The organism is Streptomyces sp. NBC_00659 (assembly GCF_036226925.1).
Taxonomy (GTDB): Bacteria; Actinomycetota; Actinomycetes; order Streptomycetales; family Streptomycetaceae; genus Streptomyces.
In genome coordinates, this window is sequence record NZ_CP109031.1 from 2,756,068 (window position 1) to 3,217,440 (window position 461,373).

At 71.2% G+C, this 461,373-nt stretch carries 377 protein-coding genes, 1 other RNA gene, 3 pseudogenes and 3 riboswitches (2 of these 384 cut by a window edge); of the genes and pseudogenes, 180 read left to right on the forward strand and 201 right to left on the reverse strand.

Features of this window, described 5'->3' with window-relative positions:
• On the forward strand, nucleotides 1–944 hold the 3' portion of the coding sequence (locus tag OG410_RS12015; protein ID WP_329299113.1) for an RNA-guided endonuclease InsQ/TnpB family protein. It extends 265 nt beyond the left edge of the window; the window shows 944 of its 1,209 coding nt (coding positions 266–1,209); the start codon falls outside the window, past its left edge; its stop codon occupies nucleotides 942–944.
• 24 nt (nucleotides 945–968) lie between these two features.
• Here OG410_RS12015 and OG410_RS12020 read toward each other — a convergent pair whose 3' ends face one another.
• Nucleotides 969–1,760: an SDR family oxidoreductase gene (locus tag OG410_RS12020; protein WP_329299114.1), complete on the reverse strand. Its 792-nt coding sequence runs from the start codon at nucleotides 1,758–1,760 to the stop codon at nucleotides 969–971.
• Nucleotides 1,761–1,818: 58 nt separating this feature from the next.
• Between OG410_RS12020 and OG410_RS12025 the strand changes: the two genes are divergently transcribed.
• Nucleotides 1,819–2,964, forward strand: coding sequence for an acyl-CoA dehydrogenase family protein (locus OG410_RS12025; RefSeq protein WP_329299115.1), 1,146 nt, complete (start codon nucleotides 1,819–1,821; stop codon nucleotides 2,962–2,964).
• Nucleotides 2,964–3,965 carry an acyl-CoA dehydrogenase family protein gene (locus OG410_RS12030; RefSeq protein WP_329299116.1) on the forward strand — a complete coding sequence of 334 codons (1,002 nt, stop codon included), beginning with the start codon at nucleotides 2,964–2,966 and terminating at the stop codon, nucleotides 3,963–3,965. The genes OG410_RS12025 and OG410_RS12030 overlap by 1 nt, the downstream gene beginning before the upstream one ends.
• Here OG410_RS12030 and qcrB (OG410_RS12035) read toward each other — a convergent pair.
• Nucleotides 3,937–5,658, reverse strand: coding sequence for a cytochrome bc1 complex cytochrome b subunit (gene qcrB, locus OG410_RS12035; RefSeq protein WP_329299117.1), 1,722 nt, complete (start codon nucleotides 5,656–5,658; stop codon nucleotides 3,937–3,939). The two genes, OG410_RS12030 and qcrB (OG410_RS12035), sit on opposite strands and share 29 nt — an antisense overlap.
• A 264-nt stretch (nucleotides 5,659–5,922) precedes the next feature.
• Between qcrB (OG410_RS12035) and OG410_RS12040 the strand changes: the two genes are divergently transcribed.
• The gene (locus OG410_RS12040; protein ID WP_329299118.1) at nucleotides 5,923–6,843 is read left to right on the forward strand and encodes a rhomboid family intramembrane serine protease; all 921 of its coding nucleotides are present in this window, start codon (nucleotides 5,923–5,925) and stop codon (nucleotides 6,841–6,843) included.
• Between the two features lie 429 nt (nucleotides 6,844–7,272).
• Nucleotides 7,273–8,163: a chitosanase gene (locus tag OG410_RS12045; RefSeq protein WP_329299119.1), complete on the forward strand. Its 891-nt coding sequence runs from the start codon at nucleotides 7,273–7,275 to the stop codon at nucleotides 8,161–8,163.
• Nucleotides 8,164–8,301: 138 nt separating this feature from the next.
• On the opposite strand, the gene OG410_RS12050 is transcribed toward OG410_RS12045, so the two are convergent.
• The 3 genes from OG410_RS12050 to OG410_RS12060 all read right to left on the reverse strand — a co-directional run bounded on the left by OG410_RS12050 (nucleotide 8,302) and on the right by OG410_RS12060 (nucleotide 15,477).
• Nucleotides 8,302–9,762, reverse strand: coding sequence for a glutamate synthase subunit beta (locus OG410_RS12050; protein WP_329299120.1), 1,461 nt, complete (start codon nucleotides 9,760–9,762; stop codon nucleotides 8,302–8,304).
• The gene (gene gltB / locus OG410_RS12055; RefSeq protein ID WP_329299121.1) at nucleotides 9,755–14,350 is read right to left on the reverse strand and encodes a glutamate synthase large subunit; all 4,596 of its coding nucleotides are present in this window, start codon (nucleotides 14,348–14,350) and stop codon (nucleotides 9,755–9,757) included. The genes OG410_RS12050 and gltB overlap by 8 nt, the downstream gene beginning before the upstream one ends.
• A 395-nt stretch (nucleotides 14,351–14,745) precedes the next feature.
• On the reverse strand, nucleotides 14,746–15,477 hold the full coding sequence (locus OG410_RS12060) for a VIT1/CCC1 transporter family protein (protein WP_329299122.1): 732 nt from the start codon (nucleotides 15,475–15,477) through the stop codon (nucleotides 14,746–14,748).
• 270 nt (nucleotides 15,478–15,747) lie between these two features.
• Between OG410_RS12060 and OG410_RS12065 the strand changes: the two genes are divergently transcribed.
• The 7 genes from OG410_RS12065 to OG410_RS12095 all read left to right on the forward strand — a co-directional run bounded on the left by OG410_RS12065 (nucleotide 15,748) and on the right by OG410_RS12095 (nucleotide 23,675).
• The gene (locus OG410_RS12065) at nucleotides 15,748–16,914 is read left to right on the forward strand and encodes an ADP-ribosylglycohydrolase family protein (protein WP_329299123.1); all 1,167 of its coding nucleotides are present in this window, start codon (nucleotides 15,748–15,750) and stop codon (nucleotides 16,912–16,914) included.
• 98 nt (nucleotides 16,915–17,012) lie between these two features.
• The gene (locus OG410_RS12070) at nucleotides 17,013–18,221 is read left to right on the forward strand and encodes an ADP-ribosylglycohydrolase family protein (protein WP_443063884.1); all 1,209 of its coding nucleotides are present in this window, start codon (nucleotides 17,013–17,015) and stop codon (nucleotides 18,219–18,221) included.
• Between the two features lie 7 nt (nucleotides 18,222–18,228).
• Entirely contained in the window at nucleotides 18,229–19,398 is a 1,170-nt protein-coding gene (locus tag OG410_RS12075) for an ADP-ribosylglycohydrolase family protein (protein WP_329299125.1), read from the forward strand.
• Complete coding sequence (locus tag OG410_RS12080) at nucleotides 19,386–20,750, forward strand: ADP-ribosylglycohydrolase family protein (RefSeq protein ID WP_329299126.1); 1,365 nt, start codon at nucleotides 19,386–19,388, stop codon at nucleotides 20,748–20,750. The genes OG410_RS12075 and OG410_RS12080 overlap by 13 nt, the downstream gene beginning before the upstream one ends.
• A complete protein-coding gene (gene rbsK, locus OG410_RS12085) occupies nucleotides 20,747–21,640 on the forward strand; it encodes a ribokinase (RefSeq protein ID WP_329299127.1) in 894 nt (297 codons plus the stop codon). Before OG410_RS12080 ends, rbsK begins: the two co-directional genes overlap by 4 nt.
• The gene (locus OG410_RS12090) at nucleotides 21,637–22,839 is read left to right on the forward strand and encodes a CaiB/BaiF CoA transferase family protein (protein WP_329299128.1); all 1,203 of its coding nucleotides are present in this window, start codon (nucleotides 21,637–21,639) and stop codon (nucleotides 22,837–22,839) included. Before rbsK ends, OG410_RS12090 begins: the two co-directional genes overlap by 4 nt.
• The gene (locus OG410_RS12095) at nucleotides 22,836–23,675 is read left to right on the forward strand and encodes an HpcH/HpaI aldolase/citrate lyase family protein (RefSeq protein WP_329299129.1); all 840 of its coding nucleotides are present in this window, start codon (nucleotides 22,836–22,838) and stop codon (nucleotides 23,673–23,675) included. The genes OG410_RS12090 and OG410_RS12095 overlap by 4 nt, the downstream gene beginning before the upstream one ends.
• A gap of 129 nt (nucleotides 23,676–23,804) precedes the next feature.
• On the opposite strand, the gene lgt is transcribed toward OG410_RS12095, so the two are convergent.
• The 11 genes from lgt to hisI all read right to left on the reverse strand — a co-directional run bounded on the left by lgt (nucleotide 23,805) and on the right by hisI (nucleotide 33,583).
• Nucleotides 23,805–24,956 carry a prolipoprotein diacylglyceryl transferase gene (gene lgt / locus OG410_RS12100; RefSeq protein ID WP_329299130.1) on the reverse strand — a complete coding sequence of 384 codons (1,152 nt, stop codon included), beginning with the start codon at nucleotides 24,954–24,956 and terminating at the stop codon, nucleotides 23,805–23,807.
• A gap of 118 nt (nucleotides 24,957–25,074) precedes the next feature.
• A complete protein-coding gene (locus tag OG410_RS12105; protein WP_329304097.1) occupies nucleotides 25,075–25,851 on the reverse strand; it encodes a DsbA family protein in 777 nt (258 codons plus the stop codon).
• A gap of 200 nt (nucleotides 25,852–26,051) precedes the next feature.
• Complete coding sequence (trpA, locus tag OG410_RS12110) at nucleotides 26,052–26,867, reverse strand: tryptophan synthase subunit alpha (protein WP_329299131.1); 816 nt, start codon at nucleotides 26,865–26,867, stop codon at nucleotides 26,052–26,054.
• Nucleotides 26,864–28,156, reverse strand: a complete 1,293-nt coding sequence (gene trpB / locus OG410_RS12115) for a tryptophan synthase subunit beta (RefSeq protein WP_329299132.1) — start codon at nucleotides 28,154–28,156, stop codon at nucleotides 26,864–26,866. Before trpB ends, trpA begins: the two co-directional genes overlap by 4 nt.
• A gap of 220 nt (nucleotides 28,157–28,376) precedes the next feature.
• Nucleotides 28,377–28,889: a tryptophan biosynthesis modulator TrpM gene (gene trpM / locus OG410_RS12120; RefSeq protein ID WP_329299133.1), complete on the reverse strand. Its 513-nt coding sequence runs from the start codon at nucleotides 28,887–28,889 to the stop codon at nucleotides 28,377–28,379.
• Nucleotides 28,890–28,896: 7 nt separating this feature from the next.
• Nucleotides 28,897–29,706, reverse strand: coding sequence for an indole-3-glycerol phosphate synthase TrpC (gene trpC, locus OG410_RS12125; RefSeq protein ID WP_329299134.1), 810 nt, complete (start codon nucleotides 29,704–29,706; stop codon nucleotides 28,897–28,899).
• A 164-nt stretch (nucleotides 29,707–29,870) separates the two neighbouring features.
• The gene (locus tag OG410_RS12130; RefSeq protein ID WP_329299135.1) at nucleotides 29,871–30,314 is read right to left on the reverse strand and encodes a DUF2752 domain-containing protein; all 444 of its coding nucleotides are present in this window, start codon (nucleotides 30,312–30,314) and stop codon (nucleotides 29,871–29,873) included.
• A 93-nt stretch (nucleotides 30,315–30,407) separates the two neighbouring features.
• Complete coding sequence (locus tag OG410_RS12135; RefSeq protein ID WP_326788346.1) at nucleotides 30,408–30,653, reverse strand: HGxxPAAW family protein; 246 nt, start codon at nucleotides 30,651–30,653, stop codon at nucleotides 30,408–30,410.
• A 157-nt stretch (nucleotides 30,654–30,810) separates the two neighbouring features.
• Nucleotides 30,811–31,464, reverse strand: a complete 654-nt coding sequence (locus OG410_RS12140; protein WP_329299136.1) for a TIGR02234 family membrane protein — start codon at nucleotides 31,462–31,464, stop codon at nucleotides 30,811–30,813.
• Between the two features lie 206 nt (nucleotides 31,465–31,670).
• Complete coding sequence (locus OG410_RS12145; RefSeq protein WP_329299137.1) at nucleotides 31,671–33,158, reverse strand: anthranilate synthase component I; 1,488 nt, start codon at nucleotides 33,156–33,158, stop codon at nucleotides 31,671–31,673.
• A gap of 11 nt (nucleotides 33,159–33,169) precedes the next feature.
• The gene (hisI, locus tag OG410_RS12150; protein ID WP_329299138.1) at nucleotides 33,170–33,583 is read right to left on the reverse strand and encodes a phosphoribosyl-AMP cyclohydrolase; all 414 of its coding nucleotides are present in this window, start codon (nucleotides 33,581–33,583) and stop codon (nucleotides 33,170–33,172) included.
• 142 nt (nucleotides 33,584–33,725) lie between these two features.
• Here hisI and OG410_RS12155 point away from each other — a divergent pair, with 142 nt between their 5' ends.
• Entirely contained in the window at nucleotides 33,726–34,361 is a 636-nt protein-coding gene (locus OG410_RS12155; protein ID WP_329299139.1) for a TIGR03085 family metal-binding protein, read from the forward strand.
• A 295-nt stretch (nucleotides 34,362–34,656) separates the two neighbouring features.
• On the opposite strand, the gene OG410_RS12160 is transcribed toward OG410_RS12155, so the two are convergent.
• From OG410_RS12160 to hisD, 11 genes are all read right to left on the reverse strand, one after another.
• The gene (locus OG410_RS12160; protein ID WP_329299140.1) at nucleotides 34,657–36,075 is read right to left on the reverse strand and encodes a PucR family transcriptional regulator; all 1,419 of its coding nucleotides are present in this window, start codon (nucleotides 36,073–36,075) and stop codon (nucleotides 34,657–34,659) included.
• Between the two features lie 112 nt (nucleotides 36,076–36,187).
• Nucleotides 36,188–38,464, reverse strand: a complete 2,277-nt coding sequence (locus tag OG410_RS12165) for a helix-turn-helix transcriptional regulator (protein ID WP_329299141.1) — start codon at nucleotides 38,462–38,464, stop codon at nucleotides 36,188–36,190.
• A gap of 364 nt (nucleotides 38,465–38,828) precedes the next feature.
• Complete coding sequence (bdeA, locus tag OG410_RS12170) at nucleotides 38,829–39,809, reverse strand: bis(hydroxyethyl) terephthalate hydrolase (protein WP_443063739.1); 981 nt, start codon at nucleotides 39,807–39,809, stop codon at nucleotides 38,829–38,831.
• A gap of 493 nt (nucleotides 39,810–40,302) precedes the next feature.
• On the reverse strand, nucleotides 40,303–41,058 hold the full coding sequence (gene hisF, locus OG410_RS12175; protein ID WP_329299142.1) for an imidazole glycerol phosphate synthase subunit HisF: 756 nt from the start codon (nucleotides 41,056–41,058) through the stop codon (nucleotides 40,303–40,305).
• On the reverse strand, nucleotides 41,055–41,525 hold the full coding sequence (locus tag OG410_RS12180) for a Rid family hydrolase (protein WP_443063740.1): 471 nt from the start codon (nucleotides 41,523–41,525) through the stop codon (nucleotides 41,055–41,057). The genes hisF and OG410_RS12180 overlap by 4 nt, the downstream gene beginning before the upstream one ends.
• Nucleotides 41,522–42,247: a bifunctional 1-(5-phosphoribosyl)-5-((5-phosphoribosylamino)methylideneamino)imidazole-4-carboxamide isomerase/phosphoribosylanthranilate isomerase PriA gene (gene priA, locus OG410_RS12185; RefSeq protein WP_329299143.1), complete on the reverse strand. Its 726-nt coding sequence runs from the start codon at nucleotides 42,245–42,247 to the stop codon at nucleotides 41,522–41,524. Before priA ends, OG410_RS12180 begins: the two co-directional genes overlap by 4 nt.
• Complete coding sequence (gene hisH, locus OG410_RS12190; RefSeq protein WP_326790992.1) at nucleotides 42,244–42,891, reverse strand: imidazole glycerol phosphate synthase subunit HisH; 648 nt, start codon at nucleotides 42,889–42,891, stop codon at nucleotides 42,244–42,246. Before hisH ends, priA begins: the two co-directional genes overlap by 4 nt.
• Nucleotides 42,882–43,046: a hypothetical protein gene (locus OG410_RS12195; protein WP_326788335.1), complete on the reverse strand. Its 165-nt coding sequence runs from the start codon at nucleotides 43,044–43,046 to the stop codon at nucleotides 42,882–42,884. Before OG410_RS12195 ends, hisH begins: the two co-directional genes overlap by 10 nt.
• Nucleotides 43,043–43,636: an imidazoleglycerol-phosphate dehydratase HisB gene (hisB, locus tag OG410_RS12200; protein WP_266757720.1), complete on the reverse strand. Its 594-nt coding sequence runs from the start codon at nucleotides 43,634–43,636 to the stop codon at nucleotides 43,043–43,045. Before hisB ends, OG410_RS12195 begins: the two co-directional genes overlap by 4 nt.
• Nucleotides 43,633–44,769, reverse strand: coding sequence for a histidinol-phosphate transaminase (locus OG410_RS12205; RefSeq protein ID WP_329299144.1), 1,137 nt, complete (start codon nucleotides 44,767–44,769; stop codon nucleotides 43,633–43,635). Before OG410_RS12205 ends, hisB begins: the two co-directional genes overlap by 4 nt.
• Complete coding sequence (gene hisD / locus OG410_RS12210) at nucleotides 44,766–46,091, reverse strand: histidinol dehydrogenase (protein ID WP_329299145.1); 1,326 nt, start codon at nucleotides 46,089–46,091, stop codon at nucleotides 44,766–44,768. Before hisD ends, OG410_RS12205 begins: the two co-directional genes overlap by 4 nt.
• Before the next feature lie 175 nt (nucleotides 46,092–46,266).
• On the opposite strand from hisD, the gene OG410_RS12215 reads away from it, so the two are divergent.
• From OG410_RS12215 to ybaK, 4 genes are all read left to right on the forward strand, one after another.
• Nucleotides 46,267–47,847: an oxidoreductase gene (locus OG410_RS12215; protein ID WP_329299146.1), complete on the forward strand. Its 1,581-nt coding sequence runs from the start codon at nucleotides 46,267–46,269 to the stop codon at nucleotides 47,845–47,847.
• A 299-nt stretch (nucleotides 47,848–48,146) separates the two neighbouring features.
• The gene (locus tag OG410_RS12220) at nucleotides 48,147–49,187 is read left to right on the forward strand and encodes a hypothetical protein (RefSeq protein ID WP_329299147.1); all 1,041 of its coding nucleotides are present in this window, start codon (nucleotides 48,147–48,149) and stop codon (nucleotides 49,185–49,187) included.
• Nucleotides 49,188–49,198: 11 nt separating this feature from the next.
• Nucleotides 49,199–49,939: an LON peptidase substrate-binding domain-containing protein gene (locus OG410_RS12225; RefSeq protein WP_326788330.1), complete on the forward strand. Its 741-nt coding sequence runs from the start codon at nucleotides 49,199–49,201 to the stop codon at nucleotides 49,937–49,939.
• Nucleotides 49,940–49,956: 17 nt separating this feature from the next.
• Entirely contained in the window at nucleotides 49,957–50,454 is a 498-nt protein-coding gene (gene ybaK, locus OG410_RS12230; RefSeq protein WP_329299148.1) for a Cys-tRNA(Pro) deacylase, read from the forward strand.
• Nucleotides 50,455–50,778: 324 nt separating this feature from the next.
• On the opposite strand, the gene OG410_RS12235 is transcribed toward ybaK, so the two are convergent.
• From OG410_RS12235 to OG410_RS12250, 4 genes are all read right to left on the reverse strand, one after another.
• On the reverse strand, nucleotides 50,779–51,486 hold the full coding sequence (locus OG410_RS12235) for an AAA family ATPase (RefSeq protein WP_329299149.1): 708 nt from the start codon (nucleotides 51,484–51,486) through the stop codon (nucleotides 50,779–50,781).
• A 34-nt stretch (nucleotides 51,487–51,520) separates the two neighbouring features.
• Nucleotides 51,521–52,348, reverse strand: a complete 828-nt coding sequence (locus tag OG410_RS12240) for an ABC transporter permease (RefSeq protein ID WP_329299150.1) — start codon at nucleotides 52,346–52,348, stop codon at nucleotides 51,521–51,523.
• Nucleotides 52,349–52,434: 86 nt separating this feature from the next.
• Nucleotides 52,435–53,409: an ABC transporter ATP-binding protein gene (locus tag OG410_RS12245; protein ID WP_329304099.1), complete on the reverse strand. Its 975-nt coding sequence runs from the start codon at nucleotides 53,407–53,409 to the stop codon at nucleotides 52,435–52,437.
• Nucleotides 53,410–53,559: 150 nt separating this feature from the next.
• Complete coding sequence (locus OG410_RS12250; RefSeq protein WP_329299151.1) at nucleotides 53,560–54,777, reverse strand: NYN domain-containing protein; 1,218 nt, start codon at nucleotides 54,775–54,777, stop codon at nucleotides 53,560–53,562.
• Between the two features lie 224 nt (nucleotides 54,778–55,001).
• Between OG410_RS12250 and OG410_RS12255 the strand changes: the two genes are divergently transcribed.
• A complete protein-coding gene (locus tag OG410_RS12255; protein ID WP_326788325.1) occupies nucleotides 55,002–55,181 on the forward strand; it encodes a hypothetical protein in 180 nt (59 codons plus the stop codon).
• 179 nt (nucleotides 55,182–55,360) lie between these two features.
• Here the strand turns inward: OG410_RS12255 and dnaE are convergent, their stop codons facing one another.
• On the reverse strand, nucleotides 55,361–58,900 hold the full coding sequence (dnaE, locus tag OG410_RS12260) for a DNA polymerase III subunit alpha (RefSeq protein ID WP_329299152.1): 3,540 nt from the start codon (nucleotides 58,898–58,900) through the stop codon (nucleotides 55,361–55,363).
• Between the two features lie 266 nt (nucleotides 58,901–59,166).
• Between dnaE and OG410_RS12265 the strand changes: the two genes are divergently transcribed.
• The 4 genes from OG410_RS12265 to OG410_RS12280 all read left to right on the forward strand — a co-directional run bounded on the left by OG410_RS12265 (nucleotide 59,167) and on the right by OG410_RS12280 (nucleotide 64,134).
• Complete coding sequence (locus OG410_RS12265) at nucleotides 59,167–60,495, forward strand: DUF2252 domain-containing protein (RefSeq protein ID WP_329299153.1); 1,329 nt, start codon at nucleotides 59,167–59,169, stop codon at nucleotides 60,493–60,495.
• A gap of 118 nt (nucleotides 60,496–60,613) precedes the next feature.
• Entirely contained in the window at nucleotides 60,614–61,300 is a 687-nt protein-coding gene (locus tag OG410_RS12270; protein WP_329299154.1) for a hypothetical protein, read from the forward strand.
• Between the two features lie 161 nt (nucleotides 61,301–61,461).
• Nucleotides 61,462–62,307: a thioredoxin domain-containing protein gene (locus tag OG410_RS12275; protein ID WP_329299155.1), complete on the forward strand. Its 846-nt coding sequence runs from the start codon at nucleotides 61,462–61,464 to the stop codon at nucleotides 62,305–62,307.
• A 159-nt stretch (nucleotides 62,308–62,466) separates the two neighbouring features.
• Nucleotides 62,467–64,134 carry an alkaline phosphatase D family protein gene (locus tag OG410_RS12280; protein WP_329299156.1) on the forward strand — a complete coding sequence of 556 codons (1,668 nt, stop codon included), beginning with the start codon at nucleotides 62,467–62,469 and terminating at the stop codon, nucleotides 64,132–64,134.
• A 10-nt stretch (nucleotides 64,135–64,144) separates the two neighbouring features.
• On the opposite strand, the gene OG410_RS12285 is transcribed toward OG410_RS12280, so the two are convergent.
• Nucleotides 64,145–64,714, reverse strand: a complete 570-nt coding sequence (locus tag OG410_RS12285) for a dienelactone hydrolase family protein (RefSeq protein ID WP_329299157.1) — start codon at nucleotides 64,712–64,714, stop codon at nucleotides 64,145–64,147.
• 123 nt (nucleotides 64,715–64,837) lie between these two features.
• Between OG410_RS12285 and OG410_RS12290 the strand changes: the two genes are divergently transcribed.
• Nucleotides 64,838–65,980 (forward strand): mechanosensitive ion channel family protein, encoded by a 1,143-nt coding sequence (locus OG410_RS12290; protein ID WP_329299158.1) that lies wholly within the window; start codon nucleotides 64,838–64,840, stop codon nucleotides 65,978–65,980.
• A 264-nt stretch (nucleotides 65,981–66,244) separates the two neighbouring features.
• Here the strand turns inward: OG410_RS12290 and OG410_RS12295 are convergent, their stop codons facing one another.
• From OG410_RS12295 to OG410_RS12315, 5 genes are all read right to left on the reverse strand, one after another.
• Nucleotides 66,245–67,831 carry a Na+/H+ antiporter gene (locus OG410_RS12295; protein WP_329299159.1) on the reverse strand — a complete coding sequence of 529 codons (1,587 nt, stop codon included), beginning with the start codon at nucleotides 67,829–67,831 and terminating at the stop codon, nucleotides 66,245–66,247.
• Nucleotides 67,832–67,912: 81 nt separating this feature from the next.
• On the reverse strand, nucleotides 67,913–68,383 hold the full coding sequence (locus tag OG410_RS12300; protein ID WP_329304100.1) for a GNAT family N-acetyltransferase: 471 nt from the start codon (nucleotides 68,381–68,383) through the stop codon (nucleotides 67,913–67,915).
• A 41-nt stretch (nucleotides 68,384–68,424) separates the two neighbouring features.
• Nucleotides 68,425–69,369, reverse strand: coding sequence for an RluA family pseudouridine synthase (locus tag OG410_RS12305; RefSeq protein WP_329299160.1), 945 nt, complete (start codon nucleotides 69,367–69,369; stop codon nucleotides 68,425–68,427).
• Nucleotides 69,370–69,496: 127 nt separating this feature from the next.
• Nucleotides 69,497–70,120, reverse strand: a complete 624-nt coding sequence (gene lspA / locus OG410_RS12310; RefSeq protein WP_329299161.1) for a signal peptidase II — start codon at nucleotides 70,118–70,120, stop codon at nucleotides 69,497–69,499.
• A 124-nt stretch (nucleotides 70,121–70,244) separates the two neighbouring features.
• Nucleotides 70,245–71,093 carry a TraR/DksA family transcriptional regulator gene (locus OG410_RS12315; RefSeq protein WP_329299162.1) on the reverse strand — a complete coding sequence of 283 codons (849 nt, stop codon included), beginning with the start codon at nucleotides 71,091–71,093 and terminating at the stop codon, nucleotides 70,245–70,247.
• 582 nt (nucleotides 71,094–71,675) lie between these two features.
• On the opposite strand from OG410_RS12315, the gene ileS reads away from it, so the two are divergent.
• Nucleotides 71,676–74,819, forward strand: coding sequence for an isoleucine--tRNA ligase (ileS, locus tag OG410_RS12320; protein WP_329299163.1), 3,144 nt, complete (start codon nucleotides 71,676–71,678; stop codon nucleotides 74,817–74,819).
• A 395-nt stretch (nucleotides 74,820–75,214) separates the two neighbouring features.
• Here ileS and OG410_RS12325 read toward each other — a convergent pair whose 3' ends face one another.
• The 16 genes from OG410_RS12325 to rsmH all read right to left on the reverse strand — a co-directional run bounded on the left by OG410_RS12325 (nucleotide 75,215) and on the right by rsmH (nucleotide 93,299).
• Nucleotides 75,215–76,540 (reverse strand): DivIVA domain-containing protein, encoded by a 1,326-nt coding sequence (locus tag OG410_RS12325; RefSeq protein ID WP_329299164.1) that lies wholly within the window; start codon nucleotides 76,538–76,540, stop codon nucleotides 75,215–75,217.
• A 55-nt stretch (nucleotides 76,541–76,595) separates the two neighbouring features.
• On the reverse strand, nucleotides 76,596–76,883 hold the full coding sequence (locus tag OG410_RS12330; RefSeq protein ID WP_326788310.1) for a YggT family protein: 288 nt from the start codon (nucleotides 76,881–76,883) through the stop codon (nucleotides 76,596–76,598).
• A gap of 53 nt (nucleotides 76,884–76,936) precedes the next feature.
• On the reverse strand, nucleotides 76,937–77,578 hold the full coding sequence (gene sepF / locus OG410_RS12335) for a cell division protein SepF (RefSeq protein ID WP_326788309.1): 642 nt from the start codon (nucleotides 77,576–77,578) through the stop codon (nucleotides 76,937–76,939).
• A 129-nt stretch (nucleotides 77,579–77,707) separates the two neighbouring features.
• Nucleotides 77,708–78,427: a YggS family pyridoxal phosphate-dependent enzyme gene (locus OG410_RS12340; protein ID WP_329299165.1), complete on the reverse strand. Its 720-nt coding sequence runs from the start codon at nucleotides 78,425–78,427 to the stop codon at nucleotides 77,708–77,710.
• A 6-nt stretch (nucleotides 78,428–78,433) separates the two neighbouring features.
• A complete protein-coding gene (pgeF, locus tag OG410_RS12345; RefSeq protein WP_328668588.1) occupies nucleotides 78,434–79,171 on the reverse strand; it encodes a peptidoglycan editing factor PgeF in 738 nt (245 codons plus the stop codon).
• Entirely contained in the window at nucleotides 79,168–80,361 is a 1,194-nt protein-coding gene (gene ftsZ / locus OG410_RS12350; RefSeq protein WP_326788306.1) for a cell division protein FtsZ, read from the reverse strand. The genes pgeF and ftsZ overlap by 4 nt, the downstream gene beginning before the upstream one ends.
• Nucleotides 80,362–80,636: 275 nt before the next feature.
• Nucleotides 80,637–81,422, reverse strand: coding sequence for a cell division protein FtsQ/DivIB (locus OG410_RS12355; protein WP_329299166.1), 786 nt, complete (start codon nucleotides 81,420–81,422; stop codon nucleotides 80,637–80,639).
• A 25-nt stretch (nucleotides 81,423–81,447) separates the two neighbouring features.
• Nucleotides 81,448–82,539, reverse strand: a complete 1,092-nt coding sequence (gene murG / locus OG410_RS12360) for an undecaprenyldiphospho-muramoylpentapeptide beta-N-acetylglucosaminyltransferase (RefSeq protein WP_329299167.1) — start codon at nucleotides 82,537–82,539, stop codon at nucleotides 81,448–81,450.
• A gap of 6 nt (nucleotides 82,540–82,545) precedes the next feature.
• A complete protein-coding gene (ftsW, locus tag OG410_RS12365; protein ID WP_329299168.1) occupies nucleotides 82,546–83,904 on the reverse strand; it encodes a putative lipid II flippase FtsW in 1,359 nt (452 codons plus the stop codon).
• A gap of 68 nt (nucleotides 83,905–83,972) precedes the next feature.
• The gene (murD, locus tag OG410_RS12370) at nucleotides 83,973–85,400 is read right to left on the reverse strand and encodes a UDP-N-acetylmuramoyl-L-alanine--D-glutamate ligase (protein WP_329299169.1); all 1,428 of its coding nucleotides are present in this window, start codon (nucleotides 85,398–85,400) and stop codon (nucleotides 83,973–83,975) included.
• A complete protein-coding gene (gene mraY / locus OG410_RS12375) occupies nucleotides 85,382–86,455 on the reverse strand; it encodes a phospho-N-acetylmuramoyl-pentapeptide-transferase (RefSeq protein WP_329299170.1) in 1,074 nt (357 codons plus the stop codon). The genes murD and mraY overlap by 19 nt, the downstream gene beginning before the upstream one ends.
• Entirely contained in the window at nucleotides 86,452–87,858 is a 1,407-nt protein-coding gene (locus tag OG410_RS12380) for a UDP-N-acetylmuramoyl-tripeptide--D-alanyl-D-alanine ligase (protein WP_329299171.1), read from the reverse strand. Before OG410_RS12380 ends, mraY begins: the two co-directional genes overlap by 4 nt.
• Nucleotides 87,859–87,862: 4 nt before the next feature.
• Complete coding sequence (locus OG410_RS12385) at nucleotides 87,863–89,530, reverse strand: UDP-N-acetylmuramoyl-L-alanyl-D-glutamate--2,6-diaminopimelate ligase (RefSeq protein WP_329299172.1); 1,668 nt, start codon at nucleotides 89,528–89,530, stop codon at nucleotides 87,863–87,865.
• A 57-nt stretch (nucleotides 89,531–89,587) separates the two neighbouring features.
• Complete coding sequence (locus OG410_RS12390; protein ID WP_329299173.1) at nucleotides 89,588–91,540, reverse strand: peptidoglycan D,D-transpeptidase FtsI family protein; 1,953 nt, start codon at nucleotides 91,538–91,540, stop codon at nucleotides 89,588–89,590.
• 5 nt (nucleotides 91,541–91,545) lie between these two features.
• Entirely contained in the window at nucleotides 91,546–92,076 is a 531-nt protein-coding gene (locus tag OG410_RS12395) for an FtsB family cell division protein (protein ID WP_329299174.1), read from the reverse strand.
• Nucleotides 92,077–92,291: 215 nt separating this feature from the next.
• Nucleotides 92,292–93,299: a 16S rRNA (cytosine(1402)-N(4))-methyltransferase RsmH gene (gene rsmH, locus OG410_RS12400; protein WP_329299175.1), complete on the reverse strand. Its 1,008-nt coding sequence runs from the start codon at nucleotides 93,297–93,299 to the stop codon at nucleotides 92,292–92,294.
• Nucleotides 93,300–93,725: 426 nt separating this feature from the next.
• On the opposite strand from rsmH, the gene OG410_RS12405 reads away from it, so the two are divergent.
• The 4 genes from OG410_RS12405 (at nucleotide 93,726) to OG410_RS12420 (ending at nucleotide 99,314) form a co-directional block, all read left to right on the forward strand.
• Nucleotides 93,726–94,274, forward strand: a complete 549-nt coding sequence (locus OG410_RS12405) for a beta-class carbonic anhydrase (protein WP_329299176.1) — start codon at nucleotides 93,726–93,728, stop codon at nucleotides 94,272–94,274.
• 260 nt (nucleotides 94,275–94,534) lie between these two features.
• The gene (locus OG410_RS12410) at nucleotides 94,535–95,569 is read left to right on the forward strand and encodes an AAA family ATPase (protein WP_329299177.1); all 1,035 of its coding nucleotides are present in this window, start codon (nucleotides 94,535–94,537) and stop codon (nucleotides 95,567–95,569) included.
• Entirely contained in the window at nucleotides 95,569–96,933 is a 1,365-nt protein-coding gene (locus OG410_RS12415) for a DUF58 domain-containing protein (RefSeq protein WP_329299178.1), read from the forward strand. Before OG410_RS12410 ends, OG410_RS12415 begins: the two co-directional genes overlap by 1 nt.
• Entirely contained in the window at nucleotides 96,930–99,314 is a 2,385-nt protein-coding gene (locus OG410_RS12420) for a transglutaminase family protein (protein ID WP_329299179.1), read from the forward strand. Before OG410_RS12415 ends, OG410_RS12420 begins: the two co-directional genes overlap by 4 nt.
• A 262-nt stretch (nucleotides 99,315–99,576) precedes the next feature.
• On the opposite strand, the gene OG410_RS12425 is transcribed toward OG410_RS12420, so the two are convergent.
• The 3 genes from OG410_RS12425 to OG410_RS12435 form a co-directional block, all read right to left on the reverse strand.
• Nucleotides 99,577–99,975, reverse strand: a complete 399-nt coding sequence (locus tag OG410_RS12425) for a DUF3040 domain-containing protein (protein WP_329299180.1) — start codon at nucleotides 99,973–99,975, stop codon at nucleotides 99,577–99,579.
• Nucleotides 99,976–100,247: 272 nt separating this feature from the next.
• On the reverse strand, nucleotides 100,248–101,018 hold the full coding sequence (locus OG410_RS12430; protein WP_329299181.1) for a class I SAM-dependent methyltransferase: 771 nt from the start codon (nucleotides 101,016–101,018) through the stop codon (nucleotides 100,248–100,250).
• Between the two features lie 188 nt (nucleotides 101,019–101,206).
• Nucleotides 101,207–101,791: an SAV_6107 family HEPN domain-containing protein gene (locus tag OG410_RS12435; protein WP_329299182.1), complete on the reverse strand. Its 585-nt coding sequence runs from the start codon at nucleotides 101,789–101,791 to the stop codon at nucleotides 101,207–101,209.
• Nucleotides 101,792–101,966: 175 nt separating this feature from the next.
• Between OG410_RS12435 and OG410_RS12440 the strand changes: the two genes are divergently transcribed.
• From OG410_RS12440 to OG410_RS12460, 5 genes are all read left to right on the forward strand, one after another.
• Nucleotides 101,967–102,953 carry an ATP-binding cassette domain-containing protein gene (locus OG410_RS12440; RefSeq protein ID WP_329299183.1) on the forward strand — a complete coding sequence of 329 codons (987 nt, stop codon included), beginning with the start codon at nucleotides 101,967–101,969 and terminating at the stop codon, nucleotides 102,951–102,953.
• The gene (locus OG410_RS12445) at nucleotides 102,940–105,024 is read left to right on the forward strand and encodes a YhgE/Pip domain-containing protein (RefSeq protein ID WP_329299184.1); all 2,085 of its coding nucleotides are present in this window, start codon (nucleotides 102,940–102,942) and stop codon (nucleotides 105,022–105,024) included. Before OG410_RS12440 ends, OG410_RS12445 begins: the two co-directional genes overlap by 14 nt.
• A gap of 35 nt (nucleotides 105,025–105,059) precedes the next feature.
• Entirely contained in the window at nucleotides 105,060–105,689 is a 630-nt protein-coding gene (locus OG410_RS12450; protein WP_326788286.1) for a TetR/AcrR family transcriptional regulator, read from the forward strand.
• 394 nt (nucleotides 105,690–106,083) lie between these two features.
• Nucleotides 106,084–106,722: a DUF4126 domain-containing protein gene (locus OG410_RS12455; RefSeq protein WP_329299185.1), complete on the forward strand. Its 639-nt coding sequence runs from the start codon at nucleotides 106,084–106,086 to the stop codon at nucleotides 106,720–106,722.
• Nucleotides 106,723–106,757: 35 nt separating this feature from the next.
• A complete protein-coding gene (locus OG410_RS12460) occupies nucleotides 106,758–108,308 on the forward strand; it encodes a phytoene desaturase family protein (RefSeq protein ID WP_329299186.1) in 1,551 nt (516 codons plus the stop codon).
• Nucleotides 108,309–108,356: 48 nt separating this feature from the next.
• On the opposite strand, the gene OG410_RS12465 is transcribed toward OG410_RS12460, so the two are convergent.
• The 5 genes from OG410_RS12465 to OG410_RS12485 form a co-directional block, all read right to left on the reverse strand.
• Nucleotides 108,357–109,364 carry an SCO2102 family sporulation regulator gene (locus tag OG410_RS12465; RefSeq protein WP_329299187.1) on the reverse strand — a complete coding sequence of 336 codons (1,008 nt, stop codon included), beginning with the start codon at nucleotides 109,362–109,364 and terminating at the stop codon, nucleotides 108,357–108,359.
• 56 nt (nucleotides 109,365–109,420) lie between these two features.
• The gene (gene metF / locus OG410_RS12470) at nucleotides 109,421–110,344 is read right to left on the reverse strand and encodes a methylenetetrahydrofolate reductase [NAD(P)H] (RefSeq protein ID WP_326788282.1); all 924 of its coding nucleotides are present in this window, start codon (nucleotides 110,342–110,344) and stop codon (nucleotides 109,421–109,423) included.
• Between the two features lie 127 nt (nucleotides 110,345–110,471).
• Entirely contained in the window at nucleotides 110,472–111,131 is a 660-nt protein-coding gene (gene thiE / locus OG410_RS12475; RefSeq protein ID WP_329299188.1) for a thiamine phosphate synthase, read from the reverse strand.
• Between the two features lie 91 nt (nucleotides 111,132–111,222).
• Nucleotides 111,223–111,594, reverse strand: coding sequence for an Rv2175c family DNA-binding protein (locus OG410_RS12480; RefSeq protein ID WP_329299189.1), 372 nt, complete (start codon nucleotides 111,592–111,594; stop codon nucleotides 111,223–111,225).
• A 64-nt stretch (nucleotides 111,595–111,658) separates the two neighbouring features.
• Nucleotides 111,659–112,897 (reverse strand): NAD(P)/FAD-dependent oxidoreductase, encoded by a 1,239-nt coding sequence (locus OG410_RS12485; RefSeq protein ID WP_329299190.1) that lies wholly within the window; start codon nucleotides 112,895–112,897, stop codon nucleotides 111,659–111,661.
• 596 nt (nucleotides 112,898–113,493) lie between these two features.
• Here OG410_RS12485 and OG410_RS12490 point away from each other — a divergent pair.
• Nucleotides 113,494–113,931, forward strand: coding sequence for a hypothetical protein (locus tag OG410_RS12490; protein WP_329299191.1), 438 nt, complete (start codon nucleotides 113,494–113,496; stop codon nucleotides 113,929–113,931).
• Nucleotides 113,924–115,159: a hypothetical protein gene (locus OG410_RS12495; protein ID WP_329299192.1), complete on the forward strand. Its 1,236-nt coding sequence runs from the start codon at nucleotides 113,924–113,926 to the stop codon at nucleotides 115,157–115,159. The genes OG410_RS12490 and OG410_RS12495 overlap by 8 nt, the downstream gene beginning before the upstream one ends.
• Nucleotides 115,160–116,210: 1,051 nt before the next feature.
• Here OG410_RS12495 and OG410_RS12500 read toward each other — a convergent pair.
• From OG410_RS12500 to OG410_RS12510, 3 genes are all read right to left on the reverse strand, one after another.
• Nucleotides 116,211–116,885, reverse strand: a complete 675-nt coding sequence (locus tag OG410_RS12500) for a hypothetical protein (RefSeq protein WP_329299193.1) — start codon at nucleotides 116,883–116,885, stop codon at nucleotides 116,211–116,213.
• A gap of 691 nt (nucleotides 116,886–117,576) precedes the next feature.
• The gene (locus OG410_RS12505) at nucleotides 117,577–118,815 is read right to left on the reverse strand and encodes a helix-turn-helix domain-containing protein (RefSeq protein ID WP_329299194.1); all 1,239 of its coding nucleotides are present in this window, start codon (nucleotides 118,813–118,815) and stop codon (nucleotides 117,577–117,579) included.
• Entirely contained in the window at nucleotides 118,812–119,138 is a 327-nt protein-coding gene (locus OG410_RS12510) for a putative quinol monooxygenase (protein WP_329299195.1), read from the reverse strand. The genes OG410_RS12505 and OG410_RS12510 overlap by 4 nt, the downstream gene beginning before the upstream one ends.
• A 362-nt stretch (nucleotides 119,139–119,500) precedes the next feature.
• Here OG410_RS12510 and OG410_RS12515 point away from each other — a divergent pair, with 362 nt between their 5' ends.
• The 6 genes from OG410_RS12515 to OG410_RS12540 all read left to right on the forward strand — a co-directional run bounded on the left by OG410_RS12515 (nucleotide 119,501) and on the right by OG410_RS12540 (nucleotide 125,242).
• Nucleotides 119,501–119,755: a hypothetical protein gene (locus OG410_RS12515; RefSeq protein WP_329299196.1), complete on the forward strand. Its 255-nt coding sequence runs from the start codon at nucleotides 119,501–119,503 to the stop codon at nucleotides 119,753–119,755.
• Nucleotides 119,752–120,540: a hypothetical protein gene (locus tag OG410_RS12520; protein ID WP_329299197.1), complete on the forward strand. Its 789-nt coding sequence runs from the start codon at nucleotides 119,752–119,754 to the stop codon at nucleotides 120,538–120,540. Before OG410_RS12515 ends, OG410_RS12520 begins: the two co-directional genes overlap by 4 nt.
• A 41-nt stretch (nucleotides 120,541–120,581) precedes the next feature.
• A complete protein-coding gene (locus tag OG410_RS12525) occupies nucleotides 120,582–121,070 on the forward strand; it encodes an HNH endonuclease (protein ID WP_329299198.1) in 489 nt (162 codons plus the stop codon).
• 38 nt (nucleotides 121,071–121,108) lie between these two features.
• The gene (locus OG410_RS12530) at nucleotides 121,109–122,746 is read left to right on the forward strand and encodes an ATP-binding protein (protein WP_329299199.1); all 1,638 of its coding nucleotides are present in this window, start codon (nucleotides 121,109–121,111) and stop codon (nucleotides 122,744–122,746) included.
• Between the two features lie 241 nt (nucleotides 122,747–122,987).
• Nucleotides 122,988–123,230 carry a helix-turn-helix transcriptional regulator gene (locus tag OG410_RS12535; protein WP_329299200.1) on the forward strand — a complete coding sequence of 81 codons (243 nt, stop codon included), beginning with the start codon at nucleotides 122,988–122,990 and terminating at the stop codon, nucleotides 123,228–123,230.
• Between the two features lie 746 nt (nucleotides 123,231–123,976).
• On the forward strand, nucleotides 123,977–125,242 hold the full coding sequence (locus tag OG410_RS12540; RefSeq protein ID WP_329299201.1) for a tyrosine-type recombinase/integrase: 1,266 nt from the start codon (nucleotides 123,977–123,979) through the stop codon (nucleotides 125,240–125,242).
• A gap of 92 nt (nucleotides 125,243–125,334) precedes the next feature.
• Here the strand turns inward: OG410_RS12540 and OG410_RS12545 are convergent, their stop codons facing one another.
• Complete coding sequence (locus OG410_RS12545; RefSeq protein ID WP_329299202.1) at nucleotides 125,335–125,712, reverse strand: hypothetical protein; 378 nt, start codon at nucleotides 125,710–125,712, stop codon at nucleotides 125,335–125,337.
• A 50-nt stretch (nucleotides 125,713–125,762) separates the two neighbouring features.
• Nucleotides 125,763–125,875, forward strand: a riboswitch (TPP riboswitch).
• Between OG410_RS12545 and thiO the strand changes: the two genes are divergently transcribed.
• The 6 genes from thiO to OG410_RS12575 all read left to right on the forward strand — a co-directional run bounded on the left by thiO (nucleotide 125,873) and on the right by OG410_RS12575 (nucleotide 131,889).
• Nucleotides 125,873–127,039, forward strand: a complete 1,167-nt coding sequence (gene thiO / locus OG410_RS12550) for a glycine oxidase ThiO (RefSeq protein ID WP_329299203.1) — start codon at nucleotides 125,873–125,875, stop codon at nucleotides 127,037–127,039. (Overlaps the previous riboswitch by 3 nt.)
• A complete protein-coding gene (gene thiS, locus OG410_RS12555) occupies nucleotides 127,036–127,236 on the forward strand; it encodes a sulfur carrier protein ThiS (protein ID WP_328668614.1) in 201 nt (66 codons plus the stop codon). The genes thiO and thiS overlap by 4 nt, the downstream gene beginning before the upstream one ends.
• A 3-nt stretch (nucleotides 127,237–127,239) precedes the next feature.
• The gene (locus tag OG410_RS12560; protein WP_329299204.1) at nucleotides 127,240–128,034 is read left to right on the forward strand and encodes a thiazole synthase; all 795 of its coding nucleotides are present in this window, start codon (nucleotides 127,240–127,242) and stop codon (nucleotides 128,032–128,034) included.
• A 265-nt stretch (nucleotides 128,035–128,299) separates the two neighbouring features.
• Entirely contained in the window at nucleotides 128,300–130,240 is a 1,941-nt protein-coding gene (gene pknB / locus OG410_RS12565) for a Stk1 family PASTA domain-containing Ser/Thr kinase (protein WP_329299205.1), read from the forward strand.
• 141 nt (nucleotides 130,241–130,381) lie between these two features.
• Nucleotides 130,382–131,251: a deoxyribonuclease IV gene (locus OG410_RS12570; protein ID WP_329299206.1), complete on the forward strand. Its 870-nt coding sequence runs from the start codon at nucleotides 130,382–130,384 to the stop codon at nucleotides 131,249–131,251.
• Nucleotides 131,252–131,355: 104 nt separating this feature from the next.
• Nucleotides 131,356–131,889, forward strand: coding sequence for a DUF4396 domain-containing protein (locus OG410_RS12575; protein ID WP_329299207.1), 534 nt, complete (start codon nucleotides 131,356–131,358; stop codon nucleotides 131,887–131,889).
• Between the two features lie 50 nt (nucleotides 131,890–131,939).
• Here OG410_RS12575 and OG410_RS12580 read toward each other — a convergent pair whose 3' ends face one another.
• Nucleotides 131,940–132,572 carry a sulfite oxidase-like oxidoreductase gene (locus tag OG410_RS12580; protein WP_329299208.1) on the reverse strand — a complete coding sequence of 211 codons (633 nt, stop codon included), beginning with the start codon at nucleotides 132,570–132,572 and terminating at the stop codon, nucleotides 131,940–131,942.
• 155 nt (nucleotides 132,573–132,727) lie between these two features.
• On the opposite strand from OG410_RS12580, the gene bfr reads away from it, so the two are divergent.
• Nucleotides 132,728–133,207, forward strand: a complete 480-nt coding sequence (bfr, locus tag OG410_RS12585) for a bacterioferritin (protein ID WP_326788272.1) — start codon at nucleotides 132,728–132,730, stop codon at nucleotides 133,205–133,207.
• A gap of 29 nt (nucleotides 133,208–133,236) precedes the next feature.
• Here bfr and OG410_RS12590 read toward each other — a convergent pair whose 3' ends face one another.
• The 3 genes from OG410_RS12590 to OG410_RS12600 all read right to left on the reverse strand — a co-directional run bounded on the left by OG410_RS12590 (nucleotide 133,237) and on the right by OG410_RS12600 (nucleotide 136,573).
• On the reverse strand, nucleotides 133,237–133,524 hold the full coding sequence (locus OG410_RS12590) for a (2Fe-2S)-binding protein (RefSeq protein ID WP_329304101.1): 288 nt from the start codon (nucleotides 133,522–133,524) through the stop codon (nucleotides 133,237–133,239).
• 160 nt (nucleotides 133,525–133,684) lie between these two features.
• Nucleotides 133,685–135,037: a class II 3-deoxy-7-phosphoheptulonate synthase gene (locus OG410_RS12595; RefSeq protein ID WP_328668619.1), complete on the reverse strand. Its 1,353-nt coding sequence runs from the start codon at nucleotides 135,035–135,037 to the stop codon at nucleotides 133,685–133,687.
• Between the two features lie 318 nt (nucleotides 135,038–135,355).
• Entirely contained in the window at nucleotides 135,356–136,573 is a 1,218-nt protein-coding gene (locus tag OG410_RS12600; protein WP_329299209.1) for a glycoside hydrolase domain-containing protein, read from the reverse strand.
• A gap of 125 nt (nucleotides 136,574–136,698) precedes the next feature.
• On the opposite strand from OG410_RS12600, the gene OG410_RS42570 reads away from it, so the two are divergent.
• Together OG410_RS42570 and OG410_RS12605 are read left to right on the forward strand one after the other, a co-directional pair.
• Entirely contained in the window at nucleotides 136,699–136,755 is a 57-nt protein-coding gene (locus OG410_RS42570; RefSeq protein WP_101392327.1) for a trp operon leader peptide, read from the forward strand.
• A 109-nt stretch (nucleotides 136,756–136,864) separates the two neighbouring features.
• Nucleotides 136,865–138,766 (forward strand): anthranilate synthase family protein, encoded by a 1,902-nt coding sequence (locus tag OG410_RS12605; protein ID WP_329299210.1) that lies wholly within the window; start codon nucleotides 136,865–136,867, stop codon nucleotides 138,764–138,766.
• Here OG410_RS12605 and OG410_RS12610 read toward each other — a convergent pair.
• The 5 genes and pseudogenes from OG410_RS12610 to OG410_RS12630 all read right to left on the reverse strand — a co-directional run.
• Complete coding sequence (locus OG410_RS12610) at nucleotides 138,718–139,713, reverse strand: 2-hydroxyacid dehydrogenase (RefSeq protein WP_329299211.1); 996 nt, start codon at nucleotides 139,711–139,713, stop codon at nucleotides 138,718–138,720. The genes OG410_RS12605 and OG410_RS12610 overlap by 49 nt on opposite strands.
• An 80-nt stretch (nucleotides 139,714–139,793) precedes the next feature.
• A complete protein-coding gene (locus OG410_RS12615; RefSeq protein WP_329299212.1) occupies nucleotides 139,794–140,822 on the reverse strand; it encodes a 6-phosphofructokinase in 1,029 nt (342 codons plus the stop codon).
• A 141-nt stretch (nucleotides 140,823–140,963) separates the two neighbouring features.
• Nucleotides 140,964–141,611: a response regulator transcription factor gene (locus OG410_RS12620; RefSeq protein WP_329304102.1), complete on the reverse strand. Its 648-nt coding sequence runs from the start codon at nucleotides 141,609–141,611 to the stop codon at nucleotides 140,964–140,966.
• 73 nt (nucleotides 141,612–141,684) lie between these two features.
• Nucleotides 141,685–142,908 (reverse strand): MacS family sensor histidine kinase, encoded by a 1,224-nt coding sequence (macS, locus tag OG410_RS12625; RefSeq protein WP_329299213.1) that lies wholly within the window; start codon nucleotides 142,906–142,908, stop codon nucleotides 141,685–141,687.
• A gap of 210 nt (nucleotides 142,909–143,118) precedes the next feature.
• Nucleotides 143,119–143,898: pseudogene (locus OG410_RS12630) on the reverse strand (lysophospholipid acyltransferase family protein); the annotation flags it as partial.
• Nucleotides 143,899–144,058: 160 nt separating this feature from the next.
• Here OG410_RS12630 and OG410_RS12635 point away from each other — a divergent pair.
• Nucleotides 144,059–144,868, forward strand: coding sequence for an alpha/beta hydrolase (locus OG410_RS12635; RefSeq protein ID WP_329299214.1), 810 nt, complete (start codon nucleotides 144,059–144,061; stop codon nucleotides 144,866–144,868).
• On the forward strand, nucleotides 144,861–145,658 hold the full coding sequence (locus OG410_RS12640; RefSeq protein ID WP_329299215.1) for a hypothetical protein: 798 nt from the start codon (nucleotides 144,861–144,863) through the stop codon (nucleotides 145,656–145,658). The genes OG410_RS12635 and OG410_RS12640 overlap by 8 nt, the downstream gene beginning before the upstream one ends.
• A 98-nt stretch (nucleotides 145,659–145,756) precedes the next feature.
• Here OG410_RS12640 and OG410_RS12645 read toward each other — a convergent pair whose 3' ends face one another.
• The 6 genes from OG410_RS12645 to OG410_RS12670 form a co-directional block, all read right to left on the reverse strand.
• Nucleotides 145,757–146,521 carry an endonuclease/exonuclease/phosphatase family protein gene (locus OG410_RS12645; RefSeq protein WP_329299216.1) on the reverse strand — a complete coding sequence of 255 codons (765 nt, stop codon included), beginning with the start codon at nucleotides 146,519–146,521 and terminating at the stop codon, nucleotides 145,757–145,759.
• A gap of 363 nt (nucleotides 146,522–146,884) precedes the next feature.
• Nucleotides 146,885–147,838 (reverse strand): ROK family glucokinase, encoded by a 954-nt coding sequence (locus OG410_RS12650; RefSeq protein WP_329299217.1) that lies wholly within the window; start codon nucleotides 147,836–147,838, stop codon nucleotides 146,885–146,887.
• A gap of 54 nt (nucleotides 147,839–147,892) precedes the next feature.
• Nucleotides 147,893–148,378, reverse strand: a complete 486-nt coding sequence (locus tag OG410_RS12655) for a DUF5304 domain-containing protein (RefSeq protein ID WP_329299218.1) — start codon at nucleotides 148,376–148,378, stop codon at nucleotides 147,893–147,895.
• A 110-nt stretch (nucleotides 148,379–148,488) separates the two neighbouring features.
• Complete coding sequence (locus OG410_RS12660; RefSeq protein WP_329299219.1) at nucleotides 148,489–149,658, reverse strand: ArsA family ATPase; 1,170 nt, start codon at nucleotides 149,656–149,658, stop codon at nucleotides 148,489–148,491.
• A 349-nt stretch (nucleotides 149,659–150,007) separates the two neighbouring features.
• Nucleotides 150,008–150,448: an SRPBCC family protein gene (locus OG410_RS12665; RefSeq protein WP_329299220.1), complete on the reverse strand. Its 441-nt coding sequence runs from the start codon at nucleotides 150,446–150,448 to the stop codon at nucleotides 150,008–150,010.
• Nucleotides 150,449–150,571: 123 nt separating this feature from the next.
• Nucleotides 150,572–151,327 (reverse strand): metallophosphoesterase family protein, encoded by a 756-nt coding sequence (locus tag OG410_RS12670; RefSeq protein WP_329304103.1) that lies wholly within the window; start codon nucleotides 151,325–151,327, stop codon nucleotides 150,572–150,574.
• A gap of 338 nt (nucleotides 151,328–151,665) precedes the next feature.
• Here OG410_RS12670 and OG410_RS12675 point away from each other — a divergent pair, with 338 nt between their 5' ends.
• Nucleotides 151,666–153,462, forward strand: a complete 1,797-nt coding sequence (locus OG410_RS12675; protein WP_329299221.1) for an AMP-dependent synthetase/ligase — start codon at nucleotides 151,666–151,668, stop codon at nucleotides 153,460–153,462.
• A gap of 437 nt (nucleotides 153,463–153,899) precedes the next feature.
• Here OG410_RS12675 and OG410_RS12680 read toward each other — a convergent pair whose 3' ends face one another.
• Nucleotides 153,900–155,042, reverse strand: a complete 1,143-nt coding sequence (locus OG410_RS12680) for a glycosyltransferase family 4 protein (protein WP_329299222.1) — start codon at nucleotides 155,040–155,042, stop codon at nucleotides 153,900–153,902.
• Nucleotides 155,043–155,221: 179 nt separating this feature from the next.
• Here OG410_RS12680 and OG410_RS12685 point away from each other — a divergent pair, with 179 nt between their 5' ends.
• Nucleotides 155,222–156,427 (forward strand): glycosyltransferase family 87 protein, encoded by a 1,206-nt coding sequence (locus tag OG410_RS12685; protein WP_329299223.1) that lies wholly within the window; start codon nucleotides 155,222–155,224, stop codon nucleotides 156,425–156,427.
• Here OG410_RS12685 and OG410_RS12690 read toward each other — a convergent pair.
• Complete coding sequence (locus tag OG410_RS12690; protein WP_329299224.1) at nucleotides 156,388–157,716, reverse strand: MATE family efflux transporter; 1,329 nt, start codon at nucleotides 157,714–157,716, stop codon at nucleotides 156,388–156,390. The genes OG410_RS12685 and OG410_RS12690 overlap by 40 nt on opposite strands.
• 134 nt (nucleotides 157,717–157,850) lie before the next feature.
• On the opposite strand from OG410_RS12690, the gene OG410_RS12695 reads away from it, so the two are divergent.
• Complete coding sequence (locus tag OG410_RS12695; RefSeq protein ID WP_329299225.1) at nucleotides 157,851–158,375, forward strand: PadR family transcriptional regulator; 525 nt, start codon at nucleotides 157,851–157,853, stop codon at nucleotides 158,373–158,375.
• 13 nt (nucleotides 158,376–158,388) lie between these two features.
• Here OG410_RS12695 and OG410_RS12700 read toward each other — a convergent pair whose 3' ends face one another.
• From OG410_RS12700 to OG410_RS12720, 5 genes are all read right to left on the reverse strand, one after another.
• Nucleotides 158,389–159,585, reverse strand: a complete 1,197-nt coding sequence (locus tag OG410_RS12700; protein WP_329299226.1) for a hypothetical protein — start codon at nucleotides 159,583–159,585, stop codon at nucleotides 158,389–158,391.
• 79 nt (nucleotides 159,586–159,664) lie between these two features.
• Nucleotides 159,665–160,687 (reverse strand): C40 family peptidase, encoded by a 1,023-nt coding sequence (locus OG410_RS12705; protein ID WP_329299227.1) that lies wholly within the window; start codon nucleotides 160,685–160,687, stop codon nucleotides 159,665–159,667.
• A gap of 240 nt (nucleotides 160,688–160,927) precedes the next feature.
• Nucleotides 160,928–161,962: a C40 family peptidase gene (locus OG410_RS12710; protein ID WP_329299228.1), complete on the reverse strand. Its 1,035-nt coding sequence runs from the start codon at nucleotides 161,960–161,962 to the stop codon at nucleotides 160,928–160,930.
• Nucleotides 161,963–162,505: 543 nt separating this feature from the next.
• Entirely contained in the window at nucleotides 162,506–163,855 is a 1,350-nt protein-coding gene (locus tag OG410_RS12715; protein WP_329299229.1) for an NYN domain-containing protein, read from the reverse strand.
• A 35-nt stretch (nucleotides 163,856–163,890) separates the two neighbouring features.
• The gene (locus OG410_RS12720; RefSeq protein WP_261706939.1) at nucleotides 163,891–164,130 is read right to left on the reverse strand and encodes a hypothetical protein; all 240 of its coding nucleotides are present in this window, start codon (nucleotides 164,128–164,130) and stop codon (nucleotides 163,891–163,893) included.
• Between the two features lie 152 nt (nucleotides 164,131–164,282).
• On the opposite strand from OG410_RS12720, the gene OG410_RS12725 reads away from it, so the two are divergent.
• Nucleotides 164,283–165,038, forward strand: coding sequence for a rhomboid family intramembrane serine protease (locus OG410_RS12725; protein ID WP_329299230.1), 756 nt, complete (start codon nucleotides 164,283–164,285; stop codon nucleotides 165,036–165,038).
• 42 nt (nucleotides 165,039–165,080) lie between these two features.
• A complete protein-coding gene (locus OG410_RS12730) occupies nucleotides 165,081–165,362 on the forward strand; it encodes an Lrp/AsnC family transcriptional regulator (RefSeq protein ID WP_037624013.1) in 282 nt (93 codons plus the stop codon).
• 39 nt (nucleotides 165,363–165,401) lie between these two features.
• Here OG410_RS12730 and OG410_RS12735 read toward each other — a convergent pair whose 3' ends face one another.
• The 6 genes from OG410_RS12735 to ctaE all read right to left on the reverse strand — a co-directional run bounded on the left by OG410_RS12735 (nucleotide 165,402) and on the right by ctaE (nucleotide 172,598).
• Complete coding sequence (locus OG410_RS12735) at nucleotides 165,402–166,763, reverse strand: aminotransferase class V-fold PLP-dependent enzyme (protein WP_329299231.1); 1,362 nt, start codon at nucleotides 166,761–166,763, stop codon at nucleotides 165,402–165,404.
• Nucleotides 166,764–166,956: 193 nt separating this feature from the next.
• Nucleotides 166,957–167,073, reverse strand: a riboswitch (SAM riboswitch).
• Between the two features lie 85 nt (nucleotides 167,074–167,158).
• Nucleotides 167,159–168,223, reverse strand: a complete 1,065-nt coding sequence (trpD, locus tag OG410_RS12740; protein WP_329299232.1) for an anthranilate phosphoribosyltransferase — start codon at nucleotides 168,221–168,223, stop codon at nucleotides 167,159–167,161.
• A 170-nt stretch (nucleotides 168,224–168,393) separates the two neighbouring features.
• The gene (gene qcrB, locus OG410_RS12745; protein WP_329299233.1) at nucleotides 168,394–170,034 is read right to left on the reverse strand and encodes a cytochrome bc1 complex cytochrome b subunit; all 1,641 of its coding nucleotides are present in this window, start codon (nucleotides 170,032–170,034) and stop codon (nucleotides 168,394–168,396) included.
• A complete protein-coding gene (qcrA, locus tag OG410_RS12750; protein WP_329299234.1) occupies nucleotides 170,031–171,107 on the reverse strand; it encodes a cytochrome bc1 complex Rieske iron-sulfur subunit in 1,077 nt (358 codons plus the stop codon). The genes qcrB (OG410_RS12745) and qcrA overlap by 4 nt, the downstream gene beginning before the upstream one ends.
• Nucleotides 171,104–171,913 (reverse strand): cytochrome bc1 complex diheme cytochrome c subunit, encoded by an 810-nt coding sequence (qcrC, locus tag OG410_RS12755; RefSeq protein ID WP_329299235.1) that lies wholly within the window; start codon nucleotides 171,911–171,913, stop codon nucleotides 171,104–171,106. Before qcrC ends, qcrA begins: the two co-directional genes overlap by 4 nt.
• Nucleotides 171,914–171,977: 64 nt before the next feature.
• Nucleotides 171,978–172,598, reverse strand: coding sequence for an aa3-type cytochrome oxidase subunit III (gene ctaE / locus OG410_RS12760; protein ID WP_261706947.1), 621 nt, complete (start codon nucleotides 172,596–172,598; stop codon nucleotides 171,978–171,980).
• Between the two features lie 202 nt (nucleotides 172,599–172,800).
• Between ctaE and OG410_RS12765 the strand changes: the two genes are divergently transcribed.
• A complete protein-coding gene (locus tag OG410_RS12765) occupies nucleotides 172,801–173,202 on the forward strand; it encodes a hypothetical protein (protein ID WP_329299236.1) in 402 nt (133 codons plus the stop codon).
• Between the two features lie 28 nt (nucleotides 173,203–173,230).
• On the opposite strand, the gene OG410_RS12770 is transcribed toward OG410_RS12765, so the two are convergent.
• The 4 genes from OG410_RS12770 to ctaC all read right to left on the reverse strand — a co-directional run bounded on the left by OG410_RS12770 (nucleotide 173,231) and on the right by ctaC (nucleotide 177,720).
• Entirely contained in the window at nucleotides 173,231–174,502 is a 1,272-nt protein-coding gene (locus OG410_RS12770) for a L,D-transpeptidase (RefSeq protein ID WP_329299237.1), read from the reverse strand.
• A 130-nt stretch (nucleotides 174,503–174,632) separates the two neighbouring features.
• The gene (locus OG410_RS12775; protein ID WP_329299238.1) at nucleotides 174,633–175,031 is read right to left on the reverse strand and encodes a cytochrome c oxidase subunit 4; all 399 of its coding nucleotides are present in this window, start codon (nucleotides 175,029–175,031) and stop codon (nucleotides 174,633–174,635) included.
• Nucleotides 175,028–176,758, reverse strand: coding sequence for an aa3-type cytochrome oxidase subunit I (gene ctaD, locus OG410_RS12780; protein ID WP_329299239.1), 1,731 nt, complete (start codon nucleotides 176,756–176,758; stop codon nucleotides 175,028–175,030). Before ctaD ends, OG410_RS12775 begins: the two co-directional genes overlap by 4 nt.
• The gene (gene ctaC / locus OG410_RS12785) at nucleotides 176,755–177,720 is read right to left on the reverse strand and encodes an aa3-type cytochrome oxidase subunit II (protein WP_329299240.1); all 966 of its coding nucleotides are present in this window, start codon (nucleotides 177,718–177,720) and stop codon (nucleotides 176,755–176,757) included. The genes ctaD and ctaC overlap by 4 nt, the downstream gene beginning before the upstream one ends.
• Before the next feature lie 298 nt (nucleotides 177,721–178,018).
• Here ctaC and OG410_RS12790 point away from each other — a divergent pair, with 298 nt between their 5' ends.
• Entirely contained in the window at nucleotides 178,019–179,401 is a 1,383-nt protein-coding gene (locus OG410_RS12790) for a cysteine desulfurase/sulfurtransferase TusA family protein (RefSeq protein WP_329299241.1), read from the forward strand.
• Between the two features lie 67 nt (nucleotides 179,402–179,468).
• Here OG410_RS12790 and OG410_RS12795 read toward each other — a convergent pair whose 3' ends face one another.
• Complete coding sequence (locus tag OG410_RS12795; protein ID WP_329299242.1) at nucleotides 179,469–180,443, reverse strand: carbohydrate kinase family protein; 975 nt, start codon at nucleotides 180,441–180,443, stop codon at nucleotides 179,469–179,471.
• A 132-nt stretch (nucleotides 180,444–180,575) separates the two neighbouring features.
• On the opposite strand from OG410_RS12795, the gene OG410_RS12800 reads away from it, so the two are divergent.
• A complete protein-coding gene (locus OG410_RS12800; RefSeq protein WP_329299243.1) occupies nucleotides 180,576–180,797 on the forward strand; it encodes a hypothetical protein in 222 nt (73 codons plus the stop codon).
• A gap of 208 nt (nucleotides 180,798–181,005) precedes the next feature.
• Complete coding sequence (locus OG410_RS12805; RefSeq protein WP_329299244.1) at nucleotides 181,006–183,105, forward strand: hypothetical protein; 2,100 nt, start codon at nucleotides 181,006–181,008, stop codon at nucleotides 183,103–183,105.
• Between the two features lie 86 nt (nucleotides 183,106–183,191).
• Here OG410_RS12805 and OG410_RS12810 read toward each other — a convergent pair whose 3' ends face one another.
• Nucleotides 183,192–183,548 carry an iron-sulfur cluster assembly accessory protein gene (locus OG410_RS12810; protein WP_261706957.1) on the reverse strand — a complete coding sequence of 119 codons (357 nt, stop codon included), beginning with the start codon at nucleotides 183,546–183,548 and terminating at the stop codon, nucleotides 183,192–183,194.
• Nucleotides 183,549–183,884: 336 nt separating this feature from the next.
• Between OG410_RS12810 and nadA the strand changes: the two genes are divergently transcribed.
• Nucleotides 183,885–185,069 (forward strand): quinolinate synthase NadA, encoded by a 1,185-nt coding sequence (nadA, locus tag OG410_RS12815; protein ID WP_328453293.1) that lies wholly within the window; start codon nucleotides 183,885–183,887, stop codon nucleotides 185,067–185,069.
• Nucleotides 185,070–185,258: 189 nt separating this feature from the next.
• Here the strand turns inward: nadA and OG410_RS12820 are convergent, their stop codons facing one another.
• The 5 genes from OG410_RS12820 to OG410_RS12840 form a co-directional block, all read right to left on the reverse strand.
• On the reverse strand, nucleotides 185,259–188,408 hold the full coding sequence (locus OG410_RS12820; RefSeq protein WP_329299245.1) for an efflux RND transporter permease subunit: 3,150 nt from the start codon (nucleotides 188,406–188,408) through the stop codon (nucleotides 185,259–185,261).
• 156 nt (nucleotides 188,409–188,564) lie between these two features.
• On the reverse strand, nucleotides 188,565–189,242 hold the full coding sequence (locus OG410_RS12825) for a response regulator transcription factor (protein ID WP_329299246.1): 678 nt from the start codon (nucleotides 189,240–189,242) through the stop codon (nucleotides 188,565–188,567).
• A complete protein-coding gene (locus OG410_RS12830) occupies nucleotides 189,239–190,531 on the reverse strand; it encodes a sensor histidine kinase (protein ID WP_329299247.1) in 1,293 nt (430 codons plus the stop codon). The genes OG410_RS12825 and OG410_RS12830 overlap by 4 nt, the downstream gene beginning before the upstream one ends.
• Before the next feature lie 352 nt (nucleotides 190,532–190,883).
• Nucleotides 190,884–191,162, reverse strand: a complete 279-nt coding sequence (gene pspAA, locus OG410_RS12835; RefSeq protein WP_326788232.1) for a PspA-associated protein PspAA — start codon at nucleotides 191,160–191,162, stop codon at nucleotides 190,884–190,886.
• Between the two features lie 29 nt (nucleotides 191,163–191,191).
• Nucleotides 191,192–191,989 carry a PspA/IM30 family protein gene (locus OG410_RS12840; protein ID WP_329304104.1) on the reverse strand — a complete coding sequence of 266 codons (798 nt, stop codon included), beginning with the start codon at nucleotides 191,987–191,989 and terminating at the stop codon, nucleotides 191,192–191,194.
• A 246-nt stretch (nucleotides 191,990–192,235) separates the two neighbouring features.
• Here OG410_RS12840 and OG410_RS12845 point away from each other — a divergent pair, with 246 nt between their 5' ends.
• Together OG410_RS12845 and OG410_RS12850 are read left to right on the forward strand one after the other, a co-directional pair.
• Entirely contained in the window at nucleotides 192,236–192,862 is a 627-nt protein-coding gene (locus tag OG410_RS12845) for a DUF3043 domain-containing protein (protein ID WP_329299248.1), read from the forward strand.
• Nucleotides 192,863–192,945: 83 nt separating this feature from the next.
• Nucleotides 192,946–193,647, forward strand: a complete 702-nt coding sequence (locus OG410_RS12850) for a class I SAM-dependent methyltransferase (RefSeq protein ID WP_329299249.1) — start codon at nucleotides 192,946–192,948, stop codon at nucleotides 193,645–193,647.
• Between the two features lie 156 nt (nucleotides 193,648–193,803).
• Here OG410_RS12850 and OG410_RS12855 read toward each other — a convergent pair whose 3' ends face one another.
• Nucleotides 193,804–194,016, reverse strand: coding sequence for a hypothetical protein (locus tag OG410_RS12855; protein ID WP_326788229.1), 213 nt, complete (start codon nucleotides 194,014–194,016; stop codon nucleotides 193,804–193,806).
• 113 nt (nucleotides 194,017–194,129) lie between these two features.
• Here OG410_RS12855 and OG410_RS12860 point away from each other — a divergent pair, with 113 nt between their 5' ends.
• Nucleotides 194,130–195,329 carry a bifunctional adenosylcobinamide kinase/adenosylcobinamide-phosphate guanylyltransferase gene (locus tag OG410_RS12860; protein ID WP_329299250.1) on the forward strand — a complete coding sequence of 400 codons (1,200 nt, stop codon included), beginning with the start codon at nucleotides 194,130–194,132 and terminating at the stop codon, nucleotides 195,327–195,329.
• 17 nt (nucleotides 195,330–195,346) lie between these two features.
• On the opposite strand, the gene OG410_RS12865 is transcribed toward OG410_RS12860, so the two are convergent.
• Complete coding sequence (locus OG410_RS12865; protein WP_329299251.1) at nucleotides 195,347–196,414, reverse strand: class I SAM-dependent methyltransferase; 1,068 nt, start codon at nucleotides 196,412–196,414, stop codon at nucleotides 195,347–195,349.
• Between the two features lie 122 nt (nucleotides 196,415–196,536).
• Between OG410_RS12865 and cobT the strand changes: the two genes are divergently transcribed.
• The 3 genes from cobT to OG410_RS12880 all read left to right on the forward strand — a co-directional run bounded on the left by cobT (nucleotide 196,537) and on the right by OG410_RS12880 (nucleotide 200,664).
• Nucleotides 196,537–197,709, forward strand: a complete 1,173-nt coding sequence (cobT, locus tag OG410_RS12870; RefSeq protein WP_329299253.1) for a nicotinate-nucleotide--dimethylbenzimidazole phosphoribosyltransferase — start codon at nucleotides 196,537–196,539, stop codon at nucleotides 197,707–197,709.
• A gap of 398 nt (nucleotides 197,710–198,107) precedes the next feature.
• Entirely contained in the window at nucleotides 198,108–199,916 is a 1,809-nt protein-coding gene (locus OG410_RS12875; RefSeq protein ID WP_329299254.1) for a phosphatidylglycerol lysyltransferase domain-containing protein, read from the forward strand.
• Between the two features lie 43 nt (nucleotides 199,917–199,959).
• On the forward strand, nucleotides 199,960–200,664 hold the full coding sequence (locus OG410_RS12880; protein ID WP_329299255.1) for a hypothetical protein: 705 nt from the start codon (nucleotides 199,960–199,962) through the stop codon (nucleotides 200,662–200,664).
• Here OG410_RS12880 and OG410_RS12885 read toward each other — a convergent pair.
• Entirely contained in the window at nucleotides 200,601–201,368 is a 768-nt protein-coding gene (locus OG410_RS12885; protein ID WP_329299256.1) for a hypothetical protein, read from the reverse strand. The genes OG410_RS12880 and OG410_RS12885 overlap by 64 nt on opposite strands.
• A 60-nt stretch (nucleotides 201,369–201,428) precedes the next feature.
• On the opposite strand from OG410_RS12885, the gene OG410_RS12890 reads away from it, so the two are divergent.
• Complete coding sequence (locus tag OG410_RS12890) at nucleotides 201,429–202,223, forward strand: adenosylcobinamide-GDP ribazoletransferase (protein WP_329299257.1); 795 nt, start codon at nucleotides 201,429–201,431, stop codon at nucleotides 202,221–202,223.
• A gap of 9 nt (nucleotides 202,224–202,232) precedes the next feature.
• Here the strand turns inward: OG410_RS12890 and OG410_RS12895 are convergent, their stop codons facing one another.
• From OG410_RS12895 to OG410_RS12910, 4 genes are all read right to left on the reverse strand, one after another.
• Nucleotides 202,233–202,880 (reverse strand): spherulation-specific family 4 protein, encoded by a 648-nt coding sequence (locus tag OG410_RS12895; RefSeq protein WP_329299258.1) that lies wholly within the window; start codon nucleotides 202,878–202,880, stop codon nucleotides 202,233–202,235.
• Nucleotides 202,877–204,505: a hypothetical protein gene (locus OG410_RS12900; protein ID WP_329299260.1), complete on the reverse strand. Its 1,629-nt coding sequence runs from the start codon at nucleotides 204,503–204,505 to the stop codon at nucleotides 202,877–202,879. The genes OG410_RS12895 and OG410_RS12900 overlap by 4 nt, the downstream gene beginning before the upstream one ends.
• Complete coding sequence (pelF, locus tag OG410_RS12905) at nucleotides 204,502–206,025, reverse strand: GT4 family glycosyltransferase PelF (RefSeq protein WP_329299261.1); 1,524 nt, start codon at nucleotides 206,023–206,025, stop codon at nucleotides 204,502–204,504. Before pelF ends, OG410_RS12900 begins: the two co-directional genes overlap by 4 nt.
• A gap of 123 nt (nucleotides 206,026–206,148) precedes the next feature.
• The gene (locus OG410_RS12910; protein WP_329299262.1) at nucleotides 206,149–208,179 is read right to left on the reverse strand and encodes a hypothetical protein; all 2,031 of its coding nucleotides are present in this window, start codon (nucleotides 208,177–208,179) and stop codon (nucleotides 206,149–206,151) included.
• A 348-nt stretch (nucleotides 208,180–208,527) separates the two neighbouring features.
• On the opposite strand from OG410_RS12910, the gene OG410_RS12915 reads away from it, so the two are divergent.
• From OG410_RS12915 to OG410_RS12945, 7 genes are all read left to right on the forward strand, one after another.
• Nucleotides 208,528–210,054: a leucyl aminopeptidase gene (locus OG410_RS12915; RefSeq protein ID WP_329299263.1), complete on the forward strand. Its 1,527-nt coding sequence runs from the start codon at nucleotides 208,528–208,530 to the stop codon at nucleotides 210,052–210,054.
• A 320-nt stretch (nucleotides 210,055–210,374) separates the two neighbouring features.
• Nucleotides 210,375–211,763: a dihydrolipoyl dehydrogenase gene (gene lpdA, locus OG410_RS12920; RefSeq protein ID WP_329299264.1), complete on the forward strand. Its 1,389-nt coding sequence runs from the start codon at nucleotides 210,375–210,377 to the stop codon at nucleotides 211,761–211,763.
• A 148-nt stretch (nucleotides 211,764–211,911) separates the two neighbouring features.
• Entirely contained in the window at nucleotides 211,912–213,750 is a 1,839-nt protein-coding gene (sucB, locus tag OG410_RS12925) for a 2-oxoglutarate dehydrogenase, E2 component, dihydrolipoamide succinyltransferase (RefSeq protein WP_329299265.1), read from the forward strand.
• Nucleotides 213,751–214,227: 477 nt separating this feature from the next.
• Complete coding sequence (locus OG410_RS12930) at nucleotides 214,228–214,851, forward strand: GntR family transcriptional regulator (protein ID WP_328453254.1); 624 nt, start codon at nucleotides 214,228–214,230, stop codon at nucleotides 214,849–214,851.
• A gap of 295 nt (nucleotides 214,852–215,146) precedes the next feature.
• Nucleotides 215,147–217,846, forward strand: coding sequence for a pyruvate dehydrogenase (acetyl-transferring), homodimeric type (gene aceE, locus OG410_RS12935; RefSeq protein ID WP_329299266.1), 2,700 nt, complete (start codon nucleotides 215,147–215,149; stop codon nucleotides 217,844–217,846).
• A gap of 173 nt (nucleotides 217,847–218,019) precedes the next feature.
• On the forward strand, nucleotides 218,020–218,991 hold the full coding sequence (locus tag OG410_RS12940; RefSeq protein WP_329299267.1) for a helix-turn-helix transcriptional regulator: 972 nt from the start codon (nucleotides 218,020–218,022) through the stop codon (nucleotides 218,989–218,991).
• A 218-nt stretch (nucleotides 218,992–219,209) separates the two neighbouring features.
• Nucleotides 219,210–219,731: a DUF4240 domain-containing protein gene (locus OG410_RS12945; RefSeq protein ID WP_329304105.1), complete on the forward strand. Its 522-nt coding sequence runs from the start codon at nucleotides 219,210–219,212 to the stop codon at nucleotides 219,729–219,731.
• 21 nt (nucleotides 219,732–219,752) lie between these two features.
• On the opposite strand, the gene OG410_RS12950 is transcribed toward OG410_RS12945, so the two are convergent.
• Both OG410_RS12950 and OG410_RS12955 read right to left on the reverse strand, forming a co-directional pair.
• Nucleotides 219,753–219,989 carry a hypothetical protein gene (locus OG410_RS12950; RefSeq protein WP_329304106.1) on the reverse strand — a complete coding sequence of 79 codons (237 nt, stop codon included), beginning with the start codon at nucleotides 219,987–219,989 and terminating at the stop codon, nucleotides 219,753–219,755.
• 205 nt (nucleotides 219,990–220,194) lie between these two features.
• Nucleotides 220,195–220,959, reverse strand: a complete 765-nt coding sequence (locus OG410_RS12955) for a peptidoglycan recognition protein family protein (protein WP_443063741.1) — start codon at nucleotides 220,957–220,959, stop codon at nucleotides 220,195–220,197.
• A 356-nt stretch (nucleotides 220,960–221,315) separates the two neighbouring features.
• On the opposite strand from OG410_RS12955, the gene OG410_RS12960 reads away from it, so the two are divergent.
• Nucleotides 221,316–222,500, forward strand: a complete 1,185-nt coding sequence (locus tag OG410_RS12960) for a MarP family serine protease (protein WP_329299269.1) — start codon at nucleotides 221,316–221,318, stop codon at nucleotides 222,498–222,500.
• A gap of 41 nt (nucleotides 222,501–222,541) precedes the next feature.
• Here the strand turns inward: OG410_RS12960 and OG410_RS12965 are convergent, their stop codons facing one another.
• Nucleotides 222,542–223,033, reverse strand: coding sequence for a GNAT family N-acetyltransferase (locus tag OG410_RS12965; RefSeq protein ID WP_329299270.1), 492 nt, complete (start codon nucleotides 223,031–223,033; stop codon nucleotides 222,542–222,544).
• Nucleotides 223,034–223,103: 70 nt separating this feature from the next.
• Here OG410_RS12965 and OG410_RS12970 point away from each other — a divergent pair, with 70 nt between their 5' ends.
• Nucleotides 223,104–224,021 (forward strand): TIGR01777 family oxidoreductase, encoded by a 918-nt coding sequence (locus OG410_RS12970; protein ID WP_329299271.1) that lies wholly within the window; start codon nucleotides 223,104–223,106, stop codon nucleotides 224,019–224,021.
• Nucleotides 224,022–224,274: 253 nt separating this feature from the next.
• Nucleotides 224,275–225,669, forward strand: coding sequence for an NAD(P)/FAD-dependent oxidoreductase (locus OG410_RS12975; RefSeq protein ID WP_329299272.1), 1,395 nt, complete (start codon nucleotides 224,275–224,277; stop codon nucleotides 225,667–225,669).
• Between the two features lie 245 nt (nucleotides 225,670–225,914).
• Here the strand turns inward: OG410_RS12975 and OG410_RS12980 are convergent, their stop codons facing one another.
• Complete coding sequence (locus tag OG410_RS12980) at nucleotides 225,915–227,387, reverse strand: regulator (protein ID WP_329299273.1); 1,473 nt, start codon at nucleotides 227,385–227,387, stop codon at nucleotides 225,915–225,917.
• A gap of 331 nt (nucleotides 227,388–227,718) precedes the next feature.
• Here OG410_RS12980 and lipB point away from each other — a divergent pair, with 331 nt between their 5' ends.
• The 4 genes from lipB (at nucleotide 227,719) to OG410_RS13000 (ending at nucleotide 230,948) form a co-directional block, all read left to right on the forward strand.
• On the forward strand, nucleotides 227,719–228,525 hold the full coding sequence (gene lipB / locus OG410_RS12985) for a lipoyl(octanoyl) transferase LipB (RefSeq protein WP_329299274.1): 807 nt from the start codon (nucleotides 227,719–227,721) through the stop codon (nucleotides 228,523–228,525).
• Nucleotides 228,526–228,694: 169 nt separating this feature from the next.
• Complete coding sequence (lipA, locus tag OG410_RS12990) at nucleotides 228,695–229,660, forward strand: lipoyl synthase (RefSeq protein ID WP_329299275.1); 966 nt, start codon at nucleotides 228,695–228,697, stop codon at nucleotides 229,658–229,660.
• Nucleotides 229,661–229,952: 292 nt separating this feature from the next.
• Nucleotides 229,953–230,147: an SCO2195 family GlnR-regulated protein gene (locus tag OG410_RS12995; protein WP_326788203.1), complete on the forward strand. Its 195-nt coding sequence runs from the start codon at nucleotides 229,953–229,955 to the stop codon at nucleotides 230,145–230,147.
• 102 nt (nucleotides 230,148–230,249) lie between these two features.
• The gene (locus tag OG410_RS13000) at nucleotides 230,250–230,948 is read left to right on the forward strand and encodes a DUF4191 domain-containing protein (RefSeq protein ID WP_328453233.1); all 699 of its coding nucleotides are present in this window, start codon (nucleotides 230,250–230,252) and stop codon (nucleotides 230,946–230,948) included.
• Nucleotides 230,949–231,694: 746 nt separating this feature from the next.
• Here the strand turns inward: OG410_RS13000 and OG410_RS13005 are convergent.
• Entirely contained in the window at nucleotides 231,695–232,162 is a 468-nt protein-coding gene (locus OG410_RS13005; protein ID WP_329299276.1) for an RDD family protein, read from the reverse strand.
• A 199-nt stretch (nucleotides 232,163–232,361) separates the two neighbouring features.
• Between OG410_RS13005 and glnA (OG410_RS13010) the strand changes: the two genes are divergently transcribed.
• From glnA (OG410_RS13010) to OG410_RS13025, 4 genes are all read left to right on the forward strand, one after another.
• On the forward strand, nucleotides 232,362–233,771 hold the full coding sequence (gene glnA / locus OG410_RS13010) for a type I glutamate--ammonia ligase (RefSeq protein WP_329299277.1): 1,410 nt from the start codon (nucleotides 232,362–232,364) through the stop codon (nucleotides 233,769–233,771).
• 211 nt (nucleotides 233,772–233,982) lie between these two features.
• Nucleotides 233,983–234,927, forward strand: coding sequence for a zinc metalloprotease HtpX (htpX, locus tag OG410_RS13015; protein WP_329299278.1), 945 nt, complete (start codon nucleotides 233,983–233,985; stop codon nucleotides 234,925–234,927).
• A gap of 4 nt (nucleotides 234,928–234,931) precedes the next feature.
• Complete coding sequence (gene pspAB / locus OG410_RS13020) at nucleotides 234,932–235,516, forward strand: PspA-associated protein PspAB (RefSeq protein ID WP_329299279.1); 585 nt, start codon at nucleotides 234,932–234,934, stop codon at nucleotides 235,514–235,516.
• A 121-nt stretch (nucleotides 235,517–235,637) separates the two neighbouring features.
• Nucleotides 235,638–236,294: a DUF1269 domain-containing protein gene (locus OG410_RS13025; RefSeq protein ID WP_329299280.1), complete on the forward strand. Its 657-nt coding sequence runs from the start codon at nucleotides 235,638–235,640 to the stop codon at nucleotides 236,292–236,294.
• A 154-nt stretch (nucleotides 236,295–236,448) separates the two neighbouring features.
• Here OG410_RS13025 and OG410_RS13030 read toward each other — a convergent pair whose 3' ends face one another.
• Both OG410_RS13030 and OG410_RS13035 read right to left on the reverse strand, forming a co-directional pair.
• Nucleotides 236,449–237,807 carry a DUF2252 domain-containing protein gene (locus tag OG410_RS13030; RefSeq protein ID WP_329299281.1) on the reverse strand — a complete coding sequence of 453 codons (1,359 nt, stop codon included), beginning with the start codon at nucleotides 237,805–237,807 and terminating at the stop codon, nucleotides 236,449–236,451.
• 5 nt (nucleotides 237,808–237,812) lie between these two features.
• Nucleotides 237,813–238,343 carry a hypothetical protein gene (locus OG410_RS13035; RefSeq protein WP_329299282.1) on the reverse strand — a complete coding sequence of 177 codons (531 nt, stop codon included), beginning with the start codon at nucleotides 238,341–238,343 and terminating at the stop codon, nucleotides 237,813–237,815.
• A 190-nt stretch (nucleotides 238,344–238,533) separates the two neighbouring features.
• Here OG410_RS13035 and OG410_RS13040 point away from each other — a divergent pair, with 190 nt between their 5' ends.
• Entirely contained in the window at nucleotides 238,534–239,727 is a 1,194-nt protein-coding gene (locus OG410_RS13040; protein ID WP_329299283.1) for a winged helix DNA-binding domain-containing protein, read from the forward strand.
• A gap of 153 nt (nucleotides 239,728–239,880) precedes the next feature.
• On the opposite strand, the gene OG410_RS13045 is transcribed toward OG410_RS13040, so the two are convergent.
• On the reverse strand, nucleotides 239,881–240,189 hold the full coding sequence (locus tag OG410_RS13045; RefSeq protein ID WP_329299284.1) for a hypothetical protein: 309 nt from the start codon (nucleotides 240,187–240,189) through the stop codon (nucleotides 239,881–239,883).
• Nucleotides 240,190–240,351: 162 nt separating this feature from the next.
• Here OG410_RS13045 and OG410_RS13050 point away from each other — a divergent pair, with 162 nt between their 5' ends.
• The 6 genes from OG410_RS13050 (at nucleotide 240,352) to OG410_RS13075 (ending at nucleotide 247,305) form a co-directional block, all read left to right on the forward strand.
• Nucleotides 240,352–240,753: an arsenate reductase family protein gene (locus tag OG410_RS13050; protein ID WP_329299285.1), complete on the forward strand. Its 402-nt coding sequence runs from the start codon at nucleotides 240,352–240,354 to the stop codon at nucleotides 240,751–240,753.
• A gap of 96 nt (nucleotides 240,754–240,849) precedes the next feature.
• Entirely contained in the window at nucleotides 240,850–241,536 is a 687-nt protein-coding gene (locus tag OG410_RS13055; RefSeq protein ID WP_329299286.1) for a hypothetical protein, read from the forward strand.
• A 438-nt stretch (nucleotides 241,537–241,974) separates the two neighbouring features.
• Nucleotides 241,975–243,003: a glutamine synthetase gene (gene glnII, locus OG410_RS13060; RefSeq protein WP_326788189.1), complete on the forward strand. Its 1,029-nt coding sequence runs from the start codon at nucleotides 241,975–241,977 to the stop codon at nucleotides 243,001–243,003.
• 577 nt (nucleotides 243,004–243,580) lie between these two features.
• The gene (locus OG410_RS13065) at nucleotides 243,581–244,186 is read left to right on the forward strand and encodes a winged helix-turn-helix domain-containing protein (protein WP_329299287.1); all 606 of its coding nucleotides are present in this window, start codon (nucleotides 243,581–243,583) and stop codon (nucleotides 244,184–244,186) included.
• A gap of 130 nt (nucleotides 244,187–244,316) precedes the next feature.
• Nucleotides 244,317–245,303, forward strand: a complete 987-nt coding sequence (locus tag OG410_RS13070) for an SDR family oxidoreductase (RefSeq protein ID WP_329304107.1) — start codon at nucleotides 244,317–244,319, stop codon at nucleotides 245,301–245,303.
• A gap of 442 nt (nucleotides 245,304–245,745) precedes the next feature.
• Complete coding sequence (locus OG410_RS13075) at nucleotides 245,746–247,305, forward strand: DUF1996 domain-containing protein (RefSeq protein WP_329299288.1); 1,560 nt, start codon at nucleotides 245,746–245,748, stop codon at nucleotides 247,303–247,305.
• An 89-nt stretch (nucleotides 247,306–247,394) separates the two neighbouring features.
• Here the strand turns inward: OG410_RS13075 and OG410_RS13080 are convergent, their stop codons facing one another.
• Nucleotides 247,395–247,850 carry a hypothetical protein gene (locus tag OG410_RS13080; protein ID WP_329299289.1) on the reverse strand — a complete coding sequence of 152 codons (456 nt, stop codon included), beginning with the start codon at nucleotides 247,848–247,850 and terminating at the stop codon, nucleotides 247,395–247,397.
• Between the two features lie 156 nt (nucleotides 247,851–248,006).
• Between OG410_RS13080 and OG410_RS13085 the strand changes: the two genes are divergently transcribed.
• From OG410_RS13085 to OG410_RS13105, 5 genes are all read left to right on the forward strand, one after another.
• On the forward strand, nucleotides 248,007–248,516 hold the full coding sequence (locus OG410_RS13085) for a tetratricopeptide repeat protein (RefSeq protein WP_329299290.1): 510 nt from the start codon (nucleotides 248,007–248,009) through the stop codon (nucleotides 248,514–248,516).
• A 76-nt stretch (nucleotides 248,517–248,592) separates the two neighbouring features.
• Nucleotides 248,593–250,521 carry a hypothetical protein gene (locus OG410_RS13090; protein ID WP_329299291.1) on the forward strand — a complete coding sequence of 643 codons (1,929 nt, stop codon included), beginning with the start codon at nucleotides 248,593–248,595 and terminating at the stop codon, nucleotides 250,519–250,521.
• Nucleotides 250,522–250,632: 111 nt separating this feature from the next.
• Complete coding sequence (locus tag OG410_RS13095; protein WP_329299292.1) at nucleotides 250,633–251,544, forward strand: metal-dependent hydrolase; 912 nt, start codon at nucleotides 250,633–250,635, stop codon at nucleotides 251,542–251,544.
• Nucleotides 251,544–252,593: a PDR/VanB family oxidoreductase gene (locus OG410_RS13100; RefSeq protein WP_329299293.1), complete on the forward strand. Its 1,050-nt coding sequence runs from the start codon at nucleotides 251,544–251,546 to the stop codon at nucleotides 252,591–252,593. Before OG410_RS13095 ends, OG410_RS13100 begins: the two co-directional genes overlap by 1 nt.
• A 57-nt stretch (nucleotides 252,594–252,650) precedes the next feature.
• Entirely contained in the window at nucleotides 252,651–253,352 is a 702-nt protein-coding gene (locus OG410_RS13105) for a TetR/AcrR family transcriptional regulator (protein ID WP_329299294.1), read from the forward strand.
• Between the two features lie 10 nt (nucleotides 253,353–253,362).
• Here the strand turns inward: OG410_RS13105 and OG410_RS13110 are convergent, their stop codons facing one another.
• The 3 genes from OG410_RS13110 to OG410_RS13120 all read right to left on the reverse strand — a co-directional run bounded on the left by OG410_RS13110 (nucleotide 253,363) and on the right by OG410_RS13120 (nucleotide 260,786).
• Entirely contained in the window at nucleotides 253,363–253,719 is a 357-nt protein-coding gene (locus OG410_RS13110; protein ID WP_329299295.1) for a 5-carboxymethyl-2-hydroxymuconate Delta-isomerase, read from the reverse strand.
• Nucleotides 253,720–253,859: 140 nt separating this feature from the next.
• Nucleotides 253,860–259,259 carry a pullulanase-type alpha-1,6-glucosidase gene (gene pulA, locus OG410_RS13115; RefSeq protein WP_329304108.1) on the reverse strand — a complete coding sequence of 1,800 codons (5,400 nt, stop codon included), beginning with the start codon at nucleotides 259,257–259,259 and terminating at the stop codon, nucleotides 253,860–253,862.
• Between the two features lie 144 nt (nucleotides 259,260–259,403).
• The gene (locus OG410_RS13120; RefSeq protein ID WP_329299296.1) at nucleotides 259,404–260,786 is read right to left on the reverse strand and encodes an alpha-amylase; all 1,383 of its coding nucleotides are present in this window, start codon (nucleotides 260,784–260,786) and stop codon (nucleotides 259,404–259,406) included.
• Nucleotides 260,787–260,981: 195 nt separating this feature from the next.
• Here OG410_RS13120 and OG410_RS13125 point away from each other — a divergent pair, with 195 nt between their 5' ends.
• Complete coding sequence (locus tag OG410_RS13125; protein WP_329299297.1) at nucleotides 260,982–263,033, forward strand: carbohydrate-binding module family 20 domain-containing protein; 2,052 nt, start codon at nucleotides 260,982–260,984, stop codon at nucleotides 263,031–263,033.
• A gap of 124 nt (nucleotides 263,034–263,157) precedes the next feature.
• Here OG410_RS13125 and OG410_RS13130 read toward each other — a convergent pair whose 3' ends face one another.
• The 4 genes from OG410_RS13130 to OG410_RS13145 all read right to left on the reverse strand — a co-directional run bounded on the left by OG410_RS13130 (nucleotide 263,158) and on the right by OG410_RS13145 (nucleotide 268,411).
• Nucleotides 263,158–264,837, reverse strand: coding sequence for a glycoside hydrolase family 13 protein (locus OG410_RS13130; RefSeq protein WP_329299298.1), 1,680 nt, complete (start codon nucleotides 264,835–264,837; stop codon nucleotides 263,158–263,160).
• Nucleotides 264,838–265,073: 236 nt separating this feature from the next.
• A complete protein-coding gene (locus OG410_RS13135) occupies nucleotides 265,074–265,982 on the reverse strand; it encodes a sugar ABC transporter permease (RefSeq protein ID WP_329299299.1) in 909 nt (302 codons plus the stop codon).
• Nucleotides 265,983–265,995: 13 nt separating this feature from the next.
• Nucleotides 265,996–267,000, reverse strand: coding sequence for a carbohydrate ABC transporter permease (locus OG410_RS13140; RefSeq protein ID WP_329299300.1), 1,005 nt, complete (start codon nucleotides 266,998–267,000; stop codon nucleotides 265,996–265,998).
• 133 nt (nucleotides 267,001–267,133) lie between these two features.
• The gene (locus OG410_RS13145) at nucleotides 267,134–268,411 is read right to left on the reverse strand and encodes an extracellular solute-binding protein (RefSeq protein WP_329299301.1); all 1,278 of its coding nucleotides are present in this window, start codon (nucleotides 268,409–268,411) and stop codon (nucleotides 267,134–267,136) included.
• A 468-nt stretch (nucleotides 268,412–268,879) separates the two neighbouring features.
• Here OG410_RS13145 and OG410_RS13150 point away from each other — a divergent pair, with 468 nt between their 5' ends.
• Both OG410_RS13150 and OG410_RS13155 read left to right on the forward strand, forming a co-directional pair.
• Nucleotides 268,880–269,914 carry a LacI family DNA-binding transcriptional regulator gene (locus OG410_RS13150; protein WP_329299302.1) on the forward strand — a complete coding sequence of 345 codons (1,035 nt, stop codon included), beginning with the start codon at nucleotides 268,880–268,882 and terminating at the stop codon, nucleotides 269,912–269,914.
• Between the two features lie 108 nt (nucleotides 269,915–270,022).
• A complete protein-coding gene (locus tag OG410_RS13155; RefSeq protein ID WP_329299303.1) occupies nucleotides 270,023–270,910 on the forward strand; it encodes a phosphatase PAP2 family protein in 888 nt (295 codons plus the stop codon).
• A gap of 99 nt (nucleotides 270,911–271,009) precedes the next feature.
• Here OG410_RS13155 and OG410_RS13160 read toward each other — a convergent pair whose 3' ends face one another.
• Nucleotides 271,010–274,018 (reverse strand): bifunctional [glutamine synthetase] adenylyltransferase/[glutamine synthetase]-adenylyl-L-tyrosine phosphorylase, encoded by a 3,009-nt coding sequence (locus OG410_RS13160; protein WP_329299304.1) that lies wholly within the window; start codon nucleotides 274,016–274,018, stop codon nucleotides 271,010–271,012.
• Between the two features lie 263 nt (nucleotides 274,019–274,281).
• On the opposite strand from OG410_RS13160, the gene OG410_RS13165 reads away from it, so the two are divergent.
• The 3 genes from OG410_RS13165 to OG410_RS13175 are packed head-to-tail and all read left to right on the forward strand — an operon-like array spanning nucleotide 274,282 to nucleotide 277,656.
• Nucleotides 274,282–275,169, forward strand: coding sequence for an alkaline phosphatase family protein (locus OG410_RS13165; RefSeq protein WP_329299305.1), 888 nt, complete (start codon nucleotides 274,282–274,284; stop codon nucleotides 275,167–275,169).
• Nucleotide 275,170: 1 nt separating this feature from the next.
• Entirely contained in the window at nucleotides 275,171–276,640 is a 1,470-nt protein-coding gene (locus OG410_RS13170) for an MFS transporter (protein WP_329299306.1), read from the forward strand.
• The gene (locus tag OG410_RS13175; RefSeq protein WP_329299307.1) at nucleotides 276,637–277,656 is read left to right on the forward strand and encodes a TolB family protein; all 1,020 of its coding nucleotides are present in this window, start codon (nucleotides 276,637–276,639) and stop codon (nucleotides 277,654–277,656) included. The genes OG410_RS13170 and OG410_RS13175 overlap by 4 nt, the downstream gene beginning before the upstream one ends.
• A 64-nt stretch (nucleotides 277,657–277,720) precedes the next feature.
• On the opposite strand, the gene OG410_RS13180 is transcribed toward OG410_RS13175, so the two are convergent.
• Nucleotides 277,721–278,935, reverse strand: coding sequence for an LPXTG cell wall anchor domain-containing protein (locus tag OG410_RS13180; RefSeq protein WP_329299308.1), 1,215 nt, complete (start codon nucleotides 278,933–278,935; stop codon nucleotides 277,721–277,723).
• A 414-nt stretch (nucleotides 278,936–279,349) separates the two neighbouring features.
• On the opposite strand from OG410_RS13180, the gene OG410_RS13185 reads away from it, so the two are divergent.
• Nucleotides 279,350–279,622 carry a hypothetical protein gene (locus OG410_RS13185; RefSeq protein ID WP_328453161.1) on the forward strand — a complete coding sequence of 91 codons (273 nt, stop codon included), beginning with the start codon at nucleotides 279,350–279,352 and terminating at the stop codon, nucleotides 279,620–279,622.
• 223 nt (nucleotides 279,623–279,845) lie between these two features.
• Nucleotides 279,846–280,595 carry a maleylpyruvate isomerase family mycothiol-dependent enzyme gene (locus OG410_RS13190; RefSeq protein ID WP_329299309.1) on the forward strand — a complete coding sequence of 250 codons (750 nt, stop codon included), beginning with the start codon at nucleotides 279,846–279,848 and terminating at the stop codon, nucleotides 280,593–280,595.
• A 102-nt stretch (nucleotides 280,596–280,697) separates the two neighbouring features.
• Here the strand turns inward: OG410_RS13190 and glnA (OG410_RS13195) are convergent, their stop codons facing one another.
• A complete protein-coding gene (glnA, locus tag OG410_RS13195) occupies nucleotides 280,698–282,059 on the reverse strand; it encodes a type I glutamate--ammonia ligase (RefSeq protein ID WP_329299310.1) in 1,362 nt (453 codons plus the stop codon).
• Between the two features lie 327 nt (nucleotides 282,060–282,386).
• Between glnA (OG410_RS13195) and OG410_RS13200 the strand changes: the two genes are divergently transcribed.
• Nucleotides 282,387–283,589: a globin domain-containing protein gene (locus tag OG410_RS13200; RefSeq protein ID WP_329299311.1), complete on the forward strand. Its 1,203-nt coding sequence runs from the start codon at nucleotides 282,387–282,389 to the stop codon at nucleotides 283,587–283,589.
• Nucleotides 283,590–283,694: 105 nt separating this feature from the next.
• Here the strand turns inward: OG410_RS13200 and OG410_RS13205 are convergent, their stop codons facing one another.
• Nucleotides 283,695–284,129 (reverse strand): RrF2 family transcriptional regulator, encoded by a 435-nt coding sequence (locus tag OG410_RS13205; RefSeq protein ID WP_328668720.1) that lies wholly within the window; start codon nucleotides 284,127–284,129, stop codon nucleotides 283,695–283,697.
• Between the two features lie 276 nt (nucleotides 284,130–284,405).
• Here OG410_RS13205 and OG410_RS13210 point away from each other — a divergent pair, with 276 nt between their 5' ends.
• The 4 genes from OG410_RS13210 (at nucleotide 284,406) to OG410_RS13225 (ending at nucleotide 290,468) form a co-directional block, all read left to right on the forward strand.
• Nucleotides 284,406–285,077: a DUF3105 domain-containing protein gene (locus OG410_RS13210; RefSeq protein WP_329299312.1), complete on the forward strand. Its 672-nt coding sequence runs from the start codon at nucleotides 284,406–284,408 to the stop codon at nucleotides 285,075–285,077.
• Entirely contained in the window at nucleotides 285,074–285,697 is a 624-nt protein-coding gene (locus OG410_RS13215; protein ID WP_329299313.1) for a DUF305 domain-containing protein, read from the forward strand. The genes OG410_RS13210 and OG410_RS13215 overlap by 4 nt, the downstream gene beginning before the upstream one ends.
• A 569-nt stretch (nucleotides 285,698–286,266) precedes the next feature.
• Nucleotides 286,267–288,219, forward strand: coding sequence for a S53 family peptidase (locus OG410_RS13220; protein ID WP_329299314.1), 1,953 nt, complete (start codon nucleotides 286,267–286,269; stop codon nucleotides 288,217–288,219).
• Nucleotides 288,220–288,389: 170 nt separating this feature from the next.
• Nucleotides 288,390–290,468 (forward strand): NAD(+) synthase, encoded by a 2,079-nt coding sequence (locus OG410_RS13225; RefSeq protein ID WP_329299315.1) that lies wholly within the window; start codon nucleotides 288,390–288,392, stop codon nucleotides 290,466–290,468.
• 175 nt (nucleotides 290,469–290,643) lie between these two features.
• Here the strand turns inward: OG410_RS13225 and OG410_RS13230 are convergent, their stop codons facing one another.
• The 4 genes from OG410_RS13230 to OG410_RS13245 form a co-directional block, all read right to left on the reverse strand.
• The gene (locus OG410_RS13230) at nucleotides 290,644–291,867 is read right to left on the reverse strand and encodes an MFS transporter (protein WP_329299316.1); all 1,224 of its coding nucleotides are present in this window, start codon (nucleotides 291,865–291,867) and stop codon (nucleotides 290,644–290,646) included.
• A gap of 202 nt (nucleotides 291,868–292,069) precedes the next feature.
• A complete protein-coding gene (locus tag OG410_RS13235) occupies nucleotides 292,070–293,107 on the reverse strand; it encodes an endonuclease/exonuclease/phosphatase family protein (protein ID WP_329299317.1) in 1,038 nt (345 codons plus the stop codon).
• 200 nt (nucleotides 293,108–293,307) lie between these two features.
• A complete protein-coding gene (locus OG410_RS13240; RefSeq protein WP_443063742.1) occupies nucleotides 293,308–293,928 on the reverse strand; it encodes a TetR/AcrR family transcriptional regulator in 621 nt (206 codons plus the stop codon).
• Between the two features lie 126 nt (nucleotides 293,929–294,054).
• Nucleotides 294,055–295,656 (reverse strand): MFS transporter, encoded by a 1,602-nt coding sequence (locus OG410_RS13245; RefSeq protein WP_329299319.1) that lies wholly within the window; start codon nucleotides 295,654–295,656, stop codon nucleotides 294,055–294,057.
• A 269-nt stretch (nucleotides 295,657–295,925) separates the two neighbouring features.
• On the opposite strand from OG410_RS13245, the gene panB reads away from it, so the two are divergent.
• From panB to OG410_RS13260, 3 genes are all read left to right on the forward strand, one after another.
• Nucleotides 295,926–296,813, forward strand: coding sequence for a 3-methyl-2-oxobutanoate hydroxymethyltransferase (gene panB / locus OG410_RS13250; protein ID WP_329299320.1), 888 nt, complete (start codon nucleotides 295,926–295,928; stop codon nucleotides 296,811–296,813).
• A gap of 387 nt (nucleotides 296,814–297,200) precedes the next feature.
• Nucleotides 297,201–298,235 carry an ATP-binding cassette domain-containing protein gene (locus tag OG410_RS13255; protein WP_329299321.1) on the forward strand — a complete coding sequence of 345 codons (1,035 nt, stop codon included), beginning with the start codon at nucleotides 297,201–297,203 and terminating at the stop codon, nucleotides 298,233–298,235.
• Nucleotides 298,232–299,056, forward strand: coding sequence for an ABC transporter permease (locus OG410_RS13260; protein WP_329299322.1), 825 nt, complete (start codon nucleotides 298,232–298,234; stop codon nucleotides 299,054–299,056). Before OG410_RS13255 ends, OG410_RS13260 begins: the two co-directional genes overlap by 4 nt.
• 62 nt (nucleotides 299,057–299,118) lie before the next feature.
• On the opposite strand, the gene OG410_RS13265 is transcribed toward OG410_RS13260, so the two are convergent.
• Together OG410_RS13265 and OG410_RS13270 are read right to left on the reverse strand one after the other, a co-directional pair.
• Nucleotides 299,119–302,451, reverse strand: a complete 3,333-nt coding sequence (locus tag OG410_RS13265; protein WP_329299323.1) for an AfsR/SARP family transcriptional regulator — start codon at nucleotides 302,449–302,451, stop codon at nucleotides 299,119–299,121.
• 14 nt (nucleotides 302,452–302,465) lie between these two features.
• The gene (locus OG410_RS13270) at nucleotides 302,466–303,077 is read right to left on the reverse strand and encodes a DUF6578 domain-containing protein (RefSeq protein ID WP_329299324.1); all 612 of its coding nucleotides are present in this window, start codon (nucleotides 303,075–303,077) and stop codon (nucleotides 302,466–302,468) included.
• A 114-nt stretch (nucleotides 303,078–303,191) separates the two neighbouring features.
• Between OG410_RS13270 and OG410_RS13275 the strand changes: the two genes are divergently transcribed.
• Nucleotides 303,192–303,992, forward strand: a complete 801-nt coding sequence (locus tag OG410_RS13275) for a site-2 protease family protein (protein WP_329299325.1) — start codon at nucleotides 303,192–303,194, stop codon at nucleotides 303,990–303,992.
• A gap of 88 nt (nucleotides 303,993–304,080) precedes the next feature.
• Here the strand turns inward: OG410_RS13275 and OG410_RS13280 are convergent, their stop codons facing one another.
• From OG410_RS13280 to OG410_RS13290, 3 genes are all read right to left on the reverse strand, one after another.
• Nucleotides 304,081–304,242 carry a hypothetical protein gene (locus tag OG410_RS13280; protein WP_167455616.1) on the reverse strand — a complete coding sequence of 54 codons (162 nt, stop codon included), beginning with the start codon at nucleotides 304,240–304,242 and terminating at the stop codon, nucleotides 304,081–304,083.
• Between the two features lie 105 nt (nucleotides 304,243–304,347).
• A complete protein-coding gene (gene npdG, locus OG410_RS13285) occupies nucleotides 304,348–305,052 on the reverse strand; it encodes an NADPH-dependent F420 reductase (RefSeq protein WP_328668737.1) in 705 nt (234 codons plus the stop codon).
• Between the two features lie 68 nt (nucleotides 305,053–305,120).
• Nucleotides 305,121–306,272: a sialidase family protein gene (locus OG410_RS13290; RefSeq protein ID WP_329299326.1), complete on the reverse strand. Its 1,152-nt coding sequence runs from the start codon at nucleotides 306,270–306,272 to the stop codon at nucleotides 305,121–305,123.
• Nucleotides 306,273–306,388: 116 nt separating this feature from the next.
• On the opposite strand from OG410_RS13290, the gene OG410_RS13295 reads away from it, so the two are divergent.
• Nucleotides 306,389–306,991: a hypothetical protein gene (locus OG410_RS13295; RefSeq protein WP_328453118.1), complete on the forward strand. Its 603-nt coding sequence runs from the start codon at nucleotides 306,389–306,391 to the stop codon at nucleotides 306,989–306,991.
• Nucleotides 306,992–307,360: 369 nt separating this feature from the next.
• Here the strand turns inward: OG410_RS13295 and OG410_RS13300 are convergent, their stop codons facing one another.
• Nucleotides 307,361–307,597 carry a hypothetical protein gene (locus OG410_RS13300; protein ID WP_328453116.1) on the reverse strand — a complete coding sequence of 79 codons (237 nt, stop codon included), beginning with the start codon at nucleotides 307,595–307,597 and terminating at the stop codon, nucleotides 307,361–307,363.
• A gap of 58 nt (nucleotides 307,598–307,655) precedes the next feature.
• Here OG410_RS13300 and map point away from each other — a divergent pair, with 58 nt between their 5' ends.
• Both map and OG410_RS13310 read left to right on the forward strand, forming a co-directional pair.
• Nucleotides 307,656–308,513 carry a type I methionyl aminopeptidase gene (gene map / locus OG410_RS13305; RefSeq protein WP_328668740.1) on the forward strand — a complete coding sequence of 286 codons (858 nt, stop codon included), beginning with the start codon at nucleotides 307,656–307,658 and terminating at the stop codon, nucleotides 308,511–308,513.
• A gap of 198 nt (nucleotides 308,514–308,711) precedes the next feature.
• Nucleotides 308,712–309,416: a biliverdin-producing heme oxygenase gene (locus tag OG410_RS13310; RefSeq protein ID WP_329299327.1), complete on the forward strand. Its 705-nt coding sequence runs from the start codon at nucleotides 308,712–308,714 to the stop codon at nucleotides 309,414–309,416.
• 187 nt (nucleotides 309,417–309,603) lie between these two features.
• Here the strand turns inward: OG410_RS13310 and OG410_RS13315 are convergent, their stop codons facing one another.
• The 3 genes from OG410_RS13315 to OG410_RS13325 all read right to left on the reverse strand — a co-directional run bounded on the left by OG410_RS13315 (nucleotide 309,604) and on the right by OG410_RS13325 (nucleotide 313,505).
• Entirely contained in the window at nucleotides 309,604–310,248 is a 645-nt protein-coding gene (locus OG410_RS13315) for a PhzF family phenazine biosynthesis protein (protein WP_329299328.1), read from the reverse strand.
• Between the two features lie 153 nt (nucleotides 310,249–310,401).
• Nucleotides 310,402–311,928, reverse strand: coding sequence for an HtaA domain-containing protein (locus OG410_RS13320; protein WP_329299329.1), 1,527 nt, complete (start codon nucleotides 311,926–311,928; stop codon nucleotides 310,402–310,404).
• Between the two features lie 170 nt (nucleotides 311,929–312,098).
• Nucleotides 312,099–313,505: an HtaA domain-containing protein gene (locus tag OG410_RS13325; RefSeq protein ID WP_329299330.1), complete on the reverse strand. Its 1,407-nt coding sequence runs from the start codon at nucleotides 313,503–313,505 to the stop codon at nucleotides 312,099–312,101.
• Between the two features lie 118 nt (nucleotides 313,506–313,623).
• Between OG410_RS13325 and OG410_RS13330 the strand changes: the two genes are divergently transcribed.
• The 7 genes from OG410_RS13330 to OG410_RS13360 all read left to right on the forward strand — a co-directional run bounded on the left by OG410_RS13330 (nucleotide 313,624) and on the right by OG410_RS13360 (nucleotide 321,186).
• A complete protein-coding gene (locus OG410_RS13330) occupies nucleotides 313,624–314,631 on the forward strand; it encodes a heme/hemin ABC transporter substrate-binding protein (RefSeq protein WP_443063743.1) in 1,008 nt (335 codons plus the stop codon).
• On the forward strand, nucleotides 314,628–315,740 hold the full coding sequence (locus OG410_RS13335; RefSeq protein WP_329299332.1) for a FecCD family ABC transporter permease: 1,113 nt from the start codon (nucleotides 314,628–314,630) through the stop codon (nucleotides 315,738–315,740). The genes OG410_RS13330 and OG410_RS13335 overlap by 4 nt, the downstream gene beginning before the upstream one ends.
• A gap of 86 nt (nucleotides 315,741–315,826) precedes the next feature.
• The gene (locus tag OG410_RS13340) at nucleotides 315,827–316,672 is read left to right on the forward strand and encodes a heme ABC transporter ATP-binding protein (RefSeq protein WP_329304109.1); all 846 of its coding nucleotides are present in this window, start codon (nucleotides 315,827–315,829) and stop codon (nucleotides 316,670–316,672) included.
• A gap of 178 nt (nucleotides 316,673–316,850) precedes the next feature.
• A complete protein-coding gene (gene efeO, locus OG410_RS13345) occupies nucleotides 316,851–317,999 on the forward strand; it encodes an iron uptake system protein EfeO (RefSeq protein WP_329299333.1) in 1,149 nt (382 codons plus the stop codon).
• Between the two features lie 10 nt (nucleotides 318,000–318,009).
• Entirely contained in the window at nucleotides 318,010–319,329 is a 1,320-nt protein-coding gene (efeB, locus tag OG410_RS13350) for an iron uptake transporter deferrochelatase/peroxidase subunit (protein ID WP_329299334.1), read from the forward strand.
• Nucleotides 319,330–319,331: 2 nt separating this feature from the next.
• A complete protein-coding gene (gene efeU, locus OG410_RS13355) occupies nucleotides 319,332–320,207 on the forward strand; it encodes an iron uptake transporter permease EfeU (protein WP_328453096.1) in 876 nt (291 codons plus the stop codon).
• On the forward strand, nucleotides 320,164–321,186 hold the full coding sequence (locus OG410_RS13360; protein WP_329299335.1) for a hypothetical protein: 1,023 nt from the start codon (nucleotides 320,164–320,166) through the stop codon (nucleotides 321,184–321,186). The genes efeU and OG410_RS13360 overlap by 44 nt, the downstream gene beginning before the upstream one ends.
• 31 nt (nucleotides 321,187–321,217) lie before the next feature.
• Here the strand turns inward: OG410_RS13360 and OG410_RS13365 are convergent, their stop codons facing one another.
• Nucleotides 321,218–321,952: a bifunctional DNA primase/polymerase gene (locus tag OG410_RS13365; RefSeq protein WP_329299336.1), complete on the reverse strand. Its 735-nt coding sequence runs from the start codon at nucleotides 321,950–321,952 to the stop codon at nucleotides 321,218–321,220.
• Nucleotides 321,953–322,356: 404 nt separating this feature from the next.
• On the opposite strand from OG410_RS13365, the gene ddaH reads away from it, so the two are divergent.
• Nucleotides 322,357–323,181, forward strand: a complete 825-nt coding sequence (gene ddaH, locus OG410_RS13370; protein ID WP_443063744.1) for a dimethylargininase — start codon at nucleotides 322,357–322,359, stop codon at nucleotides 323,179–323,181.
• On the opposite strand, the gene OG410_RS13375 is transcribed toward ddaH, so the two are convergent.
• The 3 genes from OG410_RS13375 to OG410_RS13385 form a co-directional block, all read right to left on the reverse strand.
• Nucleotides 323,178–324,173 carry a small ribosomal subunit Rsm22 family protein gene (locus OG410_RS13375; RefSeq protein WP_329299337.1) on the reverse strand — a complete coding sequence of 332 codons (996 nt, stop codon included), beginning with the start codon at nucleotides 324,171–324,173 and terminating at the stop codon, nucleotides 323,178–323,180. The genes ddaH and OG410_RS13375 overlap by 4 nt on opposite strands.
• A 154-nt stretch (nucleotides 324,174–324,327) precedes the next feature.
• Nucleotides 324,328–325,509, reverse strand: coding sequence for a serine hydrolase domain-containing protein (locus tag OG410_RS13380; protein ID WP_329299338.1), 1,182 nt, complete (start codon nucleotides 325,507–325,509; stop codon nucleotides 324,328–324,330).
• Nucleotides 325,455–326,843, reverse strand: coding sequence for a multidrug effflux MFS transporter (locus OG410_RS13385; RefSeq protein ID WP_329299339.1), 1,389 nt, complete (start codon nucleotides 326,841–326,843; stop codon nucleotides 325,455–325,457). The genes OG410_RS13380 and OG410_RS13385 overlap by 55 nt, the downstream gene beginning before the upstream one ends.
• Before the next feature lie 79 nt (nucleotides 326,844–326,922).
• Here OG410_RS13385 and OG410_RS13390 point away from each other — a divergent pair, with 79 nt between their 5' ends.
• Nucleotides 326,923–327,933 (forward strand): Gfo/Idh/MocA family protein, encoded by a 1,011-nt coding sequence (locus OG410_RS13390; RefSeq protein ID WP_329299340.1) that lies wholly within the window; start codon nucleotides 326,923–326,925, stop codon nucleotides 327,931–327,933.
• A gap of 292 nt (nucleotides 327,934–328,225) precedes the next feature.
• Here the strand turns inward: OG410_RS13390 and OG410_RS13395 are convergent, their stop codons facing one another.
• Nucleotides 328,226–329,407, reverse strand: coding sequence for a D-alanyl-D-alanine carboxypeptidase family protein (locus tag OG410_RS13395; RefSeq protein ID WP_329299341.1), 1,182 nt, complete (start codon nucleotides 329,405–329,407; stop codon nucleotides 328,226–328,228).
• Nucleotides 329,408–329,764: 357 nt separating this feature from the next.
• Here OG410_RS13395 and OG410_RS13400 point away from each other — a divergent pair, with 357 nt between their 5' ends.
• Together OG410_RS13400 and OG410_RS13405 are read left to right on the forward strand one after the other, a co-directional pair.
• Nucleotides 329,765–331,231, forward strand: coding sequence for an ABC transporter permease (locus tag OG410_RS13400; RefSeq protein WP_329299342.1), 1,467 nt, complete (start codon nucleotides 329,765–329,767; stop codon nucleotides 331,229–331,231).
• Between the two features lie 92 nt (nucleotides 331,232–331,323).
• Complete coding sequence (locus OG410_RS13405) at nucleotides 331,324–332,118, forward strand: ABC transporter ATP-binding protein (RefSeq protein WP_329299343.1); 795 nt, start codon at nucleotides 331,324–331,326, stop codon at nucleotides 332,116–332,118.
• A 98-nt stretch (nucleotides 332,119–332,216) separates the two neighbouring features.
• On the opposite strand, the gene OG410_RS13410 is transcribed toward OG410_RS13405, so the two are convergent.
• Complete coding sequence (locus OG410_RS13410; protein ID WP_329299344.1) at nucleotides 332,217–332,543, reverse strand: nuclear transport factor 2 family protein; 327 nt, start codon at nucleotides 332,541–332,543, stop codon at nucleotides 332,217–332,219.
• A gap of 133 nt (nucleotides 332,544–332,676) precedes the next feature.
• Between OG410_RS13410 and OG410_RS13415 the strand changes: the two genes are divergently transcribed.
• From OG410_RS13415 to OG410_RS13425, 3 genes are all read left to right on the forward strand, one after another.
• On the forward strand, nucleotides 332,677–333,222 hold the full coding sequence (locus OG410_RS13415) for a DoxX family protein (RefSeq protein WP_329299345.1): 546 nt from the start codon (nucleotides 332,677–332,679) through the stop codon (nucleotides 333,220–333,222).
• Between the two features lie 175 nt (nucleotides 333,223–333,397).
• Complete coding sequence (locus OG410_RS13420; RefSeq protein WP_329304111.1) at nucleotides 333,398–333,736, forward strand: MazG-like family protein; 339 nt, start codon at nucleotides 333,398–333,400, stop codon at nucleotides 333,734–333,736.
• Between the two features lie 104 nt (nucleotides 333,737–333,840).
• The gene (locus tag OG410_RS13425) at nucleotides 333,841–333,999 is read left to right on the forward strand and encodes a hypothetical protein (protein ID WP_329299346.1); all 159 of its coding nucleotides are present in this window, start codon (nucleotides 333,841–333,843) and stop codon (nucleotides 333,997–333,999) included.
• Nucleotides 334,000–334,474: 475 nt separating this feature from the next.
• Here the strand turns inward: OG410_RS13425 and OG410_RS13430 are convergent, their stop codons facing one another.
• A complete protein-coding gene (locus OG410_RS13430) occupies nucleotides 334,475–337,549 on the reverse strand; it encodes an AAA domain-containing protein (protein ID WP_329299347.1) in 3,075 nt (1,024 codons plus the stop codon).
• Nucleotides 337,550–337,742: 193 nt separating this feature from the next.
• Nucleotides 337,743–341,360 (reverse strand): BREX-2 system adenine-specific DNA-methyltransferase PglX, encoded by a 3,618-nt coding sequence (gene pglX / locus OG410_RS13435; protein ID WP_329299348.1) that lies wholly within the window; start codon nucleotides 341,358–341,360, stop codon nucleotides 337,743–337,745.
• Between the two features lie 257 nt (nucleotides 341,361–341,617).
• Between pglX (OG410_RS13435) and OG410_RS13440 the strand changes: the two genes are divergently transcribed.
• Together OG410_RS13440 and OG410_RS13445 are read left to right on the forward strand one after the other, a co-directional pair.
• Nucleotides 341,618–343,024, forward strand: a complete 1,407-nt coding sequence (locus OG410_RS13440; RefSeq protein ID WP_329299349.1) for an AAA family ATPase — start codon at nucleotides 341,618–341,620, stop codon at nucleotides 343,022–343,024.
• On the forward strand, nucleotides 343,021–343,656 hold the full coding sequence (locus OG410_RS13445; protein ID WP_329299350.1) for a hypothetical protein: 636 nt from the start codon (nucleotides 343,021–343,023) through the stop codon (nucleotides 343,654–343,656). The genes OG410_RS13440 and OG410_RS13445 overlap by 4 nt, the downstream gene beginning before the upstream one ends.
• 13 nt (nucleotides 343,657–343,669) lie before the next feature.
• Here the strand turns inward: OG410_RS13445 and OG410_RS13450 are convergent, their stop codons facing one another.
• Entirely contained in the window at nucleotides 343,670–344,731 is a 1,062-nt protein-coding gene (locus OG410_RS13450; protein ID WP_329299351.1) for a beta family protein, read from the reverse strand.
• A gap of 269 nt (nucleotides 344,732–345,000) precedes the next feature.
• On the opposite strand from OG410_RS13450, the gene pglW reads away from it, so the two are divergent.
• Both pglW and pglX (OG410_RS13460) read left to right on the forward strand, forming a co-directional pair.
• On the forward strand, nucleotides 345,001–349,722 hold the full coding sequence (gene pglW / locus OG410_RS13455; protein ID WP_329299352.1) for a BREX system serine/threonine kinase PglW: 4,722 nt from the start codon (nucleotides 345,001–345,003) through the stop codon (nucleotides 349,720–349,722).
• A gap of 126 nt (nucleotides 349,723–349,848) precedes the next feature.
• A complete protein-coding gene (pglX, locus tag OG410_RS13460; protein WP_329299353.1) occupies nucleotides 349,849–353,475 on the forward strand; it encodes a BREX-2 system adenine-specific DNA-methyltransferase PglX in 3,627 nt (1,208 codons plus the stop codon).
• Nucleotides 353,476–353,543: 68 nt separating this feature from the next.
• Here pglX (OG410_RS13460) and OG410_RS13465 read toward each other — a convergent pair whose 3' ends face one another.
• Complete coding sequence (locus OG410_RS13465; protein ID WP_329299354.1) at nucleotides 353,544–354,008, reverse strand: ATP-binding protein; 465 nt, start codon at nucleotides 354,006–354,008, stop codon at nucleotides 353,544–353,546.
• Between the two features lie 190 nt (nucleotides 354,009–354,198).
• On the opposite strand from OG410_RS13465, the gene OG410_RS13470 reads away from it, so the two are divergent.
• The 4 genes from OG410_RS13470 (at nucleotide 354,199) to pglZ (ending at nucleotide 362,616) form a co-directional block, all read left to right on the forward strand.
• The gene (locus tag OG410_RS13470) at nucleotides 354,199–355,083 is read left to right on the forward strand and encodes a helix-turn-helix domain-containing protein (RefSeq protein WP_329299355.1); all 885 of its coding nucleotides are present in this window, start codon (nucleotides 354,199–354,201) and stop codon (nucleotides 355,081–355,083) included.
• Nucleotides 355,080–355,283, forward strand: a complete 204-nt coding sequence (locus tag OG410_RS13475) for a DUF397 domain-containing protein (RefSeq protein ID WP_329299356.1) — start codon at nucleotides 355,080–355,082, stop codon at nucleotides 355,281–355,283. Before OG410_RS13470 ends, OG410_RS13475 begins: the two co-directional genes overlap by 4 nt.
• A 249-nt stretch (nucleotides 355,284–355,532) precedes the next feature.
• Nucleotides 355,533–359,501, forward strand: coding sequence for a BREX-2 system ATPase PglY (gene pglY / locus OG410_RS13480; RefSeq protein WP_329299357.1), 3,969 nt, complete (start codon nucleotides 355,533–355,535; stop codon nucleotides 359,499–359,501).
• 70 nt (nucleotides 359,502–359,571) lie between these two features.
• Nucleotides 359,572–362,616 carry a BREX-2 system phosphatase PglZ gene (gene pglZ / locus OG410_RS13485; RefSeq protein ID WP_329299358.1) on the forward strand — a complete coding sequence of 1,015 codons (3,045 nt, stop codon included), beginning with the start codon at nucleotides 359,572–359,574 and terminating at the stop codon, nucleotides 362,614–362,616.
• A 91-nt stretch (nucleotides 362,617–362,707) separates the two neighbouring features.
• Here the strand turns inward: pglZ and OG410_RS13490 are convergent, their stop codons facing one another.
• Both OG410_RS13490 and OG410_RS13495 read right to left on the reverse strand, forming a co-directional pair.
• Entirely contained in the window at nucleotides 362,708–363,745 is a 1,038-nt protein-coding gene (locus tag OG410_RS13490; RefSeq protein ID WP_164373103.1) for a CBS domain-containing protein, read from the reverse strand.
• An 8-nt stretch (nucleotides 363,746–363,753) separates the two neighbouring features.
• Nucleotides 363,754–365,568: a GmrSD restriction endonuclease domain-containing protein gene (locus OG410_RS13495; protein WP_329299359.1), complete on the reverse strand. Its 1,815-nt coding sequence runs from the start codon at nucleotides 365,566–365,568 to the stop codon at nucleotides 363,754–363,756.
• 234 nt (nucleotides 365,569–365,802) lie between these two features.
• On the opposite strand from OG410_RS13495, the gene brxD reads away from it, so the two are divergent.
• Nucleotides 365,803–367,137, forward strand: a complete 1,335-nt coding sequence (brxD, locus tag OG410_RS13500; protein WP_329299360.1) for a BREX system ATP-binding protein BrxD — start codon at nucleotides 365,803–365,805, stop codon at nucleotides 367,135–367,137.
• 23 nt (nucleotides 367,138–367,160) lie between these two features.
• Nucleotides 367,161–369,311, forward strand: a complete 2,151-nt coding sequence (locus tag OG410_RS13505; RefSeq protein WP_329299361.1) for a DEAD/DEAH box helicase — start codon at nucleotides 367,161–367,163, stop codon at nucleotides 369,309–369,311.
• Between the two features lie 41 nt (nucleotides 369,312–369,352).
• On the opposite strand, the gene OG410_RS13510 is transcribed toward OG410_RS13505, so the two are convergent.
• The 9 genes and pseudogenes from OG410_RS13510 to OG410_RS13550 all read right to left on the reverse strand — a co-directional run bounded on the left by OG410_RS13510 (nucleotide 369,353) and on the right by OG410_RS13550 (nucleotide 384,000).
• Complete coding sequence (locus tag OG410_RS13510) at nucleotides 369,353–370,828, reverse strand: HNH endonuclease (RefSeq protein WP_329299362.1); 1,476 nt, start codon at nucleotides 370,826–370,828, stop codon at nucleotides 369,353–369,355.
• A gap of 55 nt (nucleotides 370,829–370,883) precedes the next feature.
• On the reverse strand, nucleotides 370,884–372,182 hold the full coding sequence (locus tag OG410_RS13515) for a TIGR02679 family protein (RefSeq protein WP_329299363.1): 1,299 nt from the start codon (nucleotides 372,180–372,182) through the stop codon (nucleotides 370,884–370,886).
• Nucleotides 372,179–376,381, reverse strand: a complete 4,203-nt coding sequence (locus tag OG410_RS13520; protein ID WP_329299364.1) for a TIGR02680 family protein — start codon at nucleotides 376,379–376,381, stop codon at nucleotides 372,179–372,181. Before OG410_RS13520 ends, OG410_RS13515 begins: the two co-directional genes overlap by 4 nt.
• On the reverse strand, nucleotides 376,378–377,721 hold the full coding sequence (locus OG410_RS13525) for a TIGR02678 family protein (RefSeq protein ID WP_329299365.1): 1,344 nt from the start codon (nucleotides 377,719–377,721) through the stop codon (nucleotides 376,378–376,380). Before OG410_RS13525 ends, OG410_RS13520 begins: the two co-directional genes overlap by 4 nt.
• Nucleotides 377,721–379,325, reverse strand: coding sequence for a TIGR02677 family protein (locus OG410_RS13530; protein ID WP_329299366.1), 1,605 nt, complete (start codon nucleotides 379,323–379,325; stop codon nucleotides 377,721–377,723). The genes OG410_RS13525 and OG410_RS13530 overlap by 1 nt, the downstream gene beginning before the upstream one ends.
• An 848-nt stretch (nucleotides 379,326–380,173) precedes the next feature.
• Nucleotides 380,174–380,587: RNase P RNA component class A (rnpB, locus tag OG410_RS13535), an RNA gene on the reverse strand.
• 70 nt (nucleotides 380,588–380,657) lie between these two features.
• Nucleotides 380,658–381,485: pseudogene (locus OG410_RS42575) on the reverse strand (DMT family transporter); the annotation flags it as partial.
• An 81-nt stretch (nucleotides 381,486–381,566) separates the two neighbouring features.
• Entirely contained in the window at nucleotides 381,567–382,445 is an 879-nt protein-coding gene (locus OG410_RS13545; RefSeq protein WP_329299368.1) for an AraC family transcriptional regulator, read from the reverse strand.
• A 121-nt stretch (nucleotides 382,446–382,566) separates the two neighbouring features.
• Nucleotides 382,567–384,000: an RNB domain-containing ribonuclease gene (locus tag OG410_RS13550; protein ID WP_329299369.1), complete on the reverse strand. Its 1,434-nt coding sequence runs from the start codon at nucleotides 383,998–384,000 to the stop codon at nucleotides 382,567–382,569.
• 362 nt (nucleotides 384,001–384,362) lie between these two features.
• Between OG410_RS13550 and yaaA the strand changes: the two genes are divergently transcribed.
• A complete protein-coding gene (gene yaaA, locus OG410_RS13555; RefSeq protein WP_329299370.1) occupies nucleotides 384,363–385,163 on the forward strand; it encodes a peroxide stress protein YaaA in 801 nt (266 codons plus the stop codon).
• Nucleotides 385,164–385,316: 153 nt separating this feature from the next.
• Nucleotides 385,317–385,961 carry a bifunctional 4-hydroxy-2-oxoglutarate aldolase/2-dehydro-3-deoxy-phosphogluconate aldolase gene (locus OG410_RS13560; RefSeq protein ID WP_329299371.1) on the forward strand — a complete coding sequence of 215 codons (645 nt, stop codon included), beginning with the start codon at nucleotides 385,317–385,319 and terminating at the stop codon, nucleotides 385,959–385,961.
• 115 nt (nucleotides 385,962–386,076) lie between these two features.
• On the opposite strand, the gene OG410_RS13565 is transcribed toward OG410_RS13560, so the two are convergent.
• The gene (locus tag OG410_RS13565) at nucleotides 386,077–387,132 is read right to left on the reverse strand and encodes a zinc-dependent alcohol dehydrogenase family protein (RefSeq protein WP_329299372.1); all 1,056 of its coding nucleotides are present in this window, start codon (nucleotides 387,130–387,132) and stop codon (nucleotides 386,077–386,079) included.
• A 91-nt stretch (nucleotides 387,133–387,223) separates the two neighbouring features.
• Here OG410_RS13565 and OG410_RS13570 point away from each other — a divergent pair, with 91 nt between their 5' ends.
• Nucleotides 387,224–388,024, forward strand: a complete 801-nt coding sequence (locus OG410_RS13570) for a helix-turn-helix domain-containing protein (protein ID WP_329299373.1) — start codon at nucleotides 387,224–387,226, stop codon at nucleotides 388,022–388,024.
• A 32-nt stretch (nucleotides 388,025–388,056) separates the two neighbouring features.
• Here OG410_RS13570 and OG410_RS13575 read toward each other — a convergent pair whose 3' ends face one another.
• Genes OG410_RS13575 through OG410_RS13585 form a run of 3 tightly spaced genes read right to left on the reverse strand, consistent with a single transcriptional unit; the run spans nucleotide 388,057 to nucleotide 391,151 of the window.
• The gene (locus OG410_RS13575) at nucleotides 388,057–389,547 is read right to left on the reverse strand and encodes a bifunctional RNase H/acid phosphatase (protein WP_329299374.1); all 1,491 of its coding nucleotides are present in this window, start codon (nucleotides 389,545–389,547) and stop codon (nucleotides 388,057–388,059) included.
• A 12-nt stretch (nucleotides 389,548–389,559) separates the two neighbouring features.
• Entirely contained in the window at nucleotides 389,560–390,303 is a 744-nt protein-coding gene (locus OG410_RS13580; RefSeq protein WP_329304112.1) for a zinc ribbon domain-containing protein, read from the reverse strand.
• Nucleotides 390,300–391,151: a Nif3-like dinuclear metal center hexameric protein gene (locus OG410_RS13585; RefSeq protein WP_329299375.1), complete on the reverse strand. Its 852-nt coding sequence runs from the start codon at nucleotides 391,149–391,151 to the stop codon at nucleotides 390,300–390,302. Before OG410_RS13585 ends, OG410_RS13580 begins: the two co-directional genes overlap by 4 nt.
• A 277-nt stretch (nucleotides 391,152–391,428) precedes the next feature.
• Here OG410_RS13585 and OG410_RS42580 point away from each other — a divergent pair, with 277 nt between their 5' ends.
• Complete coding sequence (locus OG410_RS42580) at nucleotides 391,429–393,942, forward strand: hypothetical protein (protein WP_443063745.1); 2,514 nt, start codon at nucleotides 391,429–391,431, stop codon at nucleotides 393,940–393,942.
• 48 nt (nucleotides 393,943–393,990) lie between these two features.
• Nucleotides 393,991–394,161 (forward strand): hypothetical protein, encoded by a 171-nt coding sequence (locus OG410_RS13595; protein WP_328453058.1) that lies wholly within the window; start codon nucleotides 393,991–393,993, stop codon nucleotides 394,159–394,161.
• A gap of 124 nt (nucleotides 394,162–394,285) precedes the next feature.
• Here OG410_RS13595 and OG410_RS13600 read toward each other — a convergent pair whose 3' ends face one another.
• From OG410_RS13600 to OG410_RS13610, 3 genes are all read right to left on the reverse strand, one after another.
• Nucleotides 394,286–395,236: a 3-oxoacyl-ACP reductase gene (locus OG410_RS13600; protein ID WP_329299376.1), complete on the reverse strand. Its 951-nt coding sequence runs from the start codon at nucleotides 395,234–395,236 to the stop codon at nucleotides 394,286–394,288.
• A gap of 76 nt (nucleotides 395,237–395,312) precedes the next feature.
• Nucleotides 395,313–396,389 (reverse strand): Zn-dependent alcohol dehydrogenase, encoded by a 1,077-nt coding sequence (locus OG410_RS13605; RefSeq protein ID WP_329299377.1) that lies wholly within the window; start codon nucleotides 396,387–396,389, stop codon nucleotides 395,313–395,315.
• Between the two features lie 34 nt (nucleotides 396,390–396,423).
• Nucleotides 396,424–397,281, reverse strand: a complete 858-nt coding sequence (locus tag OG410_RS13610) for a MaoC/PaaZ C-terminal domain-containing protein (RefSeq protein WP_329299378.1) — start codon at nucleotides 397,279–397,281, stop codon at nucleotides 396,424–396,426.
• A gap of 374 nt (nucleotides 397,282–397,655) precedes the next feature.
• Between OG410_RS13610 and OG410_RS13615 the strand changes: the two genes are divergently transcribed.
• Genes OG410_RS13615 through OG410_RS13625 form a run of 3 tightly spaced genes read left to right on the forward strand, consistent with a single transcriptional unit; the run spans nucleotide 397,656 to nucleotide 400,521 of the window.
• Nucleotides 397,656–398,537 (forward strand): ABC transporter ATP-binding protein, encoded by an 882-nt coding sequence (locus OG410_RS13615; RefSeq protein WP_329304113.1) that lies wholly within the window; start codon nucleotides 397,656–397,658, stop codon nucleotides 398,535–398,537.
• Complete coding sequence (locus OG410_RS13620; protein ID WP_329299379.1) at nucleotides 398,537–399,256, forward strand: ABC transporter permease; 720 nt, start codon at nucleotides 398,537–398,539, stop codon at nucleotides 399,254–399,256. The genes OG410_RS13615 and OG410_RS13620 overlap by 1 nt, the downstream gene beginning before the upstream one ends.
• Before the next feature lie 14 nt (nucleotides 399,257–399,270).
• Nucleotides 399,271–400,521: a sensor histidine kinase gene (locus OG410_RS13625; RefSeq protein ID WP_329299380.1), complete on the forward strand. Its 1,251-nt coding sequence runs from the start codon at nucleotides 399,271–399,273 to the stop codon at nucleotides 400,519–400,521.
• A gap of 73 nt (nucleotides 400,522–400,594) precedes the next feature.
• On the opposite strand, the gene OG410_RS13630 is transcribed toward OG410_RS13625, so the two are convergent.
• Nucleotides 400,595–402,148, reverse strand: a complete 1,554-nt coding sequence (locus OG410_RS13630; protein ID WP_329299381.1) for an alpha-L-arabinofuranosidase B — start codon at nucleotides 402,146–402,148, stop codon at nucleotides 400,595–400,597.
• Nucleotides 402,149–402,445: 297 nt separating this feature from the next.
• Here OG410_RS13630 and OG410_RS13635 point away from each other — a divergent pair, with 297 nt between their 5' ends.
• Entirely contained in the window at nucleotides 402,446–403,078 is a 633-nt protein-coding gene (locus OG410_RS13635) for a response regulator transcription factor (RefSeq protein ID WP_329304114.1), read from the forward strand.
• Nucleotides 403,079–403,163: 85 nt separating this feature from the next.
• Here OG410_RS13635 and OG410_RS13640 read toward each other — a convergent pair whose 3' ends face one another.
• From OG410_RS13640 to OG410_RS13660, 5 genes are all read right to left on the reverse strand, one after another.
• Nucleotides 403,164–404,015 (reverse strand): hypothetical protein, encoded by an 852-nt coding sequence (locus OG410_RS13640; protein ID WP_329299382.1) that lies wholly within the window; start codon nucleotides 404,013–404,015, stop codon nucleotides 403,164–403,166.
• Complete coding sequence (locus OG410_RS13645; RefSeq protein WP_329299383.1) at nucleotides 404,012–404,551, reverse strand: SigE family RNA polymerase sigma factor; 540 nt, start codon at nucleotides 404,549–404,551, stop codon at nucleotides 404,012–404,014. Before OG410_RS13645 ends, OG410_RS13640 begins: the two co-directional genes overlap by 4 nt.
• Nucleotides 404,552–404,601: 50 nt before the next feature.
• Nucleotides 404,602–406,029: an MFS transporter gene (locus OG410_RS13650; RefSeq protein ID WP_329299384.1), complete on the reverse strand. Its 1,428-nt coding sequence runs from the start codon at nucleotides 406,027–406,029 to the stop codon at nucleotides 404,602–404,604.
• 147 nt (nucleotides 406,030–406,176) lie between these two features.
• Nucleotides 406,177–407,370 carry a lipid-transfer protein gene (locus OG410_RS13655; protein WP_329299385.1) on the reverse strand — a complete coding sequence of 398 codons (1,194 nt, stop codon included), beginning with the start codon at nucleotides 407,368–407,370 and terminating at the stop codon, nucleotides 406,177–406,179.
• A gap of 9 nt (nucleotides 407,371–407,379) precedes the next feature.
• Nucleotides 407,380–409,740, reverse strand: a complete 2,361-nt coding sequence (locus OG410_RS13660; protein WP_329299386.1) for an acyl-CoA dehydrogenase — start codon at nucleotides 409,738–409,740, stop codon at nucleotides 407,380–407,382.
• Between the two features lie 294 nt (nucleotides 409,741–410,034).
• On the opposite strand from OG410_RS13660, the gene OG410_RS13665 reads away from it, so the two are divergent.
• The 6 genes from OG410_RS13665 (at nucleotide 410,035) to OG410_RS13690 (ending at nucleotide 416,090) form a co-directional block, all read left to right on the forward strand.
• Nucleotides 410,035–411,780: an MFS transporter gene (locus OG410_RS13665; protein WP_329299387.1), complete on the forward strand. Its 1,746-nt coding sequence runs from the start codon at nucleotides 410,035–410,037 to the stop codon at nucleotides 411,778–411,780.
• Between the two features lie 151 nt (nucleotides 411,781–411,931).
• Nucleotides 411,932–412,582, forward strand: a complete 651-nt coding sequence (locus OG410_RS13670; protein WP_329299388.1) for a class I SAM-dependent methyltransferase — start codon at nucleotides 411,932–411,934, stop codon at nucleotides 412,580–412,582.
• Between the two features lie 22 nt (nucleotides 412,583–412,604).
• Nucleotides 412,605–413,597 carry an N-acetylmuramoyl-L-alanine amidase gene (locus tag OG410_RS13675; protein WP_329299389.1) on the forward strand — a complete coding sequence of 331 codons (993 nt, stop codon included), beginning with the start codon at nucleotides 412,605–412,607 and terminating at the stop codon, nucleotides 413,595–413,597.
• 204 nt (nucleotides 413,598–413,801) lie between these two features.
• On the forward strand, nucleotides 413,802–414,578 hold the full coding sequence (locus OG410_RS13680; RefSeq protein WP_329299390.1) for a hypothetical protein: 777 nt from the start codon (nucleotides 413,802–413,804) through the stop codon (nucleotides 414,576–414,578).
• Between the two features lie 114 nt (nucleotides 414,579–414,692).
• Entirely contained in the window at nucleotides 414,693–415,703 is a 1,011-nt protein-coding gene (locus tag OG410_RS13685) for an LLM class F420-dependent oxidoreductase (RefSeq protein ID WP_329299391.1), read from the forward strand.
• Between the two features lie 93 nt (nucleotides 415,704–415,796).
• Complete coding sequence (locus OG410_RS13690; protein WP_326788091.1) at nucleotides 415,797–416,090, forward strand: hypothetical protein; 294 nt, start codon at nucleotides 415,797–415,799, stop codon at nucleotides 416,088–416,090.
• Nucleotides 416,091–416,166: 76 nt separating this feature from the next.
• On the opposite strand, the gene OG410_RS13695 is transcribed toward OG410_RS13690, so the two are convergent.
• From OG410_RS13695 to OG410_RS13705, 3 genes are read right to left on the reverse strand one after another with little or no spacing between them, the layout of a single operon-like run.
• Complete coding sequence (locus OG410_RS13695) at nucleotides 416,167–417,249, reverse strand: prenyltransferase/squalene oxidase repeat-containing protein (RefSeq protein ID WP_329299392.1); 1,083 nt, start codon at nucleotides 417,247–417,249, stop codon at nucleotides 416,167–416,169.
• A complete protein-coding gene (locus OG410_RS13700) occupies nucleotides 417,246–418,013 on the reverse strand; it encodes a class I SAM-dependent methyltransferase (protein ID WP_326788089.1) in 768 nt (255 codons plus the stop codon). Before OG410_RS13700 ends, OG410_RS13695 begins: the two co-directional genes overlap by 4 nt.
• Nucleotides 418,007–419,473 carry a glycosyltransferase family 4 protein gene (locus OG410_RS13705; protein ID WP_329299393.1) on the reverse strand — a complete coding sequence of 489 codons (1,467 nt, stop codon included), beginning with the start codon at nucleotides 419,471–419,473 and terminating at the stop codon, nucleotides 418,007–418,009. Before OG410_RS13705 ends, OG410_RS13700 begins: the two co-directional genes overlap by 7 nt.
• A 341-nt stretch (nucleotides 419,474–419,814) precedes the next feature.
• Here OG410_RS13705 and OG410_RS13710 point away from each other — a divergent pair, with 341 nt between their 5' ends.
• The gene (locus OG410_RS13710; RefSeq protein ID WP_389150618.1) at nucleotides 419,815–420,414 is read left to right on the forward strand and encodes a TetR family transcriptional regulator; all 600 of its coding nucleotides are present in this window, start codon (nucleotides 419,815–419,817) and stop codon (nucleotides 420,412–420,414) included.
• 107 nt (nucleotides 420,415–420,521) lie between these two features.
• On the opposite strand, the gene OG410_RS13715 is transcribed toward OG410_RS13710, so the two are convergent.
• Nucleotides 420,522–420,755 carry a ferredoxin gene (locus OG410_RS13715; protein WP_329299395.1) on the reverse strand — a complete coding sequence of 78 codons (234 nt, stop codon included), beginning with the start codon at nucleotides 420,753–420,755 and terminating at the stop codon, nucleotides 420,522–420,524.
• A 2-nt stretch (nucleotides 420,756–420,757) separates the two neighbouring features.
• On the reverse strand, nucleotides 420,758–422,215 hold the full coding sequence (locus OG410_RS13720) for an aldehyde dehydrogenase (protein WP_329299396.1): 1,458 nt from the start codon (nucleotides 422,213–422,215) through the stop codon (nucleotides 420,758–420,760).
• A gap of 193 nt (nucleotides 422,216–422,408) precedes the next feature.
• Between OG410_RS13720 and OG410_RS13725 the strand changes: the two genes are divergently transcribed.
• Nucleotides 422,409–423,488: an MBL fold metallo-hydrolase gene (locus OG410_RS13725; protein WP_329299397.1), complete on the forward strand. Its 1,080-nt coding sequence runs from the start codon at nucleotides 422,409–422,411 to the stop codon at nucleotides 423,486–423,488.
• A 183-nt stretch (nucleotides 423,489–423,671) separates the two neighbouring features.
• Here OG410_RS13725 and OG410_RS13730 read toward each other — a convergent pair whose 3' ends face one another.
• Nucleotides 423,672–424,334, reverse strand: a complete 663-nt coding sequence (locus tag OG410_RS13730; protein WP_329299398.1) for a phosphotransferase — start codon at nucleotides 424,332–424,334, stop codon at nucleotides 423,672–423,674.
• 72 nt (nucleotides 424,335–424,406) lie between these two features.
• Nucleotides 424,407–424,552: riboswitch (cobalamin riboswitch) on the forward strand.
• A 92-nt stretch (nucleotides 424,553–424,644) separates the two neighbouring features.
• On the opposite strand from OG410_RS13730, the gene OG410_RS13735 reads away from it, so the two are divergent.
• The 7 genes from OG410_RS13735 (at nucleotide 424,645) to OG410_RS13765 (ending at nucleotide 432,381) form a co-directional block, all read left to right on the forward strand.
• Entirely contained in the window at nucleotides 424,645–425,883 is a 1,239-nt protein-coding gene (locus OG410_RS13735; protein ID WP_329299399.1) for a prenyltransferase/squalene oxidase repeat-containing protein, read from the forward strand.
• The gene (locus tag OG410_RS13740) at nucleotides 425,880–426,536 is read left to right on the forward strand and encodes an SCO2322 family protein (RefSeq protein ID WP_329299400.1); all 657 of its coding nucleotides are present in this window, start codon (nucleotides 425,880–425,882) and stop codon (nucleotides 426,534–426,536) included. Before OG410_RS13735 ends, OG410_RS13740 begins: the two co-directional genes overlap by 4 nt.
• Nucleotides 426,537–426,851: 315 nt before the next feature.
• Nucleotides 426,852–427,946: a CbiQ family ECF transporter T component gene (locus OG410_RS13745; RefSeq protein ID WP_329299401.1), complete on the forward strand. Its 1,095-nt coding sequence runs from the start codon at nucleotides 426,852–426,854 to the stop codon at nucleotides 427,944–427,946.
• Nucleotides 427,943–429,664, forward strand: a complete 1,722-nt coding sequence (locus OG410_RS13750) for an ABC transporter ATP-binding protein (protein ID WP_329299402.1) — start codon at nucleotides 427,943–427,945, stop codon at nucleotides 429,662–429,664. The genes OG410_RS13745 and OG410_RS13750 overlap by 4 nt, the downstream gene beginning before the upstream one ends.
• Complete coding sequence (locus OG410_RS13755) at nucleotides 429,661–430,503, forward strand: ECF transporter S component (protein ID WP_329299403.1); 843 nt, start codon at nucleotides 429,661–429,663, stop codon at nucleotides 430,501–430,503. Before OG410_RS13750 ends, OG410_RS13755 begins: the two co-directional genes overlap by 4 nt.
• A 379-nt stretch (nucleotides 430,504–430,882) precedes the next feature.
• Entirely contained in the window at nucleotides 430,883–431,302 is a 420-nt protein-coding gene (locus tag OG410_RS13760; RefSeq protein WP_326788077.1) for a transglycosylase SLT domain-containing protein, read from the forward strand.
• Nucleotides 431,303–431,694: 392 nt separating this feature from the next.
• Nucleotides 431,695–432,381 carry a YoaK family protein gene (locus OG410_RS13765; protein ID WP_326788076.1) on the forward strand — a complete coding sequence of 229 codons (687 nt, stop codon included), beginning with the start codon at nucleotides 431,695–431,697 and terminating at the stop codon, nucleotides 432,379–432,381.
• Between the two features lie 42 nt (nucleotides 432,382–432,423).
• Here the strand turns inward: OG410_RS13765 and OG410_RS13770 are convergent, their stop codons facing one another.
• Both OG410_RS13770 and OG410_RS13775 read right to left on the reverse strand, forming a co-directional pair.
• Nucleotides 432,424–432,816, reverse strand: a complete 393-nt coding sequence (locus OG410_RS13770; RefSeq protein WP_329299404.1) for a hypothetical protein — start codon at nucleotides 432,814–432,816, stop codon at nucleotides 432,424–432,426.
• 146 nt (nucleotides 432,817–432,962) lie between these two features.
• A complete protein-coding gene (locus OG410_RS13775) occupies nucleotides 432,963–434,132 on the reverse strand; it encodes a steroid 3-ketoacyl-CoA thiolase (RefSeq protein WP_328452998.1) in 1,170 nt (389 codons plus the stop codon).
• Nucleotides 434,133–434,425: 293 nt separating this feature from the next.
• Here OG410_RS13775 and OG410_RS13780 point away from each other — a divergent pair, with 293 nt between their 5' ends.
• Nucleotides 434,426–435,670, forward strand: coding sequence for a cytochrome P450 (locus OG410_RS13780; RefSeq protein WP_329299405.1), 1,245 nt, complete (start codon nucleotides 434,426–434,428; stop codon nucleotides 435,668–435,670).
• 223 nt (nucleotides 435,671–435,893) lie between these two features.
• On the opposite strand, the gene OG410_RS13785 is transcribed toward OG410_RS13780, so the two are convergent.
• A complete protein-coding gene (locus tag OG410_RS13785; RefSeq protein ID WP_329299406.1) occupies nucleotides 435,894–437,948 on the reverse strand; it encodes a bifunctional glycosyltransferase 87/phosphatase PAP2 family protein in 2,055 nt (684 codons plus the stop codon).
• A gap of 444 nt (nucleotides 437,949–438,392) precedes the next feature.
• Between OG410_RS13785 and proP the strand changes: the two genes are divergently transcribed.
• Both proP and OG410_RS13795 read left to right on the forward strand, forming a co-directional pair.
• Nucleotides 438,393–439,778 carry a glycine betaine/L-proline transporter ProP gene (proP, locus tag OG410_RS13790; protein ID WP_329299407.1) on the forward strand — a complete coding sequence of 462 codons (1,386 nt, stop codon included), beginning with the start codon at nucleotides 438,393–438,395 and terminating at the stop codon, nucleotides 439,776–439,778.
• A 123-nt stretch (nucleotides 439,779–439,901) separates the two neighbouring features.
• Nucleotides 439,902–440,573, forward strand: coding sequence for an O-methyltransferase (locus OG410_RS13795; RefSeq protein ID WP_329299408.1), 672 nt, complete (start codon nucleotides 439,902–439,904; stop codon nucleotides 440,571–440,573).
• A 41-nt stretch (nucleotides 440,574–440,614) separates the two neighbouring features.
• On the opposite strand, the gene OG410_RS13800 is transcribed toward OG410_RS13795, so the two are convergent.
• Complete coding sequence (locus OG410_RS13800; RefSeq protein ID WP_328668811.1) at nucleotides 440,615–441,010, reverse strand: hypothetical protein; 396 nt, start codon at nucleotides 441,008–441,010, stop codon at nucleotides 440,615–440,617.
• Between the two features lie 120 nt (nucleotides 441,011–441,130).
• Here OG410_RS13800 and OG410_RS13805 point away from each other — a divergent pair, with 120 nt between their 5' ends.
• Nucleotides 441,131–441,643 carry a J-domain-containing protein gene (locus tag OG410_RS13805; protein WP_443063746.1) on the forward strand — a complete coding sequence of 171 codons (513 nt, stop codon included), beginning with the start codon at nucleotides 441,131–441,133 and terminating at the stop codon, nucleotides 441,641–441,643.
• A 263-nt stretch (nucleotides 441,644–441,906) separates the two neighbouring features.
• Here the strand turns inward: OG410_RS13805 and OG410_RS42585 are convergent, their stop codons facing one another.
• Together OG410_RS42585 and OG410_RS13815 are read right to left on the reverse strand one after the other, a co-directional pair.
• Nucleotides 441,907–442,701 carry a hypothetical protein gene (locus tag OG410_RS42585; protein WP_443063747.1) on the reverse strand — a complete coding sequence of 265 codons (795 nt, stop codon included), beginning with the start codon at nucleotides 442,699–442,701 and terminating at the stop codon, nucleotides 441,907–441,909.
• Nucleotides 442,702–442,715: 14 nt separating this feature from the next.
• A complete protein-coding gene (locus OG410_RS13815; RefSeq protein WP_443063748.1) occupies nucleotides 442,716–443,591 on the reverse strand; it encodes a hypothetical protein in 876 nt (291 codons plus the stop codon).
• A 180-nt stretch (nucleotides 443,592–443,771) separates the two neighbouring features.
• Between OG410_RS13815 and OG410_RS13820 the strand changes: the two genes are divergently transcribed.
• The gene (locus OG410_RS13820; protein ID WP_329299409.1) at nucleotides 443,772–444,293 is read left to right on the forward strand and encodes a GNAT family N-acetyltransferase; all 522 of its coding nucleotides are present in this window, start codon (nucleotides 443,772–443,774) and stop codon (nucleotides 444,291–444,293) included.
• A 3-nt stretch (nucleotides 444,294–444,296) separates the two neighbouring features.
• On the opposite strand, the gene OG410_RS13825 is transcribed toward OG410_RS13820, so the two are convergent.
• Entirely contained in the window at nucleotides 444,297–446,255 is a 1,959-nt protein-coding gene (locus OG410_RS13825) for an MDR family MFS transporter (protein WP_443063885.1), read from the reverse strand.
• Between the two features lie 383 nt (nucleotides 446,256–446,638).
• Here OG410_RS13825 and OG410_RS13830 point away from each other — a divergent pair, with 383 nt between their 5' ends.
• The gene (locus tag OG410_RS13830; protein WP_329299411.1) at nucleotides 446,639–448,039 is read left to right on the forward strand and encodes a peptidoglycan-binding protein; all 1,401 of its coding nucleotides are present in this window, start codon (nucleotides 446,639–446,641) and stop codon (nucleotides 448,037–448,039) included.
• Nucleotides 448,040–448,430: 391 nt separating this feature from the next.
• On the opposite strand, the gene OG410_RS13835 is transcribed toward OG410_RS13830, so the two are convergent.
• Nucleotides 448,431–449,093: an HAD-IA family hydrolase gene (locus OG410_RS13835; protein WP_329299413.1), complete on the reverse strand. Its 663-nt coding sequence runs from the start codon at nucleotides 449,091–449,093 to the stop codon at nucleotides 448,431–448,433.
• 522 nt (nucleotides 449,094–449,615) lie between these two features.
• On the reverse strand, nucleotides 449,616–450,197 hold the full coding sequence (locus OG410_RS13840; protein ID WP_329299414.1) for a TMEM165/GDT1 family protein: 582 nt from the start codon (nucleotides 450,195–450,197) through the stop codon (nucleotides 449,616–449,618).
• A gap of 482 nt (nucleotides 450,198–450,679) precedes the next feature.
• Here OG410_RS13840 and OG410_RS13845 point away from each other — a divergent pair, with 482 nt between their 5' ends.
• From OG410_RS13845 to OG410_RS13855, 3 genes are all read left to right on the forward strand, one after another.
• Nucleotides 450,680–451,324, forward strand: coding sequence for an HNH endonuclease family protein (locus OG410_RS13845; protein ID WP_329299415.1), 645 nt, complete (start codon nucleotides 450,680–450,682; stop codon nucleotides 451,322–451,324).
• A gap of 158 nt (nucleotides 451,325–451,482) precedes the next feature.
• Nucleotides 451,483–453,153, forward strand: coding sequence for an alkaline phosphatase D family protein (locus OG410_RS13850; RefSeq protein WP_329299416.1), 1,671 nt, complete (start codon nucleotides 451,483–451,485; stop codon nucleotides 453,151–453,153).
• 198 nt (nucleotides 453,154–453,351) lie between these two features.
• Nucleotides 453,352–453,981, forward strand: coding sequence for a DedA family protein (locus OG410_RS13855; protein ID WP_329299417.1), 630 nt, complete (start codon nucleotides 453,352–453,354; stop codon nucleotides 453,979–453,981).
• Nucleotides 453,982–454,154: 173 nt separating this feature from the next.
• Here OG410_RS13855 and OG410_RS13860 read toward each other — a convergent pair whose 3' ends face one another.
• The gene (locus OG410_RS13860) at nucleotides 454,155–454,385 is read right to left on the reverse strand and encodes a DUF2277 domain-containing protein (protein WP_329299418.1); all 231 of its coding nucleotides are present in this window, start codon (nucleotides 454,383–454,385) and stop codon (nucleotides 454,155–454,157) included.
• Nucleotides 454,386–454,557: 172 nt separating this feature from the next.
• Between OG410_RS13860 and OG410_RS13865 the strand changes: the two are divergent.
• Both OG410_RS13865 and OG410_RS13870 read left to right on the forward strand, forming a co-directional pair.
• Nucleotides 454,558–454,773, forward strand: a pseudogene (locus OG410_RS13865) (MBL fold metallo-hydrolase); the annotation flags it as partial.
• A gap of 136 nt (nucleotides 454,774–454,909) precedes the next feature.
• Complete coding sequence (locus OG410_RS13870; RefSeq protein WP_329299419.1) at nucleotides 454,910–455,824, forward strand: ketopantoate reductase family protein; 915 nt, start codon at nucleotides 454,910–454,912, stop codon at nucleotides 455,822–455,824.
• Between the two features lie 105 nt (nucleotides 455,825–455,929).
• On the opposite strand, the gene OG410_RS13875 is transcribed toward OG410_RS13870, so the two are convergent.
• From OG410_RS13875 to OG410_RS13890, 4 genes are read right to left on the reverse strand one after another with little or no spacing between them, the layout of a single operon-like run.
• Nucleotides 455,930–456,841 (reverse strand): LysR family transcriptional regulator, encoded by a 912-nt coding sequence (locus OG410_RS13875; protein WP_329299420.1) that lies wholly within the window; start codon nucleotides 456,839–456,841, stop codon nucleotides 455,930–455,932.
• Between the two features lie 37 nt (nucleotides 456,842–456,878).
• Nucleotides 456,879–457,466: a hydrolase gene (locus OG410_RS13880; protein WP_329299421.1), complete on the reverse strand. Its 588-nt coding sequence runs from the start codon at nucleotides 457,464–457,466 to the stop codon at nucleotides 456,879–456,881.
• Between the two features lie 2 nt (nucleotides 457,467–457,468).
• Entirely contained in the window at nucleotides 457,469–458,896 is a 1,428-nt protein-coding gene (locus OG410_RS13885) for an MFS transporter (protein WP_329299422.1), read from the reverse strand.
• A complete protein-coding gene (locus OG410_RS13890) occupies nucleotides 458,896–459,360 on the reverse strand; it encodes a MarR family winged helix-turn-helix transcriptional regulator (RefSeq protein WP_326788055.1) in 465 nt (154 codons plus the stop codon). The genes OG410_RS13885 and OG410_RS13890 overlap by 1 nt, the downstream gene beginning before the upstream one ends.
• A 219-nt stretch (nucleotides 459,361–459,579) precedes the next feature.
• On the opposite strand from OG410_RS13890, the gene OG410_RS13895 reads away from it, so the two are divergent.
• Nucleotides 459,580–459,912: a hypothetical protein gene (locus OG410_RS13895; RefSeq protein WP_329299423.1), complete on the forward strand. Its 333-nt coding sequence runs from the start codon at nucleotides 459,580–459,582 to the stop codon at nucleotides 459,910–459,912.
• A 36-nt stretch (nucleotides 459,913–459,948) separates the two neighbouring features.
• On the opposite strand, the gene OG410_RS13900 is transcribed toward OG410_RS13895, so the two are convergent.
• Nucleotides 459,949–460,143 (reverse strand): DUF3761 domain-containing protein, encoded by a 195-nt coding sequence (locus OG410_RS13900; protein WP_329299424.1) that lies wholly within the window; start codon nucleotides 460,141–460,143, stop codon nucleotides 459,949–459,951.
• A gap of 7 nt (nucleotides 460,144–460,150) precedes the next feature.
• On the opposite strand from OG410_RS13900, the gene OG410_RS13905 reads away from it, so the two are divergent.
• Nucleotides 460,151–460,417, forward strand: coding sequence for a hypothetical protein (locus OG410_RS13905; protein ID WP_329299425.1), 267 nt, complete (start codon nucleotides 460,151–460,153; stop codon nucleotides 460,415–460,417).
• A 322-nt stretch (nucleotides 460,418–460,739) separates the two neighbouring features.
• Here the strand turns inward: OG410_RS13905 and OG410_RS13910 are convergent, their stop codons facing one another.
• On the reverse strand, nucleotides 460,740–461,373 hold the 3' portion of the coding sequence (locus OG410_RS13910; protein ID WP_329299426.1) for a hypothetical protein. 461 nt of this gene lie beyond the right edge of the window; only the last 634 of its 1,095 coding nucleotides appear in the window; its start codon lies off the right edge, out of view; it ends in the stop codon at nucleotides 460,740–460,742.

Here is a 461,373-nt window from a genome sequence, read left to right on the forward strand (position 1 = left end):
AAGCGGCGTTCACGAGCTTCTTCGAGGGACGGTCGAAGTACCCCCGGTTCAAGTCGCACAAGAAGTCCCGCCGCTCCGCGGAGTACACCAGCTCGGCGTTCCGCTACCGCGACGGCCGGCTCACGCTCGCCAAGATGAGCGAGCCCCTGGACATCGTGTGGTCGAGGCCGCTCCCCGACGACGCGACGCCGTCCACGGTGACCGTGTCCCAGGACGCGGCCGGACGCTGGTTCGTGTCGCTGCTCTGCAACGACACGATCCCCCCGGCACCGGCCACCACCAGGGCGGTCGGAATCGATGCGGGGATCACCTCCCTGGTGACCCTGTCCACCGGGGAGAAGATCACCAACCCCCGGCACGAACGCCGTGACCGCGCCCGCCTCGCCAAGGCCCAGCGGGAACTGTCCCGCAAGACGAAGGACTCCGCCAACCGGGAGAAGGCGCGCCGCAAGGTCGCCAAGGTCCACGCCCGGATCGCCGACCGGCGCCGCGACCACCTGCACAAGCTGACCACTCGTCTCGTCCGTGAGAACCAAACGGTCGTGATCGAGGACCTGACCGTCCGCAACATGGTCAAGAACCACGGGCTCGCCCGGGCCATTTCGGATGCGGCCTGGCGTGAGCTGAGGACGATGCTCGAGTACAAGTGCGCCTGGTACGGACGCGAACTCGTTACGGTCGACCACTGGTTCCCCTCCAGCAAACTGTGCGGGAACTGCGGCACGATCCGGGCGAAACTGCCGCTGCACGTCCGTACATGGACGTGCGAGTGCGGCACGGTGCACGACCGCGACGCGAACGCGGCGAAGAACATTCTCGCGGCCGGGCTGGCCGTGTCTGCCTGTGGAGACGGTGTAAGACCTCAACGGGAGCCCTCCCGGACGGGGCAGTCGTCGATGAAGCAGGAAACCCAGCGGGCGACCGCTGGAACCCCCCGCCTTTAGACGGGGGAGGAAGTCAATGTCGTCCTACGCGTGCTGGCTGCTCACGGACACGACCTCGCCGGTCAGGTACGAGGAGTAGCCGGAGGCGAGGAACACGATCACGTTGGCCACCTCCCAGGGTTCGGCGTGGCGGCCGAAGGCCTCGCGGGCGGTGAGCTCTTCCAGCAGTTCGGGGGTGGTGACCTTCACCAGGTGGGGGTGCAGGGCGAGGCTGGGCGAGACGGCGTTGACGCGGACGCCGTACGCGGCGGCCTCGACCGCGGCGCAGCGGGTGAGGGCCATGACGCCGGCTTTCGCCGCGGCGTAGTGGGCCTGCCCGGACTGGGCGCGCCAGCCGACGACGGAGGCGTTGTTGACGACGACTCCTCCGTCGCCGTGTTCCTTGAGCCGCCGCAGGGCGGCCCGGGTGCAGCGGAAGGTGCCGTTCAGGGTCACGTCGAGGACCTTGGACCACTGGTCGTCGGTCATGTCGACGAGGGACGCGGTGCCGCCGAGGCCCGCGTTGTTGACGACGATGTCCAGTCGGCCGTGAAGGTGCTCGGCGGTGTCGAAGAGGGCCTGGACCTGGTCCTCGGCGGTGACGTCGCAGGGCAGTGCGGTCACCTGGCCGGGGCCGAACTCCGCCGCCAGGGTCTCGGCGGTCTCCTTGAGCCGGCGGGTGTGCGCGTCGCTGATCAGGACGCGGGCTCCCTCCTCCAGGAACCGGCGTGCCGTGGCTCCGCCGATGCCGGCGCCCGCCGCGGCGGTGATGACGGCGCTGCGGCCCTTCAGCAGTCCGTGGCCGGGTACGTACGCCGGGCTCTCGACGTCGCTCATGACTCCAAGCTAACCTACCAAACACTTGTTAGGGAAGCTCCGCCGGAAGGTGCCGCCGATGGATCTCACCCGCTCCCCCGCGGACGAGGCGTTCCGCGCCGAGGCCCGTGCCTGGCTGGACGCCCATGTCCCGGCGGCCGCGCTGCCCTCCCTGGAGACCGCGGAGGGCTTCGCCGCGCATCGCGCGTGGGAGGCCGAACTGGCCACGGACCGCTGGTCGGTGGTGTCGTGGCCGGCGGAGTACGGCGGCCGGGACGCGGACCTCGTGCGCTGGCTGGCGTTCGAGGAGGAGTACCACGCGGCGGGCGCGCCGGGCCGGGTCGGGCAGAACGGCATCAGCCTGCTCGCGCCGACCCTCTTCGGCCACGGCACCGCGGAGCAGCGCGCGCGTGTGCTGCCTTCGATGGCCACGGGCGAGGTGGTCTGGGCGCAGGCCTGGTCCGAGCCCGAGGCGGGTTCGGACCTGGCCTCGCTGAGATCGCGCGCGGTGCGGGTGGACGGCGGCTGGCTGCTGCGGGGGCTGAAGACGTGGTCGTCGCGGGCCGCGTTCGCCGATCGCGCCTTCGGCCTGTTCCGCAGTGAGCCGGGCCTGGCGAAGCCCCACCAGGGCCTGACGTACCTGATGTTCGACCTGCGCGCGCCGGGTGTGACGGTCCGCCCGATCGGGCGCCTGGACGGCAGGCCGGCCTTCGCGGAGCTGTTCCTGGACGATGTGTTCGTCCCCGACGAGGACGTGATCGGCGAGCCGGGGCAGGGCTGGCGGGTGGCGATGTCGACGGCGGGCGACGAGCGCGGTCTGACGTTGCGTTCGCCGGGCCGTTTCCTGGCCGCCGCGGACCGGCTGGCCGCACTGTGGCAGGCCCACGGCGACCCGTCCGACTCGGCCCTGCGCGACCGGGTGGCCGACGCGGTGATCGGCGCGCGCGCCTACCAGCTCTTCGCGTACGCCCACGCCTCCCGGTTGCTCGAAGGGGAGGGCATCGGGCCGGAGTCCAGCCTGAACAAGGTGTTCTGGTCGGAGCTGGACATAGCGCTGCACGAGACGGCGCTCGATCTGCTGGGCGCCGAGGGCGAGTTCGCGGACAGCGGGTGGTGCGAGGGGTACGTGTTCGCGCTCGCGGGCCCGATCTACGCGGGCACGAACGAGATCCAGCGCGACATCGTCGCCGAGCGGCTGCTCGGCCTTCCGAAGGGCCGCCGCTGATGCGCTTCCTGCTCGACGCCGAACAGCGGGCCTTCGCCTCGTCCCTGGACGCGATGCTGGCGTCCGCGGACACTCCGTCGGCGGTGCGGGCGTGGGCGGACGGCGACCACGCGCCGGGGCGGGTCCTGTGGTCGCGGCTGGCCGAGGCGGGCGTGTTCGCTCTGGCGGTCCCGGAGGCGTACGAGGGGGCGGGCCTGCTTCCGGTGGAACTGGCGGTCGCTTTTGTGGAGTTGGGCCGGCACGCGGTTCCGGGTCCGGTGGTGGAGACGGTGGCCGCCGCCGTACTGCTGGGCGAGCTGAGCTCGCTGGGCGAGCCGGGTCCGGCCGAACGGCTGCTGCCGGGGCTCGCCTCGGGCAAGAGCGTGGCCACGTTCGCCCCGGACGGTGCTCCGGCGCTCGACGCGGACGCGGCGACGGTGCTGCTCGCGGTGGACGGCCGGGGTCTGTGGCTCGCGCCCGGACCCGGCCCGGTGCGGGTGTCCGTGGACCGGGCCCGCAGGCTCGCGCGTGCGCAGGGCGGCGGTGAACTCCTGGCGGCGGGCCCGCAGGTCGCCCGCGCCGCGCTCCGGGCGCTGGCCTGGGCCCGGCTCGCCACCGCGGCCCAGGCCCTCGGAGTGGGCCTCGCGCTCCTCGGCCGGACCGTCGCCTACGTCGGGCAGCGGACCCAGTTCGGTGTTCCCGTCGGCTCGTTCCAGGCGGTCAAGCACCGGCTCGCGGACGCGATGATCGCCCTGGAGTTCGCGCGCCCGCTGCTGTTCGGGGCCGCGCTGTCGCCGGCGCCGGCGGAGGTCGCCGCCGCGAAGGTCACGGCGTGCGAGGCCGCGTACGCCACGGCGCGGGCCGCGTTGCAGCTGCACGGCGCGATCGGTTACACGGCCGAGTACGACCTGTCCCTCTGGTTCACCAAGGCCCGCGCCCTGCGGACGGCCTGGGGCACCCCGGCCGAGTGCAGGGCCGAGGCGCTGGCCGGTCTCAGTGGTGCTGGTCGTCCCCGTTCGTGAGCGCCCGGTACTCCTCCGCCGTGGGCTTCGGGATCCTGGTGCCGGGCCCGTACAGGGCGCGCGCCAGCCGGGCGCGCAGCCTGGCGGCCGGGCCTACGCGGCGGGCCACCCCGTTCGCGTCGACGAGCGGGCCGACCTCGTAGGGCGGCGCCTGTTCGTGCTGGGTGAGGGTGAACCGCCGGCCCGGGGTGAGCGGTTCGTGGACCTCGACGTACTCGCCGTGCGGAAGGCGCTTGATGGTGCCGGTCTCACGTCCGTGCAACACCTGTTCCCGGTCGGCCCGTTGCAGCCCGAGGCAGATCCTCTTCGTGACGACGTAGGCGAGTGCGGGCCCGGCGAAGACGGCGACGCGGACGAACCAGGTGATCGCGTTGATCGAGAGATGGAAGTGGGTGGCCCACAGGTCGTTGCCGCCGCCGACCAGCAGGACGGCGTACAGCGTCAGCCAGGCGACGCCGAGGGCGGTGCGGGTGGGTACGTTGCGCGGCCGGTCCAGGATGTGGTGCTCGCGCTTGTCGCCGGTGACCCAGGCCTCGATGAACGGGTAGACGGCGATGGCGGCCATGATGAGCGGGAAGAGCGAGAAGGGGATGAAGACGCCCAGCTGGAGGGTGTGGCCGAAGGCGTTGATCTCCCATCCCGGCATCACGCGGATGAGTCCTTCGGAGAAGCCGAGGTACCAGTCGGGCTGGGCGCCGGTGGTCACCAGGTCGGGGCGGTAGGGCCCGAACGCCCACACGGGGTTGATGGTGGCGATCGCGCCCATGACCGACAGGACGCCGAAGACCAGGAAGAAGAAGCCGCCGGCCTTGGCCATGTAGACGGGCATGAAGGGCATGCCGACGACCGACTTCTGGTCCCGTCCGGGCCCCGGGTACTGCGTGTGCTTGTGGTAGAAGACCAGGATCAGATGGGCGACGACCAGTCCCAGCATGATGCCCGGCAGCAGCAGGACGTGGATCGGGAAGAACCGCGGGATGATGTCGTGCCCCGGGAACTCCCCGCCGAACAGGAAGAAGGAGATGTACGTCCCCACGACCGGGATGGACAGGATGGCGCCCTGCGCGAAGCGGACGCCGGTGCCGGAGAGCAGGTCGTCGGGGAGCGAGTAGCCGGTCAGCCCGGTGATGAGGCCGAGCATCAGCAGGGTCCAGCCGAAGAGCCAGTTGACCTCGCGCGGCTTGCGGAACGCGCCGGTGAAGAACACCCGCATCATGTGCACGAGCATCCCGGCGAGGAAGACGAGCGCCGCCCAGTGGTGGATCTGCCGGATCAGCAGCCCGCCGCGCACGTCGAAGCTGATGTCGAGCGTGGACTCGTAGGCCCGTGTCATGACGATGCCGTTCAGCGGCCCGTAGGAGCCGTGGTAGACGACCTCGACGCCGCTCGGCTCGAAGAACAGGGTCAGATAGATGCCGGTGAGGATCAGGACGAGGAAGCTGTAGAGGCAGACCTCGCCCAGCATGAACGACCAGTGGTCCGGGAAGACCTTGCGCATGTTGGCCTTGGCCAGCGAGTAGACGCCCAGCCGTCCGTCGGCCCAGTCGGCGAGCCTCTCCCCTTTGCCGGTCTCCGGCGCGCGCCGGGCCCGTACGGTCCCCGTACCGCCCGAGGCCTGCGCGGTCCCGCCCCCGGGTGCCTTCTCCGCCGAAGTCCCCGCGGTCCGGCCGGAGTCGATCTCTCGTGCGCCCATTCGCCGCTCCCCTCGGCCCACCAGGGTGGCACGCCGGGCGGCCGAAGCCAACGGGGCGTCACGGGTGCGGTGTTGGCCACGAATCCGGCAGGGTCTGACGTCACGGCGCCGGTCGATCCCCGGCGCGGGCAACCGGCGTTCGCCGGCGGCCGCCGCAAATCGTAGCCCTGCCGTTACCCGCCGTCCGGCACGTTGGATATTTTGATCATCGCCGTCCCCACCGGCTCACTTTCCCCTGTACCCGTGCGTTCCTAGGAGCCGGCCGTGGAGTCCGAGTCCGCCGTCACCACCTGCTACCGCCACCCCAAGGTGGAGTCGCATGTGCGCTGCACCCGATGCGACCGCTACATATGTCCGAGCTGTATGCGCGAGGCGGCCGTCGGCCATCAGTGCGTGGAGTGCGTGAAGGAGGGCGCGAGGTCCGTCCGGCAGGCCCGCACGGCCTTCGGCGGCCGGATATCGACGGTGCCGGCGGTGACGTACGTCCTCATCGGTCTGAACGTGCTGGCCTATCTGGCCGAACTGCTGCGCGCCTCGGTCGTGGACCGGTTCTCGATGCTCGGCGCGGGTCTGGTGGACTCGGACGGGCTCCACTACCTCTGGGACGCCGCGTACCCCGCGTCCTATCACGCGGAGGGCCTCGTCGACGGGGAGTGGTACCGGCTGCTGACCGGCGCGTTCCTGCATCTGCCGCCCACGGAGGGCACGTTCGGGATCGCCCACATCGTGATGAACATGTTCGCGCTGTGGAACGTCGGCCGGATCGTCGAGTCCCAGCTCGGCCGGGTCCGCTACCTCGCGCTGTATCTGCTGTCGGCGCTCGGCGGCTCGGTCCTCGTGCTGCTGATCGCGCCGGACCAGCAGACGATCGGCGCGTCCGGCGCGATCTTCGGCATCAGCGCCGCGTACTACGTGATGGGCCGCCGCCTGGGCGCGGACATGGGGAACATCAACCGGTTCATGGCGGGTCTGCTGATCTGGCTCCTGATCTCGGCGGGGCTCACGTCCTGGCAGGGGCACCTCGGCGGGCTGCTGGCGGGCGGGCTCGTGACCGCCGCCTACGCGTACGCACCCCGCGACCGCCGCCGAACCCTGATCCAGGCGTCCGTCTGCGTGGGCCTTCTCGCCCTGCTGGTGGTCCTCACGGTGCTGAAGGTGTCGGCGCTGCGGACGGGCGCGGTGTAGCACGGGAGCGAACGTCGGGGGCCCGCGCCGGGCAAGGATCCCCGCCGCAATGCCCGGCACGGACACCCGTCCCGGTGCGGGAGGCGGACTCCCGCCACGGTGCCGGAGGCGGACCTGCGCCGCGATGCCCGGCAACGGGTACCCGCCGCCGTGCCCGGCACGGGTACCCGCCGCGATGCCCGGGGCGGGCCAACAGCCGCCGGCCGCCCGCGGATCGGGCACCGCGCGGACGCGACGCGTGCCCCGCCCGGAAGTCCTGGCCCGAACGCCTGGGCCGAACGCTCCGGTGGCCGGACCGGTGACGTGGCCGGACCGGTGACGTGGCCGAAGCGGCGCCCCCGTGCCGGGTCCCGGGGCACATCCGTGCGTCACCCGTACGGCCCCCCGGCCTTCCCGCCGGTCCCGTCGCCCGTGCGTACCGTGTGCGGCATGAAACGCGCGGGTTATCTGTTCATCGCCCTCGCCCTCCTGCTGATCACGGCGGCGGTCCACCTCACCACGCCCGAGCACGCCACGGCCGACGCCAGGGGCGGCCCCTCGGCCGCGTCGCGGTCCCGTGCGAAGGACGGGGCGGAGCGCACGGCCGACGACGGGCGTGTCGCCGACATGCCGGCGGGCCTCGCCGCTCCGGCCAAGAAGGAGCTCGCCCAGCAGATCGTGGCGAGTGCCGAGAACTCCACGCTGAACTGGCACGAGGCGTACGGCTACATCGAGGACATCGGTGACGGCCAGGGCTACACGGCGGGCGTCGTCGGCTTCTGCACCGGCACCCACGATCTGCTCACCCTCGTCGAGCGCTACACCCGGGCGCACCCGGGCAACGGGCTCGCCCGCTATCTCCCGGCCCTGCGCGAGGTCGACGGCACGGACTCCCACGAGGGCCTGGACCCGGGCTTCACCGCGGCCTGGCGCCACGAGGCCACCCTCGCCGCGTTCCGCGAGGCCCAGGACGCCGAGCGCGACCGGGTCTACTTCGGCCCCGCCGTCCGGCTCGCCAAGCTCGACGGCCTCGGCACGCTCGGCCAGTTCCTCTACTACGACGCCATGGTGATGCACGGTCCGGGCACCGGCGGCCACAGCTTCCACGGGCTGCGCGAGCGCACCCTGCGCGAGGCGGACCCGCCGTCCGGGGGCGGCGACGAGAAGACGTACCTCGGCACCTTCCTGGACATCCGCCGCGCGGCCATGAAGTCCGAGAACCCCGACCGCGACACCACCCGCGTCGACACGGCCCAGCGCCGGTTCCTCGACGAGGGAAACCTCGGCCTGCGCACCCCGCTGGAGTGGAAGGTGTACGGCGAGACCTACCGCGTGCCGTAGGCGCCGGACGGGTGCGGGCATGCGGCGGCGCCTGCCCGGTCGTCCGGTCGGGGACAGTGGGGCAGGCGCCGTCTCGTGTTCCGCACGCCTTTGTGCGGGACGTTCTCGAGTGACCGTGTCAGGTCACGCATCCATGGGTCAGACCGTCAGCGAGCGGTCCGTCGGGCGGATCGGGGCCGGCAGGTCGCTCGCTCCGGTGAGGAAGCGGTCGACACCACGGGCGGCCGAGCGGCCCTCCGCGATGGCCCAGACGATGAGGGACTGGCCTCGGCCCGCGTCACCGGCGACGAACACACCGGGAACGTTGGTCGCGAAGTCGGCGTCGCGGGCGATGTTGCCGCGCTCGTCGAGCTCCAGGCCGAACTGCGAGACCACGCCGTTCTCGACGTCCGTGCCGGTGAACCCCATCGCCAGCGTCACCAGCTGGGCGGGGATCTTGCGCTCCGTGCCCGGCTTCTGGTTCAGCTTGCCGCCGGTGAACTCTACCTCCACCAGGTGCAGCCACTGGACGTTGCCGTCCTCGTCGCCCTCGAAGTGGGTGGTGGAGACCGCGTAGACGCGCTCGCCGCCCTCCTCGTGCGCGGAGGTGACCTTGTAGAGCATCGGGAACGTCGGCCAGGGCTGGCCCGGGTTCCGCTCCTCGCCCGGCCGCGGCATGATCTCCAGCTGCGTGACCGAGGCCGCGCCCTGGCGGTGGGCGGTGCCCACACAGTCCGCGCCCGTGTCGCCGCCGCCGATGACCACGACGTGCTTGCCCTCGGCGGTGATCGGGGGCGCCACGAAGTCGCCCTCCTGCACCTTGTTGGCCAGCGGCAGGTACTCCATGGCCTGGTGGATGCCGCTCAGCTCCCGCCCGGGGACGGGCAGGTCACGGGCGGTCGTGGCGCCGGCGGCGATGACCACGGCGTCGTACCGCTTGCGCAGGTCCGTCGCCTTGAGGTCGCGGCCGATCTCGATGCCCGTGCGGAAGCGGGTGCCCTCCGCGCGCATCTGCTCGATGCGGCGGTTGATGTGCCGCTTCTCCATCTTGAACTCGGGGATGCCGTAGCGGAGCAGACCGCCGACGCGGTCGGCACGCTCGTACACGGCGACCGTGTGACCGGCCCGCGTGAGCTGCTGCGCCGCGGCGAGACCGGCGGGGCCCGAACCGATGACCGCGACCGTCTTGCCCGACAGGCGCTCGGGGATCTGCGGGGCGACGTCGCCCGTGTCCCACGCCTTGTCGATGATCGAGACCTCGACGTTCTTGATGGTCACGGCGGGCTGGTTGATGCCCAGCACACACGCGGACTCGCACGGCGCGGGGCACAGCCGGCCCGTGAACTCCGGGAAGTTGTTCGTGGCGTGCAGGCGCTCGGAGGCGGCCTGCCAGTCCTCGCGGTACGCGTAGTCGTTCCACTCGGGGATCAGGTTGCCCAGCGGACAACCGTTGTGGCAGAACGGGATGCCGCAGTCCATGCAGCGCGAGGCCTGCTGGGAGATGATCGGGAGCAGCGAGCCCGGAACGTAGACCTCGTTCCAGTCCTTGAGGCGCACGTCCACGGGACGGGACTTGGCGACCTCACGGCCGTGGTTCAGAAAGCCCTTGGGATCAGCCATTGGTCGCCGCCTCCATCATCTTCTCGGTGATCTCGGACTCGTCGAGTCCGGCTCGCTCGGCGGCGTCCTTGGCGGCGAGCACTGCCTTGTAGGTGCTGGGAATGATCTTGCTGAAGCGCTCCACGGCGGCGGGCCACTCGGCGAGCAGCTTCTCGGCGACCGTCGAAGCGGTCTCCTCCGCGTGGCGGCGCACGACGTCGTGCAGCCACTGCCTGTCGGTGTCGTCGAGCTCCTCGACGGCGTTCACGCTGGCGACGTTCACGTTGTCGCGGTCGAGGTCGATCACGTAGGCGACACCGCCGGACATGCCGGCCGCGAAGTTGCGGCCCGTCTCGCCGAGGACGACCGCGTGACCGCCGGTCATGTACTCGCAGCCGTGGTCGCCCACGCCCTCGGAGACCACCAGCGCGCCGGAGTTGCGGACGCAGAAGCGCTCGCCGGTGCGGCCGCGCAGGAACAGCTCGCCGCCGGTCGCGCCGTAGGCGATGGTGTTGCCCGCGATCGTCGAGTACTCGGCGAGGTGGTCGGCGCCCCGGTCGGGGCGGACGACGACACGGCCGCCGGAGAGGCCCTTGCCGACGTAGTCGTTGGCGTCGCCCTCCAGGCGCAGCGTGACGCCGCGCGGGAGGAAGGCGCCGAAGGACTGGCCCGCCGAGCCGGTGAAGGTGATGTCGATGGTGTCGTCGGGCAGGCCCGCGCCGCCGAACTTCTTCGTCACCTCGTGGCCGAGCATGGTGCCGACCGTCCGGTTGATGTTGCGGATCGCGACCTGGGCGCGGACCGGCTGGGCGTCGGTCGCGGAGTCCGCGGCCAGCGCGTCGGCGGCGAGCTTGATGAGCTCGTTGTCGAGCGCCTTCTCCAGGCCGTGGTCCTGTTCGATGACCTGGTGCAGGGCCGCGCCCTCGGGCAGTTCGGGCACGTAGAAGAGCGGGGTCAGGTCCAGGCCCTGCGCCTTCCAGTGGGTGACGGCGCGCTCCACGTCGAGGTTCTCGGCGTGGCCGACGGCCTCCTCGATGCTGCGGAAGCCGAGCTCGGCGAGGATCTCGCGGACCTCTTCGGCGATGAACTTGAAGAAGTTGACGATGTACTCGGCCTTGCCGGCGAACCGCTCGCGCAGCACCGGGTTCTGCGTGGCGATGCCGACCGGGCAGGTGTCCAGGTGGCAGACGCGCATCATGACGCAGCCGGAGACGACGAGCGGCGCGGTCGCGAAACCGAACTCCTCGGCGCCGAGCAGCGCGGCGATGACGACGTCGCGGCCGGTCTTGAGCTGGCCGTCGGTCTGCACGACGATGCGGTCGCGCAGGCCGTTGAGCAGCAGGGTCTGCTGGGTCTCGGCGAGGCCGAGCTCCCAGGGGCCGCCCGCGTGCTTGAGGGAGGTCAGCGGGGAGGCGCCCGTTCCGCCGTCGTGGCCGGAGATCAGGACGACGTCCGCGTGGGCCTTGGAGACACCCGCGGCGACCGTGCCGACGCCGACCTCGGAGACCAGCTTCACGTGGATGCGGGCCTGCGGGTTGGCGTTCTTGAGGTCGTGGATCAGCTGAGCCAGGTCCTCGATGGAGTAGATGTCGTGGTGCGGCGGCGGGGAGATCAGGCCGACACCCGGGGTGGAGTGACGGGTCTTGGCCACCCACGGGTAGACCTTGTGGCCGGGCAGCTGGCCGCCCTCGCCGGGCTTGGCGCCCTGCGCCATCTTGATCTGGATGTCGTCGGCGTTGACGAGGTACTCGCTCGTGACACCGAAGCGGCCGGAGGCGACCTGCTTGATGCTGGAGCGGCGGGCCGGGTCGTACAGCCGGTCCGCGTCCTCGCCGCCCTCACCGGTGTTGGACTTGCCGCCCAGCTGGTTCATGGCGATGGCGAGGGTCTCGTGCGCCTCCTTGGAGATGGAGCCGTACGACATGGCGCCGGTGGAGAAGCGCTTGACGATCTCGGAGACGGGCTCGACCTCGTCGAGGGAGATCGGGGTGCGGTCCGAGGTGAAGCCGAACAGGCCGCGCAGCGTCATCAGGCGCTCGGACTGCTCGTTCACGCGGCCGGTGTACTTCTTGAAGATCTCGTAGCTGCCGGAGCGCGTCGAGTGCTGGAGGCGGAAGACCGTCTCCGGGTCGAACAGGTGCGGCTCGCCCTCGCGGCGCCACTGGTACTCGCCCCCTATGTCCAGGGCGCGGTGCGCGGGCGCGATGCCGGAGGCCGGGTAGGCCTTGGCGTGCCGGGCGGCGACCTCCTTGGCGACGACGTCGAGGCCGGCGCCGCCGATCTTGGTGGCCGTGCCGTTGAAGTACTTCTCGACGAAGGCCTTCTCCAGGCCGACGGCCTCGAAGACCTGGGCGCCGCGGTAGGAGGCGACGGTCGAGATGCCCATCTTGGACATGACCTTCAGGACGCCCTTGCCGAGCGCGTAGATCAGGTTGCGGATGGCCTGCTCGGCCTCGATGCCCTGGAGGAAGGTGCCGGCGCGGACCAGGTCCTCGACGGACTCCATGGCGAGGTACGGGTTGACAGCCGCGGCGCCGAAGCCGATGAGCAGGGCGACGTGGTGGACCTCGCGGACGTCGCCGGCCTCGACCAGCAGACCCACCTGGGTGCGCTGCTTGGTGCGGATGAGGTGGTGGTGGACGGCCGCGGTGAGCAGCAGCGAGGGGATCGGCGCGTGCTCGGCGTCGGAGTGACGGTCCGACAGGACGATCAGCCGGGCACCGTTCTCGATGGCGGCGTCGGCCTCGGCGTAGATCTCCTCGATACGGGCGGCGAGGGAGTCGCCGCCGCCGGAGACCCGGTACAGGCCGGAGAGCGTGGCGGCCTTCATGCCGGGCATGTCGCCGTCGGCGTTGATGTGGATGAGCTTGGCGAGCTCATCGTTGTCGATCACCGGGAAGGGCAGGGTGACGCTGCGACAGGAGGCGGCCGTCGGCTCCAGCAGGTTGCTCGCCGGGCCGAGGGAGGAGTGCAGGGAGGTGACCAGCTCTTCGCGGATCGCGTCCAGCGGCGGGTTGGTGACCTGGGCGAACAGCTGGGTGAAGTAGTCGAAGAGCAGACGCGGGCGCTGCGAGAGCGCGGCGATCGGCGAGTCGGTGCCCATGGAGCCGAGCGGCTCACCGGCGGTGTTGGCCATCGGCGCGAGGATGATCCGCAGCTCTTCCTCGGTGTAGCCGAAGGTCTGCTGGCGGCGGGTGACCGAGGCGTGGGTGTGCACGATGTGCTCGCGCTCGGGGAGGTCGGAGAGCTCGATCTCGCCGGCTTCCAGCCACTCGGCGTAGGGCTTCTCGGCGGCGAGGCCGGCCTTGATCTCGTCGTCCTCGATGATGCGGTGCTCGGCGGTGTCGACGAGGAACATCTTGCCGGGCTGGAGGCGGCCCTTGCGGACGACCTTGGCGGGGTCGATGTCGAGGACGCCGACCTCGGAACCGAGGACGACGAGACCCTCGTCGGTGACCCAGTAGCGGCCGGGGCGCAGACCGTTGCGGTCGAGGACCGCGCCGACCTGGGTGCCGTCGGTGAAGGTGACACAGGCCGGGCCGTCCCAGGGCTCCATCATCGTGGAGTGGAACTGGTAGAAGGCGCGCCGGGCCGGGTCCATGGACGCGTGGTTCTCCCACGCCTCCGGGATCATCATCAGCACGGAGTGCGGGAGCGAGCGGCCGCCGAGGTGCAGGAGTTCGAGCACCTCGTCGAAGGAGGCCGAGTCGGAGGCGTCGGGGGTGCAGACGGGGAAGATCCGCTGCAGCTTGTCGTTGTCCCCGAACAGGTCCGAGGCGAGCTGGGACTCGCGGGCGACCATCCAGTTGCGGTTGCCCTTGACCGTGTTGATCTCGCCGTTGTGCGCGACGAAGCGGTACGGGTGGGCGAGCGGCCAGCTCGGGAAGGTGTTGGTGGAGAACCGGGAGTGCACGAGCGCGATCGCGGAGGCGAAGCGGCGGTCGGACAGGTCCGGGAAGAAGGGCTCCAGCTGGCCGGTGGTCAGCATGCCCTTGTAGACGATGGTCCGCGCGGACAGCGAGGGGAAGTAGACCCCGGCCTCGCGTTCGGCGCGCTTGCGCAGCACGAACGCGGTGCGGTCCAGGGCGATGCCCTGGCTCTCGCCGTCGCTCACGAAGATCTGGTGGAAGGCGGGCATCGTCGAGCGGGCGGTGGCGCCGAGGAGCTCGGGGGCGACCGGGACCTCGCGCCAGCCGAGGACGGTGAGGCCCTCTTCGGCGGCGATCGTCTCGATCCGCGAGACGGCGTCGGCCGTGCCGTCCTCGGGGAGGAAGGCGATGCCCACCGCGTACGCACCGGCTGCGGGAAGTTCGAATCCGGCCACTTCGCGGAAGAAGGCGTCCGGGACCTGAGAGAGGATGCCCGCGCCGTCACCCGAGTCGGGCTCGGAGCCGGTGGCACCGCGGTGTTCCAGGTTGCGCAGAACGGTGAGCGCCTGCTCGACCAGCGCATGGCTCGCCTCGCCGGTGAGGGTGGCCACGAAGCCGACGCCGCAGGCGTCGTGCTCGTTGCGGGGGTCGTACATACCCTGCGCAGCAGGGCGAGCATCCATGAAGGACCACTTCTGGTCGTTCGTGGAGTGCTGGGACGGCTGGCGCGTCGTACGCATCGGCTCTCCCGTCGTCGTCGGGGCGGGGGGTCTCCCGGGCTCTTGCGGCGCTGGGAAGACATCTGCCGAGGGACGACTCTGGCCCTCTGCTGGGTGCAAAATTTCGTGCAGGTTACATGATGGAGCGATTCTCGGAAACCGGATACATCGTTCCAACATGCGGACACCACAGGGGCGCGGCGGGGGTATCGCGCTCAGCGGTGGAAAGTTCAGGGACCTAAGCGGACAGATCGATGACCATCGGTCCGGCACGCGGCGGAGATCGTGATCCGCCGCGAGAGATGCGGCGCGGGCGTCATTGCCCGCGGCGCTTACGGCTCATTCCCAGTGGCCACGGAATCGAAACCGCCGGGTAACAACTACTTATGCGGTCCCTCGCATAAGTGATCGAGTGCTCATCCTACGGCCGCACCGAACAAACTGCCCAGGGCGTACGTCACACCCGCCGCGGCACCACCGAGGGCGAGCTGCCGCAGCCCGCTGAACCACCAGGACCGCGCGGTCACCTTGGCCACGACGGCACCGCACGCGAAGAGCCCGATCATGGCGAGCAGCAGCGCCGGCCACAGCACGGTCGCGCCCAGCAGATACGGCAGCACGGGCAGGAGGGCGCCGAGCGCGAACGAGCCGAAACTGGACACGGCGGCGACGGCCGGGGAGGGAAGGTCGCCGGGGTCGATGCCGAGTTCCTCGCGGGCATGGATCTCCAGGGCCTGCTCGGGATCGTGGGAGAGCTGCCGGGCGACCTCGCGGGCCAGCTCGGGCTCGACACCGCGGGCCTCGTAGAGCTCGGCCAGCTCGCGCTCCTCGTCCTTGGGGTGCTTGCGCAGCTCGCGCCGCTCGACAGCGAGCTCCGCCTCGACGAGCTCGCGCTGCGAGGCGACGGAGGTGTATTCGCCGGCGGCCATGGAGAAGGCTCCGGCGGCCAGGCCCGCGAGTCCGGTGATGACGATCGTCTGCTGGGACACGGACCCGCCGGCGACGCCGGTCATCAGGGCGAGGTTGGAGACCAGGCCGTCCATCGCGCCGAACACGGCAGGGCGCAGCCAGCCACCGTTGACGTCGCGGTGGGTGTGGTTGTCGCGGTGCGCCACATGGAGCGTCGCCTCGGTCTCGATGATCGCCATGCCGGTCCCCCAGAGTGCTTGATTGGACTACTTCCACTTTTCGACAACTCTGAAAGTACGCCGCGAAATTCCCCGCCGCCAGCAAGGAAAGGCTGGGCTAACCTGCGGTTTTACCTCTCGGTGCTCATCCGTGGCATGTCATGCACATATGTCGACCGGGTGACAGTGGAGCCCGTGACGCTCCTGTCAACCGCCAACGTGGCACAGATCCGCAAAGGGTTCCGCGCGCCGCATTCCGCAGGCCGGCAGGGCCCTGAGAGAGAGGCACGTATGGCTTCCATCGCCTGCATTCCCTCGGCCCCGGTAGCCGGGAGCGCCGCCGGTCTCCGCGACCGGGCACGCGGCGCACTGCTCGGACTCGCCGTCGGGGACGCGCTGGGCGCACCGGCCGAGAACATGAAGCCGTCGGAGATCCGCGCCAGATGGGGCCGGATCACCGGGTACGTCGCCGAGCATCCGGCCGGGACGGACGACACCGAGTACGCGATCTTCTCGGGGCTGCTGCTGGCCCGGCACGGCTCGGCGCTGACCGTGGCGCACGTCGAGTCGGCCTGGCACCAGTGGATCGCGGACCGTGACGAGGGGCCGTTCCGCGGCGCCGGGTTCAGTGAGCGCGGCACGCTGGAGAACCTGCGCCGGGGGCTCGCGGCGCCCATCTCCGCCCAGCACCGGCACGCCTGGAGCGACGGTCTGGCCATGCGCGCGGCACCCTTCGGCGTCTTCGCGGCCGGGCGGCCCGCCGAGGCGGCCCGGCTCGTGGCGATCGACGGCTCGGTGAGCCACGAGGGCGAGGGCATCTACGGCGGCCAGGCCGTCGCGGCCGGGGTCGCCGCCGCGATGGCGGGGGCCTCCACCGCCACGGTCGTCGCCTCCGCCCTGGCCGTCGTCCCGGACGACTCATGGACGGCCCGCTCGCTGCGCCGCGCGGTCGCGGTGGCGCACCGGGGCGAACGCGCGGTGCGCACCGCCGTGGTGATCGGCGGCTACCCGTGGACCGATCTGGCCCCCGAGGCCGTGGCCCTCGCCTTCGGCGCCTACGCGGCGGCGGACGGGGCGTTCGCCGAGTCGGTCCTCACCGCGGTGAACATGGGTCGCGACGCCGACACGACGGCCGCGGTGGCCGGGGCGCTGGCGGGCGCTTCCCGGGGCATGTCCTCGATCCCCGCCGCGTGGGCGGCGGCCATCGGACCGGCCCGCGGCAGCTGCCTCCCCTCCATGGAGGGCCACCACATCCTGGACGTGGCGGAACTGCTGACCCCGGAGCACGAGGAGAAGTGGGGCGCCGGGGGCCGTGTACCGCCCACCCCCGAGACCTGCGCGGCCCCGCCCCTGGACGCCTGCGGGACCGCGGATCCGCCCCCGGACGCCGCAGGGAACGCCGATCCGACCCTGGAGACGCTCGGGACTCCCGCCGATGGCGCCGGAGTGCACCGGTGAGCCCCGGCCTGGCGGGTGACGAGCCCGCCGGCCGGGCGGGCGAGGGCGGCGCCGCCTCGGCGACAGCCGTACGCGAGCCGGAGGGCTTCGCGGCGGAGGTGCCGGAGGCCGCGGAAGCCGTGGAGGCTGGCGAGGCCGCGGAGCGGGCGGCACCCGTCGGCGTGAGGGTGCGGCGGATCGAAGGGCTGCTGCTCGGGCTGGCCGCCGGGGATGCCGCGGGCTGGCCCGCCGCCCGCCACCGGGCCGCGCGGATGCCCGAGTGGACCCGGCGGCTGACCCGCGAGCTGGACACCTTCGCGGAGCAGAACGCGACGACGACCCTGCCCGTGCCGATCGCGCTGAACCAGCCCCCCGAACCGCTGCGGCTCGGTCCCTCGGACGACGCCGAGTGGGCGGCGTTCGCGGCGGAGGCCGTCCTGCGGGCCGGGGAGACCACCGCGCTCGGCGACCTGAGCCTCGGCCGCAGGATGCGCGCGTCCATCGACCTGTCCTGGAACGCCGTCGCCAGCGAGGTCGCCGCCGCGGCGGACCGCGCCCCCGAGGTCGAGTCCGCCCTGCTCCCGCTGCGCGCCCGGATCTCGGTGCGGGCCGGACTCGGCAACCTCGCCACCGGTCTGCGCCCGCCCGCCACCGGCCACGACAACCCCCACTACTTCGACGACGCGGCCTGCGTACGGGCCTGCGTACTCGCCGTGGCGCACCCGGGAGACCCCCGACTCGCCGCGGAACTGGCCGAGTTCGACGCCCGCTACACCCAGGACGGCGACGGGGTGCACGGCGCCCGCGCCATGGCCGCCGCCGTGGCGCTCGCCCTCGCCGGGCACGACGTCGGCACCTGCGTGGAGGCGGCCCTGACCGAACTGCCCGCCGCCACGGAGATCGGCCGCAACACCCGGCACGCCCTGACGCTGGCCCAGGGCAGCGAGAGCACCTTCGCCCTGGTCCCCCTGCTGGAGCACCAGATCGTCGACCACGTCTACAGCTACGGGATCGCGGCCGCCGAGACCGTACCCGTGGCCCTGGCCCTGGCGCTGGCCGCGCGCGGCAGGATCGCCGAGGCCGTACCGGCCGCCGCCTGTCTGTCCCGGGTCGCCGACTCGGCCCCCGCCCTGGCCGGAGCGCTCACCGGGGCGATCGGCGGCGCCGCCGCGATCCCCGCCGCCTGGCGCGACGCCTGCCGCACGCTGTCCGGCTGCGCGCTGCCCCGGCTGACCGGCACGGATCTCATCGGCCTCGCCGAACTCCTGGAGGCGACGGGACTCGCCGACCCGCGCGATTCCCGGGAACCGGTGACCCCGGAGGGATGATTCGGGCATGACGCCCAAAGGAGAAGGAACGGGAACCCTCGACGAACGGATCACCGGGGCCCTCGTCGGAGCCGCCGTCGGCGACGCCCTCGGCGGCCCCGTCGAGGGGTACTCCCCCGAGCAGATCACCGAACGCCACGGCGGCCGCGTGCACGGCGTCGTCGGCCCCTGGAACGGCGACGCCTGGCCCACCGCCCGCCCCATCGCCCCGTACCACAAGGGCGACGGACACGTCACCGACGACACCCTGATGACCCATGCGCTGGTACGGGTGTACGCGGAGGTCCGCGACCACCTCGACGCCTACGCGGTCGCCGGGCATCTCGTGCCCGACCTGATGACGACCCCCCGCTGGATCCCGGAACTGGAGGCCGAGGCCCTCCCGCTCCAGCGGATCTTCCTCGCCGAGAAGTGGATGGTCGCCCGCCTCCACTACGGCCATGTGGACCCCCGGGAGGCCGGCACGGGCAACATCGTCAACTGCGGTGCCGCGATGTACATGGCCCCGGTCGGCCTGGTCAACGCGGCGAACCCGGCGGGCGCGTACGCCGAGGCGCTCGACGTCGCGGGCGCCCACCAGTCCTCGTACGGCCGCGAGGCCGCGGGCGTCTTCGCGGCGGCCGTGGCGGCTGCCTGCTCCCCCGGCGCGACCCCCGGCTCGGTCGTCGCCGCCTGTCTGTCGCTGGCCAAGGACGGCACCCGCGCCGCCGTCGAGGCCGTCTGCGAAGTCGCCTCGCGGCACACGGACTTCGAGTCCGCCCTCGTCCCGCTGCGCCGGGCGGTGGCCCCCTTCGACACGGTCGGCCCCGACTACCGCTCCCCCTCGCTCGGCGCCCGGCGCCCCTCCCGGCTCCACTCCATCGAGGAACTCCCGGTCGCGCTCGGCATGTTGCTGGTGTCGGGCGGAGACTTCCGGCACGCGGTCCTCGGTTCGGTCAACTACGGCCGCGACTGCGACTCCATCGCCACCATGGCCGGAGCGCTCGCGGGCGCGCTCGGCGCCGAGGTCCCGCACGACTGGGCCAAGACCGTGGCCGAGTCCAGCCGCCTCGACCTGGACGCCCCGGCGCGTACGCTGGCCGAGGTGACCCGGGAGATCTTCGACCGTGACGTCCACCGCCGCCGGGCCCACGAGGCGGCGTACACCGCGCTGGCGGGCACACCGTGCTCCGGCTGACCTGGGTCCAGCCCGAGGACCTCCTCGGGCACGAGCTCAACCAGGCCGTGCAGGACGGCCGCGACCCGGCCCGCGTCGCCGCCCGCTGGTACGCGGCGGGCGGGCGGCCCGCCCCGCTGCGCGCGGGAGCGTCGGCGACCCCGGCCTCGCCGTCCCTGCGCCGGCTGGCGGCCGGGCTCCTCGACGAACTCGCCGCCCTGCCGGGCAGGCTGGCGGACGACGAACCGACGGATCTGGCACTGATCAAGGACCGGTGCCCCGACTGGCCGGCCCCTCGGTACGCGCCCGTGCCCGCTCCCGGCCCGGCCCGCCTGGAAGCGGCCTGGCTCGGCCGGGCCGTGGGCTGCCTGCTCGGCAAACCCGTGGAGAAGCTCCCCCTCGAAGCGATCCGGGCCCTCGCGAGAGCCTCCGGCAACTGGCCCCTGCACACCTGGTTCACCGCCTGGGGCGTCCCTGGGGACCTGCTGGCGGCCCACCCCTGGAACCGGCGCTCCGCCGCCACCTCCCTGGCCGAGAACATCGACGGCATGCCGGAGGACGACGACCTCAACTACCCCCTCCTGAACCTGCTGTTGCTCCAGCGGTACGGCCGGGACTTCAGCACCGCGGACGTGGCCCGCCTCTGGCTCGACGAACTCCCCGCCGGCCGCACCTTCACCGCGGAACGCGTCGCGTACCGCAACCTCCTCGGCGGCATCGAGCCCCCGGACACCGCCCGCCGGCACAACCCGTTCCGCGAGTGGATCGGCGCCCTGATCCGCGCGGACGTGCACGGCTGGACCAACCCGGGCGACCCGGCGAGGGCCGCCGAACAGGCGTACCGCGACGCGGCCCTGACCCACACGGCCAACGGCGTCTACGCGGCGATGTTCACGGCCGCCGCCATCGCCGAGGCGGCCGGCGCGACCCGCGACGTCCACGAATGCCTGCGCACCGGACTGAGAGTCGTCCCGCCCGACTCACGGCTGGCCCGAGCGGTCCGCCACGCCGTCCGGCTGGCCCGTACGACACAGGACTTCGACGCGGTCGTCGACGAACTGCACTCCGCCCACCGCGACTGCCACTGGGTCCACGCCGTCCCCAACACCGCGCTGATCGCCGCCGCCCTCACCCACGCGGACGGCGACTTCGGCGGCTCCGTCTGCCGGGCGGTGTCCGGCGGCCTGGACACCGACTCGAACGGCGCGACGGCCGGAAGCATCACCGGCCTGCTCACAGGCGACCCCGCCGGGCTGCCCGACCGCTTCACCGGCCCCCTCAAGAACCGGCTCGCCACCTCCGTCGCCGACTTCAACGGCATCGGCTTCGACGCCCTCGCCCACCTCACACAACGGGAGACCGTTCGCCCATGACCCATATCGCCGTGCTCGGCAGCACGAACATGGACCTCGTCGCGTATGTCGCCAAAGCCCCGCAGCGCGGAGAGACCGTCACGGGACGGGAGTTCCGCACGATCCCCGGCGGCAAGGGCGCGAACCAGGCGGTGGCCGCCGCGCACGCGGGCGCCGACGTCTCCCTGGTCGGCGCGGTGGGCGCCGACTCCTTCGGCAGCCAACTCCGCTCCACGCTGGAGCACTTCGGCGTGAACACCGACCATCTGCGCACCACCGAGGGCCCCTCCGGCACCGCGCACATCGTGGTCGACGACGAGGGCGGAAACGCCATCGTCGTCATCCCCGGCGCCAACGGCACCGTCACCTCCCTGGCCCCCGGCGACGAGGGTCTCATCGCCAGCGCCGACGCGCTCCTCCTCCAGCTGGAGATCCCGCTGGAAGCCGTGCTCGCCGGCGCGGAGGCCGCACGCAGACACGGCGTCCGTACGATCCTGACCCCGGCCCCCGCGCAGTTCCTGTCGCCCCAACTGCTGTCCACCATCGACCTGTTGGTGCCCAACCAGCACGAGGCCGCCGCGCTGACCGGCTTCACCGACCCAGGCGGGGCCGCCGCGGCCCTGCTCGAACAGGTCCCGGAGGTCGTCGTCACGCTCGGCGCGGAGGGCAGCCTGTACGCCACCCGGGGCGCCGCACCCATCACGGTGCCCGCCCCCAAGGTGACCGCCGTCGACTCCACCGCGGCCGGCGACACCTTCGTCGGCACGCTGGCGGTGGCACTCGCCGAGGGCCGGGAGATGTCGGAGGCCATGGTGTGGGCGTCGGCGGCCGCCTCGGTGTCCGTGCAGCGGCACGGGGCGACGTCCTCGATGCCGTACCGCTCCGAGATCGACACCCAGGCCGGCGCGTGAGCGGGCCCGGCGAGGGCGGCTCCCTCGACGGCGTGCGCGTCCTCGACCTCGCGACCCTGTTCGCCGGACCGCTCGCCGCCACCATGCTCGGCGACTTCGGCGCGGAGGTCGTCAAGGTCGAACACCCCACCCAGCCGGACCCGTCCCGGGGACACGGCCCGTCGAAGGAGGGCATCGGGCTGTGGTGGAAGCTCCTCGGCCGCAACAAGCGCACGATCACGCTCGATCTGTCGAAGCGCGGCGGCCGCGCGACCCTGCTCCGGCTCGCCGCCGAAGCCGACGTGATCATCGAGAACTTCCGTCCGGGCACCCTGGAGAAGTGGGACCTGGGCTGGGCGGAGCTGTCCGCGGCCAACCCGCGTCTGATCCTCGCCCGGGTCACCGCCTTCGGCCAGTTCGGCCCGTACGCGCACCGCCCCGGCTTCGGCACGCTCGCGGAGGCGATGAGCGGCTTCGCCGCGATCACCGGCGAGCCGGACGCGCCACCGACCCTCCCGCCGTTCGGCCTGGCCGACTCGATCGCCGGCCTGGCGACCGCGTACGCCGTGCTGACCGCGCTGAGGGCCCGCGACCGCACCGGCGAGGGCCAGGTGATCGACATGGCGATCATCGAGCCGATCCTGACCGTCCTCGGCCCGCAGCCGATCTGGTACGACCAGCTCGGCCACGTCCAGCCCCGCACCGGCAACCGCTCGGCGAACAACGCGCCCCGCAACACCTACCGCACGGCGGACGGCTCCTGGGTCGCGGTCTCGACCTCGGCGCAGTCGATCGCCGAGCGGGTGATGCGGCTGGTCGGCCGCCCCGACGTGATCGACGAACCGTGGTTCGCGACCGGCGCGGACCGGGCACGCCACGCCGACGTCCTGGACGGGGCGGTGGGCGCGTGGATCGCCGGACGCACCCGGGACGAGGTTCTCGCCGCCTTCGAGAAGGCCGAAGCGGCGATCGCGCCCGTCCAGGACGTCCGGGACGTCATGAGCGACCCCCAGTACCAGGCCCTGGACACGGTCACCAGCGTCGACGACCCCGAACTGGGCCCGCTGCGCATGCAGAACGTCCTCTTCCGGCTCTCCGCCACACCCGGTGCGATCCACTGGGCGGGCCGCCCGCACGGCGCGGACACCGACGCCGTCCTCGGCGAACTCGGCCTGACGCCGACCGAGATCCGGGAACTGAGGGCGGAGGGGGTGCTGTGACCACGGACCTCCTGCCGCTGACCTGGCTGTACGCGCCGGGAGACCGCCCCGAGGTGGTGGCCAAGGCTCTGGCCTCCGGCGCGGACGTCGTGCTCGTCGACCTGGAGGACGCGGTCGCGCCGCACCGCAAGGAGTACGCCCGCTCCGCCACCGCCGACCTGCTCGCCGACGCGCCGCCCGTCCCGGTGCACGTCCGGGTCAACGCCCTCGACGGCCCCTTCTGCGAAGCCGATCTGAAGACGCTCTCGCCACTGCGCGGCCTGTCCGGCCTGCGGCTGCCGAAGGTGACCTCGCGCGCCGACGTCGTACGGGTGGCGGAGAGCGCGATCCCGGCGGAGGGCGGCACGATCCCGCTCTACGCCCTGCTGGAGACGGCTCTGGGCATCGAACAGGCCTACTCCATCGCCTCGTCCCATCGCGCCCTGCGCGGTGTCTCCCTCGGCGAGAGCGATCTGCGGGCCGATCTCGGCGTCCGCGACGACACGGGCCTCGACTGGTCCCGGGCCCGTCTGGTCGTGGCCGCGCGGGCGGCGGGGCTGCCGCCGCCGGCCCAGTCGGTCTTCCCCGACATCCGCGACGTGGAGGGCCTGGCCTCGTCCTGCGCGCGCGGCCGCGCCCTCGGCTTCCTCGGGCGCGCGGCGATCCACCCCCGCCAGCTCCCCATCATCGAGCGGGCCTACCTCCCCACCCCGGCCGAGGTCGACTCCGCCGAGGCCGTCATCCGGGCGGCCGCCGCGGATCCGGGCGCGCAGGCCCTGCCGGACGGCCGTTTCATCGACGCGGCGGTGGTCACGGGCGCCCGCCGCACCCTCGCCCTCGCCCAGCGCCTGGCCTGAGTCCACGGGCCCGGCACGACAGAGCCCGGGAGACAAGGCCCGGGAAACAACCCGGGACGACAAGGCCCGGGACGACACGAAGGGGCGCCGCGTCCCGGACGCGGCGCCCCTTCGTCGTACGGGGAGAACTCAGCCCTTCTTGGCCGACCCGGCCTCGTCGCGAGCCACAGACCGGTCACCGGACCCGGCCTCGGACTCCTCGCCGGACTCCTTCTCGGACTCCGCCGCGGACGCGGACCCGGCGGACTCCGAGGACGTGGCGGACTTCGAGGACGTGGCGGACTCGGTGACGGTCTCCTTGCCGAGGTCGACCGAGTCGCCCTCGGTCCCGTCCTCGCCCTTGCCCGTGCCCTCGCGGCCGCTCCCGGTCTCGGCCTCGGCCTTGTCCCCGGTCTTGTCGGCGTCCTTGTCCGCCGCGTCCTCGGCGGAGGCGGTCTCGTCGTCCGCGGCGGGCGCTTCCTCGTCGGCGCGGGGCTCCACGATCTCCTCCCGGCCCGGACGCAGCCGGGACGAGATCACGATGTAGACCACCGCGAGGAGGAAGACCACCATCGCGGTCCAGTCGTTGAGACGCAGGCCCAGGATGTGGTGGGCGTCGTCGACGCGCATGTACTCGATCCAGCCGCGGCCGACGCAGTAGGCGGCGACGTACAGGGCGAAGGCGCGCCCGTGGCCGAGCTTGAAGCGGCGGTCGGCCCAGATGACCAGGAATCCGACGCCGACGCACCACAGCGACTCGTACAGGAAGGTCGGGTGGTAGTAGCCGGGGACGCGCCCGTCCGTGGAGGACGTGATGTGCAGCGCCCACGGAAGGTCCGTGGCCCTGCCGTACAGCTCCTGGTTGAACCAGTTGCCCCAGCGCCCGCACGCCTGGGCGAAGGCGATGCCGGGTGCCACGGCGTCGGCCCAGGCGGGAAGCGGAATACCGCGTCGGCGGCATCCGATCCAGGCGCCGAGCGCACCGAGGGCGATGGCGCCCCAGATGCCGAGCCCGCCCTGCCAGATCTTGAAGGCGTCCACCCAGTCACGGCCCTCGCTGAAATACAGCTCGTAGTCCGTGATCACGTGGTAGAGCCGGCCGCCGACGAGGCCGAACGGCACGGCCCAGACCGCGATGTCGGCCACCGTGCCGGCCCGCCCTCCGCGGGCGATCCAGCGCTTGTTGCCGAGCCAGACGGCAAGGAAGACGCCGATGATGATGCAGAACGCGTAGCCGCGCAGCGGAATGGGGCCGAGGTGCAGCACACCGTGCGACGGGCTGGGAATGTAGGCAAGTTCCATGGCAAGGTCGACGCTACCGTGCCGGACGCCACCCACGACGGGCAGCCCCGCAACGGGTCCATAACGTGCGGTGCCCCCGGCCCATGGAGGCGGGGGCACCGGAGCACGCGGAAGCGGCTCAGCCCTTGTTGGCGTCCTGCACCATCTGCTTGAGCTTGGCGGGGGTCATCGACTGGTCCGCGTAGATGTTCTTGCCGCCCAGGAGCACGGTCGGGGTGCCCGAGAAGCCGCCGGCCTGGAACGCGGCGTGCGACTTCTGGACCCAGCTGTCGTGGGTGCCGTCGTTGACGCATGTGCGGAAGGCCGGGGTGTCCAGGCCGTCGACCTTGCCGGCGAGCTCGATCAGCTTGGCGTTGTCGGCGAAGGCGTCGTCGGTCTCCTTGGGCTGATTGTCGTACAGCACGTCGTGGTACTCGCGGAACTTGCCGGCGTCCTGGGCGCACGCCGCGGCGTTGGCGGCCTTGCGGGAACCGCTGCCGCCCATGTTCCCGTCGATCAGGGTGACGAGGTGGTACTCGACCTTCAGCTCCCCCGAGTCGGTCAGCTCCTTGATCGTCGGGCGGTACGCCGCCTCGAAGGCCTGGCAGGCCGGGCAGCGGAAGTCCTCCCACACCGTGAGGGTCGACTTGGCGCCGTCCTTGCCGACGGGGATCGCGAGGCTGTCCTTGCCGGTGGCGCCCGAGGGCGACACGACCGGACCCGACGTGTCGCTCTTCTTGTCCTTGCCCGAGTTGGCGGCCACCACGCCGATCACGGCGGCCAGGCCGAGGACGCAGATCACCGACGCCCCCACGATCAGCGCCCGCCGGCGCTTGTCCGCGGCCTTCTGCTTCTCTCGCTCGACCGCCAGCCGCTCGCGGGCGTTGCGCTTTCCGTCACGGTTCTTCTCGCTCACATCCGGCAGAACGAACCGGGAAGGCACAGCGCGCCTCCCCGGTCCAAGGTCCACTCGTTCGGGTGAGCGGATTGTCCGTTACGCACGGATTACCCCAGTCGTGTACGGAGCGGATCCACCCGATCGTGTCCGCGCGGACGTGACGGGGCTGATCCGCGCGGACGTGACCGGGCCGATCCGCGCGGATCCGCTCCGTCGCGTCACGCCGTCGTGCGCACACCCTTCGCGAGGTCGGCCGCGAGCTCCCGTACGGCTTCGAGGCCGGCCGCCTCGTCCGGGGCGTCCAGCATCCGCTTCACGAACGCCGAGCCGACGATCACTCCGTCGGCGAAGCCGGCCACCTCGGCGGCCTGCTCGGCGTTGGAGACGCCGAGGCCGACGCAGACGGGCAGCTCGGTGGTGGCCTTCGTACGCGCCACCAGGTTCTGGGCCTGGTTCCCGACCGACGCCCGGGTTCCGGTGACCCCCATCAGCGAGGCCGCGTACACGAAGCCGCTGCCGGCCGCGGTGATCTCGGCGAGCCGGGCGTCCTTGCTGCTGGGCGCGACGACGAAGACGGTCGCGAGGCCGTGCTTCTCGGCGTGCTCCCTCCACAGGGCAGACTCCTGGACGGGCAGGTCGGGCAGGATGCAGCCCGCGCCGCCCGCCTCGGCGAGCTCGGCCGTGAAGCGCTCGACGCCGTAGCGGTCGATCGGGTTCCAGTACGTCATCACGAGGACGGGCTTGCCGGTGGCCTCGAAGGCCTCCCGGACGGTCCGCATCACGTCCGCGATCCTGACGCCGCCGCGCAGGGCGATGTCGTCGGCGGTCTGGATGACGGGGCCGTCGAGGACGGGGTCGCTGTGCGGCAGTCCGACCTCGACGATGTCGGCGCCGCCGTCGAAGACGGCCTTGATCGCCGCGATGCCGCCGTCGACGGTCGGGAAGCCGGCCGGCAGGTACGCGATGAGGGCGGATCGCCCCTCCGCCCTGGCGCCGGCGAGGGTGGCGCTCAACAGCTCGATGTTGCCGCTCACTTGGCGTCCCCCTCGATCTCGGCGTTCTCGCTGTCGGCGTCCGCGGCGACGACCGCGTCGACGCCGTTGTCGTAGAGGCCGAAGTAGCGGGCGGCCGTGTCCATGTCCTTGTCGCCGCGCCCGGACAGGTTGACGACGATCAGCCCGTCCTTGCCCAGTTCCTTGCCGACCTCCAGGGCCCCGGCGAGCGCGTGGGCGCTCTCGATGGCCGGGATGATGCCCTCGGTGCGGGAGAGCAGCCGCAGGGCCTGCATCGCCGCGTCGTCGGTGACCGCGCGGTACTCGGCCCGGCCGCTGTCCTTGAGGTAGGAGTGCTCGGGGCCGATGCCGGGGTAGTCGAGTCCGGCCGAGATCGAGTAGGGCTCGGTGATCTGGCCCTCCTCGTCCTGGAGGACGTACGACCGTGATCCGTGCAGGATGCCGGGCTCGCCGGCGGTCAGGGTCGCCGCGTGCTCGCCGGTCTCCACTCCGTGCCCGGCGGGCTCGCAGCCGATCAGGCGTACGCCGCTGTCGGGGATGAAGGCGTGGAAGAGGCCGATGGCGTTGGAGCCGCCGCCGACGCAGGCGACGGCGGCGTCGGGCAGCCGTCCGGCGCGCTCCAGGATCTGGCGGCGGGCCTCCACGCCGATGACGCGGTGGAAGTCGCGGACCATGGCCGGGAAGGGGTGCGGGCCGGCGACGGTGCCGAAGAGGTAGTGGGTGTGGTCGACGTTGGCGACCCAGTCGCGGAACGCCTCGTTGATGGCGTCCTTCAGGGTGCGGGAGCCGGACTTCACCGCGATGACCTCGGCGCCGAGCATGCGCATCCGGGCCACGTTCAGCGCCTGGCGCTGGGTGTCGATCTCGCCCATGTAGATGGTGCATTCGAGGCCGAAGAGCGCGCAGGCGGTGGCCGTGGCGACGCCGTGCTGGCCGGCGCCGGTCTCCGCGATGACCCGGGTCTTGCCCATCCGCCGGGTGAGCAGGGCCTGGCCGAGCACATTATTGATCTTGTGCGAGCCGGTGTGGTTGAGGTCCTCGCGCTTGAGGAAGATCCGCGCGCCGCCGGCGTGTTCGGCGAAGCGCGGCACCTCGGTGAGGGAGCTCGGGCGTCCGGTGTAGTGGACGAGCAGGTCGTCGAGCTCGCGGGCGAACTCGGGGTCGGCCTTCGCCTTGTCGTACTCGACGGCGACCTCGTCCACGGCGGCGACCAGCGCCTCCGGGATGAACTTGCCGCCGAACGCGCCGAAATAGCCCTCGGCGGTGGGGACTTGACCGTCGGGGTCGGGAATGAAGAACTCGCTGGGCATGCGGACACCTCACAGGGGCGACAGCCCCGGTTACGGGATCGGACAGAGGTCACGGAAGCCGGACATACCCGCGCTCCGTCGTCACCGGCGCGTTCGCCGGTGACTCCGCCCGCCCTGCCGCGGGTCCGGCCGCGCACCCGACGGACGTACCGTCGCGAGGACCGGGGTGTGCCGGATTCCGGCTCGGTCCCTTGTGCGGGGTGGATGCGGCCCGGTCCGCCTATGCCGTGGACTCGGCCCGGTCCACGTGTGCGGTGGATACGGTCCGGTCCACCGGTCCGGCGGACTCGGTCCGGCGCACCCGTGAGGTGGACCGGACCGGGGAGGGCGTGAGCGCGCGTACGCGCTCGGGCCATCGCATGCCGTTGACCTGACCCGGCTCGTCGCCGATGACGTAGCGGACCCGGCGCCCGTGCACGCGGCGCGCCGGCGCACGGCAGCCGCGCGGCCGGCAGCCGCGGGCGAGACGGGCGTAGGGGTCACGGGCCGCCGAAGGCACCGGGAGCACGGCGGCGGAGGGCACGTACGGGCGCCCGTACGGATCCCCGGGGAGCGGGTGGTGCGCGAAGGGCGGTATCGGGCCCTCGCCCTCCGCCCCGGGCCCGGAGGATCCGGCCCGCGCCCTCGGGAACGCGCCGGCCGGAACCGGAGCGGCCGACCCCGCGCGCGCCGGTACCCCGTCGGGGCACTGGCCCGGACGGGGTACGGCGGGGGCGAGGGTCGGGGCGGACACCGGCAGGTCAGTCCCGTCCGTGCCGCAGGGCGGGGTGGGCGCCCGCGGCCACCAGATCGGAGACGGCGGTCTTCGGGTCGCGGCCGGTGACGAGGGACTCGCCGACCAGGACCGCGTCGGCGCCCGCGTTGGCGTACGCGATGAGGTCGTGGGGGCCGCGGACACCGGACTCCGCGATCTTGACGAGGTGGTCCGGGATCTCGGGGGCGATCCGCTCGAAGGTCGTGCGGTCGACCTTCAGCGTCTTCAGGTCGCGCGCGTTGACGCCGATGATCTTGGCGCCGGCGTCCACCGCGCGCTCGACCTCGTCCTCGTCGTGCACCTCGACCAGCGGCGTGAGCCCGATGGACTCGGCGCGCTCGATGAGGGACTCCAGGGCGGGCTGGTCGAGGGCCGCGACGATGAGCAGGGCCAGGTCGGCGCCGTACGCGCGGGCCTCCCACAGCTGGTACGACGTGACGATGAAGTCCTTGCGCAGCACCGGGATGTCCACGCGGGCGCGGACGGCCTCCAGGTCGGCGAGCGAACCGCCGAAGCGGCGCTGTTCGGTGAGGACGGAGATGACGGCCGCGCCGCCCGCCTCGTAGTCGGCGGCCAGGGCCGCGGGGTCGGCGATCGCGGCGAGCGCGCCCTTGGACGGGCTGGACCGCTTGACCTCGCAGATGACCTTGACGCCGTCACCGCGCAGGGCGGCCACGCCGTCCTTGGCCGCCGGAGCCTTCGCCGCGCGCTCCTTGAGCTCGTCGAGGCTGACGCGCGCCTGCCGCTCCGCGAGGTCGGCACGGACTCCGTCGATGATCTCGTCGAGCACACTCACGCGAGCGGCCCCCTTCCCTGCGGTGGACGGTTGAAGCGGTCGAGCGGACCCGGGTTCAACCGTCCCTGACGGATAAGTCGGGTCACTGCGATGGTATCCGGAGGACGGCGTAGCCCTCGCATCCGGTTGACGCCGGTCCCATTACCTGGACATTTGTCATTTGATCAAGGATGCAGCCAGCCGCCGGACGGCAGGTTCCGGACCACGGTGAAGACCAGCGTCAACGCGCCCAGGCTCCACAGATGGACCGGTCCGAGATCGAGCCGCGCCGGGCGTCCGCGCACCACGCGGATCACCCAGACGGCCCACAGCACCGCGAACGCCAGGTAGCCGCCGACGGCGAGCGCGTTGTCCGTGAGCGCCGTGGCGAGGTCCCCGTGCACGAAGGCATGCGCGCTGCGCAGACCGCCGCAGCCGGGGCAGTACAGGCCCGTGAGGCGCAGCAGCGGGCAGACAGGATAGTGGCCGGGCTGATTGGGGTCGACGGCCCCGACGTACGCGAAGGCCCCGGCGACGGCCGCGAGCAGCCCGCCGGGAACGGCCAGCCGCCGCGCCGCGTCCGGCACGGTCCGCGTCACCCTCCGGGTTTCGGCGTTCACGCGACGCATTCTGCCTCGCTCGCGGGCCGGGCGCTCGCCCGGGTACGCGGAAGGCGGCCCCGGCAGGTGTGCCGGGGCCGCCTTCCGTACAGCCTCAGTGGGTCAGGCGTCGGCGCCCACGGTCGAGCGCGCCGTGTTCGCGGGGTGCGGGGCGGCCTTCGGCTGGCCGAGGCCCATGCTCCGCATGAGCATGCCCACGACACCGCCGAGGACGACGACGACCATGCCGGCCCAGAAGCCCAGCGGTTCGGCCTTGACCATGAAGGCACCCGCGACGCAGAAACCGATGAAGGCGATGATGACACCGGTCCAGGCGGCCGGGGTGTGACCGTGGCTGCTGCCCGCCATGACTTGCTCCTCGTTGCTGTATGCGTGTGTGAGTCGGACACTCACCGCCCATTGTCCCGTACGCACGGGTCCGCCGTGAGCGGGGGGTCACTCCTCGCGTGCCGGTCCGCCCGGGTCACGGCGGAGGACCCGGGCCCAGGACCCCTGGACTACGGACCTAGGTCCCGGCCGGGTCGGGGCCGGTGGGGTCCTCGCCGCGGTCGAGTGCCTTCCAGAGGTCCTCGGGACGGTCCGGGTCGACCGGCTTGGCCTTGCGGGGCCGGGGCCTGCCGTCCCGCTCGTAGCGGCCGGACATGGCGGGCCACGAGCGGCCGTGGCGCAGCGCGAGCAGCCCGGCCAGCAGGATGAGCGCGCCGGCCGCCGCGGTCACGTACGGCCAGACGGTGTGGCCGATCCCGGCCGCGGTGGCGGCGGTGTTGCCGGAGGCGGCGGCGGCCCGCTCGTCGAGGGCGGAGCTGTCGCCCGCGCCGAGGACGGAGGCGACGACGATGCCGGCGCCGGAGAGCGCGAGCAGCGCGGAAACCAGGAAGCGGCCGGAGCGGCGGACGGCGAAGACGGCGACGAGCGCGGCGAGGCCGACTATCGCGAGCGCCGCGGGCACACCCGTGACGTCGCTGCCCTTGGCGGTCAGCGGGAAGGCTCCGCCGGCCACGGTCGCGGTCCCCGTCGCCCAGCTCTGCCGGGTGGACAGCAGGGCCACGGCCGCGCCGAGCGCGCCGCTCAGGAGGGTCACGGCAAGGCTGCGGCGGCCGGACCGGGCGGGTCCCGCGGCTTCGGATCGGGGGTGAGGTACAGCAGTCACAGACCCCACTATCGCCTGAACCCCGGGCGAACCGTCAGCCGGGGTTACGTGAGCCTCGTCCTATTCGCTCCGTTCGGGCGCGGTTCGCACGGGTCGTACGGCCCCGGGCGCGGCCGGGGCCGTACGCCGGGCGTTGCTCCAACTGCCCGCCACCGGACCGCGCGAGCCGGTCCGGTGGCCCCGGCCGGCCCCGCACGCGCCCGTCGTGCGCGGCCCTAGTTTCCGAGGCGGTTCGCGGTGTGGACGGCGCGCAGCACGGCCGCCGCCTTGTTGCGGCACTCGTCGTCCTCCGACGCCGGGACCGAGTCGGCGACGATGCCGGCGCCGGCCTGGACGTAGGCCGTGCCGTCGCGCAGCAGGGCCGTACGGATGGCGATGGCGGTGTCGGAGTCGCCGGCGAAGTCCAGGTAGCCGACGCAGCCGCCGTACAACCCGCGCCGGGACGGCTCCAGTTCGTCGATGATCTGCATCGCGCGCGGCTTGGGCGCGCCGGAGAGGGTTCCGGCGGGGAAGCAGGCGGTGAGCACGTCGAAAGCCGTACGGCCCGCGGCGACCCGGCCGGTCACCGTGGAGACGATGTGCATCACGTGCGAGTACCGCTCGATGGACATGAAGTCGACGACCTCGACGGAGCCGGGCTCGCAGACCCGTCCGAGGTCGTTGCGTCCCAGGTCGACGAGCATGAGGTGCTCGGCGCGCTCCTTGGGGTCGGCGAGCAGCTCGTCGGCGAGGGCCTGGTCGTCCTGGACGGTCGCCCCGCGCGGCCGGGTGCCCGCGATGGGGTGCACCATGGCCTGTCCGCCCTCGACCTTGACCAGGGCTTCCGGGGAGGAGCCGACGACGTCGAAGCCGTCGAAGCGGAACAGGTACATGTACGGCGAGGGGTTGGTCGCCCGCAGGACGCGGTAGACGTCCAACGCGCTGGCGGTGCAGGGGGTTTCGAAGCGCTGGGAGGGGACGACCTGGAAGGCCTCGCCCGCCCGGATGCGCTCCTTGATGTCCTCGACGGCGTCCTGGAAGTCGGGGCCGCCCCAGAGCGCGGTGTACTCGGGGAGCTCGGAGGGCGGGAGCGCCGCGGGCGGCTGGGACACCGCACGCGAGAGGTCGGCCTCCATGGCGTCGAGGCGGGCGACGGCGTCCGCGTACGCCTCGTCGACGCCGGTGTCGAGGTCGTTGTGGTTGATCGCGTTGGCGATCAGCTGGACCGAGCCGTCCCAGTGGTCCAGGACGGCCAGGTCGCTGGTGAGCAGCATGGTCAGCTCGGGCAGCTTCAGGTCGTCCCGCTCGCCGGGGCCGATCTTCTCCAGGCGGCGCACGATGTCGTAGCCCAGATAGCCGACCATGCCGCCGGTGAACGGGGGCAGTCCCTCGCCCTGCGGGGTGTGCAGCGCCTCGATGGTGGCGCGCAGGGCCGCGAGCGGGTCGCCGTCCACGGGGACGCCGACGGGCGGGGTGCCGAGCCAGTGCGCCTGTCCGTCCCGCTCGGTGAGGGTCGCGGCGGAGCGGACGCCCACGAAGGAGTAGCGGGACCAGGACAGGGAGGTGCGGCCGTTCTCGGCGGATTCGAGCAGGAACGTGCCGGGGCGCTCGGCGGCCAGTTTGCGGTAGAGCGCGACCGGCGTGTCGCCGTCCGCGAGCAGTTTGCGGCTGACGGGGATGACACGGCGGTCGGTGGCCAGCTTGCGGAACGTCTCGAGATCCATGGCGGCTGACCTTACTGATTCCCGGCCGGTGCGCCGGAATCGGTGTCCTCGGTCCTGTCGGCGCCGTCCTTCAGCAGCACGTCGGCGTCGAAGCAGGTGCGGGCGCCGGTGTGGCAGGCGGCGCCCACCTGGTCGACGCGCACCAGCAGGGTGTCGGCGTCGCAGTCCAGGGCCACGGACCTGACGTGCTGGAAGTGGCCGGAGGTGTCGCCCTTGACCCAGTACTCCTGGCGGCTGCGCGACCAGTAGGTGCAGCGGCCCGTGGTGAGGGTGCGGTGCAGCGCCTCGTCGTCCATCCAGCCGAGCATCAGCACCTCACCGGTGTCGTACTGCTGGGCGATGGCGGGGACGAGTCCGTCGGCGCTGCGCTTGAGGCGGGCGGCGATCTCGGGGTCCAGGCTGCTGGCGGGAGGCGTGCTGGTCATGGGTGCCATTGTGCCGCGCCGGACCGTCCCGCCCGGCCGTTGTCCACAGGCCGGACCTCCGCGCCCGTCCACAGGCGGGAGCGGCGGGCCGCGCCGCGCTCTCCACTGGGCGGGGCGACCGCCCGGTCGTAGGCTGGCTGGCATGTCGACCCATGCGAAGCGCGAACGGCTCCTTCTGGCCGATCTGTTGGAAGCCGTGGGACCGGACGCCCCCACCCTGTGCGAGGGCTGGACCAGCCGGGATCTCGCCGCGCACGTGGTGGTGCGCGAGCGCCGCCCCGACGCGGCCGGCGGTCTCGTCGTCAAGCAGCTCGCGCCCCGTCTGGGGCGGGTGATGGCGGAGTTCGCCGAGAAGCCCTACGAGGAGTTGATCCGGCTCATCCGTACGGGGCCGCCGCGGTTCTCCCCGTTCACCCTGAAGCAGGTGGACGAGGCGTCGAACGTGGTGGAGTTCTACGTCCACACCGAGGACGTGCGACGCGCCCGGCCGGACTGGAAACCGCGCGAGCTGGACGCGGTGTTCCAGGAGGCCCTGTGGTCGCGCCTGGACCGAACGGCCCGGCTGATGGGCCGCGGCGCTCCGACGGGTGTGGTCCTGCGCCGCCCGAACGGCCAGACGACGGTGCTGAACAAGGGAACGCCGGTGGTGACGGTGACCGGCGAGCCCTCGGAGCTGCTGATGTTCGCGTTCGGCCGGCAGGACGTGGCGGACGTCGAACTGGACGGCGACAAGGACGCGATCACCAAGCTCCACGAGGCGAGACAGCTGGGAATCTGAGAACCCCGGCCCGCTCCGGCCCCACATCACCTGCCCGCGAGGACCCGCGTCACCGGACCGCCGGCCCCCGCGTCGCCCGGCCGCCGAGGCCCGCTTCACCGAGGCTCGGGAACCTTCCGGTCACCGGTGGTCGGCCGCCGTCCGTCCTCCCGTCGGCCGTCGGTCAGCCGGGGTTCGGCGCGCCGCAGGTCGGCGCGCCGAACGCCTCGCGGAGGCCTGTCCACCGGCCCGGCGGCCCGGCGGAGAGGGGAGACAAGGAGATGCGACCCTGCGGGCAGGCGACCCGGCGGGCAGGTCACGGATCGAGCAGAGAATGCGCCGCCAGGGCCAGGGACAGCTCGACGACGTCCGCGGGCCGGGTCAGGGAGCGGCCGGTGAGCTGTTCGCAGCGGCGCAGCCGGTTCAGGACGGTGTTGCGGTGGCAGTAGAGGCGGCCCGCGGCCCGCTGGGCGGAGCCGTCGCAGGCGAGCCAGACCGTGAGGGTGTCGAGCATGATGTCCCGGTCGGACAGGTCCAGCCGCAGCAGCGGCCCGAGAACCCGCTCCGACAGTGCCGCGCCGAGGACCGGAGAGGAGACGACGAGCGCGGCGGGCAGATGCTCCTCCAGTACGACGGTTCCGCCGACGCGCGGGCAGGCCCGCAATGCCGTGTCGGCCAGGCGACGGGCGTCACCGATCGCCGCGAGCCCCTCCACGACCGGGCTCACTCCGACCCGGGCCACCGGCGGGGCGGTCAGCCGGCGGGCGATCTCCCCGGCGTCCACGTCGGGCCCGTGCGTCCCGGGGTGCTCCCCTCCCCGGCCGTCCGCGCCGTCCGGACCCGCCCCGGCCGCCGGAGCGGAGCCCGGCCCGTGGCCCGCGCCGAGGAGCCCGCTGTCGTGGCCGCGGCCTGGCTGCTCCCCGTCGTGGGGGCGGTCGCCGAGCAGGACGATGCCGTAGCTGCCCTCACCGTCCCGGTCGCGGTCGCGGTACCAGAGGACCCGCAGGCCGGAGAGGCTCACCTGGCCGCGTACGTCCGTGAAGGCGCGACCGGACGGCAGGCGGGCCAGCACCACCGCGTACCGGCCGTGTTCGGGAAGCCCCAGGGCGGCGGCCGTGGCCGGCAGATCGGCGATCCGGGCGGTGCCGTCGAGGAGCGCGGCCGTCATCAGCCGCAGCCGGTTCTCCCTGCGCCACATCAGCTCGCGCTCGGTCTGGCGGTAGGCGTCGGCGGCCACGGCGCAGTGGTCGTCGACGAAGTTCCAGACATCGGCGGCCACATGCACGAGCAGGCGCGCGTCGGAGGGGTGGCGGCGGGTCGTCTCGTCGACGAGCTCCTGCCAGATCATGCCGCCGCCCAGGCGGAAGGCGCGCAGCAGGGCGTCCAGCGGAAGGCCGCGTTCGGCGCGGGCCCTGCCGATGGCCCAGGAGCAGCGGTGGGCGGCCTCGCGCAGTTCGCCGGGCTGGATCAGGGATCCGACGTTGAGCCGCAGCGAGCGCCGCACCTCGTCGCGAACACTGTCCGCGTCCGCCTCCATGGCCGCGCGGTACGCGGGTTCACGCGCCACCAGGAGGTCCACCAGGCGTTCGCCGAGTTCGGGCAGCCCCGCCATCAGCGCCCGGGCGGCGCGGTGCAGCACCGCGAGCGCCTCCGCGTCGACGGCCGGGCGGGCGGCCGGTACCGGGGACCGGGTTCCGGGCTGGGACCGGACATGGGCGGGTACGAGGTGCTGCATCGCTGTCCTCCACCGGGGTCGGCTCGGCCCGGCCGCCCGCTCGGCCGACGCGCGGCACACGGGTGGCCGGGACCTCCTGATCCCGCAGGATGACATACCGCCCGGTCGGTACCTAGGGGTGTGCGGTGGTCTTCTCGGCCCGGTCCACCAGACGGGACAGCTCGACGCGGGAGCGGACCCCCAGAGCGGCGAAGACATTGCGCAGGTGGTGGTCCACGGTGCGGGTGCTCACGGACAGGCGCAGCGCCACCTCGCGATTGGTGGCGCCCTCCGCCACACAGCGGGCGATCCGAAGCTGCTGGGGCGTCAGAAGCGTTAGCTGACCTGCCGGTTCTCCCGGTCCGGCGTCGCCGGTGGCCCGCAGTTCGGCCCGCGCCTGCGTGGCCCAGCCGAGTGCCCCGCCCCGCTCGAAGGACACCAGCGCGTCCCGCAGCCGGCCGCGCGCCTCACCGGGTCTGCGCCTGCGCCGCAGCCAGCCGCCGTAGAGGAGCTGGGTGCGGCCGCGTTCGAAGTCCCCGGCCACCTCGTCGTGCCGGGCCAGCGCGGCGGCGAACAGTGCCTCGCATTCCTCGGGGCCGCTCAACAGCGCACGGCAACGCGCGAGTTGAGCGGGGGCCTGAGGGTCGGCACCCTGCGCGGCCCAGCGCACGAACTCGCCCACGGCCGACCGGGCGGCCTCCGTCTGTCCCGTGCGGGCCGCCGCTTCCACGAAGCAGGGAACGGCGAGCATCCGTACCGCGAAGTGGCCGCGGCACGGGCCGGCGCCGACCAGGGGGCCGAGCCGCGCCGCCGCCTCGGGGAGCCGGCCGCGGGCCAGGTCGGCGCGGGCGCGTGCCCACTGGGACAGCGTGGCCGCCTGCGCGAGTCCATGGGCCGCCGCGACACGTTCGGCGGCCGCGGCGTGCTCCGCGACGGCCTCCGGAGAATCCTCCACGGACGCCACCAGCGCGAGGATCGCGTGGTGGTGCGCCGCGAGGTTGTCCTGACCGGCGCCGAGAGCCGTGCGCAGGCCGTCCTCGGCGTGGGCGCGGGCACGGGCGTGGCGGCCGGCCCGCAGCTCTCCGTAGGCCAGCCGCTCCAGCGCCTGGGCGACCAGGATGTACGGGCCCCGGGCCCTGGCGACGGCGAGGGCACGGGAGTTGGCGCGAGCGGCCGCGTCGAGGTCGCCGACGACGAGGGCCGCGCTCCCGGCCCGCAGCAGGGCTTCCGTGCCGTCGAGCACCCCGGCCGCGGCGCCCGCTGCGGCCACCACCTCCCGCAACGACTGCCGTCCGCTGTCCAGGCGGCCGTGCATCACCGCGGACATCCCCGCCCGGTACGCAGCGAGCAGTGGGTCGGATCCCGGCTGGGCGGGACCCCCGTCCAGCGCTTCCACGCATGCCGCCGCGTCCCCCATCGCCCAGGACGCCTCGACGGCGGCGAGCCGCGCGGTCTGGGCGAGGTGCGCGTCGACGGGAGCCAGCGACTCACCGGCCAGCAGCAGTGCTTCGCGGGCGTCGGCGACCGGGCCGTCCTGGAGCGCGAGCAGCCCGCTCACCCGCTGAGCCGCGCCGCGCACGGCGCCGGCCGGACCCTCGCACCCGGCCCGCGCGAGCAACTCCCGCGCGCGGTGCGGCAGTCCGGCCAGCCGGGCCTGGTCCGCGGCGTTGACCAGGCGGGCGGCACGCACCCCCTGGCCCACGGCGAGTTCGGCGGACCGCGCCCAGGCCGCCGAGCGCTCCGCGTGCGTCGGTCCGCCGTCCGGCGGCTCCGCCGCGGCGGCCAGCACGTCGCCGAGGCCGGGTGCGGGAGCGACGGCCGCCGAGGCCCGGTGGAAGAGGACCGGCAGGGCGTGCGGGCCCCCGGTGTGGGCGTCGGCCAGCAGCCGGTGCGCGGCACGCCGACGGGCGGGCGGGACGGCGGCGTACACGGTGCCGGCCAGGCCGGGATCGACGAGCTGGACGCGGCCTCCGGCGAGGCGGATCAGTCCCGCGTCCTCGGCGGCGTCGAGGGCGTCCGCGTCGAGTCCGCCCGCTCCGGCCGCCCCGACAATCACCGCGGCGTCCGCCCCGGCGCTCCTCGCGTCCCGCTCCCGCTCGGCCGCCACCAGCAGCAGCAGACCCGTCGGGCCCCCGCCCAGGACACCCTGCCCCGGGCACCCGCCTCCGCCCTCACCGGGCGCCGCACCGGGCACGGCCCCTTCCCGGGTCTCCGGCACCGGCGTCCCGGTCCCGGCGGCCGGGCGGGCCGGCTCGGGCGCGCCGGACGGGCGGGGCACGTCCGGCGGGCGGGGCGCGTCCGGTTGCGGATCGTGCCCCGGGGTGAGCAGCCGTCCGGGGGCGCGGCACTGGTCCGAGCGGTCCGGCTCGTCCGGCTCCTTCGACTCGTTCGGCGTGGGCCGGACGAGCAACGGTAATGAGCTCCGGGCCGCCGTCCGGAGGAGACTTGGCACAGTCGCGTTTCCCGTCACGACCATCACGTTACTTCCGCGTAAACGATGGCGGAAGCCCCGCGTTCGCTTGCGGGACTGGGCCCGGAAAGCCCATCCGACCTGGGAAGACAAGGCGCTCGCGGGGACGGCGGGTGGGCAGGCTCCCAGGCCCGGCGGGCCAGGCTTGTGCGCCCGCACAACGGCCGCGGCCCCCTCCCGGGCGCCGCGGCCGGACACACACGTGACGGCCGCCGGAGGACGGCGGCCGTCACTCCCGCACGGCCCTGACCCGCACGGACCGGCCCTGTGGACCGGCCGTGCGGGACGGACCGTGCGGAACGGGTCAGGAGGTGTGCGGGCAGTTGCCCCGGTACTCGGCGATCGTCAGGGACGCCTGCGGCAGCGGGCACAGGAACTGTTCGTAGCGGGTGTCATTGTCGATGAACCGCTTGAGCCACGAAATGCTGTACTTCGCGATCGTGGTGTTCGAGCTGTTGGGCGTGAAGTGGGTGGCGCCCCTGAGTTCCAGGTACGCCTTGTCGAGCGTGCTCGGCAGACTCGCGTAGAAGGGCTTGGAGTGGGTGGCCACCGGGGCGATCGTGTCGCCGTCGGCGCCCACGATCAGGGTCGGCGTCTTGATCTCCGGCCAGGTGGTGTCCAGGTTCCAGCCGGTGAGCGGGATCGCCGCCTGGAGCGAGGGACGGCTCTTCGCGGCCTCCAGCGTGCCGCCACCGCCCATCGAGTGGCCCATCACGCCGAGCCGGCTGTTGTCGATCCTGGTCCGGACGGAACTGCTCTGGGTCAGGTAGTCGAGCGCGGCCAGCAACTGCCGGCCGCGGCTGTCGGGCTGGTCGAGAGTGGTGAGGGTGTCGATGGTGAACACCACGAAGCCCTGGGAGGCGAGCCGGGGCCCGAGCCAGGAGATGGACGACTGGTAGGCGGTGTACCCGGGTGAGATGACGACCGCCCCGAAGGTCCCGTCGGCGGTCGAGGTCGGGTAGTAGACGGTTCCGCCACCGAAGCCGGTCACGGACAGCGAGGAGACGGTGGTCTGGGAGACGGCGTACGAACCACGGGAGGCCTCGATACTGGCGTTCGTGGGGGCGGGGCCGCGCTCGTACGGGTTCGCGGCGGCCTGTGCCGAGACGGCCTGTGCTCCGGCGACGGCCTGCGCTCCGGTGGCCTGCGCGGCGACGAGGCCGCCCGCGGCCAGGAGCACCGCGAGACCGGCCCGCGCCAGACGGCTCGTAAGCCGGTGCGGGCGGCGGGGGGACGGATCAGGGCCGACGGGTGCGGCGGGGAAGGGGCGGTTCGGCTGCTGCACGGTGGCTGCATCCTCTCGGTGAGGGAGGACGGACCCGCGCCGCGGTCGGAACGCCGCCCTGGCATGGGTGTCGGAAGGCGCACGCTGCGATGACGGCGGGGGTCCGTCTCGGTGGTTGCGGTGGCAACTGTCCGCCCCGGACCCGGCCCGTACATCGGCAGAATCACCGGTCTTGGCCCACCGCGCCCCTGCGCCCTGTGCCCGTGCGCCCTGCGCCCCGCCGGGCCTCCCCCACCGGAACGAGGCTTCACGGTGCGGTGGCAGGCGCCCCTTTCCCGAGAAGCGGCCCCCGGAACACGACCGCGGGGCCCCACACCGGCCACGGAACACGGCGAACGGCCCGTACCCGGCAGCGGAGGCTGCCCGGGTACGGGCCGTGACGGAGACCGTGACCGTGACGGAGACCGTGACCGTGACGGAGACCGTGACCGTGACGGAGACCGTGACCGTGACGGAGACCGTACGCGGCTGTGAAAGCCGCCAGTGAGGTCGGCTAGCGGACGGGATGCCCCGCCGCGCGCAGGGTCTCCTTGACCTCGCCGATCCGCAGGTCGCCGAAGTGGAAGACGGACGCGGCCAGCACCGCGTCGGCGCCCGCCCCGATGGCCGGCGGGAAGTGGTCGAGCCGGCCCGCGCCGCCGCTGGCGATCAGCGGAACGGTGACGTGCTTGCGTACGGCCTCGATCATCTCGATGTCGTAGCCGTCCTTCGTGCCGTCGGCGTCCATCGAGTTGAGCAGGATCTCGCCCGCGCCCAGCTCGGCGGCCCGGTGGGCCCACTCGACGGCGTCGATGCCGGTGCCCTGGCGGCCGCCGTGGGTGGTCACCTCGAAGGAACCGCTCTCGGTCCTGCGCGCGTCCACGGAGAGCACCAGCACCTGACGGCCGAACCGCTCCGCGATCTCCCGGATGAGGTCGGGACGGGCGATGGCGGCCGTGTTGACACCGACCTTGTCGGCGCCGGCCCGCAACAGCTTGTCGACGTCCTCGGCGGTACGGACACCGCCGCCGACCGTCAGCGGGATGAAGACCTGCTCGGCCGTGCGACGCACCACGTCGTACGTGGTCTCACGGTTGCCCGAGGACGCGGTGATGTCCAGGAACGTGAGCTCGTCGGCGCCCTCGGCGTCGTACACCTTGGCCATCTCGACGGGGTCGCCCGCGTCGCGCAGGTTCTGGAAGTTGACGCCCTTGACTACCCGGCCGTTGTCCACGTCCAGGCAGGGAATCACTCGGACCGCCAGCGTCATGACTGAGCTTCTCCCCGCTCTGTGGTGTCCCCGCCGGACCGTGCTCCGCCGTCCTCGCCGGACCGTTCCGTACGGTCCCCGTCCGGACGGAACGCCTCCACCTCGACCTCGACCACCAGCCGCGGGTCCACCAGACCCTCGACGATGATCATGGATGCGGCGGGGCGGATGTCGTCGAACAGCGCCTTGTGGGCACGGCCAACATCCTCGACGTCCCGGGCATGGGTGATGTGCACATGTGTGCGGACAACATCCTCACGGCCCAGGCCAATCCGCTCCAGGACCGCGAACGCCACGCCGAAGGCGTTGACCGCCTGCTCGTACGGGTCGCCCTCGACGACGTCGCCGTCGATGATCGAGCTGCAGCCGGACACCAGCACCAGGCCGTTCGGCAGCTCCACCGCTCGGGAGTACCCGAAGGCCTCCTCCGCGGGCGTGCCGGTCGAAAGTCGGCGTACGGCGCTCACCGGGCTACCGCCGCCAGGGCCTCTTCCAGGGTGAACGCCTTGGCGTACAGGGCCTTGCCGACGATCGAGCCCTCGACGCCGAGCGGCACGAGTTCGGCGATGGCACGCAGGTCGTCCAGCGACGACACACCGCCGGAGGCCACCACCGGGCGGTCGGTCACCGCGCACACGTTGCGCAGCAGCTCCAGGTTCGGGCCCTGGAGCGTGCCGTCCTTGGCGATGTCCGTCACCACGTAGCGGGCGCAGCCCTCGGAGTCGAGGCGCGCCAGCGTCTCGTAGAGGTCGCCGCCGTCGCGGGTCCAGCCGCGGCCGCGCAGGGTCGTGCCGCGGACGTCGAGGCCGACCGCGATCTTGTCGCCGTGCTCGGCGATGATCTTGGCGACCCACTCGGGGGTCTCCAGGGCGGCGGTGCCGAGGTTCACCCGGGTGCAGCCGGTCGCGAGGGCGGCCGCCAGGGAGGCGTCGTCGCGGATGCCGCCGGACAGCTCGACCTTGATGTCCATCGCCTTGGTGACCTCGGAGATCAGGTCCCGGTTGTCGCCGGTGCCGAACGCGGCGTCCAGGTCGACGAGGTGCAGCCACTCGGCGCCGGCGCTCTGCCAGGCCAGGGCGGCCTCCAGCGGGGAGCCGTAGGAGGTCTCGGTTCCGGACTCGCCGTGCACGAGACGGACGGCCTGGCCGTCGCGGACGTCGACGGCGGGGAGGAGTTCGAGCTTGCTCACAGTGTTCCGATCCAGTTGGTGAGGAGCTGGGCTCCGGCGTCGCCGGACTTCTCGGGGTGGAACTGGGTGGCCCACAGGGCACCGTTCTCGACGGCCGCCACAAAGGGCTTGCCGTGCGTGGACCACGTCACCAGGGGCGCGCGCAGCAGCGGGTTGCCGACTTCCAGCGACCAGTCGTGGACGGCGTAGGAGTGGACGAAGTAGAACCGCGCGTCGGCGTCGAGGCCCGCGAAGGCCTCGGAGCCCTCCGGGGTGTCGACGGTGTTCCAGCCCATGTGGGGCACGACGTCGGCCTCCAGCGGTCCGACCGTGCCCGGCCACTCGTCGAGGCCCTCGGTCTCCACGCCGTGCTCGATGCCGCGGGTGAAAAGGATCTGCATGCCGACGCAGATGCCCATGACGGGGCGTCCGCCGGACAGCCGGCGCCCGATGATCCAGTCGCCGCGCGCCTCCTTGAGGCCCTGCATACAGGCGGCGAAGGCGCCGACGCCCGGCACCAGCAGCCCGTCCGCGTTCATCGCGGTGTCGAAGTCGCGGGTGATCTCGACCTCGGCGCCCGCGCGGGCGAGGGCGCGCTCGGCGGAGCGTACGTTCCCGAAGCCGTAGTCGAAGACGACGACCTTCCTGGAGGCGCTCAACTCCAGACCTCCAGCCTCATGACGCCCGCGACGAGGCACATCGCGGCGCCGATGGAGAGCAGGACGACGAGGCTCCTGGGCATGTCCTGCTTGACGAAGGAGTAGATCCCTCCGGCGAGGAAGAGACCGACGACGATGAGGATGCTGGAAAGGCCTGTCACAGTGCGCCCTTAGTGGAGGGGAGGATGCCGGCTGCGCGCGGGTCGCGCTCGGAGGCGTAACGCAGGGCCCGGGCCAGCGCCTTGAACTGGCACTCCACGATGTGGTGCGCGTTGCGTCCGTAGGGGACGTGCACGTGCAGGGCGATCTGGGCCTGGGCGACGAAGGACTCCAGGATGTGCCGGGTCATCGTCGTGTCGTACTCGCCGATCATCGGCGCCATCTTCTCGGGCTCGGTGTGCACGAGGTAGGGGCGGCCGGACAGGTCGACGGTGACCTGGGCGAGCGACTCGTCCAGCGGGACGGTGCAGTTGCCGAAGCGGTAGATGCCCACCTTGTCGCCGAGTGCCTGCTTGAAGGCGGCGCCGAGGGCGAGGGCGGTGTCCTCGATGGTGTGGTGCGAGTCGATGTGCAGGTCGCCCTCGGTCTTCACGGTCAGGTCGAACAGACCGTGCCGGCCGAGCTGGTCGAGCATGTGGTCGTAGAAGCCGACGCCGGTGGCCACGTCGACCTTGCCGGAGCCGTCGAGATCGATCTCGACGAGGACCGACGTCTCCTTCGTCACCCGCTCCACGCGTCCTACGCGGTTCATGCGCTCTGCTCCTTCGGGGATGTGGGGTCGTCCCCCACAGAGCCCAGTAGTTCACGTACCGCGTCGAGGAACGCGTCGTTTTCCTTCGGGGTTCCCGCGGAGACCCGCAGCCACCCCGGTACGCCGTTGTCCCGGACCAGGACGCCCTGGTCGAGGATCCCGCGCCAGGCCGCGTGGGTGTCGGCGAACCGTCCGAACTGCACGAAGTTCGCGTCCGACTCGGTCACCTCGCAGCCCATCGCGCGCAGTTCGGTGACCAGCCGGTCCCGTTCGGCCTTCAGCTGCTCCACGTACCCGAGCAGGGTGTCGGTGTGTTCCAGAGCGGCCAGCGCGGTCGCCTGGGTGACGGCCGACAGGTGGTACGGCAGCCGGACGAGCTGGACGGCGTCCACGACCGCCGGGTGGGCGGCGAGGTAGCCGAGGCGCAGTCCCGCCGCGCCGAAGGCCTTCGACATCGTCCGGGAGACGACGAGGTTCGGCCGTCCTTCCAGCAGCGGCAGCAGCGAGTCGCCGTGGCTGAACTCGATGTACGCCTCGTCGATCACGACCATCGACGGCTTCGCCGCCTGGGCGGCCTCGTAGAGCGCGAGGACCGTCTCGGGCGGGACCGCGTTGCCCGTGGGGTTGTTCGGGGTGGTGATGAAGACGAGGTCCGGCCGGTTCTCGGCGATCGCCCGTTCGGCGGCGGCGAGGTCGATGGTGAAGTCCTCGTTGCGCGGGCCCGAGATCCAGGCCGTGCCCGTGCCGCGCGCGATGAGCGCGTGCATCGAGTACGACGGCTCGAAGCCGATCGCGCTGCGGCCGGGTCCGCCGAAGGTCTGGAGCAGTTGCTGGATGACCTCGTTCGAGCCGTTGGCGGCCCAGACGTTCTCGACGCCGACCGGGTGCTTGCCGGTCTTCGTCAGATAGGCGGCCAGCTCGGTGCGCAGCTCCACCGCGTCGCGGTCGGGGTAGCGGTTGAGGCCGCGCGCGGCCTCGCGGACCCGCTCGGTGATCCGCTCGACGAGCGCCTCGGGCAGCGGGTACGGGTTCTCGTTGGTGTTCAGGCGTACGGGGACGTCGAGCTGCGGTGCGCCGTAGGGGGTCTTGCCCCGCAGTTCGTCCCGTACGGGGAGATCGTCGATGCCGGTCACTTGCCCTCGGGTACCTTCCAGCCGAACCTTGCCTTGATCGCCGCGCCGTGCGCGGGCAGGTCCTCCGCCTCCGCCAGCGTCACCACGTGATGGGCGACGTCGGCGAGCGCGTCCTTCGTGTAGTCGACGATGTGGATGCCGCGCAGGAAGGACTGGACGGACAGGCCCGAGGAGTGACAGGCGCAGCCGCCGGTGGGCAGGACGTGGTTGGAGCCCGCGGCGTAGTCGCCGAGCGAGACCGGGGCCCAGGGGCCGACGAAGATCGCCCCGGCGTTCCTGACCCGGTCGGCGACCGCCGCCGCGTCCGCGGTCTGGATCTCCAGGTGCTCGGCACCGTACGCGTCGACGACCCTGAGGCCCTCGTCGACGCCGTCGACGAGGACGATCGCGGACTGCCTGCCGCTCAGGGCCGGGACGATCCGGTCGTCGATGTGCTTGGTGGCCGCGACCTGCGGCTCCAGTTCCTTCTCCACGGCGTCCGCGAGGTCCGGCGAGTCGGTGACCAGGACAGCGGCGGCGAGCGGGTCGTGCTCGGCCTGGCTGATCAGGTCGGCGGCGATGTGCACGGGGTCGGCGGTGTCGTCCGCGAGGACCGCGATCTCGGTCGGGCCGGCCTCGGCGTCGATGCCGATGCGGCCGGTGAAGTAGCGCTTGGCCGCGGCGACCCAGATGTTGCCCGGCCCGGTGACCATGTCGGCCGAGGGACAGGACTCGGTGCCGTAGGCGAACATGGCGACGGCCGTGGCGCCGCCGGCCGCGTACACCTCGTCGACGCCGAGCAGGGCGCAGGCGGCGAGGATCGTCGGGTGCGGCAGGCCGCCGAACGCGGACTGGGCCGGGGAGGCGAGCGCGATGGACCCGACGCCGGCTTCCTGTGCCGGGACCACGTTCATGATCACGGATGACGGGTACACGGATCGGCCGCCGGGCGCGTACAGCCCGACCCGGTCGACCGGCACCCACTTCTCGGTGACCGAGCCGCCGGGCACGACCTGGGTGGTGTGCGTCGTACGGCGCTGTGCGCGGTGGACGAGACGGGTGCGGCGGATCGACTCCTCCAGGGCCGCGCGCACAGCGGGGTCGAGCTGCTCCAGGGCGTCGGCGAGGGCCTGGGCCGGGACGCGTACGGACTCCAGCCGTACTCCGTCGAACTTCTCCGCGTAGTCGATCAGCGCCGCGTCGCCCCGATGGTGCACTGCCTCGCAGATCGGCCGCACCTTCTCCAGGGCGGCCGAGACGTCGAAGTCGGCTCGGGGCAGCAGGTCGCGCAGGGCGGGGCCCTCGGGGAGGGCGTCGCCGCGCAGATCGATTCGGGAGATCACGGACTCAATTCTCTCAGACGGCGGCAGGGCGCCGGACGCCTGTATCAGTGGCTGATACAAGCCACCTTCGCCTCCGCGGAAGATCCCCCTTCACCAGGAGCGTTCACGCCGTCACTGAGCGGGGCATTGCACGAACGTATGAACCCGCGAGTAGCCGGGGAGGAAGTGAGGTGCCGTGACCGATGGTGCCGGCCTGCGTACCGGGGACCTGCCGGACGAGCTGACCGCCGCCGAGGCGGGGATGTGGCAGGCCTTCCGCAACGGCAGCGCGTACGACCTGCGCAACGGGGACACGGCCGTCGACGATCCGCACGGCGGCCGCCCCTGGGGTCCCGAGCGCAGTGTCCGGGCCCGGATAGTGGCCTGGCTGCTGCTCGACGGGCCGCCCGCCCTCCAGGGCCGGGTCCCCTCCCTGAAGCTGACAGGCGTACGGATCACCGGTGTGCTCGACCTGGCGGGCGGCACGGTGGTGCCGTACGTGGAGCTGAAGGGGTGCCGGTTCGAGAAGGAGGTGCTGCTGCCGGAGTCCCGGTTCACGACGCTGCGGCTGGTGGACTGCGCGGTGCCCCGGCTGGAGGCTGCCCGGCTGCACACCGAGGGCGATCTGCATCTGCCGCGCTGCCGCTTCCACAACGGGGTGCGGCTGACCGACGCGCACATCGGCACGGATCTGCTGCTCAACCAGGCGGTGGTCTACCGGGACCGGCGCGGGCGTTCGATCACCGGCGACGGCATGACCGTCGGCCAGGACCTCCAGGCCGAGATGCTGGAGTCGCACGGCGAACTCAGTCTGCGCGGCGCGACCGTCGGCGTGTCGCTGAGCCTGCGCGGCAGCAGGCTCAGCAACCCGTACACCCGGCTCGCCCTCAACGCCCCCCAGCTCACCGTCAACCGCACGCTCTACATGACCCCAGCGGGCCTCGGCAATCCGCTGATGACCAGCGGCACCACACCGGCACGCGGCACCCTGGTGCAGCGGTTCGAGTGCCAGGGCGGGATCCGTCTGGACGACGGGCGGTTCGGGGACGCGGTCGACTTCGACCGGGCCCGTTTCACCTTCGACGACGACCAGGGGCTGTCGCTGCTCCGGGTCCAGACGCCCGAGCTGCGCTTCCTCGGCGAGCGGCCCGAGCGCGGCACGGTCGTGCTGTCCGGCGCGCGGGTCGTCAACCTGGTCGACCGGGCGTCGAGCTGGCCGGGCCCCGGCAGCCTGCACATGGGCGGCTTCACGTACGAGAACCTGGTCCCGCAGGGCGCCTTCCCGCTGACCCGGCGCCTGGAGTGGGTGGCGGCGGCCACCGCCGAATACGCCCCGGAGCCGTACGAGCGCCTCGCCGCCGTGCTGCGCGACTCCGGTGAGGACGAGGACGCCCGCGAGGTGCTGCTCGCCAAGCAGCGCCGCCGCCGGGAGACCCTGCCGCTGGCCGCCAAGCTCTGGGGCTACGCGCAGGACATGACGGTCGCCTACGGATACCGTCCCGGGCGCGCCGCCCTGTGGATGGCGGTGCTGTGGGCGGCCACGTCGGTCGCCTTCGCGCACGCCGAGCACCGGCCGGTCAACACCGAGGGGCACCCCGCGTGGAACGCCTCGCTCTACGCCCTGGATCTGCTGCTGCCGGTCATCGACCTGGGCCAGGCCGGCTTCTGGCAACTGCGCGGCGGCTGGCAGTGGCTGGCCGCGGTGGTGGTTCTGCTCGGCTGGGTCCTGGCGACGACGGTGGCTGCCGGCGCCACCCGGCTGCTGCGCCGCGGCTGACACCACCCGGTCGCCGCGCAGGCATCGCCCCGCCTGCGCACAGGCATCGCCCGGCGATGGCGCGGGCATCGCGCGGTCATGACACGGACGCCGCACGGACATCCACCTGTTCGCACAGACGTTCCCGTTCGGCGCACGGCCGTCCACGGCCGTCGAACAGCCGTCCACGGTCGGCGCACCGGAAGCAGATCACGCTTTGCCCGACCTTGACCATGTAGCGCACAACCAATTGGCTTTACGAAAGCGTCACCGATCGCCTCTGGCACAGCTCCGACCTGCGGTTTTCAATGGTCGACACCATGGCACTGCTGAGCGCGCTCCTCCGTACCGCCCGGATGGCACGGCACACCTCACGCCTCGCCGCCGGACTGCCGGCCGACGAGGAGGTGCTGCTCGACGCCCCCGACCACCGCCTGGGACCGGCACTCGTCGCCGCGGCCCAGGGCGAGTACGCCCCCGCGGCCGCGCTGCTGGCCGCCACCCGCGCGTCCGCCGAGTGGGAGGACCGCGACCGGTACGCCGTACGCCTCGCCGCCTTCGCGCGCTCCCGCGACGAATGGCTCGGGCGGTGGCAGGCCGACGCCCCGCACGACCCGGACGCCCTGCTCGTCAAGGCCGAACTGGCCGTCCGCCGCGGCTGGGAGTCGCCCGCTCGGGTGGAACTGCTGCGCGAGGTCGGCCCGCTGATCATGTCCGCCGCCGAGGGCGATCCGCGCGACCCGGTGCCGTGGCGGATCGCGCTCGACCAGGCCCGCGGCACCAACGTCGGGCACACCGGGTTCGAGCGGCTCTGGGCCCAGGCCGTCCGCCGCTCCCCGCACCACTACGGGTGTCACGTCGCCGCTCTGCAGTACCTCTCCGCCGCCTGGTACGGCTCGCACACCGAGTGCTTCGACTTCGCCGAGCCCGCCGCGCAGGACGCCCTGCCGGGCTCCCTGGTCCAGGCACTGCCGGTGCGCGCGGCCTTCGCCTATCTGACCGAGGGCGGCGGTCCCGAGGTGCCGCGCGAGCGCCTGGACGCCGCGGCCGACCTCGCGATCTCGGTCTCCGCCGCCTACGCCGCCGCCGACCCGTGGCCCGCCGAGGTGCGCAACCTGCTGGCCTACGTCCTGGTCCGGCTGGAGCGCTGGCAGGACGCCCTGGAGCAGCTCCGTCTCATCGGCCCGTACGTGACCTCGTTCCCCTGGGCCCGGGTCTCCGACGACCCGCTCGGCGGGTACCTGGAGCTGCGCGACGGAGTCCATCTGGAGGTGGCCTCGGGGCTTCCGCTGCGGGATCGTGCCCCCAGCCGGCTCCCACGGATCGGGTACGGCGGACTCGTCCGCTCCGTCGACCATTAGGCTTTCCCGTCGTGACCACCGTCCGGCTCCCGCTCTTCCCCCTGAACTCGGTGCTGTTCCCCGGGCTCGTGCTTCCTCTGAACGTGTTCGAGGAGCGCTATCGCGCCATGATGCGCGATCTGCTCAAGACGCCCGAGGACGAATCCCGCCGATTCGCCGTCGTCGCCATCCGCGACGGCCATGAGGTCTCGCCCAGCGCGCCCGGCATGCCCGACGGGACCGCCGTGCCCGACCGCGGGCCCACCGCCGGGTTCGGGGACGATCCGCTCGCGGCCTTCCACGAGGTGGGCTGTGTCGCGGACGCGGCGACCATCCGCGAGCGCGCCGACGGCAGCTTCGAGGTGCTGGCGACCGGCACGACACGGGTCCGGCTGCTGTCGGTGGATGCCTCCGGGGCGTTCCTGACGGCCGAGCTGGAGGAGCTCCCGGAGGACCCGGGCGACGAGGCCGGGGCGCTCGCCGAGGGGGTCCTGCGCGCCTTCCGGCAGTACCAGAAGCGGCTGGCCGGTGCGCGCGAGCGCTCGCTGTCGACCGGCGCGGACCTGCCGGACGAACCGGCTGTCGTCTCCTATCTCGTCGCCGCCGCCGTGATGCTGGACGTGCCGGCCAGACAGCGGCTGCTCCAGGCCCCCGACACGGCCTCCCGGCTGCGCGAGGAGCTGAAGGTGCTGCGCGCCGAGACGGCCATCATCCGTAATCTGCCGTCGTTGCCCGCGTCGGACCTGACGCGCGGCCCGACGAGCCTGAACTGACGCTTGCGAGAAGGTCGATGGCCAAGAAGGCGAAGAAGCAGTCCGGCGGCACCCCCGCCACGGTGGCGCTGACGGAGGCGGGCGTCCCGTTCACCGTCCACGCCTACGAGCACGATCCCTCCCACCCGTCCTACGGCGAGGAGGCGGCCGAGGCGATGGGCGTGTCGCCGGAGCGGGTCTTCAAGACCCTGGTGGCGGACGTGGACGGCGCGCTCGTGGTCGCGGTCGTCCCGGTGGCGGGCTCGCTCGACCTCAAGGCCCTCGCCACGGCGGTGGGCGGCAAGCGGGCGGTGATGGCCGACCCGGCGGCGGCCGAGCGCACGACGGGGTACGTCCGCGGCGGCATCTCGCCCCTCGGCCAGCGCAAGAGGCTCCGGACCGTCCTGGACTCCTCGGCCTCCGGGCACGCCACGATCTGTGTCTCGGCGGGCCGCCGCGGCATGGAGGTCGAGCTCTCCCCCGCCGACCTCGCGAAGCTCACGGAGGCGGTGTCCGCGCCCGTCGGACGGGCGTGACCTGCCGCCCGGCGGCCCTGCCGGCGCCGGCGCCCGTCCTGCCGTCCGGGACGCTCGAAGGCGGCGGCCTGCGCGGCCCCTCGACGGATGCCCCTTCCTCGGTTAAGCACGAGTGGCATGTCGAAGAGAACGCGGAAACGCAGGTGGCGCATCAAGAAGGGCCGTTCGAACCACGGCCGCCGTCCCGCATGACCCACGCTCCGCACCGAAGGGCCGGCCCGGACAGCCGTTCTCCCGGCGCCCGGCCGGCCCTGCCGCCCGTCCGGGGCGGGCCCGAGGACCTGCCAGGCCCATCCGGTCAGGGCGGAGACGCGGGGTGGGGTCCTAGGCGGCCGGAGGTCCCGGCGGCGGCGCGGTGAACGGGTAGGGCTTCTGCTGGTACGGATCGGGGTCGCGGGGGCCGAACAGGGCCATGAGGCCGAGGTGGACCACCAGGGCGCTCAGGGACCACGCCATCAGCGCGCCCCTGGCCCCGAGCTTCAGCGGCGCGGAGAACGTGACGCCCTTGCCCACGGCCTTGGCGTGCGCGATCACGTTCTGCGTGGGTCCGAGCCAGATCCCGACCCGCCAGGCGAGCAGCGATCCGAGCAGGCCGCCCAGGGCGAGCGCGATCACCAGAGGCACACCGCCACGCCGTCGTACGAGGAACACGACCAGGGCGCTCAGCGCCCCGAAGCCCAGCGCGAGCAGGGTGAAGGTTCCGTCCACGCCGATGGCCTGCTCGCCCTCGGTGTCCTTGATGTACACCGTGGTGGCGTCCGCGATCAACGGCACATGCGGCGCCAGCCACGACCAGAGCACCCCGAGCAGAGCCCCCGCGAGAGCGACCGCGATCGTGATCACGGCGGCCTCCCGCACTTCGGTCTTCATCCCGGGTCCGTCCTGTCCGTAGGAGACCTCGTACGCGCCCGGGTACACGGGGTGACCCGCCGAGCCGGGAGCGGGCTGGGTCTGCCAGGCAGGGTACGGTTCCCGCCGGTCCTCGGGGGACTGTTCGTGCGGCGGCGGAGGTGGAGTCAGCGGAGCGGTCACCCTGCCATCGTGCCAGGCGTCGCTGCCGGCCGCGTCACCGGACGGCCGCCCGGCGGTAGGCCCAGGCCGCGAGGGCCAGCGAGACCACCCCGACTCCGGCGCAGACGGCCAGATCACCGAGGACGGCGGCCCAGTCGGGAGCCGCTCCGAAGGTGCGTGCGAAGGCCTCGACACCGTAGGTCGAGGGCAGCAGGTCCCGGAGGTACTGCACCGGGGCCGGCATCCGGTCCGCCGGGAGAACGCCCAGCAGCAGGGCCGCGGACATGCCCATCTGGCCGAGCAGGGTGGCCAGCTCGGGCCGCGGCGCGAGCAGCCCGAACGCGGCCCCGAGCCCGGCGAGGGCGGCGCCCGCGAGCGGGACGACCGCGGCCAGCACCCACAGATGGGCCAGCGGCAGGCCGAACAGCAGGCACCCGAAGACGGCGGTGACGAGGGTGCCGGGCACGGTGAAGGACGCGTACGCGGCCGCGGCACCGAGCACCACGGCCGCCGGCGGCACCGGCAGCGTCGCGTAGTGGTCGAGCCCGCCGCTCGCCCGGAGCTGCCCGAAGTACTGGGCGAGCAGGTTGAGGGCGACGAAGGCGACGACCAGGACCGTCGACCCGGCGACCACGGCCCGCGCCTCGGCGCCTCCGTCCACCACCCCGCGCATCATGATCATGATGCCGAGGGACTGGAAGGTGGCCACGAACAGCAAGGGGATGCGCGCGACACGGGCCCGGGAGAGCTGCGCCCGGTACACGGCGGCCATCGAGGGCCACAGTCGCGCCCGCGGCCCCAGCTCCGCCACGTCGGCGTCGGCGTCGTCCTCGGCCAGGGGCAGCACGCTGCCCGGCAGCACTCCAGCGGGTACGGCACTCACGTCGAACTGCTCCCCTTCGTCGGCAGCCGTCCTGTTCCGCACACGTACGACGCCCCTCTCCCGTACGGATTCCACGCCCCGGACACTCATGCCTTCACCAGTCCCTGTGTCGCGTGGCCGCCGAGGGCCAGGTACACGTCCTCCAGGCTCGGCGTGGCCAGCGTGAAATCGTCGAGTGCGGTGAAGGCGGCTCCGCCGGTGACCGTGGCCACCGCCGCGCGGGCCTCCTCGGGCGCGAGCCGCAGGGTCCAGCGACGGCCGGACTCGACGGCGCGGGCGCGCAGCGCGGCGACCTCGGGGACGTGCAGCGGGGCGGTCTCGCGCCAGACGAGTTCGACCCGTACCTCGCCGGCGACCTGTTCCTTGAGTCCGGCCGGGGTGTCGCAGGCGATGACCCGTCCCTCGTCGAGGACGGCGACCCGGTCGAGGACCGTCTCGGCCTCGATGACGTTGTGGGTGACGAGCAGGACCGTGGCGCCCTGTTCCGCGCGGCGCCGGTCGACGGCGGCCCACACGGCGCGCCGGGCGACGGGGTCCATGCCGGTGGTGGGCTCGTCGAGGACGAGCAGCGGGCGCCGCCCGACGAGGGCCGCGGCGAAGCAGGCGAGCCTGCGCTGTCCGCCGGAGAGCTTCTTCAGGGGGCGGGAGGCGAGGGCGGTCAGGCCCAGTTCGTCGAGGACGGCGTCCCGTTCGGCCCGTGCCGCGCGCAGGTCGAGCCCGCGCAGCCGCCCGGTCGTCTCGGCGGCGAGGGACACGGTCAGCTCGTCCAGGGCGGTGGACTCCTGCCCGAGGTAGGCCAGGAGACGGGCCGCCCGCTCGGGGTGGCGCACGATGTCGTGCCCGAGGATCTCTACGCTGCCGCTGTCGGGACGCATCAGCCCCGTGAGCTGGCGCACGAGGGTGGACTTGCCCGCGCCGTTCGGCCCGAGCAGCCCGAAGATCTCGCCCCGGCGGATGTCCAGGCGTACCCCGTCGGTGGCCCTGACCTCGGGTGTCGCCGGGGTGCCGCGTCGGCCGCGGACCGCCGGATAGGTCTTGGTGAGACCTCGCACGGCGCACACGACATCGCCCCTGTGTCCCGTCGGGGCCGTCTGTGCCGTGCGCGTACTCACGAAGGACGAGAGTACGGGGTCCGATGCCCTGTTATGCGCCCGGGGCCGTGGCGGGCACCGAGCGGAGGCCTCCGCGGCCCCTGTCCGGGGGCTTGGGGATCACTCCCCCACGGGCGCGTGCTCGGTCGCGGTGCGCACATCGATCTCCCGCCAGAATCCGGCCCGGATCGCGTAGCGGTCGTGCTCGTCGATCTGGTCGTCCTTGTGCGCGAGCAGGCCGAAGCGGGCGGCATAGCGCAGCAGTTCGCCGTCCACCCGGTGGGGGACCCGCGGGTACATCGCCGACAGCTTCTGGAGGTGGCTCGGGTCGGTGAGACGCCCCATCCAGCGGCGCGCGAAGACCTGCCCGACCTCGTAGGGGTCGCCACCGACCGTGGTGATGTCCTCCTCGCGGTCCGCCCACCGCTGTTCCGCGGAGGTGAGCTGGGCGAGCGTGGGCAGGGCGGCCGCCTCCGGGGACTCCGTGGTGGTGCCGGGCCGGTCGACCCAGCCCTTGTCCGAGGACCAGCGCAGCGTGGCGTTGGCGGGGTGCTGGGCGGCCTGGGTGCCCGGTCCGCGGAGCGCGGCCAGGTCCTTCGGTGTGGGGACCCCCTTGGCGGAGTGAACCCGTTCCTGGGTGCCGTTCGCCGATTCGGCCGCCTGGTGGTGCTCGGTCTCCTGGGCGGAGCGCTCGGCCGCGGCGGCGAGGGCCGACTCGGGCAGCGGCGCGGAGAGGATGGCGGCGATCTCGGGGCGCGGTACGGGCGGCGGTGCGCAGATCCCGCCGATCTCCTTGGCGCGGACCGCCTTGGTGATCCAGGCGCGATCGAGCACCCGCCGCTCGTCGGCCTCGGCCACCAGGTCCTCGGACTGGTTGTAATCGCCGTCCGCGGCCTGCACGGCCCACAGGTGTACGGCCACGCCGTGCTCCTTGGCGGCCATCATGCCCGGCAGCAGATCACCGTCGCCGGTCACGAGGACGATGTCGGAGCAGGCGCGGTTGCGCGCGAGTTCGGTCAGCTCGGCGTGCATGGCGGCGTCCACGCCCTTCTGCGCCCACCGCCCGTCGCTGCGGGTCAGCGCGCCCAGGCGCACCGTGACCCGCGGCATCACGCGCAGCCTGCGGTGCTCGGGCTGCGGTACGCGGTCGGGGGCGCCGTCGAACCAGTAGATGCGCAGCAGGGGCCGCTCGGTGTCGGACTCGGCGCGCTCGCGCAGTCCCTGGATGAGGGAGGTGTGGTCGACGGTGATCCGGGATCGTGACGGCTCCCCGGCGAGGAGGCTGGCGGCGGCCCCGAGCAGATACCCGGCGTCCACCAGGACGATGCATCGGTCCACGCGGTCCACCCTCTTTCCGGGAGGTTTGCTTCGGGCTTCCTTGGAGTCTGCCCGACCGTGCGGAGGTTAACGGCCGGAACTCGATCTTCGGCGTGGCGGATAGGAGGAACACCTGCCGACAGGTCTCGTTACGCACGGTAATTCTACGAAATGCGCTGCTTGTCAGCCTATGTGAATCTGGTCGCGGCCCCGGCCCCTAGATCCCCCACAGGAGGCAGATCACCATGGCCAAGAACAAGAATCGCAAGCAGGGCGGCCAGCAGGACCGCTCCTCGCAGGCCGAGCGTGCGCAGGAGCAGGCCCAGCGGTCTTCGGCGCAGGCACAGCAGTCGCCGATGTCGCAGGCCCAGGGCAGCCCCGCTGATGTTGCCCGTAAGCATCAGAGGCGTTTCGGCCACAACTGAGGCCGCCGCGCGGGCTGTTGAAGCCCAGGAACGCACCGAGGGGCGCATCCCGTGACGGATGCGCCCCTCGGTGCGTCGGTATGTCTCCGCCGTGCGGCCGTCGGCCGGTGCCGTGGCCGTGCGGCCGTCGGCCTCTCTCGTGGCCGTGCGTGCGGCCGTCGGCCTCTGCCGTGCGGTCGTCAGCCGGCCAGGCAGGCCGGGCCGAGCAGCACCTTCAGATCGCCGAAGAGCGCCGGGTCCGGCTTCACCCGGTGCCGGTCGAGCCGCAGCACCGTGGTCTTGCTCGGGCCCTGGAGCCGGATGCGGACCTCGCTCTCGCCCTTGTGGTGGCTGAGGATCTCGCCGAGCCGGCTGACCATCGGCGGAGTCACCTTCAGCGCCGGGATGGTGAGGATCACGGGAGCGTTGGTACCCGCGTTCGACAGGTCCGGGACCTGGAGTTCCATCGCGACCAGCTTCGGCACGTCCTCGCGCTTGTCGAGGCGCCCCTTGACGAAGACGACCGTGTCCTCGACCAGCTGGGTCGACACCAGCTGGTAGGTCGCGGGGAAGAACATGCACTCCATGGAGCCCGCGAGGTCCTCCACGGTGGCGATCGCCCAGGCGTTGCCCTGCTTGGTCATCTTGCGCTGGAGGCCCGAGATGATGCCGCCGATCGTGACGACCGCGCCGTCCGCGTGCTCGCCCCCGGTGAGCTGGGAGATGCCCGCGTCGGCCTTGTCGGACAGGACGTGCTCCAGGCCGAAGAGCGGGTGGTCGGAGACGTACAGGCCGAGCATCTCCCGCTCCTGGGCGAGCAGATAGGCCTTGTCCCACTCGTCGGTGGTGAACTCCACGTCGAGCCCGAAGCCGGGTTCGCTGGTGTCCTCGTCCCCCATGCCGCCGAAGAGGTCGAACTGGCCCTCGGCCTCCTTGCGCTTGACCGCCACCACGTTGTCGATCATCGGCTCGAACTGCGCGGTGAGGCCCTTGCGGGTGTGCCCCATCGTGTCGAACGCGCCGGCCTTGATCAGCGATTCCGTGGTGCGCTTGTTGCAGGCGACCGCCTCGACCTTGTCGAGGTAGTCCGGGAAGGAGGCGTACTTCCCCTTGGCCTTGCGGCTGCGGATGATCGATTCCACCACGTTCGTGCCGACGTTGCGGACGGCCGAGAGGCCGAAGAGGATCACGTCGTCGCCCTGGGCGGCGAAGTTCTGCTCGGACTCGTTCACGTTGGGCGGCAGCACCTTGATGCCCATGCGCCGGCACTCGTTGAGGTAGACGGCCGACTTGTCCTTGTCGTCCTTGACCGAGGTCAGCAGAGCCGCCATGTACTCGGCCGGGTAGTTCGCCTTCAGGTACCCGGTCCAGTACGAGACCAGTCCGTACGCGGCGGAGTGCGCCTTGTTGAAGGCGTAGCCGGCGAACGGGACCAGCACGTCCCACAGGCCCTGGATCGCCTCGTCGCTGTAGTTGTTCTTGCGGGCGCCCTCCTGGAAGAGGACGAAGTTCTTCGCCAGCTCGTCGGGCTTCTTCTTGCCCATCACGCGGCGCAGGATGTCGGCCTCGCCGAGCGAGTACCCGGCGATGATCTGGGCGGCCTTCTGGACCTGCTCCTGGTAGACGATCAGGCCGTAGGTGACGGCCAGGACCTCTTCGAGCGGCTTCTCCAGCTCCGGGTGGATCGGGGTGATCTCCTGGCGCTTGTTCTTGCGCTCCGCGTAGTTGATGTGCGAGTTCATGCCCATCGGGCCCGGCCGGTACAGGGCCGAGACGGCGGAGATGTCCTCGAAGTTGTCGGGCTGCATCTGGCGGAGCAGCGAGCGCATCGGGCCGCCGTCGAACTGGAAGACGCCGAGGGTGTCGCCGCGGCAGAGCAGTTCGAAGGTCTTGGGGTCGTCCAGCGGGAGGGCGAGCATCTCCAGGTCGACGCCCTTGTTGGCCTTCACCATCTTGATGGCGTCGTCCATGATCGTGAGGTTGCGCAGGCCCAGGAAGTCCATCTTGAGCAGGCCCAGCGATTCGCACTGGGGGTAGTCCCACTGGGTGATCGTCACGCCGTCGGTGTGCCGCACCCAGATGGGGGCGTGGTCGACGATGGGCTCGCTGGACATGATCACGCCGGCGGCGTGGACGCCCATCTGCCGGACCAGGCCCTCGACGCCCTTGGCGGTGTCGATGACCTTCTTCACGTCCGGCTCGTTCTCGTACATCGCGCGGATCTCGCCGGCCTCGCCGTAGCGGGGGTGCGAGGGGTCGGTGATGCCGTTCAGGTCGATGCCCTTGCCGAGGACGTCGGCGGGCATCGCCTTGGTGAGCCGGTCGCCCATCGCGTACGGGTAGCCCAGCACGCGCGCGGAGTCCTTGATGGCGTTCTTCGCCTTGATCTTGCCGTACGTGCCGATCATGGCGACCTTGTCGGCGCCGTACTTCTCGGTCACGTACCTGATCACCTCGACGCGCCTGCGCTCGTCGAAGTCGATGTCGACGTCGGGCATGGAGACGCGCTCGGGGTTGAGGAACCGCTCGAAGATCAGACCGTGCGGGATCGGGTCGAGGTCGGTGATGCCCATGGCGTACGCCACGATCGAGCCGGCCGCGGAACCACGGCCGGGGCCGACCGCGATGCCCTGGTTCTTGGCCCACATGATGAAGTCGGCGACCACGAGGAAGTATCCCGGGAACCCCATCTGGATGATGACGTCCATCTCGTACTCGACCTGCTTCTGGCGGTCGTCGGGGACGCCGCCGGGGAAGCGGCGCTCCATGCCGAGCCGGACTTCCTCCTTGAACCAGGTGACCTCGGTGAAGCCGTCGGGGATGTCGAACTTCGGCATGAGGTTCTTCGCCTCGAACATGCCGGTGGTGTCGATCTGCTCGGCCACCAGGAGGGTGTTGGCGCAGCCCTCCTGCCAGGCGTCCGAGGAGTCGACGGCGTACATCTCGTCCGTCGTCTTCAGGTAGTAGCCGGTGCCGTCGAAGCGGAAGCGGTCCGGGTCGGAGAGGTTCTTGCCGGTCTGGATGCACAGCAGCGCGTCGTGGGCGGTCGCCTCGTGCGCGTACGTGTAGTGCGAGTCGTTCGTCACCAGGGGCGGGATGCCGAGCTTCTTGCCGATCTCCAGGAGTCCGTCGCGGACCCGGCGCTCGATCTCGATGCCGTGGTCCATCAGCTCCAGGAAGTAGCGGTCCTTGCCGAAGATGTCCTGGTACTCGGCGGCCGACTTCAGTGCCTCGTCGAACTGGCCGAGGCGCAGCCGGGTCTGGAGCTCGCCGGAGGGACAGCCGGTGGAGGCGATGAGCCCCTCCGACCACTGGGAGATCGTCTCCTTGTCCATCCGGGGCCACTTCTGGAGCCAGCCCTCGGCGTAGGCGTCCGAGGAGAGCTTGAAGAGGTTGTGCAGGCCCGTCCGGTTCGCCGCCCAGATCGTCTTGTGCGTGTAACCACCCGAACCGGACACGTCGTCGCGCTTCTGGTGCGGCTGGCCCCACTTGATCTTGCGCTTGTTGCGCCGGGACTCCGGGGCGACGTACGCCTCGATGCCGATGATCGGAGTGACGCCCGCCTTCTTCGCCGTGTGGAAGAAGTCATAGGCACCGTGGAGGTTGCCGTGGTCGCTCATCGCGATATGGGACATGCCCATCTCGTTGCACGCGTCGAACATGTCCTTGAGCCGCGCGGCACCGTCCAGCATCGAGTACTGGGTGTGGACGTGCAGGTGCGTGAACGGCGGCTTCGACACGGTTTCGGCCTCCAGGAAGAACCATTGGTGACAGGCTGCGGACAGTCTGGGGGGTCAGCGTCGAAGTCTATGACGCGCGACTGACACTCGGCGGAGGATCACCCGTACCTTCATGCGGGGGGCCGGGATCCAGGGCGTAGGTTCGCCGCCGGAACCCGGGCACTCCCGCGTATCTTCGTCCGTTGGAAGTGGACGGACCCCTTGTCCCCGGGGCGGCGCGCCCGCCCTGTCAGCCACGCACCACCTGCACCAGGAGGCACCCAGCGATGTCGGTCCCGCAGCTCAGCGCCGAGCAACGCGGCGAGCAGATCCTCGCCGTCTTCGACACCGCCTTCGGCGAGCTCCTGGCCGCCGACCCGGCCGCGTTCCGCGTGAAGTTCCGCAAGATGGCGGCCTCAGCCTTCGCGTTCTACCGCGGCACCGCGGCGCTCTTCTACCACGACCTCGACCAGGACCGGCGCGGCGGCCCGTACCTGGACGAGCGCACCTCACGCGTGTGGATCCACGGCGACCTGCACGCCGAGAACTTCGGCACGTACATGGACGCCCAGGGCCGTCTGATCTTCAACGTGAACGACTTCGACGAGGCCTATGTGGGCCCCTTCACCTGGGACCTCAAGCGCTTCGCCGCCTCCGTGGCCCTCATCGGCTACGCGAAGGCGCTCAGTGACGAGCAGATCACCGAGCTGGTGCGGGTGTACGCGGCCGCCTACCGCGAGCGCATCCACGCCCTGGCCACCGGCGCCAAGAGCGACGAGGTGCCGCCCTTCAATCTGGACACCGCCGAGGGCCCGCTCCTGGACGCGCTGCGCGACGCCCGCTCGCTGACCCGCTTCGGGCTCCTGGACTCGATGACCGAGATCCGCGACTTCGAGCGCCGCTTCGCACCCGGCGGCGGCTCCATCGAGCTGGACGCCGCCACCCGCTACAAGGTCCTCGCGGCCTTCGACGGCTATCTGGAGACGCTCCCGGAGTCCTCGCTGACCCGCCCGGACTCGTACCGGGTGAAGGACGTCGTGGGCCGCCGCGGCATCGGCATCGGCTCGGCCGGCCTGCCCTCGTACAACATCCTTCTGGAGGGCACCAGCGACGCCCTGGAGAACGATGTGGTGATCTACATCAAGCAGGCGCAGACCCCGGCCGTGTCCCGGCACGTCACGGACTCCGCGATCCGCGGCTACTTCCAGCACGAGGGCCACCGCACGGTGATCTCGCAGCGCGCCCTGCAGGCGCACGCCGACCCGTGGCTCGGCTGGACCGAGCTGGACGGCGCCGGCCAGCTCGTCGCCGAGGTCTCGCCGTACGCGGTGGACCTGGACTGGGGCGACATCGACGACCCCGAGGAGATCGCCGCGGTGGTCGCGGACCTCGGCCGCTCCACCGCCACGATGCACGCGGCGGCGGACGACGAGAGCGGGCACTCGGAGCTGGTGCCGTTCTCCACGGAACGGGCCATCGACGCGGCCATCGCGGCCGACGAGGACGGCTTCGCCGACCTCCTGGTGGACTTCGCGCACAGCTACGGCACCCGCGCGCGCGGTGACCACCAGATCTTCGTGGACCTGTTCCGCAACGGACGGATCCCGGGCCTCTAGAGCGCACGGCCGACCGCGGGGCCGCACGCCCCGCGACCGGCCGCCCCACAGCGCTCCCGTACGCACAGGAACCCTTTAGGGGACGCTTACGGGAGCGCGTGGGAGACTCACCTCCGCTATGGACATAACCGGGACCCAGCTCAGAGCCGCGCGCGCGGCCGTGTTCACGGCTGTCGTCGTGACGCTCTCCGCCGCGTCGCACGTGCTGCTGTCCCAGGTGCCGCTGCCATTGACCACCGTGGCCGCGATCAGCGCCGCCGTCTTCGCCCTCTCCTTCGCCCTCGCGGGCCGCGAGCGGGGCTTCGGCCGCATCGCCGCCCTGCTCATCCCGCTGGAACTGGCGGCCGACACCGTGTTCACGACGGGCCAGCACGTCTGTTACGGCAGAGCGGGCGGCCCGGTCGCGGGCCCGTTGCGCTCGGTCGGCCTCGACGTGCTGTGCGGCGGCGGCAGCGTGGGGGCCCCGCTGTCCAGGGTGACCGGCGGCGCCCCCGACCGTGCCGCCGCCCTGCTCGCGCACGCCGACCCGGCCGCCGCCTGGCTGCTGCTCGGCGCGCATGTCACCGTCGGCCTGCTCGCGGCCGCGTGGCTGCGCCGGGGCGAGCGCGCCCTGGACCAGCTGCTGCGCGCGGTGGCCGCCTCGACCTTCCGGCCGCTGCTGCTCGCGGTCGCCGTGGTGACCGTACGACTCTCTCCGGCTCTTCCGCTGCCGCGCACCGCGCCCCGGCCGGCCGCCGCCCGCACCCGCCTGTTCACGCACTCCCTGGGACGCCGCGGACCGCCTCGGCGGGCCGTTCCCGCCTGAGCCGGCCGACGCGGGCGACCGCCCCGGCCATAACTCACCGGTCACCGTTTCCGGGCCACCGCGGGTGAACGGACGTTCCTCCGAACAGGCCTGAGCATCAGCAGTCCCCCTTACGTATTCCGCGTACCACGTTGTGCGCGTCCCCGATGGAGAACACCACCATGAGCAAGCGGAACAACCAGGCGTCGAAGACGGCGGCGCGCGAGAAGCTGCGCCAGGAGCGCGAGCGTCAGGCCAAGCGCGACAAGGTCAAGCGCCAGGCGATCGTCGCCGGTTCCCTCGTCGCGGTCCTCGCGATAGCGGGCGGCATCGGCTACGCGGTCGTGCAGAACAACAAGCCGTCCCAGTGGGAGGCCGTCGCGAGCGACAAGGTGGTCGCCCCGGCCAACACCACGGGCAAGGACGGCACGACGGTCGTCATCGGCAAGAGCACCGCGAAGAAGACCCTGAAGCTGTACGAGGACCCGCGCTGCCCGATCTGCGCCACCTTCGAGCAGACCGTCGGCCCGACCGTCACGAAGGACCTCGACGCCGGCAAGTACAAGATCCAGTACATCGGCGGCACGTTCCTCGACGGCGACTCCGACGACAAGGGCAAGATCCAGATCGGTTCCCGCGGCGAGGGTTCGAAGAACGCGATGAGCGCCATGGGTGCCGCGCTGAACGTGAGCCAGGAAGCCTTCCTGGAGTACAAGAGCGCGCTCTACTCGGCGAAGTACCACCCCGACGAGACGACCGACAAGTTCAAGGGCGACGACTACCTGATCAAGGTGGCGAACACGGTCGACGCGCTCAAGGACAACACCACGTTCCAGAACGCCGTCAAGAACGGCACGTACGACGCCTGGGCGCTGGCCATGTCCGAGACGTGGAGCACCAACAAGGACGGCGTCAACGGCACGCCGAGCCTGGTGATGGACGGCAAGAAGGTCACCACCTCGGACGGCAACGCGCCGATGACGGTCGCCGACTTCACCACGGCGATCGACGCGGCCCTCAAGGCCTGACCGGTGCCGCGGCGGCCCCCGGGCCGTCCGGAGCGACAACCCCGGTGACGCGAGCGGTCCTTGTGGCCGGTGCGACCTGAGCGGCGAAAAGCCTAAGAGCGGGCGAACTTTTCCAGTTCGCCCGCTCTTGGCGTGTACCGATCGGTAACCTCATCGCCCGTGACCAGTCGACAGAGATCATCCGACTTCGCGGGAGACCTCAACTCCCGCGCTCCGCGCCGCCGTACGGTCGTCAAGGCCGCGGCCGCCACCGCCGTCCTCGCCGCCCCGCTCGCGGCCGCCCTGCCCGCCCGCGCCGCCGAGGCGCCCGCGTTCCTGCACGGAGTCGCCTCCGGCGACCCGCTGCCCGACGGCATCCTGCTGTGGACCCGGGTGACGCCCGGCTCCCAGGCGATACCGGGCTCCGGACTCGGCCCGGACACCGAGGTGAGCTGGACCGTCGCCAAGGACAAGGCCTTCACCACGATCGTCGCCAAGGGTTCCACCATCGCGACGGCCGCCACCGACCACACCGTCAAGGCGGACATCCGCGGCCTGCAGCCCGCCACCGACTACTGGTTCCGCTTCTCCGCCGGCGGCACGGACTCGCCCGTCGCGCGCACCCGCACCACCCCGGCCGCCGACGCCTCCGTGGCCGGTCTGCGCTTCGGCGTGGTCTCCTGCGCCAACTGGGAGGCCGGCTACTTCTCGGCCTACCGCCACCTCGCGGCCCGGAACGACCTGGACGCCTGGCTGCACCTCGGCGACTACATCTACGAGTACAAGTCGGGCGAGTACGGGACCCGCGGCACCGTCGTACGGCCGCACGCCCCCGCGGGCGAGATCCTCACCCTCGCCGACTACCGCACCCGGCACGGCCGTTACAAGACCGACCCCGACCTCCAGGCCCTGCACCACAAGGCACCGGTCGTCGCCATCTGGGACGACCACGAGTTCGCCGACAACTCCTGGTCGGGCGGCGCGGTCAACCACACCGAGGGCGCCGAGGGCGCCTGGACGGACCGTCAGACAGCGGCCAAGCAGGCCTACTTCGAGTGGATGCCGGTCCGCCCGGCCATCGCCGGCACCACCTACCGCAGGCTGCGCTTCGGCAAGCTCGCCGACCTCGCGCTGCTCGACCTGCGCTCTTTCCGGTCGCAGCAGGCGTCCACCGCCAGCGGCTCGGTCGACGACCCGGACCGTACGATCACCGGCCGCGCCCAGCTCGACTGGCTGAAGTCCGGGCTCAAGTCCTCGGACACCACCTGGCGTCTGGTCGGCAACTCGGTGATGATCTCGCCGTTCGCGGTGGGCGCCCTCTCCGCCGACCTGCTGAAGCCGCTCGCCAAGCTGCTCGGACTCCCGCAGGAGGGCATCGCCGTCAACACCGACCAGTGGGACGGCTACACCGACGACCGCCGCGAGCTCCTCGCGCACCTGCGTTCCAACGCCATCCGCAACACGGTCTTCCTGACCGGTGACATCCACATGGCCTGGGCCAACGACGTGCCGGTGGACGCCGGTACGTACCCGCTGTCCCCGTCCGCCGCCACGGAGTTCGTCGTCACCTCGATGACGTCGGACAACCTCGACGACATCGTCAAGGTCCCCGAGGGCGTCGTCTCGGCCGTCGCCTCCCCGATCATCCGCGCGGCCAACCGCCATGTGCACTGGGTCGACACCGACCGGCACGGCTACGGGGTCCTGGACATCACGGCCGACCGCGCGCAGATGGACTACTACGTGCTGTCCGACCGCACGAAGCCGAACGCGACCTCGTCCTGGGCCCGTTCGTACCGGACGCGCAGCGGCACGCAGACGGTGGAGCGGACGTACGACCCGGTGTAGTCCCCCCGGGCTACAGCGAATCGAGGAAGCCGAGGGCCACCTTCCAGGTGGCCTCGGCCGCCTCGGCGTCGTAGTCGGGCAGGCCGGGGTCGGTGTAGATGTGCCCGGCGCCCGCGTACCGGTAGATCTCCACGTCCGCTCCGGTTCTCTGCATCTGGAGATACCAGGCGCTCAGCCAGTCGTCCGTCTCGAACTGGTCGGGCTCGGCGACATGCAGCTGGACCGGCAGTTCGTCCACGGACGCGCTCTCGGCGATGTCCGACGTGCCGTGCAGCAGGAGCAGCCCGCGGGCCTTCTCGTCGCCGAGGGCCAGGGTCTGCGCCACGGAGGCACCGAGGGAGAAGCCCGCGTAGACCAGGCCTCGATCGGAGTAGGGCGCGGCGGCCAGGACCGCGCGCTTGAGCAGCTCGTCCTTGCCGGTCCCGTCGCTGAAGGCCATGCCCTCCTCGACGGTCTCGAAGGTGCGCCCCTCGAAGAGGTCGGGGGTCCACACCTCGTGTCCCGCGGCCCGCAGCCGGTCCGCCGCCGCGCGCACCGCCGGCCGCAGTCCGTAGGTCGAGTGAAAGAGCATGATGTTCATGGACTCCATGGTGCCAGCCGGTACCGACAGCACCCGTCCGGCATCGGCGGCGGCCTCTGGGATACCCGGCTCCGCCCCGAGAACACATGTTCATGACGCCGGTGGCCGGTTACGTTCTCAGACATGGAGAACGTACTGCGCCCGGTGATCGTCGTCGGTGGCTCGGTCGCGCTCACCCTGCTCATCGGATGGTCCGTGGACCGTCTGTTGCGCCGGGCTGACGACCGGCACAGCGAGACCTCCCTGTGGGGTCTGCTCCGCCGCGGCCGTGTCCCCTTCCAGCTGGTCCTGTTCGCGGCCCTGCTCAGAGGTTCCTACGCCCAGGCGAAGCTCCTGGTCGAGCACCGGGTCGGCATCGGCCGGACGCTCACCCTGATCCTCATCGGCGCCGCCGCCTGGCTGGTGGTGAGCATCGCCACGGCGGTCGTCGAGACCTCGTACAGCCGCTACGCGAACGCGCACCGCGACCCGGCCCGGATCCGCCGGGTCCGCACCCAGGTCACGCTGATCCAGCGGGTGGTCACCGCGGTCGTCGGTGTCGTCGCGGCCGCCGCGATGCTGCTCACCTTCCCCGCGATGCGCGCGGCCGGTGCCTCGCTGCTGGCCTCGGCCGGAATCCTCGGCATCGTCGCCGGTGTCGCCGCCCAGTCCACCCTCGCGAACCTCTTCGCCGGACTGCAGATCGCCTTCGGCGACATGGTGCGGCTCGGCGACACGGTGGTGGTCGACGGCGAGTGGGGCACGGTCGAGGAGATCACCCTGACGTTCCTGACGGTTCGGACGTGGGACGAGCGCCGGATCACCATGCCGGTCTCGTACTTCACCTCCAAGCCGTTCGAGAACTGGTCGCGCGGCACGCCCCAGATGACCGGCATCGTCTTCCTGCACCTCGACCACTCCGCCCCGGTGGAGGCGATGCGCGGGAAGCTGCGCGACATCCTGCGCGAGTGCCCGGCCTGGGACGGCCGCGACTACGGGCTCGCCGTCACCGACTCGACGCCCAACACCATGCAGGTGCGCGCCCTGGTCACCGCGAAGGACGCGGACGACATCTGGACGGTACGGGTCACGGTCCGCGAGCAGCTGATCCGCTGGCTGGCCGAACAGCACCCCTACGCGCTCCCCCGCGTCAACACCGCCGAGGCGGCGCTGCTCCCCGGGCAGGGCCCGCGCACGGGCCGCCCGGAGCCGGACGCGGTGGCGGCCCGCCCGAACCACGGCCGCCATGCCCACGAACCACCCCGCACCGGCCCCGGCCGAGGCTGAGGACCACTCCCCCGGGACCGGGGCCCCGGGCACGGGAACCCGGCGACCCGCCGGAGCCGCCGGACATGCCGGATCGGCCGGACCGCCGGGCGTGGCGCCCCGGCCAAGCCTGGCGGGGCCGTCTCCCGGCCCCCGAGCGCGGTGCCATCTGCCGGTGGATGCCAGGTCCGGCCCCTGCCGGGCGTGCCGGGTCCGCCGGGCATGGCAGGTCCCCGGGCACGGCCGTCCGGGCGGCAGGGCGCGCGGGTGAACCGCCGGCAGGCGTCAGCGGAGGCTGCGGACGTCGAGGTGTCTCAGGACGCGGTCCACGATCTCCGGGTCGGCCCCGGGCTCGCTCCGCGCGGACAGCACCTCGTGCCGGGCCGCGCTCATCATCTCCCCCTGGATCCGCCGCATCCGCTTCATCCGCCGGACCCGTTGCAGATGCGCCTCGCGCCGCTCCTCGTCCCCCATGTCGGGACTGATCCGCACACCGATCTCGAAGGCCCGGCGCAGCAGTTGCTCGGAGACCTCCTCCGGCAGCTCCTCCACCTCCTCGATCTCCCGCAGCCTGCGCTTCGCGGCCTTGGCGGCCCGTACCGCGAGTTCCTTCTCGAAGGCCTTCTCCACGTCCTCGTCGGCCCGCACTCCGAGTCTTCTGACCAGCCACGGCAGGGTGAGCCCCTGGAGCACCAGGGTCGCCATGATCACCCCGAAGGCGATGAACACGATCTCGTCCCGGTCGGGAAACGGCGACCCGTCGTCCATCTCCAGCGGGATCGCGAGCGCCAGGGCCACGGAGGCGACCCCGCGCATCCCGGCCCACCACATGACCACGGTCTCCCGCCATGAGGTCGGGATCTCCTCGTCGTAGTCCCGCTTGGCGTGCAGCCGCTTGGTCAGCCAGGTCGCGGGCAGCAGCCAGGCCAGGCGTACGAGCACGACCACCACCACGATCGTGGCGGCCCAGCCGAGCATCTCGCCCCAGCGTCCCGACGCCGTACGGATCGCGTTGTGGAGTTCGAGGCCGATGAGCCCGAAGGCGACGCCGGTGACGAGCGTGTCCACCACGTCCCAGACGGTCGACCCGGCGAGGCGGGTCATGACGTCGTCGGCGTCGGTGGCGTACTCCGCGAGGAACAGGGCGGTGGTGAGCACGGCGAGCACCCCCGATCCGTGCAGTTCCTCGGCCAGCACGTACGCGGCGTACGGCACCAGCAGGGTCAGCCCGATCTGGAGGGTGGCGTCGCCGACCAGCGTCATCAGCCTGTTCGCGGCCCACCCGAGGGCCACCCCGACGACGAGCGCGACGACGGCGGAGAGCACGAGGTCGAGTCCGGCCCGCCAGGGCGAGAAGGTTCCGCTGACCGCGGCGGCGATCGCGACGTGGTACAGCACGATCGCCGTCACGTCGTTGAAGAGCCCCTCCCCCTCCAGGATCGACACGAGGCGGCGCGGCAGCCCGAGCTGTCCCGCGACGGCGGTCGCCGCGACGGGGTCGGGCGGCGCCACGAGGGCGCCCAGCGCGAAGGCGGCGGCGAGCGGCAGGCCCGGCACGATCGAGCTCGCGACAGCCGCGACCGCCAGGGTGGTGACGAAGACCAGGGCCACGGCGAGCAGGAAGATCGGGCGTTTGTTCGCGGTGAACTGTCTCCACGACGTGCGGCGCACCGCGGCGTAGAGCAGCGGCGGCAGCAGCGCGGGGAGGATCAGGTCCGGCGGGATGTCCACGTTCGGGACGAAGTCCAGCACGGCCAGCACTATGCCGAGCAGAGTCATCAGGACCGGTGCGGGAAGCCCGAACCGCTCTCCGACCGGGACGCTGACCACGGCCCCGAGCAGCAGCACGAACAGCAGGGCCAACTGATCCACGGTCAGCGCTCCGGCGGGGTCTAGACGATCACGGGCGATCCGGACCTCAAGCGTGCCACGCCGCTACGGCGATCCCCCGGTTCACAGCACCTTGCGCATCGCGCGGTGCGGCATTCCCGCGTCCGCGAACTCCGGACCGTACGCCACGTATCCGAGCCGTTCGTAGAACCCCAGCGCGTGGGTCTGCGCGTGCAGGTCCACGGCGGCCAGGCCACGCGCGCGTGCCGCGGTCTCGATGGCCCGCACGAGCGCGGCGCCGACGCCGAGGCCGCGTGCCTCGCGCGTCACGGCGAGCCGCCCGAGCGAGCCGACGGCGGGATCCCCGCCGACCTTCGCCGCGGCCGCCTCGCCCTCCAGCAGCCGTCCGGTGCCGAGGGGCACGCCGTCCTCGCGGACCGCCAGCACGTGCAGGGCGCCGGGGTCGTACGCGTCGTACTCGATGTCCTCGGGGACGCCCTGCTCGCCGACGAAGACGTCCTTGCGCACCGCGAAGCAGGCCTCACGGTCGCCGGCGTGCTCGGCGACCCGCACCTCGTAGGCACCGTCCCTCAGTGCGGAGGGGACGGCGGCCGCCGTCCCCTCCGGACCGCCGCTCACGCGTTGCTCTCCTCGCGGACCTTGTCCAGCGCCCGCTGGAGGTCTTCGGGGTAGCCGGCCTCGAACTCCACCCACCGGCCGTCCGCGGGGTGCTCGAAGCCGAGACGCACCGCGTGCAGCCACTGGCGGGTGAGGCCGAGACGCTTGGAGAGTGTGGGGTCCGCGCCGTAGGTCAGGTCGCCGACGCAGGGGTGGCGGTGGGCGGACATGTGGACGCGGATCTGGTGGGTGCGCCCGGTCTCCAGCTTGATGTCGAGCAGGGAGGCGGCACGGAACGCCTCGACCAGGTCGTAGTGCGTGACCGAGGGCTTGCCCTCGGCGGTGACGGCCCACTTGTAGTCGTGGTTCGGGTGGCGTCCGATGGGCGCGTCGATGGTGCCGCTGGTCGGGTCCGGGTGGCCCTGCACGAGCGCGTGGTAGCGCTTGTCGACCGTGCGCTCCTTGAACTGGCGCTTGAGCGAGGTGTACGCGTACTCCGACTTGGCGACCGTCATCAGGCCGGAGGTGCCCACGTCCAGGCGGTGGACGATGCCCTGGCGCTCGGCGGCGCCGGAGGTCGAGATGCGGTAGCCGGCGGCCGCGAGGCCGCCGATGACGGTGGGGCCGGACCAGCCGGGGCTGGGGTGCGCGGCCACGCCGACGGGCTTGACGATCACGAGAACGTCGTCGTCGTCGTAGACGATCTCCATGCCCTCGACAGGCTCGGCGACGATCTGTACGGGCGCGGGGGCCCCGGGCATCTCGACCTCGAGCCAGGCGCCGCCGTGCACGCGCTCGGACTTGCCGACCACCGAGCCGTCGACCGTGACCTTCCCCGCCGCGGCGAGTTCTGCGGCCTTGGTACGGGAGAAGCCCAGCATGCGGGAGATGGCGGCGTCGACGCGCTCGCCCTCAAGGCCGTCGGGCACGGGCAGGGTGCGGATCTCGGGAACGGTGCTCACCCGTCGAGTATGCCGGACGGCTCGGACACCGCCGGACCACTGTCCGAACGCCAGTGCCCGGCCGGGGCCGTCCCGAGTCCGTCGTACGGACCGTGGGACGGTCCGTACGACGGACTCGGGGCGGGTCTCAGTCCTTGTGGACCGTGCCGTCCGGGTCCAGGCCCCGGAAGGACAGCAGCACGATCAGGATGCCGCCGCAGACGATCGCCGAGTCGGCGAGGTTGAAGACGGCGAAGTGCTTGGGTGCGATGAAGTCCACGACCGCGCCCTCGAAGACGCCGGGCGAGCGGAAGACCCGGTCGGTCAGGTTGCCGAGCGCGCCGCCCAGCAGCAGGCCGAGCGCGATGGCCCACGGCACGCTGTAGAGCTTGCGGGCGAGCCGCGCGATGACGACGATCACCGCCGCCGCGATCACCGTGAAGATGATCGTGAAGGCCTGGCCGAAGCCGAAGGCGGCGCCCGCGTTGCGGATCGCCTCGAACTTCAGCCAGTCCCCGAGGATGTCGATCGAGTCGTGGTGCTCCAGCTTCGCCACCACGATCATCTTGCTGACGAGATCGAGGGCGTACGCCAGTACGGCCACCGTGAAGAGCACGGCGATCCTGCGCTTGCCCCTGGGCCGCTCGGCCGGGGCCGGCGCGTCGGCGCCGGTCCGGTCGCCGGACGCCGCGTTCCCGCCGGACTGCTCCGGTTCGGCCCCCGCCGCCCCCGGAATGTCCGGCGTACCGATGATGCGCTCCGCCTCTGCCACGTGAGTGAGTCCCTCGACCTAGGTTCCTGACTGAGGACGAGGGTACGTCACACGCTCGCGGGCCCATGTGCTCAGGATCACTCCCGGCCGCGAGGCGGTCGCGCTCCCGTGCGGCGCCCCGGGCTCAGTGCCTGCGTTCCTGCTTCTGCTTGCACTCGACGCACAGGGTGGCGCGCGGAAAGGCCTGCATACGGGCCTTCCCGATGGGGTTGCCGCAGTTCTCGCAGAGCCCGTAGGTGCCCGCGTCGAGGCGGTCCAGGGCGTGCTCGGTCTGTTCCAGCGTTTCGCGCGCGTTCGAGTTGAGCGCCATCTCGTGCTCGCGCGTGATGTTCTTCGTACCGGTGTCCGCCTGGTCGTCGCCCGCGCCGTCGCCGGAGTCCCGCATCAGGCCCGCGAGAGCCTCCTCGGACGAAGAGATCTCGGTGCGCAGCCGCAGCACCTCCGACTGGAGCTCCGCGCGGGCCGCACCGACCTCCTCCGGTGTCCAGGGGTCCTCTCCCGGCCGCACCGCGAGCTCTCCGGGCTCCACCGCGGCGATCCTCGCCTTCGGTACCGCGGTGGCCTTCTTCGCGGCCGTGGCCGCGCCACGGGTCTTCTTCGCAACCACCGTCGTGGCTCCCGTCGTCTTCGCGGCCTCGGCCGCGCCCTGGGCCGCCGAAGCGGCGGTCTTCCTGGCCGTACCGGTGCTCTTCCTCGCCGTGCCCGTGCTCTTCCTCGCCGCGGAGGCTGCGGAGGCCGCCGATTTCCCGGACGCGGACTTTCCCGCCGTCGCCGCCTTCCTCACCGTGGTCTTCCCGCCGGCCGTCTTCTTGGCGGCGGCCTTGGCGGACGCGGTCCCCGAGGAGGCCGCCTTCGTCCCGGCCGTCTTCGCGGAGGCCGCCCGCGCGTCCTTCTTCCCGCCCGGGTCCTTGGCCGCCGCACTCGTGGATCTGCCCGACGCCGACTGCTGTACGGCGGTCTTCTTCGCCACCATGGCCGCGGCCCCTTCACATATTGTGATCTTGCTCGCGAATCGTGCTGGGACGATAAATCGACTTCCGGCCCGCGGCAACGGGGCCTGCCCACGATTCGCCCGCCACGCGAGCCCCGCGCGGCGAGTCTGCCTGCGTTGTGCCCAGCTCCCCGCCGGGTAATCCGCCGGGACCGGCGTCCCGGGATCCGGACGCGCGCACGTCGCCATTCGGGTCACCGCGCGGGCCAAGGCGGCGACCGGGAAAACCGGTCGGCCGCCGTCCCCGGGGCGCCGTACACTGGGCGCAGCGAGAAGCGTGGATGGGGACGAGTAGCGGCGTACGCGGCCAGGAGCGACCCGGGGACGGTGGAAGCCCGGGGGCGAGCGCGACGCGAACATCACCCCGGAGCCGCCGGAAGAACACCCCTGAGGGGCCAGTAGACCCGGCATCGCGACCCCAATGAGGGGGCTCACCGACACGAACGGCGCGTCGGAGGGCCAAGGAGGGTGGTACCGCGGGAGCGCGCCGCACACGGCGTCCGTAGCAACACGGCTCTCGTCCCTCCGACGGAAGGCAGAAAGTCCGTTGGAGGAAGCTCGCCGATGACAGCGCCGACGTACCGCCAGGTGCCCGCCCAGGTCGACCTGCCCGCCCTCGAGCACGCCGTGCTCGACTTCTGGCGTGAGCAGAAGATCTTCGCCAAGAGCCTCGAGCAGTCCGAGGGCCGGCCGGAGTGGGTGTTCTACGAAGGTCCGCCCACCGCCAATGGCATGCCGGGCGCCCACCACATCGAAGCGCGCGTCTTCAAGGACGTCTTCCCGCGCTTCCGCACCATGCGCGGCTATCACGTGGCCCGCAAGGCCGGCTGGGACTGCCACGGCCTGCCGGTCGAGCTGGCGGTCGAGAAGGAGCTCGGCTTCACCGGCAAGCAGGACATCGAGGCGTTCGGCATCGCCGAGTTCAACGACCGGTGCCGCGAGTCCGTGACCCGTCACACCGACGCGTTCACCGAGCTGACGAACCGCATGGGCTACTGGGTCGACCTCGACGACGCCTACCGGACCATGGACCCCGAGTACATCGAGTCCGTGTGGTGGTCGCTCAAGGAGATCTTCGACAAGGGCCTGCTGGTCCAGGACTACCGCGTGGCGCCCTGGTGCCCGCGCGACGAGACGGGCCTGTCGGACCACGAGCTGGCCCAGGGCTACGAGACGATCGTCGACCCCTCCGTGTACGTCCGTTTCCCGCTCACCTCCGGTCCGCTGGCCGGCCGTGCCTCGCTCCTGGTGTGGACGACCACCCCGTGGACGCTGGTGTCCAACACCGCGGTCGCCGCCCACCCGGGTGTCACCTATGTCGTCGTGACGAACGGCGAGGAGCAGCTCGTCGTCGCGCAGCCGCTCGTGGAGAAGGCGCTCGGCGAGGGCTGGGAGGCCACGGGCGAGTCCTTCACGGGTGCCGAGATGGAGCGCTGGACGTATCAACGTCCGTTCGAGCTCGTCGAGTTCCCCGAGCCCGCCCACTTCGTCGTCAACGCCGAGTACGTGACGACCGAGGACGGTACGGGTCTGGTCCACCAGTCCCCCGCCTTCGGCGAGGACGACCTCAAGGTCTGCCGCTCGTACGGCCTTCCGGTCGTGAACCCGATCCGCCCGAACGGCACCTTCGAGGAGAGCGTCCCGCTCGTGGGCGGCGTCTTCTTCAAGAAGGCGGACGAAAAGCTCACCGAGGACCTCCAGAACCGCGGCCTGCTCTTCAAGCACGTGCCGTACGAGCACAGTTACCCGCACTGCTGGCGCTGCCACACCGCGCTCCTGTACTACGCGCAGCCCTCCTGGTACATCCGCACCACGGCCGTCAAGGACCGTCTCCTGGAGGAGAACGAGGGCACCAACTGGTTCCCGGAGTCCGTCAAGCACGGCCGCTTCGGCGACTGGCTGAACAACAACATCGACTGGGCACTCTCGCGCAGCCGTTACTGGGGCACCCCGCTGCCGCTGTGGACCTGCGAGGAGGGCCACCTCACCTGTGTCGGCTCGCGCGCGGAACTGTCCGAGCTGACCGGCACCGACCAGTCGGAACTCGACCCGCACCGCCCGTACATCGACGCGGTGACCTTCCCGTGCCCGCAAGGCGGCTGCGGCCTGACGGCGACCCGCGTCCCCGAGGTCATCGACGCCTGGTACGACTCGGGTTCGATGCCGTTCGCGCAGTGGGGCTACCCGTACAAGAACAAGGAGATCTTCGAGAGCCGCTACCCGGCGCAGTTCATCTCCGAGGCCATCGACCAGACACGCGGCTGGTTCTACACGCTGATGGCGGTCGGCACCCTGGTGTTCGACAAGTCCTCGTACGAGAACGTCGTGTGCCTCGGCCACATCCTCGCCGAGGACGGCCGCAAGATGTCCAAGCACCTGGGCAACATCCTCCAGCCGATCCCGCTGATGGACCAGCACGGGGCCGACGCCGTGCGGTGGTTCATGGCGGCCGGCGGCTCCCCGTGGTCGGCCCGGCGCGTGGGCCACGGCACGATCCAGGAGGTCGTCCGCAAGACGCTCCTCACCTACTGGAACACCGTCGCCTTCCAGGCGCTGTACGCCCGCACCAGCGACTGGGCGCCCAGCGAGGCCGATCCGGCCCCGGCGGACCGTCCGGTCCTGGACCGCTGGCTGCTCTCCGAACTCCACGCGCTCACCGACCAGGTGACGCAGGCTCTGGAGGCGTACGACACCCAGCGCGCCGGAAAGCTCCTGTCGGCGTTCGTCGACGACCTCTCGAACTGGTACGTGCGCCGCTCCCGCCGCCGCTTCTGGCAGGGCGACAAGGCCGCGCTGCGCACGCTGCACGAGGTCGTGGAGACCGTCACGCGGCTGATGGCCCCGCTGACGCCGTTCATCACCGAGCGCGTCTGGCAGGACCTGGTCGTCCCGGTCTCCCCGGACGCCCCCGAGTCCGTGCACCTGTCGACCTGGCCGGAGGCGGACCTGTCCGTCATCGACCCGGAGCTGTCGCGCCAGATGGTGCTGGTGCGCCGTCTCGTCGAGCTCGGCCGGGCCACGCGCGCGGAGTCGGGCGTCAAGACCCGTCAGCCGCTGTCCCGCGCGCTGATCGCCGCGACCGGCTTCGGGACCCTCGACCCCGAACTGCACGCGCAGATCACCGAGGAGCTGAATGTGAGTTCACTCGCCTCGCTCTCCGAGGTCGGCGGCTCACTGGTCGACACCACGGCCAAGGCGAACTTCCGCGCGCTGGGCAAGCGCTTCGGCAAGGGCGTCCAGGATGTGGCGAAGGCCATCGCCGGGACCGATGCCGCCGCCCTGTCCCTCGCCCTGCGCGAGGGCAACGCGTCGGTCGAGGTCGGCGGCGAGACCGTGACCCTGGCCCCGGACGAGGTCATCATCACGGAGACCCCCCGCGAGGGCTGGTCGGTGGCCTCCGACTCCGGCGCGACCGTCGCGCTCGACCTGGAGATCACCGAGGAGCTGCGGCAGGCGGGCCTCGCCCGTGACGCGATCCGGCTGATCCAGGAGGCCCGCAAGAACAGCGGCCTCGACGTCGCCGACCGCATCGCGCTCCGCTGGACCTCCACGGACCCGGCGGTCGTCGCGGCTCTCGGCGAGCACGCCGGTCTCATCGCCGACGAGGTCCTCGCCACGGACTTCGCGCAGGGAGAGGCCGACGACACCTACGGGGAGCCGTTCACCGACGAGGGCCTGTCCCTGGTGTTCCGCCTCCGCAAGGCGTGACGAGGACGCCACACCCGTAGTCAAGGCCCGGGGCCACCAGGACATCCTGGTGGCCCCGGGCCTTCGGCGTGACGCCCGCCTCCCCACGCCCCGCCCCGGGCCCTCGGCGTCACAGCCGGCTCCCCACGCCCTGCCCTCAGGCCTTCGGCGTAACGGCCCTCCTCCCCGCTCCCGGCCTCGGGCCCTCGGTTCAACGCGCCGCCGTACCCCGGCGTCGCGAGCGGCCCGTACAGGGCGTCCGGGCCCCGCGGGCCGCCGATGGACCCGCGCACTCCTACCAGCGCCTCCTGGCCCCCGCACAAGCCTTTGACGGGCACGCAAAAGGGCGGGGCCCCCGGATCTCTCCGGGGGCCCCGCCCTGAATGCCGCCGACGCCTAAGGCGTTCCGGTGGCCGTCAGTTGTCGTCCTCGTCGATGAGGAACCCGCGCATCGGCGAGGGCGCCTGCTGCATCGGCGACGGGCCCTGGGGCCGCACCGGAGCCATCGGCTGGGTCATCGCGGGCGACATCTGCTGCTGCCCGCCGTAGGACGGTCCCCCCTGCGACGGCCCGCCCATGCCCGGGTTGCCGCCGTAGGACGGCGCACCGGCACCCGCGGGAGCCATCGACGGCGCGGAGGCCGCCGGCAGCGACGCGGCGGCCGGGGTGCGCGGCGGAGCGAGCGAGTCGTCCGCCTGCGTCTCCAGCTGGCGCAGCTGCGACTCCAGGTAGGACTTCAGACGCGTGCGGTACTCGCGCTCGAAGCCGCGCAGGTCCTCGACCTTGCGCTCCAGCGTGGCGCGGGCGGACTCCAGGGAGCCCATCGCGACGCGGTGCTTCTCCTGCGCGTCCCGCTCCAGGGCGTCGGCCTTGGCACGGGCGTCGCGCTCCAGACCCTCGGCGCGGCTGCGGGCCTCACCGACGATCTTGTTGGCCTCGGAGCGCGCCTCGGCGATCGCCTGGTCGGCGGTCTGCTGAGCCAGCGAGAGGACACGCGCGGCGCTGTCGCCACCGGGGCCCTGCTGCGGCATCTGCTGACCGGGACCGCCCATCGGACCGCCCATGGGGCCACCCATCGGACCGCCCATGGGACCGCCCATGGGGCCACCCATCTGCTGCATCTGGCCGGGACCCTGGCCCATCGGGCCACCCATCTGCTGCATCTGGCCGGGACCCTGGCCCATCGGGCCACCCATCTGCTGCATCTGGCCGGGACCCTGGCCCATGGGGCCGCCCTGACCCATCGGGCCCTGACCCATCGGGCCGCCCTGGCCCATCGGACCCTGGCCCATCGGACCCTGACCCATCGGGCCGCCCTGGCCCATCGGACCCTGACCCATGGGGCCCTGACCCTGCGGGCCGCCCTGGCCACTGGGGCCCGCGGGCAGCGCAGGAGCACCGCTCGGCAGCTGAGGCGGACCACCCATGGGGCCGCCCATGCCCTGCGGCGGACCTGATATTCCGGCGGGCACAGGAGCGCCGGGCCCTCGCATACCCTGCGGCGGGCCCTGCTGGTCCTGCTGCTCGGGCGGCTTGCGCATACCCTGCTGCTGCTGGTTCTGCGCGGCCGCGCGCGTGGCGGCGGCCAGCTTGGCGCGCAGGTCCTCGTTCTCGCGGAGCAGGCGAGTCAGTTCGGCTTCGACCTCGTCGAGGAAGGCATCGACCTCGTCCTCGTCATAGCCTTCTCGGAGGCGGACGGTCGTGAACTGTTTGTTCCGCACGTCCTCGGGGGTCAACGGCATCTCTTCACCTCAACGTAGTCGTCGGCATTCGGCAAGACCGTATCGTTCACATCGCTCACATCACGCTCTGCGCAAGTCTGATCAAGATGAAAACGATGATCATCAGCACGAAGAAGGACAGGTCAAGCGCCACGCCCCCGAGACGCAGCGGCGGAATGAACCGCCGCAGAAGCTTGAGCGGTGGATCGGTGACAGTGTAGGTGGCCTCCAGAACGACCACCATCGGCTTGCCGGGTTGCCATGAGCGGGCGAACTGGAAGACGTAGTCCATGACCAACCGGAAAATCAGCACGATGAGGAAGCACATCAGCGCGATGTAGAAGACCTGCCCGACCACGCTCATGATCCGTGCTTCCCTCTCCCCTGTTTTCCATACGGTGTTCCCGGTCCTGCGTCTCAGCTCTGGTTGAAGAACCCGCCCTCTGCGATGCGGGCCTTGTCCTCCGCCGTGACATCGACGTTAGCAGGCGACAACAGGAACACCTTCTGCGTCACCCGCTCGATGCTGCCGTGGAGACCGAACACCAAACCGGCGGCGAAGTCGACAAGTCGCTTGGCGTCAGTATCGTCCATCTCCGTCAGGTTCATGATCACCGGGGTGCCCTCGCGGAAGTGTTCCCCGATGGTACGGGCCTCGTTGTAGGTCCGGGGGTGCAGCGTGGTGATCCGGTACGGCTCTCGTTCCGACACGACCTTGGGCATGATCACCGGGGCGTTCTTCTCCAGGCTCTGACGTTCTTGTGTGATGGACGCCACGGGGGCGATGCGCGCCGGACGCCCGGACTCCGAGGCGAGCGAGGCGGAATGCGGCGCCGGGTCACGAGGCGCCGGGGGCTGTACGACTCGTACCGGTTCGTCCCTTTGGGACAAGTGCGCCTGATGTGACTGGTGCGGCGGCTCATGCCGTCGCCGGTCCCGCTCGGGCTCCGGGTCGAGCTCGGGTTCGAAGTCGTCGTCGGGGTCGAATCCTCTGCCGTCGTACCCATCGTCCTCCACGAGGCCGAGGTAGACCGCCATCTTGCGCATCGCGCCGGCCATGCTCTGAGTCCTCCGCTCTGTGGTGGATCGGCTGACGAATTGCCAAGTGCCCGCGATCCACGAGGTCGTTATGCCCGCATTTGGCGGTAATGACCATATTTTCTGCTGTGGTCCGACTTCTTGGCGACGTTACCGGAGGCCGGGTCGGACTCCGAGTACCGCAGTACCGACGCGTACATGTGTCGCTCCGGCTGCCACAGCCTGTTCGAGATCCGAGCTCATCCCTGCCGAGACCATGTTCGCAGCCGGATGGGTCCGGCGCAGGACAGTCGACAAATCCATCAGCCGCTCGAACGCCTGTTGTTGACGTCCCGCGTACGCGCCGGTGAGCGGAGCGACGGTCATCAGCCCGTCGAACCGGAGTCCCGGGGACTGCGCGATGAGGTCGGCCAACTCCTCCACCCCGCCGACACCCACGCCTCCCCGCTCACCCCGGCCGCTCTCCTGCGCGTCCAGCGCGACCTGGACGAGGCATCCCACTTCGCGTTCCGCCAGCACCGCTTCCTTCGAGAGGGCCGCAACAAGGCGGGAACGGTCGACGGACTGCACGAAATCCGCGTAACCGACCACGGAACGCACCTTGTTGGTCTGCAATTGACCGACAAAATGCCACAACAGGGGCAGGTCCGAGCACTCCGCCCTCTTGGGCGCAGCGTCCTGGTCCCGGTTCTCCGCCACGTGACGCACACCGAGTTCCGACAGGATCCGCACATCACTGGCGGGATAGGTCTTGGTGACCACGATCAGGGTCACCTCTTCGCGCTCGCGCCCGGCGGCCGTGCACGCCGCCGTGATGCGCTCTTCCACTTTCGCCAGGTTCGCGGCGAGTTGCGCCTTACGGTCTGTCATGCCCCATCAGTCCAGCCAGACATAACCCGCGAGCCGCCCGGTAGTGCGGTCCCGTCGGTACGAGAAGTGGTCCCTTGATTCGAGCGTGCACACCGGCGACTGCTCGCGGTCGCGCACTCCGAGCCGTTCGAGCTGAGCGTGCACCCCGGCGGTCACGTCGACAGCGGGAGTCCCCCACCCGGTCTCGGAGTACGCCGCGGGTTCCACGGCGGCGACCTCGGCGCGCATCGCGTCCGGCACCTCGTAGCACCGTCCACAGACCGCGGGTCCGGTGCGGGCGACGATCCTGGCCGGGTCGGCGCCGAGTTCCACCATGGCCCGTACGGCCGCGGGAACCACGCCGGCGACCATGCCGGGCCGTCCCGCGTGCGCGGCGGCCGCCACACCGGCGACGGGGTCGGCCAGCAGGACGGGCGTGCAGTCGGCGGTGAGGACGGCGAGCGCGAGCCCTCGCCGCGCCGTGACGATCGCGTCGACGGCGGGGATCTCCGAGGCGCCCCAGGGCTCCTCGACGACCGCCACGTCCGGCCCGTGCACCTGGTTCATCCAGACGACCCGGGCCGCGTCGAGCCCGAGTGCCTTGGCGGCGAGTTCCCGGTTGGCGCGTACGGCGTCGGGGTCGTCGCCGACCGCCCCGCCGAGGTTGAGCTCCTCGTACGGAACGGCGCTCACCCCGCCCCACCTGTCGGTGAAGGCGAAGTGGGCGCCGCTCACGGTGCTCGCGGCGGAGCGCTGTCCTATCACTTCAGGAAGTCCGGCACGTCCAGTTCCTCGGCCGCGCTGTCCGAGTAGGAGCGGGACGGCGGGACCGGCGGGGACACCGGCAGCTCGCTGACCGGCTCCGGGGCGGGCTCCGGAGCGGGCTCCTTGGGCGTGACGCTGCCGAGCGACCCGAAGGACGGGCGGCTCTCGGCGGGACGCGACGGGACAGGGTCGTCGCGTCGGGTCGCGGCCGAGCCGAGGACGTTCTCCCGCTTGGCCGGCGGCTGCCCGCCGTCGAAGCCGGCGGCGATGACGGTGACCCGCACCTCGTCGCCGAGGGCGTCGTCGATGACCGCGCCGAAGATGATGTTGGCCTCGGGGTGCGCCGCCTCGCTGACCAGCTGGGCCGCTTCGTTGATCTCGAACAGGCCGAGGTCGGAGCCGCCGGAGATGGACAGCAGGACGCCGCGGGCGCCGTCGATGGAGGCTTCCAGCAGCGGCGAGGAGATGGCCATCTCGGCCGCCGCCACCGCGCGGTCGTCGCCGCGGGCGGAGCCGATGCCCATGAGAGCCGAACCGGCCTCGGACATCACGGACTTGACGTCGGCGAAGTCGAGGTTGATCAGACCGGGCGTGGTGATCAGGTCGGTGATGCCCTGGACGCCGGACAGCAGGACCTGGTCCGCCGACTTGAAGGCGTCGAGGACCGAGACCTGGCGGTCCGAGATGGACAGCAGCCGGTCGTTCGGGATGACGATGAGGGTGTCGACCTCTTCGCGGAGTTCCGCGATGCCGTCCTCCGCCTGGTTGGCGCGGCGCCGGCCCTCGAAGGTGAACGGGCGGGTGACCACGCCGATGGTGAGGGCGCCCAGTGAGCGGGCGATGTTGGCCACGACGGGCGCGCCGCCGGTGCCGGTGCCGCCACCCTCGCCGGCCGTCACGAAGACCATGTCGGCCCCCTTGAGGACCTCCTCGATCTCCTCACGGTGGTCCTCGGCGGCCTTGCGGCCGACTGCCGGGTTGGCTCCGGCCCCGAGGCCGCGGGTGAGTTCCCGGCCGACGTCGAGCTTGACGTCGGCGTCGCTCATCAACAGCGCCTGAGCGTCGGTGTTGATGGCGATGAACTCGACGCCCTTGAGACCGACCTCGATCATCCGGTTGATGGCATTGACACCACCGCCGCCGACACCGATGACTTTGATGACTGCGAGGTAGTTCTGCGGTGCTGCCACGTCGAAGGCCTCTCGCCTCGAGTTACGTGTCGTCGCCTCGCACGTTCGCGATCCGACGACTGATGCCGAATGGGACGGTCCGAACGCCGACCCGAACCCTAACGCTGAAGTTTAGGGTTACCAGTGTGTCTGTTCCTTGGACTCTTCCGAACAGGACACTAAGTCGACAAGTGGCGCGCGTTCAACGAACACGCCGAACCTCCCGTTTTTCTTTTCACCCTATGTGATCAGGCTCGACACTGCCCAACCAGGGTGCTGGCCTGCATCGATGCGAGTCAACTGCCCGACGATGCGGGGGCAGTGGGGGCACTTACGTCGAAGTGCCGGGCCCCGGAATCGGCTTTCATGAGAGCAAGGAGCGTCCTGGCCTTCGCCCGGCCCTTCTCGGCGCTGCCCCACTCGACGGTCCGGCCGCCGCTCAACTCCAGCGAGACGGCGTCGTAGGAACGGACCTTGACGGTACGGGTGTCACGGGCGACTTCGTCCGGGATGTCCCGCGCGATCCGCACCGCCTCGCGTACGAGACGGTCGGCAGGGAAGCGGCGCGCCGCGGCGCGCTTCGACACCGTCAACTCCAGGACGGGCACACCCTTCGGAGCGGCGGAAACCGTGGCGAACCGGACGCCCCCGGCGTCCACTTCGACGAATTTCGTGCCTTTTCTGACCATCAGGACCGGAGTCCGTTCGGTCACGCGCAGGCCGATTCCGTGCGGCCAGGACCGGAAGACCTCGACCGAGTCGATCCGGGGCAATTCCCTCAGCAGCCGCGCCTCGATCGCGTCCGTGTCGACGGAGACCAGCGGGGATCCGACCGGTACACCGGCAGCCTCCCGCACCTGCGCGACGGTCAGGACCCGCGTCCCGGAGACGGACACGCGCTCCGTGCGCAGCCAGGCGGAACCGTAGAGGATCCACACCGCGGCGGCCCCGGCCAACACCACAACGAGCAAAAGGACGATGAGCCTACGAAGGCGGCGGAGCCGCCCAGTGAGGGGCGGCCGGGGCGGGCCGGACTCCAGCTTCTGCCGTTCACCGCGCTCGGCGGTCGTCGGTCCGGCCACGCTCCCTGCCTTCCCTCGTGCGGTCCTAGCGGTGGCGCGAGGCGATCGCCTCGTACACCATGCCGACGAGCAGGTCGTCGGCGTCACGGCGGCCGAACTCGCTGGCGGCGACGGACATCTCGTACAGCCTGTGCGGGTCCGCGAGCACGGGCAGCACGTTCTGCTGCACCCACTGCGGGGTCAGCTCCGCGTCGTCGACCAGCAGTCCGCCGCCCGCCTTGACCACCGGCTGGGCGTTCAGCCGCTGTTCGCCGTTGCCGATGGGCAGCGGGACGTAGGCGGCGGGCAGTCCGACGGCGGAGAGCTCGGCAACGGTCATCGCGCCCGAGCGGCAGAGCATCATGTCGGCCGCGGCGTACGCGAGATCCATCCGGTCCACATACGATACCGGGATGTACGGGGGCATTCCCGGCATCTGCTGCACCTGCGGCAGTTCATTCTTCGGACCCACCACGTGCAGGATCTGGATCCCGGCCTGCTGGAGGTACGGAGCCGCCTGCTGGACCACCTCGTTGAGGCGACGGGCGCCCTGCGAGCCGCCCGACACGAGCAGCGTCGGCAGGTTCGGGTCGAGCCCGAACGCGGCGCGCGCCTCGGGCCGTACGGCGGCCCGGTCGAGGGTGGCGATGGAGCGGCGCAGCGGGATGCCGATGTAGCGGGCCCCGCGGAGCTTGCTGTCGGGCGTGGAGACGGCCACCTGGGCCGCGTACCGCGATCCGATCTTGTTGGCGAGGCCGGGGCGGGCGTTGGCCTCGTGGACGATGATCGGCACGCCGAGGCGCTTGGCCGCCAGGTAGCCGGGCAGCGCCACATAGCCGCCGAAGCCGACGACCGCGTCCGCCTTGGTCCGCTCCATGATCTGCTCGACGGCCTTGATCGTGCCGCGCAACCGTCCCGGGACGGTGATCAGTTCGGGGGTGGGCTTGCGCGGCAGCGGTACGGCCGGGATCAGCGCGAGTTCGTAGCCGCGCTCGGGTACGAGCCGGGTCTCCAGTCCGCGTTCCGTGCCCAGGGCCGTGATTCCCACGGTCGGGTCCTGCCTGCGCAGGGCATCCGCGAGGGCGAGCGCGGGCTCGATGTGGCCGGCGGTCCCCCCGCCGGCGAGTACGACATGCACCGAAATTCACCGCTCTCCGGACGAACGCGCCGCAGAGGCACGCCGTCGCATCGTGTTCCATCTCCGGGGCCCCGCGGCCCTTGCGGACTCTCTCACCGCATCCCGCTTTCTGCCAAAGCGGGGTTGCCGCATCGCGAGAGCCGCCCGCGCAGCGGGGTCCTCACGCGCGAAGGCGATCAGCAACCCGATGGCGAACATGGTCGGCAGCAGGGCGGAACCCCCGTAGGAGAACAGCGGGAGCGGGACACCGGCGATCGGCAGCAGACCGAGCACCGCACCGATGTTGATCACGGCCTGCGCCGTGATCCAGGTGGTCACGCCTCCCGCGGCATACCTCACGAAGGGGTCCTCCGTGCGTCCGGCCACGCGGATACCCGCATAGCCTAGAGCCGCGAACAGGGCGAGCACCGACAGCGTCCCCGCGAGGCCCAGTTCCTCCCCGGTGATGGCGAAAATGAAGTCGGTGTGCGCTTCGGGCAGTTGGCCCCATTTCTCCACACTGGCCCCGAGGCCGGAGCCGAAGAGTCCGCCGGAGGCGAGTGCGTAGATGCCGTGCACGGCCTGCCAGCAGGTGTCGTGCGGCCCCGGCTCGGTCGCGCCGATGCAGGCCAGCCTGGACATGCGGTTGGGGCTCGTCCTGATGAGGAGGAAGCCGATCGCCAGGGCGACGGAGAGCACGCCCACGAACAGCCGGGTGGGCGCCCCGGCCAGCCACAGCAGCCCGAACAGGATGGCCGTGAGGATGATCGCCGTGCCCATGTCGCCGCCCAGCATGATCAGGCCGAGCAGCATGAAGGCGGCGGGCACGAGCGGAACCAGCATGTGCTTCCACTGGGTCAGCAGCCGCTTGTCCTGTTTGCGGGCGAGCAGATCGGCTCCCCAGAGCACGAGCGCGAGCTTGCCGAACTCGCTGGGCTGGATCTGGAACGAGCCGCCCAGCGAGATCCAGTTCTGGTTGCCGTTGACCGAGAGACCTATCCCGGGCACCTGCACCAGAACCATCATGAAGACGGCGCCCGCCAGGATCGGGTAGGCCAGCGCCCGGTGCAGTTTCACCGGCATCCGGGAGGCGGCGAACAGCAGCACACCGCCGATCAGGGCGGCCAGGAACTGCTTGCGGAAGAAGTACGAACCGGGCAGCGAGAGCTGGAGCGCCGTGATCTGCGAGGCCGAGTAGACCATCACGAGCCCCAGCACGGTGATCAGCAGGCTGCCGCCCAGGATCAGGTAGTACGCCGTCAGCGGCCGGTCCCAGGCCTTGCGGGCGCGCAGGTAGAGACGGCGTACGGGGTTGTCGCGCGGCACCCCGGCGGGTGGACGGCCGGCCCGCCGCACGGGAGGGCGGCCGGTGCGGCTAGTCGGCATCGGAGTCTTCGGTCCACAGCGATGTCACGCGTGCGTCCCTCCCTGGTTCGCCCGGCCAGGCAACCGGGTCAGGCGCCGAGTTCGCGGACCGCCTCCGCGAACGCGTCACCGCGCTTGTTGTAGTTGGCGAACATGTCCATCGAAGCGCAGGCCGGGGCCAGCAGCACGGTGTCCCCCGGCTCGGCGAGCCTCCTGGCCTCCTGGACAGCCGCGAGCATCGCCCCAGTGTCGGTCCGGTCGAGGTCGACGACCGGTACCTCGGGGGCGTGTCGCGCCAGGGCTTCACGGATCAGCGCGCGGTCCGCGCCGATCAGGACGACGCCCCGCAGCCGCTTCGCCGACCGGGCGACGAGCTCGTCGAAGGCCGCGCCCTTGGCGAGCCCTCCGGCGATCCACACGATCGACTCGTAGGCCGCCAAGGAGGCTTCCGCGGCATGCGTGTTGGTGGCCTTGGAGTCGTCGACGTAGGCGACCTCGTCCACGTCGGCCACGTGCGCGATGCGGTGCGCGTCCGGGGTGAAGTCCCGCAGCCCGTCCCGTACGGCCCGGGGAGGCACCCCGAAGGCGCGCGCGAGGGCCGCCGCGGCAAGGGCGTTGGCGATGTTGTGCGGGGCGGGCGGAGTGACGTCGGAGACCTCCGCCAGCTCCTGGGCGTTCTTCTGCCGGTTCTCGACGAAGGCGCGGTCGACCAGGATGCCGTCCACGACGCCGAGTTGGGAGGGCCCCGGGGCGCCGAGGGTGAAGCCGACGGCGCGGCAGCCCTCCTCGACGTCCGCGGCGCGCACCAGGTCCTCGGTGGCCTTGTCGGCCACGTTGTAGACGCACGCGACCCGATTGCCCTCGTAGATACGGCCCTTGTCGGCGGCGTACGCCTCCATGGAGCCGTGCCAGTCGAGATGGTCGGGCGCGAGGTTCAGCACGGCCCCGGAGTGGGCGCGCAGCGAGGGCGCCCAGTGGAGCTGGTAGCTGGAGAGTTCGACCGCGAGGACGTCGTACTTCTCCTCGCCGAGGACGGCGTCGAGGAGGGAGACCCCGATGTTTCCGACCGCCGCCGTGCGCAGGCCCGCCGCCTTCAGGATGGAGGCGAGCATCTGGACGGTCGTGGTCTTGCCGTTGGTGCCGGTGACCGCGAGCCAGGGGGCCGGCTCCCTGCCGTCCAGCTCCCGCAGCCGCCAGGCGAGTTCGACGTCGCCCCAGACCGGGACGCCCGCCTCGGCGGCCGCGGCGAACAGCGGCTTGTCCGGCTGCCAGCCGGGCGCGGTCACGATGAGCTCGGTGCCCTCGGGCAGGGTCGCGCCGTCACCGAGGCGCACGGTGACGCCGAGCGCCTCCAGCTCCACGGCCTGCGCACGGGCCCGGTCGTCGTCGCCGTCGTTGACGACCGTGACGAGCGCTCCGAGGCCGTGCAGGACCTTGGCCGCCGGGATTCCCGAGACGCCGAGGCCGGCGACGGTGACGCGCTTCCCCTGCCAGTTGGTCACTTCTTGGCTGCCCATCCTGCGTAGAAGAGGCCGAGTCCGACGATCACGCAGATACCCTGGATGATCCAGAATCGGACCACCACAAGGACTTCGGACCAGCCCTTGAGTTCGAAGTGGTGCTGAAGCGGGGCCATGCGGAAGACACGCTTCCCGGTCAGCTTGAAGGAGCCGACCTGGATGACCACCGACATGGTGATGAGGACGAACAGGCCGCCCATGATGGCCACCAGCAACTCGGTGCGGGAGAGGATGGCCAGGCCGGTGAGGACACCGCCGAGGGCGAGCGAACCCGTGTCGCCCATGAAGATCTTGGCGGGCGACGTGTTCCACCACAGGAAGCCCAGGCAGGCACCCATCAGGGCGGAGGCCACCACGGCCAGGTCGAGCGGATCGCGCACCTCGTAGCAGGCACCCGGGTTGGTCAGGGTGATCGCGTTGGCGCAGGACTCCTGGAACTGCCAGACGCCGATGAACGTGTAGGCGCCGAAGACGAGGACGGAGGCGCCGGTGGCGAGACCGTCGAGGCCGTCGGTGAGGTTCACGCCGTTCGACATCGCGAGGATCATGAAGAGCGCCCAGAGCACGAACAGCACCGGGCCGATCTTCCAGCCGAAGTCGGTGATGAACGACAGCCTGGTGGAGGCCGGGGTGTTGTTCCGGTTGTCGGGGAACATCAGGGCCAGCACCGCGAAGGAGATGCCGACGATCAGCTGTCCTGCCATCTTCGCCTTGGCCCGCAGACCGAGCGAACGACGCTTGACGATCTTGATGTAGTCGTCCAGGAAGCCGACCATGCCCATGCCGAACATCAGGCCGAGGACCAGCAGACCCGAGTAGGTCGGCGGGTAGCCGGTGATGAGCTTGCTCAGGAAGTAGGCGGCGATCGTCGCCAGGATGAAGGCGATACCACCCATGGTCGGCGTACCGCGCTTGCTGGCGTGCTCGCGCGGGCCGTCGTCGCGGATGTACTGGCCGTAGCCCTTCTTGGCCAGCAGCTTGATCAGCAGCGGAGTGCCGGCCAGGGTCAGGAACAGACCGAGGACTCCCGCGAACAGGATCTGCTTCATCATCGGGCGGAAACCTCACCCTCGGTACCGTCGGCGAGCAGCGCGAGCGCCACCCGTTCCAGCCCGACGGACCTGGACGCCTTCACGAGCACGACGTCCCCTGGGCGCAGCTCGCTGCGCAACAGGTCGACAGCCGCCTGTGCGTCGGACACGTGCACCGACTCCTCACCCCACGAACCCTCGTTATATGCGCCCAGTTGCAGCCAGGACGCTTCCCTGCCCCCGACCGCGACGAGCTTGCCGACATTGAGCCGGACGGCAAGCCGTCCGACCGCGTCGTGCTCGGCGAGCGCCTCGTCCCCGAGCTCGGCCATCTGACCGAGCACCGCCCACGTACGACGTCCCTTGCCCATCGCCGCGAGCGCGCGCAGGGCGGCTCGCATGGACTCGGGATTCGCGTTGTAGGCGTCGTTGACGACCGTCACGCCGTCCGGACGCTCGGTGACCTCCATCCGCCAGCGGGAGAGGGAGCCCGCCTCGGAGAGCGCGCGGGCGATCTCGTCTGCGGACATGCCCAGCTCATGGGCGACGGCGGCCGCGGCGAGCGCGTTCGACACGTGGTGCTCACCGTACAGGCGCATGGTCACATCACTGCACCCGGAGGGTGTGCGAAGACTGAAGGAAGGCTGTCCGCTCTCCGTGAGCCGGACGTTCTCGGCCCGTACGTCCGCTTCGTCGGACTCTCCGAAGAGGATCACGCGCGCCTTCGTGCGCGACGCCATGGCGCGGACGAGGGGATCGTCGGCGTTCAGGATCGCGGCGCCGTCCTCGGGGAGGCTCTCGACGAGCTCGCCCTTTGCTTGCGCGATCTGTTCGCGGCCGCCGAACTCGCCGATGTGGGCGGTGCCGACGTTGAGGACGAGACCGATCCTCGGCGGGGTGAGCTCCGTCAGATAACGGATGTGGCCGATGCCGCGGGCGCCCATCTCCAGCACGAGGAACTTCGTCTCCTCGGTGGCGCTGAGCGCGGTGAGCGGCAGTCCGATCTCGTTGTTGAGGGAACCGGGGGTGAAGACGGTCGGCGCCTTGCTCCGCAGCACCTGGGCGATCAGGTCCTTGGTGCTGGTCTTGCCCGCGGAGCCGGTGAGGGCCACGAGGGTCGCGCCGAGGCGTTCCACGACATGGCGGGCGAGGGCGCCGAGAGCCGTCTGCACGTCGTCGACGACGATGGCGGGCACGCCGACGGGGCGGGACGCCAGGACGGCGGCCGCGCCGGCCGCGATCACCGCCCCGGCGTAGTCGTGCCCGTCCACGCGTTCGCCGACGAAGGCGACGAAGAGGCTGCCGGACTCCACTTCACGGGAGTCTCTGACGACCGGTCCGGTGACCTGTAGCGCCGGATCCGGTATGTCGTACGTCTGCCCGCCGACGACTGCTGCGATCTCGGCGAGAGAAAGGGCGATCACAAGTTCATCCCTGGGTCTGCTGGATAGCTTCGCGAAGCACCTGGCGGTCGTCGAAGGGACGCACCACCCCGGCGATGTCCTGGCCCTGCTCGTGGCCCTTGCCCGCGACCAGCACGGTGTCTCCCGGCTTTGCGCGCGCGACGGCCGCGGCGATGGCGGCGGCCCGGTCCTCGAAGACCTGGACCTCGCCGCGCTCGTGCGCCGGCACTTCGGCGGCGCCCGCGAGCATCATGGCGAGGATCGCGAGCGGATCCTCGGAACGGGGGTTGTCGGACGTGAGGACGGCGGTGTCGGCGAGCCGGGCCACGGCCGCGCCCATCGGCTTCCGCTTGGTCTTGTCACGGTCGCCGCCGCAGCCGAGCACCACGTGCAGGCTGCCCTCGGTCACCTTGCGCAGGGCGCGCAGGACGGATTCGACGGCGTCCGTCTTGTGGGCGTAGTCGACGACGGCGAGGTACGGCTGGCCCGCGTCCACGCGCTCCAGCCGACCCGGGACCCCCGGGACGGCGGCGACGCCGTCCGCGGCGGTCTGCGGGTCGAGTCCGGCGGCCGCGAGGGCGACGATCGCGGCGAGGGCGTTGGCCACGTTGAAGGGGCCCGCGAGCGGCGAGCGGGCGGTGATCCGCTCGCCCTTGGGGCCGACCGCGGTGAATGTCGAGTCCATCGGACCGACTTCGACGTTCTCGGCGCGCCAGTCGGCGTCCGGGTAGCCCTCGGCGGAAAAGGTGACGACCGGGACGGTGGCCTCCCCGGAGAGCCGGCGACCGTACTCGTCGTCGAGGTTCACGACGCCGAGCCGGCTGCGTCTGGCCGTGAACAGCTGCGCCTTGGCCTGGAAGTAGTCCTCCATGCCGGTGTGGAACTCCATGTGTTCCGGGCTGAGGTTGTTGAAGACGGCGACGTCGAAGACGCAGCCGTCGACGCGGCCGAGGACCAGTGCGTGGCTGGAGACCTCCATCGCGACGGAGTCGACCCCGCGCTCGCGCATGACGGCGAACAGGGCCTGGAGGTCGGTGGCCTCGGGTGTGGTGCGTTCCGACTTGATGCGCTCGTCGCCGATGCGCATCTCGACCGTGCCGATCAGGCCGGTGGAGTGGACCGTCTTCAGACCGCCCTCGATGAGATAGGCCGTCGTGGTCTTGCCGGAGGTGCCCGTGATGCCGATCTGGAGCAGATCGCGTCCCGGGTGGCCGTAGATGGTGGCCGCCAGCTCGCCCATCGATCCGCGCGGGTTCTCGACGACGAGGACCGGCAGACCGGTGGCCGCGGCGCGGTCGGCGCCGGTCGGGTCGGTGAGCACGGCGACGGCGCCGAGGCCGGCCGCCTGGGTCACGAAGTCGGCTCCGTGCAGACGGGCGCCGGGCAGGGCGGCGTACACGTCGCCGGGCCGCACCGCCCGGGAGTCATGGGTGATGCCCGTGACCCCGGCGTCGCTCGTCGGCCTCGCGGCGCCCAGCTGATCGGCCAGCTCCGCGACGGGGATGGCGGAGACGTGAACCGGACGCGGCGGCCCCGGATATGTCACAGGGACGCCCTTCTGGGTGGTTTGGGACTGATCAGCTTGTGGCACGGCGGTGAGCGTACCGGGCTCACCCCCGCCGGGGCGAAGCGAGGGCGCGGACGGGGTGTGAGGGGTGGGCTGGTTCCCGGGGTCCGGGGTGATCGTTGTCACGAGTGGTTCCTGGTCCGTTGTGCGTGAGGGCTGATCAGGGCGTGCGGTCGGAGGCGGTCACGGCGTGAACTCCACGGGCAGACGGGCGGCGTGCGCGCCGGTGGGCGGGACCTGAAGGGTCTTGAGGGCGAACTCCATCACCTGCTTGAAGACGGGTCCGCAGATCTGGCCGCCGTAGTAGCTGCCCTTCGTGGCGTTCTGGATCGCGCAGTAGACGGTGATCCGGGGCTTGTCGGCGGGGGCGAAGCCGGCGAAGGAGGAGGTGTAGCCGTGGTACTTCCCGGTGGCCGGATCCACGCGGTTGGCCGTACCGGTCTTGCCCGCGACCCGGTACCCGGGGATGCGCGCCCTGATGCCGGTGCCCTGCTTGTCGTCCACCACGGACTCCAGCATCTGGGCGAGTGTCTTCGCCGTCTTCTCGCTCACGACCCGGGTCTTCCTCGGCTCGGCGGCGGGTGTGAAGCGGCCGTCGGGCCCCTTCGTTCCGCGCACCAGGGTCGGTTCGACGCGGACGCCGCCGTTGGCGATCGTCGAGTAGACGGAGGCCGCCTGCATCGCGTTGATCGACACGCCCTGGCCGAAAGGGATCGTGTACTGCTGCGAGGTCGACCACTTGTCGGCGGGAGCGAGGATGCCCGCCGTCTCGCCGGGGAAAGCGAGCCCGGTCTGGCTGCCGATGCCGAACTTGCGCAGATACGAGTAGAGGACCTGGTTGGCCTGTTTCTGGGTCTTTCCGAGCTGGCCGGTCGCCAGGATGGTGCCGATGTTGCTGGACATGGCGAGCACGCCGTTGAGCGTGAGGTTCCAGGTCTTGTGGTCGACGTCGTCCTGGAAGAGCCGGTCGCCGCGGTGCAGCCGGTTGGGCACGACGACATGGGTCGCGGGGGTCGCCGCGTTCTCCTGGAGGACGGCGGCCATCGACATCACCTTGGCGGTGGAACCGGGCTCGTACGCGTCCTGGAGCGCCGCGTTGCCCATGGCCGCCGCGTTGGCCTGGGTGAGGTCGTTGGGGTCGAAGCCGGGCGCGTTGGCCATGGCGAGGATCTGGCCGGTCCTCGTGTCCTGCACTATCACGTAGCCGCGGTCCGCCCTGGACTTCTTCACCTGCTCGCTGATGGCGTCCTGCGCGGCCCACTGGATGTCCCGGTCGATGGTGAGCTCGACGTCGGAACCGGCCACGGCCGGTGTCTCGGTGGAACCCACGGTCGGCACCTGACGGCCCCCGGACTGGGCGTAGCGGATCTTGCCGTCCTTGCCGGTGAGCTCCTTGTCCAGCTGCTGCTCGACGCCTCCGGCGCCCTTGCCCTCGGCGTTGACCCAGCCCAGTATCCCGGCGGCGAGGTCGCCGTTCGGGTACACCCGCTTGCTGGCCGGTACTGCGAGGACGCCCGCGAGGACGTTGACCGTGCTCCGGTCGGTCTCGGCCTTGGTCCCGAGGGTGCTCTTGAGGTCCTTGATCTGCTGCCAGACCTGGGGGGTGCGGCGGTGCGCGAGGAGGACGTAGCGGGTGTTCGCCGTCCGCAGTTTCCTGGCGACGGTGTCGACGTCCTGGCCGATGATCGGGCCGAGGAGTGCGGCGGCCTGTTCGGGCGCGTCCCCCACCTTGGTGGCCTCGCGGGTGAACATCGTCGGGTCCGCGGTGATGTCGTACGCGTCCACGCTCGTCGCCAGCTCGACGCCGTCCCGGTCGGTGATCCCGCCGCGCTCGGCGGCCAGGGTGCGCCCGACGTAGCGGTTCTGCTCGGCCTTGGCGGCGTAGGTGCCCGCGTCCACGGCCTGCACCTGGAGCAGCCGTACGACGAACGCGATCATCACCAGCGTCAGGGCGAGGCTGACCATGCGCAGACGGGGGCGCGGGCTGCCGAGCCGGATGAGACGCGGGCCGTCGGAACGGTTCGCGGCCGGGCGGCGTGCCGGGCGGGCACCCGGCCCCGGACGGTTCCGGCCGGCGGGTCGCGCGGGCCTGGCGGGGCCGGGCACCCGGCGGCGCGGCGGTTCCCTGTCGGACACTTCCGTCACCTGCCAGGGGTTGTGGGGGGCTGTGTGGACGCTCCCGCGGAGCGCTGCCGCGAGCCGGGAGCCGGTGTCGCGCCGGGCGCCGGACCCGCGGCCCGGCTCGGGGTACGGGCCGGGGAGGGGGCGAGGGCCTCGGGCGGGGTGATCACCGGGGCGCGCGCGGCGGATCCGGCGGCTCCGGGAACGCCCTTGACCTTTCCGTCGGGGCCGAGGAAGGCCGGATCGCCGCCGGGGACCATGCCGAGTTCGCGGGCGCGGCGCTGGAGGGCGTCGGGGGCCGAGTAGGAGTCCACGTCCCGCTGGAGGGCCTGTTCCTCGTCGGTCAGGCTCTTGGTCTCCTTCTGGAGGTCGTCGAGGCGGAACGCGCCTTCGCTGAGCGCCGAGTTCAGCACGAGGAGCCCGATGAGGCCGCCGCCGAGGAGAAGGACGACCAGGAGGACGAAGGGGGTGCGGGCCGCCTGCCCGGCCCCGGCCGGGAGGAGCCGCGCGAGCCGGGCGGCCCGTCCCCTGAGTTCGGGTCTGCCGCTCACGCGCCCTCCCTGTGGCTCTGGTGCGCCGCCTTCACGGGTGCTCCATGGGTCCGGTTCCCCTATTCACGAAACCACCGTGCGTCCGGTTCCCGGGCCCGGGGAACCGGCGCGGGTCCGGATGCCCGGTCCCCGAAGGCCGGCGGGTCCGGGAATCGGGCCCACGGCGTCGCGCGAGCCCGGGTTTCCGCCTCACGGCCCCTCCTTCTCCCCGCGCCTCACTCGGCGGACTCCTCGCGGATGCGCTCCGCTCCCCTCAGCCGGGCGGGAGCGGCCCGCCGGTTCTCGGCGACCTCTTCCTCGGTGGGAAGTTCGGCACCGCGGGTGAGGAGCTTGAGCCGGGGCTGGTAGCGCTCGGGGACCACCGGCAGTCCGGGCGGCGCGGTGTTGGCGGCGCCGGCCGCGAACACCTGCTTGACCAGCCGGTCCTCCAGCGAGTGGTACGACAGCACGGCGATGCGGCCGCCGACGGCGAGGGCCTTCACGGCCGCGGGAATCGCCCTCTCCAGGACACTCAGTTCGCCGTTGACCTCGATGCGCAGCGCCTGGAAGGTGCGCTTGGCGGGGTTGCCGCCGGTGCGCTTGGCCGCCTGGGGCAGCGCGTCACGGATCAGCTCGACGAGCCGCGCGCTGTTGGTGAAGGGCTCCTTGTCGCGCTCGCGCACGACCGCGGAGACGATCCGCTTGGCCTGCTTCTCCTCGCCGTACGCCCGCAGGATCCGCACCAGTTCACCCGGCGGGTAGGTGTTGAGCACCTCGGCGGCGCTCATGCCGGTCGTCTGGTCCATGCGCATGTCGAGCGGGGCGTCCTGCGCGTACGCGAACCCCCGGTCGGCCTCGTCGAGTTGCATGGACGAGACACCGAGGTCGAACAGGACGCCCTGGACGCGCGGGATGTCCAGACGGTCGAGCACGTCGGGCAGTTCGTCGTAGACGGCGTGCACCAGGGCGGCGCGGTCACCGTAGGGGGCGAGCCGCTCTCCGGAGAGGCGCAGCGCCTCCTTGTCACGGTCCAGGGCGACGAGCCGCACTCCGGGGAACCGGGTGAGCAGTGCCTCGCTGTGACCGCCGAGCCCGAGCGTGCAGTCGACGACCACGGCTCCCGGCTCGGCGAGGGCCGGGGCCAGCATGTCCAGGCACCGCCGGAGCATGACCGGGACGTGTCGGCTCTGTCCCTCCGGTCGCCCGCTGTCACCCTCGTCGGGAAGCGCTTCGCGCCCTTTCATTCCGGGCCCTCTCAGGTCCGGCGCGGCCGTACGCACCGCCGGGTCCCCACCCGCTCGGGAAGGGGAGGCCTGCCGGCGCCGGATGAATGGCGTCAGCCGACCGGGAGCAGGAGGAGGCCGAGCCGTACGTACGCGCTGCGCACGCGGGGAAACTCCGGAAAGTCGCCGGGTCTCCTGGGGAAAACAGTCCAACGGGGAGAGCCTCGCCTCCCGCTTCGCGTCACTTTAGTCCACGGTGTCGCGCGGTCAACCAACTGGCTTGCGCGTCGCGGACGGCGCTCGGACCGAAGCCGCGGATCCGGAAGAATCATCCGAACGTGCACGTCGTCACCGCCCGTGTGGATTACCTCACAACAAGCCGCGATGGCATTCTTTGTCCCCTCTCACAACAGGACCGGCCCAAGCGTGACCAGTAACGTCACAGGTATGTCGACTTCCGCATCTGTTCCCGCCGAACCCGAAGACGTCATAGACGACGAGCGCACGGTCACCGACCGACTCGTCGACGCGAACGGGAAATACGCCGCCGCCTTCTCCGACCCGGGAATGGACGCCCACCCCGTGCTGCGGGTCGCCGTGGTCGCGTGCATGGACGCCCGTCTCGACCTGCACGCCGCGCTCGGCCTGCAGCTCGGCGACTGCCACACCATCCGCAACGCGGGCGGCGTGGTCACCGACGACGTGATCCGCTCCCTCACCATCAGCCAGCGCGCCCTCGGCACCCGCAGCGTGGCCCTCATCCACCACACCGGCTGTGGCCTGGAATCCCTCACGGAGGAGTTCCGGCACGACCTGGAGATGGAGGTCGGCCAGCGCCCCGCCTGGGCGGTCGAGGCCTTCCGGGACGTCGAGCAGGACGTACGGCAGTCGATGCAGCGCGTGCGCACCTCCCCTTTTCTGGTGCACACCGACGACGTACGGGGCTTCGTCTTCGACGTCACGACGGGTCTGCTGCGGGAGATCGACCCCTCCTGACGGGCCCCTCCGGAGCTCCCGGTCGCCGGTCCTCCGCAGCTCGTGGGACCCTCTCTGCACCAAAACCCCGGCTGTCCGGCGCCCAAAGAGCCGCAAGAACTGACATATCGCGGCCACTTGTCCACAGGCGGATGACACGAACCGGTAACGGCAACAAGAATGCGGGTGTGGCGTCACGCGGAACCTTCGCGCGTGGTGCCCGTGTTTCGGGGTGGGCCGGTCCGCACAGGGCGTCGGCCCGAAGGGCCTAGGAGGGCCGGGTGACGACCTATGACGATCGAGCGAGCCTCACAGATCTGACCGCCACTGCGGAGCGTGTCCGCAGTTCGGTGGAAAGAGTGATCGAAGGCAAGCCAGAGGTCGTACGGCTTTCGCTGACCGTGCTGCTCGCCGAGGGCCATCTTCTGATCGAGGATGTCCCGGGCGTCGGCAAGACCATGCTCGCCAAGGCGCTGGCACGTTCCATCGACTGCTCGGTGCGGCGCATCCAGTTCACGCCCGACCTGCTGCCCTCGGACATCACGGGTGTGTCGATCTGGGACCAGCAGCGCCGGGACTTCGAGTTCAAGCCGGGCGCGATCTTCGCGCAGATCGTGATCGGCGACGAGATCAACCGCGCCTCGCCGAAGACGCAGTCCGCGCTGCTGGAGTCGATGGAGGAGCGCCAGGTCACCATCGACGGGCAGACCTACGAACTGCCCAGCCCGTTCATGGTGGTGGCCACCCAGAACCCGGTCGAGATGGAGGGCACCTACCCTCTGCCGGAGGCCCAGCGCGACCGCTTCATGGCCCGTGTCTCCATCGGCTACCCCAGCGCGGAAGCCGAACTGCAGATGCTGGACATCCACGGCGGCGTGAGCCCGCTGGACGACCTCCAGCCTGTCGCCCACGCCCACGACATCGTGAAACTGATCGACGCGGTCCGCACCGTCCATGTCGCCGACCCGGTGCGCCGCTACGCGGTGGACCTCGTGGCGGCCACGCGCACCCACCCCGACCTGAGACTCGGCGCCTCACCGCGTGCCACGCTGCATCTGCTGCGCGCCGCGAAGGCGTCCGCCGCTCTCAGCGGCCGGGATTTCGCGCTGCCGGACGATGTGCAGGCGCTCGCCGTCGCGGTCCTGGCCCACCGCCTGCTGCCCACGGCCCAGGCGCAGTTGAACCGCCGCACGTCCGAGCAGGTCGTGCTGGAGATCCTCCAGCGCACCCCGGTGCCCGCCGCTCCCCAGCAGTCCGGCCTCTCGATGGGCCGGGGCGCGCCCACGTTCGGTCAGCAGCCGCCCCGGAGGCTGTGATGACGCAGGCGAGCACGGAGCACACCGCCGAGGGGGACAAGGGCGGGCTGCGCACCGCGCTCGCCGGGCTCACGACACGCGGTCGCTCGTTCCTGGCCGCCGGTGTGGCCGCCATGATCTGCGCGTACGTGCTGGGGCAGAACGATCTGCGCCGGGTCGGCCTGCTCCTCGCGATCGTGCCGCTGCTCTGCGCGGCCGTGCTGTACCGCACCCGCTACCGGGTCGCGGGCAGCCGCAGGCTCTCCCCCGGGCGCGTGTCCGCGGGCTCCGAAGCCCGCGTGCATCTGCGCATGGACAACATCTCGCGGCTGCCCACCGGCCTGTTGATGCTCCAGGACAAGGTTCCCTACGTCCTCGGTCCGCGCCCCCGCTTCGTGCTGGACCGGGTGGAGGCGGGCGGCCGCCGCGAGGTGTCCTACCGGGTCCGCTCGGACCTGCGCGGCCGCTATCCGCTCGGCCCGCTGCAACTGCGGCTGACCGACGCGTTCGGCATGTGCGAGCTGACCCGCGACTTCTCGGCGTACGACACCCTGACCGTCATACCGCGCGTGGAGACGCTGCCATCGGTGCGGCTGACCGGCGACGCGAAGGGGTACGGCGACGGGCGCCAGAGCTCGCTCACCCTGGCCGGCGAGGACGACATCATTCCGCGCGGGTACCGCTACGGCGACGACCTGCGCCGTGTGCACTGGCGGCTGACCGCCCGCTACGGCGAGCTGATGGTCCGCCGCGAGGAACAGCCCCAGCGCTCCCGCTGCACCGTGCTGCTGGACACCCGGGGCATCGCCTTCCAGGGCGTGGGACCCGACTCGGCCTTCGAATGGGCGGTCTCGGGAACGGCGTCCACGCTGCTGCACATGCTCGAACGGAGCTTCTCGGTACGCCTTCTGACGGACACCGGCAGTTCGGTGCCCGGCGAGAGCGCCGACGGGTTCGCGGGCGCGAGCCAGGAGTCGGCGGACGCGGCGGGGATGATGATGGACACGCTCGCCGTCGTCGACCACTCGGACGGCACGGGCCTGTCCCGGGCGTACGAAGTGCTGCGCGGCGGCGACGAAGGACTGCTGATCGCCTTTCTCGGCGATCTCGACGAGGAGCAGGCGGACGTGCTCGGCAAGATGCGCCAGCGCAGCGGCGGGGCCATCGCCTTTCTGCTGGACAGTGAGTCCTGGGTGCGGGAGCCGGCCGAGGCGCCCGGCCCGCCGGTCGAGCGCACGGACCCGCTGCGCATGCTGCGCGAGGCGGGCTGGACCGCCGTGAGGGTGCCGCGGGGGGTGTCGCTCGCCGAGCTGTGGCGCGAGGCGGACCGTCAGCGCACGCATGCGGCGTCGACGGGTACTACCGCGGGGGATGGTGGCGTATGAGCGGGCGGGCCCGATTGGCGCTGTGGGCGTGGGCGGCCACGGTGATGACGTCGAGCGCGCTGCTGCCGCTGGTGAGCCCGGAGACATGGATCTTCCAGGCGGCGTTCCTGCTGGCCTTGCAGACCGGCGTCGGGGCGCTGACCCGGCGGGTCCCGCTGGCCCGGCCGCTGACCGTGGCGGCGCAGGCGCTGGCGACGCTGATGCTGCTGACGCTGGTCTTCGCCCGGGAACAGGCCCTCGCCGGGATCGTCCCCGGGCCCGAGGCCTTCCAGCACTTCTCGGCGCTGCTCCAGGCGGGCACCGACGACATCGGCAGGTACTCGATCCCGGCTCCGCTGTCGGACGGGATCCGGCTGATGGTGATCGGCGGCGTCCTGGTGATCGGACTCGTGGTGGACACCCTCGCGGTGACCTACCGCAGCGCCGCGCCCGCCGGCCTTCCGCTGCTCGCCCTGTACTCGGTCGCCGCGGGCCTCAACGGCGGCGCGGGCTGGCTGTGCTTCCTGCTCGCGGCGGTCGGCTATCTGATGCTGCTGCTGACCGAGAGCCGGGACCGGCTCTCCCAGTGGGGCCGCGTCTTCGGCGGAGCGGCCCGGGCACCCGGCCAGGAGTCCGCGAGCGGTGTCGTCGCGCCCGTCCGCTTCGGGCGGCGGATCGGGGCGGTCGCCGTGGTCGTCGCGCTGTTCGTGCCGTTCGTGCTGCCCGGGCTCGACGGCGGTCTGCTGGGCGGCGCGGGCCGGGGCATCGGCAACGGCCCCGGGGGCGGCACGATCGCCGCGGTGAACCCGCTGGTCTCGCTCCGCGACAGCCTGAACGTGGACGAGGACCGCACGGTCCTGACGTACCGCACGGACACCGCGGACACACAGAACCTGTATCTGCGGATCGTCTCGCTGGACGACTTCGACGGCACCGCGTGGAAGCCGGCGCAGCGCCACATCGTGGACGTGCCGAAGACGTTCCCGGCGCCGGCCGGTCTGGACGGCCAGGTCAAGCGGGCGGCGATCCGCACCCGGATCGCCGCGGCCGACTGGTACGCGCAGGACTGGCTGCCGATGCCGTATCCGGCCAGCAAGGTGGACATCAAGGGCAGGTGGCGCTACGAACCCGTGGGGCGCACCCTCGTCGGCGACCACGGACAGAACACCCGTGGCGTGCAGTACGAGGTCACGAGCCTGATGGTGGCGCCGACGGCGCAGCAGCTGGCGGGCGCCCCGGAGGCCTCGCCCGCGATGAGGCGCGAGTACACCCAGGTTCCGAAGTCGCTGCCCGCGGTGGTGGCGAAAACGGCCCGCAAGGTCACCGCGGGCTCGGCCAACCACTACGAGCAGGCGGTCAGGCTCCAGGACTACTTCGCGGTCAGCGGCGACTTCCGGTACAACACCCAGGTGCAGGCTGGCAGCGGCTCCGCCGCGATCGCGAACTTCTTGAAGGAGAAGGAGGGTTTCTGCGTCCACTTCTCCTTCGCGATGGCCTCGATGGCGCGCACCCTCGGGATTCCGGCCCGCGTGGCGGTCGGCTTCACCTCGGGGACCCCGCAGGCGGACGGTTCGATGGCGGTGGGACTGCGGGACGCGCATGCCTGGCCCGAGCTGTACTTCGAGGGCGTGGGCTGGACCCGTTTCGAGCCGACCCCGAGCCGGGGTTCGGTGCCGTTGTACACCCAGACGAACACGCCGGGCGCGGTCGAGTCCGCGGCCCCGAATCCGACGCTCTCGACGTCCCCCGCACCCTCGGTCGAACCGGCGGCGAGCGAGAGCTGCTCGCCCCAGCTGCGGAAGCTGGCAGCCTGCACGGAACAGTCCGCGGCGACGGCGCTCGGCCCCGCGGACGACGACGGGCCCATGACGGAGATCCTCCTGCTGACGCTGGCCGGGCTCCTGGTCCTGGGAATGCTGCTGCTGCCCATGCTGTGGCGGATGCGGGTACGGGCGGTCCGGCTCGGCGGCCACGGCCGCACCGAGGCGGACGTGGCGGCGTACACGCTGGGGGCCTGGTCGGAGGTCACCGATACGGCGTGGGACTACGGGATCGGGCCGACGGAGTCGCAGACACCGAGGATGACGGCCGAGCGGATCGTCGGGCTCGGGGAACTGGATCCGGAGGCCACGGCGGCGGTGTACCGGCTGGCCGTGGCCGTGGAGCTGGTTCTCTACGCTCCGCACCCCCGGCCGCCGGCGGGCCTCGCGAACGACGCGCGCCGGGTCGGGAAGTCCTTCAGGACGTCCGCGAGCGGTCCCGCGCGCCTGCGTGCTCTTCTCCTCCCCCGTTCGGCCGTCCGGATGATCTGGATGGCCTCGGCCGCCTGGGCAGCTCTGAGAACCCGGCTGTCCGCCCGTCGGCAGGCCCTGTTCCACCGCCCGTCACGCCAGAACGGCTGACGCGGACCGGCCCGGGTCCCTCCGCCAGGCTTGAGCGTTTCCCGGCCTGGCGGGGGCCGGCCTGGCGGGGGGCTGGCGCCACTGGACCGGCACCATGCGGCCGGCACCACGCGGTCGGCGCTTCGGGGTTGGTGCGCCGGGCTTGGTGCTTCAAGGGCCGGTGCTTCCGGGGCTTCGGCCGCGCATACGCGTGAAGGGGCGTCCACCCGGATGCGGGTGGACGCCCCTTCACGCGTATGTCTGCGGCGGCGAAGCCGGAGGCTCAGTTGCCGCCCTGCTCGTCGCGACGACGCTGCCAGCGCTGCTCGATGCGGTCCATCATGGAACGGCGTTGCCGGCTCTGCCGACGAGCTGCGGGCGAGCCCGGCACGGTCGGCTGCTCACCCGGCTTGGGAGCTTTGCGCCAACCGGTGACGGCGAGCACCGCACAGCTCAGCATGACGAGGAAGCCCACCACGCTCAGCCAGATCTGAACCGCGACCATTCCAGCCATGAGGAGCGCAATACCAACCAGGAAGCCGACGACCGCCTGGTAGACCCGTCGCCGGGTGTACGTACGCAGCCCGCTTCCCTCAAGCGCTGTCGCGAACTTGGGATCTTCGGCGTACAGCGCTCGCTCCATCTGCTCGAGCATTCGCTGCTCGTGCTCCGAGAGCGGCACGGAGTCCTCCTCATCGTGCAGTCGCCGGGGCGACCGGGGGTCCCCTTCAGGATAGGCAGGGAATCGGCCCCGTGAAACCCGCCCTCTACGCCAATTCACCGACCGGAACCCTTCATGGCGCCCCGATGCGCTGAGGCGTGCATTCCCCAGCGAACGGTCCGTCATGCCGGACGGTCTCCCCCGATCATACGGCGCCGAGCACTCGATCGGGTGGTCTGTGGTGTACTCCATCCGCCGCCGAGCCCCTGATCAGCGCCGCACCGGGGGGCCGCTCAGTCCTCCGTGGCCTCTCGGGCCTCACCGAGCACATGGAGCTGCGTGGCCACGGAGTGGAACGCGGTCAGCTCGGCCGCCGCCGCCTCCAGCTTCAGCAGTGCCTCCAGCGCACCCGGCTCGGTGTCCACCAGGACCCCCGGCACCAGGTCCGCGAAGACCCGTACGCCGTGCACGGCGGCGACGTGCAGGCCGGCGCCCGCGACCAGGGAGGTGAGCTGGTCGGCGGTGAACCGGTGCGGAACGGGATCACTCTCGCCCCAGCGTCCGTCCGGGTCGTCGAGCGCGTGCCGGGCCTCCTTGAAGTGCCCGGCGAGGGCGCGGGCCAGCACGGCACCGCCCAGGCCCGCGGCGAGGAGGCTGAGCACACCCTCGGGGCGCAGCGCGTCCACGACGTTGCGGACGCCCTCGGCCGGATCGTCCACGTACTCGAGGACGCCGTGGCACAGCACGGCGTCGTAGCGGCCTCGCTCGACCACGTCGAAGAGGCCGTGGGCGTCGCCCTGGACACCCTGCACGCGGTCGGCGACGCCGGCCTCGGCGGCGCGCCGCTCCAGCGCGAACAGCGCGTTCGGGCTGGGGTCGACGACGGTGACACGGTGGCCGAGGCGGGCCACGGGCACGGCGAAGTTGCCACTGCCGCCGCCCGTGTCGAGTACGTCGAGCGACTCCCGCCCAGCGGCCTTGACCTGACGGTCCAGGGCGTCCCTCAGGACCTCCCAGACCACGGCGGTACGGAGAGAAGCGCGGGGGCGCATCGGGTCCGACACGGCAGTTGACTCCTCGGCGCGGCACCGCCTGTTGAAACGGCGGAGCGATCTTCGGGCCTCCCGGCGGGGAGGCAGCAGGCGCCTCCACCCTATTGCCTCCGCCACCGTGACCGGCCCTCCGTCTCACGCGCGCCGGATCACGCGAGGCGCGCACGCCGGATCGCCCGCCCGTCCGGGGTTCCCTCCCGTCAACCCGCGTCCGGAACCTCCCTGTCCGCGCCGTCCGTCCGGTCCCGGTCCCGGCTCTGGTCCCGGTCTCCGTCCTGGCGCGGCTGGGGCAGCACGGGCTGCAACGCCAGCATCCGCTCGACCAGGCGCAGGAACATGGCGACGTCGCGTATCAGGTCGTCGGCGTCACGGGTCGTGGCCGCCCCCTGGATGCCGGCCTCCGCGCGGGCACGGCGGGTGGCCCCGGAGGCGAACAGGGCGCTCCACTCGGTCAGTTCGGGAGCGATCTCCGGGAGGACTTCCCAGGCGCTGCGGATTCGGGCTCTGCGCCGCGACGAGGGCTCCGGGCGGGCACGCGCGGCGAGGACGGCGGCGGCGGTGCGCAGCGCGGCCAAATGGGCCGTCGCGTAACGCTCGTTGGACGTCTCCAGTGCCGTCGCCTCGTCAAGTCCGGCGCGGGCCTGGGAGAGCAGGTCGAGGGCGGCGGGCGGGGCCGTGGCCCGGCGGAGCACGGGGTGGACGTCGCCCGCCGGTCCGGTGGTCAGTGAGGGGGCAGGGCCGGTGGCGCGGCGCCGACGGGCGGCGGCTGCGGAAGTGTTGGCCATGACGAACCTCCTGTCGTCGTGTGACGGCACTGTGGCCGTATGTGCCCATCGTGCGGTATGCCACTGACAATCCGTTCTGACCTGCGCTTTTGCTTCGATCGCAAGTTCGGGTTAGTTTTTGCACTGACCAGTCAGTTCAAAAGTAGTTCGATGTGTTCCAGAGGATGGGGGAGCTGTGGACGGTCCGCACGGACTGCGTGTCACGGCCGAGGACTTCGGACTCGAGGGACCCCGCGGGTGGGCTTTCCGCGGGGTCCGTCTCGATGCGGAACCCGGATCGCTCATCGCGATCGAGGGGCCGTCGGGATCCGGCCGCACGTGCCTGCTGCTCGCCCTCACGGGCCGGATGAAGGCCACCGAGGGGACGGCGGCCGTGGGTGCGGCGAGGCTGCCGAAGCAACTGGCCGCGGTGCGCCGGACCAGCGCGCTCGCGCACGTGCCCGGTGTCACGGACCTCGACCCCGCGCTGACCGTCGGGGAGCACTTGCGGGAACGAGCCCTGCTCCAGCGGCGGTTCGGGGGTTCGCTGCGCGCCCTGCTGCGGCCTCGCGGCGAGCGGGCGGGAGAGGCCGCGGCACGGATCGACGCCGCGCTGGCCGCCGCCGGGCTCGACCCGGACACCCTGCCCAAGGGACCGAGGACCGCGGTACGCGATCTGGAACGGGTCGAGACGCTGCGGCTGTCCCTCGCGCTGGCCCTGATCGGCCGCCCGAGGCTGCTCGGCGTCGACGACACCGACCTCAAGCTCTCGGACGCCGAACGGTCCGAGGTCTGGGCCCTGTTGACGTCTCTCACCGAGTCCGGAACGACGGTCGTGGCGGTGTGCAGCGAGGCTCCCGAGGGCGCCGTCGTCGTCTCCACCACGCCGGTCGCCACGGCGGGGACCGCCTGCGAAGAGGCCCCCGGCACCGTCCCGCCCGCCACGCCCGCCACGCCATCCGAGGACGGCGTCGGCACCGCCGACATGACCACCGACGCAAACAAAGACGCGGACGTAGACGCGGACGCGGGCGCAAACAAGCACGCGGACCAGGACCCGGACGCTGACGCGGACCCGGTCGCGAACAAAGACGCAGACACCGCCACCACCCCCGCCGCCGACAGCGACAGCGACAGCGACAGCGGGAACCGCGACAGGAAGACGGCCGATGCGCTCGCCTGAACTGGCCCTTCTCGAACTCCGCCGCTTCGGCCGGGGCAAGCTCCCGCGCGCCGCCCTGGTCGCGCTTCTGCTGCTGCCCCTGCTCTACGGCGCCCTCTATCTGTGGTCGTTCTGGGACCCGTACAGCCGTCTCGACCGCATCCCCGTGGCACTGGTGAACGCCGACGAGGGAGCGACGGCCGACGGCCGCAGGGTCACCGTCGGGGACACCATCACCAAGGGGCTGCGCGACAGCGACACCTTCGAGTGGCACGAGGTGAGCCCTGCCGAGGCCCGCCGGGGCGTGGAGGACGGCACGTACTACCTGTCGCTGACCATGCCGGGCGACTTCAGCAGAAGGATCGCGTCCAGCTCCGGGACCTCCCCCGAGACGAGCGCGCTCCAGGTGCGGACCAACGACGCGAACAACTACATCGTCGGACAGATCTCCCGCACGGTGTTCAGCGAGGTACGGACGGCCGCCTCCACGAAGGCCTCGCGTTCGTTCCTCGACAAGATCTTCATCTCGTTCTCGGACATCCACGGGAAGACCGTGCAGGCGGCCGACGGCGCCGACCGGCTCAACAGCGGCATCGGCAGGGCCAAGCAGGGCTCCAAAGATCTCGCCGACGGCCTGAAGGAGGCCAAGCAGGGCAGCGGAAAGCTCTCCGGGGGCCTCCGGAAGCTCACCACGGGCGCGGGCGACCTGGAGGACGGTTCGCGGCAGGTCGCGGACGGCACCCGGGCGCTGGCCGACAAGGTCGACGGGGTCGCGGACAAGGTGGGCCCCTTCCTGGAGGACAACGAGAAGTCGATCGGCGACACCGCACGGCTGGTCGCCGACTCCGCCGCGGGGATCCGCCACAACCTCGACACCCTGGTGAAGACCGCTCCGGCCGCGGCCAAGGGCGCGCGCACCGCTTCCGACGCGCTGAACGCCGTCCACCGCTCGCGGTGCGAGACCCTGCCGGTCCCCGACCCGGCGTGTCCCGAGCTGACGAAGGCGGCGGAGGCCGCCTCGGACGTCGTCAAGGTCGCCGACGACGTGAACGCCCTGATCGGCGACCAGGACGGCGACCTCGTCGAACTGGACAAGAACCTGGCGACGCTGGAGAAGCAGGCGCGCGCCCTCGCCGATCGCTCGCCGCATCTCGCCGAGGACCTCGACGACGCCGTCTCCAAGATCGACAAGCTGAACGAGGGCGCCGCCGCGGTCGCCAGGGGCTCGAAGCGGCTGCACTCCGGTCTCGGCACCGCCAGGACCGGTGCGGCGACCCTCGACAAGGGCGTCGGCCGGCTGAAGACCGGTGCGGGCGACCTCGACGGCGGCCTGTACAAGCTCGTCGGCGGCTCCGGGAAGCTGGCGGGCGGCCTGCACGACGGCGCCGAGCGGATCCCCGACTACGACAAGCCCGACCGCGATCTGCGCACCCAGGTCATGGCCGACCCGGTGCAGATGGCCTCCAGGGACCTGCACAAGGCGCCCAACTACGGCACGGGATTCGCCCCGTACTTCATTCCGTTGTCCCTGTGGGTCGGCGCGATGGTGGCGTACATGCTGATCCAGCCGCTGAACCGGCGCGCGCTCGCGGCGGGCGCCTCGGCGTGGCGCATCGCGCTGGCGGGCTGGCTTCCGGTCGTCGTCGTCGGCATCCTTCAGACGGCCGCCCTGATGGCGGTGCTGCACTGGGCGATCGGGCTCCAGATGGTCCGTGCGGCGGGAACGGTCGGCTTCCTGTTCCTGGTGACGGCCTGCTTCGCGGCGATCGTGCAGTGGCTGAACGCCCGCTTCGGAGCCGCGGGCCGGATCCTCGTCCTGGCCTTCCTGATGCTCCAGCTGACGTCGGCGGGCGGCACGTACCCCGTCCAGACCAGTCCGGGCTTCTTCAACGCGATCCACCCCTTCCTGCCGATGAGTTACATCGTCGAGGCGCTCCGCAGGCTCATCACCGGCGGCGGCCTGGAGCCGGTACGGACCGCGTGCGCCGTCCTGACGGCCTTCACGGTGGGCGCGCTCGCGCTCACCGCCCTGACGGCCCGGCGCAGGCAGGTCTGGACCCTCGACCGGCTGCATCCGGAGCTGAGCCTGTGACCACGCGCGCGGGTGCTCCTGTGACAATCGGAGCCATGGAAAGCAGCAGCACCACGGCGGGCGGCGGCAGCCGTCGCGAGGCGACCCGGCAGAAGCTCTACGAGGCGGCCGTCACCCTGATCGCCGAACAGGGCTTCTCCGCCACCACGGTGGACGAGATCGCCGAGCGGGCCGGGGTCGCGAAGGGCACGGTCTACTACAACTTCGCGAGCAAATCGGTCCTCTTCGAAGAGCTGCTGCGCCATGGCGTCGGGCTCCTCACCGCCTCGCTGCGGGAGGCGGCGGAGAAGACCGACCGGGACGGCGGCAGCAAGGTCGACGCACTGGACGCGATGATCCGGGCCGGGCTCGAATTCATCAACCGCTATCCGGCGTTCACCCAGCTCTACGTGGCGGAGCTCTGGCGTACCAACCGGGCCTGGCAGTCCACCCTGATGGTGGTGCGGCAGCAGGCGGTGGCGGTCGTCGAGGGCGTTCTGCGCGACGCGGTGGCGGGCGGGGAACTCAGCGACGAGATCGACATTCCGCTGACCGCGGCGGCGCTGGTCGGGATGGTCCTCGTGGCCGCCCTGGACTGGCAGGCCTTCCAGCCGGAGCGCTCCCTGGACGACGTGCACGCGGCACTGTCCCGGCTGCTCCAGGGGCGGGTGAGCGGCCACCGCTGACACCGGGCGCGGCTCCCCGCCGCGCCGCTTCACGCCGTGCGCACGAAAGCGCCGGTCCGTTCGGCCGCTTCCCCCGCGGGCCGTCCGTACCGGCGCTTCCTTCGTGCTCCCCCGTGCCCCCCGTTGGGCCCCCGTTCGGTTGTCCCCCGGGTCCCCCCCGTGTCTCGCTCCCGCCGAGCAAGCCGGCGGAAGGAGCGGACAAGGGCGCGAGGTCCGTTCCGCCGCCCCGTGTCGGCGGTGCCGGAGCCGCGCCCCTTTCCGTGTCTCCACTCTCTCGTTCGCGCAGGTCGGACCCATCCGTGCGCCTACTCATCTCACCCAGTAGGTACGGATACTCAGACATACGTGCTCAACCCCAGGACGCCCCCGTCGCCCCCTGGTTACGATCCCCTCCGTGTCCGTACTCCCCCTGGTCTTCACCAGCGGCTGGGCCAGCGGCGTCAACGCGTACGCGGTCGTGCTGCTCCTCGGCCTCTTCGGCGCCACCGGGCTGAGCGACGACGTCCCGGAGGCCCTGCAACGCCCTGAGATCCTGGTCACAGTCGGCGTTCTCTTCCTCTGCGAGGCGGTCGCCGACAAGATCCCGTACGTCGACTCGGTGTGGGACTCCGTGCACACCGTGATCCGGCCGGCGGCGGGTGCCTGGGTCGGGGCGCTGCTCGCCGGGCAGAGCGGCTCGGTCTCGGATCTGACGGCGGCCCTGCTCGGCGGTTCGACGGCGCTGGCGAGCCACACGGTCAAGGCCGGGACACGGATGGCGGTCAACACCTCGCCGGAGCCGTTCAGCAACATCGCCGTGAGCACCGTCGAGGATCTCGGGGTCGCGGGCGTCGTCACGCTCGCGCTCTTCCATCCCTGGGCCGCGGCGGTCGTGGCCGGTGCCCTGCTCTTCACCGGGCTCACGGCGCTCTGCTTCCTTCTCTCGCGCGTCAGACGGTTCCTGCGCCGCCGGGCGCGGCGCCGGGAGGAACGGCGGACGGCCGCGGCGGTGGAGCGGCCACCCGGCGGGGCGCCGTACGCGGACCGCGACTGACGGGACTGTCGGTGGCGGCGGATAAAGTCGCCGCCATGGGACGGATTGCGGTGATCGGCGCCGGGATGGGCGCGATGGCGGCCGCCGCCCGGCTGGCCGTCGCGGGCCACCGGGTGGTGGTGTACGAGCGGACGGAGACGTACGGCGGTGCGGTGCGCCGCTTCGAGCGGGACGGGTTCGTGTTCGACACGGGCCCGGGGCTGCTGCCGGTGCCCGCGGTCTATCGCGACCTGTTCGTCAAGACCGGGAAGCGGCCGCTGGAGGAGTGCGTCGAGCTGGTGCAGGTCGACCCGTCGGCCGCCCATGTCTTCGCCGACGGCACCCGGGTGTCCCTGCCGAACGCCTCGCGCGCGGGCGTGCTCACCGCGCTGGACGAAACGCTCGGCGACGGTGCGGGCGCGCGGTGGGGCGAGTTCCTGGTGCGGGCCCGGGAGGCGTGGGACCGCTCGCGCCGGCCGCTCCTGGAGGAGCCGCTGTGGCCCAACTGGACGGTGCTGGCCGAACGCGAGCCCTATCCCTCGGTGCCGCACAAGAAGCTGCTGCGCACCCGCCGGGCCGGCACCCTCGCCGAGGTCGCCGCCTGGGAGCTGCGCGACCCGCGCCTGACAGCCCTCCTGGAGAGCCACGCCCTGGTGTACGGGCTGGACCCGCGCGCCACCCCGGCGAGCGCCGCCGTACTGCCGTACATGGACCACGCCTTCGGCAGCTGGTACGTGCGCGGTGGCATCCGGGAGCTGGCGCGCGCCGTGTACGAGCGGTGCCTGGAGCGCAGGGTCGAGTTCCGTTTCGGGACCCCCGTCGGAGGGATCGTCGAGAAGGACGGCCGGGTCGTCGGTGTGGAGCTCTCCCGGGACGACTCCGCCGCTTCCGGTGCCGGAAGCGGCCCGGACTCCTCCGGATCCGGGGAAGACACGTTCGAGCAGGCCGACTTCGTGGTCGCGGGCGTGGCGCCCGGGGCCCTGGACGGCCTCGTCGCCGGGGCGCCGCTCCGCGGCGGTGACGAGGTGCCGCCGCGGCCCGCCAGGTCCAGCAGACTGACGCTGCTGCTCGCGCTGCGTGGCGGACGGCCCGCCGGAACGGCGCACCGGACGGTGGTCCACTCGGCCGACCGCGAGGGTGAGCTGGACCGGCTCTTCGGGGAGCGTCCGGGCGTGCCCGCGGCGCCGACCGTCGTGGTGGCACGTCCTGACGACCCGGCGCTCGTTCCGGACGCGGCGCACGAGGCCGTCACGCTGACCGTCACGGTCCCGTCCGGCGCTCAGGTGTCCGGGCAGGACGTGGAGCGGGTTCTCGACGCCGCCGAGCGGGCCCTGCCCGGTCTGCGGGACCGGCTCCTGTGGCACGAGGTCCGCACCCCGGCCGACATCGCGGAGGCGACCGGTGTGGAGGGCGGCGCGGTTCCCGCCCCGGCGCTCGCCGCGGCGGACGGCCGGCTGCTGCACCCGTCGAACACCACGCGGATACCGGGGCTGTTCGCGGCCGGGGGCTGGGCACACCCCGGCGGCGGTCTGCCGCACGCCGGCATGTCGGGCGCTCTGGTGGCCGGACTGATCGTGGAAGGGCCGGAGTTCCAGGGCTCGCAGTGAACGTGCCGGCGGGCAGCGGTGCGGGAGGCCGTCGCCGCGGCCTGCCGGTCAGTAGCGGTACTGCTCGTCGTACCCGGCGCTGCCGTTGCCCTGGTACGGGTACTGCTGCTGCTCGGGCGGGACTTCGCCGCCGTACTCGTCGGTGCGCTGCTGCGGCACCCAGACGCCCTCGGCCGGGGTCTCGCCGCCGTACGTGCCGGTGGCGTACTGGTCCTGGCCGTAGTTCTGCTGCTGTGCGTACTGCTGGTCGCCGCCGTTGTAGGCGGTCTGGTCGTACGTGGCACCCGTGTACGTCTGCTGGCCGGTGTACGGGTCCGTATAGGTGGCGTACTGCTGCTCGCCGTTGCCGTAGCCGTACTGCTGCTGCTGGTCGTAGCCCGTGTAGCCGTCGTACGCGTAGGCCTGCTGGTTCTGGCCCGTGGCGTAGGCCTGCTGGTTCTGGCCCGTCGAGTAGGCCTGCTGGTCCTGGGCCTGGGCCTGGGACGCACCGGCGTAGGACTGGTCGGTGGCGGCGGCGTACGCGCCGGAGTCGTAGACACCGTAGGAACCGGTGTCCTCGGGCAGCGGTTGCGGCTCGTAGACCGAGGCCGGCTCGGCGGCCGTGGGCTCGGCCGGCTCCGGGGGCGCGAACCGGTCGGACGGGGCGGGCGTGAAGACGTCGTCCTCGTCGGCGTACTGGTCCTCGCGCCGGTAGGCGGCCACCTCGACCTCTTCGAGGTCGGAGTTCTCCTCCGCCGGGTCCGCCTCGTCCGGCTCGCCGCGGCGACGCTTGCTGAGCTTGCCGGGCTTGTCCTCCACGCCGGGGCCCTTGATGGCCCAGCCCTGCGCGAAGCCCTGGCGGAACGACAGCGTCACATAGGTCTGGCCGACCGTGAAGGCGGCCGCGCCCAGGCCGATGACCACGACCGAGTGCATGAGCACGCCGAGGACCACACCGAGGAAGCCGACGAAGGCGAGCAGCCGGAAGCGCAGCCGCGCCTTGTACTGCAGCAGCACCTCGCCGAGCAGCCACAGCGCGACAATGCCGAATGCCAGATAGAGGACCGTCAAGCCCATGTACGCCCCTCTCCCAGTGGCCGCTACGCAGTGTGTCGTACGTGGGTGCGACCGGTCTAGGCCTGCTGTGGGTGATGCAGGCCCAGGTTCTCGTAGATTTCCAGCGTCGCCGTGGAGTTGTTGAGCGTGATGAAGTGCAGCCCGGGGACTCCCTCGGTCAGCAGCCTCGCACAGAACTCCGTCGCGAACTCGATCCCAATGGAGCGTACAGCCGCCGGATCGTCTTTGACTGTGAGGATCCGCTCTTTCAGGGCGTCCGGGAACGAAGCATTCGAGAGTTTGGGCAGCCGTTCCAACATCTTCACACTTGTCACGGGCATGACTTCAGGGATGACCGGCGTCGCGCAACCCGCCGCGTCCACGCGGTCACGCAGACGGAGGTAGGACTCCGGCTGGAAGAACATCTGTGTGATCGCGTAGTCGGCGCCGGCACGGCATTTGTCGACGAAGTGGGAGACGTCCAGGTCCCACTCCGTGGACCGGGGGTGCATCTCGGGGAAGGCCGCGACCCCGACGCAGAAGTCGCCGGATTCCTTGATGAGGCGCACCAGTTCGGCCGCGTAGGCCAGACCCTTGGGGTGGGGCACCCACTCGCCCATGGGGTCGCCGGGCGGGTCGCCGCGCACGGCGAGCATGTTGCGGATGCCCGCGTCCGCGTACTGCCCGATGATGTTGCGCAGTTCCGCGATGGAGTGATTGACCGCGGTGAGGTGCGCGACCGGGGTGAGAGTCGTGTCGAGGACGATCTGCTCGGTCTCCTTGACCGTGCCGGCCCGCGTGGAGCCGCCGGCCCCGTAGGTCACGGAGACGAAGTCGGGAGCCACGGCCTCGACCCGCCGCAGGGCGTTCCACAGGTTCCGCTCGCCCTTGGGAGTCTTCGGCGCCGAGAACTCGAAGGAAAAGGTCTGTTTGCCGGTCGCGAGCATGTCGCGCACGGTGCGTGCGCGATCAGTCCTGGTGGAAGCAGATCCGAGGGCCATACCCGCAGGTTAGCCAGAGGGCGTCGGCCACCCAACCGAACCGCTGCCATTTGTCCTATCTGTCGCTTTCTTGTCCACCCCTCGGACAGCGGCCCCGCCGGGACTCTTCACGCGGGCGGCCGGCGGCCTACGCCGTGCGCAGCCGCTTCGCGAATTCCGCCGCCGCCGCGCCCGGGTCGTCCGCGTCGGTGATCGCCCGTACGACGACCACGCGGCGGGCGCCCGCTTCGAGCACCTCGTCCAGCCGGCCGAGGTCGATGCCGCCGATCGCGAACCAGGGACGGCCGGTGCCGAGGGCCGCCGTGCTGCGGACCAGGTCGAGGCCGGGTGCGTGCCGGCCGGGCTTGGTGGGGGTGGGCCAGCAGGGGCCGGTGCAGAAGTAGTCCACGCCTTCCTGGACGGCGGCGGCGCCGGCCTCGGAGGCGGAGTGCGTGGAACGGCCGATGAGCACCTCGTCGCCGAGGATCGCGCGGGCCGCGGGCACCGGGAGGTCCCCCTGGCCCAGGTGCAGGACGTCGGCGCGGGCGGCGTGGGCCACGTCCGCCCGGTCGTTGACCGCGAGGAGCTTGCCGTGCCGGGCGCAGGCGTCCGCGAAGACCTGGAGGTGCTCCAGTTCCTCCCCCGCCTCCATGCCCTTGTCGCGCAGCTGCACGATGTCGACGCCGCCCGCCAGGACCGCGTCGAGGAACTCGGCGAGGTCGCCCTGGCGTCTGCGGGCGTCCGTGCACAGATAGACGCGGGCGTCGGCGAGCAGGCCCCGTGGGGTCGTGGCGGCGTTCTCGGGCATGCGTGGGTCCCCCGTTGGTCGGTGCGCGGGGAGCGCGGCGGCCGGGATGGTCCCGCCGCCGCGCTCCCCGTGCCGGACGGTCGCGTTCAGGTCAGACGGCGAGCGCCTGGGCGCGGCGCTTCACCTCCGTGCCGCGATTCTCGCTCAGAGCCTGTGCGGGGGTGCCGGGCAGGCTCGGGTCGGGGGTGAAGAGCCACTCGAGGGCCTCTTCGTCGGAGAAGCCGTCGTCCCTCAGGAGCGTCAGGGTGCCGGCCAGGCCCTTGACGACCTTCTGTTCGTCCACGTCGATGAAATCGGCGGGGACGTGCAGCGCGCGGTTCTCACCACGGCGTACGGCGATCAGCTGGCCGTCCTTGACCAGCTGCCGGACGCGCGTCACCTCGACGCCGAACTGTTCGGCGATGTCGGGGAGGGTGAGCCAGGCGGGGACGAGAGCATCGATCTTTGCGTCAATCTCGGTCACGGGACAAGCCTGCCATCCCGGACCGACAGTCGGAAGCCGAGGGCGTCCGACCTGGGGTGACGGATCAGACCGTGGCGCCCTTCAGCGGCCTCGACGCGTCCGCGAGCAGCTCCGGATCCATGGCGGCGCCCGCCTCGATCAGCCTGCGGCCCTGGGCGAGATCCCTCGGGCGGCCCACCGCCAGGAGGGCGACGAGCCGTGTCTCGCGCAGCCAGCACACCGACCAGGAGGCTCCCGAGGGGTCGCCGCGCCAGACCAGGGTGTCGGCGGGCGTGTGGTGGCCGGCGTACTGGACGAAGCGGCCGAACTGCTCGGACCAGAAGTACGGCACGGGGTCGTAGGCGGCGGGGGTCTGTCCGACGATGTTCAGGGCGACCGTGCGCGGGCCCTGGAGGGCGTTGTCCCAGTGGTGGACGAGGAGGCGTTCCTCGTAGCGTCCGGACGGGAAGGAGGCGCAGTCGCCGACCGCGTAGACATCCGGCAGGGAGGTGCGCAGGTGGTCGTCGGCGACGATCTCGCGGTGGGCGCCGAGTTCGATGCCCGAGCCGGCGATCCAGGCCGTGGCGGGCCGCGCGCCGATCCCGACCACGACGGCGTCCGCGGGCACCCGGGAGCCGTCGTCCAGGACGACCGCCCCGGGCTCGACGCGCTCCACGCGCGCGCTGGTGCGCAGTGAGGCCCCGCTGTCCGCGTACCAGGCGGCCATCGGGGCGGCCACCTCGGCGGGCAGCGCCTCGGCCAGCGGCCGGTCGGCGGCCTCGACGACCGTGACCGCGCAGCCCGCCTCGCGCGCCGCCGTGGCGAACTCGGCGCCGATCCAGCCCGCTCCGACCACCACGATGTCGTGCTGCCGGGTGAGAACGGGACGCAGCCGGTCGGCGTCGTCCAGGGTGCGCAGCAGATGCACGCCGGGCACGCCTTCGGCGCCGGGGAGCCGGATCGGTTCGGCGCCGGTGGCGACGACGAGGACGTCGTACGGAACGGGCCCCGCGTCCGTGTCCAGTTCGTGGTCGCCGGGGCGCACACCGAGCGCCTCGCTGCCCAGTCTGAGGTCGATGTCCAGGGCCTCGAAGTCGATGTCGAAGGCGGAGCCCTCGGCCTTGCCGAGCAGGACGGCCTTGGACAGCGGCGGCCGGTCGTACGGCTGATGCGGCTCCGCGCCGATCAGCGTGACGGTGCCCGTGAAGCCCTGTTCGCGCAGGGCGACCGCGGTCTGCACCCCGGCCATGCCCGCGCCCGCCACGACGACCCGTCGGGCCGCGGGCCCCTGCGACGGTGACTGTGCCTGCGTCTGATCGCTCACCTGATCACCATAGACACGTGACAGGTATCGCTTGCCTGCAAATGGGGTACGCGGCGCCCCGGTAACCAGGGATAAAGCGCTCGTCGTCTGTCGTTGTCTGTCGTGGTTGGCCACCCTCGGACGGCCCACAGACGGCCCAGCCTCGGCCCCCCAGGAGCCGCTAGCGCTAGCGACAGGGGCCGCTAACGTTAGCGACCCCGCTAGCGACCAAAGCCGCCCGGGACCAGTGTGTTAGCGGTTAGCAAGCCATCTGGGCAGACTCCCAAATCGTGCCGCTCGGGGCTCCCGAGAGAAGCGCCGGCGGATCGATGTTGGGCCCCGCGGCGTGCCGCTTGTCGGGTCGCAGGTCAAAGACGGACTCAGGTTCCCAGCCACGGTCTCTGCCGATGTCACGACAAGTCCCGGAGGGCCCAGGGTGGGCCCCGTTCTGGGCCAGGGCGCAGCCAAGTTGCAGGACAGCTCGACTGCGCTGGGCCGCGCAAGTCTCGCCCCGTAAGCCCTTCTGGCATCCCATCAAAAGCGGTGGAGAAGACCGTTGCCCGTCCGCTACGTTCTTCTTCGGCTTCACATTGGGTCTATTAGAGAGGGGGCGCCGCATGCGCATCGTCTTGGAGGAAGTACCTGACGAGCTGGCGCGCGAGCTGTTCGCACTACTCGGCCAAGCCGACAAACTTCCGGTCGCCTTCACGCCGGAGTGGACCGTGTCCCGGGCAGCGGCCCTGCTGCGCGACCTGCCAACCGCCGCCATCGAGATCATCCGCGCCGCCGCCATGGCTGACGATGGCTGGGCCTCGGCTGAAGTATTCCGCGGCCCCGACGGCAAAGCCTCCCTGCGCGGCCGGACTGGAGCGATCACCAAGGCGATCCAACGCGGAGCAACCCGTAAGGACTGGCCAGCGGACATGCCCGTCCCCGTCCAGGCCCAGTATGACCCGAACATCCCTGCGTTCCAGCGAACTTCTGGATTCCGCATGCATGCGGACTGCGTGCCCGTCTTTCGGGCAGCGATCGAACGGATCGAAGCCAATGTCTGAGTTGTTCCGGGTGATGCCGCCCGCCCTGAGCAAGCTGCCCTCCACCCTCGACCGTGAGCAGGTCCGCCTGCTGGAGATCATCTCTCTACCCCTGCTCAACGAGGGCAAGCCGTCGACATGGGGCCGTGTGCTCGACCTCGCCGAACACAAGGCGGGCATGAACGCGGAAACGGCAGAGACCGTCCTGCACTCGCTCCCTCGCGTCGGCAGCTCCCATCAGGTAGGGATGAGCTACGGATTCACAGCCCCGCCCGAGCGCTACATGAATGAGACGAGCGAGATTCGTCCGACCGTGGCGGCCGGCCTCGTGCTCCCTGATCTCAATGCAATGGTCAGCACCCCGTTCCTTTCTGTCCTGCATCACATGGTCGAGCTGCACCGGAACCGCCCGATCGACATGGTTAGCAGCGAGCCGGTCCGCGCTGTGCTCCGCTCCGGCGAGCTGGCCCAGGTGATGTCCCGCATGCGACCTGAGTTCATCGCTGTGCTGCCGGAGCTCTTCCGGTTCGAGCCATACATCCAGGCCGACCACACCTCGATGTCGCCTGACGGCGAATGGGAGTGGCGGATCAAGCGCAACATCTTCGACTACAAAGACGCGGACTCACTCGACGCGTACGTGACGAAGACCTGCGAGCTGGTCAGCAAGTCCAACCAGCCGACGATCTACTCTTCGGGCCCATCGTTGGATTCGATCGTCTCGTCCCATTTCAACAACTCGCCGATCGTTGGCCAGGTCGGAGTGGAGGTCGGCACGACTGACGCTCAACCCACGGAGACACCCTCCGGAGAGACGCGCGGAGCGTATGTGAAGGAGGCAATCATCACGGAGTTGGAGGACCTCGACGGCGCCGGCGATCTGCGGACCGACAAGCTGGTAGGGCTCCTGCGCGAGCTGAACTTCAACTGCGCAAACGGCCAACCGCTGGCCAGCAACAGCCTGCTGCGCGCTGTGATGGACCACGTCCCGCCCGGCTTCGGCTTCCCCGTCGGCACAACGTTCGCCACGGTCGTCGCGCAGGCCAAATGGGGCCATTCGGACCGCAAGTACCTCAAGAAGCTTACGGACTTCCGCGACCAGGGGGACGATGTGATGCACCGACAGATGGACCGGCGCCGAAGCCGGATCGACATGGACGACATGCCGCAGGCGGCGGCTGTCAACGCGATGCTCGACGGCTTGGTCGTCGCGCTCCAGAAGCGCAAGGCGGCTGCGACCGCTCCGTAGAGCACAAGGCGGCGGACATGGGTGCCGCCTTCAGCCCTGCGGAATCAATTGAAGCCGACCTGACTCAAGGACCCTGCTCCATCTTCTCCCTTGTCGCTTGTCGCTTGTCGCTTGTCGGCTCGCAGGTCAGAGCCTGTTTTGACTCCCGGGCAGGGCGGTTCTGCTGCTTCGCGACAAGCGACAAGCGACAAGCGGACCGCGCGTGCCGTCGTGCCGCGCGGCCGGCCGTATCGGCAGGAAGAGCAAGCAGGGGCGCCCTACGGCCGTACGCCCTTTGGCAGCTCGCTGCGCTCGCGCGGCGAGCGCCGTTCGGGGCAAAGGCCGTAGGCGCCTCACGGGGATGCTGTATGACGCCAGTTTCCGAGCCCCTACGCGCGCGTGCGCGTAGGGGCCCCTCCCTGGAAACCGTGGCAACTTGGAAACCCGCAGGTCAATGAGCGGTTGCAGGGATCAACCGCCGCTGTCGACGCAACCGGTGGCATCAACCGCCGCAACTCGGACAGGCTGGCGACGGTCGTAACGCCGCGTACAAGCAAGAGGAGCACCCAGGGCGCGCGTGGTGCTCCTCTTGCGTGTACGTCAGACGGCAATCCAGGAGGCACGATTGACCTGCCCCCCGCCTGGAAGGCTTTCCCGAGCGTCTTCCAAGGGGCAGGCGCTCGGGCTTGAGAGAGCGGCGTTGGGCCCGTTCCGTTCCGTGCGGCCTGCTGCGGCTCTTCAGGAGGGGGGCGCCACCTCCTGAAGAGCTGTCTTTCACTCTCTTACTAGAGATTGAGGGAAGGTAGCGTCCGCAGCGTCCTCCGGGCATCACTCGCCCCCTCTGACCTGCATTTTCCGTGCGGACGCTAAACAAAATGTTTAGCGTCCATCAGCGTCCGCAGCGTCCGGTCACCCTTAGTTACTAATAGCGCTTTTCCGCAGGCCACGGCCACTCTAAGCAAGGGGGAGGACTGCGGACGCTGAAGACTGCGGAACGACGAAGAGACCACCCCCGCCGGCGCGCAGGGTGGTCTCTTCGGTCCTCCCGTAGCCCGCCTGGTAGCGGATTTTCTCACGGGCCTGTCCAACGCGACGCTTGATTCATTAGAACTTGAACAGCGTGGACGTGAGCAGTGTCATCAACGATGGGCTTTCTTTCCATAGACCATTCAAGGTAGAACGGCTTCCCATCGCTTGGAGTGCAGACTACGCGAACCGTATATCCGCCAGGGCCAGCTTCTCTGAATGGATTGAATACGTCCGATTCAATAGACGGAAGCGTGAGCTGCTCGCATCCGACAGGAGGCGGGGCAGGCGGTTGATCGGGGGCAAGAGGATGAATCCCGGTCAGCGCACCAAATAGGGCAACGATCGCTGCGAGGTCGCGTGTTCCCTGGCTAGTCGCGTCATAGGAAGCCTTCAGCTTGGACCAGAATGATCCAGCATTTGCTTCCACGATGCGCAAGCCGCCGCCGGTCAGACACACGGGAAATGGGTGGAGGCTTGAACCTTTCCATTCCTGATGCTCGCCTGCCTGAGAAAATTCACTGGCAATACTAAGGGACCAGCGAAAGCTAACATCGAGATACTTGAGGACGCTGCCAATCTGACCCGCATTGCCACTCGGGATCCAGACTTGAAATTCCACATCGTCAAATTTGACGCCGCGGAATCTTTCTTTCATACCCCCGTCACCGTTCCGCAGCAAGGCGGCAACTTCTTCTTTCCACTCCACGAAAATGTGCATTACCGCACCTCCTTCCCGAAGTGATCAAATCACGCCTTGCGGGGTAAGGCATCAAGCGATGGTCCATTCGCCACAGCGTTCGCCAGCTTGGCCGAGGACCGGGGCCTCATCTGCCGCGAGCCGGACAAGATGCCGGCCCGTCGTCACACCGCAAAGAAGAAGAGCTCCATGGCGCGCATCGTGCTCTTTTTGTTTGTACACGCGAGGGTGACAATCCAAGATGAGGTCAAGCTGCCCGACAGTTCGGGGACCAGCCTGAAGCCTTCCAGTCGCGCACAGCAAGCCTGGGTGAGTGTCGCCGGGCCCGTTCCCGTGTGCGTGGCTCACCAAGGCTCTTCAGGTGGGGAGCGGCTGAAGATAGCGTCCCCAGCGTCCGCCGGGCATGACTCGCCCCCTATGACCTGCACTCTCCTGGGGGCGCTAAACAAAATGTTTAGCGCCCGGACGCCCTCCGCTACTAAGAGCGCTTTCCCGCAGGTCAGGGCAGCTCTTAGCAGGGGAGGGACACGGATACTAACCACCCCGAAACGACGAAGAGGCCACCCATCGCCGGGGGGTGGCCACTTCGTGCTCCGCAGTTGGTTCACCGTAAGAGCGCGATGGCGGGGAGCTCCTGAACGCTGCCGCGCACGAGCGGAGCGAGCTGCCAAAGGACCGTGCGGCCGTGGCCGCTCCTAACCGGTGGTTTTGATTACGAAAGGGCATCGGCCCGTTCGGCGAGCTCCAGCAGTTCGGCGGGCGCGCTCCTACCTGCGATGAGCACCAGCTCGCGGATGCACTCGCGGACTGTGATGTGCGTGCGCACCGACTCTGGTGCCAGCTCCTCGGCGCGCAACAGGCAGTCTGTGGCCTCCCCGATGTGGCGCCGCTGCGTGTGGGCCCGGCCCATGTCCGTAAGGAAGCGCGACCGGCGCTCCGCCGACAGAGCCGAGACGTCAAGGCTGCTGCCGATGTCCAAGGCCTCGCCCGCATCGCCGAGATCCAATGCGATGGCGATGGCCCAGAGTTCCACGTTCGTCGGACCGAACTCCAGGTTGAAGTCGTTCCGGTCCTCCCCGAGCCGTTCGCCGATGCTGCGAGCGTTCGCGATCTCGGAGCGGGCTTCCGCCCTGCGCCCAGCTCTCGCGTGAACCTGCCCCAGCACAAGGTGCAGTGCACCGAGAACGGAGAGGGCTTCTGGGGAAGCCTCTCCGTCGGCGATGTGTGCCTGCAACGTGGCTACCGCCGTTGCTGCCGCGTGCTCCGCCTGGTCAAGGCGCTTGGCTCGCAGGAAGGCGTGTGCCAGCCGGAAGATCCCAGCGCATACCGCGAACGGTTGCTCGGACTGCTCTGCGGCACGGATCGCTCTGTCCGCCGCGACCCATGCGGCGTCCGCTTCGTCTTGGCGTACGAACGCCGCCGCGAGCGCCTGGTACATCCGCCCCAGCAACTCGTTGACGGCCGCGCGGTCCTTGCCGCGGGTCCTACGCGAAGCGCGTTCAAGACGGGGTACGAGTACTTCCAGAGCGGCACTCAGCTCCGCGAATTGGGCAGCGTGGGTGAACTTCCAGACCTCCTCCACCTCGCTCTCTAGCACGTCGAGGCTCGGCGGCTCTTCCTCCGGGGAGTCGCCCAACAGGACCCCCAGTGCGGGATGCCCAGAGATGAGCAGCCGCGCCGCATCCAGGTCGTTGGCCTCTTCGCCGGCCGGGGGAGGCGCCGGCGGTTCGGTCGGTGCGGTCGGCTGGAGTACGTGAACGGATACCCCGAGTCCATCGGCGAGGAGCTGCAACACGTCCAGGCGTACGACAGGCTGAATGCCGCGCTCAACCTGAGACATCCAGCTTGCCGTACGGCCGATCGCTGCGGCCAACTCTGCTTGAGTGAGGCCACGTTGAGACCTCAGTCGGGCCACCTGCTTGCCGAACGCGCGGCGCTCTTCCGGGGTCATTTCTTCGGGTCTCCGTCCTGCGGGATGCCTTTACCTGCGATGTCGTGCAGGAAGGTCACTTCCGTCGATGTCAGGAACTGCTCCCGCTCCGCGAGGAAGCGGCGGACATGCGGCTGTTCCTCGTGTGCCTCGAAAGCCTCCCGGTCCGCGTACAGCTCGTAGAACACGCGGACGTTCGGCTCGCCGGGGACACTGTGGTTCACGTACACGAGGGTCCCCGGTTCACCCTCGATCCCCTTGAGCGTCTCAGCTGCAAGAGCGTCGAACCCTTCCGTCGCAGCCGCGTCCCGCGTCGTGAATCGCACGACCAGACCGAATCCCATGGTCACACCCCTTCTGAACGACTAGGAGCAAGCCTCCCATAGGAGTCCTTCTGTTGCTAGTCGCAGAACTTCTATTGACTCACAGAAACGCTGCGAGTACGTTCGCAGTGTCGCTGCTACAGGAGGTGGCGGCACGAGAAAGCCCCGGCGGGTTGTCCGGTGTTGGTGCACCGGGTCCGCCAGGGCTTCAGAACGGGAGCGGCGCTCGCGGCCAAGCAAAGCCGCCGCTCCCTGACCCTCGAAGGGGTACATCCATGATGCCTGCAACTCTCCCGTCCGGTCTTCCGGCTCTGCCTGGCCGACGTGTGAATGTCTTCGGAGAGCCGGATGAAGAGGAGTTCGTTCGGGTCGCGGTTCCGGTCGTGGCGCACCTGTCGTTCGCCGACATGCTCGCGCTGCTGATCGAGTCGGGCGGCCTCGTGTACGAGGAGCTGGACGACGACCAGGCCGTGCGGGACGCGTTAGCGTTCGCGCTGCTGGCCACTGACGTCGTCATGTTCGAGGACAAGGCCGCCGCCGTCCTGACGGTTCTGCACGGCCGTGGGGAACGGGACACCGTGAAGTGGGCCCGCGCTCTGGCCGCCACGATCACCCGCGTGTTCGGGGTCGCGGCATGACGAACGCGACGGACGCGCTGTACGCGCGGGTCGCTCCGAGCCCGGCGCCGGTCTTCTCCCTTGCGGAGATGGACCGGCGCCCCGCCGGGGAGGACTTGCCCACCATCCCGATCACGGGGTTGGAACTGACGGTCACGGAAGCCGCCGCCGCGCTGTTCGAGACGGCCGCCGACGAACTCGCCGTGCCGGTCCCGGACACCGACACCCTGTACGACGCGCTCAACGGCGCCGTACGTACGCTCGGTCCGGCGGGGATCGCGGGCGTCACGCCCCAGTTTGAGGAGCTGGACGCCGACCCGGTCGAGTGGCCCGAGGTGGCCGCGTGCCACCGCTTCGCCTACCGGCTGGCCCTGTCGTTCTGGTACGAGGGGGCCCGGTCCCGTCCGATGACGGCCGGGGAAGTCGGCGTGGCAATCTACCTGTCCAGTCTCGACCGGTACCGCATGGCTGAGTTCCGGGAGTTCCCGCGCTGCAAGCTGCTGGTGTCCCGTGCCATCCATGAGGGTGTGACGGCCGTGCCGACCGAGACCCTGATGCGTCTCGGGGCTGTGATGTCCGGCGAGTTCGGCCGGACCGCCGACCGCGATCGGGACCGTGAGTGGCTGTACAAGCAGGCGTTACCGGACTACCGCCGCCGCCGGTTCGCGTTCGACCTGGTGCGGTGGGACCGGAGCCAGCCCGCGCCGCTGATCGTGCGTCCGGACGCCGGGGGCTACCTGGTCGGGCTGACACCGCCCGCCGCGCCTGATGGCCTGTGGCTGCGGTCGGCCCGGACGGAGTGGTAGGCGTGAGCCGCGTTCACCCGCTCAACTCCGCGAAGCGGCGCGTGCGCAAGGAGCAGCTCGCGCGCCGCCATGGGCAGCGCTGCACGTACTGCCGTTGCCCGTTCGCTGACCTGAGTGAGGCCACCCTCGATCACATCGCACCGTGCTCGCTGTGGTGGTCGTGGTCGGTCACTTCCCTGATGCTGGCCTGCTTCGACTGCAACCAGGCCAAGGCCGACCGACTGCCGCTCTCGCTCGCCCTGTTGCTGCTGCGGTGGGCCGACCCAACCGTGCCGGTCGTCCGGCCGGCCGACTGGCCCCTGTTGGCCGGACTCGCCGCCGACCATCGCACGGCTCTGGCCAGCGTGACGGCCCGCGTCACACCCGACGTCACACCCCATCCGGTCGACCTTGAGTCGACCTCCGATCAGCCCGAATCGACCTGCCACAGCCCTTCCACACGGCAGTGGTCGGACCGACCCGACTACCCGCGCGCGCCCCGACCGATCAGGGCGTGTGACGGGTCGACCGGAGAGGGGGTTGCCGCGTGAACACCGTGAACAGTCCGGTGAACGGATCGGCTCGCCCCGTGAACACTGGCGTGAACACGGTGAACACCGCCGTGAACACTCCGCCCGTACAGCCGTCCGCACGTGCGGATCGGGCACCCGCGCGTGCGGGCCGCACGCCCGCACGGCCCCCGCGCGGCGGCTCGGGGGAGGACAAGAAGCCGTCCGCCGCGTCCCGGCTGGTCGACATGGCCCGCGAGCGGTACCGGTTCGTGCTGTCCACCGACAGTCGCCCGTATGCGGTCGCCGTGGACGGCCCGAACATCGCGCTGCCGCTGCGGGGCAAGACCGGCGTACGGCAGCGCCTGGCCCGGCAGTTCGCGGACGACTACCCGGGCGAGGTGGCCTCACAGTCCGCCCTGGCGGACGCGATGACCGTGCTCGAAGGGATCGCGGAGGACACCGACCCGGTCGCCGTGAACCTGCGGGTGGGCCGGGATCCGGCTGGCGCGGTCGTGGTCGACCTCGGCAGCGCGGACGGCCGCGCGGTCGTCGTCTCCGGTCTCGGCTGGCAGGTGGTCGACCGGGCCCCGGTGCTGTTCCGCCGCTCCGGGGCCATGGCGCCGATGCCGGAGCCGGTGCTGGACGGAGACGGCCTGGCCAAGCTGCATGCGCTGCTGAACATGGACGCGTCCACGTTCCGTCAACTCGTCGCATGGTTGGTCGCGGCGTGGATTCCGGAGATCCCGCACCCGGCATTGGTGTGCAAGGGCGAGCAAGGCACCGGCAAGTCGAAGGCCGCGCAGATGTTCATCAACCTGGTCGACCCGTCCCCCGCCGCGAAACGCAGTCAGCCACGCGATGAAAGGGCGTGGTCGCGGCAGGCGTTCAGCTCATGGGCGCTGTGCCTGGACAACGTCTCAACGATCCCACCGTGGCTGTCGGACACCCTGTGCAAGGCCGTGACCGGCGACGGCGTGGTCGACCGGGCCCTGTACACCGACGACGACGTGGTCGTGCTGACGTTCAAACGGGTGCTGGCCCTGACCACCATCGACGCGGGAGCTCTCGCGGGCGACCTGGCGGAGCGGGTTCTGCTGCTGGACTTGCAGCTCATCGACTCCCACCGGCGCCGCTCCGAGGAGGAGTTGGACGCCACCTTCGCGGCGGTTCGTCCGGCCGTGCTCGGGGCGCTGTTCGACGTGCTGGCCTGTGCGTTGGCCGTGCTCCCCTCAGTGCGGCTGGAGTCCATGCCGCGCATGGCCGACTTCGCCCGCGTCCTTGCCGCGGTCGACCAGTCCCAGGGCTGGAACACTCTCGGGGACTATCTCGCCACCTCCGCGAACGTCGCCACCGACGCGATGGAAGGCGACCTGTTCGCCATGGCGATTGCGCACCTGGTCGACCAGGCCGGGACCTGGCAGGGCACCGCCGGACAGCTCCTGGAAGTGCTGCTCGCTCCGCTGGTCCGGCCGCCGAACTGGCCCAAGGACGCCACCCGCGCGAGCGGACGCGTAAAGCGACTGGCCCCGCTGCTGCGGTCCATCGGGATCACCGTGGACGACACGCAACGTAGTCAGGACCGGCACCGCCACCGCCTCCTCACGCTGGCCCGCGCGGCGCCCGAGGACGATCCAGCGTCCACACCCGAACAATCCTCCCTCTGGCCGGAGGTGGCCCCGCTCGGGCAGGGCAGAACCCCGCCTGAACAGCCTTGACGTAGCCGGAAGACCAGCCGGACCGGGCCGCAGACCAGCGGCCCGGACACGTCGAAACTGCGGACGCTACAGCCGTCCAGCGTCCGCACTAGCGTCCACACCCCTCACCCCGACTGAGCTGCGGCAACGCGGCCGTGCGGACGCTGGGGCGCTGCGGACGCTGAAATACACCAACTCTCCAGGACGGCAACCGGCACCACTCCCATGCACCGCACTACGGACACGAGGAGTCACCACCGCCATGGCCACCATCGAAGAGCCGGCCGACCCGCGCGGCACCCTGCGCGGCGGCCTCCCGGACCGCTACCTCACCCCCGAAGACCTGGTCACCATGTTCAGCCTCCCGAGCGTCGAGACCGTCTACCAGTGGCGCCGCAAGCGCATCGGCCCGACCGGCTTCCGTGTCGGCCGGTACCTCCGCTTCAACCCCGCCGCCGTAAAAGCGTGGGAGGCCGAACGGACCGCCCTCGACGACGCGGCCTGAACGGTTGCTAGGTCTAGCAACCTCCGTTGCTAGACCTAGCGCCCCCGCTAGCAACCGAAACCGCTCCCGGCCTGCGGCCTAGCACCTAGCAACCCCTCTCCGTGGAACCGTCATCCGGCCCGGATACGCCCTCCCGGAGAGGTCGCCTCCCGTTGCTAGAAACCCTGCCGCCAGCGCGGGGAGGCACCACCCGCCGGACCGGGGAGGCGGGGAGAACTCCCCAACCCACTTCCCCCTCCGCATCCCCCGCGCTGATCAGCGCAGACAGCATTTCGGGGAGGCGGGGAGGCGCCACCCCAGCACCCCGAGAAACGGCCCTTGGAGGCACTCCGGAGTCCCTGTCTCTGCCTCCCCGTCGGCCCCGACGAACGCCGCGAACGGCAGGGAGGAACGGCCCGCTGGCCGAGGGAGGCAGGGAGAACTCCCTCGCCGCCTCCCTAACCCGCCTCCCTCTGCCTGATCAGCGCAAACGGCCTCTCAGGGAGGCAGGGAGGCGCGCCCCCAGTGCCCCCGAAACCCCATCAGGAAGGCACCCGAGAGCCCCTGTCTCGGCCTCCCTGAGCCCCGCCGGAGGTTGCTACCGGTAGCGACCCCACCCGCTACCGGTAGCAACCCCGCTAGCACCCCAAACCCCCGATGATCAGGCCCCTAGCAAGTAGCGGGCCTGGCTCAGCACACCCAAAAACCGGCCGGCCAGGCCTCAATGAGCCCCGCCGGCGCCCGCTACCGAGAAGGGATCAGCCCCCATGGCTGGCCACATCCAAGACCGCTGGTACAAGACCGAAACCGACGCTGAAGGCAAGACCACCCGAGCCAAGACCGACCGCCACGGCACCGGCCTGCGCTACCGCGCCCGCTACGTCGGCCCCGACGGCTCGGAGAAGTCCAAGAGCTTCCCCGATGGACAGAAGCGAGTTGCCGAGAAATGGCTGTCCGGCATTGAGGCCGACATGACGCGCGGCCAGTACATCGACCCGCGCGCCAGTCGGACCACGTTCCAGCAATACGCGGAACGCTGGATCGCAGCCCAGACCACGGACGTGGCAACTCGCGCGGCCGTCGGGACACGGCTACGTCTGCACGCCTTCCCGTACATCGGCTCCCGGCCGCTCGGCTCGTTCCATCCCGAGCACATCCGAGAGTGGTCCCACACTCTCGAATCGTCTGGGCTGGCCACGTCATACCGACGGGCCATCTTCGGCAACGTCTCGTCCGTCTTCAGGGCCGCGGTGGACGATCGGCTCATCTCGAGGAACCCCTGCCGCGCCGGATCGGTCAAGGCCCCGAAGCCCGCTGCCGGCCGTGTACGGCCGTGGAGCGTTGACCGTGTGTTCGCCACGCGTGCAGAGCTCCTGGAACGCTTTCGGGCAACCACCGACGTCGGAGGAGGCTGCGGACTTCGGCAAGGCGAAATCTTCGGCCTTCCGGTCGATGAGGTGGAGTTCCTCACGGGTTGGCTGCACGTGGGTTACCAGGTGAAGCCGATCAACAGGCATCTGGTCTTCGCGCCGCCGAAGGGCGGAAAGGTCCGTGACGTACCTCTCCCCAAGGAGGTCAGCACCGCCCTTGCTGCTCACATCAAGCGATTCCCGCCCGTAGATGTCACCCTCCCGTGGCGCACGCTGGACGGTCCCCCAGTGACGAAGAAACTGATCTTCACCAACGAGGACGGTTCGGCGCTGCACCGGAACACCTTCAATCTCAGCGTCTGGAAGCCCGCTCTCGTGGCCGCAGGCGTCCTCCCTGAGCCCGAGCGGGGCAAGCGGGCCCAGGCATCGCGCGAGGACGGCATGCACGCGCTGAGGCACTTCTACGCCTCCGTCCTCCTGGACGCGGGAGAGAACATCAAGGCCCTGAGCCAGTACCTCGGTCACAGCGATCCGGGATTCACCCTGAAGGTCTACACACACCTCATGCCGAGCAGCGAAAGCCGCACCCGGTCAGCCGTAGACAGCATGTACGAGGCCGCCCGAAAAGCCCACGACGGCCCAGAGACGGCCCAGGCGGCCTGAGCGACACTGCTACCAGCAGCAAACCTGCTGGTAGCAGCACGTTCGGCACGGCTCCACCAACAGATCACCTTAGACACGTGACAATCCGTCAGTCAGCGGACGTGCTCGGTGACCTGTTCCACACGGCCGGTCGCGCGCGGTTCCTCCACCACGCTCGTCCCGGCGCCCGGCTGCGACTCCCACGTCCAGCTCTCCTCCAGCCGCAGGCGCCCGTCGGGCAGTTCCACGACGGCCGACACGCAGTGGCCGGACGCGGTGGTCCCGTCGCGCCTGAGCTGTACGTACCGGAAGTCGAGGCGGTCGCCCTCGCGGGTGCCGACGAGGTGTCCGCGGACGACGTCGCCGCCCGCGTAGTCGGCCCAGACCACGCCGTCCCGCTCGTGGTACGTGAACCGGGTGCCGGTGCCCACCTGGCCCGGGGCCTGGTCGGCGACGGGGGCGAGCACGAGGCCGTCGAGCGGTCGCGCCATGGTGGAGGCTCCCTTACTGAGACGGAGGGGGCGGGCTAGGGTGGCCAACGTAAAGCACTCGCGGGAGCCCGGACGCACCGGGCTGAGAGGGAGGCTGGGCGGCCTCCGACCGTACGAACCTGATCCGGGTCATGCCGGCGAAGGGAGGGGCTGGACGCCCATGCCGTCTGCACGTTCGTCGGACGTCCTCGTCGTCGGGGGCGGAATCATCGGTCTGGTGACGGCCTGGCGGGCCGCGCAGCGCGGGTTCACGACCGCGCTCGTGGACCCAGAACCGGGCGGCGGGGCCGCGCAGGTCGCGGCCGGGATGCTGGCCGCCGTCACCGAGCTGCACTTCGGCGAGGAGACCCTGCTGGGCCTCAACCTCGCCTCGGCGCGCCGCTATCCGGACTTCGCCGCCGAGCTCACCGAGGCCACCGGCCAGGACCTCGGCTACCGCCGGAGCGGCACGCTGGCCGTCGCGCTGGACGCCGACGACCGCGCCCATCTGCGGGAACTGCACGCGCTGCAGGTCCGGTCGGGGCTGGAGTCGGAGTGGCTGAGCGGCCGTGAGTGCCGCCGCCTGGAGCCGATGCTCGCACCCGGCGTGCGCGGGGGTCTGCGGGTCGACGGCGACCACCAGATCGACCCGCGGCGCCTCGCGGCGGCCCTGGTCACGGCCTGCGAGCGGGCCGGGGTGGTCGTGCACCGGACCTGGGCGGAGCGTCTGAGCGTCGTACGGGAACGGGCCACCGGGGTCGTCACCGCGGACGGCACCGGGCTCGGCGCGGGTCAGGTGGTGCTCGCCGGGGGCAGCCTCAGCGGCCGCCTGGCGGGCGTCCCCGACGACGTCGTGCCGCCGGTGCGCCCCGTCAAGGGGCAGGTACTGCGGCTGACCGTGCCGGCGCGGTACGCGCCCTTCCTCCATCGCACCGTGCGGGCCGTGGTGCGCGGCAGCCACGTCTACCTGGTGCCGCGCGAGAACGGCGAGCTCGTGGTGGGCGCGACCAGCGAGGAGCTGGGCTGGGACACCACCGTGACGGCGGGCGGCGTGTACGAGCTGCTGCGCGACGCCCACGAGCTGGTCCCCGGGATCACCGAGCTGCCGCTCACCGAGACCCGCGCGGGGCTGCGCCCCTGCTCGCCCGACAACGCGCCGCTGCTCGGCCCGAGCGCGCTGGACGGGCTGCTGCTGGCCACCGGGCACCATCGCAACGGTGTGCTCCTGACGCCCGTGACCGGAGACGTGCTGGCCCACGTCCTGACCACCGGCGAACTCCCCGCCGAAGCCCGCCCCTTCACCCCCCTGCGCTTCGGCGCCACGGCCCGCACGGAGCTGCACGTATGAACATCGTCGTCAACGGGGAGCGGCGGCTGATCGCCGCGGGAACCGCTCTCGACGCGCTCGTCGCGACCCTCACCCCGTCGTCGTCCGGGGTGGCCGCCGCCCTGAACGAAACCGTCGTCCCGCGCGCGCAGTGGCCCTCGACCCCGCTCGCCGAGGGCGACCGCGTCGAGGTCCTCACCGCCGTCCAAGGAGGCTGACCCATGGCAGACGACCCCTTCCTCCTCGGCGGTACGACCTATGCGTCCCGGCTGATCATGGGGACGGGCGGCGCGCCCAGCCTCGACGTGCTGGAGCGCTCCCTGGTGGCGTCCGGCACGGAGCTGACGACGGTCGCGATGCGGCGCGTGGACGCGTCGGTGCACGGCTCGGTCCTGTCGGTGCTCGGCCGGCTGAACATCCGTGTCCTGCCGAACACGGCCGGCTGCTACACCGCGGGCGAGGCCGTGCTGACCGCTCGTCTGGCGCGCGAGGCGCTGGGCACCGATCTGGTCAAGCTGGAGGTCATCGCCGACGAGCGGACCCTGCTGCCCGATCCGATCGAGCTGCTCGACGCGGCGGAGACGCTGGTCGACGACGGCTTCACCGTGCTGCCTTACACGAACGACGACCCGGTGCTGGCGCGGAAGCTGGAGGACGTCGGCTGTGCGGCGATCATGCCGCTCGGCTCGCCCATCGGGTCCGGGCTCGGGATCCGCAACCCGCACAACTTCGAGCTGATCGTCGAGCACGCGCGCGTGCCGGTGATCCTCGACGCGGGAGCGGGCACGGCGTCGGACGCCGCGCTCGCGATGGAGCTGGGGTGCGCGGGGGTGATGCTGGCCTCGGCGGTGACACGGGCTCAGGAACCCGTCCTGATGGCGGAGGCCATGCGGCACGCGGTGGAGGCGGGGCGCCTGGCACGGCGGGCCGGGCGCATCCCCCGGAGGCACTTCGCCACGGCGTCCTCTCCCGTGGAGGGTGTGGCGGCGCTGGACCCCGAGCGCCCGGCGTTCTGACCGAGGTCCGCCGGCCGCCGGTTTCCGCGCCAGTCTCCGCACCGGTTTCCATGCCGGCTTCTCCATCGGCTTCCATCGGTTTCCGGCCGGACGGGCGTGCGGGTTGTCGCGTTGTGGCCTTGCGGTGACAGACGGGCCATGATCGGACATCTGCACGACGAACAGACATTCGTACGTGCGATGAGCGTCACAGGTCGGCTGCAGTCGGGCCCCTGTATCGGCCGAACGGGACCTCGTGACAGTGGCGGCTCGTAGACTCACCTGCGTGGATACGACCCTTCAGGACCCGCTTGTCGGACACGTGCTCGACGGCCGCTATCGCGTCGACGCACGGATCGCGGTCGGCGGGATGGCCACGGTCTACAGGGCCTTGGACACCCGTCTGGACCGCGTGCTCGCGCTCAAGGTGATGCACCCGACGCTGGCCGCGGACGTCTCGTTCGTCGAGCGCTTCATCCGCGAGGCCAAATCGGTGGCACGGCTGGCGCACCCCAATGTGGTGCAGGTCTTCGACCAGGGGGCGGACGGGTCGTACGTCTATCTGGCCATGGAGTACATCGCCGGGTGCACCCTGCGCGACGTGCTGCGCGAGCGCGGCGCCCTCCAGCCCCGGGCCGCGCTCGACATCCTGGAGCCGGTGCTCGCCGCGCTCGGCGCGGCCCACCGCGCCGGGTTCGTGCACCGCGACATGAAGCCGGAGAACGTCCTGATCGGGGACGACGGCCGGGTGAAGGTCGCGGACTTCGGTCTCGTCCGCGCCGTGGACACGGTGACCAGCACGACGGGCACCGTCCTCGGCACCGTGTCGTACCTCGCCCCCGAGCAGATCGAGCACGGCACCTCCGACACCCGTGTCGACGTCTACGCCTGCGGAGTCGTCCTCTACGAAATGCTCACCGGCGCCAAGCCGCACACCGCGGACTCCCCCGTGCAGGTGCTCTACCAGCACCTCCACGAGGACGTGCCGCCTCCGTCGGCCACCGTGCCGGGCATGGCGTACGCGCTGGACGAGCTGGTCACCGCGGCCACGGCCCGCAATCCCGAGATCCGCCCGGCCGACGCGGTGGCCCTGCTCGGCCAGGTCCTCGAAGCCCGGGCCGGTCTCACCGCCGATCAGCTCGACGCGGTCCCGCCGGGCGCGCTGTCCGTGGGCCACGACAACGCCGACGACCGTACGAGCGTGATCCCGCGCTCGCTGTCCGTCCCCCGTCTGCTGCCCGTGAACGAGGACGACAGCGCCCTCGACCGGACCAGCCGGTTCGAGCAGAGCAGCCCGTTCACCACCGCGCCGGTCGGGCCGCCGCAGGTTCCGGGCACGCGGCCGCGGCGCGGGATGATGCTGGTCATCGCCGCGATCGTGCTGGTGCTCGGCCTCGGCGCCGGTGTCTGGTACATCAACTCGGGCCAGTTCACCAAGGTCCCGCCCGTCCTGGCGAAGACGGAGCAGCAGGCCAGGACCCAGCTCCAGGGCGCAGGGCTGGACGTCAAGCGGGTCAAGCACGCCTACAGCGACACCGTGAAGCGGGGCACGGTCATCAGCACCGACCCCGGTGTCGGCGAGCGGATCCGCGACAACGACTCCGTGACCCTGACCGTCTCCGACGGCCCCCAGACGGTGAAGGTGCCGGACCTCAAGGGCCTCGCCCTGTTCAAGGCGAGAGAGGTGCTCAAGAGAGACGGGCTCGCCGCGGGCATGGTCACGCGCGAGTTCAGCCAGGACGTGCTCAAGGGGTTCGTGATCGGTACGGATCCGGCCTCGGGCACCGAGCGGCACTCGGGCTCGGCGATCGCGATCGTCGTGAGCAAGGGCGCCCCGGTGGAGCTGCCCGACGTGACCGGCTCGTCGGTCGAGGACGCCACGGCGGAGCTGGAGGGCGCGGGCCTGAAGGTGAAGATCGCCGCGGAGCGGGTCAACTCGGAGTTCGACAAGGGCCAGGTCGCCCAGCAGACACCGCGCGCGGGCCGTGAGGCCGCCACGGGGGACACGGTGACGCTGACCCTCTCCAAGGGCCCCGAGATGGTGGAGGTCCCGGACGTCGTGGGCGACAGCGTGGACGACGCCAAGAAGGCGCTGGAGGACGCCGGGTTCCAGGTCGACGAGGACCGCGGGCTGCTCGGGCTCTTCGGTGACACGGTCAAGAAGCAGTCGGTGGACGGCGGCGACACGGCGCCCAAGGGCTCGACGATCACGATCCAGATCCGCTGAGCCGATCCGCCGCCGGGCCCCTGCGACGTACGGCCTCCGACCGGGCAGCGCTCGGAGGCCGCTCCCCCGCGAAGTCCGCGTACAGGTCCCCTCACGGGTCCGCCCGCGGGGTGCCCGACGGCGCGTGACACCCTGACGGGTGTGACCAGCAAGCAGCTCCGCAACCCCGTCGGCGGCCATGTCCCCGTGGCCGGCGGCCTCAACTCCGTCGGCCTGGCCTACGCCCGTGACCTGGCGGCCGAGACCGTCCAGGTCTTCGTCGCCAACCCGCGCGGCTGGGCGACGCCCGCCGGGAACCCGAAGCAGGACGAGGACTTCCGCGCCGCGTGCGCCGCCGGATCGATTCCCGCGTACGTCCACGCCCCGTACCTGATCAACTTCGGCTCGCACACCGAGGCGACGGCCGAGAAGTCGGTGGAGTCGCTGCGGCACTCGCTGCGGCGCGGACGGGAGATCGGCGCCCTGGGCGTGGTCGTGCACACCGGGAGCGCCACCGGCGGCCGGGAGCGGTCCGTCGCCCTGAAGCAGGTGCGCGACCGTCTGCTGCCGCTGCTGGACGAACTGACCCATGACGACGACCCGTTCCTGCTGCTGGAGTCGACGGCCGGGCAGGGTGCCTCCCTCTGCTCCCGCACCTGGGACTTCGGCCCCTACTTCGAGGCCCTGGACGCCCACCCCAAGCTGGGCGTCTGCCTCGACACCTGCCACATCTTCGCGGCGGGCCACGATCTGACCGGGCCGAGCGGCATGCACCAGACCCTCGATCTGCTGGTCGACACCGTCGGCGAGGGGCGCCTGAAGCTGATCCACGCCAACGACTCCAAGGATGTGGTCGGCGCGCACAAGGACCGCCACGAGAACATCGGCTCCGGCCACATAGGCGAGGACCCGTTCCGCGCCCTGATGACACACCCCGCCACGGAGGGGGTCCCGCTGATCATCGAGACCCCCGGCGGGAAGGAAGGGCACGCGGGCGATGTGGAGCGGCTGAAGAAGCTCCGCGACGGATAGAGCCGCGCGGTCCCGCGATCGGTCCCGCAACCCTCGGGAATACCCCAGGGGGGTATATGGTTCCTTCTGTGCGAAGGCGCCGTGACTCGACATTGGGGGATCTCATGCAGCACGGGGAACACACGGACAGGCCCGCGCACACGGACACGCACGCGGGCACGCACGAAGACCCGCACCACGCCCACCACCACGGGCCGGCCGCGGCCACCTGGTCCCTGGCCGCCCTGGCCACCCTGCACTGCCTCACCGGCTGTGCCATCGGCGAGGTGCTGGGCATGGTGGTGGGCACGGCGTTCGGGTGGGGAAACCTGCCGACGACGGTCCTGGCCATCGCGCTGGCCTTCTTCTTCGGCTACGCGCTCACCCTGCGCGGAGTGCTGAGGGCGGGCGTCGGCTTCCGGACCGCCTTCCGGGTGGCGCTGGCCGCGGACACGCTGTCCATCGCGGTGATGGAGCTGATCGACAACGGCGTCATCGCGCTGTGGCCGGACGCGATGGACGCGCAGCTGGGCGACCTGCTGTTCTGGGGGTCACTGCTGATCTCGCTCGTGGTGGCCTTCGTGGTCACGACCCCGGTCAACAAGTGGACGATCGGCCGGGGCAGGGGGCACGCCGTGGTGCACCGGTACCACCACTGACCTGCCGGGACACCGGCACCGGGGACGCGGTCGGCACTCGGGCCAGGGGCTCAGAGCTCGGGACCGTCCCCGGGTTCCTCCTGGTAGGAGTACCGCTGCTCGCGCCAGGGGTCACCGACGTTGTGGTAGCCGCGCTCCTCCCAGAAGCCGCGGCGGTCGGCGGTCATGTACTCGACGCCGCGCACCCACTTGGGCCCCTTCCACGCGTACAGATGCGGGACGACCAGGCGCAGCGGGAAGCCGTGCTCCGCCGTCAGCAGTTCGCCGTCCTTGTGGGTGGCGAAGATGGTGCGCTCGGACGCGAAGTCCGCGAGACGCAGGTTCGAGCTGAAGCCGTACTCGGCCCACACCATCACGTGGGTGACGGCGGGCGCGGGCGGGGCTATCTCCAGGATCGTACGGGCGGGGACACCCCCCCATTCGGCCCCCAGCATGCTGAACTTCGTGACGCAGTGCAGATCGGCCACGACGGAGGAGTACGGGAGGGCGGTGAACTCGTCGTGGGTCCAGCACTGCTTCCCGCCGTCGGCGGTGGCTCCGAAGACCCTGAACTCCCAGCGCTCGGGGCGAAACTTGGGTACGGGACCGTAGTGCGTGACCGGCCAGCCGCGCTGAAGTCGCTGTCCCGGCGGAAGCTCCGACTGTGCCGTTTCTCCAGATTCGCGCTCCACCGGCTGACCCATGACTCCATCCTGACAGACCCGGAACGGTGCCCATGACCAGCACGGCCAGGATCGGGGCAACTCGGAGTAAGCATGCACTTACTGGACGCTCCCGGACACCGGTGCAAAGATGCGGCGCAATCTGCCCAGTCCCCCGCTTGGAAGGAGCCTCTGCGATGCAGGGCGACCCCGAGGTCATCGAATTCCTCAACGAGCAGCTGACCGGTGAGCTGACCGCGATCAACCAGTACTTCCTGCACGCGAAGATGCAGGAGAACTTCGGCTGGACCAAGCTCGCGAAGTACACCCGGCACGAGTCGTTCGACGAGATGAAGCACGCGGAGGTCCTCACCGACCGCATTCTCTTCCTGGACGGACTGCCGAACTACCAGCGGCTCTTCCATGTCCGGGTGGGGCAGACCGTCACCGAGATGTTCCAGGCCGACCGGCAGGTGGAGGTCGAGGCGATCGACCGCCTCAAGCGCGGGATCGAGGTGATGCGCACGAAGGGCGACATCACGTCCGCGAACATCTTCGAGTCGATCCTCGAGGACGAGGAGCACCACATCGACTACCTGGACACCCAGCTGGAACTGGTCGAGAAGCTCGGCGAGGCGCTCTACCTCGCGCAGCTCATCGAGCAGCCGGAGAGCTAGGCGGCTTCAGGGCCGGCGGGGCTTCCGGGCTAGGCGGCCTCGCGCGCCGCGGTCCCGTACTCGACGGCCTCGCGCCGACCGGTCCCGGCCTCCGCGAGAACCTCGGAGAGCACCGGCATGCCCTGGTCGGCCAGCTCACGGCGCGGACACGAGCCCCTGCCCAGCAGCGCCTGGATCCGGCGTACGCACGAACCGCAGTCCGTACCCGCCTTGGAGGCCGAGGCTATCTGCCGCGGAGTGCACGCACCGTCCGCCGCGTGCTTCTTCACCTGCTGTTCGGTGATCCCGAAGCAACTGCAGACGTACACCCGGTTCACCTCCCGCCGGAATCGTTGGGTCACGCCATCCCGATGATCGGTGAGGCTAACCTAACCTTACCCGTCACATAGGAACCACAAAAGTGGCGTGGGGCGCGGATCGTATGTGATCCGCGCCCCACTGCAGGTGCCCGTAACAGGCGTGACGCCTGTTGATCTGCTACTGGTCGCGGTACATCTCGGCGACGAGGAAGGCCAGGTCAAGGGACTGGCTGCGGTTCAGACGGGGGTCGCAGGCCGTCTCGTAGCGCTGGTGCAGATCGTCGACGAAGATCTCGTCGCCGCCGCCCACGCACTCGGTGACGTCGTCACCGGTGAGCTCGACATGGATGCCGCCCGGGTGGGTCCCGAGGCCCTTGTGGACCTCGAAGAAGCCCTTGACCTCGTCGAGCACGTCGTCGAAGCGGCGGGTCTTGTGGCCCGAGGCGGCCTCGAAGGTGTTGCCGTGCATCGGGTCGGTCACCCAGGCCACGGTCGCACCGGAGGCGGTGACCTTCTCGACCAGCTCGGGCAGCTTGTCGCGGACCTTGTCCGCGCCCATCCGCACGATGAAGGTGAGACGGCCCGGCTCACGGTCCGGGTCGAGGCGCTCGATGTACTGCAGCGCCTCCTCGGCCGTCGTCGTCGGGCCCAGCTTGATCCCGATCGGGTTGCGGATCTTCGACGCGAACTCGATGTGCGCGCCGTCGAGCTGACGGGTGCGCTCGCCGATCCACACCATGTGGCCCGAGACGTCGTACAGGTGGCCCGTGCGCGAGTCGACGCGGGTCAGCGCCGACTCGTAGTCGAGGAGCAGCGCCTCGTGGGAGGCGTAGAACTCGACGGTCTTGAACTCCTCCGGGTCGGTGCCGCAGGCCCGCATGAAGTTCATCGCGTTGTCGATCTCGCGCGCGAGCTGCTCGTAGCGCTGGCCGGACGGGGACGACTTCACGAAGTCCTGGTTCCAGGCGTGCACCTGGCGCAGGTCGGCGTAACCGCCGGTGGTGAAGGCGCGCACCAGGTTGAGCGTGGAGGCGGACGCGTTGTACATCCGCTTCAAGCGCTCGGGGTCCGGGATGCGGGACTTCTCGTCGAAGTCGAAGCCGTTGACCGAGTCGCCCCGGTACGTCGGCAGGGTCACGCCGTCGCGGGTCTCGGTGCCCTTGGAGCGGGGCTTGGAGTACTGGCCGGCGATCCGGCCGACCTTCACCACCGGTACCGAGGCGGCGTACGTGAGGACGGCACCCATCTGGAGCAGCGTCTTGAGCTTGTTGCGGATGTGGTCCGCCGACACGGCGTCGAAGGCCTCGGCGCAGTCGCCGCCCTGGAGAAGGAACGCCTCTCCCTTGGCGACGGACGCCATCCGGGCGCGCAGCTGGTCGCACTCGCCCGCGAAGACGAGCGGCGGATACGACGCGAGCTCCGCGATCACATCGCGCAGAGCCTCGGCATCGGGGTACTCGGGCTGCTGCGCCGCGGGCAGGTCTCGCCAGGTGTTGCCAGCGCTCGCGCTGGACTTAGCGTTCACGGTCACCCGGACAACACTACGGGGTCGGCTCCGGCGTCCATTCACATGCTCATCAATTGAGACGAACCGCGCTCGATCGGCGACTCTCCGGGCGGCCGTACGGCGGCCCGGAGAGAAGACGGCCGGTGCCTAGTGCCGCGGCAGGCAATGTTTGCCCGTCAAGGAGCGGCGCCCGGTGCGTGCTCTCGGTGTGCCGGCCGGAAGTCCTCGTACTGGATGTACTTGGGCTTTCGGCCGGTGCGGCGAGTGGGGGTGCCCCCTGCTCGAAGAGCTTGGGGGAGCGTGCCGGGAGTCGCGACGGGGCGAACGTTGCCTGTCGCGGCACTAGTCCACGTCGAGCCGGTCACGGTCGATGGAGATCCGTACACCGCCGTGGGTCTCGGTCGTGTCGCCCACGTACTGGTGGACGCGCTGGTGCTTGTTCCACAGCGTCGAGGGGATCGAGGAGTCCGACGTGCTCGACACCCGGTTCCAGCGGGCGAAGTGGATCACGTCGGGCAGGGTGACGCGGCTCTTGTTGGCGATCAGGTCGGACACCAGGGACGAGGTGTTGCCGTACGCGCCGGAGCGGTAGCCGAGTGCGTGCAGGCGCACGGTGTACGCCTGGAGGTAGGCGAGCACCGAGTCGGTGACCTTGCCTCCGGGCTCGTAGTGCTCCAGGTCGAGATAGAGCACCGTGCCCTTGCCGAAGCCCAGCGCGGCCGCCTGCTTGACGGCGTCGTCGGCGCCCGCGGTGCCCTGTGACACCGGGCTGGTGATGGCCGCGCAGCCGCCTCCGCAGCTGCCGCCGTCGGAGGAGGGCTGCCGGCCGACGTACAGCGGGAAGAACCGCCAGCCGCGTGTGTACTGCGTCCGCACCCAGTCGGCGGTCAGGTGCTGCTGGGCGCAGGCGCGGTTGAGACCGCCGATGTAGACACCGATGGCGCCGTACGGGGAGTCGTCGCGCCAGGCGTCCATCGCCGACTGGCTCGGCGCGGTGCAGGCGTCGAAGCCCTCGCCGCGGAAGGAGGTCGCGTCCTTCGGCAGCGGGGCCACAGCGCGCTGCTGCCCGGGTTCCTCGCGCCGGGCGGCGGCGACGGGCAGTCCGGCGCTGCTCAGGACGTCCTGGATGCGCGCGCGGTCGTATCCGTAGGCCGCGGTGACGGCGATGCGGTCGGCGGTGGCCCGGTAGGTGCGGGCCGTCGGGTTCTCCGTGACGGCCCTGGGGGCCACGGGGGCGGGCTGGACCAGCAGCGCCTCGGTACGGCCGCTGGCCCTGGCCGGGCAGTTCTGGTCGGTGCCGGGGGTGCCGAGGTAGACGGCGTGCCGGTCGAAGCGGACACAGGTGTCGGGATGCCTCTTCAGGTCCACGATCTTCCAGGAGTCGGGAACGGTGAAGATGTAGCCGCGGTAAGCGACCTGGGTGAGGTCCTCGGCGTCGCCCGTGCGCGGGGCGGAGCTCGCGGGGACGAGTGGCCCGGCGGCGAGGGCGGCCGCCGCGAGGAGCACCGTCAGGGCGCGGACGCCCTTCCGGCGGGGCTGGGACGAACGGACTGCGTGCATGGTTCTCGTTTCTCGGTGCGTTCGGTCTGTCTGGCCATCCATGGCCGGTGACCGGACGGTCGGAACGCCCCGCGGGACCGTTTCACGCTGTTGCCCGCCCCTCACCGTCGGGTAAGGTGCGGCGCATGTTCGCGCATTCGAACCAGAACTGGTGGTGGACCGCTCATCCGGCGGCCCACTGACTGCGCGTAGACACGACTTCGCGAAGGCCGCCCGAGGGGCGGCCTTCGGTGTTTGCGGACCCGGGCCGTTCCTCTCCGAGATGCACGATTCGAGAGAAGGACCGCACCGATGAACCTGCTCGACCTGCTGGACGATCCCCGTCCCTTCGCCCTGCTGCGCCGCCGTACTCCCGGCCGCGACCACGACGTGGTCGAACTGCTGCTGGGGCCGGTGCGCGAGGTGGAGCGCCTCGCCGACATCCCCGACGAGGGTCTCGCGCTGATCCCGTTCCGGCAGATCAGGGAGCGCGGCTTCGACGTCCGCGACGACGGCACCCCGCTCGCGGTGCTCACCCCCGAGGAGCGCCACGAACTGCCGCTCGCGCGGGCGCTGGCGCAGTTGCCGGCGCACGACGTCCGGGTCGAGGGCGGGGGCTTCGACGTCGGTGACGAGGAGTACTCCGGGATCGTCGAGCGGGTGCTGCGGGAGGAGATCGGGCGCGGCGAGGGCGCCAACTTCGTGATCCGGCGGACGTACGAGGGCCGGATCCCGGGGTTCGGACGGGCCGACGCCCTGGCGCTGTTCCGCCGGCTGCTGGTCGGCGAGCGGGGCGCGTACTGGACGTTCGTCGTGCACACCGGGGAGCGGACGCTGGTCGGGGCGAGCCCGGAGGTGCACGTGCGGATGTCCGCCGGGACGGTCGTGATGAACCCGATCAGCGGGACCTACCGCTACCCGGACGGGGGGCCGACGCCCGAGGACCTGCTCGCGTTCCTCGCCGACGGCAAGGAGATCGAGGAGCTCTCGATGGTCGTCGACGAGGAGCTCAAGATGATGTGCACGGTCGGGGACATGGGCGGGGTGGTGATCGGGCCGCGGCTCAAGGAGATGGCCCATCTCGCGCACACCGAGTACGAGTTGCGGGGCCGCTCCTCGCTGGACGTGCGGGACGTGCTGCGGGAGACCATGTTCGCGGCGACCGTCACCGGCTCGCCCGTGCAGAACGCCTGCCGGGTCATCGAGCGTCACGAGGTGGGCGGGCGCGGCTACTACGCGGGGGCGCTGGCGCTGGTCGGGCGGCAGCGGGAGGACGGGCCGGACGGCGGGCCCGGGGCGCAGACCCTCGACTCCCCGATCCTCATCCGCACGGCCGACATCGACGCGGACGGCCGGCTGCGCGTGCCGGTCGGCGCCACTCTCGTACGGGGATCGGATCCGGCGGGCGAGGTCGCCGAGACGCACGCCAAGGCGGCGGGGGTGCTGGCGGCGCTGGGGGTGCGGCCCGGCCGGCCGCGCCCGGACGGCGTACGGGCGAGGCTGGGCGACGATCCGCGGGTGCGGGCGTCGCTGGACGGGCGGCGGGCCTCGCTGGCGCCGTTCTGGCTGCGGATGCAGGAGCGGTCCCAGGAGCTCGCCGGGCACGCGCTGGTCGTGGACGCCGAGGACACCTTCACCGCGATGCTCGCGCATGTCCTGCGCTCGTCCGGGCTCGAGGTGACGGTACGCCGGTACGACGAACCGGGGCTGCGCGAGATCGTCCTCGCGCACGAGGGGCCGGTGGTCCTCGGGCCGGGTCCCGGCGATCCCCGCAACGCGACGGACCCCAAGATGCGCTTCCTGCGCGGCCTGACCGCCGAGGTGCTGCGTGAGCACCGGCACGGCGTCCTCGGTGTCTGCCTCGGCCACGAGCTGATCGCGGTCGAGCTGGGGCTGGACATCGTCCGCAAGGACGTGCCCTACCAGGGAGCGCAGACGCGCGTCGACCTCTTCGGGCGGCCCGAGACCGTCGGCTTCTACAACAGCTTCGTGGCGCACTGCGACGACGAGACGCTGGCGGAGCTGTCGGCGCACGGCGTCGAGGTCAGCCGGGCCGCGAACGGCGAGGTGCACGCGCTGCGCGGTCCCGGCTTCGCGGGCGTGCAGTTCCACCCGGAGTCGGTGCTGACGCTCAACGGCGCGGCCGTCGTACGGGAGCTGACGGGTCAGCTGCGCGGCACGAGCACGTTCTCCGAGCGGCGGCCCTCGGTGTAGTCGAGGACGTTGGCGGCGGTGGCGTCGACGATCTGGCCGACCGCGTCACGGGTGTAGTAGGCCTGGTGCGAGGTGACCAGGACGTTCGGGAAGGTGACCAGGCGGGCCAGGGTGTCGTCCTCGACGGTTTCGAGGGACTTGTCGAGGAAGAACAGTCCGGCCTCCGCCTCGTACACGTCGAGGCCGACACCCGTGAAGCGGCCCTCGCGCAACTGGGCGACGAGGGCCTGGCTGTCGATGAGGCCGCCGCGGCTGGAGTTCACCAGGATCGCGTCGTCCTTCATCATGCGCAGGGCGTCGGCGTCGATGAGGTGCTGGGTCCCCGGCATCAGCGGGACGTGCAGGGTGACGAGGTCGGACTCGGCGAGAAGGCGCTCCTTGGAGACGTACGTCATGCCGAGTGCGACGCACGCCGGGTTCTCGGCGATGTCCCAGCCGAGCAGCTTCATGCCGAAACCGTGGGCGATCCGGGCGAAGGCCTCGCCGATCTTCCCGGTGCCGACGACTCCTGCGGTGCGGCCGTGCATGTCACGGCCCATCAGCCCTTCGAGACGGAAGTCGAAGTCGCGGGTGCGGTTGGACGCGCGCACGATGCGGCGGTTGACGGCCAGGCCGAGGGTCCAGGCGAACTCGGCGACGGAGTAGGGCGAGTAGGACGAGACCCGGGCGACCGTCATCCCGAGGCGCTCGGCGACGTCGAGGTCGATGTTGTTGAACCCGGTGGAGCGCTGGGCGACGAGCTGGGTGCCGCCGGCCGCCAGGGTCTGCAGAACGCGGTGTCCCAGGGCGCAGTTGACGCTGGTGGACACGGCCTCGTAGCCGGTGGCGATGGGGGCGGTGTCCTCGCTGAGGAAGACGTCGAGGCAGCGGACCTCGTGGCGTCCCTCGAAGGCCTTCTCGATCAGGGGCTTCTCGTCGGACTGGACGCCGAACGCCAGAATCTCCACCGGTCTCTCCCGTGCTGGGGTACGGGCCGAATATACGGCCCGTACCCCCGGAGCCGCTCAGGCACGGGCGGGGTGCCGCCTCAGCCGAAGAACACCCCGACCTCCGCGTACAGGCCGGGGTCGACCGTCTTCAGCCTGGCGGTGGCCTCCGCGATCGGGACACGGACGATGTCGGTGCCGCGCAGCGCCACCATCTTGCCGAAGTCGCCGTCGCGGACCGCCTCGATGGCGTGCAGCCCGAAGCGGGTGGCGAGCCAGCGGTCGAAGGCGCTGGGCGTCCCGCCGCGCTGGACGTGCCCGAGGACCGTGGTGCGGGCCTCCTTGCCGGTGCGCCGCTCGATCTCCTTGGCCAGCCACTCGCCGACACCGGAGAGCCGGACGTGCCCGAAGGAGTCCAGGCTGCCGTCCTTGAGGACCATGTCGCCGTCCTTGGGCATGGCGCCCTCGGCGACGACGACGATCGGCGCGTACGAGGCCTTGAAGCGCGAGGTCACCCAGGCGCAGACCTGGTCCACGTCGAAGCGCTGCTCGGGGATGAGGATGACGTTCGCGCCGCCGGCCAGACCCGAGTGGAGGGCGATCCAGCCCGCGTGGCGGCCCATCACCTCGCAGACGAGGACGCGCATGTGCGATTCGGCGGTGGTGTGCAGGCGGTCGATGGCCTCGGTCGCGATGTTGACCGCCGTGTCGAAGCCGAAGGTGTAGTCGGTGGCGGAGAGGTCGTTGTCGATGGTCTTCGGTACGCCGACGACGTTGATGCCGTACTCGTCGCCGAGCCGCGCGGCGACGCCCAGGGTGTCCTCGCCGCCGATCGCGATGAGCGCCTCGACCTCCTGCTTGACGAGGTTCTCCTTGATCCGGCGGATGCCGTTCTCCTGCTTGAGGGGGTTGGTGCGCGAGGATCCGAGGATGGTGCCGCCGCGCGGCAGGATCCCGCGCACGGCCGGGATGTCGAGCCGTACGGTGTCGCCTTCGAGCGGCCCCCGCCAGCCGTCCCGGTAGCCGACGAAGTCATAGCCGTACTCCTGAACGCCCTTGCGGACGATGCCCCGGATGACGGCGTTGAGCCCGGGGCAGTCGCCGCCTCCGGTCAGTACTCCGACCCGCATGGAAAGTCCCTTCGCCACGGTTGGCTGTCGGACTCACGCTAATAGTGATCCAGGTCACTTCGGCATGGTGCGGAAGGGCTGTTCCGGTGAATTGTCGGCCAGTTGATCAATAGATCACCCGAAAGACGGCATCTGTGGCGGTCAGGCCTCGTCCAGTCCGCGCTCTATGGCGTAGCGGACCAGCTCGACCCGGTTGTGCAACTGGAGCTTGCCCAGGGTGTTCTGCACATGGTTCTGGACGGTGCGGTGGGAGATGACCAGGCGCTCGGCGATCTGCTTGTAGCTCAGGCCCTTGGCGACCAGGCGCAGCACCTCGGTCTCGCGGTCGGTCAGCTGCGGGACCCTCGGCTCGTCGGCGCCCGTGGCCGGGACGGGTTCCGAGGCCAGCCGGCGGTACTCGCCGAGGACCAGTCCCGCGAGGCCGGGGGTGAACACCGGGTCACCGGCGGCGGTCCGGCGCACCGCCTCGGTCAGTTCCTCCGCGGACGCCGACTTCAGGAGGTAGCCGGTCGCGCCGGACTTCACCGCCTCCAGCACGTCGGCGTGCTCGCCGCTGGCCGACAGGACCAGGACGCGCAGGGACTGATCGGCGCCGACCAGCTCCTTGCAGACCTGGACGCCGGGCTTGGCGGGCAGGTTCAGATCGAGGACGAGCACGTCGGGTGCCACCGCCAGGGCACGGCGCACGGCCTGTTCGCCGTCGCCGGCGGTCGCGACCACGTCGAACCCGGCGGCCGCCAGGTCACGGGCCACGGCGTCACGCCACATGGGATGGTCGTCCACCACCATGACCCTGATGCGGCTCTCCTCCGCCCGCGGCTGCGCCGCAGTCCCGCCCGTCATCGCCCTACCGTCGCCTTCGTCATCGCGTCTTCGCCTTCCCCCGTGTGTCCTTCGGTACCTTCAGCTCGACCTCGGTGCCCTGTCCCGGGACGGAGATCAGCTCCGCAGTGCCGCCCAGCTCGCGCAGCCTGCCGCGGATCGACAGCGCCACTCCGAGCCGCCCCTCGCCCTCGGCCTGGGCCAGACGCCCCTCCGGGATGCCGGGGCCGTCGTCGCGCACCGTCACGATCACGGCGTCCGGTTCGTCCTCGACCAGGATCCAGGCGCGGGCGTCCTCGCCCACGTGCTGACGGACATTGTCCAGGGCGGCGCCCACGGCCGCTGCCACCTCCCGCGCGGCGGGCGGGCCGAGCGGCACCGGCGCGCCGGGCTCGGAGAGGGTCACGCGCGCGGTGGCGTACGGGGCGAGCAGGGCGCGCAGGTCGAGCGGAGCATCGGGGTCCGCGTCGTCGGGTTCGTCGACGGCGCGGACCACCGCGCCGAGCGCGGCGTCCTCCGACACCCGTGAGACGGGCACCATGCCGCCCGACACCAGCGTGCGCAGCGCGGCCTCCTGCTCGCCGGCCATCCGGCCGAGCTCCGCGGCCTCGCCGCCGAGCGCGCTGCCACGCCGCTGCACCATGGCGAGGACCTGGAGCACACCGTCGTGGATGTCCCGGGCGAGGCGCTCGCGTTCGCGGGTGGCCGCCTCGATCTCCAGGGCGCGGGCGAGGGTGCGCTCGGAGGCGCGGGCCACCTCGACGACGTAGCCGATGGCGATCGAGGCGACCCAGACGAGGATCACGTTGTGCACGGTGTCCCGGGCCGGGGCGCCGCGCTCGACGAGGTTGGCCGCGGCGACGAGGGTGGAGGCGAAGGCCGCCCACCGCCAGCCGCCCTTGATCGCGAAGGCCAGGACGGCACCCGCCGTCCATATCGACGGCAGCGTCGGGCCGCCCGCGTCGATGCGCGCGGCGGAGTCGGCGACACGGGTGAGCAGGATCCCGGCCAGTGCGACGGTGAGGTCGGCGACGAGGAACCGCTTGGTGCAGTTGGCCGCGCCGGAGACGCTCGGCAGCGTGGCCAGCGTCCAGACGAGCAGGAAGGCGAAGAACGCGACGGCCACCCACGGGCGGGCAAACTTGTCGTACGTGGTGGCGAAGAGCCCGATCGCGTACAGCACGGTCAGCACCCGGTAGCCGCTCAGCGCACGCCACAGCGGCTGCTCGACCGACATCCTCATGACTCTCTCGCGCTTGGCCATGTCCCCCACCCCCGACTGCCGACGTCCCTACGGACGCTCCTGGGAGCCGGACCGTTGCCTGTCGGTCGGCTCGGCTTCCCCCGCTCCCCCTGGACCGTCCGACGGACCGGCCTGCTCCCCGCCTTGTTCCCCGGCCGGGGCCTCTGCCTGGTCCGCGGTCTGGTCCGCGGGCGGTACTTCGGCCTGTGATTCGCTCAGCGCTTCGGTCTGCGCTTCCGTCTGCTTCTCGGCCTGCGCTTCGGCCTGTTCCCTGGCCGCCTGCTTCTCGGCCTGGGCGAGTGCCGCCCTGGCCGCCTTCTCGGCGTCCTTCTCGGCCTTCGCCGCCTCCGCGATCTGCCGCTTGGCGGCCGTCGCGTACATGTCGACGTACTCCTGGCCGGACAGCTTCATGATTTCGTACATGACCTCGTCGGTCACCGCGCGGAGCACGAACCGGTCGTGCTCCATGCCGCTGTAGCGGCTGAAGTCGAGCGGCTTGCCGATGCGGATGCCCGGACGCATCAGCTTGGGCATCAGCTTGCCCGGAGGCTGGATCTTCTCGGTGTCGATCATCGCCACCGGGATGACGGGCGCGCCGGTGGCGAGGGCCACGCGCGCGAGACCGCCGGGCTTGCCGCGGTAGAGGCGCCCGTCGGGCGAGCGCGTGCCCTCCGGGTAGATGCCGAACAGCTCACCGCGCTCGATGACGTCTATGCCGCTCTTGATGGCCGCCTCGCCCGCGCCGCGCCCTCCGGACCGGTCCACCGGGAGCTGGCCGACGCCCTTGAAGAAGGCGGCCGTCATCCGGCCCTTGATGCCCGGGGTCGTGAAGTACTCGGCCTTCGCGATGAAGGTCACCTTGCGTTCGAGGACCGCCGGCAGGAAGAACGAGTCCGAGAACGACAGATGATTGCTCGCCAGAATGGCCGGGCCCGCGGCGGGGATGTTCTCGAGGCCTTCCACCCAGGGTCTGAAGGCGAGCTTCAGTGGCCCTCCGATGGAAAACTTCATTGCGCCGTAGATCACCCGCGTGCCTCCTGTGTCGTGGATCAGACCTTAACCCGGAGCACCGTCAAAGGACCCGACGACCCTGGTCGGTGTCAGTACGGTCGCGTACGGTGAAGCACACCCGGAGTCGTTTTCCGCCCCAACTCATGAACAGGAGACCGAGGTGCCGGTCCTTCCTGGAGCCGAGCCGTTCCGCCACGAAGGCGGAGAGGTCGGCGTCCTTCTCTGCCACGGTTTCACCGGCTCCCCGCAGTCGCTGCGCCCCTGGGCGGAGTACCTCGCCGAGCGCGGTCTGACCGTCGCGCTGCCCCTGCTCCCGGGGCACGGCACGCGCTGGGAGGACATGCAGGTCACCGGCTGGCAGGACTGGTACGCGGAGGTCGACCGCGAACTGCGCGCGCTGCGCGAGAGGTGCTCGCGGGTCTTCGTCTTCGGGCTGTCGATGGGCGGCGCGCTGGCCCTGCGGCTCGCGGCCAGGCACGGCGACGACATCGACGGCATCGTGGTCGTCAACCCGCTGAACAAGGTGCACGGTGCCGCCGCCCGTCTCCTGCCGGTCCTGCGCCACCTGGTCCCCTCGACGAAGGGCATCGCGAGCGACATCGCGAAGGAGGGCTCCGAGGAGATCGGCTACGGCCGGGTGCCGCTGCACGCCGCGCATTCGATGCGTCTGCTGTGCGGGATCGTGGACGCGGAGCTGCCGCAGGTCACCCAGCCGCTCCTGCTGCTGCACAGCCTCCAGGACCATGTGGTCTCCCCCGCCGACTCGGCGCGCATCCTCGGCCGGGTGTCCTCCACGGACGTGACGGAGATCGTGCTGGAACAGAGCTACCACGTCGCGACGTTGGACCTGGACGCGGACCGGATCTTCGAGGAGAGCCACTCCTTCGTCACCCGGCTCGCGCCCGGTGCCGGCAAGGAGGCCGACGCCGGTCGGGTGGGCCCACAGGAAGGGACGGCAGCCGGTGGCTGAGCACGACGCGGACCGCGGCGATCCGGAGGAGAAGGGCGTACCCGTCGGCGAGCCGCTCGACGGGGCTCGCGGCGAGGGCCTCGGCGACGCGCTCACCGAGTCCGCCGGGGAGCGGCTCGAAGAATCGCCCGGTGATGCCCGCGGGGAGTCCTCCGGCGACGAACAGAGCGTGCCGTTCGACGAGGAGGCCGCCTGGAAGTCGATCGTCGAGGGATACGGCGAGGAGCCGCCGGACCCGCCCGGCTCGCGGCCGTTCCGGTCGGTCGAGGACCTGGCACTCCCCGAGCCCGGGCCGGACACCGACTCCGGGACCGATGGCGGTGGCGGTGGCGGGAGCACCGGGGACGGCGAGGGCGACGACGCCCCGGCTCCGGGAGCAGGGCCCGAGCCGGAGGCCTCCACGGGCGACCTGACCTCCCCCGGTGACCTGCCCTCCGTCGTCAAGCCGCTCGGCAGCTCGATCGCCTTCGCGCCCGGTGTCGGCGGCCCGCGGGACTACCGCGCGCCCGAGCCGTCCGAGGGCGACTTCGACGAGGACGACGAGGGCCACTTCGTTCCGCCCGAGCCGCCTCCGCTGCCCGCCGCGGACACGACCGCCAAGTTCGCCTGGCTCGGCGTACTCGGCGGCCCCGCGCTGCTTCTGCTGGCCGTCCTGTTCGGCTGGGACATGACCTGGTGGCTCACCTCCCTCGGCATCGGCGGTTTCCTCGGCGGCTTCGCCACCCTGGTGACGCGCATGAAGGACGACGACGAGGACCACGAGGACCCGGGGCGCGGCGCGGTCGTCTGACCACGGCCGCGCCTCGGCCCCGGATACGGCGGGAGGTTCCGGCCCGTCCCAGGACGGATGATCCGAGCCGCGCCCAGGACGGGTGATCCGAGCCGCGCTCAGGACGCGGGCACTCTGAGGGCGGCCAGTACGGGCAGATGGTCCGTGGCCGCCCTCAGGTCGTCCTCGCCCACGCCGGGCAGGCCGAGCGGCACTCCGCAGCCGAGGACCTCGATGCCGGGCGTGGCGAAGACGGCGTCGATGCGCCGGTCGGGGCCCGCGAACGTCCAGGTGTGTTCCCCGCCCCAGGGACGGGTCGCCCAGCCGTCCTGGAGCGCGCCCGCCAGACGGCGGAACGTCGGTCCTGTCGGGCGTTCGTTGAGGTCGCCGCCCGCGACGGCGTGCGGGGTGCCGAAACCGGCGAGACGGTCGAGGAGCAGGCCGCTCTGCTCGTAGCGCTCGTCCTTCTGGAGCGACAGATGGCAGCTCAGCACGCCGAGCCGGGCTCCGCCGAACCGCACGACCGCCGTGGCGAAGCCCCGCCGGTGCAGCCCCGGGGTGAGCGGGAGCAGGACGTCCTCGGTGCGCTCCACGGTGGCCCGCAGGGTGCACAGCAGCGCGGGCCCGGAGGCGGTGGCGCCTCCGGACAGGATGACGAGCCCGGAGGCGGCGGCAAGACGCGCGAGCTTCTTGCGCCAGCGGAAGAAGCGCGGCGCCTCCTGGACCAGTACGAGGTCCGGTGCGCAGGCGCTGATCACCCGGGCGAGCGCTGCGGTGTCGTCGCGCATCGAGCGGATGTTGTAGCTGAGCACGCGGATGACGGCCGAACCGTCGGATTCGGTGCGGGACGCGGGCAGCGGACTGGCGGAGGAGCTGGTCGGCATGGCGATCAAGATACGCGCCGGGAGCCCGCCGGAAGGGCCGAAGAACCACATGGCTCGCCCGCAGGGGGCACCGGCTGGTGGAGCGGTGCTCCTGACGCGCCGAGGGACCCCTCGATCGGGTGAGGCGGACGCCGGGGCGGGTGAACCGGCGGACACGGGGGGCGGCCCGCTGGTGTCCCGTGGAGTCGGGCGGGCGCGGCGGCCCGACGCGCCTCCCGGGGCATACGGCGGGCGCGGGACGACGCCTCCCCGGAGCCTCCCGGAGGATATGGCGGCCGACGCCTCCCGGGGATGGGGCGGACACGGGGGCGCCCGCCGTCCTGTGAGGGTGCGGCGGGCGCTGCCGTGCGAGAAGTGCGGGACCTACATGATCGGGTCGGGCTCCCGGGCCAGGTCCGCCGCTCCGACGAGACCCGCCTTGTTGCCCAGCTGCGCGGCGATCACATCGGCGACCGGACGCCAGTTGCCGCCGACCAGCCAGCGCTTGTACGACTTGCGGATCGGGTCGAGGACCAGCTCACCCTCGTCCGAGAGGCCGCCGCCGACGATGAAGGCGGACGGGTCGAAGAGCGAGGCGAGGTCGGCCAGACCCGCGCCGGCCCAGCGGGCCAGCTCGCGGTAGGAGTCCACCGCCACGTGGTCGCCCTGCCGGGCGGCCATGGAGATGTGCTTGCCCTCGATGCCGTCGGGGGTACCGTCGCCGAGGCCCAGGAGGACCTCCGCCGCCTCCGGGGTCGCGTTGGCCCGCTGCTTGGCGTAACGGACGAGGGCGCGGCCGGAGGCGTACTGCTCCCAGCAGCCCTGCGAGCCGCAGCCGCACAGCAGTCCGTCCGGCACCATCCGGATGTGGCCGAACTCGGCGGCCACGCCGAAGTGGCCGCGGCGCAGCTTGTTGCCGATGATGATGCCGCCGCCGAGGCCGGTGCCCAGGGTGATGCAGATGACGTTGCGGTGGCCCTTGCCGGCGCCGAACTTGTACTCGCCCCAGGCTGCCGCGTTCGCGTCGTTCTCCACGACGACCGGCAGGCCCACGCGCTGCTCGACCTCGGCCTTGAGCGGCTCGTTGCGCCAGTCGATGTTCGGCGCGAAATAGACCGTCGAGCGCTGGCGGTTCACGTATCCGGCGGCACCGATGCCGACACCGACGATGTCGTGACCGGCACGCGCGCCCTCCACTGCCGAGGCGATGGCGTCGATAATGGCCTCGGACGTGCTCGGGGTCGGCACCTTGTGCGTCGAGAGGATATTGCCTTCCTCGTCGACCACACCGGCCGCGATCTTCGTGCCGCCGATATCGACGCCGATGGTGAGTCCCATGAATCCCTCAGTTTCGGTCGAGCCCCGCTACGGCCAACCGTACCCGAGGGGCGATTAGTCCAAGTCGATGTGTTCGCCCGGACCGGACTCGTCGTCGCGGGAACCTGTGCCCCGAGTGGTCCAGCGGCGCTCCTGGTTCTCGACGGCCGAGCGGTAGGCGGCGAGCAGTTCCGAGCCCGCGGCCGCCAGGTGGTCGAACACCTCGGGGTTGCGCTCCAGCACCGGTTCCACGGCGGCCTTGGCCTGCTGCACGACCTGGCTGACCATCTGCTGGGCGGTGCCGGAGGCGACCGCTCCGAACAGCGGCGACTGGAGCCCGGAGAGCTTGTCGGCGACGGCGTCGACGAGTTTGCGCAGTTCCTCGGCGGCCGAGCCGGGCGGCGCGCCGTGCTGGGCGCGACGGCGGGCCTGCTCCGCGGCGAGGTCCTCCGCGCAGGCCTTCGCCCAGGCGTCGGCGTCCGTGGCGTGCGCTTCCTCGACGCGTACCTCGTCGGCCGTCTCCTCCTGAGCGGCGTCGGATGGGGGGCGCTCTTCGCTCATGGCGGGACTCCTGCCTACGTTTTCCTTGCTCTCGACGTTACCCGAACGGGGGTACCTCGTTCACCGTGCCCGGCTCCCCGGATCGGGCACGGCCGGTTCTCGGCGGCACGTCACTTCTCGCGCGGCCACAGCCCGGGATCCGGCGTGAAACGGATGCGCAGCTCGCCCTCGCGCAGCGCGGCTCCGGACACCGTGCAGCGGCGCAGCGCGGACGGGAGCGGGACGATCCTGCGGAACTGGCCGACGGTGACGACGAGTTCGTCGCCGCGCCGGATGAGGTCGAGTTCGTCGCGTATCGCGCCGGGCAGCGGGATGTGCCACACGAGCACGCCGTCGTCGGCGAGCCGGTCGGCGACGGGCCACTCGACGGGGGTGGGCGCGGTGTTGACGCCGGGCACGGCAAGCGCGGCGAGGTCGTCGGTGCCGCGCGGGTCGTGGCCGCGGTGCGGGACCTCGTGGACCGTGTACGTCTCCCGCCACTCGTCCAGGGCCTTGCGCTGCTGGGCCGCGAGGGCTCCCAGCCAGGCGTCGTTGGTGGCGCCGGGCAGCACCCGGTTCGCGACGAGTCCGTCGACGGGCAGTCCGCGCAGGGCGAGGGCGGTGGCGGCGGTGCGGACGGCGTCGGTTCCGGCGGGTCCGGGCTCGGCGACCAGTCGTACGGTCGTGGCGCGGTCCTCGACCACGCCTTGCACGGCGGCCAGCTCGATGTCCCAGCGCCCCGCGGTCTCGTACAGCCACTCGGCGGGCATGGGCACGCCCGCGAGCCGCCCGAGGACCGGACGCAGGGCTCGGGCCGCCTGGCGCTCCGGCGGGAGCAGGCGGCGCAGATAGCGGCGGAGCTCCTCGGGCAGCGCCAGGAGGGCGAGGGCCTGCGGGGTTGGGGGCAGGTCCACGACGAGCAGGCCGTACGCATCCGACAGCGCGGCGTCGCGCAGGGCGCGCAGCAGGGCGAGTTCCTCGGCGCCGGGGAGCGGGGTGACTTCCTCGGCGTCCAGGCGGGAGGCGCCGAGGAGGTCGAGGGCGGTGGTGGCGCGCCGCTGGAAGGCGGTGAGGTCGTCGCGGAACCGGGCGGCGGCGTCGGGGCGCCAGGCCGTGAGACCGGGGGCGGCTTCCACGGGGTCGGGGCCGGTGGGGACGCCGAGCACGGCGCCGAGGGTGTCGGTGCGGTCGGCGGTGAGCACCAGGGTGCGGGTGCCTTGCCTCGCCGCCTTCAGCGCGGTGGCCGCGGCGACGGTGGTACGGCCTGTGCCGCCTTGGCCGGTGATCAGGATGGTGCGCATGGGGGTGAACGCTACCGGTGTGGTGGCCTCGGCGGTTTCCGGGTCCGGCCGGTGGGTGGGTCGGGGCCGCGCCGGTGCATCAGCCCGTCGCCGTTGGATGAGGCGTGGCCGTCGGTGGCGACGGGCATCGATGTACCGGCACGGCCCCGACGGCGCGCTCCCGGCTGCGGGTGCGCGATCCAGACGGTCACAGCCCCGGCCGGGAGAATCCAGCCCCTCCGGCGTTTGAGGAGCGGGGTCGGGGGCGGAGCCCCAGGGGTGGGACGGGTAGGGGCGGAGGGGGCGAAGAAGCGGTCGTGGGTGGCGAGGGCGCGGCCGGGCGGGACGTGAAGGCGGGCCCCCAGAGGGACTAGGTCGTTTCCTCTACGCGCTTCTTCAGGCCGGCCAGGGCGCGGTCGATGATGACCTTCTCGGCCTTGCGCTTGATCATGCCGAGCATCGGGATCTTGACGTCGACGGTCAGCCGGTAGGTGACCTCGGTGGCGCCCTTGCCCGCGGGCTCGAGGAGGTAGGAGCCGTCCAGCGAGCGGAGCATCTGGGACTTCACCAGGGTCCAGGAGACCTCGTGGTCGCCGGTCCAGGTGTAACCGAGAGTCTGGTCGTCCTTGATGGCGCCGGCGTCCATGACGAGCCGGACCTGTTCGGCGCGGCCGAGTTCGTCCGACTTGAGGACCTCGGCCTCCTTCACCTCACCCGTCCAGTCCGGGTACCGGGCGAAGTCGGCGATCACCGCCATGACGTCAGCCGGTACCGCTTCGATCGTGATGCTCGAACTGGTGTGTTCCGCCATCGCGGTGGCTCCTCCAGATGCGGTCCGGTGAGGGAGGTCGGTGCGCACGTGTGTGCAGCGTGAAGGCTACCGCGCACGACCACGGACGCCTCACCCCACCTGGCCCTCGGAACCGTCGCGGCGTCACCACTCCAGCACCCAGGGTCGGCCCGACCCCGCGAAGTGCCCCACATTGACGCATTCCGTCGCCCCCACACGCATCCGGCGGACGAGAGGCTGATGGACGTGGCCGAAGAGCGCGTAACGGGGGCGCGTGCGCCGGATCGCGTCCAGCAGCGCGAGGGAGCCGCGCTCGAAGCGGCGCGCCACGGTGTCGTACACGAGTTCCGGCACCTCCGGCGGAATGTGCGTGCACAGCACGTCGACCTCGCCGACCGCCTCGATCTTGGCCGCGTACTCCTCGTCGCTGATCTCGTACGGCGTCCGCATCGGTGTCCGCAGTCCCCCTCCGACGAAACCGAAGACGCGGCCGCCGATCTCGACCCGCTCACCGTCCAGGACGGTGGTGCCCTGGCCGGCGTACTCCGGCCACAGAGCCGGCATGTCGACATTGCCGTAGGTCGCGTACGTCGGCTCCGGGAACGCGGCGAACATCTCGGCGTACTGCTTGCGCACCGCCTTCTCGATCGCCGCGGCCCGGTCGGTGCCGATGCCCGCCCACAGCCGGGCACCGAACGCGCGCGCCTCCTCGAAGCGGCGGGCGGTGCGCAGCTCGACGATGCGGTCGGCGTTCTCCACGCCGAAGAGGTCCGGGAAGATGCCGCGCGCGTGGTCGGCGTAGTCGAGGAAGAGGACCAGGTCACCGAGGCAGATCAGGGCGTCGGCGCCGTCGCCGGCCCGGGCCAGGTCGCGGGCGTTGCCGTGCACGTCGCTGACCACATGAATGCGCGTCCTCGGACGGCCGACAGGTGTGGATGCCATGACGATCAAGCGTAGGCGGGTGCGGCAAACGTGAACAGAGGCGGCCGGACCTGCGATTACTGGCATGCGCGGAAGGGCGTGGACTACTGTGCGCGCAGGAACGCCACCACGTGTGACGCATGGAACATCTCGCCGGGACCCCCTGTCGAAGACCCCATACCGGCGGGTAACGTCCGGGCAGTCCAGTCGTACTCGGGATTTCAACAAATGATCTCTTGAGTACTTGCCCGAGCCTTGGACCGCACCGTCGCATCACACAGAGTCGTGGCGTCGGCGCCCTATGAGGAGCAGCAGTCTTGCGCGAGTTCAGCCTTCCGGCTTTGTACGAGGTCCCTGCGGACGGAAATCTCACCGACATCGTCCGCAGAAACGCCGCGCAGCATCCCGACGTAGCCGTGATCGCCCGCAAGGTGGGCGGTACCTGGACGGACGTCAGCGCCACGACCTTCCTCGCCGAGGTGCTGACCGCGGCCAAGGGTCTGATCGCCTCGGGCGTGCGGCCCGGTGACCGGGTCGGCCTGATGTCCCGTACCCGCTACGAGTGGACGCTGCTCGACTTCGCGATCTGGAGCGCCGGCGCCATCACCGTGCCGGTGTACGAGACCAGCTCCCCCGAGCAGGTGCAGTGGATCCTCGGCGACTCCGGCGCCACCGCCTGCATCGTGGAACTGCCGGCGCACGCGGCCTGCGTCGAGTCGGTACGTGACCGGCTGCCCGCCCTCGAACACGTCTGGCAGATCGAGGCCGGCGGCGTCGAGGAGCTGGGGCGCCTGGGCGCGGACGTCAGTGACGCCACCGTCGAGGAGCGCAGCTCGTTCGCCAAGGCGGACGACCCGGCGACCATCGTCTACACCTCCGGGACCACCGGCCGCCCCAAGGGCTGCGTCCTGACCCACCGCGCCTTCTTCGCGGAGTGCGGCAACATCGTGGAGCGGCTGCGCCCGCTGTTCCGCACCGGCGAGTGCTCGGTCCTGCTGTTCCTCCCGCTCGCGCACGTCTTCGGGCGGCTCGTGCAGGTCGCGCCGATGATGGCGCCGATCAAGCTGGGCTGTGTCCCGGACATCAAGAACCTCACCGACGAGCTGGCCTCGTTCCGGCCGACGCTGATCCTCGGTGTGCCGCGCGTCTTCGAGAAGGTCTACAACTCGGCGCGCGCCAAGGCCCAGGCGGACGGCAAGGGCAAGATCTTCGACAAGGCCGCGGACACGGCGATCGCGTACAGCCGCGCGCTGGACACCCCCTCGGGGCCGTCCCTCGGTCTGAAGATCAAGTACAAGACGTTCGACAAGCTCGTCTACAGCAAGCTGCGCGCGGTGCTCGGCGGTCGCGGCGAGTACGCGATCTCCGGCGGTGCCCCGCTGGGCGAGCGGCTCGGCCACTTCTTCCGCGGTATCGGCTTCACGGTGCTGGAGGGCTACGGCCTCACCGAGTCCTGCGCGGCCACGGCCTTCAACCCGTGGGACCGTACGAAGATCGGCACCGTCGGCCAGCCGCTGCCCGGCTCCGTGATCCGTATCGCCGACGACGGCGAGGTGCTGCTGCACGGCGAGCACCTGTTCCAGGGGTACTGGAACAACGAGGCCGCCACCGCCGAGGCACTCGCCGACGGCTGGTTCCACACCGGTGACATCGGCACCCTCGACGAGGACGGCTACCTCCGCATCACCGGCCGCAAGAAGGAGATCATCGTCACGGCGGGCGGCAAGAACGTCGCTCCGGCGGTGATAGAGGACCGTATCCGTGCCCACGCGCTGGTCGCGGAGTGCATGGTGGTCGGCGACGGACGGCCGTTCGTCGGCGCGCTGGTCACGGTCGACGAGGAGTTCCTGGCCCGCTGGGCCGCGGAGCACGGGAAGCCGGCCGGCTCCACCGCTGCCTCGCTGCGCGAGGACGCGGACCTGGCCGCCGCCATCCAGGACGCGATCGACGACGGCAACGCCGCGGTGTCCAAGGCCGAGTCGGTCCGCAAGTTCCGTATCCTCGACCACCAGTTCACCGAGGAGTCGGGCCATCTGACGCCGTCCTTGAAGCTGAAGCGGAACGTGGTGGCGAAGGACTACGCGAACGAGATCGAGGCACTTTATCGGGGCTGATGCCCGAGCGACCGGGTTCCAGCCCGGCCGGAACAGACGGCTCGGCCCCCTTCGGTGAAGGGGGCCGAGCCGTTTTCCGTCCCGGGGTCGTTTGCCTTCGGGCGCGGGTGCAGGGTTCCGCCTCCCGGCGTGGGGTTCCGCCTCCCGACGGGGGGCCGCCTCCCGCCGTAGGGGGTGGGGTTCGTCCCGGGCGGACGGTGCGGCGTGGTTGCTCGCGCAGTTCCTCGCGCCCCTGAGCGCCCTGGCGGGCGCCCGTCGAGGCGCCCGCCAGGGCGGCCGTCCGGGGGCGCGGGGAACTGCGCGGCCAGGCAAAGGCGGCCCGCAGGTGCCGGCGGGCGGCAAGTGGCAGCCCCACGGGCGAACCCGGTGACGCTAGAGCAGCACTCGCAGGCGCCGACGGGCAGCAAGTGGCAGCCCCGTGGGCGAACCCGGTACCGCTAGAGCAGCTCTCGGAGGCGTTCCGCCAGGAGGTCCCAGCGCCAGTTCTCCTCGACCCAGGCCCGGCCGCGTTCGCCCATGCGGCGGCGGAGCTCGGGGTCGCCGAGCAGGGTGACGATGCGGTCGGCCGCGTCCTCGGCGGAGCCGCCGCGGACGACCCAGCCCGTCTCGCCGTCGAGCACGGCGTCGGGCGCGCCCCCCGAGTCGCCGGCCACCACCGGAAGGCCCGTCGCCGACGCCTCCAGGTAGACGATGCCGAGCCCCTCGACGTCGAGTCCGCCCCTGCGGGTCCGGCACGGCATCGCGAACACGTCCCCGGCCCCGTAGTGCGCGGGCAGTTCCGACCAGGGCACCGCCCCGGTGAACCGGACCGAGTCCGCGACCCCGGTCTCGTGCGCGAGCTTGCGCAGCTCCTTCTCGTACGGCCCGCCCCCGACGATCAGCAGCACCGCGTCCGGCTCCTTGGCCAGGATCCGCGGCATCGCGAGGACGAGGGTGTCCTGGCCCTTGCGCGGGACCAGGCGGGAGACGCAGACGACGACCGGCCGGTCGGTGAGGCCGAGGCGGGCCCGGACCTCGTCGCCGCCCGAGCCGGGGTGGAAGGTCCGCTCGTCGACGCCGGGCGGCAGCCGCACCATGCGCGCGGCCGCCTCGGGGGTCAGCGCGGAGGCGATCCGCGAGCGCGTGTACTCCCCGAGGTAGGTGATCGTGTCCGTGGACTCGCCGATCCGGCGCAGCAGCGCCCGGGCGGCGGGAAGCTGGGCCCAGCCGGCCTCGTGGCCGTGCGTGGTCGCCACGAGGCGGGTCGCGCCCGCTCTGCGCAGGGCCGGCGCCATCAGGCCGAGCGGTGCCGCCGCCCCGAACCACACCGACGTACAGCCGTGTTCACGCAGCAGGCCGACCGCCCGCCGGGTGGCGCCCGGCGTCGGAAGCAGCATGGTCGTACGGTCCCGTACGACGGTGAAGGGCTGCTCGGCGTCGAACGCGGCGGTCGCCTCGGCGCCCTCGTGGCCGCGCTTCCAGGTCGAGGCGTAGACGACGATCCGCCCGGGGTCCAGGCGCAGCGCCATGTTGTGCAGAAAGGCCTGGATGCCGCCGGGGCGGGGCGGGAAGTCGTTCGTCACGATCAGGGTCCTGTGCATCGTGTTCGACAGTACCGAACCTATACTCACAGCTCCGCACGGCCGCGCTTGACGGCTCGTACACAGACCGGTGGGTCACCCTGGGGCCGCGAAAGCGCGGCGCGAGACACACACGGATTCCGGACGATGAGAGCCAGGTGGGCATGACCGGGGCACGGAGCGCGAGGTTCCCCTTCGCCATGACCGCACTGCTGGCGATCTGGGGTCTGACCAGGCTGGCGCTGCTGCTCTTCGTGGCCAAGGTGTACGTCTTCCCCGGCCCGGACGTCACCAGCGACGTCTCCGTGATCTACCACGGCTGGTACGAGGTCCTCCAGGACGGCCGGTTCCCGCTGCACGACGTCACCTGGCAGTACCCGCCGGCCGCCTCCCTCGCGATCCTCTCGCCCGCCCTGCTGCCCTTCCTCGACTATGCGCACGCCTTCTTCGTGCTGGCCTTCGTCGCCGACCTGCTGGTGTTCGGGCTGCTCCTGTACGCGGGCTCGCGCTCCGGCAAGAGCGTGCGCGGTGCCTGGGTGTGGATGATCGGGGTTCCGCTGCTCGGTCCGACCGTGTACGCCCGCTACGACGTGATGGTGACGGCCGTCGCGGTCGCCGCGCTCCTCGCCGGCTCCCGCCACCCCCGGGTGATGGGGGCGCTCACGGGCTTCGGCGCGATGGTGAAGGTCTGGCCGGTCCTGCTGCTGCTCGGCGCCGTGCGCCGGCGGTCCTGGGCCTGGACGGCGGGGACGGCGACCGGGATCGCGGCGGTGTTCTTCGCGACGATGCCGGGCGCGTTCGCCTTCCTGACCTTCCAGCGCGACCGCGGCACCGAGGTGGAGTCGCTCGGCTCCCTCGTCTTCCACGTGGCCAGGCACCACGGCTGGAACGGGCGGGTGCTGCTCAACTACGGCTCGGTGGAGTTCGTCGGCCCTTACGTCGACGCGGTGAGCACGGCGGCCCTGGTCCTGACCGGGTTCGCCTTCGGCTGGCTGCTGCTGTGGCGGCTGTGCGCCAAGCGGTTCCTGTCGCACACGCTCGCCGACGCGGCGTTCGTCGCCGTCCTGATGTTCACCGCGACCAGCCGGGTCATCAGCCCGCAGTATCTGGTGTGGCTCGTCGGGATCGCCGCGGTCTGCCTGTGCTTCCGTGCGAGCCGGATGGTGCTGCCCGCCTTCCTGGTGCTGGTCGCGTGCTTCGTGACGGTCCTGGAGTTCCCGACCTGGTTCGGCGACGTCGTCGACAGCACGGACCTCGGCATCACCCTCCTGGTGCTGCGCAACGGCCTGCTGGTGGCCGCCTCGGTGCTGGCCGCCCGGGAGCTGTGGCGCTCCACGGTCTCCCGGCCGGCGCCCGATCTCCCCGCTCAGGCCGCCCGCGCCAAGGAGACGCTGGCGTCCTCCTGACGCCCGGTCCGCGCGGCCCGCCGGGCCCACAGCCACAGGGCCGCGCACTGCACCGCCATGGACAGCGCGAGGGCCAGACAGATGCCCGGCAGCCCCAGTCCGGACAGGGCGAGGGCCAGGGGCAGCTGGACCGCCGTGCCGGTCAGCGTCACCCGCAGCAGCACCGGCGCTCCCCCGCTGCCCTCGAAGACCCCGCCGAGGGCGATGAAACAGGCCATCAGCAGCAGGTAAGGGCCGACACAGCGCAGGAACAGCACGCCGTCGTGGGCGACCTCGGGGCCGGCGCCGAAGGCCCGCATGATCCAGGGAGCCAGGGCCCCGAGCAGTCCCGCGGCGAGCAGGCCTGCGGTCCCCGAGACGAGGACGGCCTGCCGTCCGATGGCGCCACGCTCGTCACGGCCCGCGCCCCGGCTGTGCGCGGTGTGGATCGAGGCGGCCTGCCGGACCGAGTAGAACGCCATGGTGGCGACGTACATGACCTTGTAGGCGATCGCGTAGGCGGCCACCGCCGTCGTCCCGAGCCTGGCCACGATCGCGACCAGGATCAGGGCGCCGCCCTGCCGCACGGTGAAGTCGGCGGACATGGGCAGCCCGGTGGTGAGGCACCGGCGCAGGGCCGCGCCGGTGCCCTCGGCCAGCGTCGCACGGGCCGCCTTCGACAGCAGGGTGTCGCGGCGCAGGGCGCGCAGGCCCGCGACGAGGGCCACCGAGCGGCACAGCACGGTCGAGAGGGCGGCGCCCCGGACGCCGTACGCGTGGATGAACAGCGGGTCGAGGACGAGGATCAGGCCGTTGGCCAGCAGGGCGAGGCGCATCGGGGTGCGGGTGTCGCCGGTGCCCTTGAGGATGCCGTCGACGAGGTTCTGCGCGAAGAAGACGGCGATGCCGGGCAGGGAGACGGCGAAGTACTGGACGGCGAGGGTCAGCGCGCGTCCGTCGCCGCCGAGGACCAGCCGGGCCAGCGGCTCGCGCAGCAGGAAGCCGCCCAGGGCGATCACCGGTGTGACGGCGGCGCACAGCGCCCAGCCTCCGCGGACGGCCGCCCGGACCGCTCCCGGGTCGCGGGCGCCCCGGGCGTGCGCGACCAGGACGGTGGTGCCGGAGGCGAAGACCAGGGCGACGCCGAGCAGCACGTTCTCGGTGTTCGTCGCGACGGCGACGGCGGCCACGGCGTCACGGCCGAGCCGGGAGACCCAGACGGTGTTGATGATTCCGGCGACGACGGAGGCGAGCAGCGAGAGGTAGACGGGGTGGGCGAGCGCTATGAGCTGCCTGCGGTGCGCGTTCACGAAGGCTCCCTCGATACGAGCTACCTCGTTTAGAGGTAGCTCGATAAGAGGTACCATGGACGGGTGAACCCTTCAACCACCCGGACTCGCCGGCCTCGCGGGGCGTCGGCGCCCACGAAGGAAGGGCCGGCCTGATGCTGGAGCTGTCGATCCTGGGCTTCCTGTACGAGGAGCCGCTGCACGGCTATGAGCTGAAGGAGCGCATCAAGGCCCTCACCGGCCATGTCCGGCCGGTCAGCGACGGCGCCCTCTACCCGGCGATCACCCGCCTGGTCGCCGCGGGCCTGCTCGACCAGCACACCGAGCCCGGCAGCGGCGCGGCCCCGCGGCGCATCCTGTCGCTCACCGACAAGGGCCGCGAGGACCTCCTGGAGCGGCTGCGACACCCCAAGCAGGCCGAGATCACCGACCACGTCCGCTTCAACACCCTGCTGGCCTTCCTGCGCCACCTGGGCGACCCCCGCGAGCAGGCCGCGGTGCTGCGGCGCCGCCAGGAGTTCCTGGAGGCCCCGACGAGCTTCTTCTACGAGGGCGGCCGGCCTGTGCGCGCGGAGGAAGCCGACGACCTGTTCCGCCAGGGCATGCTGCGGGTGGCGCGGGCGACCGGCGAGGCGGAGCGGACCTGGCTCGCGGAGGCCGTTCACCGGCTGGAGGGGTGAACGGCTCCACGCGTCAGCCGAGCTGGTCCCCGAGGTACTGACGCCACAGCTCGGCGAACCGCTCCGGCGTCGTGTGCAGCACGTCCCGCAGCGCGCCCTCGACCGCCCCCTCGCGCTTCCCGTGGTCGCCCACCGCGCGGTAGAAGTCGTTCAGCCGGACCTCGCCCCAGTGGTCCGCGATCAGCCGGCAGGCCATCCAGCCGCCCTCGTACGCCCGTGCCAGCGCGCTCGCGTCCGCGGTGAACCCGAAGTCCTTGTCGTCGGGCAGCGCGGCCGGGACGCTCCCCTCGGCCACCGCGCGCTGGAGTTCCGGCGCGACCTGCCCGGGCATCCGCCCGCTGCCCCGGTAGCCGGTCCAGTCCGCGTACCCCTCGGAGAGCCACAGCGGGGTGGCGGCCGTGGTGTGGGCGCGGGTGGCCACGTGCGTGGTCTCGTGGGTGAGCACGACCTGCTTGCCGAGGCCGCCGAGAACGCCGTACGCGTCCGGGTTGACGATGATCCGGTCCGCGGGCGCCTTCGCCGAAGGTCCCGCCTCCCCGGTGGTGACCGCGGCGATCCCCCGGTACCCGGACGCCGGAGCCCCGAGCAGCCCCGCCATCCCCTCGAGCGACTTCGGTACGAGGACCACGACGTGCCGCGACCAGTCCGCGCCCCAGGCGTCCGACACGGCCGGCACGGCACGGTCCGCGAGACCCGCGAAGGCCCGCAGCCGCTCGCCGGACTGCCCGACCCCCAGGACGAGGCTGTGCTCACCCCGTACGGCCGTCACGGCCCCCTCGTCCCACAGCTGGTCGCCGCCCTTGCCCGACGGCTTGTCGGAGGTGACGCGCCAGGTCCCGTCGGCGCGGGTCAGTGCGAGGGTCCGGTCCACCTTGACCGGCGCGGTGTCGTAGCCCGCGATGCGGTAGCGCAGTTCGGCGCGGGCGGTGGCGCTGTCGCCGGAGCGGCTGAGACCGGCCAGCCGGTAGGACCAGCCCGCCAGCGGTACGTCACGCAGGTTCGCGAGGCCGGTTCCGGCGCCGGCCGCCGCGCCGGTGGCCCGGAACGCCGCGTCGTCCCGGTCCAGGACCGCGGCCGCCCGCCGGTCGAGAACGCGCTGCACGTCGGCCGCCGCGGTGTCCGGCGCCGTCCGGCCGCCGCAGCCGACGAGCCCGGCGAGCAGCAGCACCACGGAGAGCCCCGCTCGCGACGCGCACCTTCGACCAGCCATTCTCCCGATCGTACGGTGCCCGCACCCGCCCGCCGGAACGCCCGCCCCGCCCGCCCCCCTAGGGCCTGTCCGCGCCCCGTCAGACCCGGGTGACGGACGAGATCGGCATCATCCCGACCGGGTCGTAGCGCACCGGGGCGCCCGGATAGGGCGCGTGGATCACCTGGCCGTTGCCCACGTACATCCCGACGTGGCCGGCGTCCGACCGGTAGGTGACCAGGTCACCGGGCCGCGCCTGGGAGAGCGGGATCTGCTGCCCGGCGAACCGCTGGGCCTGCGAGGTACGCGGCAGACCGACTCCGGCGTGCGCGTAGGACCACTGCATGAGACCCGAACAGTCGAAGCCGCCGGGCCCGTTGGCGCCCCACACGTAGGGGCGGCCGAGTGCCGAGCGGGCCGCGGCGACGGCGACGGCCGCGCGTGACGAGGAGGCGACCGGGCCGCCGAGGCCGGGCACGTCGGTACGCAGCGAGCGCGACGCCCGGTCGTAGGCGGCGCGGTCGGCGTACGGCAGCGAGTCGAGCAACTGTCGGGCCTTGGCCAGTTTGCCCTCGATGACCCGCTTGCTCCGGGCGACCGTCGTGCGGCTGCGCGCCAGTTCGGCGAGTTTCCCGTCCGCCTCCTCACGCTCCTGGGAGAGACCGCGCAAGGCGAGTCGGAGTTCCCTGAGTTCGCCGGCTCGGCGGGTGCTCATCCGGTCGAGCGCGGAGGCCTTGTCGAGGTAGTCGTCCGGGTCGGCCGAGAAGAGCAGCGCGAGGGAGGGGTCGACGCCGCCCGAGCGGTACTGCGCCCCGGCGAGCGAACCCAGCGCGTCCCGCATGGTGTTGACACGGTCCTGCTGCCGGGCGATCTCGTCCTGCGCCGTGCCGATCTGCTCACGCAGCCGGTCACCGCGTTCGTCGGCCTTGTTGTACGCCTCGGTGGCCTTCTCCGCCTGGGCGTACAGGCGGTCCACCTCGGCCCGGGTGTCGCCCCGCGGCGCCGCGGAGGCGGGCAGGGTGCCGAGCGCGGCGGCCGCCGCGGACATCACGCAGGCCGCGACACCGAAGGCGCCGGCGCCCCGGTCGAAGCCGGTCGGTGCAAGGCGGCGATGAAACCCCACGAGTTGCCGCACTCCCTTCCGCTGACGGTCCCCTCCGCCGGGGGAACGCGGCAGACAGTAACCGTGCGACCACGCGGTAGCCAAAGCCCTCCGCGGGCACACACAGTGACGCCCCGCCGGAGACGCAGGTCACCGACGGGGCGTGGGGTCAGCGCGAGTTGTCGCAATTCGCCCGTTTGGGCGGCGCGACAGGAGGGCGCTCCGGGCGACGGGCTTCACATCCCCGTCCGCCCGTGCGGATCAGATCCGGACGCCGAACTGGAAGGGCATGTTGCCGATCGACTCGTAGCGGACGACCGTGCCGGTGCGCGGGGCGTGCAGCACCTGGCCGTTGCCCGCGTAGAGACCGACGTGGTGCTGGTCGCCGTAGAAGATGACCAGGTCGCCGACCTGTAGATCACTCTGCGAGTAGATGCGGGTGCCCGCGTTGGCCTGGGCCTGCGAGGTGCGGGGTATGCCCACGTCGGCCTGGGCGTAGGCCCAGGAGGTGAGGCCCGAGCAGTCGAACGAGCTGGGGCCGGAGGCACCGTAGACGTACGGCGAGCCGATCCTGGTCTTGGCAGCGGCGAACGCGGCGGCGGCACGGCCCGAGGCGGCCGGGGTGTCGCCGAGGTCGACGCGCTCGCTGGCGCGGGTGGCCCGCTCCTGCTCCTCGGAGGCCAGCGCCGCCTTCTCCTGCGCCGTCAGCGTGTTCAGGAGCTTCTGCGCGGAGCCCAGCTTGTTCTGGACTTCCTTCTTCTTCTTGGCGAGCTCGGCCCGGGTGTCGGCGAGGTCCTTGAGCTTCGCGGAGGCCTCGGCACGCTGCTGGGCGAGCGAACGCTGCTTCTCCTGGACCTTCTTGAGCGACTCGACCTGCTGGGCGCTCAGCTGGTCCATGGCCGAGGCCTTGTCCAGGAAGTCGTCCGGGTCGGAGGAGAGGAAGAGCGCTACGGAGGGGTCGATGCCACCGGTGCGGTACTGCGCGCTGGCCATCGAACCGAGGCCCTCGCGCAGTTCGTTGAGCTCTTCCTGGCCGCGGGCGACGTTGTCCTGGAGAGCGCCGATCTGCTTCTGCAGCTTCTGCTGCTTCTCCTTGGCGCCGTCGAGCTTCTCAGTGGCCTGCTCGGCCTCTTCGTAGAGCTTGTCGACCTTGGTCTTGACCTCGTCCTTGTTGGGCTTCTCGGACGGCGCCGCGTTGGCGGCATTCGCGCTGAGGACAACAGCGGCAGCGGCGGCGGTGGTGAGCACGGTCACACGGGCGCGGCTCGGCTGCTTGGGTCGACGGTGGGACGCCACGAAGGCGAGCTCCTTCTTCCTCCAGCCGCCTGCCGAAAACGCCGACGGGCGGTACCCCTCCACCGTCACTCCTCATGAGTGATCACCCTAGTTGGAGGTTCAGGCCATGACCCTAGTGACCTACTTGTGATCAGTTCAAATCCAAACCTGAAAATTCTTTGTCACGGAGCGCATTCTTTGCCATCAACTCACCAGCAGTGATGTCCGCTTGACACTACGTCGCGTGAACATCCGGCGAATTGGGGCATCAGGCCCAGACGTTACGCATGGTGCGTACGCGACTCACGCGACTTAGGGCACCGATCGCCGCGCGCGTGAAACCCGGGCCCCGGAGAGCGAGATGAGGCTCCGGAGCATGCGCGGAAGAGCCCGCGGAACATGACGAACAGGAGGAAACGCACGGAAGGATCTATGCCGGAGGAAAAGCGCGAAACGGGTGGGCGAGGGGATCGCGAAAGGAACCCGAGGGGATCGCAAGGGGATCGTGACGTGAGGGGATCGCGAGGAGAGGGCGTGCGACGGGGACGTGCCCGCGGGAGTCGCTCAGCCGCGCGAGAAGCGCTTGAGGAGCACCACGGACGCCACCGGCCGGGCGCCCGCCTTGGCGATCCCGTCCGCCACCTCGCGGTCGGTCGAGACCACGATGACCGGCCGGCCGGGCGGCTCGGCCCGAACGAGCTGACGGATCAGCTCGTCGGCCGTGACGCCGGGCTTGGAGAACAGCACCCGCACCCCGCGCGGAGGCGCGAGCAGCACCGGCGCGGCCAGTTCGGCCCCGTCGAAGACACAGGTGACCTCGGCGCCGGTCTGCGCGGCCAGTTGCGAGAGCTGTCCGAGCAGCCGCAGCCGCTGCTTCTCCAGCGGCATCTGGGGATAGCCGGTCTTGGTGACGTTGTAGCCGTCGACGACCAGATGCGCCTGGGGCAGCGCGAGCAACTGGTCCAGGATCGCCGGGTCGTTCTCGGACAGAGCGCGGGCGGCGATGTCCTTCGGGGTCATCCGTCCCGGCTCGACCGCCTCGACCGTCTCCGCGGGCCGCACCGAGACGGGAGGCAACGCCAGTTCCCGGCGCAGCCCCTGGGCCGCCTCCAGCACGGTGTCGAGCAGCAGCCGCACCCGCATGTCCTCGACGCTGCGCCCCTCCCGGGCCGCCTTGCGGGTGGCCTCCAGGGCCGCCTCGGCCTCCGAGAGACGCGCCTTGAGCCGCCGCGTCTCGCTCTCGGCCGCGGACACCTGGGTCTGGCTCTCCGCCTTCGCCCCGTCCGTCTCGGCCTGGAGCTTGCGCAGGGCCGCCTCACCGCGCTTGACGTCACTGAGGGCCCCGCGCAGCTTGCGGTGAAGCGATTCCGCTTCCTTGCGGGCCGCTTCCAGTTCCGCGCGCAGCCGTTCGGTCTCGGCACGCGTCTGCCCGCGGGCCTCCGCGAGTTCCGCGCGCAGCCGGTCCAGTTCGGCGCGGCTCTCCTCGCCGGCGCGCTCGGCGTCCGCGCGCAGGGCCTCCTCGCCCGCGGCGGTCACCAGCTTCACCCAGCCGACGGGACGCACGACATAGGCCGCGGCCGCCACGTCCAGCGGATCCGCGGCCGGGGGCGGCGCGCCCGAGTCGAGGGCGCCGGCAAGCTCCGGCTGGGCCTCTCTGAGCTTCTCGGCGATGCGCTGTCTGAACAGCGGGTCCGTCTCCAGCGCCGAGGCCATCGCGTTGCCGGCGAACTTGGCACGGCGATTCGGGGCGAACCGGGCGTACTGCCGCAACTGTGTGGGCAGTTCGGACACCGTCAGCCCGCCGAAGCCGTCCGAGACGATCTGTACGACGCGTCGGCGCACGCCGTCCGGCAGCGGACGGTCGAGCACCTCGGCGGTGCCGTCGTCCGGCTCCCCACCCGTGGTCTCCACCATCCGTTCACCCCAATATCCGTGCGGGGCCCGCTCCCTCAGGAGCCGGCGCCCGGCCTGTCCACGAGTTCGACCTGATCCACCGCGTTGCACCAACGGCACCGCACCGACTCGATGGTCTCACTGACCACCTCGCGCTCCTCGACCTTGGGCTCACCGGCCAGGTCCAGGTGCACATACTCGACGACCTTCGACGAACGGGTCACGTCGAAACGCGTGAGGTTGCCGCAGAGGGCACAGCGCCACCGGGTCTTGGCGTCGGGCAGGGGAACTGTCATAGGGCAGCCGCTTTCCTTCTCGTGTCCGTCCGGCGCCGGTTTCCCGGTGCTATGGCTCGTAACCCTACGGCCTGGCGGGTACTCGACGCTCGGCCGTCCGCGGCGGCGAGGCGGTCCGTGTGCATCGGTGCGGTTACGTCATGCTCTGCACCATGATCGGCAATTGGATTGCGACGGTCGGCAGGGCGCTGCGGGGCCGGCCGGCGCCGGTGACGTACGCGCTGATCGTCCTGTGCTGTCTGATCTTCGTGATCGGTCCCGCCTCGGGTCTGGATCCCGCGTACGGCACCGGGGACGAGCTGCTGGTCGCGCAGCGGGCCTATTTCCGCCGCTGGGGCGTGGTGCCGACGGCCCTGTTCGGCGGGGCACCCGGCGAGGCGCTCACCCCCGCGACCGCCCTGTTCATCCACGGAAGCTGGCTCCATCTCCTGGGCAACATGCTCTTCTTCTACGTCTTCGGGCTCATGACCGAGGAGCGCATGGGCCATCTGGAGTTCGCCCTCTTCTACCTGGGCTGCGGCTATCTGGCCCTGCTCGGCTACGCCGCCGCCAACGCGACCTCGCAGCAGTCCCTGGTCGGCGCTTCCGGGGCGATCTCCGCGGTGCTCGGCGCGTTCCTGTACCTGTTCCCCAGGGCCCGGGTGACCAGTCTCTTCCCGTTCCTGTTCTTCCTGCCGCTGCGGTTCCCCGCCTGGGTGGTGCTGCCGTTCTGGTTCACGCTCCAGTGGCTGGCGGCCGGCCGCAGCTCCCCGGGCCCCGGAGTCGCCTATCTGGCCCACCTCGTGGGCTTCTCCCTGGGTTTCGTCTACGCGTGGGCGCGGTTCCGGCCCCGAAGGCCGCTCGCGCCCGTTCGGGGGGTGCTGCCGGGGCCCCCGGTGGAGCGGCCGGGCCAGGTGGACCGCGAGTAGGGTGAGATCCCCAGCAGCGGCCCCCTAGGGAGAGAACCAGCCGTGATCACCGCGATCGTCCTCATCAAGACCAGCGTGGACCGGATCCCCGAGATCGCCGAGTCGATCGCGTCCCTGGAGAGCGTCAGCGAGGTCTTCTCCGTCACGGGTACCTACGACCTGATCGCCATGGTCCGGGTCCAGGCCCACGACGACCTGGCCGACGTCATCCCCGGCAAGATCAGCAAGATCCCGGGCGTCGAGGCGACGGACACGCACGTGGCGTTCCGTACGTACTCCCAGCACGACCTGGAGGCGGCGTTCGCGATCGGTCTCGACTCCTGACCGACGCGGCACCGCCTCCGGGCGAAGCCGCCGCGGGCGTCAGACCGCGGGGACGCAGCGGCCGTCCTCGGTGCGGTACTGCCAGCGCGCGCCGTCCCTGACGAGCTCGCGCACCGCGCGGACGAAGCGCTCGACGTGCTCGTCGGGGGTACCGGCGCCGAAGCTGACGCGGATGGCGTTGAGGGACTTCTCCCCGGGCGCCGCCTCGGGGGCTCCGCACTCCCCCTGGGTCTCCGGGGCACTGCCGAGCAGCGTGCGGACGAGCGGGTGGGCGCAGAAGAGGCCGTCGCGGACGCCGATGCCGTACTCGGCGGAGAGCGCGGCCGCGAAGTGCGAGCTGTTCCAGCCCTCGACGACGAAGGAGATGACGCCGACCCGCGGGGCGTCGTCACCGAAGAGGGAGAGGACCCGGACCTCGGGGACCTCGGCGAGGCCCGCGCGGACGGTGCGGATCAGGTGCCGCTCACGGGCGAGAAGGCTGTCGAAGCCCTCCTCGGTGAGCGCCTTGCAGGCCGAGGCGATCGCGTAGGCCCCGATGACGTTCGGCGAGCCGGCCTCGTGCCGGGCGGCGCTGTCGTGCCACTCCACGTCCACGCCGCCGTCCGCGCGCCGGGTGACCTTGCGGCTGGCGCCGCCGCCCGCGAGGTACGGGTCGGCCTCGCGCAGCCAGTCGGAGCGGCCCGCGAGGACACCGGAGCCGAACGGCGCGTACAGCTTGTGCCCGGAGAACGCGACCCAGTCGACGTCGAGGTCCTGGACCGACACCGGGTGGTGCGGGGCGAGCTGCGCGGCGTCGAGGACGATGCGGGCGCCGTGGGCGTGCGCGGCGGCGGCCAGCTCCCGCACCGGCCACAGCTCCCCGGTGACGTTCGAGGCGCCGGTGACGCAGACCAGGGCCGGTCCGTAGGGGTCACGGGCGGCGAGGGCGTGCTCCAGGGTGTCGACGGCCTCGCCCGGGGTGCGCGGGGCATTCAGGTACGTCACCCGGGCGTCGCGCCAGGGCAGCAGCGAGGCGTGGTGCTCGGTCTCGAAGACGAAGACCTGGCAGTCGGCCGGGAGCGCGGCGGCGAGCAGGTTGAGCGAGTCGGTGGTGGAGCGGGTGAAGACCACCTGGTCACCGGCGCGGCAGTCGAGGAACTCCTCGACGGTCCTGCGGGCGTTCTCGAAGAGGTCGGTGGAGAGCTGCGAGAGGTAGCCGGCGCCCCGGTGGACGCTGCCGTAGTAGGGCGCGTACGCGGCCACGTCGTCCCACACCCGCTGGAGGGCGGGCGCGCTGGCGGCGTAGTCGAGGGCCGCGTAGGTCACCTCGCCGCCGGTGACGAGCGGGACGGTCACATCCCGGCCCAGAACGGCCAGAGGGGCACAAACGGACTGGTCGGCGGCAACGGTGGAGACAGACATGGCGAGCTCCTGTGAGAGGCAGGCGGGATCACCGCGCGAGCCGGCCGCCCGGAGGCAGGGCTGGGCTCGGCGCGGGAAAAGGTGAAAAGGGTGTGCGGAGGCGGGGCTCTACGCCCTATCGCATTCGCTTGCTCACAGAAGGCTCCCTCGAACGACCAGGACCCCTGGTTGCATCCGCCCGACGGGCGGGAGGGGTCCGCGCTTGCCGTAGGCCTCGCTGCCTACGACCTGGTCTTCACCCGGGGCACCCCGCCACGGACGGAGGGTTGCCGGACAGTCGGCCGGGGCCTGATGACTGTCACTCATGACCTGATACAGCATCTTGCCAGAGGATCTTCCACGCGCAAGGCGCAGTCCGGATTCTGGACTGCGCCTCGCTCCGTGTCACCGGTGGATCAGGCGTTGCTGGCGGCCACCCAGCGCTCCAGGGTGCGCTTCGCGGAGCCGGAGTCGATCGACTCGGCCGCTTTCGCCATTCCGGCGCGGAGCTGGTCCGCGAGCGGCGCGCCGGTCGGCGACAGGGCCACCAGGGCGGCCGCCGAGTTCAGCAGGACCGCGTCCCGTACGGGCCCCTGCTCGCCGTCCAGGACGCGCCGGGCGACCTCGGCGTTGTACGAGGCGTCGGCGCCGCGCAGGGCCTCCACCGGGACGATGTCGAGCCCGACGTCGCGGGGGTCGAAGCGCTCCTCGGTGACCTTGCCGTCGCGGACCACCCAGACGTGGGAGCCCGCGGTGGTGGTCAGCTCGTCGAGGCCGTCGTCGCCGCGGAAGACGAGCGAGGAGTTGCCGCGCTCGGCGAACACGCCCGCCACGATCGGCGCCATCCGGGGATCGGCGACGCCGACCGCCTGGGCCTTCACGCGCGCCGGGTTGGTCAACGGACCGAGCACGTTGAAGGTGGTCCGGATGCCCAACTGACCGCGGGCCGCCGCCACATGACGCAGCGCCGGGTGGAACTTGACCGCGAAGCAGAAGGTGATCCCGGCCTCCTCGGCCACCTGGGCGACCCGGCTCACCGGCAGTTGGAGATTGACGCCGAGCTTCTCCAGGACGTCCGACGCCCCGGACGCGGAGGACGCGGCCCGGTTGCCGTGCTTGACGACCTTGGCGCCGGTGCCGGCCACCACGATCGAGGACATCGTGGAGATGTTGACGGTCTTCGCGCCGTCGCCGCCCGTTCCGACGATGTCGACGGTGTGTCCGGGCACCTCGATGACATTGGCGTGCTCGTACATCGCCCGGACGAGTCCGGTGATCTCCTGGACGGTCTCGCCCTTGGCCCGCAGGGCCACCACGAACCCGGCGATCTGCGCGTCGGTCGCCTCGCCGCGCATGATGCGGTCCATCGCCCAGGCCGTGTCGTCCGCGCTCTGGTCGCGGCCTTCGAGCAGGCCGTTCAGTACCGCGGGCCAGGAACGGCCCGCCGCGGTGTCGCCTCCAGCGGGGTTCACAGCGCTCATGGTCGCTCCTGGGTTCGTGGGTCACGCGGTCGCGGGTGACACGGGTCGTGGGTGACGCGGGGTGGATCGCCCCGCAGCACCGGGTGAGTCCACCCTATCCAGCCCGGGGGACGGCAAAGAGCCCCGTCCATGTCATGGACGGGGCTCCAGCCGTGGCGAACAGCCGGGGATCAGTGGTGGCCGTGGCCGCTCGTGATCTCCTTGTACTCCTCGACGGTGGGCTTGGGGATCTGGCCTTCCTCCCCGTAGAAGCCCTCGCTCATCTTGGCGCGCAGCTTCTGCGCGCCCGAGACCTTGCGCTCGACACCGTTCTCGTCGACCGTCGGGCCGATCTCGGCCGGCTTGTACTGCTCGTGCGCGGTGAGCGTGTGCAGCGCGTCCTGGCTGAGCGGCTCGTGGACCTCGATGAACTCACCGTGCGGCAGGCGCTTGATGATGCCCGACTCGCGGCCGTGCAGCACCTTGTCCCGGTCCCGGCGCTGGAGGCCGAGGCAGATCCGCTTGGTGGCCATGAAGGTGAGCACCGGCACGACGAAGAACGCGATCCGCACGAACCAGGTGATCGAGTTGATCGCCAGGTGGAAGTGCGTGGCCCAGATGTCGTTGCCGCCGCCGACGAGCAGGACGAAGTACCAGCTGATCCAGGCGGCGCCGAACGCGGTCCGGGTCGGGACGTTGCGCGGGCGGTCCAGGATGTGGTGCTCGCGCTTGTCCCCGGTGACCCAGGACTCGATGAACGGGTAGACCGCGATCGCGACCAGGACCAGCGGGAAGATCACCAGCGGGATGAACACGCCCAGGACGAGCGTGTGACCCCAGAGGTTGATCTCCCAGCCCGGCATGACACGGATCAGGCCTTCGGAGAAGCCCATGTACCAGTCGGGCTGGGCGCCGGTGGACACCTGGTCCGGCCGGTACGGACCCATGGCCCAGATCGGGTTGATCGAGGCGATCGCCGCGATGACCGCGATGACACCGAAGACCAGGAAGAAGAAGCCTCCGGCCTTGGCCATGTAGACCGGCAGCAGCGGCATGCCGACGACGTTGTTGTTCGTCTTGCCGGGGCCCGCGAACTGCGTGTGCTTGTGGTAGAAGACCAGGATCAGGTGGCCCACCACGAGGCCGAGCATGATGCCCGGCAGCAGCAGCACGTGCACCGAGTAGAAGCGGGCAACGAAGTCGCCGCCCGGGAACTCGCCGCCGAACAGGAAGAACGACAGGTACGTGCCCACGATCGGCACGGACAGGACCGCGCCCTCCATGAAGCGGACACCGGTGCCGGAGAGCAGGTCGTCCGGGAGCGAGTAACCGGTGAACCCGGTGAACATGCCGAGGACGAACAGCAGGAATCCGAAGACCCAGTTGACCTCACGCGGCTTGCGGAACGCACCCGTGAAGAACACGCGCATCATGTGCACGAACATGCCCGCGAGGAAGATCAGCGCCGCCCAGTGGTGGATCTGCCGGATCAGCAGACCACCGCGCACATCGAAGGAGATGTGCATGGTCGAGTTGAACGCCTCGGACATCAGCTGGCCCTGCAGCGGGACGTAGCTGCCGTGGTACTCCACCTCGTTCATCGACGGGTGGAAGAACAGGGTCAGGTACACACCCGTGAGGATGATAATGATGAAGCTGTAGAGGCAGATCTCACCCAGCATGAACGACCAGTGGTCGGGGAAGATCTTGCGCATGTTGGACTTGGCCAGGGAGTAGATCCCCAGACGGCCGTCGGCCCAGTCGGCCACCCGCTCACCGGCGGGTGCCTTCTCGCGCGAGGAGCGCGAGTCGGAGGTGGTGGTAGTGCTCATCCGCGCTCCCAGAATGCAGGACCGACGGGCTCCTGGAAGTCGCTGAGCGCCTCGAGGTAGCCCTCAGCGTTCACGCCGATCTGCAGCTGCGGCAGGGCGTGACCCGCCGGGCCGAAGATGACCCGGGCACCGTCGGAGAGGTCGAAGGTGGACTGGTGGCACGGGCACAGCGCGTGGTGCGTCTGCTGCTCGTACAGGGAGATCGGGCAGCCGACGTGGGTGCAGATCTTCGAGTACGCCACGATGCCCTGGTAGGACCACTCGAGTTCCTGCTTGTCCTTGATGTCCTCCGGCTGGAGCCGGATGATCATCAGGGCCGCCTTGGCGATCTCCTTCTGGAAGTCCTCGTCGTGCTCCTCCAGGCCCTCGGGCTTGGCGAAGGTGAGCGAGCCGACGGCCAGGTCCGAGGGACGCAGCGGCTCGTTCGTGTTCATGTTGACGAGGAGCTTGCCCTTGGACCACAGCGTGTGGCGCAGCTTCGTGCCGGGCAGCGGGCCGAGGTCGCGCAGCAGCATGACGCCGGAGAGCGGGAACAGGGCCAGCGCGCCGAACATCGTGTTGCGGATCAGCTTGCGGCGGCCGAGCGCGGACTCCTTGGCGCCTTCCTTGAAGTCGGCCAGGACCTTGGCCTTGACCGCGGGCTCCGCCTCGATCGGGTGGCGCTCGTCGGCGATCTCCACGTCGGACATCAGGGTGCGGGCCCAGTGGACCGCGCCCGCGCCGATCGCGAACAGCGCCACACCGAGCGACATGCCCAGCGCGAAGTTCAGCGCGCTGATGTGCCCGAGCGGGAACACGTAGACCGACTTGTCGTTCGGGATCGCCACGTAGGAGGCGATGAAGCCGACGGTGGCCACCATCGACAGCACGAACAGCATGGCCACCAGACGCTCGGACCGCCTGGCGGCCCGCTCGTCGATGTCCTGGATGCGGTGCTCGTGGGGCGGCAGCCCCGGGTCCGCGAACGGATTCTGCTCGTCCGCGACGGCTACCGGACCGTGACCGTGACCGGCGTGGTCGTCGGAGGCCCGCTCAGCGGGCACGTTCTCTTCTGGAATGTCTTGGCTACTCATGACTTCTTGGCCTTTGCGGTCCGAGCGGCGACCCAGACGGCGACGGCGATCAGGGTTCCGAGACCGAAGACCCAGCCGAACAGGCCCTCGCTGACCGGCCCGAGGCCGCCCAGCTCAAGACCGCCCGGGCTCTCGGTGTCGTCACCGTTGACCGCGTCGAGGTACGCGATGATGTCCTGCTTGTTCTTCTCCGTCAGCGTGGTGTCGGGGAAGGACGGCATGTTCTGCGGGCCCGTCTGCATGGCCTCGTAGATGTGCTTCGGGTCGACACCCTCCAGGCTCGGCGCGTACTTGCCGTGCGTCAGCGCGCCGCCCTTGCCGGTGAAGTTGTGGCACTGGGCGCAGTTGGTACGGAAGAGTTCACCGCCCTTGGCGATGTCCGCGCCCTCGGGGCTGACCTGGTTCTTGGTCGGGATCACGGGGCCGGCGCCGAGCGAGGCGATGTAGGCCGCCATCTGGTCGATCTCGGCCTGCGTGTAGATCACCTTCTTGCGCGGGATCTGAGCGCCCGGCTGCTGGGCCGGCATACGGCCGGTGCCGACCTGGAAGTCGACCGCCGCGGCGCCCACACCCACCAGGCTGGGACCGTCGGAGCTGCCCTGACCGCCGGTTCCGTGGCAGCTTGCGCAGCCCACGGAGTACAGCTTCTGGCCCTCGGTGATCCCGAGGGACTGGGCGGTTTCGTCGGCCTGCGCCTTGCCCGCGGGTGCGAACGCGGCGTACAGCCCCCCGGTGGCCGCCAGCGCGAGGAGTAGGACGACGACCGCCGCCAGCGGATGGCGTCGTCGTGCGGAGAGCTTTTTCACGGATTACCCCGGTGTCAGGATCTTCTGCGTCGGTGCTTCTGGATGTTTCGGGCGGTGCGCCCGATTACTTGATCAGGTAGATCGTGGCGAAAAGGCCGATCCAGACGACATCGACGAAGTGCCAGTAGTAGGACACGACGATGGCGGCGGTCGCCTGCTCGTGAGTGAACCTCCGAGCCGCGTAGGTGCGACCGAGGACCAGCAGGAAGGCGATGAGTCCGCCCGTCACATGCAGTCCGTGGAAGCCGGTGGTCAGGTAGAACACCGAGCCGTACGGGTCGGAGGAGAGCGAGAGCCCGTCCTTCGTGACCAGTTCGGTGTACTCGAAGACCTGACCGCCGATGAAGATCGCACCCATGATGAAGGTGACGATGAACCACATCCGGAGCTTCTTCACGTCCCCGCGCTCGGCGGCGAAGACGCCGAGCTGGCAGGTCAGGGAGGAGAGCACCAGGATCGTGGTGTTCGTCGCCGAGAACGGAAGGTTCAGGCTGGACGCCATTTCCTTCCAGTGATCCGGCCCGGTCACCGATCGCAGGGTGAAGTACATCGCGAAGAGGGCCGCGAAGAACATCAGCTCGGAACTCAGCCAGATGATGGTTCCGACGCTGGTGAGGTTCGGCCGATTGACCGACGGGTGCGCGTGCCCGGTTTCTACTGTCGTTGCTGTCGCCACGACCGACATTATGTCGGTCGCTTATCCCGCCCTCACGCCGGGGGGTGCCGTTCGGGGTGTTGACCGGGTGTGTCCAGCCCGGATGGACCATCGAAGCCGTGTCCGAACCGGTGCTGACGAGGTGTCCAAGGGAGTAGCATCCGCGCATCGGGCCGGGGACGATCAGCCCGATCGCACGATGTCCGTACGACGCTGACGTCTCGGAGGAAGAATGCAGCCGACCGCCACGGTGCTGGTCTACAGCGACGACTCCAACACCCGCGCGCAGGTGCGGCTCGCCACCGGGCGCAGGCCCGCCCCGGACGTTCCCCTCGTCGAGTTCATCGAGTGCGCGACGCCGGCCGCCGTCATCAAGGAGCTCGACAAGGGCGGCATCGACGTCTGCGTGCTGGACGGTGAGGCGGTGCCGATGGGCGGCATGGGGGTGTGCCGGCAGATCAAGGACGAGATCTTCAACTGCCCGCCCGCGCTGGTGCTCATCGGACGCCCGCAGGACGCCTGGCTGGCCACCTGGAGCCGCGCCGACGCCGCGGTGACCCTGCCGGTCGACCCGGTGGAGTTCGCCGCCTCACTGGCCTCCCTGCTGCGTCGCAAGAACCTTCTGAGCGCCTGAGGAACCCGCGCCCCCAAGGGGCGCGGCCTCACACGCTCTCGGGGCGCAGTCTGGCGCGCTGGGCCGGGTTCGGGGCGTCCGGGGACCCGGCCATCAGCGCACTGCCGTCGCGCCAGTTCTTCCAGTCGAGGTTCCAGTCGCCGAACCCGTTGCCGAACGCGTCCATGGTCTTGCCGTCGGAGTTGACGACCTTGACTATGTCGCCCTCGTTGAACGTGTTGAAGAACCATTCGGCGTTCTCGGTGCTCATACCGGTGCAGCCGTGGCTGACGTTGGCGTACCCCTGGGAGCCGGTCGACCAGGGCGCGGCGTGGACGTACTCACCGCTCCAGGTCACCCGGGTGGCGTAGCGCACCTCCAGGTCGTAGGAGTCCGAACTGCCCTCGGCGATTCCGATGCTGGTACCGCGCATCCGTACGAGGGACTCCTTGCCGAGCACGACCTTGACGCCGTTGCGCGTGTCGAAGCCGGGCTTGCCCGTGGTGACGGGGATCTTCTTGATGTCCTGGCCGTTGCGGTAGACCGTCATGGAGTGGGTGGCGGCGTCGGTCAGGGCGATCAGGCGGTCGCCCGTGGTGATCTTCACAGTCTTGGCGTTGCCGCCCCACAGGCGTTCGCCGATCCTGACGCCGGCGAGGTTGCTGTGGGCCGTCAGGGTGGCGTGGGCGGGCCAGTACTCCTTGGGGCGGTAGTGCAGCGTCTTGTCGTCCACCCAGTGCCAGGTGCCGTCCACCGCGGGGACGGAGTCGACCCTGAGGGCTCGTTCGACGATCGTGCGGGCCGCCTTGTCCTTGACGGGGGCGCTGAGTTCGGCGGTTATCGGCTGTCCGACGCCGTACTTGCCCGCCTTGGGACCGAATGCGACGTTCAGCAGCTTCTTCGTCTTCGGCGTGCTGGTGTCGAAGCCGATGACCTTGCGGCCGGGGGCGCCGTCCTCGTCCTCGGTGCTCACGTGCACCGTGTAGTGGGCTCCTGCGGCGAGTGGCGAGGTGCTGTGCCAGCGGCTGCCGTCGGCGGCCAGTTCGCCCGCGACATGACGTCCTGACGCGTCCGTGGCGGTCACGTCGGTGATGCGCCCCCCGTCACTCTCGGAGGTGATTTCCAGGGGCTTGTCGGGGTCGACCTTGGTCTGCTTCTTGCTGTCCTCGGAGAGGCCCTTGAACGAGATCTGTCCCGCCGCGTCGTACGGCTTCGCCGAGAGCGGGTGGTCGTCGGAGCCGCAGGCGGCGGCGCCGGCGCCGAAGGCGACCACCAGCGCGGTGCAGCTGACGACCGTGCGGATTCGCGGTGAGTGATTCATGAGTCCACGCTATGAACGTCCGTCAAGCACGGCGCGCCGGGTGAGCCGAGCGAGGTACGGAAGTCACGGCAAACGAGGGAGCCCGGACACTCCTGACGGAGTGTCCGGGCTCTCGTGCGTATCGCGGGTGCTACTGGGTGCGGTTCTCACCGTGGTAGTACTCGAAGACCCAGCCCCACAGGCCGAGCACGATCAGCGGCGCCGAGAAGTACAGCAGCCACCAGCCGAAGACGACGCCCAGGAAGGCGAGCGCGCCACCGACGCCGAGCGAGAGCGGCTGCCAGCTGTGCGGGCTGAAGAAGCCCACTTCGCCGGCCTCGTCCGCGACGTCGGCCTCCTTGTCGTCCTGGGCCATCGCGTCGACACGCCGGGCCGTGAAGGCCAGGTAGTAGCCGATCATGATGCAGAGGCCGAAGCCCATGAAGAGGGCCGTCGAACCGGCCGGCTCCTTGGACCACACGCCGTAGACGATCCCCATGACGAGGATGAACACGGCCAGCCAGAGGAACATCTTGCCTTGGACCTTCACTTGCCGGCCTCCTTTCCACCAGGAAGGGCCGACGAACCGTGACCGGCGTTCTCGAGCTGGTCGAGAGCGGCGATCTCCGGGTGGTGCAGGTCGAAGGCCGGGGATTCACTGCGGATCCGCGGCAGGGTGAGGAAGTTGTGCCGCGGCGGCGGGCAGGAGGTCGCCCACTCGAGCGAACGGCCGTAGCCCCACGGGTCGTCGACCTCGACCTTCTTGCCGTACTTGGCCGTCTTCCACACGTTGTAGAGGAAGGGCAGGATCGACAGGCCGAGCAGGAACGAGCTGATCGTCGAGATCGTGTTCAGCGCGGTGAAGCCGTCCTGCGCGAGGTAGTCCGCGTAACGACGCGGCATGCCCTCGGCACCCAGCCAGTGCTGCACCAGGAACGTGCCGTGGAAGCCCACGAACAGCGTCCAGAAGGTGACCTTGCCGAGACGCTCGTCGAGCATCTTGCCGGTCATCTTCGGCCACCAGAAGTGGAAGCCGGAGAACATCGCGAACACCACGGTGCCGAACACCACGTAGTGGAAGTGCGCCACCACGAAGTAGGAGTCGGACACGTGGAAGTCCATCGGCGGCGAGGCCAGGATGACGCCGGTCAGACCACCGAAGGTGAAGGTGATGAGGAAGCCGACGGCCCAGAGCATCGGTGTCTCGAAGGACAGCGAGCCCTTCCACATCGTTCCGATCCAGTTGAAGAACTTCACGCCGGTCGGTACGGCGATGAGGAACGTCATGAAGGAGAAGAACGGGAGCAGAACGCCACCGGTGACGTACATGTGGTGCGCCCACACGGTCACGGACAGACCGGCGATCGCGATGGTCGCGCCGATCAGGCCCATGTAACCGAACATCGGCTTGCGCGAGAACACCGGGATGACTTCGGAGATGATGCCGAAGAACGGCAGGGCGATGATGTACACCTCTGGATGGCCGAAGAACCAGAAGAGGTGTTGCCAGAGCAAGGCTCCACCGTTTGACGCGTCGAAGACATGCGCCCCGAATTTTCGGTCCGCCTCCAGGGCGAACAGCGCCGCCGCGAGGACGGGGAAGGCCAGCAGCACCAGAACCGCGGTGAGCAGCACGTTCCACACGAAGATCGGCATACGGAACATCGTCATGCCCGGAGCGCGCATGCAGATGATCGTGGTGATGAAGTTGACCGCGCCGAGGATGGTGCCGAAGCCGGAGAAGGCCAGACCCATGATCCACATGTCGGCGCCGATGCCCGGCGAGCGGACCGCGTCCGACAGCGGGCTGTAGGCGAACCAGCCGAAGTCGGCCGCGCCCTGCGGGGTGAGGAAGCCGCCGACCGCGATCGTCGAGCCGAAGAGGTACAGCCAGTAGGCGAACATGTTCAGCCGCGGGAACGCCACGTCGGGCGCGCCGATCTGCAGCGGCATGATCCAGTTCGTGAAACCGGCGAACAGCGGCGTCGCGAACATCAGCAGCATGATCGTGCCGTGCATCGTGAACGCCTGGTTGAACTGCTCGTTCGACATGATCTGCAGTCCGGGACGCGCCAGCTCGGCGCGCATGAGCAGCGCCATGACGCCGCCGACGATGAAGAACGCGAACGACGTGACCAGATAGAGCGTGCCGATCGTCTTGTGGTCAGTGGTGGTGAGCCACTTGATCACAACACTGCCGGGCTGCTTGCGCCGCACCGGCAGCTCGTTCTCGTACGAGTCTTCGGCGGCACCCTGGGGTTCGTTGAGGATGCTCACAGGTTGTTCGTCTCCCGGTTCTTCTCGTGGCCCGTCTGCTCAATGCCGGCCGGGACGTAACCGGTCTGTCCCTTGGTCACGAGCTCCTTGAGGTGGGCCTCGTAGCGCTCGGGGGAGACGACCTTCACGTTGAAGAGCATCCGGGAGTGGTCGACGCCGCACAGCTCGGCGCACTTGCCCAGGAAGGTGCCCTCACGGTTGGGGGTCACCTGGAAGGCGTTGGTGTGCCCCGGGATGACGTCCTGCTTCATGAGGAACGGCACCACCCAGAAGGAGTGGATGACGTCGCGCGAAGTGAGGACGAAACGGACCGTCTTGCCCTTGGGGAGCCAGAGGGTCGGACCGGGGTTGCCCGTCTGCGGGTTCCGCGTGGCGGGGGTGCCGACGTCGTACACACCACCGGCGTTCGCCGGGAAGTCGTCCTTGAACCGGTCCGGAATGGCGGCCAGGTTCGGGTCGGTCTTGGCGTTCCCGGAGGAACCGGGGACGTCCTCGATGTAGTTGAAGCCCCAGCTCCACTGGAAGCCGACCACGTTGACCGTGACGTCGGGCTCCGGCTTGAGGCTGAGGAGCTTCGTCTCGTCGCGTGCCGTGAAGTAGAACAGCACGGAGACGATGATGAGCGGGACCACCGTGTACAGCGCCTCGATGGGCATGTTGTACCGGGTCTGCGGAGGAACTTCGACCTTGGTCCGGCTGCGCCGGTGGAAGATGACGCTCCACAGGATCAGGCCCCAGACCAGCACGCCCGTGGCGAGCGCGGCCGCCCACGAGCCCTGCCAGAGGGAGAGGATCCGCGGAGCCTCCTCCGTGACCGGGGTGGGCATACCAAGGCGGGGGAAGTCTTCCCAGTTGTACGAGCAACCAGTGGCTGTCGCCAGGACCAGGCCCGCAGTCATTGCCTGCAGCAGCTTCCGCCGCATCGGGCGCCGCGGCGAGCGGTCGGAGCCGTTGGGACTCACGTAGCGCCTTCCCGAGAGTCTCGCCCGCGCTGTTGGCTGCGGCCTTCTCGCTGGTCGGTCGCCGCCCTGCGTCGGGCAGGGGTTTGGATGTTTATGCGGACCAAACCCTACTGGACGCTATTTGGGGTCGCGCGGGGAGGGTGCCCAACGCGCCGCCCTACTCCCCGAAGGAGTGCTGTTTCGCCTGCAAGGCCACGTCAGGACACCTGGAATGCCCCGGTCCGGATGACTTCTGACGCCCCCTTGGAAGGCCCTGCGGCGGGCGAACGTCGCCTGTCGCGGCACTAGCGTGGGGGGCGTGTCCTACTTCGACGCCGCGTCCGCGGCCCCGCTGCACCCCGTCGCCCGGCAGGCCCTTCAGGCCTCGTTCGACGAGGGGTGGGCCGATCCCGCCCGCCTCTACCGTGAGGGCAGGAGGGCCCGGCTGCTCCTCGACGCGGCGCGCGAGGCGGCGGCCGAGGCGGTGGGCTGCCGTCCCGACGAACTGGCCTTCACCACCTCCGGCACCCGCGCCGTGCACTCGGGGATCGAGGGTGCCCTGGCGGGCCGGCGGCGCGTCGGAAACCACCTGATCGTGTCAGCCGTCGAACACTCGTCGGTCCTCCATTCGGCGGACGCCCACGAGGCGTCGGGCGGTGCGGTGACCCGCGTTCAGGTCGAGCGCACCGGAAGGGTGTCCCCTTCTTCCTATGCCGAGGCCCTGGGTCCGGGCACCGCGCTGGCCTGCCTCCAGTCCGCCAACCACGAGGTGGGCACGGAGCAACCGGTGGCGGAGGTGGCACAGATGTGCCGGGAGGCGGGGGTGCCCCTGCTGGTGGACGCGGCACAGTCGCTGGGCTGGGGGCGGGTGGAGGGCGACTGGTCCCTGTTGGCCGCAAGTGCCCATAAATGGGGCGGCCCCTCGGGTGTCGGACTCCTCGTCGTACGCAAGGGCACGCGGTTCGCGCCCCAAGGGCCCGCGGACGAGCGGGAGTCGGGGCGGGCGGCCGGCTTCGAGAACATCCCGGCGATCGTCGCCGCGGCGGCCTCGCTGCGTGCCGTCCACGCGGAGGCGGCGGCGGAGGCGGTACGGCTGCGGGAACTGACGGGGCGGATCCGGGCGCGGGTGCCCGTGCTGGTGCCGGACGTCGAGGTGGTCGGCGACGCGGTCCGCCGGCTCCCGGGGATCGTCACCTTCTCCTGTCTCTATGTCGACGGAGAGACTCTGCTGCACGAACTGGACCGCGCGGGCTTCTCGGTCTCCTCGGGCTCGTCCTGCACGAGCAGCACCCTGACCCCCAGCCATGTCCTGAAGGCCATGGGTGTCCTGAGCGAGGGCAATGTGCGGGTGTCGCTGCCGCCCGGCGCCGACGAGGAGGACGTCGACCGCTTCCTGTCGGTGCTCCCGGGCGTGGTCTCGGGGGTCCGCGAGAAGCTGGGGGCGCCGGCCGCGGTGTCGAAGGTCCCCGCGTCCGTCGACGCGCTGGTGGTCGACGCACTGGGCAGGCGCTGCCCGATCCCCGTCATCGAGCTGGCCAAGGTCATCGGGGACGTGCCGGTCGGCGGCACGGTCCGGGTCCTGTCCGACGACGAGGCGGCCCGCCTCGACATCCCCGCGTGGTGCGAGATGCGAGGCCAGGAGTATGTGGGGGAGGAGCCGGCGGATCACGGCTCGGCCTACGTCGTCCGCCGGCTGTCGTAGAACAGTCCCGCGCCCCGGGCCGGACCGGCCTCCTCGTCGGAACGCGGGCCGGGCCCGGTCCACGGGTCTAGGACAGGTGCGCCTGGACCTCGGTGGCGGCGTCGTCGCCGTACGCCTTGGTGAAGCGGTCCATGAAGTGGGCCCGGCTCAGCTGGTACTCCTGGGTGCCGACCGTCTCGATGACCAGGGTGGCGAGCATGCAGCCGACCTGGGCGGCGCGCTCCAGGCCGACGCCCCAGGCGAGACCGGAGAGGAAGCCGGCGCGGAACGCGTCACCGACGCCCGTCGGGTCCGCCTTGAGCTCCTCCTCGGGGCAGCCGACCTCGATCGGGTCGTGGCCGACGCGCTCGATGCGGACACCGCGCGAGCCGAGGGTGGTCACCCGGTGGCCGACCTTGGAGAGGATCTCCTCGTCGCTCCAGCCCGTCTTGGACTCGATGAGCCCCTTCTCGTACTCGTTCGAGAAGAGGAACGTCGCCCCGTCCAGCAGGACCCGGATCTCGTCGCCGTTCATGCGCGCGATCTGCTGCGAGAAGTCGGCGGCGAACGGGATCGCGCGCGAGCGGCACTCCTCGGTGTGGCGGAGCATCCCCTCGGGGTCGTCCGCTCCGATCAGGACGAGGTCGAGTCCGCCGACGCGGTCCGCGACGGCCTTGAGCTCGATGAGGCGGGCCTCGCTCATCGCGCCCGTGTAGAAGGAGCCGATCTGGTTGTGGTCGGCGTCCGTGGTGCACACGAAGCGCGCGGTGTGGAGCACCTCGGAGATCCGGACGGAGTGGGTGTCGACGCCGTGCCGGTCCAGCCAGGCGCGGTACTCGTCGAAGTCGGAGCCGGCCGCTCCGACCAGGATCGGACGGGTACCGAGCTGGCCCATGCCGAACGCGATGTTCGCGCCGACGCCGCCGCGGCGGACATCGAGGTTGTCGACCAGGAAGGAGAGGGAGACCGTGTGCAGCTGGTCGGCGACCAGCTGGTCGGCGAAACGGCCGGGAAAGGTCATGAGGTGGTCGGTGGCGATGGAGCCGGTGACTGCGATACGCACGGCTAGGACACGCTCCTGCGAGGGGAGGGGATTGACACTTAACGCTACCGGGTCCGCACACGGCCCTGAAGGGCCAAAACTACCCGATAGTAGATCTTTCTTCGTGACGGCAACGGTGCATACGGTTCCGGTATGACGAACCTCAAGCTCCATGGGACCGCTCCGCTCGGCCCGGTCGGCGACCTGGAAGGCGGTCTGGCCTCGCTGCGCGGCGACTGCGCCCGGATGGCCGGTCACTGGTCGGCCCCCGCACCTGTCCCTCCGCTCCATGTCTCCCCCTCCCTCATCCACGGGGTGACCGTTCCGCCCGCCTCGGCACGGCTGCTGGACGCGATGTCCGACTACGGCGACTGACCGGCGGCGTCCGGGCGGCGCCGCCGGACGGGTGAGAGTCCGGCGGCGCCGACCGGGTGAAGAAGGGGTGCGCTCGCAGGGAACCGTGCGCTCCCCCGCTGCGTCCCATCGCTGTCCCCCGTAAAAGGGATGCGCCGTACGACCCTGGAGTGCCCGTCATCGACAGGGCCGGGTCGTGGGACAGCAGTGGAGCCGAAGGAGCGATGCGGTGAGCACCGAGCGACCCGACAACGACGCGACCGATCCCGTCAGGGGTCACGCCGAGGGTCCCGTCGAGGGCGCGGCCGAGGACGCCGTCGCGGGTCCTCCGGAGGGCGCCGTCACGGATCCCGCCGAGGACGCCGCCGCGGATCCCGCCGAGCAGCGGGCCGAGAATGCCGCCGAGAGCCACACCGAGGGGCACACCGAGGACCAGGCCGAGGGTTCGGCCGAAGACCGGGCCGAGGACCTTGCCGAGAGTTTCGCCGAGAGCCAGGCCGAGGGTTCCGCCGAGAACGCGGCCGAGGACGCAGCCGAGGGTCCCGCCGAGGACGCGGCCGACGGGACGGTGGATAGCGCCGCCGCATCGGCCGGCCCCGGCACACCCGGCACCGTCGCGGGTTCCGGCCAGGAGACCGACGAAGGTTCCGGCGAGGGTTCCGCCGAATCCCCCGCGGGTGCCGTTGCGAGTGCCGACACGGGTGCCGACGTGGGCGCCTCGCGGAGCGACGCCGACGACGACGGCGGCACTGATGGCGAGGACTCCCGCGCCGAGCACCCCGACGTGTCCGTCGCGGGTCCCGTCCCGGGTCCCTTCGCGGACGACGAGGTCGGCAGGGCTCGCCGGCGCCACACCCCGATGGCCATCGCCTCGGTCGTAGCCGCCGTGCTGCTCGTCGGGGGCGGCGGCGCGTACGTCGCGGCGACGGCGTCCGGCGGCAGCAGTTCCAGTACCCCCGCCGCCGACGGCACTCCCCCGCGCCTGGCCCTCGACGGCTACGCCGCGGCGACCACCGGCAACGGGTCCACGGGCGGTACCGCCGGCATCGCGCCCGGCGAGCCCAACCCCTACGGCACGACCTACCGCGCGAGCGGCACACTCCCCGCGGGACCCGGCTCGGCGCACGTACGGTGGGCCGAGGGCACGGTGACCCGGGCCGAGGTGGCCCGGCTCGCGAAGGCCCTGGGGCTGGCGGGCACACCCCGGCTCGCCGGGGACGCCTGGACGGTCGGCACGGCCGCGGACGGCACCGAACCCAATCTGCGGGTGACCGCGGACGCACCGGGGACCTGGACCTTCAGCTCCTCCCTTCCGGGAGGCGACAACTGCGCCAAGGTCACGGTGTGCGCGGCCGTGGGCTCCGGCTCCACGTCCGATTCCGCTTCCGCGCCGGGTCCGGTGAGCGAGGCGGCGGCCGAGAAGGCTGCCGCGCCCGTGCTGAAGGCGGTGGGCCAGGACGACGCGAAGCTCGACGCGAGCCAGCTCATGAACCGGGTACGGGTCGTGAACGCCGACCCGGTCGTGGGCGGACTGCCCACGTACGGGTGGACGACCGGCCTGCGGATCGGCCCGGACGGTCATGTCGTCGGCGGCAGCGGCCAGTTGAAGACACCGGTGGAGGGAGACGCGTACCCGGTCATCGGCGCGAAGAAGACGCTGGACCTGATGAACGGGTCAGCGTCGGCGACGGACCGCCGGCGCATGGGCATCGGCGGCTGTGCCAGCCCCGTACCGCTGAAGGACCAGGACGAGACGCCGTGCGAGCACCCCTCCCCCGCGCCGAAGGCGGAGGCGGTGACCGTCGAGAAGGCCACCTTCGGACTGGCGGCGCAGCGCGCGAACGGGCGGCAGGTACTGGTGCCGTCCTGGCTGTTCGAGGTGCGGTCGCCGGGCGCGCAGGACACGTACACCGTGACGCATCCGGCGGTCGAGCCGGCGTTCCTGGCCTCACCGGAGTCGCCGGCGCCGCCGAGCGCGGATCCGACGCAGCCTCCGGAGCAGCCGTCCTCACCGGCGGCCACACGTGACGTCGGTGTCCAGGGCTACACGGCCGACGGCAGGGACCTGACGGTCGACTTCACCGGCGGAGTGTGCGCCGACTACACGGTGTCGGCGAGCGAGAGTTCCGGCAAGGTCACCGTCACCGTGACGGAGAAGCCCTGGAAGAACAAGGTCTGCATCCTGATCGCCAAGGTCTACGAGAAAACGGTGCGCCTGGACGAGCCGCTCGGCGGCCGGGAGGTCGTGGGGAGCGACGGCAAGGCGGTCCACCACGGACGCTTCGCCATCCCCGAGCCCTCCGGAGCGGCATCGGCCGGGCCCCGGTAGCGGTCGGCCGGTCCTGGACACGCGAAGGGCGGCGTCCCCCTCACAGGGGGCGCCGCCCTTCGTCCGTACCGGCTTGTGCTCGGGGACTAGCTGAAGGAGTCGCCGCAGGCGCAGGAGCCCGTCGCGTTCGGGTTGTCGATCGTGAAGCCCTGCTTCTCGATGGTGTCCACGAAGTCGATCGAGGCGCCGCCCAGGTACGGGGCGCTCATGCGGTCGGTGACGACCTTCACACCGTCGAAGTCCTTGAGGACATCGCCGTCGAGCGAGCGCTCGTCGAAGAAGAGCTGGTACCGCAGGCCGGAGCAGCCGCCGGGCTGAACGGCTACGCGCAGCGCCAGGTCCTCGCGGCCTTCCTGGTCGAGCAGGGCCTTGACCTTGGCAGCGGCGGCGTCGGACAGGATGATGCCGTCGCTCACGGTGGTGGTCTCGTCCGATACGGACATCTGCTTCTCTCCCGGGTTGTACGGAGACTGCTTGCCGACGGTTAAAACCGGCGGGGCCGCGGATTCATTCCGGGCCGAGCTCATGTCTTCTGCCTTCTCTCTTCATGCTCGCACATGCTCCCGCGCACGAACACCGGCCTGTGGACAACCCCACGGACACCCGGGGGTCACCCGCCGAAGAGGCGACCGGGATTCACGTCACATGGACGCTATGGCCATCGTCAACGTGACGTGAAGCGGTTATGATAGATAGCGTCAAATAGACGAAAAGGCATCGTACCGCCGGACCGCTCCCCTGCGAGCCCGGCGACCCGCAGAACAGAAAGGGTGCGTGTCGTGACCACCGCCCAGACCCAGGAGCTCGACGTCCAGCCGACGCCCCTCGCCCTGCTGCTGCTCGGCCGCCAGGCCGACCCGAAGAGCGAGCGGGGCGTGGAGTGCCCCGGCGACCTGCCCTCGCCGTCCGACCCGGACCTGGTCGAGCGGGCGCGGGCGGCCAAGGAGAAACTCGGCGACAAGGTCTTCGTGCTCGGCCACCACTACCAGCGCGACGAGGTCATCCAGTTCGCCGACGTCACGGGCGACTCCTTCAAGCTGGCCCGCGACGCGGCGGCCCGCCCGGAGGCCGAGTACATCGTCTTCTGCGGTGTGCACTTCATGGCGGAGTCCGCCGACATCCTGACGGGCGACGCCCAGAAGGTCGTCCTGCCGGACCTCGCCGCGGGCTGCTCGATGGCCGACATGGCCACCGCCGAGCAGGTCGCCGAGTGCTGGGACGTGCTGACCGAGGCCGGCATAGCCGAGCAGGTCGTGCCCGTCTCGTACATGAACTCGTCCGCGGACATCAAGGCGTTCACCGGCAAGCACGGCGGCACGATCTGCACGTCGTCGAACGCCCAGCGCGCCCTGGAGTGGGCCTTCGAGCAGGGGTCGCAGGTGCTGTTCCTGCCCGACCAGCACCTCGGCCGCAACACCGCCGTCCGCGACATGGGCATGTCGCTGGACGACTGCGTGCTCTACAACCCGCACAAGCCGAACGGCGGGCTGACCGCGGAGGAGCTGCGCGGCGCGAAGATGATCCTGTGGCGCGGCCACTGCTCGGTGCACGGCCGCTTCAGCGTGGACTCGGTGAACGACGTGCGCGAGCGCATCCCGGGCGTCAACGTCCTCGTGCACCCCGAGTGCAAGAACGAGGTCGTCGCGGCGGCGGACTACGTGGGCTCCACCGAGTACATCATCAAGGCCCTGGAAGCCGCCCCGGCCGGCTCCAAGTGGGCGATCGGCACGGAGCTGAACCTCGTACGGCGTCTCGCGAACCGGTTCGCGCCCGAGGGCAAGGAGATCGTCTTCCTCGACAAGACGGTCTGCTTCTGCTCGACGATGAACCGCATCGACCTGCCCCACCTGGTGTGGACCCTGGAGTCCCTCGCCGAGGGCAACCTCGTCAACCGCATCGAGGTCGACAAGGAGACCGAGGCGTTCGCGAAGCTGGCGCTGGAGCGGATGCTGGCGCTGCCGTAGACGTGCCGCGGGCACCCACGGCGCAGTCGCACACAAGGGGCGCCCCTCATGGCCGAGGGGCGCCCCTTGCCGTCGAACCGCCGACGCCGGAGACGACGGCGACGGCGACGGCGGTTCGACGGCCGGAAAACGGCGGGCCCCCGCCCCGGCGCGTGAACGCCGGGGCGGGGGCCGCTTCCTGGAACCGGATCAGACTCCGGCCGGCTCCGGGGACTTGTCCTCGTCGCCCACGGAGCTCTCGCCGGACTCGGCCGGCTCGGACTCCTTCTTCAGCGACTCCCGCTTCGCCGCCTTCTTCTTCGCCCGGCGCTCCTTGCGCAGCTCGATCATCGCGTAGAGCGTCGGCACGAGCAGCAGCGTCAGCAGCGTCGAGCTGATGAGTCCGCCGATCACGACCACCGCGAGCGGCTGCGCGATGAAGCCGCCCTCACCGGTCACGCCCAGCGCCATCGGCAGCAGCGCGAAGATCGTCGCCAGCGCCGTCATCAGGATCGGGCGGAGCCGGTGCCGGCCGCCCTCGATCACGGCCTCGACCACGCCGTAGCCCTGCGCCCGGTACTGGTTGACGAGGTCGATCAGCACGATCGCGTTCGTCACCACGATGCCGATGAGCATCAGCATGCCGATCATCGCGGGGACACCCATCGGGGTGCCCGTGACGACGAGCAGGCCGATCGCGCCGGTCGCCGCGAACGGGATCGACACGAGCAGGATCAGCGGCTGGACCAGCGAGCGGAACGTCGCCACCAGCAGCATGAAGACGATCGCGATCGCCGCGAGCATCGCCAGGCCGAGGTTCTTGAACGCGTCGCTCTGGTCCGAGGAGACACCGCCGATCGACGCCGTGGCGCCGGAGGGCAGCTTCAGCTTGGCGAGCTTCGCCGTGAGGTCGTTGCTGACCGCGCCGGTGTTGTCGCCGGTCGGCCTGGCGGTGATCGTGGCGGCCCGCTGCCCGTCGATCCGGGTCATCGAGACCGGCCCGTCGACCAGCTTCACGTCCGCGATGTCACCGAGCTTCACCGCGCCGAGCCGCAGCCCGCGCAGCTCCTGGATCGTGGTGACCGGCTCGGCGGACCTGATGACGACGTCCCGCTCGGTGTCGTCCAGGATCGCCTTGCCGCTGGTGGTTCCGCGTACCGCCTGGCCGACCGCCGCGCCGAGCGTGGCGTCGTTGAAACCGGCCGCCGCCGCCTTGGAGTTGGCCTTGACCGAGATGCGCGGCACGCTCTGCGACAGGTCGCTCGTGACGTCGGTGACGTCGTCGAGCTTCGCGACCTCGTCGCGGACCTGGCCGGCCGCCTTGCGCAGCACGTCCCCGTCCGCGGCCTTCACCACGACCTTGAGGTCCTGGCTGCCGAACCCGTCGCCGGCCGCGACCGTGATGGTGCCGGCGCCGGAGAGCTTGCCGAGCTCGCTCTCCACGCGGTCCTGGACGTCCTTCGAGGACGCGGAGTCCTCCAGCATGATCTGGTACGACGCCTGGTTGGTGTCCGTACCGCCGCCGAAGGCCGCCATGAAGCCGGAGGAACCGATGGTGACCTGGTAGTCCTTGACGCCCTTGACGCCGTCGAGGACCTTCTCGACCTTCTTCGCCTGCGCGTCGGTCGTGGCCAGGCTGGTGCCCGGCTTCAACTGCTGCTTGACGCTGAGGACTTCCTGCTCGCCCTGGTCGAAGAAGTTCGTCTTGAGCAGGGGCGCCATACCGAAGGTGCCGACGAGGACCGCGGCCGCGATCAGCACGCTGGTCAGCCTGCGGCGGGTGGCGAAGCGCAGGACCGGGACGTAGAAGCGCTGGAGACGGCTGCGCTCCTCCTTCTCCTCGGCCTGGCGGCGGGCCTCCTCGGCGTCCGCCGGGGTGCCCTTGGGCGCGCGCAGGAACCAGTACGAGAGCACGGGGACGACCGTCAGCGAGACGAGCAGGGACGCGAGGAGCGCCGCCGTGACCGTGAGGCTGAAGGAGCCGAACAGTTCGCCGACCATGCCGCCGGTCAGACCGATCGGCAGGAAGACGGCGACCGTGGTGAGCGTCGAGGAGGTGACCGCTCCGGCCACCTCGCGGACCGCGGTGAGGATCGCCTCCTCGCGCTCCTCGCCGTACCCGAGGTGCCGCTTGATGTTCTCCAGGACGACGATCGAGTCGTCGACGACCCGGCCGATCGCGATGGTGAGCGCGCCGAGCGTCAGCATGTTGAGCGACAGGTCACGCGTCCACAGCACGACCAGGGCCAGCACCACGGACAGCGGGATGGACACCGCGGTGACCAGCGTCGAGCGGACCGACGCCAGGAAGAGCAGGATGACCAGGACCGCGAACAGCAGGCCGAGGGCGCCCTCGGTGGTCAGCCCGTGGATGGACTTGGACACCGCCGGGCCCTGGTCGCTGACGACGGTGATCGCCGATCCGGCGCCCAGGTCGGCGCGCAGGGCGGGGAGCTTGTCCTTGACCGCGTCGGAGATGGCGACGGCGCTGCCGTCGTGGTCCATGGTGACCATCACGGCGAGGCTCGGGCTGCCGTCGGTGCGCGTGATGGAGTCGGCCTTGGCCGGCTCCTGCTTCACGGTGGCGACGCTGCCGAGACGCACCGGCTTCTTGCCGGGCTGACCCGCGACCATCAGGTCCTGGATCTGCCCCAGCGAGGTGAAGCCGCCGCCGACCCGCACGGTGTGGTTGCTGCCGTCCTCGTCGAAGGATCCGGCCGGGACGGTCGCCCCTCCGGCCTGGAGGGCCTGGCCGAGGGCGGCCGTGGTGAGGCCGGCCTTCGCCAGCTTCTTGTCGTCGGGCGTGACGGTGACCTGGAGGTCACGCACACCGGTGACCGCGACCCGGCCGACACCGTCGATGCCGTCGAGGGCGGGGACGACCGTGCGGTCGAGCTGGTCGGCGAGGGCCTGCTGGTCCTTGCCGGAGGTGACGGCGAGGACGACGGTCGGCATGTCGTCCGTCGAACCGGCGATGACCTGCGGGTCGACGTCGTCCGGGAGCTGGGCGCGAGCCCGGTTGACGGCCTGCTGGACGTCGGCGACGAGCTGCTTGGTGTCGTTGCCGTAGTCGAAGGACGCCATGATGACGGCGTTGCCCTCGCTCGCGGTGGAGGTGACACCGGTGATGCCGTCGACGGCTTCGAGGTTGTCCTCGATGGGCTCGACGACCTGCTTCTCGACCACATCCGGAGACGCACCCTGGTACGGCGCGAGCACGGACACCATGGGCAGTTCGATGGTGGGCAGCAACTGCTGCTTGAGCTGGGGGATCGCTATCGCCCCGAAAGCGAGCGCGATGATCGACATCAGCCCGATGAGGGCCCGCTGCGCGAGGCTGAATCTGGACAGCCAGGACATGGGTGGTGGGTCTCTCTTCTGTGGTTCGAGCGGAAGGCGGTGAACTGGGGAACGCCCCACGTCACACCTTGGGCCATGAACGGGCGACGATCCGTAGCCCCTGGGTCCATTTCCTTACCGGGAACCTACTCCAGGCGCAGTACGCCCAGGTAACGCTCAGTCCACCCTCGGGCGTACCAGCCCCGACTCGTACGCGATGACCACCAGCTGAGCCCGGTCGCGGGCGCCGAGTTTGGCCATGGCCCGGTTGACGTGGGTCTTCACCGTGAGCGGACTCACTTCGAGGCGCTCGGCGATCTCGTCGTTGGAGTGGCCCGCGGCGACCTGGACGAGCACCTCGCGCTCGCGCCCGGTGAGCGCTCCGAGCCGCTCGGAGCGGGCGCCCCCGGGCCCCTCGTCGTCGCCCCGTGCGAGGAACCGCGCGATGAGGCCCTTGGTGGCCGCCGGGGACAGCAGCGCCTCCCCGCCCGCGGCGATCCGGATGGCGTTGAGGAGTTCCTCCGGCTCGGCGCCCTTGCCGAGGAACCCCGAGGCGCCGGCGCGCAGCGACTGCACCACGTACTCGTCGACCTCGAACGTCGTCAGCATCACGACCCGTACGTGCGCGAGGCCGGGGTCGGCGGTGATCATCCGGGTGGCGGCGAGTCCGTCGGTGCCCGGCATCCTGATGTCCATCAGCACCACGTCGGCCCGCTCGTCCCGGGTCACCGTCACGGCCTCGGCGCCGTCGGACGCCTCCCCCACGACCTCCATGTCGGGTTCCGAGTCGACCAGCACGCGAAACGCGCTGCGCAGCAATGCCTGGTCGTCGGCGAGCACGACACGGATCGTCATACGGGGTCCCCCAGGGCAGACGCGTGGTTCTTGACCGGAAGGATCGCATGGACGCGGAAACCGCCTCCGTAGCGGGGACCGGCCGTGCAGCTCCCGCCGATCGCGGTGACGCGTTCGCGCATGCCGAGCAGCCCGTGGCCGCCGCCCTCCTGCGGTCCGGTGTCCGGTCCGGAGCCGTGCTCGTGTCCCCGGCCGTACTCCTGTTCCGGGCTGGTGTCCTGTCCGGGGATCATGTCCCGGCCCGGGCCGTTGTCGAGGACGGTCACCTCCACCACCGGCCCGACGCGGACCACGCTGACCTCGGCCTTCGCTCCCTGGCCCGCGTGCTTGCGCACATTGGTCAGGGCCTCCTGGATCACCCGGTACGCGGCGAGGTCGGCGGCCGCGGGCAGCACCGTGCCGGAGTCGGAACGGGCCACCTCGACGGGGAGCCCCGCGTTGCGGAAGGTGTCCGCGAGCTCGTCGAGCCGGGCCAGCCCGGGAGCGGGCTCGGTCGGGGCCTCGGGGTCGCCGGACTGACGCAGCAGGCCCACGGTGGCGCGCAGTTCGTTCAGCGCGGACCGGCTGGCCTCCCGTACGTGGGCGAGGGCCTCCTTGGCCTGGTCGGGGCGCTTGTCCATGACGTGGGCGGCGACTCCGGCCTGCACGTTGACGAGGGCGATGTGGTGGGCGACGACGTCGTGCAGATCGCGGGCGATCCGCAGCCGCTCCTCGGCGACACGGCGGCGCGCCTCCTCCTCCCGGGTGCGCTCGGCCCGCAGCGCGCGTTCCTTGATCGCGTGCACGAAGGCGCGCCGGCTGCGGACGGCGTCACCGGCCGCCGCGGCCATGCCGGTCCAGGCAAAGACGCCGAGGTTCTCCTGGGCGTACCAGGGCAACGGTCCGGCGAGCATGGCGACCGCCGTGAGGACGGTCATGGTGAGCAGGCCGACGCGCCAGGTGGTGGGGCGGTCGGTGGCCGAGGCCACGGTGAAGAGGGCGACGACGGCGGACATGGTGACCGGGGCGCGGGGGTCGGCGGTCACCAGCTCCACCAGAGAGACACCGACGGTCGCCGCGAGGACCTTCATCGGGGCGCTGCGGCGGAAGACCAGGGCCGCTGCGGCGAGGACCATCAGGGCGAGGCTGAGGATGTCGGGGGTGCGGGCGCTCCAGGTCGTTCCGTCGGCGCCGTGCGCGTCGACGAAGGAGCCGGCCACCATGCTGACGAGGACGCCGGCGGCGAGGGCGGCGTCCAGGGCGAGGCGGTGGTCCCGCAGCCAGTCCCTCATACGCTCCAGAGTGCTCATCCGGTCCACGGTACGGGGCCCTGCCGGGCTGGGGACCGGCCGGTACGGCACCACTCCGCGCCCGGTCCGTCTCCCGGCCGGGGTGCGGGGTGGCACGTGCCTCCCGGCATCGCGCTCGGGTGCCGTGACGGGGCCCGGGGCCAGGGGTGGTGCCGGCGTCCCGGTGGCGCGCCGGGTTGCCGTGACGGGGGTTCGTCGGGCCCGGGGGGGTGGTGCCGGGGTCCCGGTGGCGCGTCCGGGGAACGTGACGCGGTCCGTACCGTGTGCTCCCCCGCGCCTGTGGGTCCCCGTGTCCCGGGGCTGCCGGGCCGGCGGGCTGTGTCCTCGGGCCCGGCAGCCGGTGCGGGAGCGGTCAGCCGGGGATCAGGCCGTCGTCGCTCAGCATCTCGCGGACCTCTTCGAGCGTGGCGTCCGGAGACGGGAGGATGAGCTCCGACGGCTCCAGCGAGTCGTCGGGGAGCGGGGTCCCCGCACCGCGCACCGCGTCCAGGAGGGCCGCCAGAGTGCGGCGGAAGCCGGACTCGTCACCCCTCTCCATCTCGGTGAGCAGTTCGTTGTCCAGCTTGTTCAGGGCGGTGAGCCGGCCGTCGTCCAGCCTCACCTGCCCCTCCCCCATGATCCGTACGATCATGTCGCCTCCTCAGGCATGGGCCCGCCAGGTCACTGCTTGTCGAAGCGCGGAGTGTCCTGCGGCTGCGACGACGGCTGGGACTGGCCCGCGCCGCCCTCGATCGCCTGCTTCTGCGACGAGGAACCGCCGGCCAGCTCGGCCTTCATGCGCTGGAGCTCCAGTTCCACGTCCGAACCACCCGAGATCCGGTCCAGCTCGCTCTGGATGTCGTCCTTCGCCAGCCCGGACTGGTCGTCGAGGGCGCCGGAGGCGAGCAGCTCGTCGATCGCTCCGGCCCGCGCCTGGAGCTGCGCGGTCTTGTCCTCGGCACGCTGGATGGCAAGCCCCACGTCGCCCATCTCCTCGGAGATGCCGGAGAAGGCCTCACCGATCCGGGTCTGTGCCTGGGCCGCCGTGTACGTCGCCTTGATCGTCTCCTTCTTCGTACGGAAGGCGTCGACCTTGGCCTGCAGACGCTGCGCGGCGAGGGTGAGCTTCTCCTCCTCGCCCTGGAGGGTCTGGTGCTGCGTCTCCAGGTCGGTGACCTGCTGCTGGAGCGCCGCGCGGCGGGACAGCGCCTCACGGGCGAGGTCCTCGCGGCCGAGCGCGAGGGCCTTGCGGCCCTGGTCCTCCAGCTTGGAGGACTGGTTCTGGAGCTGGTTCAGCTGCAGTTCGAGACGCTTGCGGCTGGTCGCCACGTCGGCGACACCGCGCCGGACCTTCTGGAGCAGCTCCAGCTGCTTCTGATAGGAGTAATCGAGGGTTTCGCGCGGGTCCTCGGCCCGGTCAAGGGCCTTGTTCGCCTTCGCGCGGAAGATCATCCCCATACGCTTCATGACACCGCTCATGGGCTTCGCGCGCCCCCTTCTGACGGACTCCAGCTCCAGGTACTGCAACAGGACCCACAGTACGGGCCCTGCATCCATTACCGCACTGTTCGGGGACGGATGCGCTCATCCCCAAGGACGACTGCGCCCGCCACCGCTCCGGCGTAAGGAGTAGGTGGCACCCGGGGGTGTACCCCGGAGCGACGTCCCCTCTGTCCACCACAGACGCACGGTGTTGCCGGATCGTTCCCCACTCGATCGACGTCCATGCTCGCGGACCCCGTACCCTTGGGTTTTGTGTTCCGTAGCCGTGCGAAGGAAGAGAAGGCACCCGCCGACAAGGCGCCGGTGACCGACTCCAAAGTGACCCGTGACCCTCAGGCCCCCAAGGGCCGCCCCACGCCCAAGCGCAGTGAGGCCCAGACCCAGCGCCGCAGCGTCGCCCAGACGCCGTCGACGCGCAAGGAGGCGGCCAAGCGCCAGCGTGACGACCGGCGTGCGGCGATGGAGCGGCAGCGCCAGGCCCTGGCCAGTGGCGACGAGCGCTATCTGCCCGTGCGCGACAAGGGCAAGGTGCGCCGGTTCGCGCGTGACTACGTGGACTCGCGGCTCTGCATCGCCGAGCTCTTCCTGCCGCTGGCCGTGATCATCCTCATGCTGAGCGTGGTGCCGGTCGCCGTGCTCAAGAACGTGGCGCTGCTGCTCTGGCTGGTCGTCATCGTGATGATCGTGGTCGACTCGTTCGTCATCGCGATCCGCCTGAGGAAGCAGCTCAACGAGCGCTTCCCGGAGGAGAACACCAAGGGCGCGGTCCGTTACGCGCTGATGCGCACTCTCCAGATGCGTCGACTCCGGCTGCCGAAGCCGCAGGTCAAGCGCGGAGAGCGGCCCTGAGCACTACGTCGTTCTCCGGGGGCGCGGCGGATGCCTGGCTGAGCAGGCTGGGCGGGCTGCGGGATGTCGTACGGCAGGAACTGGTGGCCCGGCAGCTCGATGAGCAGATAACCGGGCGTTATCCGGTGGGGCAGCGCCTGCGGGTGCTCGACGTCGGGGCGGGCCAGGGCACACAGGCCCTGCGGCTCGCGCGGGCCGGCCACCAGGTGACCGGGCTCGAACGGGACGCCACGATGATGTCGGTGGCCCGTGAGGCGCTGGCCGCCGAGCCCGAGGGCATCCGGAGCCGGGTGCGCCTCATCGAGGGCGACGGGCACGAGACGGGTGTGCACTTCCTGCCGGGCAGTTTCGACGTGGTGCTGTGCCACGGCGTCCTGATGTACGCCGAGGAGCCGGACGCCCTGCTGGCCGGGCTGGCGAGGATGCTGGCCCCGGGCGGGCTGCTCTCGCTGCTGGTGCGCAACGCGGACGCGCTGGCCATGCGGCCCGGGATCGGCGGGGACTGGGCGACGGCGCTGGCCTCGTTCGACACGACCGCGTACACGAACCGGCTCGGTCTCGACGTCCGCGCCGACCGGCTCGCCACTCTGACCGGCACGCTCGCCGGGATCGGGGCTCCGCTGCACGCCTGGTACGGGGTGCGCGTCTTCACGGACACGGCGGCCGACGGCGCGCCGGTGCCTCCGGACGCGGAGACGATGCTGGCCGCCGAGGAGCGGGCCGGCCGGACGGACCCCTACCGGCAGGTGGCGGCCCTTCTTCATCTGTGCGGCGTGCGGGGCTGACCGGCCCCGGTCCGCTGGTCGGCCCCGGTCCGTCGGCCCCGCCCTGGTCCGCTGATCAACCCCGGCCACTGACCGGCCCCGGGCCGCTGATGTCGCTCGCACGGGTGGCATGGCGGGCGGCGGGTTGCCGGGGTGTCCCCGGCAACCCCTACCGGCCTACTCCGTTTCGGCGTGCAGGCTCATCGGGCCGTAGATCTGCGTGCTGTCCTCGAAGAGGAACACCTGGTCCGCGCCGCCCGCCACAAGGTCCTTCCACACCTCACCGATCCAGGACTCGGCGTCACCCTGGGTGGTGAACTCCTCGGGCTGCACCGCGGGTTGGACCTCTGTCCCGTCGGACTTCTCGAACCGCCACGTCCATGCCGCCATGTACGCCTCCAAGGTGTGAGCACACTGCACAGCGGAAGCCGGACAAGATCCGTCTTCCGTCCGAAGCCTAGCCGGACGCGCAAGACGTGCGGGGACACGGAAAGATCGGCGGCGTGGAACTGACTCTGCTCGGCACCGGTGCCCCCGCGGGCCTGCCCCGCCCCGACTGTCCCTGCGCTGCCTGCGCGAGCGCGCTCGGCGAGGAGGCGCGGGCGGCCACCGCGCTGCTCGTGGACGGCACGCTGCTGCTCGACCTCACCCCCGGCGCCGCGTTCGCGGCGGCCCGCGCCGGACACTCGCTGGGCGGCGTACGGCAGGTACTGCTCTCCCACCCGCACGACGGGCCCGCGATGGAGGTGCCGGCCGGGCTGCCGCAGCCCGGCCGGGTGCCCGACGGACGGGAGTTGGCGCTGATGACGGGACATCGGGTGCGGGCGGTGGCGATGGACGCGCCCGGCACGGGATACGCGGTGACCGGCCCGGCCGGACAGCGGCTGCTGTACCTGCCGCCGGGGGCGGCGCCGGCCGGCCTGGACGAGAACGGCGAGGCGTATCACATGGTGCTCCTGGACGTGGTGGGACGTCCTGACGCCCTGGCGAAGCTGCGCGCGGTCGGCGCGGTCGACCCGACGACGGACGTGATCGCGGTGCACATCGGCCACGACGTGCCCCCGGGGGCCGAGCTGCGCAGGAGGCTCGCCGCGGCGGGCGCGCGGGCCGTGCCCGACGGGGCCACGCTCGACGTGGGCGTGTACGAGGACGTGCCCGATGTGCCGCGCAGGACGCTGGTGCTCGGAGGGGCGCGTTCGGGCAAGTCGGTGGAGGCGGAACGGCGGATGGAGACCTTCGCCGACGTCCTGTACGTCGCCACGGGTGGCACGCGCGGCGGGGACACCGAGTGGGCGCAGCGGGTCGGCGCCCACCGTGAGCGGCGGCCCGGCTCCTGGCAGACCCTCGAGACGTGCGACCTGGTCCCCCTCCTCGACGAGGACGGCCCGCCGCTGCTCGTCGACTGTCTCTCGCTGTGGCTGACGGACGCGATGGACTCGGTCGACGCGTGGGACGACGCCGAGTGGTCCGGGGGCGGTGAACGCGCCCTGCGCGCCCGCGTGGAGGAACTCGTCGCCGCGGTCCGCCGCACCCGCCGGACGCTTGTGGCCGTCTCGAACGAGGTCGGCTCGGGCATCGTGCCGGCCACGGCCTCCGGTCGCCGCTACCGCGACGAACTCGGGCGGCTGAACGCGGCCTTCGCCGGGGAGTGCGAGCACGTGCTGCTGGTGGTGGCGGGGCAGGCCCTGACGCTGCGGGGCTGACCGCGGGCGTCGGCGGTTCAGGCCTCCTTGCGGGCGACGACGCGGTACGCGTTCGAGAAGCGGGTGCGGCGCAGCAGGGGGGCCGACAGCCGGTCCAGCGCGGCGGCGGAGGCGAGGAGCGGGAGGGACGCCCGGCTCAGGGCCCGGCGCGCGGTGCGCTGGAAGGGGGTCGGCGGTGCCGGGCGCCAGGGGGCGTCGGGGCCGGGGAGGGCACGCCCGAGCGCCAGGGCGAGAGCCGCCGAGAGGTCGTGGGGGATGTGCGGTTCGCGCCGGTCCGTGGCGACGACCACACAGCCCAGGGACTCGAGTTCGCCGAGCAGGTTGGGCAGCGGCATGAGGTGCAGATGGCGCGGCTGGCCGTACGCCGGCCACCACTTGCCGAGCAGCGCGCCGAACGCGCAGTCGGGGTCGGGCACTTCGACCAGAAGGTGTCCGCCGGGTCTCAACACCGCGAGCGCGGCGCGCAGTTCCTGGCGCGGTTCGGGCGTGTGCTCCAGGTGGTGGAACATGCTCACGACGTCGTAGCGGGCGCGCAGCCGCTCCGCGATCCGCGGGTCGGTGAGCCGTCCGACGTGCGCCTCCTCCACCCGTCCCGCGGCCCGCGCCTTCTCGACGCGCCGTGTCGGGTCGAGGCCGTCGAAGGACGTGTACGGGTGGATCTCCTTGGCCGCCGCCGGGAAGTGTCCGTGCCCGGTGCCGATGTCGAGCCAGCTCTCCGGTTCCGCGAAGGGCAGCAGGGCGCGGGCTGCCGCGAGGTGGTGTCCGGTGCCGCCGCGGGCACGGAGCAGCCGTTCGGCGAGGCCGTCGTGGGTGTCCTCGCGGGGGTCCCTCCGGTAGAAGGCCAGCCCCTCGGGGGTGAGCCGGGGGTTCTGGAAGGCGTGGGCGCAGTCCCCGCACACGTCGACGGCGAACGTTCCCGGCTTGCGCTGCCGCAGATCCGGTGTGCGCAGCCGGGTGCGCAGGCGCTTCGAACCGCACCACGGGCAGTCGGCGCGGCGCGGTTCGTGGAACCGGGCGGTGCCCCGGGCGAGTTCGGCCGCGTAGGCGGCACGGCGTTCGGCGATCGGCTGGGGGGTGGGGGGCATGGACGCTCCTGTCGGGGACGAGCCGTACGACAATCCGATACAAACGGTACGTATGCGATGGCGATCCGGAGCGCAACGACGTGGCGCGGACACGTTCGATCAGTGCCGGTACTGTTCGGCGAATGAGCTCGCTTAATCTCGACGACTTCACCGATCTGATCGAGCGTCCCGACGGAGGCGTCCGCCGGGACGCCGAGGCGCACCGGGAGCGCCGGAACGTGCCGCCCGGGGCACTGGGCCGCCTCGACGACCTGGGTGAATGGCTGGCGGCGGCGCAGTCCGCGGTGCCGGTACGGCCGATCGAGCACCCGCGCGCCCTGCTGTTCGCGGGCGACCACGGGATCGCGGCCCTCGGCGTGTCGGCGCGCCCCGCGGGCGGGGCGGGCCGACTGGTGCGGGCGGTCCTGGAGGGCGCGAGCCCCGCGTCGGTGCTGGCCCGCAGGCTCGGTGTGCCGGTGCGGGTGATCGACATGTCGCTGGAGGCCGACCCCGAGGGGCTGCCCGGCGAGGTCGTACGGCACCGGGTCCGGCGCGGTTCGGGGCGGATCGACGTCGAGGACGCGATGACCCTGGAGGAGGCGGAGGCCGCGTTCCGGGCCGGGGTCGCCATCGCGGACGAGGAGGCGGACTCCGGTACGGATCTGGTGGTGCTCGGCGACATCAGCGTGGGCGGGACCACGGCTGCGGCCGTCCTGATCGCGGCGCTGTGCGGGACCGACGCGTCCGTCGTGACCGGGCGGGGCGGACAGGCCATCGACGACCTCGCGTGGATGCGCAAGTGCGCCGCGGTGCGCGACGCGCTGCGGCGGGCGCGGCCCGTGCTCGGGGACCAGCTCCAGCTCCTGGCGACGGTGGGCGGGCCCGACCTGGCGGCGATGACCGGGTTCCTGCTCCAGAGCGCGGCACGGAAGATGCCGGTGATCCTCGACGGTGTGGTGTCGGCGGCGTGCGCGCTGGTCGGCCAGCGGGTCGCCTTCCGTGCGCCGGACTGGTGGCTCGCCGGGCAGCGCAGCGGGGAGCCGGCCCAGGCGAAGGCGCTGGACCGGATGGCTCTCGAGCCGCTGCTCGACCACGGGGTGACGGTGGGTGAGGGGGCGGGCGCGCTGCTCGCCCTGCCGCTGGTCCAGGCTGCGGCGAGCCTCGCGGCGGAGCTTCCGGAGGCCTCTGTTCCGGCGACGGAGGAATCCCTGGAGGAGCCCTCCAAGCCCGAGTCCGAGTCCGACTCCGGCCCCGCGTCCGACTCCGGCCCCGCGTCCGGCTCCGAGCCCGATTCGAGCGCCGGCTCCGACGCGTAGCACCGGCCCAGGTCCCGAGCCGGAGCCCGAACCCGGGCCCGGCTCCGACGCGTTGCCCTGGCCAGGTCCCGGCCGGAGTCGGGCCCAGGCCGGGTTCCGGGTCCGGTCGGGCGGCGTCACCACCATCTTCTTTCGCCCCCTCCGCCCCTGCCCATCCCGTACCTGGGGCTCCGCCCCAGACCCCGCTCCTCAAACGCCGGAGGGGCTGGATCCTGCCCCGCACCCGAAAGAGGCGGGCCGGAACGGCTGGATTCTTCCCGCGGCCGAGAAGCGGGCCGGAGAGGCTGGATCGGCTCGGCCGGAGCTGGGCTTTCCCCGGCGGGGGCTGAATTTCACGTAGCCGCGGTCGGACCGGACCTCCCTCGTGGTGACCGTTATGCGCCATATCATCCCGCTCTATGGGAGATGCCCGGATTGCCGTTGCCGTTGCCGTCGAGCAGGAGCGGGCTTCGGGCCGCCGGAGTGATGGGGACCGGCGGTCCACGGCTGCCTCCCGGCGGTCCGCCGCGTTCGCCGTGTGGTACCTGCGCGCGGTCACGTTCATCAACTTTCTGAGCGCCGCCTGGGTGTCGCTCGGGCAGGACGTCCGACGGCACAACACCGAGAACTACTTCACGCCGTATCTGCTGACCGCGGGCTTCGCCTCCGGTGTGTTCACGATGTTCCTGGCCATCACGATGCGGCGGCGCAAGCGGGCCGCGTGGATCCTCAACTCGGTGCTCAGCGGGCTGTTCCTGCTGCTGTTCGGCATCGCGATGGCGTTCCCGGAGATCCGCCAGTACGCGCAGAACTGGGTCTCGCTCGCGCTGACCGCGGCCTTCGTGGGCTCCCTGGCCGTCGGCCGCCGGGAGTTCTACGCCAAGGGCGACCGGTCGAACCCGAAGCTGGCCGCGGCCGTCGCGCTCGGGGGACTCCTGGTCACCTCGCTGCTCGCCGCGCTGCTGGTCACCGTCACCAACGACGCGCACGACGCGCACCGTTCGACCTTCCTGGACCGCTGGCGCTACGGCACCCTGCGGCTCGTCTCGGTCGCCGCCGACGACTCCCACTACCCGAGGATCTCGACACCGAACTGGGCCGACGTCACCGTCAACGTGCTCAGCACCCTGCTGGTGCTCGCCGTGCTCTACGCGGCCTTCCGCTCCTGGCGCGCCGTCGACCCGCTCACCGAGGACGACGAGAAGCGGCTGCGGGAACTCCTCGACCGCAACGGGGACCGCGACTCACTGGGCTATTTCGCGCTGCGCCGGGAGAAGAGCGTGGTCTGGTCGCCCACCGGCAAGGCGGCGGTGGCGTACCGGGTGGTGGGCGGGGTCTCCCTGGCGAGCGGCGACCCCATCGGCGACCCGGAGGCCTGGCCCGGAGCCATCGAGCCCTGGCTCGCCGAGGCCCGGGAGCACGGCTGGATCCCGGCGGTGATGGGCGCGAGCGAGGAAGCCGGCACCGTCTACTCCCGGCATGGACTCGACGCCTTGGAGCTGGGCGACGAAGCCCTCGTCGAGACGGCCGAGTTCACCCTCGAAGGACGGGCCATGCGGACCGTCCGGCAGGCTTACAACCGGGTGAAGCGGGCCGGGTACCGGGTGCGCATCCGGCGGCACGAGGACATCCCGGCCGCCGAGATGGCGTATCTGCTCCAGCGCGCGGACGACTGGCGCGACGGCGCGACCGAGCGCGGTTTCAGCATGGCGCTGGGCCGGCTCGGCGACCCCGAGGACGGGCGCTGCGTGATGCTCGAATGCACGGACGCCGAGGGCTGCTTGCGGGCGGTGCTGTCCTTCGTGCCCTGGGGCCCCGGCGGGCTCTCCCTCGACCTGATGCGGCGCGACCGCGACGCGGAGAACGGGCTGATGGAGTTCATGGTGATCGAACTCCTGCGGCGCGCCCGGGAGATCGGGATCACCCAGGTCTCGCTCAACTTCGCCATGTTCCGTTCGGTCTTCGAGCGGGGGGCACGTCTCGGCGCGGGCCCCGTGCTGCGGCTGTGGCGCTCGCTGCTCAGCTTCTTCTCCCGCTGGTGGCAGATCGAGTCGCTGTACCGGGCCAACGCCAAGTACCGGCCGATCTGGGAGCCGCGGTTCCTGCTCTTCGAGAAGAGCGCGGACCTGCTGCGCATCGGGGTCGCGTCCGCGCGCGCCGAGGGGTTCCTGGAGGCACCGGGCCTGCCGAAGTGGCTGCACCGCAAGCACCTGGAGTCGCACAGATGAGACCGGCGCGGACCCGCGGGGGGAGAGCCGTGGGGACGACCGGATGAGCGCACCCGCCCACTGGGCCCGCGCCGAGTGGGGTCTGCTGTACGCGACCGTGCGCCGGGCGCTGCGGGCGAGGGGGTGGCGGGCGGTCCCGATGACCCTCGGCGCGGTGTGCCTGACGGCCGTCCTCCAGGTCGTCCAGAACCAGTCCTGGGGCTACCGGCTGGTGCAGGACACGGGTGCCGTCCGGGCCGGGGACCCGCTGTGGCTCGCCCTGGTCCGCACCCCGCTCTCCCTGTTCGTGCCGGCGCTGGATCTGCCCGTGTGGGGCGCGCTGGCACAGATCCTGGTCGTCTTCGGGATCGCCGAGATCTGTCTGGGCTGGTGGCGCACCCTTGTCGTCGCGTACGTCGCCACGCTGGCCGGGACGCTGTACGCCCGTGCCGGCATCGCGCTCGGCCCGCACCGTCCGCTGCTGGGGCTGCCCGGGGCGGACGCGCTGGTCGTCGACACCGGTCCGTCGGCGGCGGTGGTGGGCCTCGCCGTGTTCCTGTGCTGGCGCTACCGGGCGTACGCGACGGCGGGGATCGTGATCGGGGCCATGGCGGCCGAGGTGATCGTCAAGGACAACCTGGCGGGCAAGGAACACCTGGCGGCGATCGCCGCGGTGCTGGTGGTGTGCTGTCTCTCCGCCGCGCGTCACCGCTGTTCGGGCAGGGAGCGGGCGGCGGCCGGGTCGGGTTTGCCGCCGATCCATTCCTGAACCCTGCGGGCGGGACCCGCCCAGCGGCGGTCGTGCCGGTAGGCGCGCAGCCGTGCCCGGGCCCGGGTTCGCGGCCGGTTCCGGTAGAAGCGCTTGGCCCACGGCGACGCGGGCTTGGCCAGCCGGACGGCGCCGATGAGGGCGATGAAGGGGACGATCACCCCGAAGATCGCCGTGCGGGCCTTGCCCTTGCTCAGGGTGAGCAGCGCGAAGAAGAAGTTCAGGGCGATGGTCACGATCGCGCCGGCGCGGTTCTGCGCCTCCTGGTCGCTGAGGTCGTTGACGCCGAGCGGCGAGAAGCCGCTGAGCATCAGGCCGACGAGGGCGGCCGTGAGCACCACGACCTCGACGCTCTTGCGCCCGTCCTCGGTCCAGTAGACGTCGTCGAGATGCAGGATCAGCGCGAACTCGTCGAGCACGAGGCCGGTTCCGATGCCGAACACCACGGCACTCACGCAGGGCCAGAATCCGTACCGGCTGCCGGCGACGGCGCCGAAGCCTCCGATCACCGTGAGCACGACACCGGGAACCACGTGGTGGATGTGCAGATCACCGGCCTTGACGTTGCCGAAGGGTCCCTTGCCGGCCCGGATCATCCGCACGATGGCGCGCGTGACCGCGAAGGTCACGACGAACGAGGCCAGCGCCAGGAACAGGGGGAGCTTCCCGGGCTCGACGATGTTCCGATGCAACCAATGACCCATATGCGAACTTTATCCACAGCCGCCGTATCCGCCCTCCGGGCGTCCGGGTAGCCTGCGCCGATGCCCAAGACCGCCTCCGGCGCCTCGCTGCCCGACAGCCTCCGTTTCGCCTTCGGCACCCTCACCGTGCTCCCGGTGAAGGTGACCCGCTGGGACCGTGACGCGGCGCGCGGCGGCATGCTGTGCGCCCCCCTGGCCGGCCTGGTGGTCGGGGCGGGCGCGGCACTGGTCGGCGTGGCGCTGCTGGCCATGGGATCGGGCGCGCTGCTCGCGGCCGTGGCCACCGCCGCCGTACCGGCCGCGCTGACCCGGGGCCTGCACCTCGACGGTCTCGCCGACACCGCCGACGGGCTGGGCAGCGCGAAGCCCGCCGAGGACGCGCTGCGGATCATGAAGCAGTCGGACATCGGGCCGTTCGGTGTGATCACCCTCCTGTTCGCCCTGCTCGCCCAGGTGGCCGCACTCGCCCAGGCGTACGAGGTCTCGTGGGGCCGGGGTGTCCTCGCGGCCGTCGTCTCGGCGGCCGCGGCCCGCCTCGCTCTCACGCTCGCCGCCCGCACCGGGGTGCCCGCGGCCCGCCCCGGGGGGCTGGGCGCGGCGGTCGCCGGCACCGTGCCGGTGCGCGGCGCGCTGCTGGTGGCGGCGGCCGTGACCGGCGTGGCGGCGGGCGCCGGCGCGCTCGTGGGGACGTACGACCTCGTGCGCGCCGCGGTGGCGGTGGGCCTGTCGTGTCTGGCCGCCGAACTGCTGCTGCGACACTGCACCCGGCGCTTCGGCGGTGTCACCGGCGATGTGTTCGGCGGCCTGGCGGAGACGGCGGCGACGACCGCGCTCGTGGTGCTCTCGCTGGGCTGATCACCGCGGTCACGGGGCGGGGGCCAGGCCGTGGGGCAGGGTGCCCCAGGGATGGTCTCCCGTGCCGGGGACCGCGCAGTACAGTCCGGCCCCCCTCTCCCCGGCCCGCGCCGCCGTGTCGGCGTCGGCCGGCGCTCCGTGGACGAGATGGCACAGGCGCACGCCCGTGCCCGTCCACGGCGGCGGGGGCTTCCTGCGGTAGGTGGCCCAGGTGCCCTCGAAGGTGACCAGGACGTCGGCGATACGGGCGTACGAGGGGTGCGGTGCCGTGCCGTGGTTGAGGACGAGGGTGCCGCCGCCCGATGCCCGCACCGCCGTGGCCAACCGCCGGTAGTAACCGAACTCGGCTTCCGTGGCGGCCACCTGGTCGAGGAACACACCGTCGGTGCCGAACCAGTCGCGGTGCCGGACCAGTTCGCCCTGGACGTCACCGGGCGGCCTGCGCCCGTACGCCGTGTCGACGTAGCCGAGGACCCGGACGTCCGCGGCGCGCAGCCGTCCGGCGACCGCCGCGAACTCCGGGTCGGGGCGGTCGCCGGGGCCGCTGGCGGGGTTGAGCACCACGCCGTAGAGCCGGGGCGCGGCGGCGACGAGCGTGTCCCACTCGGCCGGGCGGACGGCGGGGTGTTCGTAGTACGGGACGAGGAGTGCCTTCACCGGTGGGCCGTCACCTTTCCCAGCCGGGCGCAGACGAGCAGGGTCTGGGCGCCCGCCGCCGCGCCGTACACGATCAGGCCCACCCAGTGCGCGTCGCCCGTGTGCGTGACCAGTGCCGCGGTCTGGGCGAGCGCGGCGGCACAGACGACGGCGGCGGTGCCGGTGACGGCGCCGAAGGACTGGAGCAGCAGCCCGGTCCACATGACCACCCCCAGCAGGAGCAGTCCGCCGAGCCTGACCCCGTCCGCGGCCGCGGGCGCGTGCGGCCACAGCGCGGAGACACCGAGGCCGAGCACGAGCAGGGAGGCGAGGTAGCCGGTCAGGCATCTCAGGAGCGTGCCGGCGGAGGCCCGCCGGAAGCTCCTCGCCGAGGTGCTGGAGCGCAGTCCGGCGAGGCTCCCGCTGCGGAACCGGAACAGCAGCCACTCGGCGGGGCCCATGCTGAGGGTCAGCGCGACCGCGGCCGGTGCGGCGACCGCCGTACGGGCTCCCGTCAGGACGTCTCCGAGCGCCGCGTACAGCACGAGGACACCGCTGCCGAGCCCGAAGAGGGCGTACGCGACGGTGCCGGCGTTCCGGCGGGCGGCGGACCGGCGGGCGCGCAGCCGCGCGGTGACCGTGCCGAGGCGGCTCGGAGCGATTCCCGGCTTCCCCGCGGCCGGCCGGCCCGTGGAGGCCGCGCGCGGCTCCCCGGCCCGCCCGGACGGCTCGGCGCCGCCCCGCAGACAGCCGTACGGCAGCAGCGCGATCAGTCCCGCGCCCCAGCTCCCCTCGCCCAGCTCGCGTACCGCGGGGGCCACTTCGAGGAGTCCGAGCAGGGCGACCGCCGCCAGGGAGCCCAGCAGCAGGGCCACGCGCGCCAGGTCGGGGACCGGGTGGAACACGGTGACGGCGGCGCCCGCCGTCATGGGGGCCAGGGCGGCGAGCAGCGTGCGTTCCCTGCCCATGACCAGCAGAACGGTGGCCGCGCCCAGGTAGCCGGACTGTCCGGCGGCGAAGGCGACGGCGCCCCGGCCGGCCGATCCCGCCGCCGCGAAGGCCACCAGGGAGCCGAGCAGGACACCGGCCGGGGTGCCGACGAGCAGCGCGCGGCGGGCGGCCGAGCGGTCGCCGAGCCCCATCCAGGTGTACGCGCGGTGGGCGAGGCCCTGGTTCCAGGTCCAGCCGCACAGCGCCCCGGCGAGCATCGGAACGGTGCCCGCCGGAAGTCCGAAGGCGCCCTTCGGTCCCGCGAGGAGGGGTCCGGCGAGGACGTAGCCGAGGCCGGGGAGGGCGAAGACGATGCCGCGCAGGAGGCAGCCGATCAGACCCGTCCGCCAGGGGTCGGGGGCCGGCTCCCCGGGCTCGGGATAAGCGCGCTCGACCCGCTCGAACAACTCCTCGGCGAGGGCGAAGGAGTTGGTGACGCCGTACCGTTCGCGGATCTGGTCGTCCGAGAGGCCGTCGGATTCGAGGAGCGCGGCCACCTCGTCGGGATGGACGGCGGCGGTCACGGACTCCGCGAGGTCCGCGGCGAGTTCGTCGATCGGGTCGGGCCGTCCCCAGCTCGTCGAGCGGCGCTGGCTCGGCACCAGGGGACGGGTGGCCTCGTGCGCCCCGGGCCGGGTGCGCAGGGAGCCGCTCACCAGCCGGTCCCGTCCGTGGCGACGGCCTGGTACCAGGGGTCGCGCAGTTCGAGGGTCCAGTCGTCGACGGTCTCCACGGCGGGCTCGTACACCGCGGGCCGCCCGGCCAGTTCCTGGTAGACCGTCCTGAACGCGTCGACGGAACGGCGCAGCGTGAACCGGTCGATGACTCGCTGGCGGGACAACTCGCCGAGGTCCAGGCGCCGTTCCTCGTCCCGCAGCAGGGTGAGGGCGGCGGCGGCCATCTTCTCCGGTTCGCGGGGCGGGACGACGATCCCGGTGTCGCCGACCGCCTCCCGCACCCCGCCCACGTCCGTGGAGACCGTCGTACGGCCGCAGGACATGGCTTCGATGATCGAGAACGGGAAGCCCTCCGAGATGGAGGACAGCATGACGACGTGGCCGGCCGCGTAGGCGCGCCACACCTCGGTGATGCGCCCCTCGAAGGTCAGCCCGTCGGTGACGCCCAGTTCGGCGGCGAGCTTCTCCAGGCGGGTGCGGTACGCCTCCCCGCCGGGCGGCACGGGACCGAAGAGCCGCAGCCGGGTCTCGGGCAGTTCGGCGCGCACCATGGCGTACGCGCGAAGGAGGGTCTCCAGGTCCTTGATGGGGTCGACCCGGCCGCACCAGGTGAGGGTGGGCACGGCGGGTTCGGGTCCCGCGTGCGGGAAGGCGTGCGGGTCGACGCCGTTGTAGACCGTGCGGATCCGGTCCCCGTCGGCGCCGCCGCGCTCCTCCCAGCGGCGGTTGTACTGGTTGCAGGGGGTGATGAGGTCGGCGGCGCGGTAGCCGAGGGAGTTCAGTTCGCGGTAGAAGCCGAGCATGAACGCCTTGACGGGCCAGCGCTGTCCGGCGCCGCGGTAGCCGAGGTAGCGCTCGCGCAGATAGATGCCGTGCTCGGTGAGCAGGAACGGGACCCCGTCCAGGTGGTGCGCGACGAGGGCGGGCAGCGTGGCGAGGCCGCTGCTGACCGCGTGGGCGACGGAGTCCTCCGGGATCCGGACGCCGAGCGGGCGCAGCGCGTGTTCCAGCAGGTCCGTCGCCGTGAGCGCGTCGTGCACGGTGGGCCGGGCCGCCGCCGTCGGCAGGTGCGGCATGGTCCAGATCCACATCAGCGAGCGCAGCGCCGATTCGCCGCGCAGGGCGGCCGAGAGGCGTCCGTCGCGGGCGAGCGCGGCCAGTTCGTACAGGGCGTCGCCGAAGTCCTCGGGCGAGTCGGGGTCGAGGAAGGAGAGCAGGAAGCGTTCGTAGATCTCGGCGAAGCGGCGCTGGGCGCGGCCCAGTGGCGGGCGGGCGCGGCCGGGGCGCGGTCCCCAGGTCGGTACACGGGTGTGCCGGTAGACGTTGGGCGGCAGTTCCCAGGTCACGGGTTCGCGGCCGCTGCCGGTGAGCGAGACGATGTGGAAGTCGACCTCCGGCATGCCCTTGATCAGCTGGTCGCACCAGGTGCTGACCCCGCCGTGGACATGTGGGTAGGTGCCTTCGGTGAGCATGGTGACATGACGGCCTGTGCGCATCATGTGTGGTTCCCCCCTGGGACTGTTTCTTCGGAGAGCCCCCCGGCTCCCCGTCGCACGGCTCACGAGCGCGCCCCGGCCGGGTCGGGGCCGGGGTGCGCGTCGTGAGCCGCGGTACCGCCGTGCTTACGCGGGCAGGTTCAGCTTGACCGCGGACTGAAGGAGCTCCGGCTTGGTCCAGTCGTTGCGCGCTCCCGCGTACGGCGTGCCGAACGCGGTGGTGCCGACCAGGAGTTGCTTCTTGGTCCCCTCGGGCACGGTCACCGGGATGTCGGTCCCGGACGGGGCAGTGACGGTGACGGTGTTGCCGACGCGGTAGGCCGTGACCTTGCCGCTCGCCAGGGCCGTCTGCCAGGCGGTACGGCGCTGGAGTTCCGTGCCGATCGCGCTCTGGCGGGGGTTCTGCAGCGGGGTGTTGTCGGCGTAGATCGCCTTGTAGTCGGCGAGCACCTTGTCCAGGACCGGGTAGAGGACGCGGCCCTCGGCCAGGTTGGACTGGTGGACGTAGTGCGGACGCGGGTCGTTGCCGATGGCGTGCCCGAGCGCGGTGCGCGCCTCGGCCGGGACGATGTAGTCGGCGTAGCCGGTGGCCGCGTTCAGCGGGGCCGGCAGGCAGGTGGACGTCGCGTTGTTCTCGCACAGGCCGCTGCCGCCGGCGGCCTTCGAGGTGTAGATGAAGTTGTACTCGTCGGCCATCTCCTCGGGCGTGCCGGTGTTGTAGTAGATGTTCATCGGGTAGCGGGGGACGGTCATCACGCCGTTGCCGACCGAACGCTGCTCGGGCTCACGGGAGTTGTCGGACCCGGTCCACCTGACGCCGTTCTCGGACATGGCGCGAGCGAGGTTCGGGTTGTCGACGGGCTGCTGGGGCAGCGTCTTGAGGCCCGAGTGCTCGCCTGTCACCAGTTCGGTGCGGTCGATGGAGAGGCCGTGGGAGGACGCCCAGTTGTTGTTCTGCGAGATCTGCGCGGAGATGTCGGCCCGGCTCATGTACTTCGTCGAGCCGTCGGCGTTCTTCGAGCAGGTCCAGGGCACGGTCGTGGTGTCCTGGACGCAGCCGAGGAACGGGTGCGTGTAGGTGTGGTTCATCCAGCGGAACTTGGCCTTGTCGGCGAGCAGTCGCGTGGTGAGGGCGTCGGTGCCGCCGTTCTCGGCCTTCCACTCCTCGCCCGCGCCCGCGTTGAAGACCATGTCGAGCGTGAACCCGTGGTCGGCCTCCCACTGGGCGGCGTAGGCGGCGTCGGCCGCGGTCATCCGGATCGGCGTGGTGGTGTCCTCGCCGTTGCCGCCCGCGCAGTCGATGTCGCCCGGGGTGCAGTTGCGCTCGGAGTCCCAGCGGGCGTCGGGCGCGAAGACGTCGTCGACGTGGACGGCGAAGTAGTTCCTGGCCTGTCCGAGGTGCACTCCCTGGGTGAGCCATTCGACGATTCCGCGCGCCAGGACCTTGAACTGCTTCTGGTACTGGTTGTACGCGAAGGTCACCACGAGCTCGCGGCGCCCGTCGTGCTCGTACTGCCCGAGCATCGAGCCGCCGCTGGGCGCGTTCAGGTAGCTGGTGAACCCCTCCCTCGGGTGGGCCGCGTAGCCGTAGGTCTCCTGCACGGCCGGGTCGTTGTCCTCGAAGGTCAGCGGTCCGTCGAGGTAGCGGAACGGGCCGGTCGTGCCCGCCGCGGTGATCTGGGTGGTCTGGCCGTCCAGCACGCCGGACCAGCCGCCGTTCTGGTCGGTGTAGTCGAGACCGACCTCGGGGTGGGCCCAGGTGTAGGCGTCGACCTGCGGGATGCCGAACGTCTTCTCGTACGACTCCAGCGCGGTCTGTTCGGCCGAACCCGCGCCGAACGGAGCCTCGTTCGGCAGGACGACGCCCTGGTACTTGGCGCGCGGGACGCCGTTCACGGTGTCGCTCAGGAACGTCGCGTTGACGGTCGGGCGGTTCGTGTCGCCCAGGTTGACCGTGGTGTACGGGACACCGGAGTTCCTGAGCTCCGCGGTGATGGCTCCGACCTGGCCCGCGCCGTTGTCCACGACCAGGACCTTCAGGTCGATCCGCGGCGTGACCGCCGCGGACGCGCCGGGCGCCCCCATGCCCAGCGCAAGGAGTCCGGCGGCCCCCAGGACGGCAGCCGTCCCTCTCCACCGTTGCAGACTCTGTGCCATATGTAGCTTTCTCCCCCTCGAGCATCCCCCACGGGTGGAAACCATGGGGAATCTGTGGAAATCGTGCAAAGCAGTGGGCGATGTGCCCACTGAACACGATGAGTGTGTCTCAGGTCACCGGGAGTGAGGGGCGAAAATCCGACAAGCGCCACCTGTGGGTGAACGTCCGTAGGAATGAGCGAAACCCGACCCCGAGCGTAGGCTCGTCCCGGGTACTCGCCCGCCCTGCCAGGGGCCCCGGCAAGGACCGCCCCCGAGGACGGATCTAGGGTCAGCCGTCGGGCCCGGTCGACCCACCCCTTCTCGGCCACACACGAACCTTTCAATGGAAGCGGAGATCTCACCACCGTGACTGCTCTCACTCTCAGCACCGCCGCAGCGTCCGGGCTGCGGGCCGACGCGATCGTCGTCGGTGTCGCGAAGGGCCCCAAGGGCCCGGTCGTCGCACCGGGCGCCGAGTCCGTGGACAACGCCTACGACGGCGGGCTCGCCGGGATCCTCGAGACCCTCGGGGCCTCGGGATCCGAGGGCGAGGTGACCAAGCTGCCCGCGCCGTCCGGTTTCAAGGCCCCCGTCGTGGTGGCCGTCGGCCTGGGAGCCGTCCCCGGGGACGAGGCCGGCTACGACGCCGAGGCGCTGCGCCGCGCGGCCGGTGTCGCCGCCCGCGCGCTCGCCGGCGCCAAGAAGGCCGTGTTCGCGCTGCCGGTCTCGGACGCCGCCGACGCCGGTGCCGTCGCCGAGGGAGCCCGCCTGGGCGCGTACGGCTTCGACGCCTACAAGGAGACGGGCCGCAACGAGGCCGCCAAGGGCCGCAAGGGTCCGCTCGGCGAGGTGACCGTCCTCGGCGGCAAGCCCCGCGACGCCGCGTTCAAGGCCGCCCTCGCGCGCGCCACCGCCGTGACCGAGGAGCTCAACCGCGCCCGCGACCTCGTCAACACCCCGCCGAACGACCTCAACCCGGAGTCCTTCGCCGCCGTCGCCACCGCGGCCGGCAAGGAGCACGGCATCAAGGTGCAGGTGCTCGACGAGAAGGCCCTGGCCAAGGGCGGCTTCGGCGGCATCCTCGGCGTCGGCGCCGGAGCGGTCGCCGGTCCCCGCCTGGTGAAGCTGTCGTACACCTCCTCGAAGGCCGAGAAGCACCTCGCCTTCGTCGGCAAGGGCATCACCTACGACTCGGGCGGCATCTCGCTCAAGCCCGCCGGGCACAACGAGACGATGAAGTGCGACATGGCCGGCGCCGCCGCGGTCTTCGCCGCCGTGGTCACCGCCGCGCGCCTGGGTCTGGAGGTCAACGTCACCGGCTGGCTCGCGCTCGCCGAGAACATGCCGTCCGGCTCAGCCACCCGTCCGGGTGACGTGCTGCGCATGTACAGCGGCAAGACCGTCGAGGTCCTGAACACCGACGCCGAGGGCCGGCTGGTCCTGGCGGACGCGCTGTGGAAGGCCTCCGAGGAGAAGCCGGACGCGATCGTCGACGTGGCGACGCTGACCGGCGCGATGGTGCTGGCGCTCGGCAACCGCACCTTCGGCGTGATGGCCAACGACGACGCGTTCCGTGCCGCGATCGTCGAGGCCGCCGACGAGGTCGGCGAGGAGTCCTGGCCGATGCCGCTGCCCGAGCACCTGCGCAAGGGCATGGACTCCCCCACCGCCGACATCGCCAACATGGGCGAGCGCATGGGCGGCGGCCTCGTCGCCGGCCTGTTCCTGCAGGAGTTCGTGGGCGAGGGCATCACCTGGGCGCACCTGGACATCGCGGGCCCCGCGTTCAACGAGGCCGGCCCGTTCGGCTACACCCCCAAGGGCGGCACCGGTTCCGCGGTCCGCACCCTGGTCCGTCTCGCCGAGCTGACCGCGGCCGGCGATCTGGGCTGAGCCCTCGTACGACACGGCATACGGCCCCGGGCGTCCGCGCGCCCGGGGCCGCTCGTATGGCCGAACGGAGGTTTCGCCCTCGACGAAATCCGCAGGTTCACCCGGCTCCGCACCCCGTCGACGTGATGGATCAGACGTCCCACACACCGGCCCGGCGTCTCGCTCGCCCTCGACAAGTGCGAAGATGGGTTCTCGGCAGGACAGGGCCCCCACCACAGGGCCGTAGAAAGAGCGGCCGGACACCAGCCGACCGACCGGTCAACCGCCCGTAAGGGACAAAGGTGCCCGGCGTAACGGCGCACATGCATGGAGGACGTGACGTGGCGAACGACGCCAGCACCGTTTTCGACCTAGTGATCCTCGGCGGCGGTAGCGGCGGTTACGCCGCGGCGCTGCGCGGAGCGCAGTTGGGCCTGGACGTCGCCCTGATCGAGAAGGACAAGGTCGGCGGTACCTGCCTGCACCGTGGGTGCATCCCCACGAAGGCCCTGCTGCACGCGGGCGAGATCGCCGACCAGGCCCGCGAGAGCGCGCAGTTCGGCGTCAAGGCCACCTTCGAGGGCATCGACGTACCCGCCGTCCACAAGTACAAGGACGGCGTCGTCTCCGGCCTGTACAAGGGTCTGCAGGGTCTCATCGCGTCCCGCAAGGTGACGTACATCGAGGGTGAGGGCCGTCTGTCCTCCCCGACCTCCGTCGACGTGAACGGGCAGCGCGTCCAGGGCCGCCACGTGCTCCTCGCGACCGGCTCCGTGCCGAAGTCGCTGCCGGGCCTGGAGATCGACGGCAACCGCATCATCTCCTCGGACCACGCGCTCGTCCTGGACCGCGTGCCGCAGTCCGCGATCATCCTGGGCGGCGGCGTCATCGGCGTCGAGTTCGCCTCGGCGTGGAAGTCCTTCGGTGCCGAGGTGACCGTCATCGAGGGCCTCAAGCACCTCGTCCCGGTCGAGGACGAGAACTCCTCCAAGCTTCTCGAGCGCGCGTTCCGCAAGCGGGGCATCAAGTTCAACCTGGGCACCTTCTTCTCGAAGGCCGAGTACACCCAGAACGGTGTCAAGGTCACCCTCGCCGACGGCAAGGAGTTCGAGGCCGAGGTCCTGCTCGTCGCCGTCGGCCGCGGCCCGGTCTCGGCCGGTCTCGGCTACGAGGAGCAGGGCGTCGCGATGGACCGCGGCTACGTCCTGGTCGACGAGTACATGCGCACGAACGTCCCGACCATCTCCGCCGTCGGCGACCTCGTCCCGACGCTCCAGCTCGCCCACGTCGGCTTCGCCGAGGGCATGCTGGTCGCGGAGCGGCTGGCCGGTCTGAAGACCGTCCCGATCGACTACGACGGCGTGCCGCGCGTGACGTACTGCCACCCCGAGGTCGCCTCCGTCGGCATCACCGAGGCCAAGGCCAAGGAGATCTACGGCGCGGACAAGGTCGTCGCCCTGAAGTACAGCCTCGCGGGCAACGGCAAGAGCAAGATCCTCAACACCTCGGGCGAGATCAAGCTCGTCCAGGTGAAGGACGGTGCCGTGGTCGGCGTCCACATGGTCGGCGACCGCATGGGCGAGCAGGTCGGCGAGGCCCAGCTGATCTACAACTGGGAAGCGCTGCCCGCCGAGGTCGCCCAGCTCATCCACGCCCACCCGACGCAGAACGAGGCGCTCGGCGAGGCCCACCTCGCGCTCGCGGGCAAGCCGCTGCACGCGCACGACTGATCGGCCCGGCCGGGGGGACTCCCCGGCCACCGGCCGTCCCCAGTCACCGCGTCGAGCAGGGCTCGACGACGACCACAGACTTCCGCACTTCCCCGAGCTCTCGATCCCGGTCGGGCAGGGGAGACCCCAATAAGGAGCAACAGAAACCATGCCGGTTTCCGTAACCCTTCCGGCACTCGGTGAGAGCGTCACCGAGGGCACTGTCACCCGCTGGCTGAAGGCCGAGGGCGAGCGCGTCGAGGCCGACGAGCCGCTGCTGGAGGTGTCGACGGACAAGGTCGACACCGAGATCCCCTCCCCCGCCGCCGGCATCCTGGCGTCCATCAAGGTCGCCGAGGACGAGACCGTCGAGGTCGGCGCCGAGCTGGCCGTCATCGACGACGGCACGGGCGCGCCCGCCGCCGCCCCCGCTCCCGCCGCCGCCGAGGCCCCGGCCGCCGCTCCGGCCGCCCCTGCCCCGGTCGCCGAGGCCCCCGCGGCCCCGGCCCCGGCCGCTCCCGCCGCCGCGCCCGCCGCTCCGGCCGGTGGCGCCTCCGGTACCGACGTCGTGCTGCCCGCGCTGGGCGAGTCGGTCACCGAGGGCACCGTCACCCGCTGGCTGAAGCAGGTCGGCGAGGAGGTCGCGGAGGACGAGCCCCTGCTCGAGGTCTCCACGGACAAGGTCGACACCGAGATCCCCGCGCCGGTCGCCGGCGTACTGCTGGAGATCGTCGTCGGCGAGGACGAGACCGCTGAGGTCGGCGCGAAGCTGGCCGTCATCGGCGCTCCGGGCGCGGCTCCGGCCGCTGCCGCCCCGGCCGCCCCCGCCGCCCCCGCCGCGGCTCCGGCCGCTCCGGCGCCGGCTCCGGCTGCTCCGGCCCCGGCCCCGGCTGCTCCGGCCCCGGCCCCGGCTGCTCCGGCCCCGGCCCCGGCTGCTCCGGCCGCCCCGGCCGCCGCCGCCCCGGCTCCGGTCCAGCCGGCCGCTCCGGCCGCGCCCGCCGCCCCGGCCCCCGCGCCGGTGGCCGCGCCCGCCCCCGTCACCCCTGCTCCGGCGCCCGCCGCGACCACCGGTGACGACGGCGCGTACGTGACCCCGCTGGTGCGCAAGCTCGCCGCCGAGAACGGCGTCGACCTGGCCGCCGTCAAGGGCACCGGCGTCGGCGGCCGCATCCGCAAGCAGGACGTCGTCGCCGCCGCCGAGGCCGCGAAGGCCGCCGCCAAGGCTCAGGCTCCGGCCGCCGCCCCGGCCGCCGCCGCCAAGAAGGCGCCGGCCCTGGAGGTCTCCCCGCTGCGCGGCCAGACCGTCAAGATGACCCGCATCCGCAAGGTCATCGGCGACAACATGGTGAAGGCCCTGCACGAGCAGGCGCAGCTGTCCTCGGTCGTCGAGGTCGACATCACCAAGCTGATGAGGCTCCGCGCGCAGGCGAAGGACTCCTTCGCGGCCCGCGAGGGCGTCAAGCTCTCCCCGATGCCGTTCTTCGTGAAGGCCGCGGCCCAGGCGCTGAAGGCCCACCCGGCCGTCAACGCCCGGATCAACGTGGACGAGGGCACGATCACCTACTTCGACACCGAGAACATCGGTATCGCGGTGGACTCGGAGAAGGGCCTGATGACCCCGGTCATCAAGCGCGCGGGCGACCTGAACATCGCCGGTATCTCGAAGGCGACCGCCGACCTGGCGGGCAAGGTCCGGGCGAACAAGATCACCCCGGACGAGCTGTCCGGCGCGACCTTCACCATCTCCAACACCGGCTCGCGCGGCGCGCTCTTCGACACGATCATCGTGCCGCCGAACCAGGTCGCGATCCTGGGCATCGGCGCCACGGTCAAGCGTCCGGCCGTCATCGAGACGGAAGAGGGCACCGTCATCGGTGTCCGCGACATGACCTACCTGACGCTGTCCTACGACCACCGTCTGGTGGACGGCGCCGACGCCGCCCGCTACCTGACCGCGGTCAAGGCGATCCTGGAAGCGGGCGAGTTCGAGGTCGAGCTCGGCCTGTAACCCGCACCGCTCGCACGCGGCACGCCGACACGGCACCCCCGTCCGGACTTCCGGGCGGGGGTGCCGTGTTTCCTGCGGGACTTCCGGGGCGGGGGCGGGGACTTCCGGGGCGGCGGTGCCGTGTCCCCCCGCCCCTGTCTCCGCGCGGAGGTGCCGCGTTCCTCGCCCCTGTCTCCGCGCGGAGGTGCCGCGTTCCCCGCCCCGGATCTCCGGGCGGAGGTGCAGTGTTTCCCCGGGGCCGGGTTCCCGCGGCCGCCGTTCTTCCGCCGGGGCCCGCGTCCGACGATCACATCGACGGCACGAATCCGGACTTCACCCGGTACGAGACCCTACGGACGGGAACACTCCCACAGCGTGTAAGCCTCGTCTCACCTGCGGGAAAGCGCCGCCATGCGCCCCTCACCGACCGAGCCACGGCCTTATTGTCTAAAGGTCAAACGCCCTCGGGGTCCCGCCACCCCTGTCAAAGGAGCCTTCATGACCGCGCCCGTCGTCCACTCGCTGCGCGAACAGATCCGCGAGCACATCGTGGAGGGGATCGTCAGCGGGCGCTGGAAGCCGGGCGAGCGGATCGTGGAGCGGCGGATCGCCACCGAGCTGGAGGTCAGCCAGACCCCGGTGCGCGAGGCACTGCGCGAGCTGGAGTCACTGCGGCTGATCGAGTCGGCGCCGAACAAGGGCGTGCGGGTACGGAACCTGACGGCCGCCGACCTGGAGGAGAGCTACCCCGTACGAGCCGGTCTGGAGGCCATCGCGGCGGAGCTGGCGGCCGGCCGGCTGGCGGAGGACTGCTCGGCCCTCGAACCCCATGTGACGGCGCTGTACGAGGCCGACCGGCTGGCCGACGGGACCGGCCAGGTGCGGCACACCGTGGGGTTCCACCGCGAGCTGGTCCGGGCGGCCGGGAACTCCGTCCTCCTGCACACCTGGGAGGGCCTGGGCATCGAGGTCTTCACGGCCCTGTCCATCCGCTGGCTCGGGACCGTGCAGCAGTCGTACGCGGAGGAGCACGAGGCCCTCGTGGACGCCTTCCGGCGGCGCGATCCGCTGATCGCCGAGCTCGTGAAGGCCCACGTCCTCGGCTGCGCCCCGCGCCCCTGAGAGAAGCGCCGACGACATCGGCGCAGGGGAGCACACCCGCGCTCAACCGTGCTCCCACCTGCGAAAACCGTCGATTTTCACGGCACCCGGTGCCTGTCTCCAAGGCACCCCGTGCCGACTTTCCGATCTGAAGAGGATTTCCCCCGGAATCCTTTGATCGATCATCGATCAGGGGGTTACAGTCCTCGACGGGCTCCCACAAGAGCCCATCGCCCTGTCCTGCCATAGACCAAGGGCACCCCCGAACACCCCTTGCCGATGAGGGAACCCCCCTCCGCATCCGGAAGGCGGCGCAATGACCGACCCCACCGCAATCCAGCCGAGCGAGCTCGACCAGCTCCCGGACCGCGACCCCGAGGAGACCGCCGAATGGCAGGCCTCCCTGGACGCCGTCACCCAGGCGGCCGGGCCGCACCGTGCCGCGTACCTGATGCGCCGCACGCTGGAGCGCGCCGAGGGCAACGGTCTCGCGCTGCCCAAGCTGCTCGAGACCGACTACGTCAACACCATCCCCACCGCCGCCGAGCCCACCGTGGACGGCGACGAGGCGATGGAAGCCAGGATCACCGCGTGGAACCGCTGGAACGCGGCCGCGATGGTGACCCGGGGCGCGAAGCACGGCGTCGGCGGCCACATCGCCACCTTCGCCTCCGCGGCCTGGCTCTACGAGACCGGCTTCAACCACTTCTTCAAGGGCAAGGAGGGTGACGGCTCCGGCGACCAGCTCTATATCCAGGGCCACGCCTCTCCCGGCATCTACGCCCGCGCCTTCCTCGACGGACGCCTGACCGAGCACCACCTGGACAACTTCCGCCAGGAGGCGGGCGGCAACGGTCTCCCGTCGTACCCGCACCCGCGCCGGCTGCCCTGGCTGTGGGAGTTCCCGACCGTCTCCATGGGCCTCGGCCCGCTGTCGGCGATCTACCAGGCGCGCTTCAACCGCTACCTGACGAACCGCAACATCAAGGACGTCTCCGCGTCCCACGTGTGGGCGTTCCTCGGTGACGGCGAGATGGACGAGCCGGAGTCGACGGCGGCACTCGCGCTCGCCTCCCGCGAGGGTCTGGACAACCTGACCTTCGTCATCAACTGCAACCTGCAGCGCCTCGACGGCCCGGTCCGCGCGAACTTCAAGATCGTGCAGGAGCTGGAGGCCCAGTTCCGCGGCGCCGGCTGGAACGTCGTGAAGTCGCTGTGGGGCAACGCCTGGGACGAGCTGTTCCAGCTCGACACCACGGGCGCGCTCGTCCGCCGCCTGCGCCAGGTGCCCGACGCGCAGGTGCAGACGTACCAGACCCGCGACGCCGCCTACATCCGCCAGGACTTCTTCGGCGCCGACCCGGCGCTCGTCGAGATGGCGAAGCTGCTGAGCGACGACAAGATCTTCGAGTGCTTCCACCTCTCCCGCGGCGGGCACGAGGCGCGCAAGGTGTACGCGGCCTACCGCGCCGCCCTCGCCCACAAGGGCGCGCCGACGGTGATCCTGGCCCAGACGGTCAAGGGCCACACCCTCGGTGACGGCTTCGCGTCGAAGAACGCCAACCACCAGATGAAGAAGCTGTCGACGGACGAGTTCAAGCAGATGCGTGATCTGCTCGAACTGCCGATCTCCGACAGCCGGTTCGTCGACGGTGTGGTGCCCTACGGCCACCCGGGCGCCGACTCCCCCGAGGTCCGTTACCTCCAGGAGCGCCGGGCGGCCCTCGGCGGCCCGGCCCCGGCCCGCCGCACGCACGCGCTGGCCCCGCTGCCGGCCCCCGCCGACAAGACGTTCGCGTCCTTCGACAAGGGCTCCGGCACGCAGAACCTGGCGACGACGATGGCGTTCGTCCGCCTGGTCAAGGATCTGGTCCGCGACAAGCAGACCGGCCGGCGCTGGGTGCCGATCGTCCCGGACGAGGCCCGTACCTTCGGTATGGAGTCGCTGTTCCCGTCGCTGGGCATCTACTCGCCCAAGGGCCAGACGTACGAGCCGGTCGACCGCGACCAGCTGATGTACTACAAGGAGGCCAAGGACGGCCAGATCCTCAACGAGGGGATCACCGAGGCCGGTTCCATGGCGGACTTCATCGCCGCGTCCACCGCGTACTCCACGCACGGCGAAGCGATGATCCCCTTCTACATCTTCTACTCGATGTTCGGCTGGCAGCGCACGGCCGACCAGATGTGGCAGCTCGGCGACCAGCTCGGCCGCGGCTTCCTGGTCGGCGCGACGGCGGGCCGTACGACCCTGACCGGTGAGGGCCTGCAGCACGCGGACGGCCACTCCCCCGTCATCGCGGCGACCAACCCGGCCGCGCTGTCCTACGACCCGGCGTTCGCGTACGAGATCGCGGCGATCGTCAAGGACGGTCTGCGCCGGATGTACGGCGAGGCGGCCCCGGGCGAGGACCAGGACGTCTTCTACTACCTGACCGTCTACAACGAGCCGATGCCGCAGCCCGCCAAGCCGGCCGGTGTCGACGAGGGCATCCTCAAGGGCCTGTACCGCTTCAACACGGCGGAGTCGGCGGGCCTGAACGTGGCCGCGGCGAACGCCCCGCGCATCCAGCTGCTCGGCTCCGGTACGGCCATCCACTGGACCCTGGAGGCCCAGCGGCTGCTCGCCGAGGAGTGGGGCGTGGCCGCCGACGTGTGGTCCGCGACCTCCTGGACCGAGCTGCGCCGTGACGCGCTGGAGGCCGACGCGGCCCTGCTGCGTGGCGAGGAGCGGGTGCCGTTCGTCCGCCAGGCGCTGCAGGGCGCCGAGGGCCCGGTGCTCGCGGTCTCCGACTACATGCGCCAGGTCCCGGACCAGATCGCGCAGTGGGTCGAGCAGGACTGGTCCTCGCTCGGTGCCGACGGCTTCGGTCTCTCGGACACGCGTGTGGCGGCCCGCCGTCACTTCGGCGTGGACGCCCAGTCGATCGTCGTCGCCGCGCTGGCGCAGCTCGCCCGCCGCGGCGAGGTCAAGGCGTCGGCGGTGAAGGAGGCCCGGGAGCGCTACGGCCTGTAGGGCCTGTCTGGCAATTCCCGTCTGCTGACAATTCCCGTCTGCCCGGGAGCTGAACACGGAGAAGGGGTACGGCGGTCGCCGTACCCCTTCTCGCTTTCCCGGTTCCTTCCGCCGGACCCCGCCGGGTGGGCGCCCGTCCCGTCGTTGTCGGTGGTGCCCGGCATCATGAGGACATGCGTGCCGCTCGTCTGATCAAGATGGTGCTGTTGCTCCAGACCCGCGCGTCGATGACCGCCGCCGAGCTGGCGCGGGAGCTGGAGGTGTCCGAGCGCACGGTCGCCCGGGACGCGCAGGCACTGTCCGAGGCGGGAATTCCGGTCTACGCGGACCGGGGCCGGGCCGGCGGCTACCGCCTGGTCGGCGGGTACCGCACACGGCTGACGGGACTCGCGCGGAGCGAGGCGGAGGCACTGTTCCTGAGCGGGGTGCCGGGGGCGCTGCGCGACATGGGCCTTCAGGACACGGCGTCGGCGGCCCGGCTGAAGGTGTCGGCGGCACTGACGCCCTCCGCGCAAGGCGCCTCGCGATCGGCGGCGCAGCGCTTCCATCTGGACGCGCCCGCCTGGTTCAGCGAGCCGCGGACGCCCGAGCTGCTGCCCGCGCTCGCGGACGCGGTGTGGGACGACCGCCCGGTCCTCGCGCGCTACCGGCGCCGCGGGTCGGAGGCGGAGCGGACCCTCGAACCGTACGGGCTCGTCCTGAAGGCGGGGCTCTGGTACCTGTGCGCGCGGGTGCCGGACGCGGAGGCCTTCCGCGTGTACAGGATCGACCGGTTCACCGCCGTCGACCCCGGCGCGGAGCGGTTCCGGCGGGACGAGGGCTTCGATCTGCCGGCGTTCTGGGAGGAGCGGGCCGAGGAGTTCGCCCGGTCCGTCCTGCGGTCCGAGGCCGTCGTACGGCTGTCCCCGGAGGGCGTACGACTGCTGCCGTACGCTCTCGATCCCACGTCGGCGAAGGAGGGACTCGCCGCCTCCGGCACCCCGGACGGGCGGGGCTGGGTGACCCTCACCCTGCCGGTCGAGTCCGAGGAGGTCGCCCGTATACAGCTGCGGGGCCTCGGGCCCGAGGTGGAGGTGCTTGCTCCGGAGGCCCTGCGGAAGCGCTGCGCCGAGGACGCGGCCGCGGCGGCGGCGTTCTACCGGTGACACGGGCCGGTCGGCCGTGCTCCGCTGGTGATCGCGGGCCGATCGGTGGTGCCGCGCCGGTGATCGCGGGCCCAGGGCGCGCGGCCTGGGGAATCGTTCGCCTCCGCCCGCTTGAAATCCGTATGAACCCGGCGGTTTTACCTTCGGCATGTGCATGCATAACAATCTGCGCCGCTCCACGTGCGTCCCTCCCGCCCAGGCCCGATGCTGGACCCGTGATGGACGAGACGGAGTTCTGGCAGCTGGTGGACACGACCCGCGAGACTGCCGAGGGAGACCCCGAGGAACAGGCGGATCTGCTCGTCGAGCGGCTCGTCCAGCTGGACCCGGACTCCGTCCTGGACTTCTCCCGGCACTTCGAGTCCCGCTACAACCGCGCGTACCGCTGGGATCTGTGGGGCGCGGCCTGGGTGCTGCTCGACGGGGCCAGCGACGACGCGTTCGACTTCTTCCGGTGCTGGCTGATCGGCCAGGGCCGGGAGGTCTTCGAGGGGGCGATGCACGACCCCGACACGCTCGCCGAGCTCCTGGACGACTTCGACGAGGAGATCGACGGCGACGGCGAGGAGCTGGGGTACGCGGCCGACGAGGCCTACGAGCAGCTGACCGGTGCCGTCGCCCCCTCACTCGGCATCCCGGCCGCCCCCGCCGAGCCCGAGGGAGCCCCGCTCGAGTTCGAGAACGAGTCCGTCATCGCGGGACGCTATCCCAAACTGTGGGAGCGTTTCAGGGAGGACTGACGGGCCGGCCGGACCGGGGTGTCAGGGCGTGCCCGTGCGGCTCCGGGGTACGGCCGGCAGGCGCGTCCGGTCCGCGGGGATGTACGCCTGCGGGCCGTCGGCTCGCGCCGTGTGGTGCTGCGGGGCCGCGTTGGCCTGGTCCAGCGCGGACGCCGTCACCGCCGCCGGGCCCAGGACGACCGTGGCCACGGCGCACACCACCGCCCACGGCCCCCGCGCCGCCGTCGTCCGGCCAGTGGACGGCTCCACGGCCCGTATGTCCTGTCCGCCCCCGGTGCGCCCCGCGTGCGCCCCGCTCCCCGTCCGACTGATCCTCATGATCCCCGCCTCCGGTCAGCGCGTACGACGCCGTGCGGCGCCGTACGTGGACGGTAGGGCGCCCGGCTCTGGGGACTCTGTGAGCCGCCGGGGGTGTTCCTGTGACTGACGGGGGTGTTCCTGTGACTGATGTGGAGCCGGGCGCTCAGCGGCCCTGGATGCGGGCCGCTCGGTCGCGGATCTCGGGGAGGCGGGCGCTGAGGGCGGCGCCCGGACAGCTCGTCATGAAGGCGGCGTCGTGGCCGGAGACGGTGGAGAGCACGGTGGCGGTGCCCGCGGCGTAACGGCTGAGGCTGTTGCTGGAGACGAGGCGGACGGTGCCCCGGGGGTCCACGCCGCTGAGCCCGAGCTTCCAGGCCACGAGACGGGCGATCGCGTCGGTCATCGCCTTCGGCACCGGTGATCCGGCCGTGAAGGTGCCGATCGCGGCGATCCCGGCGGAGCGGTGGTTGAAGCCCTGCGTGTGCGCCCCGGTGACGGGCCGGTCGATCCCGCCCGCGCGGCCCTCGTAGATCGTGCCGCAGCGGTCGACGAGGAAGTTGTAGCCGATGTCGTCCCAGTCCTTGGCGCCCGTCTGGCCCGCGTACACGTCACGGATGACGCGGGGCACGTCGGCGCAGTCGTAGTCGCTCGGCGAATCGGTGTGGTGGATGAAGACCGCCACGACGCGGTCGTCGTAGCGGGGCGGCGGCTGCTCGCGGGTGCTCACGGCGTCCAGCCACGCCGTCCGCGGCACGATGGGCGGCCTGGCGACGGGACGGGGAACGGTGATCCGGGCCGCGACCGGGGGCGGGGCGGCGCCGCGGGCCGCCGAGCGGTCCACCCCGGCCGCGCACATCACCAGCGCCAGGACGGCGAGCAGGCCCGGCACGCACCCGAGGGCGACGAGGACCGGTTTCGGCAGCCCCACCGGCGCATGCCGGCGCACACGGGGTGGCAGAGGCACCCAGGGGGCTCGCGCCACGCCGCGGGTGAGCCTCTCGGACGCCCCGGGCCCCGGGCGTCCGTGCCGCCCGTGCCGGGAAGCCCGCTCCCCGCTCCGTATTCGAGGTCCCCGCGGCTTCCGGAAGACACGCATGGAGCCACCCTGACCCGGATCCTCGCGGGCCGCGATGTGTGGTGTGCCACCTGGTGGAACCATCGAGCGTGTCCGGGACGTTTCTACAGGTCCACGGGTGTGTGGCCGTTTCCGCGGCACCGAACGCGCGTGGCTGATCACTGGGCCCGCCCGACGCGTACTAAGGGGCCCTAGAGAAAGGCGGCTCCGTGGATGTTCTCGACCTCCTGCTGATGCTGGTCATCCTGGTCTACGCGGCGTCCGGGTACCGTCGCGGCCTGGTGGCCGGCTGTGTCTCCCTGGCCGGCTTCGTGGGTGGCGCCGTCATCGGCGTATGGGTGCTGCCGTGGATGATGGAGCTGGTCACGGCGGGGACACCGGCGGCGACGGTCACGGCGGTCCTCACGGTGCTGGTGCCCGCCGTGGTGGGCCACGAGCTGGCCGGGCGGCTGGCGCTGAAGCTGCGCCGCGAGCTGGACCAGGGGCCGCTGCGGGTGGCCGACGGGATCGGCGGAGCCGCGGCGAACACCCTGGCCGTGCTGCTGGTGGCCTGGGTGGCGGCGAGCGTCCTGGGCGCGTCCTCCTCGACGGTCGTCACGCAGTCGATCCGCAACTCGGCGCTGCTGGGCGCCGTGCAGAACACGATGCCGGAGACCACGCCGGCCTGGTTCTCGCGCGCGACCTCGGCACTCACGGAGGCGGGCTTCCCCCAGGTCTTCAACCCGTTCGAGAACGAACCGGCGGCCGGTGTCGCCAAGCCCTCCGGGGACAGTGTCACGCCGTCCGCGACGAACGCCGCCAAGCTGAGCACCGTGAAGGTCGAGGGCGTCTCGGGCAACCAGGGCCGGGAGGGCAGCGGCTTCGTCTACGCCCCGCACCGGGTGATGACCAACGCGCACGTGGTGGCGGGCATCGACCGGCCGACCGTGCGGGTGGGCGGGGTCGGCCGCCCGTACCAGGCGCGGGTGGTCCTCTTCGATCCGCAGAAGGACGTCGCCGTCCTGTACGTGCCGGCTCTCCGGGCCCCGGTCCTCCACTTCGACGGGGTCGCCTCGCGCGGGGACTCCGCCGTGGTCGCGGGCTACCCGCAGGACGGCGGCCTCGACCTCCAGGCGGCCACCGTCGCGGGCCGCATCAACGCGACGGGCCAGAACATCTACAACTCCGGCACGGTCACCCGCGAGATCTACTCGATCCGCTCGACCGTCCGGCCCGGCAACTCCGGCGGTCCGCTCCTGACCACCGACGGCGAGGTGTACGGCGTGGTCTTCGCCCGTTCGACCTCGGACGACGAGACCGGCTACGTCCTGACGGCGCACGAGGTCGCGAGCGACGCCAAGAAGGCCGCGCACGCCACCGCACGGGTGGACACGGGCGACCTCGTCACCTCCTGAGCGAACACCTCACGGAACACGGTCCCGAAGGGGAGAGCCGGTCAGAGCGGGCGTCCCATCATGACGTCGTCCACGTAGGCGCCGTCCAGCAGGAACTCCCCGGGCAGGATCCCCTCGACGACGAACCCCTCGGACTCGTAGAGAGCGCGCGCCGGGGTGTTGTGGCCGAGCACGCGCAGGGTGATGCGCCGGGCGCCCTGGCGGCGGGCCTCCTCGCGCGCCGCCCGCAGCAGCGCGCGGCCCACCCCGGCGCCGCGGGCCTCGTCGGCGACGGCCAGTCCGAGGATCTGCCGGACGTGCGCGTTGCAGGCCAGCCGGGTCGGGAAGCCCAGCCGGATGTACCCCACGAGACGGCCGTCGAGCTCGGCGACGACATGGTCCCGGGGACCGAACCGCTCGCTGTAGAAGGGCTCGTACGGCGGCCGGGGGCGCGGCATGACCGCGTGCAGCGTGGACCAGGTGTCGCGGTCGATCCGGCCGAGCGCGTCCTCGTCGTCCAGGGTGGCGGGGCGTATCCGCGGAGCAGCTGACATACCGGTCACTGTACGGCCGCCGCGCTGCGGCCTTCCGTGAAGTCCTGGGTGGCGGGGGCAGGATGGACCCATGAGCGACTCACCGCTGTCCCCGGGTTCCCGCATCGTGATCGCCGGCGCGTCCGGCCTGATCGGCTCCGCGCTGGCACGCTCCCTGAGCGCCGAGGGGCACGAGGTGGTCCGGCTCGTACGCCGTGAGCCGCGTTCGCCGGACGAGATCCGGTGGGATCCGCAGCGGCAGCGGATCGACGCGGTGGGGCTCATCGGCTGTGCCGCCGTGGTCAATCTGGCGGGGGCGCCGGTGGCGGGGCGGCCCTGGACGCGTGCGTACAAGCGGATGATCCGGGACAGCCGGGTGCTCGGGACGGTGACGCTCGCGGAGGCGGTGGCCTCGCTCGACGAACCGCCGCGGGTCTTCGTCAACGGGAGCGCGATCGGGTTCTACGGCGACACGGACGGCCGCGCGGTGGACGAGTCCGCGCCGCCCGGGGACGGGTTCCTGCCGTCCGTCTGTGTGGAGTGGGAGGAGGCGACCGCTCCCGCGCAGGAGGCGGGGGTGCGCACGGTGCTTCCCAGGACCGGGCTCGTGGTGGCCCGCGAGGGCGGGGCCTGGGCACGGCTGATTCCGCTGTTCAAGGCGGGTGCCGGGGGGCGGATGGGGAACGGGCGCCAGTACTGGAGCTATATCGCGCTGCACGACGAGGTGGCCGCGATCCGGCATCTCATCGACACGGAGTCGCTGTCCGGGCCGGTGAACCTGACCGCCCCCGACCCGCTCACCAACGGCGAGATCACCGAGGCCATGGGCCGGGTCCTGCACCGCCCGACCCTGCTGACCGCGCCCGCCCCGCTGCTGCGCCTCGCCCTCGGCGACATGGCCGAGGACGTCCTGGGCAGCCAGCGCGTCCTGCCCGCCCGCCTCCTGGAATCGGGCTTCACCTTCGCGTTCCCCTCGATCGACGGAGCCCTGCGGGCGGCCCTCGGCTGAGGAACGCCGCCCGGGGAGGCGAGGACTCCCGGCGCCCGGACGGACGAGTGGGCCCGAGGCTCGTGGGCCCGCCCGGACGGGTTCGGCCACCCCCGCCGGGCGGGTACATGCACCCCCCATGCTCCCGTGCCCGGCCGCCGCGCGGCTTCCGCCGCGCGGCCGAACCTCGCACCCTCGATCCGAACCGGGGCATTCCAGAAGCGTGTTGGGGGCATGACGTCCCCACCGGCCGCGCAACCTCGAGGAGGGGCACGTGCTAGAGCCCGCACGCCACGCCGCGCACACGGCACAGATCACGGAAGACGTCGACGTCGTCGTCGTGGGAGCCGGTGTCGCCGGCCTCGCGGCCGCACGGCATCTGACCGGGGCGGGGCTGAGGACCGCCGTCCTCGAGGCCGCCCCTCACGTCGGCGGCCGTATGTCCACGGAGAAGGTCGACGGCTTCCGGCTGGACCGGATCGGCCGGCTCCTGTCCACCTCGTACCCGGAACTGCGCCACACCCCGGGCCTGGACGGCCTCGTCCTGTGCCCGTTCTCGCCGGGCGTGCTGCTGCACAGCGACGGCCGGCGCCACCCCACGGGCACGCCCGGCACATCCCGGAGCGCGAGGGGCGCACTCACCACCGCGCGCGCCCTCGCGAGCGCCCCCCGGCTTCCGCTGCCCCGGCCCGCGCGCGGAACCACCCGCCCCGGCCCGCTCGGCAGCCCCCTCGACCAGTCCCGTCTCGGCGCCGCCCTCGCGCGCCTCGCCGCCACTCCGCCGGAGCGCCTGCTCGCCCGCCCCGACCTCACCGCGGCGAACGCGCTGACCGCCCGGGGGCTTCCGGCCCGTACGGTCGAGGCCTTTCTGCGCCCCCTTCTCGCGGCCCTGCTGTGCGACCCGGAGCTACGGACGTCGAGCCGCCTCGCCGACCTCGCGCTGCACTCCTTCGCGACGGGGAGGCTGTGTCTGCCCGAAGGCGGCGCGGACGCGCTCCCCGAGCTGCTCGCGGCCGCCCTTCCACCCGGCACCGTGCACACAGGCGTCGAGGTCACCGCCGTCTCCACGACCCGCGTCACGACGAAGGACCACGGTGAACTCCGTTGCCGGGCAATCCTGTTGGCGACCGGGGCACGTGCCGCCGCCCGGTTCCTGCCCGGACTGCACGTCCCCGCCTTCCATCCGGTGACCGTCCTGCACCACACCACCGACGAACCGCCGCTCACCGAGCCGGCGCTGCTCCTGGACGCCGACCGCGGCGGCCCGGTGGCGCACACGGCGGTCGTCAGCCAGGTCGACCCGACCCGGGCACCCGCGGGCCGCGCCCTGATCTCCTCGACCGTGCTCGGCACACCGCCCGCCGCGCCCCACCTGGACGCGACGGTCCGCGCCCAGCTCGCCCGCGTCTACGGCACGTCGACGACCCGCTGGGAACTGCTGGCGGTCCATCACGAGCCGGAAGCGGTCCCGGCGATGCCGCCGCCGCACGATCCGCGCCGCCCCGTACGGCTGCTCGCGGGCCTGTACGTGTGCGGTGACCACCGGGACACCGGCACGGTGCAGGGCGCGCTGCACTCGGCCCGGCGGGCCGCCCACGCCCTCCTGACGGACCTGGACGTCCGCGCGGCGGCCCCGTCGGCCGAGCCTCTGGAGTCCGCCGCCGCCTGACCCCGGGCTCCGGAACTCCGGCGCGGGGCTCCGGAGTTCCGGAGTTCCGGAGCCCCGGCGCGCGGGCCCCGCGGCCTCCGGGCACTCCCGGAGGCCGCGGACCCGGCTCCCGGCGGACCCGCCGCGCGAGGGCGGGCGCACCCCCGCCCCGGTGCGCGCATCGAGCTCCCCGGTCTCCGGTACCCCAGGCCGGAGACCGGGGACGCCCCGGCCCAGGGCCTGTCCGGCCGTTCCCGCCCGCGCGCTCAGCTCAGCGCGGCCACCTTGTCGCGATAGCCGCGGACGGGCGCGGCGTCCCTGTACGGTTCGAGCCGTTTCTCGAAGTCCCGTACGTACTCGACGGCCCGCGCCGACCGCATCTCCGCCGCCTGCCCCGCGGCCTCCGCGCCGAGCAGACAGGCCTGGTCGAGCTCGCCGAGCCCGAGCCGCGCCGAGGCGAGCACCACCCGGCAGAACAGCCGGCTGCGCGCGTAGCCGGGCGCCCGGAGCTGGAGCGAGCGCTCGGCGTGCTGCGCCGCCGCCCGGAACTGCTGAAGGTCCCGGTGGCAGTGCCCGAACTCGTCGGCGAGCTGCGCCTCGTCGAAGTAGCGGGCCCAGTGCGGGACCTCGTCGCCGGTCCGGGACGCCTCCAGCGCGCGTTCGGCCCGGACCAGCGAGGCCGTGCAGGCCCTCACCTCGCCCAGCACCCCGTGGCCGCGCGCCTCGACGGCGTGCAGCAGCGCCTGGACGACGTGCGGCCCCCCGGAGCCGAGACCCTGCTGCGCGACCCGCGCGAGCTGTACGGCCTCGCGCCCGTGCCCGAGGTAGACGGCCTGCCGGCTCATCGTGATGAGCACGTAGGAGCCGTACACCCGGTCGCCCGCCGCCTGCGCCAGGCGCAGCGCCTGGACGAAGTACCGCTGCGCGAGTCCGTGCGCGCCGATGTCGTACGACGTCCAGCCGGCGAGCCGGGTGAGGTCGGCGGCGGCCGCGAACAGGTGGCGGCCGGTCTGCTCGCCGTACACGCCGCGCAGCATGGGCTCGGCCTCGTGTTCCAGGTAGCGGACCAGTGCCTGGCGGGCGTGGCCGCCGCCGTAGGCGTGGTCGAGGGCGCGGAAGAGTTCGCCGACCGAGCGGAGCGCGGCGATGTCCCCGCCGCTGACCCGCTGGCCGGGGCCCCGCTCGGTCCGGCCGCGCCGGAAGCCGGATCCCCCCGGCTCGGGCGGCGCCGTGACCTTGGGCGAGGCCGGGCGGCCCTGGGCGGGGATGCGGGAGGGCTGCTCGCCGCGGGCGACCCGGTCGTCGGCCCGGCCGATCAGCCAGTCACGGCTGGGCACGACGAGCCCGGCCGGGGTGAAGGCGATCTTGCGGAGCTCTGCGTGGCTCCCGGAGTCCTTGCGCCACAGGCCGCTGACGATGTCCACGGCCTCCTCGGGGGTCGCGGCGAACTCCAGCCCCGCGTACACGGGCGCGCAGGCGTCGAGCCCGAGGTCCTGCGCGCTCAGGCGCCGGCCGAGGCGGCGGGTGAACACCTCGGCGATGAGCGCGGGGGTGGTCCCGCGGGGCTGCTGGCCCCGCAGCCACCGGGTCACCGATGTCTTGTCGTATCTCAGGTCCAGTCCGTGTTCGAGTCCGAGCTGGTCCACGCGACGGGCGAGACCTGCGTTGGAGAACCCCGCTTCTGCGATGAGCGCGGCGAGCTGTCGATTGGGCGTGCGCTGCGCGGGTCGTTCCGTCATCTGCGGTGCGGTCTCCTGCCTTCGGGTCTCCAAGGGGCTTCGGGGCGGCGTGGAACGTTCTTGCGCCTCCCCCGAGGCCTCCCTGTGCCCGGATTGCCTGTGAGCAGCCCTTATGGCCTAGTGAACGGCGCGAATGTAGCGGAGCGTGAGCACGTCATCGCACACATCGACATTCATTCATCCGATCGTGTGAGGATTAGCTGTCGGGCTGACGCGGATCCGGCGGACGTACAGTGGCGTGGGCGCGCGACGGACCTGACGAAAGGTTCCTCCGCGTCCCCCGCACGGGGACCACCACGTGTCCGAGGAAGCTTCTAGGGAGGCGCTTACCGTGAGTGAGTTGCGGTTCGTCCGCATGGGATTCGGTGCCGAGGCCGTCGAGTACCAGGAGGCGTGGGACGAGCAGCGCCGCGTGCACGCGGCCCGGTTCCTGGACGAGGTCCCCGACACCTGTCTGCTCCTGGAGCACCCCCCGGTGTACACCGCGGGCCGGCGCACGGCGGACAACGAGCGGCCCCTGGACGGCACTCCCGTCATCGACGTGGACCGCGGCGGCAAGATCACCTGGCACGGTCCGGGCCAGCTGGTCGGCTACCCCATCCAGAAGCTCCCGCGTCCCGTGGACGTCGTAGCCCACGTACGCCGTCTGGAAGAGGCGCTCATCCGCACCTGCGCGGAGTTCGGCCTGGAGACGAGCCGGGTCGAGGGCCGCAGCGGCGTCTGGATCCTCGGTGACGCCAAGGACCCCGCCCAGGGGGCCCCCGCGCTCGGGGGACTCTCCCTCGACTTCGACCCCCGGCTCCAGGACGAGGAGTTCGACCCCCGGCTCAACGGCCCGGAGTACGCCCCGTCCAACGCGGGCCAGCGCCGCGAGGACCGCAAGATCGCCGCGATCGGCATCCGCGTCGCCAAGGGCGTCACCATGCACGGCTTCGCGCTGAACGTGAACCCGGACAACGCCTGGTTCGACCGGATCATCCCGTGCGGCATCCGCGACGCGGGCGTCGCCTCGCTCGCGGGCGAGCTGGGCCGTGACGTGACCATCGACGAGGTCCTGCCGGTGGCCGAGAAGCACCTCGGGGACATCCTGGCGAACGCGGACCTGAAGCCGCGCGTCGTGGAACGCACCCCGGCGTAGAGCCGAGCCCGCGCGTCGTGGAAGGCACCCCGGGCCTGAGCCCGCGCCTCCACGGCGGAGACCCCTCGGGAATGCACCCCCGCTCCCGAAGGTTGCCCACCTCGGGGGCCGAGAACCGCACGGGCGTACCCTGGTGTACGCCGAAGAATCGAAGTTACAGGGAGCCGATGTGTCCGCAGTCGCACCCGACGGACGCAAGATGCTGCGCCTGGAGGTCCGGAACAGCCAGACCCCCATCGAGCGCAAGCCCGAGTGGATCAAGACCCGGGCGAAGATGGGCCCCGAGTACACGAAGATGCAGGCACTCGTGAAGAGCGAGGGCCTGCACACCGTCTGCCAGGAGGCGGGCTGTCCCAACATCTACGAATGCTGGGAAGACCGCGAGGCCACGTTCCTCATCGGCGGTGACCAGTGCACACGGCGCTGCGACTTCTGCCAGATCGACACCGGCAAGCCGGAGGCCCTGGACCGGGACGAGCCGCGCCGTGTCGGTGAGTCCGTCGTCACGATGGACCTGAACTACGCCACCATCACCGGCGTCGCCCGCGACGACCTGGAGGACGGCGGCGCCTGGCTGTACGCCGAGACGGTCCGCCAGATCCACGCGCAGACGGCCGGCCGCGAGGCCGGACGCACCAAGGTCGAACTGCTCGCCCCGGACTTCAACGCCGAGCCCGAGCAGCTCGCCGAGGTCTTCTCCTCGCGCCCCGAGGTCTTCGCGCACAACGTCGAGACGGTCCCGCGGATCTTCAAGCGGATCCGTCCGGGCTTCCGCTACGAGCGCTCGCTCAAGGTCATCACCGAGGCCCGTGACTACGGTCTGGTCACGAAATCGAACCTGATCCTCGGCATGGGCGAGACCCGCGAAGAGGTCAGCGAGGCGCTCCGGCAGCTGCACGGGGCGGGCTGCGAGCTCATCACGATCACGCAGTACCTGCGCCCCTCCGTGCGCCACCACCCCGTGGAGCGCTGGGTCAAGCCCCAGGAGTTCGTGGAGCTCAAGGAGGAGGCCGAGGAGATCGGCTTCTCCGGCGTCATGTCGGGCCCGCTGGTCCGCTCCTCGTACCGGGCCGGCCGCCTCTACCAGATGGCCATCGAGAAGCGCGGCGCGTACGTCGCCTCCCAGGCGGTCTGATCCCCCGAACGGCACACGTTGCGAAAGGAAAGCGGTGGCACCGAGTGCCACCGCTTTCGTGTGAATCCGCGCACAAGCAACTCGCCCTTCACAACGGCCCGTTCACACCCCCTCACGGCGTCCCCGCAGCTGAACGCGACGTCAGGAAGGGGGTAGGAAAACGACCCGCGGTATCAAGGTTTCATTGGTGTTTGACCGCTCGGTCACGTACTGGTAACACCAGTCAGTGACTCTGGTTCCACGTCACACACGTCCCCGTCCGAGCCGTCGATCCCTAGGGGGGATCTGCATCATGCAGGCCGCGCCCGTACGCGCCACCGCGATTCCGTCGTTCACCGATGCACTGCGTGCCGTCGAATCGCTGCTCATGAGCAGCGGGCAGCGCACCGCCCGCCGCAACGCCTGGACCTCCGTCCTGGAGGACCGCCGCCGCGCCAAGGACCGGGTCGAGGCGCAGCGCGTGCTGGAATCCGTCACCCGTTCCTGATCGGCGCCGGTCAGCGCCGGGCGATCCGGTCACGGCAGCCGCGGCCCCGCTCGCCCGGTACTGCCGTCGTCGGCACTTCGCGGGCCACGTAGACTCGTGGACATGGCGAGGAAGGAAACCGCAGCGGACGCTGCGAACCCCGGGCGACTCAAGCAGATCGCTCTGACGTACAAAATGACCCGCAAGGCCGATTCCAAGATCGGTCTTGTACTCGCGGCTGTCGGAATTCTCACCCTCGGTGTCTTCCTCGCGATCGGCTTCTTGATCGGCCACCCGGTCTATCTCGGCATTCTCGGGCTTCTGCTCGCCCTCCTCGCGACGGCGATCGTCTTCGGACGCAGGGCCGAGCGGGCCGCCTTCGGGCAGATGGAGGGCCAGCCGGGCGCGGCCGCGGCGGTGCTCGACAACGTCGGCCGAGGCTGGACCACGACCCCGGCGGTCGCGATGAACCGCAGCCAGGACGTGGTGCACCGCGCGGTCGGCAAGGCCGGCATCGTGCTGGTCGCCGAGGGCAACCCGAACCGGGTCAAGACCCTGCTGGCCGCCGAGAAGAAGAAGATGGCGCGGATCGTCTCGGACGTCCCGGTGCACGACATCCTCGTGGGCACCGGCGAGGGCCAGGTCGAGCTGAAGAAGCTCCGCACGACGATGCTGAAGCTGCCGCGTGTGCTCGCCGGCCCCCAGGTCACCGCGACCAACGACCGGCTGCGCGCGATGGGCGACCTGATGAGCAACATGCCGCTGCCGAAGGGCCCGATGCCCAAGGGCATGCGGATGCCGCGGGGCGGTCCCAAGCGGTGACGCTCGCGCCGGCTTGACCAGTCCTACGACGATGGGGCGCCCGGAATTCTCCGGGCGCCCCATCGTCGTTGCGGGCGCCCTCTCCGCGGGGCGGGGTTCTCCTCCGCCGGGCGGCGTCCCCACCGCGGGGCGAGCTTCTCCTCCGCGGGGGCAGGTCGGTCGTTCCCTCGTGGCGGGTCGTCCTTCGCCGGGGCGCGTTGCCCTTCACCAGGCCGGTGCCCCACCGTGGCAGGTGGCCCTTCGCCGGGCCGGTCGTTCCCTTACCGGGGCGGTGGCCCTTTGCCAGGGTCGGGTGCCCCACCGTGGCAGGTGGCCCTTCGCCGGGCCGGTCGTTCCCTTACCGGGGCGGTGGCCCTTTGCCAGGGTCGGGTGCCCCGCCGTGGCGGGTGGCCCTTTGTCGGAACGTGCAACCTTCGCCGCGCGGCAGGTACCCCTTCGCCCGGGCCGGTCGTCCGCTCACCGGGGCGGGTCGGTCTTCGCCAGGGTCGGTGGCCCGCCGTGGCCGGTGGCCGTTCGCCGGGCCGGTCGTTCCCTTACCGGGGCGGGTCACCCTTCGCCAGAGCGGTGCCCCGCCGTGGCCGGTGGCCGTTCGCCGGGGCGGGCGGCCTTCGCCGTGGCAGGTGGCCCTCCGCCGAGGCTGGTCGCCCTTCACCAGGCCGGTGCCCCGCCGTGGCGGGTGGCCCTTCCCCGTCGCCCGGTCGTTCACTCGTCGGGGTGGGGTCGGGCGGGGGGGGTGTGCGCCGGCGTCAGGTGCGGACTTCGATCGTGTGGGCCAGGCGGTCATGGAGGCCCCGGCCGTCGCGGTCCCAGATCAGGGCCGGAACGGCCACGCACAGGAGCGCGGTGCGCAGCAGGACGCGCAGCGGGTTCGGCCGCCCGCCGCCCTCGGCCACGACACGCAGACCCAGCAGACGCTTGCCCGGAGTGAAGCCGACGGAACCGACCGTGAGGACACCGAGAGCGAAGAAGACCAGCAGGGCCCAGTTGCCCGTAGCCTGGTCATAGCCGTCGGTGAGCAGCCCGTATGCGATCAGGAGGCACAGACCCCAGTCGACGGCGAGGGCGCCCATACGGCGTCCGGGGCGGGCGATCGAGCCCGGTCCGTGCTCCGGGAGACCGAGCTGTTCGCCCCGGTATCCGAAGTCGACACCGGCTTCCTCCGCAGCCGCGCGGGGGCCGGAGAGCCACGATCCGATTGCTTGCCTGTTGTCCACCCGTCCAAGGTACTGTGCCCGTTTTGCCATACGGACAGGAGGGGCCCGGAGGGCCGTGGTCGGTTAACTTGGGCGAAACAAATGGGTCACGCTGGAGAAATCCCCCGTCCCTATGGTCGGCCCCAGCGTGTGCCACCGCACTGGCCGCACGAACGAACTACCACCCCGGTCCACAGTGGGCGGGAGTAGGAGGAGCTGGATGTTCCAGAACGCCGACGAGGCCAAGAAGTTCATCGCGGACGAGGACGTCAAGTTCGTCGATGTCCGCTTCTGCGACCTGCCGGGTGTGATGCAGCACTTCACGATCCCGGCCGAGGCCTTCGACCCGACCGAGGAGCTCGCGTTCGACGGCTCCTCCATCCGCGGCTTCCAGGCCATCCACGAGTCCGACATGGCGCTCCGCGCCGACCTGTCCACCGCGCGCGTCGACCCCTTCCGCCGCGACAAGACGGTCAACATCAACTTCTTCATCCACGACCCGATCACGGGCGAGCAGTACTCCCGTGACCCGCGCAACGTGGCCAAGAAGGCCGAGGCCTACCTCGCGTCCACCGGCATCGCCGACACCGCGTACTTCGGCCCCGAGGCCGAGTTCTACGTCTTCGACAGCGTGCGCTTCAAGACCGCCGAGAACGAGTCCTTCTACCACATCGACTCCGAGGCCGGCGCCTGGAACACCGGCGCGCTCGAGGACAACCGCGGTTACAAGGTCCGCTACAAGGGCGGCTACTTCCCGACCCCGCCGGTCGACCACTTCGCCGACCTCCGTGCCGAGATCTCCCTGGAGCTGGCCGCGTCCGGCCTCCAGGTCGAGCGCCAGCACCACGAGGTGGGCACCGCCGGCCAGGCCGAGATCAACTACAAGTTCAACACGCTGCTCGCCGCGGCCGACGACCTCCAGCTCTTCAAGTACATCGTGAAGAACGTCGCCTGGCGCAACGGCAAGACCGCGACCTTCATGCCGAAGCCGATCTTCGGTGACAACGGCTCGGGCATGCACGTCCACCAGTCCCTGTGGAGTGGCGGCTCCCCGCTGTTCTACGACGAGGCCGGCTACGCGGGCCTGTCGGACATGGCCCGCTACTACATCGGCGGCATCCTCAAGCACGCCCCGTCGCTGCTCGCCTTCACCAACCCGACGGTGAACTCGTACCACCGCCTGGTCCCCGGCTTCGAGGCCCCGGTCAACCTGGTGTACTCGCAGCGCAACCGCTCCGCGGCCATGCGTATCCCGATCACCGGCTCGAACCCGAAGGCCAAGCGCGTCGAGTTCCGCGCGCCCGACTCCTCCGGCAACCCGTACCTGGCGTTCGCGGCCCTGCTGATGGCCGGTCTGGACGGCGTCAAGAACAAGATCGAGCCGGCCGAGCCGATCGACAAGGACCTCTACGAGCTGGCTCCCGAGGAGCACGCGAACGTCGCCCAGGTCCCGACCTCGCTCCCGGCCGTCCTCGACTCGCTGGAGCGCGACCACGAGTTCCTGCTCGCGGGCGACGTCTTCACGTCCGACCTGATCGAGACGTGGATCGACTACAAGCGCACGAACGAGATCGCGCCGCTCCAGCTGCGTCCGCACCCGCACGAGTTCGAGCTGTACTTCGACGTGTAAACCCGTCGCTCCAGCCGCACACGTCCTCGGCCGCGTCCTTCCTCCGGGAGGGGCGCGGCCGACGCGTTTCTCCCCGTCGGCAACGGGCGCGGGGCCGCGCGCCCAGGGGGAATTCCTTTGCCCACCGCGGGGCCTATCGGCACCTGTTCATGGGGAACCGCGGGCGCACAATGGAGAGCGGGACGAGTGCCCGACTGCAGGGTGGTGCGAGATGCGGAACCGATTCCGGAGCGATCGGCAGCTGACCGTGCGGATGACGGTCACGCTGTTCCTGCTCGGATTGCTGTACGTGGCCTTCGTCGCCGCGTTGATCGTGTTGCTGAAGTCGTGGGTGCTCGTCGTCGTGATCGCGGCCGGGCTCCTCGTCGCGCAGTACTGGTTCTCGGACCGGATCGCGCTGTACGCCATGCACGGACGGATCGTGGAGCGGGAGGAGTATCCCCAGCTCCACGGCGTCGTCGACCGGCTGTGCGCCGTGGCCGACATACCCAAGCCGCTGGTCGCAGTGTCGGACCTCGACATGCCGAACGCGTTCGCCACGGGGCGCAACGCCGATCACGCGGTCCTCTGCGTGACCACGGGGCTGCTGCGCCGCCTGGAGCCCGACGAACTGGAGGGCGTCCTCGCGCACGAGCTGTCGCACGTGGCGCACAAGGATGTCGCCGTGATCACCGTGGCGTCGTTCCTCGGGGTCCTCGCCGGGCTGATCGTGCGGTTCGCGTTCTACTCGCAGCTCTTCGGCGGGCGGGGCCAGAAGGACCAGAACACCGTGGCCGTGTTCGCCGTGGTGATGGCGGTGTCCGCGGCCGTGTACGCCATCAGTTTCATGCTGATCAGGGCGCTCTCCCGGTACCGCGAGCTGGCCGCCGACCGCTCCGCCGCCCTGCTCACGGGCCGCCCCTCGGCGCTGGCGTCCGCGCTGACCAAGGTGACCGGTGACATCGGCCGGATCCCGACGAAGGACCTGCGGACCGCGCAGGCCTTCAACGCCTTCTACTTCACCCCCGCGCTCGGCGCCCAGCCGGGCATCGCCAACCTGTTCTCCACCCACCCGAGCCTGGAGCAGCGGCTCGGACAACTGGCCCGCATCTCCGCCGAGCTGGGCGAGCCCGCGGTGCCGGACACGGGCGCCCCGGCTCCCGGAGAGGTTCTCTGACCGCATGGGGTTCCTCGACATCCTGCTCGGCCGCAGCAAGCCCGCCGCACCCGACCTCGACCGGCTCTTCGGCCTGCCGTCGGCGGCCGTGACCCTCCAGGCGGCGACCGGGTTCGTCCCGACCGGCACGGGAGCGGTGTGCTTCACCTCCGTCGAGGGCGGGGCCTTCGCCCAGGCCCGTCAGGAGGCACAGGACCTGCTGGACGCGGACACCGGGCGGACGGGCCCGAGGGTGGAACCGATCCGGGACGAGTACGGCTACTCGTGGCTGGTCTCCCGCCGGGCGCCCGACGACCTGCCGGCGCTGGTGAGCGATCTGCACGCGGTCAACAGCTCCCTGGAGGGCACCGGCTTCGGTCCCCAGCTCCTGTGCTCCGTGGTGGGTTTCGAGGACACCGGGCAGCGGCGGCTCGGTCTGGTCTATCTGTACAAGCGCGGGACCTTCTTTCCCTTCGCGCCGCTCGCCGACGGCGGCGAACGGCGCGACAACGCGCTCGAACTCCAGATCAAGGCGGCCCTGGCCGACGACCTGCGCATCGAGCAGGACCTCGCCCGCTGGTTCCCGATCTGGGGCGCCCCGGGGCTGTGACCGCGCCGGGTCCGTCATCACTTCCGGCGTTCCTGGCGGCGTAAAGGACGTACTTTTCCCCGACTGCACCCCTCCTCATGTCGCTATAAAGTCGTACGAAATCGACACAAGGGGTGCCCTCATGAGCAATCTGTTCGTCGTCGCCTACAACGATGTCGCCACCGCCGGCCGGGTACGCGACAAGCTGTTCGAGCTGTCGAAGCAGCATCTCGTCGAGCTGGAGGACGCGGTCGTCGTCGAGCGGAGCGAGGACGGCAGGATCAAGCTGCATCAGGCGGTCAGTCACACGGCCGTCGGCGCGGCCGGCGGCGCGCTGTGGGGCGGTGTCATCGGGCTGCTCTTCCTGGCGCCTCTGCTCGGTGCGGCGGTGGGCGCGGCGGCCGGTGCCGCCGGAGGCGCGATCACGGACACCGGCATCGACGACAAGTTCATGAAGGATCTCAGCCAGAATCTGCGGCCGGGCGCGGCCGCGCTGTTCGTCCTGGTCAAGCAGGCGGCCGGGGACAAGGTGATCCCGCAGATCGCCGAGTTCGGCGGCCAGTTGGTGCAGACCTCGCTGAGCCAGGACCAGGAGGACCACCTGCGCGAGGCGGTCGCCGCGGCCCGGGCGAAGGCGGCCGCCACCACCGCGCCGCCGGAAACGGGACCGGAAGCGGGCGGTACGGCCGCACCCGCGAAGGGCGCGCCGACGGCCGCCTCCGGGACGGGTGCCGCGGGCACGCCCGAACCGGCCGGCACCCCCGAACCGGACGCGAACGGCGCTCCCGCCTCTTCCTGAACCGAACGGGCTCCGCCGCCGGCCCGCCTCCCCCGAAAAGGAGCCGTCCGGCCACGGGACCACGCCGAGGACCGGCGCCGGCTCCTGGGCCTCGCCCTCTCCGGCCTCGGCGTCCCGGTGCGCGCGGCCGCCGGTGCCTGACCGGCCGGCGGCCTCACACCCCCGGAGTCGCCGGGACCACACCCGCGATGACCGCCGCGCCCAGAGCCGCGTGGTCGGTGGCGTTGCGGTCGGTGTAGCGCAGCGCGAAGTTCGCGACGGCCCGCTCGAAGGTGTCGGCGCCGCCGAGATAGGCGGCGATCGCCACGCGGTCGCCGGAGCGGGCGTGCGCGCGGGCCAGGGCGGTGCCGCACAGCCGGGCGTAGGCGCGCAGTTCACCAGGACTCATGCCGCCCACGTCCGCGCCGGCCTTCATGTCGTGGAGCTGGCGCCAGTAGAACGAGCGCCCTTCGGGGCCGGTCGTCCAGCCGAGGAAGACATCGCCCGCGGCCTGCATCAGCCGCTGGCCCGCGACGACCCGGCGCCCGGGATGGACGTACGGGCCGCTCGGCAGATGTTCTTCGAGTACGGACCGGCCCGCCTGCTTGATCTGTAGGAACAGCGGGTCGTCGGCGTCCCGCCCGGCGAGCAGCACGATGAAGCAGCGCGTGCCGACACTGCCCACGCCGACGATCTTGCGGGCCGCGTCGACGAACCGGTAGCGGTCCAGGAGCAGACGGCGTTCCTCGGGGAGTGTGGAGCGGTAGTCGCTGAAGATCTTGCGGAGCGAGGCCATGTCCATGGCTCCGGCCGGTTCCAGCAGGGGCGGGTCGTGGATGATGCGGCAGCGTCCGCCGACGGTCTCGGTGAGTTTGCCGAGGGCCTGGAGGCTGGTGCGGCGGCGGGCCCGGGTGAGGGTGGCCTCCGCGCGCCGGCGCCGGCGTCCCGAGCGGACCAGCGGCAGCAGCAGGTCGGCGTCGATGTGCTGGTACCAGACGGCCAGTTCGCCCTGCCGGGCCAGCCGTCGCACGGCCTCGCGGTACTGCCCGGCGGCGGCTCGTGCCGCGCCGAAGACGTGCTCCTCCTTGTGCCCGTTCTCCCGGGCCGCGACCGCGACGCTGGCCGCGAGGCGTTTGACGTCCCACTCGAAGGGGCCGGGGAAGGTCTCGTCGAAGTCGTTGAGGTCGAAGAGCAGGGAGCGTTCCGGGGCGGCGTACAGGCCGAAGTTCAGCAGGTGCGCGTCGCCGCACAGCTGGACGGTGAGCCCGGTGTGGGGCTGGGCGGCCAGGTCGGCCGCCATGACGGCGGCGCCCCCGCGCAGGAAGGCGAGCGGCGAAGCGGCCATCCGCGCGTACCGGATCGGCAGCAGTTCCGGAAGCCGGTCCCTGCCCTGCGCCTGGAGGAGGCCGACGGGGTCGGGGCGGTCGGCGGCGGGGATCCAGACGCCGTGCGCGGAACGGGGCACCAGTTTGCGGGCCGCCCGCCCCCGGGCCGCCCGGTCCGCCGTGGTGGCCGTGACGCTGTTGCGGAGCACGGCCGTCAGTGCCTCACGGCGCGGGCGACGTCGGTCTTGACGTCACCGGTGAGGGAGCGGTTGCTGCGGGCGGTGCCGTCCTTGGAGGCGCCTGCAGCGACGTCGTCCACCGTCACGACGGTCGTGTCGAGGAGGTTGCCGCTGGTGTCGGTGAAGTCGACCTGGACGACGTAGGACTTCGCCGAGGAGGTGGGATTGGTGACGGTGACCTTGACCGTGGCGCGCCCGTCGGAGTCGGGGCTCGCGGTTCCGTCGAGCTTCACCTCGCCCTTGGCGTCCACGCCGCCCTTGAACTCGTCGAACTTCCGGCCGGCCTCGGCGGTCGCGGAGGCGAGGGCGTCACCGGCCTCGGTGACGGCGGACGCGGCCTCCGAGACGGCGGACGCGGCTTTGGAAGCGGCGGACGCGGCCTTGGACGCGGCGTCGGAGGGGCTGCTGTCGTCGGAACAGGCGGTCAGTTGCGCGGCCAGGGCCGCCACCACGGACACGGCCAGGGCGAGTCGGACCGGTCCTCGTATGCCGTCCCTCTGCTGCATCGTCTCTCCCCACGTGGTCCTGGTGCGCCTCCGGATCCCGCTTCCTCGCGGTGGCCCCAGTCAAGGCCGCGGGCGGGGCCGCCGCATGCCCGGCTGCGCCCAACGGGTGAACGTCGTCCCGCGAGGGGCGGACGTCCGAGAGGATGAGGAACGCGGAGCAAGGAGCACGGAGCGAGGGGACGGAGACGACGTGACGGGGAAGCCGCGGCATATCGGGGTGGCGGAGCGGCGGGCACGGCTCGGGCTGCGGCAGCGGCTCGTGGCCGCCGCGCGGGCGAAGACGCCTGAGGAGGTGGCGGACTCCCTGGTCGCGCTGCACGGCACCGACCCGGCGACGGTGTACCTCGCGGTGGGCGCGCGGCTCAGGGACGCCCGGACGACGGTGGCGCGGGTGGAGCGGGCCCTGTACGAGGACCGTTCGCTCGTACGGATGCACGGCATGCGCAACACCGTGTTCGTGTTCCCCACCGGCCTGGCGGCCGTCGTGCACGCCTCGACGGCGCTCGACATCGCCGCGAAGACCCGTGCCGGACTGGTCAAGGACCTGGCCGCCGGAAGCGACGGGCGGCTGACCGGGCCGTGGCTCGACGAGGTCGAGGCGTCCGCGCTCGCCGCGCTGGCCCGGCGCGGACAGGCCACGGTGAACGAACTCACCGGGGACGAGCCGCGGTTGAAGGAGCAGTTCGTCTACGCGGCGGGGAAGAGTTACGAGAGCGTGCAGACCGTGTCGTCCCGCCTGATGCGCCTGCTGGGGACCGAGGGCCGGGTGGTGCGGGGGCGTCCGCTCGGGTCCTGGACGTCGAGCCAGTTCCGCTGGGCGGTCGCGCCGCCGCATCCCCCGCTCCCTCCCGCCGAGGCCCGCTCCGCGCTGCTGAACCGCTGGCTCACGGCCTGCGGGCCCGCCACCGAGGCCGACCTGAAGTGGTGGACGGGGTGGAAGGTCACCGACGTACGGCGGGCGCTGGCCGCGAGCGGGGCGGTGACCGTCTCGCTCGACGACGGGGTCACGGCGTACGTGGCGGCGGGCGACGAGGGCCCGGTCGAGGGGCCGGACGCGCCCTGGGCCGCCCTGCTGCCCGCCCTCGATCCGGCGCCCATGAGCCGGCCGGATCGGGACTGGTTCCTCGAACCGTCCCTGCGGCCCGCCCTCTTCGACCGCAGCGGCAATGTGGGGCCGACGGTGTGGTGGGACGGACGGGTGGTCGGGGGGTGGGCGCAGCGGCCCGACGGCGACATCGTCTGGCGGCTTCTGGACACCGGCGTCGGCCGTGAGGCCCTGGACGCGATCTCGGCGGAGGCCGGGCGCCTCGGCGCCTGGGTGGGCGACACCCGGATCACCCCACGTTTCCGGACGCCCCTGGAGCGGGAGTTGTCGGCGCAGTGAGGCGGCCCGGCCCGGACGACCGACCGGCGCCGGGACCACGGGCCGGCGCCGGCACCCCGGTCGGTGCCGGCGCCGGGATCGGTCCGGGCCGGTGCCGGGTGTCCCCCCTACGGGGCGGGGACACCCGGCGCCGGTGAAGGCGCGCTCGGACTGTCAGCGCGCGTACCTCATCAGGGCACGCACCATGTGGCACGTGCTGTCCGACGGCGGGTGCACGCCGATGAGTTGCGCGGTGCTGCGGATCTTCTCGTCACGGGCCTGGTTCGGTACGTACACACCGGAGTCGAGCAGGGCGATGGCGAGTCGCATCGCCTTGAGCCGGCGGTTGTGCGTGATGTACCAGTCGCGGGGGCGCCCCGGCGGCAGCGGGCGCTTCTTCACGGGCTCGTACGGCAGATCCAGCAGGACCGCCGTCTTCGATGTGGACTGGGTGGGCAGCGGCTTCAGTGCGGCAGCGGGCACGGGCATCCTCCTGTCGCGGTCAGGGCGCCGTCGGACCCCCCGGCGACACCCTCGAACACTGCTTCTATTCTACCGCCGGGCACTGACAAAGTCGCTGGCCACAGGGGCTCTGGGGGTGCCGTGACAGCCGTGTCCGAAGGTGCCTGCCGTAACGTGTGGGGCATGGAGATCTGGATCAATCCGGCCTGTTCGAAGTGCCGCAGCGCGATCAGCCTGCTCGACGCCGAGGGCGCCGAGTACACCGTCCGCCGCTATCTGGAGGACGTGCCCGGCGAGGACGAGATCCGCGACGTCCTCGACCGTCTCGGTCTCGAACCGTGGGACATCACGCGGACCGGGGAGGCCGAGGCGAAGGAGCTGGGGATCGAGGAGTGGGCGCGGGACGCCGGTTCACGGGACCGGTGGATCAAGGCGCTGTCCGAGCACCCGAAGCTCATCCAGCGGCCGATCATCACCGCGGACGACGGGACCGCGCTGGTGGGCCGCACGGAGGAGGCGGTACGGGAGGCCATGTCCCGGCAGCCGGCCGGGTCCGCGCCCGGGGCCTCCTCAACTGCCGTGTGATCCAGGTTACTTAAGTGAATGCCGTAACCGTTGAGTAACCACGTTCGGCATCTCGTACATAGCGGCGTAACGCTCCCCCACTCTCTGGAGGCGCGCATGTCGCGTAGGAGAACTCTCAGCACCAAGAAGAAGATCGCTCTGCTGGTCAGCGCGGCGACCGTGGCCGGCGGCGGGGCCTTCGCCCTGGCCGCCACCTCGAACGCGGCGTCCGTGCAGACCGCTCAGACCTCGGTGGCATGTCAAGGCCTGGCCGGCGCGCTCGGCAACAACCAGAGCTTCATCGCCGACCAGAAGGCCCACCCCGACTCCCAGTCGGCGGCCAGAATCGCGAACCGCGAAGCGGTCATCGCGCAGATCAAGGTTCAGCAGCAGGCGTCGGGCTGCGCTGTCGGGGAATCGGCTCAGGACTCCCAGACCGGCCAGCAGAACGCCCAGCAGCCCGCGCAGCCCGCGCAGTCCGCACCGGCCCAGGCCGCCCCCGCGGCTCCGGCGCAGAGCGCCCCCGCGAACAACGCGGGCGGTGGCGCCGCCACCGGTCAGCAGGTCTGCAACGGTTCGACCGTCACGCTCTCCGGCGAGGGCGGCGCGCCGGCCGCGTCCAGCAACCAGTTCCCGGCCGGAACGAAGCTGAAGGTCACCAACCTGGACAACAACAAGTCCACGACCGTCGAGGTCACCTCGGTGTCCGGCAGTTGCGCCCTGCTCAACAACGCGGCCTTCGAGCAGGTCCGCGAGCCGGGCAAGTTCCTGATCCGCCGAGCCCTCATCGAGAAGGTGGGATAACAGGCAGAACGGATCAAAAGCCCTGCCGTCGCCGACCTGTCACGGGTCGGAGGCGGCGGGGCTTTCGCATGAGCGGGGCGACTTCCCGCAAGGACGGGCGGCGCGCCCCCGGGGCGCCCGAACCGGCCCGCAAGGGGGCACACCGCCCATGCCGTCCTCACCCTGATCGCATACGAGCAGCCCCCTGCGGACCGCCGGGTCCGGGGCGGGCGGCGGTCCGGACGATCGCGGCCGCGAACCATCACACGCGGGCGGCCGCGCCGGAACGGGTCGTGTGAGACCGGGCACATACGACCCAGGTAACACGGGGTTCACATTCGGGCAATGATCGGGAAACCGCTGATTGACAGGCTTCCGGACATCCCCGGCGGCGCCCCAGTGCCGCAGCGCCGCAGCACCCGCAAGTGCGTTCAAGACCCACCCCGAAGGATGTGGCCCGTGAGCTTCAAGGCTGAGTACATCTGGATCGACGGCACCGAGCCGACGGCCAAGCTCCGTTCCAAGACGAAGATCCTGGCCGACGACGCCAAGGGTGCGGAGCTGCCGATCTGGGGCTTCGACGGCTCCTCGACGAACCAGGCCGAGGGTCACGCCTCGGACCGCGTACTCAAGCCCGTGGCCAGCTTCCCGGACCCGATCCGCGGCGGCGACGACATCCTCGTCATGTGCGAGGTGCTGAACATCGACATGACGCCGCACGAGTCCAACACCCGTGCCGCGCTGGCCGAGGTCGCGGAGAAGTTCGCCGCGCAGGAGTCGATCTTCGGCATCGAGCAGGAGTACACCTTCTTCAAGGGCGCGCGCCCGCTCGGCTTCCCCGAGGGCGGCTTCCCGGCCGCGCAGGGCGGCTACTACTGCGGTGTCGGCGCGGACGAGATCTTCGGCCGTGACGTCGTCGAGGCGCACCTGGACAACTGCCTCAAGGCGGGTCTCGGCATCTCCGGCATCAACGCCGAGGTCATGCCCGGTCAGTGGGAGTTCCAGGTCGGCCCGCTCGCGCCGCTCGAGGTCTCGGACCAGCTCTGGGTCGCCCGCTGGCTGCTCTACCGCACCGCCGAGGACTTCGGTGTCTCCGCGACGCTGGACCCGAAGCCGGTGAAGGGCGACTGGAACGGCGCGGGCGCGCACACCAACTTCTCCACCAAGGCCATGCGCGAGGGCTACGACGCGATCATCACCGCGTGCGAGTCGCTCGGCGAGGGCTCCAAGCCGATGGACCACGTCAAGAACTACGGCGCCGGCATCGACGACCGTCTGACGGGCCTGCACGAGACCGCCCCGTGGAACGAGTACAGCTACGGCGTCTCCGACCGCGGCGCCTCGGTCCGCATCCCGTGGCAGGTCGAGAAGGACGGCAAGGGCTACATCGAGGACCGTCGTCCGAACGCGAACGTCGACCCGTACGTCGTGACGCGTCTCATCGTCGACACCTGCTGCACCGCCCTGGAGAAGGCCGGCCAGGTCTGATCCCGCCCAGCTCGTCCCGAGGGGGCGCCCACCGTCACGGTGGGCGCCCCCTCGCGTTGTCGGTGGGGGCTGTCCCGGCGCCCGCACTGCGCGCGCTGGCGGTGGGGACCGGCGGCCGGGGCGACCGGTGCCCGAACTGCCGGACGACGTGCGCGAGAAGGCCGGACTGTCCGTGGCCCGGGACGGCGATCCGGACCAGGCGACCGAGGTGACACCCCTGATCCGGCGCAAACGCCTGACGGGCTGATCCGCGGGCGACGTCGGCTTCACGCCAGGAAGCGTCCGAGCGGTGAGAGGAGGCTCCTGTCACGGGGCCGTGTCTGCTTCAATAGGTTCATGGCCAACTTCCAGAAGTGCATCGCGACGGGTCGCCATGACCTCGAGCCCTTCTGGCCCTCCCGTCAGCACCACGACTTCGACCGGGTGTGTTGTCGCGCGACGAACGCGCCGGCCCTCTAAAGCCGTACACCCCGGCCTTCGGCCAGCGCGCACGACGTACGTCCTCGACGAGCCCGACCACGAACTCGCGGCCGTCGAACCTCCCGACGAACTTCTCGCGCGAAAGAGCTGACCTCTCATGGCGACCACTCGATCCTTCTCCTCCGTCGCGACGTCCCCCGTCCCCTCGACCGCCCCGGGACGGCACCGCCTGCGTGCCGTCGACCGGGACGAGGTCCCGGACGTGGCCACCTTCCTTCCGCCGGGCGCCACCTGGCTGCCCGCCCCCCAGAACGCGCTGCCCGTCCTGCCGGGACAGCCGCCGATGATCGGCTACCTGGTCCTCGTACCGGCCGACCAGCAGCCCCTGTTCCCAGTCGGCGTGACCGGCCCGGCCGAACTCCCGGCCGCCACCGGTGACCTCACCGAGGCCACCGGCGACGGCTCCGCCGACCCGCTGGTGCGCGTCGACGCCGTGCAGCGCACCGCCGAGGTCGACGGGCGGGAACTGGACCTCACGTACCTGGAGTTCGAGCTGCTCGCGCATCTCGTCCGCCATCCGCACCGGGTGCACACCCGCGACCAGCTGGTCTCCACGGTGTGGGGCTACGGACATGTCGGCGACGGACGGACCGTCGACGTCCATGTCGCGCGACTGCGCCGCAAGCTCGGCACCCAGCACCGGCAGGCGATCCAGACAGTGCGCCGGGTGGGGTACAAGTACACCCCGCCGATGGGCCGTTGACCCGTCCGTCCGGTGAACGGCCCGGTTCCGGCCGGGTGTCGGCCCGCCCCGCGAATCTTCTGTCGGCAGATTCGCGTGCCTCCAGGCGGGCCGTGCGGGCAGAGTCGTCCGTATGACACGGAGACTTCTGATGCTGGGTGGTACGGAGTTCGTGGGGCGCGCGGTCGTGGAGGCCGCGCTCGCCCGGGGGTGGGACGTCACGGTCTTCCACCGCGGCCGCCACGAACCGCCGGCCGGGGCGCGGTCGCTGCTGGGCGACCGCACCTCGCCGGACGGGCTCGCGGCGCTCGCCGGCACCACGGACACCTGGGACGCCGTCGTCGACACCTGGTCGGCGGCGCCGCGGGCCGTCCGGGACGCGGCCCGCCTGCTGGCGGGACGGGTGTCCCGCCATGTGTACGTGTCGAGCTGCTCGGTGTACGCCTGGCCCCGTGCCGCCGGGTACACCGAGAACGCGCCGCTCGTGGAGGGCGCGTCGGCCGGCGCGGACGCGAGCGACTACGCCCGGGACAAGCGGGGCGGGGAACTGGCCACCGTCGAGGCCTTCGGCGGCGGGCGTTCGCTGCTCGTGCGGTGCGGGCTGATCCTCGGGCCCTACGAGAACATCGGGCGGCTGCCGTGGTGGCTGAACCGGATCGCGGCGGGGGGTCCGGTGCTGGCTCCGGGGCCACGGGACCTGCCCCTCCAGTACATCGACGTCCGGGACCTGGCGGAGTGGACGCTCGGTGCGGTGGAGGCGGAACTCGGCGGGGCGTACAACCTGGCCGGTCCCCCGGGGCACGGCACGATGGGGGCGCTGCTCGACGCGTGTGTCCGGGCCACCGGGGCACGGGCCGAGCTCCGCTGGACGGACCCCGAGACCGTGCTCGCGGCCGGGATCGAGCCGTGGACGCAGCTGCCGGTGTGGGTGCCGCCCGGGAGCGAACTGCACGCCTCGGTGTACTCGGGCGATGTCTCACGGGCACTGCGGACGGGCCTGCGGTGCCGGCCCGTCGAGGAGACCGTCGAGGACACATGGAGCTGGCTCCGGTCGCTCGGGGGCCCCGAACCCCGGCGCGCCGACCGGCCGAAGGTGGGACTGGATCCTGCGGTGGAGGCGAAGGTCCTCGGAATGTGAAACCCGGAAATTCCCGGCCCGGACATTCCGGGCCCGTCGTGCGGACGGGTTCGCCGTGCCCCTCGGAGGGATTCGGCACGGCGAACCGCTCTTGTCCGCCGGCAGGCATCCTCCGCTCACCCGGCGGCCGGAGCCGGCCATGAACTTGGCCGTTCGGCGGGGCAGTTGAGGCCGCCCGCCCGAGTCACGCGACGGCCGGCGGGCTGCGCTCCTCGAGCCCGACTACTGAATACGAGTCAAGAAATCGCCCTCAAACCTGAATTTCGAGATCAACTCTCGTGAATTCGCGGGCTTCTGAGACCATTGTGACCGAATTGGCCTCACGACTTTCTAAGATTCTTTCGAGACCCCTGAACACCTCGCGCACCTCCCGCGTATGGAAAGGAGCCGCTTCACTCCTGTCGGGCGCCTCGCTGCCCCGCAAGGAAGTCAGAGGAGTTCCATGGGACGCAACATTCGAAAACGACGTTCGCCGCTGGCCGTTCGCGCCGTTGCCGCGTCGGCAGCGCTCGCGATCGGCGGGGGTGGGCTGGTCTGGGCGAATTTCTACGCCTCGGCACACGAGAGCAACAACTCGGGCCGAAACACCACCAAGGCCGCGGGCGCACAAGTGGCCACCATCCAGTGTCCGGACGTCGGCCAGAAGCTGTCCAACGTCCCGAAGCAGGCGCGGGGCGAGGTCGACGGGGAACTGGCGACGCTCGACCAGCAGATCACCGACGCCTACCAGCGCCTCGCGACCACCCGTGACGCGCAGACGAGAGACGCGAGCTTCGTCCAGAACTCCATCCTCACGCCGCTCAAGCAGAACCGGTCGGTGATCATCGACCGGATCAAGCTGGAGATCAACCGCGTCGGCGGCAAGGCTCCGAGCTGGCTCGACGGTCTCTCCAACTGCACGGGACAGCCCGCGGCCGGACAGGCCAACGGCGGGCAGAACAACGGCGGCGCCACGGCCGCTCCGTCCGCCGGCGCGAGTGCCGGTGCGGGCGCGGGTGCCGGTGCGGGTGCCGGTGCGGGTGCCTCCGCAAGCGCGAGCGCCCCTGCCGGTGGTGCGGCGCAGCCGGGCAACGGCGGACAGGCCGGAAACGGTCCGGTCGCGGCCGACTTCGTCGACATCACGAAGGTCCAGCCGAACGTCGCCCGCAAGCCGCAGACCGGTGCGGCCGGTTCGTCCGGTGTGTTCAGCACGTCCTGCGGTGTCAACGCGAACAAGAAGTTCAACACGGACAACGTGATCGTGGCTCCCGGTGTCACCAACGGTGCGCACCACCTGCACGACTACGTCGGCAACCAGTCGAACGACGCCTTCGCCAACAACGACACCTTCGCGGCGGCCCAGACCTCCTGCGCCAACCAGGGCGACAAGTCGTCGTACTTCTGGCCGGTCGTGCGTATCCAGAACGGTACGCAGGACTTCGACCAGAACAACCTGGGCGGCGGCAAGGAACTCAACGTCGGCGCGATCCAGCAGGTGAGGCAGGCGCAGATCAAGTTCGTCGGCAGCCCGACCAGCAAGGTCGTCGCGATGCCGAAGTTCATGCGCATCATCACCGGTGACGCGAAGACCACGACCAACGGTCTCGCGAACGCCAACGCCCACTGGAGCTGCACCGGCTTCGAGAACAAGGTGCAGCTCACGGCGCAGTACCCGATCTGCCCGCGCGGCAGCAACGTGGTCCGCACCTTCGCCTTCCAGAGCTGCTGGGACGGGGTGAACGCCGACAGCGCGAACCACCGTACGCACGTGGCCTTCGCCGACGCCCAGGGCAACTGCGCCAACGGCTTCAAGGCGATCCCGCAGCTCACGATGCGCCTGGTCTACGGCTTCCGGGCCCCGACCCTCACCAACGGGCAGATCAAGAACGCCTACGCGGTGGACGGTTTCCCGGAGCAGCTGCACAAGGCCACCACCGACCACGACGACTTCATCAACGTCTTCGACGACGCCCTGATGAACAAGATGGTCACCTGCATCAACAACGGTCAGCGTTGTAAGTAACACCTGAGTTGTAAGCAACACCTGAGAAGGCCGGTGGCGGGAGATCCCGCCACCGGCCTTCTTCCTTCTCGTTCCCGGGTCCCGCGCGGTCAGCCGCTGTGGTGACCGGAGTGCCCGGTCCCGGTTCCCCCGTCACCGCTGCCTCCCGCGTGGTGCGAGGTCCCCTGCTCCAGGTTCCCGCCGAGCCGGCCACGCAGCGTCGTGACCATCTTCTGGTCTCCGACGGCGACCCACTTGGCGCCCACGAGGTACGAACCGCCGTAGTCCTTGGCCCCGTCGAGCCACTCGCGCTGGCCGCGGTCGGTGGCGAAGGTCGCCAGGATGAACTTGCCGGTGCTGATCTTGCAGACAGCCTGGCGTATCTCGTCCGCGTCGGTCTGGATGCTCGGCTTGCACTTCACCTCGGCGGCCAGCTCCTCCAGACTGCCGGTCGCCGTGGCCGGGACGGTCTCCTTCGCCGCCGCGTCCTTGCCGTCCGATCCGCCGCAGCCCGTCAGTGCCAGCAGGGCGGCCCCGGCCAGAAGCTTCCCGCGTGTCAACCTCATACGTTCCTCCGGTACCTGTCGGCGTTCACGCCGAGAAGAGCCCCGGCAGGGGCTCTGCCTTCGATACGGCTCCGGGCCGCCCGGTGCTCAATCCGCCCTTTCGGCGGACAGGGAACCCGGTACCGCCCAGGACACGGCTGTGCGAGGGTGGCACCCGTGAACGAAGACTGGGAAGAGCGTACGACGGCGGCCTGGGCCGGCTTCGACGACTACGAGGAAGAGCGGGCGGCGGACTTCCGGGCCGTGATCGACGCGCTGGTCGCCGAACTGCCCGCGGACAGTCCCCTCGGCCCCTTCGAGCAGGCCTGCGCCTGGGACTCGACCGGCCACTCCGACAAGGCCGTCCCCCTGTACCGGGAGGCACTCGCCCGGGGCCTGAGCGGGTACAAGGGCCGCCGGGCGAAGATCCAGCTCTCCAGTTCGCTGCGGAACATCGGACAGGCGGACGAGGGCGTCAAGCTCCTCACCCCGGAACTGGTCGGAACCTCGGACGAGTTGGACGACGCGGTGCGGGCCTGTCTGGCGCTCTGTCTCGCCGACCTCGGCCGCGAACGCGAGGGCCTGGCCCTGGTGATCGGCGCGCTGGCCCCCCATTTGCCGCGCTACCAGCGGTCGATGGCGAACTACGCACGGCTTCTCGTGGAACCCGGGGAATCCTCGGACTGAGTCCTCGAACCGACTCCTCGGACCGGGTCCTCGGCGGGTCCGGTGACCATCCGCGGATTCGCTCGTTCTGCTGAACGTGCAGTCACAGGATGTAGCCCCGCGCCCCGCGCCCTCCTCCGGAGCCCTCGTCGACGTCGAGCAGGCCGAGGCCGCCCTCGTCGAGCACTACCCGCGGCTGGTCCGGCTCGCCTATCTGATGCTTCCGCCGGGCCTCGGCCGCAACCGGCGCGTACTGACCGCGCACGCCCTCACCCAGCGCGCCCTGCCGCGGGGCCGGGCGGCGGGCGACGCCTCGGTGATCCCGGCCCAGCAGGGCGGCGGAGGCCGCGACGGCGACCCGGGCTACGCCTTCGTACGCCTCCAGGTGGTGCGTACGGCGCTGGAGGCGGGACTGCCGCTCAGGCGGCGGGCGTGGCCCAAACGGTCCCAGCTTCCGCCGTTCCTCCCCCTGGTGTGGGGCCTGCGGCTCTTCCCCCGCTCGGGCGGCGCCGACGAACTCGCCCTGGAACAGCGGCTGTCCGCGCTCTCGGGGCCGGCTCGCGCCGCGTATGTGCTGCGCGGTCTGGAGAAGCTGGCCGACCCGCGGCTGCGCCAGGTGCTGGCGGCCGCGGGAGTCGAGGACCCGGCCGCGGCGCTGAAGGAGGCCTCGGGCGTCGAGGCACGGGACGCGCTGCTCGACTCCCCCGAGTTCGACGCCTGCTCCCTTCAGGCCCGGCCCACCGATCTGATGCGGCGCAGGCAGCACCTGAAGGCCGCGCTCGCCGCCACCGCCGCCGTGGCCGTCTGCGGCTCGCTCCTCGCGCTGCCGGGCGACGGCTGGGGCCCGGACGGCGCCGCGGCCCCCTCCTACGCACAGAACCCGGCCGCCGAGGCCGCGCTCGACCCCGCCCGGCTGGAGCGGGTGGCGCCCGCGGCCTGGGAGTCCTCCGCCCGCACCGACTTCTCCGTCTGGCCCGCGCGCGGTGGCCTCGTCGACGACACCGCCCTGCTGCGCCGCGCGCTCGCCGTCTGGGCCCGGCCCGGCGAGTCCGTCCACGTCTCGGCGGCGCCCGGCACACCCTCCGGCCCTCCGCCCGGACCTCCCCAGCTGCTGTACGCGGGCGATGTCGACCAGGCCCACGTGGTGCTCCTCCACGACGGTCTGCGCATCGCGCGCTACGCCGAGCCGAAGGACGGCACGGGCGGCGCGGCCCTCGACTTCGCGCGGGCCGACGGCGCGAGCGGGGCGGAGGCGAGCGCGGTGGTACTGGGCCGGACCGACGGCAACGTCCGCTATCTGACCGCCCCCTGGGTGACCAAGGCCGCCGAACGCGACCTGCTGAAGCCCTCCGCCGGGGCGATGGACCTCACCCTGTCCGCGGACGGCTCCACCTCTCCGCTGGCCGGAGCACCGGGGACCGGCGCGTGCACGTCGTGGAACGTGCTCCAGGTCGAGGACGCCTCGGGCACCCGGCTGCTCTCCGACCTCGGCGAGCTGATCCCGGCCCATCTCACCGCGGGCCGGCCGGCCGCGCCCCGGGAGGCGGCGGGAGCGCGGAACCTGCGGGAATGGGCGCCCTTCGCGTGCTCGCTGGCCTCCATGCGCTCGCAGGGCGTGCGGACCGTGAACGCCTGGCGGTACGCGAGCCAGCCGCTGCCCGACGGGAGCGGACCGGCCACCTGGCTGTGCACCCGCGCCGACACCTGGCGGGGCGGCGGCCCCCGGGTGCTGGCCCAGTTCCGTACCCCCGGCGCGACGTACGGGGCGGTCGTGGCGCAGGCCGAGAACTCCCCGGCCTGCGGCTCGCGCGATCCGCATGTGCTCGCCGGCGTGCTGTGGAAGTCCGGTGCGGGAAGGTGGTACCTCCTCGCGGCCGGCGGCAAGGGGACGGCATCGGTCGCCGCGACGGGCGGGGTGCGCGGCTCCGCCACGGGGCCCCTGCTCGCCGTACGGGCGGCGCAAGGAGCGCGGGCCGAGCTGAAGGGAACCCTGACGGACGGCCGGGGGATCAGCGGGCTGCACTGAACGCCCGTGCACCACAATGGACCGGACACCCGGCGCGGATTGCTGACATGGACGTAAACAAGTGGGCGCACAGGGCTTCTCCAGGCGCCTACCCGTCAGTACATTGACGCCATGTCTAACATGCACGCCCGGCAGCCCCGGCCGGTCGAGTCCGAGCGGACGGCTCTCAAGGCACGGAAGGTGTCGTTCTCGTGGGAGGACACACCGCTGCACTGGGTGCCCGACGAGCCGTTCGCCACGCACACCATGAATGTGCTGCACCTGCTGCTGCCGGCCGGCGAGCGGTGGTTCGTGCATGTCTACCGGCAGGTCCTGCCCCTCATCCGGGACGAGCGGCTGCGCCAGGACGTCATCGGGTTCATCGGGCAGGAGGCCACGCACTCGCAGGCGCACGACGAGGTGCTGCCCCACCTGGCGGAGCTGGGGCTCGACCCGACGCCGTACACCGCGCAGGTCGACTGGCTCTTCGAGAAACTGCTCGGCGACCGGACGCTGCCCCCGGGCAGGGCGCGCCGCTGGTGGCTGCTGGAGCGCGTCGCCCTGATCGCCGCGATCGAGCACTACACCGCCTTCCTCGGCGACTGGATCCTGAACGCCGAGGAGCTGGACCGGCGCGGCGCCGATCCGGTCATGCTGGACCTGATGCGCTGGCACGGCGCGGAGGAGGTCGAGCACCGCTCGGTGGCGTTCGACCTGTTCCTGCACCTCGACGGCAGCTACCGGCGGCGGGCGCGGACCTGGGCGACCGCCTTCACCGTCCTCGTCTTCCTGTGGCAGCGCGGCGCCCGCTTCTTCATGGAGAACGATCCGACGCTCGTGAACGGCAGGGCGAGCTTCAAGGACTTCTACACCAGCGGAAAACGGGGCGTGCTGCCGCCGACCGGGGACCTGCTGAGATCCGTCCCCCGCTATCTCAGCCGCACCTACCACCCCTCGCAGGAGGGCTCCACCGAGCAGGCGGTCGCCTATCTCGCCTCCTCCCCGGCCGCGACGGCCGCCGAGAAGAACACGGGTGCCGCGTGATGGCCAGGCTGGGGACCCTCGTCGCCGTCGCCGGCGCGGCCGTGCTCGCACGGCGTGCGCTGCGCCGCCGGATCGGGGCGTCGCCGCTGTGGCCGCTGCCCGCTCTGGAGGATCCCCGCTCCGGCCGGCCCCGCACCCGGGCCCTGCGGCTGCTGGTCACCCGGCACGAGCGCGTCGCCGACGGGGTCGTCCTCCTGCGCCTGGAAGGGACCGGGCTGCCGCCCTGGGAGCCGGGAGCCCATCTCGATCTGGTGCTGCCCTCGGGCCTCGTCCGGCAGTACTCCCTGTGCGGGGACCCGGAGGACCGCTCCTCCTACACCCTCGCGACCCGGCTCGTCGAGGACGGCCGGGGCGGATCGCGCGAGGTGCACGAACATCTCCGTCAGGGCGTGCGGGTCGAGGTGCGCGGACCGCGCAACCGCTTCCCGCTCGTGGCCGCGCCGGCGTACGTCTTCGTCGTGGGCGGGATCGGGATCACTCCGGTCCTGCCGATGCTGCGGGCTCTCCCGGAGGGCACCGACTGGCGGTTGCTGTACGGCGGCCGGACCCGCGCCTCGATGCCGTTCCTGGAGGAGATCGGGAAGCTGGACCGCTCGAAGGTCACCGTCGTCGCACAGGACGAGGACGGACTGCCCGACCTGGACGCGCTGTTCGCGGATCTCGTCCCGGGCACGGCGGTCTACTGCTGCGGACCGGACGGGCTCACGGCCGCGGTCGAGGCACGGATCCCGGCGAACGCGACACTGCACCTGGAACGGTTCACCGCCCGCGCGCCCACCGGGGGCGACACCGCCTTCGAGGTCGAACTGCGGCGCAGCGGACGCACGGTGACCGTGCCCGCCGGCTCGACGGTCCTCGCCGCGGTCCGCACCGAGCTGCCCGGCACGCTCTACTCCTGCGAGCAGGGATTCTGCGGAACCTGCCGGCAGCGGGTCCTGGAGGGGGAGATCGAGCACCGGGACGAGCTGCTGACGGACGCGGAACGTGACGGCTCGATGCTCATCTGCGTCTCGCGGACACGAGGTGAGCGAATCGTGCTGGACATGTGAACATCCGCCGCCCGCACCGGCCCGATCCAGGCCGGATCCGATCGGTAAAGTGTCCGCATGACAACCGGGGTACGCCGCAGGATGGGTGTCGAGGAGCGACGGCAACAGCTCATCGGCGTCGCCCTCGACCTGTTCAGCCAACGCTCGCCCGACGAGGTCTCCATCGACGAGATAGCCTCGGCCGCGGGCATCTCCCGACCGCTGGTGTACCACTACTTCCCGGGCAAACTCAGCCTGTACGAAGCGGCGTTGCAGCGCGCGGCGGACGACCTCGCGGGCCGGTTCGTGGAGTCCCGCGAAGGCCCGCCGGGGGCGCGGCTGCTGCGGGTGATGCGCCGCTTCTTCGACTTCGTGGACGACCACGGGCCCGGTTTCGCCGCGTTGATGCGGGGCGGCCCGGCCGTCGGCTCGTCGACCACCAACGCGCTCGTGGACGCCGTACGGCAGGCGGCCTACCTCCAGATCCTGTCGCATCTGGAGGTCGAGAACCCGCCCGCCCGGCTGGAACTGGTGATCCGTTCCTGGATCTCGCTCGTCGAGTCGACCGCGCTGATCTGGCTGGACGGCCGGCGGATTCCGCGCGGCGAGCTGGAGGTCCAGCTCGTGCACGACTTCGCGGCCCTGGCGTCGGTGAGCGCCGCCTACGACCCGGAGGTCGCCGCGCTGCTGCGCAGGAGCCTCGGGAACGAACCGGGCGACGGGCCGTTCACCGACCTCGTCGTCCGGCTGCTCGCGCTCGCCGCGCCGCCCGAGGCCTGAGGCGCGGGCGTTACGCCTCGAACTTGCGGTAGGACGGGTCGAGGTCGCGCACCTCGGCCGAGGCGTGCAGTTCCAGCCCCTCGGCGTGCTTCACATGGGACTTCAGCAGCTCCAGCACGGCCTCGGTCAGCTTCGCCCTGACCTCCTCGGTCCGCCCTGCGAGCAGACCGAGGGTGACATGGACGACGGCGTGTCCGCCGGTGTCCGCGCCGACGACGGTGTCCTCGGTCCGGCGGAACTGCGTCTTGCACGCGCCGATCTTCGCGGCGGCCGTCTCGACCACCTCCGCGTGCAGCGCCAGGGCGAACCCGCGCCGGTCGAAGGCGTCTTCGAGCGGTGCGGAGTAGTCGACGGTGATCTGCGGCATGAGCACTCCTGTTCAGGGACAGTCGTGATCACCCTAGCCGCAGCGCCGGCCGCGCGAACTGACGAGGGCGGCCCCGGACACCCGTCGTGCTCAGGGTGTCCGGGGCCGCCCCCACCGGGTCGGGCCGGGTCAGGCCACCGTCACGGGGTCCGGGTGAACACCGCCACGGTGCGGGCCGGAACGGTGAAGGAGCCCGTGTCCTTCGCGTAGGACGAGGACTTGACGACCGCGTCCGCGCCCGACGCCTGCACCGGGTGCAGCGCGTACGCCGAACCGGCCAGCGAGCCGACGGTCTGCTTCTGCTTCTCCGGGGTCGCGTTGAAGACGATCACGAGGTCGCCGAGGCGCGCCGTGATCACTCCGGGGGTCTCGTCCTTGCCCGACAGCGGGAAGGAGAGCTGCGACTGCACCTGGGCGGCCGTGGAGAGCGAGAAGACCGTCTCCCCCGTACGGATCCGCTGCAGGTCCTGGAAGGCGGCCGAGGTGCCGTCGATCTGTTCGCAGCCCACCGTGACGGAGGTCAGCAGCGGCTTGGCGAACGGCCACTTCGAGGTGTTGTCCGCGGCCATCGGCAGTCCGCGCCCGAATCCGTTGCCGTCCTGGCAGTTCCAGTGGACGGCGTTGAACCAGTCGCCGCTGTCGAAGGAGTTGCGGTCGAGCGACTTGGAGCGCAGCAGGTCGGAGCCGGCCTGGGAGAGGGACGGACCCTGCGAGAGGGTGGCCGTCGCCATCGCCAGGACCTGCATCCGGGCCCGGTCGGCGGCGCTCGTCGTCGCGGGCAGCTTGTACGTCAGCGCGTCGTACAGCGACTCGTTGTCGTGCGCGTCGGCGTAGGCGAGCGCGTCGCCGGGCGCGGCCGCGTAGCCGGCGGGCTGGCCGTTGTAGTCGACCTCGGAGCCCTTGACCTCCTTGCCCGCGGTGTCGGTGAAGCGGTACGCCGCCAGGTTGCCGGCCAGGCCGACCTTGATGAGGTCCTGGTAGTGCAGCAGGCGGGCCTTCTGCTCGGCCGGGGTGCCGTTGGCGGTGGAGGAGTTGGGGTCGGTGTACAGGCCCGAGCCGAAGCCCTGGACCCCGGGGTCGGAGTCGAAGGGGCCGCCGCCGCGGACGGCGTCACGGGCACGGTCGGAGAAGGTCGCGATGCCCGTCCCCGCCATGTTCTTCTGGGTGGCCTGGACGAACCGGGCGTCGTCGGCGACCTCGCCGAAGTTCCAGCCCTCGCCGTACAGAACGATCTTCTTGCCGTCGACGCCGTCCTTGGCGGGGGTCAGCCCGTCGAGGGCCTTCCTGACCGCGAGGATGTTGGCCTTGGGCTGGTGTCCCATGAGGTCGAAGCGGAAGCCGTCGACCTTGTACTCCTTGGCCCACGTGACGATCGAGTCGACCACCAGCTTGCCCATCATGGCGTTCTCGGTGGCCGTGTTGGAGCAGCAGGTGGAGTTGGCGACGCTGCCGTCGGCGAGGAGCCGCTGGTAGTAGCCGGGGACGACCTTGTCGAGGACGCTGGTGTCGGCCTGGCCGCTGGCGGCGGTGTGGTTGTAGACCACGTCCATGACGACCCGAAGTCCGTCCTCGTTCAGCGACTTGACCATCTTGCGGAACTCGACCGTGCGTCCGGTGCCGTCGGGGTCGGTGGCGTAGGAACCCTCGGGGACCGTGTAGTGGTACGGGTCGTAGCCCCAGTTGTAGGCGTCCTTTGCGGCGGTCTTCGCCACGCACTCCTGCTGCTTCTCGGAGTCGGCGGCGTAGGAGGCCAGATCGCAGTCGGTGCTCTGCCGGTCCGCCTTCTTCTCGGGGATGGTGGCGATGTCGAACGCGGGCAGCAGGTGCACGTACGAGGTGCCGGACGCGGCCAGCTTCCTCAGGTGCTTCGAGCCGTCGCTGTTCTTGTCGGCGAAGGCGAGGTAGGTGCCCTGGTCCTTCGCGGGGACGGTCCTGTCCGCCACCGAGAAGTCACGGATGTGCAGTTCCTGGATCTGCGCGTCCTTGAGCGGCACGGCCTTGGGCTTCTTGAGCGAGGACCAGCCGGACGGGGCCAGGGACTTGGCGTCCAGGTCGACGACCAGGCTGCGCTTCGAGTCGGTGGTCAGGGCCACCGAGTACGGGTCGGTCACCTTGTTGGTGACGATCTTGCGGACGGTCGGCGCCCACACCTTGACCACGTAGCGGTAGGGCTTGCCCGTCCAGGACTTCTTGCCGGTCACGGACCAGACGCCGGTGGCGTCGTCGCGCTTCATGGCGACGGTGGAGCCGTCGAGGTCGAGGCCGACCGACTGCGCGGTCGGGGCCCACACCGAGAGGGTGGGGACACCGTCGTGGAAGACCGGCCCGAGGTGCGCCTTCGTCGCGGGGTACAGGTCGTCGAGAGCTCCGGCGATCTGCACGCCGGTCGCCGCGAGCACGGCGCCGTTCGCGGCCCGCTGCGAGGCGACGAGCTGGCCGCCGAGCGCGGAGCGCACCCGGTCGCGGTCGCGCGGGTCGATCGACCAGGCGGTGTACGCCTTCAGGTGCGGGAACTTCGCCTTCTGGGCGTCGGTGAGGGTGGTCTTCCCCAGTCGCAGCCAGCGCTCGTCGTCGCTGGTCAGCCCGCCGTCCTTGACGGCGATCGAGCCGTCGCGGGAGGAGAGGAGCTGGGTGGAGACGGCGGCGTCGGAGCCGTTCCAGGCGACCGTGTAGCGGTCGATCCAGACCGCCTTGGAGGTGGTCAGGTCGAGCGCGGCCGCGCTGCCCGCGGGCTGCGGCAGCAGGTACTTCTCCTGGCCGCCGAGCAGCCACACCTCGTGGCCGTTCGCGGTGAGGTCCAGCGACTGGTCGGTGGGCAGGTCCTTGTCGTCGCCCTTGTGGAGGATGTAGCTGAGGCTCGTGGCGCCCTCGGCGAGCGGCACCTCGTAGACGGCGCCGTAGGCGTCGGTCCGTACCGGCTCCAGGGGCTTCGTCCAGTCCGTGGGCGTCGCGGCGCCGGTCCAGGTGTGCAGACCCCAGCCGGCGTAGTCGCCGTCGGCGCGGTGGTAGTGGATGACCGCCTTCGTCTTGTCCTGGGCGGGCAGTTCGGGCCGCTCGGTGAGGACGGTGTCCTTGCCCTGCTCGACCCAGACCTCGCCGGTCTTGGTGACGTCGATCGTGCGGTCGCTCGCGACGTCCTTGTTGCCGTCCTTGTCGATGACCAGGAAGCCCACACTGGAGGCTCCGGGCTTCAGCTTGACGTAGGCGAAGGCGCCGTAGGCGTCGCGGCCGACGAAGTCGTGTCCGGCGGGCCAGGTCGTGCCCTCGCCGTCGGCGATGTCGCCCCAGGCGTACAGGCGCCAGTCGGTGTAGTCGCCGTCGGTGCGCTTGTAGTGGACGACCGCGTAGTCGCGCGAGGAGGCCGTCGGGACCTCCGCGGCGGGCGCGGTGCCGGTGGTGGACTCGGCCGTCGCGCTCGCGGTGCGTCCGGCCGAGTCGACGACGACGGCCTTGTAGCGCAGGGCGGTTCCGGCCGGTACGTCCTCGCCGATGGCCTGGGTGACCTTGTACGGGGCGTGGTCGGCGGAGCCGAGGGTGTGCCACTTGCCGTTGCCGGTCTGGGCGGCGAAGACGACCCGGTCGAGCTGTCCGCCGGTGACGTCCGCCGACAGCTCGACGGTGCCGGTGGCGCCCGCGGCGGGAGCCTTCAACGTCAGCGTGGGCTTGGTCGCGGGGGCGGCGAGCCGGCCCGCGGCCTTGAGGACGATCGCCGAACCGGCCGGCACGGTGACCGTGACCTTCTTGTCCCCGTCGCTCTTCGCCGAGTCCGACGTTCCGTATACGGCGCGGAAGCTCATGTCCGCCGAGCCCGTCGCGAACGTGGCCGACTTCGCCTCGTCGGCGTTGTTCACGGCGACGACGTACTCGGTGCCGGTCCTCGCGTCCGTGCGGGAGAAGGCGTACACACCGGCGCCGTCCGCGGCGTACCGCTCGGTCTGGACTCCGTCGGTGAGGGCGGGGTTGTCCTTGCGCAGCTTGGAGAGAGCACTGATCGTCTTGTAGAGCGGCGCGCTCGTGTCGTAGGCGTCGCTCGCGTGGGTGCGGGCGGTGCCGATCTCGTCGTCGTCGAGATAGTCGGCGACCTTGGAGGCGAACATCGTCTGCCGGGCGTCCTTGTCGCCGCCGGAGCCGGTGAAGCCCTGCTCGTCGCCGTAGTAGACGACGGGGTTGCCGCGGCTGAGGAACATCAGCTCGTTGGCGAGCTTGTCCTTCTTCAGCAGTTCGGCGTCGGTCGCCTTCGGGTTGTCCTGGTCCAGGAAGTACCCGATGCGGCCCATGTCGTGGTTGCCGAGGAAGGTGACCTGCTCGTAGGCGTTGGCCTTGTCGGTCGTGTACTTGTAGTCGTCGCCGAAGACGGACGCCAGCTTCTGCGCGCTGCCACCCTGCGAGGCGTAGGAGCGGGCGGCGTCCTGGAACGGGAAGTCGAGCGTGGCGTCGAGGCGGCCCTGGGTCACGTACGGCGAGGTGATCGACGTGTCGGCGGAGTAGACCTCGCCGAACATGAAGAAGTTCTTGCGCCCGTGCCTGGCGGCGTACGCGTCGAGGGCGGTCGCCCACTGCGTCCAGAACTCCATGTTCACGTGCTTCACGGTGTCGATCCGGAAGCCGTCGATGCCGAAGCCCTCGACCCAGCGCTCGTAGATCTTCTCCATGCCGCTGACGACCTCGGGACGCTCGGTCCACAGGTCGTCGAGGCCGGAGAAGTCGCCGTACGTGGTGGACTCGCCGGCGTAGGTGGAGTCACCGCGGTTGGTGTACATGGTCGAGTCGTTGAGCCACGACGGGACCTTGGCGTTCTTCTTCGCGGCGGGAACCGTCGGCGTGCGGGGGAAGGAGTCGGCGTCCACCGACGGGAACCCCTTGGTGCCGTCCGCGTAGTCCGCGTCGTCGAACGGCTTCCCGTCCTTGGTCAGATACGGGAAGGCGCCCTTGGAGAGGTAGCTGTAGGACTTCTCCTCGTAGTCGACGACATCGGCGGTGTGGTTGGTGATGACGTCGAAGAAGACCTTCATGCCCTTGGCGTGGGCCTTGGAGATCAGTGTCTCCAGGTCCTTGTTGGTGCCGAAGTGCGGGTCGACCCGGGTGAAGTCGGTGATCCAGTATCCGTGGTAGCCGGCCGAGGCGTCCTTGCCGGTGCCCTGGACGGGCTGGTTCTTGAAGATCGGCGCCATCCAGATGGCGGTGGTGCCGAGGTCCTTGATGTAGTCGAGCCGCTTCGTCAGGCCCTTGAGGTCGCCGCCCTGGTAGAAGCCCTTGTCGGTGGGGTCGTACCCGGTCGACAGCCTCGAACCGGTCAGTCCGCCCTTGTCGTTGGACGTGTCGCCGTTGGCGAAACGGTCCGGCATGACGAAGTAGAACTGGTCACGGGTGGAGTCGTGCCGTGACGGCTCGGCGGCGAGCTTCGCGTCCGACGGCGGTGCGGGCGGGGTCTGGGCCCGCGCCACGAGGGGTTGCGCAAGCGATACGGCCAGTGCGGCGGCGAGGACGGCTGCACGCAGCCTGGGGCGGCTGGTGCGGCTCGCCGGCCCTCTCGGTATCAGGTCCACAGTCGTGAACTCCTAGCGATTACGGCGTACTCGGGTCCGACCCCGCGCAGCGTTTCGGCCACGATGCCGAACGCCCGCGTGACCGTATCGCTCACGCAAGGTTTACAGCAAGAGTCTTGCAACATGCGGAAAAGGTTTTCAGCAGCTGGACTTGCCCGCGTAGATCGCGAGGGCCGTGTTGGCGCCCAGCGTCGCCGTGAACTGGCCCGAACTGTTCACGGTGATGCTCGTGTTGTTCTGGACGTTGCAGTACGTTCCCGCGGCCAGCGAAGTGCTGTACGTACGGCTCAGCGCGGAGGTCTCGTGGTTGATGGCCACGAAGCCCTTGCTGCCCCGGCCGAAAGCGATCGCGTCGTTGCCGTTGTCCCACCAGTTGGAGAGCGCTTGCCCCCGGGTGGTGTTGCGGAAGGCGACCATCGACTTGATCTCGGGCCAGGCGTGCTGGCACTTCCAGCCGTCCTGCCAACAGGCGTTGACCGTACCGCCGTTGGGCGGTCCGGCGTCGATGTCGGACCACTCGTAGCCGGAGTTGATGTCGGGGGCGCCGTAGGGGTAGGCGAGCATGAAGACGTTGGCGAGGGTGTAGTTCGCCCCGTCCTTGTAGTTGAGCGTCGAGCCGTTGCGCTCGGTGTCGTGGTTGTCGACGAAGACGGCCGAGACCGAGCTGCTCATGTAGCCCCAGCCCTCGCCGTAGTTCTTCAGGTAGGCGAGGTTCTCGTTGTTGAAGACGCGCTTGAGGTCGTAGGAGTAGCGGAACTCCTGGACGTCACCGTTGCCGGTGTACTCGGTGGGCTGGACGGCCTCGCCCGCGCCGTAGATGGCCTCCTGCTTCCAGTAGACGGACGGATTGCTCAGCCGGGACTTGATGTTGGCGAGGTCGGCGGCCGGCATGTGCTTGGCCGCGTCGACGCGGAAGCCGTCGACGCCGTAGCCGAGCAGGGTGTTCATGTAGCCGGCGATGGCCGACCGGACGTACTCCTCGCCGGTGTCCAGGTCGGCGAGACCGACGAGTTCGCAGTTCTGGACGTTGGCACGGTTGGTGTAGTCGCTGATGCTGGAGGTGCAGTTGTCCATGTCGGCGGAGGAATAGAGGCCCGGGTAGTTGTACTTCGTGTACGAAGAGCCTCCCGTGCCGGTGCCGGATCCGGCCGCCATGTGGTTGATGACGGTGTCCGCCACGACCTTCACACCGGCCGTGTGGCAGGCGCTGACCATGTTCTTGAAGGCGGTGGCGTCGCCGAGCCGTCCGGCGATCTTGTAGCTCACGGGCTGGTACGAGGTCCACCACTGCGAGCCCTGTATGTGCTCGGCGGGCGGGGACACCTGGACGTAGCCATATCCGGCGGGGCCCAGTGTGGTGGTGCATTCCTTGGCGACCGAGTCGAATTTCCACTCGAACATGACGGCGGTGACGTCCTTGGTGCCGGGAGGCGAGGCCGCCGCCGTACCGGGGGGAACGGTCACGGTGACCGCCAGGCCCGCCACGAGGGCGAACGAGGCCGCTAGCGATTTTCTTGCCATGTGGGGTACTCCTGCACTTCGTCGTGCGGGTGGGGGGATCGGAACGTACCGCTTGCAATCATGTTTCAGCAAGATGTCGAAAGAACTTTCAACTTCCTTATTGACGCGCCCCCTTGGGCGGTCTCACGCTCCACACGGGTCAGTTCCGCACCCCCGCGGCCGCGCTGACCGATCCGGAGAGGAGCCGCATCCCCGATGGCCTTACGACGAAGAAGGGTTCCCCTGCTGCTCGCGACCGTCGCGCTGACGCTCGGCGGACTGGCCGCAGTGCCCGCCCAGCAGGCAGCGGCGGCGACGGACACCGGTGTCCCCAACGGTGACGTGATCGCCAACCTGTGGGAGTGGAACTGGAGGTCGGTCGCGTCGGAGTGTACGAACGTGCTCGACCCGGCCGGCTACGGGGCCGTCCAAGTGGCCCCGCCCGCCGAGTCGTTGAAGCAGTCCAGCTACTACTGGTGGGACGTCTACCAGCCGTACTCGTACAACCTGAACAGCCGTTTCGGCACGGCGGCCGGCTTCAAGGCCATGGTCGACACGTGTCACGCGGCCGGCATCAAGGTCTACACCGACGCGGTGATCAACCACACCGCCGCCCAGACCGGCACCGGCTACAACGGCACGGTCGTCACCGGCAAGTACGACACCCCGGACTACGACCCGGCCGACAGCGACGACTGCACCACGACGATCACCGACTGGACCAACCGGTATCAGGTACAGCACTGCGAACTGCTCGGCCTGCCCGACCTGGACACCGCCGAGAGCAACGTCCGCTCGAAGATCACCGGTTTCCTCAACGCGCAGATCGACCTGGGCGTCGACGGCTTCCGGATCGACGCGGCCAAGCACATCGAGGCCGCCGACATGAGCGCGCTCGTCGCCGGACTGCACACCACGACCTCGGGTTCGGCGCCGTACATCACCCAGGAGGTCTATCCCGGCACCCCGCCCTCGCTCGACGAGTACTACGGCACCGGCGACGTCCTCGACTTCACCTTCGCCTCGCAGGTCAAGGCACAGTTCCAGGGCGACATCGCCAACCTGTCGGGTTTCGGCAGCAGTTGGGGGCTGGCCGCCGAGGCGAACTCCACCACCTTCGTCACCAACCACGACACCGAGCGCAACGGCTACTCGCTGAGCTACAAGGACGGCGCGACCGCCCTGCTCGCCAACATCTACCAGCTCGCCCGCGGTTACGGCAGGCCGTCGGTGTACTCCGGCTGGACCTTCAGCCAGAGCGACCAGGCCCCGCCGAACTCGGGCGGCGGCTTCGTCACCGACACGGACTGCGCCTCCGGCTGGTACTGCCTGGACCGTGACACCGCGGTCTCCGGCATGGTCGGCTGGCACAACGCGGCCGCCGGGTACGCCGTCGCCAACTGGCAGTCCCCCGCGTCCAACGTGATCGGCTTCGGCCGGGGCGGCGCCGGTTTCGTCGCCGTCAACAACAGCTCGGCCGCCGACACCCACACGTACACGACCGGTCTCGCGGACGGCACCTACCCGAACGTCATCGACGGCGGCGCCGGCTCGGTCACGGTCACCGGCGGCAAGGCCTCCCTGAGCGTGCCCGCCAAGGGCGCCGTCGCGTTCTACGACCCGGACTACGTCTGCACGGTCAACTGCGGTGGCGGCGGCACCGATCCGGGCACCGGCACGGTCACGGCGACCTTCGACGAGTACGCGTCGACCCCCTCCGGCACGGACGTGTACGTCGTCGGTTCGGCCGCCGCGCTGGGCGGCTGGAACACGGCGAGCGCGGTGAAGCTGTCCTCGTCCGGCTATCCGGTCTGGAAGACGGACGTCCAGGTCCCGGCGAACAGCGCGATCACGTACAAGTACATCAAGAAGGATTCCTCGGGGAACGTCACCTGGGAGTCCAACGCCAACCGGACCCTGACCACCGGCACGGCGGCCGTGACGGCGCAGAACTCCTGGAACGTGGCCGACGCCGCCGCGACGGATCTGACCTTCGGGGTGACCGCGACCACCGTCTACGGCACCAATGTGTACGTCGTCGGCTCGATCCCCGCGCTCGGCTCCTGGAACACCGCCGACGCGATCCCGCTGTCCTCGGCGTCGTACCCGTACTGGGGCCGGATGGCGATCGTGCCCAGGTCGACGTCGTTCACGTACAAGTACATCAAGAAGGACGCGTCGGGCGCGGTGACGTGGGAGTCCGGTGACAACCGTTCCTACACCACGGGCTCGGGCGCCGGGTACGCCGTGAGCGACACTTGGAAGTAGGCACACACACGGAAGCGGTGCTCCGGCCGTCAGGTCCGGAGCACCGCTTTCCGTGCGTGTGTCGACCGCCCGTCGGACGAGCGGTGCGCCGGTGGTCAGGACCGGAGCACCGCTCAGGCGTGGGTCAGACGGCCCACCACACGGTCGTGTCGGCGGGCAGCTTCGCCTCGCCGTCCTTCGACAGGGTCACCTCGCCGCTGGAGACGAGCACCCGGCCGTACGCGGGAACGGTCACGGCCTTGTTCCCCGTGTTCGCGGTGCAGACGAAGTCACCGCGCCGGAAGGCGAGAACTCCCTCCGGTGCGGTCAGCCACGTGACGCCGTCGCCCGCGCCGAGGTCGGCGCGCTCACGCCGGACGGCGAGCGCGTCGCGGTACAGCTCCAGGGTGGAACCGGCCACGCCGGTCTGCGCCTCGATGCTCAGCTCGGCCCACTCGGCGGGCTGCGGCAGCCAGCTGCCGCCGTCGCCGAAGCCGTACGAGGAGCCGGCGCGGGTCCACGGGATCGGCACCCGGCAGCCGTCGCGGAAGCCGTCCTGTCCGGCGCCCCGGAAGTAGGCCGGGTCCTGACGCACCTCGTCCGGCAGGTCGACGACGTCGGGCAGGCCGAGCTCCTCGCCCTGGTACACGTAGGCGGAGCCGGGCAGCGCCAGCATCAGCAGGCTCGCCGCGCGGGCCCGGCGCAGCCCGAGCTCCCGGTCGCCCGCGGTGCGGATCTGGGTGCCGAGGCCGGCCTCGTTGGCGAACCGGGTGGCGTGCCGGGTCACGTCGTGGTTGGACAGCACCCAGGTGGAGGGGGCGCCGACCGGGCGCATCGCGTCGAGCGTGCGGTCGATCACCGCGCGCAGCTCGGCCGCGTCCCAGTGGGAGCCCAGGTACTGGAAGTTGAACGCCTGGTGCAGCTCGTCGGGGCGCACGTAGTTCGCGGTGCGCTCGACGGTGGGCGTCCACGCCTCGGCGACGAAGATGCGCTCGCCCGAATACTCGTCGAGGATCGTGCGCCACTGCCGGTAGATGTCGTGGACGCCGTCCTGGTCGAAGAACGGCGTGACATCGTTGCCCAGCAGTTTCAGCTGTTCGCGGTCGCCGAGGTCCGGCAGGCCCTCCGCCTTGACCATGCCGTGCGCGACGTCGATGCGGAAGCCGTCGACGCCCATGTCCAGCCAGAACCGCAGGATCGAGCGGAACTCGTCGCCCACGGCCGGGTGTTCCCAGTTGAAGTCGGGCTGCTCGGGCGCGAAGAGGTGCAGGTACCACTCGCCGGCGGTGCCGTCGGGCTCGGTGACCCGGGTCCAGGCCGGGCCGCCGAAGATGGACTCCCAGTCGTTGGGGGGCAGTTCGCCGTTCTCGCCCTTGCCGGGACGGAAGTGGTAGCGGTCGCGCAGCGAGGAGCCGGGGCCCTCGCGCAGCGCGCGCTTGAACCACTCGTGCTGGTCCGAGGAGTGGTTGGGCACGAGGTCGACGATGATGCGCAGCCCCAGACCGTGGGCGTCGCGGATCAGGGCGTCGGCGTCCAGCAGGTTGCCGAACATGGGGTCGACGGCCCGGTAGTCCGCCACGTCGTAGCCGGCGTCGGCCTGCGGCGAGGCGTAGAAGGGGCTGAGCCACACGGCGTCCACGCCGAGGTCGCGCAGGTACGGGAGTCGGGAACGTACGCCCTCCAGGTCGCCCATGCCGTCGCCGTTGCTGTCGGCGAAGCTGCGCGGATAGACCTGGTAGATCACCGCGTCGCGCCACCAGTCGCGATGCGCGGCGACGGTGGCGAGAACGGAGTTCGGGGCCTGGTCGGCGGAGTGCTGGCTCATGGCGTCCTTGATGCGATGAGGGTCCCCGCGTCCGGGCGCTGCCGGGCATGGGGAGGAAATCGGCTGTGGGGGCAGACCCTGCTCGCGCGAGGCCGGGAGCACGGGGCGGAAGGCTTCGGGGCGGGGGAAGAGATGAGGCGGCCGCGGTACCGGCGGGGTCGGATGGGCACCGCGGCCGCCACCCGCGCGCGACGAGCGCGCGGGAGACTGGGGCGTTCTGGGGGTGTCCTGGCGGATCAGCCCTTCGTGCCGCCCGCGGTGAGTCCGGTCACCAGGTTCTTCTGCACGAGGTAGAAGAAGGCGGAGACGGGTATCGCGACCAGCACGGCGGTGGCCGCCATCAGGTTGCGCTGCGCGTCGTGCTCGCTGACGAAGCTCTGGAGGCCGACGGCGAAGGTGTACTTCGAGTCGTCCAGCATGAACGTCGAGGCGAAGGCGACCTCACCGAACGCGGTGATGAAGTTGTAGAAGGCCGCCACCGCGAGACCCGGCTTGGCGAGCGGCAGGATCAGCCGGAAGAAGGTGCCGAAGGGGCTCAGTCCGTCGACCCGGCCGGCCTCGTCGATCTCGAACGGGATGGTGTCGAAGTAGCCCTTGAGCAGCCAGGCGCTGTAGGGCACCGCCGTCGAGCAGTAGACGAGGATCAGGCCGAAGTAGCTGTCGATGAGCTTCAGGTCCGAGAGGATCTGGTACATCGGCACGATCAGTACGGCGATCGGGAACATCTGGGTGACCAGCAGGACCCACATGAACTTCTTGTAGCCGGGGAAGCGCATGCGCGAGACGGCGTAGCCGGTGGTGGCCGCGACCATCACGCCGACGACCGTGGTGCCGAGCGACACGATGAGCGAACTCTTCATCCACTCGAAGAAGTTCGTGTGCTGGAGCACGAAGGTGTAGTTGTCGAACGTCATCGTGTCCCAGATGCGTCCGGGGTGCAGGTAGTCGTCCTTGTCCGGACCGAGGGACAGGTAGACCAGCCAGGCGATCGGGAACAGCGCGACCAGGCTCGCGACGGTCAGGATGCCGTGGGAGACGAGCGAGCCGGTGAGGCTGCGCCGGCCGCGCCCACGGGCCGGGCGGGGCGGCTCGACGGACCTGGTGGCCTGGTCGGCCGGAGGCGTCTGAAGTGTGGTGGTACTCATGGAGACTCCTGCCTCAGATCGCGAGCTGCTGGTCATTGCGGTTCAGCCAGCGGCGGTAGAAGGAGGTGAAGACGATCAGGATGGCCAGCAGCAGCATGCCGTAGGCCGCCGACTGAGCGAAGTCACGCGGCTGCTGTCCGAAGCCGAGGTAGTAGGCCCAGGTGACGAGGATCTGCGCGTCCGGTGCCGTGCTGCCGAACAGCAGGAAGATCACGGCGAACTGGTTGAACGTCCAGATGATGCCGAGGAGCACGACGGTGGAGCTGACCGACCTGAGACCCGGCAGGGTCACGAAGCGGAACTGCTGCCACTTGTTCGCGCCGTCCATCTCGGCGGCCTCGTACAGCGTCGCGTCGATGGACTGGAGTCCGCCGAGCAGCGAGACCATCATGAACGGGACACCGCACCAGGTGTTGACCATGATGGCGGCGAAGCGCTGCCAGAAGGTGTCCTCCAGCCACGCGGGCGCCGGCAGGTGCACCGCGTCGAGCATGGAGTTGATGATGCCGCCGTCGGCGAGCATGAAGCGCCAGCCGAAGACGGTGACGAAGGTCGGCACGGCCCAGGGCAGGACCAGGATCAGCCGGTAGACCGTACGGCCGCGCAGCTTCTGGTTGAGCAGCAGCGCGAGGCCCAGGCCGACGCAGTAGTGCAGGGCGACGCAGATGGCGGTCCAGGCGATGGTCCAGATGAAGTGCGACCAGAAGCGGTCGTACGACGTCGGACCCCACAGGATGTCCTTGTAGTTGTCCAGACCGATGAACTTGTAGGTGGCGTCGATGTGATTGACGCCGATCGTGCGGGCCGAGTTGAGGCTGTTGGCGTCCGTCAGCGTCAGATAGAGGCCCCGTACCAGGGGATAGAGCACCAATCCGCCGAGTACGACGACGACCGGGGCGATCATCGCGTACGCGTACCAGTACTTCTGGTACGAGTGCTTGAGACGCTGCATCCGGCCGGGACGCGGTGCTCGGTCACCGCGGCGCTTGCCGGTCGCGCGGTCGATGGCGACTGTCATGGTTCGACACCTTCTGCAAGATCAGGAGTTGGGCGCACACAGCCGGTGGCCGCCGGTTCCGTTCCCCCGGTTCTCGGGGGTCCCCCGGCCCGACCGAGGTCGGGCCGGGGAAGGATCCGGCGGCCACACGGGCTCACTTGCTGAAGTCGGGCACGAGCTTGGCGATGGCCAGCTCGACGTTGCTCAGGCCCTTGTCCAGGGACTCCTTGCCACCCGCGATCTTCGGCAGCTCGGTGTCGAGCGGGCCCCACAGGGAGCCGTACTCGGGCAGCGCCGGGCGCGGCTGGGCGGCGGGGAGGACGCCCTGGTAGCCGGCGATGCCCGGGTTGGCCTTGACCTCGTCGGTGTAGGCGTCGTCACGCGTGGGCAGCGTGGAGTTCTTCAGCGCGATGGAGGCCTGGGACTTCGCCGAGGTCATGAAGTTGACGAACTTCAGCGACGCGGCCTGGTGGGCCTTGTCCGAGCCGGCGTAGACCGAGAGGTTGTGACCGCCGGTCGGGGCGCCCGCCTTGCCGCTGGAGCCGGCCGGGACGGTGGCGATACCGAGGTTCGCCTTGTCCGCGAACGCCGAGCCCTTGTAGAAGTTGGTGATCTCCCACGGGCCCTGGATGATCGAGGCGACCTTGCCGTTGACGAAGGCGTCCTGGATGTGGGCGTACGCGTCGGCGGTGGTGTCCGCCTTGTGCAGACCCTTGCCGGAGAACAGACCCTGCCAGGTGCTGAACGCCTTCTTGGCCTCGGGCGAGTTCACCGTGATCTTCTTGGCAGCGGCGTCGACCGTGTTGGTGCCCTCGCCGTACAGGAAGGACTGCGCGTAGTAGGCCTGGGTCGAGCCCCAGTAGCCGTCGACGCCGGTCTTCGACTTGATCTTCGCGGCGGCGGCCTTCAGGTCGGCCCAGGTCTTGGGGGCCTCGGTGATGCCGGCCTTCTTGTACAGCGCCTTGTTGTAGACGAGCGCGAGGGTGTCGGTGACGAACGGCACGCCGTACGTCTTGCCCTCGTACTTGGCCTGCTCGATCAGACTGGGCTGGAACTTCGCCTGGTCCGCGAGGGCCGCCGTGCCGTCGAGCGGCAGGAGGTAGCTCTTCTTCGCGAAGGCCGGGGTCCAGCCGACCTCGGAGCGCAGGACGTCCGGGGCGCCGGAGGCACCGGCGGCCGTGTCGAACTTGTTCTGCGCCTGGTCGAAGGGCACGTTGACGTACTTGACCTTGATGTTCTTGTTGGCGGCCTCGAACTCCTTGGCCAAGGCCTGGTACGTCGGCGCCTCATTGGTGGCGTTGGACGTGTCCCACCACGTGATGGTGACCGGCCCGCTGGCCTTGTCGCTGCTGTCACTGCCGCTGCCGCCGCAGGCCGTCGCCGCGAGGGCGAAAGACGCCACCAGCGCACTGGCCGCTATGCCACGCCGCATGAGTTCTCCTTGAGGGTGAAAGCCCGAGTAGGTGGGGAACCGGTCCCGCCCGGTCCCCTTGCCGACTTGCCGACTGCGCCGTTGCGTCCGCCGGGCGACGTGAACGTAACAGCGATGTAAGCGGCGCGAAAGACCTTGCAGCAAAAAAGTGCAAGACCTGACGACAGTTACGTGCCCGTGACCTCGCGGCAGCCGTCCCGAAACCCTGCTACCAGGCCGATCAGCAGACATACGGACGTCTGTGCAAGACTCTGCAAGCTCTTGCCACGGGTGGCGCGTACGGGGATCATCGGCCGTCAGCGCCTTGCAGGAGCCACCCCTTTCCGCGCGGCGCACGCACGGGACACCGAGCCGACCAGAACACGAGGGAGCGCGATGACGCAGCAGCCCGGAGCGGGCCGATCAACCGCCCGCACACGGCGTCTGGTTGGTGGGCAGGGTGAGATGCGACCGGTACAGTCCAATCCTGTGACCACACGGCTTGCCGACATCGCAGCCCAGGCGGGGGTCAGTGAGGCGACCGTCAGTCGCGTCCTGAACGGGAAGCCGGGCGTCGCCGCGACCACGCGGCAGTCCGTCCTGGCCGCGCTCGACGTACTGGGCTACGAGCGCCCGGTGCGTCTGCGGCAGCGCAGCGAGGGCCTGGTGGGCCTCATAACCCCCGAGCTGGAGAACCCGATATTCCCTGCTCTCGCGCAGGTGATCGGGCAGGCCCTGACGCGCCAGGGCTACACCCCCGTGCTCGCGACCCAGACCCCGGGCGGATCCACCGAGGACGAGCTGACCGAGATGCTGGTCGACCGCGGGGTCGCCGGCATCATCTTCGTCTCCGGACTGCACGCCGACACCTCGGCCGACATGCAGCGCTACGAGCAGCTTCGGGGACGCGGTGTCCCCTTCGTCCTGGTCGACGGCTTCTCGCCGAAGGTGCAGGCGCCGTTCATCTCGCCGGACGACCGCGCGGCGATGGCTCTGGCGGTCACCCACCTCGCCTCCCTCGGGCACACCAAGATCGGACTGGCCCTCGGCCCCAAGCGGTTCGTGCCGGTGCAGCGCAAGATCGAGGGCTTCGTGCGCACGATGCAGGAGCAGCTGAACCTGAGCCCCGCGGACGTCGAGGAGCGGCTGGTCCAGCACTCTCTGTACACGCTGGAGGGCGGCCAGGCCGCCGCGAGCGCGCTCATGGACCGCGGCTGCACGGCGATCGTCTGCGCCAGCGACATGATGGCGCTCGGTGCGATACGGGCGGCACGTCAGCGCGGCCTGGAGGTCCCCACGGACATCTCGGTCGTGGGATTCGACGACTCGCCGCTGATCGCCTTCACCGACCCGCCGCTCACGACGGTCCGCAAGCCGGTGCCGGCGATGGGCCAGGCCGCGGTGCGCACGCTGCTGGAGGAGATCGGCGGGACGCCCGCGCCGCACAGCGAATTCGTGTTCATGCCGGAACTCGTGGTGCGCGGTTCGACCGCTTCTGCCCCTGGGGACCGGAATCGTCCCTGAGCAGGACGACAAAGGGGGCGAAGCACTCCCACAGGTGTAGAAAGTGCGGCCAGGACCCGACCGGAGCATCATCGGTGAGGGAAGGCTTTTCTGGCAGACTCTGTGCCTATGGGTGATTCGACCGTGACGACACTGGAAGGCCGGGATCAGGCCGCTCCACAGCCCGTCGCGGAGGAGAAGGCGGGGAACAGACTCCTGCGTCGTATGCGGGCCCCGCGTCGCCCCCGCGTCTGGTTCGAAGTCCTGCTCATCGCCATGAGTTACTGGACGTACTCGCTGATCCGCAACGCCGTGCCGGAGCAGAGACACGAAGCGCTCCGCAACGCGGACTGGATCTGGCGGATGGAGCACCACCTCGGGGTCGCCGTCGAGGAATCGGTCAACCACGCGGTGAACTCGGTCGGGTGGCTGATCATCGGGATGAACTACTACTACGCGACCCTGCACTTCGTGGTGACGCTGAGTGTTCTGGTCTGGCTGTACCGCTGTCATCCGGGCCGCTACGCGGCGGCCCGTCTCGCACTTTTCGCCACCACGGTGGTGGCACTCGTCGGCTACTACCTCTTCCCGCTGGCGCCACCCCGTCTGATGACCGGCAGTACCTTCGTCGACACGGTCGCGGTCCACCAGACCTGGGGCTCGATGGCCTCCGGCGATCTGAAGCACATGTCCAACCAGTACGCGGCGATGCCGTCCATGCACATCGGCTGGTCCCTGTGGTGCGGGCTGAGCCTCTTCGCACTGGCCAAGGCCCCCTGGGCGCGCATCCTCGGCGTCCTCTACCCGACGGCCACCCTCGTGGTCATCGTCGCCACCGCCAACCACTTCTGGCTGGACGCGGTGGGCGGCGCGCTCTGCCTCGCCTTCGGCTTCCTGGTGGCACGCCTGTGGTACGGCGCGCTGCCGTACGCGCTGCCTCAGTGGGTGCCGGGGACGAGGCGGGTCACCGGTGGTCCTGCGGACGAAGACCTGAACGACGTACGGATGAGGGCCTGAGCGACGGCGTCCGGACGAGGGCTTGAACGGCCACGTTCAGGCGTCCGGAGGCCGTTCGGGACGACGTTCGGGGGCCTGAACGACGTCAGGCCCTCACGTTCAGTGACCGCCGGGCGCGCCGTAGAACAGTTCGTCCACCACGGCGCGGGCCCGCCGGGTGGTACGCCGGTAGTCGTCGAGCATGTCGCCGACGTGCCCCGGGTCGTACCCGAGATAGCGGCCCACGGCGGCCAGCTCCCGCCCGTCCGAGGGGAAGGTGTCGCCGGCCCTGCCCCGCACGAGCATCACGGCGTTGCGTACCCGGGTGGCCAGCACCCAGGCCTCGTCCAGGGTCGCCGCGTCCTCCGTCGACAGCAGTTCCGCCGCTCGCGCCGCGGCCAGCGCCTGCCGGGTCCGGGTCGTCCGCAGGCCCGGCTCGACCCAGCCGTGCCGGAGCTGGAGGAGCTGAACCGTCCACTCCACGTCGGACAGACCGCCGCGCCCCAGCTTGGTGTGCAGGGTGGGGTCGGCGCCGCGCGGCATCCGCTCCGACTCCATCCGGGCCTTCAGCCGCCGGATCTCCCGTACGGCCTCCTCGCCCAGCCCCTCCGCCGGGTACCGGAGCGGGTCGATCAGCTCGATGAACCGGCTCCCCAGGTCCGTGTCCCCGGCCACGGTCTCCGCCCGCAGCAGCGCCTGCGACTCCCACACGAGCGACCATCGCCGGTAGTACGCCTCGTAGGACTTCAGTGTCCGCACCGTCGGCCCGGACTTTCCCTCGGGCCGCAGATCCGCGTCGATCAGCAGCGGCGGATCCGCGCTGGGGAGCTGGAGCAGCCGCCGCATCTCGGACACCACGGCGTTCGCGGCCCGCGCCGCCTCCTGCTCGTCCACGCCCTCGCGGGGCTCGTGCACGAAGAGCACGTCCGCGTCGGAGCCGTAGCCGAGCTCGTGGCCGCCGAAGCGGCCCATCCCGATCACCGCGAACCGGGTGGGCAGGGTGTCGCCCCAGCCGTCGCGCACCACGGCCCGCAGGGTGCCCGCGAGCGTCGCCGCCGTCAGGTCCGAGACCGCCCCGCCGACCAGGTCGACCAGCGCCCCCTGATCGGCGACGGCCGGCGTCTCCTCGGTCCCGTACGAGGCGACGATGTCCGTCGCGGTGATACGGAACAGCTCCCGGCGCCGGACACCGCGGGCGACGGTCACGGCCTGCTCGCCGCCGTCGGCCCGCCGCACCGCGGCGAGGATCTCCTGCTCGAGCTGGGCACGGCCGCGCGGGTCGAGGCCGCCGCTCTCCCCGTCGCCCAGCAGGGCCACCGCCTCCGGCGCACGCATCAGCAGGTCGGGGGCGAGCCGGCCCGCCGAGAGCACCCGCGCGAGGTTCTCTGCGGCTGCGCCCTCGTCCCGCAACAGCCGCAGATACCAAGGGGTCTTGCCCAGCGCGTCCGACACCTTGCGGAAGTTGAGCAGACCGGCGTCGGGATCGGCCGAGTCCGCGAACCAGCCCAACAGCACGGGGAGCAGGGTCCGTTGGATGGCGGCCTTGCGGCTGACCCCGGAGGCCAGCGCCTCCAGGTGGCGCATGGCGGACGCCGGGTCGGCGTACCCGAGTGCGACAAGCCGCTCCCTGGCCGCGTCCGGGCTCAGCCTGCTCTCGCCCGGGGCCAGTTGAGCGACCGCGTCGAGCAGCGGCCGGTAGAACAGCTTCTCGTGCAGCCTCCGGACCATGGCCGCGTGCCGCTTCCACTCCCGGTTCAGTTCTTTGACCGGGTCGACGCGCAGCCCCAGCGACCGTCCGATCCGGCGCAGATCGGCCTCGTCCGTCGGCACCAGATGGGTGCGCCGCAGCCGGAAGAGCTGGATGCGGTGCTCCATCGACCGCAGGAAGCGGTAGGCCTCGTCGAGCTGTACGGCGTCGGCGCGGCCCACGTATCCGCCCGCGGCAAGTGCTTTCAGGGCGTCCAGGGTGGTGCCGCTGCGCACGGTCGTATCGGCCCGCCCGTGCACCAACTGGAGCAGCTGCACGGCGAATTCGACGTCCCGCAGTCCTCCGGGGCCGAGCTTCAGCTCGCGTTCGATCTCGGCGGCCGGGATGTTCTCCACCACCCGGCGCCGCATCTTCTGCACATCGGCGACGAAGTTCTCCCGCTCGGCGGCGTGCCACACGAGCGGGGCCAGGGTGGCGACGTACTCCTCGCCCAGCTCCAGGTCCCCGGCCACCGGGCGGGCCTTGAGCAGCGCCTGGAACTCCCAGGTCTTGGCCCACCGCTGGTAGTAGGCGAGATGGCTGCTGAGCGTCCGCACCAGGGGGCCGTTGCGTCCCTCGGGGCGCAGATTGGCGTCGACCGGCCAGATACTGCCCTCGACGGTCGTCTCCGAGCAGATCCGCATCATGTGCGAGGCGAGCCGGGTGGCCGCCTGCACGGCCTTGGCCTCGTCGGCCCCTTCCACGCCCTCCCCGACGAAGATCACGTCGACGTCGGACACGTAGTTCAGCTCGTGTCCCCCGCACTTGCCCATCGCGACGACGGCGAGCCGGCACAGCGCGGCGTCGTCGGGCGCGGCGGACCCGGCGATGGCGAGCGCCGCGCGCAGGGTCGCGGTGGCGAGGTCGGCGAGTTCGGCGGCGGTCTGGGCGAGGTCGATGGTGCCGCACACGTCGCGCGCGGCGATGGAGAGCAGGCAGCGGCGGTAGGCGACGCGCAGCGAGAGGGGGTCGGCGGCGTCCGCCAGTCCCCGCTCGAACTCCTGGACCCCGGGATGCAGGTCCCGCGCCTCGTAGGTGACGAGCGCCTGCCAGTCGTGCGGGTGCCGGGCGAGGTGGTCGCCGAGCGCGGCGGAGGCTCCGAGCACTCCGAGCAGCCGGTCCCGCAGCGGTTTGGACGCGATCAGGGTGTCGAGGAGCTCCCGCCGGGCGGGGTCGCCGTCCTGTGCCTCGACGAGCCGGACGAGTCCGAGCAGGGCGAGATCGGGGTCGGCGGTGGCGCCGAGCGCGTCCAGGAGGACCGGGTCGGAGCGTACGGGTGCCAGTTCGGGACCTTCCAGGAGCCCCTCGGCCGCGGACGGATCGGTGAAGCCGTGCCGCAGCAGCCGCGTGAAGATACTGCCCCTGCGCCCCGGCGCCGTCATCCCGGCCTCCTGTAGATCGATGCCGTACGTCCGGTCCCGTCCCGCTCACCGGTCCGATCAAGGCCGTACGGGCCCGAGCCTAACTCTCGTTCGCACGGTAGCGCCCTGTACCGACGTCCGCGCGAGGCCGGGGAAAGGGCAGGAAGGCAGTAGTTCACCGGCTCTTCACCCCGCCGGTTGAGGGATGTGAGCCCGGGGAATGTTGGCGTGTGCATGCTCTGTCCGCACCGCCACCGTCGCCTCTCCCCCACCGGAGGTCTGAAGTGTCCGGCAGAAACGTGTACACCCGCAGCCGTGCCGTCGTGGCATCCGCCCTCGCCTTCACCGCGGTCGCGGTCGGGCTGTGGACGGGCTTCGCCGGCTCGGCTCCCGCGCACGCCGCGGCCGCGGTCCCGACCCCGGACCACGTCGTCGTCGTGGTCTTCGAGAACCATGCCTACAGCCAGGTGATCGCCTCCTCCAGCGCCCCGTACATCAACTCGCTCAGGACCGGCGGGGCCAACCTCTCCCAGTCGTACGCCGAGACGCACCCGAGCCAGCCCAACTACTTCGCCCTGTTCTCCGGCGCCACCCAGGGCATCACGGACGACAGCTGCTACACACCCGGCTTCTCCTCCGCCCCCAACCTCGCCTCCGAGCTGATCGCCGCGGGCAAGACCTGGGGCAGTTACAACGAGACACTGCCCAGCCAGGGTTCGACCACGTGCAGCAGCGGCAAGTACGCGCGTAAGCACAACCCCTGGTTCGGGTTCAGCAACGTACCGACGTCCAGCGCCAGGACGTTCACCCAGTTCCCGACGGACTACACGACGCTTCCGCAGGTCTCCTTCGTCGTCCCGAACCTGTGCAGCGACATGCACGACTGCTCGGTGGCCACCGGTGACACCTGGCTGAAGAACAACCTGGGCGCCTACGCCACCTGGGCCAAGACCCACAACAGCCTGCTCGTCGTCACCTTCGACGAGGACAACCGGCTCGCCGGCAACAGGATCCCGACGGTGCTCTACGGCCAGCAGGTGACCGCGGGTTCCTCCACCACCACCACGTACAACCACTACGACCTGCTGCGCACGCTGGAGGACATGCACGGCCTCACGCACGCCGGCAACGCGGCCTCCGCCAAGGACATCACGGGCATCTGGACGTCCTGACATGTACCTTGCGGACAGCCGCGCCGGTACACCGGAGAGCACGGCGGCGTCCGCGGAGAGCGCCGCCCGGCCCCGAGCCGGGCGGCGCCTCACCGCGGTCGGGCCCACGGTGCTGGCACTCGGCACGGTCAGCCTGATCACCGACGTCTCCTCGGAGATGGTGACGGCGGTCCTGCCCCTGTACCTGGTGGCGGGACTCGGCCTGTCGCCCCTCGGCTTCGGGCTCCTCGACGGGATCTACAACGGCTTCTCGGCCCTGGTCCGCCTGGCCGGGGGACATCTCGCCGACCGGGGCGGCGGCCGCCACAAGTGGGTGGCGGGGGCCGGATACGCCCTCTCGGCCGCCTGCAAACCGCTGCTCCTGGTGGCACAGACCCTGACCCCCATCGGCCTGGTCCTCGCCGCCGACCGCACCGGCAAGGGCCTGCGCACCGCCCCGCGCGACGCCCTGATCTCCCTGTCGAGCAGCCCGGAGACCCGCGGCCGCGCCTTCGGTGTCCACCGCGCGATGGACACGGCGGGCGCCCTGCTGGGCCCGCTCGTCGCCTTCCTGATCCTCCGGGCGACCGTCGACGGCTACGACGCGGTCTTCATGGTGAGCTTCTGCGTGGCCGTCGTGGGCGTCCTGGTCCTGGTGCTGTTCGTGCCGGGCGGTCCGGGCGCGCGGTCCACGCGTACGGCATCGGCGCCGACGTCGGCACCGGCCGCCCGTCCGGGGTCCGGGGCCTCCCCCGCCCCGACCGTGGACATCCGGGAAACGGGCACCCCGGGCAGCGCCTCCGAAAGCCTCCCGGACTCCCCGGGCTCCCGGAGTCCGCTTGCGGCGGCCGAGGGCGCCGTCGCGCCCGCCGTCCGCGCCCAGCCCCGCCCCACCCTGCGCGCCGCCCTCGCGCTGCTGCGCCGCCCGGAGCTGCGCGGGATCGCGCTCTGCGCGCTGCTGCTGGGTCTCGCCACCGTCAGCGACTCGTTCATGTTCCTGCTGCTCCAGCGCAGGCTCGGGGTGCCGGACCACTGGTTCGCGCTGCTGCCCGTCGGCACGGCCGCCGCGTTCCTGCTGCTGGCCGTCCCGCTCGGCCGGCTCGCGGACCGGGCCGGCCGATGGCAGGTGTTCCTGGCCGGCCACGTCGCCCTGCTCCTCGCGTACGGCCTGCTGCTGACGTCCTGGCACGGTACGGCGCTGCCGTTCGCCGTCCTGTTCCTGCACGGCGGCTTCTACGCGGCGACCGACGGCGTGCTCATGGCTGCGGCCTCGGACAGCGTGCCCGAGGAACTGCGGTCGTCCGGGCTCGCGCTGGTCCAGACGGGACAGTCGCTGGCCCGTTTCGTCTGCTCGCTCGCCTTCGGCGCGGCCTGGACGGCGTGGGGCGACCGTACGGCGCTCACGGCGTCGGCCGTGGCACTCGCCCTGTGCGCCCTGTTCTCGACGATCCTGCGCCCTGTCCGCCGCACTCCCTCAGAAGGCCTCGCATGACGCTGCGCACCCGCATCCTGGTCCTGGTCTCGGCCCTGGTCGTCCTGGCGGGCGTCGCGACGGCCTCCGTGCTGCACGCCTCGGCCCGCACGGAGCGCCGCGACCAGGCCCAGCCGGGCGGCCCGCGGATCACCGCGGGGCCGGTCTCCCTGGCCGACTCCCGGCGGCTGGTCTTCCGCAACATGGCGTGGGGCCCCCACCGCGACGAGCTGACGTCCGTCCCGGCGTCCGACCCGTCGGGCCCGCGCACCGCGTCCAAAGTCAAGTGCCTGCGCTTCTACGCCGCTTCGGGCACCGGGGTGTGCCTCCAGGCGGTGCGCGGCACGGTCCAGGACACCTACCGGGCGGTGATCCTCGACGCCGCTCTGCACGTCAGGGCCCGCTACGACGTGCCCGGCATCCCGTCCCGCGCCCGCGTCTCGCCCAGCGGCCGGTACGCCGCCTGGACCGCGTTCGTGGGCGGCGACTCCTACGCGGGCACGAACTTCTCCACCCGGGCGGCGATCGTCGACACCCGCACGGGGAGGCTGACGCCGTCCCTGGAGGCGTACCGGGTGGTGCGGGACGGCAGGACCTACCGGTCGGCCGACGTCAACTTCTGGGGTGTCACGTTCACGGACGACGACCGCGGGTTCTACGCCACCATGGCCACGCACGGCACGACCTACCTGGTCCGCGGCGACCTGGCCGCCCGCACCGTCACCACCCTGCACACGAACGTGGAGTGCCCGTCCCTCTCCCCCGACGGCACCCGGGTCGCCTTCAAGAAGCGGGTCAAGGGCCTTCCCAAGGACGCTCCTTGGCATCTGTACGTCCTGGATCTGCGCACCGGGCACGAAACGGCGCTCGCCGAGCCCCGCAGCGTCGACGACCAGGTGGTCTGGCGCGACGACCACACCCTCCTCTACGCCCTCCCCGGCGACTACGGGGCCGACCTGTGGACACTCCCGTCCGACGGCACGGGAAAGCCGCGGCGCGTCAGCACCGCGGCCGTGTCACCCGCGTACGTGCGTTAGGACCGGTCGCCCGTCGCCCGTCGCCTGCCGTCCGTCGTCCGTTGCCCGCCGTCCGCCGTCCGGATCAGACGGCGCGGCGACGGCGGACGGCCAGGACCAGGCCGCCTCCGACGGCGGCCGTGGCGGCCGCGGCCCCGACGAGCAGCGGGGTGCCGTCGGAGCCGGTGTTCGCCAGGCTGCCGTCGACCGAGCCGGTGGTGGAGCCGCCGGTCGTGGAGCCGGCCGACGTGGAGCCGGCGGAGCCCGTACTGCCGGAGCCGCCGGTGGACTGGCCCTCGGGGCCGTTGCCACCGGAGGAGGTCCCCGGGGAGGTGGCGGACGCCGACGGGCTCGGGTCCTCCTCGTTGTCGGTGGGGACGGCGACGTGGATCTTGGCCGTGTCGTTGGCCGGGTTCTTGTCGAAGGCCGGGTGGATGTCGTGGACGGAGGTCGCCTTCACCGAGCCGTCGGTGGTCTTCGTGCCCTTCGCGACGTCCAGCATGAAGGTGTACGTGAGGGCCTGGCCGACCTCGATGGTGTGGTCGTCGGGCGAGCAGACGTACGTGGCCCTGCCCGGCGTTCCCCCGGGCGCGTTCGGGCCGTCGATCCCGAACGGCCGGCAGTCCTGGGGAACCTTGGAGGCGGTCGTGCCCTTGGGTATCCGCACCATGAGCGCCGGCTGGTCGTCGCTCGTCCGGTTCTGGATCCAGCCGGGGCCGTCGTTGCGGAGCTGCACGTTGATGGACTGCTGACCGCCCGCGAGGGCTTCGGTGTCCTCACCGACGGCCACGAGGTCGGCGGAGCTGTCGGCGGTCAGCGTCAGCCGCCGGTAGCTCTCGCCGAATCCCTCGCCCGGGGCCGCGCCCGTGGCCGAGGTGCCGTACTCGACCGCCTCCATCAGCGTCTTGGGCAGCGCCTTGAACCGCACGGGCGTCTCGACCGAAGCACCGGGCTCGATGACCGCGTCGAGCTCGCAGAGGGCCTGCCTGACCTGGTCCGCGATGGTCGAGTAGGTGCAGCCCTTCACGTCCTCGGGGAAGTCGAGCCCGCGGGTCAGCCGGACCCGGAAGGTGAAGCCGTCCGCGGCCGCGGTGCCCTTGTTGGTGATGACGACGTTCTTGTCGTACACGTCGCCGGGCTTGGGGGACGCGCCCGGCAGAGTCGATATCTCCAGGGAGGCCTCACCCGGATCGGCGTACGCCGGGGCCGCGGAGAGCGCGGGAACGGCCGCGGCGAACGCGGCGGCGGCCACGAATGCCGCCGGCTTACGAAGGTGTGACGTGCGGATGCGCTGACGCACGGTGGGGTCTCCTCGTCGGAACCGGACGGACGACGACCGGAGGTCAACCGTCCGGTCACGTACTGGACACCCGAGAAGCGCCGAGGGTTGTGCGACCGTTCGAGAAGAGGGGCGGGAGAACACCACCGCCCGACTCCAGGTAACGCTCAAGACTCGCTTATGACTCGCTCATGACTCGGGCATATTCAAGATGACGATCAGCGCCCTAGGCTGCGGCTTGCGCATTCGGGGGGCGGCCGGCCTGCTTGACGACCGGCACCGTGACACATGCGCATCACCCACGCCGTCTCAAGTCGGGCTTCAGCGTGCCCGGGCGTCCGCGCCTGTGCGCGGCCGCCGCCCGAGGCCGCCCGCAAGGGGCCGGACCGGCGCGCCTCCCCGAGACCCCACGGTCATCGGAAGGCAGAGAGCGTCATGGCAGAACGTCAGTACCTCGGACAGGGCTCCACCACCTCGGCGGAGAAGTTCTGGTACATCCTGGGTTGCATCTACTTCGGTGCCGCCTACATGCAGAAGGTCCCGGTCAAGAAGGCGCTGAGCGAGTACGGGCTGGTCGAGATGACCGGGGCCGAGAAGTTCTGGTACGTCGTCCAGTGCATATTCTTCGGCGCCGGCTACTTCGCGAAGGTCACCATCAAGAAGGCGCTGTCCGAGGTCCGGAACGCCGGCGGGATCCCCACCGTCTGACGGCACCACGACACCAGACGGACGACGGGCCCGAACCGCAAGAAGCGACCCGGGCCCGTCGCCCGTTCTGCAGACCGGCTCCGACCCGTACCTACGGCACCGGCAGATTCTTCCGCACGTCGACCGCGGTCACCTCGGATCGGCACTCCTCGATGCGGCGTCTCGTGGGCTGTCTGCTGCACCCACGCCCTCCGGCTCGTCAGCCGACCGTAAGGTGACGGCCGTGACCGAGACCACCGACATCGTTCTCGCAGACATCGATCTCCTCTTCCACAAGATCCGGGCCTCCGTCGCACGAGTCGGCGCCGGCCTCGGCTCGCTGACCCACCTCCAGGCCCGCGAGCCGTCAGCACTGCCCGGCTGGAGCCGTGGCCACGTCATCACCCACCTCGCCCGCAGCGCCGACGTCTACCGGTGGCTGCTGACACTGGCCCGCACCGGCATGGAGCCCGGCCCACGGGCGAACGCCGCCGTCCTCGACCGTGCGCTGCGCGAGGGCGCCGAGCGCTCCGCCGGTGAGCTCGTCGCCGACCTGCGCGGCAGTCTTGACCGACTGCTCGACGAGGCCCAGGCCATGCCGGCCGAACGCTGGTTCGTCCTCGTCACCGCACTCGCCGGGTGGCGACACCCTGCCTGGTTCACTCTCCAGCGCTGCCGGCGCGAACTCGAGACCCATCACGCCGACCTGAACCTGGGTTACACCACAGCCGACTGGCCTTCCGGCTACGTCGCATGGGCGCTTGACGACACCGTCGCCGCGCTCGCTGCACGCGGCTTCCCGGTAGCCCGCATCCAGGCCACCGACCTCGCTCGCGCCTGGACCCTGGCCCCGGCCGGCCCCACCGTCACCGGCTCGGGTCGCTCCATCCTCGCCTGGCTCGCCGGTCGAGGCACGGACACGCCGCCCCGATCGGACGCTCCGCTGCCGACCCCGCCCGGATGGCCGCTCCCGCCGACACCGGGCTGGTCCTGAGCCCCACAGACGGCCCAGGGGCGGCGAGGACAGCCGCGGGGCCCACGGTCACCGACCGTGGGCCCCGCGTGCTGGACCAGGGAAAACGTCCCTGACCTGCGCCTACAGCACCGGCAGGTTCTTCCGCAGCTCGAAGGTGGTGACCTCGGAGCGGTATTCCTCCCACTCCGCCTTCTTGTTGCGCAGGAAGAAGTCGAAGACGTGCTCGCCGAGGGTCTCGGCGACGAGTTCGCTGCGCTGCATGAGCGTCAGGGCCTCGCCGAGGTTCTGCGGGAGGGGCTCGATGCCCATGGCGCGGCGCTCGCCGTCGGAGAGGGCCCAGACGTCGTCGTCGGCGCCCGGCGGGAGCTCGTACCCCTCCTCGATGCCCTTCAGGCCCGCGGCCAGGAGCAGCGCGTAGGCGAGGTACGGGTTCGCGCCCGAGTCGATCGAGCGGACCTCGACCCGCGCGGAGCCGGTCTTGCCGGGCTTGTACATCGGCACGCGGACGAGGGCGGAGCGGTTGTTGTGGCCCCAGCAGATGTACGAGGGGGCCTCGCCGCCGGCGCCCGCGGTGCGCTCCGAGCCGCCCCAGATGCGCTTGTAGGAGTTGACCCACTGGTTGGTGACGGCGGAGATCTCCGCGGCGTGCTTCAGGAGGCCGGCGATGAAGGAGCGTCCGACCTTGGAGAGCTGGTACTCCGAGCCCGACTCGTAGAACGCGTTGCGGTCGCCCTCGAAGAGGGAGAGGTGGGTGTGCATGCCGCTGCCCGGGTACTCCGAGAACGGCTTCGGCATGAAGGTGGCCTGCACGCCCTGCTCCAGCGCGACCTGCTTCATGATCAGCCGGAAGGTCATGATGTTGTCGGCCGTGGAGAGCGCGTCGGCGTAGCGCAGGTCGATCTCCTGCTGGCCGGGGGCGCCCTCGTGGTGGCTGAACTCGACCGAGATGCCCATCGACTCCAGCATCGTGATGGCCTGGCGCCGGAAGTCCTGGCCGACGTTCTGCGGGGTGTGGTCGAAGTAGCCGGAGTTGTCGGCCGGGGTGGGCCGTGAGCCGTCCAGCGGGCGGTCCTTCAGCAGGAAGAACTCGATCTCGGGGTGGGTGTAGAAGGTGAAACCCAGGTCCGAGGTCTTGGCGAGGGCGCGCTTGAGGACATAGCGCGGGTCCGCGAAGGACGGGGAGCCGTCCGGCATGAGGATGTCGCAGAACATGCGGGCCGTGCCGGGGGCCTCGGCACGCCAGGGCAGGACCTGGAAGGTGGACGGGTCCGGCTTGGCGATCATGTCCGACTCGTACACGCGGGCGAAGCCCTCGATGGCCGAGCCGTCGAAGCCGATGCCCTCGTCGAAGGCCTGTTCCAGCTCGGCCGGGGCCACGGCCACCGACTTGAGGAAGCCGAGTACGTCCGTGAACCACAGACGTACGAACCGGATGTCACGCTCCTCCAACGTCCGGAGCACGAACTCCTGCTGCTTGTCCATCTTCCGCTTCCACCCATCCTTGCTGGTCAGGCCGCCTGCTCCCACGCCTCGAAGACGATCGGCGCACCTGAGCATCCCACCACAACACCATTTCATGCGCGTTGCGGACCATGATCGGCCGGGCGACCTCGGCCTGAACGCCTCGCGTACGGAAGGTGTCCTGCTCTGCCGCACATACTGCCTGCTCACGCGCGCGCCCGTAAGGGCGGGCCGGTACTCGCCCCTCCCTCGTTTTTAAATTTGCATCTCAGATGCAAGTTTTATTAGTGTGCGATCCATGCGGAGAGGTGCAACCCACCGCTCCGCCCCCGGCTTTGAGGAGTCCTGATGCTGTCCGAACAATCCGCTGTCACCGTGCGCGCGACTCTCCCCGTGGTCGGCGCCGCCATAGGTGAGATCACCGAGCGCTTCTACGCCCGGCTGTTCAGCGCCCACCCCGAGCTGCTCCGGGACCTGTTCAACCGCGGCAACCAGGCCGCGGGCACCCAGCGTCAGGCCCTCGCGGGATCCATCGCCGGCTTCGCGACCTACCTGGTCGGCCACCCCGACGAGCGGCCCGACGCGATGCTGAGCCGCATCGCCCACAAGCACGCCTCCCTGGGTGTCGCGCCCGAGCAGTACAAGGTCGTGCACGAGCACCTGTTCGCCGCCATCGTCGAGGTGCTCGGCGACGCGGTCACCGCGGAGGTCGCAGCCGCCTGGGACGAGGTGTACTGGCTCATGGCGAACGCCCTGATCGCCATCGAGAAGCGCCTGTACGACGAGAACGCGGACGACGGGTCCCTGCGCCCCTGGGTGGTCACCGAGCGCGTCGAGGAGACCCCCGACGTCGCCACCTTCCTGATCCGTCCGGCCGACGGCTCTTCCCTGCCGGACTTCCGGGCCGGCCAGTACGTCTCGGTCGGCGTCGAGCTCCCGGACGGCGCCCGCCAGATACGTCAGTACAGCCTCTCCAGCGCGCCCGGCTCCCCGGTACGCCGGATCAGCGTCAAGCGGGTACGCGCCGACGAGAACGGCGTGACGAGCCCCGAGGGCGAGGTCTCCGGCCATCTGCACGCCCACGTCCGCGAGGGCAGCGTCCTGGAGGTCTCCGCGCCGTACGGCGACCTGGTCCTCGACGACACGGACGCCCCCCTCCTCCTCGCCTCGGCGGGCATCGGTGTCACCCCGATGATCGCCATGCTGGAGCAGCTCACGATCTCCGGCCACAAGGCCCCGGTCACCGTGGTGCACGCCGACCGCTCCCCCGCCGAGCACGCGCTGCGCGCCGACCACGAGGCGTTCGCGGGCAAGCTCGCCGACTCGGAGACCCACTTCTGGTACGAGCGGCCCGAGCCCGGCCACCCCGCCGAGCGGACCGGTCTGGTCGACCTCTCCGGAGTGACCGTGCGACCGGGCACGCACGCCTACCTGTGCGGCCCGCTGCCCTTCATGCGCGCGGTACGGACGCAGCTCCTCGACAAGGGCGTGCCCGCCTCCGACATCCACTACGAGGTGTTCGGACCGGACCTCTGGCTGGCCCAGGGCTGAACCCGGGACCGACCCGGGACCGGCCCCTGACCGGCCCAGGGCCCGCACCGGACCTCTGGTCCGCCGCGGGCCCAAAGGGGTGCCGTTCGGACCGGTCCGGATCCGCTACGGCCTGCGGGTGATGCCCAGCAGCACGGGCCCGGTCGGCTCGGCGACGACGTCGGCGATGGTCAGCGGGTCCAGAGTGGCGTAGAAGGCCTCCTGGGCCCGCCGCAGGGCGCCCCGCAGCCGGCACGCCGAGACGAGCGGGCACGGTGTGGCGCCCTCGCACTCGACGACGTCGCCCTCTCCCTCGAAGACGCGCACGATCGCGCCGACGGACTCCGCGCGCCCCTTCTCGGTGAGCGTGAGACCGCCTCCCCTGCCGCGCCGGGCGTCGAGCAGCCCGAGGTGCTGGAGTTCGGCGACGACCTTGGCGGTGTGCGTGTAGGGGACCCTCATGTCGTCCGCGACCTCGCGCGTGGTGGGCGTCGAGTCGCCGACGACGGCAAGTCGCATCAGGACGCGAAGAGCCAGGTCGGTGGAGCGCAGCAGCCGCATACCCGACAGGGTAGGTAATACGCATCTCCGGTTCAAATTTTCTTTCCGGCTCGGGACCGGGGACGGCTCAGGACCGGGGACGACTCAGGACCGAGGGCGGCTCGGGACCGCCCCACGCGTATCCGCCCCACGCGCATCCGCCCCGCTCTCGTCCACCCACTCCTTCGGCCAATCCCGTGCATTCCCTGGGCCAATCCCGCGCCCTCCCTGCCGACGCACCTCCCTGCCCGATTACGATCGGCGCACCCGCCCGTCCCATCCTCATAAGGACTCACCATGGGTTCCGCCAAGAACACCAGCACCGGATCGCGCAAGGACCGCATCGAGGAGCTGCGCCGTGCCGAGCGCGCCCGTGAACGGCGCAACCGGTTCCTCGTGATCGCGGCCAGCACGGTCGCCGTCGCCGGTCTTGTCGCCGGTGCTGTCGTGCTCGTCCAGTCGCAGTCGGACGACGGCAAGAAGGACACGGCGAGCGACGCGAAGCAGCAGTCGGGGCACTTCGTCACGGGCGCGGACGGGGTGAACACCTGGAAGGGCACCCTGGCGCGCAACCACGTCGCGAAGACCGTGACGTACGCGATGGAGCCGCCGGTCGGCGGTGACCACAACCAGGTGTGGATGAACTGCAACGGCGACGTCTACACCAAGGCCGTCAACAACATGAACGCCGTGCACTCCCTGGAGCACGGCGCGGTGTGGGTGACGTACAGCAGCAAGGCGTCCGAGGCCGATGTGAAGGCACTCGCGGCGAAGGTCGAGAAGACGCCGTACACGCTGATGAGCCCGGTCGAGGACCAGAAGGACCCGATCATGCTGAGCGCCTGGGGCAAGCAGCGCACGGTGACCGGCGCGAAGGACAAGAACGTCGACGCGTTCCTCTCGGAGTTCGTGCAGGGCAAGCAGACTCCCGAGCCGGGCGCGGCCTGCACCAACGGCCTTTCGCAGTGAGGCACGTCGGGTGGATCGCGGGTGCCGCGGCGACCGTGCTCGTCGCGGCCGGGGCGGTCACGTACGCGGTCGCCGACGGCGGCGACTCCGGGACGCGGACGCCCGCCGCGGACTCCGCGGACGCGGGCTTCGCCCGGGACATGGCGGTCCACCATCAGCAGGCCGTCGAGATGTCCTACATCGTGCGGGACCGCACCAAGGACGTGGAGGTACGGCGCCTCGCGTACGACATCGCCCAGACCCAGGCCAACCAGCGGGGCATGCTGCTCGGCTGGCTCGACCTGTGGGAGCTGCCGAAGGTGTCCCCGGACCCGCCGATGACCTGGATGGGCATGGGTGACATGGCGTCCGGGAAGGACGGCTCGCTGATGCCGGGCATGGCCACCAACACCGAGATGAAGCGGCTCGGCACGCTCGACGGGAAGCAGGCCGAGGTCTTCTACCTCCAGCTGATGACCGATCACCACAAGGGCGGTATCCACATGGCCGAGGGCTGTGTCGCCAAGTGCGCGGTCGGCGTGGAGAAGCGGCTCGCGCAGGGCATGGTCGACGCCCAGCAGTCGGAGATCACGTTGATGGCCGACATGCTGAAGGCCCGGGGCGCGAAGGCCCTCGACTAGGGTCTGACGTTTGGATCATGCGGCGGGACGCGGGGCAGGGCACGCACTCCCCCAAGCTCTGCGAGCAGGGGGGACCCCCAGCGGCGTTGTCGTCGGTCCACGACGTCCCCCAGCCTTCGGCCGGGAGGTGCCCCCACCGCGTCGTCGCCCTCCTCCGCCTTGCAGCTGCACGCACCCTGCCCCGCTCGGCCCAGCCGACAACGCACCGCGCCTCGACGCCACCTGATCCAAACGACAGACCCTAGGGCCTGACGGGAGCCTGACCGGCGCGGGGACGTGGGGGGAAGACTCGATCCGCTCACAGAAGTCGCGCGCCTCTTTACAGAGTTCGGATCGGGATCGAGGGAAAACCCTCGACTATGGGCGAGGGTGTATGTCAAACCACCCCAAATGATCGCCAATCGCGGCCACTTGGTCTTTCCTTGGCTTTTTCATTCCCCTGACATGAACGGTTCACCGTAAGAGTTGCCCCCATCTGTGATCCATTCCTCACGCTCCGGCAGGACGTGGGGCCTTCGCATGGATCACCGCAACCACTACATGCGACGAATCGCATCGCAGGGGGTTCTATGAGATCCAACCGCGCCACCGCGCGCGCCGGAGTGAGCCTGGCGGCGACCCTGCCCCTGCTCGCCGGCGCGCTGGCGCTCGGCATACCCGCGGCATCCGCCGCGGACGGCCCGAGCCGGGACAGCATCGCGGGCACCAAACCCGCGTGGGCGACCGCCCACGCGGACAAGGGAGCGGCTTCCGACAGCTCCCAGGTCTCGGCCCGGGTGTACCTCGCCGGACGGGACGCCAAGGGCCTGGCGGCGTACGCCAGATCCGTGTCCGACCCGCACTCGGCTTCGTACGGGAAATACCTCAGCGCCAAGAAGGCGCAGGCACGTTTCGGCGCCACCAAGGCCCAGGTCACCGCGGTGACCACCTGGCTGAAGTCGGCGGGCCTGAAGGTCACCGGAACAACGCAGCACTACGTCTCGGTGACCGGCGACGTGGCCGCCGCCGAGAAGGCGTTCGGCACCCAGCTGCACAACTACGCCAAGGGCAAGAAGACTTACCGGGCGCCGTCAAAGACGGCTTCCGCGCCCGCCGCCCTGAACGGCGCCGTCCTGACCGTCACCGGCCTGGACAACGCCCCGCACAAGGCGCAGCACGCCGATCAACTGCCGCCTCCGGACGCGGTGTTCAAGAACTCCGGGCCGTTCTCCTCGTACTACGGCTCGAAGATCGCGAGCACGCTGCCGGACGCGTACGGAACGAAGATCCCGTACGCCGTCCAGGGCTACACCGGCAAGCAGCTGCGTGCGGCGTACGGGGCGGGCAAGCGCACCGGCAAGAACGTGCGGGTCGCCATCACCGACGCGTACGCCTCGCCGACCATCGCGTTCGACGCCGCCACCTACGCCGGCAAGCACGGCGACGCCGCGTACTCCAGCGGTCAGCTCCGTCAGGTGCTGCCCAAGAAGTACACGAAGACCGAGGAGTGCGGGGCGGCCGGCTGGTACGGCGAGGAGACCCTCGACGTCGAGGCCGTGCACGCGGTCGCGCCGGGCGCGAGCATCACGTACGTGGGTGCCGCCTCCTGCTACGACGACGATCTGCTCGACTCGCTCAACAAGATCGTCGACGGGCACCTGGCCGACATCGTCTCCAACTCGTGGGGCGACATCGAGGCCAACCAGACCCCGGACCTGGCCGCGGCCTACGACCAGACGTTCCAGTTCGGCGCGGTCGAGGGCATCGGCTTCTACTTCTCCTCCGGTGACAACGGCGACGAGGTCGCCAACACCGGTACGAAGCAGGTCGACACCCCGGCCAACTCGGCGTGGGTGACGGCGGTCGGCGGTACCTCGCTGGCGGTCGGCAAGAACGACACGTACCTGTTCGAGACCGGCTGGGGCACCGAGAAGGCCACGCTGTCCGAGGACGGCAAGAGCTGGACCGGGTTCCCGGGCGCGTTCACCTCGGGTGCCGGCGGCGGCACCAGCAAGACCGTGGCAGCGCCCTACTACCAGAAGGGCGTCGTCCCGAACGCGCTGGTCAAGGCCAACAACGCGGCGGGCAACCGGGTCGTCCCGGACATCTCGGCGATCGCCGACCCCAACACCGGTTTCAAGGTCGGCCAGACGCAGACCTTCCCGGACGGGACGGAGCAGTACAGCGAGTACCGGATCGGCGGCACCTCGCTGGCGGCTCCGGTGATCGCGGCCGTCCAGGCGCTCGCCCAGGAGGCGCGCGGCGGCAAGGCGATCGGTTTCGCCAACCCGTCGATCTACGCCAAGGCCGGCTCGAAGGCGTACCACGACGTCACCGACACGCCCGGCGGCAAGCAGTACGCCGTGGCCCGCGTCGACTTCGTCAACGGCTTCGACGCCGCCGACGGCCTGGCGACCTCGGTCCGCAGCCTCGGCAAGGACAGCTCGCTGAAGGCGGTCAAGGGCTACGACGACGTCACCGGCGTCGGCACGCCCGCGAACGGCTACGTCGAGTCGTACGCCACCACCAGGCACCACCGCTGACGTCCGCTCCACGGACGTCTGCCGGGCGCGCCCGCCTCCTCCGGGAGCGGGCGCGCTCGTGCGTGCGGGGCGGGGTACGGGGGCCGGGACGCGTGTCGGACGTACGGCGGCCGGGGTGTCCGGCGGGGCCCGGGACCCCATCGCGTCGGTCTGACGATTACACTGGGCGGGTGCCTCGACTTCACCCTTCTCCCCAGCAGCCGCCGGAGTTCCGGTCCCTCTACCAGCACGGCTTCGCACGCGTCGCCGCCTGCACGGGCCACACCGTCATCGCGGACCCGCACGCCAACGCCGAGGCCGTACTGCGGCAGGCGCGCAGGTGCGACGGGGAGGGCGTCGCCGTCGCCGTCTTCCCGGAGATGGGGCTGTGCGGCTACTCGATCGAGGACCTGCTGCTCCAGGACGCGCTGCTCGACCAGGTGGAGACGGCGCTCCAGGAGGTGGTGACGGGGTCGGCGCAGCTCCTGCCGGTCCTGGTCGTCGGCGCCCCGCTGCGGCACCGCAACCGGGTCTACAACTGCGCGGTGGTGGTGCACCGCGGCCGGGTCCTCGGGGTCGTGCCCAAGTCGTACCCGCCGAACTACCGGGAGTTCTACGAGCGCCGGCAGATCGCGGCCGGCGACGACGAGCGCGGTGGCGTGATCCGGGTCGGCGGGGAGTCGGTGCCGTTCGGCGTGGACCTGCTGTTCGCCGCCGAGGACGTACCGGGCCTGGTGCTGCACGCGGAGATCTGCGAGGACATGTGGGTGCCGGTGCCGCCGAGCGCCGAGGCGGCCCTGGCGGGCGCCACCGTCCTCGCCAACCTCTCCGGCAGCCCGATCACCGTGGGCCGGGCCGAGGACCGCAAGCTGATGTGCCGTTCGGCGTCCTCACGCTGCATCGCCGCGTACGTCTACGCGGCGGCCGGACTGGGCGAGTCGACCACCGACCTGTCCTGGGACGGCCAGACCATGATCTACGAGAACGGGGCGCTGCTGGCCGAGTCCGACCGCTTCCCGCTCGACGACCAGTTCGCCGTGGCGGACGTCGACCTCGACCTGCTGCGGCAGGAGCGGAGCCGGACGGGCAGCTTCGACGACAACCGGCGTACCCACACCGCCCGCACCGCCGATTTCCGGACCCTGTCGTTCCGGCTCGACCCGCCGGCCGGCGACCTGGGCCTGCGGCGGCGTATCGAGCGCTTCCCGTTCGTGCCCGCGGACCCCGACCGGCTGGCCCAGGACTGCTACGAGGCGTACAACATCCAGGTCGCGGGGCTCCAGCAGCGGCTCGCGGCGATCGGCGGCCCGAAGGTGGTCATCGGGGTGTCCGGCGGTCTCGACTCCACGCACGCGCTGATCGTCGCGGCCCGCGCGATGGACCGGGCCGGCCGCCCGCGCAGCGACATCCTCGCCTTCACCCTGCCGGGCTTCGCCACCAGCGACCACACCAAGGGCAACGCGCACGAGCTGATGCGCTCCCTCGGCGTCACCGCGGCCGAGCTGGACATCACGCCGACCGCCCGGCTGATGCTGAAGGAGATGGACCACCCCTTCGCGTCCGGCGAGCCGGTGTACGACGTCACCTTCGAGAACGTGCAGGCAGGTCTGCGCACCGACTACCTCTTCCGGCTCGCCAACCAGCGCGGCGGCATCGTGCTCGGCACCGGTGACCTGTCGGAGCTGGCGCTCGGATGGTCCACGTACGGCGTGGGCGACCAGATGAGCCACTACAACGTCAACTCGGGTGTACCGAAGACGCTGATCCAGCATCTGATCCGCTGGGTCATCGGCAGCCGCCAGTTCGGCGAGGACACCGACCGGACGCTCGCCGCGATCCTCGACACGGAGATCAGCCCGGAGCTGGTGCCGGGCGAGGAGATGCAGTCCACCGAGTCGAAGATCGGCCCGTACGCGCTGCACGACTTCACCCTCTTCCACGTACTGCGCTACGGCTTCCGGCCGTCGAAGATCGCCTTCCTGGCCTGGCACGCGTGGCACGACCCGGACGGCGGTGCCTGGCCGCCCGGCTTCCCCGAGGCCGAGCGGGTCGCGTACGACCTGCCGGAGATCCGGCGCTGGCTCGAGGTGTTCTGCCGCCGCTTCTTCGGGTTCGCGCAGTTCAAGCGCTCGGCCATGCCCAACGGGCCGAAGGTCTCGGCCGGTGGTTCGCTCTCGCCGCGCGGCGACTGGCGGGCGCCGTCCGACAGTTCGGCCCGCACCTGGCTGCGCGACCTGGCCCGCTTCGACCTCCCGGGGTCGGAGGGCTGACTTCCCCGGGGACGGATGACTCCCCGGGGACGGATGACCTCCCCGGGGCGCCCCGGCCGGTGCTACCGGCCGCGCGGGGCGAGCCGGTACGGCAGCCCGGCGGGGTGCCGCACCCCCGGGAGGGCGACGGCGCGCCGCCCGGGGCAGCGCCGTCGGGCGACGCCGTCAGGCGTCCTCACCGGTGCGCGTGTTCCGCGGGCGCGGGCAGGTGGGTGGCGACGAGGCGGCCGGGTGCCCCCGCGACCGCCGCCGCGCGGCGGCGGTCCACCGCGAGGCCTGCGGCGGCCACCGCGAGGCCCAGCACCGCGAGTCCCGCTCCGGCGAGGGCCGGAGAGGTCGCGCCGAAGCCCGCCGCCAGGGCGAGCCCGCCGATCCAGGCGCCGCCCGCGTTGGCCAGGTTGAACGCGGCCTGGTTGGCGGAGGACGCGAGGGACGGCGCGGCGGCGGCCTTCTCCATGACCATCAGCTGGAGGGGCGAGCCGGTGACGAAGGCGGCCGTGCCGAGCAGCACCACCGCCACCGCCGCGCTCCACTCGGTACGCATCAGCACCGGGAAGGCGGCCAGTACGGCCACCAGCGAGGCCAGGCCGCCGAACAGGGTGCGGCGCATCGCGTGGTCCGCGAGCCGCCCGCCGAGCAGGTTGCCGGCCGTGGCGCCGACCCCGAACAGCGCCAGCAGCAGCGTGACACTGCCGTGGGCGTATCCGGCGGCGTCGGTGAGCATGGGCGTGATGTAGCTGTACGCGGAGAACAGGGCCGCGAATCCGGTGACCGTCGTGCCGAGGGCGAGCCATACGGGCAGCGGGCGCAGGGCGGCGAGTTCGCCGCGCAGGCCGACGCCGGGGGTGTGACCGGGAGTCCGCGGGATCAGCAGGTACAGCGAGGCGATGGCGGCCACGCCGATCGCGCTCACCCCGAGGAAGGTGGCCCGCCAGCCCAGGTGCTGCCCCACGAGGGTGGCGGCCGGAACTCCGGCGATGTTCGCGACGGTCAGGCCGAGGAACATGAGCGACACGGAGCGGGCCTTGCGCTCGGGCGCGACCAGGCCGGTGGCCACGACGGCGCCGACGCCGAAGAACGCGCCGTGCGGCAGGCCGCTGAGGAAGCGGGCGGCGAGCAGCCAGTTCTCGCCGGGGGCGAGGGCGGAGAGCGCGTTGCCCGCGACGAAGAGGCCCATCAGGGCGATGAGGACCGTGCGGCGGGACATCCGGGAGGTGGCCGCGGCGAGCAGCGGGGCGCCGATGACGACGCCGAGCGCGTAGGCGGAGACCAGGTGTCCGGCCTCCGGGATGGATATGCCCAGGTCGCCCGCCACGTCGGGCAGCAGGCCCATCATGGCGAACTCGGTGGTGCCGATGCCGAAGGCGCCCACGGCGAGGGCGAGCAGGGCCAGAGGCATGAGAGGCCTTTCGAAGGAGCTGGGGCGAGCGGGACTCCGTACGGGCGCGGCGGTTCGCGGGAAGCCGCGCGGGTACGGGCGCGTCCGCGCACGGCGATGTGCGCGGGACACGGTCGGTGGAACACCGGCTATTAAGTTTAGCCGGTGAACAAAGTCTGCCGAGCCCAGTATTCCAGGAGGTTGAAAGGCGATTCCGGGCGGGTTAAGAGGCCGTGGCGTCCATCTTCACGCGGGCCGCGACCGGGAGGTGGTCGCTGCCGGTCGACGGCAGGGTCCAGGAGGCCACCGGCTCGATGCCCTTGACCATGATCTGGTCGATCCGGGCCATCGGGAACGAGGCCGGCCAGCTGAACCCGAAGCCGCTGCCCGCCGCGCCCTGCGTGGACCGCATCTGAGCGGTGACCGCGTTCAACGCCCGGTCGTTCATCGTGCCGTTGAGGTCGCCGAGCAGGACGACCTGCTTCAGGGGATCGTCGCCGATGGCCTCGCCCAGCGCGTTCGCGCTCTTGTCGCGCTGATGGGCGGTGAACCCGGCCTTCATCTTCACCCGCACCGAGGGCAGATGGGCCACGTACACCGCGACCCGGCCGGTCGGCGCCGTCACGGTCGCCCGCATGGCGCGCGTCCAGCCCAGCTTGATGTCCACCGGCCGGACGTCACCGAGCGGGTACTTGCTCCACAGTCCGACGGTGCCCTGCACCGAGTGGTACTTGTACGTCGACGCGAGCGCCTTCTCGTACACCGGCACCGCCGAGGCCGTCAGCTCCTCCAGGGCGAGCACGTCGGCGCCGGAGGCGGCCACGTCCTGGGCCGTGCCGGACGGGTCCGGGTTGTCGGCGTTGACGTTGTGGGTGGCGACGGTCAGATCGCCGCCCCCGCCGGTCTTGTCGGTGAGCAGTCCGCCGAAGAGGTTCAGCCAGACCGCGCCGGTCAGCAGCACGGCGATCAGGGCACTGGCGGACCTGCGCACGAAGGCGAGGAGCAGCAGCACCGGAATGAACACGCCGAGCCACGGCAGGAACGTCTCGGTGAGACTGCCGAGGTTGCCGATCCGGTTCGGGATCCGCGCGTGCGTCAGCATCACCAGGGCGAGCAGCAGCGCGAGGGCGGCGAGGATCAGTCCGCGCCGCCAGATGCCACGGTCGCCGCGCCAGCCGTCGAGCAGGCGCCGGAGCCGGGAATCTCTGCGCTCCGGCCCCCGGCCGTCGCTGCCCGTCTCCGTCATATACGCCTGCGCCATACCGTCGCCTCACAAAATGCCGTGCGCACCGTCTGCCCCTCGACTACGACCCTAGGGGATGTCCGGTGTGGTTCTCGCCGTCCAGGACGGCCGTACAGGCAAGGGGACGTACAACTTCGCGTTCGGAGTTCCGCATCCTGGCACAAGGTGCGGCCTCTGTGACGAAACGCGCACATTCACCCTGTCAGAAACAGCTCATGTCACGGCCGGGCGGGGCGCAGGCCCTCCAGCAGCGTGTCGACGATCTGTTCGGCGAGGCCCTCCGGGAGTTCGGTGTCCGGGCGCATGACGGAGCGGACGAGCATGGGGCCGACGAAGATGTCGTTGAGCAGCTCGATGTCGACGTCGTCGCGGAGTTCGCCGTTCTCCTGTCCGCGGCGCAGCACCTCGTGGCCCAGTTCGCGTCGCGGCGCTATGACCGTGGCGTCGTACGCGGCCCACAGTTTGGGGCTGCTCTTCATCTGCGCGTAGACGTTGTGCAGGATGGCCGAGGAGCGGCTGACGAGACCGCGGCGGCGCAGCGACTCCAGCAGGACGACGAGGTCGTCGCGCATGGAGACGCCGGGGAGTTCGGGGTCGGCGGGCTCGGCACCGCGCAGGACGTCGACGAAGAGTTCTTCCTTGCCGCTCCAGCGGCGGTAGATCGTCGCCTTGCCGACACCGGCGGTACGCGCCAGCCGCTCGATGGAGATGTCGGCGAGCGGAACCCCGTCCTCCAGGAGCTTCATCACGCCCTCGACGATGGCTCGTTCCACCGCCTCACTGCGGGGACGTCCCCTGCTGGGGCACACCTGCATGTCTCGGCTGTCCGCGAGGCTCACGTCGAACTCCGTTCCCATCGGCGACCAGGTGTCATTCTCCCCCGTTCACAGCGGTAACGGCACACCGCGCGACGCGCCCGCCGTGGACACCCCGGTCGAGGGTGCCCACGGTCGCGTACGCGCGTGTCAGTCCTGTCCGAGGTCGGCCGTCACCAGCTCGGCCTCCTTCTCGCCTTCCTGCTCGGCCGCCGGACGGCCGGGCAGGAACAGCGCGACGACCACCGCGCCGATGACCGCGACACCCGCGCCGCACAGGGCGGTGACGTGCATCGCGTGCAGGAAGGCGTCGTTCGCCGGGGTGACGAGGGCCTTGCCCTGCGGGCCGAGCTTGGCGGCGACACCGAGGGTGGCCTCGATGGACTCGCCCGCGGTGTGCCGCAGGGGGGCCGGGACGAGGGAGAGCTTGTCCTCGATGCCGTTGCGGTAGGCGGTGGAGAGCACGGAGCCGAGGACCGCGATACCGAGGGCGCCGCCGACCTGGCGGAAGGTGTTGCTCAGCGCGGACGCGGAGCCGGCCTTCTCGCGCGGCAGCGCCTGCATGATGACGACGCTGGTCGGGGTCATGATGTGCGCCATGCCGGTGCCCATCAGGAAGAAGATGACTTCGAGGAGCCAGATCGGGGTGTCCGCCTCCAGGGTGGCGAACGCGGCCAGCATCGCGGCGATCAGCACCAGGCCCGCCGTGCAGGTGGCACGGTTGCCGAAGCGGTCGACGACCAGCCGGGCGCGCGGCGCGAAGATGAGCTGGGCCACGGCCAGCGGCAGCATCAGCAGGCCGGTCTGCAGCGGCGAGTAGCCCCGCACGCTCTGGGTGTAGAAGACCGAGAAGAAGGTCACGCCCATCAGCGCGAAGAAGACCAGCGCGATGGCCGACATCGCCGCCGAGAAGACCTTGTTCCCGAAGTACGTGACGTCGATGGACGGGTGGTCGCTGCGCTTCTCGAACAGCACGAAGCCGATGAGGACGGCGAGTCCGGCGCCGATCGTCGCGAGGACCTGTGGGTCGGTGAAGTCGGCGAGCTGGCCGCCCTTGATGATGCCGTAGACGAGCAGGACGAGGCCGATGATCGAGAGGACCACGCCGACCGGGTCCAGGCGGCCCGGGTTCGGGTCGCGGGAGTCGGGGACCAGCCAGATCATCAGGCCGATCGCGAGCACCACGATGGGCACGTTGATCAGGAAGACCGAGCCCCACCAGAAGTGGTCGAGGAGCACGCCGCCGGTGATCGGGCCGATCGCGATGGCGAGGCCGACGCCGCCGGCCCAGATGCCGATGGCCTTGGGCTGCTCGTCGCGCTCGAAGACGTTCATGAGGATGGCGAGGGTCGCGGGCATCACGAAGGCGGCGCCGAGACCCATGAGCGCACGGAACGCGATGAGCTGGACGGGCGAGCCGGACTCGGCGGCCAGCGCGGAACCGATGCCGAAGACGGCCAGACCGGCGAGCAGCATCTTCTTGCGGCCGAGCCGGTCGCCGAGGAGGCCCGCGGTGAACAGGAGACCGGCGAAGACGAGCGTGTAGGCGTTGATGGCCCACTCCAGCTCGCCCTGGGTGGCTCCGAGCCCGGTGGGCGCGGGGGTCGAGATCGTCTTGATCGCGACGTTCAGGATGGAGTTGTCGAGCACCACGATCAGCAGGCTCAGCATGAGCGCGCCGAGGATCGCCCAGCGGCGCCGGTGCACCGCCTCGGGAACTCGTCGTTCGAGCGGAGGAGCGGAAGTTGTCATGACGACCACCTTAGAGGCATTTCGATACGGCACCGTCTCGTATCGAAATGCTTTACGCAGAACTTACGAAGAGACCTAGGGCTACGGACGGAGGCGGGGGAGGACGAGGAAAAGGCGGAGGGGAAGACGGAGGGGCGGGGTGGAGCGTGGCGTGAACGACATCGGGCCGGGCGGGCCCGGTCTAGCCTCGCGTAGCACGAAGTGTCACCATGGGGGGTGATCCGGGGACGCCGTCAGGGTGCCTCGAGATGACATAAGGAGCCGTTGCGATGACGCAGGTTTCGGCTGCCCAGAAGCAGCCTGCGGAGGGTGTCCTCAAGGCCGCCGGCAGCAGCAAGGCGCTGTACGGGGGCAAGAGCACCCGCCGTATCACGGTGCGCGACATCACCGCCGCCAAGGAGCGCGGCGAGAAGTGGCCCATGCTCACCGCCTACGACGCGATGACCGCGTCCGTCTTCGACGAGGCCGGCATCCCGGTCATGCTCGTCGGCGACTCGGCCGGCAACTGCCACCTGGGGTACGAGACGACCGTCCCCGTCACCATGGACGAGATGACCATGCTGTCCGCCGCGGTCGTCCGGGGCACCAGCCGCGCTCTGATCGTGGGCGACCTGCCCTTCGGGTCCTACCAGGAGGGTCCGGTGCAGGCGCTGCGCTCGGCGACCCGCCTGGTCAAGGAGGCCGGGGTGGGCGCGGTGAAGCTGGAGGGCGGCGAGCGCTCGCACCGCCAGATCGAGCTGCTGGTGGAGTCCGGCATCCCGGTGATGGCGCACATCGGCCTGACCCCGCAGTCCGTGAACTCCATGGGTTACCGCGTCCAGGGCCGGGGCGAGGAGGCCGCGCAGCAGCTGCTGCGGGACGCCAAGGCGGTCCAGGACGCGGGCGCCTTCGCCGTCGTCCTCGAACTGGTCCCGGCGGAGCTCGCCGCCGAGGTCACGCGCACCCTGCACATCCCGACCGTCGGCATCGGCGCCGGCGCCGAGACCGACGCGCAGGTCCTGGTGTGGACCGACATGCTCGGCCTGACCGGCGGCAAGATGCCCAAGTTCGTCAAGCAGTACGCCGACCTACGCGGCATCATGGGCGACGCGGCGAAGGCGTTCGCCGAGGACGTCGTCGGCGGGACGTTCCCACTGGAGGAGCACTCCGTCCACTGAGGCACCTCGGCCGCCGGGACCCGGGCCCTCTCGGCCGATGGACGCCGGGACCCTGGCCCTCGCGGCCGATGGGACGCCGAGTCCCTTGTACCTCCAAGACCTCCAAGACACCCGGGGGTCCCGAGACACCGAGCCACTGCGGCACCAGAGACAACCCGCCGATCTTCCCCCGTCGGCGGGTTGTCGCCGTTTTCGCATCCTGTCGGCGGGTTGTCGCCGTTTTCGCGTCCTGTCGGCGGGTTGTCGCCGCGTATGCGCGTTCTGTCGGCGGGTTGTCGCCGCATATCTGCGTCCTGTCGGCCGACTGTCGGCGACCTATCGGTAACGGTCGGATTCTGTAGGCGGCCTGTCGGTCGTTTGTCGGTGGCGCCTGGCACCTTGATGGACATGACGCGAATCGACAACACGCCCCGGCAAGCTGCGACCGGCCGCAGCGCCGTCACCGTACGGGGGCTGGTCAAGCACTACGGCGAGACCAAGGCGCTGGACGGGGTCGACCTGGATGTGCGCGAGGGCACCGTCCTCGGAGTCCTGGGACCCAACGGCGCCGGCAAGACCACCCTCGTCCGCTGCCTGTCCACCCTCATCACCCCCGACGCCGGAACGGCCACGGTCGCCGGCTTCGACGTGCTGAAGCAGCCCCGGCAGCTTCGCCGGGTGATAGGCCTCACCGGCCAGTACGCCTCGGTCGACGAGAAGCTCCCCGGCTGGGAGAACCTCTACATGATCGGGCGGCTGCTCGACCTGCCCCGCAAGGAGGCCCGCCGCCGCGCCGACGAGCTCCTGGAGCGCTTCTCCCTCACCGAGGCCGCCAAGCGCCCGGCGTCGACGTACTCCGGCGGTATGCGCCGCCGGCTCGACCTCGCCGCCTCGATGATCGGCAGCCCGGCCGTGCTGTACCTGGACGAGCCGACGACCGGCCTCGACCCGCGCACCCGCAACGAGGTGTGGCAGGAGGTCAAGCGCATGGTCGCCGACGGCGTCACCGTGCTGCTCACCACCCAGTACATGGAGGAGGCCGAGCAGCTCGCCTCCGAGCTGACGGTCATCGACCGCGGCAAGGTCATCGCCAACGGCCGGATCGACGAGCTGAAGGCCCGCGTCGGCGGCCGGACGCTGCGCATCCGCCCGGTGGACCCGCTGCAACTGCGCCCGCTGGCCGCCATGTTCGACGAGATGGGGCTCACCGGCCTCGCCACGACGATCGTGGACAGCGAGACCGGCAGCGTGCTGGTCCCGATCCTCAGCGACGAGCAGCTCACCGCCGTCGTCGGCGCGGTCACCGCCCGCGGCATCACGATCGCCTCCATCTCCACCGAACTGCCCAGTCTGGACGAGGTGTTCCTCTCCCTCACCGGCCACAAGGCCAGTGCCCCGCAGGACGAGACCCCCGCCCGCGCCTACGAGGAGGTCTCCGCATGAGCACCACCGTTGTCGAAGCCCCCCTCACCATCGAGGGCGACCCCCGCATCTCGCTCCGCGCGCACGCCCGCCACACCGGCGCGCTGATCCGCCGCAACCTGCTGTGGATCCGCCAGGACCCGGAGTCGATGTTCGACGCGATCCTGTTCCCGGTCATCTTCACGCTGCTGTTCGTCTACGTCTTCGGCGGCTCCATCGGGCAGTCGCTCGGCGGCGGACAGGAGGCGTACGTCCAGTACGTCGTGCCCGGCCTGATGGCCATGATGGGCATGAACATGGCCCAGGGAGTGGGCACCGGCTTCAACACCGACTTCAACTCCGGTGTCATGGACCGGTTCCGGTCCCTGCCGATCGGGCGCGGCTCGGTGCTGTTCGCCAAGATCGCGGTGGAAGTGATGCGGATGCTCATCGCGACCGCGGTCCTCATGGTCGTCGGCGTCCTGGTCGGCTTCCACATCACCAACTGGCCCGGCCTGTTCGCCTCCGTCGGCCTGTCGGCGCTCTTCGGCTCGGCCCTGATGTGGGTGTTCCTCACCCTCGGCGTGGTCATGAAGAGCGCGCAGTCCGTGCAGGCGATGGGCTTCCTGGTGCTGATGCCGCTCCAGTTCGGCTCGTCGATCTTCGCTCCGACCAAGTCGATGCCGGGCTGGCTGCAGAACTTCACCGAGTACAACCCGCTGTCCTCCCTCGCGGACGCGGCACGCGGGCTGATGGTGGGCGGTCCGGTCGCGCACGGCCTGTGGGTGACGCTCGCCTGGTCGGCGGCCCTCACGCTGGTGATGGCGCCCATCGCCATCCACAAGTTCCGCACCAAGAGCTGACGTCCGACGCACGGACCCGGCTCCGTCACCGGGGCCGGGGCGCGCCGGTTCGCGTCCGCGCCTCAGATGAGGGCGGTGGCCTCCTCCAGGGAGAGGCCACCGCCCTCCGCGTATGCCGCCTCGTACGCCGCGTCGCCGAGTACGGCCCGCGCGCCCGCCTCGGCCCGCTCGCGCACCTCGACCTCCATGGGACCGGCGAAGTGGCCCGGCGGCAGCAGGGCGTCCGCGGCGCCCAGCAGCCGGGCCGCGTCCGGGGCGCGACGGCCGCCGTCCAGTTCGCCGAGGGCGATGGCGGCCGTCGTCAGATGGGCGGAGGGCATGTGCGGCGCGATCATCCGCGACAGCCGGTCGGCGGACCGTTCCAGAGCCACGCGCACCTTGTCCAGGGCGCTCTCGCTCTGCCCCTCGATCGCGTCCAGCCAGGCTTCGATGCCGAGCATGAACCCGTCGAACAGGACGAAGGAGCCGGCCCCGAAGTCCTGTCGGAGCAGCCGTATCTGCTCACGCGCCTCATCGATCCGGCCACTGCGGCCGAGCCAGGTCGCGAGGAGGAGGTGGGCCGCCGGCATGGCCTCGTTGTGGGCGCCGTGTCCGTTCGCGAGGACGTCGCGGATCATCCGCTCGCCGCGCTCGGCCTCCCCCAGCTCCATGTACATGCAGCCGAGCCGGACGTCGAGCACGGCCGTCTGGGCGCGCGCGCCCAGACGCTCGGCGTACTTCCCCGCCTCCGCGTAGTCCGCGGCGGCGGCCCGGAAGTCGCCCTTGCGTTCATGGGCCTCCCCGCGCGCGGAGAGGGATTCGGCGGCGCCCCAGGCGTCACCGATGCGCCTGAAGAGCTCCAGCGCCTCGTCGGCGTCCACGGTGGCGTCGCCCGCCATGTCGGTGCGGTTGGCGAGGATGTTGGCGCGCATCTGGAGGGCGGTGGCCAGTTCCCAGTCGTAGCCGAGTTCGCGGCAGGTGTCGACCGTCTTGTTGATCACCTCGGTGAACCGCTCCATCGTGCCGGTGAGCAGCACGGCGTAGAACCAGAGGTAGCCGGGGGTGCGGCAGGTCTGCGGCATCCCGGGCTCGTAGGTCACGCTGATGGTACGGAGCTTCTCCTGGGCCTCCGGGGTCTGCCAGGCCCCCATGTCCATGTCCATATAGGCGAGATGGACGAGGTGGACGCCGCGCCGGGCCTCTCCGAGGACCTCCTCGCGCATCGGCGGCGGCGCGTCCGTGCAGCGCTCGTACAGCGGGACGGCCGGGCGCACGGGCGGCGCGAAGGGGTCGGGGCCGAGGCCCATCACCTCCATGGACCAGGCACGGGCGTCGACGCGCTGGTCGCGGATCTGCCAGTACCAGGCCAGCGAGAGGACCATGCACAGCGCCTCCTGCTCGTCGCGTTCGGCGACGGCGTGCCGCAGGGCGGTGCGCAGGTTCTCGTACTCGCGCTCGATGACGTCGATCGCGGCACGCTGTCCGGGGCCGCGCAGCAACGGGTCGGTGGTGCGGGCGAGTTCGCGGTAGTACGTGAGGTGGGCACGCTCGGTGGCCTCGCGGGCGCCGGACCCGTCGAGGCGTTCGCGCGCGTACTCGGCGACGGTCTCCAGCAGCCGGTAGCGCATCTCCAGGTCCGCTTCGCCCGAAGGGGCGGCGACGACGAGGGACTTGTCGACGAGCGAGCCGAGGACGTCCAGCGCGGCGGGACCGCAGACGGCCTCGGCGGCGGCGAGGTCGCAGCCGCCCGCGAACACCGACAGCCGCCCGAGGGTGTCCCGTTCGGTCTCGTCGAGCAGGTCCCAGGACCAGTCGACGACGGCGCGCAGGGTCTGCTGCCGGGGCAGCACGGTACGGCTGCCCGAGGTCAGCAGCCGGAACCGGTCGTCGAGCCGGTCGGCGATCTGGCGCGGGGTGAGCATCCGCAGCCGGGCGGCGGCGAGTTCGATGGCGAGCGGGAGGCCGTCGAGGCGCCGGCAGATCTCGGCGGCCGCCCCGGGGTCGTCCTCGACACGGAAGCCGGGCCGGGCCGCGGCACCCCGGTCGGCGAGCAGCCGCAGTGCGACGGGCTCCGGCAGCGGGTCCACCGGGCGCAGCAACTCCCCCGGCACACCGAGGGGTTCACGGCTGGTGGCGAGCACGGTCACACCGGGACAGCGTTCCAGCAGGGCCTCGGCGAGGTGCGCGGCGGCGTCGACGACATGTTCGCAGTTGTCGAGGACGATCAGCATCCGGCGCTTGGCGCAGTGTTCGGTGAGCCGGGTGAGCGGGTCGTCGTGCCGGTCGGCCACGGCGCGCATCTCCTCGGCACCGGCTCCGCGCAGGACGGTCTCGCGGGCGCCGACGGCGGTCAGTACGGCCTCGGGCACGGCCTTCGGGTCGTCCACCGGGGCCAGTTCGGCCAGCCACACCCCGTCCCGCAGGGTGGGGGCCAGGGCCTCGGCCGTCTCCTGCGACAGCCGTGTCTTGCCCGCGCCGCCGGGCCCGAGCAGGGTCACGAGCCGGGCGGTCGCGAGATCGCCCTGGATGGCATCGATGTCTTTCTCACGTCCCACGAAGGAGGTGAGCCGGGCACGGAGGTTGCCGGGGGGTGGTGACACGGGGCGGGCACGCCGCTCGACGAGGTCGTGGTCGACCCCCGTGGAGCGAGCCTCCGCGCCTTGCGTGTGCGCCCCGTCGCCGACCCCGGCCGGGCGGAGCAACTCCCCGTACAGGGACTGCAGCTCCGAGCCGGGGTCGGATCCCAGGCGATCGGCCAGCACTTGTCGTACGTCCTCGTACGCGGCCAGGGCCTCCGCCGTGCGGCCCGCTTCGCGCAGAGCGCGGAGACGCAGGACCTGGAGGGGCTCGTCCAGGGGGTGGGCGTCGCACAGGGCGGTCAGTTCGGGAAGGGCGGATTCGGCGTGTCCAAGGGCCAGCGCCGCGGTGAGGCGAGCGTGCCGGGCGTGCAGGTGCCGGGTTTCCCAGTGGGCTGCTTCAGCTGTGCGGTCGGGCAGGTCCGCGAGGGCGGGGCCGCGCCACAGAGCCAGGGCGTCGTCGAGGATGACGGCGGCCTTGGCCGGGTCCCCGTCGGCGGCGGCCCGGCTGCCTTCACCGGCGAGTCGCTCGAAGCGGTGCAGGTCGACGTCGTCGGGCGCGGCTTCGAGCCGGTAGCCGCCGTCGGCCGAGGCGACGGAGTCCGCGCCGATGGCCCGACGCAACCGCCCGACCAATGCCTGCAGCGCTCCCGTCGCGTCGGTGGGCGGGTCGCCGTCCCACACCTCGTCGACCAGGACGGCTGCGGAAACCGTCCGTCCGGGCCGCAGCGCGAGAACGGTCAGCAGGGCACGCAGCCGCGCCCCGCCGACCGGGACGGGCGTGCCGTCGGGGCGGAGTGCCTGGGTGGTGCCGAGAATGCGGTAGCGCACGGGGTCCATTGTCTCCGGTGGCGTCAGGTGCGGGAGCCGGGTACGTACAGTTCGGCCAGGACTCCGGCCCGGCCCTCGCCGAACCACCTGGGGCTGCGGTCCACGGCCTCCGACGAGCGCGACGCGGGCACCGGCTCCCGGGTGCGCGAGCCGGGCGCGGTCTCCGCGAAGTCCTGGTGCACCAGGTGGATCGTACGGACCGTGCCGGTCGTCCCGGGCCACCGGGCACCGTGCCGCTCGACGGTGAGCAGACCGCTCCTCGCGACCCGTCGGCCGGGACCCGGCCCCGACCCGTCACGGCCCGAGCCGGTACCAGTACCGGTACCAGTACGAGTGCCGGCGCTCCTGCCCCTGCTCCTGCTGCCACCGTCCGTGTCCGCGGCGTCGTCGTCGGGATCACTGCGCAGGGCGACGACCAGGCCGTCGTCCGCGCGCAGCACCCGGATCTCGGCTCCGTCGTCGCGCACGTACTCCGGCGTCGCCGTGATCGCGCTGAGTGCCCCGGACCAGCCGCCGCCGAGCGTCGCGCCCCCTTCGTCCAGCAGGAGCGGCCAGGTCACCTCGTCCCCGACCGAGAAGGGGGTGCCGCAGCACTCCATCTGCCAGTCCGCGTAGAACACCCGCCACAGCCCCATTCCCCCAGCCTCTCCGGAACCGATGCCCCATGGCGAGACGTTTTCCGCATGAGCCCGGTACGGTCGGGCAGTCTCCAGCACACGATCGTCGGCCGAGCCAGTCCAGGGAGCCCCATGACCACCGTCGCGACCCGCCGCAGTGACCGGAGGATCAGCCCCGTCTTCGTCGGCATCGTGGCCGTCATGGGGGTGACCGGCTGGGCGGCGTGGACGGGCTTCGCCGAGCAGCCCGGCGTGGCCGTGTTCCTCTTCGTGACAGCGGCCTGGGTCGTCTCCCTCTGCCTGCACGAGTACGCGCACGCCCGCACCGCGCTGCACAGCGGCGACATCTCGATCGGCGCCAAGGGCTATCTGACCCTGAACCCTCTGAAGTACACGCACGCGCTGCTGAGCATCGTGCTGCCGCTGCTCTTCGTGATCATGGGTGGCATCGGTCTGCCGGGCGGCGCGGTCTTCATCGAGCGGGGCCGTATCCAGGGCCGCTGGAAGCACAGCCTGATCTCGGCGGCGGGCCCGCTGACGAACGTGCTGTTCGCCGTCGTGTGCACGGCCCCGTTCTGGCTGCACGCCCTGGACGGCGTCCCCCCTGCCTTCCGCTACGCGCTGGCGTTCCTCGCGCTGCTCCAGGTCACGGCCGCGATCCTGAACTCCCTGCCGGTCCCCGGCCTGGACGGCTACGGCGTGATCGAGCCCTGGCTGTCGTACGGCGTCCGCCGTCAGGTCGAGCCCTTCGCGCCGTTCGGGCTGCTCGCGGTGTTCGGGCTGCTGTGGATCCCGGAGGTGAACCAGGAGTTCTTCCGCCTGATCGACGCCGTCCTGGGCGGCCTGGGCATCGACGGCCGGGACACCGACTGCGGACAGTGGCTCTACCGCTTCTGGGAGTCGAACAGCGACGTCTGCCTGCGGTCCTCCTGACAGGGCGGGGGGCGGGGGGCGGGAACCCACGTCCCCGGCATGTCCCCGGCCGCCGGGCCCTGCCCAGCGGCTATGCCCTGTCCGGAAGCTACGCCCTGCCCCGCCGTGCGTAGTACCAGGTCATGTTCGACGACAGGCCCGCCAGCAGCACCCACACGATGCCCAGCCAGCTGCCCTGGACGAACGAGACGACGGCCGCGGCCACGGACAGCACACAGACGGCGAGGGCGTAGAGAGCGAGGCGGGGCATGGGGTCGGCTCCTGTCGGGGGGACACTGCTTCGGCACCAGTGTCCCCCACGGGAGCCGGAGCGTGGCGCACCCCCCGGGCCCCGCCGTCGACCGGGACGGCGACTCTAGACGTCCGTCACCCGCAGGCCCGCGTGTGCCTTGTAGCGCCGGTTCACCGAGATCAGGTTGGCGACCAGGGCCTCGACCTGATGGGCGTTGCGCAGCCGGCCGGAGAAGACGCCCCGCATCCCGGGGATGCGGCCGGCGAGGGCCTGGACGATCTCGACATCGGCGCGCACCTCGCCGAGGACCATCACATCGGTGTCGATCTCCTCGATCTCCGGGTCCGCGAGCAGCACGGCGGAGAGGTGGTGGAAGGCCGCGGTGACCCGGGAGCCGGGCAGCAGGGCGGCGGCCTGTTCGGCGGCGCTGCCCTCCTCCGGCTTCAGCGCGTACGCGCCCTGCTTGTCGAAGCCGAGCGGGTTGACGCAGTCGACGACGAGCTTTCCGGCCAGTTCCTCGCGCAGCGATTCGAGGGTCTTGCCGTGGCCCTCCCACGGCACGGCGACGATCACGATGTCGCTGCGCCGCGCGGTCTCCGCGTTGTCGGCGCCCTCCACACCGTTGCCGAGCTCCTCGGCCGCGGCCCGCGCGCGGTCGGCGGCGCGCGAGCCGATGATCACCTTCTGCCCCGCCTTGGCGAGACGGTAGGCGAGGCCCTTGCCCTGCGGACCGGTGCCGCCGAGCACGCCGACAACGAGCCCGGACACGTCGGGCAGGTCCCAGGGGTCCTTGGCGGGGGCCTTCTGTGCACTGTCAGTAGAGGTCATGGGCCGACTTTACGTGCGCGGGCCGCGCCAGGACGTCCGGGTCGGCCGAGCGCCCGGGGTGAGGACGGTCACCCGAGCGCGGTCACCGGGAGGCGCCGGAAGGTGATCGTCTCGTACGCGCCGAAGTCGCCCGTCTCGTAGAGGAGTCCGACCGTCGTGGTGTCGACGCGGACCAGATCGGAGTACGCGGCGGGCAGCCCGTCCACCGTGAGCGCGGACCGCCAGGTGGTGCCGCCGTCGGCCGAGGCGCGGACCGTCATCAGGGCGCGCAGATCCGGGTCCGCGGGACCGGAGTACAGGAGCAGGTCCGGGTCGCGGAGCTGGAGCAGGCTGCCCTGGACGACCGGGGTGACCAGGCCGGCCTGCGGGCGGAAGGGCTTGACCAGGGTTCTGCCGCCGTCGAGGGAGTGGGCGTCGGCGCGGTTGCCGGGGGACGGGGAGTCGTTGCGGGTGTTGAAGTAGACGCGGCCGTCCGGGAGTTCGGCGGCGGTGGTCTCGTTGACGTTGACGTATCCGTTGGTGTTCTCGTCGAGGTAGCCGAGGTACCAGGTCGCCCCGCGGTCGTCGCTGAGCAGACAGTGCCCGCTGTTGTACTTCGCCTCGGTGCCGTTGTCCGTGCCGGTGGGCGGCAGGGTGTGGTTGCCGGGGACCACCACCCGGCCGGAGCCGAGCTGGAGCGCGTGCCCCGGTGTCGTGGCGTACCAGCGCCAGCCCGCCTTCTTCACCTGTGCGGTGATCTCCTTGGGAGCGGACCAGGTGCGTCCGTCGTCGTCGCTGTGCTGCACCCATACGCGCCGCCCGTCGGCCGCCTTCACCTTGCCGCGCAGCAGGGCGTCCTCGGTGGCGGCGGCGGCGCTGCGCACGTGGACGAGCAGGACGCGGCCGGTGTCGAGGGTGACGGGCGCCGGGTTGCCCGCGAGGTTGGTCCCGTTGTTCGCGACGACCTGGAGCGGGCCCCAGGTCCGGCCGCCGTCCGCGGACCGCTTGAGCACGATGTCGATGTGCCCGTGGTCCCTCGCGGAGCCGACCCGGCCCTCGCAGAAGGCCAGCAGTGTGCCGGTCCGGGTGGCGACGACGGCGGGGATCCGGAAGCTGGCGTAGCCCTCGCGCCCGGCACGGAAGGGGACGCTCACCGCGGTATCGGTGCCGGTCGCCGTGCCCGTACCGGGGCCGGTCGTGCCGTCCGTACCGGGGCCGGTCTCTGCGCTCGACTGTGTCATGGCCGGGCTCCCTGCTGCGGTCGCTCATGGGGTCGGTGGTGTGGACTTCTGCCCAACTTGGGCGAATTCGTGGTGAACTCCGGGTCACGAGTGGCCCGTTGCGGCAGGATGCGGCCATGGATGCCGTACGGGTCGCGTTGCTGCGCGAAGTGCTTGCCGGGACCGAATGGCTGGGTGCGACAAGGCGGTTCGGGGGAACGCTGCGGGGGTCCGTGGTGTCGCACGGCGGCGGTCTGCTGCTGGTGGGTTCCGAGGCGTACGAGCCCTGGCACCTCGCGGCACACCTCGTGGACGAGGCGGCCTGGTCGGGGACGCCGGAGCTGTCGCCGACGCTGGTGCGGCACGGGGCGCGGCAGTCGGATCCGGCCCACCTCGCGGTGGGCCTCGGACGGATCGAGGCGGCCCGGCGCGGCGAGACGCTGCTCGTGGTGGCGCCGGACGTTCCCGGGGACGCGCTGCTGGAGCGGGTGCACGGCGCCCGGCGGGCCGGGGCGACGGTACTGGCCCTGTCCCACGGGGAGGGCGAGTTGCCGGCGCTGGCCCACGAGTCGCTCGCGGTGCCGCCGGACCCCGAGCTCGACCTCGACACCGTGCAGCATCTGGTCAGCGCGGCTGCCGGGGAGAACGCGCTGCCCTCGCCCCGGGGCCGCCACCGCTTCCGCGACCGCCTGTCCCGACTCGCGGACCAGTTGACGGCCCCACCGTCGCACCGGTGGTAGCGGGCCCTCCCCCGCCCTCTGCCCCTTCCCGGCGAGGCTGACGGGTCGGCCGGGGCCGACAGGGCGGGCGCCCGGCGCCGCTGGAAGCACCGTGGCCGACGCGGGGTCGTCGGCCCCGTCGGCCAGTCCTCGCACGCGGCGGCGAACCCGTCCCTGCGGTCCATCGTCGAGGTCGGGCGCTACGGGTGGAGCCGCAAGGAGCTCCTGGGCGTTCCGCGCGGACGGAGGGGATCCCGCGCCCGCACCTCCGGTGACCGCGTCCCGACGAGCGCGTACGAGGGTCCGCCCAGGCGCACCCCTGGCCCCGCCTCGGCGGTCAGCCGTCGGCCGTCCCGGAACCCGGTGCCGCGGCCGGCCGGGGCGCCCGCCTCAGTCGTCCTCGGCGTCCGGCGCCTTGCCCGACGCGTCGTGCCACTTCGGGTCGGTCTCCCATTCGAGGTTCCGCTCCCGCGCGAGGTCCATCGCGTGTTCGGCCTCCCCGCGGGTGGCGTACGGGCCGAAGCGGTCCTTGGCGGGGCACTCGGGCCCCTCCTCGACCTTCTTGTGCTCCAGGCAGTAGTACCACTCGCCGGGCTTGCCGACCGTCCGCTTCTTGAACAGGGCCATCACCAGCTCCTTTCGCCAGGGACATGTTCCCCCATGCCCGCTGGTTAGACTCGCTGTCATGTCTGGCCAGTCGCTGCTCGTACCAGGGGAGCTTTCTCCCACCCGCCCCGTGCCGGGAAACATCAGGCGCCCCGAGTACGTGGGAAAGCCCGCCCCCACGCCGTACACCGGACCGGAGGTGCAGACGCCCGAGACGATCGAGGCGATGCGTGTCGCCGGGCGGATCGCCGCGCGGGCGATGGCCGAGGCCGCCAAGCTCATCGCGCCGGGTGTGACGACGGACGAGCTGGACCGGGTGGCGCACGCGTACATGTGCGACCACGGCGCCTACCCCTCGACCCTCGGCTACCGCGGCTTTCCCAAATCGCTGTGCACCTCGGTCAACGAGGTCATCTGCCACGGCATCCCCGACTCCACGGTGCTGCGCGACGGTGACATCGTGAACCTCGACGTGACGGCGTACATCGGCGGTGTGCACGGCGACAACAACGCGACCTACCTGGTCGGAGACGTCGACGACGAGTCGAGGCTCCTCGTGGAGCGGACCCGGGAGTCGCTCGACCGCGCGATCAAGGCGGTCAGGCCGGGACGGCAGATCAACATCATCGGGCGCGTCATCGAGTCGTACGCGAAGCGCTTCGGGTACGGGGTCGTCCGTGACTTCACCGGGCACGGGATCAACTCCTCGTTCCACTCCGGGCTGATCGTCCCGCACTACGACAACCCGCAGGCGACCACCGTCATGCAGCCCGGGATGACCTTCACCATCGAGCCCATGCTCACGCTCGGCACGCACGACTACGACATGTGGGACGACGGATGGACCGTCGTGACGAAGGACCGCAAGCGCACGGCCCAGTTCGAGCACACCCTCGTCGTCACGGCGAGCGGCGCGGAGATCCTGACCCTGCCGTAGCCGCCCGGAGTTCCCGGAACCACTGAGACCCGCCCTGTCCACAGGGCGGGTTTTTCCATGTGGGCGCGGCCCGCGATCGGGGTACGGTTTTACCGACAGCACGTCGGGAAGAGTATTGACTTAGGTAAGCCTAACCATAGAAGATTCGACTGATCTCACAACGGGCTCTCGCCCTTCCTCATCGGCTCCGGAGGCCCCATGAACGCGTCGGACACGTCGGACACGCTGAGCGCGCCGGACACCACGGACCCGGCGGGCACACCCTTCTCGACGCTCATCCGCACCGCGTCGCACGAACAGCACACCGAGGCGGAGACCTCGACGTTCATGAGCGACCTCCTCGGCGGCCGGCTCGGCGTCGAGGCGTACGCGCGCTACACGGAACAGCTGTGGTTCGTGTACGAGGCACTGGAGGCGGGGACCGAGCGGCTGGCCGCCGATCCGGTGGCCGCGCCGTTCCTGCGGCCCGAACTGCTGCGCCGCACGGCTCTGGAGCGCGACCTCGCCCATCTGCGGGGCCCGGACTGGCGGGATACGCTCAGCGCGCTGCCCGCGACCCGCGCGTACGCGGACCGGGTCACGGAGTGCGCCCTCGCGTGGCCGGGCGGCTATGTGGCCCACCACTACACGCGCTACCTGGGCGACCTCTCCGGCGGCCAGATCATCCGCGGCAAGGCGGAGCGGACCTGGGGCTTCAGCCGCAAGGGCGACGGGGTCCGCTTCTACGTCTTCGAGGACATCTCCAACCCGGCCGCGTTCAAGCGGGAGTACCGCGAGCTGCTGGACGGGGTCCGGGCCGACGATCTGGAGAAGCAGCGGATCGTGGCGGAGTGCAAGCGGGCGTTCGCCCTGAACACCGGGGTGTTCAGGGCCCTCGGCGAGGAGTTCCCGCTGACCGCCTGAGGGTTCGCCCCGGGCGCGGGGTCAGCACCCGGGCCCCAGCCGCCGGAATGCTCCGGGCCCGTGTCCCCGGGTTCCCCCGGCGCGGGGGAACCACCCGGTCCGTACGCCTACGGGCCGGTGGGGGCCGATCGCGCAGTTCCCCGCGCCCCTGAAGGGCGCGGGCGCGGCCGCCCCGGCCGGCACCGCTTCAGCGTTCCAGGTGGACCCTGCCACCCATCTCGACCCAGTCGCCCGGCTGCGGTGCGGTGAGGATCTGCGAACCGACGCCCTGGGTGATGTTGAGGGCCCGGCCGAGCTGCTGGGTCAGCAGCATCGCCGCCGCTCCGGTGGCCTCGTCCTCCTCGATGCCGTCGTTGCGGCCGGGAAAGGCGCGGGCCCTCACTCGGCCGGCGGCCTCGTCCTCCCAGGCCCAGGCATAGATCCACTCGCCCGACGGCGGCACGGCCAGCGCTTCGACCTCGGCCGCGGTCCCGTGCCGCCGCAGCGTCCTCGGCGGCGCCCACTCGGCCCGCGCCTCGATCCAGCTGAACTCGCCGTCCAGCCGGACTCCCACCACACCGGCGGGTGTGACCAGTTCGGGCACGTCGAGCAGCCATCCCACCCCGACGCACGGATGTCCGGCGAACGGCAGCCGCAGCGAAGGGGTGTAGATGTCGATGACCCCGCGCTCGGGGTCGTCGACGAACACGGTCTCGCTGAAGCCGAGTTTCGCGGCGAGCTCCTGCCGTTCGGCGCGGTCCGGCATCACCGAGCCCTCGCGCACGACACCGAGCTCATTGCCATACCCGCCGCCTGGTCCGCAGAAGACCCGCAGCACGTCGTAGTCAGTCACTCCGGCATTCAAACATTCATCCGCCTGGTCGGTGACCCACAAGACCGGACCGCCCGCCTCCGGAAGCTCCCTGATCATCGGGAACGCTGTCGGTGGCGGGCGGTCCGGTCCGCCGGTCCGGACGGGAACGCGTCCGGACCGGTTTCCGACGGATCAGGCGTTCTGCCGCCGTCGCATGGCGACCACCACGCCGGCGCCCGCCGCGAGGGTCACCGCGGTCGCGGCTCCCAGAGCGCCGACCGGTACCTCCGACCCCGTCGAGGCCAGGGCACCGCTCACACCGCCCGTCGTGGACCCGGTCGTCCCCGCGCCGCCCGTGGTGCCCGACGACGTACCGGAGCCGTCCGAGCCCGAGCCGGAACCCGAGCCGGAACCGGAGCCCGACCCGCCGTTCCCGTCCGGCAGTTCGGCGTCGTCGCTCAGCGCCACCGAGAGGCCGACCGGGTCCAGCTCGGTGCCCTCGGCGTAGAAGCCCCCGAAGGCCTCCGCGCCGGCCTTGGTGAGCTTGGCGGTCACTCCGTCGAGAGTGATCACGTCGTCCTGCGCCGTCAGGCCCTCGGTGTCCGTGCTCAGGTCCGCGAGGACGACGTCGTCGGAGGTCTTGCCGAGGCTGTCGACGTCGGCGGTCAGCTCGCCGGAACCGCCGTCGAGTTCCACGCCGAGGTCGCTGAGGGTGAGGTCGAGGCCGTAACTGCCGTTCGCCTCATGGCCCTTGAAGTTGACGGCGCCCTCGAAGGAGGCCGAGAGCGTGTCGGCGTCGGTGTCATAGGTGCCGGTGGCGTCCGTGAAGGTGAAGGCGCCGTTGCCTGCGGCCTGCGTGGCGCCGCCGGACACGGTGATCTTCCCCTGGGCGGCACCGTCCACGACGTACGTACGGAAGGACTGCTTCACACCCCAGCCGAGCGTGCCGTCCGCTATCTCGCCCCGGGCGGGGGCGCCGGTCCCGGAGGCCGAGGCGGTCGGGCTCGCACTCTCCGAGGCCGGGTCCGAGGACGACGGGGACGCCGAGGAGGAGGACGAGGGTGACGCGGAGGCCGAGGCGGACGTGGACGTGGACGAGGTCGGCTCCGGGGACGCCGAGCCGGTCGCGGTCTCGGTCGGGGTCGCGGTCGGCGTCTGCGTCGGGGCCGGCTTCTGCGTCACGGAGAGCGGATCGCCCGCGGCGCCCTCGTAGCCCGCGCTGCCGAGGACGGTCGCCGCCTCCTTCGTCAGCCTGGTCTCCATGTCCGTCATCGTGCGGGTCACGGTGACATCGGCGAGCGGGACGTCCTCCCGGATCGTGCCGCCGCTCGTGACATCGGCGGTGATCTCCGCCGCCGCGCTGTCGAACTTCACGTCGGACAAGGTGAGTTCGAAGCCGTGCAGCTTGGAGGCGATCTTCAGACTGCCCGCGAAGCCGAGCCGTACGGCATGGGTGCCGGAGTCGTACGTCCCGCTGCCGTCGGTGAAGGTGAACGCGCCGTTGCCGTCCGCCTGCGTCGCCCCGCCGGACGGGGTGAAGGTCCCGGCCGCCATCCCGGTCACGTACGAGCGGTAGGACTGCTTGATCCCCCAGGTCAACTCGTAGTCCTTGAGCGGCGCTTCGGCGGCGGACGCGCTGGTCACGGCGAAGGCGCCGGCCCCCAGGGCGACCGCGACGGCGGCGGCGAGTGCGAGAGGGCGGTGGCGATGGGCGGCCATGGTCGTGGGTCTCCTCGGGGATGGGCGTCCTGCGCCGGGGCGCGGGGATCGGTGGAGTACGGGGAACGAAGTGGGGTGGACGGGGAGTGGTTCGGGGGGTGCGTCGGGGTGGGGGGCGAGCCGGCGTCGGGGGTCGGTTGGGGGTGTGTCGGGGGTGAGGGTGGGTCGGGTCAGTCGGTGGGCGTGCGGCGCCTGCGGACGACGCCGAAGGCGACCGCGGCCGCGAGCAGCGCTCCGAGGGCTAGGGCGACCGGCAGGGCCGATCCGCCGACGGGGCCGCCGCTCGCGGTGTTCTCGGCACGGGGCGCAACCTTCGCGTCGGGCGCCCGCGACGCGCGCGGCGTGGGCGAGGGGGACGCGGACTCGCCGAGGTCGGGCAGGGCGGGGAGCCGTGCGTCGTCCGTGAGGGCGATCGAGAGGGTCACCGGGTCCATGCGCGTGCCGGCTCGGTAGACCCCGCCGAACGCCTTGGCGCCACGGGCCGTCAACGTGCTCGGCACCTCGGTGAGTTGGAGCAGTCCGCCCTTCGGCTTCATGCCCTTGGCGGAGAAGGTCACGAGCGGGACCTTCTTCCCGGTGAGGTCCGCGCTCGCCACATCGGCGTAGAGCGTGCCTTCGCCGTCCTCGACGGTGACCCGCACTCCGCCGAGCCCGAGGTCGAGCCCCTGCCGGCCGGTGAAGCGCAGTGCCCCGTCGAAGGCGGCCGTCAGGACGTGCTTCTTCCCGTCGTACGTGCCCTCGCCCGCGGGGAACCGGAAGAGCGCGCCGCCGTCCTGGGCCCCGGAGGTCAGCGTCCACTTCCCGCCGGCGACGGGCCCGGTGACGTACTCGCGGAACGTGCGGCGCACCCCCCAGTCGACGGCTCCGTCCTCGATCGCGTCCGCCTTCGCTCTCCCGGCCTTCTTCGCCGGGGACTTGGACGGCTTCGCGGTGGGCGTGGCCGACGGCCCGGCCGGGGCCAGGACGTCCGCCTCCAGGCTCACGGGATCGAGTGCCGTGCCCGCCGCGTAGTAGCCGGCGAAGGACCGGGCGCCCTGTGAAGTGAGCCTGGCCGGAAGGTTGTCGAGCCGGACGGCGGTGCCGCCGCCCTTCATGTCGATGCCGCCGAGGGAGAGAGCGGCGAAGGGCACCCCCCTGGACGTCGTGACCGTCCCGGTGCCCTTCGCCTTGCTGGTGATGTCGACGTAGAGGGTGCCGCCACCGCCGGTGATGCGGACGACGGGACGGCTGATCGTGAGGTCGAGTTCGTAGCCGCCGCCGCTCTTGCGGTGTCCGACGAAGCGGACTCCGCCGGAGTAGGCGGCGGTGAAGGCGCCCGTGTCGCCGTCGTAGGAGCCGGTGGCGGAGTGGAAGCGGAACTGGCTCGCGCCGACCGTGGCCGCGCCCCCGGTGAGGGAGTAACTCCCCTTCGCGACGGGCCCGGTGACATAGCTCTGGAAGGACGACTTGATGCCCCAGTCGAGCCGGCCGCCCCGCACGGTGCGGCTCGCCGCGTGGGCGGTCGTGGCGGTGAGCAGGGCCCCCAGCACGGCCACGCAGACCACGGCGGCCCCCAGGGCCCTCGAACGCGCGGTCATGGGTGTCCTCCGGATTCCGGGGTCCGGAGAACCCCTGGCGACTTAGGTAAGGCTAACCTAAACTATCGACCGGACGTGCTGGAAGAGGACCGAGAGGAACAACGGGACAGTGCAACGCTTGCGCACACGACTGGCGGGGGCGCTGCTGTCCGCGCTCGCCCTCACCCTGACCGGATGCGGGGGCTCCGCCGGCCCCGCGCCGACGGCGGCCACCGGAGCCTCCGGGACGAACGGATCGGACGGCACCGACCGGGTCGAACCCCTGGCGTCCCCCGGCAAGCCCCGACTCCCGGTCACGGTGCGGTCGTTCGGCGGACCGCGGACGACCGTCGAGAAGGCCGACAGGATCGTCCCCCTGTCCGGCAGCCTCAGCGAGATCGTCTTCACGCTCGGGCTCGGCGACCGGGTCGTCGCCCGCGACATCACCGCCACCTTCGACCAGGCCAGGGAACTGCCGGTCGTCACCCGCAACCACGACGTCTCCGCCGAGAGCGTGCTCTCCCTCCACCCCGACCTCGTCCTCGCCGAGTCGACGACCGGACCGGACGAGGCGATGGAGCAGATCCGCGACGCCGGTGTCCCCGTCCTGGTCGTCGCCCCCGCGCGCGGCCTCGCCGACGTGGGCCCGCGCATCCGGACGGTCGCCGACGCCCTCGGCGTACCGGCGGCGGGGAAGCGGCTGGCACAGCGGTCGCAGGACCGGATCGCCGCCGTGCGCAAGGCGATTCCGCCGCACGCCGACCACCCGCGCGTCGCCTTCCTCTACCTGCGCGGCTCCGCCTCCGTCTATCTCATCGGCGGCCGCGGCTCGGGCGCGACCTCGCTGCTGGAGGCGGCGGGGGCGGTCGACGCGGGCGCCGAGTCGGGCCTGGACAAGGACTTCACCGCCATCACCACCGAGGCGCTCGTCCGGGCCGCGCCCGACGCGATCCTCGTGATGTCCAAGGGCCTCGCGTCCGTCGGCGGAACCGACGGGCTCGTCAAGATCCCGGGGGTGGCACAGACCCCGGCCGGCACGAAGCGCCGGGTGGTGTCCGTCGAGGACGGGGTGCTTCTCAACTACGGCCCGCGCACGGACCAGGTACTGCGCTCGCTGGTACGGCAGTTGTACGGGGACGCCCGATGACCGCCCTCGACCGCCCGGCGTCCGGGGCGCCCGCCGAACCGGTCACCGGCGAGGCCGTCACCGCTCCCGTGCGCGGGCGGGCACACGGCACCCCCTGGCTCCTGACCGCCGGGCTGCTCGCCGCCCTGCTCGTCCTGGTCCCCGTGGCCGCCGGGCTCGGCGCGTACCCCATCCCCACCGGGGACGTGCTGGCCTCCGTCGCGCACCGCGCCGGTCTCGGGGGCGCCGCGCTGGACCGGGTCCCGGAGTCGGTCCTGTGGGACGTGCGCTTCCCGCGGATCGTGCTCGCGCTGCTCATCGGCGCCTCGCTGGGCTGCGCGGGCGCTCTGATGCAGGGCGTGTTCGGCAATCCGCTGGCCGAACCCGGCGTCATCGGCGTCTCGTCGGGCGCGGCGGTCGGCGCGGTCGCCGCCATCGCGCTCGGCCTGGACTTCCTCGGCACCTTCACCGTCCCGGCCGTCGCCTTCGTCACGGGACTGGCCGCGGTCCTGGTCGTCTACGCGATGTCCCGCTCGGGCGGCCGCACCGAGGTCGTCACACTGATCCTCACCGGGATCGCCCTGAACGCCTTCACCGGCGCCCTGATCGGACTGTTCCTGTTCTTCGCGGACTCCGCCGCCGTCAGCCAGATCACCTTCTGGCAGCTGGGATCGCTGGCTCAGGCGACCTGGCCGAAGGTTCTCGCGGTCCTGCCCTGCGCCGCGACCGGCCTGGCCCTGGCACCGCTGTACGCCCGCCGACTCGATCTGCTGTCCCTCGGCGAACGGCCGGCCCGGCACCTGGGCGTCGACGTCGAACGGCTGCGGCTCGTCCTCGTGCTGGTCATCGCGCTGCTCACCGCGGCGGCCGTCAGCGTCTCCGGGATCATCGGCTTCATCGGTCTGGTCGTACCGCATCTGCTGCGCATGGCGGCCGGGCCCGGACACCGCTTCCTGATCCCGGGCAGCGCGCTCGGCGGCGCGGCCGTGCTGCTGGCGGCCGACCTCGCCGCCCGGACGATCGCACAACCCGCCGAACTCCCCCTCGGCGTCCTGACCGCCCTGCTGGGCAGCCCGTTCTTCCTGTGGCTGCTGCGCAGGACCCGTCGCAAGCAAGGAGGCTGGGCGTGAGATCCGCCGGAAACGACACCGGGCGCACGCTCCCGAAACTCCCCCGCACGACCGCCGGGACCCGGCTCGCGCGTACCGCCGGGCGGCTGCGGCTCGCGCGTACGGCACGGCTCCTGCCGCCGTCCGCGCCCGCCCCCGGCGACGTGCTCGCCGAGACCGAGGGCCTCCGGGTCCGGCTCGGCGACCGGGAGGTGCTGCGCGGGGTCGACGTCGCCGCCCGCGCGGGCGAGGTCCTCGCGCTGGTCGGGCCCAACGGGGCGGGAAAATCAACCCTCTTGTCCGCGCTGGCGGCCGATCTGCCCGCCACGGAAGGGGTCGTACGCCTGCACGGGCGCCCGGCGGCGCACTGGACCGCGTCCGAACTCGCCCTGCGCCGGGCCGTTCTCCCCCAGTCGGCGTCGCTCTCCTTCCCGTTCACGGTCGAGGAGGTCGTCCGGATGGGGCGGGCGCCCTGGGCCCGCGCTCCGCAGGACGACGACGACACGGCGGTCGCGGCCGCCATGGCCGCCACCGAGGTCACCGCTTTCGCGCCACGCTCGTTCGCCGCGCTCAGCGGCGGGGAGCGCGCGCGTGTCGCACTCGCCCGGGTGCTCGCCCAGCGCGCGCCACTGCTGCTGCTCGACGAACCGACCGCCGCACTCGACCTGCGGCACCAGGAGTTGGTGCTGCGGGTGTGCCGGGAAAGGGCGCACGCCGGTGACGCGGTGGTCGTGGTGCTGCACGATCTGGGGCTGGCGGCGGCGTACGCGCACCGGGTCGCGATCCTGTGCGCCGGTCGTGTCGCGGCCCACGGCCGGCCGGCGGAGGTCTTCACCGGCGAACTGCTGACCGAGGTCTACCGGCAGCCGGTCGAGGTGTTCCCGCACCCCAGGACCGGCGCCGCGCTCATCACCCCGAAACGCGACGAACCCTTCCACTTGACCATCTCTTGACCCTCCCATGGGGTCTGTTTTGAGTCACCGTGATCAAGCCGTTCCTGTACGCCGTCTGTGAGAGGTGAATCACCGCACGGGCGGGTATCAGTGAGGCAAGCCTCAGATAAGTTAGGCCAGCCTCACCATGCCGAGCGGGCCCCGCCGTGCGGCTTGTCCGACTTCTCTTGGAGCCTGCATGCGAGCCGTTCGACTGTCCGTTGTCACCGCTGCCGCCACCGCGGCCGCCCTGGCCGCCGTCACGGGTTGCACCCAGAAGAGCGACGCGAAGAACGGCGACGCGATCCAGGTGACGGCCAGCGACACCGCGTGCAAGGTGTCCAAGAAGGAGTTCCCCGCGGGGCACGTCCAGCTCGACATCGAGAACAAGGGCTCCAAGGTCACCGAGGTCTACCTGCTGTTCCCGGACGACCGGATCGTCAGCGAGCGGGAGAACATCGGTCCCGGCACCAAGCAGCGGGTCACCGCCGAGGTGAAGGCCGGCGAGTACGTCATCGCCTGCAAGCCCGGGATGAAGGGCAAGGGCATCCGCCAGGCCGTCAAGGTCACCGGCGGCAAGGTCGCCAAGCGCGACCCGCGCCTGGACAAGGCGGTCGCCGCGTACCGCGAGTACGCGCAGGAGCAGGCCGACGCCACGCTGCCGAAGGCGGAGGCGTTCGCCAAGGCCGTCAAGGCCGGCGACATCGAGGCCGCGAAGAAGGAGTTCGCCTCCTCGCGTCTGGGCTGGGAGCGCACCGAGCCGGTCGCGGAGTCCTTCGGTGACATCGACCCGAAGGTCGACGTCCGCGAGGACGGCCTGGAAGAGGGCCAGGACCCGGCCACGGACTGGACCGGCTGGCACCGTCTGGAGAAGTCCCTGTGGCAGGACAAGAAGATCGGCGACCGTGAGAAGGAGCTCGCCGGCCTGCTGGTCACGGACCTGACCGACTGGCAGAAGCGGGTCGGCAAGGCCGAGATCACCCCGACCTCCATGGCCAACGGCGCCAAGGAGCTGCTGGACGAGGTCGCCAGCGGCAAGGTCACCGGCGAGGAGGACCGCTACTCGCACACCGACCTGAGCGACTTCAAGGGCAACGTCGAGGGCGCGCAGAAGGCGTACGAGCTGCTCAAGCCGGTCGCCTCGGAGAACGACGCGGCGCTGACGGCGGAGCTCGACAAGCAGTTCGCCGCGCTGAACACGCTGCTCGACAAGTACCGCACGGACAAGACCTCGTACGACTTCACCTCGTACGACAAGGTCGGCAAGGCCGACCGCAAGGAGCTCTCGGACGCCGTCAACGCGCTCGCCGAGCCCCTGTCCAAGCTCGCCGCCGCCGTCGTGAAGTAGGAGCAGCGCCATGACGGACACCCCGGACAGCACGAACGCCACGGACGGCACGGACGGCGCCTGCCCCGTCGGGCCCGCCCGCGCCGGCTCCGCGCCCAGCCGACGTTCCCTGATCGGCTGGGGCGGTGCCGGGCTCGCCCTCGGTGCCGCCGCGGCCGGCGGTGCCGTCGCGATGACCCGCGTCGGCAACGACGTCGATCCGGCCGGCGCCGACATCGGTGCCGGCATCCCCTTCCACGGCCCGCATCAGGCCGGCATCGCGACAGCGGTGCAGGACCGGCTGCACTTCGCCGCGTTCGACGTGAAGACGGACGACCGCGCCGAGTTCGTCCAGCTCCTCAAGGACTGGACGCAGGCCGCCGCCCGGATGACCGCCGGACACGCGGTCGGCGAGGGCGCCTACGGCGGTCTGGCCGAGGCGCCGCCGGACGACACCGGTGAGGCGCTGGGGCTCAAGCCGTCCCGGCTGACGCTGACCATCGGCTTCGGTCCGTCGCTGTTCGGGAAGTTCGATCTGGCGGACCGGCGGCCTGAGGCGCTCGTCGATCTTCCGGCGTTCTCGGGCGACAACCTGGACAAGGCGCGCAGCGACGGCGACCTGTGCATCCAGGCCTGCGCGGACGACCCGCAGGTGGCGGTGCACGCCATCCGCAACCTGGCCCGCATCGGCTTCGGCAAGGTCGCCATCCGCTGGTCGCAGCTCGGCTTCGGCAAGACGTCGTCCACGACCCCGGACGCGCAGACCCCGCGCAACCTGATGGGCTTCAAGGACGGCACCCGCAACATCGCGGGCACCGAGACCGGGCGGCTGCAGAAGTTCGTGTGGGCCGACGAGAAGGACAACGGTCCGGACTCCGCCTGGATGACCGGCGGTTCCTACCTCGTCGCCCGGCGCATCCGGATGAACATCGAGACCTGGGACCGTACCTCGCTCCAGGAGCAGGAGGACATCTTCGGCCGCGACAAGGGCGAGGGCGCCCCCGTCGGCAAGGCCAAGGAGCACGACAAGCCGTTCCTGAAGGCGATGAAGCCCGACGCGCACGTCCGGCTCGCCCACCCCGACTCCAACGACGGGGTGACGATCCTGCGCCGCGGCTACTCCTTCACGGACGGCACGGACGGTCTCGGCCGCCTCGAAGCGGGCCTGTTCTTCCTCGCCTACCAGCGGGACGTGCGCAAGGGGTTCATCCCCCTCCAGCGCAACCTGTCGCGCTCCGACGCGCTCAACGAGTACATCCAGCACGTGAGTTCGGCGGTCTTCGCCGTTCCGCCCGGCGTCCGGGACAAGGACGACTGGTGGGGCCGGGCGCTGTTCTCCAAGGAGGCGTGACCGTGTTCAGCAACTACCTGATCGGACTCCGCGAGGGCCTGGAGGCCAGCCTCGTCGTCTGCATCCTCATCGCCTACCTGGTGAAGACGGAGCGCAGGGACGCCCTGAAGCCGATCTGGATCGGCATCGGCGTCGCGATCACCGTGGCGCTCGGTTTCGGCTGCGCCCTGGAGTTCGGCTCCCAGGAGATGACGTTCCAGGCCCAGGAGCTGCTCGGCGGTTCGCTGTCGATCCTCGCCGTGGGCCTGGTGACGTGGATGGTCTTCTGGATGCGGCGCACCGCCCGGCACCTGAAGTCCGAGCTGCACGGCAGGCTGGACGCGGCGCTCGCCATGGGAACGGGCGCTCTGGTCGCGACCGCGTTCCTGGCGGTCGGCCGGGAGGGCCTGGAGACGGCCCTGTTCGTGTGGGCGTCGGTGCACGCGGCCAGCGACGGCACGCCCCGCCCGCTGATCGGCGTGGCGCTGGGCCTGGCCACCGCGGTCCTGCTCGGCTGGCTGTTCTACCGCGGCGCGCTGAGGATCAACCTCGCCAAGTTCTTCACCTGGACCGGCGGCATGCTGGTCGTCGTCGCCGCGGGCGTGCTCGCGTACGGCGTCCACGACCTCCAGGAGGCCGACTTCGTCCCGGGACTGACGAACCTGGCCTTCGACATCAGCGGAACGATCGACCCGTCGAGCTGGTACGGCACCCTGCTGAAGGGCGTCTTCAACTTCCAGCCCGACCCGACCGTCCTTCAGGTCACGGTGTGGGCGCTGTACTTGGTGCCGACGCTCACGATCTTCTTCGCCCCGGTAGGGTTCGCCTCCGGGAAGAAGAAGGTGAAGGCACCTGATGAGCAGGGATCGCACGGGTCGCAGCCCTCGAAGGCCTCTTAGTCTCCGTCGTTTCGGCCGTCTCGCCCTGGCGGCGACGACGGTGACCGCGCTGTGGGCGACGGCGAGCGGCTGCGTGGTGGTGCACGGCGAACGAGAGGTCGTGCCGGCCACGACCCGCGCCGAAGCCGCCCGCGCGCTGGAGGACTTCACCGCCGCCTACAACAAGGCGGACGCGACGTACGACCGTTCGAAGGACGCGGACCGGGTGACCGGTCCGCTCGCGGACATCGACGGCGCGAAGCTGAAGGCCGGACACATCGGCAGACCGGGCGGGAATCCCACGCATTCGCCGCTGGAGTTCGACGACGCCGAGTTCTCGATCCCCGCGAAGGCGGGCTGGCCCCGCTGGTTCGTGGCGGACGCGACCGCCAACAAGGGCGTACCGGGCAGTCGCTGGCTGCTCGTCTTCACCCGGGACGACGCCCGCGAACTGTGGCAGGCCTCGTATCTGACGGTCCTCGGGGCCGGTGACGTACCGGAGTTCGCGAAGGACGAGAGCGGGTGGGCGCAGCCCGTCGCCGCCGACGACGCGGCGCTCGCGGTCGAGCCGCGCAAGCTCGGGCAGTCGTACGCGACCTATCTCAGGACCGGCGGCGACACCTTCGCCACCGGCGTCCACACCTCGCAGTGGCGGACCCAGCGCGAGAAGTTCGCCAGCCGGCCCGGACTCGCCCGGCAGTACATCGACCAGCCGCTGACCTCGGGCGACTACGCGCCGGTGGGGCTGCGCACCGCGGACGGCGGGGCGCTGGTGTTCTTCGCCACGCACCGCTTCGAGAAGGAGACCGCCGCCGCGGGCACCGCGATCCCGGCCCCCGGCGCGGAGGTGCGGGCCCTGACCAAGGGTGAGATCAACCAGTCCCTGACCCTGGAGTTCGTCTCCAACCAGGTCGTCATCGACCCGTTGAAGGGCTCGGGCCGAGGGCAGGTGTCCGTCCTCGGACGGGTCGAGGGGCTGACGGGCGCCAAGGGCGAGTAGCCCGGGGCCGGTCCCCCGCCCGGGCCGGGGCTCAGCCCCGGTGGGGCCAGGCGGCGAGCCGGTCCGCGCCGTTCGCCCCGGCGTAGCGGGCGCATTCGTCGGTCAGGATCTCCAGGAGCGTGAGCGGGTCCGGCAGCGGATGCTCGGGGCCGCGCACCCAGTCGACGCCCAGACCACCGGGGAGCTGGGCCGGCGGCACGAGGACGTACGAGCCGCGGCAGTGCCAGCGCAGGCCGGGGTGTTCGTCCATCGTCTCGGGGTGGCAGTCCAGCTCGCAGGGCCACCACTCGTCCTCGTCCTCGGGCGTACCGCGGGTGAGGGTGAAGAAGAGCATGCGGCCGTCGCCGGTCTCCGCGACGGGCCCGACCTCGATGCCGGAGGCGAGCAGGCGCTCCAGCGCCTCGCGCCCGGCGTCCAGCGGCACGTCCAGGACGTCGTGCACCATGCCGGTCGCGGTGATGAAGTTCGCCTTCGGCTGGTGCCGGGCCCAGCGCTCGATCTGCGCGCGGTCGGTGGTCGACTGCGTCTGCCAGGCGAAGGAGACGGGGTGGCGCGCGGGGGTGGGACAGCCGACGCGGTCACAGGAACAGCGGTAGCCGGAGGGGTACGCGGCCTGCGCGAGCGGCAGCCCCGCGGCGGCGGCGGCGAGCAGCAGGGCCTCACGGCCGTCGGCGGACATCTGCGCCGGGGCTTTGGGCCGGCGTCCGCGCAGCCACTTCGAGATCCTGCCCCGCGTGCCGGAGCGGTGACCGAACTCCGCGCTCATCTATCCCCTCGCCTCGCCGTAGTGCGACTCGTCCTTGCCCCATCGTCCCACCATCCTGAGCTCCGGGTGGCCGGAGCAGACAACCGGGGTAGGTGGGGCGATGCGTCCACCAGGCCCCGATCGAGTGTTATTGCATGATTAGTGGCGATTTCATGGGTTCCGGGCAGGGGGCCGGCCCGTGCGGGGTGTAGTCGACCGGCGCGCCCGTGTAGTCGTACGAGACCGACGCCACTCGGGCGGGACCGGGCGGCGTGGGCCCGGTGACGCGGGAGGCGGGGTCCGGGCGCCGTGGGGCGGATCGGGGGAACCCCGCCCGTACGCCTCCCGCACGCCTCCCGCTCCCGGGGCCGGGCGCACCGCACCATGAGCATCAACTGCCCCTGCGGTTGCGTAAGGAGCCCTCCTTGCACCCTCTTCGCCGCGCCACGCCCCGGCGCTACCTCATGTGCCCACCGGTGCACTTCGACGTCACGTACGCGATCAATCCGTGGATGAACCCCGCCAAGCCGGTCGACGTGCCGCTCGCCCTCGCCCAGTGGGAGGACCTCCGGGACCGCTACCGCTCTCTCGGCCACTCGGTCGAGGAACTCGCCCCCCGCCCGGGTCTGCCGGACATGGTCTTCGCGGCGAACGGCGCGACGGTCGTGGACGGGCGGGTGCTGGGTGCCCGGTTCGCCTACCCGCAGCGCGAGGCGGAGGCTGCGGCGCATCTGGAGTGGTTCCGTGCCCGCGGGTACGGGCGGATCCGCGAGCCGGAGCACGTCAACGAGGGAGAGGGCGACTTCGTCGTCACGGGGTCGTACCTGCTCGCGGGCCGGGGCTTTCGCGCGAGCCCGCTCTCGCACGGGGAGGCACAGGAGTTCCTCGGCCGCCCGGTGATCGGCCTGGACCTGGTCGACCCCCGTTACTACCACCTGGACACGGCCCTCGCCGTCCTCGACGACGGCACCGACGAGATCATGTACCACCCGCCGGCCTTCTCCCCCGGCAGCCGCGAGGTCCTGCGCCGGCTGTTCCCGGAGGCGCTGACCGCCACACCGGAGGACGCCGCCGCGATGGGCCTCAACGCGGTCTCGGACGGACTGCACGTGCTGCTGCCGCAGGAGGCGACGGGCCTCTTCGACCCGCTCCGGGAACGCGGGTTCGTTCCCGTCGGCGTCGATCTCGGCGAGCTCCTCAAGGGCGGCGGAAGCGTGAAGTGCTGCACCCAGGAACTGCGGGGCACCTAGGAGGCGTCCCCGGGCGGCGGCCAGGCGTCGCCCCACTCGGCGTCGCGGGCCGCCTTGTACAGCGGTCCGTGGCGCTTGGTCACCGTCTCCCGGCGCAGCGCCTCGTCCGGCCCGCACAGGTCGAGCAGGACCTGCCCCTTGCGGATCTGCGGCTTGCGCACGACGCGCGAGGGCGCCGGGGCGGGCTCGAAGCGAGTCGCGGCGACGTAGCTGAACTTCTCGTCCTCGTACGGCAGGGAGCCGCCCTTGACCTGGCGGTGCAGGGAGGAACGGGCGACCCGCGCGGAGAAGTGGCACCAGTCCTCGCCCGGGACGATGGGGCAGGTGGCGCTGTGCGGGCAGGGGGCGGCGACGTGGAAGCCGGCGCCGATCAGGCGCTCGCGCGCGGCGAGGACCCGGGTGTAGCCGTCGGGGGTGCCGGGCTCGATGATCACTACCGCCCGGGCGGCGCTCGCGGCGGCGTCCACGACCGAGGCGCGGTCGTCCTCGGTGAGCTCGCCGAGGACGTACGAGACGGTGACGAGATCAGTGCTCTCGATGGTGAGCGCCGCTCCGATACGAGAGCGCTGCCACGCGGCGCCTTCCAGTTCCGGGTTGGCGGCGGCGATCTCCCGGCCGAGCGCGAGGGCCGGTTCGGCCCAGTCGAGCACCGTCACCGGGCGGACGCCGTCCCAGGTCGCGTTCACCGCCCAGGTGGCCGCGCCCGTGCCGCCGCCGACGTCCACATGACTCCCGGGCGTCCAGCCGGGCACCGCGTCCGCGAACGCCTCCAGCGCCGCGCACACCGCCTCGAACGTCGCGGGCATCCGGTACGCGGCGTAGGCGGCCACGTCCGAGCGGTCCCGCAGGATCGGTGTGTGGGTCGGGGTGGTCCCCCGGTAGTTCGCGATCAGCCGCTCGACCGCCTGCGCAGCGGCCTTGGGCGGCAGACCGTCGAGCAGTCCGGCGAGGGCGCTGCGCAGGGTGTCGGCGGGGGGTACGGGGGCGTTCACGGCCCGATTCTCTCAGGTGCCGCGCATCCCCCCGTACCGGCCAGCGGTCTCTTGGAGGCGGGCGCCCCGTACCGGCGGCCGTCTCTCGGAGGCGGCGCTCCCGTACCGGCCCGGGGTCTCGGAGGCGGGCGCCCCCGACCCGCCGGGCGCCCGCTCAGGTCCCGCGCACCGCCCGCCGCAGCCGGGTGGCCGCCGCCGCCCGGGGCGCGTTGTCCGCCGGGCGGCGCCGGGGGTGGACCGTGTTGGCGAGCAGGACGAGGAACGTGTCCGTCGCCGGGTCCAGGACCAGGGAGGTGCCGGTGAACCCGGTGTGGCCGGCCGCGCCGTGGCCCGCGAGGGTGCCCATGAACCAGCGCTGGTCGAGGGCGAATCCGAGGCCGGGCGGGGTGAGGAGGAGTTCGACGAAGTCGGGGCCGAGGATGCGGGCGGGGCCGTACGAACCGCCCGCGAGCAGGGTGCGGCAGAACACGGCCAGATCGCGCGCGGTGGAGAACAGACCCGCGTGCCCGGCGACCCCGCCGAGCGCCCAGGCGTTCTCGTCGTGCACCACACCCCGCAGCATGCCCCGGTCCGCCTTGGCCCAGGGCCGCCGCTGGTCCTCCGTGGCCGCCGCGCCGGGGCAGGGTCCGAAGGCGGTGGCGTTCATCCCGAGCGGGCGCGTGATGCCGTCCCGGACGAGGACGTCGAGCCCCCGGCCGGTGACGCGTTCCAGGACGAACTGGAGCAGGAGGAGGTTGATGTCGGAGTACCGGTACTCGCCCGGCTTCGACGAGGGTGCCTCGGCCTGCAGCAGCGCCAGCCGTGCCGTGTCGTCCGGGCAGTCGTACAGCGGGAGTTCGGGGCGCAGCCCGGAGGTGTGGGTGAGCAGCTGCCGTACGGTGATGCCGTGCTCGCGGGCCGCGCGGAACTCCGGCAGGTACGCGCCGACGCGCGCCTCGATGCCCAGCGTGCCGCGCTCCAGCTGCTGCACCGCGGCGACCGCCGTGAACAGCTTGGTGAGGGAGGCCAGGTCGAAGGGCGTGTGCACGGTCATCGGCACCCGTGCGTGCGGCGGCAGCTCGACCCCGGTGTCCTTGTCCTCGTCGTGGGCCGTGTAGCGGACCGCCCAGCCCGCCGCCTCCTCGACGGCGATGACCGGGCCGCGCCCCGCGACCACCACGACGCCCGCCGCCCACGGGTCGTCCCCGCGGGTGAGGGCACGGACCTCGTGGACGAGCCCGCGCAGTTCACCGGCGTCGAGTCCGGCGCGTTCCGGCGTGCCGTTCCGCAGTCGTGGTGCGCTCAGTTCTCCGCCCCTTTTCCGTTCGCAGTGCGTCCCGTCCGCCGGGGACGGCACAGTCCCACGAAGCAGCCGACGGCCACCAGCGCGGCCACCAGCTGGACAACGGCCATCGGGACGGCGGTGTGCTCTCCCGCGACGCCGACGAGCGGTGAGGCGACCGCGCCGACGAGGAAGGAGGAGGTGCCGAGCAGCGCGGAGGCGGAACCGGCCGTGTGCCGTACGCGCATGAGGGCGAGCGTCTGTGTGTTGGGCAGGGCGAGGCCCATGGCGGACATCAGCACGAACAGCGCGGCGGCGACCGGGGCGAGCCCGACCCGCCCGAGGGCGCCGGTGGACATGAGCAGCAGCGCGGTCGCGGCGAGGACGACGAGGGCGAGGCCGGTGGCGAGGACCTTTTCCAGGGCGACCCGGCCGACCAGCAGTTTGCCGTTGATCTGCCCGGCGATCACGAGGCCGACGGAGTTCACGCCGAAGAGCAGGCTGAAGGTCTGCGGGGAGGCGCCGTACAGGTCCTGGATCACGAACGGGGAGGCCGAGATGTAGGCGAAGAGGGCCGCGAAGGTGAAGCCGCCCGCGAGCATGTACCCGGTGAAGACGCGGTCGGCGAGCAGCCGGCGCATGGCGCGCAGTGCCTCGCCGACGCCGCCGCCGTGCCGGTCCGCGGGTTCGAGGGTCTCGGGCAGTTTCGCCCAGACGAGGGCCGTCAGCCCGATGCCGACGGCGGTGAGGACCACGAACACGCCCCGCCAGTCGGTGAAGCGCAGGATCTGTCCGCCGATGAGGGGCGCGACGACCGGGGCGACGCCGGAGATCAGCATGAGGGTGGAGAAGAAGCGGGCCATCGCCACGCCGTCGTACAGGTCGCGGACGATTGCGCGGGCGATCACTATCCCGGCCGCGCCGGCGAGCCCCTGGACGAGGCGGAAGGCGACGAGGAGGCCGATGCCGGGCGCGAGGGCGCACAGCGCGGTGGCGAGGACGTAGACGGCGAGGCCCCCGAGCAGCGGGCGCCGGCGGCCCCACCTGTCGCTCATGGGCCCGACGACGAGCTGCCCGAGCGCCATGCCCGCGAGGCACGCGGTGAGCGTGAGCTGCACGGTGGCGGCCGGGGCGTGCAGGGAGCCGGTGACCTCCGGCAGCGAGGGGAGGTACATGTCCATCGCGAGTGGGGGTGTGGCGGTGAGCCCGCCGAGGACGAGGGTGACGAGGAGTCCGGTGCGGCGCGGACCGCGGGGTTCCGCGTGCGGTCGCGCCGAGGCGCCGGACCCGGCTCCGGCGGCCGGCGGTGACGCCTCGGCGACCGTCGGCGCGATGCCCGCGGTCCCTGCCTCGGGTATATGCCCTCGCGGGCTCTCCTGGTCCCGCGCGGTGCGGCCACGCTCGGGCATGTGCCCCCCTCTCGGAAAGATGCGGCCCCTATGCTCTCAGTTCGAGCAGCGAGTTCGGAGTACGGATCAAGGGGCGGGCATGACGGGCGAGCGTGAACGCGTGCGGTGGGGGATTCTGGCGACCGGCGGGATCGCCGCGGCGTTCACGGCGGATCTGGTGGACATGCCGGACGCCGAGGTGGTGGCCGTCGCCTCGCGGTCCGAGGCCCCGGCGAAGGCGTTCGCGGAGCGGTTCGGGATCCCGCGGGCGTACGGGGACTGGGCCTCGCTCGCCGCGGACGAGGACGTCGATGTCGTGTACGTCGCCACGCCGCACTCGGCGCACCGGGTGGCCGCGGGGATGTGCCTGGAGGCGGGCCGCCATGTCCTGTGCGAGAAGGCGTTCACGCTGAACGCGCGGGAGGCCCAGGAGCTGGTCGCGCTCGCCCGGGGGAACGGCCGCTTCCTGATGGAGGCCATGTGGATGTACTGCAATCCGCTGGTCCGGCGGCTGAAGGCGCTGGTCGACGACGGGGTGATCGGTGATGTGCGCACGGTGCAGGCCGACTTCGGTCTGGCCGGGCCGTTCCCGCCCTCGCACCGGCTGCGGGATCCCGCGCAGGGCGGCGGCGCGCTGCTCGATCTCGGCGTCTATCCGGTGTCGTTCGCGCAGCTGCTGCTCGGGGAGCCCTCGGACATCGTCGCGAGAGCAGTGCTCTCCGACGAGGGCGTCGATCTCCAGACGGGTGCACTGCTCTCCTTCGAGAGCGGCGCTCTGGCTTCGGTGCACTGCTCCATCAACGGTGGTACGCCCGTCGCCGCCTCCGTCACCGGCTCCGCGGGCCGCATCGACATCCCGGGCGGCTTCTTCTTCCCGGAGCACTTCGTCCTGCACCGCGACGGCCGCGAACCGGAGACCTTCCGCGCCGACCCCTCCTCCGGCCCCCGCAACAGCCTCAAGCACGAGGCCGCCGAGGTGATGCGTGCCCTGCGCGCCGGCGAGACCGAGTCCCCGCTCGTCCCGCTCGACGGCACGCTCGCCGTGATGCGGACGCTCGACACGATCCGCGAGCGCGTCGGCGTCCGCTACCCCGGCGAGGCGCAGGCGTAGGGGGCCGGACCCGTCGGGCGCCTCACGTACGGCGGGCCCCGGTGGTTCACCAAGAAACGGTCAACGGCTCAACCCTCACATACGGAAGCCGCATCTCCGGACCATATAAGCCGTTGGTGCGCTTATGCTCATCATCTCCCCCATCAGGGCTTCACAGTTGGAGCACACGACTTCGGTACGACCACGGTCCACTCCGAGGGGGAGGTGGCAGTCGCTCCGCGGCCCGGGCGGGGGCCGGCCTCGCGCGGGACCGCGAGGCATGCACCGGACCGCGGAGCGGCTGCCCCCGTCGTCAGTCCTGACTGCCGCCTTCCGCCTCCGCCGGTTCCCCGGCGGACCGGCGCCTATGGTTGCGCAGCGCGAGCGCGCCGCCCGCGAGGAGCGCCACCGCCGCCCCGGCCCCGCCGATCAGCCCCCACGGCGCGCCGTCGCCCTGCCCGGCGGCAGCCGGAGCCGGAGCGCCCGCCGCCGCCTTCGCCGCCTTCCGCGTGGGCTTCGCGCTCGCGCCTCCCGCGCTGAGCGGACCGACCAGCGTGCCGACCGGCTCGGCGCTCGCACCCTTGCCGAAACCCCAGTCGAGGAGCTGCGCCGTCTCCTCGTAGACGCCGTTGCCGCCGCTCTTGGGGTGCATCACCGTGACGAGCAGGGTCCGTCCGTCACGGGTCGCCGCGCCGGTGAAGGTGTTGCCGGCATGGCTCGTGTAGCCGTTCTTCACGCCTATCAGGCCCTCGTACGGCTTCATGCCCCACGCTCCCGTCAGCAGGCGGTCGGTGTTCTGGATCTGGAAGGTCTTCTTGCCGCCGGCCGGGAAGTCCGCGGTCCTGGTCGAGCAGTAGCCGCGGAAATCGGCGTCCGCGAGACCGTGCCGGGCGAAGAGCGTCAGGTCGTACGCGGACGACAGCTGGCCCTTGTGGTCGAAGCCGTCGGGGCTGACCACATGGGTGTCCAGGGCCTGAAGGTCCTTCGCGAGCGCCTGCATCTCGGCGACCGTGGCCTCGATGCCGCCGTTCATGTGGCTGAGCACGTGCACCGCGTCGTTGCCGGAGCGCAGGAACACGCCCTGCCACAACTGATCGACGGTGTACGTGATGCCGGGCTTGACGCCGACGAGGCTGGACCCGGCGGGGACGTCGGCGAGGTCGGCGTCGACCACCTTGTACGTCCGCGTGCGCTCGAACTTCTTCAGCACGGCGTCCGCGAACAGCATCTTCAGGGTGGAGGCGGGCGCGAGACGCCGGTGCGCGTTGTACGAGGCGAGCACCTCGCCGCTGGTGTGGTCGGCGACCAGCCAGGAGCGGGCGGTGAGGTGCTTGGGCAGCCCCGACGCGCCGCTCATCTGGATCCCGGCGCGGGCCAGCCTCTCACCGCCGATCGTCGTCGTGGCGTACGCGGTCGTGGCCGTCGCGGCGGCGAGGGGGACGGCGGCGGCGAGGCCCAGAGCGGCACGGCGGGAGAGCCCGGAAGAATCACGCATCCCGGGACCGTACAAAGTCCGTCCGCGCAGCCTGACAGCGGGGTGACCAAGAGAAGGGACGCCGATTCCCGAGCGAGCGCAAACCGTGCGCGCGGAAGCGGGGCCGACCCGCCGGAACAGGCCACACGCCCACCGGAAATGCGCCGCGGCGGGCCCGCCTGCCCGTACGCGGAGTCACTCAACAGGGGTTTCCTGGCAATGGGCCCTTGAAAGGCTGAGAATGGGCTGTCTGACCCAATATTGATTCCGGGGTCCGGATTCTCAGCCCTCACACATCTCTTACTCAGCCCGGCTCAAAGGTTTCTCCATAGTTTTTGGCCGCGCCCACAGGGGCGCCAAGAACCTTTGAGGAACGGGATGTTTGGCATCTATCTCAAGCGTGAGCTGAGCCGGCGCAAGAAGGCGGCGCTGGTGATCGCCATGGGTCTGGCGCTCGGTATCGCGCTGGTCATCACCGTCAACTCGGTGTCGGCCGGCATGCAGCAGGCTCAGGACAAGGTCCTGAAGTCGCTGTACGGGCTCGGCACGGACATGACGGTCACCAAGGCGCAGGCGGCCCCGTCGAGCAACTCGTCGGGCCGCCCGAAGTTCGACTTCGACGCCAAGTCGGACAGCAGCAAGACACAGAGCTCGGACCGGGTGATGACCCAGGGAGGACAGTCCCTGAAGTCCTCGCTCGTCACCGAGGTCGCGGCACAGAAGGGCGTGGCGAGCGCGGTGGGCGCGCTGAGCCTGAACGTCACCAAGGTCGACGGCTCCTTCACCCAGGGCAAGGCGAAGTCCACCACCTCGGGCTCCGGTCAGCAGGGCGGACCCGGCGGCCAGAGCGGCAGCACCGGCGCGCCGCAGGTGCAGGGCGGCGGCGCCTCCTTCGACGTGAACTCCTACTCCGTCGCGGGCGTCGACGTGACCCAGCAGGACCTCGGTCCGCTGGCCACCTCGAAGATCACCACGGGCAAGACGTTCACGGCCGCGCAGACCTCCGCGAAGGTCGCGGTGCTCAGCAAGTCGTACGCCAAGGAGAACAAGTACAAGGTCGGCTCGACCTTCAAGATCTCCGGTGCCAAGTACAAGGTCATCGGCATCGCGACGCCCGACAGCAGCGAGTCGACCACCGACGTCTACGTGCCGCTGAAGCAGGCGCAGACGCTCGGTGACGCCAAGAACAAGGTCACCACGATCTACGTCAAGGCGACCGACTCGAAGCAGATCTCCACGGTCAAGACGACCATCCAGAAGAACATCTCCGGGACGACCGTCACCACCTCCGCGGACCTCGCGGACACCGTCTCCGGCTCGCTGTCCACCGCCTCGAACCTCGCCACGAGCGTCGGCAAGTGGCTGTCCATCGCTGTCCTGGTCGCCGCGTTCCTGGTCGCGGCGCTGCTCACCTCCTCCGCCGTCTCCCGCCGGGTGCGCGAGTTCGGCACCCTGAAGGCGCTCGGCTGGCCCTCCCGCAAGGTCACCCGTCAGGTCGTCGGCGAGTCCATCGTGAACGGCCTGCTCGGCGGCGTCCTCGGTATCGCCCTCGGGCTCGGCGCGGCCTACACGGTCACCGCGATCAGCCCGAAGCTGACGGCGGAGCTCGGCTCCACCGGCGGCGGTGGCGGCATGGGCGGCGGTCCCGGCGGTGGCGGTCCCGGCGGACAGGCGGCCTCCGCGGCCAAGAACACCATCGACATCGCGCTCACCGCTCCGGTCTCGCTGACCACCATCGCGCTCGCCGTGGGCCTGGCCGTCACCGGCGGTCTGATCGCCGGCGCGATGGGCGGCTGGCGCGCCTCCCGGATGCGCCCGGCGGACGCGCTCCGCAGCGTCTCGTAACCCGCCCCCGGGCCACACCCCTTGAGCCGGGGCGCCGCGGCCACTTCCCCCGGGCCGCGGCGCCCCACCCCCTTCATCCTCGGAGAAACCTCATGTACAAGCTCACCGGCGTCACCAAGCGCTACACGCGGGGCAAGGAGACGATCGATGCCCTGCGTGGCGTCGACCTCACCATCGAGGACGGCGACCAGCTCGTCATCCAGGGCCCGACGGGCGGCGGCAAGTCGACGCTGCTCCAGATGATCGGCGGGCTCGACCGGCCGACCTCCGGCAGCGTCGAGCTGGACGGCGTGGACCTCGCCACCATCAGCGAGGCCAAGCTGACCCGGCTGCGGGCCGAGAAGATCGGCATCATCTTCCAGTCGTTCAACCTCATCCCGACGCTGACCGCGCAGGAGAACGTCGAGACCGCCCTCGTCCCCCTCGGGGTCAAGCCCGCCGAGCGGCGCGAGCGGGCCGCCGAGGCACTCCGCTCGGTCGGCCTCGGGGAACGGCTCACGCACGTCCCGACCGAGCTGTCCGGAGGTCAGCAGCAGCGCGTGGCCATCGCCCGGGCCCTGGTCAAGAAGCCCAAGGTGCTGCTCGCCGACGAGCCGACCGGCAACCTCGACGAGGGCACCCGCGACGACATCATGGGCCTGCTCGAAGGGCTGTGGCACGAGTACGGGCTGACCTTCATCATGGTGACCCACGACTCGTCCATCGCCCGCCGCGCGCCGCGCCTCGCGACCATCAAGGCCGGGCAGATCAGCCTGACCGAGCAGGGTGCCCGCCGGGCCGTCTCCGAGAGGGCCGGACACCCGGCCCCGCAGCAGCAGTTCACGCCGCAGGGGTACGCGGAGGCGCAGTACGCGCAGGAACAGTACGGGGCCGCCCAGGGCCACTGAGCCCGACGGCGGCCCCGGCCTCCGCGCTCACCCCCACGCCTCGCGCTCCCCGCGCCTCCGGGCCGCTCACCGAACCTCGGTGAACGGCCCGTCGGCGTTCACGCCTGGCCGGTCTCGAAGCGGCTGATCCTGCCGCCGTCGTCGACGGTGAAGCTCCACCTGGTCTTCATCTCGCCCCAGGTGTCGTTGCGGTACCGCACGAGGAGGGAACGCCCCTCGTCGGACTCGTTGTCGACGTCCATATGGCCGCGCGAGGAGAAGATCTCCCGGTCGGTCCAGTCCCCGAGGTCACGGTCGGAGCCGTCGTCCGACATGGTGGCGCCCGGCGCGAGAAGCGCCTCGAAGGCGTCCTGGTCATGGGCGTTCACCGCGGTGACGAAGGCCCGGACCGCCGGGTCGCTGAGGCGCGTTACCTGAATGGTCATGGGAGTCACCCTCACACCGGCTCCCCGCACCCGCCACCCGAACGGCGGCGCAGCGCCCGTCGGCCCCGTTCGATCGGTGCGACGGTGGTCACCCGGGAGGAAACCGTTGCCGCCGTCTGGACTGGGAGTCACCGTGACCTGTATCGACCGGCGTGATCTGGGACTGCTGCTGCTCCGTCTGAGCACGGGCGGTGTCCTGGCCGCGCACGGAGCGCAGAAGCTGTTCGGCTGGTTCGGCGGCGGCGGTATCGAGGGCACCGGACAGGCCATGGAGGCCATGGGGTACGCGCCGGGGAAGGCCAGCGCCACGGCCGCGGGCCTCGCCGAGGCCGGGGGCGGCACTCTGCTGGCGCTGGGCCTCGCCACACCCGCGGCCGGTGCGGCGGCGGCCGGCGCGATGGCGGGCGCGGCGGCCGTGCACGTACCGAACGGGTTCTTCGCGCAGAGCGGTGGCTACGAGTACACGGCCTCGCTCGGCCTGGCGGCGGCGGGCCTCGCGGTGACGGGTCCGGGCCGGTTGTCTCTGGACCATCTGATGGGCCACGCGGTGAACCGCGGCTGGATGGTGCCGATCGCGCTGGGTACGACGGCCGCGGTCACCGCGGTCGTCGTGGGCGTCCGGAACAGGCGGGTGCGCGCGAAACGGGAGGGCATGCAGGAAGCCCTGTTCGACGAGTAGGAGCCGTCCCCGCGGCCCCGGGGATGCTCGCCCCGGGGCTGACCACGCTGCGGACGACGACCAGGCCGGACATACCGGCGCCGACATCGCCGATCCTGCCCGGGACGCCCCGGGCGGTGGTCCGTCCGGGGCTTCGGCAGAGCGGGCCAGCGACGGTACGGACCCCTGGGAGACGATCGACCGGCTGCATGCCTGGCTGGACGCCGACCGGGCGCACGGCGGCCGCGAGGGACTGCTGCTGCGCGTCCTGAAGCTGTCGGAGGAGGTCGGCGAGGTCGCCCAGGTGGTGATCGGCGCGACGGGCCAAAATCCGCGCAAGGGCGTGAGCCACACGTGGGACGACGTCCGGTCGGAGCTGTGCGACGTCGTGATCACGGCGATGGTGGCGCTGCGCACACTCGCGCCGGACGCGCGTGAGGTCTTCACCGCCCGTCTGGCGTCCGTGGCCGACCGCTCGCTCGACGATCCGTCAACGCCCGTACAGGGAGCGGAATTTCGCCGGACCGACCGGTAACGCCCGCGGCGACCTGCGCTGTTCACCGACGCCACCAGCAGGGACGCCGTGAGGTCACGGCCGACCTCTCCTCCCTGCTGGAGAGCACCGGCACGGTGCGCATCATGAGCGTGCCGGGCCCGCTGGGCCAGCGGCCCCCCATCCGTCTGCGCTGCCGCACCGCCGACCGGCCGGAACGCGAGATCATCTGCCCTCCCGGCCAGACCGTTCTGCTGTGCGGAATCGAGTTCCGCTACGACTCACCGCCCGCTCAGCGCCTGTGATCCGAGGAGCGGTTCGCCGGCCCGGGCTTCTTGGGCGGCGGACATGGGAAAGGGCCTCCGACCCAGGTCGGAGGCCCTTTGCCAGGCAAAGCCGCAGTCTGCGGCAGACGAGTCGGGCTGTACGCCGGGGACAGTGACGGTCACGGATTCTCAGCAGCAAGCCGACGAACCGCTCATGGACCGCGTCGCCAGTCTGCTTGGTGAACGACTCGGCCAGACGCAGATAGACCCCACGCAAGGGCCCTGCACCGGATTCGTCGGCACCGGGCCCTGTCCTCCCCGAGGTGATCAGCATGTGGAGAGTCCCGCCAGGAACTCTGCGGCCCTGCGGGTCGCCCCGCCGGTGTAACTGCAGTGCTCCGCGCACTCCCCCGTGATGAGCATTCGGATCGCCGCCGAGTTCTGTCGGGCAAAGCCGTGCTTGCCTGGCCCGAACCCCTCACCCATCAACTTCAGTCCCAACCCTTCGTAGAGATCAGCGCTTGGGGCGCAGCCAGCGCTCGAGCTTGTCCCGGGAGACGCTGCCCGAGTCCACGTACCAGAGCTCGTTGTCCCCATCCCAACGGGCCTTCAGCTGTTGCTTGGCCTCGTCCTTGTGCCGGAAGGGAACGTTCAGATACAGACGGCCCCAGACGACGGCTCCCACCTCCACTCCCTCTTCCTTGCCAGGGTTCCTTCCTCCACCGCGGCCCGCCCTCCCCTCGGTCCGCGATTGGCTCTGTGGCTGATAGACGGGCCTCTCCATGCGGGCCTGGTCCATCACCTTCCGCGCCTGAGCACACGACTCGGGATCTTCCAGCCTCATCATGAGGTCGGTCGGGCCCATGGCCGCCAGCAGGTTGAGAGAGCCGTGCCAGAGCACGGTGTCGTCCACGATGAAGACCTTCTCGTGCATGCGCTCCCGATAAGCAACCGTGCAGCCCATGGACTTGAGCTGATCGACGAGGCTCTGGTGCCGTTCTGCCCCGGACGGGTCTCGCTGCTCCAGCGGAGAACGGGTGTGGATCACGATCTCGACGCCCGCTGCGGCCCGCGCGGCGAAGAGCTTCGCCCACTGACGTACCCGGGTCGGCGACAGCAGGAAGGTGTATATATCGATGCGGGTCGCAGCCCGTTCGATGTCCCAACGCACCGCCCGGTCCACCTGGTCGGCGGGGAAGAAGGCCGGGCGGGTCAGCTCTTCCTGCGGCAACTTGGCGAGGTCGGCCGCGCTTCTGATCGGGATCAGCTGATCCACGGAGAGGGTCTGCGCGTGCGCCTCCACGTGGTCGAGCATCACCAGCGCCTCGCTGAGCGCGGGGAGCTTCTGACGCAGGAACTCCACGTCCGCGATCACGACCAAGTGGTCCTGAGCGCGGCTCAGGGCGACGTTCAGGAGTCGGCACGTCTGCGAGTCGAGGCCCGTCTCCCCGTAGAACCGTCCGAGGCGATCGCCGGAACCGGCCACGGTGTCCAGCACGACGACCGGCCGCTGGCTGCCTTGGAAGCGGTGCACGGTGGCGACCAGGCCTTCGTGCTCGGCTCCGAAGCGTTCGGTGAGGGTCTGCCCGATGGCCTTGACCTGGTCGTTGTAGGGAGTGATCACCGCGAGGCGGTCCGTCGCCCGTTCGCCCGGCGGGACGTTCTGCCATTTCCGGCCGGGTAGGACACCGTCGTACTGGAGTCCTCGGACGAGTTCGTGCACGACGGCCGTGTGGACGGGATTGCTGAGGTGGCTGGGGCCGGGAACGCGGTGCCGTGAGGTGTCGATCATCATGATCGGTGCGTCGACGAGGGTGTTGAACGGGATACGGCTCTCGTCGTCCCGGCCTGTGGTCAGCGGGGCGTCGGGATAGGCCACCGCGTTCACGAGGGCGCAGATCGACGGCCTCATACGGTACTGGGTGTTGAGCGCGACGAGCCGAGGGTGCTCGAGGACGGTCCCGGACGGGCTGACCAGCCCGGCGGCACGGAAGGCGTCTGTCGCCGACCAACAGCGGGCATGGGCCTGGTCGTCACGGGTCGCGGCCTTGTCGTCGGCCGCCTTGGTGATAGCGGGCAGCTGCCTGAAATCCCCGGCCACGACGACGCGTTTGCCGGCGAGACCGGCCACGTACCAGGCGGACGGCAGGTCGACCATGCCCGCTTCGTCGATCACCACGACATCGGTGCGCTGGAGCAGGGAACGCGACTGGACGGCCTTGGCCACGGTGGTTCCCAGCACCCGGCAGTTCGCGCGTACAGCACCGGTGATGCGGCGCAGCTCAGCCTCCGCCGCGTCGATGCTCTGCTGCAGGGCGTCGGCCTGCTTCACCAGGTCCGGGCGGGTCGGAAGTCCGGTGAGTTTAGGGGTGAGCTGTGTGATGTCCGCTCTCATGCGGGTGATGTCGGCTAGAGCCCTGCTCTGGGCAGACTGCGCCGCGGTCTCGGCGTTCTTCGCTTCGGAGGCCCGCTGGTTGGCTGCCTGGAATTCCGAGAGGGCGTCATCGAGCTTGGCCTGCTTCCGCTCGGCGCGCCAGCCCGTCGGCTGTCCTATGTCCTGCATGCGGAGGGCGAGTTGCCCGGCTGCGGTCTGCGCCGCGCCGTACATCTGCCGGGCGCTCTGCGCTGCCCTGCCCGCCTTCTCGTAAGCCGTGCGAGCCTCGGCGAGATCCTCCTCCAGACCTCGTGTCCGGTCGTAGAGCGCGATGCCTGCGCGTACGTCAGCCAGTGCGGCGTTCCATTCTGTCAACTGGCTCTGCAGCTGCGCGGAAAGGCGAGCCGCGATGCGCTCCGGCTCCACATACTCGCCGTAGCGGTCCCGCAGCGAATCGACGTCGATGTCCCCGGCTCGCTGGACCAGACCGACCCCGAAGCCGTTCTCACCGGCCAGCAGGTCGCAGATCCGCTCGAGCGCCTGGTCGACGGCGACCTTTGTCGGAGCGAGGAAGAGGACATTGAGCCCCTGCCGACAACTGCCCTCGACGATGTGGGCGATCACATCGGTCTTGCCGGTTCCGGGCGGCCCCCACAAGAACGTGATCTCGCTGGCGAGGGCCTGCTCCACGGCTTGACGTTGACGCGAATTGAGCTTCAGCGAGGGCCAGTTGGCAACCCAACGGCCCGGCTCGGCCTCGCGTGCGACCTTCGGGCTGCCTCGGCCGATCATCCAGCCGGCGCTCTCCAGTCGCACCGGGTGGTTCTCCTCGCCGACCGTGGCCAGGCGCTCCACCAGGACCCGCCACGTGGCGGAATCATCAACTCTGACCTGCGCCTGCACCGGATTCGGCCCGAGATCGGCCTCGGTGACGACTTGGATCTTCTGCTCCGACAGCGGTACGACTTCCGCCGGCGCCCAGCTGCCACGCGACCGGGAGGCACGTATCAGCAGCGGCTTTCCGTTCAGGGCACCGGGCCAGCGCTTGCACTGGAACTCGTATTCCTGCCTCTCGCCCGCCCGGGACGTCTTGCGCCCCTCCCGCAAGGATGCCTTCGGGCCCTTGCCTCCATCGCTGCGCAGTTCCGCCGCGACTTCCAGCCGGGCGGCTCGCATCAGTTCACCGACCGGATGGCCCGGCTCGGCCCCCGTCATACGTGATCCCCCTGTTCCAGTTGCATACGCAAGGCATCGCCATCCGGCCGGACTTTATGCCCTTCCACGGGGTGAAGATTCTGATCCGGCCAAACGGGGACTGCGCGCCACGGACGAAGCTTCAGCTTGCAAACAGAGCGCTGCGCCGACTCCGCTCACCGACCGAACAGGCTCAGGCGGAGTCCACCCGGAATTACCGGTCATCGCGCTTGGATGCGGGGCGCCGCGGCCGCCAGGAGGCCAAGTCGTGGACGCTGAGCCCGAAGGTAGCGCGGAGGTCGTCGAACTCACGCTGGAGTGCCCCAGCCAGGTCGGCCTGCGGCCCCGGCTCCGAACCCGTCCCCCACTGGCGCACCCAGGGGAGCAGCTCCTGGATCCCGGCCAGCAGAGGAGCGATCCGGTACACGCTCGGACGAGGCTCCTGTCGGCGCACAGTGATCAGATCGAACAGGACGCGAACCCGATCCGTGTCGCTCCAGCCGGACCAGCCGAGCAGCGAGCCGTTACCCTCCGCCGCAGCGTCGGGATAGGAGATAAAGCGTTCCCGGGGAATGTCCAGCCTGCGTCGGATCGACCAATAGGACGCACGCTGGAAATCGACGCTCGCGAACTTGGGCGGGATGGGAATCCCCAATGCATCGCCCGTCTCGTCCTCGCGACGCTGAAGCTCCCAGACCTGCTCCCACTGCGCACGCTTACGCAGTCCCGACTCCTTGTACCGCAGCGCTGCCGCATACGGGACCTGCTCACCGTCCAGGATCACGGCCAGCACCTCTGCGAGCGTGGCCTTCCGCCGCCCTAGGTGGTCGGCCGCGTACAGGGCGGCTGTGGAGCAGACCTGGGCGTCGTCGCCGAGTTCCCGCGCCAGCTGGCCGATTGTTCGGGGGCACGGGCGCCTTTCACTGTTCTTCTCCTCGAACCAGAGCCGTTCGTCCTCGCAACGGTCGAGCAGCCAGGAGCGCAGTGCTCGCTCCTCGCGCTTCTTCCATGGCTCTGTCAGCCACTGCCGCTTGTACTCCGGACGCTCGACGAGGGCGATCACCGGACGGGACTCGATGGCGTCGATCCGGGCCTGCACAACGTCCCGGTAGGCAGCCGGCCAATGATTCGGGACGTCGGTCACCGGTGTGACTCCATGCCTCTCAAACCAGCGCAGCTCCTCGAACCAGGACCGCGAGGCCGTACGGTCGGCGACCCTGCGAGCCCATACGATCTCGAACGCGCGCTCCCCCGGCCTCAACGCGGGGAGTTCGAAGGCCGGCGGGGTGGTCAGCCTCGCCCGCTCATCGGCGGACAGCAGCCCGTACGAGCCATAGACGTCCCAGTCCAGTTCCTCCTGAAGGGCAACCATCTCGTGGTTGGTCTGCTCATAAGCGGTTCTCGCCGCGTCCAGCGTGCTACGGCTGGGCGTACGCCGATCCGCGCAGACCGCGCTCGGCTCCGCGGCATCAAGAGCGCTGGCCAGTCTGGCCAGTTCCTGCGGCCGAGTCCGGGGAGCGTCGGAGGGAAGGGGAAGCTGGAGAACAGATTTCGGCACAAAGTTATAGATACTCGCCCATTCCTCACCCGGCGAGGAGAGGGTCGCCCCAGCGACCCCCTTGCTGTGGCTGGTCTGCTTGAGCCAGAAGCAGGCCGTGGACGAGTTGAGAACTCCGAGCAGACCGAGGTACGCCTCCTCCCCCGTGTCGGCAGGAAGTTGAAGTACGGGCGCGGTCCGGCTGTACACCGTTTCGCCGCGTACCGGCACGAAGTGATTGTGTGTGGCCACGGCGGCGAACGTGATCAGCGGGCCCCTATGACGCTCGGGGAGCCGGCGCCGCCAGGTCCACCAGGGCCGGCTCTGCGACGATTCCCGCGGCCCGGCGGCCGCGCGGAGAACCTGCCGCATCGACCAGAGGTGACGCCCCCACGAGGCACGGAGGTCCAGGGGAAGCGGTGAACCGTCCCCGTCATAGGGGGCCAGAACTTCCCCCACGGCTTCCGTACGCCAGTCCCGCACGGACTCGCCCGTCACGAGGTCCAGGCCCAGACCCGCCGCGTCGGGGTGCCGGGTGAACCAGGGCCGACCAAGATCGAAGACGCTCTGCTCTCCTGGGTCGGCGACGATGCGGGCCGGGCCGGAGAGAATGTCGGCCAACCGCCCGGGGGCTCCCGACAGAAGATCCATCAGATCCGTCGCCCCACCACCCGCCATGGTCCACGGGAAACGCGCGAAGCGGTGACGGGGCTCGTCCTCGACGCTCACCCATTCCGAAGTGCTGCCAGGCCGGTCGATCTGGTCGAGGATCGACCTCCACACCATCCCCTCGGCCGGATTGGCCGGCACGCTCGGTTCGCTGTGCACACCCAATGCGGACCGCACCGGTGCATCACTCAGGGTCGGGTCGTTCCGGCCGATCAAAATCAGGGTCGGTGTCCCATGGCCCGGCACATAGGCGCCTGAGGTGTCGATGACATGGGTAAGTCCGACACGCGGAAGGAACTCTTCGATCAGCTTCTCGCCGAAGGCGCGCTTAGTGAAAGAGCTGGATGTGTACTGCCCGACATAGCCTGCGGAAGTTCCCTTATGTTTCCGCACCGCCAGCCGGAACATGCGTTCCACAAAAAGAAGCGAAAGCGGGAACATCCCGGAAGCCACATCATAGGATTCCCTGTAAGCGGCGATTTTTACCTTGTCGCGCACGGAAATATAGGGAGGTTCACCCACTACAACGTGGTAGGAATTCTGCCCCAGGAGGTCGCATGTTCTGGAGAATTCTCCGACGTCCTCGGGCCTTCGAGCGCCGTCGCCCGCCTCACCGGGGAGAAGGGCCGGCCGCGGCCCGCCAGGGGCGCCACGGCCGTCGAGCAGAGCGTCACCCACCGCGACGTTGACCACTCGCCCCGGCACTTGGTTCAGCATCCGACAACCGCTGGCCCGTGCGGCGGCCATCAGCAGCCTGAATCGCGTGATGTTCACGGCGAACGGGTTCGCATCGCAGCCGTGGACCGATTCCAGGGTTCGGTGGATCAGCTCATCGTCCGGGGTGCCGGGCTCAACCGCCCGCCAGGCGCTCAGAATCCGTCCGAAGAGTCCGAGGAGGAACGATCCCGAGCCGCATGCCGGATCAATGGCACGAAACCCCTGGAGACCGAATTCCGCGATGGCCGGATCCGCCGTCACATCCAGGATGAATTCCTCGATGAATTCCGGAGTCTGGATAAGCGCGTAGGTCTGCCGCGACGCCTCGCTGATGTCCTGGTACAGATCCCCGAGGAAGCGGGTGTCGAGTTGCGGATCAGTGAAATCGAACCTGAGGGAGCCGTCCTCACCTCGCTGCCTCCAGAACGCGACCAGGCCGGTCGCCGCCCGCGGAGAAGGTGACAGCTCCCAGAGGGGATTGTGCTCGCGTGCGAAGATGCGGGCCATCACCGCATGGGACCCCGCCAGATACTTGAACGCCTCGACAAGCCAGTCGCGGTCGTGCGCCCCGTGCTGCTGCGCCAGGTATGCGCTCTGCCGTTCCTCCGCCTCTGCCAGCCGACCTCCCGGCCCTGCGAGGAACGGCCGGGCGATGAGTTCATTGTCCTCGCAGTAGCGCACGAACACTGTGCCCAGCACCCACCCGACCGCGGCCTGCGTGATGTATGCGTCGCGCCACGCGCCATACGTGGCGGCGGTACGCCCGGCGGCCCTCTCCTGCTCGTACGCCCCCCGGAGCCGGTCGCGGTACTGGTCGACGTTGTCGCTGCGCTCAAGGAGATCCGTCTCCAGTGCCCGAACCTGCTTGCGCAGGCCCGCGGTGAGCGCCCGCCTGTCCAGCGAGGACACCCCCGTATCGGCTCCGCCAGTCGGAGGCACAGCGGCGACCTCTCCTCCGTACGTCGATGACTTCACGATCCACTGTCCTGCAGGGCACATCCTGCCAGCTCTCGGGGCCGACACCCCGGTTCCGTCGCCCGTCACGAGCCGGATGTGAACCGACCGTCACCGCCTGGCGCTCTATCATTTCTGTGCGCACCGGCCCCGGACGCGACCGGGCATCGCGGAACCGAGGTCACACCGGGGTCGGACCACCGAGGGGACACATGCTGACACGGCTCGAAGTCAGTGGATTCAAGAACCTGCTCGACCTCAGGGTCGAGTTCGGCCCCTTCACCTGCATCGCGGGGGAGAACGGCACCGGAAAGTCCAATGTCTTCGACGCGATCCAGTTCCTGAGCCTGCTCGCCGACCACTCCATGATCGAGGCGGCTCAGGCCGTCCGCGGTACTCATGGCACGCTGCACGGCGACGCGCGCGACCTGTTCTGGAACGGTTACTCGGACGACGAACACCGTATGGAGTTCGCCGCGGAAATGATCGTCCCGGGTGAGGTCGAGGACGACTTCGGCCGACTTGCCGAACCGACGTCCACCTTCCTCCGCTACGAGCTCCATCTCGGGTATCAGCCGCCGCAGGGCGGGGAGCGGAGCGGCAGACTGACGCTGCTTTACGAGGACCTCAGTCAGATCAGGTCGAGTGAAGCTGCCTCGCATCTTCGCCCGTACAGCAGAGACTTCCGAAGCACCGTCATCCGCGGTCGCAGATCCGCCCCCTACATCTCCACGTCTCTTGAGACGGGCGACGCCGTCATCCGTGTTCATGCCGACGGCGGCCGCAAGGGGCAGCCGCGTCCGGCACCCGCGAGCCGGGCAGCCAAGACCCTGCTCTCCAGCATCAATCTGAACGACGATCCGACCATCCTGGCAGCCAGGCGGGAAATGCAGTCGTGGCGCCGTCTGGCCCTCGAACCCTCTGCCCTGCGCACGTCCGACAACTATCGCGACCCCAGCGAGATGCAGCCCGACGGTCTGCATCTGCCTCGGAGCCTGGACCGGATCGCGCGGAAGAAGTTCCCTGACGACCCGGCCCGGGTCTACTCCCGGGTCGCGGGACGCCTGTCGGATCTGTCCGGGCTGCACGTCAGGACACTGCACGTCGAAGCCGACGACACACGCGAGCTGCTGACCATCAAACTCCACGAGATCGACGGCATGGTGCTCCCGGCGCGCAGCCTCTCGGAGGGAACCCTGCGCTTCCTGGCCCTGTGCGTCCTGCTCGAGGACCCGCAGGCGCACGGTCTGCTGTGCATGGAGGAGCCGGAGAACGGCATCCACCCGGCCAACCTCTCCGCCATGGTGGAGCTGGTGCGCGATCTGGCGGTGGACCCTTCCCTTCCAGTGGACGAGGACAACCTGTTCCGGCAAGTCCTGATCAACACGCACTCGCCAGGTGTCGTACAGCTCGTGGACGCGGCCGACCTGCTGATCGCCGACACCGCGAGCGTCCCCCGGAGCGTGGGCAAGGTCGCGCGTGGCCTGCGGTTGCGGCCGCTCGCCGGCACCTGGCGGGCCGGCGGTGCCGAGAAAGGTTATGGCACCAAGGCCGACATCCTCGCGTACCTCACACGTCCGCCGGAGGCCCGGCTGACGCTTGAGGGGAGCGCCTCGTGACGGTTCGTGCCTTGTACCTCTGTGAGGGATCCAGCGACACCGGCCTGCGCTTTCACATCGAGGCGATCGCCGGAGAGATGGGCACGGAGATCCTTGTGACGGTCCCCGACCTGAACCGTTTGCCGAACAAGCCCGGTCACTCGGTCGCGGACAAGCTGCGTGCCGCGCAACAACTCAGCGACGGCGGGCACCAGTACGACCTCGTCGTGGTCCACCGCGACTCCGACCGCGAGCCGCCGGACCACCGCCGCAGAGAAATCGCGGAAGCAGTCGCCGCCGTGAGTCCCGGCCTGACGCATGTGCCCGCCGTCCCTGTTCGGATGCTGGAGGCCTGGCTGCTGCTCGACGAGGCGGCGATCCGCGAGGTGGCCGGAAACCCCAGCGGCAAAGTGGCACTCAAACTTCCGAAACCGGCCCGGGCGGAGTCAGAGGCCGACCCCAAGGCACTGCTCAAGCAGGCGATCGCCACAGCGAGCGAGGAAAAGGGACGCGGTCTGCAGAAGCTCCAGGCTCGTTTCCCGGAAAACCGTGCGCGACTCCTGCAAATGCTGGATCGGGAGGGGCCCGTCAAGCGGCTCGCTTCCTGGCAGTCGTTCACGCACGATCTGCGCCAGGCGCTGGGCAGCCGCTGACCACTCCCGCAGGTCAGGGGCACTCCGTGTGCCCGTCCCCGCACAAGCAGCGGACCACGTACGTCATGTGCTGGATGTTGCCGACCTTGTTCCAGGTCGTAGGATTGCCGGTGCCTTCTGAACCCGAGGTGAGAGCGCATCGGTGATACCAGCGGTCGCCGGTGCTCGCCGCCGCGCCCCGATAGTCCGGCTGTTCCGTGATCCAGCCGGCCGCTTCGCGCGTCGCTCCGGTCTCGCCCCGTTTGGCTGCCCAGAACCTGGCGAGCAGAAAGGAACGTTCCGTCGTGTACCGGAGCAGTCCGAACCTCGACCGGTCGCCGTCGTCCACCGGCCTGCCGATGTTGCGGGCGGGGAGTGTGCCGTAGTCGCCGTAGCGGACGAGATGCGCGTACGACCGCCCGCTCGTGCGTATCTCGTGCCAGGTGTCCCAGTCCACGCGGTCCACTTCGCCACGCTCTCTTTCCAGGAGCCGGTCCACCTCGTCCGGGAAGCCGCCGGACAGCGCGGCGATCGTGCGCCATGAGGTGAGCGGGGTCAGGGCGTCGAGGGCGCGGAGCGCTTCCTTGCCCGCGTCGGGACGGCCAGGGGACACGGTCTGGAGGTCGAGGAGGAGATCCACCCTCACCTCGGGATCCGTCCTGTCGAGCAGGGCGGCGGTGCGTTCGGCGAGGTCGTCGGTCCAGGTGCCGGGGAGCCGGACGCGTATGCCGAGGCCGTTGCCACCGTTGAGGGCGCTGTCCGCGGCCGCGGTCTGGTGCGCTGCCGGGAGATCGGGGCCGGTGACAGGGCGGAGTGCCGTATGGGACCAGTACGAGTGGAGCAGGTCCGCATAGGGGGCGGCGGTGAGGTCTGTGTGCGGGGCGTCCAGCCATGCCGCGGTGTATTTCTGGACCGTTGCGACACGTCGGAGTTCCTTGTCCACGGTCAGTTTGAGCTGATGGGTGTCCTGTGCGGCGATCGCCGGCAGCGTCCAGAGGGGAGACGTCCGGTCACGGACCCATGGGGCGAGATCCTTGACGGCGCCCACGGCGTGGGCGCGGATCGGTAGGACGGGAACGTACAGCGGTCCGGACATGGCGGCCCCCTCGACACTGCCCCGCGCTGGTCTCGAATCAGCGTGAGCCGGGGTGAAGGGGGCGGAAAGGGCGCGATCCGGTCACCCGGCCGGAAGGTGTGCGCCCCGGTCCTGGGCCTTTGGGGCGTCCGGCGACGGTCCGCGAGGCGCTGAACACGCAGTGCAGTCCCCGCGTCGGTGTGCGCCCGGTAGCATTCGAGGGTCTATTCGCCGACCGGGCACCATGGCACGGCACGACAGCGACACTCTCGACAAAGCGGGGATCACGTATGCGGGACGGCCGGTGGGTCACGGTCACCGAATCCCAGTTCGAGCACGAGCGGCGTGGCCTGACGGCCATCCGCGAGAAGCTCCGGGACAACGGTCCTTGGCGTGCGTGGTCCAATTTCGTCTTCACCGCGGGCACCGGTCACGTCCGTGAAGTCGATCTCCTCGTGGTCGCCCCGGGCGGGGTGCATCTGATCGAGCTGAAGGACTGGCACGGCTCGGTCGAGTCCCGCAACGGCAGCTGGCTGCAGACCCAGCCGAGCGGCCGGCAGGTGTCGCACGGCAATCCCCTGCATCTGGCGAACAGGAAGGCCAAGGAGCTGGCCTCGCTGTTGCGCGCGCAGAACGTGCAGGTGTGGGTGTCGGAGGCGGTGTGCTTCACCGACTCCTCCCTGCGCAATCGTCTGCCCGCGCACGATCAGCACGGCCTGTTCACCGTGCACCAGCTCGTCGGGATGCTGGAGCGCCCGCCTCTCGAGGAGCGCCGACGCATCGACGCCCCGAAGTCCCGCGCCATCGCGACCGCCCTGGAGCGGATCGGGATCGCGCCCAGTGACGCCGAGTACCGGGTGGGGCCGTACCAGCTGGACCGGAAGTCGTTCGATTCGGGACCCACCTGGGCGGACTATCTGGCGCGGCACAGCGAGCTGCCCGAGGCGGCCCGGGTCCGGGTCTATCTGCGGGAGCGCGGCTCGGACGCCGAGCAGCGGGCCTCGGTGGAGCGGGCGGCGCGGCGCGAGGCCGCGGTGCTGCGCCGCTTCCGGCATCCCGGTGTCGTGCAGCTGAAGCAGTACGACCCGTCCGGGCATCCGGCGGGTCCCGCGCTGATCTTCGACTACGACCCGCGGACACTGCGGCTGGACGAGTACCTGGCGCAGTACGGCGGGAAACTCGACGTGCTGACCAGGATGGCGCTGGTGCGTCAGCTCGCCGAGACGGTGCGTTCGGCGCACGGGCGGCGGATCTTCCACCGCACGCTCGCGGCGCGGGCGATCCACGTGATGCCGCGGCCTCGCGGCCGGGTGGCGGGGGCGGACGGCGAGGAGTCGGGCTGGCTCAACCCGTACGTGCAGATCTCGGACTGGCAGGTCGCCGTGCAGCGCGACGCCGGCTCGGGCGGTCCGGGTGGCGGCGAGCGGTTCGCGCCGACCACGTTCTCCCGGGCGGGAGCGCATCTGGCGGAGGGAGCGGACTCGTACCTCGCACCCGAACTGACCGCCCCGAAGGCCGACCCCGTCACCTTGGACGTCTACGGCCTCGGTGTCCTCACCTACCTGCTGGCCACGGGCCAGGCTCCGGCGGCCAGCCAGGCCGAGCTGCTGGCGCGCTTCGAGGCGGGCGAGGGGCTGCGGCCCAGCGCCGTGGTGGACGGTCTGTCGGAGGACATCGACGAGCTGGTCCAGTCGGCCACGGCGTACAGCATCGCCGACCGTCTGACCTCGGTGGACGACTTCCTGGACATGCTGGAGGTCGTCGAGGAGACGCTGACCGAGCCGGCCCGTCCGGCAACGCCTCTCCCGGTGGAACCAGAGCCTGCCCCGGCGCCCGCTCCCGAGAAGGACCCTCTCGAGGCGGTCGCGGGCGACGTCCTGGCCGACCGCTGGGAGGTCAGGCGCAGGCTGGGCACGGGGTCGACGAGTCGCGCGTTCCTGGTCCGGGACCTGACGGCGGGCCCCGAGGTACGGCTCTCCAAGTCCCTCGTGGTCCTGAAGGTCGCCCTGTCGGAGCGGGCCGGCGAGGTGCTGGAGCGCGAAGCCGACGTCATGGGTCGGCTGCGCCCCGACTCGCGGATCATCCGCCTGGTAGAGCCCGAGCCACAGCGCATCGCCGACAAGACGGTGCTGGTCCTGGAGTACGTCGGTGACGAGCGCGAGGCCGAACCGGCCGCGCCCGGCGCCTCCCGCACGAGGCGGCGCGAGGAGACGGTCGCCCGACGGCTGCGGGAGTCCGGCCGTCTGACCGTGGACCAGCTGGAGGCGTACGGCGACTACCTGTTCGGGGCCGTCGACTTCCTGGAGGGCGAGGGTGTCTGGCACCGGGACATCAAGCCGGACAACATCGCCATCCGGGTCCGCCCGAACCGCACCCGGGAACTCGTACTGATCGACTTCTCGCTGGCCGGCTATCCCGTGAAGGAGACGGGCGCCGGGACGGACGGCTATCTGGACCCGTTCATCGGCGAACTCACCGAGCGTTCGGTGTACGACGCCCATGCCGAGCGATACGCGCTGGCAGTCACCCTGCACGAGATGGCCTCGGGTGAGCTGCCGGTGTGGGGCGGAGGCCGGGTCTCGGCGCGGCAGACGAACCCGGAGAAGGAGCCGCATCCGGCGATCGCCGTGGACGCCTTCGACCCGGCGGTGAAGGACGGGCTGCTGAAGTTCTTCCAGCAGGCCCTGCACCGCGACGCGACGCAGCGCTTCAAGGACCTGAAGCCCATGCGGGACGCCTGGAAGCGCGTCTTCCTGGCGATGGACGAGGCGAAGCCCTCGTCGCGGCGCTCGCGCCCCGCGCCCGAGGCAATCGCCGCGGAAGGCGTCGCCGCACGGCTGGAGCCGGTGATCGAGGCGGCCGAGGAGGAGACCGCCGAGCGGCAGCGCGACCGGCTGGCTAAGCAGGTGGAGCGTGACACGCCGATCTCGGCCTCGGGTCTCGGCCCGGCCGCCGAGTCGTTCGTGTACGGCCTTCGGCCGCGCGTGCACACGGTCGGTGAACTGCTCGACTACAGCCAGCGCCAGCTGGTCAACGCCCCCGGCCTCGGCGCCAAGACCCGCAAGGAAGTCCTCGGCCGGATCAAGCAGTGGCGCCGCCAGCTCGCAGAACAGCCCGCCGCGCCACTGACTCCGGCGGGCCGCAAGGCCGCGAAGGAGGAGCTGACGGCAGCCGAGGCGAGCGCCGCCCTGGCGGTCGCAGCGAGCGGAGGCGTGGTCGGCCTCCCGGACGCGGCCCTGCGCACGGTCAGCCTGGACGCCCTGGCCACGGTCTTCGCACCCGAGCTGAAGAAGGACGGGTCGAACCGCAACGAGTGCGAGATGGTACGGCTGCTGCTGCGCCTGCCGGACGAGCGCGGCGAACTGCCCGACATCGGCGTGTGGCCGAAGCAGAAGGACGTGGCGGCGGCTCTGGGCCTGTCGGCCGGCCGCATCCCCCAGATGCTGAAGACCCAGCGCGGACTGTGGAAGAAGCACCCGGCGGTACGGGCTCTGCGTACCGAGATCCTCGAGCTGCTGCGGGATCTGGGCCGGGTAGCCCCGGCGGCGGAGGTCGCCGACGCGCTGGTGGTGCGCCGCGGTACGCAGCTGGAGGAGCGGGAGCAGCGGCGAGCGCTGGCGCTGGCGGCGGTGCGGGCGGCGGTCGAGGTCGAGCAACTCGTCCCGGATGAAAGCGAGTTCCGCCACGTGCCGAACCGCGAGGCGTCCGACGCGGCCATGGGCGCCGGCCTGCTCGCCCTGGAGGTCGTCGAGGACGACGCCCCCGAGACCCCGTCCGCCCCCGGCCTCCTCGACTACGCCCAGCGCCTCGGCAAGATCGCCGACCGGCTCGCCAAGCACCCGACCCTGCCGACGGCCACGACCGTCCTGGCCGAGCTGAGCAGCATCGCCCCGCCGAGCGCGGCGGTGGAGTGGGACGAGCGCCGCACGGTGGAGTTGGCGGCAGCGGCCTCCCGCAACGCCGCCGCGACCCCACGCCTGGAGATCTACCCCCGCGACCTGCCGCTCGTACGGGCGCTGCGGCTCACGCAGGCGGGCCTGGTCCGGGTCATCCCCGACCTGGAGCGCTCACGCCAGCCCGGCCTCACGGTCGACGAGGTCCACGAGCGCGTACGGGCCCGCTTCCCGGAGCTGCTCGACCAGCGAGGCAGCCACGAGCTGCCGAGGGGCGGCCGACTGACGACGGCGCTACGGGACGCGGGCTTCGACCTGGAGCTGTCCACCCGCTCCGGCACCCGAACGCTGCGCTACCTGCCCCGCAAACTGACGGACGCGTCGAGCTTCCTGTCGTCGGGCGCGCGGCGACAGGCCACCGGCACGATCGCCGCCCACCGGTACGCCGACGACACGGAACTCGCGGGCGCGGTCGCCGCGGAGGAGAGGCTGATGTCGTCGTCCCGGCGGGACGGCTTCCGGGTGCTCACGGTGCGTACGGCGCTGGCGGGCGCGGCAGTACAGGAGTTGACCGGGGAGCGCTTCGCGGCGGGGGCGGTTTCGGTGACGGAGCTGTTCTTGGAGGCGCTGCACGAGCTGGTGGAGCAGCGTCCGAAGCCGACGTGGGAGACGCTGTTGCGGGCGGATGTGGCGGATCCCGGGTCCAAGGGGGCGATGAAGTTCGCGGAGTACGCGCGGACGGCCTGGGGAGTGGTGGAGCCTCGGCTTGGGGAGCTGGTGGGGGCTAGGGCCGGGGGGTTGGGGTCTGCTTCGGCTCCGGCCGGTGGGCCGCTGCTGCTCGCTGACGCCGGGGTGTTCGCCCGGTACGACGCGATGGGCGTCCTGGATCGGTTGGCTGAGCGGTCCCGGCGTGGCGGGCGGGGGCTGTGGTTGCTGTGCCCGCAGAGCGACCCGACGCGACCGCCCCGGCTGGGGACGACGGCGGTTCCGTATCAGGCGGGGCTGGGTGAGTGGGTCGTACTGCCGGACTCGTGGGTGGGGAACCAGCATCGGGCAGACGGCGAGCGGAGCGGTGGGATGGCGGACGTGGCCGGTGCGAGGGGCTTGGCCGGCGGATGAGTTGGGGCCGGTGGCCGGACTGACTCCGGCTCCGGTCTGGTGACTGAGGCATGCGGGCGGCGCGGCATGGTGAGCGCGGCTCGATCGATGAGTGATCGATGAACAGACGAGTGGAGACGTGGCGACGTGATCGACCGCAAGGCTTTGTTGGCCGACCTGATCAAGCGGGTCAAGGCGGTCGAGGCGGACCTCGACAAGCAGGTCAAGGCCGTACCGGAGGTGGGTGCTCGGCTGCGGGCGGAGTACGACCGAGCCCGGGAGCTGGAGCGTACGGCGGCGACCTGGAACGAGTGGCTGAAGGAACGCGTCACGCAGGTCGCGGTTGCGTGGGTGCTGGGCACGGTGTTCGTACGGTTCTGCGAGGACAACAGGCTGATTCCCGAGCCGTATCTTGCGGGGGCGGCTCAGGAGCGCCAGGAGCTGGCGGAGGCACGGTACGGGCAGTACGTCGCTGATGATTCGGAGGGCGCCGACCCTACGTTTCGCGGCTGGCTGGAGCGTGCGTTCGCGGAGCTGGGGTCGGGGCAGGCGGGCAAGCTGCTGTTCGACCAGCGGCGCAACCCGCTGTACCAGGTCCCTCTGTCTCACGCCGGGGCTCGGGCGCTGGTGGAGTTCTGGCGTGAGCGGGACGCGGAGGGGCAGCTCGTTCATGACTTCGCCGACCCTCTGAATGAGGACGGTACGAAGGGGTGGGACACGCGGTTCCTGGGTGACCTGTACCAGGATCTGTCGGAGGCGGCCCGTAAGACGTATGCGCTGCTCCAGACTCCGGAGTTCGTGGAGGAGTTCATCCTCGACCGGACGATGAGCCCGGTGGTGCGTGAACTGGGTTCACGGTTCGGCGACTTGAAGATGATCGACCCGACGTGCGGGTCCGGTCACTTCGTGCTGGGTGCGTTCAAGCGGATGGTGACGCTTTGGGCGGACCGGGTGCCGGGCAAGGACGCGCATGAGCGGGTGCGGGCTGCGCTGGATTCTGTGCACGGGGTGGACATCAATCCGTTCGCGGTGGCCATCGCGCGGTTCCGGTTGCTGATGGCGGCGATGGCGGCGGCGAATGTGCGGACGCTCGCGGAGGCTGGGCGGTATGACTGGCCTGTGCATTTGGCCGTGGGTGACTCGCTGATCAAGGCTCGGCAGCTTGAGTTTGGCGTGCGGGGGACCCAGGGGCAGGGGGAACTGGAGTTCAGCACAGAGCAAAAGGACGAGCTGGCGGAGTTCTCTTACGCTACCGAGGATGTACACGAGGCCGAGTTCAAGGGGATCCTTGAGGTCGGACGATATGACGTGGTGGTAGGGAATCCGCCTTATATTACCGTCAAGGACAAGAAGCTTAATTCGCTTTATCGGGAACTTTATAAGTCCTGTGCGGGGACCTACGCACTGTCCGTGCCGTTTGCCGAAAGGTTCTTCCAACTGGCGAAGGTTGGGGTTCCGGATGGGCGCGGGTACGGGATGGTCGGGAAGATCACCGCTAACTCGTTTATGAAGCGAGAGTTCGGAACCAAGTTGATCGAGGAGTACTTCGCACATAAAGTGGAGCTGACTGAGGTTATCGACACCTCGGGAGCTTACATTCCTGGGCATGGGACGCCGACTGTCATTTTGGTGGGGCGGCGGCGGGCCGGGAATGCGCGGGGGGAGACTATTCGGACGGTCCGTAGCGTGCAGGGCGAGCCTGAGGCGCCCGAGGATCCTTCTGAAGGTCTGGTATGGACTGCGATCGCGAGCCAGGTAGACGATCCTGGAACGGTTAGCCAGTGGGTTTCCGTAGACGATTTGAAGCGCGAAGCACACTTCGGAAAACATCCATGGATTCTAGCCGCAGGCGGTCTCGAAGTTATCGAGCGGCTCGAAAAGGCGCTCACTCGGCGCCTAAAGGCAGCCATTGTCCCCCCGATTGGTCGAGCTATTCGAGCAGGAGCGGACGATGCGTACGTTCGACCGCTTCGCAGCACGTATCGCACAGTAACGGATCGCCGCGGTTTGCGCCCACTTATGGCCGGAGAGGCCGTTCGAGACTGGATCGCACAACCGCAGGAGAATATCTGGTTCCCCTACACCAAAGAGGCCGACTCTAACACTCTGGAGATCGAACTTTGGCCACTTCGCAGAGTTCTTGAGGCTCGGCGCACATTCCAGGGCGACATGTCTGATGCGGGACTAAGCTGGTGGGACTACATGCAGTACACTGCATCGGCATACTCCACACCTCTCTCAATCACATTCGCCGAAGTGGCTACGCACAACAACTTTGTACTCGACAGGGGCGGGAAGGTATTCAAACAGACAGCGCCGGTCATTAAACTCGGCGAGGAGGCAACTGATCAAGAACACTTCGGCTTGCTCGGATTGCTGAACAGCTCTACAGCATGCTTTTGGCTTAAGATGAACTGTCACGACAAGGGAATCCGAGGAGAGGGCGGCGGATTTACGAGCGATGACTGGGAGCGCTTTTATCAATTCAACGGAGGAAATATTGAAAATTTTCCGCTACCAGCCAAATGCCCGGCCTCAATTACTGAGCGCCTCGACGCTCTTGCCCAAGACCTGACAGTCACCGATTCTGCTACCCCCGCGGCCCCAACGCTGCGCGAAGCCCAAGCCAACTGGCGCTCCACCCGAGCCCAAATGATCGCCCTCCAAGAGGAACTCGACTGGCAGGTCTACTCCCTCTACAACCTGCACGCCGAAGACCTGCGCGCCCCCGAAGCCGAGGTTCCCGAACTCGCGCTAGGCGAGCGGGCCTTCGAGATTGCGCTTGCTCGGCGAGTGGAGAACGGAGAGGCCTCCGGGGAATGGTTCAAGCGGCATGGGGCTACGCCCATTACGGAGCTGCCCGCCCACTGGTCCGACGTCTACAAGGCCGTCGTACAGAAGCGCATCGACGCCATCGAGACCAGCCGCGCCATCGGCATGATCGAGAGGCCCGAGTACAAGCGACGTTGGGCAACCGACGGTTGGGATGCCCTTCAGAAGAAGGCCTTGCAGTCCTGGCTGCTCGACCGGATCGAGAAACGTGAGCACTGGTTCGACGAGGACGGGCAGCCCACCCTCCTCACCCGCTCCCAGCTCACCGACATCCTGTCCCGTGACGAGGAGTTCGTCTCTGTCGCCGAGTTGTACGAGCCCCGCACCGAGCTGGCCACCGTCGTAGCTGGACTCCTCGCGGACGAGCACGTCCCCTTCCTCGCCGCCCTCCGCTACAAGCCCGCCGCCCTGAAGAAGCGCCAGGACTGGGAACACGTCTGGGAGCTTCAGCGCAAGGAGGACGCCGCCGAAACCGAGGCGGAAAAGCGGAAGATCCGGGACTCCATCCCCGTACCGCCCAAGTACACCTCGGCCGACTTCCTCAAGCCCTCCTACTGGCGAGCCCGCGGCAAGCTCGACGTGCCCAAGGAGCGATTCATCTCCTACGCGACCGGGCCGATCTCCGGTACTCCCGAGTTGTACGGGTGGGCCGGCTGGGACCACCGGGAGCAGGCGCAAGCGCTCGCCACCTACTTCACCGTGCACGAGCTGGCCACCGAGGAGATCACCCCGCTCCTCGCTGGCCTACTCGAACTCCAGCCCTGGCTTACCCAGTGGCACAACGAGTTCGACGGCAGGTACGGCGGCTCCCCCGCAGGCTTCTTCGCCGGGCACCGCTCCCTCTACCAGGGCCAGCACGGCCTGACCGACGACGACCTGCGCGCGTGGAGCCCGCCGGCCGCCACGCGAGGCAGGGGCCGTCGCCCCGCCGCGAAGGACTGACAGCCGTCCAGGCCCTGCCGAGGCGCCGCACGTCAACTGCCGTGCCTCGGCAGGGTCTTCGCGTGTCGTCATCCAGGAGATCCAGGAAACGCCGACTCACGCGCTGGAGGTAACGCCACCTGCGGAGCCTTGAACGCTGCCCAGACTGTCTTTCCGATCCCACCCTCCCGGCCACACACGCCCCAGCAGTCGGCCAGCGCATCCACCAGCATCAGACCGCGCCCGCACGTCTCGTCCTCACCCGGCGACCTCAACTCCGGGCAGCCCGCGCCCGCGTCGCTCACCTCCAAGCGCAGCACCCCCTCCACCGGGTCATAGGCAAAGCCCACGCCAACCTGCCGGTCGCTCGGCACCCGTACGCGCAGCGCGTTGGTGACCAGCTCCGACAGCACCAGTTCCGCCGCCTCTGCGACCTCCTGCTCCATGCCCCAGCCCCAGAGGGCGTCTCGGAGTATCGACCTTGATCGGGCCACGCCTCGCGGGTGGCGGGAGATACGGAAGCGAGCTTCGTACGAGCCGTCGTGGTCCGTCATGACTCCTCCAGGGGCCTCCGTGCTGATGGGCCAACGCTCCCTTTTCACTGAAGGAGTTCAGCCTCACGCCATGAAGCAGACTGGACCCGTAGCATGCGAATCTGCAACGTTGCCGATTCGATTGATGCCCATGTTCGCCCTTTCGAGTTACGACAGCCCATAAGCATCCGCTCTGCTGCAAGGTGGTTCCATGCCTGTCAACAACGTGCCGCCCAGCCCGTCTACGGTCCTCGGTCGCCAACTCGGCGACGAGCTACGCAAGTTGCGAGAGGCGGCTGGTCTCACCACGGCTCAGGCGGCGGACTCCCTCGACTGCACCAAGGGGAAGATCAGCCGGATCGAAAACGGTCGAGTGGCCGTGCGACTCCCCGACCTCACAGCGATGCTGCATGCCTACCAGGCCCAAGATGCTGCTCTGAGCGATCGGCTGACCACCTTGGCGCGCAAGGCCAACCGCCGCCGACGCGAGGGATGGTGGCACCAGTACGGGTCGGTGCTCGGTGACACCTACCGCGACTACATCGAGATGGAGAGCATCTGCGACACCATCAAGACGTTCCAGGCGCTCCTGATCCCGGGCCTTCTCCAGACTCCGGAGTACGGCCGTGCGGTCACCGTAGCTTCGCGTTCGTGGGAAACCGCTGAGCAGATCGATCAGTTCGTCCAGGTGCGGATCGCCCGGCAGGAGCGCCTTACCAGTGAGGATCCGCTAGAGCTTTGGGCCGTACTGGCAGAGGGAGTTCTCCGGCAGCAGGTGGGCGGTCCTGCCGTGATGCACGACCAGCTGGAACATCTGGCGAGCATCACCGAACTACCCAACGTCACTGTCCAGGTACTGCCGTTCGCACGCGGTGCGCACTCCAGTATGGTCGGCCCGTACCTGCTGCTGAGCTTTCCTCGGGTCTCAGCGCTGGATCTCGTGCTGACGGAGAACCCAACCGGCAACATCTGGATGGAGCAGGCGTCCGAAGTCGCTCACTATCGGAAGCTCTTCGGCGACGCTCGCACTTCAGCGCTGGCTCCCACGGAATCGCTCGGGCTGATCCGCCGCATCGCCAAGGAGCACAGACAATGAACCACGCCCACATCTCCCCGTCGGACCTCGCGATGGCAGCCTGGCGGGTCAGCAGTTACAGCGGCGGGCAGGGCGAGTGCGTCGAGACCGCCACCAACCTCCCCGACCTCGTCCCCGTCCGCGACAGCAAGCGCCCCACCGGCCCCGCCATCGCGTTCGGCCACGCCGCTTGGAGTGCCTTCGTGTCCCGGCTGCGCTGACCACCTCGGCGACAAGCCACGGCGGGCGGGCGCGCAGGCGGTCCTGGCGATCGCCCGCCCAGCCCCACAAGCGACCCCGTACCCCGCACACCTCCGCAGTGTCATACCTCCCGGTTACGATCTGAGACGGACCTCGGACCTGGAATCGGAGCCAGCCACGCAGCCTCCGCTCCCCAGGACCCGAACCCACCCAGACAGACAGATGCACGCAAACGCATCGCAACCGGCCCCAGGAGACGCGAGACAAACATGGCCCCGACCGCCGCCACCGCCCCCCTCCTCCGCGACGTCATCGACATCAAGACGTCGATCTCCACCTCCGACTTCGTGCTGAAGCTCGCCGAGGCGGTCACGGAGGAGGGTGCGGCGAACGCGCTGCGGGACTACGTCGTCACGGAGCGTCTGCTCGACAACTTCGACGAGGCGCTCGGGCTGATCAAGGCCGCGCTCGACGGGCACACGTCGAAGGCCGCCTACCTCCACGGGTCGTTCGGTTCCGGTAAGTCCCACTTCATGGCGGTACTGCACGCCATCCTGCGAGGCGAGCCCGCCGCACGGGCCCGTGCGGACTTCGATCCAATACTGACCAAGCACGAGTGGCTGAACACCGAGCAGAAGCGCTTCCTGCTTGTGCCCTACCACATGCTCGGCGCGAAGTCGCTGGAGCAGCGGGTGCTCGGTGGGTACGTCAGTCACATCAAGGCGCTCAGCGACCTCCACCCGGACGCGCCGACCCCGCAGGTCTACCGCACCGACTCCCTCTTCGAGGACATCCACTCCCACCGTGCACGGATGGGCGACGAGAAGTTCATCGAGGGGCTCGCCGGCGCCGACGGGGATGCGGACAGCACAGCCGATGAGGACGAGTGGGGCGAGTCCTTCGCCTGGACCTCCGAGCTGCTCGACCGTGCCCTCTCCGCCGAGGAGCTGGACGGCGGCGAGGTCAACCTCGACCTGGTCAACCCGAGCACCCCGGCCGAGCTGCGCGCCAAACTCGTACACGACGCCAGTACCACCTGGTTCCCCGGCTTCGCCAGGAACGCCGCCGAGGACGAGCACGGGTTCATCTCCCTCGATGCCGGGCTTGCCGTGATCGCCGAGCACGCCAAATCCCTCGGCTACGACGGGCTCATCCTCTTCATGGACGAGCTGATCCTCTGGCTCGCCAACCGCATCCACGACCAGCGGTTCGTCTCCCGCGAGGCCGACAAGATCACCAACTTTGTCGAAGGTGCCGACTCGCGCCGGGCCATCCCGATCGTGTCGTTCATCGCCCGTCAGCGCGACCTGCGTGAACTGGTCGGCCAGGAGACCTCCGGGGCGGCCGAGGCGGCCATCCAGGACAGTCTCAGGCTGGCCTCCGGGCGCTTCGACAAGATCACCCTCGAAGACCGCAACCTTCCGCAGGTCGCCCACGCCCGTCTGCTGAAGCCCAAGGACGCCGAGGCCGCGGTCAAGCTCGACGCCGCCTTCGCGAAGATCAAGCGGGTCGGGCCGCAGGTGTGGGACGTACTCCTAGGGTCGGACGAGGGGACGACCGGTGCGGACGAGGAGTCGTTCCGGCTGACGTACCCCTTCTCGCCCGCCTTCATGGACACGCTCGTCCACATCTCGTCCGCGCTGCAGCGGTCGCGTACCGGTCTGAAGCTGATGGGGCAGCTGCTCGCCGACCACCGCGACGACGCCACCCTTGAGCAGCTCATCCCCCTCGGCGACCTGTATCCGGTGATCGCGGACGGCGGTGACACGCCCTTCGTCGACAGTCTGAAGGTCGAGTTCCAGACCGCCGACAAGCTGTACCGGACCAAGCTGCGGCCGTATCTCCTCGGCACGTACGAGGTCACCGAGGAGGACGTCGAGCGCTATACGCACCGGCGGGAGTCGATCACCGACCCCGCGCTGCTCGGCCGGTGCAAGAGCTTCGTCGGGGACAACCGGCTGATGTGCACGCTGCTGCTCTCCGCGCTCGCACCCAGCGTGCCCGCGCTGCGCGACCTCACCATCCGGCGGCTCGGCGCGCTCAACCACGGGTCGGTCGTCTCGCCGATCCCCGGCGCCGACGTCGGGATGATCAAGACCAAGGTCGGTGAGTGGGCGGCGCAGTTCGCCGAGATCAAGGCGATCGGCACCGACACGAACCCGGGCGTACGGCTCGAACTCGCCGGTGTGGACGTGGACTCCGTCATCGCCAACGCCAACGTCAACAACAGCCGGGGCAACCGGCGCACGCTCGCCAAGCGGCTGCTCGCCGAGGAACTCGGTCTGGACCTCCAGGACCGGCTGACCGCCGACGAGCTGAACCTCGTATGGCGCGGGTCCAACCGCACCGTCGAAGTCGTCTTCGGCAACATCGCCGACCCGGACGACCTTCCCGACCACGAGTTCCAGCCGAGCCAGGAGAGCCTGTGGCGGCTCATCGTCGACCTGCCGTACGACGAGGGTGAGCGAGGGTGGATCGACGACGTCCACCGGATGCGCGGTCTGCGTGAGCGGCCGGGTGCGCACCCGCAGACCGTGGGCTGGATTCCCACGCATCTGTCTGTCGCGCGTTTCAAGGACTTCCAGCGTCTTGTCGTCATCGACTACGCCCTCGCGGACGAGCGGCGCTTCGACACGCAGTACGCGCAGCATCTCAACGCCGACAACCGGGCGCGCGCCAAGGCCCTGCTCGAAGGGCAGCGGGAGTCGCTCACGCAGACGGTGAAGGCGGCGTTCAAGCAGGCGTACGGGCTGGCCGACAAGAAGGCCTCCGACGTCGACATCTCTTTCAACGATCACCTCGAAGCCCTGCCCGAGGTGCCCGAGCTCCGGGTCTCCATCGGGCAGTCGATGCAGGACGGCGCCCGGCACGTCGTCTCGAAGCTGCTCGCCCACCAGTTCCCCGCCCACCCTGACTTCGATCCGCGGGGCAACAACACCGCGGTCAAGCCCAGCGAGGCGCGGACCGTGTTCGGACTCGTCCGGGATGCCGCTGAGGCACCCGACCGGCAGGTCGAGAACGCGGGCAAGGAACGGGAGTTGATGCAGCGGATCGCCGTACCGCTCGGCCTCGGGCAGCAGAAAGAGGCGTACTTCCGGCTGTCGAACCGGTGGGCCGAGCACTTCGCGCTGATGGCGCGTACGGACGGCGGGCCCGGCGACCTCAGCGTCACCAAGCTCACCGAATGGATCGACCGGCCCGAGCCCATGGGCCTGGAGCCCTTCCTCGCGCACCTGGTCATCGCGGCCTTCGCGGAGATGGACGACCGGGTGTGGGTGCGCGCGGGCGCGGTCCTCGACCCGGCGCCCGAACTCTCGGCGATCCGGCAACAGGACGCGCTTCGCGACCAGCCCCTGCCAGAGGAAGAGGTCTGGGAGGAGGCGCGTAGCCGGTACTGGGACATCTTCGGCGTGGAGGGGGCGGAGGCGAAGCCTCCGACACTGCGCCGGGGACGTCTGGTGAGCCAGTTCGCACGGCAGATCCTGGCCAAGGCCCGGCACTTCCGGCCCCACGCGGACGATCTGCTGAAGCAGCTCGAAGGGCACTCGGTGTTCCTCGCGCTGGACGGCGGTGACGAGTCCGGCCGGCTCGCCCTCGCCCGCCGGTCGCGAGATCTGCTCGGCGAGCTGGCCGGACTCGACCAGGGGGCGGCGGGCGGTACGGCCGCCGCCAAGCAGATCATCACGGCCTTCGCCACCTTCGACCTCGGTGCCGCTTCCGCCAGCCGTTACGGCGCCTCCGTCAAGCAGGCCGCAGCCGTCGCGGCGGCGCTCGCGGGCGCCAGCTGGGACACCTTCGAGCTGGCGGCGAACGGCGGCCCCGAGGGCGAGGCGGTGCTCGCGCAACTGCGCAGCGCGGCCAACGCCGACCAGCGCACAGTCAACCTCAAGGACGCCCTGGAGAAGGCGCGGGTGTCCGGGGTCGCCGTACTCAAGCGCAACCAGGCGGCCGGGGCCCCTGCTCGGCCGACCACCCCGGCCGAGCCCGCTCCCGGTCCCCTGACCTCGCCGGGCGCCATAGACCTCACCACCGCCAGCAGCCACCCGCCGGTGCCCACCACCCAGCCGCCCCTTCCGACCCCGACCGGCCGGACGGGCACCGGGCGTGCCGCGCGCCGCTCGGGCAGCGGCCGTACGAAGGTGTCCCAGGCCCTTGCCGAGCTGCGCGCGGAACTTGCCGAGCTGGCGGCGGCCGAGCCGGACGCCACCATCGAGATCAGCTGGCGGGTCGTGGAGTGACGGCGGCGAAGACCATGGGCATGACGGGCCCAGCGATGAAGACCAGCACGGAGACAAGGCGGGCAGGCGGGTGACCGTGGCGACGACAACCAGCGCGGTGCGGCTCAACGCCGCCACGATCACCCAGTACCTGAACTCGCAGCCCAGCCTCACCCCCGAGAAGCGCCGGGTGGTCCTGCTGCGTGCGGCACCAGTCTGGGAGGGACCCGCGCAGCTCCCGTGGGGTGCGGGACGGCACGCCCGGATCGCCGTCGGCCCTTCGCCGCTCGCCGTGTACGAGCTGGTGCTGGCCCACCAGGCGGCCGATGCCACCGGACCCGAGGTCCTCGTCGTCCTCACCGACCGCGAGGAGGCCGAACTCGGCCCCGACCTGCTGGCCAAGGTGCACCGGCAACGCGTGAGCGCCGTCAACATCTGGGACGTCGTCCGCGAGGCGTTCGGCGCCGACGCCACCGACCACTGGCTCTCCGAGGAGAACTGGGCCTCCGAAGCACTCCTCGACGCGACGCCTCCGGGCGGCTGGCCGCAGCTGGCGGGCGGTGCACTGTCCCGGCGCGAGGCGCTGGCCGCCCTCGCCATGCGCAGGCTCGGGATCGGACGGTACGCCCCCGATGCCGACCCCGGGCAGATGGCGGGCGCGGGCGGTCTCGACGTTCACGCGCTGCTGCGCTGGTCGCTGCAGCCCGGCGGCCCCGACCGTTACCTCTCGCTGCGGGCACCCGAGCGTGCCGGACTCGCCCGGTTCCTCGGCGAGGACGACCAGGTGGGGCTCACCGGGCGGGCCCTGGTCTCCCTGGTCGACGCCGAGCACGGGCCGGACGCCGTCGCGTTCGGGCTCGTCTGTGGCGCGCTCTGGCGGGACACCGAACTTCCGGACGCCGCCGGTGGGCGGCGCACGCGTGGCCGTCGGCGTGCGGACGAGGGATCCGCGGCCGGTGGCGAGTCCGTGGACGCCGAGGACTACCGGGCACGGGGGCGCGCCGAGCGTTGGTTCGGGGACGAACCGCCGGCGCACGGTGCGGCCCTCGACCAGCTCGCAGCGTCCTTCGGCCGGGCCTGCGAGGAGTTCGTGTCCGCACTGCTGCTGAGCGGGCGGTCGGAGTTCGACGAGTCGGCGGCGGCTGCCCGGAAGATGAGCCATATCGCCCTGGACCGGGCGGACTCACTGATCCGGCAGTTCGGAGCCGAGCGGGCAGCCCGGTCAAGTGCCCTGCTGGCGGCGGGACTTGAGGCCCGCTTCGCTGCCGTCGGGCAGGCTCTGACCGACAAGGATCCGCAGCAGGTCACGCGGTCCGTCGGCGCCCTCGACGACCATGCGCTCGCGAAAGAACCCGACGCCCGGACCCGTATCGCACGCGCCGGCATGGCGCTGCGGCTCGCCCAGTGGCTCGCGGGCGACCCACCTGTCGCGTCCGGGAACGTGGCGGCGGCGATCGGCCGCCAGATCGCGGAGACCGGCTGGGTGGACCTCGCCCTCGAACACATCGAGGCCGGGGGCGAGAGCGAGCCTGCCCTGCAGTCCGCGTACGACAGTCTGTGTGCCTCCGTGCGGGCGCACCGACGGGAGATCGACCGGAACTTCGCACACGCCCTGGCCACGTGGACAGCGGACGGCGGGACACCCGGAACGATGCTCGCGGTGGAGACCTTCCTCCCTCGTGTGGTCGCCCCCGTGGTGAAGGCCGGGGATCGCGGGGTACTCCTGCTCGTTCTCGACGGTATGAATGCGGCCATCGCCTCTGAGCTGGGCGAAGAACTGCGTGAGCACTGGGTCGAGTACGACCCTCTCGCCGACGCGAAGGACGCGGCGCGCCGCCGGGCGATGGCAGCCGCGCTGCCCACTCTCACGGCGGTGTCGCGGACCTCGCTGTTCGCGGCCAAGCTGACGTCGGGCGCCCAGACCGATGAGAAGCGGGCGTTCCCCGCACATCGGTTCTGGGGGGACGCGAAAGCCGCTGCCTTCCACAAGGACGATCTTCGGGCCCATGCCGCCGGGGACTCCTTCGGCCCCGGACTCCTCACCGCGCTCAACGACGAGCAGACGCACGTCGCGGTGGTCCTCAACACCATCGACGACCGGCTGGCGAAGGAGCAGAAACTCGGGGATGGCGCCTGGCGGCTGTCCGACATAGGGCAGCTCAGGGAACTGCTGCGCTATGCCGCGCTGCAGGGCCGGGCGGTGATCCTGACCAGCGACCACGGGCACGTCGTCGACCGCCACGGGGCTCGGCTGGAGGCCGAAGTCCCGTTGTCGGCCCGGCACCGGGTGCCTGGGGGTCCGCTCGCGGAGTCCGAGGTGCTGCTGACCGGGCCTCGTGTCGTCGTCCCCCCGACCGAGTCCGCGTCCAGTGGCACGCGGGGCGGTGAGGTTGTCGCACTCTGGGACGCCGACTCCCGCTACACCGCGCAGAAGGCGGGCTACCACGGCGGTGCTTCCCTCGCCGAAGTCGCCATCCCCGTACTGGCGTTCCTGCCGTTCGGCGCGCAGCCGCCCAAGGGCTGGCGCGAACTCGGTGACCAGCGGCCCTCGTGGTGGCGCCTCGATGGTCAGGCGGCCGAGCCCGGGCACACCGTCGCGACAGTCGGCGCAGTGACAGGCGAGCACGCCGAAGCGCGACCGGCGGCGAGCCCGTCCAAGCAGGCGGGCGGTTCCCCGTCCACCGGCAAGGCGGCGAAGGAGGCGGTCGAGATCGTGGCGAGCCGTGACTCGCTCTTCGACATGGTGCTCGTGCCTACCGAGGAGGAGGCACTGCTGTCCGTCGCGGCTGTCGCCCCGGACGAAGCGGATCAATCCGCCTCGCCGCACGACGCCCTGATGGCCGCGCTCCTCGCTTCGGAGATCTATCAGGTGCAGGTGCAGGTGCTGGCGCGCAAGCGCGAACTGCCTCGGATGGAACGGGCTGTCCGGGTCCTGCTGGACGTCGGAGGCACGCTTCCGATGACGGCACTGGCGCAACGCGTCGGCCTTCCGGCCACCCGTGGCGCCGAGGGCTTCTGCGCGGTCCTGCGGCAACTGCTCAACTACGACGGTGCCCAGGTGCTGGAGACGCTTCCGGACGGACGCACGCTGCGGCTGAACACCGGCTTGCTGAAGGGGCAGTTCGAGCTGGACTGAGAAGCGTCATCGTTGTCGGCCCGAGCGACGCGGGAGACACGCGCTCGGGCCGCCGACGTACTTCTTTCGCGTCCTTCTTCGTGTCCGAGGGTCAGACAAGCTGCCGGAGTACCCGCAGGAACTGCCCCAACTCGTCGAGGGACCGCTGGTCCAGCGGCTCGGGGGCGAAGTGCGCGATCTTGTTGCGGATCCTGCGCACCTGGTCGAGCTGGTACACGAACTGGACCCGGTTGACCATGGGCCAGCCGAGGTCCTGCCAGTTCTGGTCCGCCTTCGGCCGCAGTGCTTCCTTGCTCTGCTGGCCGTCGAGCAGCGAGACGTAGTCCCCGAACATCAAGTCGGAGATCTTGCCGGTCTGGCGCTCAGGCTTCTTCGGCTGCACAGCCTTGATGGCCTCGGGGTCGATCGCGGCGCCGAGGCACTTGCGGAGCAGGAACTCGATCTCCCCGACGATGAAGAACGGCCTGGCTGTGGCGTCGAAGCGTTCCGTGATGTCGGCGGAGGTCACGATCCCGCTGAACCTGCCGTCGTAGCGCCGGACCAGTACGTAGCCCTTCTCGCAGACCAAGGGCAGCGCGGCGAAGAAGTTCTGGTGCTCCTCGACCACCGGAGGGTCGTCCACCATGGCGTTGGCCAGCACCCGGTCGACGTTGGCCTTCTCGTACATCCGGGCCACAGAGTTCCAGGTGACGGCGCCGCACAGCGTTGTCGTCCCGTCGATGATGGGCAGTTGGGAATAGTCCCTGGTGCGCATCAGATAGGTGGCCTCGGAGAGCTGCGCGCTCGACGGCAGGGACTCGAGTCCCGCACGTGCCGCCGGGATGTCGCCGATCCGCAGCGGGTGCTGCGGAAGCAGACCGGGCGTCGGCTCCTCCTCGGACTCCTCGTCGGAAGCGGAGTCGTCCGGTGCCGCGACCGTCTCCAGAGCTACGACATGGACCTCGATCCCGCGTCCGCAGGTCGCGAAGGACGGAACCGTGGACAGGCCGACGTCCCTGAGTGCCTGCGCAATGGCCAGCACCGACTGGTCATCACGCCGGCGTGTGCCGAAGAGCGCGAGCAGGTCCGGTACGGAAATCCTCGTGCCTTTGAGTGCCAGGAGGCTGTCGTCGGACGGCGGAGTCGTCATGGCGGCGCTCACCGGCCCGACGTGTCGTCGGCGTCACGGAAGACGGTGCGCTTGCCCATGGCGGACCGGACCAGGTCGAGGAGCTGCTTCGACCGGTCCCGGTAGAACCGCTCGAACTCGCCCTCGTGCAGCGTCGACGGCTCGATGAGATGCGTCGCGACGACATCGTCGAACCACTCGGGCCGCATGCCCGATTCCAGCATCAGCGACTTGAGGTAGGCGGCCGGCGGGCCGGTCATGCTCCGGCTGGCCCGGTACGACAACGGGGTCTTGTTGACGATCGAGTTGGCGCGTGCCCCGTAGGCGGGATGCACCTTGGTGACCCAGGGCTTCGGGAAGATCAGCCGTACGTCGACACCGCGGGCGACCAGCTGGCCGGGGCTGAGGGGTGCCTCCGTGTAGTACCAGTCCACGGCGCCCTGCTTGATGAGCAGCGCGTAAATGCCCTTGTACGCGGCGCTGTTGCGGGTGCTGAGGGTGTCGAGACGGTCGGACACGAAGACGGCCTCGGTGACCGTGTCGGGGTCGCCGCCCTCGCCTCGGATCCACTCGACAAGCTGTTCCACGTCACGCGGGAACCGGCTCTCCGTCGATCCGCCGTACATCTCACCGAGCACGCCGTTCCAGTACCACTGCTCGATGCGCTGCTCGCCGGCCGCCGTGTCCGTCTCGTCGCCGAGAACGGCACGTACGGCGGCGAGCGGTACGAGTTGGGTGCGGTACGGCAGGTCCGCCCACCCGACAATGCACTGCCGCTCCAGGAAGCCACCGACCCAGGCGAAGGCCTCCGCCAGCCGGGGGGCCAGGCGCACGAAGTCGTCGAGCGGCAGCTCCAGCAGGTCACGGCGCTTGCAGGAGACCGAACTGCTGCGGCCGTCCTGCTTGAGCTCCCAGGTGCGGACGAGTGCGATCGACTGCAGGAAGTCGCTGCTGCTCAGACCGTCCTCGAGCCCGGCTTCCATCCGGCCGAGCACCGGATAGGCGGACGTCAGGTCCGACTTGATGCGGTGCCACGCGTCGGGGAGGCGGTAGTACTCCCCGGTCTCCGCCACGTGTGCCTGGTTGCCGGCGTAGGTGGCGGTGAGAAGCTCGAAGACGTTCAGGGGAACGCCACCGGTGTTCACCCGCTCGAAGACCGCGCACACCGCGTCCATCGTCGTGGACGACTTGAGGTTGATCATCGGTACGTCGAACGACTGCACGTGGTTGAGGACGTGCTCCTCGAAAAGGGACCAGATCTCCCAGTTCGCCTCGTCCGCCTTCACGAATTCGCGGTGCCAGGCATTCATGCGCGGGGTGTCGAACACCAGGTTCAGCGGGAAATGGGCGGCGGCGCACTCCAGCTCCGTCGTGCTCAGATCGAGGACGATCTCGCGCGCGAAATTCCTCCTGAGCGTCCGGTCCTCGGGCACCGACACGATCGCCTCGTCACGGTCCGAGGGAGAGCCGATCGCCTTGGCGATGTCGATGTAGTACCAGCGCCGCAGGTCCTTGCCGCGAGCGTCCACGGTGTCCACGGGCTGGTCGCGCCGCAGGGCCTGGTACAGGGAGGTCATCCGCTGTTGACCGTCGAGCAGGAGCAGGTCGGGCACCGTGGTCTCGGGGACCTGCGCACCGCTCAGCGGCCGGGGCTTGAAGGGGGTGGCGCCGCCCGTCTGCAGCGACATGACCACGCCAAGGGGATAGTTGAGTGTCACCGTCGCGATGAGCGCCCGGATGCGCTCGTCGTCCCATTTCCACTCGCGCTGGAAATCGGGCAGTTGCAAGGACCCTGACTCGACCTGCTTGAGCAGTTCCTTGAGCTTCGGACTGTCGAGCGACACGCCGCGATCTCCCCCGTCTTAAACCTCTTTGGTGGACAACCTATTGCATCAAGCCGTTCCGAGCATCGTCAAGGAATCAAGGAATCCGCACACACATTGCTTGAATTCGGCCATCACGAATATTTTTGGACACTCGCGACCCCTCGGGCCGGCCCGGTCGGGCCACGCCCTCGCCGAGGCCGATGACGGCCCGCACTCACCACGCTGCCCTCACCCGGATGGAAGACTGATGACGTGAGTACAGATCAGCCGTCCCGTACGTCCCCCGTCAGCGCGGCCCGCCGACGCGATGTGATCGACGCCCTGCGCCGAGGGGCGGTGCCCGAGAGCGGCCTCGACCTGCTGGCGACCGGCCTGGACCGCTTCGAGACGGCGCTCGACGCCGAGCTGTCCGCGGTGGCGTCGGGTGCGTCGGTGTTCAAGGCGGTCCGCGGTGAGTACGGATCCGGCAAGACCTTCTTCACCCGGTGGCTGGGCGAACGTGCCAAGCGCCGGAACTTCGCCGTGGCCGAGATCCAGATCTCGGAGACCGAGACCCCGCTGCACCGGCTGGAGACCGTCTACCGGCGGCTCACCGAGCGGCTGGCCACTCCCGGGTTCCCGCCCAGTGCGCTCCGGCCTGTCGTCGACGCCTGGTTCTACACCCTGGAGGAGGACGCTCTCGCCGACGGAGCCTCCGAAGAGGGGCTCACCGAATCGGTCGAGCGGCTGCTGGTCGCACGCCTGGCCGAGGTCTCCCGGCATGCCCCGTCCTTCTCCGCGGCGCTCCGTGGCTACCGCGCCGCGCTCGCCTCGGGTGACGAGGCCACCGCGGCGGCCGTCATGGCGTGGCTCGGCGGACAGCCCCACGTGGCCGCCGCGGCCCGTAGAGCCGCCGGAGTCCGGGGGGACCTCGACCACTTCGGCGCGCTGGGCTTTCTCCAGGGGCTGCTCACCGTGTTGCGTGACAGTGGGCACGCGGGCCTGTTCCTCGTCCTCGACGAGGTGGAAACGCTGCAACGCGTTCGCTCTGACGCCCGCGACAAAGCGCTCAACGCACTGCGGCAACTCATCGACGAGGTGCACTCAGGGCGCTTCCCGGGCCTCTATCTGATCATCACGGGCACCCCGGCGTTCTACGACGGCCAGCAGGGCGTGCGGCGGCTGGCGCCCCTCGCCCAGCGGCTGGCCACCGACTTCACCACCGAACCGCGCTTCGACAACCCACGCGCGGTGCAGTTGCGACTCCCCGGTTTCACGAAGGATTCGCTGGTCGCTCTCGGGCAGACCATCAGGGACCTGTACGCGAGCGGATCCCCGGATCCGGACCGAATCATGGCGATGGCTGACGACGCCTATGTCGCGGACCTGGCGACCGCCGTGGGCGGTGCCCTGGGAGGCAAGGTCGGGGTGGCCCCCAGGCTGTTCCTGAAGAAGCTGGTGGGTGATGTCCTCGACCGTGTAGACCAGTTCGAGGACTTCGATCCGCGCAAGCACTACGCGTTGACCGTCGGCGTCTCCGAGCTCACGGAAGTCGAGCGGAACGCCGCGGCGTCCGGCGCGGACGACGTGGAACTGGAGCTGCCGTGACAGCGGCACAGGCTGGAGGTGAGGTGGGAGACAGCGAGGGAACCGACCCCCTGGACCGGCTGCACCCGGGCCTGGTCCATCACATAGTCAACACCCTGGGCTGGCCCGGCCTCCGGCCACTGCAGGAGGAGTCGATCCTCCCCCTCCTCGACGGCTCGGACGCGGTGCTGCTCGCACCCACGGCCGGCGGGAAGACCGAGGCCGCGTCCTTTCCGCTGCTCTCCAAGATGGCGCAGGATGGCTGGACCGGCACGTCCCTGCTCTACGTCTGCCCCCTCAAGGCCCTGCTCAACAACCTGCGTCCGCGCCTGGAGACGTACACCTCCTGGCTGGGGCGGACAGCCGCGCTGTGGCACGGTGACGTGACGCACTCACGCCGTAAGCGGATCCTCCGCGACCGGCCGGACGTGCTGCTCACCACTCCTGAGTCGCTGGAAGCCATGCTGGTCAGCGCCAACGTCGACCACCGAGCGTTCTTCTCGGGCTTGCGGGCGATCGTCGTCGACGAGGTGCATGCCTTCGCCGGGGACGACAGGGGCTGGCATCTGCTCGCCGTACTGGAACGGCTTCAGCGCGTGGCGGGACATCCCGTGCAGCGTGTCGGGCTCTCCGCCACCGTCGGCAATCCGGAGCAACTGCTGCACTGGCTTCAGGGTTCGGGGGCCGGAAAGCGCCCCGCCCGAGTCGTCGCACCCCATCTGCGTGACACTTCCCCGGCCCTCCCCCCGCCCGGGGAGGTCGAGCTCGACTACGTCGGTTCCCTGGACAACGCGGCGCGAGTGATCGCCGCCCTGCACCAGGGCGAGAAACGGCTCGTGTTCTGCGAATCCCGCAGGGAGGTCGAGGAACTCGGCGCCAGTCTGCGCGCGAAGGGCGTGACCACGTTCCTGTCGCACGCCTCTCTCTCCGTCGACGAGCGCAATCGGGCCGAAGAGGCATTCGCAGAGGCCCGCGACTGTGTGATCGTCTCCACCAGCACGCTGGAACTCGGCATCGACGTTGGCGACTTGGACCGGGTCCTCCAGGTCGGCGCGCCAGGTACCGTCGCCTCGTTCCTGCAACGCATCGGACGCACCGGGCGGCGGCCGGGATCCGTACGGAACTGCCTTTTCCTCGCCGTCGACGAAGCGGGGCTGATGTCCGCGGCGGCCCTGCTGCTGCTCTGGTCACGCGGCTGGGTGGAACCGATCACACCGCCCCCTGAGCCCCGGCACATCGCCGCTCAACAGATCCTCGCGCTGTGCCTTCAGGAACATCGGGTAGGCGATCGACTGTGGCAGGAGTGGTGGGGTGGCGTCGGTCCCTTCGGCCCTGCCGCCGAGCCTGTGATGCGCCACCTGGTCGAGCAGGGCTACCTCGACAGGGACGGCGGCATGCTGTTCATCGGTCCCGAAGCCGAACAACGCTTCGGGTACCGGCACTTCATGGATCTGACGGCGGTGTTCACCGCAGCCCCGGAGTTCACCGTACTGTCCGGCCGCACAGAGATCGGCACCACGGATCCGGCACTGCTGACCAATGAGGTCGTCGGGCCTCGCCGACTACTCCTGGCGGGGCGCAGCTGGCAGGTAACGTACATCGATTGGTCGCGGCGGCGCTGTTTCGTCGAGCCGGTCGAGGGCGGCGGCAAGGCACGTTGGGGTGGGGTGGGATTCGCACGTACCGCATCGTACGAACTCTCCCGTGCCGTACGGGAGGTCCTGCTCGGCTCGACACCTCCGGTCAAGCTGACCCGACGCGCGGAGGGGGCGCTGGCCCAGGCCCGGGAGCGGTACGACGAGACGGTGTACGTCGGCGGAACCGTGCTGACTCGCGGCGGACCGGACACGAACGTCCGCTGGTGGACCTGGGCGGGCAGCCGGGCCAACACCACCCTCGCCGCCTCGCTCACCTCGGTCGCCGACCCACTCCAGCGTCCGACGGACGCCTACGTGAGGCTGCGCGAGGACATCACAGCGCAAGAGTGGCGGAAGGCCACCGCGGAAGCCGCCGAGCACCTCTGCCTGCCCACCGTGGATCCCCGAGCCGTAGCCGGGCTGAAGTTCAACGCGGCACTGCCACCACGTCTCGCGGAAGCAACCGTCGCGGCACGTCTGGCCGACCTGGACGGTGCGACGGCGGTATTGCGCGAGCCTGTCAGATTCGTACGTCCGACTGCGACGGACCAAAGGTAGGAGTCGGTGAGACCGCGGAGAGCATCGTCCAGGCACAGTGATCAGTTCAGGTCAATGCTGTAGGCGCCCCGACCGCACAACCCCCGGTGGTACTCGACACACTTCTCATCGATGGCGTGCCCGGGGCTGCGTATCAAGGCCTTGACGAATTTCCCGTCCCTGCTTTTCCGTACGTTCCACTCCTCGTCAATGAACAGGAACAGTTTGTCGAACTGAACATGGCAATTGGGGCAGAGGCACAGCAGATTCGACAGGTCGTCCGGGCCGTCGTGCGGGCTCCCGACCCCCTGAATGTGCGCGGCCTCACTGTAGTGACTGAAACGTGTTTCCAGACGTTCCCCGCATATCTGGCACTGGTGCTGGTAGAGCGACTTGACCTCTTCGGCGAGGCGCGGGTCCCGGCCGGCTCGCGAGCCGCTCACCTGTCGGCGTTCCCTTCTCCCGGACGGCCTCTCCTCATTCTCCCCTTCGCCGGCCTCGCCGTCCGTCGCCCCGCTGGCGTTCCCATACCCGGCGAGACCGACGCGCTCCAGCAGCTCCTCCTGGTCGACATCCTGGAGGTAGGAGCTGCACAACAGGCCGATTGCCTCGGCACGCGTGAGCGGCTTTCGCAGGAGCCTCGCCGCCTCCCTCTGGAGACCGCCCACAGATTCCCACAGCCCCGTGCTTCGCAAATGCCGGAACGTGTGCTCCAGCGTGAAGTTCACGTCACGCGCTCCGAAGTCAAGCAGAAGGGGGCCGACTTCGTTCCGGCACACGTCCTCCGGCGTCAGGCTCTCCCCGGAAGCCGAGCGGCCGATGGCCCACAACAGCGCGAGTGACACATCGCGCGTGCGCTGCTTCTCCGGAAGGCCAGCCTCCAAGGTCCCGAGAGCATGCAGCAACTCATCGCGCCGCATTCTTGTGACGGAAGCAGCCCGCTTTGCTTCGGAGGGCCGACGCGTCTGGGATGCGTGCTCGCCGAGCAAGTCGTTCAGCAGACCCAGGTGGCGCCGACGTTCGGAGGCGGACACCAGGGTGAGGCTGCGCAACGTTTTCTGCTTTACCAACTCGACGAGGAGAGAGGCCGCCGGTACCGGTACGTCGAACTCGACGATGTCGCCCAGAGCCATGACGTGTTCCCACGCCTTCTGATCCTCGTCCGCTCCCCAAACCGCTGCCGCCAGCTGGTGACTGCGCAACAGGCCCAGGATGCGAGCCTTGGCTATGAAGTTCCCTTCGCCGTAGAACAGGACCTCGTCTCCGACCTTCTGGCCCCGAATGGCAACAGCCTTGGCATGCCCTGGCGTCTCACATGAGGTCGCCCCCCACAGCCGCGCCACCCCATCAGGGAAGATACCTTTCAGCAGTCCCGCATGCTCCCCGAGGACGTGCTCATAGTCCGCGAGTCGGATTCCCTGCCGCACTGAGTGCTCGAAGTGCTGAGGCCCGCGCTTGCTGCGCTGACCTCGGGGCTGCAACACCCACTGAACCAAGTCAGGGTCGAAGATTGCCTCAGCGCCGTAACCATTCCCCATGCCGATCAGCTTTTCATACCAATGAGAGCTGTAGGTAAGGGCCCCGCGGCAGGGGCTATGCCAGATCACCCAGCAGCAGATCCAATGCCGCTTCCTCGTGCAGGGCGATACCCAAGACATCCATGGCCGGGGCCAGTTCCGCATCCCACGTCGCCTCGACCAGCACGCCGGTGAGGGGAAGCGTCGGCACCCCCTGCAACTCCGCACGCGTCGCGAGGTACTCGTAATCCCCCGCCCCCATACGCCACGGCTCCGCCCCGTAGCGCTGCATCATCCGGTTGGCCAGCGCAATACCCGGCCAGTCGAAGTCACCGTGGTAGGCGAGAACACAGCCGGTCGCAGCCAGCGCGTCCAGGAGCGTGAGGACGACCGTCGTCGCACTTCCCGAGGTGCAGATCAAGGGAGCGGTGCAGCCGGCGTCCGCGGCGGCCTCGACCACCCGCGGGTTCTCGCAGACGTGAACACGCGTATGCGGAGGCAACTCCAGCTGCAGGATACGGAGTTCGCGCAGAGTGAGGTGCGTCTCCAGATGATATTCAGCTCGCTCACGCAGAGCCGTCTCCTGCCAGGTGTCGCCCCTCGGGCGCAGACCGTACGTCAACACCGTGCTGGACACCTCGTCCGGCGTGACCGAGGCCCGGCGCCACAGAGCTCGGCGGCCCGGTGCGTCGGTCGGGAAAACGGCGCCCTGCGCCAGGGCTATCCCTCGCAGGACAAGGCGGGCCAGCAAGGTGCCGTCGTCCAGGCCGTGGGCCGAGCCTGTGGTGCGGGTTGCCAGTTCGCCGCGGCCCCAGGCTGCGGGGGTGGGGTCGGGTCCCGTACCGGGGAAGAGCGTCGCAAGGGTCTGGATGGCCTGGGTGATGGTCGTGAGGGCGGTCCCGTACGGCTGGCGGGTGAGGGTGCCGGTCCGCCGTGTCTCCTCCAGCCATTGGTGGGCCCAGGGCCGATCGGCCAGTGAGGTGCTGGCCATCGCTGCCTCTGCCGTGGACCACAGGCGCGTGCGCTCTGCCGCCGCCGCGTCGCGGGCCGCTCGGCGGTCGATGAGAGGCGGGCCCAGTTCGGTCAGCGTCCCGACCAGGCCTCGGCCGACCGCGCTGGCGCGCAAGCGGGCGTCCAGGTCCGGCAGACGGATCGTGGCGGTCGGGCCGGTGACAGGTCTCGCCTGGAGGAGCGACAGCGCCTCGCGTTCCTCCACATCCAGGTGCTGGAGTCGGATCGTGCCGGCCGGCTCGAGGCCATTGCGCTCGAGGCGCGTCCGTGCAGCTGCCCACAGGCGCCTCAAGCCCGGCCGGGTCAGAAAGGCCAGCGTCTCGGTGTCCAGAGGTGGCTCATCGAACCCTCGGGTGTTCGTCAAACCGACACCAGCCTCCGCTGCCGCCCGTTCCACGTGTAGTGGAGCGTGGCCACGCCGCGCACATGCGGGTCGCGCAGGCACTCGTAGATATGCAGGGACGGTACGTCGGGCCAGTTGCCGATCAGGCGCTCGCTGGTGAGGACGAAGTCGAGGTCCAGGTCGACCAGGATGCGGCCGAGGCGTGCGTGGGTGGGCTCGTCGACCTTGGCGAAGGCATCGTCCAGGAGGATCAGGCGGGGTGCCCAAGGGGCGTGCTCCGCAAGGCTCGTGAAGTGAGCCGCCGCCGCGGCGAACAGGACCAGATACGACAGCACCCGCTGCTCGCCCTGGCTGAGCCCCGTACGGCCCGACAGCTTGCGCCTGCCCGGTGCCGCGTCGTTCACCACCCAGGGTGTGAAGGTGAACCAGTCGCGGTAGTCGAGGGCAGTGCGCAGATGGGCCGCGTAGCCCGCCGCCGGGTCGGCACGGCGGGCGTCCTCGATACGGCGCTGGAGGACATCGCGGAGCTGCTCGGACTGCTCGCGGGTGCGCAGGCCCGAGGGGCTGCGCAGGAGGTCGACGGCAGCTTTGACGTCCGCTTCCACGCCGTCGGCCAGCTTCCAGTCAAGGGTGACGCCAAGGCCGTGTGACGTGCGGACCGTGGACAGGGTGGCGTTGAGGGCCGCCACCAGAGCACCCGCGGCCAGGACCTGGGTCGACAGGTGGTCGCCCAGTTCTCCCGTAAGGAAGCGCTGAAAGACCTCGCGCTCGCGTTCCGTCAGCCGGTTCCGTGCCTCGGCCGCCTGCGCCGCGATGCGCTCGCCGACAAGAGCGATGTCGTGCGGGCCGTGGTCGTCGACGAGCCGGCAGAGCTTGATGCCGTCGTGTTCCTCGATCGTCGCGTCGTAGCCTCCGGAGAGCTGGTCGCGCAGCTCGGTGTGGCGGTTGAGGAGCGTGGTGTCCGAGATGTCGCGGCGTTCGGCGTCCAGGTGGCCGACCATGGCATCGACCAGCAGGCGCAGCGCCTTGATGCGTCCCCGTACATCGTCGTGGATCGGCTCCGCGGTCTTCAGGTTCTTCAGGGCCTCTTCGTCCTCCTCGGCACCCAGACCCGCTCCCCTCAGCACGCCCGGCAGCGACAGGGCCGTACGCAGTCGTTTGCCGCAGGCCAGCGCCCCGCCCTCCTGAGTGGCCAGAGCCTCGCGCCGTACCCTCTCGTCCTCTTCCGCGCGCACACGCTTGTCGTGTACGTCGGCCATGTCCTGCCGTACGCGCGGCAGTTGACGCCCTACGGCGTCCAGGCGGCGTTGCCCCTCGGCCTCGCAGGCCAGGAGCTCCTGCTCCGTTGCGCCGAGCGACTCCTCCAGGCCTCGGACGGTACGGCGGGTGGCCTCCAGACGGTCCAGCGGTTGGGCATAGTCGGATTCGGCTTCCCGGCGGGCCGACTCGGCATGCGCGTAGTCCGTACGGCCGGCGTGATGGCCGTCGGCCGTGGACATGACCGCGCGCACCCGCCGCCGCAGCCCCGCCGTGCCCTGACCAAGGCGGTCCAGGGCTAGACGGACCATGTCCAGCGCGGCGGGGTCCGCGGGGAGGCCGTGGGCGCTCGCCGTCGCTTCGGTGTCCCTCCGCGCCGCTACCGCGCGGGCCCGCGCCTGCTCCGCCTCGCGAGCGGCCGTGGTCGCCTGCCCGGCGAGGGATTCGGCGGTGCGCCCGGCCTCGGCGGTACGGACCCACGCATCGGTCAGCCGCCGGGCCGGGGGCGGTCGTCGCAGGGTGTCCGCGACCTGGTCACGATGCCCGGTCAGGATCCGCAGGCTGTGCTCGCGGTCGGCCAGATCGACGTTCACTGCTGTCAGTTGGTGGTCGAGTTCCGCCAGAGCCCGGCGGCGGGTCTCCGCGCGCACCTCCGCGCCGACGTACTCGGCCGCCTGTTTGATGTGGCGACCGTGGGCGATACCGAGCTTCCAAAAACCGTCGGTACCGATGGTCGTATCTGCCGCGTCCGCCGCACCGCCGCCAACGACGTCTCCCTCCCCGGCCAGAGCAACCGCCGCCAGCACCTGCTCCACCTGTTCGGCCGTCACCCCGCTCTCCGGCGCGGCAACCGGCCGCAGCACCCGGGCGAGCGTCGCCCCGGCCACCGGCGCTCCCGGAACCAGCAGGGTGTCCCGCGTGGTCGGGTCCAGGACCGTACCGTCGGCGCAAACCCAGGCGTCGAGCAGACCGCTCGCCTCCAGTGCGGCTTCCAGCCCCGTCCGCCCTTCGGGAGTCAGGTCGTCGGCAAAGTCCACCAACCGGTACAAGGGCGCTCCGGTGCCGGGTGTGCGGGGAGCCGCGCGGTGGGGCGGAGGCGGAGGCTCGGGGTCGGTGCGGCGTTCCCATTCCTCGCGCTTGCGCCGGATACGGTCGCGTTCGCCGATGAGTTCGCGGACCGCGACAGCAAGGGCATCGCGTTCCTCCCCCAGTTCCGCGAGCCACGGGTCGACGGCCGACCGGGCCACGTCGGCCACCTCGTCGGGGATCTGCGCGGGCAGTGGCTCGTCCGCCGGGTCGTGTGTGAGCAGGGCGAGTACGGAGTCCAGGACCACCCCGGTGAGACTGCGCAGCCTCTCGGTCCAGGTCCCGACCGCGTCCGCGTACACCTCTCCCTCCTGTGCCGTTTCCTGTCGGCGCAGTTCAGCCTGCACGCGTGCGCGGTCTGCCTGTTCCTCCAGTCGCTCACGGGCGACATCGGCCCCGTGCGCCTCCTGCTGGGCCTGGTTCAACCGCTCGAAGAGGGCAGCCAGTTCGGTCACCGTCCGGGAGCGGTTCCTGATCACCGGCTGCGCGGTGTCGAGTTGGGCATCCCACGCGGACAGAGCGGTCGCGCAGGTATCGGTGTCGACCGCCAGTACCTCGCTGTGGCGTACGAGGTGGAAATCGCCGTCCGGCGCGGTCAGTTCGGCCGTCACTACGGGCGCAATCGGCGCGGCGACGAGTGCGACGGGCTCTCCCAAGTGCACTGGATCGAGACCGGCCCGCTCCGCCTCTCGCACCAACTCACCGTGCGACGTGCTCAGTTCGACCAGCTCTACACCCAGCCGCCCGGCCTCGGCCACGAGACGCCGTCCCGCCTCCTCCTGATTGCTGTGAGCCTGACGCAGGGACTTGAAGGCGGTGGCGGCCGCGCTGTGCAGGGCGGCGACAGTGGCGCGCTTCTCCGCGAGTTCCTTGAGGCTGCGGTATCCCGTGCTGGCGTGCAGCGCGGCGAGGTCCGTCTCGGCGGCAGCCCTCTCGTCGTCCAGGGTATCGACGCGGGCGGCGAGTTCCTTCTCGCGCTCGCGGAGCGTCTCCGCATTCCGCGCCGCGTCACCTGCGGCCTTCCGACGCTCCGCAAGTTGGTCCAGTTCGCCACTCGCTCCTTGGGCGCGGCGGCGCAACGCCCCTTGCAGATAGCCGCGATAGCCGGAGAGGAAGGTGCGCAGCGCCTGGTCGGTCCGCTCCAGGCGTCCCAGGTCGGCCCGCACGGCGTCGAGGTCGTCGAGATTGCGGGCCACCTTCTCCACGACCTCGTCGTCGAGGGCGGGCAGCGTCTCCGCCAGAACAGAGACCAGACCTCCGGAGTCGATACGGTCGCCGATCGTGGGGCGGCGCAGCCGGTGGAGGAGGTGGAGCAGGTTGCGGTAGCGGGCCGGGTCGGTCAGGCCGAACAGTTCGCGGGCGACCTTGGCCCGGTGCTCCACGGCACGATCGGTGACGTTTTCCGCGCCGACGAGCGACTTGAGCTGGTCCAGGGAGAGCGGCTGGCCGGCAGGCGCCAAGTGAAGGTCTTCGCCGACCCGGAGCGGTGTCACGAAGAAGAACGGCTTCGCCGTCTTGGTCGACTGGGACGCGCGGACGGCTGCGCCGAGGGTGAGGTGGTGGTTGACTCCCTCATCATCGGTCCGTACGAACTCCACCCAGAGGTAGCCCAGCCGGTTGGTCTGCTCGAATCCGTCGAGCATCAGCCAGAGGAGGGTGGTGCGCCCCGTGCCCGTGGCGTCCAGAGCACGGGCGTCGCCGTCGAGCAGGTACGGCAGCAGCATCTCCAGGGCTTTGGACTTGCCTGCGCCGTTCTTGCCGCGTAGCAGCAGTCGGCCGTCGCCGAAGGCGAACTCCTGCTCGTCGTACTGCCAGACGTTGCGGATGCCGGCCCGGTGCAGGCGGTAGCGGTGGAGGGCGGCCGGGGTGGGGTTCATCGGGGCGGCTCCTCGGTGACGTCGTCCGCTGTGGACTGTGAGGACTGTTCGGTACGGGGTTTGATCGCAACCGTCGTGGCGTACCGGGCCGCCGCAGCAAGGAGCACCCAGTCAGCCGCATCGTGGCGGCCGCGGGCCGCCGACACGTCCGTGACCGAACGGCCGTCGGCCACCGACTCCTCGTACCCCTCGGGCAGACCGTGGCTACCGGCGCGCACCGGTCCCGCGGGCGCCATGAGCTGCATCCGTACGAGGAGGTCCAGGACGGCGGCGACGAATCCGTCCCGGTCCTCGATGTGGCCTCGCTGCCAGTTGCTGCGCCTGCCGTACTCCTCGATCAGTTCGTCGAGCAGTTCGGGCAGCAGCCCCTCCGGGACGGGTACGCCGATGACCAGCCGCCCTCCGACCGCGGGGTGCCCCGGCTCTTCGGGGCGCAGCCGGTCGACGAGCCGCTCCACGAGCAACAAAGCGGCCTGAGCGATGGTGCCGGTGCCCGGCAGATGCAGGTCGGCGAGGTCGCCGTCCGGGTCGATGAGAGCGATGCCCTCGGCGCGAATCTCGGCCTCCAGACCGAGCAGTTCGGAGAACGCCTGCGCCTCGCGCCGCTGCCGCGTGCGCAGCCATTCGCGCTCGGCATCCGTGAGGTCGTCGAGGTACACGACGGGGGTTTCGACGAGGCGCCTGCGGACGTACGTACGCGGTCCTCCGAAACCCGGGTCGGCGGCCCGCCGTACGAGATCCGCGCCGTCGCGGCTCTGGGCGAGCGGGCCGGCGACGACGGCCCGGGCGATCTCGCGGTCCACAGTCAGCAGTGCTTCGCCGGCCCGTTCCTCGGCGACCGCCGAGACATGACCCTCGGTCTCGGCCAGGACGCCCCAGTCGACGAGTTGTCGCAGCGCGGCGGCGAGTGTCCGCCGCTCGGCCTGCCGCCCGGTGTCGCTGACCTCGATCCCGGCGTCGACGGCCGCGACCCGCAGGTCTGCGACGAGTTGGGAGAGCAAGAGCTGTTCCGGGGCGGTGACGAGAACCGAAAGAGCAAGGGCCAGGTAGGCGTACGTCCGTGGGGTGAATGGTGTCCCGGTCGAGGGCCGTTCCAGTCGGTGGCCCGAACCCGGGCCGAGGCCGGCCTTGAACAGACGGGCGTATGTCGCCTCCACCAGCAGCCGGTAGCCGAACACCTGTTGAAAGCGCTGGGCGAGCCAGTCGGCGTGGCGGCGGATGAGCGGGAAGGTGTCGCTGTGCGGTCCGTCGCCGGTGACGAGGGGGTGGGCCAGCAGGAGCCGGGCGGCAGTGCGGCGCTCGGCCGCGAGCGCGACGTCGTGGGCGGAGGGCAGGGGCATCAGGCGCTCGCCTCCCCTGCTGACGAGATGTTCCCCACCATCGGCGAGGACGCGCTTTCGACCGCCAGCGCAAGGTCGTCCGCCGTCAGGTCACCGTCCGCGGAACGCAGGACCGTGTGGCGTCCGGGGGTGCGCCACGCAGTCAGTCGGATGCCGAGGTCCGCATCACTCGCGTGCGCGCCATCGATCATGAAGTCCCCGGTGTCTTGGCGCAGTCGGGCATTTCCCAGCGCTGAGGTGAGGAGCTCCAGCAGCAGTCGCATGGCTGCCGCGCTGAGTCTCACCTGGTCGAACCTGCCTGACGCGCTGCGTAGTTCGTCGGCTGCCGCTCGTCGGGCCTCGGTCTGCTCCCGCGCCTGCTCCATGAGGCGGTGCTTCTGCTCGGCGTGGTCCTCGGCTGCCGCGGCGCGTCCGCGTGGCGCCCTGCTGCCGCGCTCTCGCAACGCCACGGGCACGTCCACGACGGGTCCGGTCCACCAGCTCACATAGGCCGGCACGGACCGGTCCGGGTCCGGTGCCACTCCCAGGTGCCGTGCCCCGTAGATCCCGAAGGCGGCGACCGCGATGTCGTGGGCCTCCTGCGGCTCCGCGGCATCGAACCAGGCCGCGAGCCGCAGCAGGTCCTTGCGGCGCGACATCTCACCGGAGGCCGAGCGCAGCATCCGCTTGGCGTTCGCGAGCAGTGACTGCAGGGCGCGGAGGGTGGCGTCCCGAAGCTGGTCCACCTGACTGCCGCGCCCGTGCCCGCCGGTGTCGGCGAACCAGTCGCGCAGCCCCTCCCAGTCGGCGAGGTCCCGCCCGCGGCTGCGCTGCACTCGTGTTTCGGGCAGCCCTTCGGCGAGGGCTCCGATCCCCGCGGCGTGTGCGTCGATATCGGCGAGCAGCACGGGCAGGTTTGGCCAGATGGCATCCAGGTGCGTGGCGATGCGCGGGGCCCGGAAGGAGACTTCCTCGGTGATGGCCTCCACGTAGTCGAGCAGCAGCTCCTTGAATCCCTGGTACTCGGCCCCGTCCAGGTCGTAGCGCGCCAGAACCTGGCCCAGGTAGGCGTAGAAGTCCCGCACCGACTCGGCAAATTCGGCGAACTGCACGAAAAGTGTGCTGATCCGCTCCAGCGCCTGCTGCGGATTCGCGCTGCCCGGTGCCGCGATGAGAGCGGCTATCTCGCTCAGCCCACGGTCGACGAGCGTGAGCAGCTCGCTGCTCACCTCGCGGGCGGCATCCGCCCCTGCCAGCACCTCGTCCGCGTCACGCTGTACGCGCTCCCCGAGTTTGGACAGCTGGTAGCGGGACCGGGAGCGCTGGTATTCGGCGATGGTCGTCGCCCTCACCGTGTGCGTGCTGCGCAGCAAGTTGCCCCAACGCACCAACTGCTCGAGCCGGGCGGTGAGCGTCTCGACGTCACATGCCGCTCCCGAGCCACCAGACCGCTTCAGCTTGGCGAGCACGTCAGGTACGGACAGATCCGCGAGCAGTGTGCCGCGGAACACCCGCATCACCGCGAGGTACTCCAGGCGTTCGGGAACGCTGAGGTAGGCGTATGCGCTCAGCCGCTGCCACGCCTCCGCCCCGGTCCGCTGCGCGTGCGACTCGTTCCCCTCCATGCTGTCGAGCGTACGGATCGCCTCTGACACTCCGTCGGAAGTCGGGGAAATCGGGGAGAACAGTCCACTCACGCGGCCCGGTCCGGCCACCGGCAGCCTGTCCAGCCCGACGTACAAGCGTCCGGCCCCTCCCACCGATACGACACCGTCACGTACGGCGAGCACCAGCGCGAGGCAGAACCCTCAGAGCGCTGTCCTCAGGTCGGCCTGCAGATCTGCCCGCACTGCGATCCATGGCTTGGACACCCCGGTCACCACGGCCGCACCCACATCGGCGGGAAGGCCCGGATGGCTGGTGGCGGAGATGCCGTGCCGCATCGGCCAGCGCTTCCCTCTCGATACTCGTACGACCGATGAGTTCCGCCTCGTCGGTGGTGATCACTCCTTGTCGAACCGCCCTACCGAGCACTTCGTCGTCGAATGCCCGCAACTCCATGATCGGCCGGAATCCGGTCGACCTCGGTGCCAGACACGGCGATACGGGGTGTCTCCTCGGTACACATCAGAGTCAGGCCGAAGGCCCGACCGTGGGGTGAGGGCGTTGGCCGCGAGTGCCGGGGTAAAGGCACAAGCGGCAGCAGCGGAATCGGGCCGTCCGGCCATGGCTACGGAGGCTGCTCAGTCGCCGCGGCGAGACCACCCGGACAAGCCCAAGACAGGGGCTGCTTGCCGGAGGTCAGGCTCCGAAGCCGCCCGTCTCCACCCCCGATGCGTGGCTACTCTCATGGCTACGTACGTAGCCGCGCGACCCCGTTCGAACCGGTGCGGAACGGGGTCTGGTCAAGCCCTCTGATCCAAACAAAAAGGCCCACTGCCCAGCGTATTCGCTGACCAGTGGGCCTCAGTGACAGACGAGTCAGGCTGTACGCCGGGTTCTGTCGCCCGGTCGCCTCGCGGCGGCCGGGGAGACGGCCATCCATCTAGGGCCGGCGTTGCCGCCGGCCTCGTGCGGTCTACCCGCGAACTCGGGCGAGCAGCCCTCGAACGTTCGCGCAGAGCCGCCTTCTCTTCCGGGAGAGCGGCTCCTCTTGACCTTGCTCCGGGTGGGGTTTACCTAGCCGCCTGAGTCGCCTCAGGCGCTGGTGGTCTCTTACACCACCGTTTCACCCTTACCGGGAACCGGAGTTCTCGGCGGTTTACTTTCTGTGGCACTGTCCCGCGGGTCACCCCGGGTGGCCGTTAGCCACCACCCTGCCCTGTGGAGCCCGGACGTTCCTCGGGAAGGTCCACAAGGACCTCCACGCGGCCGTCCGCCCGGCTCGTCTGCCGTGCCGACCATGGTACCGGGCGGGCGGGACGCCGGGGACCGGCGGTCGCCGTGGCCAGGACGGAGCCCGCCAGGATGAGGGTGAAGGCGGCGAGGATCCCGGGAGTCAGGCGTTCGTCCAGGAAGAGGGCGCCCGCCGCCACCGCGACCGCCGGGTTGACGTACGTGATCACCGTCGCCCGGGTCGGGCCGGCCTCCTTGATCAGCTCCAGGAAGGCCACGAAGGCGACGGCCGTGCAGATGACGCCGAGGGCCGCGAGGGAGGCCAGGACCTGTCCGGAAGGTATCGCCTCCGGCCGGGTGAAGGCCGCCGCGGGGGCGTAGACGAGGGCCGCCAACGCCAGGCAGGGGGCCGTCAGATGGAGCGAGGGGACGTCCTTGAGGCGGCGGGCGACGATGAGCGGCGCGGTGGCGTAGCCGACGACCGTCAGCAGCACCTCGACCAGCGACCGGGCGTCGCCGCCGGTCAGATGCGGTGCCGTGAGGACCGCGACTCCGGCCAGGCCGAGGGCGAGGCCCGTGACGCGCCGGGCGCCGAGCCGCTCCGTGTCGCCGAGGAAGCGGGCCGCGGCGACGCCGACGATCGGCACACCCGCGATCAGCAGGCCCGCGGTGGAGCTGGACAGATGGCGTTCGGCGTCCGTGAGGGTCCACCAGGGGACCATGATCTCGATGACCGCGAAGGCCAGCATCGGGCGCCAGTGGGCCCGTACGGACCCGGCCAGGCCGCCCTGGCGGATCGCGAAGGGGAGCAGCAGCGCGGCGCCGACCGCACAGCGGGTGAACACCACCACCGACGGGGACACCTCGTCCACCGCCACTTTGATCATCAGATAGGGGATGCCCCAGATCACTCCCATCAGGGAGAACAGAAACCAGCCGCGTGCAGTCATGGCGGCAGTCTCGGTCACAGTCCGGCGGGGCGTCTTGAACGCTGTTGCGCCGCACCGCCGCCGGCGCCGTGACCAACTGCCCTACGGCGCCGGGAGCACGCTCGCGCGGTACGCGGCCGGCGTCACGCCGAGCACACGGCGGAACCAGCGGGTCAGATGCGCCTGGTCGGCGAAGCCCACGAGTCCGGCGACCTCGGCGGGGCGCAGGCCGGACTCCAGGAGCCGGCGGGCCCGGTTCACCCGGTGCTGGGCCAGCCAGGCGTACGGCGGTATCCCCGTCGTCGTACGGAAGGCGCGCAGGAGCTGGTAGCGGGACAGGCCGAGGTCCGTGGCGAGGGAGGCGAGGGAGGGCGGGGCCTGGAGTTCGCCGGCCAGGCGGTCCCGTACGGCGTCGGCTATGCGCGCGGCGCCGGGGACCTCGTCGCGGTCCGGACGGGCCGTGGAGTGGCGCCGGGTCAGCGCGGCGAGCAGCCACGGGAGGCGGGACTCGGCCTCCAGCGGGTCCGGGCACACGCTCAGTTCGGTGTGCGCGGCGCGCAGCGCGGCGGCGAGTTCGGGGTCGTCGAGCAGCGGTTCCCGGAAGTGCGGGACGCCGCCGACGGCGCCCTCGGAGAGCAGGGACGGCTCCGCGTACAGGGCCCGGTAGGCGTAGCCGTCGCAGGCGGCGGGACCGCCGGTGTGCATCTCGCCGGGGGCCAGTACGACAATGGACCCCGGGCCGGTGCGGATGTGGCCGCCGCGGTAGCCGATGAGCTCCGAGCCGCCGACGCTGACGCCGATGGTGAACTCGTCGTGGGTGTGCGGGGCGTAGCGGTGCTGGTCGAAGCGCGCGGTCAGAAGGTCCAGGGGCCGGCCGTCCCGGCCGAGGACGGTCCGGGTCCAGCGGGCCTCCTCCTTCGCGGAGTGCCGCGAGGGCCGGCGCCGTACGGTCCCGGTCGTCGCCTCTCCCCCTCCGGTCATGGCCGTCCCTCCCCCTCCGCGGCGTGGCAGGACGCGCTCGCCGCGTCCGCTGTACGGGGCAACACCCGTGTACGGGGCAACACCCGCGGCCCCCGTTTTCATGCCGGCGGCCGTCACCGGATCAGGCGGGCTCGAACTGCGCCTTCGCGGTTCCGGGGTCCGCCTGGGTGAGCCGGACCCGCAGGTGTTCGCCCAGGGGCAGCCCGGTCGTCCCGCCCGAGATCCGGGCGAAGACCGCCGGGGACTCCAGTTGCACGGTCCCGACCGTGGGGTCGTGTTCCTGTACGTCCACCACACAGGCCTCGAAGATCTCGCCGACGCGGTCCTTGAGGAGTGCGGCCTCCACGATGTCGACGCACTCGCGCTCGACGGTGCCGGCCCGCCTGCTGCCGTCGGCCATCTCCTTGGGCAGGGCGTCGAGAGCCGCGAGGACCCACTCGGGAGTCGGCAGACCGGCGGCGGCCGCGAGGCAGATCTCCGAGGCGTAGCGGTCGACGAGCCGGCGCAGCGGGGCCGTGCAGTGGGCGTAGGGCGCGGCGACGGCGGCGTGCGCGGTGACCTCGGGCAGCACCCCGTCCCGGAAGACGGTGTATCCGGCGCCGCGCAGCAGGGTCGTGCACTCCTGGAGGAAGGCGGCGTGGTGCGGCCGGTGCGGGTCGAGGGAGCGGACGAGCTGCGCGTACGAGACGTGGTGGGGCCAGTCGATGCGCAGGGCCAGAGCGGTACGGCGCAGCCGTCCGACCGCCCCGTCCGGCGCCGCGGGCAGTGTCCGCAGCACTCCCGTGCCGTGGTCGAGCATCAGCTCGGCCGCCGCCATACCGGCGAGCAGGGAGATCTGCGCGTTCCAGCCGTCGGCGGGCAGCGGGGCCCGGTAGGCGAGTTCGTACGTCCCGTCCTTCTCGACGATCTCCTGCTCGGGCACGTTGAGGGAGATGCCGCCGCGCTCGACCTCCAGGGCCTCGCGCAGGGTGCCGACCTTCTTGAGCAGAGCGAGCGGTTCCTCCGCGGTTCCGTCGTCGATCCGGCGCTGCACGGTCGCGTAGTCCAGTTTGGCGCGGCTGCGGACCAGGGCACGGCGGACGTCGGTGACCTCGGTGCGGCCGTCCGGACCGAGGTCGATCGTCCACAGGACGGCCGGGCAGGTCTGGCCCGGGAGCAGGCTCGCGACGCCCTCGGAGAGGCGGGTCGGATGGAGGGGGACCTTGCCGTCCGGGAAGTAGAGGGTCGTCACGCGCCGGTGCGCCTCGGCGTCCAGGGCTCCGCCGGGCGCCACGAAGGCGGCGACGTCGGCGATGGCGTACTGGACGCGGTAGCCGCCCCGCTCGCGGCGTGACAGGTGCATCGCCTGGTCGAGGTCCTCGGACGTCGGCGGGTCGATGGTGAAGAGGGGGATGTCCGTCGCGTCGTACGCGGGCAGGCGGGCCGGCAGCCCGGCCTCGGCGAGGACGTCGGCCGGGAAACTCCCGGGGACGCCGAGCTCGGTCCGCAGCGCGCGCAGAGCGGATCGCAGCGGAGCCTGCGGGGCACCGGTGACGCGGAAGTGACGGCGAGGCATGGGTCGAGCGTAGGCCGGGGCCGACCGTTGAGCACGCGGAGCGGGGCGCCCTCCGGGCGAGGGGACCGGTTCGCGCCCGCCGCGCCGGTGCCGCGTGGCCAGCGCGTGGCGGTGGCGGGGGTCCGGCCGGCTTGGGAGGGTTCGGGGTTCAAGCAGGGTCCGGGGTCCGGCAGGGTTCGACAGGCCCCGCGGTATCCGGCGGGCCCGCCTGGCAGGGTTCGGCCGGTCCGGCAGGGTCTGGTGGCCCCGCAGGCCCGGCAGAGTCCGGCCGGGCCGGTGGGCCCGGGGCCGGGCGGAAAAGGCGGTCGGGCCGTACCCCGTAGGCTGGCGGCCGCTCGTATCCACCGTGAGGAGAACCAACCGTGCTCGTGCTGCTGCCGCCCTCCGAGGGCAAGGCACCCTCCGGCCGGGGAACCGCGCTCAAGCCGGAGTCGTTGTCCCTGCCCGGTCTCGCGGAGGCCCGTCAGGCGGTCCTCGACGAGCTGGTCGAGCTGTGCGTGGCCGACGAGGAGAAGGCCCGCGAGGTGCTCGGGCTGAGCGAGGGCCTGCGGGGCGAGATCGCGAAGAACACGGAACTGAGGACCGCGGGCACGCGCCCGGCCGGGGAGATCTACACGGGGGTCCTGTACGACGCCCTGGACCTGGCCTCGCTGGACACCGCGGCCAAGCGGCGCGCGGGCCGTTCGCTGCTCGTCTTCTCCGGGCTGTGGGGCGCGGTGCGGGTGACCGACCGGATCCCCTCGTACCGCTGCTCGATGGGCGTGAAGCTGCCGGGTCTCGGAGCGCTGGGCGCGCACTGGCGTACGCCGATGGCCGCCGCGCTCCCCGAAGCCGCCGGCGACGGGCTCGTGCTGGACCTGCGGTCCTCGGCGTACACCGCGGCGTGGAAGCCCAAGGGCGAGGTGGCGGGGCGGACGGCGACCGTACGGGTGCTGCACGCGCAGCTGGTGGACGGGGTCGAGAAGCGTTCCGTCGTCAGCCACTTCAACAAGGCGACCAAGGGCCGGATCGTCCGCGGCCTGCTCACCGCGAACGCCGCGCCGAAGAACCCGGCGGAGCTGGTGGAGGCGCTGCGGGATCTCGGGTACACGGTGGAGGCGGAAGCCCCGGGCCGGGCGGGCAGTCCGTGGGCGCTCGACGTGGTGGTGAGGGAGATCCACTGAACGGCCTTCCGGTGACAGGGGTTCGCCGAGCGGCCGGCCGGTGACAGGTGCCGGCTGACCGGCCGTCCGGCGTGCGGTGGTCGCCGTTTCAGCGGCGTTGCAACATATGCAACGACCTTTGCGCAGGATGCGCACCCCGGGCAGGATGAGCGCATGACGTCGTCATCGCCCCCGTCTCCGCATGCCTCCGTCCTGGATCTCGCGCCCGTCGTCCCCGTCGTCGTGATCGGGGACGCGTCCGACGCGGTGCCGCTGGCGCGGGCCCTCGTCGCCGGCGGCCTGCCCGCGATCGAGGTGACGCTGCGGACCCCGGCGGCACTCGACGCGATCCGGGCCATCGCGGCCGAGGTGCCGGACGCGGTGGTGGGCGCGGGCACGGTCCTGACGCCGGAGCACGTGGCCGGGTCGGTGGCGGCGGGCGCCCGTTTCCTGGTCAGCCCCGGCTGGACGGACGGACTGCTGGACGCGATGAAGGCCTCCGGGGTGCCGTTCCTGCCGGGGGTGTCCACGACCTCCGAGGTGGTGGCGCTGCTGGAACGGGGGGTGCGCGAGATGAAGTTCTTCCCCGCACAGGCGGCGGGCGGTACGGCCTATCTGAAGTCGCTGGCGGGGCCGCTCCCGCAGGCGCGCTTCTGCCCGACGGGGGGCATCGGCCCCGAGTGCGCGCCGGACTACCTCGCGCTCCCCAACGTGGGCTGTGTGGGCGGCAGTTGGATGCTCCCGGCCGACGCGGTCGCCGCGCGGGACTGGCGCCGGGTGGAGGACCTGGCACGGGCGGCGTCGGCACTGCGGCGGTAGCCGCGGCCCGTCCCGGCTCACCTCGGACGGCTCGCCCCCGCTCACCTCGGACGGCTCGCACCCGTTCAGCTCAGACGGTTCGGCCCCCGCTCAGCTCACGAGGCCTCGCCCCGGCTCAGCTCACACGGATGACCACCTTCCCGAAGGCCGCGCCGCTCTCGTAGTACCGGAATGCCTCCCGCACCTCGTCGAAGCCGAGGACGCGGTCCACGACCGGGCGGGTCCCGTGCAGTTCCAGGGCCCTGTTCATGGACTCGAAGTGCGCGCGGCTGCCCACGAAGACCCGGCGGATCGTGGCCAGACTCGCCGCGTACGCCGCGTTGGAGATCTCGATTCCGGACCCGCGCCCGTTGCCGGTGATCAGGAGCACGACCTGGCCGTAGAGCGCGGCGGCGCGCACCGACTGCTCGATGGTGTCGGGCCCGTTGGTCTCCACGACGAGGTCGGCGCCGCGACCGCCGGTCAACTCCCTGACGGCGCGCCCCCATTCGGGGTTCTCGACATAGTCGACGACATGGTCCGCGCCGAGAGCCTTGAGGCGGTCGGCCTTGGCCTCGCTCGATGTCGTCGCGATCACCTCGGCGCCCAGCGTCTTGGCGAACTGCACGACGAAGAGGGACAGCGCCCCGGTGCCGAGGGTGAGCACGGTCTGGCCGGGGGTGAGCGGCTCGCCGCCCGTCAGACAGTGCCAGGCGGTCACCCCGGCACAGGGCAGACAGGCCGCCTCCTCCCAGGTCAGATGGTCGGGAACGCGTACGGCGCCCTCCTGGCCCAGGCAGGCGTACTCGGTCAGCATGCCGTCGAGGGTGGCACCCGGCTGGTCGAAGCGGTCCGGGGTGATCCGGCCGTCCAGCCAGTGCGGGAAGTACGTGCCGGCCACCCGGTCGCCCACCGCGAACCGGGTCACCTCCGGCCCCACCGCGACGACCTCCCCCGCTCCGTCGCTCAGCGGGATCACGTCCGGCACGGCCTTCAGGGGGTAGGTCCCCCTCAGGATCAGCAGGTCGCGCTTGTTGAGGGAGGCGGCACGGACGCGGACGAGGATCTCGCGGGGCCCCGGATCCGGGCGGGCCGACTCACGCGGCACGATCCCGTCGACGGTGCCGGGCGTTTCGAGGTGGTAGGCGCGCATGTCCGCTCCCCGGTTGGGCTCCTGAGTGGTCGCGTCCATGCTGGCGGGAGCCGATGTCCCGCTCAATTCCCGGCGAGGTATGACGAGTGCCGCCGTGCCGCCGCCGCACCCGTGACGTACAACTGACCGCATGACGACCGGTATCCCCACCGAGCCTCCTCCCTTCGCCCGGGAGCTGCTGCGCTGGCGGCACGTCCGCCGGGTGAGCCAGCTGGAACTCGCCTCCCGCGCGGGGACGACCCAGCGGTACGTCAGTTTCATCGAGCGCGGGCGTTCGGTCCCCGGCCGAGAGATCGTGATCAGGCTCGCCGAGTCGCTGGACCTGACCCTGCGGGAGCGCAACGCGCTGCTCCTGGCGGCCGGTTACGCTCCCGCGTTCACCGAGTCGGCGCTCGACGCGGCCGCGCTGAAGCCCGTACGCGAGGCGCTGGACAGCATCCTCGAAGGGCATCTGCCGTATCCGGCGGTGGTGGCGGGGCCGCGCGGTGAACTCGTCGCCGCCAACGCGGCGTTGGACGTCCTGACCGAAGGAGTGGCTCCCGAGCTGCTGGCACCGCCGGTGAACGTCCTGCGGCTGGCCCTGCATCCGCGCGGGATGGCGTCACGGGTGGTGAACCTGGACGCCTGGGGCCGGCACATCGTGGAGAACCTGCGGGCCCGCTCCCTGCGCAGCCCCGACCACCGTCTCGACGCACTGGTGGCGGAGTTGGCTGCCTACGTGCCGGCGAGCGAGCCCGGCGCGGACTACCTCGGCTTCGCCGTGCCGCTGCGACTGCGGTGTCCGGAGGGCGAGTTGAGGCTGCTCACCACGCTGACGTCGTTCGCGACCGCGGTGGACGTCACGCTCGCCGAACTCCATCTGGAGGCGTTCCTCCCGGCGGACCCGGAGACCGCCGGGATCCTCCGCGACCGCGCCGCCCGGCGGGGATGAGGCCGACGCCGCCGGGATCAGCGCACACGGGGTCAGCGCAGATGTGAGGTGTCGTTGAACAGCCGGACGCTCGCGTTACCGTCCCCGTAGTACGCGACCGCCGAGAGCGACGCCGCCGACAGTTCCATCCGGAACAGGGACTCCGGCGGGGCGCCGAGGGCCAGCCGTACGAGGGTCTTGATCGGGGTGACGTGCGTGACGAGCAGGACCGTGCGGCCGGTGTAGGCGGCGATCAGCTTGTCGCGGGTGGCCGCCATGCGGTGCGCCGTCGCGGCGAAGCTCTCGCCGCCGCCGGTCGGTTCGGCCTCCGGTGAGGCGAGCCAGGCGTTCAGGTCCTCCGGGTGGCGTTCGCGCACCTCTCCGAAGGTCAGTCCCTCCCAGGCGCCGAAGTCCGTCTCGCGCAGACCGTCCTCGACGGCGACGTCGAGACCGAGCCGGGCGGCGACGGCACCCGCGGTCTCCCGGGTCCGGGCCAGCGGGGAGGCCACGATCGCCTGGATGGTGCCGCGGGCCGCCAGCGCCGCGGCCACGCGCTCGGCCTGCTCCCTGCCCACGTCGGACAGCGACGGATCGCTGCCGCCGCTGCCCGAGAACCGCTTCTGCGGGGTCAGCGGTGTCTCGCCGTGCCGCAGCAGGACGAAGGTGGCGGGGGCGCCCATGTCCGGGGGTGCGCTCCAGCCTGCGGCGGGCGTGGTGGTCGGGGTGGCGGCCACGTTTCTCGCGGCCCGCTGATCGTCGCCCGCCTTCCCGGCTCGGCCGGCGTCTCCCGGCTCCGCGCCCGCCTCGCCGGCTTCGCCGCCGGACGATGGGGTGCCACCCGTGGCCGTCGCCCGGCTGCCGCCCGTCGCGGGCTGAGCGCGCAGTTCCCCGCGCCCCTCACGGGGCACGTGGGTACCACCCATCGCCGTCGCCGGGCCGTCGCCCGCCGTGGGCTGGGCGCGCAGTTCCTCGCGTCCCTCGCGGGGGGCTTCGCCGCGGGTTTCCTTCAGGGCTGCTCGGGCCTTTGCCGCGCCCGCTGTCGCGTCGCCGGGCGGGCCCGTCGGCTCCGGTGCCGCGGAGCGGGTCGCGCGGGCGTTCAGTTCGGCCGTCGACGCCGACGGCGACCAGGCCTCGCCGCGCTTGCCGGCGTCCATCGCCTCGTTGGCCAGCCGGTCCGCGTGCTTGTTGCGCTCGCGCGGGATCCACTCGTACGTGACCTGGGAGGCCGGAAGGACCCGGGCCGCCCCCGCCGCCAGGGGCTTCATGTCCGGGTGCTTGATCTTCCAGCGTCCGGACATCTGCTCCACGACGAGCTTGGAGTCCATCCGGACCCTGACCCGGACGCTCGCGTCGAGGTCGCGGGCCGCCTCCAGACCCGCGATCAGGCCCCGGTACTCGGCGACGTTGTTGGTGGCGACGCCGATGTACTCGGCGCGCTCCGCCAGCGTCTCCCCGGTGGCCGCGTCGATGACCACGGAGCCGTAGCCCGCGGGCCCCGGGTTGCCCCGGGACCCCCCGTCCGCCTCGACGATGAACTCCCGCACGAGCCGAACTCCCTACAGGCCGGACTCGGACGTACGCACGAGGATGCGGTGGCAGTTCTCGCAGCGCAGCACGGTGTCGGGGGAGGCCGCCTTCACGTCGTTCACCTCGGTGATGTTGAGCTCCAGGCGGCAGCCCTCGCAGCGGCGCTGGTAGAGCCGGGCGGCGCCGACGCCACCCTGCTGGTCACGCAGCTTGGTGTACAGCTTGAGGAGATCGGCGGGCACCGAGGCCGAGATGACCTCGCGCTCCTTGGTGACCGAGGCCGTCTCGCCGTCGAACTGCTCGAAGGCGGCGTCCCGGCGCGCGGTCGCGTCGTCGATCTTCGCCTGGACGGAGGAGACCCGCTCGGTCAGCTCGGCGACCCGCTCCTGGGCGGACTCGCGGCGCTCCATGACCTCGAGGACGACGTCCTCCAGGTCGCCCTGGCGCTTGGCGAGGGAGACGATCTCGCGCTGGAGGTTCTCCAGGTCCTTGGGGGAGGTGACGGCACCCGAGTCGAGGCGCTGCTGGTCGCGGACGGCGCGCTGACGCACCTGGTCGACGTCCTGCTCGGCCTTGGTCTGCTCGCGGGCGCAGTCGCTCTCCTCGGTCTGCGCGGCGACGAACAGGTCGCGCAGCTGGGTGAGGTCCTTGTTCAGCGACTCGATCTCGGCGTGCTCGGGCAGCGACCTCCGCTTGTGCGCGAGCTGCTGAAGGCGGGCGTCGAGTGCCTGGACGTCGAGAAGTCGGATCTGGTCGGCGGGCTCGGCGTTCAGTTGGGGGCTCCTGATGTGTCGGTGTGTGAGGCCGCGTGAGCGGTCCAGGGGTCGGTGACCGTCCGGGAGACGTGGACGCGCAGTCCCCATCCCTTCCGGTCGGAGATCTCGTCGAGCTGGGCTGCTGCCAGCTCGCACCAGGGCCACTCGGTGGCCCAGTGCGCCGCGTCGAGCAGCGCGAGAGGACTGTGGGCGCGGGCCTCCGACACCGGGTGGTGCCGCAGGTCCGCGGTGAGGAACGCGTCCACGCCCGCGGCGCGAACGTCGTCGAAGAGGCTGTCCCCGGAGCCGCCGCTGACCGCGACGGTCCGCACCAGCGCCTCGGGGTCGCCCGCGACGCGGACGCCCTGCGCGGTCGCGGGCAGCCGCTCGGCGGCCCGGGCGGCGAGCTCGCGCACGGTGAGCGGATGGTCCAGCTCGCAGACCCGGCCGAGGCCACGGCGTCCCTCGGGGTCGGTCGCGTCGGGCACGAGGGGCCGTACGACCCGCAGGTCCAGGGCCCCGGCCAGCGCGTCGCTGACTCCCGGGTCGGCACGGTCGGCGTTGGTGTGGGCGACGTGCAGCGCGATGTCGTTCTTGATCAGCGTGTGCACGACGCGGCCCTTGAAGGTGTCGGCCGCCACCGTCGTCGTACCGCGCAGATAGAGCGGGTGGTGGGTGACGAGCAGGTCGGCGTCCAGTTTCACCGCCTCGTCGACGATGTCCTGGACCGGGTCGACGGCGAACAGGACGCGCGTGACGTCCTGGTCGGGGTCGCCGCAGACGGTACCGACCGCGTCCCACCCCTCGGCCCGCTCCGGAGGCCAGAGGGCGTCGAGCGCGGCGATGACTTCAGACAGACGGGGCACGGGGAAAAGGCTACCTGTCTTACGTCCCTGTCCGACCGGTCGTGGCCCACGGGCCCGTGCCGGGGCGGCCTGCGGACGTGCGGGGCCCGTGCCGGGGCGGCCTGCGGGACGCGGATCCCGCCCGTCCCGGCGCGCGTCTTTCCACCATGGTTCAGCACATCCGCCCCGTTCCCTCAGGCGAATCCCGACAGGGCCACCCTTATGTGTGAAGCAACAGCCCGTCGCTCCCCCGTCTGTGCGTACGAAAACTACCTTCGTCGCCGGAGGTGACCGAACGATGACGGCCGGTGCGAGAGAACCCATGGTGCGGAGCGAGCGCGCGGACGGCGGCAAGTACGGTGACAGCGCGAGCCGGTGGGCCGCTCCGCCCGTCTGCGTGATCACCGCCGACGGCACCTACGGAGCACGGCTCGCCCGCGACGGCGAGTCCTGGTACCCGGAGCGCTGGACCCTGGACGGCCCCGAGCCGTACGCCGTACCGCTGCCCGGTCCGCAGCCGGAGGAGCCGGGCACCGAGGTGCTGCCGCTGACCGACGGCAGGGTGCTGATCCATCGGGTGGACGACGGGCGCCACGCCTTCTCCCTCCTGTATCCGACCGGGCCGGGCACCGGCGAGCTCCCGCTGGGCGCGGTGGAGTGCCCCGACGCGGGCACCGTGCTGCGGCTGCTGCCGCCCGCGCCGGACGGGGAGCGCGCCTACGCCCTCGCGGTGGGCCGGGGGTCGACGGCGGTGTGGCTGGTGGCGGGCGGCGCGTTCGGCCCGGAGCACCTGGCCGAGGTGCCGGGCCACTGCTCGGGAGGGGTGTGGCTGGACGGCACGGGGCGCCTGCTCGCGCTCGACCGCTTCCAGAACGGCCGCACGAAGACCGTGGTCGTCGACCTGGAGCGCGGCGGAGAGGTCTCGCCGCTCCTCCAGATCGCCGAGCACAGCAACGACCGGCTGCTCCTCGCGGACGCGGACAGCGGACTTCTGCTCATCCGGTCCGACGCGCCGTCCCCCGGCCGGGACCGTCTCGGCTGGGGCGTGCTCGGCAGCACCCTGCCCGTCCGCTTCCCGGACTGTCTGTCCGCGACGGGCTGTTCGGTCAGCCCGTTCGCGATCCAGCCGGGCCAGGTGCTGACCCCGGAGTCCTGCGCTGTCGCCCTGCGCATGGACGGGCCCGGCGGTACCTGGGTGGGTGTGTGGCGCCCGGCCGAGCGCCGGATCCACCACCGCCCGGCACCGGAGGGCTGGTTCCCCGGCACCGGGCTGTGGACCGCCGAGGGGGTGCTCCGCCTGCCGTACGCCACGGGTGTCGTCCCGTGTGGTGTCGCCCGGCTGGAAGCGCCCGAGGGTGCGGGGAAGCCGGACACGGGGGATCCGGCTTCCCCGGGGCTCCCGGCACCACGGCCGGTCCCGCTCCAGCAGGCACACCTGCGGCCGGTCCGGCCGGCCGGCCGGCCTCACCCGGCCCGGGGAACCGAGCCGCCCCGGGCGCTCCCGGTCCACCTGGCCCTGGGCAGCGGCACCACCCGCGCCCCGGAGGACGAAGCGGTCCGCGCCCTGGACGCACACCGGGTGCCGTCCGCCGGTCCGTCCGCCGGTACGGGCCCCGCGCCCGGGGGCGGGGGCGGGGAGCCACTGCCGACGGTGGCGAGCCTCACCCCCAGGACGTCCCCCGCCTCCCCCGCCTCCCCCTCCTTCGCCGAAGCGCGGCGGGCGGACACCAACCCCGGCCACGAGCCCGGCGGGACGCTCCCGCCGGTCGCGCGGCCCGCCGGCGGACAGCCCGAACCGCCCCGGCCGGTCGTGCGGCGCGCCCCCGAATCCGGCGAACCGGCCGCCCGGCCCCAGCCGAGCCGCTGGACCAGGGTTTCCCTGACTCCCGCGCCCGTCTCCGCGCCCGCGCCCGAGCGCCGGGCCGAGCCCGCCGGAACACCCAGGACCGAGGCGAACCTCTGGACCAAGGTCGCCGAAACGCCCCCACCCGGCATGGGCCTCAGGACCAGGGCCGACGGAACGCTCCCGGGCGGCATGACCGTCGTCGTCGAAACGGCACAGCCGCTTCCCCCGGTCGCGAGAGTGGGTGCCGCTCCCGACACCGACTCCGGCACCGGAACCACGGCCGCCACCGGGGCGTACGCCTATCCGGGTCGGAGGGCCGGCGCCGCTGCCGGTGCCGTCACGCATGCCGGTAACGGTGCCGGGGTCACCGCGCGTACCCGTGCCGACGACGGGATTCCGTCCGCCGAAGGACACCTCCCGGCCGAACCGCTCCCGCCCGTCGCGGGTCACCGCGCCCGGACCGCCGAGCCGCTCCCGGCCGTCGCGGGCCCCGGTCACGGGGCCACCGGCCCCCTCCCGGCCGTCGCGAGCCCCTCCGCCGAACCCGCCGAGCCGTTCCCGCCGAACCCGTGGGCGGGCGTCACCGGCGTCGCCGGGGCCTCCACCACCGAGCCCGGTCTCTGGACCAAGGTCGCCGAAACTCCCCCGGCCGGCATGAGCCTCGGCACCCGGGCCGGTACAACACCCGCGGGCGGCACCGTTCTCGGGGACGGGACCACCGACGCGCTGCCGGCCGTCGGCGAGTTCAGGGGCCAGGTGGCGCTGAGGCCCGCGGTCGGCCGTCCGGGGCCCGACACCCAACCGGCCTCGGCGCTCACCACCGTGGCGGGGACACTCGCCGCCCTGCCGCGGACGCCCGCGGAATCCGGGGGTCCGTGTGGACCCGCCCACACGGACGAGGAGAAAAGGGGCAGTACGGGCGAAGAAACGTCACCCTCCGACTCCCGTGCGATGACCGCACGTTAGACTCCCCCGGCTGTAAAGAAGGATCTTGCATACGGGGTGAACACTTCAATGAACGACTCGAGCACCATGGAAGCACCGGGCACGGACGTCCACGAGACGTCGGCGGCCCGGTCCGAAGGCCACGGCAGACACCGCGGCCCGGTCTCCGGCCACGACGGCGAGGCGCCCCCTCGGGGCCGCCACCGCAAGCCGTCCGGCCAGCCGGCCACAACGGTCTGACGGACCTCACGGCAAGCTGAGAACCGGGATACAGCCCCGCTCGCACCATGGCGAGCGGGGCTGTATCCGTACAGGTCGTACAGGTCACACAAGTCGTACAGGTCTCTCACCGGCGGACGTCCGCTCAGTGCGGAGAACCCTCCCGCTTGAGCCCCAGGACCTCCATCGCCGCGAACGTCTCGCCGCTCGGGCGCTGTGCGTAGTACGGAGTGAGCAGCGCGTCGAGTTCGTCGTGGCTGAACGTGTCCTGCTTGCTGTCGAACTTCGCGGCCACCCGCGGGCGTTCGACGACCGCGACCATCCCTCCGTGCACGACGAGGAGCTGTCCGTTGACGTGCCCGGCGGCGGGCGAGGCCAAGTAGCCGACGAGCGGGGCGACATGCTCGGGGGCGAGCGGGTCCAGGCCCTCGTCGGGCTGTCCGAGTCCGGCGAAGACGTCCTCCGTCATACGGGTGCGGGCGCGCGGGCAGATGACGTTGGCCGTGACGCCGTACTTGGCGAGCGCCAGCGCCGTCGAGGTGGTCAGACCGACGATCCCGCCTTTCGCCGCCGCGTAGTTGGGCTGTCCGGCGGAACCCGCGAGGAAGGCTTCCGACGAGGTGTTCACGATCCGTCCGTAGACGGGCCCGTCGGCCGCCTTGGCGCGGGCCCGCCAGTGCGCGGAGGCGAAGTGGGTGGTGTTGAAATGGCCTTTGAGGTGGACCCTGATGACCGAGTCCCACTCGTCCTCGGTCATCGAGAAGACCATCCGGTCGCGCAGGATGCCCGCGTTGTTGACGAGGATGTCCAGCGTCCCGAACTCCGCGACGGCCGACTCGACCAGTTCTCGGGCCTGTTCGTGATCGGCGACGTCCCCGGTGTGGGCTGTGGCCCGGCCGCCCGCCGTGCGGATCTCGGCGGCGACCTCCTCGGCCGGGGTGGCCGAGGCCTCGCCCGACCCGTCCCGTCCCGGCTGTCCGTAGTCGTTGACGACGACGGCCGCGCCCAGCCGGCCGAGTTCCAGCGCCTCGGCCCGGCCGAGCCCGCGGCCCGCGCCGGTGACGATCGCGGTGAGCCCTTCGAGTGGCAGTGACATCAGGGTCCTTAGCGGTTGTGGTGGAGGTCCGCACCGGAGCGGTTGTGGTGGAGGTCCACTCCGGCGGCCGCCCGGGTCAGATCTCGATGCACGTCCGCAGGGCGGTGCCCGAACGCATCTGGTCGAGCGCCTCGTTGATCCCGGCCAGCGGCACCCGGTGGGTGATCAGGCCTTCGAGGTCGATGCGGCCCGCGCGCCACAGGGCGATCGTGCGCTCGTACGACCGAAGGACGTCCCCGCCGCCGTACATGGAGGGCAGGATGCGCTTCTCGTCGAAGAACAGCTCGAACATGTTGAGCTGGAGAAAGTCGTCCATGGCGCCTGCTCCGACGACCACGAGGGTGCCGCCGCGGCGGGTGTGGTCGTAGGCGGCGCGCGCGGTGGCGGACTTGCCGACGACCTCGAAGACGTAGTCGAAGCCCTCGCCCGCGGTCACCGACTGTTTGGCGTCGGCGAGTTCGTCGGGCGAGACGGCCTTGGTGGCGCCGAAGCCGAGGGCGGCCTCCCGGCGTGAGGCGACCGGGTCGACGGCGACGATCTCCGCGGCCCCCATGAGCCGGGCGCCCTGGATCGCGGAGACGCCGACGCCTCCGCAGCCGATGACGGCGACCGACGAACCGGCCTCCACGTCCGCGGTGTTGAGGGCCGCGCCGAGTCCGGTGGTGACGCCGCAGCCGATCAGGGCGGCGATGTCGAAGGGCACGTCGTCGGGGATGGGGACCGCGCAGCCGGCCGCGACGACGACCTCCTCGGCGAAGGTGCCGGTGCCGGCGAAGCCGAAGACGTCACCGCCGGGGCGCTTGAAGTTGGGGGTGCCCGCGTTCATGAATCCGGCCAGGCACAGTTCGGTCTGGCCCCTCTTGCAGGCCGGACAGGCGCCGCAGGCGGGAAGCCAGCAGATGACGACACGGTCGCCGGGCTTCACATGGGTGACGCCCTCGCCGACCTCGGTGATCTCGCCGGCGCCCTCGTGCCCGGGCACGAACGGCGCGGGCTGGGGCAGCACACCGTTCATCGCGGACAGGTCCGAGTGGCACAGTCCCGTGGCCCGTACCCGGATGCGCACCTTGCCGGGCCCGAAGCCCACCGCCTCGACGTCGTCGAGGACCTCGAGTTTGTCCTGGCCTATCTCGTGCAGTACGGCTGCGCGCATGGTGCGGCTCCCCTCAGGACGGTTCGTACGGGTGTCAGACGTGTTCGACGACGGTGTCGGCGAGGACCGGCGCGTCGTCCCGCTCGACCGCGCTCACCGCCACCCGGATCCCGCTCTCGCTCCGCCACATCCGGACGCGCAGGGTCTCGCCGGGGAAGACGACCCCGGCGAAGCGGGTGGTGTACGAGCGGACGCGGGTCACATCGCCGCCGAGCAGGGTGTCGACGACGGCCTTGAGCGTCATGCCGTACGTGCACAGCCCGTGCAGGATGGGCCGGTCGAACCCGGCGAGCTTGGCGAACTCGGGGTCGGCGTGCAGCGGGTTCCAGTCCCCGGACAGGCGGTAGAGCAGGGCCTGGTCCTCGCGGACCGGGCGTTCCACGGTGCGCTCCGGCGGGCCGGCGGGGGCTTCGAGGCGGGTGCCCGGTCCGCGGTCGCCGCCCCAGCCGCCTTCTCCGCGTACGAAGATCTGGGCGTCGTTGGTCCACAACGGGCCCTGGGCGTCCGCCACTTCGGTGCGCATGACGAGGATGGCGGCGGTGCCCTTGTCGTAGACCGCGGCGATGCGCCCGGTGGCGGTGGCCGTGCCCTCGGCGGGGATCGGGCGGTGCAGCCGGACGCTCTGGCCGCCGTGCAGGACGCGGGCGAGGTCGACGTCGACACCGGGCATCGAGAGTCCGCCGATCACTCCCGGCGAGCCGGCGCCCGCGACGGTGGCGAAGCTCGGCAGGACGTGCAGCCTGGATTCGAGGGTGTACCGCAGCTCGTCGGGATCGGTCGCGGGGACGCCCGCGCCCAGGCCCAGGTGGTAGAGCTGGACGTCCTTGTGGCTCCAGGCGATCTCGCCGGTCCGCGGTTCCGCTGCGACGGCCTTGGCGGCGTCAATGGGCATGGGGCTCCTGACTCGACTGCGCGAAAGACCTCGGTGCGGCCGTCCGCACCGTCGGCCGCACCGAGGTCGACACTGGGCCGTGGAACCCGCTCGTTCTAGAACGCGTTCCAGTCCGGCGCACCCTTGTATAGCCCAGCGTCCAGTACTTGTGAAGACTACTGACGCCATGTCAGATCGAGTGGCCGTACCGGTCCTTCAGGGGAACGCGTCGCGCCGGCGGCCGTGACATTTGTCCCGGCCGATCGCCGACAAGTGCATCTGCCGGGGCACCGCCCCGGACCCCTAGCGTCGTTCTCATGACACGGACAACGGGGACGACGGCGCGCAAGCCGCGGGGAACGTCCGCACCGCCGCCGGCGGGGACGGCACCGGCAGTGCGCTTCAGGGGTGCGGTCAAGACGTTCGGCGACGTGCGCGCCGTGGACGGTCTCGACCTCGACGTGGCGAGCGGCGAGACGGTGGCGCTGCTGGGCCGCAACGGCGCGGGCAAGTCGACGGCGATCTCCCTGCTGCTCGGGCTGAACGAGCCGGACGAGGGCTCGGTGGAGCTCTTCGGCGGCAGCCCGCAGAAGTCGGTGCGCGCCGGACGGGTCGGCGCGATGCTCCAGGACGCCCGGCCGGTGCCGCGGGTCACCGTCCAGGAACTGGTGTCCTTCGTGGCGGGCCGCTATCCGGCACCCCTGCCGGTGGCCGAGGCGCTGCGGCTCGCGGGCATCACGGAACTGGCCGGGAGGCGCGTCGACCGGCTGTCGGGAGGGCAGGCGCAGCGGGTGCGGTTCGCGGTGGCGCTCGCCGGCGATCCCGCGCTGATCGTGCTCGACGAACCCACCGCCGCGCTCGACGTGGAGGCACGGCACGCGTTCTGGGAGTCGATGCGGGCCTACGCCCGGCGCGGCCACACCGTGCTGTTCTCCACGCACTACCTGGAGGAGGCCGACGCGCACGCCGACCGGATCGTCGTCGTCGACCGGGGGCGGATCGTCGCGAACGGGACCGGGGAGGAGCTCAGGCGGTCGGCGGGCGGCAATGTTGTCTCCTTCGACCTGGCGGGGCCCGGCACGGAGGATCTGGCGCTGCTGCCCGGCGTGGTGGCCGTGGAGGTGCGCGGGCCCCGGGCCCGGCTGCGCACGGACGACTCGGACGCGACGGTGATCGCGCTGGCCGAGCGGGGGGCGATACGCGGCCTGGAGGTCGTCCCCGCATCCTTGGACGACGCGTTCATGGCCCTCACCTCGCGCGATCGGGAGACGGTGTGATGTTCGACTATCTGCGGCTCGAAGTGCGCCGGACGCTGCGCGACACCGGCTTCGTGATCGGCGGCGTCGCGATGCCGGTGATGATGTATCTGCTGTTCACCAACCTCGGCGGTGGCGACGACGGCGCGTGGAAGACCGCGTCGATGGTCGGCATGGCCGCGTACGGGGCGGTCGGCTCGGCGCTGAACACGGGCGGCGGGGTCGCCGAGGACAAGGTGACCGGCTGGCTGAGGCAGCTCCGGGTGACCCCGATGACGTCGCGCGAGGTGGTGCTCGGGCGGGCGCTGACCGGTTCGGTGACCGTACTGCCCGCGATCGTCGCGGTGCTCGCGGCCGGCGGCCTGGTCAACGGCGTACGGCTGGACGCCTGGCAGTGGGCCGCGACGGCCCTGCTGCTGTGGCTCGGCTCGGTCCCCTTCACGCTGCTGGGGCTCGGCAACGGGTACCGGATGACCGCGCAGACGACGGGTGTCGCGAACATGGTGTGCAATCTGGGGCTGGCGGTGGTCGGCGGCCTGTGGTTCCCGCTCGCCCTCTTCCCCGGCTGGCTGCGCTCGGTCTCGGCGTACACGCCCACGAACCGCTTCGCGCAGCTCGGCGTGTCGGTCACCGAGGGCCGGGCGCCGGACCTCACGGCGGTGGCGGTGCTGATCGCCTGGCTGCTGGCATTCGGTTCGTACGCTGTGGTCTCGTACCGTCGATCCGCACGAACCGTCTGAACGGGGATCGGGACATGTCCTGGATGAGAGGCATCGGTTGCCAGGTCCGCGCGTTGCGGGCCGAACGGAGCCGCTGGAAGGCCGACATGGAACGGTTCAAGGCCGAGCGGCGGTCCGGGGGCGGGAGCGACGGCGAGACGCCCGAGTACCCGGGCCCGCCGCCGACCGGCTTCGCGCTGCTGCCGTGGCTGCTGCTGGGGATGGGGGCCTTCTCCAACCTCTTCCAGGGCAGGACACCGCAGCCCTGGGTCGGCGCACTGGGCCTGTTCGTCTTCAACTCGCTGTACATCTACGTGACGTTCCGCGCGTTCGTGAAGTCGAAGCGGGAGGCCCGCTCCACCCGGGTCGCGCTCGTCCTGATGGGGGTGATCACCTTCGCGCTGGCCCTCGGGTACGGCGGAAGCTGGCTGTTCTTCTTCCCGCTGCTCGGGCTGGCGACCGGGGCGGTGGTGCGCGGCCCCTGGCTCGGGAGGATCGGCCTCGGTCTGACGGCGGTCGCCGCGGCGGTCTCCGTCGTCCGGGCGGGCTGGGACGCGGTGAACGTCGCCTACGGCACGTTCCTGTCCACGATGGTGACGGCCGCGATCCTCTCCCTGTCCGAGGCGGTACGCGAACTGCGGGCGGCCCGCGAGGAGTTGGCACGCCGGGCGGTGGAGAAGGAGCGGATGCGCTTCTCCCGCGACCTGCACGACCTGCTCGGGCACACGCTCTCCGTGATCGTGGTGAAGTCGGAGGCGGCCCGTCGCCTCGCTCCCCGCGATCTGGACGCGGCACTCGTCCAGGTCACGGACATCGAGTCGGTCGGCCGGCAGGCGCTGACGGAGATCCGCGAGGCGGTCACCGGCTACCGCGAGGGCAGCCTCGCCACGGAGCTGGACGGCGCCCGCTCGGCACTGTCCGCCGCGCGGGTGGAGCCGGTCGTCCGGCAGTCGGGGCCACCCCTGGTCCCGCAGACCGAGGCCCTGCTCGGCTGGGTACTGCGTGAGGCCGTCACCAACGTCGTACGCCACAGCGACGCGACGCGCTGCGAGATCACCGTGGACGGAACCGCGGACCTCGTCCGTCTGACCGTCTCGGACAACGGCACCGACGCCTCCTCGGCGGATCCCGAGGCGGGCATCGGCGGCACCGGTCTCAAGGGCCTCACCGAACGCCTCGCGACGGCCGGTGGCTCCCTGCGGGCGGGACGGACTTCGCGCGGCGGTTTCGAGGTGCGGGCCGAACTCCCCGTGGAGGCGCTCGATCTGACGGAGGCGTCGGTGTGAGCGGCGCCCCCTCGAAGGGGGCGGCGGGCCGGGCCCTCACGGGCCGACCCGCCGCCGCGTTTCGGCCGGGCGGTTACGGAGCCCAGGGGGCCGTGACGGCCCAGCTCACGTCGTCCGTCCACGAGGTGGCGCTGTCGAAGGCGTTCGAGCCGCCGTTGCTCGCTATGTAGACGTTGTAGTTGTAGTGCCGGAGGTATCGCGTCGGGTAGTTGTACGACGCGAACGAGGTCCCCGTACCGCTCTTGCCGGTCCCGGCGCAGAACGTGGCGTCCTGTCTGAACTGCGTGGTACCGGTCATGGGTTGCCGGAGGAGCTGGTAGTTGTAGTGCCGCAGGAAGTCGCCCGGGTAGTTCCGTGACTCGAAGGAGTAGCAGGAGCTGTCGGCGAGACCCCGGCGGACGATCCAGGTGGCGTCGCTCTTGTCGAGTGCCGGACTGCTCGACGTGATCGCCGAGACGACCGCCGCGTTGGCCTGGTGGCGGATGTAGTCGGCCGTGCAGCACGAGGTGGTCGCGCGCAGCGAGATCTCGGACCCGGCCGTCAGCGAGCCGGTGATGCCGGTCGATCCGCCGTAGCCGACGGAGACGATGTTCGACTGCACCAGGTTGTCCGCGGCGTCCGTCGGGATGCCCGAGGTCATGACGCCCTCGAAGAAGGACCCGATGGAGCCGTTGCTGTTGTCGCCGCCGGTGCCCAGGACGATCGCGCCCTCCTGGTGCATGGGCGAGTAGCCGCCGGCGGTGGGTTCACCCCCGGAATAGGTGGTCGTGAGACTGCCCGATTGGGCGTTGCCGTATTTCAGCGCGAAATGGTCCTGACCGTTGTTTTTCAGCAAAGCGGTCACGAAGGGCATCGCGCCGGTCCCGGTGTTCGCCGTGTTCTTGCTGTATCCGGCGTCCGACTGGAAGAGCCCGTTCTCCAGGTCGGCCTGCACCCAGGGACCTCCGCCGTAGCAGGGCGAGAACCAGCACTCGGTGCCGAAGTTGATCGCGTCCATGTGGCCGTTGCCGGTGTCCAGGTTGTTGGTCTCGGCGTTGCCGTAGTCGAAACAGCAACTGCCGTTGACGTGGGTGCCGGAGGTCACCATGTACATTCCCTCGGCGGCACCGTTCGTGGCGACTCCCGAGGTGGAGTTGTCCCGGTAGCCCATGCCGGCCGAGATCTCCAGACCGTAGACCTGGTGGCCGCCGGCGGTCACCGGCAGCGCGTCCGCGGGCGCCCCGACGTCGGCGGCTCCCGCCCCGCCGGCGCCCTCGATCGTGAGGTCGTTGTGGCGTGAGGACTGGTCGTAGATCTGCGTGATGATGCAGGTGGTGCCGTTGCAGAAGGAGTCCTGCGCCGCCGCGTTCGCGTATCCGCCGGCCGCCAGGAGACCGATGTTCGCGGTGGCGCTGTCGGAGGCGCGCTGCACCTGGTAGAGCGAGCCGTTGTACGACGAGTAGAGCGCCCTGACGAGGCTGTGCGCGGCGACGCAGGGGGTGCCCGCGGTGGCGTAGATGTCGCAGGGGAGCGACCCCGCGGCGGTGGCCTGCGGGGCGCCGACGGCGAACGCGACGACGGCCGCCATCACCGACAGCACGGCCAGAACCGTGTTTCTGAGGCGCTGTAAGCGCACGAAGGATGACATCACGGTGCACCTCTTCCGTTCCGTGTAGGACAGTGCGGGTGTCCGGTTCGAGATACCGGACATTGTTCGATCGAGATACCGAACCAATTCCCGGTCGAAATTCCGAACGTTTGCGGAAAGCGGCCCGGCTCGGAAATGACAAAGGGGAGCGCTGAATTCCGAGGCGATTATTTGCCCGTGACCGAGGACCGTCAAGACGCACGGACAGAAACCCCACGATTTTTCGGAAGACCGCCGGAGCGTGCGGAACGGACGGCCGGACACCCCTCTCGCCTTACGCTTGGCCGCGTGAACGAGATGCCCCGGGACCACCGGCCCGCCAAGTCCGTCCGTGTCCTGCTCGCCGAGGACCAGCAGATGATGCGCGGGGCGCTCGCCCTGCTGCTCGGGATGGAGCCGGACATCGAGGTGGTCGCGCAGGTGTCAGCGGGGGACGAGATCGTGGACACGGCGCTGGTCAGCCGGCCCGATGTGGCCCTGCTGGACATCGAGTTGCCGGGGATGAGCGGGCTGGACGCCGCCGCCGAACTGCGTGAGCAGGTGCCCGACTGCCGGGTGCTCATCCTCACCACGTTCGGCCGTCCCGGCTATCTGCGGCGGGCCATGGAGGCGGGTGCCGCCGGGTTCCTGGTCAAGGACGGGCCCGTGGAGGAACTGGCCGAGGCGATCCGCCGGGTGCTGACCGGGGAGACCGTCATCGATCCGGCGCTCGCCGCCGCCGCGCTGAGCGCCGGGCCCAATCCGCTCACGGCCCGCGAGTGCGACGTCCTGAAGGCCTCGGTGGACGGCGCCACCGTCGCCGACATCGCCGGCAAGCTGCACCTCTCCGAGTCCACCGTCCGCAACTACCTGTCCTCGGCCATCGGCAAGACGGGCACCCGCAACCGCATGGAGGCGATGCGGGAGGCCCGCCAACAGGGTTGGCTGTAGGGCCTGTTCGTCCGGATCGTGCGGGTGGCCCGCCGCCGGGTTCCGGCGGCGGGCCACCCGCACGATCACTCCTCGTCCGCCTTCGCTACTTCGTCACCTTCGCCGTCCCGGACCCGACGTGCTTGCCTTCCGGCGCCGCGCACACGAACCAGTTCGGCCGGGAGCCGTCCACCGGCCGGATCAGATCCTCGTACGACGAGCCGAGGCCGGTCCCCGGGGCGGCCTTCCCGGCCTTGATCGTCGTGCCGTCGTCCCAGGTGCAGGTGACCTCCTGGGCGGTCGTTGCGACCTGGCCGATCACCAGCAGCCGAGACGCCCCCGCCGTACCGGCCCGGCCGGTCCGCAGCGGCACCGCCGCGGCCTCGATGTCCTTGCCCGAGAACGAGTCGCCCTTGTCGACCGGCCAGTCGAGCGCCGTTTCCGGGCTGCCGTCCCCCACGAAGAGGCGGACGAACGTCCAGCCCTTGCCGATGAGGTCCGAGGCGACCTGGGGGCCCGTCGGCGTGAGGGCGTACTCGCTCATCCTGGACCGCTGGTACTGCGCCTCCGTCTCGTTCTTCGGCGCCCCCCAGACGATGACCTCGACGCTCCACTCCTTGCCGTGTTCGGTCCCGCGCGCCACGGTGGTCACCTGCGGCTCGTACACGTGCCGCTGCTCGGGCGTCGACGGCGCGGTCACGGCCGGCTCGACCCGCCTGCCACCGTCGTCCCCGCCCGCACCCCCCGCCAGCGCCAGCGTCCCCGTGGAACCGGCGACGACCAGGGCGACCGCCGCCGCCGTCGCCCAGCGGCGCGCCTTGCGGCGCCGGCCGCCGCGCACGACCGCCTGGTAGGGAGCCATGCCGATCTCGACCTCCTCCGCCGCCCGGGCCAGCAGGAAGGCGATGTCCGCGTCCGTCGCCATGTCGTGATGCGTCTCCCGGTTCGCGCTCATCATTTCCGCCCTCCGTGCGTCACCGTGTCCGCCAGGCCCGGCAGGACACGGAGTTTCGCGATCCCCTTGGCCGCATTGCTCTTCACCGTGCCCACCGAGCAGCCCATCGCCTGGGCCGCCTGGCTCTCGCTCAGGTCCTCCCAGTAGCGCAGGACCACCGCCTCGCGCTGGCGCGGGGGCAGTTGGGACAGCGCGGCGATCAGGGCGCCGCGGTCGTCGGCGCGCGCGATCGGGTCGGCGCTGTCGGGGATCTCGCGTCCGATCCCCGCATCGTCCTTCGGCGCGAGGAACTCCTTGAGTTTTCGCCGGTGTCTTCGGGCGTGCGCGTTGATCATCACGCGCCGCACGTACGCGTCCGGTTCGTCGGCCGAGCCGACCCTGTGCCATGCCACGTACACCTGCTCCAGCGTCGTCTGGACCAGGTCCTCGGCGACGTGCTGCTCCCCCGTCAGGAGAAACGCCGTACGCATCAGCCGCGGCCAGCGACCGACCACGAAGCTCTGGAACTCCTCGTCCCGAGACTGCTTCCGAACCCCCATGGGCACCTCCTAGTGACTCAAGGAGTCCACGGGCACAGGATTTCGTTGCCTCACCGCCGGGACGTCGTCCGCGGCAGCCACAGGAACATCAGGACGGCCCCGGCCAGCAGCATGACGCCGCTGACACGGAACGCCAGCGCGTACCCGGCGGTCAGGGCCTCCCCGGAGACGCTTCCCCCGGTACGGGCTGCGGCGATCGTGGACATGACCGCGAGCCCCAGTGAACCGCCCATCACCCGAGAGGTGTTGACCAGGCCCGAGACCACCCCGGCGTCCTCCGGGGCCGCACCCGAGGTCGCGACCGCGGCCAGCGGTGTCGCGGCCAGGCCGGCGCCCGCCATCATCAGGATGCCGGGGAACATGATCGCGGTGAGGTAGGGGCCGTCCGCCGTCATGGTCGACTGCCAGCCGAACCCGGCCGCGGCGAGGAGCGTGCCGAGGACCGCCACGTTGCGCGCGCCGAGGGCCGGCATGAGGCGGGGCGCCGACTTCGAGCCGATGACGACGGCGAGCGAGCTCGGCACCAGCGCGAGGCCCGCGCCGAGCGGCGAGTAGCCGAGCACGTTCTGGGAGTACAGCGTCATGAAGAACCACATGCAGAACATCGCCGAGCCGGAGACGAACACGGCCGCGTTCGCCGACGACACCGACCGCAGCCGCAGGAGCTTCAGCGGCATCAGGGGCGCCCTCGTCCGCGACTCGACGACCAGGAAGAGCCCGATGAGAGCCGCTCCCGCGCCCAGCGGTACGAGCGTCGCCGCCGCGGTCCAGCCCTCGGCCTCCGTCTGCACGATCCCGTACGCCAGGGTCGCCAGTCCCGCCGTCACCAGGAGCGCGCCCCGCAGGTCGAGCCGCCGCCCGTCCCCCGCCCTGCTCTCCGGCAGCCATCGCGCCGCGCCGGCCAGCACCACCGCGCCGACGGGCACGTTGATGAGGAGCACCCAGCGCCACGACAGCCCGTCGACCAGCAGTCCGCCGACGAGTCCGCCCGCCGCGCCGCCGCCGGCGCCCACGGCGGTCCAGGTCGCGATGGCCCGCGCGCGTGCGGCGCCCTCGGGGACGGCCGAGGTCAGGATCGTCAGGGTCGAGGGCGCGAGCACCGCGGCCCCCAGGCCCTGCGCGGCGCGGGCGAGCAGCAGTTGGGTGCCCTCCTGGGCGAGGCCGCCGGCGACCGAGGCGAGCGTGAAGAGCGCGAGGCCCACCAGGAACATCCGCTTGCGCCCGTACAGGTCACCGGCCCGCCCGCCGAGGAGCATGAATCCGGCGAACGCGATGGAGTAGGCGTTCACCACCCACTGGAGTCCGGGGGCGCTCAGCCCCAGGTCTGCCCGCATGGAGGGCAGGGCCACGTTGACGACGGACACGTCCAGAACGACCAGGAACTGTCCGGCACACGCGAGCGCGATCACCACCCAGGTGGGCGGGGCGGCAGGGGCGGATGTCCGGATGTCTTCAGCGGCTCGGAGCATGGCTGTCATGCTCTCAACCCGCTTACACCCCTTGCATCAGGATTTCGACGCAGACCGGCGTACGGCATGGGACCTAGGCCCGTCGTTCGAATCACGCGGCGGTACGCGCGGGGCACCTCGACACCACCTGACCCGAACAACAGACCCTGGGACCGGTCAGGCTCCCGCGCGCAGCAGCGTGACCACCGCCGCGCCGCCGAGCCCGATGTTGTGCGCGAGTCCGACCCGCGCCCCCTGGACCTGGCGCGCCTCGGCCTGTCCCCTCAACTGCCAGACCAGCTCGGCCACCTGGGCGATTCCGGTCGCTCCCAGCGGATGGCCCTTGGAGATCAGCCCGCCGGAGGGATTCACCACCCAGCGCCCGCCGTACGTCGTGGCCCCCGACTCGACGAGTGCGCCCGACTCGCCCTCCGCGCACATGCCGAGCGCCTCGTAGGTCAGCAGTTCGTTGACGGAGAAGCAGTCGTGGAGCTCCACGACGTCCACGTCCTCGATGCCGAGTCCGGAGCGCTCGTAGACCTGGCGCGCGGCCTCCCGCGACATCGGCTGCCCGACGACGTCGACGCAGGAGCCGGAGGCGAAGGACTCCTCGGTGTCGGTGGTCATCGCCTGCGCGACGATCTCCACCGCCCTGTCCTCCAGCGCGTGCCGCTCGGCGAACCGTTCGGACACGACGACGGCGGCGGCGGCCCCGTCGGAGGTGGGTGAGCACTGGAGCCGGGTCAGCGGCCGGTGCACGGCCTTCGCGGCGAGGATCTCCTCGACGGAGTACACGTCCTGGAACTGGGCGTACGGATTGTTCGCGGAGTGGCGGTGGTTCTTGGCGCCGACGGCGGCGAGCTGGGCCTCGGTCGTGCCGTACCGCTCCATGTGCTCGCGGGCCGCGTCGCCGAAGATCTGCGCGGTGGGCGGGGACATCTCGAAGCCGTGCCGGGCGGCCATGACTCCGTAGTGGCGGGCGACGGGTGATGTGGCGAAGTCCCCGCCGTCGGCGCCCGATCCGAGCGAGCCCCGCTTCATCTTCTCGAAGCCCAGCGCGAGGACGCAGTCGCTGAGGCCGCCCTCGACGAACTGCCGGGCGAGCATCAGCGCGCTCGCTCCGGTGGCGCAGTTGTTGTTGACGTTGTAGACGGGCACACCGGTCAGGCCGAGTTCGTAGGCGGCGCGCTGGCCGGCGGTGGACGCCTGGAAGCAGTAGCCGACGGGGACCTGTTCCACGTCCGTGTACGAGATCCCCGCGTCGGCCAGGGCGCCGGAGCCGGCCTCCCGGACCATGTCCCAGTACTGCCAGTCCCGGGTCTCGGGCTTCTCGAACCTGGTCATTCCGACACCGACGACGTACGTCTTCATGGCGCGCTCCTAGTCTCGCGGCAGGCCGAGAATGCGCTCGGCGACGACGTTGAGCTGGACCTGGGTGGTGCCGCCCGCGATGGTCAGGCAGCGGGAGAGCAGGAAGCCGTGCACGGCCCGCTCGCCGGGGCCCTCGCACAACGCGCCCTCGGGGCCGAGGAGTTCGAGTGCGAGCTCGGCGACCTTCTGCTGATGTGCCGTCTGCACGAGTTTGCGGACGGAGGCGCCCGCGCCCGGTTCGACGCCGGAGACCTGACGGAGGGTGGTGCGCAGGCTGATGCAGGCCAGGGCGTGCGCCTCGGCCAGCAGTGCTCCCAGCCGGGGGCCGTCGGCGTCGGCCGGTATCAGCGCCTCCAGGCCGGTGTCGAAGGTCAACTGGTCGGCCATGTGGACGCGTTCGTTGCCGAGGGTGTTGCGGGCGACCCGCCAGCCGTCGTCGACCTCGCCGACGACGGCGTCCGCGGGCAGCAGCACGTCGTCGAACCAGACCTCGTTGAAGAGGGAGTCCCCGGTGATCTCCTTCAGCGGGCGGATGCCGATGCCGTCCGTGTTCTTCATGTCGACGACGAAGTAGGTGAGCCCCTTGTGCTTGGGCGCGGCCGGGTTCGTCCGGGCGAGGAGGATCCCGTGGTCGGCCCACTGCGCCGCGCTCGTCCACACCTTCTGTCCGTTGATCCGCCACCGCCCGTCGGCGGTGCGCTCGGCGCGGGTGCGCAGCGAGGCGAGGTCGGATCCGGCGCCGGGCTCCGAGAAGAGCTGGCACCACAGGAGGTCGCCACGCAGGGTGGGCAGCAGATAGCGCTCCTGCTGCCGGTCGGTCCCGTGCGCGATGAGGGACGGCACGACCCAGGCCGCAATCCCCAGTTCGCTGATCCGCACTCCGGCCTCGGTCAACTCCTGCTGTACGGCGAGCTGTTGCACGGGTCCCGCGCCGAGGCCGTAGGGCGGCGGCAGATGCGGGGCGGCGTACCCGGTGGGCGCCAGGGACCGGCGGGCGTCCGCCGGAGCGAGCCCGCGCACCCGGTCGATCACCTCACGGGCCCCGGCCCGGTACGCGGACGCCTCCGGCGGCAGTTCCAGGCGCAGTTCCCGCCGTACGCCGTCGCGCGCGAGCCGTACCGCCCGCCGCAGGTGTCCGCTCCCCGCCCCGAGCAACTGCCGCGCCACCAGGGCCCGGCGCAGATACAGGTGGGCGTCGTGCTCCCAGGTGAACCCGATGCCGCCGAGGATCTGGACGCAGTCCTTGGCGCAGGAGCAGGCGGCGTCGAGGGCGGTGCCGGCCGCGAGCGCGGCCGCCAACTCCCGTACGCCGTGCGGCTCCTGCCCGGCACGTGCCGCGTCCCAGGTGAGCGCCCTCGCCTGTTCCAGCCGCAGCAGCATGTCGGCGCACAGATGCTTGACGCCCTGGAAGCGTCCGATGGGGCGGCCGAACTGCTCGCGGACCCTGGCGTGCCCGGCGGCCGTGTCCAGCGACCAGGCCGCGGTGCCACAGGCGTCCGCGGCGAGGACGACGGCGGCCAGGTCCCGGACCAGTGAGGGGCCGACCGCGAGGACACGGCCGGCGGGGACCCGCACCCCCCGGGCCCGGACCTCGGCGGTCCCCCGGGTCGGATCGGCACTGTCGTGCGGCCGGACATCCAGATCGACGGCGTCCACCACCAGCCAGAGGGTGCGCTCGGACTCGTCGCCCGTGTCGGGGGTGCGGTCGGACACGGCGCCCGCACCGAGGGGGTGGCCGGACACGACACCCGACGCCGCCAGTACGAGCACGTCCGCGTCGGCACCGGACAGCACGGGCGGCGCCGTCCCGTCCAGCACGTATCCGTCGTCCACCGCCCGGGCCGTCAGGGAGCCCGCGCCGAACGCGACGGCACCGATGCGCTCCCCGCACCCCAGGGCCCGTAAGAGATCGGCGCGACCCGGGTCCCGTAAGAGATCGACGCGACCCGGATCCCGTACGAGATCAGCCGGCCCCTCCCCTACGAGGTCCTCGCGCCCCGGCGCCCCCACCGGGGGGTCGAACCCGGGCCCGCGCACGGAATCACCCGCTTCGCCCGCTTCCCCCAGAAGCTCCGCCGCCAGCACCGCGGCCGCCAGGACGTTCGCGGCGAACGGCCCCGGCAGCGCGGCCCGCGCGGCCTCCTCCACGACGACGGCGAGATCGACGAGGTCGCCGCCACCACCGCCGCAGGCTTCGGGAAGGTGCACGGCGAGCAGCCCCTGCGCGGCGAGCGCGTCCCAGAACGGAGGTCTGCCGCCGCCCGGCGCGTCCAGGAGCTTGCGGACCTCCTCGGGCGGCACGGCGCGGGCGATCCAGCCGCGCGCGGCCTCGGCGAGCTCCCGTTGCTCCGGCGTGACCGCGATGCCCATGCGTGCCTCCTCAAAGGCCCAAGGTGCGTGGATCCGCGCCAGACTAGAACACGTTTCATTCTGACGATAGGTCAGATACCCATGACTCGGTCAAGAATTCGTTAGTACGCCGAAGCATCGGAATAGTTGCCCAGGCGGACCGGTTCCTTCTGCACGTACCCCCGCGTGGATCACCCGACCGGCATCCCCCTGCCCCCAGGGATCACCCCACCGACCGTCCCCGCATCCACAGGGACCACCCCTCCCCTCGCTCTCCCGAGAGCCCCCTTGACTCATGGCCTGGAGGCCCCCTCAATGACGCACACGACGACCGGCAGGACCGCGCGCAGGCCGGGCGGCGCGACCGTGCCGGTGCTCGCCTTCGCGGGCATCGTTGTCGCGGTGATGCAGACCCTGCTCGTCCCGGTCATCAAGGATCTGCCGACGCTCCTGGACACCGCGCCCAGCAACGCCACCTGGGTCCTGACCTCGACCCTGCTCGCGGGCGCGGTCGCCACCCCGATCATGGGCCGCCTCGGCGACCTCTTCGGCAAGCGGCGCATGCTGCTGACCAGCCTGGCCGTGATGGTGGTCGGCGCCCTGGTCAGCGCGCTGACCAGCGCCCTGGTGCCGATGATCGTGGGCCGTTCGCTCCAGGGCTTCGCGATGGGTGCGATCCCGCTGGGCATCGGCCTGATGCGCGACCTGCTCCCCCGCGAGAAGCTCGGCTCCTCGATGGCCCTGATGAGCTCCTCGATCGGCGTCGGCGGCGGACTCGCGCTGCCCGCCGCGGCCCTCGTCGCGCAGCACGCGGACTGGCACGCCCTCTTCTACGGTGCCGCCGGACTCGGCGTCCTCTCGATCGTCCTCACCCTCGTCTTCGTGCCGGAGTCCCCGATGCGCGCCGAGGGCACCTTCGACGTGCTGGGCGCGATCGGCCTGTCCGCCGGGCTCGTGCTCTTCCTGCTGCCGATCACCAAGGGCAGCGACTGGGGCTGGACCGCGCCCACCACGCTCGGCCTGTTCGGCGCGTCGCTCGCCGTACTGCTGCTGTGGGGCGTGATGGAGCTGCGACTGAAGGCCCCGCTGGTCGACCTGCGCACCACGGCCCGCCCCGCGGTCCTCTTCACCAACCTCGCCTCGATCATGGTCGGTGTCTCCTTCTACGTCGTCTCGCTGGTCCTGCCGCAGCTCCTCCAGCTCCCGACGTCCACCGGGTACGGCCTCGGCCAGTCGATGGTGAACGCGGGCCTGATCGTGGCACCGCTCGGCCTGACGATGATGCTCACCGCCCCCGTGTACGCCCGGCTGTCGGCGAAGTACGGCCCGAAGGTCACGCTGATCATCGGCATGGTGATCATCGGGATCGGCTACGGCGCCGGTCTCGGCCTGATGAGCGCCGCCTGGCAGTCGCTGGTCATCGCGGTGATCCTGGGCGCGGGCATCGGCCTGGCCTACTCCTCGCTGCCCGCCCTGATCATCGGCTCCGTCCCGGCCTCGGAGACGGGCGCGGCCAACGGTCTGAACACCCTGATGCGCTCCATCGGTACGTCGGTGTCGAGCGCCGTCATCGGCATGGTGCTCGCCAACACGGCGCACCACGTCGGCGGGGCCGCCGTCCCGACCATGCACGGCTTCCGCGTGTCCTTCCTGATCGCCACGGGCGCGGTCGCGGTCGGTGTGCTCATGGCGCTGTTCCTGCCGGGCCGCCGCCCGGCCACCAAGCCCTCGCTGGTGGCCAGCAGTGAGGAGGACGCGGCGCTGGAGCGGGCACACGAGGTGCTCGGCGGTTTCCGCGGCCGGGTCCTGGACGCCGAGGGGGGCCCGGTCGCCCGCGCCAAGGTCACGCTGATCGACCGGCGCGGCCGCCAGGCGGGCGCCACCTTCTCCGCCGAGGACGGCGGCTACGCGCTCGCCGTACCGGCCGGGGGCGCCTACGTGCTCGCCGCCCGTGCCGCCGGCCACGGCCCGCTCGCCTCGTCGGCGACGCACACCGGCGACGACCGTCCGGTCGCCCTCGACCTCTCGCTCCCAGGCGAGAACGCCGAGGTCACCGCCTGACGCCCCGGCCCGCCGCGGCCCGCCCCGGAGTGATCATCGACACTCCCGCCGTCCACACGGCGGGAGTGTGGTGCACGATGGGGCGGCCCGGGATCCGTACACCCGGGCAGTGCTCCGCGCACCCCTGCTGTTCGCACCGATGGAGGAACCCATGCCCGCGGCACCCAAGCCCGAGATCCTCGCCGCCTTCGAGGCCGCGAAGGGGTTCATGCCGCGGGGTGAGGGACTCGCGCTGTACGAGGCCGCCGTCGAGGCCGGACGGCTCGGGCTGCCGCTCCTGGAGGTCGGCACCTACTGCGGACGTTCCACGATCCTGCTCGCCGACGCGGCCCGCGAGGCCGGGGTGACCGCGATCACGGTCGACCACCACCGGGGCAGCGAGGAGCAGCAGCCGGGCTGGGAGTACCACGACCCGTCCACGGTCGACCCGGAGATCGGCCTGATGGACACGCTCCCCACCTTCCGCCGCACCCTTCACCGGGCGGGCCTGGAGGACCACGTGGTCGCGCTGGTCGGCCGCTCGCCGCAGATCGCCGCCTTCTGGGGCACGCCCCTCGGCCTCGTGTTCATCGACGGCGGCCACACCGACGAACACGCGAGCGGCGACTACGAGGGCTGGGCGCCGCATGTCGCCGAGGGCGGTCTTCTCGTCATCCACGACGTGTTCCCGGACCCCGCCGACGAGTTCACCGGCCAGGCCCCCTACCGCGTGTACCTCCGGGCCCTGGAGTCGGGCGCGTTCACCGAGATCGCGGTGACCAGCTCCCTGCGCGTCCTGCGGCGAACCGGAGCGGGGATCTGAGCGCCCGGTTAGAGTCGCTGACGTGTCGTACGTAGGCCCTGACTTCGAACCGCCCCAGCCGCGCCGTTCCCGGCGCGGACCGCTCACCATCGCGCTCGCCGCGCTCGTACCGGGCGCGCTGGCCGGGTGGCTGGTGTACCAGGCCGTGGGAGACGATTCGGGGGGCGGGTCCGACCGGGCCGTTCCCGGGTCGTCGTCCTCAGCGCCGGACTCCGTCTCCCCCTCCTCGCGGGCATCCGCCTCCACGACGGACGACGGCAGGGGGGGTACGCCGTCGACCGCGGCACCCTCGTCCTCGTCCTCCTCCTCGTCCTCGTCGTCCTCGAAGCCCGCCGCCTCCGGCTCTCTCAAGGGCAAGGTCATCGTCATCGACCCGGGGCACAACCCCGACAACTTCCGGCACACGTCCGAGATCAACCGCAAGGTGAACATCGGAACGAACTGGAAGGAATGCGACACGACCGGCACGTCGACCAACGCGGGTTACACGGAAGCCCGGTTCACGCTCGACGTCGCGCACCGGATGCGAACCATCCTCGAAAAGCAGGGCGCCACGGTGAAGTTGACCCAGGACGGCGACCGGTCCTTCGGCCCCTGCGTCGACGAGCGGGCCCGTATCGGCAACACGGCGCACGCTGACGCGGTCGTCTCCCTCCACGCCGACGGATCGGGGGCCGGCAACCGCGGCTTCCATGTGATCCTCCCGGCGTCGGTGCACGCGGGCGCCGCGGACACCCGTCCGATCGTCGCCTCTTCCCGCGACCTCGGCGAGCACATCGTGGGCCTGTTCGTCCGCGAGACGGGCAGCGCGCCCTCCAACTACGTCGGTGACGGAACCGGACTGGTGGTCCGAAAGGATCTCGGCGGTCTCAATCTGTCAACGGTTCCCAAGGTGTTCATCGAGTGCGGCAACATGCGCGATACGAAGGACGCTGCGCTGCTCACCAGTGGCGTGTGGCGAGAGAAAGCGGCACGGGGGATCTCTGAAGGAATCGTTGGTTTCCTGCACGGGTAGTGATCTACGGATCCAACCCTGCGACACCCTGTTCGAACGGGCGATAGTGTCGTCCGTACGATAAAGGGCCATCCCCCGCGCTTCACACCGAGTTCCGACGGCGGCACCATGTCGGCGAACGGTGCACAGCGATGCCTCACCGATGACGAGACGACTGACGAAGGACCTGAAGTGAATATCCGCTCCCTCACTCGAGGCGACGGCGTGGTGATCGGAGCAGCGGTGTTGCTCTTCATCGCGTCGTTCCTCAATCTCTACTCCGTTTCGGGGTACAGCGTTGACACGAACGCCTGGGACAACCTCGGCTACGGCCTCGGCGTCTACCTGGGCGGGGTCATCGGCGCAGCCCTGATCGTCGTCAACCGCTGCCTGCCGCAGCCGCGCAAGGTTCTCGGACTCGACCTGGGCACGGTCGGCACGGCCTTCACGGTACTGTCGGCCTGGACCCTGTTCTGGTCGCTCGTGGACGTCGGGGACGGCGCCAGCGCCGCCGCGGGTCTCATCCTCGGCTTCATCGCGGCCCTCGTCCTGGCCGGCGCGGCCGTCGCGACCCCGCTCGTTCCGGCCCTCCAGGCCGCGCTCGTCGGCGCCGCGACCCCGATCGCCCCGCAGCCCTACGGCGGCCAGCCGCAGGGTGGTTACGGCTACCCGGGAGCCTCGCAGCCCGGTCAGCCCGGTCAGCCCGGCCAGCAGCCCTACGGCGCCCAGCCCTCGCAGCCCACGCAGCCGTTCGGCGGGCAGCCGAGCCTGCCGTCGGCGCCGCAGACGCAGACCCCGGCCCAGGACTTCTCTCCGTTCTGGTTCGCCGTTCCGGTCGCGCGGCCGCTGTTCGGTGAGGACGGCTCGCCGTCGCCGATCGCCGAACTGGCGCCGGGCACCTGGTACCTGGCCGTCGAGCAGCGTGGTGCGACCCTGGTGGCGCAGACGCAGGACGGCCGTCGTGGTGTGCTTCAGGACACCTCGGGGATCCAGCGCGGCTGATCCGCCCATCGCTCTCGCGACGGCCCCTCGCCCTTTCCGGCGGGGGGCCGTTGTCGTACAGTCGCAGCACACCATGAACTGACGGACCGTCAGGACTCTGTTTCCGGAGGCGACATGCGGCTCGGTCTCGCGCTCGGCTACTGGGGGCGCGGCCCCTCGGCGGACCATGTGCCGCTCGCCGTCGAGGCGGAGCGGCTCGGCTACGACTCGGTGTGGACGGCGGAGTCCTGGGGATCGGACGCGTTCACCCCGCTCACCTGGATCGCCGCGAAGACCACGCGCATCCGGCTCGGCACGGCGATCGCGCAGATGGCCGCCCGCTCCCCCACCACCACCGCGATGCACGCGCTCACCCTCGACCATCTCTCCGGCGGGCGCATGATGCTGGGCCTCGGCCTGTCGGGACCCCAGGTCGTCGAGGGCTGGTACGGGCGGCCGTTCCCGAGGTCGCCGCTGACCGCGACCCGGGAGTACGTCGACGTCGTACGCCAGGTCCTGCGGCGGGAGGGGCCGGTCGAGCTGGACGGCCGCTTCCACTCCCACCCCTACCGGGGCGCGGACGGCACGGGACTCGGCAAGGCGCTCAAGCCGATCACGCACCCGCTGCGGGCCGAACTGCCCATCCTGCTCGGCGCCGAGGGCCCGAAGAACATCGCGCAGACGACCCGGATCGCGGACGGCTGGCTGCCGCTGTACTGGTCGCCGACGCGCCCCCAGGCGTACGAGGCCTCGCTCACCGACCTGCCCGAGGGCTTCCTCGTGGCGCCGATGGCCCGCGCGCACGTCTGTGACGACGTCGCCGAAGGGCTGCTGCCGGTCAAGGCGATGCTCGGCTTCTACATCGGCGGGATGGGGCACGCGGCCCGCAACTTCCACGCCGACCTGATGGCCCGGATGGGCTTCGAGGAAGAGGCCCGCAAAATCCAGCGGCTGTTCCTCGAAGGGCGCCGGGAAGAGGCCGTCCTGGCCGTCCCCGACGCCTTCGCGGACGAGATCTCGCTCGTCGGACCGCGTGAACGCATCGCCGAGCGGCTGGAGTTGTGGCGCAAGGGCCCGGTGACCGACCTGCTGGTCCTGTCCCCGGACCTTCACACCCTGCGTGTACTGGCCGAGCTGAACACCTAGGACGCCCCGGCCGCCCGACCCTGGCCCGGCGGCCGTGTCGGTCGGCGCGGCCCGTTCGGGTTTCATCCGGGGCCGACGGGCAATCCGCTGGACATGTCCCCTAGATATCGCAACGGTTCGAATCAGGCAGGAACGGTCATCGCGATCATCGCGGATGTCATGGCCGTCATCCTGGGTCTCTGGATCCTGATGTATCTGCTCGACGCCAATCGTGGCAACGACCTCGTGCAGTTCATCCACAGCACCGCGGCCTGGCTGGCCGGCTGGTCGCGCGACCTGTTCACCTTCGACAAGGAGTGGGCGCGTGTCGTCGCCGGCTACGGCCTCGCCGCCGTCGTCTACCTGTTCATCGGCCACGCGGTCGCCAACCGGATTCACCGGCACTGACCGGCGCCGGCCGCCGGGAGCGCCCCGCGGAACCCGAGCGTCCGGACGGTCCGGGAAGCCAGGACCGTCCGGACCTTCAGCGGGTGGGCGTGCAGCAGTCGGGGTCCAGGCCGACCGGCAGTCGCTCGCCGCCGAAGACCGCGCAGGTGGCCTCGTCGCCGCCCAGTGCGGCGACGGCCAGGAGCAGGGAGCCCGCCGTCCAGGTGGTGAGCTCCTCGGGCCAGACGGCCCGGTCATCGAAGACATAGCCCGTCCAGTACAGACCGGACTGCGGATCGCGCAGGTGCTGGATGGACTGGAGGATCTCCAGAGCGCGGTCCGACTCACCCACCGCCCAGAGCGCCAGGGCGAGTTCGGCCGACTCACCGCCGGTCACCCACGGGTTGGGAACCACGCAGCGCACCCCGAGACCGGGCACCACGAAGCGGTCCCAGCCCTCCTCTATACGGGACTTGGCCTCGGCGCCCGTCAACGCGCCGCCGAGCACCGGGTAGTACCAGTCCATGGAGTAGCGGTCCTTGTCGAGGAACCGCTCCGGGTGCAGCCGGATCGCGTGCCGCAGCGCGCCGACCGCCAGCTCCCAGTCGGGCTGCGCCTCCTCGCGCTGCTCGGCGATGGCGAGGGCGCAGCGCAGCGCGTGGTGGACCGACGAACTCCCGGTCAGCAGCGCGTCGTCGACCGCCGTTCCGTCGTCCTCGCGCTTCCAGCCGATCTGTCCGCCGCTCTGCTGGAGCCGCAGCACGAACTCCATGGCCGCGTAGACCGTGGGCCACATGCGGTCCAGGAAGACGTCGTCGCCGGTCGCCAGGTAGTGGTGCCAGACGCCCACCGCGATGTACGCGACGAAGTTGGTCTCGCGGCTGCGGTCGGTGACGTCCTCGAAGTCCCCGTCCGCGTAGGCCGCGTACCAGGACCCGTCCTCGTTCTGATGCCGTGCCAGCCACTCGTAGGCGCGCTCGGCGGCCTCGTGCTCGCCGGCCGCGTCGAGCGCCATGGCGGCCTCGGTGTGGTCCCACGGGTCGAGGTGGTGGCCGCGGAACCACGGGATGGCTCCGTCGGGGCGCTGCACCGCGAGGATCCCGCGCACCGTGGCGACGGCCTCCTCGGCGGTGAGGACCCCGGGCAGGACGAGGTGTTCTGTCCGCCGGGGAGTGGTCACGTGGCGTCCGCCTCGGAAGCGGACTTCGCGGACGTCCCGGCGAGCTTCGGCAGGTGCGGCTTGGTCGCGTACGCCACGAAACTCTTGCCGATCAGGGGGTTCAGCGTCTGCTCGACGACCCGGGTGGCCAGCGGCTTCTTCATGATGTCCCAGACCAGCAGCTTGTGGTACGCCCGCACGGGCAGCGCCTTGTCGTTGTCGACGCCGAACGCGCACTTCAGCCACCAGTACGGCGAGTGCAGCGCGTGCGCGTGGTGCGAGCCGTAGGGCCGCAGGCCGGCCTCGCGGATCTTCGCGAGCAGTTCGTCCGCCTTGTAGATGCGGATGTGGCCGCCCTCGACCTCGTGATAGGCGTCGGACAGCGCCCAGCAGACCTTCTCCGGGCCGTAGCGCGGCACGGTGATGGCGATGCGCCCGCCCGGCTTGAGCACCCGGACCATCTCGGCGAGGACGCCCTTGTCGTCCGGGATGTGCTCCATGACCTCGGAGATGATCACGACGTCGAAGGACTCGTCGGGGAAGGGCAGCGCGAGCGCGTCGCCCTCCATGGCCGTCGCGGTGGCACCCGCGGGCGCCTCCCCGGCCTCCTTCATCGCCGCGAACCACTTGGCGACCTCGCGGATCTCCTCGCCGTTCTGGTCCAGCGCCACGACCTGCGCGCCGCGCCGGTAGCACTCGAAGGCGTGCCGGCCGGCACCGCATCCGAGGTCCAGGACGCGGTCGCCGGGGGCGAGCGGGAACCGGGAGAAGTCGACGGTCAGCACGTGGCCCTGCTTTCGCGATTGGCTGCAACTAGTTCTTCGGCGGCGGGAGCGGCTTCCGCGGCCTCGGCACGGTCGGATCCCGGGGTCGCCGGGGAGCCGGCGTCCGGCGCGCCGCCGCGCCCGTCGGTGCCCGCGGCCCCGCGCGGGCGGAGCCGGGACGCGGAAAGGGCCATCGCCGCACGGTAGTGGGCCACCGTGCCCTCGGCCGCCCTGGCCCAGGTGAAGCGCGCGAGGACGCGCTCGCGCCCGGCGGATCCGAGCCGTGCCCGGAGTGCGGGATCACCGAGGAGCCGGCCGAGGGCGGCGGCCAGCGCTCCCGGGTCGCCCGGGGGAACCGCGAGGCAGGTCTCGCCGTCGGGTCCCGCGACCTCCGGGATCGCTCCGCCCGTGGTGGCCACGAGCGGGGTGGCGGTGGCCATCGCCTCGGCGGCGGGCAGCGAGAAGCCCTCGTACAGGGAGGGCACGCAGGCGACCTCGGCCGAGCGGACGAGGTCGACGAGCTCGGCGTCGGAGATGCCCTTGACGAACTCGACGGCGCCCTCCAGGCCGTACCGCTCGATGGCCTGGGCGACCGGTCCGTCCTCGGCGCGCCTGCCGACGACGACGAGGTGCGCGCCCGGGTGTTCGGTACGCACCTTCGCGAGCGCCTCGACGAGGAACACCAGGCCCTTGAGCGGGACATCGGCGCTGGACGTGGTGACGATGCGGCCCGGCACCTGGGGTACGGAGGGGTCCGGCGAGAAGAGGTCGGTGTCCGCGCCGATGTGGACGACGTGGATGCGGTCCTGCTCCACCCGCAGGTGGTCGACGATCTCCTGCCGGGAGGTGCCGGAGACGGTGAGGACGGACGGCAGGCGGCGCGCGACGCGCTTCTGCATGCGGGTGAAGGCGTACCAGCGGCGGACCGAGGCCCGGCGCTGCCAGCCCTCGGCGGCGTCCAGTTCCAGCTGCCGGTCGACGGTAATGGGGTGGTGGATGGTGGTCACCAGCGGGGCGCCGACGTCCCCCAGCAGTCCGTAGCCGAGCGTCTGGTTGTCATGGATGACGTCGAACTCGCCGCGCCGGGCCCGCAGATGACGGCGGGCGCGCAGCGAGAAGGTCAGCGGCTCGGGGAAGCCGCCGGTCCACATGGTGCCGACCTCGAGGGAGTCGATCCAGTCGCGGTACTCGTCGCGCGCGGGGGTGCGGAAGGGGTCCGGCTGGCGGTACAGGTCCAGGCTGGGCAGCTCGGTGAGGCTCAGCCCGGGAAGGCCCTCGTCGAGCACGGGGTAGGGCTGGGAGCCGATGACCTCGACGCGGTGGCCGAGGCGGGCGAGTTCGCGCGAGAGATGCCGTACGTAGACACCCTGGCCGCCGCAGAACGGGTTTCCCTTGTACGTGAGAAGCGCGATGCGCAGGGATGGTTCCCCGTCGGCTGCCGTACCCTTCCCGGGGTCCGCCTCCATGGCCTCAGCGGTCACTTCCGGTCCCCTTCTCCCTGCACTTTCCCGCGAGATTACGCCGGGACGCTAATCTAGAACAAGTTTCAGACTTGATCGTTCACGGAGCACTGAATCTACCGGCAGGTAGCGCCGCTGTGAGCGGTGGATCAGGTGATTCACGCCACGACGGGCGGCGGGATCAGCTGGTCCACCCGGTGGTGTCACCCCCTGGCGGGCCGGCTCGCCGCTCCCTCTCGCTGATGTCACGGAACGGACCCATGCCTGCGGAAGCCAAGGCGGACTCGAAGAACGCGCGGCCGGCGCCGGGGGGCGGCACGCCCGCCGTGCCTTCCGGTGCCGCGCACACCCGGCCGCACTCCATGTCGCATCCCGCCTCCGCGCCGCTCACCGAGCGGCAGGAGGCGCGCCGCCGCCGGATCCTGCACGCGAGCGCGCAGCTCGCCAGCCGGGGCGGCTTCGACGCCGTGCAGATGCGCGAGGTCGCGGAGTCGTCCCAGGTCGCTCTCGGCACCCTGTACCGCTACTTCCCCTCGAAGGTGCATCTGCTGGTCGCCACGATGCAGGACCAGCTGGAACACATGCACGGGACGCTGCGCAAGAAGCCGCCGGCCGGGGACACGGCCGCGGAGCGGGTGGCGGAGACACTGATGCGGGCGTTCCGCGCACTCCAGCGCGAGCCGCATCTGGCCGACGCGATGGTCCGCGCGCTCACGTTCGCGGACCGCAGTGTCAGCCCCGAGGTCGACCAGGTCTCGCGGCAGACCACGGTCATCATCCTGGACGCGATGGGCCTCGACGACCCGACGCCGGCCCAGCTCTCCGCCGTCCGCGTCATCGAGCACACCTGGCACTCGGCCCTGATCACCTGGCTCTCCGGCCGTGCCTCGATCGCCCAGGTCAAGATAGACATCGAGACGGTCTGCCGCCTGATCGACCTGACCGACCCGAACGGCCGGTAGCCCCTCCGGGACGACCGGGAAGACCGGGACGCCCCGGCCGGCCGGGAGGACCGGAAGGGCCGGAAGACCCAGGGCGCCCCGGCCGGCCGAAGCGGTCACGACAGGCCCTATTCCTCGGGCGGGAACACGGGCTCGCCGCCGGCCAGCAGCGAGATCATGACGGCCTCGACCGGGCAGCCCTCGGCCGCTTCGAGGATCTTCTCGTTGGCGTCGGTCTCCGGCTCGACGGGATGGGACTGCATGCCGGTGTCGAGGCGGAAGGCGTCCGGGGCGAGGTGGACGCACTGGGCCGAGCCGATGCAGACGGAACGGTCGACCTCGACCTGCCAGCGGTCGCCCATCCTCAGGCCTCCCAGCCGGCCGGCAGGTGGATCATCTTGTGCTCCAGGAACTCGCCGTACCCCTCGGGCCCGAACTCCCGCCCCAGGCCCGAGTTCTTGTAGCCGCCGAAGGGGCCCAGCATGTCGAGGCTGAAGGTGTTCACCGAGTAGGTGCCGGTACGGACCTGGCGGGCGATGTCGATGCCATGGGCGACGTCCGCCGTCCAGACGCTGCCGCTCAGCCCGTAGTCGGAGTCGTTGGCGATCTTCACGGCCTCGGCCTCGTCGCCGTAGGGGAGCAGACAGATCACCGGGCCGAAGATCTCCTCCCGGGCGATGCGCATGGTGTTGTCGACGTCCCCGAACAGGGTCGGCTCGACGTACCAGCCGCGGTCCAGCCCCTGCGGGCGTCCGCCGCCGGCCAGGATCTTGGCGCCCTCCTCCTGGCCGATGCGGATGTAGTCGAGGTTGCGCCGCCGCTGCCGCTCGGCGACCAGCGGTCCGACCTGGGTGGCCGGGTCGAGCGGATCGCCGACGACCAGCGCGTTCGCCGCCGTGGCGAAGGCGTCCGCGAACTCGTCGTAGCGCGAGCGGGGCACGAGGATGCGGGTCTGGGCCACGCAGGCCTGGCCGTTGTTCATCCAGGCCGCCGAGACGATCCCGGGAACCGAGGTGCCGAGGTCCGCGTCGGGCAGCACCACGGCCGCCGACTTTCCGCCCAACTCCAGTGTCACGCGGGTGAGATGACGGGAGGCGACCTCCATCACCCGCTTGCCGGCCGCGACCGAGCCGGTGAAGGAGACCTTGTCGACGCCCGGGTGTCCGACCAGGTACTCGCTGACCTCGCGGTCGGCCGGGAGGATCGACAGCACCCCTTCGGGCAGCCCGGCCTCCTTCGCGATCTCCCCGAGCAGATAGGCGTCCAGGGGCGATTCGGGGGACGGCTTCAGTACGACCGTGCAACCGGTCAGCAGCGCGGGCGCGAGCTTGGCCGCCGCCACGAACTGCGGGACGTTCCACGGGACCACGGCCGCCACCACGCCCACCGGCTCACGGCGGACGAGGATCCTGCCGAGGACTCCGGCGCGGGCCTCCTCGTACGTGTAGCCGCGCGCGACCGTGATCGCCGAGTCCCACACCATCATCGCGCCGAGGGCCTGCGCGAGGACGCTCCAGGAGTAGGGGGAGCCGTTCTCCGAGGAGATGACGCGGGCGATCTCCTCGTGCCGTACGGCGATGGCGTCCTTGATCCGGGTCACGACCGCGATCCGCTCGTCGAGGCTCATGCGCGGCCAGGGCCCCTCGTCGAACGCCCGGCGCGCGGCGGCGACGGCGCGGTCGACGTCCGCGGCGGAGGCGTGCGGCACCCGGCCGATGACCTCCTCGGTGTGCGGTGAGATCACCTCGATGACGTCCTTGCCGAGCGGGTCGGTCAACTCCCCGCCGATGAACAGCTGTCCGTGTTCCACGAGCTCGGTCATGGCCGACTGCCTCCCAGGGGCGCTCTCCGGCACCATGTCTGACGGTTCATCAGATATGAGAACTGATACCAGTTCTCGCCACATGAGTCCACGGCACGGACACCGTCGTACTCCCGGACGGAACAGTCGACTTGGGCTCCCATTGGAACCCGTTCTAGTTATAGTGGCGGGAATCGGCGACGGGTGGAAGCGCATGACGCAGGTGACCGATCACGGCGGGGGCGTACGGTCCATCAGCGTCCCCATCCCGGACAACCCCCTCGGCCACACGCTGGTGTACCTGGTCGACACCGACGCGGGGCCCGTGCTCGTCGACACCGGCTGGGACGACCCGGCTTCCTGGGACACACTCGTCGAGGGGATCACCGGCTGCGGGACCTCGGTCGCGGAGATCCACGGTGTGGTCATCACCCACCACCACCCCGACCACCACGGTCTGTCGGGCCGGGTCCGGGAGGCGTCCGGTGCCTGGATCGCGATGCACGCCGCCGACGCGGCGATCGTCCGGCGCACCCGGGAGACCCGGCCCGAGGGCTGGTTCGCCTACATGGCCGCCAAGTTGGCAGCCTCCGGAGCCCCGGAGGAGCACATCGCCCCGCTGCGCGAGGCACGCACATCCGTACGCCGCCCCAGTACGCTGCCCGGCTTCTCGCCCGCGCTGCCCGACCGCGAGATCGTCCCCGGCGAACTCCTGCCCCTGCCCGGCCGCCGGCTGCGCGCCGTCTGGACCCCCGGCCACACACCCGGGCACGTCTGCCTCCACCTGGAGGAGGCCCACCCGGACCGGCTGCCCGGCAACGGACGCCTGTTCTCCGGCGACCATCTGCTGCCGAGGATCACCCCGCACATCGGTCTCTACGAGGACCCGGACACCCACGGGCGCCCTCCCTACGCGAACGGGATCGAGGGCCTCGCGGAGATCGCCGACCCGCTCGGCGACTACCTCGACTCCCTGGAACGCGTCGGACGCCTCGCCCCCGCCGAGGTGCTCCCTGCCCACCAGCACGTGTTCACCGACGCCCCGTCCCGGGTCGCGGAGCTGCTCGCGCACCACGAGGAGCGGCTCACCGGCCTGCTCACGCTGCTCTCCGTACCGCTCACGCCCTGGCAGCTCGCCGAACGCATGGAGTGGAACCGCCCCTGGGCCGACATCCCCTACGGATCACGGAACATCGCGGTCTCCGAGGCCGAGGCCCACATTCGCCGACTGGTGAAGCTGGGCCGGGCGGAGGCCGTGACGGGCAGCGACCCGGTGACCTACACGGCGGTGTGACACAGCCCCACCCACCGATCACCAGGCCCGGTCGAGCCCAGACCCACCGGTCACCCGGCCCGACCGACCCCAGGCACTCCGATCACCCGGCCCGACCGACCCCAGGCACTCCGATCACCCGGCCCGGCGTCACCCGCACCCACCGATCACCCGGCCCAGCAGCTCCCGCACCCGGCCGATCGCTCAGCCCAGCAGCTCCCGTATCAACGCGTCCGCCTCGCCCAGGAGTCCGGTCTCACGCGTGCTCATCGTCGGGTTGGCCGCCCTGCGCGATGCCGCCTCCTCGAGCCCCTCCTCCGTCACCTGGTCCTCGTTCCCGTCGAGCAGCGCCTCCAGCGTCTCCTCGGCCACGCCCCCGACCGCCTCGCCGCCGACGGCGACCTGGGCGAGGATCACGGCGGACATGGCCCAGTCGAGACCGGGTGCCCCCTCCTCGGCGTTGGACCAGTCGATGACCTTCGGCCCGTCCGGGGTGAGCATCACGTTGTCGGGGTGCAGATCCAGGTGCAGCACACGGACGGCGGGGTCGGCGGAGAGCCGCGCGGGCACGACGTGCAGCTTGCGCAGCAGCCTGGCCAGGGTGAGGCCCGCCTCCTGGGCGGAGAGCAGGCCCTGGCCGAAGGCCTCCAGCATGGTCGGCCCGGACAGCCGCTCCATCACCAGGTCCCCGCCGGTCGCGGCCCGCACCCCCGGCACCGGATAACCGTGCGAGCGCACGTGCTGCATCACCGCCGCCTCGGCCGTCGCGTCGCCCCAGCCCTCGCGGTCCCGCCGCAGCACCCACGCCTCGTCGATCTCGTAGACGTCCGCCGAACGCCCCGAGCCGAGCAGTCTCCCCGTTCGCATGACCCGAACCTAGCGGATGTCGCCCAGGTCACTCCGGGCCCGTGCCCCAGGCAACACCCGGCGGAATCCGGGCGGCCGGTAGAGTGTGCGCGTCGTCATCACACCCTTACGAGGAGAAGCCGGTGCGAATCCGGCGCTGACCCGCAACCGTGATCCACTTCGGTGGTGAGCCGGATCGCCTCGCACGGGACGTGACCGGCTCGCGCCCTCGGCAGCCCGCCGACGGCCGGCATCGTCGAGGGATACGGAGCCGGAGCCGCCCGGATACCTCTGTGTGCCCGGTGCTGCCCGGCTCCCCGCAGGGAGAGTCATGTTTGTTCGCCGCACCGCAGCGGTACTGGCCGCCACCGCCGTCATCGGGGCGGTCGTCGCACCGGCCGCCTCCGCCGACTCCTCCCCGTCGCCGTCGCCCTCGGTGGCGCTGCCCTCGGGCCTGTTCGGCTCCGGCGACCCGACCTACGACGGCGTGTGGCGCCAGTCGCTCGCGCTGCTCGCCCAGCACACCGTCGGTGTGCGGCCCGCCGAGAAGGCCGTGGACTGGCTGACCGGCCAGCAGTGCGCGAACGGCGCCTTCGCCGCGTACCGCGCCGACGCGAGTGCCGCGTGCGACGCGAAGACCCAGGTCGACACCAACAGCACCGCGGCCGCCGTCCAGGCGCTCGCCGCACTCGGCGGGCACGACGACGCCACCGGCAAGGCCGTCACCTGGCTGAAGTCCGCGCAGAACAAGGACGGCGGCTGGGGCTACATGGCCGGCGGACCCAGCGACGCCAACTCGACGTCCGTCGTGATCGGCGCGCTGAAGGCGGTCGGCAAGAAGCCCGCGAGCGTCTCCAAGGACGGCAAGTCACCCTTCGACGCCCTGCTGAAGCTGTCGACGGCCTGCGACGCGGAGGGCGACGGCGCCTTCGCCTACCAGCCCGACAAGAAGGGCAAGCTGGCGGCGAACGCGGACGCGACCGCGGCGGGCGTGACGGCCGGCATGGGCCAGGGCTTCGTGGCGGCGACCGGCTACAAGTTCGACCTCACGGGTTGCCACACCCTCGACACTCCCGACATCGCGACCGCGGCGGGGAACGGCGCCGGCTATCTCGCCAAGGCGCTGGCGAAGACCTCGTACCTGAAGTCCGCGCTCCCCGGTGCCAAGGACCAGCCCGACTACGGCAACACGGCGGACGCGGTCGTGGCCCTGTCGGCCATCGGTGCGGCGAAGCCCGCGCAGAAGCCGCTCGCCTGGCTGGAGAAGAACTCCGCGGACTGGGCGGCTCAGTCCGGCCCCGCCGCGTACGCACAGCTGATCTTCGCCGCGCACGCCACCGGCACCGACCCGCGCGACTTCGGCGGCAAGGACCTCGTGGCACAGCTCAACGCCACGGGCCCGGCGCCGGCCGCGGCGGGTGCCTCGGCGAGCCCGAGCGAGAAGAAGAACGACGAGAAGAAGGACGACGGCAACGGGCTCGGCGTCTGGTGGATCGTCGGCGTCGGCCTGGTCGCGGGCATCGGCATCGGCTTCCTGATCAGCGGCCGCAACAAGAAGCGCCAGCTGTGACCGCCCGTCGGACGACCGCGCCCCTTCTGGCCCTGGCGCTGGCTCTCCTGCTCCTCGTCCTCGGCGGCGCGGGGCAGGCCGGAGCCGTCGGCTACCGCTACTGGTCCTTCTGGGACCTGACCGGCGGGAAGTGGACCTACGCCACCCAGGGTCCGTCGACCGCGCGGCCGTCCGACGGCGACGTCCAGGGCTTCCGCTTCGCGGTGAGCGAGGACTCCCAGCACGCCGTACAGCCGCGCGGGGAGCGGGAGTTCGCCGCGATATGCGCCAAGACGCCCGCCCGGCACGGCAAGAAGCGGGTGGCCCTGGTCATCGACCCGGGCACCGCCGCCGACGCGCCGTCCGGCGAGCGGCCGCCGTCCGCGCGCACCGCCTGCGCCCAGGTCGCTCCCGACGCGAGCACCGCGGAGGCCCTGGCCGCGGTGGCAGGTCCCCTGCGCTACGACACCAACGCCCTGCTGTGCGCCATCACGGGCTATCCGCGGACGGGCTGCGGCGACCCGGTCGCGGCCGCCGGACCGGCCGCGTCCGCCCGCCCGCACACCTCCGCACCGGCCCGGCAGGGCCCTTCGGTGGGCCTGCTGGCGGGAGCGGCCGCGGTGGCCGCGCTGGGTGCGGCGGCCGTCTGGCAGGCCCGTCGGCGCAGGGGCTAGGCGCAGGTCATGACCGAGTCCGACCGCCCCACCACCTCCACTGGCGACCGCCCCACCACATCCACTGGCGACCGCCCCACCACATCCACTGGCGACCGCCCCACGGCGCGATGGGGCTCCGCCCCGCCCGAACGGGACCGGGAACCCCGGGTGTCGGGCCCCCGGCGCCCGGACCCGGACACACATGAGACGACGCTCCCGCCGAGCACCGGCCCGGCGGGACCGTCGCCGACCTCCCGCTCCCGCCCCCGCGCTCTCCCCCTCTCCCTCCCCCGCAGCGGTACGAGCCGTACGAGCGGTACGCGTACCGTCTCCGTGGCGAACCGGGCCCACGCCCTGCACCCCGGGGCCTGGTGGATCTGGGCGCTGGGGCTCGGTACGGCGGCCTCCCGCACCACGAATCCGCTTCTGCTCGCGCTGCTCATGGCGGTGGCGGGGTTCGTGGTGGCCACGCACCGCACCGACGCCCCCTGGGCCCGCTCCTACACCGCGTTCGTGAAACTGGCGGCGGCCGTCCTCGTCATCCGCCTGGCCTTCGCCGTCTTCCTCGGCTCCCCGATCCCCGGCACGCACGTGATCGTCACCCTCCCCGAGATCCCCCTCCCGCACTGGGCACAGGGGGTGCGCGTCGGTGGCCGGGTCACCGCCGAGGGCCTGCTCTTCGCGCTCTACGACGGCCTGAAGCTGGCCGCCCTGCTCGTCTGCGTCGGCGCGGCCAACGCCCTCGCCAACCCGGCACGGCTGCTCAAGTCGCTGCCGGGCGCGCTGTACGAGGCGGGCGTCGCGGTGGTCGTCGCGCTCACCTTCGCGCCGCACCTGATCGCCGACGTCCAGCGGCTGCGCGCCGCGCGCCGGCTCCGCGGCCGTCCCGACCGAGGGCTGCGCGGCCTCCTGCACGTCGGACTCCCCGTCCTGGAGGGCGCGCTGGAGCGTTCGGTCGCGCTGGCCGCAGCGATGGACGCGCGCGGGTACGGGCGTACGGCACAGGTCCCGGCCGCCGTCCGCCGGACCACCGGAGCCCTCACCCTGGGCGGCCTGCTCGGCGTCTGCGCCGGCACCTACGGACTGCTGACCGCGGCGGGCGACAGCTACGGCCTGCCGGTCCTGCTGGCCGGGCTCGGCGCGGCACTCGGCGGCCTGTGGCTGGGCGGCCGCCGCACACCGCGGACGCGGTACCGGCCCGACCTCTGGGGCGTCCGGGCCTGGCTGGTCGCCGGGTCGGGCGTGGCGGTCGCGGCCCTGATGATCGTGGCCGCCTCCAGCGACCCCGCCGCCCTGCGCCCCGGCGTCATCCCCCTGGTCGCCCCCACCCTCCCGCTCCGGCCGGCGGCGGCGGTCCTGCTCGGCCTGCTCCCCGCTTTCGCGGCCCCGGCCGCCCGGCGAACCCCTGCCCCCGAGGAGTCTTCGTGATCCGCTTCGAGGATGTCTCCGTGACGTACGCCGGTGCGGCCGAACCCTCCGTCCGGGGAGTGGGCTTCGAGGTGCCGGAGGGCGAACTGGTCCTGCTGGTCGGCCCGTCCGGGGTCGGCAAGTCGACGGTGCTGGGCGCGGTGAGCGGACTGGTCCCGCACTTCACGGGCGGAACGCTGCGCGGCCGGGTCACCGTCGCGGGGCGGGACACCCGTACCCACAAGCCGCGCGAACTCGCGGACGTGGTCGGCACCGTGGGCCAGGACCCGCTGTCCCACTTCGTGACGGACACGGTGGAGGACGAACTCGCCTACGGCATGGAGTCGTTGGGCCTGGCACCGGCCGTGATGCGCCGCCGCGTCGAGGAGACCCTCGACCTCCTTTCGCTGGCCGACCTGCGCGACCGCCCGATCGCCACCCTGTCCGGCGGCCAGCAACAGCGGGTCGCGATCGGTTCCGTGCTCACCCCGCACCCGCGGGTCCTGGTCCTCGACGAACCCACCTCGGCGCTGGACCCCGGCGCCGCCGAGGAGGTCCTCGCCGTCCTCCAGCGCCTGGTCCACGACCTCGGCACCACGGTCCTGATGGCCGAGCACCGCCTGGAACGCGTCGTCCAGTACGCCGACCGGCTCGCCCTCCTGCCCGCGCCGGGAGCGCCGCTGACGCTCGGCACCCCGTCCGAGATCATGGCCGTCTCCCCGGTCTGCCCGCCGGTGGTGGACCTCGGCCGCCTGGCCGGCTGGTCCCCGCTCCCGCTGACCGTGCGCGACGCGAGACGCCGGGCGGGAGCACTGCGCGAGCGCCTGGCCACCACCGCTCCGGCACCGGCCGGACCCGCCGCTCCCCTCAGCCCGCCCCTTCCGATTCCCGGGGCACCGGAACGCCCCGCCACCTCCCCTTCCCCGCTCTCCCGTCTCCTCCGCGGTCGTGGCGGCGGTCGCGGCCCCGCCGCCGCCCCGTCGTCGTCGGAGGTGGCCGTCGTCGCGTCGCTGGCCGTCCGGCGCGGGCGCGTCGAGGCTCTGCGCCAGGTCGATCTGACGGCGGGGCCGGGCGAGACCATCGCGCTGATGGGCCGCAACGGCGCCGGGAAGTCGACGCTGCTCGGAGCGCTGGTCGGGCTCGTCGAGCCGACCGCCGGTTCCGTACGGGTCGGCGGGGCGGCACCGCATCGCCTGGCACCGCGTGACCTCGTACGGCGGGTGGGACTCGTACCGCAGGAACCGCGGGATCTGCTGTACGCGGACACGGTGGCCGCCGAGTGCGCCGCAGCCGACGAGGACGCCGGGGCCGCCACCGGAACCTGCCGGTCGCTGGTGTCCGAACTGCTGCCGGACATCGCGGACGGCACGCATCCCCGTGACCTGTCCGAGGGGCAGCGGCTGGCGCTGGCGCTGGCCGTCGTCCTCACCGCACGCCCTCCGCTCCTGCTCCTCGACGAGCCCACCCGCGGTCTCGACTACGCGGCCAAGGCCCGGCTGGTCGCCGTGCTGCGCGGGCTCGCCGCCGAGGGGCACGCCATCGTGCTGGCCACCCACGACGTGGAACTCGCCGCCGAGCTCGCCGACCGTGTGGTGATCCTCGCGGACGGCGAGGTCGTCGCCGACGGTCCCACCGCCGAGGTGGTCGTCGCGTCCCCGTCCTTCGCCCCGCAGGTCGCCAAGATCCTGGCCCCCGCGCCATGGCTCACCGTCGCCCAGGTCAGAAGGGCCCTCGCATGACCACCGCCGACGCGTCCGCCGCCCGCCCACAGCCACAGGCCCGAGCCGTCCGCCTCGGCCCGCGTTCCGTCGCCGCCCTGGCCCTGGTCAGCGCGACCGGGGCCGCCGGGTTCGCCTGGCCGCTCTTCGCGGGTCCCGGCTCGCAGGTCAGCGCGCACGCCCAGGACGCGCCGTGGCTGTTCGCCGGGCTCCTCGTCCTGCTGGTCGCGGTGGCCGCGGCGACGATCTCCGAGTCGGGCCTCGGCCCGAAGGCGGTCGCCATGCTCGGCGTGCTGGCCGCGACCGGCGCCGCGCTGCGCCCGATCGGGGCCGGGACCGCCGGCATCGAGCCGATGTTCTTCCTGATGGTGCTGAGCGGGCGGGTGCTCGGGCCTGGTTTCGGCTATGTGCTCGGGTCCGTGACCATGTTCGCGTCGGCGCTGCTGACCGGCGGGGTGGGGCCCTGGATGCCCTTCCAGATGCTGGCCATGGGCTGGTTCACGATGGGGGCCGGGCTCCTGCCGGGGGCGGACCGGCTGCGCGGCCGCGCGGAGCTCCTGATGCTCGCCGGATACGGCTTCCTCGCCGCCTTCGCGTACGGCACCGTCATGAATCTGGCCGGCTGGCCCTTCATGGACGCGCTGGCCTCGAACATCGCCTTCGACCCGCACGCCGCCGTCCCCGCCAACCTCGCCCGCTTCCTCGCCTACTGCCTGGCCACCTCCCTCGGCTGGGACCTGGGGCGGGCGGTCGTCACCGTCGTCCTGACCCTGACGATCGGCACGACCCTCCTGAAGGCGCTGCGCCGGGCCACGCGGCGGGCGGCCTTCGAGAGCCCGGTCACGTTCGAGCCCCGCTGATCCGCGACCCACGTCACATCGCCCCGCAGCACCGCGTGGCCGGCCCCGTACCGTCCGTCAGCCACGGGGTGAAGCGGCCCACAGGGCCCACGTCACATACGAAGCGGCTTAGTAGATCAACGGGCGTGGCATGGACGCGTCGTCATGCCCTCTGACCTGGGGTTTGAGAGCCACGTCACACAGTGGACCTTCACCCCGGATGCGACCACAACTAGTAAAAAGGGTCATTGCGGACGAGCTCGGATCCTGTTTGTCTTGTGGACGTCGCCAGGCACCACGAGCCCCCACGGGCCGCGGCGCCGACGTACGCCGCTCCTTCCACACACCACGTGGTCACGACGTACGAGCGACCCCATGTCCCCGAGGAAACAGGTTCTCCGTGTCCGTCTCCGTCATCCGCCGCATCGTTTCTTCCCCGAAGAAGGCCCTCGCCGGTACCGCCGTGGCCGCCGCCACCGCCGGTATGGTCCTGGCCGCGGCGCCCGCCCAGGCCGCCACGCCGACCAGCGCCTCCGCCGCGAAGTCGATCGCCCACTCGATGATTCCGGACGCCGGGCAGTTCAACGCCTTCAGCAAGATCGTCGAGCACGAGAGTGGCTGGAACGTCAACGCCACGAACTCCTCGTCCGGTGCGTACGGCCTGGTCCAGGCCCTGCCCGGTTCGAAGATGGCCTCCGCCGGCTCCGACTGGAAGACCAACCCCAAGACCCAGATCAAGTGGGGCCTGGACTACATGAACTCCCGCTACGGCAGCCCGGCCGGCGCCTGGAGCTTCTGGCAGGCCAACGGCTGGTACTGATCAGCCCCACAGCACACACAGGCGGCACCCCGTTCCCGGGGCTGCCGCCTTTGTCGTACCCGCCGCTCCCCTCCCGAGCCCCGACTCCCAGCGCCCGGCACCGGGCACAGCCACAAGCGTTCTTTCGCCCCCTCCGCCCCTACCCGACCCGTACCCGCAGCGAACGGCCGGAACCACGACGCACCCGCAGCCGGGATCCGGCAGAAGGGGCCGTGCCGGTACATCACATGCCCGTCGCTTACGCCGGATCGAGCAGCGGTTCCCTGCCGGACCGACGTCTGATCCAACGGCGACGGGCGGATGTACCGGCACGGCCCCGACCCCCCACCGAACCGGCACCGCACCCGCGAACGCCAGCGCAGCGACCCGGCCTCCGTGGTGGACTGACCCCCATGACCACGCGGACGGACACGCCTCACGACCCCGAGTCACGAGGCCTGCGGCTCGTGCCCGCGCTGCTGTCGCTGACCGTGGTCAGCGGACTCATCGACGCGGTGAGCTACCTGGGCCTGGGCCACGTCTTCACGGCGAACATGACCGGCAACGTGGTGGTGCTCGGCTTCGCCGCGGCCGGAGCACCCGGCTTCTCCGTAGCGCACACCCTCACCTCGCTGTCCTGCTTCGTGGCGGGCGCCGCTACCGGCGGACGAACGGCGACCCGGCTGAGCGACGGCTCACGCCGCACCTGGGCCCGCGCCGCGTTCGCCGCCGAAGCCGTCCTGACCCTCGCCTGCGCGGCGGCGGCCTTCGCCGCCCCGCACGCCACCGCCACCACCTACACCGTGATCGCCGTCACGGCCTTCGCGATGGGCCTGCGCAACGCGACGGTCCGCAGGCTCGGCGTCGCCGACCTGACGACCACCGTCCTGACGATGACCCTGACGGGCCTGGCCGCCGACTCCCGCCTGGGCGGCGGCGCGGGCCATCACTTCCCGCGCCGGACCGCCTCCGTACTGGCGATGGCGGCAGGCGCCCTGCTCGGCGCGTGGCTCGTCCTGAACCACGGCCTCGCCCTCCCCCTGCTGATCGCCGCGCTCGTACCGGCGGCACTGGCGGTGACGGCCTCCGGCCGGGAGTGACGCGGCCCCGAACCCCGCCGGACGGAGCACCTGTCGGCTCCCTCAGGCCGGAACGAACCCGGGCCACCATGGCGGGACATTCCCGGGACACACCGGATCGGGGTAGGAACCCATCGTGCCCAGCGCTGTCACGACGTACCAGAGGAACCACAGGTTGAGAAGGACGCCCACGGCAACAGCGGCGCCTCGGCGGAACCTTCCGATCGCGCCGTGGACAAGGGTCCAGGAAGCCGCTGTACCCATCCAGACGACGGGTGCGACGAGAAGCAGGGACAGCGAATCGGCCGACGCGTTCACACCGATGTCGCAGGACGCCCACACCCGGTCGATGACGAGAACCGCGACGAACGAGGTCGGTACTCCGAGAAGCGCACCCAGGCGGAACCCCGCGAACCAGGGCCCCGGCGCCTCCCCCACCTCGGGCAAGGTCTCCACAACCGGACCCCCTTCTCCCCGCCCCCGCGGGACCACGCGTTCGCGGCGGCACGGAAACGCCGCCGCGAACAGTCCGCACCACGCATGGTCCGGGAACCGACCTGACGCCGAACCCTACTTGTCCAAAGGGAGACTGGTACCGCGAACTACAACCGCTGAATGATCGTCCCGGTCGCCAGCCCCCCACCCGCACACATCGTGATCAGCGCGAACTCCTTGTCCGCTCGCTCCAGTTCGTGCAGCGCCGTGGTGATGAGCCGAGCCCCCGTGGCCCCCACGGGATGCCCGAGCGCGATCCCGCCCCCGTTCACGTTCACCTTCTCCAGGTCCTGCCCGAAGACCTGCGCCCAGCTCAGCACGACCGACGCGAAAGCCTCGTTGATCTCGACGAGGTCGATGTCCTTCAGGGACATCCCCGCCTTGCCGAGCACGGCCCGGGTGGCGTCGATCGGACCGTCCAGATGGAAGTGCGGGTCCGAACCCACCAGCGCCTGGGCCACGATCCGCGCCCGCGGCCGCAGCTTCAGCGCCCGCGCCATCCGCTTGGAGGCCCACAGAATGGCCGCCGAACCGTCCGAGATCTGGGAGGAGTTGCCGGCCGTGTGAACGGCGGTCGGCATCACGGGCTTCAGCTTCGCCAGCGCCTCCATGGACGTGTCGCGCAGCCCCTCGTCCCGGTCGACGAGCCGCCACATACCCTGCCCCGCCCGCTGTTCGTCCTCGGTGGTGGGCACCTGCACGGCGAACGTCTCGCGCTTGAAGCGCTCCTCGGCCCAGGCGACAGCGGCCCGTTCCTGCGAGATGAGCCCGAGGGAGTCGACGTTCTCGCGGGTCAGTCCGCGGTGGCGCGCGATCCGTTCGGCCGCCTCGAACTGGTTCGGCAGATCGACGTTCCACTCGTCGGGGAACGGCTTGCCGGGCCCGTGCTTGGATCCCGAGCCCAGCGGCACCCGCGACATCGCCTCGACACCGCAGCTGATCCCGACGTCGATGACACCCGCCGCGATCATGTTGGCGACCATGTGGGAGGCCTGCTGCGAGGACCCGCACTGGCAGTCGACCGTCGTCGCCGCCGTCTCGTAGGGCAGTCCCACCGTCAGCCAGGCGGTGCGCGCGGGGTTCATCGACTGCTCGCCGGCATGGGTCACCGTGCCGCCGACGATCTGCTCGACGCAGTCGGCGGGAATGCCGGTGCGGCCGAGGAGTTCACGGTAGGTCTCGCCCAGGAGATAGGCGGGGTGCAGATTGGCGAGCGCGCCACCGCGCTTGCCGATGGGCGTCCGTACGGCTTCGACGATCACGGGTTCCGCGGCCATGGGGGCTCGTCCTCTCCTCAGGCCTGCCCGACGGTCAGGCCCAGCTGACCCGCGCAGCGCGGGGCGTCCCGGCCCACCCACCGCGCAGAACTAGAACGCGTACCAGTTCTGCGTGCAGTTTGCTGAGCGAACCCCCCGCGCCGCAAGGGTCGTGCAGCCCCCGAAGTCGTGATCTGTACGAATCCCGCACGCAATTGGGGGGCCCGCACCTCTTGCCACTTGTAGAACCCGTTACTACCTTCACGGCGATTCCCTTTCCTGATGGACCGTCAGAAGCGCCCCTGGAGTTGCCGATGTCCTGTCCAGCGCTGCCCGACGGGTTCGATTTCACCGACCCCGATGTGCTGCACCACCGCGTGCCCCTCCCGGAGTTCGCCGAGTTGCGCCGGGCCCGACCGGTCCACTGGATCCCGCAACAGCCCGGCGTCGCCGGCTTCGAGGACGACGGCTACTGGGCCGTCACCCGGCACTCGGACGTCAAGTACGTCTCGACACACCCCGAACTGTTCTCCTCGTTCCTCAACACCGCCGTCATCCGCTTCAACGAGCACATCCAGCGCGAGCAGATCGAGGTCCAGCGGCTCATCATGCTGAACATGGACCCGCCCGAGCACACCCGGGTCCGGCAGATCGTGCAGCGCGGCTTCACCCCGCGCGCCATCCGCTCGCTGGAGGACGCGCTGCGCGCCCGTGCCGGTTCGATCGTCGCGAACGCGCTCGCGCAGGCCGCCCCCGACGGCTCCTTCGACTTCGTCACCCAGGTCGCCTGCGAACTCCCGCTCCAGGCGATAGCCGAGCTCATCGGCGTCCCGCAGGAGGACCGGGTCAAGATCTTCGACTGGTCCAACAAGATGGTGGCGTACGACGATCCGGAGTACGCGATCACCGAGGAGATCGGCGCCGAGTCGGCCACCGAACTCATCTCGTACGCGATGAACATGGCGGCGGACCGCAAGCAGTGCCCCGCCAAGGACATCGTCAGCACGCTCGTGGCGGCGGAGGACCAGGGGAACCTCGCCACCGACGAATTCGGCTTCTTCGTCCTGCTGCTGGCGGTCGCCGGCAACGAGACGACCCGCAACGCCATCACCCACGGGATGCACGCCCTGCTCACCCACCCCGACCAGTGGGACCTGTACAAGAGGGAACGGCCGAAGACCACCGCCGAGGAGATCGTCCGCTGGGCGACCCCCGTCGTCGCCTTCCAGCGCACCGCCACCCAGGACACCGAACTGGGCGGGCAGCGGATCAGGAAGGGCGACCGCGTCGGCATCTTCTACTCCTCCGCCAACAACGACCCCGAGGTGTTCGAGAACCCCGAGGTCTTCGACATCACCCGTGACCCCAACCCGCACCTCGGCTTCGGCGGCGGCGGTCCGCACTTCTGCCTCGGCAGGTCCCTGGCCACGCTGGAGATCGACCTGATCTTCAACGCGATCGCCGACGCGATGCCGCATCTGCGGCTGGCGGGCGATCCCCGCCGTCTCCGCTCCGCCTGGCTGAACGGCGTCAAGGAACTCCAGGTCCGTCACGCGTAGCGGGCGCCGCACGCTCGGGCCGACGTCCTCCCGGCACCGTCGGCCCGTCCCGAGGGAGGCAGGGGCATCCCCCCGCGCCCGCCTCTGCCTCCCCCGAGACCCACACCCCTCACCACACACGACGCATCACGCACCCGCACCCGCACCCGCACCTCACCTCGGCGCACACCGCCCCGCCCCCGCCCCGGACACGGCACCGGATCAGCCCCGGCACGTGACCGGATCAGCCTTGTGTCCGGCCTGCCCGGCCCACCGCGCGGACCGGCGGTTCCACACCCGCCCCGACCTGCTCCACGGGCGTCCGGGACCGCGGGCCGGTGAGGAGATACGTCAGCCCGAAGCCCGTGGCGACCACCGCCGCGCCGCCGCCGGCGTCCAGGACCCAGTGATTTCCGGTCGCCACGATCGAGGAGAGCGTCAGCAGCGGGTGCAGCAGGCCCAGCGCCTTCATCCACCACCGGGGTGCCAGCACCGCGATGACGACCCCGCACCACAGGGACCAGCCGAAGTGCAGCGAGGGCATCGCCGCGTACTGGTTGGTCAGCTCGGTCAGCGTGCCGTAGTCGGGCTTGGAGAAGTCCTGCACGCCGTGCACGGTGTCGATCACGCCGAGGCCCGGCATCAGGCGCGGCGGGGCGAGCGGGTAGAGCCAGAAGCCGACGAGGGCGAGGAGGGTGGCGAAGCCGAGGGCGGAGCGGGCCCAGCGGTGGTCCGCCGGGCGACGGACGTAGAGCACGGCGAGGATGGTGAGCGGGATGCCGAAGTGGAACGACTGGTAGTAGAAGTCGAAGAAATCCCTCAGGGCGGGGACCTGGACCACCGAGTGGTTGACCCAGTGCTCGACATCCAGGTGCAGGAACCGCTCGACGGCGAGGATCTGCTCGCCGTGGCGCTCGGCGGTGGCCCTGCCGCCGGAGTTGGTGCCGCCCGTCGCGGCCAGCCTGACCTGCTGGTAGGCGGAGTACCCGACGCGGATCAGGAGCAGTTCGAGCAGCAGGTTCGTACGGGTGAGGACCCGGCCCGACGGCAGCAGCGGGACCCGCCTCCACCGGGTGGGGACGGGCGTCGCGTGGCCGGCGGGGACCGGGGCCCGGTAGTACGCGGACGTACGGGACAGGAACGGTACGACGATGGCGGCGGCCAGCGCGGCGATCAGCACGACGTTGTCGCGCAGCGGCTGGAGCACCGGCATGTCCGGCAGCATCATCCGGGCGGGCAGCGTCATGACCAGGACGACCGCGACGGGCCACACATAGCGGTCCGAGGCCTTGCGGCCGACCCGGCCGACGAGCGCGAGCAGCACCCACAGCACCTGGTGCTGCCAGGTGGTGGGCGAGACGGCGACGGCGACGCAGCCGGTCACCGCGACGGCGAGCAGCAGCTGTCCGTCACGGGCGTAGCGCACCGCGCGGCGGAGTCCGACGAAGGCGACGGCCGCGCCGAGCGCCAGGAAGAGACCGACCTCCAGCGGCCCGGTGAGACCGAGCCGGAGGAGCGCGCCGTGCAGGGACTGGTTGGCGAGGTCGTCGGCGTCCTTGCCGAGGCCGACGCCCGCCAGGTGGTGCACCCAGTACGTGTTCGAGTCGTGCGGCATCGCGGCCCAGGCGAGCGCGGTGAGGGCGGCGAACGTGGCCCCGGTGGAGGCGGCGGCGCGGCGGCGGCCGGTGAACCAGAGAAGCGGCGTGAAGAGCAGCACGGTCGGCTGGAGGGCCGCCGCGAGCCCGATGAGGACCCCGCAGACGCGTTCCCCGCGGACGACGAAGCAGCCGAGCAGGACGAGCAGCACCGGGATGATGCTGGTCTGGCCGAGGTAGAGGGCGTTGCGTACGGGGAGCGACAGCATCAGCAGGCTGACGGCCACGGGCGCGGCGAGCAGTGACGTCCGCCGGCTCACGGGGGGCGGCAGGGCGCGGGCGGCCACCAGGCCGAGCGCCACGACGAGCAGCAGGGTGCCGAAGGTCCAGCCCCAGCCGAGGGCCTGTTCGGCCGACCGGGTGAGAGGTTTGAGGACGAGGCCGCCGAGCGGGGTGCCGGTGAACCGTGTCGAGTCGTACAGCGAGCCCTTCACGTGCAGTACGCCGTTCGGGCCGACCCAGGTCTCCAGATCCGTCAGCCGGTCCGCCTTGGGGGTGCTGAGGACGGCGGCGACCTGTCGTACGGCCAGTATCGCGGCGACGGCCCAGAGCCCGACGCGAAGGGCGCGCAGCCGTGCTCGCACCGTCTCCGGCGCTCCCACGAGGCTCTCGCCCGGTCGTCCGCCGTGCTCCACGTTCGCCACGCCTTGTCGACCCTCCTGACCCATTGACCGGTCCGTGTCTCACAGATCCCTTATGTCAACCCATATCAGGACCTCGCGTGTCGCGGCCACCCTCGCCGGAAGGCGCGGGAACCCTCGATCGACCCGACAGCTTCTCCGCTTTTGTCCGAATGTCGACGGTCGGCGAAGGGGCCGGTTCCCCGCCTGCCTCGCGACATGGATCACAGACGAGCCTCCGCGGGGGCGGCTACGGCCGTCCCGTCGCGCCTGCGTACGCGGCCTTTATGTGCGCTGCGCGGCGGGCCGCATACACCACGTGACGGGCACGAACGGGCCTAAGGTCGCTTTTCGGCCCGCCTCCGGGTGGGCCGCCGGGTCCGCCCCGGGCGACCCACGGGTCACCTGTGCGAGCCCCCGGTCCGCCCCCGGGCGGACCCGTCCCTGTCCCCGGCGAAAGGAAGGCCCTTGCCGACCGCGACCCCGACAGCCCCCGCCGTACGCCTCCCCGATCCCGCCCGCCCCGTCTCCCCCGAGGTCACCGTCACCGACCCCGCGCTGGTCAGGCGCGCCGTGAAGGCGGCGGCGCTCGGCAACGCGATGGAATGGTTCGACTTCGGCGTCTACAGCTACATCGCGGTGACCCTGGGCAAGGTCTTCTTCCCCTCGGGCAACCCGACCGCCCAGCTCCTCGCGACCTTCGGCGCCTTCGCCGCGGCCTTCCTCGTCCGCCCGCTCGGCGGCATGGTCTTCGGCCCGCTCGGCGACCGGATCGGCCGCCAGAAGGTCCTCGCCCTCACCATGATCATGATGGCGGCCGGCACCTTCGCCATCGGTCTGATCCCGTCGTACGCCACGATCGGCGTCGGCGCTCCGGTCCTGCTGCTCGCGGCCCGTCTGGTGCAGGGCTTCTCCACCGGCGGCGAGTACGCGGGCGCCTCGACCTTCATCGCCGAGTACGCGCCCGACAAGAGGCGCGGCTTCTTCGGAAGCTGGCTGGAGTTCGGCACGCTGGCCGGATACATCGGCGGCGCGGGTCTGGTGACCCTCATGACCGCCCTGCTGTCCACCGACGACCTGCTGTCCTGGGGCTGGCGCGTCCCGTTCCTGATCGCGGGCCCGATGGGCATCGTCGGCCTGTATCTGCGGATGCGGCTTGAGGAGACCCCGGCGTTCGCCGCGGAGCTCGAGAAGTCCGAGGCGGGCCGCCCCAAGGTGCCGCTGCGTGAGATGGTCACCGGCCAGTGGCGCACCCTGCTGCTGTGCATGGGCCTGGTGCTGGTCTTCAACGTCACCGACTACATGCTGCTGTCCTACATGCCGAGCTACCTGACCAGCGAGCTCAAGTACGACGAGACGCACGGTCTGCTCGTGGTCCTCGGCGTGATGGCGCTGATGATGGTCGTGCAGCCGTTCGCGGGCGCCCTGACCGACCGGATCGGCCGCCGCCCGGTGATCGCCGCGGGCTGCGCCGGCTTCCTCGCCCTGTCCGTGCCGGCCCTGCTGCTGATCCGTCAGGGCAGTCTGCTCGCCGTCGCGCTCGGCATGGGCGCGCTCGGCCTGCTGCTGGTCTGCTTCACGGCCGCGATGCCCGCCGCGCTCCCGGCGCTCTTCCCGACACGGGTCCGCTACGGCTCGCTCTCGATCGGCTTCAACGTCTCCGTCTCGCTCTTCGGTGGAACGACCCCGCTGGTCGTCACCGCCCTCATCGGAGCGACCGGGAACATGATGATGCCCGCGTACTACATGATGGCCGCGGCCGTGATCGGCGGTGCGGCGGTCTGGTTCATGACGGAGTCCGCGGGCCGGCCCCTGCCGGGCTCGGCGCCCGCCGTGGAACCCGCGAGCCACTGACATCCGCGAGGCCCGAAGGCCGTCGGCGCGGCACCGATCCCGCTGGCACGCGGGAGCGCCGACGGCTAGGTTCGGATCCGGAAGTCCTTAGCGCATCTAAATAGGCTGAGAAAGGCCCGGTGCATGAGCGAGTCGCAGCTCTGGAACGACGTCGACGACCACTTCACCAACCTCCTGGCCCCCGCCGACGAGATCCTCGCCGCCGCGCTGCACGACAGCGACGCGGCCGGACTGCCCCCCATCAACGTCGCGCCGAGCCACGGGAAGCTGCTCCGGCTGATCGCCGAGATCCAGGGCGCCCGCCGCATCCTGGAGATCGGCACGCTCGGCGGTTACAGCACGATCTGGATGGGCCGCGCGCTGCCGGCCGACGGTCGGCTGATCACCCTCGAGTACGACCCCCGGCACGCCGAGGTCGCCCGCGGCAACCTCGCACGGGCGGGCCTCGACAAGATCGCCGAGGTGCGGGTGGGTCCCGCCCTGGAGACCCTGCCGAAGCTGGCGGACGAGAATCCGGAGCCGTTCGACCTCGTCTTCATCGACGCGGACAAGGTGAACAACCCCCACTACGTCGAGTGGGCGGTCCGGCTCACCCGGCCCGGCAGCGTGATCGTCCTCGACAACGTGGTCCGCGGCGGAGCGGTCATCGACGGGTCGAGCACCGACCCGAGCGTGGTGGGCACCCGGGCCGCGCTCGAACTGATCGCCTCCCACCCGAAGTTGAACGGCACGGCGCTGCAGACGGTGGGCATCAAGGGGTACGACGGGTTCGCCCTGGCCCGCGTGGAAGCCTGACCCCCGGTCCCGCCCCGCAGCGCCGCAGCGCCGCACCGGCCCTAGAGCTCGTGGTAGAAGCCCACGTTCACGGTGTTGGGCCCGGTGCGGTCCTGGATGACGAGTTCACCGGAGCCGCCCGCCGGGAGTCTGGCCGTCCCGCCGTACGGAAGCGGCTGGGGCTGCAGTCCCGTCAGGATCAGCCGGACCTCGGAGGACGGCTCCGCGTGGGAACCCCGGAGCCAGGTGACCTGCCAGGAGCCGTCCGGGCCGCACTGGAACTCCAGGTGGACCCGGGAGACGAACAGCCAGTCGTCGGGGGTCGCGAGACGGCACACGGCCCGGTCCCTGCCCACCCGCAGCATGGCTCCGGGATCGCTCGGCGCGTCGGCCATCTGCATCCCGGCCGTCGCTCCGGCGTCCCCTCCGGACACCGAGGCCATGGTGAGTTCGAGCAACGCGCGCTCCTTCGTGAGGTGCTGGTCCGATTGTCCCGCCGGGGAACGTCGTTGCCCCGTCGCCGCCGCATGATAATTCGACCTTTCCCCTCGCCGTGTGACCTCCGGCACAATGGACTCATGACCGAGCGCAAGCCACCCGGTGTCAGCTTCGAGTCCTGGGTCGACCGACAGATCCGCCAGGCGGAGGCCCGCGGCGAATTCACGGAACTCCCCGGCGCGGGCAAGCCGCTGCCGGAGGTCACCGACACCCCGTACGACGAACTCTGGTGGATCAAGCGGAAGATGGCCCGCGAGGGTCTGTCGGTCCTGCCTCCCACACTGGCCCTGCGCAAGGAGGCGGAGGACGTGCTGGCGGCGATTCCCGCGCTTCCTTCGGAGCGGGCGGTACGGCGGGCGGTCGAGGACATCAACGCCAAGATCCGCGAGGTCATGTTCAAGCCGCCGCCCGGGCCTCCGCTCGGGCTCAAGCCGTACGACGTGGAGAAGATCGTCGGGGAGTGGCGCACGGCCCGCGAGAGCCCGGCCCCCGGCGGCCCGGGGCCCGACGGCCCGGGGCCCGACGGCCCGGGGCCCGACGGCCCGGGGCCCGACGGCCCGGGGCCCGACGGCCCGGGGCCCGACGAGCGGTGAGATACCGGCTCCGCGTGAGCCGGGGCGGACGGCGGAACGCCGGAGGCGGTCCGGCCGGAACCGTCGGCACCGTCGGCACGAGGAACCCCGCGGCCGCCCCCGGACGCGACCGAACGGCGGGACGAACCTGAGCCCGACGGGCCGACGGGCCGACGGGGAGCCTGCGTCTGGCGCGGTGAGGCGGCGCGAAGGGCGTGAGGCCGCGTCCCGGGGCATGGTCCGGGACGCGGCCTCACTTCACCGGGGAGGGTGTCGGAGCGGGATCAGAGCCGCAGGAGCCGCTCGGTCATCTCGCGGTAGTCCCGCAGGGCGAGCCGGAGCCGCTCGGTGTCGGGATCCGTCGTCTTGCCCTCGCCGCCGGACTGCCAGGACGTACGCAGGGCGCGCCGCCGCCGGGTCACGGCTTCCGTGAACCGGCCCGCGAGTTCCTCCAGCACGTGGTCGGCCTCCTCGACGGAAGCCTGCGGCCCGTCGATGAACCCGCCGACCGCGTGCCGCATCCGCAACGAGAACTTGTCGTGCTCGTCCAGCGGCAGCATCCGCTCGTCCCGCCCGGCGGAGTCGTCCGCACGGTCCGGGGTGTCCGCCGAGCCGCCCCTGAGGGCTCCCCCGGCGTCACGGGGCACGGGGCGCGGCCCGGGGCCTTCGGGGGCCCCGGACGCGCGGGATGCGGGGCCGGCGCCCGTACGCCCCGCACGGCCGTCGCCCGGAGCCTCTCGCTCGTCGATGTCGGCGCCCGTCGTCGCGCGGGCCGTCCCACCGGTCCCGGCCGGACGGACTGCCCGGTCGTCACGGTCGGCGGCACGGCCGCCGTTCCTGTCCGGGGCGCCGTTCCTGTCCGGGGCACCGTTCCTGTCGGGGGTGCCCGGAGCGGTCTCGGTGGGCGCGGGCTCCACCTGGCCCTTCAGTGCCTCGCGGCGCGACACGTCCTCGGCCTCTCCGCGGTTCTCGTCCGCCCGGTCGTCCGAGGAACGCCCGGCGGGTACCGGGGTCACACGGCCCTTCATGGCAGCGGCCTCGCGGGACGGGGTCCGCTCGGGATCCTGTTCTGGCTTCATGGTGCTCACCTTCTTCAACTCCCCTTCGCCTGACGCCTGGTGAAGGACCAGGGAAGGTGGGAGCGAGTGTCGGGGGTGGAGGTCCTGGTGCTGTTCTCACTGCTCGCGCCGCTCTCGGCGCTCTCCGTGTGCCCGGTGCTCTCGGCGCGCCCGGTGCGCTCCGTCGGCTCCGTCGGCTCGGTGTGCCCGGCGCTCGCCGGCGTCGGCTCGGGCTCGGCGCGCCGGGCGTCCTTGGTCAGGGCGAACCGCTTGCTGCGCTCCGGACGGGCGGCCTGGGGCTCGCTCACGTCGTCCGTGTCGCGCGCCCGGCCGGGCGAGGTGTCCTCGCGGGTCGGGGTCAGCAGGTCGTCGAAGAGGTCGCGGGCCTCCAGCATGGCCTCGCGCAGCTTCTCGGTGTCGACGCCGCCGTTCCCGTTGCCGTTCCCGCCGGTGCGGGCCAGTGCGGCCCGGTGCACGCGGCGGTAGCCGTGGACGTGGTGTCCGTGGTGGACGGAGAGCGCGGACACCTGCTCCTCGTAACGGTCCCCGTCGGGGAATCCACGTGCTCCGGCCAGCTCGCCGAGCAGCCGGTCGGCCTCGGTCACCGCCTCCCGGGGCGAGTCGACGAAGCGTTCCTGGGCGGCCGTCCAGCCTGCCGCGTACCGTTCCCTGGCCGCGGGTTCCAGCGGCCGCGCCCGCAGTGCGCCGTGCCGCTTCACCCGCTCGTTGAGGTCGCGTTCGGCGGCCTGGGTGTCGCCGTCGTGCCGGGCGACGGTCCGGTCGTACTCCGGTCCGAAGCGTCGCCGCAGGGAGCGCCCGCCCGGCGGCCTTCGGGCGCGGAGGATGAGGGCGGCCGCGACAACGGCAACGGCCGCCACGATGATCAGAGCGATGATCACGCCTGTGGACATGGGTGCCTTCCCGGGTTCTCGACCCAACGGGCCGGTTCCTGGACCGGGTTGCCCGGAACCCGCTCCTCAAACGGCCCCCGTGCCGTCGCGAGCCGTCAACGCCCCTTCCTCGTCGCACTGTTCGGCCGAGCTCGTTATCCGGTTGCGCGCCGGGGGCGGCGCCCACCGACAATGGCGCCCATGACCCGATCACCTTCCGGCACACAGGACTCCTGGAGCGTGGCCCCGGAACCCTTCGACTCCCCTGCCGCCCAAGCCCTGTGGCGGGCGTACTACACGGAGCTCAGCGACCGGTGGTACCAGGTGCACGAAGGGCGCACGACGGATCCCGACGAACTGGAGCGGGAGATCGCCGCGCAGACGGGCACCGAGTTCACCTTGCCGGCGGGGGTGCTGCTGGTCGCCCGCCACGACGGTGAGCCCGGCGGCACGGCGGGGGTGCGGATGCTCGACGCCACGACGGGCGAGCTGAAACGGGTCTTCGTCCGCGCGGACCTGCGCGGCAAGGGCGCGGCCCCGCTCCTGCTGGCGGCCGCCGAGACGGCCGCCCGTGACCTGGGCGCCCGGCGGCTCGTCCTCGACACCCGCTCCGACCTCGTCGAGGCGCGGGCCCTGTACGCCCGGCACGGGTACCAGGAGACCCCGGCGCACAACGACGAGACCTACGCCGAACACTGGTTCCGGAAGGACCTGGCCGGCTGACGCTCAGCCCATTTCTCCCTGGGGCCGGCCGAGCAGCATGCGCTCGTGGGGCCGCTCCGCGTCGGAGCCGCACATCTCGTCGTTCAGCTCCGCGACCAGCTGGGTGAGGTCGGTCGGGCGGTCCGGCCCCCACCAGTCGCCGAGGAGTTCGGCGAGGGACTCCTCGCGGGCCCGTGACAGGTTCCCGGCGGCGACGCGGCCCTCGTCGGTCAGGACCAGGTCCAGGCCCTCGCGGCGGACGAGCCGGCGTTCCTCGATCTGGCGGGCGGCGGCCAGGACGACGTCCAGGGGCACGGCACTGTGCTCGGCCAGCAGAGCGGGTTCGGCCCACCCGTACTTCTTGATCCGCAGCAGCAGCCAGCTCGCCGCCGGCAGCAGGTCGTAGCCCGTGCGCGCGGTGATCTTCTCGTAGATCTCGCGGCGCCCCTCCCGGGTGCCGAGCACGGACAGCGCCCGGCACACCTCGTCGTACGACGACCGCTCGACCGGGTTGCTGGCGAGTGTCTCCGTGACGTCGGGGGCCGTGACGGAGCCGCGCAGCTTGTCCTCGCGCAGGAACCAGGCCAGCACGAAACCGAGCAGGGCGACCGGGGCGGCGTACAGGAAGACATCGGTGATCGATGTCGCGAACGCGTGCAGGACGGACGGCCGCAGGTCGGCCGGGAGCTGGGTGATCCCCTTCGGGTCGGCCTTCAGTGAGTCCGTGGTGATGCCGGGTGGAAGCCGCTGCCCGTCCAGCGCCTTCGTCAGGTTGTCGCCGAGGCGGCCCGCGAAGACCGTGCCGAAGATCGCGACGCCGAACGAGGCCCCGATGGACCGGAAGAAGGTCGCCCCGGAGGTGGCGACGCCCAGATCCTCGTACGACACCGCGTTCTGCACGATGAGGACCAGCACCTGCATGACCAGGCCGAGGCCCAGGCCGAACACGAAGAAGTACACGCTCATCTCGCCCGTGCCGCTGGTCTCGTCGAGCTGGTGCAGCAGGAGCAGACCGAGGGCGGTGACGCCGGTACCGGCGACCGGGAACACCTTCCAGCGGCCGGTACGGCTGACGATCTGACCGGAGACCGTGGAGGACAGCAGCAGCCCGAACACCATCGGCAGCATGTGCACGCCGGACATCGTGGGCGAGACGCCCTGCACGACCTGGAGGAACGTCGGCAGATAGGTCATCGCGCCGAACATCGCGAACCCCACGATGAAGCTGATGATCGCGGACAGCGTGAACGTGTGGACCCGGAACAGCTTCAGCGGCAGAACGGGTTCTGCCGCGCGCCGCTCCACCGCGACGAAGGCGACGGCGAGGACCACACCGAGGATCACGAGCCCGACGACCTGCGGCGAGCCCCAGTCCCAGGTGGTGCCGCCCAGCGAGGCCACCAGGACCAGGCAGGTGGCGACCGCGGCGATCAGGAACGTACCGGCGTAGTCGATGACGTGCCGTGCCGACTTCCTCGGGATGTGCAGGACCGCGGCGATCACCGCGAGCGCCACGACACCGACGGGCAGGTTGATGTAGAAGACCCAGCGCCAGCTCAGGTGTTCCGTGAACAGCCCGCCGAGCAGCGGCCCCAGCACACTCGTCGCGCCGAACACCGCTCCGAACAGTCCCTGGTACTTGCCGCGTTCACGCGGTGGGACGAGGTCACCGACGATGGCCATCGACAGCACCATCAGCCCGCCGCCGCCGAGTCCCTGCAACGCGCGGAAGCCGATCAGCTCGCCCATGTTCTGCGACATGCCGCACAGCGCCGACCCGATCAGGAAGATCACGATCGCCGCCTGGAAGAGCTTCTTGCGGCCGTACTGGTCCCCGAGCTTGCCCCACAGCGGGGTCGCCGCCGTCGACGCGAGCAGGTACGCCGTGACCACCCAGGACAGGTGCTCCAGGCCGCCGAGGTCGCTCACGATGGTCGGCAGCGCGGTGGACACGATCGTCTGGTCCAGCGCGGCGAGCAGCATGCCGAGCAGCAGGGCGCCGATGGACACGAAGACGCTGCCGTGCACCGAGTCCCGGGCGTCGGTCGCCGCCGCGGTGCGGCGGCGCACCGCCGACTCGCTCACCTCGACCGAGTCGTGCAGTCCGGGCGGCTCGCCCGTGCCGCCGCCGGCCGGCGCCTCCACCCCTTCCGGCCCCTGGCCGGACGGTGCGTCGGAACCCTGCGCGTCCCCGGTCATGCGGCCTCCCTGAGCACCGAGGGTCCCGGTCACCCTCCATCCTGATCGGTGTGTCCGGTTATGGCCTGTCGAGACAACCAGAATCCACGATTCAGGGGGGCTGCTTGAAGGTTGTATGAAGGTCGTCCGGATAATCACTGGAGTTTTCAGGGGGGAGGGACCCACTCGTGACTGAACCGACCGGGCATGTCTGCCCCGAGTGCGCCGCACACCGGGCGCAGGACGGCACCCCGTCCTGCGCCTGCACCCGCAGGGCGTCCGACGCCCTGCGCGACGAGCGCTCGGCGCAGGCCGCGGCAGCGGAGGACTTCAACCCGCTGCGCATACGGCCCTACGTAGAACTGGGCCCGGAGTACCCCGGGCCCACCGGAGGGGGCTGGGAGCCGGCCGAGGGCGCCGGCGCCCCGGGTCCGGCCGGCGCGGCCATGGGCCCCTGGCAGGCCGCCCCGACGGCTGGAGAGCCCTGGATGTCCGCCGAAGCGGGCACCTGGGCGTCGGAGGGCACCTCGGCGCCCGTGAGCGCCTATGGGGCATCTCCGGGCGGCGGGGGCTGGGCGGCCGATGCCATGCCGGTGAACGGTGACGACCCGCGCTTCCACGGCGGCGCACCGGCCGGCGGCGCCGAGCCGACGGGCTCCGTGGCCGGCGCCCAGCCGGCCGGCGGGATGCCGATGCCGGCCGCGGGCGGAGAGGACGCGGCCGCTTCGACCATGCAGCTCGCCGTGATCCCGGCCGACGCGACCATGCGGCTGGCCCCGGTACCGGCGGATGCCGCCCCGCGCTCGGCACCGCTGCCGCCCGAGGCGGCCACGCCGTCGGCACCGATGCCGGCGGACGCGACCATGCGGCTGAAGGCGCTCCCCTCGGAGGCACGCGCCACCGACGTCCGCCTCTTCCACGAGAACGCGCGCGCCTCGGGGCCCGGCCAGGAGGCCTCGCCCGCGGGCCGGGCCAGGCGTCGCCGGCGCAGCGGTGTCCTGGCCGTCACCGGAGTCGTGGTGACCGTGGTGGCCGCGGCGGGGGTGGCGAGCGGTCTGCTCTCCTACGACCCTCCCGCGCGGGACGAGGCTCATCCGAAGGACGTCAGGGCGAGCGCCCCGGACGTCCTGTCCGACACGGCCTCCGCGGTGCCGTCGGCGAGCGCGTCCTCGTCGGAGTCCGCCTCGGCGTCCGCGTCGGCCTCACCGAGCACGAGCCCGTCGCCGTCGGCGTCCGAGTCGGACGCGTCGGCGTCACCGTCCTCGTCGGCCACGGCGTCGGCGACATCCGCGCACCCGAGCCCGACAGCGACCGCGACGGGATCCGTGGCGTCCACCGGGAGCGGCGGTTCGAACGAAGTGGCCGGGCCCACCCTGCGGCGCGGCGACAGCGGGTCCGAGGTGACCGAGCTCCAGCTCCGGCTGAGCCGGCTGAGGATGTACATGCGGAAGGCGGACGGCCAGTTCGACCGCCGCCTCGAAGACGCCGTGCGCTGGTACCAGTGGGCACGGGGCATCTCAGGAGACGAACCCGGGGTGTACGGCCCGGCCACCCGGGCGAGCCTGGAGGCGGAGACGTCCCAGCCGTAGCCGTAGCCCGGCGCTGGCGTTTGCGGTGCCGGTTCGGTGGGGGGCGGGGCCGTGCCGGTACATCCGCCCGTCGCCGTTGGATCAGACGTGGGTTTCGTAGGGAGCCGCTGCTCGATCCGAACGTAAGCGACGGGCATGTGATGTACCGGCACGGCCCCTTCCGCCGGATCCCGGCTGCGGGTGTGCGGTGACTTGGGTGCAGTGCCTCACGGCCGTGAAATTCCCGCCCCGGCCGGGGAAAGCTTCAGCCCCTCCGGCGTTTGAGGAGCGGGGTCCGGGGCGGAGCCCCAGGTACGGGACGGGTAGGGGCGGAGGGGGCGAAAACCCTACGCCCAGCCCCACTCCCGTCGCCCCCGGAGGGGATCCGTATCCTCAGCCGGTGCTGAGGACCTCAGCCGATGTGAAGGCGGACGGTGCCGTCTCCGACGACCTCGACCCGCACCTCGGTCAGATCACGCACGAGCACATCCGGCCCATGGAACCCGGCCCGGGGACCGACACCCACGACCCGCATCCCGGCGGCCCGCCCCGCGGCGATCCCCGCTCCGGAGTCCTCGAAGACGACACAGTCCTCGGGCGCGATCCCCAGCTCGGCCGCCCCCTTCAGGAAGCCTTCGGGATCGGGCTTGCTGGCACCGACGGACTCGGCGGTGACACGGACATCGGGAAGTCCGAGCCCGGCCGCGGCCATCCGCCCGCCGGACAGCGCCACATCCGCCGAGGTGACGAGCGCGTGCGGCACTCCGGCCAGGGAGGCGAGGAACTCCTGCGCACCCGGGATCGCGACGACGCCCTCCATGTCGGCGGTCTCCTCGGCCAGCATCCGCGCGTTGTCCGCGTGGTTCTGCTCCATGGGACGGTCCGGCAACAGCACCGCCATCGAGGCGTACCCCTGCCTGCCGTGAACGACCTTCATGACCTCGTCCCCGTCCAGCCCGTGCCGGTCGGCCCAGCCGCGCCAGCAGCGCTCGACGACGACGTCCGAGTTGACGAGGGTGCCGTCCATGTCGAGCAGGAGGGCGCGAGCGGTCAGAACTGTGGTGGCCGTGGTCATCGGCAGGCTCCAAAACGCAGACAGGGGGACAAAAGCACCCCCGGGAAACAAGGCGGCCCCGCCCGCCGGTCAGGGAGATGCGGACGGGAACCACTTTGTTCCTACAAGATACAAAACAACTCCCCCCAGCGCCACCGCCCCCACCCCAGACACCGGCCCCACCTCCCTCCCGGGGGCGACGAGAGCAGGTCCGGGGGCAACGGAAGCTGGTCCGGGGCGCAGGGTTTTCACCCCTCCGCCCCTACCCGTCCCGTACCTGAGGCTCCGCCCCAGCCCCCGCTCCTCGAACGCCGGAGGGGCTGAAACGTCCCCGGCCGGGGCTGAAATCCGGACCGGCCACCACAACGCACCCGCAGTCGGCCACGCACGGAAGGGGCCGTGCCGGTACATCGATGCCCGTCGCCACCGACGGCCACGCCTCATCCAACGGCGACGGGCTGATGCACCGGCACGGCCCCGACCCACAACGCACCCGGCACCGACACCCACAGACGCCGACGCCGACGCCGACGCAGCGAACCCTCAGGCAGCCACAGCCTCGTACAAGCTCCAAGCCCCCAGCCCCAGCATCAGCACAGCCGCCACCTTGGTGATCAACGACAGCGGCACCCGCTTCATCAGCGCCTTGCCGCCCACGATCCCCAGCCCCGCGACGGCCCACAGCCCCAGCACCGCGCCGAGCCCCACCGACAGCGGGTCGTCGTACCGCGCGGCGAGGTTCGCCGTCATGATCTGCGTGAGGTCGCCGAACTCGGCGACGAGGATGAGCATGAAGCCCGCCCCGGACACCTTCCAGAAGCTCTGGTTCGCCGGCTTGCGGACCTCTTCCTCGTCCTCGTCCTTCTTCATCAGCAGCACCGCGGCGCCGCCGAGGAAGAGCACACCGGTGACGGCGTGCACGATCTGCTGCGGCAGCAGCGTCAGCACACTGCCCGCCGCGACGGCGAGCGTCACATGGACGGCGAACGCGGCGGCGACACCGACGAAGACGTACGAGGCGCGGTAGCGCGTGCCGAGGACAAGGCCGGCGAGCGCGGTCTTGTCCGGCAGCTCGGCAAGGAAGACGACACCGAAAACGAGCGCCATCACGCTGAAGCTGATCAAAATCCCTCAATCGGTCGGGCTGCCCCGCCGAGAGTGTTGCGATGACGCGTGCTGTGACTGCGCGACCACTTCGGCACGGCAGCACACAGCAACGCCCGCACCGGGTGGCTCGGGCACAAGCGCCCACGCCGGAAAGGCCCGGCAGGGCAAGTGCACTGCTTGCCGAAGGTCTCGCTGGCCGGTCTCGTGATCGAGGCCTGCCTCCGGGCGCCGGCTCAGACGAGCTGAGCAGTATGTCGACGGTCCGGCGAAGAGCTACTCCCCTTCTGCGCCGTCCATAGTACGCGACCCGCGCGGCGGCCCCACAGGGCCGAAAGCCCCCCGGCCCGGACACCCTCACGCCGGAGAAAGTTCTGTCATGAACCTTGTTATGTCATGCACGCGTCATTATTTTCTAACCGCGCACTTACCTCACGGCAACACGACGCCGCGAGCATTCGTTCGCCCGCACTCCAACACCCCCACACCACAAGGGAGTTCGCATGCCAAAGGTCTACGCGCGTCGACGCCTGAGCATACTCGCAGGCATCACGGGTCTGATAGCCATGGCCAGTGTTTTCACCGGCCCGCCCGCCTCCGCCGCCCTCCCCACCCCGGTCAGCGCGGCCACCGCCCGCACCTACCTCGCGTCCCTCACCGTCGCGACGGAGAGCCGCACCGGCTACGACCGTGATCTGTTCCCCACCTGGATCACCATCAGCGGCACCTGCAACACCCGTGAGTACATCCTCAAGCGCGACGGTTCGAACGTCGTCACCGACTCCGCGTGCGCGTCCACCAGCGGCAGCTGGTACTCCGTGTACGACGGCGCCACCTGGACCGCCGCCTCCGACGTCGACATCGACCACCTCGTACCGCTCGCCGAGGCCTGGGACTCCGGCGCCGGCGCCTGGACCACCGCCCAGCGCCAGGCCTTCGCCAACGACGTGACGCGCCCCCAGCTCATCGCCGTCACGGACAACGTCAACCAGTCCAAGGGCGACCAGGACCCGGCCACGTGGATGCCCTCACGCACCGCGTACGCCTGCACCTACGTCCGCGCCTGGGTCCAGGTGAAGTACTACTACAACCTGAAGGTCGACTCCGCCGAGAAGACCAAGCTGAGCTCGGTCCTGGCCGGCTGCTGACCGCACCCTCGACCCGCACCCTCGGCCCAGAGACCGGCGGCCGTAAGCCGCCAGGGTTCCGGACACCGTCCCCCCACGGTGTTCCCACGGTCTCCGGAACCTCCCCACAGGCCTCCGTCGTTCCGTACCGTACGGGGCGACGGAGGAGGGGGATCACCATGGCCGAGCTGCGTCTGGGACCGCTGCTGAGGTATGTGGACGGCTCGTCGGCGACCTTCTGGGTCGAGGCGAGCCGCCCGTGCACCGCCGAGGTGCGCTGCGCGGACGGCGCCCGCGGACAGGCCCGCACCTTCCAGGTGGCGGGCCATCACTACGCGCTCGTGCCGGTGAGCGGACTGACACCGGGCACGGACACCCCGTACGAGATCCTGCTGGACGGCACGCCCGTGTGGCCGCTGCCCGACTCGCGCTTTCCCCCCTCGGTCGTCCGCACTCCCGAGGGCGACGACGCCGTCGTCCGTGTCACCTTCGGTTCCTGCCGCTGGGCCTCGCCGCCCGCGGACGAGAAGGACCCCGTGGGACCCGACGCCCTGGACACCCTCGCCGCCCGGATCGCCTCGGCTCCGGACGCCGAACGCCCGGACGTGCTCCTGCTGCTGGGCGACCAGGTGTACGCGGACGAGGTCTCCAGGGCGACCCGCGCGTGGATCGCGGCACGAAGAGGTCTGGCGGACCCCCCGGGCCATCAGGTCGCGGACTACGAGGAGTACACCCGCCTCTACTACGAATCCTGGCTCGACCCCGAGATCCGCTGGCTGCTGTCGACCGTGCCGAGCTGCATGATCTTCGACGACCACGACGTCATCGACGACTGGAACACCAGCGAGGCCTGGCTCGCGGAGATCCGGGCGACCCCGTGGTGGCGCGAGCGGGTGCTCAGCGGTCTGATGTCGTACTGGGTCCACCAGCACCTCGGCAACCTCTCCCCCGCCGAGCTCTCCGCGGACCTCCTGTACGCGGCCGTACGCGAGACCCCCGACGGCACGGACGTGCTGCGCGCGTTCGCCGCCCAGGCCGACGCCGACCCGGCCTCGGTGCGCTGGAGCTACCGCCGCGACTTCGGCCGGACCCGTGTCCTGATGCTCGACACCCGCGCGGCCCGCGTCCTGGACGAGAAGCACCGCGCGATGCTCGATCCCGGGGAGGCGGCCTGGCTGCGCGAGCAGGCCCTGGAGGCGCCGGGCTCCCGGGACCATCTGCTGATAGGCACGTCGTTGCCCTGGCTGCTGCCCCCGCTGATCCATCACGTGGAGACGTGGGACGCCGCTCTGTGCCGGGGCGAGCGGGGCGGGCGCTGGGCGCGGTTCGGCGAGCGGCTGCGGCGCGCGGCCGACCTGGAGCACTGGGCGGCGTTCCCGGAGTCGTTCGGGGAGCTGGCGGAGCTGATCGCCGAGGCCGGTTCGGGCGAGCGGGCACCGGCGACCGTGTGCGTGCTGTCGGGAGACGTGCATCACGCCTACGTCGCCCATCCGGTCTGGACGGACCCCGCCGAGCAGCCCTCCTCCCGGGTGCTCCAGCTGACCTGCTCCCCCGTCCACAACTCCATCCCGCTCTCCGTACGGCTCGGCTTCCGCTTCGGCTGGAGCCGCCCGGCCCGACTGCTCGGCACCCTCCTTGCCCGGCACGGCCGTTGCGGGCACCCGCCGGTCGACTGGCTCAAAACCGGTGGCCCTTGGTTCGGCAATCAGCTCATGACCCTTACCCTGCAAGGCCGTTCGGCCTCCCTGCGCCTCGAACAGGCGCGGCCTGTGCGGGGCGGCGGCGCCGAGGGTACGGGCCGAGCGGCCCGGCTGACGACGGTGTCGGAGTCCCGGATCACCCCGGAATAGGTCCATTCCTTGCGGTTGCCGACGCCGTACGGAGTACCGGAGCGTGGGGAGGCGTGAACGTGATGTGACCGACACATGCGTCCCCGGAGGATCTTCCGACCCATCCGCGGCGTACGCTGTATGGCTGTATGGCTGCCATGCCACTCCCCGCGAGTAGCGGCGCGGCCGGGCTTACGGGGGAGTCGGGGGAAGAGTCCGGTGCTGGAGAGTGTGGGGTCGCTGACAAGCAGCCCATGGATCTACGCGGTGATCGCCGTGTCCATCGTTCTTGACGTCTTCCTGCCTGTCCTGCCGAGTGGCGTCCTGGTCATCACGGCGGCGACGGCCGCCGCGGGCTCCGCCACGGCGACCGGCAGCGTCCCCCACGCCGTGCCCGACATCCTGGTGCTCACCCTCTGCGCGGCGACGGCCTCGGTCCTCGGCGACCTGGTGGCGTACCGCCTCGCCTGGCGTGGCGGCGACCGTCTGGATCGCGCCATCGCCCGGTCCCGCCGCCTGACCCGGGCGCAGGAACGTCTCGGCGAGGTCCTGGCGCACGGCGGCGGTGTGCTCGTGGTCGTCGCCCGGTTCGCGCCGGCCGGCCGCTCGGTCGTGTCGCTCGGTGCGGGCGCCGCGCACCGCCGGGTCCGCGACTTCCTGCCCTGGTCGGTCCTCGCCGGCCTGGCGTGGGCCGGTTACAGCGTGGCCCTCGGCTACTTCGGCGGCCAGTGGCTGGGCGCCACCTGGCTCACGACGGCCATCTCGGTGGGGGCGCTGTTCGTCGCGGGGGCGGGCGCGGCCTATGTCGTACGCCGGCCCGCGCTGCGGGAGCAGGAAACCGGCGCCTGAGCCACCGCACAGGCCGGCACCGGCGTTCACGGGTACGGGTACGGGTACGGGTACGGGGGCACCGACCACGGGGTGCGGCCGAAGCCGTGAGCCACGGCCGTGAGCCCGTGGCCCGCGTGCCGCCCTGGGTGCGCGCGCCCGGGGCGGCGGTCGGGTTCCGGGCGGCGGGTGCGTCATCCGGCGCGCTGGGCCGCCGCCCCGCGCACCTCCAGGTGGTCGAGCAACTCGGCCGTGGCCGCCGCGACCGCCTCGACGGCGCGGTCGAAGACCTCACGGTTGTGGGCGGCCGGGGCACGGAACCCGGAGACCTTGCGGACGTACTGGAGAGCGGCGGCGCGGATCTCCTCCTCGGTCGCTTCCTCGGGGATCGCGGGCGGGCGAAGTGTCTTGATGCTGCGGCACATGCGTCCAGTCTTGCGCGTCCGGCGCCGTCCTGGTCACCGCTCGCGCAAGGCGGCCCGCCACGGCCGGGAATACCGCCGCCGGATCCGTGGACCGAGCGGAACACGGCCTCAGTGGAGATCACTTACGTCGGCGGTCCCACCGCCGACATCGCGATCGGTGGCCTGCGGCTTCGGGGACGGGCTGCCCAAGGTGTACATGAGCGGTGACAACGCGTCCCTGGACGCCGTACGGGAGATCGCGGACCAAGAGGGCCCCTTCGATGTGGCCGTGCTGTTCGCGGGCGCGGCGCGCACCCCGCTGGTACCGGCCGCCCCGCTCACCCTGACCAGCGAGGACGCGGCACGGGCGGCGGTGATCCTCGACGCCGTCCGGGTGCTCCCGCTGCACCGGCGCGGCCCGGTTCGCGCAATACCCTGGCGAATGCTTGGAGTTCGGCAAGCTTCTCCGAGGATTGACTCGGATCGCCGCGAGTTGTGACGATCTCCGGGGGCCGTCCGGGTCCCGTGGAGAGAAGCGAGGATCCATGGCGAACGACGCGCTGACGGTGGCGGTGCTGGGTCCGGGAGGGGTCGGCGGGCTGCTCGCGGGACTCCTGTCCCGCGCCGGTCACCGGGTCATCTGCCTCGCCGGTGACGAGACCGTGCGGAAGCTGGCCGCGGACGGCATCGAGGTGCGCAGCGGCCACTTCGGTGATTTCACGGCGCGGGTGGAGGCGGACACCGAACTGCGCGAGCCGGCCGACGTGTGCTTGATCGCCGTCAAGGCGACGGCCCTGGACGCCGCGCTGGAGCGCCTCCCGGCGAAGGCCCTGGGCGAGGAGTGCCTGATCGTCCCGCTCCTGAACGGTGTCGAGCATCCGGCGCTGCTGCGCGAGCGCTACCGCTCCGAGCAGGTGGCCCCCGCGGTGATCCGCGTGGAGTCGACGCGGGTCGCCCCGGGAGTGATCGAGCACGGCAGTCCGTTCGCCGAGCTCGATCTGACCGCCGACACCGCGCCCCGAGCGCGGGTCGAGGCACTCGCCGGGGCGCTGGAGTGGGCCGGAGCGCGGGCCCGGGTCCAGGACGGGGAGTCGGCGACGCTCTGGGCGAAGATGTCGTTCCTCGCGCCGTTCGCGCTGCTGACGACGCGGTACGGGGTGCCGGTGGGCGACGTGCGCACGCTGCACCGCGAGGAGTTGACCGCTCTCGTCGAGGAGACGGCCGCGGTGGGCCGTGCGTGCGGAGCCGCCACCGATCCGGCGACCGCCCTCGCCCGCTACGACGCCTTCCCGGCGGCCACCAAGTCCTCCATGCAGCGGGACCACGAGGCGGGCCGGACACTCGAACTCGACGCGATCGGCGGCGCTTTGCTGCGAGCGGCGGAGCGGACCGGGGTGCCGGTACCGGTGGCGAGCGAACTGGTCGGGCACCTGACGCCGATCGCCGGCACGGGCAACTGACGGCGGTACCGCGGCACTACGGCTGGGCCGAGAGCGAGGGCGCCGTACCGGGAGGGCGGGGGCGGTGCCCGACGGCGTCCGGGTGTCGTGGGGCCGGTGCCGGGGTCAGTCCCCCGCCGCCGTCCCGGCGCCCGAGCAGTGCCGGGCCACCGTGTCGGCGAAGGCGTGCGCCGCGGGTGACAGGGCGTCCCAGCGGCGGACGGCCCAGCCGACCGCGAGAGGTGGCAGGGCCGGTACGGGGAGGAAGCGGAGGCAGGGGTGGCCGGGTCCGGGCAACCCGGGCAGGGCGGGGACGACGGCGTGGCCGAGCCCGAGTTCGGCGAGCAGGATCGCGGTGTCCCAGTCCGCGACACTGGTGTCGGAGGTACCCGTCGGTATCCCCAACTCCCGGTAGGCGGCGTCGAGATGGGCACGGGAGGTGGAGCGCTCGGGCAGCCCCACGATCCGCAGTCCGGCCAGCTCCCGCGCCTCGATCCGTTCCCGCGCCGCGAGTTCGTGGTCGGCGTGCACGGCGAGCACCCAGGGGAGTTCGGCGACGGCCCGCTGCTCGACCCCGCGTACGGGAGGGCCGAGGGTGACCCAGGCGAGGTCGAGCCCGTGGTCGGCGAGCGCGTCGAAACAGCTCCGGCTGGAGTTCTCGGTCTGGAACTCCAGGCTCACCTTGGGGTACCGCCCCCGGAACTCGACCACGGCCTCGGCCATGAAGTGCCGCACGGTGGTGCCGCCGGTGGCGATCCGCACCGTACCGCCGCCCCCGCGCGCCAGCTCGTCGAGCCCGCGCAGCGCGAGGTCGAGCCCGGCGATGCCGTCGGCGGCGGCCCGTTCGAGGAGCCGCCCGGCGCGGGTGGGCACCACGCCCCGGGCCTGCCGCTCGACGAGCCCCAGCCCGACCTCGCGTTCCAGCCGGCGTACGTGCTGGCTCACCGCCGACTGCGTGCAGCCCAGTTCCCGGGCCACCGCGCTCAGGCTCCCGGCCCGGCAGACGGCGACGAACACACGAAGATCATCCAGGGTCACGGCCCCAAGGTACCTGTGGACCGGTGGAGTTGGCCGATCAGGCTCGGGTCTTGTCGAGCAGCTCGACGATCTCCTCGCTCGTGCCGGTCTCGCCGAGGCGGGGGAAGATCCGCTCGACGCTGTTGCGGTGCGTCTCGGGGTCGATGTCGGACATGGCGTCGGTGGCGAGGGTGACGTGGTAGCCGTGTTCGTGGGCGGCGCGCGCCGAGGACTCCACGCCGATGCTGGTGGCGATGCCGGCCAGCACGATCTGGGTGATCCCGCGGCGGCGGAGCTGCAGGTCGAGGTCGGTGCCGTAGAAGGCGCCCCAGTTCCGCTTGGTCACGGTGATGTCCCCGGGGTGCCCGGCCAGGTCGTCGACGATGACGTCCCAGCCCTCGGGGAAGGAGCGGCCGGGGCCCTGGCCGTCGATCCGGCCGTGTACGGCGTCCGCGCCGTCGGCGGCGGCGGTGACCCGGACGAGGACGACCGGGAGGCCGTGGCCGCGGAAGGCGTCCGCGAGCCGGACGGAGCGCTCCACGACGTCGGCGGCGGCGTGCGGGGCGAGGCCCGGGTTGCCGACGATGCCGTGCTGAAGGTCGATGAGGACGAGCGCGGTGCGGGGGTCGAGCGTGGTGACTGCCATGGTCAGGCCTTTCGGGGGGGGGTGAGATCGCGAAGGGATCGGTCGATGAGGGTCACCGCCAGGAGCAGCACCGCTCCGGCGAGCATGAAAAGGGCCAGATGGTGCAGGCCGCCGGTGTCGGCGCCGTGCGTGAAGAAGGCGGCGTCGGCGGCGGAGGCGGCCATCGCGCCCAGGTAGGTGAAGGTGCGCAGCAGTCCGGCCGCGGAGCCCATCCGGGCGGGGTCGGCCTGCCGGTACAGGGCGTTCTGATTGGCCAGGCCATTGAGACCCTGCGGAACGCCCATCAGGGCGCCGACGCCGGCCAGCAGCCAGATCGCACTGGTGGAGTTCATCGTCAGCAGCACCAGGCAGCCCGCGATCTGGACGAGACTGCCGACCACGAGCTTGCCGCGGACGGCTTCCCGCCGTCCGGTGACGCCGGAGACGACGAGTCCGCTCAGCGACAGCGGCAGCAGGACCAGCCCGGCACCGGCAGCGTGCAGCCCGCGCCCCTCCTCCATCCACTGTGTGAACCCGTAGAGGAAGGCGTACGCGGTGGTGTAGCCGAGGAACTGGCGCAGGAAGGTGGCGAGCATCGGTCCGTTGCCGCCGAGCACCCGCAGGTCGATGAACGGGGCCGGAACGCGGAGTTCCCGCCGGGCGAAGGCGGCCCCGGCGACGAGCGCGAGCACCGGCAGGTACCAGTCGGCGGCCCGCGGTCTCATCAGGAACAGCATCAGAGCGACGAGCAGCGCGGTGAACAGGGCCATGCCGACGAGGTCGACACCGCGCGAGGCGGACGCTGGTGACTCCTCCGGTGCTGGCTTCGCGGCTTTCGGCAGCCGCAGGGTTCCGAGGACCAGACAGGCCAGGGACAGGGGCACGTTGACGAGGAAGATGGTGCGCCAGCCGCCCACGCCGATGAGCAGGCCGCCCAGCGTCGGCCCGACCACGGCGACGGTCTGCGCGGAGACGGCGAGCGCGGTCAGCACGCCGGCCGGGCTGCTCTGCCCGGTGCGTTCCGCCTCGCTCCGGGTCAGGTGCATCGCGGCGGGATACGCGGCCGAGGTGCCGAGTCCGAGCAGCACCCGGGCGGCGACCAGCGCGCCGAGATCCGGGGAGAGGGCGCCGAGGAGTCCGGCGACGCCCACCATGGCCGTACCGACGAGGTAGAGGCGGCGGGGCCCGTACAGGTCGACGAGACGCCCGATGACGGGCTGCCCCACCGCGGTGGCGAGATACAGCCCGGAGACCAGCCACGCCGTCTCCGCCGGGGACGCTCCGAGCGCCCTGCCGATCGGCACCAGCGCCACGGCGATCATCGAGGAGTTGACGGGGTTCAGTACGGACCCGAGGACCATCGGGGCGATCAGCCGACGGTCGAAGCGGTCGGGCGGGCGGTGACGTGCGGGGGTGATCCGGTGCTGGAGCCAGTCGCGGAGGGTGGCCATCACGACCGGGTGAGCCGTTCCAGCAGTGCCATGGCCTCGATGACGGTCTGCCGCTCGTCCTCAGTGCAGCGCTCCTCGAAGGCTCGGGCGAGCCACTCCGAACGGGCCTGCCGGGTGCCTTCGACGCGCTCGCGCCCGGCATCCGTGAGCGTCACCAGCTGACGCCGGCCGTCCCCGGGGTCGGGGTTGCGCTGGATGAGTCCGAACTGGTCGAGGGCCGCGAGCGTGGCGGCCATCGACTGCGGGCGCACCCCTTCGGCCGCCGCCAGCGCACTGGCCGTGGCGGCCCCGCTCTTGCTCACCAGGGTGAGCGCGGAGATCTGGGAGGGCGTGAGGTCCTGCGCCTCGGACACCTCGCGGATCCGCCGCCGGAGCAGGCTGAACGCGACCCGAAGATCCTGCGCGGCCCGCGCCGCGGAATCCGAGACGCCCGCTTCGTTCGACCCCTTGCCGCTCACATCCATACCGCCACGGTAGATCGCCCAGCCCAAACTGTCCAGTTCAAACTGTACAGTCCAGCCTGTTCAATTTGTCGCCCCTACGACGGGCGGGATTCACCGTCCGCCACCCCTGCCGCGGGCGAGATTCCCACCCTTACTGGAACAGGCGTTCGGAACACCCGTTCGCGTGAAGTCCCGGAAGGAACTCGCACCTCAAAATCGAACAGGCGTAGCATTGCCGCCGTGGCTGCGACCTATGACTTTCCAAGTGACCTCCTCGCCGGTCAGGAGGAGCTGCACCAGGTCCGGGCCGAGCTGCTGGCCCTGCTGAAACGACTCCCCTGGTCGGTGGAGCCGCTGGACGGCTTCAGTGACACCGGTGGCTGGCGCAAGGTGGAGCGCCCCGCTTCCCCCGGCTGGACCGACGACGAACAGGCCGAGGTGGAAAAGCTCCGGCAGCGCGAGCGCGAGCTCACCGTGTTCGTGTCCGGCCACCGCTTCTGGTCGGAGATCACCCCTCCGGACAAGGTGGACGCCCGGATGCGACTGAAGCACACACGCGACACTCCGCCCTGAGGCGACGCGGGCCGCTTCGTCGCGGGTCCGCGTCCCCTACGAGGGCGCCCCGGCAAGCCGGCCGGCCACGCCGCCGTGATGCGAGCACGTACCTCGCCGGTGCGCGGAATAGCTGTACGTACCGTCGCCGCACAGCTCTTCCTGTCCTCCGCCGTCGGCCGAGGTCTCTGATTCCGTGATGCCGGCGTCCGCCCGACCGTTCGACGCCTTCGAGTCGGCGCCTTGCGACACTGCAGCGGTGCCGACGCTGATCCTGGCGAGGAAGGGGGAACGTGTGCTTCTTATCGGCGTGCTCGCACTGACAGCGGGCGGCGCGCTCCTCGTGGTGGCCGGTGGCTACCGCGGCGCGGACGTATGGGTAGGGGACTGGGCGGACGTGACGTTCTCACCGCGCTACCGGACCCCTTGGGGGACGCCTTGGAAGAGCCTCGGACGCATGAGACTGCAATGCGGGTTCCTGGGAGCCGGGTTGGCGATTCCGGGTCTGGTGACGTTGACCCGCTGAGAGCGCACTGTGCGAGCCGCCTCCCGCCGGCATGCCGGTCACGGTGCTCGGCGCGTGCGCTCCTGAACCTCTTCGGACGCAGGCCGGGCAACGGCAGTTGGGCTCGCTGGGCGTGTGCTCGATGCCGGCCGACGGCTCGCGGCGGACGACCAAGGCCACGACTCCCGGCTTCATGTTCTTTTAGAAACCGGGGAGTTGGCGGAGCAAGCGCCCAGAGGCCGGACCCGGGCTCACGATCTCCGGCACACCGGCAGCACTCTCCCTGCCCCCGGCGGCGCCACCACCCGCGAGCCGATGCACCGCAAGCAGTCGTCAGCGCCGGTCATTCTCGCGTGGCCGTTCCGCACCCCGCGTCGCCGGCTTCCCGCATACGTGTTTCCATCGACTTGCTCCGGTTGTAGGGATCGACCTCAGGGCCGTCTCCTGGGCTCGAAGTCGCGCGCTCCGCCTCGAACTTGGGGGTGAGGTAACCGGTGAAGGTGTCGCAGCCGCCGTTGGTGCTGTCCACCTTGTAGGAGACGAAGGAGAACGTACCCGGCTCGATGACGACCTTCGCCGGGTCGTCCCAACTCATCACGACCTCGCGGCGCACGATCGTGCGCACGACTTCGTCGCTTCCCGCTGCGGCGCGTACGACCGGATATACGTACGTGACATCGGTGGTCACCTCGACCGCACCGCGCTTGCCCTCTCGGTAGGTGATCCGCCCCCGTGTCTTGACCACATCCCCGACAAGCCGGACCTTCGACTTCTCGAACCGGCTGAACAGCAGCAGAGGATCGTTCTCACGGCTCGGCGAACGGAACGCGGTCGCCAGGAAGTCCTGGACATCCCGCTGATGAGGATTGATCAACGCGATCGCCTTCTTCGGCATCTCCCCGCGCAGCACACCAGGATCCAGACTGGACGCGTCGAGGAAGTCCCGGGTCTTTTCGAGTGCCTGTGCGACCTGCCGC

What these genes read in the sequence shown, in the direction of transcription:
- OG410_RS13160 (WP_329299304.1), bottom strand. Translation starts at nt 274,018, where the DNA reads ATGACGGCGCCGGGGCGCAGGGGCAGTATCTTCACGCGGCTGCTGCGG.
- OG410_RS13365 (WP_329299336.1), bottom strand. Translation starts at nt 321,952, where the DNA reads ATGAGCGCGGAGTTCGGTCACCGCTCCGGCACGCGGGGCAGGATCTCG.
- OG410_RS13825 (WP_443063885.1), bottom strand. Translation starts at nt 446,255, where the DNA reads ATGCTGCTCGCCGCGCTGGACCAGACGATCGTGTCCACCGCGCTGCCG.
- OG410_RS13175 (WP_329299307.1), top strand. Translation starts at nt 276,637, where the DNA reads ATGACGCTGCGCACCCGCATCCTGGTCCTGGTCTCGGCCCTGGTCGTC.
- OG410_RS12325 (WP_329299164.1), bottom strand. Translation starts at nt 76,540, where the DNA reads ATGCCGTTGACCCCCGAGGACGTGCGGAACAAACAGTTCACGACCGTC.
- OG410_RS13185 (WP_328453161.1), top strand. Translation starts at nt 279,350, where the DNA reads ATGGCAGAACGTCAGTACCTCGGACAGGGCTCCACCACCTCGGCGGAG.
- OG410_RS13125 (WP_329299297.1), top strand. Translation starts at nt 260,982, where the DNA reads ATGGCCTTACGACGAAGAAGGGTTCCCCTGCTGCTCGCGACCGTCGCG.
- OG410_RS13530 (WP_329299366.1), bottom strand. Translation starts at nt 379,325, where the DNA reads ATGGAGGGGAACGAGTCGCACGCGCAGCGGACCGGGGCGGAGGCGTGG.
- OG410_RS13885 (WP_329299422.1), bottom strand. Translation starts at nt 458,896, where the DNA reads ATGGCCACCCTCCGCGACTGGCTCCAGCACCGGATCACCCCCGCACGT.
- efeB (WP_329299334.1), top strand. Translation starts at nt 318,010, where the DNA reads ATGACGGACACCCCGGACAGCACGAACGCCACGGACGGCACGGACGGC.
- OG410_RS12135 (WP_326788346.1), bottom strand. Translation starts at nt 30,653, where the DNA reads ATGGCGGGCAGCAGCCACGGTCACACCCCGGCCGCCTGGACCGGTGTC.
- OG410_RS12255 (WP_326788325.1), top strand. Translation starts at nt 55,002, where the DNA reads ATGGCCAAGAACAAGAATCGCAAGCAGGGCGGCCAGCAGGACCGCTCC.
- OG410_RS12060 (WP_329299122.1), bottom strand. Translation starts at nt 15,477, where the DNA reads ATGGCGATCATCGAGACCGAGGCGACGCTCCATGTGGCGCACCGCGAC.
- OG410_RS13465 (WP_329299354.1), bottom strand. Translation starts at nt 354,008, where the DNA reads ATGACGGACCACGACGGCTCGTACGAAGCTCGCTTCCGTATCTCCCGC.
- OG410_RS12130 (WP_329299135.1), bottom strand. Translation starts at nt 30,314, where the DNA reads ATGCGTCGCGTGAACGCCGAAACCCGGAGGGTGACGCGGACCGTGCCG.
- OG410_RS13300 (WP_328453116.1), bottom strand. Translation starts at nt 307,597, where the DNA reads ATGGCCCTGTTCAAGAAGCGGACGGTCGGCAAGCCCGGCGAGTGGTAC.
- OG410_RS12890 (WP_329299257.1), top strand. Translation starts at nt 201,429, where the DNA reads ATGCCCAAGACCGCCTCCGGCGCCTCGCTGCCCGACAGCCTCCGTTTC.
- OG410_RS13720 (WP_329299396.1), bottom strand. Translation starts at nt 422,215, where the DNA reads ATGACCGAGCTCGTGGAACACGGACAGCTGTTCATCGGCGGGGAGTTG.
- OG410_RS13545 (WP_329299368.1), bottom strand. Translation starts at nt 382,445, where the DNA reads ATGACCGGAGGGGGAGAGGCGACGACCGGGACCGTACGGCGCCGGCCC.
- OG410_RS13690 (WP_326788091.1), top strand. Translation starts at nt 415,797, where the DNA reads ATGTCCCCTAGATATCGCAACGGTTCGAATCAGGCAGGAACGGTCATC.
- OG410_RS13335 (WP_329299332.1), top strand. Translation starts at nt 314,628, where the DNA reads ATGACCGCCCTCGACCGCCCGGCGTCCGGGGCGCCCGCCGAACCGGTC.
- OG410_RS13805 (WP_443063746.1), top strand. Translation starts at nt 441,131, where the DNA reads ATGACCGAGCGCAAGCCACCCGGTGTCAGCTTCGAGTCCTGGGTCGAC.
- OG410_RS12770 (WP_329299237.1), bottom strand. Translation starts at nt 174,502, where the DNA reads ATGAATCACTCACCGCGAATCCGCACGGTCGTCAGCTGCACCGCGCTG.
- OG410_RS13245 (WP_329299319.1), bottom strand. Translation starts at nt 295,656, where the DNA reads ATGACAACTTCCGCTCCTCCGCTCGAACGACGAGTTCCCGAGGCGGTG.
- OG410_RS12725 (WP_329299230.1), top strand. Translation starts at nt 164,283, where the DNA reads ATGATCGGCAATTGGATTGCGACGGTCGGCAGGGCGCTGCGGGGCCGG.
- aceE (WP_329299266.1), top strand. Translation starts at nt 215,147, where the DNA reads ATGACCGACCCCACCGCAATCCAGCCGAGCGAGCTCGACCAGCTCCCG.
- OG410_RS13610 (WP_329299378.1), bottom strand. Translation starts at nt 397,281, where the DNA reads ATGCCCATTGACGCCGCCAAGGCCGTCGCAGCGGAACCGCGGACCGGC.
- OG410_RS12695 (WP_329299225.1), top strand. Translation starts at nt 157,851, where the DNA reads ATGCTGGAGCTGTCGATCCTGGGCTTCCTGTACGAGGAGCCGCTGCAC.
- rbsK (WP_329299127.1), top strand. Translation starts at nt 20,747, where the DNA reads ATGACCCATATCGCCGTGCTCGGCAGCACGAACATGGACCTCGTCGCG.
- OG410_RS12265 (WP_329299153.1), top strand. Translation starts at nt 59,167, where the DNA reads ATGTCGGTCCCGCAGCTCAGCGCCGAGCAACGCGGCGAGCAGATCCTC.
- OG410_RS12800 (WP_329299243.1), top strand. Translation starts at nt 180,576, where the DNA reads ATGACGAACCTCAAGCTCCATGGGACCGCTCCGCTCGGCCCGGTCGGC.
- OG410_RS13780 (WP_329299405.1), top strand. Translation starts at nt 434,426, where the DNA reads ATGTCCTGTCCAGCGCTGCCCGACGGGTTCGATTTCACCGACCCCGAT.
- OG410_RS13635 (WP_329304114.1), top strand. Translation starts at nt 402,446, where the DNA reads ATGCCCCGGGACCACCGGCCCGCCAAGTCCGTCCGTGTCCTGCTCGCC.
- OG410_RS13260 (WP_329299322.1), top strand. Translation starts at nt 298,232, where the DNA reads ATGAGCACCACCGTTGTCGAAGCCCCCCTCACCATCGAGGGCGACCCC.
- OG410_RS12445 (WP_329299184.1), top strand. Translation starts at nt 102,940, where the DNA reads ATGCGCTCGCCTGAACTGGCCCTTCTCGAACTCCGCCGCTTCGGCCGG.
- ftsW (WP_329299168.1), bottom strand. Translation starts at nt 83,904, where the DNA reads ATGCCGACTAGCCGCACCGGCCGCCCTCCCGTGCGGCGGGCCGGCCGT.
- OG410_RS12545 (WP_329299202.1), bottom strand. Translation starts at nt 125,712, where the DNA reads ATGGCGCGACCGCTCGACGGCCTCGTGCTCGCCCCCGTCGCCGACCAG.
- OG410_RS12315 (WP_329299162.1), bottom strand. Translation starts at nt 71,093, where the DNA reads ATGGTGGCGAAGAAGACCGCCGTACAGCAGTCGGCGTCGGGCAGATCC.
- OG410_RS12500 (WP_329299193.1), bottom strand. Translation starts at nt 116,885, where the DNA reads ATGCACATTTTCGTGGAGTGGAAAGAAGAAGTTGCCGCCTTGCTGCGG.
- OG410_RS12840 (WP_329304104.1), bottom strand. Translation starts at nt 191,989, where the DNA reads ATGAGCGGTGTCATGAAGCGTATGGGGATGATCTTCCGCGCGAAGGCG.
- OG410_RS12765 (WP_329299236.1), top strand. Translation starts at nt 172,801, where the DNA reads ATGCAGCCGACCGCCACGGTGCTGGTCTACAGCGACGACTCCAACACC.
- OG410_RS13205 (WP_328668720.1), bottom strand. Translation starts at nt 284,129, where the DNA reads ATGCGGCTGCTGCGCTCCACCGACCTGGCTCTTCGCGTCCTGATGCGA.
- glnA (WP_329299310.1), bottom strand. Translation starts at nt 282,059, where the DNA reads ATGGACAAGCAGCAGGAGTTCGTGCTCCGGACGTTGGAGGAGCGTGAC.
- OG410_RS12995 (WP_326788203.1), top strand. Translation starts at nt 229,953, where the DNA reads ATGCAGGCCGCGCCCGTACGCGCCACCGCGATTCCGTCGTTCACCGAT.
- OG410_RS12075 (WP_329299125.1), top strand. Translation starts at nt 18,229, where the DNA reads ATGACGCCCAAAGGAGAAGGAACGGGAACCCTCGACGAACGGATCACC.
- OG410_RS13390 (WP_329299340.1), top strand. Translation starts at nt 326,923, where the DNA reads ATGACGGGCGAGCGTGAACGCGTGCGGTGGGGGATTCTGGCGACCGGC.
- OG410_RS12285 (WP_329299157.1), bottom strand. Translation starts at nt 64,714, where the DNA reads ATGAACATCATGCTCTTTCACTCGACCTACGGACTGCGGCCGGCGGTG.
- OG410_RS12735 (WP_329299231.1), bottom strand. Translation starts at nt 166,763, where the DNA reads ATGTCTGTCTCCACCGTTGCCGCCGACCAGTCCGTTTGTGCCCCTCTG.
- OG410_RS13645 (WP_329299383.1), bottom strand. Translation starts at nt 404,551, where the DNA reads ATGGGGGTTCGGAAGCAGTCTCGGGACGAGGAGTTCCAGAGCTTCGTG.
- OG410_RS13105 (WP_329299294.1), top strand. Translation starts at nt 252,651, where the DNA reads ATGACAACCGGGGTACGCCGCAGGATGGGTGTCGAGGAGCGACGGCAA.
- qcrB (WP_329299233.1), bottom strand. Translation starts at nt 170,034, where the DNA reads ATGAGCACTACCACCACCTCCGACTCGCGCTCCTCGCGCGAGAAGGCA.
- OG410_RS13595 (WP_328453058.1), top strand. Translation starts at nt 393,991, where the DNA reads ATGAACGACTCGAGCACCATGGAAGCACCGGGCACGGACGTCCACGAG.
- OG410_RS12880 (WP_329299255.1), top strand. Translation starts at nt 199,960, where the DNA reads ATGAGCGCACCCGCCCACTGGGCCCGCGCCGAGTGGGGTCTGCTGTAC.
- OG410_RS12825 (WP_329299246.1), bottom strand. Translation starts at nt 189,242, where the DNA reads ATGACGATCCGTGTCGTGCTCGCCGACGACCAGGCATTGCTGCGCAGC.
- OG410_RS13655 (WP_329299385.1), bottom strand. Translation starts at nt 407,370, where the DNA reads ATGAAGACGTACGTCGTCGGTGTCGGAATGACCAGGTTCGAGAAGCCC.
- OG410_RS12855 (WP_326788229.1), bottom strand. Translation starts at nt 194,016, where the DNA reads ATGGCGGCATGGACGTGGCGGTTCGAGAAGTCCGACGGGACAGAGGTC.
- OG410_RS12680 (WP_329299222.1), bottom strand. Translation starts at nt 155,042, where the DNA reads ATGCACAGGACCCTGATCGTGACGAACGACTTCCCGCCCCGCCCCGGC.
- OG410_RS13210 (WP_329299312.1), top strand. Translation starts at nt 284,406, where the DNA reads ATGGGTTCCGCCAAGAACACCAGCACCGGATCGCGCAAGGACCGCATC.
- OG410_RS13325 (WP_329299330.1), bottom strand. Translation starts at nt 313,505, where the DNA reads ATGACCGCGCGTTCGAGGGCCCTGGGGGCCGCCGTGGTCTGCGTGGCC.
- OG410_RS12420 (WP_329299179.1), top strand. Translation starts at nt 96,930, where the DNA reads ATGAGCGGGCGGGCCCGATTGGCGCTGTGGGCGTGGGCGGCCACGGTG.
- OG410_RS13630 (WP_329299381.1), bottom strand. Translation starts at nt 402,148, where the DNA reads ATGTCATCCTTCGTGCGCTTACAGCGCCTCAGAAACACGGTTCTGGCC.
- OG410_RS13820 (WP_329299409.1), top strand. Translation starts at nt 443,772, where the DNA reads ATGACCCGATCACCTTCCGGCACACAGGACTCCTGGAGCGTGGCCCCG.
- OG410_RS12330 (WP_326788310.1), bottom strand. Translation starts at nt 76,883, where the DNA reads ATGAGCGTGGTCGGGCAGGTCTTCTACATCGCGCTGATGTGCTTCCTC.
- glnA (WP_329299277.1), top strand. Translation starts at nt 232,362, where the DNA reads ATGTTCCAGAACGCCGACGAGGCCAAGAAGTTCATCGCGGACGAGGAC.
- OG410_RS13360 (WP_329299335.1), top strand. Translation starts at nt 320,164, where the DNA reads ATGAGCAGGGATCGCACGGGTCGCAGCCCTCGAAGGCCTCTTAGTCTC.
- OG410_RS12875 (WP_329299254.1), top strand. Translation starts at nt 198,108, where the DNA reads ATGGGAGATGCCCGGATTGCCGTTGCCGTTGCCGTCGAGCAGGAGCGG.
- OG410_RS12575 (WP_329299207.1), top strand. Translation starts at nt 131,356, where the DNA reads ATGCAGCACGGGGAACACACGGACAGGCCCGCGCACACGGACACGCAC.
- OG410_RS13220 (WP_329299314.1), top strand. Translation starts at nt 286,267, where the DNA reads ATGAGATCCAACCGCGCCACCGCGCGCGCCGGAGTGAGCCTGGCGGCG.
- OG410_RS12650 (WP_329299217.1), bottom strand. Translation starts at nt 147,838, where the DNA reads ATGGGACTCACCATCGGCGTCGATATCGGCGGCACGAAGATCGCGGCC.
- OG410_RS13310 (WP_329299327.1), top strand. Translation starts at nt 308,712, where the DNA reads ATGAACGCGTCGGACACGTCGGACACGCTGAGCGCGCCGGACACCACG.
- OG410_RS13095 (WP_329299292.1), top strand. Translation starts at nt 250,633, where the DNA reads ATGTCTAACATGCACGCCCGGCAGCCCCGGCCGGTCGAGTCCGAGCGG.
- OG410_RS13430 (WP_329299347.1), bottom strand. Translation starts at nt 337,549, where the DNA reads ATGACGGGGGCCGAGCCGGGCCATCCGGTCGGTGAACTGATGCGAGCC.
- OG410_RS12940 (WP_329299267.1), top strand. Translation starts at nt 218,020, where the DNA reads ATGCGTGCCGCTCGTCTGATCAAGATGGTGCTGTTGCTCCAGACCCGC.
- OG410_RS13470 (WP_329299355.1), top strand. Translation starts at nt 354,199, where the DNA reads ATGCCTGTCAACAACGTGCCGCCCAGCCCGTCTACGGTCCTCGGTCGC.
- OG410_RS13755 (WP_329299403.1), top strand. Translation starts at nt 429,661, where the DNA reads ATGACCACCGCCGACGCGTCCGCCGCCCGCCCACAGCCACAGGCCCGA.
- OG410_RS12970 (WP_329299271.1), top strand. Translation starts at nt 223,104, where the DNA reads ATGAGCGACTCACCGCTGTCCCCGGGTTCCCGCATCGTGATCGCCGGC.
- OG410_RS12700 (WP_329299226.1), bottom strand. Translation starts at nt 159,585, where the DNA reads ATGGCTGGTCGAAGGTGCGCGTCGCGAGCGGGGCTCTCCGTGGTGCTG.
- metF (WP_326788282.1), bottom strand. Translation starts at nt 110,344, where the DNA reads ATGGCCCTCGGATCTGCTTCCACCAGGACTGATCGCGCACGCACCGTG.
- OG410_RS12505 (WP_329299194.1), bottom strand. Translation starts at nt 118,815, where the DNA reads ATGACCCCGGAAGAGCGCCGCGCGTTCGGCAAGCAGGTGGCCCGACTG.
- OG410_RS13395 (WP_329299341.1), bottom strand. Translation starts at nt 329,407, where the DNA reads ATGCGTGATTCTTCCGGGCTCTCCCGCCGTGCCGCTCTGGGCCTCGCC.
- OG410_RS13035 (WP_329299282.1), bottom strand. Translation starts at nt 238,343, where the DNA reads ATGCAGCAGAGGGACGGCATACGAGGACCGGTCCGACTCGCCCTGGCC.
- OG410_RS12025 (WP_329299115.1), top strand. Translation starts at nt 1,819, where the DNA reads ATGGATCTCACCCGCTCCCCCGCGGACGAGGCGTTCCGCGCCGAGGCC.
- OG410_RS12405 (WP_329299176.1), top strand. Translation starts at nt 93,726, where the DNA reads ATGTCGACTTCCGCATCTGTTCCCGCCGAACCCGAAGACGTCATAGAC.
- OG410_RS13055 (WP_329299286.1), top strand. Translation starts at nt 240,850, where the DNA reads ATGTCGCGTAGGAGAACTCTCAGCACCAAGAAGAAGATCGCTCTGCTG.
- OG410_RS13775 (WP_328452998.1), bottom strand. Translation starts at nt 434,132, where the DNA reads ATGGCCGCGGAACCCGTGATCGTCGAAGCCGTACGGACGCCCATCGGC.
- OG410_RS12665 (WP_329299220.1), bottom strand. Translation starts at nt 150,448, where the DNA reads ATGGCGGAACACACCAGTTCGAGCATCACGATCGAAGCGGTACCGGCT.
- trpD (WP_329299232.1), bottom strand. Translation starts at nt 168,223, where the DNA reads ATGAGCGCTGTGAACCCCGCTGGAGGCGACACCGCGGCGGGCCGTTCC.
- OG410_RS12290 (WP_329299158.1), top strand. Translation starts at nt 64,838, where the DNA reads ATGGAGAACGTACTGCGCCCGGTGATCGTCGTCGGTGGCTCGGTCGCG.
- OG410_RS12715 (WP_329299229.1), bottom strand. Translation starts at nt 163,855, where the DNA reads ATGGTGGAGACCACGGGTGGGGAGCCGGACGACGGCACCGCCGAGGTG.
- OG410_RS13405 (WP_329299343.1), top strand. Translation starts at nt 331,324, where the DNA reads ATGTACAAGCTCACCGGCGTCACCAAGCGCTACACGCGGGGCAAGGAG.
- OG410_RS12885 (WP_329299256.1), bottom strand. Translation starts at nt 201,368, where the DNA reads ATGGGTCATTGGTTGCATCGGAACATCGTCGAGCCCGGGAAGCTCCCC.
- OG410_RS13275 (WP_329299325.1), top strand. Translation starts at nt 303,192, where the DNA reads ATGACCACCGTCGCGACCCGCCGCAGTGACCGGAGGATCAGCCCCGTC.
- OG410_RS13385 (WP_329299339.1), bottom strand. Translation starts at nt 326,843, where the DNA reads ATGCCCGAGCGTGGCCGCACCGCGCGGGACCAGGAGAGCCCGCGAGGG.
- OG410_RS13640 (WP_329299382.1), bottom strand. Translation starts at nt 404,015, where the DNA reads ATGATGAGCGCGAACCGGGAGACGCATCACGACATGGCGACGGACGCG.
- OG410_RS12155 (WP_329299139.1), top strand. Translation starts at nt 33,726, where the DNA reads ATGTCGACCCATGCGAAGCGCGAACGGCTCCTTCTGGCCGATCTGTTG.
- OG410_RS12465 (WP_329299187.1), bottom strand. Translation starts at nt 109,364, where the DNA reads ATGGGCTTGACGGTCCTCTATCTGGCATTCGGCATTGTCGCGCTGTGG.
- OG410_RS13670 (WP_329299388.1), top strand. Translation starts at nt 411,932, where the DNA reads ATGCCCGCGGCACCCAAGCCCGAGATCCTCGCCGCCTTCGAGGCCGCG.
- OG410_RS12270 (WP_329299154.1), top strand. Translation starts at nt 60,614, where the DNA reads ATGGACATAACCGGGACCCAGCTCAGAGCCGCGCGCGCGGCCGTGTTC.
- OG410_RS13510 (WP_329299362.1), bottom strand. Translation starts at nt 370,828, where the DNA reads ATGGGGAATGGTTACGGCGCTGAGGCAATCTTCGACCCTGACTTGGTT.
- OG410_RS13130 (WP_329299298.1), bottom strand. Translation starts at nt 264,837, where the DNA reads ATGAGCCAGCACTCCGCCGACCAGGCCCCGAACTCCGTTCTCGCCACC.
- OG410_RS13730 (WP_329299398.1), bottom strand. Translation starts at nt 424,334, where the DNA reads ATGCGAACGGGGAGACTGCTCGGCTCGGGGCGTTCGGCGGACGTCTAC.
- OG410_RS13725 (WP_329299397.1), top strand. Translation starts at nt 422,409, where the DNA reads ATGACGCAGGTGACCGATCACGGCGGGGGCGTACGGTCCATCAGCGTC.
- rsmH (WP_329299175.1), bottom strand. Translation starts at nt 93,299, where the DNA reads ATGAAAGGGCGCGAAGCGCTTCCCGACGAGGGTGACAGCGGGCGACCG.
- OG410_RS42580 (WP_443063745.1), top strand. Translation starts at nt 391,429, where the DNA reads ATGACGGCCGGTGCGAGAGAACCCATGGTGCGGAGCGAGCGCGCGGAC.
- OG410_RS12535 (WP_329299200.1), top strand. Translation starts at nt 122,988, where the DNA reads ATGGCCACCATCGAAGAGCCGGCCGACCCGCGCGGCACCCTGCGCGGC.
- mraY (WP_329299170.1), bottom strand. Translation starts at nt 86,455, where the DNA reads ATGATGAAGCAGATCCTGTTCGCGGGAGTCCTCGGTCTGTTCCTGACC.
- OG410_RS13625 (WP_329299380.1), top strand. Translation starts at nt 399,271, where the DNA reads ATGTCCTGGATGAGAGGCATCGGTTGCCAGGTCCGCGCGTTGCGGGCC.
- ybaK (WP_329299148.1), top strand. Translation starts at nt 49,957, where the DNA reads ATGGCCAAGAAGGCGAAGAAGCAGTCCGGCGGCACCCCCGCCACGGTG.
- OG410_RS12030 (WP_329299116.1), top strand. Translation starts at nt 2,964, where the DNA reads ATGCGCTTCCTGCTCGACGCCGAACAGCGGGCCTTCGCCTCGTCCCTG.
- OG410_RS13270 (WP_329299324.1), bottom strand. Translation starts at nt 303,077, where the DNA reads ATGGGGCTGTGGCGGGTGTTCTACGCGGACTGGCAGATGGAGTGCTGC.
- OG410_RS13230 (WP_329299316.1), bottom strand. Translation starts at nt 291,867, where the DNA reads ATGCCTCTGGCCCTGCTCGCCCTCGCCGTGGGCGCCTTCGGCATCGGC.
- OG410_RS13835 (WP_329299413.1), bottom strand. Translation starts at nt 449,093, where the DNA reads ATGACCACGGCCACCACAGTTCTGACCGCTCGCGCCCTCCTGCTCGAC.
- macS (WP_329299213.1), bottom strand. Translation starts at nt 142,908, where the DNA reads ATGGCCAAGCGCGAGAGAGTCATGAGGATGTCGGTCGAGCAGCCGCTG.
- thiE (WP_329299188.1), bottom strand. Translation starts at nt 111,131, where the DNA reads ATGCCCGAGAACGCCGCCACGACCCCACGGGGCCTGCTCGCCGACGCC.
- OG410_RS13265 (WP_329299323.1), bottom strand. Translation starts at nt 302,451, where the DNA reads ATGGACCCCGTGCGCTACCGCATTCTCGGCACCACCCAGGCACTCCGC.
- OG410_RS13565 (WP_329299372.1), bottom strand. Translation starts at nt 387,132, where the DNA reads ATGGACGCGACCACTCAGGAGCCCAACCGGGGAGCGGACATGCGCGCC.
- OG410_RS13870 (WP_329299419.1), top strand. Translation starts at nt 454,910, where the DNA reads ATGGCGAACGACGCGCTGACGGTGGCGGTGCTGGGTCCGGGAGGGGTC.
- OG410_RS12510 (WP_329299195.1), bottom strand. Translation starts at nt 119,138, where the DNA reads ATGGGATTCGGTCTGGTCGTGCGATTCACGACGCGGGACGCGGCTGCG.
- OG410_RS13600 (WP_329299376.1), bottom strand. Translation starts at nt 395,236, where the DNA reads ATGTCACTGCCACTCGAAGGGCTCACCGCGATCGTCACCGGCGCGGGC.
- OG410_RS12450 (WP_326788286.1), top strand. Translation starts at nt 105,060, where the DNA reads ATGGAAAGCAGCAGCACCACGGCGGGCGGCGGCAGCCGTCGCGAGGCG.
- OG410_RS13525 (WP_329299365.1), bottom strand. Translation starts at nt 377,721, where the DNA reads ATGCCCCTGCCCTCCGCCCACGACGTCGCGCTCGCGGCCGAGCGCCGC.
- OG410_RS13050 (WP_329299285.1), top strand. Translation starts at nt 240,352, where the DNA reads ATGGAGATCTGGATCAATCCGGCCTGTTCGAAGTGCCGCAGCGCGATC.
- OG410_RS12160 (WP_329299140.1), bottom strand. Translation starts at nt 36,075, where the DNA reads ATGCAGCACCTCGTACCCGCCCATGTCCGGTCCCAGCCCGGAACCCGG.
- OG410_RS13620 (WP_329299379.1), top strand. Translation starts at nt 398,537, where the DNA reads ATGTTCGACTATCTGCGGCTCGAAGTGCGCCGGACGCTGCGCGACACC.
- OG410_RS13560 (WP_329299371.1), top strand. Translation starts at nt 385,317, where the DNA reads ATGACGTCGTCATCGCCCCCGTCTCCGCATGCCTCCGTCCTGGATCTC.
- OG410_RS12020 (WP_329299114.1), bottom strand. Translation starts at nt 1,760, where the DNA reads ATGAGCGACGTCGAGAGCCCGGCGTACGTACCCGGCCACGGACTGCTG.
- OG410_RS12540 (WP_329299201.1), top strand. Translation starts at nt 123,977, where the DNA reads ATGGCTGGCCACATCCAAGACCGCTGGTACAAGACCGAAACCGACGCT.
- OG410_RS13685 (WP_329299391.1), top strand. Translation starts at nt 414,693, where the DNA reads ATGCGGCTCGGTCTCGCGCTCGGCTACTGGGGGCGCGGCCCCTCGGCG.
- OG410_RS13070 (WP_329304107.1), top strand. Translation starts at nt 244,317, where the DNA reads ATGCTGGGTGGTACGGAGTTCGTGGGGCGCGCGGTCGTGGAGGCCGCG.
- OG410_RS12065 (WP_329299123.1), top strand. Translation starts at nt 15,748, where the DNA reads ATGGCTTCCATCGCCTGCATTCCCTCGGCCCCGGTAGCCGGGAGCGCC.
- OG410_RS13155 (WP_329299303.1), top strand. Translation starts at nt 270,023, where the DNA reads ATGGGTGATTCGACCGTGACGACACTGGAAGGCCGGGATCAGGCCGCT.
- hisF (WP_329299142.1), bottom strand. Translation starts at nt 41,058, where the DNA reads ATGACGCTGGCGGTCCGAGTGATTCCCTGCCTGGACGTGGACAACGGC.
- OG410_RS13490 (WP_164373103.1), bottom strand. Translation starts at nt 363,745, where the DNA reads ATGACGACTCCGCCGTCCGACGACAGCCTCCTGGCACTCAAAGGCACG.
- OG410_RS13290 (WP_329299326.1), bottom strand. Translation starts at nt 306,272, where the DNA reads ATGACACAGTCGAGCGCAGAGACCGGCCCCGGTACGGACGGCACGACC.
- bfr (WP_326788272.1), top strand. Translation starts at nt 132,728, where the DNA reads ATGCAGGGCGACCCCGAGGTCATCGAATTCCTCAACGAGCAGCTGACC.
- OG410_RS13440 (WP_329299349.1), top strand. Translation starts at nt 341,618, where the DNA reads ATGCTGACACGGCTCGAAGTCAGTGGATTCAAGAACCTGCTCGACCTC.
- qcrA (WP_329299234.1), bottom strand. Translation starts at nt 171,107, where the DNA reads ATGAGTAGCCAAGACATTCCAGAAGAGAACGTGCCCGCTGAGCGGGCC.
- OG410_RS13080 (WP_329299289.1), bottom strand. Translation starts at nt 247,850, where the DNA reads ATGAGGTTGACACGCGGGAAGCTTCTGGCCGGGGCCGCCCTGCTGGCA.
- OG410_RS13570 (WP_329299373.1), top strand. Translation starts at nt 387,224, where the DNA reads ATGACGACCGGTATCCCCACCGAGCCTCCTCCCTTCGCCCGGGAGCTG.
- OG410_RS13135 (WP_329299299.1), bottom strand. Translation starts at nt 265,982, where the DNA reads ATGAGTACCACCACACTTCAGACGCCTCCGGCCGACCAGGCCACCAGG.
- OG410_RS12580 (WP_329299208.1), bottom strand. Translation starts at nt 132,572, where the DNA reads ATGGGTCAGCCGGTGGAGCGCGAATCTGGAGAAACGGCACAGTCGGAG.
- OG410_RS12645 (WP_329299216.1), bottom strand. Translation starts at nt 146,521, where the DNA reads ATGCCGACCAGCTCCTCCGCCAGTCCGCTGCCCGCGTCCCGCACCGAA.
- OG410_RS13475 (WP_329299356.1), top strand. Translation starts at nt 355,080, where the DNA reads ATGAACCACGCCCACATCTCCCCGTCGGACCTCGCGATGGCAGCCTGG.
- OG410_RS13450 (WP_329299351.1), bottom strand. Translation starts at nt 344,731, where the DNA reads ATGTCCGGACCGCTGTACGTTCCCGTCCTACCGATCCGCGCCCACGCC.
- OG410_RS13605 (WP_329299377.1), bottom strand. Translation starts at nt 396,389, where the DNA reads ATGCGCGCAGCCGTACTGCACGAGATAGGCCAGGACAAACTCGAGGTC.
- htpX (WP_329299278.1), top strand. Translation starts at nt 233,983, where the DNA reads ATGCGGAACCGATTCCGGAGCGATCGGCAGCTGACCGTGCGGATGACG.
- OG410_RS13400 (WP_329299342.1), top strand. Translation starts at nt 329,765, where the DNA reads ATGTTTGGCATCTATCTCAAGCGTGAGCTGAGCCGGCGCAAGAAGGCG.
- OG410_RS12600 (WP_329299209.1), bottom strand. Translation starts at nt 136,573, where the DNA reads ATGCACGCAGTCCGTTCGTCCCAGCCCCGCCGGAAGGGCGTCCGCGCC.
- OG410_RS13650 (WP_329299384.1), bottom strand. Translation starts at nt 406,029, where the DNA reads ATGACAGCCATGCTCCGAGCCGCTGAAGACATCCGGACATCCGCCCCT.
- OG410_RS12490 (WP_329299191.1), top strand. Translation starts at nt 113,494, where the DNA reads ATGCGCATCGTCTTGGAGGAAGTACCTGACGAGCTGGCGCGCGAGCTG.
- npdG (WP_328668737.1), bottom strand. Translation starts at nt 305,052, where the DNA reads ATGACCTCTACTGACAGTGCACAGAAGGCCCCCGCCAAGGACCCCTGG.
- OG410_RS13410 (WP_329299344.1), bottom strand. Translation starts at nt 332,543, where the DNA reads ATGACCATTCAGGTAACGCGCCTCAGCGACCCGGCGGTCCGGGCCTTC.
- OG410_RS12275 (WP_329299155.1), top strand. Translation starts at nt 61,462, where the DNA reads ATGAGCAAGCGGAACAACCAGGCGTCGAAGACGGCGGCGCGCGAGAAG.
- OG410_RS12615 (WP_329299212.1), bottom strand. Translation starts at nt 140,822, where the DNA reads ATGCGGGTCGGAGTACTGACCGGAGGCGGCGACTGCCCCGGGCTCAAC.
- OG410_RS12605 (WP_329299210.1), top strand. Translation starts at nt 136,865, where the DNA reads ATGAACCTGCTCGACCTGCTGGACGATCCCCGTCCCTTCGCCCTGCTG.
- OG410_RS12145 (WP_329299137.1), bottom strand. Translation starts at nt 33,158, where the DNA reads ATGGATCTCGAGACGTTCCGCAAGCTGGCCACCGACCGCCGTGTCATC.
- OG410_RS13320 (WP_329299329.1), bottom strand. Translation starts at nt 311,928, where the DNA reads ATGGCCGCCCATCGCCACCGCCCTCTCGCACTCGCCGCCGCCGTCGCG.
- OG410_RS12655 (WP_329299218.1), bottom strand. Translation starts at nt 148,378, where the DNA reads ATGAGCGAAGAGCGCCCCCCATCCGACGCCGCTCAGGAGGAGACGGCC.
- hisI (WP_329299138.1), bottom strand. Translation starts at nt 33,583, where the DNA reads ATGACCAGCACGCCTCCCGCCAGCAGCCTGGACCCCGAGATCGCCGCC.
- OG410_RS13255 (WP_329299321.1), top strand. Translation starts at nt 297,201, where the DNA reads ATGACGCGAATCGACAACACGCCCCGGCAAGCTGCGACCGGCCGCAGC.
- OG410_RS13550 (WP_329299369.1), bottom strand. Translation starts at nt 384,000, where the DNA reads ATGCCTCGCCGTCACTTCCGCGTCACCGGTGCCCCGCAGGCTCCGCTG.
- OG410_RS13715 (WP_329299395.1), bottom strand. Translation starts at nt 420,755, where the DNA reads ATGGGCGACCGCTGGCAGGTCGAGGTCGACCGTTCCGTCTGCATCGGC.
- OG410_RS12720 (WP_261706939.1), bottom strand. Translation starts at nt 164,130, where the DNA reads ATGACAGTTCCCCTGCCCGACGCCAAGACCCGGTGGCGCTGTGCCCTC.
- OG410_RS12965 (WP_329299270.1), bottom strand. Translation starts at nt 223,033, where the DNA reads ATGTCAGCTGCTCCGCGGATACGCCCCGCCACCCTGGACGACGAGGAC.
- OG410_RS12520 (WP_329299197.1), top strand. Translation starts at nt 119,752, where the DNA reads ATGACGAACGCGACGGACGCGCTGTACGCGCGGGTCGCTCCGAGCCCG.
- map (WP_328668740.1), top strand. Translation starts at nt 307,656, where the DNA reads ATGTCTGGCCAGTCGCTGCTCGTACCAGGGGAGCTTTCTCCCACCCGC.
- OG410_RS12910 (WP_329299262.1), bottom strand. Translation starts at nt 208,179, where the DNA reads ATGGCACAGAGTCTGCAACGGTGGAGAGGGACGGCTGCCGTCCTGGGG.
- OG410_RS12460 (WP_329299186.1), top strand. Translation starts at nt 106,758, where the DNA reads ATGGGACGGATTGCGGTGATCGGCGCCGGGATGGGCGCGATGGCGGCC.
- OG410_RS13710 (WP_389150618.1), top strand. Translation starts at nt 419,815, where the DNA reads ATGTCGCATCCCGCCTCCGCGCCGCTCACCGAGCGGCAGGAGGCGCGC.
- OG410_RS12050 (WP_329299120.1), bottom strand. Translation starts at nt 9,762, where the DNA reads ATGGCTGATCCCAAGGGCTTTCTGAACCACGGCCGTGAGGTCGCCAAG.
- OG410_RS13425 (WP_329299346.1), top strand. Translation starts at nt 333,841, where the DNA reads ATGAGCGTGCCGGGCCCGCTGGGCCAGCGGCCCCCCATCCGTCTGCGC.
- OG410_RS13665 (WP_329299387.1), top strand. Translation starts at nt 410,035, where the DNA reads ATGACGCACACGACGACCGGCAGGACCGCGCGCAGGCCGGGCGGCGCG.
- OG410_RS13170 (WP_329299306.1), top strand. Translation starts at nt 275,171, where the DNA reads ATGTACCTTGCGGACAGCCGCGCCGGTACACCGGAGAGCACGGCGGCG.
- OG410_RS13025 (WP_329299280.1), top strand. Translation starts at nt 235,638, where the DNA reads ATGAGCAATCTGTTCGTCGTCGCCTACAACGATGTCGCCACCGCCGGC.
- OG410_RS13860 (WP_329299418.1), bottom strand. Translation starts at nt 454,385, where the DNA reads ATGTGCCGCAGCATCAAGACACTTCGCCCGCCCGCGATCCCCGAGGAA.
- pspAB (WP_329299279.1), top strand. Translation starts at nt 234,932, where the DNA reads ATGGGGTTCCTCGACATCCTGCTCGGCCGCAGCAAGCCCGCCGCACCC.
- efeO (WP_329299333.1), top strand. Translation starts at nt 316,851, where the DNA reads ATGCGAGCCGTTCGACTGTCCGTTGTCACCGCTGCCGCCACCGCGGCC.
- OG410_RS13845 (WP_329299415.1), top strand. Translation starts at nt 450,680, where the DNA reads ATGCCAAAGGTCTACGCGCGTCGACGCCTGAGCATACTCGCAGGCATC.
- pglY (WP_329299357.1), top strand. Translation starts at nt 355,533, where the DNA reads ATGGCCCCGACCGCCGCCACCGCCCCCCTCCTCCGCGACGTCATCGAC.
- OG410_RS12415 (WP_329299178.1), top strand. Translation starts at nt 95,569, where the DNA reads ATGACGCAGGCGAGCACGGAGCACACCGCCGAGGGGGACAAGGGCGGG.
- OG410_RS12810 (WP_261706957.1), bottom strand. Translation starts at nt 183,548, where the DNA reads ATGTCCGTATCGGACGAGACCACCACCGTGAGCGACGGCATCATCCTG.
- OG410_RS13075 (WP_329299288.1), top strand. Translation starts at nt 245,746, where the DNA reads ATGGGACGCAACATTCGAAAACGACGTTCGCCGCTGGCCGTTCGCGCC.
- OG410_RS12435 (WP_329299182.1), bottom strand. Translation starts at nt 101,791, where the DNA reads ATGGCCAACACTTCCGCAGCCGCCGCCCGTCGGCGCCGCGCCACCGGC.
- OG410_RS42585 (WP_443063747.1), bottom strand. Translation starts at nt 442,701, where the DNA reads ATGAAGCCAGAACAGGATCCCGAGCGGACCCCGTCCCGCGAGGCCGCT.
- sepF (WP_326788309.1), bottom strand. Translation starts at nt 77,578, where the DNA reads ATGGCCGGCGCGATGCGCAAGATGGCGGTCTACCTCGGCCTCGTGGAG.
- OG410_RS13295 (WP_328453118.1), top strand. Translation starts at nt 306,389, where the DNA reads ATGGATGCCGTACGGGTCGCGTTGCTGCGCGAAGTGCTTGCCGGGACC.
- OG410_RS12865 (WP_329299251.1), bottom strand. Translation starts at nt 196,414, where the DNA reads ATGCCCCCCACCCCCCAGCCGATCGCCGAACGCCGTGCCGCCTACGCG.
- OG410_RS12560 (WP_329299204.1), top strand. Translation starts at nt 127,240, where the DNA reads ATGGCAGACGACCCCTTCCTCCTCGGCGGTACGACCTATGCGTCCCGG.
- thiO (WP_329299203.1), top strand. Translation starts at nt 125,873, where the DNA reads ATGCCGTCTGCACGTTCGTCGGACGTCCTCGTCGTCGGGGGCGGAATC.
- OG410_RS12045 (WP_329299119.1), top strand. Translation starts at nt 7,273, where the DNA reads ATGAAACGCGCGGGTTATCTGTTCATCGCCCTCGCCCTCCTGCTGATC.
- OG410_RS13200 (WP_329299311.1), top strand. Translation starts at nt 282,387, where the DNA reads ATGCTGTCCGAACAATCCGCTGTCACCGTGCGCGCGACTCTCCCCGTG.
- lgt (WP_329299130.1), bottom strand. Translation starts at nt 24,956, where the DNA reads ATGGAACTTGCCTACATTCCCAGCCCGTCGCACGGTGTGCTGCACCTC.
- OG410_RS13235 (WP_329299317.1), bottom strand. Translation starts at nt 293,107, where the DNA reads ATGGCGCAGGCGTATATGACGGAGACGGGCAGCGACGGCCGGGGGCCG.
- ctaE (WP_261706947.1), bottom strand. Translation starts at nt 172,598, where the DNA reads ATGTCGGTCGTGGCGACAGCAACGACAGTAGAAACCGGGCACGCGCAC.
- hisB (WP_266757720.1), bottom strand. Translation starts at nt 43,636, where the DNA reads ATGAACCGCGTAGGACGCGTGGAGCGGGTGACGAAGGAGACGTCGGTC.
- OG410_RS12220 (WP_329299147.1), top strand. Translation starts at nt 48,147, where the DNA reads ATGGCACTGCTGAGCGCGCTCCTCCGTACCGCCCGGATGGCACGGCAC.
- OG410_RS13850 (WP_329299416.1), top strand. Translation starts at nt 451,483, where the DNA reads ATGGCCGAGCTGCGTCTGGGACCGCTGCTGAGGTATGTGGACGGCTCG.
- OG410_RS13660 (WP_329299386.1), bottom strand. Translation starts at nt 409,740, where the DNA reads ATGGGCATCGCGGTCACGCCGGAGCAACGGGAGCTCGCCGAGGCCGCG.
- OG410_RS12945 (WP_329304105.1), top strand. Translation starts at nt 219,210, where the DNA reads ATGGACGAGACGGAGTTCTGGCAGCTGGTGGACACGACCCGCGAGACT.
- OG410_RS13520 (WP_329299364.1), bottom strand. Translation starts at nt 376,381, where the DNA reads ATGAACCCCACCCCGGCCGCCCTCCACCGCTACCGCCTGCACCGGGCC.
- ileS (WP_329299163.1), top strand. Translation starts at nt 71,676, where the DNA reads ATGACAGCGCCGACGTACCGCCAGGTGCCCGCCCAGGTCGACCTGCCC.
- OG410_RS13145 (WP_329299301.1), bottom strand. Translation starts at nt 268,411, where the DNA reads ATGCGGCGTGGCATAGCGGCCAGTGCGCTGGTGGCGTCTTTCGCCCTC.
- trpB (WP_329299132.1), bottom strand. Translation starts at nt 28,156, where the DNA reads ATGCCCAGCGAGTTCTTCATTCCCGACCCCGACGGTCAAGTCCCCACC.
- OG410_RS12845 (WP_329299248.1), top strand. Translation starts at nt 192,236, where the DNA reads ATGCTCGCGGACCCCGTACCCTTGGGTTTTGTGTTCCGTAGCCGTGCG.
- OG410_RS13065 (WP_329299287.1), top strand. Translation starts at nt 243,581, where the DNA reads ATGGCGACCACTCGATCCTTCTCCTCCGTCGCGACGTCCCCCGTCCCC.
- OG410_RS12495 (WP_329299192.1), top strand. Translation starts at nt 113,924, where the DNA reads ATGTCTGAGTTGTTCCGGGTGATGCCGCCCGCCCTGAGCAAGCTGCCC.
- gltB (WP_329299121.1), bottom strand. Translation starts at nt 14,350, where the DNA reads ATGCGTACGACGCGCCAGCCGTCCCAGCACTCCACGAACGACCAGAAG.
- OG410_RS13280 (WP_167455616.1), bottom strand. Translation starts at nt 304,242, where the DNA reads ATGCCCCGCCTCGCTCTCTACGCCCTCGCCGTCTGTGTGCTGTCCGTG.
- OG410_RS13880 (WP_329299421.1), bottom strand. Translation starts at nt 457,466, where the DNA reads ATGGCAGTCACCACGCTCGACCCCCGCACCGCGCTCGTCCTCATCGAC.
- OG410_RS12930 (WP_328453254.1), top strand. Translation starts at nt 214,228, where the DNA reads ATGACCGCGCCCGTCGTCCACTCGCTGCGCGAACAGATCCGCGAGCAC.
- OG410_RS13100 (WP_329299293.1), top strand. Translation starts at nt 251,544, where the DNA reads ATGGCCAGGCTGGGGACCCTCGTCGCCGTCGCCGGCGCGGCCGTGCTC.
- pglW (WP_329299352.1), top strand. Translation starts at nt 345,001, where the DNA reads ATGCGGGACGGCCGGTGGGTCACGGTCACCGAATCCCAGTTCGAGCAC.
- pelF (WP_329299261.1), bottom strand. Translation starts at nt 206,025, where the DNA reads ATGATGCGCACAGGCCGTCATGTCACCATGCTCACCGAAGGCACCTAC.
- cobT (WP_329299253.1), top strand. Translation starts at nt 196,537, where the DNA reads ATGAGCTCGCTTAATCTCGACGACTTCACCGATCTGATCGAGCGTCCC.
- OG410_RS12685 (WP_329299223.1), top strand. Translation starts at nt 155,222, where the DNA reads ATGACCGCACTGCTGGCGATCTGGGGTCTGACCAGGCTGGCGCTGCTG.
- OG410_RS13890 (WP_326788055.1), bottom strand. Translation starts at nt 459,360, where the DNA reads ATGGATGTGAGCGGCAAGGGGTCGAACGAAGCGGGCGTCTCGGATTCC.
- OG410_RS13000 (WP_328453233.1), top strand. Translation starts at nt 230,250, where the DNA reads ATGGCGAGGAAGGAAACCGCAGCGGACGCTGCGAACCCCGGGCGACTC.
- OG410_RS12660 (WP_329299219.1), bottom strand. Translation starts at nt 149,658, where the DNA reads ATGCGCACCATCCTGATCACCGGCCAAGGCGGCACAGGCCGTACCACC.
- OG410_RS13110 (WP_329299295.1), bottom strand. Translation starts at nt 253,719, where the DNA reads ATGCCGCAGATCACCGTCGACTACTCCGCACCGCTCGAAGACGCCTTC.
- thiS (WP_328668614.1), top strand. Translation starts at nt 127,036, where the DNA reads ATGAACATCGTCGTCAACGGGGAGCGGCGGCTGATCGCCGCGGGAACC.
- panB (WP_329299320.1), top strand. Translation starts at nt 295,926, where the DNA reads ATGACGCAGGTTTCGGCTGCCCAGAAGCAGCCTGCGGAGGGTGTCCTC.
- OG410_RS13735 (WP_329299399.1), top strand. Translation starts at nt 424,645, where the DNA reads ATGTTTGTTCGCCGCACCGCAGCGGTACTGGCCGCCACCGCCGTCATC.
- murD (WP_329299169.1), bottom strand. Translation starts at nt 85,400, where the DNA reads ATGGGCAGCCAAGAAGTGACCAACTGGCAGGGGAAGCGCGTCACCGTC.
- OG410_RS13815 (WP_443063748.1), bottom strand. Translation starts at nt 443,591, where the DNA reads ATGTCCACAGGCGTGATCATCGCTCTGATCATCGTGGCGGCCGTTGCC.
- OG410_RS12340 (WP_329299165.1), bottom strand. Translation starts at nt 78,427, where the DNA reads ATGACAGACCGTAAGGCGCAACTCGCCGCGAACCTGGCGAAAGTGGAA.
- pspAA (WP_326788232.1), bottom strand. Translation starts at nt 191,162, where the DNA reads ATGATCGTACGGATCATGGGGGAGGGGCAGGTGAGGCTGGACGACGGC.
- OG410_RS12830 (WP_329299247.1), bottom strand. Translation starts at nt 190,531, where the DNA reads ATGAGCACTCTGGAGCGTATGAGGGACTGGCTGCGGGACCACCGCCTC.
- OG410_RS13120 (WP_329299296.1), bottom strand. Translation starts at nt 260,786, where the DNA reads ATGGCAAGAAAATCGCTAGCGGCCTCGTTCGCCCTCGTGGCGGGCCTG.
- OG410_RS13140 (WP_329299300.1), bottom strand. Translation starts at nt 267,000, where the DNA reads ATGACAGTCGCCATCGACCGCGCGACCGGCAAGCGCCGCGGTGACCGA.
- OG410_RS13795 (WP_329299408.1), top strand. Translation starts at nt 439,902, where the DNA reads ATGAGCGAGTCGCAGCTCTGGAACGACGTCGACGACCACTTCACCAAC.
- qcrB (WP_329299117.1), bottom strand. Translation starts at nt 5,658, where the DNA reads ATGGGCGCACGAGAGATCGACTCCGGCCGGACCGCGGGGACTTCGGCG.
- OG410_RS12820 (WP_329299245.1), bottom strand. Translation starts at nt 188,408, where the DNA reads ATGTCCTGGCTGTCCAGATTCAGCCTCGCGCAGCGGGCCCTCATCGGG.
- sucB (WP_329299265.1), top strand. Translation starts at nt 211,912, where the DNA reads ATGCCGGTTTCCGTAACCCTTCCGGCACTCGGTGAGAGCGTCACCGAG.
- OG410_RS13765 (WP_326788076.1), top strand. Translation starts at nt 431,695, where the DNA reads ATGACCACGCGGACGGACACGCCTCACGACCCCGAGTCACGAGGCCTG.
- OG410_RS12980 (WP_329299273.1), bottom strand. Translation starts at nt 227,387, where the DNA reads ATGACGGAACGACCCGCGCAGCGCACGCCCAATCGACAGCTCGCCGCG.
- OG410_RS12620 (WP_329304102.1), bottom strand. Translation starts at nt 141,611, where the DNA reads ATGGTGGTGGACGACCATCCCATGTGGCGTGACGCCGTGGCCCGTGAC.